General features: G+C 38.6%; 401 protein-coding genes, 8 tRNA genes, 1 other RNA gene and 8 pseudogenes (2 of these 418 running past the window's edge). 238 read left to right on the top strand and 180 right to left on the bottom strand.

Annotated elements, in window-relative coordinates; translation table 11 throughout:
• Nucleotides 1-215 carry the end of a TonB-dependent receptor gene (locus TOL5_RS03570; protein WP_121775011.1) on the top strand. The gene continues 1999 nt to the left of window position 1, outside the view, so 215 of the gene's 2214 nt are visible here — the last part of the coding sequence; the start codon falls outside the window, past its left edge; its stop codon occupies nucleotides 213-215.
• 138 nt (nucleotides 216-353) lie between these two features.
• Here the strand turns inward: TOL5_RS03570 and pta are convergent, their stop codons facing one another.
• The 3 genes from pta to TOL5_RS03585 all read right to left on the bottom strand — a co-directional run bounded on the left by pta (nucleotide 354) and on the right by TOL5_RS03585 (nucleotide 5811).
• Nucleotides 354-2495, bottom strand: a complete 2142-nt coding sequence (gene pta / locus TOL5_RS03575; RefSeq protein ID WP_139419629.1) for a phosphate acetyltransferase — start codon at nucleotides 2493-2495, stop codon at nucleotides 354-356.
• Between the two features lie 274 nt (nucleotides 2496-2769).
• Nucleotides 2770-3987 carry an acetate/propionate family kinase gene (locus TOL5_RS03580; protein WP_004830154.1) on the bottom strand — a complete coding sequence of 406 codons (1218 nt, stop codon included), beginning with the start codon at nucleotides 3985-3987 and terminating at the stop codon, nucleotides 2770-2772.
• Between the two features lie 558 nt (nucleotides 3988-4545).
• Nucleotides 4546-5811 carry a glutamate-5-semialdehyde dehydrogenase gene (locus TOL5_RS03585; protein ID WP_121775013.1) on the bottom strand — a complete coding sequence of 422 codons (1266 nt, stop codon included), beginning with the start codon at nucleotides 5809-5811 and terminating at the stop codon, nucleotides 4546-4548.
• Between the two features lie 304 nt (nucleotides 5812-6115).
• On the opposite strand from TOL5_RS03585, the gene TOL5_RS03590 reads away from it, so the two are divergent.
• Entirely contained in the window at nucleotides 6116-7459 is a 1344-nt protein-coding gene (locus TOL5_RS03590; protein WP_004830150.1) for an alpha/beta fold hydrolase, read from the top strand.
• Nucleotides 7460-7518: 59 nt separating this feature from the next.
• Here TOL5_RS03590 and TOL5_RS03595 read toward each other — a convergent pair whose 3' ends face one another.
• Complete coding sequence (locus TOL5_RS03595; RefSeq protein WP_121775014.1) at nucleotides 7519-8361, bottom strand: class I SAM-dependent methyltransferase; 843 nt, start codon at nucleotides 8359-8361, stop codon at nucleotides 7519-7521.
• Between the two features lie 255 nt (nucleotides 8362-8616).
• Nucleotides 8617-9636: a beta-N-acetylhexosaminidase gene (nagZ, locus tag TOL5_RS03600; RefSeq protein ID WP_005033716.1), complete on the bottom strand. Its 1020-nt coding sequence runs from the start codon at nucleotides 9634-9636 to the stop codon at nucleotides 8617-8619.
• 196 nt (nucleotides 9637-9832) lie between these two features.
• On the opposite strand from nagZ, the gene TOL5_RS03605 reads away from it, so the two are divergent.
• A complete protein-coding gene (locus TOL5_RS03605; RefSeq protein ID WP_151780635.1) occupies nucleotides 9833-12016 on the top strand; it encodes a carboxy terminal-processing peptidase in 2184 nt (727 codons plus the stop codon).
• Between the two features lie 858 nt (nucleotides 12017-12874).
• On the opposite strand, the gene dapE is transcribed toward TOL5_RS03605, so the two are convergent.
• The 3 genes from dapE to TOL5_RS03620 all read right to left on the bottom strand — a co-directional run bounded on the left by dapE (nucleotide 12875) and on the right by TOL5_RS03620 (nucleotide 15271).
• Complete coding sequence (dapE, locus tag TOL5_RS03610) at nucleotides 12875-14008, bottom strand: succinyl-diaminopimelate desuccinylase (protein ID WP_004830145.1); 1134 nt, start codon at nucleotides 14006-14008, stop codon at nucleotides 12875-12877.
• A 161-nt stretch (nucleotides 14009-14169) separates the two neighbouring features.
• Complete coding sequence (locus tag TOL5_RS03615) at nucleotides 14170-14310, bottom strand: entericidin A/B family lipoprotein (RefSeq protein ID WP_004830144.1); 141 nt, start codon at nucleotides 14308-14310, stop codon at nucleotides 14170-14172.
• Nucleotides 14311-14425: 115 nt separating this feature from the next.
• On the bottom strand, nucleotides 14426-15271 hold the full coding sequence (locus tag TOL5_RS03620; protein ID WP_121775016.1) for a DUF1853 family protein: 846 nt from the start codon (nucleotides 15269-15271) through the stop codon (nucleotides 14426-14428).
• Nucleotides 15272-15486: 215 nt separating this feature from the next.
• Between TOL5_RS03620 and TOL5_RS03625 the strand changes: the two genes are divergently transcribed.
• From TOL5_RS03625 to TOL5_RS03670, 10 genes are all read left to right on the top strand, one after another.
• Nucleotides 15487-15879, top strand: a complete 393-nt coding sequence (locus tag TOL5_RS03625; RefSeq protein WP_004830140.1) for a YbaN family protein — start codon at nucleotides 15487-15489, stop codon at nucleotides 15877-15879.
• Between the two features lie 283 nt (nucleotides 15880-16162).
• A tRNA-Val gene (locus tag TOL5_RS03630) sits at nucleotides 16163-16238 on the top strand.
• A 21-nt stretch (nucleotides 16239-16259) separates the two neighbouring features.
• Nucleotides 16260-16336 (top strand) — tRNA-Asp (locus TOL5_RS03635).
• Between the two features lie 42 nt (nucleotides 16337-16378).
• A tRNA-Asp gene (locus TOL5_RS03640) sits at nucleotides 16379-16455 on the top strand.
• A gap of 75 nt (nucleotides 16456-16530) precedes the next feature.
• A tRNA-Val gene (locus TOL5_RS03645) sits at nucleotides 16531-16606 on the top strand.
• An 8-nt stretch (nucleotides 16607-16614) separates the two neighbouring features.
• Nucleotides 16615-16691, top strand: a tRNA-Asp gene (locus TOL5_RS03650).
• A gap of 100 nt (nucleotides 16692-16791) precedes the next feature.
• Nucleotides 16792-16867: transfer RNA gene (locus TOL5_RS03655), tRNA-Val, on the top strand.
• Between the two features lie 8 nt (nucleotides 16868-16875).
• Nucleotides 16876-16952: transfer RNA gene (locus TOL5_RS03660), tRNA-Asp, on the top strand.
• Nucleotides 16953-17052: 100 nt separating this feature from the next.
• Nucleotides 17053-17128, top strand: a tRNA-Val gene (locus tag TOL5_RS03665).
• A gap of 77 nt (nucleotides 17129-17205) precedes the next feature.
• Complete coding sequence (locus TOL5_RS03670; protein ID WP_009585222.1) at nucleotides 17206-17673, top strand: DUF2750 domain-containing protein; 468 nt, start codon at nucleotides 17206-17208, stop codon at nucleotides 17671-17673.
• A 29-nt stretch (nucleotides 17674-17702) separates the two neighbouring features.
• On the opposite strand, the gene TOL5_RS03675 is transcribed toward TOL5_RS03670, so the two are convergent.
• The 4 genes from TOL5_RS03675 to yccS form a co-directional block, all read right to left on the bottom strand.
• A complete protein-coding gene (locus TOL5_RS03675; protein ID WP_121775017.1) occupies nucleotides 17703-18488 on the bottom strand; it encodes a YdcF family protein in 786 nt (261 codons plus the stop codon).
• 132 nt (nucleotides 18489-18620) lie between these two features.
• Nucleotides 18621-21263 carry a PepSY domain-containing protein gene (locus tag TOL5_RS03680; protein WP_121775018.1) on the bottom strand — a complete coding sequence of 881 codons (2643 nt, stop codon included), beginning with the start codon at nucleotides 21261-21263 and terminating at the stop codon, nucleotides 18621-18623.
• Nucleotides 21264-21429: 166 nt separating this feature from the next.
• The gene (locus TOL5_RS03685) at nucleotides 21430-21990 is read right to left on the bottom strand and encodes a YcxB family protein (RefSeq protein ID WP_004830134.1); all 561 of its coding nucleotides are present in this window, start codon (nucleotides 21988-21990) and stop codon (nucleotides 21430-21432) included.
• Between the two features lie 99 nt (nucleotides 21991-22089).
• On the bottom strand, nucleotides 22090-24264 hold the full coding sequence (gene yccS, locus TOL5_RS03690; protein WP_080633136.1) for a YccS family putative transporter: 2175 nt from the start codon (nucleotides 24262-24264) through the stop codon (nucleotides 22090-22092).
• Nucleotides 24265-24410: 146 nt separating this feature from the next.
• Between yccS and TOL5_RS03695 the strand changes: the two genes are divergently transcribed.
• Together TOL5_RS03695 and TOL5_RS03700 are read left to right on the top strand one after the other, a co-directional pair.
• Nucleotides 24411-25625: a multidrug effflux MFS transporter gene (locus TOL5_RS03695; RefSeq protein WP_121775019.1), complete on the top strand. Its 1215-nt coding sequence runs from the start codon at nucleotides 24411-24413 to the stop codon at nucleotides 25623-25625.
• A gap of 329 nt (nucleotides 25626-25954) precedes the next feature.
• Nucleotides 25955-26410 (top strand): ABZJ_00895 family protein, encoded by a 456-nt coding sequence (locus TOL5_RS03700; protein ID WP_121775020.1) that lies wholly within the window; start codon nucleotides 25955-25957, stop codon nucleotides 26408-26410.
• 24 nt (nucleotides 26411-26434) lie between these two features.
• Here the strand turns inward: TOL5_RS03700 and TOL5_RS03705 are convergent, their stop codons facing one another.
• Nucleotides 26435-26857 (bottom strand): hypothetical protein, encoded by a 423-nt coding sequence (locus TOL5_RS03705; protein WP_004830127.1) that lies wholly within the window; start codon nucleotides 26855-26857, stop codon nucleotides 26435-26437.
• 553 nt (nucleotides 26858-27410) lie between these two features.
• On the opposite strand from TOL5_RS03705, the gene TOL5_RS03710 reads away from it, so the two are divergent.
• The 3 genes from TOL5_RS03710 to TOL5_RS03720 all read left to right on the top strand — a co-directional run bounded on the left by TOL5_RS03710 (nucleotide 27411) and on the right by TOL5_RS03720 (nucleotide 29582).
• Nucleotides 27411-29033 (top strand): mechanosensitive ion channel, encoded by a 1623-nt coding sequence (locus TOL5_RS03710; protein ID WP_121775021.1) that lies wholly within the window; start codon nucleotides 27411-27413, stop codon nucleotides 29031-29033.
• An 81-nt stretch (nucleotides 29034-29114) separates the two neighbouring features.
• A complete protein-coding gene (locus tag TOL5_RS03715; protein WP_009585208.1) occupies nucleotides 29115-29279 on the top strand; it encodes a hypothetical protein in 165 nt (54 codons plus the stop codon).
• Nucleotides 29280-29429: 150 nt separating this feature from the next.
• Entirely contained in the window at nucleotides 29430-29582 is a 153-nt protein-coding gene (locus TOL5_RS03720; RefSeq protein ID WP_004830121.1) for a hypothetical protein, read from the top strand.
• Between the two features lie 25 nt (nucleotides 29583-29607).
• Here TOL5_RS03720 and TOL5_RS03725 read toward each other — a convergent pair whose 3' ends face one another.
• The 5 genes from TOL5_RS03725 to TOL5_RS03745 all read right to left on the bottom strand — a co-directional run bounded on the left by TOL5_RS03725 (nucleotide 29608) and on the right by TOL5_RS03745 (nucleotide 35281).
• A complete protein-coding gene (locus tag TOL5_RS03725; protein ID WP_121775022.1) occupies nucleotides 29608-30807 on the bottom strand; it encodes an NAD(P)/FAD-dependent oxidoreductase in 1200 nt (399 codons plus the stop codon).
• Between the two features lie 74 nt (nucleotides 30808-30881).
• Complete coding sequence (locus TOL5_RS03730; protein WP_121775023.1) at nucleotides 30882-31751, bottom strand: 1-aminocyclopropane-1-carboxylate deaminase/D-cysteine desulfhydrase; 870 nt, start codon at nucleotides 31749-31751, stop codon at nucleotides 30882-30884.
• Between the two features lie 115 nt (nucleotides 31752-31866).
• The gene (locus tag TOL5_RS03735) at nucleotides 31867-32994 is read right to left on the bottom strand and encodes an HlyD family secretion protein (protein WP_009585241.1); all 1128 of its coding nucleotides are present in this window, start codon (nucleotides 32992-32994) and stop codon (nucleotides 31867-31869) included.
• 74 nt (nucleotides 32995-33068) lie between these two features.
• On the bottom strand, nucleotides 33069-34721 hold the full coding sequence (locus tag TOL5_RS03740) for an MFS transporter (RefSeq protein ID WP_042086343.1): 1653 nt from the start codon (nucleotides 34719-34721) through the stop codon (nucleotides 33069-33071).
• A gap of 11 nt (nucleotides 34722-34732) precedes the next feature.
• On the bottom strand, nucleotides 34733-35281 hold the full coding sequence (locus tag TOL5_RS03745) for a TetR/AcrR family transcriptional regulator (protein WP_009585243.1): 549 nt from the start codon (nucleotides 35279-35281) through the stop codon (nucleotides 34733-34735).
• A 235-nt stretch (nucleotides 35282-35516) separates the two neighbouring features.
• Here TOL5_RS03745 and TOL5_RS03750 point away from each other — a divergent pair, with 235 nt between their 5' ends.
• The 5 genes from TOL5_RS03750 (at nucleotide 35517) to TOL5_RS03770 (ending at nucleotide 38630) form a co-directional block, all read left to right on the top strand.
• Nucleotides 35517-36158, top strand: coding sequence for a D-Ala-D-Ala carboxypeptidase family metallohydrolase (locus tag TOL5_RS03750; protein ID WP_121775024.1), 642 nt, complete (start codon nucleotides 35517-35519; stop codon nucleotides 36156-36158).
• 70 nt (nucleotides 36159-36228) lie between these two features.
• Nucleotides 36229-36867, top strand: a complete 639-nt coding sequence (locus tag TOL5_RS03755; RefSeq protein WP_121775025.1) for a hypothetical protein — start codon at nucleotides 36229-36231, stop codon at nucleotides 36865-36867.
• Nucleotides 36868-36966: 99 nt separating this feature from the next.
• The gene (locus TOL5_RS03760; RefSeq protein ID WP_121775026.1) at nucleotides 36967-37728 is read left to right on the top strand and encodes a class I SAM-dependent methyltransferase; all 762 of its coding nucleotides are present in this window, start codon (nucleotides 36967-36969) and stop codon (nucleotides 37726-37728) included.
• Between the two features lie 58 nt (nucleotides 37729-37786).
• Nucleotides 37787-38347 (top strand): hypothetical protein, encoded by a 561-nt coding sequence (locus tag TOL5_RS03765; RefSeq protein ID WP_121775027.1) that lies wholly within the window; start codon nucleotides 37787-37789, stop codon nucleotides 38345-38347.
• A 103-nt stretch (nucleotides 38348-38450) separates the two neighbouring features.
• Nucleotides 38451-38630, top strand: a complete 180-nt coding sequence (locus tag TOL5_RS03770; RefSeq protein ID WP_005033683.1) for an NF038215 family lipoprotein — start codon at nucleotides 38451-38453, stop codon at nucleotides 38628-38630.
• Nucleotides 38631-38694: 64 nt separating this feature from the next.
• Here the strand turns inward: TOL5_RS03770 and TOL5_RS03775 are convergent, their stop codons facing one another.
• The gene (locus TOL5_RS03775) at nucleotides 38695-40314 is read right to left on the bottom strand and encodes an oleate hydratase (RefSeq protein ID WP_121775028.1); all 1620 of its coding nucleotides are present in this window, start codon (nucleotides 40312-40314) and stop codon (nucleotides 38695-38697) included.
• Between the two features lie 399 nt (nucleotides 40315-40713).
• Between TOL5_RS03775 and TOL5_RS03780 the strand changes: the two genes are divergently transcribed.
• From TOL5_RS03780 to TOL5_RS03795, 4 genes are all read left to right on the top strand, one after another.
• On the top strand, nucleotides 40714-41337 hold the full coding sequence (locus TOL5_RS03780; protein WP_035300835.1) for a LysE family translocator: 624 nt from the start codon (nucleotides 40714-40716) through the stop codon (nucleotides 41335-41337).
• 141 nt (nucleotides 41338-41478) lie between these two features.
• Nucleotides 41479-42150, top strand: coding sequence for a CsgG/HfaB family protein (locus tag TOL5_RS03785; protein ID WP_004830104.1), 672 nt, complete (start codon nucleotides 41479-41481; stop codon nucleotides 42148-42150).
• Between the two features lie 14 nt (nucleotides 42151-42164).
• Nucleotides 42165-42542 carry a DUF4810 domain-containing protein gene (locus TOL5_RS03790; protein WP_121775029.1) on the top strand — a complete coding sequence of 126 codons (378 nt, stop codon included), beginning with the start codon at nucleotides 42165-42167 and terminating at the stop codon, nucleotides 42540-42542.
• The gene (locus TOL5_RS03795; protein ID WP_004830101.1) at nucleotides 42539-43213 is read left to right on the top strand and encodes a DUF799 domain-containing protein; all 675 of its coding nucleotides are present in this window, start codon (nucleotides 42539-42541) and stop codon (nucleotides 43211-43213) included. Before TOL5_RS03790 ends, TOL5_RS03795 begins: the two co-directional genes overlap by 4 nt.
• A 351-nt stretch (nucleotides 43214-43564) precedes the next feature.
• On the opposite strand, the gene TOL5_RS03800 is transcribed toward TOL5_RS03795, so the two are convergent.
• The 4 genes from TOL5_RS03800 to TOL5_RS03815 form a co-directional block, all read right to left on the bottom strand.
• The gene (locus TOL5_RS03800; RefSeq protein ID WP_004830099.1) at nucleotides 43565-44308 is read right to left on the bottom strand and encodes an amino acid ABC transporter ATP-binding protein; all 744 of its coding nucleotides are present in this window, start codon (nucleotides 44306-44308) and stop codon (nucleotides 43565-43567) included.
• Between the two features lie 13 nt (nucleotides 44309-44321).
• Complete coding sequence (locus tag TOL5_RS03805; protein ID WP_004830097.1) at nucleotides 44322-44999, bottom strand: amino acid ABC transporter permease; 678 nt, start codon at nucleotides 44997-44999, stop codon at nucleotides 44322-44324.
• Nucleotides 45000-45001: 2 nt separating this feature from the next.
• Entirely contained in the window at nucleotides 45002-45844 is an 843-nt protein-coding gene (locus tag TOL5_RS03810) for an amino acid ABC transporter permease (RefSeq protein WP_004830094.1), read from the bottom strand.
• Nucleotides 45845-45935: 91 nt separating this feature from the next.
• Nucleotides 45936-46847: an amino acid ABC transporter substrate-binding protein gene (locus TOL5_RS03815; RefSeq protein ID WP_004830092.1), complete on the bottom strand. Its 912-nt coding sequence runs from the start codon at nucleotides 46845-46847 to the stop codon at nucleotides 45936-45938.
• 525 nt (nucleotides 46848-47372) lie between these two features.
• Here TOL5_RS03815 and TOL5_RS03820 point away from each other — a divergent pair.
• The 8 genes from TOL5_RS03820 (at nucleotide 47373) to hisC (ending at nucleotide 55240) form a co-directional block, all read left to right on the top strand.
• Nucleotides 47373-48821 (top strand): RNA polymerase factor sigma-54, encoded by a 1449-nt coding sequence (locus TOL5_RS03820; protein WP_009585239.1) that lies wholly within the window; start codon nucleotides 47373-47375, stop codon nucleotides 48819-48821.
• A 180-nt stretch (nucleotides 48822-49001) separates the two neighbouring features.
• On the top strand, nucleotides 49002-49343 hold the full coding sequence (gene hpf, locus TOL5_RS03825; protein WP_004830088.1) for a ribosome hibernation-promoting factor, HPF/YfiA family: 342 nt from the start codon (nucleotides 49002-49004) through the stop codon (nucleotides 49341-49343).
• Between the two features lie 148 nt (nucleotides 49344-49491).
• Nucleotides 49492-49743, top strand: a complete 252-nt coding sequence (gene ibaG, locus TOL5_RS03830) for a BolA family iron metabolism protein IbaG (RefSeq protein WP_004830087.1) — start codon at nucleotides 49492-49494, stop codon at nucleotides 49741-49743.
• 6 nt (nucleotides 49744-49749) lie between these two features.
• Complete coding sequence (gene murA / locus TOL5_RS03835) at nucleotides 49750-51015, top strand: UDP-N-acetylglucosamine 1-carboxyvinyltransferase (protein WP_004830086.1); 1266 nt, start codon at nucleotides 49750-49752, stop codon at nucleotides 51013-51015.
• Nucleotides 51015-51710: an ATP phosphoribosyltransferase gene (gene hisG / locus TOL5_RS03840; RefSeq protein WP_004830084.1), complete on the top strand. Its 696-nt coding sequence runs from the start codon at nucleotides 51015-51017 to the stop codon at nucleotides 51708-51710. The genes murA and hisG overlap by 1 nt, the downstream gene beginning before the upstream one ends.
• Nucleotides 51711-51857: 147 nt before the next feature.
• Nucleotides 51858-52520, top strand: a complete 663-nt coding sequence (locus TOL5_RS03845) for a DUF4272 domain-containing protein (protein WP_009585199.1) — start codon at nucleotides 51858-51860, stop codon at nucleotides 52518-52520.
• 128 nt (nucleotides 52521-52648) lie between these two features.
• Entirely contained in the window at nucleotides 52649-53950 is a 1302-nt protein-coding gene (gene hisD, locus TOL5_RS03850; protein ID WP_080768153.1) for a histidinol dehydrogenase, read from the top strand.
• A gap of 192 nt (nucleotides 53951-54142) precedes the next feature.
• Entirely contained in the window at nucleotides 54143-55240 is a 1098-nt protein-coding gene (hisC, locus tag TOL5_RS03855) for a histidinol-phosphate transaminase (protein WP_009585228.1), read from the top strand.
• Nucleotides 55241-55367: 127 nt separating this feature from the next.
• On the opposite strand, the gene TOL5_RS03860 is transcribed toward hisC, so the two are convergent.
• Nucleotides 55368-56708 (bottom strand): anthranilate synthase component I family protein, encoded by a 1341-nt coding sequence (locus TOL5_RS03860; RefSeq protein WP_121774136.1) that lies wholly within the window; start codon nucleotides 56706-56708, stop codon nucleotides 55368-55370.
• A 341-nt stretch (nucleotides 56709-57049) separates the two neighbouring features.
• Here TOL5_RS03860 and TOL5_RS03865 point away from each other — a divergent pair, with 341 nt between their 5' ends.
• Nucleotides 57050-57958 carry a DUF6160 family protein gene (locus tag TOL5_RS03865; RefSeq protein WP_042086075.1) on the top strand — a complete coding sequence of 303 codons (909 nt, stop codon included), beginning with the start codon at nucleotides 57050-57052 and terminating at the stop codon, nucleotides 57956-57958.
• Here the strand turns inward: TOL5_RS03865 and TOL5_RS22685 are convergent.
• Nucleotides 57914-58042: pseudogene (locus TOL5_RS22685) on the bottom strand (hypothetical protein); the annotation flags it as partial. The gene TOL5_RS03865 and the pseudogene TOL5_RS22685 overlap by 45 nt on opposite strands.
• Nucleotides 58043-58165: 123 nt before the next feature.
• Between TOL5_RS22685 and TOL5_RS03875 the strand changes: the two are divergent.
• Genes TOL5_RS03875 through TOL5_RS03895 form a run of 5 tightly spaced genes read left to right on the top strand, consistent with a single transcriptional unit; the run spans nucleotide 58166 to nucleotide 65154 of the window.
• Nucleotides 58166-58999, top strand: a complete 834-nt coding sequence (locus TOL5_RS03875) for a C39 family peptidase (protein WP_005033675.1) — start codon at nucleotides 58166-58168, stop codon at nucleotides 58997-58999.
• A gap of 53 nt (nucleotides 59000-59052) precedes the next feature.
• Nucleotides 59053-60243 carry a hypothetical protein gene (locus tag TOL5_RS03880; protein WP_005033673.1) on the top strand — a complete coding sequence of 397 codons (1191 nt, stop codon included), beginning with the start codon at nucleotides 59053-59055 and terminating at the stop codon, nucleotides 60241-60243.
• Between the two features lie 12 nt (nucleotides 60244-60255).
• Nucleotides 60256-61920 carry an OmpP1/FadL family transporter gene (locus TOL5_RS03885; RefSeq protein ID WP_121774134.1) on the top strand — a complete coding sequence of 555 codons (1665 nt, stop codon included), beginning with the start codon at nucleotides 60256-60258 and terminating at the stop codon, nucleotides 61918-61920.
• Nucleotides 61920-63200, top strand: a complete 1281-nt coding sequence (gene filE, locus TOL5_RS03890) for a putative pilus assembly protein FilE (protein WP_121774133.1) — start codon at nucleotides 61920-61922, stop codon at nucleotides 63198-63200. Before TOL5_RS03885 ends, filE begins: the two co-directional genes overlap by 1 nt.
• A 10-nt stretch (nucleotides 63201-63210) precedes the next feature.
• Nucleotides 63211-65154 carry a hypothetical protein gene (locus TOL5_RS03895; RefSeq protein ID WP_121774132.1) on the top strand — a complete coding sequence of 648 codons (1944 nt, stop codon included), beginning with the start codon at nucleotides 63211-63213 and terminating at the stop codon, nucleotides 65152-65154.
• Between the two features lie 88 nt (nucleotides 65155-65242).
• Here the strand turns inward: TOL5_RS03895 and TOL5_RS03900 are convergent, their stop codons facing one another.
• A complete protein-coding gene (locus TOL5_RS03900) occupies nucleotides 65243-65791 on the bottom strand; it encodes an NUDIX hydrolase (RefSeq protein WP_009585212.1) in 549 nt (182 codons plus the stop codon).
• A 124-nt stretch (nucleotides 65792-65915) separates the two neighbouring features.
• Between TOL5_RS03900 and TOL5_RS03905 the strand changes: the two genes are divergently transcribed.
• The 13 genes from TOL5_RS03905 (at nucleotide 65916) to TOL5_RS03965 (ending at nucleotide 79553) form a co-directional block, all read left to right on the top strand.
• Nucleotides 65916-66530 carry a CoA pyrophosphatase gene (locus TOL5_RS03905; RefSeq protein ID WP_004830068.1) on the top strand — a complete coding sequence of 205 codons (615 nt, stop codon included), beginning with the start codon at nucleotides 65916-65918 and terminating at the stop codon, nucleotides 66528-66530.
• Nucleotides 66531-66583: 53 nt separating this feature from the next.
• A complete protein-coding gene (locus TOL5_RS03910; RefSeq protein ID WP_004830067.1) occupies nucleotides 66584-67117 on the top strand; it encodes a gamma carbonic anhydrase family protein in 534 nt (177 codons plus the stop codon).
• A gap of 401 nt (nucleotides 67118-67518) precedes the next feature.
• Nucleotides 67519-68184 (top strand): tRNA (adenosine(37)-N6)-threonylcarbamoyltransferase complex dimerization subunit type 1 TsaB, encoded by a 666-nt coding sequence (gene tsaB, locus TOL5_RS03915; RefSeq protein ID WP_121774131.1) that lies wholly within the window; start codon nucleotides 67519-67521, stop codon nucleotides 68182-68184.
• A 46-nt stretch (nucleotides 68185-68230) separates the two neighbouring features.
• Nucleotides 68231-69055, top strand: coding sequence for an undecaprenyl-diphosphate phosphatase (locus tag TOL5_RS03920; protein ID WP_009585249.1), 825 nt, complete (start codon nucleotides 68231-68233; stop codon nucleotides 69053-69055).
• Nucleotides 69049-69867: a class I SAM-dependent methyltransferase gene (locus TOL5_RS03925; protein ID WP_121774130.1), complete on the top strand. Its 819-nt coding sequence runs from the start codon at nucleotides 69049-69051 to the stop codon at nucleotides 69865-69867. Before TOL5_RS03920 ends, TOL5_RS03925 begins: the two co-directional genes overlap by 7 nt.
• 121 nt (nucleotides 69868-69988) lie before the next feature.
• Nucleotides 69989-71404, top strand: coding sequence for a C13 family peptidase (locus tag TOL5_RS03930; protein WP_005033652.1), 1416 nt, complete (start codon nucleotides 69989-69991; stop codon nucleotides 71402-71404).
• Between the two features lie 79 nt (nucleotides 71405-71483).
• Complete coding sequence (gene fghA, locus TOL5_RS03935; protein ID WP_121774129.1) at nucleotides 71484-72320, top strand: S-formylglutathione hydrolase; 837 nt, start codon at nucleotides 71484-71486, stop codon at nucleotides 72318-72320.
• A gap of 170 nt (nucleotides 72321-72490) precedes the next feature.
• On the top strand, nucleotides 72491-73597 hold the full coding sequence (locus tag TOL5_RS03940; RefSeq protein WP_121774128.1) for a YjgN family protein: 1107 nt from the start codon (nucleotides 72491-72493) through the stop codon (nucleotides 73595-73597).
• Between the two features lie 20 nt (nucleotides 73598-73617).
• Nucleotides 73618-74751 (top strand): M48 family metallopeptidase, encoded by a 1134-nt coding sequence (locus tag TOL5_RS03945; RefSeq protein WP_046760923.1) that lies wholly within the window; start codon nucleotides 73618-73620, stop codon nucleotides 74749-74751.
• A 268-nt stretch (nucleotides 74752-75019) separates the two neighbouring features.
• Nucleotides 75020-75706, top strand: coding sequence for a ribulose-phosphate 3-epimerase (gene rpe / locus TOL5_RS03950; RefSeq protein ID WP_005033643.1), 687 nt, complete (start codon nucleotides 75020-75022; stop codon nucleotides 75704-75706).
• 409 nt (nucleotides 75707-76115) lie between these two features.
• A complete protein-coding gene (locus TOL5_RS03955) occupies nucleotides 76116-76541 on the top strand; it encodes a hypothetical protein (RefSeq protein ID WP_227510903.1) in 426 nt (141 codons plus the stop codon).
• 56 nt (nucleotides 76542-76597) lie between these two features.
• On the top strand, nucleotides 76598-78634 hold the full coding sequence (locus tag TOL5_RS03960; protein WP_121774127.1) for a multicopper oxidase domain-containing protein: 2037 nt from the start codon (nucleotides 76598-76600) through the stop codon (nucleotides 78632-78634).
• Nucleotides 78621-79553 carry a copper resistance protein B gene (locus tag TOL5_RS03965; protein WP_121774126.1) on the top strand — a complete coding sequence of 311 codons (933 nt, stop codon included), beginning with the start codon at nucleotides 78621-78623 and terminating at the stop codon, nucleotides 79551-79553. The genes TOL5_RS03960 and TOL5_RS03965 overlap by 14 nt, the downstream gene beginning before the upstream one ends.
• A gap of 50 nt (nucleotides 79554-79603) precedes the next feature.
• Here the strand turns inward: TOL5_RS03965 and TOL5_RS03970 are convergent, their stop codons facing one another.
• Nucleotides 79604-80095 (bottom strand): DUF6985 domain-containing protein, encoded by a 492-nt coding sequence (locus TOL5_RS03970; protein ID WP_121774125.1) that lies wholly within the window; start codon nucleotides 80093-80095, stop codon nucleotides 79604-79606.
• A 217-nt stretch (nucleotides 80096-80312) separates the two neighbouring features.
• Between TOL5_RS03970 and sugE (TOL5_RS03975) the strand changes: the two genes are divergently transcribed.
• The 3 genes from sugE (TOL5_RS03975) to TOL5_RS03985 all read left to right on the top strand — a co-directional run bounded on the left by sugE (TOL5_RS03975) (nucleotide 80313) and on the right by TOL5_RS03985 (nucleotide 81560).
• Nucleotides 80313-80630: a quaternary ammonium compound efflux SMR transporter SugE gene (gene sugE, locus TOL5_RS03975; RefSeq protein ID WP_004830041.1), complete on the top strand. Its 318-nt coding sequence runs from the start codon at nucleotides 80313-80315 to the stop codon at nucleotides 80628-80630.
• Nucleotides 80631-80720: 90 nt separating this feature from the next.
• Complete coding sequence (sugE, locus tag TOL5_RS03980; RefSeq protein ID WP_009585232.1) at nucleotides 80721-81038, top strand: quaternary ammonium compound efflux SMR transporter SugE; 318 nt, start codon at nucleotides 80721-80723, stop codon at nucleotides 81036-81038.
• A gap of 42 nt (nucleotides 81039-81080) precedes the next feature.
• Entirely contained in the window at nucleotides 81081-81560 is a 480-nt protein-coding gene (locus TOL5_RS03985; RefSeq protein ID WP_009585224.1) for a methylated-DNA--[protein]-cysteine S-methyltransferase, read from the top strand.
• A gap of 139 nt (nucleotides 81561-81699) precedes the next feature.
• Here the strand turns inward: TOL5_RS03985 and TOL5_RS03990 are convergent, their stop codons facing one another.
• The 4 genes from TOL5_RS03990 to TOL5_RS04005 all read right to left on the bottom strand — a co-directional run bounded on the left by TOL5_RS03990 (nucleotide 81700) and on the right by TOL5_RS04005 (nucleotide 84778).
• Nucleotides 81700-82314 (bottom strand): LysE family translocator, encoded by a 615-nt coding sequence (locus tag TOL5_RS03990; RefSeq protein WP_035300845.1) that lies wholly within the window; start codon nucleotides 82312-82314, stop codon nucleotides 81700-81702.
• Between the two features lie 86 nt (nucleotides 82315-82400).
• Nucleotides 82401-83207 (bottom strand): helix-turn-helix transcriptional regulator, encoded by an 807-nt coding sequence (locus tag TOL5_RS03995; protein ID WP_005033624.1) that lies wholly within the window; start codon nucleotides 83205-83207, stop codon nucleotides 82401-82403.
• Between the two features lie 162 nt (nucleotides 83208-83369).
• Complete coding sequence (locus tag TOL5_RS04000; protein ID WP_121774124.1) at nucleotides 83370-83915, bottom strand: FG-GAP repeat protein; 546 nt, start codon at nucleotides 83913-83915, stop codon at nucleotides 83370-83372.
• A 95-nt stretch (nucleotides 83916-84010) separates the two neighbouring features.
• Nucleotides 84011-84778: a hydroxymethylpyrimidine/phosphomethylpyrimidine kinase gene (locus tag TOL5_RS04005; RefSeq protein ID WP_005033620.1), complete on the bottom strand. Its 768-nt coding sequence runs from the start codon at nucleotides 84776-84778 to the stop codon at nucleotides 84011-84013.
• Between the two features lie 105 nt (nucleotides 84779-84883).
• Here TOL5_RS04005 and TOL5_RS04010 point away from each other — a divergent pair, with 105 nt between their 5' ends.
• On the top strand, nucleotides 84884-85528 hold the full coding sequence (locus TOL5_RS04010; protein WP_004830031.1) for an HAD-IA family hydrolase: 645 nt from the start codon (nucleotides 84884-84886) through the stop codon (nucleotides 85526-85528).
• Nucleotides 85529-85588: 60 nt separating this feature from the next.
• Here TOL5_RS04010 and TOL5_RS04015 read toward each other — a convergent pair whose 3' ends face one another.
• Nucleotides 85589-86053: an Lrp/AsnC ligand binding domain-containing protein gene (locus tag TOL5_RS04015; protein WP_004830027.1), complete on the bottom strand. Its 465-nt coding sequence runs from the start codon at nucleotides 86051-86053 to the stop codon at nucleotides 85589-85591.
• A gap of 138 nt (nucleotides 86054-86191) precedes the next feature.
• Here TOL5_RS04015 and TOL5_RS04020 point away from each other — a divergent pair, with 138 nt between their 5' ends.
• The 10 genes and pseudogenes from TOL5_RS04020 to TOL5_RS04065 all read left to right on the top strand — a co-directional run bounded on the left by TOL5_RS04020 (nucleotide 86192) and on the right by TOL5_RS04065 (nucleotide 96456).
• Complete coding sequence (locus TOL5_RS04020; RefSeq protein ID WP_009585200.1) at nucleotides 86192-87451, top strand: D-amino acid dehydrogenase; 1260 nt, start codon at nucleotides 86192-86194, stop codon at nucleotides 87449-87451.
• An 89-nt stretch (nucleotides 87452-87540) separates the two neighbouring features.
• A complete protein-coding gene (gene alr / locus TOL5_RS04025; RefSeq protein WP_046760914.1) occupies nucleotides 87541-88656 on the top strand; it encodes an alanine racemase in 1116 nt (371 codons plus the stop codon).
• 10 nt (nucleotides 88657-88666) lie between these two features.
• Nucleotides 88667-89038, top strand: coding sequence for a RidA family protein (locus tag TOL5_RS04030; protein WP_004830021.1), 372 nt, complete (start codon nucleotides 88667-88669; stop codon nucleotides 89036-89038).
• Between the two features lie 181 nt (nucleotides 89039-89219).
• The gene (locus tag TOL5_RS04035; protein WP_005033615.1) at nucleotides 89220-90653 is read left to right on the top strand and encodes an amino acid permease; all 1434 of its coding nucleotides are present in this window, start codon (nucleotides 89220-89222) and stop codon (nucleotides 90651-90653) included.
• Nucleotides 90654-90894: 241 nt separating this feature from the next.
• Nucleotides 90895-92004, top strand: coding sequence for an acyltransferase family protein (locus TOL5_RS04040; protein WP_121775771.1), 1110 nt, complete (start codon nucleotides 90895-90897; stop codon nucleotides 92002-92004).
• A gap of 379 nt (nucleotides 92005-92383) precedes the next feature.
• On the top strand, nucleotides 92384-92917 hold the full coding sequence (locus TOL5_RS04045; RefSeq protein WP_121774601.1) for a PAAR domain-containing protein: 534 nt from the start codon (nucleotides 92384-92386) through the stop codon (nucleotides 92915-92917).
• Nucleotides 92910-93644 (top strand): VRR-NUC domain-containing protein, encoded by a 735-nt coding sequence (locus tag TOL5_RS04050; RefSeq protein ID WP_121774602.1) that lies wholly within the window; start codon nucleotides 92910-92912, stop codon nucleotides 93642-93644. The genes TOL5_RS04045 and TOL5_RS04050 overlap by 8 nt, the downstream gene beginning before the upstream one ends.
• A 10-nt stretch (nucleotides 93645-93654) precedes the next feature.
• Entirely contained in the window at nucleotides 93655-94752 is a 1098-nt protein-coding gene (locus TOL5_RS04055; RefSeq protein ID WP_121774603.1) for a type VI immunity family protein, read from the top strand.
• A 77-nt stretch (nucleotides 94753-94829) separates the two neighbouring features.
• Nucleotides 94830-95869: pseudogene (locus TOL5_RS04060) on the top strand (type VI immunity family protein).
• Between the two features lie 2 nt (nucleotides 95870-95871).
• Entirely contained in the window at nucleotides 95872-96456 is a 585-nt protein-coding gene (locus TOL5_RS04065; RefSeq protein ID WP_121774604.1) for a hypothetical protein, read from the top strand.
• Between the two features lie 273 nt (nucleotides 96457-96729).
• Here the strand turns inward: TOL5_RS04065 and TOL5_RS04070 are convergent, their stop codons facing one another.
• The 7 genes from TOL5_RS04070 to TOL5_RS04100 form a co-directional block, all read right to left on the bottom strand.
• Nucleotides 96730-97182 (bottom strand): CopD family protein, encoded by a 453-nt coding sequence (locus TOL5_RS04070; RefSeq protein ID WP_004830008.1) that lies wholly within the window; start codon nucleotides 97180-97182, stop codon nucleotides 96730-96732.
• An 82-nt stretch (nucleotides 97183-97264) separates the two neighbouring features.
• Nucleotides 97265-98497: a beta-ketoacyl synthase N-terminal-like domain-containing protein gene (locus TOL5_RS04075; protein WP_009586190.1), complete on the bottom strand. Its 1233-nt coding sequence runs from the start codon at nucleotides 98495-98497 to the stop codon at nucleotides 97265-97267.
• 284 nt (nucleotides 98498-98781) lie between these two features.
• The gene (locus TOL5_RS04080) at nucleotides 98782-102621 is read right to left on the bottom strand and encodes a DUF4132 domain-containing protein (RefSeq protein ID WP_121774605.1); all 3840 of its coding nucleotides are present in this window, start codon (nucleotides 102619-102621) and stop codon (nucleotides 98782-98784) included.
• Between the two features lie 114 nt (nucleotides 102622-102735).
• Nucleotides 102736-104868, bottom strand: a complete 2133-nt coding sequence (locus TOL5_RS04085) for a hypothetical protein (protein WP_121774606.1) — start codon at nucleotides 104866-104868, stop codon at nucleotides 102736-102738.
• Nucleotides 104865-106049 (bottom strand): VWA domain-containing protein, encoded by a 1185-nt coding sequence (locus tag TOL5_RS04090; protein ID WP_121774607.1) that lies wholly within the window; start codon nucleotides 106047-106049, stop codon nucleotides 104865-104867. Before TOL5_RS04090 ends, TOL5_RS04085 begins: the two co-directional genes overlap by 4 nt.
• Nucleotides 106046-108616, bottom strand: a complete 2571-nt coding sequence (locus tag TOL5_RS04095) for a DUF5682 family protein (RefSeq protein ID WP_199935089.1) — start codon at nucleotides 108614-108616, stop codon at nucleotides 106046-106048. The genes TOL5_RS04090 and TOL5_RS04095 overlap by 4 nt, the downstream gene beginning before the upstream one ends.
• The gene (locus TOL5_RS04100) at nucleotides 108616-109707 is read right to left on the bottom strand and encodes an ATP-binding protein (RefSeq protein WP_121774610.1); all 1092 of its coding nucleotides are present in this window, start codon (nucleotides 109705-109707) and stop codon (nucleotides 108616-108618) included. The genes TOL5_RS04095 and TOL5_RS04100 overlap by 1 nt, the downstream gene beginning before the upstream one ends.
• 349 nt (nucleotides 109708-110056) lie before the next feature.
• Between TOL5_RS04100 and TOL5_RS04105 the strand changes: the two genes are divergently transcribed.
• The 7 genes from TOL5_RS04105 (at nucleotide 110057) to rimI (ending at nucleotide 117970) form a co-directional block, all read left to right on the top strand.
• On the top strand, nucleotides 110057-111523 hold the full coding sequence (locus tag TOL5_RS04105; protein WP_121774609.1) for an EcsC family protein: 1467 nt from the start codon (nucleotides 110057-110059) through the stop codon (nucleotides 111521-111523).
• Nucleotides 111524-111670: 147 nt separating this feature from the next.
• Nucleotides 111671-112045: a 30S ribosomal protein S12 gene (gene rpsL / locus TOL5_RS04110; RefSeq protein ID WP_002050319.1), complete on the top strand. Its 375-nt coding sequence runs from the start codon at nucleotides 111671-111673 to the stop codon at nucleotides 112043-112045.
• Nucleotides 112046-112223: 178 nt separating this feature from the next.
• Complete coding sequence (gene rpsG, locus TOL5_RS04115; protein ID WP_004655203.1) at nucleotides 112224-112694, top strand: 30S ribosomal protein S7; 471 nt, start codon at nucleotides 112224-112226, stop codon at nucleotides 112692-112694.
• 187 nt (nucleotides 112695-112881) lie between these two features.
• Nucleotides 112882-115017, top strand: coding sequence for an elongation factor G (gene fusA, locus TOL5_RS04120; protein ID WP_009586196.1), 2136 nt, complete (start codon nucleotides 112882-112884; stop codon nucleotides 115015-115017).
• A 93-nt stretch (nucleotides 115018-115110) separates the two neighbouring features.
• Entirely contained in the window at nucleotides 115111-116301 is a 1191-nt protein-coding gene (gene tuf / locus TOL5_RS04125) for an elongation factor Tu (RefSeq protein ID WP_004718491.1), read from the top strand.
• Between the two features lie 220 nt (nucleotides 116302-116521).
• A complete protein-coding gene (locus TOL5_RS04130; RefSeq protein ID WP_005033594.1) occupies nucleotides 116522-117403 on the top strand; it encodes a metal-dependent hydrolase in 882 nt (293 codons plus the stop codon).
• A 108-nt stretch (nucleotides 117404-117511) separates the two neighbouring features.
• On the top strand, nucleotides 117512-117970 hold the full coding sequence (gene rimI / locus TOL5_RS04135; protein WP_005033592.1) for a ribosomal protein S18-alanine N-acetyltransferase: 459 nt from the start codon (nucleotides 117512-117514) through the stop codon (nucleotides 117968-117970).
• Between the two features lie 41 nt (nucleotides 117971-118011).
• On the opposite strand, the gene TOL5_RS04140 is transcribed toward rimI, so the two are convergent.
• From TOL5_RS04140 to trxB, 4 genes are all read right to left on the bottom strand, one after another.
• Nucleotides 118012-118827: an arginyltransferase gene (locus TOL5_RS04140; RefSeq protein WP_004829984.1), complete on the bottom strand. Its 816-nt coding sequence runs from the start codon at nucleotides 118825-118827 to the stop codon at nucleotides 118012-118014.
• Between the two features lie 22 nt (nucleotides 118828-118849).
• Nucleotides 118850-119581: a leucyl/phenylalanyl-tRNA--protein transferase gene (gene aat / locus TOL5_RS04145; RefSeq protein WP_005033587.1), complete on the bottom strand. Its 732-nt coding sequence runs from the start codon at nucleotides 119579-119581 to the stop codon at nucleotides 118850-118852.
• A gap of 69 nt (nucleotides 119582-119650) precedes the next feature.
• Nucleotides 119651-121201, bottom strand: coding sequence for a class I SAM-dependent methyltransferase (locus tag TOL5_RS04150; protein ID WP_121775638.1), 1551 nt, complete (start codon nucleotides 121199-121201; stop codon nucleotides 119651-119653).
• Nucleotides 121202-121310: 109 nt separating this feature from the next.
• Nucleotides 121311-122264 (bottom strand): thioredoxin-disulfide reductase, encoded by a 954-nt coding sequence (gene trxB, locus TOL5_RS04155; RefSeq protein ID WP_121775639.1) that lies wholly within the window; start codon nucleotides 122262-122264, stop codon nucleotides 121311-121313.
• 311 nt (nucleotides 122265-122575) lie between these two features.
• Here trxB and TOL5_RS04160 point away from each other — a divergent pair, with 311 nt between their 5' ends.
• Complete coding sequence (locus TOL5_RS04160; RefSeq protein ID WP_121775640.1) at nucleotides 122576-125698, top strand: DNA translocase FtsK; 3123 nt, start codon at nucleotides 122576-122578, stop codon at nucleotides 125696-125698.
• Nucleotides 125699-125853: 155 nt separating this feature from the next.
• A complete protein-coding gene (rhtC, locus tag TOL5_RS04165; protein WP_121775641.1) occupies nucleotides 125854-126474 on the top strand; it encodes a threonine export protein RhtC in 621 nt (206 codons plus the stop codon).
• Between the two features lie 84 nt (nucleotides 126475-126558).
• Here rhtC and TOL5_RS04170 read toward each other — a convergent pair whose 3' ends face one another.
• Complete coding sequence (locus TOL5_RS04170; RefSeq protein WP_005033576.1) at nucleotides 126559-127050, bottom strand: copper resistance protein NlpE; 492 nt, start codon at nucleotides 127048-127050, stop codon at nucleotides 126559-126561.
• Nucleotides 127051-127092: 42 nt separating this feature from the next.
• On the opposite strand from TOL5_RS04170, the gene TOL5_RS22365 reads away from it, so the two are divergent.
• Both TOL5_RS22365 and TOL5_RS04180 read left to right on the top strand, forming a co-directional pair.
• Nucleotides 127093-127413 (top strand): hypothetical protein, encoded by a 321-nt coding sequence (locus tag TOL5_RS22365; protein ID WP_227544163.1) that lies wholly within the window; start codon nucleotides 127093-127095, stop codon nucleotides 127411-127413.
• A gap of 337 nt (nucleotides 127414-127750) precedes the next feature.
• Entirely contained in the window at nucleotides 127751-128389 is a 639-nt protein-coding gene (locus TOL5_RS04180; RefSeq protein WP_121775645.1) for a 1-acyl-sn-glycerol-3-phosphate acyltransferase, read from the top strand.
• A gap of 97 nt (nucleotides 128390-128486) precedes the next feature.
• Here TOL5_RS04180 and TOL5_RS04185 read toward each other — a convergent pair whose 3' ends face one another.
• Nucleotides 128487-128813, bottom strand: coding sequence for a hypothetical protein (locus TOL5_RS04185; RefSeq protein WP_121775646.1), 327 nt, complete (start codon nucleotides 128811-128813; stop codon nucleotides 128487-128489).
• 468 nt (nucleotides 128814-129281) lie between these two features.
• Here TOL5_RS04185 and TOL5_RS04190 point away from each other — a divergent pair, with 468 nt between their 5' ends.
• From TOL5_RS04190 to TOL5_RS22375, 5 genes are all read left to right on the top strand, one after another.
• Nucleotides 129282-130856 (top strand): amidohydrolase, encoded by a 1575-nt coding sequence (locus TOL5_RS04190; protein ID WP_121775642.1) that lies wholly within the window; start codon nucleotides 129282-129284, stop codon nucleotides 130854-130856.
• 47 nt (nucleotides 130857-130903) lie between these two features.
• Nucleotides 130904-131908 carry a CobW family GTP-binding protein gene (locus tag TOL5_RS04195; RefSeq protein WP_121775643.1) on the top strand — a complete coding sequence of 335 codons (1005 nt, stop codon included), beginning with the start codon at nucleotides 130904-130906 and terminating at the stop codon, nucleotides 131906-131908.
• 139 nt (nucleotides 131909-132047) lie between these two features.
• On the top strand, nucleotides 132048-133439 hold the full coding sequence (locus TOL5_RS04200) for a purine-cytosine permease family protein (protein WP_121775644.1): 1392 nt from the start codon (nucleotides 132048-132050) through the stop codon (nucleotides 133437-133439).
• 25 nt (nucleotides 133440-133464) lie between these two features.
• Nucleotides 133465-134244: a hypothetical protein gene (locus TOL5_RS22370; RefSeq protein ID WP_227544165.1), complete on the top strand. Its 780-nt coding sequence runs from the start codon at nucleotides 133465-133467 to the stop codon at nucleotides 134242-134244.
• A gap of 38 nt (nucleotides 134245-134282) precedes the next feature.
• Nucleotides 134283-134789 (top strand): hypothetical protein, encoded by a 507-nt coding sequence (locus TOL5_RS22375; RefSeq protein WP_262478414.1) that lies wholly within the window; start codon nucleotides 134283-134285, stop codon nucleotides 134787-134789.
• A 315-nt stretch (nucleotides 134790-135104) separates the two neighbouring features.
• Here the strand turns inward: TOL5_RS22375 and TOL5_RS04210 are convergent, their stop codons facing one another.
• The 3 genes from TOL5_RS04210 to TOL5_RS04220 are packed head-to-tail and all read right to left on the bottom strand — an operon-like array spanning nucleotide 135105 to nucleotide 140049.
• Complete coding sequence (locus TOL5_RS04210; RefSeq protein ID WP_227544151.1) at nucleotides 135105-136367, bottom strand: HlyD family type I secretion periplasmic adaptor subunit; 1263 nt, start codon at nucleotides 136365-136367, stop codon at nucleotides 135105-135107.
• Entirely contained in the window at nucleotides 136364-138499 is a 2136-nt protein-coding gene (locus TOL5_RS04215; RefSeq protein ID WP_005033558.1) for a type I secretion system permease/ATPase, read from the bottom strand. The genes TOL5_RS04210 and TOL5_RS04215 overlap by 4 nt, the downstream gene beginning before the upstream one ends.
• On the bottom strand, nucleotides 138496-140049 hold the full coding sequence (locus TOL5_RS04220) for a TolC family protein (RefSeq protein WP_151798564.1): 1554 nt from the start codon (nucleotides 140047-140049) through the stop codon (nucleotides 138496-138498). Before TOL5_RS04220 ends, TOL5_RS04215 begins: the two co-directional genes overlap by 4 nt.
• A 905-nt stretch (nucleotides 140050-140954) precedes the next feature.
• Here TOL5_RS04220 and TOL5_RS04225 point away from each other — a divergent pair.
• Complete coding sequence (locus TOL5_RS04225; protein ID WP_005033551.1) at nucleotides 140955-141419, top strand: hypothetical protein; 465 nt, start codon at nucleotides 140955-140957, stop codon at nucleotides 141417-141419.
• A gap of 144 nt (nucleotides 141420-141563) precedes the next feature.
• Nucleotides 141564-148151, top strand: a complete 6588-nt coding sequence (locus tag TOL5_RS22380) for a BapA/Bap/LapF family prefix-like domain-containing protein (protein WP_228740309.1) — start codon at nucleotides 141564-141566, stop codon at nucleotides 148149-148151.
• 400 nt (nucleotides 148152-148551) lie between these two features.
• Here the strand turns inward: TOL5_RS22380 and polA are convergent, their stop codons facing one another.
• Nucleotides 148552-151314 carry a DNA polymerase I gene (gene polA / locus TOL5_RS04240; protein ID WP_121775808.1) on the bottom strand — a complete coding sequence of 921 codons (2763 nt, stop codon included), beginning with the start codon at nucleotides 151312-151314 and terminating at the stop codon, nucleotides 148552-148554.
• Nucleotides 151315-151476: 162 nt separating this feature from the next.
• On the opposite strand from polA, the gene TOL5_RS04245 reads away from it, so the two are divergent.
• Together TOL5_RS04245 and TOL5_RS04250 are read left to right on the top strand one after the other, a co-directional pair.
• Nucleotides 151477-154191, top strand: coding sequence for a DUF2339 domain-containing protein (locus tag TOL5_RS04245; RefSeq protein ID WP_162987741.1), 2715 nt, complete (start codon nucleotides 151477-151479; stop codon nucleotides 154189-154191).
• A gap of 845 nt (nucleotides 154192-155036) precedes the next feature.
• Entirely contained in the window at nucleotides 155037-155357 is a 321-nt protein-coding gene (locus TOL5_RS04250) for a DUF2834 domain-containing protein (protein ID WP_058971843.1), read from the top strand.
• 434 nt (nucleotides 155358-155791) lie between these two features.
• On the opposite strand, the gene TOL5_RS04255 is transcribed toward TOL5_RS04250, so the two are convergent.
• Together TOL5_RS04255 and TOL5_RS04260 are read right to left on the bottom strand one after the other, a co-directional pair.
• Entirely contained in the window at nucleotides 155792-156967 is a 1176-nt protein-coding gene (locus TOL5_RS04255; protein WP_004829940.1) for a thiolase family protein, read from the bottom strand.
• Between the two features lie 116 nt (nucleotides 156968-157083).
• Entirely contained in the window at nucleotides 157084-157506 is a 423-nt protein-coding gene (locus TOL5_RS04260) for a GspH/FimT family protein (protein WP_009585928.1), read from the bottom strand.
• Between the two features lie 484 nt (nucleotides 157507-157990).
• On the opposite strand from TOL5_RS04260, the gene omp38 reads away from it, so the two are divergent.
• The 3 genes from omp38 (at nucleotide 157991) to TOL5_RS04275 (ending at nucleotide 160201) form a co-directional block, all read left to right on the top strand.
• Nucleotides 157991-159022, top strand: coding sequence for an outer membrane protein Omp38 (gene omp38 / locus TOL5_RS04265; protein ID WP_221260661.1), 1032 nt, complete (start codon nucleotides 157991-157993; stop codon nucleotides 159020-159022).
• Between the two features lie 116 nt (nucleotides 159023-159138).
• The gene (locus TOL5_RS04270) at nucleotides 159139-159594 is read left to right on the top strand and encodes an OmpA family protein (RefSeq protein WP_009585935.1); all 456 of its coding nucleotides are present in this window, start codon (nucleotides 159139-159141) and stop codon (nucleotides 159592-159594) included.
• Nucleotides 159595-159670: 76 nt separating this feature from the next.
• The gene (locus tag TOL5_RS04275) at nucleotides 159671-160201 is read left to right on the top strand and encodes a peptidase C39 (protein ID WP_121775520.1); all 531 of its coding nucleotides are present in this window, start codon (nucleotides 159671-159673) and stop codon (nucleotides 160199-160201) included.
• Nucleotides 160202-160269: 68 nt separating this feature from the next.
• On the opposite strand, the gene TOL5_RS04280 is transcribed toward TOL5_RS04275, so the two are convergent.
• From TOL5_RS04280 to TOL5_RS04295, 4 genes are all read right to left on the bottom strand, one after another.
• Nucleotides 160270-161475 carry an RtcB family protein gene (locus tag TOL5_RS04280; protein ID WP_121775521.1) on the bottom strand — a complete coding sequence of 402 codons (1206 nt, stop codon included), beginning with the start codon at nucleotides 161473-161475 and terminating at the stop codon, nucleotides 160270-160272.
• 397 nt (nucleotides 161476-161872) lie between these two features.
• Complete coding sequence (locus TOL5_RS04285) at nucleotides 161873-163336, bottom strand: amino acid permease (protein WP_004829930.1); 1464 nt, start codon at nucleotides 163334-163336, stop codon at nucleotides 161873-161875.
• Between the two features lie 2 nt (nucleotides 163337-163338).
• Nucleotides 163339-164370: a class I SAM-dependent methyltransferase gene (locus TOL5_RS04290; protein WP_004829927.1), complete on the bottom strand. Its 1032-nt coding sequence runs from the start codon at nucleotides 164368-164370 to the stop codon at nucleotides 163339-163341.
• Nucleotides 164371-164440: 70 nt separating this feature from the next.
• Nucleotides 164441-165814, bottom strand: a complete 1374-nt coding sequence (locus TOL5_RS04295) for a uracil-xanthine permease family protein (RefSeq protein ID WP_004829925.1) — start codon at nucleotides 165812-165814, stop codon at nucleotides 164441-164443.
• Nucleotides 165815-165988: 174 nt separating this feature from the next.
• Between TOL5_RS04295 and typA the strand changes: the two genes are divergently transcribed.
• The 4 genes from typA (at nucleotide 165989) to TOL5_RS04315 (ending at nucleotide 170036) form a co-directional block, all read left to right on the top strand.
• A complete protein-coding gene (gene typA, locus TOL5_RS04300) occupies nucleotides 165989-167824 on the top strand; it encodes a translational GTPase TypA (protein ID WP_004829923.1) in 1836 nt (611 codons plus the stop codon).
• Between the two features lie 193 nt (nucleotides 167825-168017).
• On the top strand, nucleotides 168018-168449 hold the full coding sequence (mscL, locus tag TOL5_RS04305) for a large conductance mechanosensitive channel protein MscL (protein WP_004829921.1): 432 nt from the start codon (nucleotides 168018-168020) through the stop codon (nucleotides 168447-168449).
• Nucleotides 168450-168582: 133 nt separating this feature from the next.
• Nucleotides 168583-169224: a hypothetical protein gene (locus TOL5_RS04310; RefSeq protein WP_009585871.1), complete on the top strand. Its 642-nt coding sequence runs from the start codon at nucleotides 168583-168585 to the stop codon at nucleotides 169222-169224.
• A gap of 14 nt (nucleotides 169225-169238) precedes the next feature.
• A complete protein-coding gene (locus tag TOL5_RS04315; protein WP_227544136.1) occupies nucleotides 169239-170036 on the top strand; it encodes a hypothetical protein in 798 nt (265 codons plus the stop codon).
• Nucleotides 170037-170149: 113 nt separating this feature from the next.
• On the opposite strand, the gene TOL5_RS04320 is transcribed toward TOL5_RS04315, so the two are convergent.
• Both TOL5_RS04320 and mutM read right to left on the bottom strand, forming a co-directional pair.
• On the bottom strand, nucleotides 170150-170434 hold the full coding sequence (locus tag TOL5_RS04320) for a peptidylprolyl isomerase (protein ID WP_046759572.1): 285 nt from the start codon (nucleotides 170432-170434) through the stop codon (nucleotides 170150-170152).
• The gene (gene mutM, locus TOL5_RS04325; protein WP_046759573.1) at nucleotides 170431-171282 is read right to left on the bottom strand and encodes a bifunctional DNA-formamidopyrimidine glycosylase/DNA-(apurinic or apyrimidinic site) lyase; all 852 of its coding nucleotides are present in this window, start codon (nucleotides 171280-171282) and stop codon (nucleotides 170431-170433) included. The genes TOL5_RS04320 and mutM overlap by 4 nt, the downstream gene beginning before the upstream one ends.
• A 389-nt stretch (nucleotides 171283-171671) precedes the next feature.
• Here mutM and TOL5_RS04330 point away from each other — a divergent pair, with 389 nt between their 5' ends.
• The 4 genes from TOL5_RS04330 to TOL5_RS04345 all read left to right on the top strand — a co-directional run bounded on the left by TOL5_RS04330 (nucleotide 171672) and on the right by TOL5_RS04345 (nucleotide 177299).
• The gene (locus TOL5_RS04330) at nucleotides 171672-172970 is read left to right on the top strand and encodes a carbohydrate porin (RefSeq protein ID WP_121775522.1); all 1299 of its coding nucleotides are present in this window, start codon (nucleotides 171672-171674) and stop codon (nucleotides 172968-172970) included.
• A 33-nt stretch (nucleotides 172971-173003) separates the two neighbouring features.
• Complete coding sequence (locus TOL5_RS04335) at nucleotides 173004-175127, top strand: TonB-dependent receptor (protein ID WP_121775523.1); 2124 nt, start codon at nucleotides 173004-173006, stop codon at nucleotides 175125-175127.
• A gap of 19 nt (nucleotides 175128-175146) precedes the next feature.
• The gene (locus TOL5_RS04340; RefSeq protein WP_121775524.1) at nucleotides 175147-176265 is read left to right on the top strand and encodes an NADH:flavin oxidoreductase/NADH oxidase; all 1119 of its coding nucleotides are present in this window, start codon (nucleotides 175147-175149) and stop codon (nucleotides 176263-176265) included.
• Between the two features lie 110 nt (nucleotides 176266-176375).
• Nucleotides 176376-177299: an AEC family transporter gene (locus tag TOL5_RS04345; RefSeq protein WP_121775525.1), complete on the top strand. Its 924-nt coding sequence runs from the start codon at nucleotides 176376-176378 to the stop codon at nucleotides 177297-177299.
• 35 nt (nucleotides 177300-177334) lie between these two features.
• Here TOL5_RS04345 and TOL5_RS04350 read toward each other — a convergent pair whose 3' ends face one another.
• The 5 genes from TOL5_RS04350 to TOL5_RS04370 form a co-directional block, all read right to left on the bottom strand.
• The gene (locus TOL5_RS04350; RefSeq protein WP_004829908.1) at nucleotides 177335-178147 is read right to left on the bottom strand and encodes a tetratricopeptide repeat protein; all 813 of its coding nucleotides are present in this window, start codon (nucleotides 178145-178147) and stop codon (nucleotides 177335-177337) included.
• Nucleotides 178148-178372: 225 nt separating this feature from the next.
• Nucleotides 178373-179080, bottom strand: coding sequence for a DsbC family protein (locus TOL5_RS04355; RefSeq protein ID WP_042085796.1), 708 nt, complete (start codon nucleotides 179078-179080; stop codon nucleotides 178373-178375).
• A 104-nt stretch (nucleotides 179081-179184) separates the two neighbouring features.
• A complete protein-coding gene (locus TOL5_RS04360) occupies nucleotides 179185-180849 on the bottom strand; it encodes a DKNYY domain-containing protein (protein ID WP_227544139.1) in 1665 nt (554 codons plus the stop codon).
• Between the two features lie 196 nt (nucleotides 180850-181045).
• Nucleotides 181046-181366, bottom strand: coding sequence for a low molecular weight protein tyrosine phosphatase family protein (locus TOL5_RS04365; RefSeq protein WP_005033495.1), 321 nt, complete (start codon nucleotides 181364-181366; stop codon nucleotides 181046-181048).
• Entirely contained in the window at nucleotides 181363-181620 is a 258-nt protein-coding gene (locus tag TOL5_RS04370) for a hypothetical protein (protein ID WP_004829904.1), read from the bottom strand. The genes TOL5_RS04365 and TOL5_RS04370 overlap by 4 nt, the downstream gene beginning before the upstream one ends.
• Before the next feature lie 176 nt (nucleotides 181621-181796).
• On the opposite strand from TOL5_RS04370, the gene TOL5_RS04375 reads away from it, so the two are divergent.
• Nucleotides 181797-182042: a hypothetical protein gene (locus TOL5_RS04375; protein WP_004829903.1), complete on the top strand. Its 246-nt coding sequence runs from the start codon at nucleotides 181797-181799 to the stop codon at nucleotides 182040-182042.
• A gap of 28 nt (nucleotides 182043-182070) precedes the next feature.
• On the opposite strand, the gene TOL5_RS04380 is transcribed toward TOL5_RS04375, so the two are convergent.
• Complete coding sequence (locus tag TOL5_RS04380) at nucleotides 182071-183354, bottom strand: TPM domain-containing protein (RefSeq protein WP_121775527.1); 1284 nt, start codon at nucleotides 183352-183354, stop codon at nucleotides 182071-182073.
• Nucleotides 183355-183542: 188 nt separating this feature from the next.
• Here TOL5_RS04380 and TOL5_RS04385 point away from each other — a divergent pair, with 188 nt between their 5' ends.
• On the top strand, nucleotides 183543-184718 hold the full coding sequence (locus TOL5_RS04385) for a PQQ-dependent sugar dehydrogenase (RefSeq protein ID WP_121775528.1): 1176 nt from the start codon (nucleotides 183543-183545) through the stop codon (nucleotides 184716-184718).
• Nucleotides 184719-184751: 33 nt separating this feature from the next.
• Here the strand turns inward: TOL5_RS04385 and TOL5_RS04390 are convergent, their stop codons facing one another.
• From TOL5_RS04390 to TOL5_RS04405, 4 genes are all read right to left on the bottom strand, one after another.
• Nucleotides 184752-185993, bottom strand: a complete 1242-nt coding sequence (locus TOL5_RS04390) for a TPM domain-containing protein (protein WP_121775529.1) — start codon at nucleotides 185991-185993, stop codon at nucleotides 184752-184754.
• Between the two features lie 137 nt (nucleotides 185994-186130).
• The gene (locus tag TOL5_RS04395) at nucleotides 186131-186625 is read right to left on the bottom strand and encodes a hypothetical protein (RefSeq protein ID WP_121775530.1); all 495 of its coding nucleotides are present in this window, start codon (nucleotides 186623-186625) and stop codon (nucleotides 186131-186133) included.
• A gap of 2 nt (nucleotides 186626-186627) precedes the next feature.
• Nucleotides 186628-186972 (bottom strand): hypothetical protein, encoded by a 345-nt coding sequence (locus TOL5_RS04400; protein ID WP_010590895.1) that lies wholly within the window; start codon nucleotides 186970-186972, stop codon nucleotides 186628-186630.
• Nucleotides 186973-187247: 275 nt separating this feature from the next.
• Nucleotides 187248-187970 (bottom strand): YgfZ/GcvT domain-containing protein, encoded by a 723-nt coding sequence (locus tag TOL5_RS04405; protein ID WP_121775532.1) that lies wholly within the window; start codon nucleotides 187968-187970, stop codon nucleotides 187248-187250.
• Between the two features lie 238 nt (nucleotides 187971-188208).
• Between TOL5_RS04405 and acnD the strand changes: the two genes are divergently transcribed.
• From acnD to TOL5_RS04450, 9 genes and pseudogenes are all read left to right on the top strand, one after another.
• On the top strand, nucleotides 188209-190815 hold the full coding sequence (gene acnD, locus TOL5_RS04410) for a Fe/S-dependent 2-methylisocitrate dehydratase AcnD (protein WP_009585899.1): 2607 nt from the start codon (nucleotides 188209-188211) through the stop codon (nucleotides 190813-190815).
• A gap of 176 nt (nucleotides 190816-190991) precedes the next feature.
• Nucleotides 190992-191138, top strand: coding sequence for a hypothetical protein (locus tag TOL5_RS04415; protein ID WP_162987727.1), 147 nt, complete (start codon nucleotides 190992-190994; stop codon nucleotides 191136-191138).
• Between the two features lie 170 nt (nucleotides 191139-191308).
• Nucleotides 191309-191452 (top strand): zinc ribbon-containing protein, encoded by a 144-nt coding sequence (locus TOL5_RS04420; protein ID WP_004829882.1) that lies wholly within the window; start codon nucleotides 191309-191311, stop codon nucleotides 191450-191452.
• A gap of 121 nt (nucleotides 191453-191573) precedes the next feature.
• On the top strand, nucleotides 191574-192152 hold the full coding sequence (locus TOL5_RS04425) for a DUF4126 domain-containing protein (RefSeq protein ID WP_121775537.1): 579 nt from the start codon (nucleotides 191574-191576) through the stop codon (nucleotides 192150-192152).
• Between the two features lie 190 nt (nucleotides 192153-192342).
• Nucleotides 192343-192555: a hypothetical protein gene (locus TOL5_RS04430; RefSeq protein ID WP_005033469.1), complete on the top strand. Its 213-nt coding sequence runs from the start codon at nucleotides 192343-192345 to the stop codon at nucleotides 192553-192555.
• Nucleotides 192556-192925: 370 nt separating this feature from the next.
• Nucleotides 192926-193375: a hypothetical protein gene (locus TOL5_RS04435; protein WP_004829873.1), complete on the top strand. Its 450-nt coding sequence runs from the start codon at nucleotides 192926-192928 to the stop codon at nucleotides 193373-193375.
• Between the two features lie 245 nt (nucleotides 193376-193620).
• Nucleotides 193621-194073: a hypothetical protein gene (locus TOL5_RS04440; protein WP_228740310.1), complete on the top strand. Its 453-nt coding sequence runs from the start codon at nucleotides 193621-193623 to the stop codon at nucleotides 194071-194073.
• Between the two features lie 613 nt (nucleotides 194074-194686).
• The gene (locus TOL5_RS04445; RefSeq protein ID WP_009585966.1) at nucleotides 194687-195388 is read left to right on the top strand and encodes a DUF1003 domain-containing protein; all 702 of its coding nucleotides are present in this window, start codon (nucleotides 194687-194689) and stop codon (nucleotides 195386-195388) included.
• A 612-nt stretch (nucleotides 195389-196000) separates the two neighbouring features.
• Nucleotides 196001-196850, top strand: a pseudogene (locus TOL5_RS04450) (GGDEF domain-containing protein).
• A 44-nt stretch (nucleotides 196851-196894) separates the two neighbouring features.
• Here TOL5_RS04450 and TOL5_RS04455 read toward each other — a convergent pair.
• The 6 genes from TOL5_RS04455 to TOL5_RS04480 form a co-directional block, all read right to left on the bottom strand.
• A complete protein-coding gene (locus tag TOL5_RS04455) occupies nucleotides 196895-197308 on the bottom strand; it encodes a roadblock/LC7 domain-containing protein (protein WP_121775533.1) in 414 nt (137 codons plus the stop codon).
• Nucleotides 197309-197325: 17 nt separating this feature from the next.
• Nucleotides 197326-197859, bottom strand: coding sequence for a GTP-binding protein (locus tag TOL5_RS04460; protein ID WP_004829865.1), 534 nt, complete (start codon nucleotides 197857-197859; stop codon nucleotides 197326-197328).
• Between the two features lie 14 nt (nucleotides 197860-197873).
• Nucleotides 197874-198842 (bottom strand): hypothetical protein, encoded by a 969-nt coding sequence (locus TOL5_RS04465; RefSeq protein WP_005033459.1) that lies wholly within the window; start codon nucleotides 198840-198842, stop codon nucleotides 197874-197876.
• Between the two features lie 456 nt (nucleotides 198843-199298).
• On the bottom strand, nucleotides 199299-199958 hold the full coding sequence (locus TOL5_RS04470; protein WP_121775534.1) for a hypothetical protein: 660 nt from the start codon (nucleotides 199956-199958) through the stop codon (nucleotides 199299-199301).
• Between the two features lie 15 nt (nucleotides 199959-199973).
• Nucleotides 199974-200414 (bottom strand): ClpXP protease specificity-enhancing factor, encoded by a 441-nt coding sequence (locus tag TOL5_RS04475; RefSeq protein ID WP_004829860.1) that lies wholly within the window; start codon nucleotides 200412-200414, stop codon nucleotides 199974-199976.
• 26 nt (nucleotides 200415-200440) lie between these two features.
• Nucleotides 200441-201094, bottom strand: coding sequence for a glutathione S-transferase N-terminal domain-containing protein (locus TOL5_RS04480; protein ID WP_004829857.1), 654 nt, complete (start codon nucleotides 201092-201094; stop codon nucleotides 200441-200443).
• 169 nt (nucleotides 201095-201263) lie between these two features.
• On the opposite strand from TOL5_RS04480, the pseudogene TOL5_RS04485 reads away from it, so the two are divergent.
• Nucleotides 201264-201581 (top strand): annotated as a pseudogene (locus TOL5_RS04485) (hypothetical protein); the annotation flags it as partial.
• Between the two features lie 211 nt (nucleotides 201582-201792).
• Here the strand turns inward: TOL5_RS04485 and rpsI are convergent.
• The gene (rpsI, locus tag TOL5_RS04490) at nucleotides 201793-202179 is read right to left on the bottom strand and encodes a 30S ribosomal protein S9 (RefSeq protein ID WP_004829853.1); all 387 of its coding nucleotides are present in this window, start codon (nucleotides 202177-202179) and stop codon (nucleotides 201793-201795) included.
• A gap of 12 nt (nucleotides 202180-202191) precedes the next feature.
• Complete coding sequence (rplM, locus tag TOL5_RS04495; RefSeq protein ID WP_004829852.1) at nucleotides 202192-202620, bottom strand: 50S ribosomal protein L13; 429 nt, start codon at nucleotides 202618-202620, stop codon at nucleotides 202192-202194.
• A 247-nt stretch (nucleotides 202621-202867) separates the two neighbouring features.
• Here rplM and TOL5_RS04500 point away from each other — a divergent pair, with 247 nt between their 5' ends.
• From TOL5_RS04500 to TOL5_RS22665, 6 genes and pseudogenes are all read left to right on the top strand, one after another.
• Nucleotides 202868-203278 carry a hypothetical protein gene (locus tag TOL5_RS04500; protein ID WP_046759592.1) on the top strand — a complete coding sequence of 137 codons (411 nt, stop codon included), beginning with the start codon at nucleotides 202868-202870 and terminating at the stop codon, nucleotides 203276-203278.
• Between the two features lie 575 nt (nucleotides 203279-203853).
• Nucleotides 203854-204825 (top strand): 4-hydroxythreonine-4-phosphate dehydrogenase PdxA, encoded by a 972-nt coding sequence (gene pdxA / locus TOL5_RS04505; protein WP_121775535.1) that lies wholly within the window; start codon nucleotides 203854-203856, stop codon nucleotides 204823-204825.
• 38 nt (nucleotides 204826-204863) lie between these two features.
• On the top strand, nucleotides 204864-205676 hold the full coding sequence (rsmA, locus tag TOL5_RS04510; protein ID WP_004829846.1) for a 16S rRNA (adenine(1518)-N(6)/adenine(1519)-N(6))-dimethyltransferase RsmA: 813 nt from the start codon (nucleotides 204864-204866) through the stop codon (nucleotides 205674-205676).
• A 2-nt stretch (nucleotides 205677-205678) separates the two neighbouring features.
• Nucleotides 205679-206527, top strand: coding sequence for a symmetrical bis(5'-nucleosyl)-tetraphosphatase (locus TOL5_RS04515; protein WP_005033446.1), 849 nt, complete (start codon nucleotides 205679-205681; stop codon nucleotides 206525-206527).
• A gap of 862 nt (nucleotides 206528-207389) precedes the next feature.
• Nucleotides 207390-208073 carry a DUF3800 domain-containing protein gene (locus tag TOL5_RS04520; protein WP_005033444.1) on the top strand — a complete coding sequence of 228 codons (684 nt, stop codon included), beginning with the start codon at nucleotides 207390-207392 and terminating at the stop codon, nucleotides 208071-208073.
• A 106-nt stretch (nucleotides 208074-208179) separates the two neighbouring features.
• Nucleotides 208180-208794 (top strand): annotated as a pseudogene (locus tag TOL5_RS22665) (transposase domain-containing protein); the annotation flags it as partial.
• Here TOL5_RS22665 and TOL5_RS04530 read toward each other — a convergent pair.
• From TOL5_RS04530 to hflX, 6 genes and pseudogenes are all read right to left on the bottom strand, one after another.
• Nucleotides 208784-209170, bottom strand: a pseudogene (locus TOL5_RS04530) (ATP-grasp fold amidoligase family protein); the annotation flags it as partial. The pseudogenes TOL5_RS22665 and TOL5_RS04530 sit on opposite strands and share 11 nt — an antisense overlap.
• A gap of 349 nt (nucleotides 209171-209519) precedes the next feature.
• Complete coding sequence (locus tag TOL5_RS04535) at nucleotides 209520-209966, bottom strand: DUF2147 domain-containing protein (RefSeq protein ID WP_121774137.1); 447 nt, start codon at nucleotides 209964-209966, stop codon at nucleotides 209520-209522.
• A gap of 53 nt (nucleotides 209967-210019) precedes the next feature.
• A complete protein-coding gene (locus tag TOL5_RS04540) occupies nucleotides 210020-210463 on the bottom strand; it encodes a DUF2147 domain-containing protein (RefSeq protein WP_046759517.1) in 444 nt (147 codons plus the stop codon).
• A gap of 92 nt (nucleotides 210464-210555) precedes the next feature.
• The gene (locus tag TOL5_RS04545) at nucleotides 210556-211224 is read right to left on the bottom strand and encodes an LrgB family protein (RefSeq protein WP_004829838.1); all 669 of its coding nucleotides are present in this window, start codon (nucleotides 211222-211224) and stop codon (nucleotides 210556-210558) included.
• Nucleotides 211225-211233: 9 nt separating this feature from the next.
• A complete protein-coding gene (locus TOL5_RS04550) occupies nucleotides 211234-211605 on the bottom strand; it encodes a hypothetical protein (RefSeq protein ID WP_004829835.1) in 372 nt (123 codons plus the stop codon).
• 43 nt (nucleotides 211606-211648) lie between these two features.
• A complete protein-coding gene (gene hflX, locus TOL5_RS04555; RefSeq protein ID WP_121774138.1) occupies nucleotides 211649-212980 on the bottom strand; it encodes a ribosome rescue GTPase HflX in 1332 nt (443 codons plus the stop codon).
• Between the two features lie 330 nt (nucleotides 212981-213310).
• Here hflX and TOL5_RS04560 point away from each other — a divergent pair, with 330 nt between their 5' ends.
• Nucleotides 213311-214126 carry a lysophospholipid acyltransferase family protein gene (locus TOL5_RS04560; protein ID WP_121774139.1) on the top strand — a complete coding sequence of 272 codons (816 nt, stop codon included), beginning with the start codon at nucleotides 213311-213313 and terminating at the stop codon, nucleotides 214124-214126.
• 243 nt (nucleotides 214127-214369) lie between these two features.
• Here TOL5_RS04560 and TOL5_RS04565 read toward each other — a convergent pair whose 3' ends face one another.
• Nucleotides 214370-215998, bottom strand: a complete 1629-nt coding sequence (locus TOL5_RS04565) for a phospholipase D family protein (protein ID WP_042088441.1) — start codon at nucleotides 215996-215998, stop codon at nucleotides 214370-214372.
• A gap of 96 nt (nucleotides 215999-216094) precedes the next feature.
• Here TOL5_RS04565 and TOL5_RS04570 point away from each other — a divergent pair, with 96 nt between their 5' ends.
• Nucleotides 216095-217105 (top strand): metallophosphoesterase, encoded by a 1011-nt coding sequence (locus tag TOL5_RS04570; RefSeq protein ID WP_042088439.1) that lies wholly within the window; start codon nucleotides 216095-216097, stop codon nucleotides 217103-217105.
• A gap of 72 nt (nucleotides 217106-217177) precedes the next feature.
• On the opposite strand, the gene TOL5_RS04575 is transcribed toward TOL5_RS04570, so the two are convergent.
• Nucleotides 217178-217711: a hypothetical protein gene (locus TOL5_RS04575; protein ID WP_121774140.1), complete on the bottom strand. Its 534-nt coding sequence runs from the start codon at nucleotides 217709-217711 to the stop codon at nucleotides 217178-217180.
• A gap of 92 nt (nucleotides 217712-217803) precedes the next feature.
• Nucleotides 217804-218550: a hypothetical protein gene (locus TOL5_RS04580; RefSeq protein WP_121774141.1), complete on the bottom strand. Its 747-nt coding sequence runs from the start codon at nucleotides 218548-218550 to the stop codon at nucleotides 217804-217806.
• A gap of 216 nt (nucleotides 218551-218766) precedes the next feature.
• Here TOL5_RS04580 and TOL5_RS04585 point away from each other — a divergent pair, with 216 nt between their 5' ends.
• The 5 genes from TOL5_RS04585 (at nucleotide 218767) to TOL5_RS04605 (ending at nucleotide 221074) form a co-directional block, all read left to right on the top strand.
• Entirely contained in the window at nucleotides 218767-219147 is a 381-nt protein-coding gene (locus TOL5_RS04585; protein ID WP_121774142.1) for a ribonuclease E inhibitor RraB, read from the top strand.
• Between the two features lie 139 nt (nucleotides 219148-219286).
• Nucleotides 219287-219733: an SRPBCC family protein gene (locus tag TOL5_RS04590; RefSeq protein WP_009585895.1), complete on the top strand. Its 447-nt coding sequence runs from the start codon at nucleotides 219287-219289 to the stop codon at nucleotides 219731-219733.
• Nucleotides 219734-219760: 27 nt separating this feature from the next.
• Complete coding sequence (locus TOL5_RS04595; protein ID WP_121774143.1) at nucleotides 219761-220120, top strand: DUF488 domain-containing protein; 360 nt, start codon at nucleotides 219761-219763, stop codon at nucleotides 220118-220120.
• A gap of 94 nt (nucleotides 220121-220214) precedes the next feature.
• Nucleotides 220215-220559, top strand: coding sequence for a zinc ribbon domain-containing protein YjdM (locus TOL5_RS04600; protein WP_005033408.1), 345 nt, complete (start codon nucleotides 220215-220217; stop codon nucleotides 220557-220559).
• 56 nt (nucleotides 220560-220615) lie between these two features.
• Nucleotides 220616-221074, top strand: a complete 459-nt coding sequence (locus TOL5_RS04605) for a nucleoside deaminase (RefSeq protein WP_121774144.1) — start codon at nucleotides 220616-220618, stop codon at nucleotides 221072-221074.
• A 92-nt stretch (nucleotides 221075-221166) separates the two neighbouring features.
• Here TOL5_RS04605 and TOL5_RS04610 read toward each other — a convergent pair whose 3' ends face one another.
• The 5 genes from TOL5_RS04610 to TOL5_RS04630 all read right to left on the bottom strand — a co-directional run bounded on the left by TOL5_RS04610 (nucleotide 221167) and on the right by TOL5_RS04630 (nucleotide 226460).
• Entirely contained in the window at nucleotides 221167-221580 is a 414-nt protein-coding gene (locus TOL5_RS04610) for an ExbD/TolR family protein (protein WP_042088144.1), read from the bottom strand.
• Nucleotides 221581-221600: 20 nt separating this feature from the next.
• Nucleotides 221601-222026: an ExbD/TolR family protein gene (locus tag TOL5_RS04615; RefSeq protein ID WP_042088146.1), complete on the bottom strand. Its 426-nt coding sequence runs from the start codon at nucleotides 222024-222026 to the stop codon at nucleotides 221601-221603.
• Between the two features lie 27 nt (nucleotides 222027-222053).
• Nucleotides 222054-222914: a MotA/TolQ/ExbB proton channel family protein gene (locus TOL5_RS04620; protein ID WP_009585889.1), complete on the bottom strand. Its 861-nt coding sequence runs from the start codon at nucleotides 222912-222914 to the stop codon at nucleotides 222054-222056.
• Between the two features lie 21 nt (nucleotides 222915-222935).
• Nucleotides 222936-223640 carry a TonB family protein gene (locus tag TOL5_RS04625; protein WP_121774145.1) on the bottom strand — a complete coding sequence of 235 codons (705 nt, stop codon included), beginning with the start codon at nucleotides 223638-223640 and terminating at the stop codon, nucleotides 222936-222938.
• 144 nt (nucleotides 223641-223784) lie between these two features.
• Nucleotides 223785-226460, bottom strand: a complete 2676-nt coding sequence (locus tag TOL5_RS04630; RefSeq protein WP_221260662.1) for a TonB-dependent receptor — start codon at nucleotides 226458-226460, stop codon at nucleotides 223785-223787.
• Between the two features lie 756 nt (nucleotides 226461-227216).
• On the opposite strand from TOL5_RS04630, the gene TOL5_RS04635 reads away from it, so the two are divergent.
• The 6 genes from TOL5_RS04635 to TOL5_RS04660 all read left to right on the top strand — a co-directional run bounded on the left by TOL5_RS04635 (nucleotide 227217) and on the right by TOL5_RS04660 (nucleotide 236751).
• Complete coding sequence (locus TOL5_RS04635) at nucleotides 227217-229007, top strand: ABC transporter substrate-binding protein (RefSeq protein ID WP_162987671.1); 1791 nt, start codon at nucleotides 227217-227219, stop codon at nucleotides 229005-229007.
• A gap of 21 nt (nucleotides 229008-229028) precedes the next feature.
• On the top strand, nucleotides 229029-230834 hold the full coding sequence (locus TOL5_RS04640; RefSeq protein WP_151781429.1) for an ABC transporter substrate-binding protein: 1806 nt from the start codon (nucleotides 229029-229031) through the stop codon (nucleotides 230832-230834).
• A gap of 67 nt (nucleotides 230835-230901) precedes the next feature.
• On the top strand, nucleotides 230902-232911 hold the full coding sequence (locus tag TOL5_RS04645) for a M3 family metallopeptidase (RefSeq protein ID WP_121774149.1): 2010 nt from the start codon (nucleotides 230902-230904) through the stop codon (nucleotides 232909-232911).
• 14 nt (nucleotides 232912-232925) lie between these two features.
• The gene (locus TOL5_RS04650; RefSeq protein WP_005033381.1) at nucleotides 232926-233864 is read left to right on the top strand and encodes an ABC transporter permease; all 939 of its coding nucleotides are present in this window, start codon (nucleotides 232926-232928) and stop codon (nucleotides 233862-233864) included.
• Nucleotides 233865-233872: 8 nt separating this feature from the next.
• A complete protein-coding gene (locus TOL5_RS04655; RefSeq protein ID WP_005033379.1) occupies nucleotides 233873-235009 on the top strand; it encodes an ABC transporter permease in 1137 nt (378 codons plus the stop codon).
• An 11-nt stretch (nucleotides 235010-235020) separates the two neighbouring features.
• Nucleotides 235021-236751: an ABC transporter ATP-binding protein gene (locus TOL5_RS04660; protein ID WP_121774151.1), complete on the top strand. Its 1731-nt coding sequence runs from the start codon at nucleotides 235021-235023 to the stop codon at nucleotides 236749-236751.
• 365 nt (nucleotides 236752-237116) lie between these two features.
• Here TOL5_RS04660 and rluB read toward each other — a convergent pair.
• The 7 genes and pseudogenes from rluB to betI form a co-directional block, all read right to left on the bottom strand.
• Nucleotides 237117-238025, bottom strand: a pseudogene (gene rluB / locus TOL5_RS04665) (23S rRNA pseudouridine(2605) synthase RluB); the annotation flags it as partial.
• Between the two features lie 41 nt (nucleotides 238026-238066).
• Nucleotides 238067-238657, bottom strand: a complete 591-nt coding sequence (scpB, locus tag TOL5_RS04670; RefSeq protein WP_004829778.1) for an SMC-Scp complex subunit ScpB — start codon at nucleotides 238655-238657, stop codon at nucleotides 238067-238069.
• The gene (locus TOL5_RS04675; protein ID WP_004829773.1) at nucleotides 238654-239445 is read right to left on the bottom strand and encodes a segregation and condensation protein A; all 792 of its coding nucleotides are present in this window, start codon (nucleotides 239443-239445) and stop codon (nucleotides 238654-238656) included. Before TOL5_RS04675 ends, scpB begins: the two co-directional genes overlap by 4 nt.
• A 513-nt stretch (nucleotides 239446-239958) precedes the next feature.
• The gene (locus TOL5_RS04680; RefSeq protein ID WP_121774153.1) at nucleotides 239959-240753 is read right to left on the bottom strand and encodes a TorF family putative porin; all 795 of its coding nucleotides are present in this window, start codon (nucleotides 240751-240753) and stop codon (nucleotides 239959-239961) included.
• Between the two features lie 61 nt (nucleotides 240754-240814).
• Entirely contained in the window at nucleotides 240815-242512 is a 1698-nt protein-coding gene (betA, locus tag TOL5_RS04685; RefSeq protein ID WP_042088166.1) for a choline dehydrogenase, read from the bottom strand.
• A gap of 90 nt (nucleotides 242513-242602) precedes the next feature.
• Nucleotides 242603-244075: a betaine-aldehyde dehydrogenase gene (betB, locus tag TOL5_RS04690; protein ID WP_009585876.1), complete on the bottom strand. Its 1473-nt coding sequence runs from the start codon at nucleotides 244073-244075 to the stop codon at nucleotides 242603-242605.
• Nucleotides 244068-244691 carry a transcriptional regulator BetI gene (gene betI, locus TOL5_RS04695; RefSeq protein WP_121774154.1) on the bottom strand — a complete coding sequence of 208 codons (624 nt, stop codon included), beginning with the start codon at nucleotides 244689-244691 and terminating at the stop codon, nucleotides 244068-244070. Before betI ends, betB begins: the two co-directional genes overlap by 8 nt.
• Nucleotides 244692-244948: 257 nt before the next feature.
• Here betI and TOL5_RS04700 point away from each other — a divergent pair, with 257 nt between their 5' ends.
• Nucleotides 244949-246547 carry a BCCT family transporter gene (locus TOL5_RS04700; protein ID WP_009585981.1) on the top strand — a complete coding sequence of 533 codons (1599 nt, stop codon included), beginning with the start codon at nucleotides 244949-244951 and terminating at the stop codon, nucleotides 246545-246547.
• A 267-nt stretch (nucleotides 246548-246814) separates the two neighbouring features.
• Here the strand turns inward: TOL5_RS04700 and TOL5_RS04705 are convergent, their stop codons facing one another.
• From TOL5_RS04705 to TOL5_RS04715, 3 genes are all read right to left on the bottom strand, one after another.
• Nucleotides 246815-247546 (bottom strand): sulfite exporter TauE/SafE family protein, encoded by a 732-nt coding sequence (locus tag TOL5_RS04705; protein WP_121774155.1) that lies wholly within the window; start codon nucleotides 247544-247546, stop codon nucleotides 246815-246817.
• A gap of 219 nt (nucleotides 247547-247765) precedes the next feature.
• Nucleotides 247766-249472 (bottom strand): flotillin family protein, encoded by a 1707-nt coding sequence (locus TOL5_RS04710; RefSeq protein ID WP_004829766.1) that lies wholly within the window; start codon nucleotides 249470-249472, stop codon nucleotides 247766-247768.
• A gap of 30 nt (nucleotides 249473-249502) precedes the next feature.
• Nucleotides 249503-250147 (bottom strand): YqiJ family protein, encoded by a 645-nt coding sequence (locus tag TOL5_RS04715; protein ID WP_046760583.1) that lies wholly within the window; start codon nucleotides 250145-250147, stop codon nucleotides 249503-249505.
• A gap of 1023 nt (nucleotides 250148-251170) precedes the next feature.
• On the opposite strand from TOL5_RS04715, the gene pnuC reads away from it, so the two are divergent.
• The 3 genes from pnuC (at nucleotide 251171) to TOL5_RS04730 (ending at nucleotide 254033) form a co-directional block, all read left to right on the top strand.
• On the top strand, nucleotides 251171-251755 hold the full coding sequence (pnuC, locus tag TOL5_RS04720) for a nicotinamide riboside transporter PnuC (RefSeq protein WP_121774157.1): 585 nt from the start codon (nucleotides 251171-251173) through the stop codon (nucleotides 251753-251755).
• An 18-nt stretch (nucleotides 251756-251773) separates the two neighbouring features.
• Nucleotides 251774-252055 (top strand): hypothetical protein, encoded by a 282-nt coding sequence (locus tag TOL5_RS04725; RefSeq protein ID WP_121774156.1) that lies wholly within the window; start codon nucleotides 251774-251776, stop codon nucleotides 252053-252055.
• An 835-nt stretch (nucleotides 252056-252890) separates the two neighbouring features.
• Nucleotides 252891-254033, top strand: a complete 1143-nt coding sequence (locus TOL5_RS04730) for a GGDEF domain-containing protein (protein WP_052455966.1) — start codon at nucleotides 252891-252893, stop codon at nucleotides 254031-254033.
• Between the two features lie 307 nt (nucleotides 254034-254340).
• Here TOL5_RS04730 and TOL5_RS04735 read toward each other — a convergent pair whose 3' ends face one another.
• Both TOL5_RS04735 and TOL5_RS22395 read right to left on the bottom strand, forming a co-directional pair.
• The gene (locus TOL5_RS04735) at nucleotides 254341-255615 is read right to left on the bottom strand and encodes an MFS transporter (protein WP_199934837.1); all 1275 of its coding nucleotides are present in this window, start codon (nucleotides 255613-255615) and stop codon (nucleotides 254341-254343) included.
• A gap of 152 nt (nucleotides 255616-255767) precedes the next feature.
• Nucleotides 255768-255971 carry a hypothetical protein gene (locus tag TOL5_RS22395; RefSeq protein WP_005033343.1) on the bottom strand — a complete coding sequence of 68 codons (204 nt, stop codon included), beginning with the start codon at nucleotides 255969-255971 and terminating at the stop codon, nucleotides 255768-255770.
• Nucleotides 255972-256175: 204 nt separating this feature from the next.
• Here TOL5_RS22395 and def point away from each other — a divergent pair, with 204 nt between their 5' ends.
• Nucleotides 256176-256655, top strand: coding sequence for a peptide deformylase (gene def, locus TOL5_RS04740; RefSeq protein ID WP_121775609.1), 480 nt, complete (start codon nucleotides 256176-256178; stop codon nucleotides 256653-256655).
• A 62-nt stretch (nucleotides 256656-256717) separates the two neighbouring features.
• Here def and glpK read toward each other — a convergent pair whose 3' ends face one another.
• Nucleotides 256718-258199, bottom strand: coding sequence for a glycerol kinase GlpK (gene glpK / locus TOL5_RS04745; protein ID WP_121775610.1), 1482 nt, complete (start codon nucleotides 258197-258199; stop codon nucleotides 256718-256720).
• 130 nt (nucleotides 258200-258329) lie between these two features.
• Between glpK and ssrA the strand changes: the two genes are divergently transcribed.
• The 6 genes and pseudogenes from ssrA to TOL5_RS04770 all read left to right on the top strand — a co-directional run bounded on the left by ssrA (nucleotide 258330) and on the right by TOL5_RS04770 (nucleotide 265683).
• Nucleotides 258330-258688, top strand: a transfer-messenger RNA (tmRNA) gene (gene ssrA / locus TOL5_RS04750).
• A gap of 425 nt (nucleotides 258689-259113) precedes the next feature.
• Nucleotides 259114-259371, top strand: a pseudogene (locus TOL5_RS22690) (BCCT family transporter); the annotation flags it as partial.
• Nucleotides 259372-259577: 206 nt separating this feature from the next.
• Nucleotides 259578-261638 carry a choline transporter gene (locus tag TOL5_RS04755; RefSeq protein WP_042088184.1) on the top strand — a complete coding sequence of 687 codons (2061 nt, stop codon included), beginning with the start codon at nucleotides 259578-259580 and terminating at the stop codon, nucleotides 261636-261638.
• A gap of 302 nt (nucleotides 261639-261940) precedes the next feature.
• Nucleotides 261941-262924, top strand: coding sequence for an amidohydrolase family protein (locus TOL5_RS04760; protein WP_121775611.1), 984 nt, complete (start codon nucleotides 261941-261943; stop codon nucleotides 262922-262924).
• Between the two features lie 63 nt (nucleotides 262925-262987).
• Nucleotides 262988-264334: an MFS transporter gene (locus TOL5_RS04765; protein ID WP_121775612.1), complete on the top strand. Its 1347-nt coding sequence runs from the start codon at nucleotides 262988-262990 to the stop codon at nucleotides 264332-264334.
• Between the two features lie 125 nt (nucleotides 264335-264459).
• On the top strand, nucleotides 264460-265683 hold the full coding sequence (locus tag TOL5_RS04770) for an OprD family outer membrane porin (protein ID WP_227544154.1): 1224 nt from the start codon (nucleotides 264460-264462) through the stop codon (nucleotides 265681-265683).
• 70 nt (nucleotides 265684-265753) lie between these two features.
• Here the strand turns inward: TOL5_RS04770 and TOL5_RS04775 are convergent, their stop codons facing one another.
• The 4 genes from TOL5_RS04775 to paaZ all read right to left on the bottom strand — a co-directional run bounded on the left by TOL5_RS04775 (nucleotide 265754) and on the right by paaZ (nucleotide 273011).
• Entirely contained in the window at nucleotides 265754-266641 is an 888-nt protein-coding gene (locus tag TOL5_RS04775) for a LysR family transcriptional regulator (RefSeq protein WP_221260663.1), read from the bottom strand.
• Nucleotides 266642-267524: 883 nt separating this feature from the next.
• A complete protein-coding gene (locus TOL5_RS04780; protein WP_004829691.1) occupies nucleotides 267525-268766 on the bottom strand; it encodes an OprD family outer membrane porin in 1242 nt (413 codons plus the stop codon).
• Nucleotides 268767-268786: 20 nt separating this feature from the next.
• Nucleotides 268787-270163, bottom strand: a complete 1377-nt coding sequence (locus TOL5_RS04785) for an MFS transporter (RefSeq protein WP_004829689.1) — start codon at nucleotides 270161-270163, stop codon at nucleotides 268787-268789.
• 778 nt (nucleotides 270164-270941) lie between these two features.
• Nucleotides 270942-273011, bottom strand: coding sequence for a phenylacetic acid degradation bifunctional protein PaaZ (gene paaZ / locus TOL5_RS04790; RefSeq protein ID WP_227544156.1), 2070 nt, complete (start codon nucleotides 273009-273011; stop codon nucleotides 270942-270944).
• Nucleotides 273012-273314: 303 nt separating this feature from the next.
• On the opposite strand from paaZ, the gene paaA reads away from it, so the two are divergent.
• The 13 genes from paaA (at nucleotide 273315) to TOL5_RS04855 (ending at nucleotide 285244) form a co-directional block, all read left to right on the top strand.
• A complete protein-coding gene (gene paaA, locus TOL5_RS04795) occupies nucleotides 273315-274256 on the top strand; it encodes a 1,2-phenylacetyl-CoA epoxidase subunit PaaA (protein WP_004829686.1) in 942 nt (313 codons plus the stop codon).
• Between the two features lie 36 nt (nucleotides 274257-274292).
• Entirely contained in the window at nucleotides 274293-274583 is a 291-nt protein-coding gene (gene paaB / locus TOL5_RS04800) for a 1,2-phenylacetyl-CoA epoxidase subunit PaaB (protein WP_004817294.1), read from the top strand.
• Nucleotides 274584-274594: 11 nt separating this feature from the next.
• Nucleotides 274595-275350, top strand: coding sequence for a 1,2-phenylacetyl-CoA epoxidase subunit PaaC (gene paaC, locus TOL5_RS04805; RefSeq protein WP_121773903.1), 756 nt, complete (start codon nucleotides 274595-274597; stop codon nucleotides 275348-275350).
• A gap of 28 nt (nucleotides 275351-275378) precedes the next feature.
• Nucleotides 275379-275879, top strand: coding sequence for a 1,2-phenylacetyl-CoA epoxidase subunit PaaD (gene paaD, locus TOL5_RS04810; RefSeq protein WP_121773904.1), 501 nt, complete (start codon nucleotides 275379-275381; stop codon nucleotides 275877-275879).
• Between the two features lie 52 nt (nucleotides 275880-275931).
• Entirely contained in the window at nucleotides 275932-276990 is a 1059-nt protein-coding gene (paaE, locus tag TOL5_RS04815; RefSeq protein ID WP_121773905.1) for a 1,2-phenylacetyl-CoA epoxidase subunit PaaE, read from the top strand.
• A 25-nt stretch (nucleotides 276991-277015) separates the two neighbouring features.
• Nucleotides 277016-277786 carry an enoyl-CoA hydratase-related protein gene (locus TOL5_RS04820; protein WP_121773906.1) on the top strand — a complete coding sequence of 257 codons (771 nt, stop codon included), beginning with the start codon at nucleotides 277016-277018 and terminating at the stop codon, nucleotides 277784-277786.
• Nucleotides 277786-278577: a 2-(1,2-epoxy-1,2-dihydrophenyl)acetyl-CoA isomerase PaaG gene (gene paaG / locus TOL5_RS04825; RefSeq protein ID WP_058967543.1), complete on the top strand. Its 792-nt coding sequence runs from the start codon at nucleotides 277786-277788 to the stop codon at nucleotides 278575-278577. Before TOL5_RS04820 ends, paaG begins: the two co-directional genes overlap by 1 nt.
• A gap of 2 nt (nucleotides 278578-278579) precedes the next feature.
• The gene (locus TOL5_RS04830; protein WP_121773907.1) at nucleotides 278580-280133 is read left to right on the top strand and encodes a 3-hydroxyacyl-CoA dehydrogenase; all 1554 of its coding nucleotides are present in this window, start codon (nucleotides 278580-278582) and stop codon (nucleotides 280131-280133) included.
• Between the two features lie 10 nt (nucleotides 280134-280143).
• Complete coding sequence (pcaF, locus tag TOL5_RS04835; protein ID WP_121773908.1) at nucleotides 280144-281358, top strand: 3-oxoadipyl-CoA thiolase; 1215 nt, start codon at nucleotides 280144-280146, stop codon at nucleotides 281356-281358.
• Nucleotides 281359-281427: 69 nt separating this feature from the next.
• Nucleotides 281428-282756 carry a phenylacetate--CoA ligase PaaK gene (paaK, locus tag TOL5_RS04840; RefSeq protein WP_042088211.1) on the top strand — a complete coding sequence of 443 codons (1329 nt, stop codon included), beginning with the start codon at nucleotides 281428-281430 and terminating at the stop codon, nucleotides 282754-282756.
• A 49-nt stretch (nucleotides 282757-282805) separates the two neighbouring features.
• Nucleotides 282806-283747: a PaaX family transcriptional regulator C-terminal domain-containing protein gene (locus TOL5_RS04845; protein ID WP_221260664.1), complete on the top strand. Its 942-nt coding sequence runs from the start codon at nucleotides 282806-282808 to the stop codon at nucleotides 283745-283747.
• A 60-nt stretch (nucleotides 283748-283807) separates the two neighbouring features.
• Entirely contained in the window at nucleotides 283808-284395 is a 588-nt protein-coding gene (locus tag TOL5_RS04850) for a gamma carbonic anhydrase family protein (RefSeq protein WP_058967547.1), read from the top strand.
• Nucleotides 284396-284782: 387 nt separating this feature from the next.
• Nucleotides 284783-285244 (top strand): hypothetical protein, encoded by a 462-nt coding sequence (locus TOL5_RS04855; RefSeq protein ID WP_171248712.1) that lies wholly within the window; start codon nucleotides 284783-284785, stop codon nucleotides 285242-285244.
• A 134-nt stretch (nucleotides 285245-285378) separates the two neighbouring features.
• Here TOL5_RS04855 and TOL5_RS04860 read toward each other — a convergent pair whose 3' ends face one another.
• From TOL5_RS04860 to TOL5_RS04880, 5 genes are all read right to left on the bottom strand, one after another.
• Complete coding sequence (locus TOL5_RS04860; RefSeq protein ID WP_005033338.1) at nucleotides 285379-286980, bottom strand: bifunctional aspartate transaminase/aspartate 4-decarboxylase; 1602 nt, start codon at nucleotides 286978-286980, stop codon at nucleotides 285379-285381.
• A gap of 54 nt (nucleotides 286981-287034) precedes the next feature.
• Entirely contained in the window at nucleotides 287035-288720 is a 1686-nt protein-coding gene (gene aspT / locus TOL5_RS04865) for an aspartate-alanine antiporter (RefSeq protein WP_121773910.1), read from the bottom strand.
• 854 nt (nucleotides 288721-289574) lie between these two features.
• On the bottom strand, nucleotides 289575-290636 hold the full coding sequence (locus TOL5_RS04870; protein ID WP_121775779.1) for an alpha/beta hydrolase: 1062 nt from the start codon (nucleotides 290634-290636) through the stop codon (nucleotides 289575-289577).
• 165 nt (nucleotides 290637-290801) lie between these two features.
• Nucleotides 290802-293012 (bottom strand): TonB-dependent siderophore receptor, encoded by a 2211-nt coding sequence (locus TOL5_RS04875; protein WP_121775780.1) that lies wholly within the window; start codon nucleotides 293010-293012, stop codon nucleotides 290802-290804.
• Between the two features lie 291 nt (nucleotides 293013-293303).
• Complete coding sequence (locus TOL5_RS04880) at nucleotides 293304-294113, bottom strand: IclR family transcriptional regulator domain-containing protein (RefSeq protein WP_121775781.1); 810 nt, start codon at nucleotides 294111-294113, stop codon at nucleotides 293304-293306.
• 133 nt (nucleotides 294114-294246) lie between these two features.
• On the opposite strand from TOL5_RS04880, the gene pobA reads away from it, so the two are divergent.
• The 3 genes from pobA (at nucleotide 294247) to TOL5_RS04895 (ending at nucleotide 297282) form a co-directional block, all read left to right on the top strand.
• Nucleotides 294247-295461, top strand: coding sequence for a 4-hydroxybenzoate 3-monooxygenase (gene pobA / locus TOL5_RS04885; protein ID WP_121775782.1), 1215 nt, complete (start codon nucleotides 294247-294249; stop codon nucleotides 295459-295461).
• A 456-nt stretch (nucleotides 295462-295917) separates the two neighbouring features.
• Nucleotides 295918-296352, top strand: a complete 435-nt coding sequence (locus tag TOL5_RS04890; protein ID WP_058967553.1) for a hypothetical protein — start codon at nucleotides 295918-295920, stop codon at nucleotides 296350-296352.
• Nucleotides 296353-296601: 249 nt separating this feature from the next.
• A complete protein-coding gene (locus TOL5_RS04895) occupies nucleotides 296602-297282 on the top strand; it encodes a GntR family transcriptional regulator (protein ID WP_121774213.1) in 681 nt (226 codons plus the stop codon).
• Between the two features lie 67 nt (nucleotides 297283-297349).
• Here the strand turns inward: TOL5_RS04895 and TOL5_RS04900 are convergent, their stop codons facing one another.
• Nucleotides 297350-298294, bottom strand: a complete 945-nt coding sequence (locus tag TOL5_RS04900; protein ID WP_121774212.1) for a PDR/VanB family oxidoreductase — start codon at nucleotides 298292-298294, stop codon at nucleotides 297350-297352.
• Nucleotides 298295-298306: 12 nt separating this feature from the next.
• The gene (locus TOL5_RS04905; RefSeq protein ID WP_121774211.1) at nucleotides 298307-299383 is read right to left on the bottom strand and encodes an aromatic ring-hydroxylating oxygenase subunit alpha; all 1077 of its coding nucleotides are present in this window, start codon (nucleotides 299381-299383) and stop codon (nucleotides 298307-298309) included.
• Nucleotides 299384-300028: 645 nt separating this feature from the next.
• Here TOL5_RS04905 and TOL5_RS04910 point away from each other — a divergent pair.
• Nucleotides 300029-301375 (top strand): MFS transporter, encoded by a 1347-nt coding sequence (locus TOL5_RS04910; protein WP_009586739.1) that lies wholly within the window; start codon nucleotides 300029-300031, stop codon nucleotides 301373-301375.
• A gap of 31 nt (nucleotides 301376-301406) precedes the next feature.
• Complete coding sequence (locus tag TOL5_RS04915; RefSeq protein WP_009586817.1) at nucleotides 301407-302690, top strand: OprD family outer membrane porin; 1284 nt, start codon at nucleotides 301407-301409, stop codon at nucleotides 302688-302690.
• A 43-nt stretch (nucleotides 302691-302733) separates the two neighbouring features.
• Here TOL5_RS04915 and TOL5_RS04920 read toward each other — a convergent pair whose 3' ends face one another.
• A complete protein-coding gene (locus TOL5_RS04920) occupies nucleotides 302734-303081 on the bottom strand; it encodes a winged helix-turn-helix transcriptional regulator (RefSeq protein WP_121774210.1) in 348 nt (115 codons plus the stop codon).
• Between the two features lie 134 nt (nucleotides 303082-303215).
• On the opposite strand from TOL5_RS04920, the gene TOL5_RS04925 reads away from it, so the two are divergent.
• From TOL5_RS04925 to TOL5_RS04940, 4 genes are all read left to right on the top strand, one after another.
• A complete protein-coding gene (locus TOL5_RS04925; protein WP_121774209.1) occupies nucleotides 303216-303893 on the top strand; it encodes a DsbA family protein in 678 nt (225 codons plus the stop codon).
• A gap of 4 nt (nucleotides 303894-303897) precedes the next feature.
• Nucleotides 303898-304758: a Vmh family MBL fold metallo-hydrolase gene (locus TOL5_RS04930; protein ID WP_046760571.1), complete on the top strand. Its 861-nt coding sequence runs from the start codon at nucleotides 303898-303900 to the stop codon at nucleotides 304756-304758.
• Between the two features lie 391 nt (nucleotides 304759-305149).
• Nucleotides 305150-306019, top strand: coding sequence for a glyoxalase III HchA (hchA, locus tag TOL5_RS04935; RefSeq protein WP_121774208.1), 870 nt, complete (start codon nucleotides 305150-305152; stop codon nucleotides 306017-306019).
• Nucleotides 306020-306277: 258 nt separating this feature from the next.
• Nucleotides 306278-307030, top strand: coding sequence for a PA1136 family autoinducer-binding transcriptional regulator (locus TOL5_RS04940; protein WP_009586687.1), 753 nt, complete (start codon nucleotides 306278-306280; stop codon nucleotides 307028-307030).
• A 344-nt stretch (nucleotides 307031-307374) separates the two neighbouring features.
• On the opposite strand, the gene TOL5_RS04945 is transcribed toward TOL5_RS04940, so the two are convergent.
• The 3 genes from TOL5_RS04945 to TOL5_RS04955 are packed head-to-tail and all read right to left on the bottom strand — an operon-like array spanning nucleotide 307375 to nucleotide 311993.
• Nucleotides 307375-310455 (bottom strand): MexW/MexI family multidrug efflux RND transporter permease subunit, encoded by a 3081-nt coding sequence (locus TOL5_RS04945; RefSeq protein ID WP_221260665.1) that lies wholly within the window; start codon nucleotides 310453-310455, stop codon nucleotides 307375-307377.
• A gap of 12 nt (nucleotides 310456-310467) precedes the next feature.
• Entirely contained in the window at nucleotides 310468-311568 is a 1101-nt protein-coding gene (locus TOL5_RS04950; protein ID WP_121774206.1) for an efflux RND transporter periplasmic adaptor subunit, read from the bottom strand.
• Nucleotides 311565-311993: a DoxX family protein gene (locus tag TOL5_RS04955; protein ID WP_121774205.1), complete on the bottom strand. Its 429-nt coding sequence runs from the start codon at nucleotides 311991-311993 to the stop codon at nucleotides 311565-311567. Before TOL5_RS04955 ends, TOL5_RS04950 begins: the two co-directional genes overlap by 4 nt.
• 321 nt (nucleotides 311994-312314) lie before the next feature.
• Here TOL5_RS04955 and soxR point away from each other — a divergent pair, with 321 nt between their 5' ends.
• Nucleotides 312315-312782 carry a redox-sensitive transcriptional activator SoxR gene (gene soxR, locus TOL5_RS04960; RefSeq protein ID WP_005033313.1) on the top strand — a complete coding sequence of 156 codons (468 nt, stop codon included), beginning with the start codon at nucleotides 312315-312317 and terminating at the stop codon, nucleotides 312780-312782.
• 190 nt (nucleotides 312783-312972) lie between these two features.
• Complete coding sequence (locus TOL5_RS04965; protein WP_121774204.1) at nucleotides 312973-313818, top strand: siderophore-interacting protein; 846 nt, start codon at nucleotides 312973-312975, stop codon at nucleotides 313816-313818.
• Between the two features lie 142 nt (nucleotides 313819-313960).
• Here the strand turns inward: TOL5_RS04965 and TOL5_RS04970 are convergent, their stop codons facing one another.
• Entirely contained in the window at nucleotides 313961-314569 is a 609-nt protein-coding gene (locus TOL5_RS04970) for a TetR/AcrR family transcriptional regulator (RefSeq protein ID WP_121774203.1), read from the bottom strand.
• 206 nt (nucleotides 314570-314775) lie between these two features.
• Between TOL5_RS04970 and TOL5_RS04975 the strand changes: the two genes are divergently transcribed.
• From TOL5_RS04975 to TOL5_RS05005, 7 genes are all read left to right on the top strand, one after another.
• A complete protein-coding gene (locus tag TOL5_RS04975; protein WP_121774202.1) occupies nucleotides 314776-316581 on the top strand; it encodes an ABC transporter ATP-binding protein in 1806 nt (601 codons plus the stop codon).
• Entirely contained in the window at nucleotides 316575-318353 is a 1779-nt protein-coding gene (locus tag TOL5_RS04980; RefSeq protein ID WP_121774201.1) for an ABC transporter ATP-binding protein, read from the top strand. The genes TOL5_RS04975 and TOL5_RS04980 overlap by 7 nt, the downstream gene beginning before the upstream one ends.
• On the top strand, nucleotides 318344-319285 hold the full coding sequence (locus TOL5_RS04985) for an ABC transporter permease (protein ID WP_121774200.1): 942 nt from the start codon (nucleotides 318344-318346) through the stop codon (nucleotides 319283-319285). The genes TOL5_RS04980 and TOL5_RS04985 overlap by 10 nt, the downstream gene beginning before the upstream one ends.
• On the top strand, nucleotides 319285-320232 hold the full coding sequence (locus tag TOL5_RS04990; RefSeq protein WP_174760720.1) for an iron chelate uptake ABC transporter family permease subunit: 948 nt from the start codon (nucleotides 319285-319287) through the stop codon (nucleotides 320230-320232). Before TOL5_RS04985 ends, TOL5_RS04990 begins: the two co-directional genes overlap by 1 nt.
• A complete protein-coding gene (locus TOL5_RS04995; protein WP_121774198.1) occupies nucleotides 320229-320999 on the top strand; it encodes an ABC transporter ATP-binding protein in 771 nt (256 codons plus the stop codon). The genes TOL5_RS04990 and TOL5_RS04995 overlap by 4 nt, the downstream gene beginning before the upstream one ends.
• Before the next feature lie 4 nt (nucleotides 321000-321003).
• Nucleotides 321004-321990: a siderophore ABC transporter substrate-binding protein gene (locus TOL5_RS05000; RefSeq protein WP_121774197.1), complete on the top strand. Its 987-nt coding sequence runs from the start codon at nucleotides 321004-321006 to the stop codon at nucleotides 321988-321990.
• Nucleotides 321991-322130: 140 nt separating this feature from the next.
• A complete protein-coding gene (locus tag TOL5_RS05005; RefSeq protein WP_121774196.1) occupies nucleotides 322131-324359 on the top strand; it encodes a TonB-dependent receptor in 2229 nt (742 codons plus the stop codon).
• Between the two features lie 129 nt (nucleotides 324360-324488).
• On the opposite strand, the gene TOL5_RS05010 is transcribed toward TOL5_RS05005, so the two are convergent.
• A complete protein-coding gene (locus tag TOL5_RS05010; protein ID WP_005033291.1) occupies nucleotides 324489-324776 on the bottom strand; it encodes a DUF1330 domain-containing protein in 288 nt (95 codons plus the stop codon).
• 47 nt (nucleotides 324777-324823) lie between these two features.
• Nucleotides 324824-325486 carry a GntR family transcriptional regulator gene (locus tag TOL5_RS05015; protein WP_004829633.1) on the bottom strand — a complete coding sequence of 221 codons (663 nt, stop codon included), beginning with the start codon at nucleotides 325484-325486 and terminating at the stop codon, nucleotides 324824-324826.
• 148 nt (nucleotides 325487-325634) lie between these two features.
• On the opposite strand from TOL5_RS05015, the gene TOL5_RS05020 reads away from it, so the two are divergent.
• From TOL5_RS05020 to TOL5_RS05065, 10 genes are all read left to right on the top strand, one after another.
• Nucleotides 325635-326237 carry an amino acid synthesis family protein gene (locus TOL5_RS05020; protein WP_121774195.1) on the top strand — a complete coding sequence of 201 codons (603 nt, stop codon included), beginning with the start codon at nucleotides 325635-325637 and terminating at the stop codon, nucleotides 326235-326237.
• Nucleotides 326206-326997 (top strand): alpha/beta fold hydrolase, encoded by a 792-nt coding sequence (locus TOL5_RS05025; protein ID WP_121774194.1) that lies wholly within the window; start codon nucleotides 326206-326208, stop codon nucleotides 326995-326997. The genes TOL5_RS05020 and TOL5_RS05025 overlap by 32 nt, the downstream gene beginning before the upstream one ends.
• 24 nt (nucleotides 326998-327021) lie before the next feature.
• Nucleotides 327022-327954 (top strand): flavin-dependent trigonelline monooxygenase reductase component, encoded by a 933-nt coding sequence (gene tgnA / locus TOL5_RS05030; protein ID WP_221260666.1) that lies wholly within the window; start codon nucleotides 327022-327024, stop codon nucleotides 327952-327954.
• Between the two features lie 2 nt (nucleotides 327955-327956).
• Nucleotides 327957-328994 (top strand): flavin-dependent trigonelline monooxygenase oxygenase component, encoded by a 1038-nt coding sequence (gene tgnB / locus TOL5_RS05035; RefSeq protein ID WP_009586728.1) that lies wholly within the window; start codon nucleotides 327957-327959, stop codon nucleotides 328992-328994.
• Between the two features lie 11 nt (nucleotides 328995-329005).
• Nucleotides 329006-330475 carry a (Z)-2-((N-methylformamido)methylene)-5-hydroxybutyrolactone dehydrogenase gene (gene tgnC, locus TOL5_RS05040; RefSeq protein ID WP_121774193.1) on the top strand — a complete coding sequence of 490 codons (1470 nt, stop codon included), beginning with the start codon at nucleotides 329006-329008 and terminating at the stop codon, nucleotides 330473-330475.
• Nucleotides 330472-330612 (top strand): hypothetical protein, encoded by a 141-nt coding sequence (locus TOL5_RS05045; protein WP_221260667.1) that lies wholly within the window; start codon nucleotides 330472-330474, stop codon nucleotides 330610-330612. Before tgnC ends, TOL5_RS05045 begins: the two co-directional genes overlap by 4 nt.
• Nucleotides 330613-330897: 285 nt before the next feature.
• Nucleotides 330898-332292, top strand: a complete 1395-nt coding sequence (locus TOL5_RS05050; protein WP_121774192.1) for a purine-cytosine permease family protein — start codon at nucleotides 330898-330900, stop codon at nucleotides 332290-332292.
• A 32-nt stretch (nucleotides 332293-332324) separates the two neighbouring features.
• Nucleotides 332325-333497: a hypothetical protein gene (locus tag TOL5_RS05055; protein ID WP_121774191.1), complete on the top strand. Its 1173-nt coding sequence runs from the start codon at nucleotides 332325-332327 to the stop codon at nucleotides 333495-333497.
• Nucleotides 333498-333639: 142 nt separating this feature from the next.
• Nucleotides 333640-335097: an NAD-dependent succinate-semialdehyde dehydrogenase gene (locus TOL5_RS05060; RefSeq protein ID WP_199934841.1), complete on the top strand. Its 1458-nt coding sequence runs from the start codon at nucleotides 333640-333642 to the stop codon at nucleotides 335095-335097.
• Nucleotides 335094-335480 carry a carboxymuconolactone decarboxylase family protein gene (locus TOL5_RS05065; RefSeq protein WP_004829624.1) on the top strand — a complete coding sequence of 129 codons (387 nt, stop codon included), beginning with the start codon at nucleotides 335094-335096 and terminating at the stop codon, nucleotides 335478-335480. Before TOL5_RS05060 ends, TOL5_RS05065 begins: the two co-directional genes overlap by 4 nt.
• 124 nt (nucleotides 335481-335604) lie before the next feature.
• Here TOL5_RS05065 and TOL5_RS05070 read toward each other — a convergent pair whose 3' ends face one another.
• Nucleotides 335605-337107: a PLP-dependent aminotransferase family protein gene (locus TOL5_RS05070; RefSeq protein ID WP_199934842.1), complete on the bottom strand. Its 1503-nt coding sequence runs from the start codon at nucleotides 337105-337107 to the stop codon at nucleotides 335605-335607.
• A gap of 161 nt (nucleotides 337108-337268) precedes the next feature.
• Here TOL5_RS05070 and TOL5_RS05075 point away from each other — a divergent pair, with 161 nt between their 5' ends.
• The 10 genes from TOL5_RS05075 to TOL5_RS05120 all read left to right on the top strand — a co-directional run bounded on the left by TOL5_RS05075 (nucleotide 337269) and on the right by TOL5_RS05120 (nucleotide 347110).
• The gene (locus TOL5_RS05075; RefSeq protein ID WP_042088271.1) at nucleotides 337269-337907 is read left to right on the top strand and encodes an FMN-binding negative transcriptional regulator; all 639 of its coding nucleotides are present in this window, start codon (nucleotides 337269-337271) and stop codon (nucleotides 337905-337907) included.
• 34 nt (nucleotides 337908-337941) lie between these two features.
• Nucleotides 337942-338550, top strand: a complete 609-nt coding sequence (locus TOL5_RS05080) for a GNAT family N-acetyltransferase (RefSeq protein ID WP_042088273.1) — start codon at nucleotides 337942-337944, stop codon at nucleotides 338548-338550.
• Between the two features lie 536 nt (nucleotides 338551-339086).
• The gene (locus tag TOL5_RS05085; protein WP_121774188.1) at nucleotides 339087-340685 is read left to right on the top strand and encodes a sensor domain-containing diguanylate cyclase; all 1599 of its coding nucleotides are present in this window, start codon (nucleotides 339087-339089) and stop codon (nucleotides 340683-340685) included.
• Nucleotides 340686-340804: 119 nt separating this feature from the next.
• Nucleotides 340805-341785, top strand: a complete 981-nt coding sequence (locus tag TOL5_RS05090) for an aliphatic sulfonate ABC transporter substrate-binding protein (protein ID WP_121774187.1) — start codon at nucleotides 340805-340807, stop codon at nucleotides 341783-341785.
• A 186-nt stretch (nucleotides 341786-341971) separates the two neighbouring features.
• A complete protein-coding gene (locus TOL5_RS05095; RefSeq protein WP_121774186.1) occupies nucleotides 341972-342709 on the top strand; it encodes a YggS family pyridoxal phosphate-dependent enzyme in 738 nt (245 codons plus the stop codon).
• Nucleotides 342710-342715: 6 nt separating this feature from the next.
• The gene (locus tag TOL5_RS05100; protein ID WP_009586787.1) at nucleotides 342716-342976 is read left to right on the top strand and encodes a hypothetical protein; all 261 of its coding nucleotides are present in this window, start codon (nucleotides 342716-342718) and stop codon (nucleotides 342974-342976) included.
• Entirely contained in the window at nucleotides 342973-344154 is a 1182-nt protein-coding gene (locus tag TOL5_RS05105; protein ID WP_121774185.1) for an aspartate aminotransferase family protein, read from the top strand. Before TOL5_RS05100 ends, TOL5_RS05105 begins: the two co-directional genes overlap by 4 nt.
• 5 nt (nucleotides 344155-344159) lie before the next feature.
• Entirely contained in the window at nucleotides 344160-344858 is a 699-nt protein-coding gene (locus TOL5_RS05110; protein WP_121774216.1) for a glutamine amidotransferase, read from the top strand.
• 20 nt (nucleotides 344859-344878) lie between these two features.
• On the top strand, nucleotides 344879-346186 hold the full coding sequence (locus tag TOL5_RS05115; RefSeq protein WP_042088282.1) for an aminotransferase class I/II-fold pyridoxal phosphate-dependent enzyme: 1308 nt from the start codon (nucleotides 344879-344881) through the stop codon (nucleotides 346184-346186).
• A gap of 327 nt (nucleotides 346187-346513) precedes the next feature.
• Nucleotides 346514-347110: a hypothetical protein gene (locus TOL5_RS05120; RefSeq protein WP_121774184.1), complete on the top strand. Its 597-nt coding sequence runs from the start codon at nucleotides 346514-346516 to the stop codon at nucleotides 347108-347110.
• Nucleotides 347111-347417: 307 nt separating this feature from the next.
• On the opposite strand, the gene TOL5_RS05125 is transcribed toward TOL5_RS05120, so the two are convergent.
• Nucleotides 347418-348059, bottom strand: a complete 642-nt coding sequence (locus TOL5_RS05125; protein WP_121774183.1) for an alanyl-tRNA editing protein — start codon at nucleotides 348057-348059, stop codon at nucleotides 347418-347420.
• Nucleotides 348060-348148: 89 nt separating this feature from the next.
• Between TOL5_RS05125 and TOL5_RS05130 the strand changes: the two genes are divergently transcribed.
• Complete coding sequence (locus TOL5_RS05130; RefSeq protein ID WP_121774182.1) at nucleotides 348149-349093, top strand: LysR family transcriptional regulator; 945 nt, start codon at nucleotides 348149-348151, stop codon at nucleotides 349091-349093.
• Between the two features lie 109 nt (nucleotides 349094-349202).
• Here TOL5_RS05130 and TOL5_RS05135 read toward each other — a convergent pair whose 3' ends face one another.
• The 4 genes from TOL5_RS05135 to TOL5_RS05150 form a co-directional block, all read right to left on the bottom strand.
• On the bottom strand, nucleotides 349203-350354 hold the full coding sequence (locus TOL5_RS05135; RefSeq protein ID WP_121774181.1) for a DUF1624 domain-containing protein: 1152 nt from the start codon (nucleotides 350352-350354) through the stop codon (nucleotides 349203-349205).
• Nucleotides 350355-350669: 315 nt separating this feature from the next.
• Nucleotides 350670-352079, bottom strand: a complete 1410-nt coding sequence (gene adeC / locus TOL5_RS05140) for an AdeC/AdeK/OprM family multidrug efflux complex outer membrane factor (RefSeq protein WP_121774215.1) — start codon at nucleotides 352077-352079, stop codon at nucleotides 350670-350672.
• Between the two features lie 82 nt (nucleotides 352080-352161).
• On the bottom strand, nucleotides 352162-355284 hold the full coding sequence (locus TOL5_RS05145) for an efflux RND transporter permease subunit (RefSeq protein ID WP_121774180.1): 3123 nt from the start codon (nucleotides 355282-355284) through the stop codon (nucleotides 352162-352164).
• Complete coding sequence (locus TOL5_RS05150; RefSeq protein ID WP_121774214.1) at nucleotides 355284-356471, bottom strand: efflux RND transporter periplasmic adaptor subunit; 1188 nt, start codon at nucleotides 356469-356471, stop codon at nucleotides 355284-355286. The genes TOL5_RS05145 and TOL5_RS05150 overlap by 1 nt, the downstream gene beginning before the upstream one ends.
• A 146-nt stretch (nucleotides 356472-356617) precedes the next feature.
• On the opposite strand from TOL5_RS05150, the gene adeR reads away from it, so the two are divergent.
• Nucleotides 356618-357364 (top strand): efflux system response regulator transcription factor AdeR, encoded by a 747-nt coding sequence (gene adeR / locus TOL5_RS05155; RefSeq protein ID WP_121774179.1) that lies wholly within the window; start codon nucleotides 356618-356620, stop codon nucleotides 357362-357364.
• Nucleotides 357365-357379: 15 nt separating this feature from the next.
• Here the strand turns inward: adeR and TOL5_RS05160 are convergent, their stop codons facing one another.
• Nucleotides 357380-357643, bottom strand: coding sequence for a transporter suffix domain-containing protein (locus tag TOL5_RS05160; RefSeq protein ID WP_121774178.1), 264 nt, complete (start codon nucleotides 357641-357643; stop codon nucleotides 357380-357382).
• Nucleotides 357644-357789: 146 nt separating this feature from the next.
• On the opposite strand from TOL5_RS05160, the gene adeS reads away from it, so the two are divergent.
• Nucleotides 357790-358860, top strand: a complete 1071-nt coding sequence (gene adeS / locus TOL5_RS05165) for a two-component sensor histidine kinase AdeS (RefSeq protein ID WP_162987675.1) — start codon at nucleotides 357790-357792, stop codon at nucleotides 358858-358860.
• 516 nt (nucleotides 358861-359376) lie between these two features.
• Here the strand turns inward: adeS and TOL5_RS05170 are convergent.
• Together TOL5_RS05170 and TOL5_RS05175 are read right to left on the bottom strand one after the other, a co-directional pair.
• A complete protein-coding gene (locus TOL5_RS05170; protein WP_121775474.1) occupies nucleotides 359377-359832 on the bottom strand; it encodes a GNAT family N-acetyltransferase in 456 nt (151 codons plus the stop codon).
• Nucleotides 359833-360066: 234 nt separating this feature from the next.
• The gene (locus TOL5_RS05175) at nucleotides 360067-361257 is read right to left on the bottom strand and encodes a benzoate/H(+) symporter BenE family transporter (RefSeq protein ID WP_198114435.1); all 1191 of its coding nucleotides are present in this window, start codon (nucleotides 361255-361257) and stop codon (nucleotides 360067-360069) included.
• Nucleotides 361258-361419: 162 nt separating this feature from the next.
• Between TOL5_RS05175 and TOL5_RS05180 the strand changes: the two genes are divergently transcribed.
• Nucleotides 361420-362898: a PLP-dependent aminotransferase family protein gene (locus TOL5_RS05180; RefSeq protein WP_139420378.1), complete on the top strand. Its 1479-nt coding sequence runs from the start codon at nucleotides 361420-361422 to the stop codon at nucleotides 362896-362898.
• A gap of 16 nt (nucleotides 362899-362914) precedes the next feature.
• On the opposite strand, the gene TOL5_RS05185 is transcribed toward TOL5_RS05180, so the two are convergent.
• Both TOL5_RS05185 and lipA read right to left on the bottom strand, forming a co-directional pair.
• Nucleotides 362915-364012 carry a helix-turn-helix domain-containing protein gene (locus tag TOL5_RS05185; RefSeq protein ID WP_004829600.1) on the bottom strand — a complete coding sequence of 366 codons (1098 nt, stop codon included), beginning with the start codon at nucleotides 364010-364012 and terminating at the stop codon, nucleotides 362915-362917.
• A 249-nt stretch (nucleotides 364013-364261) separates the two neighbouring features.
• Entirely contained in the window at nucleotides 364262-365254 is a 993-nt protein-coding gene (gene lipA / locus TOL5_RS05190) for a lipoyl synthase (protein ID WP_058971584.1), read from the bottom strand.
• A 360-nt stretch (nucleotides 365255-365614) separates the two neighbouring features.
• Between lipA and TOL5_RS05195 the strand changes: the two genes are divergently transcribed.
• From TOL5_RS05195 to TOL5_RS05230, 8 genes are all read left to right on the top strand, one after another.
• Nucleotides 365615-366577 (top strand): thiamine pyrophosphate-dependent dehydrogenase E1 component subunit alpha, encoded by a 963-nt coding sequence (locus TOL5_RS05195; RefSeq protein WP_004829598.1) that lies wholly within the window; start codon nucleotides 365615-365617, stop codon nucleotides 366575-366577.
• Between the two features lie 15 nt (nucleotides 366578-366592).
• The gene (locus TOL5_RS05200; RefSeq protein WP_004829597.1) at nucleotides 366593-367612 is read left to right on the top strand and encodes an alpha-ketoacid dehydrogenase subunit beta; all 1020 of its coding nucleotides are present in this window, start codon (nucleotides 366593-366595) and stop codon (nucleotides 367610-367612) included.
• 1 nt (nucleotide 367613) lies between these two features.
• Nucleotides 367614-369179: a 2-oxo acid dehydrogenase subunit E2 gene (locus TOL5_RS05205; RefSeq protein ID WP_221260668.1), complete on the top strand. Its 1566-nt coding sequence runs from the start codon at nucleotides 367614-367616 to the stop codon at nucleotides 369177-369179.
• A gap of 10 nt (nucleotides 369180-369189) precedes the next feature.
• Complete coding sequence (lpdA, locus tag TOL5_RS05210; protein ID WP_121774674.1) at nucleotides 369190-370590, top strand: dihydrolipoyl dehydrogenase; 1401 nt, start codon at nucleotides 369190-369192, stop codon at nucleotides 370588-370590.
• Between the two features lie 11 nt (nucleotides 370591-370601).
• Nucleotides 370602-371387, top strand: coding sequence for an acetoin reductase (locus TOL5_RS05215; protein WP_121774673.1), 786 nt, complete (start codon nucleotides 370602-370604; stop codon nucleotides 371385-371387).
• 122 nt (nucleotides 371388-371509) lie between these two features.
• Complete coding sequence (locus tag TOL5_RS05220) at nucleotides 371510-372568, top strand: 2,3-butanediol dehydrogenase (protein WP_198114433.1); 1059 nt, start codon at nucleotides 371510-371512, stop codon at nucleotides 372566-372568.
• A gap of 542 nt (nucleotides 372569-373110) precedes the next feature.
• Entirely contained in the window at nucleotides 373111-373596 is a 486-nt protein-coding gene (locus TOL5_RS05225) for a DUF4189 domain-containing protein (protein WP_010590958.1), read from the top strand.
• Nucleotides 373597-373980: 384 nt separating this feature from the next.
• Nucleotides 373981-375165 (top strand): hypothetical protein, encoded by a 1185-nt coding sequence (locus tag TOL5_RS05230; RefSeq protein WP_121774671.1) that lies wholly within the window; start codon nucleotides 373981-373983, stop codon nucleotides 375163-375165.
• A 121-nt stretch (nucleotides 375166-375286) separates the two neighbouring features.
• On the opposite strand, the gene TOL5_RS05235 is transcribed toward TOL5_RS05230, so the two are convergent.
• Nucleotides 375287-376120 (bottom strand): DMT family transporter, encoded by an 834-nt coding sequence (locus TOL5_RS05235; protein ID WP_121774670.1) that lies wholly within the window; start codon nucleotides 376118-376120, stop codon nucleotides 375287-375289.
• Nucleotides 376121-376198: 78 nt separating this feature from the next.
• A complete protein-coding gene (locus TOL5_RS05240; RefSeq protein ID WP_042086387.1) occupies nucleotides 376199-377179 on the bottom strand; it encodes a LysR family transcriptional regulator in 981 nt (326 codons plus the stop codon).
• A gap of 100 nt (nucleotides 377180-377279) precedes the next feature.
• Between TOL5_RS05240 and TOL5_RS05245 the strand changes: the two genes are divergently transcribed.
• The 6 genes from TOL5_RS05245 (at nucleotide 377280) to cntB (ending at nucleotide 384794) form a co-directional block, all read left to right on the top strand.
• A complete protein-coding gene (locus TOL5_RS05245; protein WP_058971596.1) occupies nucleotides 377280-378392 on the top strand; it encodes a tartrate dehydrogenase in 1113 nt (370 codons plus the stop codon).
• 37 nt (nucleotides 378393-378429) lie between these two features.
• A complete protein-coding gene (locus TOL5_RS05250; protein WP_162987686.1) occupies nucleotides 378430-380085 on the top strand; it encodes a BCCT family transporter in 1656 nt (551 codons plus the stop codon).
• On the top strand, nucleotides 380082-381035 hold the full coding sequence (locus tag TOL5_RS05255) for an alpha/beta hydrolase (protein ID WP_046760532.1): 954 nt from the start codon (nucleotides 380082-380084) through the stop codon (nucleotides 381033-381035). The genes TOL5_RS05250 and TOL5_RS05255 overlap by 4 nt, the downstream gene beginning before the upstream one ends.
• A 66-nt stretch (nucleotides 381036-381101) precedes the next feature.
• A complete protein-coding gene (gene cntA, locus TOL5_RS05260; protein WP_005033186.1) occupies nucleotides 381102-382217 on the top strand; it encodes a carnitine monooxygenase subunit alpha in 1116 nt (371 codons plus the stop codon).
• Between the two features lie 63 nt (nucleotides 382218-382280).
• Nucleotides 382281-383732, top strand: coding sequence for an NAD-dependent succinate-semialdehyde dehydrogenase (locus TOL5_RS05265; RefSeq protein WP_121774668.1), 1452 nt, complete (start codon nucleotides 382281-382283; stop codon nucleotides 383730-383732).
• Between the two features lie 105 nt (nucleotides 383733-383837).
• Nucleotides 383838-384794: a carnitine monooxygenase, reductase subunit CntB gene (cntB, locus tag TOL5_RS05270; protein WP_005033180.1), complete on the top strand. Its 957-nt coding sequence runs from the start codon at nucleotides 383838-383840 to the stop codon at nucleotides 384792-384794.
• Nucleotides 384795-384877: 83 nt separating this feature from the next.
• On the opposite strand, the gene TOL5_RS05275 is transcribed toward cntB, so the two are convergent.
• The 16 genes from TOL5_RS05275 to fimA all read right to left on the bottom strand — a co-directional run bounded on the left by TOL5_RS05275 (nucleotide 384878) and on the right by fimA (nucleotide 402553).
• Nucleotides 384878-385084 carry a hypothetical protein gene (locus TOL5_RS05275; RefSeq protein WP_009586753.1) on the bottom strand — a complete coding sequence of 69 codons (207 nt, stop codon included), beginning with the start codon at nucleotides 385082-385084 and terminating at the stop codon, nucleotides 384878-384880.
• A gap of 718 nt (nucleotides 385085-385802) precedes the next feature.
• A complete protein-coding gene (locus TOL5_RS05280; protein ID WP_009586707.1) occupies nucleotides 385803-386861 on the bottom strand; it encodes a helix-turn-helix domain-containing protein in 1059 nt (352 codons plus the stop codon).
• A gap of 270 nt (nucleotides 386862-387131) precedes the next feature.
• Nucleotides 387132-387668, bottom strand: a complete 537-nt coding sequence (locus tag TOL5_RS05285) for a fimbrial protein (protein WP_221260669.1) — start codon at nucleotides 387666-387668, stop codon at nucleotides 387132-387134.
• A gap of 6 nt (nucleotides 387669-387674) precedes the next feature.
• Nucleotides 387675-388685 carry a fimbrial adhesin FimH gene (locus tag TOL5_RS05290; protein ID WP_009586693.1) on the bottom strand — a complete coding sequence of 337 codons (1011 nt, stop codon included), beginning with the start codon at nucleotides 388683-388685 and terminating at the stop codon, nucleotides 387675-387677.
• A gap of 11 nt (nucleotides 388686-388696) precedes the next feature.
• Nucleotides 388697-391312 carry an outer membrane usher protein FimD gene (gene fimD, locus TOL5_RS05295; protein ID WP_121774667.1) on the bottom strand — a complete coding sequence of 872 codons (2616 nt, stop codon included), beginning with the start codon at nucleotides 391310-391312 and terminating at the stop codon, nucleotides 388697-388699.
• A 5-nt stretch (nucleotides 391313-391317) separates the two neighbouring features.
• Entirely contained in the window at nucleotides 391318-392022 is a 705-nt protein-coding gene (locus TOL5_RS05300; RefSeq protein ID WP_009586743.1) for a fimbria/pilus periplasmic chaperone, read from the bottom strand.
• A gap of 19 nt (nucleotides 392023-392041) precedes the next feature.
• Nucleotides 392042-392518: a hypothetical protein gene (locus TOL5_RS05305; protein ID WP_227543989.1), complete on the bottom strand. Its 477-nt coding sequence runs from the start codon at nucleotides 392516-392518 to the stop codon at nucleotides 392042-392044.
• Nucleotides 392519-392705: 187 nt separating this feature from the next.
• A protein-coding gene (locus TOL5_RS05310) for an IS3 family transposase (protein ID WP_085944219.1) occupies nucleotides 392706-393850 on the bottom strand; the annotation gives its coding sequence in 2 pieces (ribosomal slippage) (nucleotides 392706-393586 and nucleotides 393586-393850; 1146 coding nt in all).
• Nucleotides 393851-394068: 218 nt separating this feature from the next.
• Nucleotides 394069-395091, bottom strand: a complete 1023-nt coding sequence (locus TOL5_RS05315) for a helix-turn-helix domain-containing protein (RefSeq protein WP_121773800.1) — start codon at nucleotides 395089-395091, stop codon at nucleotides 394069-394071.
• 277 nt (nucleotides 395092-395368) lie between these two features.
• Nucleotides 395369-395911, bottom strand: a complete 543-nt coding sequence (locus TOL5_RS05320) for a fimbrial protein (RefSeq protein ID WP_042088389.1) — start codon at nucleotides 395909-395911, stop codon at nucleotides 395369-395371.
• Nucleotides 395912-395920: 9 nt separating this feature from the next.
• Nucleotides 395921-397096, bottom strand: a complete 1176-nt coding sequence (locus tag TOL5_RS05325; protein WP_316249480.1) for a fimbrial protein — start codon at nucleotides 397094-397096, stop codon at nucleotides 395921-395923.
• A 9-nt stretch (nucleotides 397097-397105) separates the two neighbouring features.
• A complete protein-coding gene (locus tag TOL5_RS05330) occupies nucleotides 397106-398116 on the bottom strand; it encodes a fimbrial protein (protein WP_221260670.1) in 1011 nt (336 codons plus the stop codon).
• A gap of 13 nt (nucleotides 398117-398129) precedes the next feature.
• Complete coding sequence (fimD, locus tag TOL5_RS05335; protein ID WP_035301509.1) at nucleotides 398130-400736, bottom strand: outer membrane usher protein FimD; 2607 nt, start codon at nucleotides 400734-400736, stop codon at nucleotides 398130-398132.
• Nucleotides 400737-400740: 4 nt separating this feature from the next.
• The gene (locus tag TOL5_RS05340) at nucleotides 400741-401442 is read right to left on the bottom strand and encodes a fimbria/pilus periplasmic chaperone (protein ID WP_042088393.1); all 702 of its coding nucleotides are present in this window, start codon (nucleotides 401440-401442) and stop codon (nucleotides 400741-400743) included.
• A 19-nt stretch (nucleotides 401443-401461) separates the two neighbouring features.
• Nucleotides 401462-401941, bottom strand: coding sequence for a hypothetical protein (locus TOL5_RS05345; protein ID WP_005033145.1), 480 nt, complete (start codon nucleotides 401939-401941; stop codon nucleotides 401462-401464).
• Between the two features lie 54 nt (nucleotides 401942-401995).
• The gene (fimA, locus tag TOL5_RS05350; protein ID WP_058971861.1) at nucleotides 401996-402553 is read right to left on the bottom strand and encodes a type 1 fimbrial major subunit FimA; all 558 of its coding nucleotides are present in this window, start codon (nucleotides 402551-402553) and stop codon (nucleotides 401996-401998) included.
• A gap of 756 nt (nucleotides 402554-403309) precedes the next feature.
• Here fimA and TOL5_RS05355 point away from each other — a divergent pair.
• The 3 genes from TOL5_RS05355 to zigA are packed head-to-tail and all read left to right on the top strand — an operon-like array spanning nucleotide 403310 to nucleotide 405689.
• Nucleotides 403310-404047 (top strand): D-Ala-D-Ala carboxypeptidase family metallohydrolase, encoded by a 738-nt coding sequence (locus tag TOL5_RS05355; protein ID WP_121773801.1) that lies wholly within the window; start codon nucleotides 403310-403312, stop codon nucleotides 404045-404047.
• A 2-nt stretch (nucleotides 404048-404049) separates the two neighbouring features.
• Entirely contained in the window at nucleotides 404050-404454 is a 405-nt protein-coding gene (locus TOL5_RS05360; protein ID WP_009586718.1) for a hypothetical protein, read from the top strand.
• An 8-nt stretch (nucleotides 404455-404462) separates the two neighbouring features.
• Nucleotides 404463-405689, top strand: a complete 1227-nt coding sequence (gene zigA, locus TOL5_RS05365) for a zinc metallochaperone GTPase ZigA (protein ID WP_121773810.1) — start codon at nucleotides 404463-404465, stop codon at nucleotides 405687-405689.
• A 108-nt stretch (nucleotides 405690-405797) separates the two neighbouring features.
• On the opposite strand, the gene TOL5_RS05370 is transcribed toward zigA, so the two are convergent.
• A complete protein-coding gene (locus tag TOL5_RS05370; protein ID WP_121773802.1) occupies nucleotides 405798-408035 on the bottom strand; it encodes a TonB-dependent siderophore receptor in 2238 nt (745 codons plus the stop codon).
• 318 nt (nucleotides 408036-408353) lie between these two features.
• Between TOL5_RS05370 and TOL5_RS05375 the strand changes: the two genes are divergently transcribed.
• Together TOL5_RS05375 and TOL5_RS05380 are read left to right on the top strand one after the other, a co-directional pair.
• Nucleotides 408354-409595 (top strand): NADH:flavin oxidoreductase/NADH oxidase family protein, encoded by a 1242-nt coding sequence (locus TOL5_RS05375; RefSeq protein ID WP_046760518.1) that lies wholly within the window; start codon nucleotides 408354-408356, stop codon nucleotides 409593-409595.
• 1 nt (nucleotide 409596) lies between these two features.
• Nucleotides 409597-410664: a saccharopine dehydrogenase family protein gene (locus tag TOL5_RS05380; RefSeq protein WP_121773803.1), complete on the top strand. Its 1068-nt coding sequence runs from the start codon at nucleotides 409597-409599 to the stop codon at nucleotides 410662-410664.
• 605 nt (nucleotides 410665-411269) lie between these two features.
• Here the strand turns inward: TOL5_RS05380 and TOL5_RS05385 are convergent.
• From TOL5_RS05385 to TOL5_RS05430, 10 genes are all read right to left on the bottom strand, one after another.
• On the bottom strand, nucleotides 411270-412076 hold the full coding sequence (locus TOL5_RS05385) for a type 1 glutamine amidotransferase domain-containing protein (RefSeq protein WP_121773804.1): 807 nt from the start codon (nucleotides 412074-412076) through the stop codon (nucleotides 411270-411272).
• Between the two features lie 89 nt (nucleotides 412077-412165).
• Entirely contained in the window at nucleotides 412166-412579 is a 414-nt protein-coding gene (locus TOL5_RS05390; protein WP_009586765.1) for a MerR family transcriptional regulator, read from the bottom strand.
• A gap of 199 nt (nucleotides 412580-412778) precedes the next feature.
• Nucleotides 412779-413660 carry a SphA family protein gene (locus TOL5_RS05395; protein ID WP_121773805.1) on the bottom strand — a complete coding sequence of 294 codons (882 nt, stop codon included), beginning with the start codon at nucleotides 413658-413660 and terminating at the stop codon, nucleotides 412779-412781.
• A 96-nt stretch (nucleotides 413661-413756) separates the two neighbouring features.
• A complete protein-coding gene (gene catA, locus TOL5_RS05400; RefSeq protein WP_121773806.1) occupies nucleotides 413757-414677 on the bottom strand; it encodes a catechol 1,2-dioxygenase in 921 nt (306 codons plus the stop codon).
• 103 nt (nucleotides 414678-414780) lie between these two features.
• A complete protein-coding gene (locus TOL5_RS05405) occupies nucleotides 414781-415842 on the bottom strand; it encodes an NADH:ubiquinone reductase (Na(+)-transporting) subunit F (protein WP_042088412.1) in 1062 nt (353 codons plus the stop codon).
• Nucleotides 415843-415853: 11 nt separating this feature from the next.
• On the bottom strand, nucleotides 415854-416216 hold the full coding sequence (locus TOL5_RS05410; RefSeq protein ID WP_004829544.1) for a phenol hydroxylase subunit P4: 363 nt from the start codon (nucleotides 416214-416216) through the stop codon (nucleotides 415854-415856).
• Between the two features lie 95 nt (nucleotides 416217-416311).
• Nucleotides 416312-417838: an aromatic/alkene/methane monooxygenase hydroxylase/oxygenase subunit alpha gene (locus tag TOL5_RS05415; RefSeq protein WP_004829543.1), complete on the bottom strand. Its 1527-nt coding sequence runs from the start codon at nucleotides 417836-417838 to the stop codon at nucleotides 416312-416314.
• A gap of 69 nt (nucleotides 417839-417907) precedes the next feature.
• Nucleotides 417908-418177, bottom strand: a complete 270-nt coding sequence (locus tag TOL5_RS05420) for an MmoB/DmpM family protein (RefSeq protein WP_005033116.1) — start codon at nucleotides 418175-418177, stop codon at nucleotides 417908-417910.
• 12 nt (nucleotides 418178-418189) lie between these two features.
• A complete protein-coding gene (locus TOL5_RS05425) occupies nucleotides 418190-419191 on the bottom strand; it encodes an aromatic/alkene monooxygenase hydroxylase subunit beta (protein WP_121773808.1) in 1002 nt (333 codons plus the stop codon).
• Between the two features lie 18 nt (nucleotides 419192-419209).
• Nucleotides 419210-419500, bottom strand: a complete 291-nt coding sequence (locus tag TOL5_RS05430) for a phenol hydroxylase subunit (RefSeq protein ID WP_009586699.1) — start codon at nucleotides 419498-419500, stop codon at nucleotides 419210-419212.
• 415 nt (nucleotides 419501-419915) lie between these two features.
• On the opposite strand from TOL5_RS05430, the gene mobR reads away from it, so the two are divergent.
• The gene (gene mobR / locus TOL5_RS05435) at nucleotides 419916-421598 is read left to right on the top strand and encodes a phenol degradation transcriptional regulator MobR (RefSeq protein ID WP_199935071.1); all 1683 of its coding nucleotides are present in this window, start codon (nucleotides 419916-419918) and stop codon (nucleotides 421596-421598) included.
• A 265-nt stretch (nucleotides 421599-421863) separates the two neighbouring features.
• Here mobR and pcaD read toward each other — a convergent pair whose 3' ends face one another.
• From pcaD to TOL5_RS05470, 7 genes are all read right to left on the bottom strand, one after another.
• Complete coding sequence (gene pcaD / locus TOL5_RS05440; RefSeq protein WP_121775486.1) at nucleotides 421864-422643, bottom strand: 3-oxoadipate enol-lactonase; 780 nt, start codon at nucleotides 422641-422643, stop codon at nucleotides 421864-421866.
• Nucleotides 422644-422728: 85 nt separating this feature from the next.
• The gene (gene pcaF / locus TOL5_RS05445; protein WP_151776334.1) at nucleotides 422729-423934 is read right to left on the bottom strand and encodes a 3-oxoadipyl-CoA thiolase; all 1206 of its coding nucleotides are present in this window, start codon (nucleotides 423932-423934) and stop codon (nucleotides 422729-422731) included.
• Nucleotides 423935-424069: 135 nt separating this feature from the next.
• Nucleotides 424070-424726 carry a 3-oxoacid CoA-transferase subunit B gene (locus tag TOL5_RS05450; RefSeq protein ID WP_121773811.1) on the bottom strand — a complete coding sequence of 219 codons (657 nt, stop codon included), beginning with the start codon at nucleotides 424724-424726 and terminating at the stop codon, nucleotides 424070-424072.
• Entirely contained in the window at nucleotides 424723-425406 is a 684-nt protein-coding gene (locus tag TOL5_RS05455; RefSeq protein ID WP_121773812.1) for a 3-oxoacid CoA-transferase subunit A, read from the bottom strand. The genes TOL5_RS05450 and TOL5_RS05455 overlap by 4 nt, the downstream gene beginning before the upstream one ends.
• A gap of 133 nt (nucleotides 425407-425539) precedes the next feature.
• Nucleotides 425540-426460, bottom strand: coding sequence for a catechol 1,2-dioxygenase (catA, locus tag TOL5_RS05460; RefSeq protein ID WP_005033098.1), 921 nt, complete (start codon nucleotides 426458-426460; stop codon nucleotides 425540-425542).
• A gap of 150 nt (nucleotides 426461-426610) precedes the next feature.
• Nucleotides 426611-426901 (bottom strand): muconolactone Delta-isomerase, encoded by a 291-nt coding sequence (catC, locus tag TOL5_RS05465; RefSeq protein WP_005033095.1) that lies wholly within the window; start codon nucleotides 426899-426901, stop codon nucleotides 426611-426613.
• Between the two features lie 14 nt (nucleotides 426902-426915).
• A complete protein-coding gene (locus TOL5_RS05470) occupies nucleotides 426916-428025 on the bottom strand; it encodes a muconate/chloromuconate family cycloisomerase (protein ID WP_100885735.1) in 1110 nt (369 codons plus the stop codon).
• Nucleotides 428026-428146: 121 nt separating this feature from the next.
• Between TOL5_RS05470 and catM the strand changes: the two genes are divergently transcribed.
• On the top strand, nucleotides 428147-429061 hold the full coding sequence (gene catM / locus TOL5_RS05475; protein ID WP_009586366.1) for a cis,cis-muconate-binding transcription regulator CatM: 915 nt from the start codon (nucleotides 428147-428149) through the stop codon (nucleotides 429059-429061).
• A 140-nt stretch (nucleotides 429062-429201) separates the two neighbouring features.
• Here the strand turns inward: catM and TOL5_RS05480 are convergent, their stop codons facing one another.
• Both TOL5_RS05480 and TOL5_RS05485 read right to left on the bottom strand, forming a co-directional pair.
• Nucleotides 429202-429390 carry a hypothetical protein gene (locus tag TOL5_RS05480; RefSeq protein WP_004829530.1) on the bottom strand — a complete coding sequence of 63 codons (189 nt, stop codon included), beginning with the start codon at nucleotides 429388-429390 and terminating at the stop codon, nucleotides 429202-429204.
• Between the two features lie 179 nt (nucleotides 429391-429569).
• Nucleotides 429570-430148, bottom strand: a complete 579-nt coding sequence (locus tag TOL5_RS05485; RefSeq protein ID WP_100885734.1) for a DJ-1/PfpI family protein — start codon at nucleotides 430146-430148, stop codon at nucleotides 429570-429572.
• Between the two features lie 253 nt (nucleotides 430149-430401).
• On the opposite strand from TOL5_RS05485, the gene TOL5_RS05490 reads away from it, so the two are divergent.
• Nucleotides 430402-430875, top strand: a complete 474-nt coding sequence (locus TOL5_RS05490) for a hypothetical protein (RefSeq protein WP_121773813.1) — start codon at nucleotides 430402-430404, stop codon at nucleotides 430873-430875.
• A gap of 139 nt (nucleotides 430876-431014) precedes the next feature.
• On the opposite strand, the gene TOL5_RS05495 is transcribed toward TOL5_RS05490, so the two are convergent.
• Nucleotides 431015-431533, bottom strand: a complete 519-nt coding sequence (locus tag TOL5_RS05495; RefSeq protein ID WP_004829527.1) for a chromate transporter — start codon at nucleotides 431531-431533, stop codon at nucleotides 431015-431017.
• A 6-nt stretch (nucleotides 431534-431539) separates the two neighbouring features.
• Nucleotides 431540-432121 (bottom strand): chromate transporter, encoded by a 582-nt coding sequence (locus TOL5_RS05500; protein WP_121773814.1) that lies wholly within the window; start codon nucleotides 432119-432121, stop codon nucleotides 431540-431542.
• A 177-nt stretch (nucleotides 432122-432298) separates the two neighbouring features.
• Here TOL5_RS05500 and TOL5_RS05505 point away from each other — a divergent pair, with 177 nt between their 5' ends.
• The 8 genes from TOL5_RS05505 (at nucleotide 432299) to TOL5_RS05540 (ending at nucleotide 440502) form a co-directional block, all read left to right on the top strand.
• A complete protein-coding gene (locus tag TOL5_RS05505; RefSeq protein WP_046759735.1) occupies nucleotides 432299-433183 on the top strand; it encodes a LysR family transcriptional regulator in 885 nt (294 codons plus the stop codon).
• A 215-nt stretch (nucleotides 433184-433398) separates the two neighbouring features.
• On the top strand, nucleotides 433399-435471 hold the full coding sequence (locus TOL5_RS05510; RefSeq protein WP_005033073.1) for a M13 family metallopeptidase: 2073 nt from the start codon (nucleotides 433399-433401) through the stop codon (nucleotides 435469-435471).
• A 262-nt stretch (nucleotides 435472-435733) separates the two neighbouring features.
• Nucleotides 435734-436750, top strand: coding sequence for a hypothetical protein (locus tag TOL5_RS05515; protein ID WP_221260671.1), 1017 nt, complete (start codon nucleotides 435734-435736; stop codon nucleotides 436748-436750).
• 682 nt (nucleotides 436751-437432) lie between these two features.
• A complete protein-coding gene (locus TOL5_RS05520) occupies nucleotides 437433-437954 on the top strand; it encodes a hypothetical protein (protein WP_121773867.1) in 522 nt (173 codons plus the stop codon).
• Between the two features lie 249 nt (nucleotides 437955-438203).
• Nucleotides 438204-438698, top strand: a complete 495-nt coding sequence (locus TOL5_RS05525) for a DinB family protein (protein ID WP_121773816.1) — start codon at nucleotides 438204-438206, stop codon at nucleotides 438696-438698.
• A 144-nt stretch (nucleotides 438699-438842) separates the two neighbouring features.
• Nucleotides 438843-439589, top strand: a complete 747-nt coding sequence (locus tag TOL5_RS05530; protein WP_227543946.1) for a hypothetical protein — start codon at nucleotides 438843-438845, stop codon at nucleotides 439587-439589.
• A 258-nt stretch (nucleotides 439590-439847) separates the two neighbouring features.
• Complete coding sequence (locus tag TOL5_RS05535) at nucleotides 439848-440099, top strand: DUF6364 family protein (RefSeq protein ID WP_121773818.1); 252 nt, start codon at nucleotides 439848-439850, stop codon at nucleotides 440097-440099.
• A gap of 166 nt (nucleotides 440100-440265) precedes the next feature.
• Nucleotides 440266-440502, top strand: a complete 237-nt coding sequence (locus TOL5_RS05540; protein ID WP_227543947.1) for a PIN domain-containing protein — start codon at nucleotides 440266-440268, stop codon at nucleotides 440500-440502.
• Between the two features lie 134 nt (nucleotides 440503-440636).
• Here the strand turns inward: TOL5_RS05540 and gatB are convergent, their stop codons facing one another.
• Genes gatB through gatC form a run of 3 tightly spaced genes read right to left on the bottom strand, consistent with a single transcriptional unit; the run spans nucleotide 440637 to nucleotide 443957 of the window.
• Nucleotides 440637-442112 (bottom strand): Asp-tRNA(Asn)/Glu-tRNA(Gln) amidotransferase subunit GatB, encoded by a 1476-nt coding sequence (gatB, locus tag TOL5_RS05545; RefSeq protein WP_121773819.1) that lies wholly within the window; start codon nucleotides 442110-442112, stop codon nucleotides 440637-440639.
• Nucleotides 442112-443590 (bottom strand): Asp-tRNA(Asn)/Glu-tRNA(Gln) amidotransferase subunit GatA, encoded by a 1479-nt coding sequence (gatA, locus tag TOL5_RS05550; protein ID WP_221260672.1) that lies wholly within the window; start codon nucleotides 443588-443590, stop codon nucleotides 442112-442114. The genes gatB and gatA overlap by 1 nt, the downstream gene beginning before the upstream one ends.
• 52 nt (nucleotides 443591-443642) lie before the next feature.
• Nucleotides 443643-443957 carry an Asp-tRNA(Asn)/Glu-tRNA(Gln) amidotransferase subunit GatC gene (gene gatC, locus TOL5_RS05555; protein ID WP_004829513.1) on the bottom strand — a complete coding sequence of 105 codons (315 nt, stop codon included), beginning with the start codon at nucleotides 443955-443957 and terminating at the stop codon, nucleotides 443643-443645.
• A 134-nt stretch (nucleotides 443958-444091) separates the two neighbouring features.
• On the opposite strand from gatC, the gene TOL5_RS05560 reads away from it, so the two are divergent.
• The 6 genes from TOL5_RS05560 (at nucleotide 444092) to TOL5_RS05585 (ending at nucleotide 448869) form a co-directional block, all read left to right on the top strand.
• The gene (locus TOL5_RS05560) at nucleotides 444092-445132 is read left to right on the top strand and encodes a rod shape-determining protein (protein WP_005033052.1); all 1041 of its coding nucleotides are present in this window, start codon (nucleotides 444092-444094) and stop codon (nucleotides 445130-445132) included.
• A gap of 31 nt (nucleotides 445133-445163) precedes the next feature.
• Nucleotides 445164-446021, top strand: coding sequence for a rod shape-determining protein MreC (mreC, locus tag TOL5_RS05565; RefSeq protein WP_121773820.1), 858 nt, complete (start codon nucleotides 445164-445166; stop codon nucleotides 446019-446021).
• Entirely contained in the window at nucleotides 446008-446505 is a 498-nt protein-coding gene (gene mreD, locus TOL5_RS05570) for a rod shape-determining protein MreD (RefSeq protein WP_004829511.1), read from the top strand. The genes mreC and mreD overlap by 14 nt, the downstream gene beginning before the upstream one ends.
• A complete protein-coding gene (locus TOL5_RS05575; RefSeq protein ID WP_121773821.1) occupies nucleotides 446493-447059 on the top strand; it encodes a Maf family nucleotide pyrophosphatase in 567 nt (188 codons plus the stop codon). The genes mreD and TOL5_RS05575 overlap by 13 nt, the downstream gene beginning before the upstream one ends.
• Nucleotides 447060-447110: 51 nt before the next feature.
• Nucleotides 447111-448565: a ribonuclease G gene (gene rng / locus TOL5_RS05580; protein WP_004829509.1), complete on the top strand. Its 1455-nt coding sequence runs from the start codon at nucleotides 447111-447113 to the stop codon at nucleotides 448563-448565.
• A gap of 130 nt (nucleotides 448566-448695) precedes the next feature.
• Nucleotides 448696-448869: a PA1571 family protein gene (locus tag TOL5_RS05585; RefSeq protein WP_162987648.1), complete on the top strand. Its 174-nt coding sequence runs from the start codon at nucleotides 448696-448698 to the stop codon at nucleotides 448867-448869.
• Between the two features lie 98 nt (nucleotides 448870-448967).
• Here the strand turns inward: TOL5_RS05585 and TOL5_RS05590 are convergent, their stop codons facing one another.
• The 3 genes from TOL5_RS05590 to TOL5_RS05600 form a co-directional block, all read right to left on the bottom strand.
• Complete coding sequence (locus TOL5_RS05590; protein ID WP_042090020.1) at nucleotides 448968-450428, bottom strand: WS/DGAT/MGAT family O-acyltransferase; 1461 nt, start codon at nucleotides 450426-450428, stop codon at nucleotides 448968-448970.
• Between the two features lie 173 nt (nucleotides 450429-450601).
• The gene (locus tag TOL5_RS05595; protein ID WP_042090022.1) at nucleotides 450602-451336 is read right to left on the bottom strand and encodes a phosphoadenylyl-sulfate reductase; all 735 of its coding nucleotides are present in this window, start codon (nucleotides 451334-451336) and stop codon (nucleotides 450602-450604) included.
• A 370-nt stretch (nucleotides 451337-451706) separates the two neighbouring features.
• Entirely contained in the window at nucleotides 451707-452426 is a 720-nt protein-coding gene (locus TOL5_RS05600) for a tetratricopeptide repeat protein (RefSeq protein ID WP_035301355.1), read from the bottom strand.
• A gap of 252 nt (nucleotides 452427-452678) precedes the next feature.
• Here TOL5_RS05600 and thrH point away from each other — a divergent pair, with 252 nt between their 5' ends.
• The 3 genes from thrH (at nucleotide 452679) to TOL5_RS05615 (ending at nucleotide 454493) form a co-directional block, all read left to right on the top strand.
• Nucleotides 452679-453296 (top strand): bifunctional phosphoserine phosphatase/homoserine phosphotransferase ThrH, encoded by a 618-nt coding sequence (gene thrH, locus TOL5_RS05605; protein WP_004829504.1) that lies wholly within the window; start codon nucleotides 452679-452681, stop codon nucleotides 453294-453296.
• Nucleotides 453297-453454: 158 nt separating this feature from the next.
• Complete coding sequence (locus TOL5_RS05610; protein ID WP_005033046.1) at nucleotides 453455-453775, top strand: hypothetical protein; 321 nt, start codon at nucleotides 453455-453457, stop codon at nucleotides 453773-453775.
• Nucleotides 453776-454160: 385 nt separating this feature from the next.
• Nucleotides 454161-454493 carry a hypothetical protein gene (locus TOL5_RS05615; RefSeq protein WP_005033044.1) on the top strand — a complete coding sequence of 111 codons (333 nt, stop codon included), beginning with the start codon at nucleotides 454161-454163 and terminating at the stop codon, nucleotides 454491-454493.
• 173 nt (nucleotides 454494-454666) lie between these two features.
• Here the strand turns inward: TOL5_RS05615 and TOL5_RS05620 are convergent, their stop codons facing one another.
• Complete coding sequence (locus TOL5_RS05620; RefSeq protein WP_081409715.1) at nucleotides 454667-455878, bottom strand: MFS transporter; 1212 nt, start codon at nucleotides 455876-455878, stop codon at nucleotides 454667-454669.
• Nucleotides 455879-456086: 208 nt separating this feature from the next.
• Nucleotides 456087-456698, bottom strand: coding sequence for an arylesterase (locus TOL5_RS05625; protein WP_121773822.1), 612 nt, complete (start codon nucleotides 456696-456698; stop codon nucleotides 456087-456089).
• 50 nt (nucleotides 456699-456748) lie between these two features.
• Here TOL5_RS05625 and TOL5_RS05630 point away from each other — a divergent pair, with 50 nt between their 5' ends.
• On the top strand, nucleotides 456749-457498 hold the full coding sequence (locus TOL5_RS05630) for an ABC transporter ATP-binding protein (protein ID WP_121773823.1): 750 nt from the start codon (nucleotides 456749-456751) through the stop codon (nucleotides 457496-457498).
• Nucleotides 457499-460087 (top strand): ABC transporter permease, encoded by a 2589-nt coding sequence (locus tag TOL5_RS05635; protein WP_121773824.1) that lies wholly within the window; start codon nucleotides 457499-457501, stop codon nucleotides 460085-460087.
• 297 nt (nucleotides 460088-460384) lie between these two features.
• Here TOL5_RS05635 and TOL5_RS05640 read toward each other — a convergent pair whose 3' ends face one another.
• Complete coding sequence (locus TOL5_RS05640) at nucleotides 460385-461194, bottom strand: rhomboid family intramembrane serine protease (protein WP_004829497.1); 810 nt, start codon at nucleotides 461192-461194, stop codon at nucleotides 460385-460387.
• 73 nt (nucleotides 461195-461267) lie between these two features.
• Between TOL5_RS05640 and mtgA the strand changes: the two genes are divergently transcribed.
• A protein-coding gene (gene mtgA, locus TOL5_RS05645; protein WP_046759719.1) for a monofunctional biosynthetic peptidoglycan transglycosylase crosses the window boundary here: on the top strand, nucleotides 461268-461373 show its 5' portion. 569 nt of this gene lie beyond the right edge of the window; the window shows 106 of its 675 coding nt (coding positions 1-106); it begins with the start codon at nucleotides 461268-461270; the stop codon falls past the right edge of the window.

The following is a 461373-nucleotide window of genomic DNA, read 5'->3' on the forward strand; positions in this document are numbered from 1 at the left end:
TGGGTGCGACTTATGTAGGCTCTTATTATACTACGGATAAAAATTTAATAAAAATGCCAGACTGGACTCGTGTCGATGCAGCAGTAGGCTATAAAGATGATAAATGGGGTGCAACATTTGCTGTGAATAATCTCACTGATAAAGAATATTGGCGTTCAGATTCTATGCCAGGGACACCAAGAAACTATCTGTTCCGTGTGAATTATTATTTCTAAGTCCTGTGAAATAACTTGCTATGTGCCTTATATTGATTTGAATTATGGTATTGGGCACAGAGCTGGTTGAGTTATAGAAACAACAAAATAAAAACCCACGCAAATAATTTGAGTGGGTTTTTTATCTGTATAAAAAGCTTATTGCGTTGCTTGTTGTTCTGATTGAATCGCCGTCAATGCTATGGTAAATACAATATCATCAACCAATGCACCACGGGACAAGTCATTCACAGGTTTGTTCAAACCTTGCAACATAGGACCAACACTCACCACATTGGCTGAGCGCTGAACTGCTTTATAGGTGGTATTTCCTGTATTGAGATCAGGGAAAATAAAGACATTGGCACGACCTGCGACCTGAGAGTCTGGTGCTTTAGAACGCCCCACACTTTCCACAGACGCAGCATCATATTGTAATGGTCCATCAATCAACAAATCTGGGCGACGTTGTTTGGCAATTTCGGTTGCTTTAGCCACTTTCTCCACTTCTGCACCGGCGCCTGAAGTCCCAGTCGAATAGGAAATCATCGCAATACGTGGGTCAATACCAAAAGCTTTTGCTGAATCTGCTGACTGAATCGCAATCTCTGCCAGTTGTTCAGCATCTGGATCTGGATTAATCGCACAATCTCCGTACACATACACTTCATCAGGCAAGAGCATAAAGAAGATTGAGGATACTAAAGAGTATTCAGGGGCTGTTTTAATCAGTTGGAAAGCGGGGCGAACAGTATTGGCTGTAGTATGTACTGCACCTGATACCAAGCCATCCACTTGATCTAATGCCAACATCATCGTCCCTAACACTACAGTGTCTTGAAGTTGTTCACGTGCCTGCAATTCATTGAGTTTACCTTTACGCAGTTCAACCATTTGCGCGACATAGTTTTCACGAATAAGGTCAGGGTCAATAATTTCTAAATCAGCGGGTAATTCGATGTTGCGGGCTTTGGCCACATCAAAAACAGCTTCAGGTTTTGCTAACAATACACATTGTGCAATTCCACGAGATTGGCAAATAGCCGCTGCCTGAATGGTACGTGGTTCATCACCCTCTGGAAGTACAATGCGTTTTTTTGCTGCAATTGATTTTTGCACCAATTCATGACGGAATGCAGAAGGAGAGAGGCGAGGTTTATAATCACCATTGAGGATTTGAAGTAACCAGTCTTGATCGATATGACTAGAAACGAAACGAGTAACTTGATCTGCTCGCTCTGTATCATCTACAGGAATTTCATTCCCTAGATTTGCCAATTGTTGCGCAGTTTCAAATGTACTGAGTGGTGTGTGTAAAATCGGTAAGCCATTTTTAATTGCAGATTGGCAGAACTCTAAAACCAATGGATTAGGTTCATGATGTTCAGTAAGAACTAAACCTGCAAGTGGAATACCATTGCTGGTGGCTAAGCTACTTGCCAACAGAACATCAATACGATCGGATGCACTGATAATTAATTCGCCAGCAACAAACTTTTGTAATTCATGCTCAATATTTGAAGCAATCAAACTGCTGTGCAAAACACGGCGTGTGTTGGCTTTACCTTGATTAATCCATGTCGCCTGAATCTGTTTTGCGAGATCAGAGATGCGGGGTACACTCAAGGTATCACTGAAAGGCACCAATCCAATGATTGGGAAAGCTGCTGAGCCAATGTGAGCATACGTTTTTTGAATTTCAGTTTTGAATTTTTCGGTATCAGAGATTAAACGTAGACTTGGGTCAATGGTCACTGGAATTTGAGCAGATTCCTCTGGTAAGCCACGTGTACGCATAAACAATACACCTGCATTACGCGTAGATGAAGCACCTCCAAAGTTACGTAATTGTGCTTCGACTTTTTCAGCAGTGTATTCAGGTCGATTGATGTCGGCATTGCTGACAAAGATAACTTTTGCATCTAGTGCTTGCGCCAAAGAAGCATTCAGATCACTGGCAAAAGCATCACGCGCTGTCGGGACCAAACCTTCGACAATAATAATGTCATGTGATTTAGCCACTTGACGCTGTAAACTCACTGCTTCTTCTAAAAGCTCATCAGTTTCGCCATCATTTAACTGTTGAGTAATTTTTGCATAAGTAATCGGTTCAACAGTGTCTAATTTTGAAATATGGCGATACAGAGCTGTTGTGCGATCTGGTTCTGCTTGTAATTCTTGTGAAAATGGCTTGACGAAGCCTGCTTTAACACCTTGGCATTCCAAAGCATAAACTAAGCCTAGGCATGCAGAAGTTAATCCGACACCTTCCCCAGTTGGAACCAACAGAATTGTTTTCATAGACTATTCTTTAATAAATTAAAAGATTGAAATTTGTATATACAGAGAAGATCACAAAGCAGAATACACTATTTGACGCAAAATCTTTATTCATCGATACATTTGAGTCAAATACTTAGAGTTTCTGTAATTAGCGACATGATTATATGACTTTTATTCAAAGATTACAGGAACTCTAAAATGTATAATTTTTTGCTTTGTTGTAGATCATGCTTTTAATAATTTCATGATCTTACAACGGATCATCTTGGCGCAGATTATTGTTAACGACAGTTTAAGCTGTCGCAACATCTGATTCAGGCTTTTTTGCAGCCTGTTGTACCTCATGCTCAACCACATGTACCGTTTCTTTGGCAATACGACCTTCTTCATCTGTTGGAACAACCCAAATTTGCGGACCTGTTCCAGCATCGATACGACCTTCAGTGCCGCGTTTTAAACCATCATTTTGTTCTTTGCTTAGGTTAAAACCGAAGTGTGGTAGGTATGACACGGTTTTTTCACGAATATATGCTGAATTCTCGCCAATACCACCTGTGAAGAATAAACCATCGATACGCGGTAAGCCACAGCTTAATGCCGCGAGTGATTTTGCTAAACGATAACAGAATACTTCGATGGCTAAAGTGGCATCTTCGTTGCCTTGTTCTGAAGCTTCAATCAAAGTACGCATATCGTTAGAAAGATCAGATAAGCCGAGCAAACCTGATTGGCTATTCAGCATTTTATCAATTTTATAAATATCCCAGCCTAGATTAGACGCGAGGAAGCTATGAATACTTGGATCTACATCACCACTACGTGTCCCCATCACCACACCTTCAAGTGGCGTAAGTCCCATTGAAGTATCTACACTTTGACCATTCCAAATTGCGCATGTCGAGCTACCATTACCCAAATGTGCAGTTAACCAACCACCATGTTTATAGCTACCAGCAAGTTCAGAACCACGTTCAGAAACATAAGCATGGCTAGTACCGTGAAAACCATAACGACGAACATTGTGTTGGGTATAAAGAAATTTTGGCAATGCATAACGATAAGCATGTGCAGGCATGGTTTGATGGAATGCAGTATCAAATACAGCCACCTGCGGTAGTTCTGGGAATAGACGCATTGTGGCATCAATACCGACTAGGTGAGCAGGGTTATGCAGTGGAGCTAAAGGTGTTGCTTCACGAATTTTTTCTACAATTTCAGGTGTAAGCAATTCTGCTTTGGTCAATGTACCACCGTGAACAACACGATGACCAATTGCCTTCGGTTGATATTGTGATAAACGACTCAAGATGGTTTCAAGAGCTTTTTCATGGTCTGCATGTGGAATGGAGAGTTCAAGTGGCTGATTGCCCGCAGTGATCCCTTTAATACGTGCATCAGCAGAGCCAAGGTTTTCTGCTAAACCAAAGATCCGATCTTCACGACGTTCAGAAACAAGCGCATATTTGATTGATGAAGATCCGCAGTTAATTACTAATACTGATGTAGACACGTTTTAATACCCGAAATTGTAATTTGAAAAAGTCATCCTGATTGATCTGATTACGCTTTATTTATAGGGCCAATTAGATCAGTAGTGATGTTGTACCATGTGTAGTTTTTTTGTCCTAGATAGACTTTAGGTGATTAGACTTTCGGACTATCGACCTGATATTGATTAATATTTAATATTTATCAGTTGATTATTAAAAACTATCATTCATCTTTATTTTAATCTATCTGCATTGTGCAGTTTCTTGTAAACAAACTTATATCCTTGTCTAGCAATTAATCTGTCTGAGCATAAAGCGGATCTGTTGGTTTTGTCGTCATTATTGATGATCTGCATTCTTGTGAAACTAAGCTTTGCTTTTAAAAATTCATATATAAAGATAAAAGGTTTATTTGGGGAATGAATGATTGAAATCATATCAATTGTACGAATACTCAGACGATTTGGCTATAGAGATGTTACTGTGCAAAAAGTCGCCCCTTATCTTTAGACAAAACTTATAAAAAAACTCAGCGCTGTAGGACACAACGCTGAGTGTTTAAAGTTTCAAAAATTCGATTAATGACGAATTTGACCGTCACCCAATACAATCCATTTTTGTGAAGTTAAGCCTTCAAGTCCAACTGGACCACGAGCATGGATTTTATCGGTTGAAATACCGATTTCAGCGCCTAAACCATATTCAAAACCATCTGCAAAACGGGTAGAGGCATTGACCATTACTGAACTTGAGTCTACACGAGTTAAGAATTGGCGTGCCAAACTAAAGTTTTCAGTGATGATCGCATCGGTATGATGGGAACCATATTTATTGATATGTTGAATGGCTTCTTCAATCCCGGTCACAATTTTTACTGCCAAAATTGGACCAAGATATTCTTCATACCAATCTTCTTCACTTGCCGGTTTTACGATATTGCCTAAGATCTTTTGAACTTTGATACAACCACGTAATTCAACCTGTTTTTCCGCATAGAGCTCGGCAATACGAGGTAAAAATTCTTCCGCGATTTTTTCATCGACCAATAAAGTTTCCATGGCATTGCATACACCATAACGATGTGTTTTCGCATTTAATGCGATTGGCAGTGCTTTATGAAGGTCTGCCTGAGCTTCAACAAACACGTGACAATTACCATCCAAGTGTTTAATCACAGGGATTGTTGCTTCATTGCTAATACGTTCAATCAGACCTTTGCCACCACGTGGTACGATGACATCGACATATTCAGACATCGTGATCAACTGACCAACTGCTGCACGATCAGATGTATTGATGACCTGTACACACGTTTCAGGTAATCCTGCTGCTTTTAAGCCGTGTTGAATGGCTTGAGCAATTGCCTGATTTGAATTCAGTGCTTCAGAACCGCCGCGTAGAATGATGGCATTGCCTGATTTAAGTGCTAATGACGCTGCTTCAAGGGTTACATTTGGACGTGATTCATAGATCATACCAACGACACCTAAAGGCACGCGCATTTTACCGATTTGAATTCCTGTTGGACGAAAAGCCAAATCAGTAATTTCACCAATTGGATCTACAAGACCTATTACATCTTTTAAGCCTTGTAACATGCCTTTGAAGCGTGTGGGGTTAAGTTCTAAACGATCAAGTAAAGCGCTATCTAAATTGTTGTCACGACCTTTGGTCATGTCAATTTGGTTAGCAGCTAAGATTTGCGGTTCACTATTTTCCAAAGCAGTATAAATAGCAGATAAGGCATTATTTTTTACAAGTGTAGTCGCACCTGCCAAAGCACCAGCGGCTTGACGGGCTTGAATTCCTACAGTTTGCATATACTGTTCAATTGAATCTTGCATAGCAGTTTATTTGATCGTTTAAAAATTTCCCTTTGATAGTAGCAGTCTAAGCAAAGGCAAGGAAGTATTTCATTGAAATAAACTTATTTACCCCGCGCATAGCCACTAAATATCTTGCAATGTTTTTGCCATTTAAACTGGACAGACGGTCAATTTAGCGATTGCGTATAAATCACACATCTGTAAGAATGAAACAATAAGGACATTGATGTGATACAGAACATATACGTATCACAAATTTGAAAGAATAATGCGGGTCGAAATCTTGCATATTAAAAGAATAAAGCAAGGATGGAGGAAGGATATGAATTCCATTATCCAAATGGACACAGAATCACACCAATCTTTATCAAGCTTTGGTTTTTTCGACATATACCATAAAAATAGTTTCAAACAGGAACCCAGGACAACTTGGATTGATGGTTGGAAAGTTGAGTATATGGCGATTGCTGATGCACGAACTATTCACAATACCCCGATTGTGATTGTAGGAGGGGCATTTCAAAATTTTAACTCCTATAAATATTGTGTTGAGCAATTCTTTGAAAGTGGTCCAGTCATTCTCATTGATCTACCCTCTATGGGAGCGAATCAGCAAATTACCAATATCGATTCTGGTCTATCTGCGGGTACTTTGGAACTGCCTGATCTTTCACGTATGTTGGGTCAGTGGCTAGATATCGTGAATATTCAAAAAGTTGCTGTTGTTGGTATTTCCCTAGGATCGGTGATCGCCTCCTTTTTTGTTGACCAACGTCCAGAACTTGTTGAAAAGATGATCTTAATGGGCGTCATGCAGGAAACTCGTAAGAGCTGGCGCATGTTATTGGAAGAGTCTTTAATGTTGATGAAAGAGCAACGGATGGATGAATTTGGTCAAGCCGTTATTCTTTATTTGGTCAATCATGCCAAACTCGATAAAACTCGAATGTCGCCTACCGCGAAAAGATTGTTCTTTAAGCAAATGGCTGAGTTTTCAAATACAGAACAAGAACGTTATGAAATCAACTGCAATCGTTTATTACGTTTGAGCCACGTTCCTGTTCCACGTGTAAATACACTGGTGGCATGCGGTCAGTATGACAGTTTTACACTGCCCCATGAAAATGCTCATTTTGCTTTGCAATGCCCAGATATGCAATTTGCCATGATTGCCAATGCGGATCATGTGCCACAATTACAACGCCGTAAAGAAACCATGAATTTATTTACGACCTATTTGCAAGGGAAATCTATTCAGGGATTGGATGGAATTATCAATTTAACACGCGAGCAAATGCACAATATTGAACGTCGTGGTGAGGCTCGGATTCATGTGCTTGATCCACAGCGTCAATTAACGCATCGTCATTCTAATAAAGTGATTCCCGTTCACATTGTTGATTTAAATTATTTTGGACTTTTAATGGATCTTGATCATCTGCCTGATTTGAGTTTTGTGAATGAACATACTCGAGATTTGGCATTGAATCTGAGTGATGATGAGGGCGAATTTGCAATTGAGTGTCTAATTTTTGAAACTTGTGAAGATGGTGTTCGTGCACTATTTAAACATGGTAGTTTTGAAAATGCAGATCGTTTGTTACGCTTTATCACTCGCCAAACTCAAGCCCAAACCTATAGGGTTGAAGATACCGCTTTAGCTTAATGAGGCAATAAAAAACCAGTTCAAATGTGAACTGGTTTTTTTATTTTATTTCTCACTTTTTATAATTGTGCATCTACTACCCACACTAAATCGCCATGATGTTCTTCAGGATTTTGTTGATGATCTGGATTGAAATAAAGGCGAGGTTGAATCACTTCAACCTTTTTAAAACCTGCTTCAGAGATAAAATGTCTGACTTGTTCTGGAGAGATAAAATGAAAAGTAAAGGCACTTCTAGACATCAATTTCAGTAGTTTGCTGCTGTTCCAGATAACGGCAGCCAATTTGTTTTTGACAGGTTTAGGATATACGTCGGTGAGATAGTGTAAAGCTTTAAAGCCTTGCCCATAATTTGCTATGGATTGGATCAATTGTTTTAAAAGGTCTTTGTTAAAGTAATTGATTAAGCCTTCACTGATCACAACGAGGGGTTTCTGAGGATCAAAAACTTTGAAGGCATTTTGAAAGTCTTGGGTAAATAAGTCGACTGATAAAACCGCTGGGCTGGCGGGATCTATCTGTTTTAATGCTGCTTGTTTGGTTGTTGCCATCTCAGGCAAATCTAATTCACGATAATCGATTTGAGCGTATTGTTGTCTAAACCACCATCCACGTGGAGATAATCCAGCAGCAATTTCAAGTACTTGTAAATCAGGGAATTGTTCAATCAATTGATGTAAACGATTATCCAAGATGGTGTGGCGTTGTTTTAACGTGGTGCGCATACTGCCACCAACAAATCTTTCGCCCCAACTTTCGATGGGATGCGCAATCATAGCCAGTCTTTTGCCTTTCGCTGTTGCAAGCAAAGGATGGGAAATCCCCATTTGATACCAAATATAGCCTGTATAATGTGCGGTAAATGAAATATGACGATGTTTTGAAAGTTGTTGGTCTGACATAGTTTTCCTTAACTATTATTTTTTTAATTGGGACATCAAATATGGCAACACAAATCATAAATTCAACGGTTGCCTGATACGTTCTTCCTGATTTCCATATAGGACTTTACAGTGCCTTTTAAGCCACACGAATGATGAAAAATATTTGCACACTATTCATCGTGTTATCTTAGCGAGCATAACGCAAGACTAATAAACTTAAAATGTCCTCCCTACAATCTGCTATGCATTGTAGGAGGAACTTTATCTATCTTTTTAAAGAGAATTTCTGAATTCTTCAATGACTTTTTTGACAGTTTTCCATTCATCACCTAAATCAAATGATTCACCGATGATGATATTGGGAATTTTGCCGCGCATACGTGCTAAACGTGTTTGGTTTGGTAATGGTAAGTTCTCAATACCTGCCAAAGCAATACATGCGGATTCACGATTATTACAAACGAGTCCCATATCACAGCCCGCTTCGAGTGCTGCACGAATACGAGCATCTGCACCTCCAGCAACACAAGCAGCCTGCATACTCAAATCATCTGAAAAGAGAACACCATCAAATTTTAAAGTTTGACGTAATACTTTTTGAATCCAATAAGCGGAGAATCCAGCTGGGTTTGGGTCAACTTTTTCATAAATCACATGAGCAGGCATGAGGGCATCCAATTGCCCCTGAAGTTGGATGAAACTCTGCATGTCATTGTCATAAATGTCTTGGTAATCTCGTTGATCAATTGCCGCAGCCACATGTGAATCTGCTTTGACCGAACCATGCCCAGGAAAGTGTTTCCCCGTGGTTGCCATACCAGCACGTTGCATCCCTTTCATAAAAGCACTTGCCAATGGAACAATATCTTGCACATTTTCAGCAAAAGCACGGTCACCAATCACATCACTGATGTCATTGATATCCAAGACTGGAGCGAAACTAAAGTCAATCCCAACAGCAAGCACTTCAATTGCCATCAACCAGCCACATTGCTCAGCCAATGCTATGGCTTTTTCAGGTTGGCTTAAGTAAAGTTGACCAAAATGCCCCATGGCTGGAAGCAAAGTAAAACCATTTTTTAAGCGTTGTACACGACCACCTTCTTGGTCAACTGCAATTAAAATGTCTGGGCGAATTTTACGCATATGGTCAGTCAAGGCACGGACCTGAGCAGGAGATTCTATATTTCTTGAAAATAAAATCATGCCACCGACTTGCGGAGCGCGTAATAGTTCAATATCTTCTTGAGTAAGTTCTGTGCCTGCAATATCAAGCATCAATGCGCCGATCATAGGAATCCACGGTTGTATTTATATAAACTTGGAAACAATACCCGATTTCTGCAATGATTTGCTACATTTACTCAGTACAGATTATGCTAAAACTACACAACACACACAGATAAAATCGTTTAAGATGTTGAAACTGTTGAGTTCAGATTGAAAAACGATAGAGAAATTGGAAAACCCAAGGAAATATTAAGAATTTATGAAAATTCAAACTCTCGCTTGCGCTATAGCACTTGCAACAGGTGGTTTGTTCTTCACACATACCATCAATCAAGCAATGGCGGAAACCAATGCTACAAACGTTGCTCAATCGCTTCATCCTTCACAAGAACAAGCACTTGTGACTCGTCAATTGGCAACATTAATTGATCGTCAGCATTATTTAAACATGCGTTTAGATGCCAATACATCCAATCGTATTTTAGATATGTATATTGATAGTCTTGATCCTGAACATACGTTATTTTTAGCTTCAGAAATTGAACAATATAAAAAGCAATATGGCGCAACGTTAGGTGCAAAACTAAAAGCGGGTGATTTGTCTGGACCTTTTGCCATTCATGCACATTATCGTGCACGTTTAAAAGAGTTTTATGAATTTGAATTGGCTGAACTGAAAAAAACACAAAACTTAAATCAGCCGAATGAATTTATCGATACAGACCGTGAAAAAGCTGCATTTTTTGGTAGTAAAGCTGAATTACAGAATTATTGGCGCAAAATGCTGGTTTCGCAGTTGATTAATCTCACTATTGCAAAACAAGAAGATCAAGCTAAACAAAAAGCATTGAAAGACGATCCAACGCTTGCCAACGGGCAAGATTTAGCTGCATCTGAAGATCTAACGCCTGTTCAGACCTTAACTAAACGTTATACACGTCAATTGGAACGAATCGGTCGGACTAAGAGCGATGATGTGCTTGAACGTATCCTCAATGCAATGACATTAACCTATGATCCACATAGTAATTATTTCCCGCCTGTTGATGCGATGGAGTTGAATCGCCAAACGACCTTACAACTTGAGGGGATTGGTGTGTCCATTCGCCCTGAACGTGGCAATGAAGACTATACGAAGATTGAAACCATCGTAGATGGCGGACCTGCAAGCAAAACAGGACAAGTGAAGTCGGGTGATCGGATTATTGGTGTTGCCCAAGATGGCGACAAAATGGTTGATGTGATTGGCTGGCCAAGTTCTGAAATTGTTGGTTTGATTCGTGGTAAACGTGGAACCAAAGTTTCTGTGAAATTACTTGGCGCTGGTGCTTCGATGAGCCAAGCTCGCGTTGTGACCATTACTCGTGATGTTATCCAAGAAGAAGATGCCGGTGTACGTTCACGTACAGTTGAAATCAACCGTGATGGGCAAAAACATAAATTTGGTGTGTTAGAAATTCCATCATTCTACTTGAACTATCGTGCTCGTCGTGCAGGTACAGAATATCGTTCTGTATCTGAAGATACCAACAAAGCATTAAAAGCACTGGCTGCTCAAAATGTAGAAGGGATTATCATCGACTTGCGTAATAACCCAGGTGGTTCTTTAGAAGAAGTTGCCAAAATGATTGGGCAAGTGATTAAAGAAGGACCTGTCGTCCAAATTCGTGATGGTAATGGCAATGTCAGCGTGTTTGAAGACACAGATGGTGGTGCACAAACCTATGCGGGTCCTTTGGCTGTATTGGTGAATTTAGCTTCTGCATCCGCAAGTGAAATTTATTCTGCCGCACTTCAGGATTATGACCGCGCCGTGATTCTGGGAAGTACCACCACAGGCAAGGGAACTGCACAAGTTCAGTTGGATAGTTTGGCTTATGGTCAAGCAACATTGACGCAACGTAAGTTCTACCGTGTTACGGGGGGAAGTACACAAAATAAAGGTGTGATTCCTGACATCAAACTGGTTGACATCTATGATGAAGAGTTCGGCGAGCGTAAAGCGAAGAATGCTTTGAAATGGGATACCATTCCAACAGCACCATTTAAGCGTGAAGATTCAATTCAACCTTATGTGGCGCAACTCGATCAAAAATCTAAGGTGCGTGTAAGTCAGGACCCTCAATTTCAATATCTAGAAACACGTAAAGCAATTGCTCAAGAAACCAAAGATCAAAAACGTATTTCTTTGGATATTGATAAACGTAAAGCAGAGTTGGTTGCGCTTGAAATGAAAACTTTAGCTGCTGAAAACAAACGTCGTGCTGCGACAGGCTTGAAACCTTATTCGAATTGGGAAAGCTATCAAGCCAGTTTAGATGCATTGGCAGAGTCCAGAGCTAAAATGAAAGCAAATCAACGTCCAGCGTTGCCTGAAGAAGAGACTTTTGTGAATGAGGCTGCTAATGTGTTGCTTGATATGTCACATTTGAAAAGTAAATAATGAATGACCTTAAAATAGGTTGACAGTGATGTTATATAAACGCCCGATGAGCTTGATAGGGCGTTTATATTTTTAGAAGAATATAATTTTTTATATAGTCTAAATTGATGTTTTTATAATATTTTTAAATATCTGGTATTTTGATAGATGGGCTAAATTTCATTTTTCAAGATATAGCAAAACCACCTGATTATTCATATAAAGATTTTGATTTCTATCCTTGCAAATCTATTTAACCTTTAGGCGTAAAATATGACATTGAAAGCTTTATATCATCTAGCAACGTATTCTTAACGTTCATTTTATTGATCAAGAGAAATGATATTTTGTTGTATGCATTTTTCAACTGATTGACTAAAGCATTCGTTTTACTGTCCAAGCATTTTATCTATATTATTTTGTAATAGTCTACCTGCCAAATAACATCAATTGTGATATTTCTGGTATAGCACCAGATATTGCTTAAACAGGATTCTAGATTTCGATCAACATGATCAATGAAAGGGCAGGATTTTGATATTTGGAGAAGCACTTTATTCAACATATGAGATCATGGTTTTTTTGACGATGTGCCTATTAGCCAGTTCTCGGTTTAGATTGTTTGTTACTTTATAGGTTGAGGGGCAGTTATATCAACCATCCAGAGTCATTCTGTTTTGATTAACATCATGACTCTCTGCTTTAGGATCGCTTGTTTTAGGATGGGGGTTTTTTGATGTTACCAGTCATGATGGTCTATGGGTCAATCAAATAATCAAACTTTGCGCATCATGTTCAATGAATGATTCTATGATCTACACATACCCTCTTGTTACAAGCTGAAATGGTTTAAAATCTTGATCAAACAGTTTGAATGCGTTACGCAAGCAACTCAACCAAAATTTGTTCATAAATTTCAGCCAATGGCTCTAGTTCATCAATATTCACGTGTTCATTAACTTGGTGGATGGTTGCATTAAGTACGCCCAATTCAAGTACTTGTGCGCCAGTTGGAGCGATAAAACGTCCATCAGAAGTACCGCCGCTAGTGGAAAGCTCGGTGTCGGTACCTGTTACGTTTTTAATGGCAGTTCTTGCGGCATTCACCAATTCACCTACAGGTGTCAAAAATGGTAAACCTGAAAGTGTCCATTCAATATCATAGCTCACTTGATGGCGATCAAGTATCTCTAGCACACGAGCTTTGAGTTGATCTGCCGTGACTTCAGTGGAGTAGCGGAAATTAAAGGTTACTGTCATTGTACCTGGAACAACATTGGTTGCGCCTGTACCTGCTTGAATATTAGATACTTGGAACGAGGTTGCTGGGAAGTATTCATTGCCGTTGTCCCAAACAGTATCGCAAAGTTCTGCTAAGGCTTTGGATGCGGTATGAATCGGATTAATTGCCAAATGGGGATAGGCAACATGACCTTGTTTACCTTTTACTGTCAAGACGGCATTCAATGAACCACGACGTCCATTTTTAACGATGTCACCAAGGGTAGAAGTGCTTGAAGGTTCACCAACCAGACACCATGTCATTTTTTCATTACGGGCTTCTAAGGTTTCGACCACTTTGACAGTACCATTGATTGAAGGACCTTCTTCATCAGAGGTAATCAAAAAAGCAATAGAACCCTTATGGTCAGGGTGGTTTTTAACAAAACGTTCAGAGGCAACCACCATTGCTGCCAAGGCTGTTTTCATGTCGGCACTACCGCGACCATAGAGTTTACCATCGCGGATTTCTGGTAAAAATGGATCTGATTGCCAAGCATCTAAATGACCTGTTGGAACAACATCGGTATGACCTGCAAAGCAGAAAACTGGCGAGCTAGTTCCACGTCTTGCCCAAAGATTGTCTACATCTTCAAAACGCATATTTTCAATATTAAAACCAATTGCAGACAAACGATCTGCCATGATGTTTTGGCAATTGTGATCTACAGGTGTCACAGAGGGTTGACGAAGAAGCTGTAAACTGAGTTCTAAGGTATCCGAACGATTCATGGACATTGATCAAGTAAGAAAATTGAACAATATAATAGAGGAAGATAAAACTGAATGAAAACCCAAAAGCAGAGAAAGTCTAAAAGCTTTTAAATAAGCATGAAAAAGCCTTATCTGTGGCAGATAAGGCTTTCCAAAAATCAAATTTTGATGGTTGTGAATTACATCTTATTTTCAACTTTTTCTGCAGAATTCGTAACCGCATCCCCCGCTTTAGACACATCCTTACCAACACCTTTAAAAGTGTTACAGCCAGACAAAACAAAAGCGAATAACATTGAAACTGCTAAAATTTTTTTCATTACTATCTCCGTGTTTCACGCGTTAATTACATTTATACTATACGAAATTATTTGAAATATATCGTTATGCTTTTATGAGTGGATTCGTAAAGCACTGTATGAAAAACGTGAATAATTAAGTTTTTGTGTCAAGAGAAGACAATAAAGGTGCTTGGCGATACATATAAAATTGCTGGGTATGATGGTCATGGTACAAGCCATTGCACCACCATTGAGCAGTTGTTGAACTTTGTTTTAAATCTGGACAAATCCATTCATGTCGCTGTAAGCGATATAAACCTTGTTCAATGTGCTGTCCCCATTGTCCCAATCTACGTTGTTGATTAATCCATGAAGAGAGTGGGGCGGTGTGTCTAAAATAAGGGATATACAATTGTCCTTTGAGTACAGCCCATTTTTTTTCGATGTTTCGATCTAAAACTTGGCTAAATTGAAATTGTTTTTCAGAGAAATGATTTAATTTACGAAATAAAGTATCACTACGATTTAAGCCATACCAACGTGCTAAATGTAAATCTGCTTCACCTAAATAGTATTTTAAAGCAACTTCCCAATGCTCAATTTGCTGGGTTAGACGATTTAACACCAAAAAATCAATTTCTCCTTTTGTATGTTTTCCCTCAATGATTTGAATACTATGTTGAATCAGTTGGTAATGTGGATTGGCTTCATCTTGTAACCAAAACCAGAACAAATATTCAAAACGTAAACCTAAACGCGTACTTTTGAGTTGTTGAACAAACTCAATTAATGTTGTTGGATTTTGGTCCAATTCATCTAAACGTGTTTGATAGGCGAGAAATTGTTGTTGCCAAAACTCAGTATTATGTAATTCAAAATGATGGTGAATCTGCAATTCATCAGGGAGTGCTTGAATAATATTTGGACTGGCAATGCAAAAAGCCAATTGGCGGACAATCGGATGCTGATATTTCAACCAGGGTTCAAAATAATCTGTCATTGCATCACATCTCAGGTTGAAACTTAGGACTAATATAAAGAGAGCATAATGTGGTGATTCAAGCAAAGAAGCTTATCGAGATGCAAGTTTAATTTGTTGAGTATCGGAAATAATGAACAACATGATTCTAAAATAAAATGAGCAGTGTCGTTTGAAAATATACAGCGTATATCATTTGAACGTTATACTGGGTTGTGCGTAGATTGAGTGAAGCTATGAAAATTTTGTTTTGGCGAACATTGGTGGTGTTATTTATTGTGCTTGGATTTATTGGCGCATTATTACCTGGAATGCCAACCACAGTTTTTCTGATTTTAGCTGCATGGGCAGCCTCAAAAGGTTGGCCTCAAGTTGATGCATGGTTAATGAATCATCCTAAATATGGTGCAACACTTCGAGCATGGCGAGAGAATGGTACTGTGCCACGTAAAGCGAAATGGATTGCCAGTATCATGATGTTGATCAGTGGCATTATTATGCTCTTTACCAATGCACCTTTGGCCGTCAAAATTTTCACTGATCTCACGATGTTTATTGTCGCAGTCTGGTTGTGGTTACGTCCTGAACCTCGTTCTGTTTTAACGGGGAAGCAGCAGGACCAGCAGTGATTGGGTAGATTTTAAATATGCCCAAACCTCTAAAAGAGTTTTAAAGTCGTCATACAATAAAGCTGTAATACTGGAAATATCACTTAACCTACGAATCAAAGACAATAATAGCTGTTGAATGGATATTTGATAAATAGATAAATAATAAACAAAAAAGAATAAATTAAATTAAAATGATCTATTTTTTAATCACTCACGCCTAAAATACTTAAAACATAGAGAAAAGCGTTTGACACACAGTAAAGATTCTCTATAATGCACCTCACAAACGATGAAGTCGTTAGGGCGCTTAGCTCAGTTGGTAGAGCGTCTGCCTTACAAGCAGAATGTCGGCGGTTCGATCCCGTCAGCGCCCACCAAGCTTTAACGTTGAATTTAGTGCAGCGGTAGTTCAGTTGGTTAGAATATCGGCCTGTCACGCCGAGGGTCGCGGGTTCGAGTCCCGTCCGCTGCGCCATTAAATTCAAGAATCGTTTGTATCGCAATAATATGTTGAAGTGCAGCGGTAGTTCAGTTGGTTAGAATATCGGCCTGTCACGCCGAGGGTCGCGGGTTCGAGTCCCGTCCGCTGCGCCACTTTACAGAAAAATTGTGAACAGGTGTAATAACCTAATTAGAGTGTAGATAGATTTTTATTTATTGACTCGTTTAGGGCGCTTAGCTCAGTTGGTAGAGCGTCTGCCTTACAAGCAGAATGTCGGCGGTTCGATCCCGTCAGCGCCCACCATATAAAACGCAGCGGTAGTTCAGTTGGTTAGAATATCGGCCTGTCACGCCGAGGGTCGCGGGTTCGAGTCCCGTCCGCTGCGCCATTTATCTTGATTCCTGAGGTGAAGATATCCAAATGTAAAATGATTGTTCTTTTTACATCTCATTTAGTTTAAGCAGTGCAACATTGTTGATCCTCACTCAGGGCGCTTAGCTCAGTTGGTAGAGCGTCTGCCTTACAAGCAGAATGTCGGCGGTTCGATCCCGTCAGCGCCCACCATATACAGTGCAGCGGTAGTTCAGTTGGTTAGAATATCGGCCTGTCACGCCGAGGGTCGCGGGTTCGAGTCCCGTCCGCTGCGCCATTTATCTTGATATCCTGAGATTAAGATATCCAAATGTAAAATGATTGTTCTTTTTACATCTCATTTAGTTTAAGCAGTGCAACATTGTTTATTCTCCTCAGGGCGCTTAGCTCAGTTGGTAGAGCGTCTGCCTTACAAGCAGAATGTCGGCGGTTCGATCCCGTCAGCGCCCACCAAGTTTTCTTTCTTCTATTTATTTATTTTAAAATTTTGTGTAGAATATCTATATAATTATTTTAAAAATAAGTATCTTATGCGAAATCCATATCAACGCAAGGCTGCGTCTTCGGTACAGAAAAATACTGCTCAAGCGACAGATCAATATAAGGCATTTATCGAAAAAATAGTGTCTGATGCTAAAGTTTTTGCACTTTATGATGAAGGTTGGGCTTTATGTGCAACTCCTACAGGACAACAAGCTGTAGCAGTATGGCACAGTAAGAGTCTGGCGCAATTATTGGTCAAAGACAACTGGAGCCGTTTCGATGTTCAGGAAGTCAATTTTATTTCTTTTATCGAGCAAATGATTCCTTTTATTCAACAAAATGATACTTTGCTGTCAATCAATTTAACCCCTGAAGGGCAGAATATTTTGGTGTCAGGACGTAAGTTCTTGTTGGACATAAAAAGTTATTTATATCAGCTTTACATAGCTCAACCTGAGCTTTTTCGAGATCAAACCCGAATCCCTTTACCACGCAAGATTCGGATACATCCTTGATAGATGGAGTGAATGGCGTTGTATTTAATTTAATACTCTCCAAGTACCCAACCGCTGATATATGCAAAATATTCTCTTAACCATGCGTTATATCGAGTACTCAAGGGTGTTTCGGCCCCAATCGTGATGAAGTTGCGATAACCTTGTTTTTTTGCGATCGCTGCTGCACGTAGCGTATGGAAATCACTGGTGACAATTGCAATTTTTGAATTTAAAGATAAATCATGCTGCTGCAAAATAGCTTGGCTGTTCTTGAGGTTTAAATCTGTACTGGTACTTTTATTTTCTTGAAGAATTCTATGGGGTTGAATCTTATAATTTTCCTCTAAGTAGTTGGACATAATTTCAGCCTCAGTTTTAATCTCACCAAAATCTTTCCCACCACTTACAATAATCGATATTTGTGGTTGTTGTTGTGCAATATTTCCTGCGCGATCTAAGCGCTTGGCGAGTGTAGGTGACGCTTTACCTTGTGTTATTCCACTACCTAAAACAATGATTGCATCTAAACCATTCTCAGCATGATTTTGTTGCGTTTTAAAATGGATATAGCCAAAAAAGCCAATGAGACTGATCAACCAAATTCCAAACACAGACCAGCCTAAACGCCAGAGTTTTTTAAGTTTGCTGTGATGTGCCAGATATTGTTGGATTACCTTTCCCCATATGACGGTGCAGATAAAGCCCAAACCAATCAATAAGGGTAAGAGAGTGCCTAAATGAATTTTTTTATACAACAGCAAAATAAAGCCATCAAGAAATAATAATAAGCCGATAATGAATAGGCTTAAACGCAATAATTTATTTTTGTTCATGGTCTGTGATAAATAATGTCATCCAGCGCACATTGTAAACGATCTATAGCAATTGAGGTTAGTGAAAAACAAACCGAGCAATTATGCTCGGTTTGATGGGCTTATTTAGAACTGTTTAATGCTATAAGTAGCTTAGTAAACATCACGTCGATAACGTCCATCTAGGCGTAATTGTTCAACTGTATCTTGCCCTAGAATATCAATCAAAGCTTGATCAACATCGCTTGCCATACCTTCAATGCTTCCGCAAACATAGATCACGGCATCATTGGCAATCCATTTCCGAACTTCATCAGCATGATCACGCAGTTTATGGTGAACATAGACTTTTTCTGCTTGATCACGGGAAAAAGCCAAGTCGATTCGTTGTAGCATTGCTGTATTTTGCCAAGCTTGAATAGTCTCTTTGAAGAAGAAATCATGTGCTTGCTGACGTTCACCAAAAATTAACCAGTTTTCCGTATAATCCAAGCGAACACGGGCATGGATTAAACTCATTAAACCTGCAATCCCTGTTCCATTTCCAATACAGATAATCGGGCGATTATCCGTGATTAGATGGAATGAATCATTATTGCGAATTCTTAACGCAACTTTGTCACGCAATTTTAAGTGTGAGGTCAACCAGCCTGAACCTAAACCAAGTTCACCTTGAGCATCACGTTGTTGACGAACCACTAAACGTAATACCTGCTGACTTGGAATACTGGCAATGGAGTATTCACGAGTAGGCAGGGTAGGCAACTGCTCAAGTAAATGCTCCATATTGGCAAAAGGCTCAACTTCGACAGTTAAGTCTCGATCCCAAAGGATATTTTTAATCGATTGTTGCTCATGTGAATCGACAGCTGTATCTGGATTAATTTGGTATTTATCTAAAAATTGTTGAATACGTTCAAGGCTATTTCCAGTTTGTATTTCTGCAATATCACCGGCTTGCCAGACTGTTTCATGACAGGCATGAAGTTCAATGTTGAAAGCTGGTGCGCCCAAGCTCTCTGGATTGAGTAATTCTCGTTTGCTCAAATGCCATTGATCAAACACTTTATCAATCGACATGGTTTGCAGGTCAAGTTTGGTGGCTTGAATTAAAGCTTTATTCCATTGTTGAATATCGCTATTGCTGCCATTATTCACTTCGATGGTCGTAAATAATTGCTGTGCGCCAGATTGTTTTAACCAGTGATCTATACGATGACCAAAACTACAGTAAGTTTCAGGATAGTCTTGCGAGCCTAAGGCTAAAACGGCATATTTGAGATGAGACAGATCTAATGATTTACTCATTAACTTCTTCTCAAAATGTGATGCTAAATCAGGTGCTTCACCAGTACCATAAGTGCTGGCAATCCATAAAACTTGTTTTGCTTGTTTTAAATCTTCTTCAGAAAGCTGTTGAGCAGATTTTACTGTAGTGGGTTGATGTGCTTCTTGTAGACTGATAGAAGTACGCCATGCCAATTGTTCAGATACACCTGTCTGTGAAGCATAAACAATCAACCACGGAGTTGCATCCGGATCAATTTGAATTGCTGAGCCAGATTGTTTTGCCGCAAGGGTTAATTTCTTTTGTTTACGACGTTTTAAGTACAACATCCATCCCGTGATAAAGAACAACGGCATTGCCAATGCGGCAAGCATAATGATGAATTGGAACACTGGACCAAAAAAGCTGCCGCGATGAACAGGTAACATACTGCTCATGATTTTTTCATTCAGCGGTTTAACTTCATATAAATCAACTTTTTCAATTTGAGCTTTTTGATAATCATAAATCGCTTTGTTTCGTGCGCGCTCGTGTTGAGGAATTGCATCAACAAATGTCAGTTCGACCTTACCATCAGCTTTTTTAGGAATCGAAATTGTTAGGGTCGAATAATCACGTTTGATTTGTGAATTAAAACCATTCCATGTTTGTATTAGGACTTGTTGAATCTGTTCAGGTTTTAGCCCTTCATTTGCTTCTCGATGACCACCACGCGGATGTTGATCACGTCCTTGCGCTGAAAGATTTGACGGTGTATGTGTTGGTTGCGGGTCTGCGGTATTGCTTTGGCGCCCTTTGCCTTCACCCATGCGAGGTGCTTGCATTTCGGGTTGAGGTCTTTCAACGCCCATCACCTTGAACATCCCGTCACGCCACCAGTCATATGACCAATACAACCCTGTACATGCTAGAAGTAAATAGAAAATAACAACCCAAGTTCCAACCACTGCATGCAAATCCCAAAGGAAATTACGACCTTTGAGTTTAGGTTTTATTGCAAACCATTGTTTGAAAGAATGTTTTTTTGGCCAGCGAAGATATAAGCCACTGAGTACAAAGAAGATCAGCATCAATGTACTTGCACCCGTAATCTGTTTGCCGACTTCGCCTACAGTGAGGTTACGGTGAAGTTGCTGGATAAATTGGAAAAAATCTTTGCCTTTAACTTCAGGCAAGATTTCTGCTGTATAGGGGTTAACCATCATGGTATACCCTCTACGTGCACCTTCTTTAACAATATTAATATTTGACGCTTCTTCAGGTGCTTTGGCGACAGTGATACTGTTAATCTTCATTTCAGGATTTTGAACTTGAAAATGTTGATAAATTTCAGCAGGAGTTAACTTTGCATGATTTTCAACTTTTACAGTAAAACTGTCTGGATTTAACCATCTTTGAATCGGTTGTTCATAAGAATAGATTGCACCAGTAACCCCCATAATCGAAAGGATCAAGCCCGCTGTAATGCCTAAAAACCAGTGTATTTGGAAAAAAGTCTTTTTAAACATGGTGATGGAAAGGGAAGAATTGTTTGATTACAGATTATAGCTGAATATCTAGGAGAGATAATGAATTTTGCAGATAATATTTATTCTCATTATCATTTTTATTAAAATAGTCATCATAAATGTAAAAAAACCTCCAATGATGGAGGTTTTGTGAAGTCTTTACTGTTTACAGTGTTTTTGCTTCACCGACTGATTCTTTAAGATGTTTGCGTAAAGTCTCGAATGGAAAATTTTTGCTGTCCATACGCTTAGGTAAAATATACGCACCTTGCTGACCTTTTACTTTAAAATTCACAAGTAAAAATTCTGGTGTGTTATACCATTCATAAACATCTTTCCAGCCAATCGTACCGACACCTTCTTGTACGCCCATTTGCTGACGCATTACGATACCGCTTGGCTGTACACCGAGTTTGACACCTTTGATTTCTTGAACTGGAAACTCATTCATCTTACGTTTTACATACCATTCAAGCCCAAATTTGCGCACTAAGAGATAAATCGCCACACAGGCAAGAATGACCCAAAAAATAATGGTCGAGTAGTTTTTAATTAACGCAATACCCAAGATTGAAAGGACAACAGCGACACCCATGATTGCCCAAGCTTTAGTCCCAATTTTATTGGTACTGCGCCAAATCGCAAGTTGAGCACTACGTTGTTCGGCTTCCGATACTTCGTATGGAACTGGTTGTAAGGTATAAGCGTAAATATTCTTGGCAGTCATAGTGTCAGTAATGTATGTAAATCTAGTCAGAGTTTAGCACTAAATCCCAAGATTTAGTGCGCCTATTGTACCAAATATCTAGGCAAATTTTACGCTCTTTTATAAAGAAGCTAATTCTGTAGATTGATCGTCACGGGCATGGCTTAAATTTTGTTTGAGGCTACTCAATTGTTTGAGGATACTAAACATTAATGAAAGTTGTTGAAGAATAATCAATGACTTAGAGTCATCTGCTTCTGACTGCCCCAAACGGGTACGAATCGCTTGCAGCATATTATGTGCTGTTAAATCAGGCATTTCATCCCGTAACAAGGCACCACGGATATCATCCAAAGCTTGATCCAGTAGATTTAAAACTTGCTGATCCTGGATTTTTTCACGATGTGCACCCAATGCAGCGATATAACTAAGGAAGGTATGATTTAAGCATAAAAACTCAAAAGCCAATGTTTTTTGACTTTGGTCAAAATCTGGTTCCGTTGCTAAAGTTGAAATCAATGATGCAACTTCAGCATCTGTATTGTGGGCTGCTCGACGAACAATTCGATAGTTTAAACTGTTGTTACGTCCCTGATGATATTGAGTAACAACATCAGCCAAATAATTACATTGCGCTTCCAGAGAACGTTGAATGGTTCTTGGCAAACGACGGAATCTCCAATCTGGAAAAATAAAGCTCACGCCAAACCATGCCAAGGCACACCCAATCACCGTATCAATCATACGGGGTAGAGCTGCTTCAAAGCCCAGCCCATCTAAGTTAAAGTTGATCAGTGCCATGATGGTAATGAACGCTGTAGCTTGTGCGTATTGTTTACTGCGGAGGTCGAAAAATAACACGCCACTTATCACAAGCAACAACAGTTGCCCTTCGATGGAAGGTACAAAGAATAAGATGGCATACCCTAAAATAATGCCACCGAGTGTCCCCACGATACGTAATCTTAGGCGGCGTTTGGTGGCATTAAAATTTGGTTGGCTGACAAAAAGTGCTGTTAATAAGATCCAATAACCATATTGAATATTGGTCAATTGCACAAAAACGTAACCGATAAATAAAACCACAGAAACCCGAATCGCATGTCTAAACAAGACCGATTCAGGGGTTAAATTTTGTTTAATGCGGATAACAATATCATCCCAACCTTTTAAATCATCATCTTTCAGTTGTTGTTCAACATTTTTATTTTGATCATATTTAATATGACGTTCAGTCTCTAAGTTCTGTAATTGGGCATCAATGGATTTTAGGTTTTGATAAAGTGCAAATAATGAGTTGATCCAAATGAGGTCATAGTGTTCTTCTTTTCTGAGCTTATTTAAAGACTGTTTTAAATTTTTAAAGGCATATTCAAAGCGGGCATTATGTTGGTATGTGGTCCGATGTAAAATGCTATCACTTAAATCCTTACATGCTTTGCCTTGTAGTGCCAAAATACGTTGAAAGCGAAATAAAACATCACTATGTTCAAACATTTTTGCCAGTTTTTGATAATCAATGTGTGCTGAATCCGCACGCTCATGTATATCTTGCGCTACAAAGTAATATTGCAAGCTACGCCGTGTATCGCGTTGCCCACGGTCGCCTTTGAGACGGGTGAGTAGCGCTGTGCGCATGTCATTAAAAATGCTAATCAGCTGACCATTCTCCATAGACAGGCTAATCATGCTGTCTTGGTAACTGGTCGCTGTCATATCGACATCAAATAAGTTGGATTTGGAAAAAAGAAAATTACCCAATGATGAAAAACATTGGGACAGCTTGTCTTGGACCTGACGTACTGGGAAGAGCAAAAAACTGATGGTGGAAATAAGACCGTACCAAATCGCCCCAATCACTAACAGACTAGGTTGGATATACCAATGCTCAAAAAGATGAACGCCAAGCATAGAATAAACTGAAACGACCAAGCAGCCATAGGAAATAGTGGCATAGCGTCGTCCCAAAGAACCCAGTAAAATCCAACCGATACAAGAAACAATTAAACCTAAAGCAAAAAGTACAGGATAAGGGAACAACAAACTCACTGAGGCAGCGGTGATAAAAAATCCGATATAGGTATAAATCAAATTCATGATCCGTACTGAAAAGCGATCATCAATATCACTCAGACCGGCTGCAACTACACCCAAGGTCAATGGAATGGTCATCAACTGCTGACCCAATAAATAAGGGACAAAAGCAGTGCCTGTAAAGGCGATGACCATCCTCAAGTTATACATGAAACTTGTGTTATAGGTGGCTTTTCGTAGTTTTAACAGCCATGTGTTCAATGGAAATCCTTATTCAATCGATACGGTGTTATTGCTGGGGTGCTTGTTTTATTGCTGAGGTGATTTTTCACTTATCTTTGTGACACATCTTACAATGGACAGTGTAAACTTGTTCGCAATATTTAGTATGAAATTATAAACGATCTATGTCTGAAAAAAACGCTGGTCAACAGTATTCAACAGGTTGGATTATGCTTTTGGCACTATTTACCTCGTTAGGTCCTTTATCTATCGATATGTATTTGCCAGCACTCCCACAAATGGCGCAAGATTTTAATGTCACCACCCAACAAGTTGCCAATACTTTACCTGCATATTTCTTGGGCTTGGCTGTAGGGCAGTTGATCTATGGTCCGATCAGCGACCGCATAGGTCGTAAAAAGCCACTTTACTTTGGTATGACCTTATTCGCTTTTGCCAGCTTATTATGCGTTTTAGCTCCTGATCATTGGTCATTGATTGCTGCGCGAATTTTACAGGCTTTGGGCGGTTGTGTAGGTGTGGTCATGGCACGCGCAGCCATTCGAGATCGTTTAGATGTTCAAGGTTCTGCTCAAGCTTTTGCGAGCATGATGATTGTGATGGGAATAGCGCCTATTCTTGCGCCATCTATAGGTGCTGGAATTCTGTATTTCTTTCACTGGCAAACAGTATTTGTTGCTTTATTTTTAATTGGCTTGATCTGCTTAGCCTGTGTTCATTTCTTATTTAAAGAAACTTTAGCGCCATCACGTAGACTTCAACTTAATTTTAGTCAGGTTTTTATTTTATATGCTGCTATTTTTAAAGATCGAAGTTTTCGCTTTCCAATGATGGCAGGTTGTTTTACAGGGGCTGCGCTATTTTGTTATATCAGCTCCGCAGCAGCGGTATTGATGGATGGCTATCATTTAACACAACAACAGTTCGCAATTGCTTTTGGTTTTAATGCTTTTGGTATTATTTTACTGTCCTCAATCAATAAACGTTTAGCCAATCGTTTTTCAGTGATCCGCCGTTTAACCATGGGGGGATTGATTCAGGTTGCAGGTGCATTAATTATCGTGGGAGCGGGTTTAATGTCTCACGCGCCGTTAGTGGTTGTTATGTTGGGTTTATTTTTGACTGTTTCAGGGATCGGCTTTACAGGACCTAATGCAATGGCACTCGCCATGTCAGAACAAGGTTCAAGAGCAGGTACAGCCAGTGCAATTATGGGCAGTATGCAGTTTGCTTGTGGTTTATTGGGTGGTGTGGTGTTGAACTTTTTAGTCTGGAATCACTTATTCAATATGGGGATATTGATGTTGGCTTTTACTGTCGCAGGATTCTTGGCAATTTTAAAAGTATCGCAACAACTTAAGCTCAAACAACTTTCATAAATTCCACGCCATTTTTTACACAAGACATAGAAAAGATCAAATGTAAAAAAACAAAAGCCGACGATTCGAGTGATGAGTAAATCGTCGGCCAAAATACTTCGTTTATAAAGATTCAGGCTGCTATTCTAAATCTTGAAGAAGCATAAGTTTTTAGTCTCTCTGGGGGAGTTAAGGTCTCCAAATTTAACTGCGGATGCCGTGCAATAAACTTGGTTGCTGCAGACCTTATACTTATATAACGACAACAGTTTCTGATTGGTTGACAAGAAAATGAAAAAAAATTTAAAAAATTTTATAATGTCGGTCTCATTGCAATTTAAGTTGACACTATGGTCTCTTTAAATAAATATTTTTTATGGTTTTTTCTACTTTGTTTAGTGTTAACAATGATTGCTGGCATATTGGCGGCAATTTTACCCAATGAGATTGCAGGTGTGTTCACTGCGCTACCTTATTTACTTGCCATGATTATTGTATTGTATCGTTTTCTTAAACAACAACATCGAGCGCCAACCGATCAAGAACGTAGAAGTTTAACCTTAGGTTTTACGCTCATTTTCTGGAGTTATAATATATTGGGCGTTTTCGCGGGCGTCTGGTTTTTTTCTCGCAACGACCCTGAAATTTGGCAATCATTCATTGCCTATATGCAAAATATCCGATTTTTGAGCACGATACTTATTATGCTTCTTTTGCTTGCCGTTCCGCTCTTTTTAATTACTTATTGGTTTTATGGAACGCAAGCAAAACGAATGACGGCAAAAATGTTTGAGAATGAAAATTAGGTTTGCTGGTGCGCTAGCTAAAGATCAATGCACAAACATATCCATAAATTCACGTAACTCCTGAATCGCGACTTCAATATCAGTGGTCAGCCAAGTGGGTTCAAAAATACCAGCATAATGTTCTAAACGATCTTGAGGCACGACCAGGCGTATTGGACAGTCTTCTTCGAGTAAGCGCCAAGGAATAATAGGAACTTCATTGTCAAGAAAGGAGTTGATATTACGAATATCAATGATCATGGCATTGATACATTCAGGGAAGGGCATTACTGAAAATTCATCAGTACGTCTACGGAAATATTCCAGATCTCCCCACTTTAAAATATAGCTAGGCTTACTAAACTCAATGATTCCGATTAAATGATCATCTCTAGATGTATGTAAGAAGCATTGATGAGTGACATCGGTGTCTAAATCGAGTGCGACACTTTGTCGTTGATATGCCATATATACAATAGTCAACAAAAATGGGGGGTACATATTATAGCCCATTTATCTGTCTCTTACCGCTTTAGATTAAAATTTACTTTTACTTAAAATATTTTACACAAAGTTGATGAATAGACTGATAGTATAAAAATACATCAAGTTGATGGAGGTGGATGTCATGAGACACGATTTCAATAAACCATCTTACGTAACCAGTAATGAAGAGATTACACATAAGAATCGCCTACCAATTTATATGCTTATTCTTGTGGGATTATTTCTCGTATCATTGCTTATTTATATGGCGGCCGATTGGCTCTAATTTAAAACTTATCAATAACTTAAACTATACATTAAGCAGAAACCCTAGTCAGCAAGCTAGGGTTTTTTGATTCTGCTTAGCATTTATGCTTTGTTTTGTTGTATTTATGCAGTAAAAATTGATCGTTATATAAGCAAATTATAAAGTAAAAGAGTAGTTCATCACGCTTTCTGTTGAAAATAAGAATGATGCTTGAAGTCATTTGAGCACACTCAAATTGTTATAAATCTATGACTTGAGGGAATAAAAATGAATGAAATTTTACACACTCAGGGGAATTTTGATGCCATGTATTATTGGAATCAATTTCACCCAATTTTAGCCGCTGTAGCTATCCTGATTGTCGGATGGATTATTGCATTGATTGTCGCAGCAGGTTTTAGAAAAATCCTAGAGAAACTGGGAACAAATTCGAAATTATCTTCTGCCACAGGGCATCGTTCAAACATCGAAAGTATCCTTTCCAGAATTATTTTCTGGGTGGTCATGGTCATTGCTGTCATTGGCGCGCTCAATGTACTGAATTTGAACAGTGTGAGTAGCCCATTCAGTTTGATGATTCAACAATTCTTATTGTTTATCCCGCAACTATTGGCTGCTGTAGCAATAGGATTCATTGGTTGGATTGTAGCAAACCTCGTCAAGGTTGGGCTAAAAAAAGCTTTGGATCGTACTCAACTTGATGAAAAGCTAAGTGCAGATGTGGGTGTTAGCCCAATTAGTCATAACATTGCTGATATTGTTTACTGGTTGATTTTGTTGTTGTTCCTGCCGATTGTTCTGTCGATCTTAGGCTTACAAGGATTATTGGTTCCTGTTCAATCTATGTTGAATGAAGCCATCTCTTATTTACCTAATATTTTCATTGCAGGTGTAATTGTTTTTGTCGGTTATATTTTGGCAAAAATTGTGCGTGGTATCGTAGAGGGCTTAATCAGTAGCTTAAATTTACAAAGCCAAGCTGAAAAAGTGGGGCTATTTAAAAACTCAGATCAGGGTTTATCTAAGTTTTTAGGTTCATTTGTTTTTGCTGTGGTCATGATTACTGCTTTAATCGTGGCATTTGAAGCTTTAGGTATACAGGCAATTTCACAACCTGCAACAATGATGCTCGGTGAAATTATGTATGCGATTCCACATATTATTGCAGCGGTATTAATTTTAATCGTTGCCTATGTGGTGTCTCGTTTTGTGGGGCGTTTGGTTGCTGAAGTTGTTGCAGGAACTGGTGTAGATTCAATTCCTGCTAAATTAGATGTGCAACGCTTTTTAGGTGAAACTAAAGTTTCTTGCATCATTGGATATTTGATCGTGTTCTTTACTATGTTGTTTGCAGTTTCAGAAGCTGCGAATCGACTCGGTTTTGAGCAGGTCAGTGGTCTGATCTCGATGTTCATTCACTTTGGTGCGAATATTCTCTTGGGTGCAGTGATATTGGTTATTGGTTTCTGGTTGGCCAATATCGTGGCAAATATTGTACAACGTGGAGAATATAACAGCTCGAGATGGTTAGGAAATCTTGTTCGTGTATTGATCATGGGCTTAGTGATTGCAATGGGCTTAAAAGCCATGGGTATCGCAGACTCTATTGTCAATCTTGCATTTGGCTTAACCTTAGGTTCTGTGGCTGTAGCATTTGCTTTGGCATTCGGCTTAGGTGGTCGTCAACCTGCTGAACGTGTTTTAACAGATTTGATTGACAAAGCAAAACAACAAGCAAATCAACCGAATCCTCTAAATCAAAAAAATACAGATTCCGTTGTCCCTCCGGCAACAGATTCTAGTCAAGTCACAGCGGATACACCTACGATCGAAAATGAATATAAATCTTTAACCGATTCATTTAAAGAGGATAAAGATGACCCGAATTAACATGTAAATCCTTACAAAGATCGATCAGGATTAAAGCTTGATCGATTTTTTATTCTAAGGTCAAAAATAAGGGAGATTGAGATGTCCAAGAAAAAGCCAAATAATTTTATTGCTCCAATTGTGATCGCAGGTATTACGGTTGGTTTTTTAGCAAGTGCATATAAATTTGTTTTTGCAAAACCGAAGAAGCAACAAGCGGATTATGTTGAAAAACAAGATGAATCTCAAAATAAATCCCAACCGTGATTGATTAGGCATGTGTGAAGTTGTTTATATGATGTTTTTCTTGAAAAGAGATAGACATCGGCTGATTTATTGTCTAAATTTAAGTCATTCATATGCAAGAAGTAAAACACCAATCGAGCTGAATAAAAGTCATTTTTAAAGGAAATAGAAATGAAAATAATCCACTTTGTACAAAAAATTCATCAGTCTTTATTTGCTAAAAAAGACCGACAAAATAGTATGGATTTGGCGATTCAACGTGTGACCCAAAAACAGCAAATCCAAAATCAACTTATTTTGTTTAAAACCGACTATTTAGAATAATTGGATAAATTTGAGTGAGGATGGATTAAACATATTCAGATGCGGCATGTGCTGAAGCCCATGCCCATTGAAAATTAAACCCACCGAGATGCCCAGTGACATCCAGGACTTCACCAATAAAAAACAAACCTTTTTGCTTTTTACTTTCCATGGTTTTGGAAGAAACCTCAGTAGTATCTACCCCACCTAAAGTCACCTCAGCTGTTCGATAACCTTCTGTACCCGAAGGTTTGACCTCGAATTGATGTAATTGCTTGGCGATGTGCTCAAGCTTTTCATCACTGAGTTGTCCGATGGCTGTTTCTGCCCATGTTGACCAAACCAGATTTTGTAATTCAATCACCACACTTTTAGGTAAATGTTCAGCCAGTAATGTTCTTAGCAAAACTTTAGGCTGAGTTTGTTTTTTTGCCTTGAAGAAATCAAACAACCCGAGACTTGGTAAAAAATCGATATTAAATGTTTGTCCTGCATTCCAGTAGTTAGACAGTTGTAATGAACTTGGACCACTTAAACCACGATGGGTAAACAATAAGGCTTCAGTAAAACTATTGAGGTCGTTGGAAAGTGTTGCTTCAACCGCGTTACCACTCAGACGTGTGGTCACTTCTTTAAATTGATCTGAAAATGTAAAGGGGACTAAGCCAGCGCGTGTTGGAAAGATGTGATGACCAAACTGTTTAGCAATTTCATAGCCAATCCCTGAGCCTCCTAAAGTGGGTATAGATAAACCACCTGAAGCAACCACAACAGACTCAGCTTGAAAATAGCCTATATTGGTTGCAACCTGAAAATGACCTTCCGCACTACACGTTACCGCTTTGACTTCACAACTGGTTTTGATGTCAACCAAATGAGTTTTTTCACATTCCTTGAGTAGCATAGCTAAAATTTCTTTGGCGCCATTCAGGGTAAATAGTTGTCCGTGTTTACGTTCTTCATAGTCGATGCCATATTCGCAAACCAGACCAATAAAATCCCAATTGGTATAACGACTAAGGGCAGAAATAACAAAATGCGGATTATGTGAAATAAAATTGTCAGGTTCGACATAAAGGTTGGTGAAATTACACTTTCCACCACCAGACATGAGGATTTTTTTACCGACTTTATTGGCTTTCTCTACGACCAAGACTTTACGTCCACGTGCAGCAGCTTTAGCTGCAAGCATTAAACCTGAAGCACCTGCACCAAGGACTACCACATCGTATTGGTTCGAAGACATAACACACTCATGAAAATGACAAGCAGGGGATTATAGACAAATTTAGGCAATTTTTCAGAACAATTGTTAGTGTATTATATTGTGAGACGCCCTTGTAAACCGCCAGTATGAATCAACAGAATTCTGCTGTTTTCGACAAAATAGCCTTTAGAGATTAGATCAAATATCCCATAGAACATTTTCCCTGTATAAATATGTTCCAATGGTAATTGATACTCTTGCTCAAAATTATGAATGAATCTGAGTAATTCTGGTGTTGTTTTGGCATAACCACCACAACAATATGCATCGGTAAGTGACCAATTGGTTCGCTGGGTCCACTGTTGGATCTCTTGTTTAAGAAAATCTCCTTTTAAAGCTGAGAAGCCGAGAATATGCTGTTCAGGCGCGCTGCACTCAATAATGCCTGCAATTGTTCCGCCTGTACCGACAGCACAGCAAATCACATCATATTGAGTGTCGTCTTGAGGCTTTAAAATCTCCTGACAACCTTGTATTGCCAAAGCATTTGTACCGCCTTCAGGAATAATATAGGTATCGGGATACTCAACTTGGAGTTGCTGATTAAATTCAGGATCTTGCTTTAACTTGTAATTTTCACGTGAAACAAATTTAAAATCCATGCCCATTTGTTGAGCAAGCATGAGGGTGGGATTATATGTTTTACTGGCTAATTCCTCACCACGAATGATTCCAATACTTTTAAAGCCAAATAATTGTGCTGCATAAGCTGTGGCGGCAATATGATTGGAGTATGCACCACCAAAAGTCAGAATTTTTTTAAAGCCAAGGCGTTGAGCTTCAACGAAATTATATTTAAGTTTAAAAAACTTATTGCCAGAAATATTTGGATGAATTTGATCAAGACGTCTAACCGTGAGTTGCACAGAACAAGCTAAGTTTAAGTGCTGGTCAGAAATTGTTTGGGCAATAGGATCAAACATCGTCATTTTAAGTACAGGAAAGTGTATTTACAGGCTAGTTTACCCAAATCTGCCCAGAGGAATAAAGAATTGAGTAAACATACTTGGTAAAACACTATTTAGTTATCTCTATTGACTATGATTGTGTATCAACAGAAGTCACTACAGACATTCCAGGTCGTAAAAACTCTAGACCTTTTTGATTTGGATCAATCGCAATCCTGACTGAAATACGCTGTACAACTTTGGTGAAGTTTCCAGTGGTATTGTCGGGTTTCAATACGCTAAATTCAGCACCGGCAGCAGGCGAAATTTGTTCAACGTGACCAGTAAATTTTTGATGCTTCATTGCATCCACCGTAAAGCTTGCCTTCTGTCCAATACGCATATCCGCGATTTGAGTTTCTTTAAAGTTGGCAATCACCCATGTCTGTTGTGGAATCAGATACATTAACTGTGTTCCTGCTGAAACATATTGTCCGACACGAGGTGTAACTTCACCTAACTGCCCATCCATTGGCGCTGAAATTACACTATAGTCTTTAGTCGTTACGGCTTGGTCAAATTGTGCTTTGGCATTGGTCACTTGTGCTTTGAGCCCTGATTCAGCAACTTGTGCTGTTTTTAAGGCTTCTTGAGCGACTAAAACGTTTGCCTCAGCCTGCTTTAATAATGCCAAATTGTTTTTTACATCTGCTGCGGCTTTGTCCTGTTCGGTTTTAGAGGTCGCACCACTGTTGCCTAATTGTTGATAACGACGAAGTTGTGCTGTAGATAACTCATAGCTTGCTTTGGCTTGTTCCACTTTGGCTTGTGCCGCCACAATATCAGCTTTGCGCTGTTCAATCGCTTGGCTTTGATTGGCTAAAGTTGTATTGGCTTGGTCAACACCTGCTTCAGCCTGAGTAACTTTTTGATCATAAGTGGTGGTATCAATATGCATCAATGCCTGACCTTTTTTAACGTGATCGAAGTCAGTGACCAAGACATCTTTGATATAACCATTAATTTGCGAAGATAGAACAGTCGTTTTACCCTTGATATAGCTGTTATCAGTTGACTCTATTGCACTGTCAAATGGACCAATTTTCCAAGCACGCATAATTACCGCGATCCCGACCAATAACACCAAAAACATAATCAATAAGGTTCTTTTGGCGGTAGGAATTAATTTACTGGATGGCGGTGGCGTTACAGCTGCTGCGGATGCCTGCTGTGCAGGTGCTGGCGTTGCTGGTTCAGTTGGTTTTTGATCTTGTGACATAAGAGTTCTCAAATATTTTTAATGCATAGAATGACGTCATGGGGTATTGAATTGATAAAACTCATGAGCGTTGTCTAACTGCTATTGAGGGCTTGTTGCTGTTTTTTGAGTTGGTAACGTGTCCAAGTAATATTAAAACTACTCCAAATCAACAGTAAAATGGCAAATATTCCATTTAATGCAATCACATCATTATACGCGCGTACCTGAGCTTCACGTGTCACAATCTGGTTAAGGTTACGATAAGCTTGATTCTGTTCTAACGCTTGATCAATTGTATATTTATTGGCAGATTGCTGATACAAAGCAAGACGCTGTACAACTAAAGGGTCTGTTGGCGATAAATCACTGACGATTTCTGCACGATAATTTTGTGTACGCAATTGTTGATAGGTTGAAAAGAACGAATTTCCAATTAAGCCACCAAAACTTTGTGTTGCTGAGAATAGCACCACAAAAGTAACCATATGCGTTGGACCTTTTTGTAAGACACTGATAAATCCTGTCAATAATAAAGGACCAATAAACATACCACTGGCAAAACCCACGATAAACTGACTTCGATAGAAGTTTTCTGGTCGCACATCACTGGTCAGGTGATAATCCAAAGCACAAGCGATCAGGACCAAAATCACAGCACCGACCAGATGCCATGAAATTCGTTCACGTTTAAAGGTCAATGCACTAAAAATAGTCCCCGAAGCAATTCCTAAAAAAATCACGCTATAAAGTGTAACGAACTGATCTGGACCCATGCCCATGGTCTTTAAGAAATTTACAGCAGCATAGCTTTGCTCTGACATCAGTAAACGAATTGCCAATGCACCAAAAACAAATTTTAATGTGCTCGCTGAACCCAGCCAACGGGTAATAATCAATGGATTAACCCGGTAATGTTCATAGGTCAGCCCAATAATAATTAGGCTAAATCCTGCAATGAGAGCATAACCCAACCATTTAACTTCAAACCACCAAAGAATAGGACCTTGGCTAAGTACGATACAGAGTAGGGCAAATCCTGGGGCTAATAGGGCAAAGGTCAAAAAATCTTGCTTTTCAAATACTTCAATTCTTAAACTACGCGGCAGTTTTAAAGAGACCACCATCGCCAAACAACAGATCGCCAAACCCAGCTCAAAGGTATATAACACCACCCAGTCATTGACATCGACCAGTGATGGAGAAATGATCCAAGCCAGTGGAATGCCCAACTGTTGGAAGCCCAGTGCAAGATAGATTCCACGTCCGAAATTTTCCCGTCGAAAGGCTTGCATAATGTAGTACATACCCAGTGAGCTGAGAGGGGCTGCAACCAGACCACTGATGACACGAACAAACAGTGCCATTTCAAACGTATGAACAAAAATATGTAAAACCAAAACACAGATAAACAAGACCAATCCGATTTCGGAAAAAAGCCGTAGACCATATTGTTGTCTTGCTTTAAACAAAATCATGTTGGAACTGATATTCGCCATGACATAGGCCGCAGGAATCCATGCAGCTTCTGACGGAGTGAGCGAATATTCACCTTGAATCAGGGGGAGGTTTGCGGTAATAAATCCATTACTTAAACTTCCTGAAATTGCCACAAATAAGCCAATAAAAAAATAAATCAGTTTTTTATAAGTTGGATGTGCAATAACAGCAGGCGAACCGGGTAAGGTTGGACGTTCTTCAGGCGTCCAATCGGGTGCAGGTTCAAGTATACGTGGTGATTTATCCATAGCAGTCCCAATTACGCCTTGATACCATCAATCAGCAAATCAACAGCTCTTGTGGCAAGTTGCACTTGTTCCTCATCAGTGAGACCTTGAAATGAAGCACGCAAAATTCCTGTAATCAGTGCATAGTCTTTTGGGGTGAGATCAGGACGGCAAATTTGATGTGCAATTGCTTGGTCAATCAACGGTTGTAAAATTGCATCTCGCCGTTGGTAGATATCCACCATCACTGGATCATTACGATCTATCACACGCCAATATTCCATTAAGGCGGTCAGATAAGGTAAATTCTCAACATGATTACGAATCAAACGAATCAGACCATCTGGATATTCGGAAAAACTTTTTGCCCGTTCATCTAATCGAGTCAGAGCTTGTTCCATTAACGCAACCACCAGTTCTCGACGATCTTGAAAGTTACGATAGAAAGTGGCTCTGCCTACTCCAGCCTGATCAATCACTAACTGTAGAGGCGCACGTATCCCTTGTTTGCGGAAAATTGTGAGAGCAGCATCGAGTAAATCCTCACGATTTTGTGCTGCCTGTTGTTGGCGTTTACGCATAGCGATAGAGAGAGTTAATTTTATAGTGATATTTAACGGACATTTTTGTCCGTTGTAAATCATTATCTGTGTGATTTTTTGTAAAGTCAGCGCTTATTGTGGATGGGATTGGTTAGAATATCTTTGTGATTCAAATCATAACTAGTCAAAATCCAAGTTTTTATTTATTTATTTTTTAAAATAAAACAATACGTGTGCTGTCATTGTGAAAAATTCTAAATTAATATTCATCATTATGGGCTGTATCAGTTGGGTGACTTTGAATGGCTGTACACCATCTGAAAAAAATGCTGAACATTCATCGTCTTCAAAAAAAACATCAGAACAACAAATTGAACAACAATTCAAAGTTTGGAAGGCTCAACAAGACCCTCATTTATTGGCAGATTATTATCAATTTATATCGCAGTATCTAAAACATCCGCCAAGCTTAATGGAACTTACCACGACTCGAAACTATATGCCTGAACAATGCTATCCCAAACGTTTTGCTGTTCCTCCCAAAGCTTATTGGAAAAACGTGGTGAGTAGTTTACAACTGGTGGAAAAGTTAAATCGTAATGGATATTTTAAAACCTATACCATCACAGCGATCTATCGTGCACCTGAATTAAATAAGTGTGTTGGCGGTGCAGGGAAGAGCAAGCATTTAAGTAATTATGCGGTAGATTTTCACGTATTGTCTCCTAAAGAAACGGTTGAAAAAGATCGCGAATTATTGATTAAAAAAATGTGTCATTTTTGGAAAGTAGAAGGCAAAAATTATAAAATGGGGCTAGGGGTGTATGGGAATAACCGCTACCATATTGATACCCAAGGCTATCGAACTTGGGGGAAAGACTATAAATCGAAAAGTTCAGTATGTTTAAAAAATTAGAATAGTATTTTAAAATCAAGCATCATGAATGTGTTTATATTTAAAAATGCTTGGACTTTAGGAAAGTGATATGTCAAGAATAATAAAGAATTGTTTATTTGTAATCAGTGTCTTAACCAGTGGTTTGATTTTTGCACAGAGTAATGCCGCTGTCGAAGTAGATACTGAACAAGATCAGATTTTGGGACATGCAGGAAAGGTGAAAATTAAAGCAGAATCATGTGCTAAGGACAATTATATCTGTGATTATGTACTGTATGACGCCAAAGGCAAGCGTGAGGTATTACTAGAACAATGGAGTAAAACCGCACATGTTTATCAGTTTAATCCCAACTTAATGGGTTTTCTGATGGGAGCAACGGGTGGTGATCATAACCTTATGGTGGTGAATGATAAAAACCAGCAAAAAGATTATGGTAGTTTTCTTGCTATGAATGCCTCACAGAGCTGTTTTGTCACTTATGAATCAAATTTAAAAAATATGCCAAATTCCTTGGTTTTTTATAGTGTTCCTGATTTTCGAGTCCGTTTAGTGCTCAACAATAAAGTGCCTCAATTCAAACAATTCAGTTATCCAACCACTGCAAATTTTAATGATAATGGCGATTTTTCTTTTAATTATAATATTAAAATTGAAGGTGAAATGGGCATGCAAGATGTCATTATTCAAAACCCATGTCAGTCCGATTATCGGGTCATTATGAGTTAGGGTTAATAAAATAAAGTTATTAATTTTATTAAAAAGCATCATTTTTATTTTTGAATCAAGTTGACTATTGTAGATTTATTCAACCAAAAGGAATCTATTATGGTCACTCAACATCAAGTCAATCAAAAACAATATCAAACTAAATCAGAAGCTTATTTAAATAGTGCTGTACATGCTCAGGGGGACGAGTTTGCAAAAATGCAAAACTTAATCCAACAGCATGACTTTAAGCGGGTCTTGGATTTAGGTTGTGGGGGTGGGCATGTGAGCTATCAAGTTGCACCCATTGTAGAGCAAGTAATTGCTTATGATATTACCCCCGAAATGGTCAATCTTGTGACCACGCAATCTCAACAAAAGGGATTTGATCATGTGGTTGGACAGGTTGGTGCAGCAGAACAATTGGATTTTCCTGCAGAGCATTTCGATTGTGTGATTAGTCGTTATTCTGCACATCATTGGCAAAATATCACGCAGGCACTCCATGAAATTTACCGAGTATTGCGTGTGAATGGCAAAGTGATCATGTTTGATATTATTGGTAACTCCAATCCTGTCTTAGATACCTTTATTCAATCCATTGAAATGATTCGAGATCCAAGCCATGTCCGAAACTATAATTTATCTGAATGGATGGCTTTTGTGGAACAGGCAGGCTTTAAAGTCGAAATCATTGAGAAACAAAGTTTAGCGTTAAATTTTCGTAGTTGGGTAGAGCGGATGCAAACACCTAAAGATGGCATCAGCACGATTCGTTATTTGCAATCTACAATATCAGATCAGGTACGCAAATATTACCAAATTCAGAAGGATGGCACATTCACCAGTGAAGCGGTATATTTGGTATTGAGTAAAATTTGATTTATACACCATGTCAAAAATAACAATGAAAAGATGCTTAATCATAATATTGAGCCTGATGTTTTACACAGTAAATAGTCATGCTGAAACATTTAAACGTAGTGTGGCAAACATTGGGCAGTTTTCTGTTATTCAAGAATCATGTGATGAGGATGCCAATAAGCATTGTGATTTTGTGCTGTATGAAGGTGATGATTACAGACTACCTTTGGTTGTGGATTGGGAACGAGGTTTAAATTTTGAACATCAGACCAACGATTTTTTGCATTTAAGTTATGGGTATACCTTCAATCTTCATCATAGTTTGTTTATCTCCAAAGATGGTGTAGTTCAAGCCTTGGATGATGTTGTTGCGGTAGATGAAAAGTCGGGGTGTATTGCTCGATTTGAGTTCAAAGATGCACCTACAATTATTTTTCAGAAAATGTTTCGCTCGACAGCACTCAATAAAATACAATTAAAACCTAATGAATATCCCCAAGCCGAATCTGTATGGGTGGATGCTTCGCAGTACTTTAGTGATATGAAATTTGATGAACAAGGACGTTTTAATTATCGTTATGCCAATAAAAATGCTGAAGAAATCACTGCTTACTTGAAACACCCTTGTAAAGAATAAAGTTTTAGACCAATAGAAAACATTTGAAATAAAAAAAAGCTGTATTTTTAATCAAAACTGTTATGCTCAAAGGATAAATAAAACAAAAAGTAGAGGAGATGCTATGAAAAAGCTATCCATGGGTTTGAGTGCAATATTGGTGGTGTTGTTAGTTGGATGTGAAAAAAAACCTCCTACACCGACCAAGACTGAAGTTCGCTCCATTCATATTGCAGGAATGCCAGTATATGAAAAAGATTACCGCTTAACTGCTCGCGATACACCAACCGAAATACAACCATAGAAGCGTATTTTGAAAATATTCAACCCACAGATCAAAGTTGATCTATGGGTTGAATTAAATTGACTTAATGAAAGACTGTTTCTAATGCTTTTAATCCGACTTTAGGATCAAGTAAACCATTATAAATATCGGGAATTTCACGTTCTACGCCAAAAAATGCATAAATTGCGAGCATTGCACCACGAATTGAATATTCAACAGTAAAAACAACATCATCTTCAATTTCAACGAATTGTCCCAAAAAGGCAAAGTTTTTAGAACCTTGAGGAATCACTTGAGGGCGATCACCAGACTTGCGACAAGCAAATAATGCTGATGCATAAGGCATCATTGCTGTTGTCACTGTGGTATTCGCTAATACATGTTCGAGAATATCATCAAAACCAAGTTGTTGAATCAGCTCAGTAAGGATCTCATTGCCTGTGGCTTGGGACATCGGCTTTTTGATGTAATCCCCATTTTGATCAATTTGGAAACCATAGCCCCAAAGTGTAAATGTGCCTTGAGGTAAATCAGCAAAATGTGGTTGGGCTGGGACAACAATCGATAAATGCCAACCAGACTCAAACCAAGTCATCAATGCACCTGTGCCAGGTTGATTACCGGTATATTCAATAATCCGATTTAACAGCACATCATCATGCATGGTGAGGGTGAAAGATTCCCATTTATGTTCATCGATGTTGCCATAAAAAGTCATTGGACGACCAAAGTCAGGCGCTTTTTTTGCCAAGGTTTCCCACAATGTCCAGCCATGATCAAGACGATCACGAATAAGTGCTGGCACATCATCATTGCCACCATAACGGGAATCAGCTGTAATCGAACCTAAAGTAAATATAGCCAGATCATTTTCTTTTAAATCGATTTGCTCAGCACCTTCAGGGAGGTTGATATATAAGCGTGTCGCTCGTCGTTCTGAGGTTTTCTCATCGGTTTGGAAATCAGCATCAGTTACATAATGTCCAAAACGAACATCGACGCCTTGCTCTACCAGCCAGCGTTGTAATGGTAAAATCATTGAGTCATATTGGTTATATTTGGTTCTTTTTACGCCTGCGAGCGTATGAATACGGGGCAGTTCTTGAATAAAGCGTAGAAAATAGCGACGCAGTTCTGCTGCACTGTGCCATTTCTGGAAAGCGAATGTTGTACGCCACATACGCCAGAAATTTGTTTCAAAGAAGGTTTCATCAAAGAATTCATCTATACGACGACTGCCAATTTTTTCTTCTTTTGATGCCAATAAACGTAACATTTGTGCACGATGTAAGGTATTTAAACCCAGTTTAGATGCATCAGAAATAACATGTTGTGCATTGATCAAGCGAGCTTGGGCATGAGTTTTAATCTGCTCATTGAACTCACGACACTCTTCACGAACAGAAATATCAGGATTTTCTAAAGACGGAATACTGGAAAACAAATCCCATAGACATAAATAAGTTTCATCAGTAAGCATACGTCCACCGCGAGTGACCCATGCTTGAGATGTATTGGGTGTGTGTGCACCATCCATAGATCCACCAGATACATCCAGTTCTTCTAGGATATGAATATTTTGAGCAGGAACCTTGGCATCACGGATCGCAAATGCAGCTGCTGCCATACCTGCGATACCACCGCCAACAATCCAAAGATGTGCTTGTTTAGCATCTAAATGATTAGGTTTATAGTTGTTCATTTTTACCCCTGAATATGAAATTTTGATGATGTATAAATTAAAACCATAGTTTTATTATGGGTTTTTATAGCTTAAAAAAGAGTGAAAAGGAAAGTTATTTTTTGTGATCAAAATCTTCAGTTTTATGGATTTTCAGAATATTTCAACGCGATCTATTAATTTTTTGATATGATACAAGTTATTGAAAAATAATTTTTTATTGAGCTTTTGCTCTAAAATGAATCAAAGCTATTGTATTTGAGAATAATTCACAACTGTATAGAACAAAGTGGCTGAATTCGATATGGTTTTAAACTATAGAAAAACTTCATAGTGAAATAATCAATTTTTTTGTATCTTCAAAAAACGCTTGTGGCTTAAAATAAGCTTCTTTAAATACTCTTTGTGACGAGGTAACTCTTGGAATCGTTATTGATTTTAGGCTCTATTGCGCTAGCGTTAATGTTGGGTGCAATCAGTCCTGGTCCTACATTTGTGTATGTCGCTAAAAATTCAATTGCGATTTCTCGTAAACACGGATTATTTACAGCATTGGGTACAGGAACTGGTGCAGCATTATTTGGCTTTCTTGCAGTGATGGGCTTACAAGCCATATTACTGGCAGTGCCATCTGCCTATTTAGTTTTAAAACTCTGTGGTGGGCTGTATTTACTTTGGCTGGCTTATAAAATTATAAAACATGCCAAAGATCCAATAGAACAAGCATCTGGCTCTTCGTTTAGTATGAGCTATCAACAAGCTTATCGCTTGGGTTTGATCACACAGTTGAGTAATCCTAAAATTGCCATTATTTTGGCGAGTATTTTTACCGCACTTTTACCTAAAGAAATTCCAACCTATTATTATTTTGTTTTACCCATTTTGTGTTTCTTTATCGATGTTGGGTGGTACTCCTTGGTTGCTGTTGCATTGTCAGCAGAAAGACCACGCCGTGTATATTTAAAATTTAAGAAAGTATTTGACCGAGCTGCTGGCGGTGTGATGACTGTACTGGGGCTAAAGTTGATTTTTGGATTGAAATAATCAAGTGATTATTCTATAAAAAACAGCGCCTGTTATTGAAGTTCTTTTATTTTGTTAATTAAATTAAATAGTTAATTTAGTATTTGCTTGTTATAATTGGCTTGAAAATTATAATGGCTTTGACCATAGAGAGATGTAACCTTGAAAAAAATATTATTTATTGCTGCCCTAAATGGGTTAGTTCTGAGTGCTTGTTCAACCACTGAAACTTCAAAAACGATTCAAGCACCGCAAGTGACTGCTGCGACGACAACGATGAAATATACTGGCGTTAAAACACCAATCTCGATTGGTAAGTTTGATAATCGCTCAAGCTATATGCGCGGCATTTTTTCTGACAATGTTGATCGCTTAGGTGGTCAAGCAAAAACAATTTTAGAAACGCATTTACAGCAAACAGGATACTTCTCTGTACTGAATCGAGATAATCTTTCTGAATTACAACAAGAAGCTGGATTTGGTAAGGCTGCTCAGTCGATTAAAGGTGCTCGTTTTGTTTTGACTGGAGATGTTTCTGAGTTTGGTCGTAAAGAAGTGGGTGATCATCAATTATTTGGTTTACTTGGTCGTGGCAAGACACAAATTGCGTATGCAAAAGTCAATATCAATGTGGTGGATGTAAAAACTGCAGAAGTTGTACATTCTGTGCAGGGTGCAGGTGAATATGCGCTGAGTGAACGAGAAGTTTTAGGTTTTGGTTCAACCGCATCATATGATTCAACACTTAATGGTAAGGTTTTAGATTTGGCCGTTCGTGAAGCTGTCAATAATCTTGTGAATGATATCCAAACCAACAAGTGGTCAACACAATAGGTTTGAATCAACCCATGAAAATTGTTTTATTCTTGATCAGTTGCTTGGCGACCTTAAGTTTAGTCGGCTGCGCTTCTGCACCAAAGTCTCTATATCGTTGGGGAGGATTTCCTCAACAAACTTACCTGATGTTGAGCGTTCCTGAAAAGACTTCACCTCAGCAGCAAATTTTGCTGCTTGAGAAAGATATTGAAAAAGCAAAAGCCAAAAACGAAGCAGTACCGCCTGGTTTATATGCACATTTGGGTTTATTAAACTTAAATATCAATAATGCTCCACGTGCAATTGAGTATTTTGAATTGGAGCGTCAAGTTTACCCTGAGTCCACAGTATTGATGGATCGTTTACTTAAGAAAATGACCACTCGATCTGTTGAGGTTAAGACGCCATGAAGAAAATGAAACAATTGCTGATTTTGAGCTGTTTCGCGATGCTTTTTACTGGCTGCGCAGTGGCACCCAAAAACAACCGAGATTTGGCTGCATATCATGCGCATCAACCTAAGTCGATTTTGGTACTACCACCCATTAATAACTCGCCTGATACGCGTGCAACTTATGGATATTGGTCAACGGTGGCACTTCCAGTTGCTGAGGCGGGTTATTATGTGTTCCCCATTTCTGTGGTTGATACCATGTTTAAAGAGAATGGGGTCACCAATGGATTTGATGCGCAAGCAATTGCTCCTCAAAAGTTAAAAGAGATTTTTGGGGCTGATGCTGCACTTTATATCAAAGTCAACGAATATGGTTCTAAGTATCAGGTGATTCAATCTGTTTCGACAGTTGCTGTAGAAGCAAAGTTGGTGGACCTCGCATCTGGAACTTTACTTTGGCAAGGTGAGGAGCGACTTCAGCAATCCAATGATAATAGCAATGCAGGTTTACTAGGGGCTTTAGTGGGCGCTGTGGTGGATCAGATTTCTAATCACTTATCTGATAAAGCTTATGCCTTATCTGGTGTTGTGAGTTCGCAGTTGTATTCCCCTAATTTAAGCCAACAAAAAGGCTTGTTATACGGACCAAGATCGCCCAACTTTACTCAAAATACAGTAAAACCTTAGGGTTCTGTGGACATTTCATAAATGGGTTGCGTTGTAGGTTAAAATTGAGCAGGTATGAGGAGTATACTCCGCAAGGAAATGAAGAGAATAGCGAGACTATTTTTAAGTTTCATAACGTAGCCTGAGATAATTTTAGCCACAACCCTTCGGGACTAGCGTGTTTTTTGTCGCTTCGTCGTTACGAACTACTTATTTAGAATGACTAAATTTCGTATTTCGTGCCTAGAATCGCCTAAAAAACACACCTAGTCGCAAACATAGACGAATTGTCCACAGACCCTAATAATTTATTGTTCTTGTTAAAAAACAAAACCCCAATTTTAATTGGGGTTTTGTTTTAAAGCCGAAATATCAATGTACCATTGAAATCTTGTCTAAGAAGAACTTGGTTCTTTCATGACGCTCATCTGGTTTATTAAAGAAGTCATCGGTTGCACAGTCTTCTAAAATTTTACCTTGATCCATGAAAATCACTCGGCTTGACACTTTACGCGCAAAGCCCATCTCATGAGTTACGCACATCATGGTCATCCCTTCTTTTGCCAGCTGACTCATAACTTCAAGAACTTCGCCAACCATTTCTGGATCAAGTGCAGAAGTCGGTTCGTCAAATAACATACATACTGGATCCATACACAAACCTCGGGCAATCGCAACACGTTGTTGCTGACCACCTGACAGTTGTCCAGGAAACTTGTTCTTATGTGCTGCTAAACCGACACGATCTAAATATTGTAAGGCTTTTTTCTCAGCTTCAGATTTAGAACGTTTCAATACTTTGATTTGCCCAATGACTAAATTGTCTAAAACGGTCATATGCGGAAACAATTCAAAGTGTTGGAATACCATACCAACACGAGAGCGAAACTGTGCCAGATCAGTTTTTGAATCTTTGAGCGCTGTTCCATCAACAATAATATTGCCTTCTTGGAAAGGTTCTAATGCATTGACTGTCTTAATCAGTGTGGATTTTCCAGAACCAGATGGTCCACAAACGACCACAACTTCACCTTTTTCAATGGATGTGGTGCAATCTGTGAGAACCTGAAAATCTCCATACCATTTTGAGATATGTTGTATTTCTATCATTGGCATATTGATTCTCCAATTATCGAATTATTGCTATTTTTTGATGTAAACGCTTCACAAGTCTTGAAAGCGCAAAGGAGATACAGAAGTAAACAACTGCTACAATCAGGTAGAAGGTTGCTTTGGTTTCAGCACCATACGTATTTGCTAAAGTATTTGCATTGCCTAGGAAGTCTGGCGCACTGATCACATACACCAAAGAGACGTCTTGGAAAAGTACGATAGATTGAGTCAATATAACAGGTAACATATTTCTAAATGCTTGTGGCAGTACGACATTGGACATGGTTTGTCCATAAGTGAATCCTAAGGCATAACCTGCATTGACTTGACCTTTTGAGACAGACTGAATACCTGAACGAACAATTTCTGAAAAGAATGCAGCTTCAAAAATTGCAAAGGTGACGACACTGGAAAAGAGTGGTCCATAATAGGTATCAGATTGAAACTCAAAAAATTTAGGCAATAAAAAATAGAAAATGAAAATGACCTGAATCAGTGGAACACCACGGAAAAAGTCAACATATGCTTTAGCAAAATTACTGGCGACTTTATTGTCGGATAAACGCATCATGGCTAAAGGCGTGCCAATCAGAATCCCGCCAATAATAGATAAAATCGTCACAGTAACGGTAAACTTAAACCCTGCAATCAGTGTTTGAATCACATCGTGATTTTGTAAAATACTAAAATCCATGACTATTTACCTCCTGAACCAAGACCAGGAACAGCCATTCTTTTTTCAATCCACGCCATAATAAGCTTAATGGTGTAGGTAATGACCAAATAGACTGGTGTTGAAAGAATAAGAATCACAATATCTTGTGATGTTTCTTCTCGCATCGTTTTGGTATAAGCAAAGAAATTTAAAACACTGAGTGCATACAGCACGGCAGAGTTTTTGAAGATGTTCATTGCTTCGGAAGTGAGTGTTGGCCATACAATTCGATATGCAACAGGAAGAATGACATAACGATAGCTTTGGCTTTGGGTAAGACCAATTGCAAAAGCTGCATTTTTTTGACCTCTGGAAACAGTATTGATCCCTGAGCGGACTTGTTCTGCGATACGTGCTGCTGTGTACAATCCTAATGCAAAAACCCCAACTGCGGCTGGATTGTCATTGAGAATATTTTGCCACCATCCACCGTGTACCATTTCACCACTGCCTGTGCTGAGGCTGAGTGGGAGTAGTTCAGGAAAAACGAATGCCCAGAAAAAGAGTTGGACAATCAGAGGTATATTTCGAAACAGTTCGACATAACATGTGCCAATAAAGGCAAGTGGCTTGTTGGGAATCGTACGCAAGATTCCGATTAACGAACCCAGCAGGAAAGCGATAAAAAATGCAAGTACCGCAGTCCAAACCATGGTCCAGACACCTGAACCTAAGAGTTGTAACCATGTTGGTGCATCAGCAACAGGAGAGTAACTTTCACCACCTATAGCTTTACAGACGGATTCAGCCCATGCAGCCTTATCCAAACTATATTCATTTGAGGGGAGACAATATGCTGTCCAGTTAAGTGAGCCTACTGACATGTGTGCTCCTTTGTATTTTTAATTTTGTAAAAAACTTATAGACCAGACCTTGATTTAAGCCTGATCTATAAACTGTGATTTGAGCACGGAATTAATTAATGCCAGCGTCTGTAGGATTGGCTTTAAGTTTTAAGTAGGATGAACTCATTGGCATATTTAAGTTCACATTCTTTGGTGCAATTGGAGATTGGAACCACTTTTTATATAAAGCGGCCATTTGACCATTTTTCCACATTGTAGTGACCGTCTTATCCGCAATGGCTTTATATGCTGCATCACCTTTAGGAAGCATAATGCCGTAAGGCTCAGAAGAAAGCACTGGACCTACAATTTTAAAGTCTTTCGGATTTGAAGATTTCGCAATGAGACCGGCAAGAATATTGTCATCCATAACAAATGCTGCTGCACGTCCTGATGCCACCATTGCGAATGAATCAGAATGATCTTTACCGTAAACGTTGTTTACGTTGACCTTTTCACCTTTTTCACCCATTTTGATGTATTTATCAGATGTAGTTCCTTGTGTTGTCACTACAGCTTTACCATTTAAATCTGCTATTGATTTAATTGGTGCATTTGCTTTGACTGCCATGCGTACTTCTGTCGCATAGTAGTTGGTAGAGAAGCTTACTTGTTGTTGGCGTTGAATAGAGTTGGTGGTTGTTCCACACTCCATATCAATATTGCCTGCCAGCATTTCTGGAATACGTGTAGATGAAGTAACAGCCTTATATTCTACTTTAAGGTTAGGCATTTTAAGGGTTTTTTTAAGTTCGTTGGCAAAGTTATTGCAGATATCAACCGCATAACCCATTGGTTTACCACCAACAACATAGGAAATTGGATCTGAAGACTCACGATAACCAATGATGACTTTTCCTGATTGCTTGATTTTTGCCAAAGTATCAGCAGCTTGAACTTGTGAAAAAGCGCCACCAGCCATAAGTACGCCAAGCGCAGTGGTGAATACTTTTTTTGATAGTGCTTTTGTAGATTGTGTCATTTTGAGTTCTCCATTACATGATTATTTTGGCATTACAATAGTGCTTGTCCTTAAATTAAGCAGTTATCGTGCCAATGCTTTTCCTTGAAAGAATGATCCATCATATTTCTTTATATCATTATTTTTATACTCACTATTCCAATAAGTAAAGGATAAAAATAATAAATTTAGCAAAACTAGAAATGTGATTGGTATCACAAAGCGAAACCTATTTTATTTAAATATTTTGAAATAAATAGCCCTAAGCTCATTTATTTTTGCTTATAGTTTTTTAAACTATATTTAGATATTTGATGGCTATTTCACCAGTACTAATATGTGACTATTCGATAAGTCATTCATAAAAATAATACATTTTTAAAATTTAACTTTAACTTATAAATAATAAATATTTTTATGTGATTTATTCATTTTTTTTGCTAGTCGTCCCATGGTTACTGTGGTATAAAAAATCAATAGGCATGAATTTTGCTTTATTTACTAAAGCAAAACAAAGTGAAATAAAGCACTGTGGGAAGTATAGATATGAAGTTATCGGTTGGATTAAAAGTTGCAAACTCGTTGTCGCTTACGCCACAACTGCAACAAGCCATTCGATTACTACAATTATCGAGCTTAGAACTTGAACAGGAAATTCAAATTCAACTGGACAGTAATCCTTTGCTTGAAAAAGTTGAAGAAGAAACACATGAAAGTTTGGAAAGTGCACAACAAGAACAACAAGAGTATGAACTTTCAGATGCTTTAAATGCCAATCATTTGCCTGACGAGTTACCTGTTGATACCGATTGGGATGATGTATATACCCATCAATCTACTGCAATTGAGCGTCCAGAGTTTGAAGACCGTGAAGACAATCGCCATTCCAATGCATCATTAAAAGAGCATATGCTGGGACAAGTGAATTTGTTGCATTTTTCCCCAGTCGATAGGTTAATTGCGTATTGCATTGTAGATGCCTTGGATGAAAAAGGTTTTTTGGAGGCGGATATCGATGAAATCGTCAGTTCTGTTCAACATTTGCTACAACAAATGGACTATGACATTGAAGTAGAAGAAGACGAGGTTTTGGTTGTCTTAAAGCATATTCAACGGCTTGAACCGATAGGTATTGGAGCACGAAATCTTGCAGAATGTCTTTTTGTGCAAATCGAAGCTCTCCCTATAACGACTTTGTTTAGGAAAGAAGCCTTGATGTTATTAAAACATTATGAGCTTTTGGTCAGTAATGATCTCAATAAATTGATTAAGCAAACTGGATTAAATGCTGAATCATTGAAATCAGCAATTGAATTGCTCAAAACCATGAAGCCATATCCTGGGGCAGAGTTTGAGCAAAAAGAATCAGATTACCAAATTCCTGATGTAGTGGTTTCCAAAAAGAATAATCACTGGCATGTTCAGCTGAATCCAGATGTTTTGCCTAAGTTGAGAATCAACTCTTTTTATTCAGGCATGATCAAACGTGCAGATCAAAGTGATGAGAATCAGTATTTACGTAATCAAATGCTGGAAGCTAAAAACTTTATCAAAAGTGTCGATGAGCGCCATAAAACGTTATTAAAAGTCGCCAGTTGTATCGTACAGCATCAACGTGAATTTTTAGAAATTGGTGCAGAAGGTATGAAGCCTTTGGTGTTGAGAGATGTTGCTGAAGAAGTTGAATTACACGAATCAACAGTGTCGCGAGTCACCACGAATAAGTTTTTACTCACACCATTGGGTTTGTTTGAGTTGAAATATTTCTTTTCAAGCCATGTGGGAACGACTTCGGGTGGTGAAGCATCATCAACAGCAATTCGTGCCAAAATTAAAAAATTGGTGGCGGATGAAAATCCTCGTAAACCATTGTCTGATAATACGATTGCTAATTTGTTAAAAGAGGATGGGATCGATGTTGCACGACGTACGGTCGCAAAATATCGCGAATCGTTACATATTCCATCGTCATCAGACAGAAAAGTCTTGATCTAGTTTTTAAAGTGTGGCTATTCTAATGATTCATTATGACGAAATAATGAATCGCTTGTTTGTCTTTTGGAGTAACTTAAATGATTGCATGATATTAAGCACAGTTTTTTCCTTGGTGAATTCTGTCATGAAATCGTTTTGGTTATGACTTTCATATTCCTATAAAAGGAGAGGGATAAAGCTATGCAAATTACAATTCGTGGACATCATTTAACCATTACACCTGCAATAGAAGAAAATATTCGAGATAGATTCGCGCAGATGACAAAGCATATTGATCAAGTGAACAGTATGCAGGTGAAATTAAGTAAAGATCATCAATTAGATAAAAGATCAAAAAAAGGCAGTGCAAATCATATCGCAGAAGCGATTGTTCGTTTGCCCGGGATCGAGCTTTTTGCGCAAGCAACTGCGGATGATATGTATAATGCCATTACTAAGCTGACCGATAAATTAAAAAGACAATTAGATAAGCATCGTAAAATGCAGCTGGATTATCAGCCGATGAATATTTTAGCGACTTAAACTTCAATATTTTTAAACATTTTAGAAAGAGGTTGAAAATACCTCTTTTTTTTATCTATATTTTTTGTACCAGCTAATGAATTATTTTAGTGAGTTATAGTAAAATAGCCAGTTTTTACACTGTTAGTCCTAATAAGAGGTCGATGCAATGAATAGTGAACAGCTCACTGAAATCTTAAAAGCAGCTTTTCCTGATGCTGAAGTTGCTGTCAGTGGACAAGCAGGTAAATTTGATCTCCGTATTGTCGATGATCAGTTTGAAGGGAAACGTCCTGTTCCTCGTCAACAAGCTGTTTATGCACCACTTAACAGTTATATTGCTAGTGGTGAAGTACATGCGGTCACTATTCGTGCGATGACTAAAGAAGAATGGCGCAAAGCCAGTATGTTTGGAGCTTAAGCGTCAATGGATAAATTTGTCATTCAAGGCGGTGTAAAACTCGAAGGTGAAGTACGTATTTCGGGTGCAAAAAATGCGGCATTACCTTTGTTGGCTGCAATGATTCTTGCAGACACACCAATTACTTTAAGAAATGTCCCAAATTTAAAAGATGTCCGTACCTTGGTTAAATTGATTGGTGGTCTTGGCGTCACCATGAGTTACGAGGGAGAAACCGTGATTGCGGACACCTCTACTCTGGATAATCAATTTGCACCTTATGAATTGGTAAAAACCATGCGTGCATCAATTTTGGTGCTTGGACCATTATTAGCGCGCTATGGTAGTGCAAAAGTCTCACTTCCGGGTGGTTGTGCGATTGGCTCACGCCCTGTAGACCAGCATTTAAAAGCGTTGGAAGCTTTAGGTGCGCAAATTGAGGTCGAAGCGGGTTATGTACATGCCAAAGTCGATGGACGTTTGAAAGGTGGTGAAGTCATCTTTGATATGGTGACGGTCGGTGGAACTGAAAATATTTTAACCGCAGCTGTTTTGGCTGATGGGGTCACGACGATTCGTAATGCTGCACGCGAACCTGAAATTACAGATTTAGCGCAAATGCTGATTAAAATGGGCGCAAAAATCGAAGGTTTGGATACAGACACCTTGGTGGTTACAGGTGTTGAAAGCCTACACGGTTGTGAGTATTCAGTGGTTGCTGATCGTATTGAAACTGGTTCATATTTGGCTGCTGCGGCAATCACTGGCGGTAAAGTAAAAACCACCCATACTGATCCAAATTTGCTTGAATCTGTTTTAGATAAATTTGAAGAAATGGGTGCGGAAGTCACCCGTGGTGAAGACTGGATTGAGCTTGATATGATGGGCAAACGTCCAAAAGCAGTCAGTTTCCGTACTTTACCTCATCCAGAGTTTCCAACAGACATGCAAGCACAGATCATGGCTGTAAATGCAATTGGTCGTGGCTTCGCAACAATTTCTGAAACGATTTTTGAAAATCGTTTTATGCATGTTCCTGAATTGGCTCGTATGGGTGCAAATATTCAGGTTGAAGGTAATGATGCTATTGTGACAGGTGTAGAAAAACTATCTGCTGCACCTGTAATGGCAACTGACCTGCGTGCTTCATTTTCTTTAGTTTTGGCTGCTTTGGCAGCTGAAGGCGAAACCATTGTTGATCGTATTTATCATATTGACCGTGGTTATGAGAATATCGAAGCAAAATTACAAGGTCTAGGTGCCCAAATTAAGCGAGTGAGCGAGACAAGTTAATGAGCGATATGAGAAACGATGATCCAAATTTTGACGTTATGGGCAATTTTGATCATGGTTTGACTTTGGCATTGAGTAAAGGACGTATTCTCAAAGAGACGCTTCCTTTACTTGAAACTGCGGGAATTAACTTACTGGAAGACCCAGATAAATCGCGTAAGTTAATCTTCCCAACCACACATAAACAAGTTCGTATTTTAATTTTACGCGCTTCTGATGTGCCAACTTATGTTGAAAATGGCGCGGCAGATATTGGTGTCGCAGGTAAAGATGTGCTAATGGAACATGGCGCTCAAAATGTCTATGAACCATTAGATTTAAAAATTGCCAATTGTAAGTTAATGACTGCAGGTAAAGTGGGCATGGTACGTCCTAAAGGACGTTTAAAGATTGCCACAAAATATGTCAATTTAACTCGTCAATACTATGCAAGCCTAGGTGAGCAAGTCGATGTGATTAAACTTTATGGCTCAATGGAGTTGGCGCCTTTGGTAGGTTTAGGGGATTACATTGTAGACGTGGTTGATACAGGAAATACTTTGCGTGCCAATGGTTTAGAACCTTTGGAAGAAATTTGCAAAGTGTCTTCACGTTTGATTGTGAATAAAGCAAGCTTTAAGCGTAAGCAAACTTTATTAAATCCTATACTTGCACAGCTTGAAAAAGCAGTGGAAGAGCGTGAACAGCAAAAGTAATATCCTCAAGTCAATGTATAATCAAAATCACCACTCAAACTAGAGTGGTGTTTTTTTATAATCAAAATCAAATTTTTAACAAATTATGGCATAACCTAAATACGGTTTATGATAAAACATCATAGTCATTCATATATAAAAGCTCAGATGAAAACGCCTCAACAACGTAAAAATCAATCTATACAGATCCTTAAGCAAAATTCAATTCCCTATATTGATCACTTACCTGTGATCGAATCTGTGGAAGAAGCGCAAATGCGTACAGCTGAAGAGATTGCAAAACGAGCGATTGCTTGTTTATGGGTCATTCAGGTGGCTTGTGATCTAAACAATGATCAATACGATGATGAAACGCAGGAATTTGTATTTGATATTTTAAAAAAAATGCAAGTTTTAGCGGAATTGACCAAAAAAGAGCAGGCGATTTTAAAGCGTGATGTATCTGAACAAGACGTTGTTAATATGGTTTGGAAATACGAAGCTTATTGGGTCTTGTTATGGGCTTTAGGTCTCGTGGATGAGCTCACTTATCCTGATCATATTATTGATTGTGATTTTGCGATTCAAGCGGTGACCTCCTGTGAAACATTTGATGCTTTTATGAGCAAAGTGAAATTACGTGAGATTGAGGAAATTTTAGATCAGGCAGATTTAATTTATCGTTATGATTGGGCTTGTGTGGATGCGCGTTTAAAACAGCAGCAAGCACCTGCAAATCTAAACTCATCGGTTGTTGTTGAAAGACACGGTGCATTGAATTGGTTAATTCAGGCAGATAGTGACTGGGATTATCCAGATGTGAGTACTTAAATCAGATTTTGTATGATCAACAGTATTCCTCATCAGACTTTCCTATCAAACTAAGTTAAATTGACTATGTGATCTTTGCCCACAAGATGTTCAAAACAAGGTAAACTAAATCTTTCTTAAACAACCTTGTGGGTAAATTGATGCGACGTTTATCGACTCAAGAGCAGAACTTTAAACAAGTCTTTGCTGACTTGTTAGCTTTTGAAACAGTGAGTGATCCTGAGCTTTTAAAAACAGTAGACCAAATTATTGCAGATGTGCGTCAGCATGGCGATGCACATGTATTAAAACTCACTCAACAGTTCGATCGACATCCAGCGCATCAATTTTCAGATCTAGAACTGTCACAAACCCAATTGAAAGCTGCATTTGAGGGGTTAACGGTTGAAATTCGTGACGCCTTAGAAATGGCAGCACAACGTATTCGTTCATTTCATCAAGCACAAAAACAAGAAGGTTGGACTTATATTGATGGTTTGGGCAATACCTTGGGGCAAAAAGTAACACCTTTAGATCGTGTTGGGATTTATGTTCCAGGTGGTTTGGCATCTTATCCATCTTCTGTGCTGATGAATGCCATACCTGCACATGTTGCTGGCGTACAAGAAATTATCATGGTTGTACCTGCGCCGAATGGTGAATTAAACCCTTTGGTCTTGGCTGCTGCATATCTGGCTGGAGTACATCGTGTATTTACCATTGGAGGTGCTCAAGCAGTTGCGGCATTGGCTTATGGTACAGAAACAATTCCACAGGTAGATAAAATCACTGGACCCGGCAATCGTTTTGTTGCCGCTGCAAAACGTGCGGTTTTTGGTCAAGTGGGAATTGATATGATCGCTGGACCTTCTGAAATTTTAGTGTATGCAGAAGGTGAAAATAATCCAGAGTGGTTGGCGATGGATGTATTGTCACAAGCAGAGCATGATGCTGTTGCACAGGCAATTTTTATCACACCGGATGAGCAGCTTTTAAATGATGTGGAGCTGGCAATTGAAGCACATTTGGCTGCTTTGCCAAAAGCAGAGATTGCGCGAACATCGATTGCGAATCGTGGAGCTTTAGTTTTGGTTAAAAACCGTCAAGAAGCGATTGATTTAATTAATCAAGTTGCGCCAGAACATTTAGAGTTGTGTTTGGATGAGGCACAATTGATGTCAGAAAGCATTCGCCATGCAGGTGCGATCTTTATGGGACGTTATACACCTGAAGCGATTGGTGATTATTGTGCAGGTCCTAACCATGTATTGCCAACATCAGGCACAGCACGTTTTTCATCACCTTTGGGTGTTTATGATTTCCAGAAACGTTCAAGTTTAATCATGTGTTCTGAGCAGGGGGTTAAACCACTGGCTAAAACAGCAGATCTTCTTGCTCAGCAAGAGGATTTGGATGCACATGCACGATCTGCACGATACCGTTACCAGTAATTAAATTGAATACCTCATTGATTATGTAATGCAAATTCCTCTCAAAGCAAAAGAGAGGAAGCTATTTAAAGTAGAATGCAGAGTCTCTGGCATTTATTTTGATAGCTTTGAATTACCTTCTCTCAATGCGCTTTTAGTGAGTTGCACTTAAAGTGGTGTAAGAGGCAGATGAGGCAAATAAGAGATAAGAAAATGTCAAAGATTCGTCCTGAACAAATGCGTTTTTGGAGTCCTGAGGTACGTGAGTTAGATCCGTATGTCCCGGGAGAACAGCCTAAAATTCAAAATTTATTAAAACTGAATACCAATGAAAACCCTTATCCGCCATCGCCGAAAGTGGTTGAAGCGGTTGAAGCTGTTTTGGAAAATTCCGCGGATGCATTACGACTTTATCCAGATCCCGATGCAACTGCATTGAAACAAGCAATTGCTCAACAACAGCATGTCAATATTGCCAATGTTTTTGTCGGCAACGGTTCAGATGAAGTTCTAGCCCATATTTTTAAGGCTTTTTTCGTACAAGATCAGCCTATTTTATATCCAGATATTACCTATAGTTTTTATCCTGTTTATAGTCAGTTTTTTGGGCTTTCTGCTCAAACAAAAATCATTCCTCTAAATGAGCAGTTTGAAATCGTGGTGGATGATTATAAACAGCCTAATGGTGGAATTATTATTACCAATCCAAATGCGCCCACCAGTATTGCATTGGGTTTAGATGCTATTGAAGAAGTTTTACAATCCAATCCAGATGTTGTGGTGGTGATTGATGAGGCTTATGTTGACTTTGGAGCAGAATCTGCGGTACAGCTGGTTGAAAAATATGAGAATTTAGTGGTCTGTCAAACGACTTCAAAATCTCGTTCTTTAGCGGGACTACGCGTTGGATTTGCGATAGCACAGCCACATCTCATTGCAGCATTAGAAGCTGTTAAAAATAGTTTTAACTCCTATCCGATTGATCGTTTTGCCATTGCTGCTGCCGTTGCGTCTTTTGAAGATCAAGAATACTTTGAAGCGCAATGTCAAAAAGTGATTCTCAGTCGCGACAAACTGGTTGCAGACTTAGAAGCGATAGGCTTTAAAGTGCTGCCATCTAAAGCGAATTTTATATTTGCATCTTTACCGTCTAAAGATGCTGGTGAACTTGCACAGGCGTTGCGTGAAAGGGGGATTATTGTCCGTTATTTTAATAAGCCTCGTATTAACCAGTTCTTAAGGATTACGATAGGTACAGATGAGCAAAATCAACGGCTTGTTGATACTTTAAAGCAGGATATCTTGTCTTAACTGTAATTATTGCATGTGGTCGACATGGATGTCGCCTTGCTATTGTGATGCAGATAAAATGGCTGATAGGGAAACAAAAGCCATTTTATTTATATTGCGTGAATTATGCTTATTAATTTCGTTCCGTTTATTGGTCTTCTGGCTGATACCAAGTATTGAGCAGATCAAGCATTGCGGAAACTTTATCAAAACATTCCTGATATTCAGCATCGCAGTCAGACGCAATGGTGATTCCCCCACCTGCCCATACAGAAACGTCATTTTGATGTTTTTGAATGGAGCGAATCAGAATATTCCAAGATCCTGTACCATCAAAATTAAAATATCCCAAAGAACCACAATAAGCACCCCGCGGAGCACACTCTAACTCTTCAATAATTTGCATTGCTCGAATTTTTGGTGCGCCTGTGATTGAGCCACCTGGTAAAGCCGTCAAAAGTACATCTAATGGATTGACTTCAGGTTTTAATATTGCTGTGACTTCACTCACCATGTGGTGGACTTGGTTAAAAGACTCAATATTGAAAAGTTTAGGTGTTTTTACTGAACCTGTTTCGGCATATACACTTAAATCATTACGTAACAAATCAACGATCATGACATTTTCTGCCTGATCTTTTTGAGAATGAATTAACTGATCTTTGGATTGTTGATCTAAATCAGGATCATCATAACGTGGCATCGTGCCTTTGATGGGCTTAGTGATAATTTTACGATCCGCTTTAAAATCAATAAATAATTCAGGTGAACAACTCAGTAACTCAAAATCATCAAGTTTTAAATAACCTGAATAAGGTGCATCAGTCAGTTTCCAAAAACGTTCAGCTGTATCTAAAAGTAAGCCTTGCGCCTTTGCGCTGAACTCTTGTGTCAAATTGATTTGATAGCAATCGCCAGCCTTAATGTATTCTTGAACTTGGGTAAAAGCTCGTGCATAGTCTTGTTTTGTCCACATCGCTTGACAAAGCGTGTTGAGTTTAAATGTGCTTGGTGCTTGATTTGTATGTAGTAGATTCTGTACGAATGTGAAAAATTCTTCTGCACAAGATTCTAAGCTGCAGAAAACTAATTGTTGATTTTCAATATGAATAAAAGTTTGATATTCACCCATATAAAAATTAGGCTGGGCTTTTGTTGCTGAATCAATATGTTGGGCACTGGCATAATTGTAGTCGATAAATCCAATATAACCTCCTTGAAAATTTTCAACGGTATCCGAAGAGGAGAGTGGATTAAAAGAAAAAAAATGATCGAACTTATTTGTATTTTGATCTTTTTGATAATTGCTAAAGTCGGTTCGTGTATAAGTCTCATATTGTTGTGAGGTTGAAATACAATACTTTTCAGGTAAGAAGGCGATGACATCTTGCCCTGAATTTTTTAAATAGACACAACCAAAAAGCGAGTGAAGTCGATGTAATACTGTAGCAATGCTGTTTGATGGAAAATGTAATAACTTCCGAAACATAGGGAGATTGAACTCAAAAAGAAAAATTGATTGATTCGGCTATATTCTACCTGAAAACCAAGGTGAAAAAACTGTTTACCGTTTATCGGTTTTATCAACTTTGTGATAAACAGCGGTTGAACAAAAAAATAACATAATGTAGTGAAACTGCTTACCGTTTATCGGTTTCATCTCCTTTTTGATAAACAGCAGTTGAACAAAAAGTAACATACAGTTAATTTAAAAGGGCAAAACGGACTACTCAAGGATTGGTGTTCTAAGTTGTAAAACAACTAAAAACAACAGGGAACTACGGAGAGTGGTTAAAAATGAAAAAAAATGCTCTTGGGAGAGTACGGATTATGAAATTATTTACTAAACTCGCTTTAGTTTCTGCTGTTGCTGTTAGCTCAAATGCAATGGCTCTGCAAGCAATGGATGATGCTGCACTGAGTGCAACCACAGGTCAAGATGGTATCAATGTTGGTATTGATGCTTCTAAAATCGAAATTGCTAAACTACATGTTTTTGATGGTGATGGTTTGGCTGTAAACGCAACAACTGGTGGTTCAGGTAAAGCGGGTGCGATCACTTTAAATAATGTGGTTGTGACCAAGACAGGTACTGGTAATCTAGCTGATTTAGTAATTGATACTGATGGTAGTGCAACAGCTGGAGCAACGGGCAAGCCATTTTTAAACGTAGCGGCAGCAATTAATGCGCTTAAAATTGATTTAGGTAAAATTGAAGTTAATAACGTGACAGGTACGGCGGGAGCTTATAAGCCTGATGCTGGTTCTGCTGAAATTTTAAGTGGTTTAACGGTAAATGTAGGCGCAACAACTGCAAACATTCAATTGGGTAATACACCACAAGGTGCAATGATTAAATTGAATGGTTCAATGATTGGTGGTTTATCAATCAGTAACTTAGCATTTAAAGATGCTTCTGCTGGTGGTGGCGGTTATATCGTTTTAGGTGGCGTAAAAGTAACTGATACAGGTTCAGCAAATTTGGCTTTAGATGCTGATATTGCAGTAACACCACAAGGTTTAGCTGTAACAGCAATGAAAAGTGCAACAGGTACAGATATTTATTTAACTAAAGTCGTGTTGGGTGGTGGTACAGGTTTTGTACCAGGTACTCCAGGAACTGCTGGTACAGGTACAGGTACAGGCTCAATCGGTGATGTTTCGATTACAGGTATGAAATTCTATAACGGTGGTTCAGCTACGCCAAATGGTGTAAAACTGACTATTTCTGGTCACTAAGTTAGAATTGATTGGTTGTAAAAAGACGCATGCAGAGCATGCGTTTTTTTTTACAAAAAAACGTCCTAAAAACGACAAAAGTTCAAAAAAAGACTGTTTTTTTTTTCAAAAAACGGTATCTTCTAGTTTCAGGGATGTAGAGTGTTCACTCTAAAAATAAAATCAGCACTTTAGGCAAAATACTGCCGATACTTGATAGTTAAAATTATGTTAGAAATTACTTTAGGTTCGGCATTAATGTACTATTTTGCCAACCATGCGCTAGATGTAAAACCCAAGCCAAAGGATGCTGTTTATTATACTGAGCTTGCGGATTCTCGAGACCCATCATTCTCACGAAATCATCGTGAGATGGTACAGATTAAACCTGCTTTAGAAAATCAATTCCGTGGGATCGTCCGTCAGGCATATGACTATAGTTGTGGCTCTGCGGCGCTCACGACATTGCTTAATGGATATGTCGGAACAAATTTAACTGAACAGCAAACCATGGAAGGTTTATTACGTTTTGGAGAATACAACCGTATTATCGAACGTCGAAGTTTTTCTCTGTTGGATATGAAACGTTTTGTGGCTGCGATTGGTTATGAGAGCGGCGGCTTTAAAGGGGAATTCACAGACTTAATTAATCAAAATCAACCTGTGATTGTGCCTATTTCTTATGCAGGCTTTAAACATTTTGTCGTATTTAAAGCGTATAAAGATGGTCGGGTCTATGTAGCTGACCCTGCATTAGGAAATATTAGTTTTGACCAAGAGCGCTTTAAGCAAGTTTGGGAAAATAATACTTTATTTATGATTAATGCGCCTAAGGACCAACAACGTAATATGTTGGCTTTACAAGAGGCGGATATGCGTCATGTTGATGATGCAACAATTAATCGTTATGCATTGGTAGAGGCTCAATATTCAACAGATTACGTCAATAGATTGGCAGATAAAGCATCAACCATGCGTAAAGTAATTGACCTAGATACCAAGTCAGCAACCTATAATCAGCCAATTACAACTTACCTACGACTCTATTATAAACGTAAGTAAAAGATGGACTAAAAATTACATAACTGAATTGGATTTTTTGGGATAGGAATAATATGAATAATCAATGGATGAAAAGAACTTTACTTGCAGTGAGTATTCAGTTTGCAATTGGAAGTTTATATGCGGCTGAAACAAATACTGAGGTTGATGCAAGTGCTGAAGCAGCAGTAGATCAAGCTGTTCCAGCTAAAGAAGATGTACAGATTAATAAAGATGAAACAAAATCTTTAGCACCAAAGTCAGGCTCTCAAGCGGCTGAAGCATTACAAAAGAAAGAAGGGGATGCTTCTCAGGAAACCAACTTACAAGAAGTTTTTACATCCAATGAGCGGCAATATTCCTTAATTAAAAAAGGAGAAATATCAACTTTCTATGATTTGGATTATTCATATTATCGCGATTCACAACTGAATTTGGGGATTAATGAAGGTACTGCTTACCAACTTCGTGTAGACGAGGATGCAAGTCATACCATTACCAATACCTTTACGGCGCAATATGGCGTTCGAGATAATTTAACCTTTACCGCCTCTCTCCCTTTTATCGCAAAATCAGATAGTTTAAAAGATGCAACTGCCGCAGGTTTAGGGGATATTAACTTTGGAGCACGTTGGGAACCGTTCCCACTTAAAGCTGGTCGTTTACCGCTGATTTTATTTGGTAGTGTATCGACAAAAACAGGGGATAGCCCATACGAAATTAACCCGAATACAGATCTCTCCACAGGTAAGGGGTATTATTCTGTCGGTTTCGGTGCAAGTACCCGAAAATATATTGACCCTGTTGTATTATTTGCCTCTGTTTCGGCTAACTATGGATTTAAAGAAACTGGTTTAAACCAAGTGCGTGGTGGTGGAAATGCCAATGGTCAGGGTGGTCAGCAGCTCGGTCAACGGGTTTTAGAAGAATTTGATCCAGGAGTGACAGGCGGATTCTCTTTCGGTTTTGCGTATTCATTTAACTATGATGTATCTATGACCATGTCATATCAACAATCATTTAATATGAATACCTCCTTTACCTATCAGGCAAATCCAGCAACCCCTGAAAAGGGACGTGAAAAATATGATGCTGCGAATCAATCAAGTGGTATGTTCTCGATTGCTTTAGGTGTGCGAGTCAATCCTGAAACCATTGTGAATGGTACATTGGGCATTGGTTTAACTGAGGATTCACCGGATATTTCACTTGGATTGTCCTTCCCATTAGATATTATTGGCTTTGGTAAGAAAAAAGCTCGCTAAGGAGTGTAAGGTATGAAAAACATACGTTTGCGCCCATTAGTAACAGCAATTTTATTAACAGGGTGTTCAACTCAAGTATTTGCACATTTAGGGCTTAACCTATCTGTAGATATACGTTCATTGACGATGGGGAATGCTGTTACTGCAGACCCTCCAGGAATTAGTGCAATTCATTTTAACCCGGCTGGATTGACGAAACTTAAAGGTCTACAGACCGACGTACAAGGTATCATTGCAAACTTTGATGTTCAACGAGAGTTTTCTGCACCGCCAGGTTATAACGTATTTGGTTATTCTGATGATCCTTTAATCTGTAATGATGCACCTGATAATCCTTCCAGCTTATGTACAGACTATAAAGACTCTGTACGTGGTGACGTTGAATATGCAAGTTTATACATTCCTATTTTAAAGAAAGTTGTAGATTTGGGACCCGGATGGCCAGTATTGGCGCCTACTGGTGGAGTTTCATATAATCCGCCAGGTTCAAAATTAACCTATGCAACCGCAGCTTACGCACCGATGGTGGCAGGATTTGGTTCAGAAGATAAAAATCCCGGCAACTTTATGGGACAACAGGTTGCCATTGAACGTATTACATATTTATCACCTTCTGTTGCATATCAAGTCAATGATCAACTCTCTTTGGGAGCTTCGATTGGGATGTCATATAATGCCATGGCACTAAAGACAGACTTACGCTTCCCCAATGAAATGATTGGCGTATTACGAATGGTGGATGAGTCTGTTTGTGGACCATTCCGAAATAACTCCAATATGATCACGGATCTTTTGCTATTTGGTATTTGTAATGCCAATGAGGGGATGAATCCTTTTGGTCAGTTCGGGAAAATGCAGGTTTCTTTAGAACAAAGTCTGAGTCCAAGCTATAACTTGGGTTTAATGTGGGAGCCAACTGAAAACTTTGGTTTTGGTATGGTCTATCAAAGCTCGGCAAAAATGCGTATGAAAGGTAAATATTTTATTGATAATGCCAACGCGCCAAGAGAACTGATTAAAGGCTTAAACTCATCTGCGACGGGGCAGATCCTTGCTGCGATTCTTGGGTTTCCAGGTTATATACCACCAACAGAATCTGGTTTGATCGCAATGGATTTGGAATATCCAGCACATTTCCAAGCAGGGATAAAATATAAGGTTTTACCTGATTTACAAGTGAATTTCGATGTTGGGTGGACAGACTTTAAAGCGTGGGAAAAATTCCAATTTGAGTTTGATCGCCAAATTTCAGCATTAAAAATTGCTAAACTTTTATCCAATCAAGTCACAGATACTTCATTGGCTTTCCCGCTTGGCTTTAAATCACCATGGAGCTGGGGAATTGGTGTTGAGTATTCAGCCAATGACCGTTTAAAACTTCGAGCAGGTTATGAACCTCGTGCCAGTGCGATTCCGGCTGATAAACGAAATACTATGGTACCGATCAATAATGCTCAATTATTCGGTTTAGGTTTAGGTTACCGTTTTGATGAAGATACGGATATTGATTTATCTGTGGGCTTCTTACGTAGCCGAGATAATATTCCTGCAAATACCAGTAGTTTAGCGAATAAAACAGGGGTAGATAATTTACTGCTCAACCCATATGCTGGATTGAATGTAAAAACAAATACCAAAGTCACAATTCTAGGGATTAACTACAGAACGAGATGGTAATGCATTTAAAAGCTGAGAAAAAAATAGTTTTGACTTCTTTGTGGCTGGTAATTGGTATGAGCTTAGCCACATCAGCTTGCTATGCATCCAGTTTCTATACCATTATCGGACCTGATGGGCATCCGATGATTATCCAAAAACCTGAATCATCAACAAAACCTGAAACCAAACAAAAAAATAATGAGAAGAATGAAAGCAAAACTGTAAAACCTATTATTGAGGCTATTCAACCTCAATCCAGCACAACACAAAATAAAAATGTGACTCAACCTGAGCGTTTTCCTACAAGTGCGCCAGAGCCAAAAAAACCTGTGATACCTTTAACTAAGCATTCATCAGAAATCCAAACAAAGTCGCAAGAAACTGTTAAGGGTTCACCGCAACCACAAAAAACTGTTTCGTCATCAGTACAGCCAGATGAACAAGAAAAAACAGCTGTAGTTGTTCCAGAAACCAAAACTGCTGAAATAGCTAAATCACAACATGATGCTAAACAAGTCGAAAAACAACAAAAGAGTTTAACGACTCAGAACTCACAAATTTCCAAAGCTGCGCTTAAAACGCAGAGTATCCAAGAAACTGAAGACAAAAATTTCACCATCATTGATGGTGAAAAGTATGTGAATAATGAATATCTGGAAGATCGTGAATTTAATCTCGAGGGGAAAAAGCGATTTTATATGACCCCAGAAATTGGTGCAGTACATGGGCGTTATGAAACAATTGAACGACAAAAGGGACTGAGTACAAGTCTCTTAAACCGTATTCGAGGCAATCCAGATGCTGACGAAAAAAAACCAGTCGTGCTATCTTCAACTTATTTCCGATTACCTAAAGACGAAGTGGTTCATAATTTAGAACAAGCTTGTTTCACAGGTAAAAAAATACTTAAAGCAAAAGGTTTATCACTTAAAAATCAAGAGATTGGTTTATGGCCTGTTGCGCCGATTAAAGCGCATTTTGCTTATGAAGTGGTGAAATTAGATGCTCAGGTACAAAATATACTTTTGACCTCCTACGCATCCTCTTCTAAGACACAAACCTACTATTGGCCTTTAGTTGTATTTTTAGATGAACAAGGCTGTGTCATTGAAGGTGTCAGTGGCTTTAAAAATGAAGAATCACATGACAACAATTTACAATATGCCGCAATGGAAGGTGTGTTGAGAAAACCAGAAAAAGCGACTTATCTATTTTTAACACCATTATCCTCAGCTATAGATGTTGAAAATAAACAGTTAACAAATCATGGACAAATTAAGCTGAGTGTTATTCAGTAAGGACGAGATTATGAAAAAAAGAGTATTAGCCCCTTTCGTTTTAACGAGTTTAGGTTTAGCACTTACTGGTTGTGGTGGTGAAAGTTCAACAGTCAATGAAGATCCCTACAAAGGTATTGTCACTTATACCAATGGCTGTGATGCATCTTATGAAAAATGTTTAGGTTTTTATGTTGATTATCCAGTGACTGGATTAAATTTTGATTGTAGTACAGATACTCGAAATCATTTCAACACCAAATTAGAAGGTGGTTTGGCTTCTGGCGGTTGTTTAATTGGTGATAAGGCAAAATTTTATATTCAGGGTTCTCAATCAGAACGTAAAATTGTTTTTGGGGATGTAGATTTAAACAAAATTCGTCCATTAAAGGTGAGGGGACAACCTGCTGCGATTGGTTTGATTGATATCGCAAGTGCCATGACAGGCAAAACACCTGCCAGTATGGATATGAGCGATGATACTTTTAAAGTCATGGTTGGCTTAGTTCGTGTTTTCCAAGCGATCGGCGTAGAGCAAAATAACAACCAAGTTGGAGACATTCAGCCAATCGAATTATCTGATAATTTAAAAAATAATCTGAAAGATTTACCTGCGGATATTGGTGTTGCTGATTTTCTTGATGGCAGCTATATAGAAAAATTAAAACCATGGCTTAATCTTGAAACGGTCGATAACGATTCGGCACAATTAACAGCACAGCGTTTGATTCAACAGTCTCTGGTTAATATTTACTCTACAAACTTCTTGATTTTTAGTGGGGCAAATGTTGATATTCAAGGATTTACAGGGAAGAGTGACTTAAATACGAAGAACGAATCAATTGCCAATATGTACCTCGTGACTGATCGTCAAGGCTATACCACAGGTTATGCGATGCAATGGGTAGGTGTTCCGCAAAAAGTTGAAGGTAGTACCATTGCTGATTCATTGTTAAAGTTCCTTTTACTCAATCAAGTGGTTCCACAAAAGTTAGATGTCGATCCCCAGCAAGGTTGGATCAGTCCATTCACCCGAAAAATCACCAATCCATTGATATTTAAAAAAGATCAAACCACCACGGATCAACTGAGCATTTATCAAGGTACATTGCTGAACAATACCAATGTAGCTGGTACGGAATATATGTATAAACGTGCCACTGGTGCGACCACTGCTCCGACAGATACGACGGTCTATGGTAAGTGGCGTCAGACACTCAATGCGGATCAGCTTTCAGGTGGTATTGATATTTATAAAACCAATCCTGCGAACTATCTAGATCGAAGAGTTTTCATGACGAAAAATACAGTAAAAACTGGAGAAAAATATTACTTCCCACTGTATGCCAATATTACATTTACGTTTACGAATCCTGAAGTTAATCCAAATACTCAAACCCTAGGTATTGTGATTGATGAAAATGGGGATATCCGTACTAACCTTGGTCGAAATGGTACTTTAAATTCAAATACCTGTGCGGATGTCGATCCAAGCACTTACATTGATAAAGAAACAGGTGTTCAACAATATCGACTGGGTACAACAGGAACTGCTTATATTAATGGGGATATTGAAAAATCAATTACACTGCGTATGATTTTAGCCAATCCTATTTTTGGAAGTCTTGATGGTGCTTTAGTGGGATTAAATGAAAAATTGGTCGTTACCCCTACGAGTGGGACTACCAACGATGACTTAAATAAAGCTTCAGTCTCTTCTGGCGGTATTCGTTTAAACCTTCAACGATTGATTAATGAACAAAATACCTCTAGTGGGGTGAATATAACCAGTTGGGATGGAGACAAAACAATTCCGGCAACTTGGGTCAATTTACAAGCGGTTTATCAGGCAATCTATAACAATACAGATACTAATAAAGATAAGCTTACTATAGAACAAAAAGAGTTAGCGAAGCGTCAGCAAGGGACGCTATCGGTAAGTTTGCCACAGTGTTATACAGTGAAAACCAAATAATCTCATTGCGCTAAAAAAATCCCCCAATTGAGATTGGGGGATTTTTTTAGCTCTCTATATAATTGACTATCAATAAAATAATTTTTAATCAACCTGTTTGGTCGAGACGTGTTCCTAATGTTTCTAAGTGCATTGGAAAGATATTATTTTTTCGATCTTCAAAATAATGACGTAATGTACGTTCAACGCTTGGGAATGCTAAATCATTCCAAGGGATTTCATGTTCTTCAAATAATCGGCTTTCGAGTGTTTCTTCTCCAGCACCAAAAAAACCATCTTTAATTTGTGTTTTAAACAACACATAAATCTGTCCAATGCGTGGAATATTATACATACAGTACAATTGTTCGATTTCTACTTCTGCTTCTGATTCTTCACGTGTTTCACGTGCTGCACCTTGCTCCATGGTTTCAAACAGTTCCATATACCCAGCAGGTAATGTCCAAAGCCCATAGCGAGGTTCTATTGCACGGCGACAAAGTAAAACTTTATCTTCCCAAAGGGCAAGTGCACCGCAAATAACTTTAGGGTTGACATAATGAATAGTGCCACAGTGTGTACAAACTTTACGGATTTTTTGATCACCTAAAGGAATTTTTTCGATTGTCGAATGACCACAAACACTGCAAAAACTCATAAGCTTCATTGAAAATGTGAGATAACTCAGCATAACTGAAAAATTCTACTTTCGCATCATTTATAGCCTTATCCATAAAATTTCATATATGATAGAAAGAGAACAAAAATATTGAGTGAGATACATGCAGGATCATGAGTTAACACAAATATTGCAAAACAGATTACGTTTTGGCAGAAGAACATTTCCTGCCAATGCTGCGGTTCTGATTGCAATTACTCAGGAAGCTGATCCTAAAATTTTGTTGACCAGACGTTCTGCATATCTATCAAACCATGCTGGTGAAGTTTCATTTCCGGGCGGTAAGCGTGATCCGAATGATACCAGTAATATTGTTGTGGCTTTACGTGAAGCTTGGGAAGAAACTGCGTTAAATCCTTTTGATGTCAAGCTGATTGGTGATTTACCCATGGAGCGAGCAAAAAGCGGAATTACGGTGAAACCTGTGGTGGGGTTAATTCCACCTGATATTCAATTGATTCCACAACCGACTGAAATCGATCGTATTTTTTATGCACCGATTAAAAAAATGATGGAATCACAACCCATTCCTTATGAAGTGCGATTGGCACATCAATCTGTATATTTTCCTAGCCTGCGAATCGAAAATGAAATTATTTGGGGTTTAACGGCTAGAATTCTAATTTCATTATTTAAATATGGATTGGATTATCAGAAAAACTGGCCATTTTTATTGAATTCTCCATCATTTAAATCTCAAATCTTTAATCGAAAATAAGTTTTATATTTAAAAGTATTGTTACAGGGAAAAATTGAAAGGAATATCACACGATGATGTATAAATTTAAAGGACTGGCACCTAAAGCGTTACATGAGCCTTTTGATGGTTGGGTTGCTGATAATGCAACTGTAATTGGTCAAGTAGAGTTGGGACAACAAGTCAGTGTTTGGTTTGGTGCCGTTATTCGTGCGGATAATGCGAAAATTCATGTAGGGAATTTCAGTAATGTTCAAGAGAACGCAGTGTTACACACTGATGCAGGTATTGAATTACACGTTGGCGATTATGTGACTATTGGACATCAAGCAATGCTGCATGGTTGTACCATCGGTGAGAATAGTTTGATTGGTATCAATGCAGTGGTTTTAAATCATGCTGTGATTGGTAAAAACTGTATTATCGGTGCCAATAGCTTGATTCCTGAAGGTAAAGTCATTCCAGATAATTCGTTGGTGGTGGGTTCTCCAGGGAAAGTCATTCGAACTTTAGATGAAAATGCAGCTAATTTATTAAAAATGAGTGCAATGCATTATGCCTCACACTATAAAGATTTTATCAATTTAGAAGAGTTTAAGTTTGATTAGTATGGTTGTTTCAAAGTGAATAGCGTCATTTAAAAATGAATGATGTCTTTGAATAAGCCTTTATTTTTTTCGGGCGAGGGGTACATGCAGTACTCTCGCTTCAATACTCATCCCATTAAGAAAAATTACATAACATAAATAAATTGCTTTCATCGCCTTATATTTTAAGAAAATTTAATCAGTTTGCTTAAGTCGTATCCATGCGTTAAAGATATTCAACGGAACACTGCCATCGAGAGCGTTAACATCTTTTTTGCTCAGGAAAAAAGTCTATTGCCTTGATTTTTTGTAGATGAATTTGATCTGATGGATTTTATCTGACAGGCTTTAGCGCTTAGTTCTCGCGCTAATGAAATGAGTGGAGTATCATAGGCAGCATTTTTAATACGGTAAGGTTGTGCATGAAATTGCTGGCATTGGAAACTGCCAATGAGCAGTGTTCCGTTTCGATTGTTGATGAAACTCAAACACTCTATTTTCAACTTGATACGCGAGCAAAGGCACAGACTCAAACGATTTTGCCAATGATTGAGCAAGGCTTTCAGCAAAACCAAATCAGTAATCAAGCGCTGACTGCGATTGCGTTTAGCCGTGGACCTGGTTCTTTTAGCGGTGTACGTATCAATGCCGCAGTGACCCAAGCATTGGCATGGGCACATGATATTCCTGTCATTCCTGTGTCTACATTACAAGCATTGGCTCAGGCAGCATATCAACATGCTCAATTGCTAGAAGTTACAGCCGTTTTAGATGCACGTATGAATGAAGTTTATATGGCGAGTTTTAAGCTCGATCAAAATAACATTATGCAACTTGTAGATGAAGAAAAATTATTAGACTATCAGCAGGCTGTAGCGTATCAAAAATATACTTTAATTGGTTCTGGTGCAACATTGGTCGATGCTGAAGCGACTAAATTTCAGCAGCTTACTGCAAATGCCAACGATATTGCGACGATTGCAAGACAACATGCATTGAAACAGCAATGGCTCAGTGCTGAACAGGCATTACCTGTATATTTGCGTGATAATGCATGGAAAAAAATACCAGAACAAGGCAAGCCATAATCGTTTCTCGCTTTAATTTTTAGGATTTAATTTTTTAGGATTTAACATGGATCTTTTACTGCTACTCAAAGCAGCCATTATGGGTATCGTTGAAGGTATTACCGAATTCTTACCTATTTCAAGTACAGGTCATTTAATTCTTGCATCTGAATTAATGAATTTCTGGACCAAAGAAAAGAGCGACTTATTTGTTGTTGCGATTCAAATGGGGGCAATTGCTGCCGTCATTTATGAATATTGGGGCAAGCTTTGGGGAGCTGCTATCGGTCTGTTTTCTGGCGAGCCTAAAGGTCGACATTTAGGCGTGAGCATTATTGCTGCTTCAATTCCGATCATGATTGTGGGTTTGACTTGCGGTGATATCGTAAAAGAACTTTTGTTTAATGATATTTCAGTAGCGATTGGCTTAATTGTTGGTGGTTTAATTATTTGGTGGGTAGAGAAAAATCCACCTAAAGTTAATGCAGTTGAAGTCGACAATATTACGATTAAAGAAGCAATCTATATTGGTTTGATTCAAGTTTTAGCGCTTATTCCAGGTACTTCACGTTCAGGCGCAACAATTATTGGCGGTATGATGTTGGGTGTATCGCGTAAGGCGGCAACTGAATTTTCTTTTTTCTTAGGTATTCCTGTCATTGTCGGTGCAGGGTTATTAGATCTTTTTAAAAACTATCATATTTATGAAACTACTCAAGATTGGACCGTATTTTTTGTAGGTTTGATTGTTTCGTTTGTTTCTGCATTAATTCTGATTCGTGTTTTGGTGGCTTATGTTTCCAAACGTGATTTTATGGTCTTTGCTTGGTATCGCATTGCATCAGGTTTAATCATTTTATTATTTGCTTTAACAGGTTGGAAATTATGGTAAGCGAGATTCGCTTATTTACAGAATCCACTTTTTTAGAGAAAGCACAGTCTTATCAAACTGTGCTTTCTCTACGTGGAGTCGTGGTTAATATAGAGGTGATTGAAAAACTCAACGCGCGTTTTTTAAGATTAAACCCTGAACTCGCACTATGTGTTAATGAGCAAGGTTTGAGTCTATGTGCCAATGGCATGAGAATGCAGCCTGATTGGAAAGCTGAAATACCACGTCTAAAACGTGCCAGTTTAAAATCAGAAATGATTGCTCGTGCTTGTCATCTTTCAGAAAAACCAAAATTGGTCGATGCCACAGCAGGTTTAGGTCATGACAGCTTGTTGATGGCTTATCTGGGTGCCAATATTCGCTTGGTAGAGCGTCATCCAATTTTGTTTACTTTGCTTGAAGATGCAAAAGCACAGGCTGAAAATGATCCATTTCTAGGAAAAGTCGTTGCGCGAATTGATTTAATTTTTTCGGATTCCACCGTCTATTTAGAGCAATTGATTCAAGACAAACAAACAGTCGATGTGGTTTATTTAGATCCCATGTTTCCGCAACGTGATCAACATCAGCAGGCAGTCAAAAAGCAGGCGCAAGTCAAAAAGCAAATGCAGTTATTGCACATGCTGCTTCCAGAAGATGGTGAAATGGATTTAGGAGATCATCTTTTAGTCTTAGCTCAACACATTGCCAAACGGGTTGTGGTAAAACGTCCTCGATTGGCTGTATTTTTAAATGATCAACTAACCCATCATCAGTGGCAAGGGGATGCTTGTCGTTTTGATGCTTATTTTAACAGCAATCTTATTGAGTAGTTTGGTAACTGTTTCAATAATAGTCGAATTATTGATATATAGTTAAATCAAACATTGATAATTTTTTAGCCAAGCCTAAACTAGATAGGCTGATTGAAGCGACTGCCTTAACAGAATCTATATGATAGACCTTAAACCCTCAATTAACTTTTGGCATGATTTGAAAAGTAACCAACGTGCAGGGATCTGGTTATTCTTGGGTTCGCGAAAGTCTTTACAAATTGTTCGTCCGTCAATTTTACAGCTTATTTTTTGGGGGCTGTTGGGTGCTTGTGCCAATACTTTATTTAGTTGGTTGGTCGCAGGTGATGGTGGGGTATTTAATCGTCAAGGCTTAGTCAGTTATGCTTTATGGCCATTTATTGCTTTGATTGTTGGGATATTCCTCTCTCAACGGACCAATAATCCACGTTTAATGTTGGTGCCTGCATTATTATGGTTGGTGCTTGATACGCATATCATGTTGTTTCAGTGTCTTTTACAGTATCTGGGCAATCATGATCTGTTACCGTATTTCACTTATGATGTGATTCCGCTGTTGTTCTTTGCTTTATTTATTTGGCAGAGCCTTGCAGTGGTTTGGGTGTTTTCGAGAGAGTTAAAATGGCCGTGGTGGGAACGTGCGCTGATCATGTTTGCTACGGTTGCGACGCTGTTTACTTGGCAAGTATCTATTAAAGAGCAGCCGATTTGGAAAGTAGAAGAGGTTCCACCGAGTATCAGTGAAAATGCGTTCTATGCCCAAAGTCGTTTACTCAATAAAGCATTAGAACAAATTCAGTTTGGTGAGTTTGCCAAAACACACTGGTACTTTTTAGGTGTGGCAGGGGCAAGTTATCAGGATGTATTTAAATTTGAGATTGATCGAATTAAAGAGCAGTTCGATACGCGTTTTGGAACATTCGGGCGCTCTATCGAGTTGGTGAATAATCCTGCAAGTATTAACGAGACCCCAATCGCTTCAAAAACCAGTATAGATCTCGCCTTACGCCGTATCGGGCAGCAAATGAATCGTGAAAGTGATGTGTTGTTTTTGTATATGACATCACACGGTTTACCGAATCGTTTTGAATTGGAAAATGAACCGATTGATTTAAGCGATGTTGATCCAAAATGGCTCAGAGAAAGTTTAGATAAATCGGGTATTCGTTGGAAAGTAATCGTTATATCAGCCTGCTATTCAGGTAGTTTTGTTTCAGCACTGCAATCACCAGATACCTTAATTATTACTGCTTCTGCAGCTGATCGTGCATCATTTGGTTGTTCAAATGAAGCAGATTATACTTATTTCGGTCGAGCGTTCTTTGATCAAGCAATGCGTGAACAAGGCTCATTAAAAGCGGCATTTAAAGAAGCATCTGAAACAGTTGCGAAATGGGAAAATGCACAAGGATTTGATCCATCTGAGCCGCAGTGGGTGATTGGAAAAAATATGGAATTGATGTTGCCTCAATTGGAGCAGCATTTATTTCCACAACAAGGTGTGATTGCTTCCGCACAAAGTCAGAATGAAAAGTTAGATCCAGCTAAACCTTGATGGTTATTGTCATTTAGGCATCAGGTGAGTGATATAAACCTTAAACAATTTGTAAATCCAAATTTAGAGAGAGAAGGCAATGGAACTTTTAAGTAACACGATTTGTTTCGATGGTGAACAACGAATTTATCAGATTCAGTCGAATTATTTAAAAGGTGCAAGCAAAGTTGCTGTTTATATGCCACCTCAAGCTTTAAAAGGGCAAAAGTGTGCAGCATTGTTTTATCTGGCTGGTCTGACCTGTACTGAGGAAACATTCATTATTAAGGCGCATGCCCAGCGCTTGGCGTCACAACTCGGTTTAATATTGATTGCGCCAGATAGTTCGCCACGAGGTCAAGACGTTGCTCAAGGCGATTCATGGGATTTGGGACAAGGTGCTGGATTCTATATCAATGCAACTCAGGCACCGTGGTCTGAACATTTTCAAATGGAAAGTTATATCGTCGATGAACTGTATTCTTGGGCGCTTGAAACATTCCCAATCCAATCAAATGCGATCGGTATTTTTGGACACAGTATGGGAGGACATGGCGCTTTAACATTGGCATGGAAATATCCACATTATTTTAAATCTGTGTCTGCCTTTGCGCCAATTTGCGCACCAAGTGAATGTCCTTGGGGTGAAAAAGCTTTTTCCCATTATTTAGGGGATGACCAATTAGTATGGCGCCAACATGATGCCACGCAGTTGTTGCTTAATAAGGGTTCACTGTTTGATGAGGTTTTGATAGACCAAGGCTTAAAAGATCAATTTTATAGTCAATTGAATCCTGAGAAATTCCAGCAAGCGTGTAATGCTGTTGGGCAAAAGATCAGCCTGAGATTTCACGAAGGCTATGATCATGGATATTATTTTATCCAAAGTTTTATGGATGATCATTTGCAATTCCATGCTTTACAATTGCAAAAGTAGAATGCGATTTATCCCAAAATATTAAAAAAAGCAAATTGATGCTGAGTAAAAGTAAATATTTGTTTGCTTTTACTCTATTTCTTTCAGTTTAGAAAAAATATACACTGGCACTGATATTTTTTATTATGAAAACTTGAGTTCACCATCATAATTTGAATAAAGAGAATAATATGCAAGATCAAATTCCACCTCCATTTCCTGATCATTTGAATGTGGATCAACAGCTCACACCACCCAGTATTCCGCAATATACAGACCAACAATACCCTAAAGTTCACCGCTTTAAGTTTCATGGTGATGCAATGGAGTATTTTGGAATATGGATTGTCAATATCCTATTGACCATTGTGACTTTAAGTTTGTATGCACCTTGGGCAAAGGTTCGTCGTTTACGTTATTTTTATGGAAACACGGAGTTTTTTCAGCGACGTTTTGACTTTACGGGTATACCAACCAAAATTTTAATAGGGCGTTTGATCGCATTGGGGATCTACGCAGCATTTTCCATTTCATCCCACTATTCAATGATAGCAACTGTGGTTGGGTTGGTTGTGTTATATGCTGCAGTCCCTTGGTTGATTCGTGCAACTATGCGTTTTACTGCGCGAAACAGTAAATTCGGGAACAGCCGATTTTATTTTGCTGGAACCACTAAAGAGTCTTATAAAGTCTTTTTCTTGAGCATATTGGTGTATATTTTTACTTTGGGTATCTTTTCGCCTGTAGCGATATGGCTATATAAAAAATATTATCTCAATCATTTATATGCAGGGCAGTTAAACTTTAAATTAAATGCAGATTGGTCTGCTTATATGGCAGCAGTTTATGCGCCGATTTTTATGTCGATTGGTGTAATTATTGCATTTTCTGTGGTTTATTTCGGCATCATTGGCACTGTTGCAGGCTTCTCACCAAGCTTTTTTATTACTGGGATATTTATCATGTATGCAGTGGTTGGATTATTTATTTATCCATTAATCGCTGCACGTCTTTTTATTACCACATGGAACAATACCACGGTCGGCAACAGCCAGTTTAAAACAGATTGCAATCAGTGGCGTTACGCATGGATTATTGCCTCAAACTGGATTGTCAAAATTTTAAGCATAGGATTGATGTCTGCTTGGGCTGCGATTCGTATTCACAAATATCAGGTTGAGTCGATGAGCTTAATTTTGCATGATGATCCAGATCAAATGATGAATTTGGCACAGCAAGAACAAAGCGCTTTAGCCGAAGAAATCAGTGACATTTTTGACATTGATATTTCTTTATAATGATATGAGTTGAATAATCTATGTCACAACCTGTAGATATTATTTTCTATGATGGTGTGGTGTCTAAACCGCACCATGCACAGATTTCAGCTCAATCTGAGTCTGAAGTTCTGATTCGCTATGGTGATCGTTTAGAGCAGCATCGTCGCTATCAATATTCAGATATGGCATTGATTGGTGCGCTTGGGCAATTACATCCTGTGATTGAATTAAAAGACGATGCGCGTATCGAGTTTCATGGAGCATTACCTGAATGGTTTAATTATGGAACTAAAAAAGTTCAGCATTCAATCTGGAAACTTGAACGTTCACCAAGCCTGATCATTTTTAGCGTGATTTTTGTGGTTGCTTTTGTGTTTGCCTTAGTCAAATGGGGCGTTCCAGCTGCTTCACATTATGTGGCTTTTCAATTGCCTGAAAATAGTTTGAAAAAATTAGGGGATGAAGCCGAAACCTATGTTTTAAATAATTGGACAGCGCCCAGCCAATTGGCTCAAGGTCAAAAGGATTTAATTTCCAAACAATATTTAAATACAGTGGCTGAAGGCAAACCTGCCAAATTGGTTTTTCGTGAAGGAGGGCGCTTGGGTGCCAATGCGGTGGCATTGCCCAACAATACCATCATTATCACGGATGAATTGATCGAAATGGCACATAGTGATCAAGAAATTTTAGGCGTCTTGGCGCACGAGCAAGGTCACTTAATTCAGCGCCATAGCCTACAACAAGGCTTAACCAGTTTAGGGCTTAGCGTCTTGTATATTGCCATGACGGGAGATAGTTCGGACTTATTTACTTCATTACCTGCTGCAATGATTGGTGCAAATTATTCACGTAAATTTGAATCTGAAGCTGATCTATATGCTTTACAGTTGATGGATCGAAAGGGCATTGAAGTCTCACATTTTGCCAATTTCTTACAACGTTTAAGTGATGAAACAGAAGATTCAGAAAAAGCTGACAATGCGAGTCAAACTGCCAATGCTGATAAAAAGGCATCCGCTAGTTCGCCTTCATCGCAAAAAGAGTCGGATAAAAATCAGTCTTTAGCAATTCTGGATGCATTATCTTCGCATCCTGCAACTCAAGAACGCATTCAAATGGTTCGCGATTTTGAGAAAAAACAGCAAGAGAAGCATCAGCAGTCCAAATGATCTTCTATCTTTAGATAACGACTGATTTGATCAAGGGCTTGTTAAAGCCCTTGATTTTTTTGGTTATCCAAAACGCTTAAAAGAAAATATTTTAAGTTTGCAGTATCATTTATTGTAGTTGGAAACAATTTACACAGGATTCATCGATGGTCTGCATTAGAATTATTTTATAAATACTGATGAAGATTAAAGCTGTCTACTTTTAAATCAACCTTGTAAGGTAAGTTTGTTATAATAGGAAAAATTTTTATATCTGCTAGGTTGTTTCATGTCCAAGCCATTTCTAATTGCCCCATCAATTTTGTCTGCTGATTTTGCCCGTTTAGGTGAAGAAGTTGAAAATGTATTGGCTGCAGGCGCAGATGTTGTTCATTTTGATGTGATGGATAACCATTATGTTCCAAACTTAACTTTTGGTGCTGGGGTGTGTAAGGCATTAAAGAAATATGGCATCAAAGCACCGATTGACGTGCATCTCATGGTTTCTCCTGTAGATCGTATGATTGGTGATTTTCTTGAGGCAGGTGCGGATATTATTACCTTCCACCCTGAGGCAACACACCATATTGATCGCTCTTTGCAACTGATTAAAGATGGTGGCGCAAAAGCGGGTCTAGTATTTAATCCAGCAACACCATTACATTATTTAGATTATGTGTTGGATAAAGTAGATCAAGTTTTATTGATGAGTGTTAACCCTGGTTTTGGCGGTCAAAAATTTATTCCAAAGACTTTAGAAAAACTCCGTGAGGCACGTAAAATTATCGATGCTTCAGGTCGTGACATTCGTTTAGAAATTGATGGGGGCGTTGGACCTGCCAATATTCGTGAAATTGCGGAAGCGGGTGCAGATATGTTTGTGGCAGGTTCAGCGATTTTTGGAAAACCCGACTATCAAGCGGTAATCAATGAAATGCGAGCTGAATTAGCCAAAGTAGGTCAAGTTTCAGTTTAAAAGTTTTCCACAAAAAATGAAAACACCCTGTGGATAACATTGTGATTAACTATATGGATAACTATGTTGATAAGCATATGGATAAGCTGGGTATAGATTAAACAATTAGTTGTCAATTGTTTAGTCGTTCATCAAGAATCGTTTAAAAAGAGTTCATATGCGCTCTTTTTTTATGAAATGTGTTGTTTATTGACCTGCTCAATGATTCAGCATTGTATAAAAAATAATGTGCTGAAGATTTATCCAATCAGTACTTATGCATTGAAATGTGTGATATTTGCCAAAATCAAGATTATTGGCTATGCTTTAGACTCATCATTGGCTTAACAAGGTTCAAGTTTTGTTTATACAACTCCGCAAACAGCTGTGGTTTGTTTGTCTTATGGTTTTTGCCATAGGGTGGAGTGGTGTGTCTATTGCATCTGCAAAAGTCATGCAGATGAGTATGCAGCATCAACAAATGATGTCATCATCTCATCACATCGATGGGCATCAAACAAAAAAGGAATATGGGTCTGTACAACAGCTTAAAAATCTTTGTACAGATATAAATAAGAATAAAAATGGACAAAATCAGCATACAAATAATGATCAAGCGATAACGGATCAAAATGATTGTCATCAGCAAGTGAGTCAATCTGAGCCAACACAAGCGTTTAAGTGCCAAGATTGTAGCTTGTTATCCTGTCAATCTACCGTGATTTGGTTGAACAGTGATATCCCCAAATTGACTATACCTGATCATTTTCAAAATAGTGCTTCTTATCAAGCAACTTACAGAGCACAGCATCTTGCTGGTTTTTGGCAAGAAATCTTACGTCCACCCAAAGCTTAGCCTGATTTTAGAAACTTTTTATTCGTAAAGTTTATTTTTAAAATTTAGGTTAAGTTATGTCTATTTATTTAGTTCAAAAACGTTTGGCGAAAAGCCTGCTTGTCTCATTGTGTTTGTTTTCCTCAACATGGGGAATGGCGGCAGTGAGAGAGTATCGATTAACGATTGATGAAGGAATGGTCAATGTTATTGGCAAGCCCTTAAAACGTATTACTGTGAATGGTCAGTTTCCAGCACCACTTTTAGAGTTTGAAGAAGGTGATGATGCTGTTATTCGTGTCACCAATAAATTAAAAAATCAGGATTCCTCCGTTCATTGGCATGGTCTGTTACTTCCTGGAATTATGGATGGAGTTCCAGGTTTTAATGGTTTTAATGGAATTAAACCCAACGAAGAATATGTATATAAGTTCAAGGTTCGTCAAAGTGGAACCTACTGGTATCACGCGCATTCAAAAGGACAGGAACAAGACGGTTTATATGGTTCTTTAGTTATTTATCCCAAAGATAGAAAACCTTTGGCAGCGCATGAACGAACAGAACGTGATTACGTGGTCATGCTATCGGACTTTCATAAGCAGACCAGTGATCAAATTCAAAACAATTTAAAAGTCTCAGCGGAATACTACCAAAATCGACGAGAAACGGTTTTTGATGTTTGGAAACAAATACAGCGTGATGGTTTAAAGACCACGTGGTCTGATCGGAAAATGTGGAATCAGATGCGTATGTTAAAAACAGATATGTCTGATGTGACGGGTTATACCTTTTTGGTCAATGGCAAAACCCCTGAACAGAATTGGACGGGTATGTTTAAACCCAATGAAAAAGTACGTTTACGCTTTGTGAATGCATCAGCAATGTCATTTTTTGATGTCAGAATTCCTCATTTAAAAATGACGGTTGTCAGTGCTGACGGGCAACCAGTGAAACCTGTTGCTGTTGATGAGTTCCGCATAGGAACGGCTGAAACTTATGATGTAATCGTTGAACCTAAAGGCAATCATTATCAAATTGAGGCTGAGTCGATTGACCGTTCAGGATTTGCGATTGGAACACTGCATAATGAATTGATGCCTAAAGCCTCAGGTATTCATATGCCTAATGCTCGTCCACGTTCACTGTTGACCATGGAAGATATGGGAATGGACCACTCCAGTATGGGAGGAGGAAGTATGCAAGGCATGGACCATTCAAAAATGAGCACCGACAGTATGCAAGGCATGGACCATTCAAAAATGAGTGCCAACAGTATGCAAGGCATGGACCATTCAAAAATGAGTGCTGACGGTATGCAGGGCATGGACCATTCGAAGATGAGTGATGACAGTATGCAGGGCATGGATCATTCAAAGATGAGTGCCGATAGTATGCAGAGCATGGATCATTCAAAGATGAGTGCCGACAGTATGCAGGGCATGGACCATTCGAAGATGAGTGCTGACAGTATGCAGGGCATGGACCATTCGAAGATGAGTGCTGACAGTATGCAAGGCATGGATCATTCTCAGCATGACCAAGCCTCAAAGTCTAAGAATGACCAAGTGGTTTATGGTTGGGCAAATGCTTCAACACCTCAAGGAGATAAAGCGCTTCAATACAGTGATTTAAAGTCACTCACACCACAACCAGATACGCGTGAGGCGACCAGCGAACTGGTGGTGCGTTTAGGTGGAACCATGGAGCGTTATGTCTGGACGATTAACGGTAAAAAATTTAGCGAGGCTGAACCGCTTAAAGTGAAATACGGTGAGCGCATTCGTATTAAATTTATTAATGACAGCATGATGGCGCATCCAATGCATTTGCATGGCATGTTTATGCAGTTGGAAAATGGTCAACCTCCAGTAGATATGCCAAATAAACACACTGTTGTTGTACCGCCTGGTAAAACAGTGACGGCATTGCTTACTGCTGATGAATTAGGTGAATGGGCAATCCATTGTCATCTGTTGTATCACATGACGTCAGGCATGATGAATAAGTTGATTGTTGCAAATGTCAGTGATGGCAAAGTGTCAACACAACCTATTCAAGCAACAAAAGCAAATCAAAAAACTGAAATGAAAGGAGGCGAACATGCGAATCATTAATCTTTTTTCAAAATCAGTTTTAAATATTTCATTGTTGTCAGTCAGTGGTTTAGCAATCGCCCATGAAGGTCATCAGCTGCAAGGTGTAACGAATGCAATCACTGAATCCACCACGACGATGAGCAATTCATCCATGGATCATTCCAAAATGAACTCAATGGAAAACCCAAACCAAACAGTTGATCATTCTCAACATCAAATGGATGCTGAGCAGAGTAATGACTCAGCAAATACGGGTTTATCCCATGATACACATGACCATCGAAAGGAGCATGGTGGACAAGTATATCAACGGGTAACGATCGACAATGCCTGGATGTTGGATGAGGATGGTAAAGGTACTCTGGATTCTTCATTCGAACTCAGAGTTGGAACAGATGAAAATAAACTGTTTATTAAAGGAAGCTCCAGTAAAGCCGAATCAAGCAAAGCTGAATATGATCTGAGTGCCTTATATAGCCGTAATATTGCAGCATTCTGGGATGTTCAAGCGGGTGTGCGTTATAGTGATAATCCTGAACGAGAAACTGATCAAGAACGTGTAGATGCTGCACTCGGTTTGCATGGTTTGGCGCAGTATTTCTTTGAAACAGATGCTTATCTTTATTTTGGTCAAGACAGCAGAGTGGCGTTTAGTTTAGAAACCTCACGTGATTTACTGTTAACTCAAAAACTGATTTTGCAGCCATATTTAGATATCAATGTGGTCTTTAGTGATGACTCTCGATATGCAAAAAAGTCAGGTCTAAACAGTATGACGACGGGTTTAGAAACACGTTATGAAATCACCAAAAAAGTCATGCCTTATGTCAGTGTTGCCTATACTTACTCTAAGGGTAATAAAGAAACTCAATGGCAAACAGCAACTGATTCAGAAAACGGTTGGTTATATGGTGCAGGGTTGCGTTTAAGATTCTAATTTTTGATTTTCAAAAATAAATAAAAGGTCACTTCTGAGGAGGTGACCTTTTATGTTTCAGCGATACCTGCCACGATTTCAAGCTGATCATTGACAAACTTAAACTCCATTCCGTGCTCAGTATCCAAATCATAATGAATGGATAGCCTTAATATGTCTGGAGAACTTAGTCGTAAATTTAACATGGTTTGAATATAAGGATTATGTGACTCAACATCGTGAATATTTAAAGCTGCTTCTCCTGACTTTTCAGGATTTTCATAGTGGTGTGCATAAAGTTTTTGGTAACGTTCGAAAGCATGTTGCTGTATTGTTTTGAGGTGTTGTTCAAAATTTTGTAGAAATTTTTGATATGTTTTGGCGAATGCATTAAGTTGTTCTTGATCAGGTTCTTGTTCTATTTCATTACCTTCTTCATCGAACTCTTCTCCCAAAAAAATTTCTCGATCTGCATGTTGATTAAAAAATGCATGTGAAAAAAAAGTTTCTGAACTAAATCCTGCCCAACTTGGATGAATTTCACCCCAATAATCATGTTTCATGGCGTATCTACTCCGCTTTTATAATGACTGTGAATGATCATAAAGTAAGCCTGATGAAAAAGTACCATTCAAATGTAAATAAGGTCAAATTTTGTAAATTTTAATAAATTTAGTCAGATGAGTTGATATAATTAGGATTCTTTAGGAGGAACGACCTCCCTCAATCTGAGAAAAATCGTCAGGACGACCTGATTCTAATTTAAATTTGGAGCTGGTCATGGCTTGGATTGTTCTCGTCTTTGCAGGTATCTTTGAAATCGTTTGGGCATATACCATGAAAATGTCTGAAGGATTTACTAAGCTCACACCGAGCATTATCACTTTATTTTTTATGATTTTAAGTTTTGGTCTATTGGCATATGCGATGCGTACCTTGCCATTAGGAACGGCTTATACGATCTGGACAGGAATTGGTGCAATTGGTTCATTCTTAGTGGGGATTTTTATCCTTGGTGAACCTGCAACAGCGATGCGTATGCTGGCAGCTGTACTGATTATTTCCGGTCTAGTGCTGATGAAGCTTTCATCCAGTTAATTGGAATATCGAAGTGCCATCCTGATTTGGGATGGCACTTTTTTGTGTGATCATATTGAGAAATAACATATAGAAAATGGTGAATATCGAATGGCATGGGTTTTATTGGTGGTTGCAGGGTTATTTGAGGTGGTTTGGGCATATTTTATGAAGGTCTCAGATGGCTTTAGTAAACTGATTCCTAGTGTTTTAACCCTTATTTTTATGATCGCAAGTTTTGCCTTATTATCTTATGCAATGAAAAGCTTACCATTAGGTACTGCCTATACGGTTTGGACAGGAATTGGCGCTGTGGGTTCATTTGCTGTCGGTATCTTCTTTTTAGGTGAACCAGCATCTGCCATGCGGATGTTGGCTGCTGTACTGATTATTTCTGGGTTAGTGTTGATGAAATTATCTTCAAGCTAAGTTAATCTGTGAAAACAGATATCGAGAAGAGTGAGTCATTTGATGCAGCTTTCATTTATGGAAATGAATTCACCTGTAGGGAAATTGAAACTAGTGGCCCACGATCAAGCGTTGGTTGCAGTACTTTGGGAAAATGAAAATCCTAAACGTGTCCGTTTAGCACAATTGATTGAAAATAAAAATCATCCCGTTTTGTTGGAAACACAGCAACAATTGAATGAATATTTTCAAGGACATCGAACCCAATTTGACTTAGCCCTAGATTTTGCTGGAACAGAGTTTCAACAAAAGGTTTGGCAAGCTTTACTTACGATTCCATTTGGTGAAACGCGAAGTTATAAGCAAATTGCTGAACAGATTGGTAACGTAAAAGCCGTTCGGGCAGTCGGCGCTGCGAATGGTAAAAATCCAATTTCTATTATCGCACCATGTCATCGTGTGGTGGGTGCAAATGGTAAATTGGTTGGTTTTGCCGGAGGTTTGGAAAATAAGGATGTGTTATTAAAGTTGGAGAAAATTTAGCTCAAATTTGAATTAATTTTTTGACTTAATCTCCGTCAAAACGAAATTAAATTTGAGCAATGCTATAAATAGCTTTTCAATTCTTCACTTTGATCAAATCGTATATATGATTTAGACACTTAGAAAGAGAGTAAAACTTTCATGATTTTGAACTAAATAAGAGTTTCATACTTAAACCAACAAAACTCATAGAAAATATGCGCCTAAGCCATTTTAGTACACTCGGTTTTCCTAACACATATCGGCGCATCATTGCAGCGAAACACCCATAGAAAATAAAAACAACTAATGTAAGCAGCATAAATATTAGACTTAAGCCGAGCATGTCCAATATAGGTTGAGCGGTATGGCTAGAAATAAACTGAGGTAAAAAAGCTAAAAAAAACAAGGGAAGTTTTGGATTGAATAAATTAATAAATATTGCGTGTTTGATAATTTTAAGAGAGGAGTGCTTAGTCTCATTTTGTTCAAATTGAAAGGAGCCTTTCTCTTGGAGTGCTGACCAAGCCATATATAGTAAATAAGTCACACCTAGAAACTTTAAAATCATAAATACTGAGCTACTCATGGTAAACACGAACGCCAGTCCGAGGATTGCTATGAATATATGGGGAATAATCCCTAATGTACATGCAATTGCAGCAATCAAACTGGCTTTTGTACCACGTGATATCCCTGTGGCTATGGTATAAATGGCACCTGTACCCGGTGAAATAACAACAATAAGTGATGTAATTAAAAATTCGAAACTCATGTACATGAGCCTGCTCCAAATATAAATGAAGCTTGATTATCTTAAAGATATAAAATTAAAGTCTTGAATAAAATTGCAGGATACTTTTAACACAAATAATATTTTTGATAGCGACTTGGCGTCATTGCAAATTGACGTGCAAAGGCTCTTGTCATATGACTCTGATCGGCAAAGCCTGCAAATAAAGCAGCTTCAACTAAAGTTTTTCCTTGTAATAGGTAGTTTCTCGCTTGGCAAACACGTCGTTGCATTAAGTAAGCATGTGGAGTAATGCCAAATTCATGCGAAAAACTTCTGAGTAGTTGAAATCGACTGATATCGCATAAATCAGCGAGCTCACTCAGAGTAACTGTATATCCAGACATCTCGTCAAGATATTCTTTAGCACGCTTTACAGAAAAGTGTTGCGTGGGTCGATGTTTTTTCGAGAGTATGTGATGACGACTTGTATGCATTAAACTAAACAAAAGCATTTCTTCTAATGCAACACTTTCAATGTCAGGTTGAGACATATGTTTAAAAAGTTGAGATAAATGCTGACTCAATAACTGATCATGTATGAGTGGATGCAATATGGCATCTGCACAGCGTCCTTCAGCAAGCAATTCTTGTTGCAATAGTTCTGGTTGAAAATAAATCATTTGCCAACAACGTGGTCCATCAATAGGAATACCATCATGAATTTCACCGGGATTTACGATAATGACATCACCAGATGCTGCTTCCACTTGACCAATTAAACTCCAAGAACGTTGTGCTCCCCGTGTAATAATACCTATACCAAAGTAATCATGTGAATGCCGAGGAAAAGAGTGCTCCGTCAACAACGATATTGCTTCTGTGCCAGCAATAGGAAGGCTTAATGGGGTGATTTGATGAATACGTTTGGACAATCGTTATCTTCTCATTTTGTTATAATGATTAATTTCATTGAAAAAGCATGATCACCATTTCAAGTTATTAATTTACGCTTTTATATGGGGTGGGTAAAGTTTTTGGTCCTTGCTATTTATTGTGCTGATTTTTTAAGACGCGCTGATCATAAAATTGTTGAATCATTCATCCTCTGCCTTAGATTTTAACCATTTCCATTGCCCATGTTTAAATTCAAAGGTATCAACCCACCATCTTGCGCCACCTCGACATGAACTGGTCATTTGTTTTTTCTGAGGAATCAATTTGAGATCTGCCAATATAGAACATTGGGCATGGCTAAAATCAATCTTACTTTGATCTAATACTTGATATTCTTTGCTTTTGGGTTGGTAAAGAAAAATATCAAACACAGCATAAACCCCCATACCCATATCTGGAGCAGACACTGCAATATCGGTATATCCATCAAAATTATAATCATTAAAATAGATCTGGTAGGAGCGTTGATAAGGCAATTCTTGCAGTGGGAATGTTTGCCGTTTTGATGCAGTTTTAATGGTGAGCTGCCCTAACTCTTCATCGCCATTTTTAAATAAAAATTGAGTTTTTTGTCCATTTACAGTGTAGTTTAAATTCCCTGTAACAGTTTGTTGTTGGGGGAAGGCAAAAGTGAGTGGACTGAGGGAAAAAACACAAGCCAAGATGATTGAGCTTTTTTTAATCATTGTTGTTCTCTGTTATGTTTGATCAATTGTCCAAAACCTTACCTATAAATGAATGGATAAAATTTTGGACATTAGTTTGTTTAGGATCATTAGGTTTAAAAACGTTTTGGAATTTTTTGCCCACCTTCGATGGGTGTTTCTGCATTTTTCAATACACCAAATAACCATGTTTCGGCGTGTTGTACCGCAATTTTAAGTTGATCACCCAGTGCCAAGCGCCCAGCAATAAAGCTCGCAAGTGAACAACCTGAGCCATGATATTCACCTGCTAAACGCGGACATTTCGATTCAGTGATCATTTCACCATTTACATATAAAGCATTGCGAATATAGTCAGGTGTATCTTCATGTCCACCTTTAACTAAAACGGCTTGAGCACCCATTTCAAAGAGTTTCTGGGTTGCCTGTTCTATATTATCTTCACCTGTTAAGGCACGTAACTCAACTGTGTTTGGGGTAATGACAGTTGCTAACGGAATCAGTTCAACAAAGGCTTTAACTAAGGTCTCTTGATTACCTAGAGAACCACCACTATTCGCCACTAAAACTGGATCAAGCACATAGAGATAGTCTGGATGTTCTCTTAAAAAATCAGCCAAAGCGGCAATGTTATCTGTAGTTCCCAGCATCCCAGACTTCACCGCTTTAATCGGTAAGTCGCCAACAACAGCATTGGCTTGAGCAAGTAAGAGTTGTTTTGAGGTCGCTTCAAAACCAAAGACTTGTTGAGAGTTTTGAATGGTTAATGCTGTACAAGCAATTGCCGCATGCGCACCACTTTGACCAATTGCTTCAATATCAGCTTGTAAGCCAGCTCCACCTGAAGGGTCTAGACCTGAAAAACAAAGTACAGTAGGGCGCACGATGATGTCCTTAATTCTCAAATTTGCGTTAGTATAGGCAACTTTGAGAGAACACTCGATAGTAATTTGATAATTGTTTGAAACGCAGATTTAAAGGATTGGACCATGATAAAGAATATTTTAATTGATTTGGATGGAACACTCACTGACCCAAAGGTAGGGATTACCACATCTGCACGATACGGTCTTGCAAAAGTAGGACATCCTATTCCTGAGTCTGAAAATATTGATTGGATCATTGGTCCACCGCTAAAAGCATCTTTAGCAAAATTGTTGAATATTGATGTAAATGATGTATTGGCTGAGCAAGCTTTATTGGGTTATCGAGAGCGTTTTGCTGTTACTGGGCTATTTGAAAATCATGTATTTGAGGATGTTGCGCAGACCTTAGCTGCACTGAAAAATAAAGGTTATCGACTGTTTTTAGCAACAGCAAAACCTGAAGTCTATGCGCGTCAAATTCTAGATCATTTCGATTTATTGAGTTATTTTGACTATCCTTATGGAAGTGAACTCAATGGTGAACGAACCAACAAAGCCGAATTGATTGCCTATATTTTAGATAAAGAACAGCTCAATCCAGAACAATGTCTTATGGTCGGAGACCGAGAGCATGATATTTTCGGTGCTCGCAAAAATGGCATTGAAACAATTGCAGTTGAATATGGTTATGGAAGTCAGCAGGAGTTAGATCTTGCTCAGCCAAAGGCTCGTATCAAAAGCTTTGCTGAACTGCTCAATTTTGTTTGATACGATCCATGTTGATGAGCTAAATTAAGTGAATTGTTGTAAGTTGTTAAAATAATTTATTTATTTGACATCAAGGTACAGTGATTCTTTAATTTCTTCCATCACAATATAACTATGTGAAGATGCGGAAGAGGGAAGTTTTTTAAGTAAGTCACCCAGTAAACGACGGTAAGCACTCATTTCTTTTAATCGGGCTTTGACCAGATAATCAAAGTCCCCAGAAATGAGGTGGCATTCTTGTACTTCTGGTATTTCCATTAAATCTTTCGCGACTTGTTCAAAAACGTCACCAGATTTTGCAGAGAGACTAATTTCAAGAAAAACCAATAAGTTACGATCGAGGTGTTTTGGATTGAGGCGCGCATGATAACCCATAATGATGCCATCACGTTCCAAACGCTTAACTCGCTCAGAACAAGGTGTTGTTGATAAACTAACTCGCGAAGCCAATTCACTGATGGCAATGCGACCTTCATTCTGAAGAATTTCTAAAATCATTCGATCTATACGGTCTAATTTACGCATCAATAATTTCCTTTTTTTGGTGAATTTTCACGACAAAAAATTAAAACACCTAAATTTTAACATTAAAAATAGTGAAATAAACTATTGAACCAAAAATATACTAGTTAAATAAACTAGTAAATGCGTAAAGGATAAGAAATGCGTGTAATCGTATTAGGTAGTGGTGTGATTGGTGTAGCAAGTGCATATTACCTCGCGCAGCAAGGAGCACAAGTTACAGTTTTAGATCGTCAAGCAGGTCCTGCTGAAGAAACCAGCTTTGGTAACGCAGGTCAAATCTCCCCAGGATATTCAACGCCGTGGGCTGCACCCGGTATCCCATTCAAAGCTGTGAAGTGGATGTTTCAACACCATGCACCGCTGGCAATCAATATCGATGGAAGCATGTGGCAATTACAATGGATGGCGCAAATGCTTAAAAACTGTAATTCAGAAAGTTATGCCATCAATAAAGAACGTATGACACGTGTTGCTGAATATAGCCGTGACTGTTTAAGAGAGCTTCGTAAAGATACAGGTATTCAATACGAAAACCGTTCAAAAGGTACCCTGCAAGTCTTCCGTAATGAAGCACAATTAGAGATGGTTCAACGTGATATTGCTGTACTGAAAGAGTGTGGCGTTCCTCATGAGCTATTGCTTAAAGATGATCTTGCTAAGGTTGAGCCAGCACTCGAACATGCGAAAGATAAATTGGTGGGTGGTTTACATCTTCCAAATGATGAAACAGGCGATTGTTATTTATTTACCAATGCCTTAGCCAACTTAGCCAAAGATTTGGGCGTAGATTTTAAATTTAACCAAAATGTTGAAAAACTTGTGGTTGAAGGTGATGAAATCAAGGGTGTCGTGGTTAATGGTCAAGTATTGACAGCTGATCGTTATGTATTGGCATTTGGTAGCTATTCACGGGATTTCTTAAAACCTCTTGAGTTAAATTTACCAGTCTATCCTGTAAAAGGTTATTCATTAACCATTCCGATTGTTGATCCAACATTTGCACCACAGTCTACAGTTTTAGATGAGACTTATAAAATTGCAATCACGCGTTTTGATCAACGTATCCGTGTGGGTGGAATGGCTGAGCTGAGTGGTTTTAACCATGGTTTAAATGCTGACCGTCGTGGCACTTTAGAAATGGTTACTCAAGACTTATTCCCAGGTGGTGATTTGGCACAAGCATCGTTCTGGACAGGTCTTCGTCCAATGACACCAGACAGTACACCGATTATTGGTGCGACACGTTTTAAAAACTTATTCTTAAATACAGGTCATGGCACATTAGGTTGGACGATGGCATGTGGTTCAGGAAAATTGATCAGTGATCTTGTATTGAATCATCAAACAGATATTAGTACAGAAGGTCTATCTATTCAGCGTTATCCTCACGCAGCTTAAAAACTGCATTCATTTTTATTATTCACATTGTATTAAGGCGTTTAGAGATAAACGCTTTAATTGCAGATTCGTATTCAGGGACGAATAACATGCCTAGACCAATTACTGCTGTCATTCATCATGATGCATTACAGCATAATTTAAATGTTGCTCGTCAATTTATGCCTCAAAGTAAGGTTTTTGCAGTGGTCAAAGCCAATGCATATGGGCATGGAATTGAGCGTGTTTATGAAGCGTTTAAATCCGCAGATGGTTTTGCTTTATTGGATATTGAGGAAGCAAAAAGATTAAGAAAATTAGGTTGGACAGGTCCAATCTTGCTTTTAGAAGGTATCTTCTCCGCAGAAGATCTAATGGATTGTGAAAAATACCAATTGAGCTTTAGTTTGCATCACACAGCACAAATTACTTGGTTAGAGCAGTTCCAAACACAACATGCTCGATCACAGACCCAATTCGACGTATTTTTAAAAATGAATACGGGCATGAATCGTCTGGGTTTTAAACCAGAGGTTTATCGTACAATGTGGCAACGATTGAAACAGTGTGCTGCGGTCAAGTCCATCACCCATATGATGCATTTTTCAGATGCAGATGGAGAGCGTTTGGGAAAATCTGGGATTGAATATCAACAACGTGTTTTTGATGAGACGATTCACGATTTAGCGGGTGACCGCTCGGTCTCAAATAGCGCTGCCATCCTGAGACATTCACAAGATTTACATTCAGATTATATTCGTAGCGGCATTATGCTTTACGGTAGCTCACCTGATTATCCTACCCATTCAATCCAAGACTGGAATCTTAAACCAAGCATGAGTTTGCGCAGTGAAATCATTGCAGTTCAAGATTTACAGGCAAATGAAACAGTGGGTTATGGTTCAAAGTTCACAGCACCCCATGCGATGAAAATCGGTATTGTTGCATGTGGTTATGCTGATGGTTATCAGCGTATTTCTATGGATGCGCCAGTGTTGGTCAATTCTGTACTGACTAAAACCATTGGTCGAGTCAGTATGGATATGCTCGCAGTTGATTTAACTCATATTACGGATGCTGACATTGGCAGTGAAGTGGTGTTGTGGGGACAATCTTCTGACGGTGCTGTACTGCCGATCGATGATGTTGCTGTAAGTTCAGGCACAGTTGGTTATGAACTCATGTGTGGTGTCACTGCACGCGTTAATTTCAAAATTTCGAAATAAGGAAATAAAGATGTCAAATAATCTTCAACATGCTGATATTCAGAAACTGAATAGCAATGAAGTGATGAGTGCAGTCACAATTTTTAATAAAGTGGTTTATTTATCTGGTCAAGTACCTAAAAATACGCAACTTGATGTTGTGGGTCAAACCAAAGATATCTTGGCAACCATCGATCAACTATTGCTTGAAGCAGATACTGATAAATCACGTTTATTGTCTGCAAATGTTTACATAAAAAATTTATCAGACTTTCCAGCATTCAATGCTGTTTGGGTGGATTGGTTAAAAGGTTGTGTTGCCCCTTCTCGTGCCACAATTCAAGCAGATATGGTGAATCCAGATTGGTTGATTGAAATTGCAGTCACTGCAGCACAGAAATAAGCTTTTTAATGTCTACGCATTGATCACTGCATGACTTAAATCGTACTTATTTAGAAACAAAGCCAAAGCACATGTAAACCATGTGCTTTCGCTCAAGTTGGGTAAAACAAAATAGAACGGGAATGTTCTGTTGCCACAAGCAAGTTTTACCTCCAGAAAAATTGTCAAAAAGGATATTTTTATGACAACTTCAAGCCATACAGATGACGCACCATCGTCGCCACATGAGCTGCAACGGAAACTATCAAATCGTCATTTGCAATTAATTGCCATAGGCGGTGCGATTGGTACAGGTTTATTTATGGGATCAGGGAAAACAATTTCTCTAGCAGGTCCCTCGATTTTAATCATTTATATGATTATTGGTGCCATGTTTTTCTTCTTAATGCGTGCATTAGGGGAAATTCTACTTTCCAATCTGCATTACAAATCATTTATCGACATGGCACATGACTTGATTGGTCCTGGTGCAGGTTACTACATCGGCTGGTCTTATTGGCTGGGTTGGATTTTGGTCGGCATTGCTGATTTAGCTGCAATTATTAATTATTTGAATTTTTGGTTACCCGATGGCGTTGCTTTTACGCCCATGGGGCAAGCCCTGATTAGTGCAGGCTGCGTGCTTTTGGTCCTCGGGATTAACCTACTTACCGTAAAATTGTTCGGTGAAATTGAATTTTGGTTTGCATTGATTAAGATTTTAGCCATTCTTGGCTTGATTCTGATTGGTGGGTATATGGTATTTAGCCACTTTCAAGCGCCAAGTGGCTCCGTTGCCAGCTTTAGCAATGTGTGGTCATATGGGGGAATGTTTCCGAAAGGCGGAACTGGCTTTTTAGCAGGCTTCCAAATTGCCTTATTTGCTTTTGTCGGTGTTGAGCTGATTGGGACGATGGCAGCAGAAACCAAAGATCCAGAAAAGAACTTGCCTAAAGCGGTCAATGCAATTCCTACACGGATTATTTTATTCTATGTATTGGCATTGTTTATTGTTATGTCTGTAACACCTTGGACAGAAATTCCAGCTGACCAAAGTCCTTTTGTATCGTTATTTATGCATGCAGGTATTGGTGGTGCTGCCATTATTATGAATCTGGTGGTGTTATCTTCTGTGATGTCATCAATGAACAGTGGTGTGTTTTCAACCAGTCGTATGCTCTTTGGTTTAGCCAAAGAAGGTCAAGCGCCTGAAAAGCTGGCTGAGCTATCAAAGCGTGCTGTTCCTGCAAAAGGGTTGTTGTTCTCTTGTGGTTTCATTATGGCTGGTGCAGCCTTACAGTATTTTGTACCGAATACTGTTGAAGCATTTACGCTGGCAAGTTCTCTGTGCGTGATTTTGTTCATCAGCATCTGGAGTATCATCATGGTATGTTATATACGCTATCGTAAATTACGCCCAGAACTGCATGCAAAATCAAACTTTAAAATGCCAGGTGGCGTATGGATGTCATATATTGTATTGGTCTTCCTTGCGTTTACATTGGTGATTCTCAGCTTGGAGCCTGATACTTTAAAGGCACTCATCATCAGTCCGTTGTGGGCGATTATTTTGGCGGTCACTTATCAGTTCATGTATAAACCGCGTATGAGAAAACGTAGTCATCAACAAGACTAATGTTGAATATCGTCAACTTTTAACTGATCAGGAGATGGTTTTAGGTCATCTCCTGTATATTTTTTCTAATTAAATTGATTTCGTTATAAATTTTATAGTTTAAGATGTCTTGATTGGCATTATTTTTAGATTCGCAATCCATAGGCTACATCAATTTATTAACAAATTGTTCAAAATAAAATACTGAAATAAAAATAAAAAACACGTTTAATAGCACCACTTTAGGTAAACAAAAATATCTATGCGCAATAACAAGATTGATTTATTACGAGGCATTTCAATTTTATTGGTGCTGATTCATCATTTTAATATTCCTTATAAATTGCACGACACATTTTTAGGTGTACAAATTTTTGGAGAAAGTCTTAATAATTTGATTGCGCGTAATGGCAACTATGGGGTGACGATGTTTTTCGTCATTTCAGGCTTTCTGATTACTCAGCACACTTTACAAAGAAGTGGATCGTTAGGGCATATCAGAGTAAAAGACTTTTATGTTCGCCGTATTGCACGAATTATACCTTGTTTAGTCCTGCTTGTTGCTTTGGTCACGATATTTGGTGCGATGGGACTTAAACCATTTATGAATCAAGCACCCAATGACATTGAAGTCTCTTATGGGCTCACTGTATTTTCTGCTTTTACCTTTTGGATGAATATATTGATCATTGAGAATGGTTGGGTGAATTATGCACTTGGTGTCTTATGGTCATTGTCGGTTGAAGAGGTGTTTTATTTAGCCTTTCCAATACTCTGTTTGGCTTTAGGGCGAGGGAAAGGTTTTATTGCATTGTTGTTGGTGGTTATTTGTTATGCACCTTACTTTCGTTCTTTACATTTTGCTGAAGAAAGTGGGGCATATTTATATCACTATTTTTCGAGTTTCGATGGCATTGCAATGGGGTGTTTGACCGCATTAATTGCTCAACAGGTGGGGACAAAGCTTGATATTCCAAAAATCATAGTGCCTGTGGTTTGTATTTTGATGATTATGTTGTACTTTTATGCCCCAATTAAAGATGTCAGTACATGGGGAGTGTCTATTTTTGCGCTATTGTCTGCGATTTTAATTTTCTGTTTTGCTCAACATCCGCAAGCTGAATCATTCTCTATGCTCTCCAAAGCTATGGAGTGGGTAGGGCAGCGTAGTTATGAGATGTATTTATTTCATCTGATTATTCTTGGTATGTTTAAAGTCTTTTATCTTCCCAAAGAAACTCTACCCGCCGAAAAATTGATGCTATTGCCTATTTATTTTATGGGAGTATTTATATTGAGTTGGGCAATCGAAAAGTATTATTCAACACCGTTGAATCGACAAATACGTCAATTTTTACTTAATAATAGATAGGCGAATTAATTTCATTAAATATTTATAAAGTATATAGCATGATATCAATAATCTGCTATATGCTTTTGGGGCGCTGAATCTATAATTTTAAAAATGTAGTGATTAAGTCTATTGTAAAACATAATCACATATATTTTCATGAAATTAATTAATTGAATTTTAATATAATAATATTTTTTTTGTTTTGTCTTATTCCTATTTTTTAATCCAATCTAGAATGAGCTTTTTACTTTTTTATTCCCATTTGAAATGAATAACTGGCTAGGTTTCTAGCTTGAAAATTTGTTACTTGCATATAATTAAGGTATATTTGAGCGGTTTATTTATTTTTATATAAACATTTTTATTAAATTTTACTAAATAAAATAAGAGAATAATTATGACTCAAGCTGTTATTGTCCAAGGTTGTAAAACCGATCATGGTGGTGTCGTGATTCAAAGCAATGCCTCTACCTTAGTCAATGGAATCGGTATGGCTGCCAAAGGCTATATGGTTGCTTGTCCTAAATGTAAAGGCGTTTTTCCAATTGCTGAAGGTGCACCTAATTTTATTCTTCCTGATAATAGTCAGGTTGCTTTAGCAGGAATGAAAACCGCATGTGGTGCGAAATTATTGCCAAGTTCATTTCAAGTGGTTGTTGAAGCCAGTTCACCTTTTGGTTCTCAACTGATGGGTAATCCAAACGATGAGGGTGAAGAAACAATACCGCCACCACAAGACCATTCAGGTCGTTTTCAGCTTGTTGACCAAAATACTGGTGAAGCGATCGCAAACCGTAGAGTCCGTGTGACTCTGGGAGATGGTACCAGTACAATTTATGCAAGTGATGCGCAAGGTTATACCGATTGGATTTATACCCCGTCTGAGGAAGAAATTCATCTCAATTTAGTGGATGAGTTAGACAATGGCTGATCAAGGAAAACCACAAGGAATATTAACAACTAAACCAGCTCAACTTCAAACAATTAAAGTTGTTGGAGTTGGTAATGACAAATTAGACCCAGAAGATAAAAAAGTATTATGTAGTGCGATTTGTCACTGTCATTATCAGCCACATAAAGGTAAGAACCAACAAAATCTATATCAATCTTGTGTTTCTGCAAGATTAAAAAAGCTAGATGTAGTTCTTAGTTATCGAAGCCCTTGGAAGCCAGAATTAACTTATGATATGACTGAAACACCTCCCAAACCAGTAACTGATAAAAACATAGCAACCAAAGCGCATGATTATGTTTGGGGATGGATTAAGAAAAATTGGCTTAAAGATAAAGGGTATGAGTATGAAAAGGGGGAGGGAATGACTCGCCGTCCTGATGTGGTTATTGTTAAAGATCCAACAAAACCTGCAATCCAAGACAATATTAAAAATGTTGTTGAAATCAAATTTGGTGATGAGTTTGGAGATGACCAACGAGATAGTTATGAGACAATAGCTGGAGATCCTAAAAAAGTTAAAGTTTTAGATCCCGATGAATGTGAGTGTGGCAATGATGATGAAGATGGAAAAAAATCCACAGTTACAGAGTTTGTAACATGGGCATCAGGAATAGCTTTAGCTTTATATAATTTAAGAAAAGGGAAGTTACCCAAACTGCCTAAATTCCCATCACCAAAACCATCACCGAGTCCAGTTTGGTAAGGATATTTATATGCATTTTAAAAGTGAAGATGATTATAAAGCTTGGGCAGAGCAGCAAGAATTTGGGGCAATAGCAGGGGCTTTATTCACACAAAAAGGTCCAGAGGATTATGTGGGAGCAATACCTGCGATTCGAGCTGTTATATACTTCAAAGAAGGCTATAGCAATGAAATGCGTGAAGCCATTGCTCAATGTTTTGATGATTATCAAAATCACGCTAAAGATCACTTGAAATGGCTATGGCAAGATGAGCCTCCAAAAGAGGAAGAAAATACTCTTGAATACAAAAAGACTAAGCCTATTCGCAAGATTTTGAATAGCTATGGTCGAATGAAAGCTTTTGGGCTTTTATATACTAGTGGTAAGGAAAAATTCGCTACAGGAGCTTGGGAATTCTATGTGAGTGGTAAAAGTGAATGGCAATCGAAGAAAAGAGAAAGCCAAAGTACTTTAACATTTTCAATGCCTATTGAATGGGTAGAAGAAAATCCAAAACTTTTTATTGATTTATTTATAAAATCTGCGCAACGCTTAAAAGCCAAACATGGCTACGCTGGGTATGCTTGTATCATTAGTAAAATCCGAAATGATAAAAATGAACCTACAGAAGCCTTCTTATCTCGTAAACTTTGGGCAATGGATGTAGGTAATGCTATGTTATCAGCAAAATATCTTGTTGATGGTATTAAAACTGTGAGTTGGCTTACAGTAATTAATTACGAATGGTTTAATAGAATTAAAAATGAAGAAGCATTAAATAGTGAACTACCGATGAATTGGTTTATTGGTTATGACTATGGTTCGGGTGTGGTTATTCAAGCTGGTGCATTACCAAATGATGGTTCAGTCGAAAGTGATCCTTTACCAGCACCATATATTTTACTTAATAGAATCTTAAAGCCTCTAAGAGTTGAGAAGATTCAAGCCATTCACCGTGGCAACTACAGTACAGAAGAAAATCCATTAATTACAGGTTATCGAGCAGAAGCATGGATGAAGCGCTTTGATATTGAAGACGATCAAAAGCTCGAATATTTTACAAAGTTACAAGACGAACCTAAGTTAAATAGTCAGTATGCTTTTTTAGATAAACGTATAGATTGGTAATAGGGCGTATTAATCATATGCACTTTAAAAAAGAACAAGACTACAAAGCATAGGTTGCGACACAAGAAAAAGGCGCCATTGGCGGTGGTTTACTCACTCCTCAAGGTGGGGAAGACTATGTTGGTGCAATTCCTGCGATTCGTGCGGTTCTGTACTTTAAAGAGGGTTATAGCGATGAAATGCGTGAAGCGATTGCTCAATGCTTTGATGATTATCAAGAATATGCCAAAGCGCATTTAACTTGGCTTTGGCAGAGCCACCTAACGGGGCTGGTGGTGCTAGTTTAGCTTTTGAAAAAGTTAAACCTATACGAAATATCTTAAAACTTTATAGTCCTATGAAAGCTTTTAATTTTTTATATACCAGTGGTAAAGAGAAATTTGCAACAGGGGCGTGGGAGTTTTTTGTGAATGGGCGTAGTCAATGGCAAGCTCAAAAAAAGAATTATCAAAGTACATTAACTTTCTCTATGCCAATTGACTGGGTTGGTGAAAATAGTAAAGCTTTTATTGAGCTGTTTATTAAGTGTGCGCAACGCTTAAAAGCCAAACATGGCTACGCTGGGTATGCTTGTATTCTTAGCAAAATCCGAAATGATAAAAATGAACCGACTGAAGCGTTTATGGCTCGTAAAGCTTGGGCAATGGATGTAGGTGATCCGATGTTGTTAGCAAGAGATTTAATTGAAGGTATCAAAACAGTAAGTTGGCTTACAGCAATTAATTACGAATGGTTTAATTCGATCAAGGAAGAAGAAGCATTAAACAGTGAACTACCGATGAATTGGTTTATTGGTTATGACTATGGTACAGGTGTTGTGATACAAGCGGGGACTTTACCTTTAATGGGCTCTGTTGAAAGTGATCCCTTACCCGCGCCTTACGTCTTGTTAAATAGGGTGTTAAAGCCTTTACGTGTTGAAAAAATAGGTGATTTACATCGTGGTAATTATTCAACAGATGAAATTCCACTGATTAAAGGCTATTTAGCCAATCACTGGTTAGCTCGTTTTGATATTGAAGATGATCAAAAGCTTGAATATTTTGCAAAGTTACAAGACGAGCCTAAGTTAAATAGTCAGTATGCTTTTTTAGATAAACGTATAGATTGGAATTAAAAATGAAAGTTATTTTAGATTTTATAAAAACTATTATTCCTCGAAAATATAATGTTAAAGATGCTTATGAACAAGAAAATATTCCCTTAACACAAGAGCATATACTTGTTATTCAAAATTTACATGTTGCATGGTTAAATATTGAAAATGGTACTTTAGCGGTATATTTACCTCGTTTTGATGAAATATCTAAGATTTTAAAGAAATCTAAAAATTCTAATGAGCTAAAAAAAATCATGAGTGAAGCTTTATGTGCTTTTCCCACATGGTTTGCAGCTTCATCGTGTTTAGCTAATCGCTATGTTTATAAGGAAAATGAAGTATTTGATTTAACAGAACACCACATAGAACTGCTTAAACTACTTATATGGTGCGATATGAAGATCAATGATGGTCTTGTTGATTTTTTCTTTAAGGGGTATCCCTTACCTTTACCATACACTGATGGTAAGAGACCTTTTGGACAAAGGGTTAATTATAAAGATGATATTATTGAGCTTTTAGATGAAAAAGTTGATGCTGAGTCTTTATTTAGAGAGCTAGATAAAGCACTTTATGTTTATTTAAGGAATGCTGTTTGGAATTAATCGAAAGAGGAAATAGACAAAGCGTTTTCATTTTTCTATACCAGTTGATTAGGTTGGTAAAAAAAGTAAATTTATGGATTTATTGATTAATCGTGTGCAACGTTCAAAAGCTAAGCATGGTTAGATAAACGTATAGATTGGAATTTAAAAAGCCCCTTTATATTTGAAGAGGCTATTCTTTTATACAATAAAATTATCTTTCATAGATTTACTTCATGGAATATAAAAACATGCCAATCAGTTAAGTGAATGTGAGGCAAATATATTTTTTAGTTAAAACGTAGGTTTAACCACCACCAAAATAATCACAGCAAATAAAATCAATGTCGGCATCTCATTAAAAAAACGCCAAAACTTGTGTGATTTATAATGGGCATTGCCAATCAGTTTTTTACGGTAATAACCACAAACAAAGTGATAAATCACCAACAGACCAACCAAGCCAACTTTGAGATAAAACCATAATGCTTCATGGTAGTGGCGTGTGGCATCACCCCAATCCACTAAAAAATGCGCTGTAATTAGTGTTGCAATCATTGATGGCCACATGATGCCACGATACAACTTACGTTCCATAATTTCGAAACGTTGATGACTGACCGTATCCTCACTCATTGCATGGTAAACGTATAAGCGGGGAAGGTAGAACAATGCAGCAAACCAGCACACGACTGCTATGATATGTAAAGCTTTAACCCAAAGGAAAGCTTCAGAAGGAGCATCCATCAATTTACCCTTTTAAGGGCAGTGTGCGAAAACTTGATCATTCACAGTATAGATAAACCATGAATGATCAGAATTGCTTAAATTAGCCTTCCCATTTTTTGAAAATGAGACAAGCATTTACACCGCCAAAACCGAAACTGTTACTCATCACAGTATTCAATTTTGCGTCACGTTTTTCAAGTACGATGTCATAACCTTTTGCACCTTCATCAAGTTCAGTCACATTGATGTTTGGTGCGATAAAGTCGTTTTGCATCATCAATACAGAGTAAATTGCTTCTTGAACACCAGCAGCACCTAAGCTATGACCTGTCATAGATTTGGTTGAGCTGAGTGGAGGTACATTGCCTTCACCGAACGCACGTCCCATAGCCAGTAATTCTGTTACATCACCAGCAGGAGTGGAAGTACCATGAGTATTGACATAGTCAATCTTGTCTACACCATGTTGTTTAGCTTCTTCAAGTGCCATAAGGATACAACGTGTTGCACCTTCACCTGATGGTGCAACCATATCCGCGCCGTCAGAGTTCGCTGCATAAGCAACAACTTCAGCAAGGATATTTGCACCACGAGCTTGGGCATGTTCAAGTGATTCAAGTACAACGAAACCACCACCGCCAGCGATAACAAAACCATCACGGTCAGCTGAGTATGGACGAGAAGCTGTTTCAGGCGTTTCATTGTATTTAGAACAAAGTGCGCCCATTGCATCAAACAATAAACTTTGTGACCAGTGATCTTCTTCACCACCACCAGCAAGCATTAAATCTTGTTTACCCAATTGGATCAGGTTGTAAGCATAACCAATGGCATCAGCAGAAGTTGCACAAGCGCTGGTAATGGAATGTGCAACACCTTGTAGTTTGAATGCAACACCGACATTGGCGGTGATTGTGTTTGACATATTGCGCGGTACAAAGAAAGGTCCGATTTTACGTGCACCTTTTTCTTCTAAAAGCTTAACCATTTCTGCGACAGAAGCAGTTGAGTTACCACCCGAGCCTCCTGCAATACCATAACGAGGATTACCACCGATTTGTTCGGGAGTTAAACCTGCATGTTCAACAGCTGCAAGCGCTGAATTATACGCATACATGGCACAAACACCCATAAAGCGTTTCAGCTTACGGTCAATACCATCAAAATCTTGTTCAGCTGCAGCACTGACATGACTTTTAAAATTAAGTTCTTCGTAGGTTGAATTATGACGTGTTCCTGAAATACCATTTTCCAAAGAATGCTTAACAGCTTCCAATGTATTACCGATACATGAGTTAATACCCATACCAGTGATCACAACACGACGGTTCATGCAAAGTCCTTTATTTTAGAATACAGAATGAATGGTCACATTTAAACGCGTTTAGTTTTTCAGTTCAATGGCGAAAGATACTGATTCTTAGGCGTCATTTACACGATTAACTTCAAGGATTAAATGTTGGTTAATTGATTGAAAATACAAGATTTTATAGTGTGGTTTAGCGTTTTAATGAATCATGAGAATTTACATCAATTAGGCAAAACCATCCATAACAACAAGTCATTATAGATGGTTTTGATTGGTGGTTTCTTAAATCAACTTTAAAGAAATATGGCTTACCACGGAGTTTTCTTTTCCCACTCTGGATCAAAACCAGATGTTGCTGCAGCGACTTTTAAATAATCCGCGTAGCTTTCTGCCAGTAAAATAGGTGGGATCTCTTTGATTGGGAGTTCATTATTGTTCCAAGAGCGGCTGGCTTTTTTACTAAATGCCAATTCATATAGCACTGCTGGAATGTTCTCTTCAGGAACATAACTGCCACTGAATGTAATTTCGACATCGATTCCCAGTTGTTTATAAGGCTTGGTATATCGGTCAAATGAGCCACCATCTTCAATGCTGGCACGCTGATATCCCAACTTGGTCACTACACCACGCAAGGTAAATGTATCGGTTAGCCAACCTTTATGATCACTGATCTCTGTGACATTATCATCTTCAAATTGAGGTAAATGATGAGTCATTTGTTCAAATAAAAACTTCACTTTATAGTCTTTGAAGTGTGCAATCCAAGCTTGGGCTTCTTCTTTACCAACTAAAACCGCATGTGAAATTTGAATCTTACTGTCAGGACTGAGTTCAATTTCATCATCATCCAAATTCAACAGTGCACCGTCATCACTCGGTCTAAAACTGACTTTATCACCGTTGCTTTTAATTTCAAGCCAAGTTAGACGTTGAATCAAGCGACGCATAATTGGATGTTCAAAGATGTATTCTTGCCATTCAGCAACATTCCACTGACGTTCACTGCACATCGCCTCATACAAACGACCTGTTTGCATATCAACCACTTGTTTAAATTCTTTTTTACTGGTGCTGAACAGTGATTTAGCCTCTTTGATTAGGCTTTCATCATCATTTTGCCGTGCAGCAGGCAAGGCTTTTACTTCTTTTCCTTCTTCATTTTTTAAAATGAATTTGTCTTTATCATCCACAATGGCAGTAAAGTTACGTGAGCCATATTGTAGTTGTAATACACCATTTTCGTCTAAGCCGGCAGTTGGAATGGTGCGATCAGCAAGTTCATCGCTGGTCCATTGATTGCGTTCTGCGATCTCGGCGACTAAAGCATTCGCAAGGGATTGTACTGAAGCAGTACGATAACGGCGAGAAAGTGCAAGCAATAGCTGGATAATCAAAGGATCATTGCTGATGGACAATGCACTGATCATCGCTTCAATTTGCGAGCGACGCGGATAGTGCTGTTTCATATAGTTTTGGAGTTGTTTGACCGCAAAACTTCCTTGTGCATTAGCGGTGAGTGAAAGCATACCTTTACTCTTGATTGCAGAACCCAGATAGAGCCCTAAACGTTCACGCTTAATTTCTTCAATCACCTCTTCTAAAGTGATGGTCGCGTATTTGGCATAATACTCAGGATATTTCTCACCGTAGCGTTTATAGGCATCGCGATAAGAGCTTAAGCGACTAGGCGCTTCTTTGGTTGCATATTGTGTTGCTTCATCAAGTGGTGTCTGCAAAGTATCTTGATGAATAAAACTGTGTAATAAATGGTTTGCCAGTTGAACTTGGTCTTTTTCATCAACTAAGCCCATGTACCGCTGTAATAATTCATTGGCTTTTGGTTCTTTCAGTTTTTCAGCCAAAATCACCCACCATTTGATGATCTTAGGATCGACAGCTTTGCCATTTTTCCATTTCACTTTTGGCAGTGTTTCAAAATCAAACCAAGTAAAACTTGCCGATAGTTTTCCTTTGAGTCCGTCTTCTGCTTCTTTGAGTAATACTTCTGGTTTGAGATAGGCGCTAATATCTTGCCCTAATTTTTCTAGAGCGGTTAATAATGCGGCGCGTACAATTTCTTTTTTCTCTTTCTTTAATAGTGCATTAAGTGGTTTGACTGCATCTTGATTTTGTAATCGTGCGAGCCATTCAATTGCTGTGATTCGAATCTCTTGTTTACCTGAGTCTAGCGCTTCAATCGCACGAAGATGAATATCAGGAAGGTGCTGTAAGGTCTCTTGAGCTTCATAACGCAGTCGTTTGTTCTCACCTAAGGCAAATTCCAATAAGCGTGGAATAAATTGAGTTGGCAATGAAGGGAAGCATTTCAACACAAAAATTGCATCAGATGGGGTAAAGCTTTGATATTCATTTTTTTCGAGTGATGGGGAAAGCCCTAAAGCTTCTGTTAAGTATTGTTGATTCTCAGCAAAGAATGGCCAAATTTTATCTGCGTCATAAATATAATCCTGCAAACTTTCATAATAGGATGATGATGATAAAATACCTTTAGCAACTTTACGTTGTGGACTGAAAAATTTAGCTGCCTCTAAAGCTTGGACAATGTGACGCAACTCATATTGAGCATATTCCTCTGGACGTAGCATTTCAAATAAGTTTGGCCAATAGATCCAGTCTCGATTTCGTGTAGAAACAATTCGAGCAGCGTGGATTATCGAAAACTCAGGATATTTTTTATATTTGTTTTTATAGGTAATAATATTTTCAACATTGTGAAAATTTTTAAATGGTGCATCACCATTTAATTGATCCACAAGTGCCAATAAACTCTCTCGACTGATCTTCTTCAATTGTTTTAAATGGTCTTGTGCCCAGTTGCGCTTGTAGTTGGCAGTTTTATTTTCTTCAATCTCATCAAGCGCATTTTGTTCAGCTTTTGCTAAAATTTGCTGATAATTTTCTAAAATAACCTCTGAAAAACTCTGTGGAATTTTTTGTTCGATAAAGGGCTTAAATTCAGGGGTTTCAATATTTTCTTGAAGTTGTGCACTGTCAACGGATCTTAAGCGTTGAATGGCCATTTGTAGGATTTGTTGTACGGACTTTTGCTTTTCTTGCTCAAAAGCTTGTTCTAAAACAGCAAGATTGTCTGCACCTAAACGCGCCAATAAATCTGCTGAAAAGCCACGTTCTTGGCTAGAACCTTCCAGTAAACTGTGCTGTAAATATTTTTGACTATCTTCAGCATTGAGATTGCTCAGCAAACTGGTTGCCTTGGTACGGATCGTTTTAGACTTACCTATCGCGAGTTTTACAATTAAGTCAGGTACCTGTTTGATTAGAGAAGGTTGTTTAACAATATAATCTAAAAAGTTTTCCTGTCCGATAACGCTTAGATTGGGAATAATGTTTTTTAATTGTTCTAGGCGTTCAATAATAAATTCTTTGGTGTCTTTTAAGAGCAATAATTTTTCTAATTTGTTGGCATGGTAACTGTCTATATTTTGACGCTCAAATAAATAAGCTAACAGCTCTTGCCCTAAACCTTGCTGTTCATTTTCAAGTAAATCGACCAGTTTTTGTTGTGTCCAATTTTGCTTTAATAATTTATTTGGATCAGTTTCACTAAAATGCTGGCTGTCAAATGCAGTGATAAATGCATCTACGGTAAGGTAGATAAACCAAGAAGGTACCTTTTCATAAATATTGGTGAAATTTTTTTGCTTGGTGGCGGCTTCGAGCACTTTGGCAAAACGGGTAATTTGATCAGCGTTTAATTCATCAAAAATCTCGCCATAATAACGACGGCGTAGTTTTAATGCTGCATCAGCAAGCTTGTTTTGTTTTTTATCTAGTGCTTGACTATTTTGAGGCCAATACCAGCTATAAGTGCCAGGCTTGCCCAATAAAAGTAACGCTTTTTCATCGGTGTACTGTTGTAGTTTGATGAGAATTTCTGGGTTTTCACCTTCCAAAATAAATAAAACTACATGCTGATCAAGTTGTTCTTCAATGACAGCCAAAGGGCTAAAAATATGATAAAGCTTTTCTACTTTACTTTTGAGGTTCTCATTATATTTGTCAATATCTTCAGCTGGGGATGAGTTTGCCTGTTGTGCTTGAATGCTTTTATCTTCAGGCTTCGAAAACATAGACTCTATTTTTGAAAAAAGTTGATTTAACATATACATTCCTTTTGAGCAACTGCGTGTTGCTTTTCTATAGTCTTTAATACTTCGCTAGGTTGTTCAGCAAAATTATAGAAAAATATCATCAATTTAAATACCGGAACTAATTTATCACGACGTAACTTGTCCTTCTAAAACGATTCTTTGATTTAAACGTTGTAGTTGTAATAAAACATGTCGCCATTTTAAAAGTTGCGTTGCAAGAGCGTCTTGAGTAGAACCCATTTGTAATGTGTTGCGAATAAAACTTAAACCTAAATCTGCAAATTGTTGGGCAAGCTCATTGAGTTTATCTTGATCATCACGATCAAATTGAGAACGACCTGTATTGGCATAAAACTCAAGCAATGTTTGTGTTTCTAAAACCAACACCTCTAAAGCAGACAGATGTTGTTGCTTTTGCCATTGTTTTTTCTGTTCCAGAAGCTTTTCAATTCGTCCTGTGATGAGTTCAGCCAAACTACTTTTCTTTTGTATTGGATGGTCATAGTCAAGACTAAAAATTTTTAATCCTTTGGAGGATTGCCAAATCACACTACATGGAATGAATTGCAACTGTTGTTGTGTTGTTTCAACACGCACCAAGGTTGCAAGGATTTTTTCATTTTGGATAAGATGGGTAAGATGCTTAATTCGAACACGATATTCTGCTTCGATTGGAATCACTAATTTCAACGCAATGTCTTGTTGGTCTGTCACGCGATATTCAAAATATTGTTCAAGCTCGTTAAGTTCAGGTGCATTGATACTGCGATGGCGCAACAGAACATAACGTGATTTGAGTTGTTCTAGACTTGAATGTGGGACAAACATCTCTTGTAAAGTTTGCCATTCAGATACGCCGATATTCATCTGGTCTAAGTCAGAAATGGTCAGCTCGTTGAATGAGCCTTTCTGTAAAAAACGGGTATCCGTGCTTGCACTGAGCTGAGTATCTGAACTTGATTTTGCATGGGTCAGTTCAAGTTGGTGTTGAAGTAAAAAGCTTAAAGAGCTTCCCCAAATACCTGTGTTAGCTGCACTATGCATATCAAAAGTGCGGTCTAAATGATTGGCTCTAGCTTGAGTGACTTCTTTGAGTTGTTGTTCAGACACATCCCAAAAACACACCGTTAAACCATGCGCACCGCTGTCGGTACTCCACCATTCACAACCCAGTGGAATCAAATGAGCAATCGTTTCATTTTGATAATCACGTTGTATCACACCGCGAAGCTTGGCTAAAGCTTCTGTTTGAAACTCTGGGTTTAAAGACTCAATTTCTGAAAGTGCAGTCAAATAAGCATATAGATGTGCCAATTGATTATAAATCTGTTGTTCATCAACCTGTATATCGTCCTCTAAAAATTGCCGCATAGTGCCATGTAGTGTACGTAATAAACTGCCTAGGCGAGGAAGGTTTTGGGCGCGTGCCTGCATATTTAAAATATGCAGTGACATAACGTTTTCTTTGGCAAGATGAGATAAACCGTGTTGAATAAAGTTCTGACAAATTGTTTTAAGTTCTTCGATGAACTCACGATCATCCAAAGCAAGTTGTTGGTTCGGATTGTTTTGTTGTTCGTTTAACTCAATCGACCATTGCCATTTTTCTGGTGCATATTGCAAAAAGAAGTAAGCAACACATGCTAAATGCGCTGCAATTTTTTGTTTGTGATTGATTTCTGACAAGATGCCTTCAAATCCAGTAGCAGGGTAGAGTAGAACAGGATGAGGACTTAAGTCTGTTTGAAAAGAAATCTTATTGTCTTGAATGTCAATTTGACACTGTTCTGGTTGTGCTAACCAATTTTGAATAAATTCATAAGCTAAACGAATATTGGCTTTACCTGCCTGCTTTTGAATTTTGCTTGGATCAAAGTCCAAGAGTTGTTCTTTTGCAGATGCTGTGGTGTGCTCAGGGGTAACGGATGTATTGGAGCTTTGTTGCTGAATGGCACTTTCAGTCGTATTTTCCAATACAAGCTGATTTGTTGAAAATTGAGCGACGTTTTCTTGAACCCATAAAATACTGCTTAAAATATGTTTGCAACACCCTTGAGCAGGGCAATTACATTGCGCCTGAGTGATTCCTTTTATCGGTAATAGAACCTCACATTCTTCAACTTTAAGAAGTAGTTGTTCATCACTGTGTTGAAGTAATTCAACGTCATTGAGCGCTTTTCGTGCACGTCTTAATAAGCCTGCATTACTGTGCATAATGAGGCTATCTTCATCGTATTGGGTATATATCTGCCAACTCATTGCATTACCTCTGCAAACCAAGTCGCTAAATGTTCAGGTGTCATTGCGGCGATTTGCATGCCACGTTCTTGGAGTTTTTGTGCCATATTACTGTCATAAACGGGATTGGCAGCCTGATCGAGTGCTGCAAGTCCAAGTAATTTACAACCTTGTTGGTTGAGTTGACTGGTGGTATTGAGCATCTGTTGAACAGATGCTCCTTCTTCAAAATCGCTGATCAAAACTAAAATACTGCGATGTGGTTGTTTAATTTTCTTTTGACAATATTGTAAAGCCTGCCCAATATTTGTTCCTCCTCCAAGTTGCATGGTGAGTAGAACTTCAACAGGGTCATGCGCCAAATGACTGAGATCAACAATTTGAGTATCAAACAGTACCAGACTGATGTTTACTGCAGGCAGTGCAGCTAAAATACTGGCACAAATCGCAGCATACATGATCGAGTTCATCATTGAACCACTTTGATCCACGCAGAGGACAATTTCCCAAGGCAAATGCTTTTGGACACGGGCATTAAAATAAGGCGTTTGAATAATCAGTTTTTGTAAGTCAGGCTGGTAGTTTTTCAGATTGGACTGAATGGTACGTTTCCAGTCAAAATTCTGTGCCTGTTTTAGCTGCGAACGTTTAAAACGATTACGACGTCCCTGAAAGGCTTGTAAAAATTGTGTACGAATTTTTTGTAGTAATTCCTCAACCACCTTTTGAATCAGCTCTCGAATAGCCGCTTTCATCTCATTGTTTAAACGACCACGCATACTCAGTAAGGCTTTGGCTACAGCTGGATTGGGTTCAAGTTGTCGAACATGTTCAGGATTTTTAAATAACTCGGTTAATTCATATCGTTCAATCGCTTGTTTTTGCATGCGTTCAAAAGTCGATTTTGGGAAAAGTTTGCGACTTTGATTCAGCCAATTAATTGCATTTAATTGGGATGCTTCTAAACCACCATGACGATTTTTACCTTGTTGGATTCCACGACGTTTATATTCATTTTGATAGAGATAATCGAGATTGCGTTCAAGCTTCAATTGCTCGCCAGAGAGCGTAGCAGCAGATAAATTTTGATCCGCGTAACGACCCAACATCAGACGCCAGCGACGTGCTTGATCCATTGCATCAAGCGCAACATGGCTGTCTGAGTTGTCATGTTGATTTTGTTTAGGAGGCAATTGGCTCATGAGTTTGCTCCCCAGTGTTCTAAATGGTCATATGCAAATATTTTATAAAGTTGCTGATTCAGTTGAACGCCTTGTAATACATCTTGCTCACTGATATGACTCAATACCTGATCCAGAATGGTGTCATTTCCAAGCCCTGTGATTTGGGCGATAAGTTTAGACACTTGTGTACTTTGTTTAGGCGTGAGTTGACTAAAGATATAGCGTAAATCAGGCAAAATCTGAATAAAAGTATCTTCAGTCCAATGGCTGACCAATTGATGTAATGCATCAATTGCTACTTTTGATTGTACAAAGATTTCTGGCGCAATAAAAAACATGCCATGTAAATACTGCACCGAATCTTCAGGAGAACTGCCTGCGGCAAACGCCAGTTGTAAGTATTGTTGAAGCTGCTGTTGCTCGATTTGATGATCTAAAAACTGTAAAGTATGCAGTGCACCTTTCAATGTATTGAGATGGAATTCATCCAGTTTTGTTAGATCAATCTGTTCATACATCAAACTCAATAAATCGAAGTCTTGCGTTTTAAATACATGATGTTCAAGCGGCATCTTCTGTTGTTGGATGTTTAAAATCAGTTCATGTAAGCTTTTTAGGTTTTTCAGGTTTTGTTCAACTTTTTCTTCATGGGTATCATAAAGTTGATCAAGTAAAAAACAGGCTTGATAGACCGCAAAGCTTAAACTTTTTAATAGCATTTGTTCTGGAAGCTTGAGTAGTTTGCGACCATGCCATAAATAGTAGAGTTGTTGTGCTGCGCCAATTACTGAAGCCAAGTTTTGATCGCTTTCAAGATATCCATCGAGTTGCTGATTCAACAGTTTTAAATGCTGTTTCAATCCCAAACGGCAGGCGAGAGCCAATAATTTAGCAGTTTCAAATGCAGATTGCCCCATACCCTGTTGTTCATTTTCTTGCTGCAACTTGCGCATTTTAATCAAAGCAATCTGTTCAAGCTGATTGCCCATTTCAGCCAGTTCAATTAAGCGTGCCTCAACACTAGGGGTCCATGCATAACGCCATTCCTCGAATAGAAGGTCCAAGCTTGCCCCTTGCACAAAATCAGGTCCTGAAATACGTTGTGCAAAATGACAGCCGACAAATTCCAATAAATGTAAGTATTGACTGATTTCTTGATGCAATGGTTTACGATAAATATCGAGTTTTCGATGACGTAAAATAGTGTCATTGAGATTAAAGCGGTAAGTCTTAATTTGTTGATAGGTATTTTGAAGTAAGGCTGGACTATGTTGATTCTGCGCAACTTTGCCAAGTCGTTGTCCACTTAAAAATTGAAAGATATGGGTAAATAAGTGTTGTTGCCCATCATCCATTTCACCTTTGATCAGTGCAGATTGCAATGCATCGAGTAGATCATAACGGCTAGGTTGATTGTGTCCACGCAGTACCGCTAATTGCCATGCGATTTCCGCAGTATTTTTAAGTGCAATAAATGGGGTGATATCAAGCGCATTTTGTTGATTTAAAAAATGGCACAATTCATTTAAATACTGAAAAAAATCTTGTTGTTGATCTGCTGGTGTTGGGGTGTTCTGAGTATTTAAGTTTTGCCAGTGGTGTTGATAGTAGGCTGGTGATGGCATGCCAGAAGCATAACCATTCAGGGCATCAAGACGATCAAAACTATAACGAATCAGCCATGCTTGTTCTTGCCACTTTTGAGTTGAGTTTTGAACAATAAAGCGTTCAGCCTGAGCGGTATCACTCAAATTTTCAATTAAGGCAATACTATGGAATCCGCCTGTCACTACTAAAACTTTGTGTTCGGGGTCCATCACCTTTTGGATACAATTCCACATCACGTCTTCACGGTGTAAAGAGGCTTCTCGTAAAAGTACCTCTCGTTCATAATCCAAACGCGCCAATGAGCACCACACAAACACATCATCAAAAAAACGTTGCGCCTGTTGTAGTTGACTGGCGTTTTGTAGTTCAAATAAATGATCCCATAGTTCGTCATGATTTCGACAATGCATGCTTTCAGCAAGTTTTTGAATATATTGGCTATGTGCAAAATATCGTTCAGACATCAAACTTTTTTGTTGCCAGTCAGCATCCTTTTGCTGACTTTTTAAAATGCTTTGCTGAGTCCAATCCAAGTCAATAAACTTAACTTCTGCATGCTGTTGTTTTGCCGCTTGAATCGCCACCCATTCTGGTGAATATTCACAAAAAGGGAAATAGGCAGAAAAAAACTCAGGTTGAGATTGATTGGCTTGATGTTGTTCATCCTGTTGTGCGTGAGACGGGGAACCGTTGTGATGAGATTGTGCTTGCGCGAAGATCGCAATCGGAGGTTCGGCGGCTTGTTCTTGTAAGCTTTGGATCAAGAACTCAAAACTGGTTGGCGCTTCAATCAATATATGTGTGGGTTTGATTTCATTGATGTACTGTTTTAAAGCAAAAGCACAGGCTGGACTATGATGGCGAATAGGTGCAAAGAATACATTTTGCTGTGCCAATTGTTGTTTAAGGTGAAATGCTTGTTTTAATCGAGCGGGCATTTCATCAATGACTGTGATTGGGTCCAGTAGTTGCATCATTAAAACTCTCGACTGGCTTCATAAAAACTTTTCCAATCGGCATCTTTACGTGCCCGTTCTTTTACTACTGTGTCCAGATAATAACGCAAGCGTTTGGCATCATCTGGATTATCTTTAAAGACAACCCCAATCAACTGTTGTGCAATATGCTCTGCTTTTAAAATACCGTCACTCAGATAGATGGCTTGAAGTCCTGCGGCATGGGCGATATTTACAGCTTCGGCTGTAGACATGACCGCATCTGGTGTTTTCAAGCTTGCACCTTGTAGACTTTGCCCTGTTCTTAATTCATTGAAAATAGTGACTAATAGCTCAATGATTTGTGGGCGTATTTGAATTTCTTGATAAAGTTCTGCAAGCTGCTGTTTCAGCTGCAATCCAACCAACTCAATTTCAAACTTTCGGTCACGAATCGCTTTGACGGTTTCAAAATTAAAGCGGCGTTTTAATGCAGCTGACATCTCATGTACACCACGATCACGTAAGTTGGCTGTGGCAATAATATTAAAACCCTGTGTCGCAGCTAAGTTAAAATCTTGTCCCATTTCTGGAATCATCATTTGTTTTTCTGAAAGTAATGACACCAAAACATCTTGAATTTCTGGTGGGCAACGGGTGATTTCTTCAAACCGTGCAATTTGACCATTTTTCATGGCGTGAAATAAGGGGGATGGAATCAGCGATTTTTCAGTAGGACCTTCTGACAATAGCAGGGCATAGTTCCATGAGTATTTAATGTGGTCTTCGGTTGTACCCGCAGTTCCTTGTATAGTGAGATGAGAGTTTCCAGAGATGGCTGCACTGAACAGTTCTGAAAGCATAGATTTAGCCGTCCCCGGTTCACCTACCAGCATCAGCCCTTGATTTCCCATCAATGTGACTAAGGCACGATCAACAAGTGCATCATCGCCATAAAACTTTTTTTGAATACCAAGTTTGTGATCACCTAAAATAAATGAACGAACCGCATACGCTGAAAGTTGCCAACCTGCAGGTTTTCTGTGTTGATCCTGTTCTTTTAAACACTCAAGTTCTGCTTGATATTTTTGTTCTGAACTGTATTTAATTTGACTCTGTAAATTCTGTTTCATAATCATTGAGTAAATATATTTGAAGGAATAAAACTATCATAGCTGGCAAAAGCCAAGATCACCACCCGTTCAATTGTTGTTCGCGACAAATTGTGACATCTATTTGTTAATATTATTGTTTATAAGAAAATATATTGATTTTATCGCCATCGAGTAGCGTTCGGATTGTTTATAATTGTATCGTATACTGATCTGTACTGAAATTTTATGAAATAGTAATTGTATTGGTGAATGATTCGGTACATTAATGTACAGGGGGTGTTGCTGATTCCATCATAGATGATTTGTCAGCAGACTCAGGCTATATGTCTTAGTATTAGTAATATAAACATAGTTACAGAGGATGCAGATGGTAAATTCCAATAAAAAACATTCAAGCGGACTTATTTCAAATGCTTTTGGTGTAGCAAAAAAACTCAGTGAAACGGGTTTAAATGTGCTTCAGCATGTCGCGCCAGGAACAGTCAGTAAGCTTACACAAAGCCCTCAAGCAGACTCAGTTGTTCAAGGTACAGCCCAAGAAAAAAATGCTTTTGAGCGAAAAAAATATGAAAATCCTCAGCAAATGATGCGTGAGCATTTACCCAATGTAACTGGTAAACTGTTGGGAAAACATTCAAAAAAAATTAATCATGTTGCTTCATTTATTTCCCCAGACTTAAATGAAAAACTGTCAGATTTCCTTTTCGATAAACTCAATGATTTTGTCTCTGAGTTGACCTCTGTTGAGTCCGTATTAAAAGAGGTTGGTGCAAAAAATCTAGCAGAACTTAGTCAAGATACTGAACGTTCACGACGGATCAGTACTGCATTAGCGAATCAAAATAAGATTATTGCCGCAATTCAGGGTACATTGACAGGTGCGGTTGGAGGCGTTGGTGCGATTATTGATGTACCAACTTCCTTGGCTCTGGCGCTACGAAGTGTTTACCATACTGGGCGAGCATATGGTTTTGAGTTACAGGCTAAAGACCATACCGTTGTAGAATATATTTTTAAACAGATTGACCTTGGGACTGTCGCTGAAAAGCAGGCATTAATTGCGGCAATTCGAACATTTGCGGGTGTTTTGCAAACCCATAATGTCAATCAACTCCAGCAATTATTAGGTTCAGCAAATGATGCTGAGCTGTTAAAAAAATGGATTGCCAATGAAGATGGTTCATTTAAATTATCATGGATGAATAATCTTCCACAGTTCAATCTGTTGACGCGTTTAACACCTTTAGCCACGATGGGAATCAGCGCTGTATATAGTTGGAAATTGGTGGATGATGCCACAGCGCAAGCTCAAATCGTTTTTTCAGGAGCACGTCAATATTTGCTTCAGCACCCTGATCAAACAATCGATACTTTAGAGGCTTATGAGCAGTTTACTCAGTTGCTGTCTCATGCCAATCCATTACTTTTAGCGGATTCATCGCAAAAGAGTAATCCAGAGAAAACAGATGTACAAATTGAGAACAAAACCATTACTCAAGTTGAAGTGAAAGAAAAACCCAATGAGGAAGATGTTGTTTCAAATCCTGTAGAAAAAGTTGAACAGGGTATTCAGAAATTAGCTGATACGCATATTGGAAAAAACACGTCTGAACAGTTGGATGAAAAATCGATCACGGCAAAACCTCGCCGCAATGTACAGAAAAAGCCAGCTACAGCTACTTCAACTTCTGCGGTAAAGGCAACGACAGCCGCAAAAACTGTAACAAAAAAACGTACACCAGCCAAACCGAAAGTTAATGCTGAAAATACAGTAAAAGGCACTGAAAAAAACGCAGAAGCTACTGATAAAAAATCAGAAAATAAGCCGGAATAAGTTTGCTTGGTTTTATCTGCAAAGTTCGAAATGGTCAATATTTGACAGTACGTTGAATATTGACCATTTTTACATCTTGGCTTACAATTGCATGCCCTCAAAAAGTGGTAATTTTTTGAGGCTTTTTATTAACGGGAGAATTGCCATATGGCAACAACAAATCAGTTGATCCGTAAGGGTCGTACAACTTTGGTTGAAAAATCAAAAGTTCCTGCGTTGAAGGCTTGCCCACAACGTCGTGGTGTTTGTACACGTGTTTATACAACTACACCTAAAAAACCTAACTCAGCAATGCGTAAAGTTTGCCGTGTTCGCTTAACTTCAGGTTTTGAAGTTTCTAGCTATATCGGTGGTGAAGGTCATAACCTACAAGAGCACAGTGTTGTTCTTATCCGTGGTGGTCGTGTTAAAGACTTACCAGGTGTACGTTACCATACCGTTCGTGGTTCTTTGGACTGTGCTGGTGTTAAAGATCGTAACCAGTCTCGTTCAAAATACGGTACTAAACGTCCTAAGAAATAATCTTTCGAGATTCGCTTCTTAAGCCGATAGAACCACAATCCTTTATCGTCTCGCTTGTCTGATTTCTGCATTAATTTTGTGAAATTCAAGCGACGTGTAGTAAGGCCAGCGAATAGCACATGACACTTTGTGCTCATGCTGGATAAACCTGAAGTGTCATATTTATAGGTAGATTAAAATGCCAAGACGTCGCGTAGTTGCTGCTCGTGAAATCCTTCCGGATCCTAAGTTCAGTAGCCAAACAATCGCTAAATTCATGAACCACGTAATGCAAGATGGTAAAAAGTCTATTGCTGAAAGTATCGTTTACGGTGCTTTAGACCGCGTTCAAGAAAAAAACAAAGTTGACCCAGTTGAATTTTTTGAGACTACTCTTGAAAAAGTTCGTCCTATGGTCGAAGTAAAAGCACGCCGTGTTGGTGGTGCTACTTATCAAGTACCTATGGAAGTACGCCCATCCCGTCGTACTGCCTTGGCTATGCGTTGGTTAGTAGATGCTGCTGCTAAGCGTTCTGAAAAAACTATGGCGTTACGTCTTGCTGGTGAGTTGCTTGATGCAGCTGAAGGTAAAGGCGCAGCGATCAAAAAACGTGAAGATGTGCACCGTATGGCTGAAGCTAACAAAGCCTTCTCTCACTACCGCTTCTAAGCGGCTAAAACAGTCCCTTATCAGGAGAATACTCATGCGTATTGCAGCTCGATTTAACATCGCCCTCTACCAAAGTGGGGGATTTGCGGGTATTTAAGTTGCCCATTACGTATTGAGTATCCGTACGCATCAATGCTTCATTGATGCGTCCTGTTTTAAACAACAAAATTTAGGAATGCAAGAAATCATGGCTCGTCAAACCCCAATTTCTCGTTATCGTAACATTGGTATTTCTGCGCACATTGATGCTGGTAAAACCACGACTACAGAACGTATTTTGTTCTACACAGGTGTATCTCACAAAATTGGTGAAGTACATGATGGTGCAGCAACAATGGACTGGATGGAACAAGAGCAAGAACGTGGTATTACAATCACTTCAGCTGCTACGACTACATTCTGGTCAGGTATGAGTAAACAGTTCCCTGAACACCGTATCAACGTAATTGATACACCGGGACACGTAGACTTCACAATCGAAGTTGAACGTTCTATGCGTGTTCTTGACGGTGCTTGTATGGTTTACTGTGCTGTAGGTGGTGTACAACCTCAGTCTGAAACTGTATGGCGTCAAGCGAACAAGTACCAAGTACCTCGTTTAGCATTCGTGAACAAGATGGACCGTACAGGTGCAAACTTCTTCCGTGTTGTTGAACAAATGAAAACACGTCTTGGTGCACATCCTGTACCTATCGTTGTTCCAATCGGTGCTGAAGAAAACTTCCAAGGTGTTATCGACCTGATCGAAATGAAAGCGATCATTTGGGACGAAGCTTCTCAAGGTATGAAGTTCGAATACGGCGATATTCCAGCTGATCTTCAAGCGACTGCTGAAGAATGGCGTACAAACATGGTTGAAGCTGCTGCTGAAGCTTCTGAAGAGTTAATGGACAAATACCTTGAAAATGGTGATCTTGATAAAGAAGACATCGTTTCTGGTTTACGTGTTCAAACATTAGCTTGTCAAATTCAACCAATGCTTTGTGGTACAGCGTTCAAAAACAAAGGTGTTCAACGTATGTTGGATGCTGTAATTGAATTCTTGCCATCACCTACAGAAGTGAAAGCGATTGAAGGTGTACTTGACGATAAAGCTGAAACTAAAGCTGTTCGTGAAGCATCTGACGAAGCTCCATTCTCTGCGTTGGCGTTCAAAATCATGAACGACAAGTTCGTAGGTAACTTGACATTCGTACGTGTTTACTCTGGTGTTCTTAAACAAGGTGATTCTGTTTATAACCCAGTGAAATCTAAACGTGAACGTATTGGTCGTATCGTGCAAATGCACGCAAACGATCGTCAAGACGTTGAAGAAATCCGTGCGGGTGATATCGCTGCGTGTGTAGGTCTTAAAGACGTAACTACAGGTGATACACTTTGTGATGAGAAAAATGTCATCACACTTGAGCGTATGGAATTCCCTGAGCCAGTAATTGCACTTGCAGTTGAGCCAAAAACTAAAGCTGACCAAGAAAAAATGTCGATTGCTTTAGGTCGTTTGGCGAAAGAAGATCCATCGTTCCGTGTTCGCACTGACGAAGAATCTGGTCAAACAATTATTGCGGGTATGGGTGAGCTTCACCTTGACATCATCGTTGACCGTATGAAACGTGAATTCGGTGTTGAAGCGAACATTGGTAAACCAATGGTTGCTTACCGTGAGACAATCAAAAAGTCTGTTGAACAAGAAGGTAAATTCGTTCGTCAAACTGGTGGTAAAGGTAAGTTCGGTCACGTATACGTACGTTTAGAACCGCTTGATCCTGAAGCTGGTAAAGAATACGAATTTGCTGAAGAAGTTGTTGGTGGTGTTGTACCTAAAGAATTCTTCGGTGCAGTTGACAAAGGTATTCAAGAACGTATGAAGAATGGTGTCTTGGCTGGTTACCCTGTTGTGGGTATCAAAGCGACATTATTTGACGGTTCTTACCACGATGTCGACTCTGACGAATTATCGTTCAAAATGGCAGGTTCTTACGCATTCCGTGATGGTTTCATGAAAGCAGATCCGATCTTGCTTGAACCGATCATGAAAGTTGAAGTAGAAACTCCAGAAGACTACATGGGCGATATCATGGGTGACTTAAACCGTCGTCGTGGTATGGTTCAGGGTATGGATGACTTACCTGGCGGTACTAAAGCAATTCGTGCTGAAGTTCCACTTGCTGAGATGTTTGGTTACGCGACTCAAATGCGTTCTATGTCTCAAGGTCGTGCGACATACTCTATGGAATTTGCTAAATATGCTGAAACTCCACGTAACGTGGCTGAAGGCATCATTTCTAAATTCCAGTCTGGCGGTAAAAAAGGTGACGACGAGTAATCTTTCGATTACTATAAGCCCAAACTAATTCATAGTTAAAAACCAAGTGCTCATGCAGTGACCCTGCATGAGTAGTTAAAAAAGGAAGCTCTCATGGCTAAGGCTAAGTTTGAACGTAATAAGCCACACGTAAACGTGGGTACAATTGGTCACGTTGACCATGGTAAAACAACTTTAACTGCTGCAATTGCAACTATCTGTGCAAAAACTTACGGCGGTGAAGCTAAAGACTACGCAGCAATCGACTCTGCACCAGAAGAAAAAGCACGTGGTATTACAATTAATACTTCACACGTAGAATACGATTCTCCAATCCGTCACTACGCTCACGTAGACTGCCCAGGACACGCCGATTATGTTAAAAACATGATCACTGGTGCTGCTCAGATGGACGGTGCGATCCTTGTATGTGCTGCGACTGATGGTCCAATGCCACAAACTCGTGAACACATCCTTCTTTCTCGCCAAGTAGGTGTACCTTATATTCTTGTATTCCTTAACAAGTGTGACCTTGTTGATGATGAAGAATTACTTGAATTAGTAGAAATGGAAGTTCGTGAACTTCTTTCTACTTATGACTTCCCAGGTGATGACACTCCAATCATCCGTGGTTCAGCACTTGCTGCACTTAATGGTGATGCTGGTCAGTATGGCGAATCTGCAGTTCTTGCACTTGTTGAAGCGCTTGACTCTTATATCCCAGAACCAGAGCGTGCAATCGACAAAGCATTCTTGATGCCAATCGAAGACGTATTCTCAATCTCTGGTCGTGGTACAGTGGTAACAGGTCGTGTAGAATCTGGTATCGTTAAAGTAGGCGAAGAAGTTGAAATCGTTGGTATTAAAGATACAGTTAAAACAACTGTAACTGGCGTAGAAATGTTCCGTAAACTTCTAGACGAAGGTCGTGCTGGCGAGAACTGTGGTGTACTTTTACGTGGTACTAAGCGTGAAGACGTACAACGTGGTCAAGTACTTGCTAAACCAGGTACAATCAAGCCGCACACTAAATTCGACGCAGAAGTATATGTACTTTCTAAAGAAGAAGGTGGTCGTCATACTCCGTTCCTTAACGGTTACCGTCCACAGTTCTACTTCCGTACAACTGACGTAACTGGTGCAATCCAATTACAAGACGGCGTTGAAATGGTAATGCCAGGCGACAACGTTGAAATGTCAGTAGAATTGATCCACCCAATCGCAATGGACCCAGGTCTACGTTTTGCGATCCGTGAAGGTGGTCGTACAGTTGGTGCTGGTGTAGTTGCTAAAGTAACTGCATAATCGCTGATTGTGTATAAAAAAGCGCTCCTATGGGGCGCTTTTTTTATGGCTAAAACCAAACCTATAAATTGTCAGACAATTACAGTCTAAAGCTGTCCTTAACTGATATTTGTGTGACCTAATCTGCAATTATCCAAAAATTATAAAAAAGTAAGATAAAGAAAGAGAAAAACAAACATAAAGAATTTAAGTGATATCTCACTTAATAGGAGTAACTGCAATGAATGCAAAAGTGAATATTTCAAACCGTGCTGGTGCAACCTTCCCTGTACGTCGTATGGATTTTAATTTTGACGATGTACCTGAATACTGGGCAAATGACTCTGCAGGTATTACACATTTCATGACGGCATTATCTGCTTTGTTCCCAGATGGTGAAAAGTTATTTATTGATTCTGTACGCGCAGTGCGTTATCACCCAGCAATTAAAGACAATCAAGCATTGCAAAAAGAAATCAGTGCTTTTATTGGTCAAGAAGCCATGCACACCAAAGAGCATGAAAACTTTAATGCATCCGCAAAACGATTTGGACACGATGTTGAGAAGTATGAACGTGAAACAGGTGCGCTTATTCAAGGTGCACGAAAATGGTTTGCAAGAGTTGTTAAACCATTTGGCATGACTCAAGAAATGGTTGATTTGACTGCGACAACAGCATTAGAACACTTTACTGCCACGATAGCCTCTCAACTATTGATAAATGAACATATTCAAAAGCTCATGACCGATCCAACCATGTCATATATGTGGTATTGGCATGCGGTAGAGGAAAATGAGCATAAAGCGGTGGCTTTTGATGTGTATGAAGCGGTCTTTGGTAAAGGCATTAAAGCTTATGGATTACGTACAACAGCCTTGGTGGTTTCAATGGTACTGATCTTTATGGCGCAATCCTCATTTGTTGTACGTCTATTAAAAGAGGATGGAAAGCTTAATCTAAAAGAGCTCGGCATCATTTATAAATATGCTTATAGCCCCTCAAAAGGCATTATTACAGGCATGACCAAAGAGATGTTGGCTTACTTTAAACCTGGATTTCATCCAAATGATTTAGATACAGTTAGTTTGCTTGAAACATGGAAAGCAAAATTAGGGCTTTAATGTTTGATTGAGCGCATTATCTAAGAGCAACATTTGTTGCTCTTTTTTATTCGACTAATTGTATAAATTACATATAATTCATTTTTTATATTGAGTTAATGAACGAAGATGATTCGTTTAATGCAAGCTTCAGATTTACATGTTGTGGCTGAAATTGAAAATCAAGTACAAAGCCATCCTTGGAAAATAAGTCAATTCGAGGAGTCCATCACAAGCTATGTGAGCACGGTAATTGAACAGAACCATCAAGTTGTTGGTTTTTGTATTTTGCAACCTGTGCTAGATGAGGCAAATCTATTACTCATGGCTATTCATCCAAGTCAGCAGGGGAGAGGGTTAGGTTATCAACTGTTAGAGGAATCGATAACCTTGTTAAAAAATAATCCTGTACAAATCTTTCTTGAAGTTCGTGAGTCAAATCAAGCAGCAATCGCATTGTACGAAAAATCTGGCTTTCATCAGATTGATTTGCGCAAAAACTACTATCCCAATAAAGATGGTAGCCGTGAGCATGCCATCATTATGGTCAAAACATGTAGTGATGATTTTTCGAAGTTATTTAAATAAAATGATTTAACAAAAATAGTTTAAATAACAGCTCAAGCCGATTATTTAATAATTGGCTCGTTCCACTCAGAAGGGAGTGTGGTCATTAACATATCGCCTAACTCTTGAATTTCTTTGGCGTCCAAATGTCGATTGATACGACGCCATTGTCCGTCTAGTAACAATTCAAATGGGGCATATTGGGATTTGTAATTCATTTTGTTGGCATGTGGAACCCAATAGCCTAAATAGACATAATCCAAGCTCAACGATTTAACATATTCGATTTGCTTTAGTATCGCAAAAACGCCAAGTGAGCGTTTGCTTTCACTTGGATCAAAGAAGGTATAGACCGCAGAGACACCATCATCCAATTGATCACAGGTAGACACACTGATTAAACGATCATCTTTCCACAGTTCAAGAAAGAAACTATTGGTACAGCTGTGGATCAAGAATTTTTCAAATTGATCATAGCTCGGAGGGAACATATCACCATCAGCATGCCGTTCAATAATATAACGTTCATAAAGCTGATAATGTATTTGGCTCGCCTCTTGGGTGGAAATAATTTTTACTGTGAGATCTTGATTGCGTTTCCATGCTTTTTTTTGCGCACTGTTCATTTGAAATTCAGCAACGGGGACGCGGCAAGATAAACATTGACGACACAGATGGCATTCAGGGCGATAAACAAAGTCACCACTGCGTCTAAAACCCACGCGTGATAATTCAGAAAGCGTGACCACATCAATGCGATGTACCGGATCGAGAAAAACCATACGTGCAGATTTATTTTCTAAATAGCTGCAATCATGTGGTGGAGTAATATAGTACTGTAAGTCGTTCAATAGGGACTTAGGATGATAAGAATTCATAAATCAGCCCCTCCTTTTATTGTCATTCCATTAAGCGCGAAAAATTCGCTATTGTTTTACTTGAAAATACACGCTCTTGATAACTTTTCCAATCTATAGGGGGCTGTTTTATTACATCTTGTAACGATTTAAGATATTCATGGCGAGAAAGTGTGCAAGCACCTAAGCTGATTAAGTGATCATTGACTAGCTGACAGTCAATCCATGGCAAATCATTTTCGCGACCTAAGAGCATCAGTGTATAAAACGCCATTTTGGAGACATCCGTTTGTGTGCTGAACATGGACTCACCAAAACAACCGTGCCCAATACTGACCCCATAAAGCCCACCAACAATTTTATCTTGGTCCCAAACTTCAACACTATAGGCATAACCCGCCTGAAAAAGCTGACAGTAACCTTGAATAATTTCTTCAGAAATCCAGGTTTCATCGGCATATTGACGGGGCAGTGAACACGAACGAATGACCTGTTCAAAAGCATGATTAATGGTGATTTGATAATCAAACTTTTTCATGTTGCGCAGCAGTGATTTGCTGGGCTTATAGTCTTGAGGACGAATAATACATCTTGGTTCAGGGCTCCACCAGCAAATCGGCTCACCTTCAGAAAACCACGGAAACAAACCATGCGTATAGGCTTCGTAGAGTGTTGATGGATCTAAATCTGCGCCAATACAAATTAAACCTTGTTCGTCTGGATCAGCTTCTATTGGATCTGGGAAAATAAATTGTGAAGGTGCTAATGAGTTCACGGAATATCATCAATAAAAAAAGATCAGCTTTATCTTAGCTGATCTTCAGTAGGGATGTCTAAATAGAAGCTATGCAAAAAGTTTCAATTGTTGAGCAATTTTGAGTTTATCGCTGTCTAAAAAGAACTGTGCTTTTTCTTCAATAATTTTCAGACTGGTTTCAGTGTCAGAAACAGGCTGCCCTTGTTTATCCAAGACCAACCATCTTAATTGTGTGAGGACATCCCAAACATATTGAGCAAACTCTGATGCAGAATTTAAACCATCAACAAAATGGGCACGATAGAAAAGTTGATTAAACTGATCACTTGGGATACCAATCCCCGTTAGTGGGCATGCTAAAACCTGATAATTGGTATGATAACTGGCTTGTTCGAGGAAGTAGTGATTTAACTTTTGTGCTTGTTGTGTTGTTTCGTCAGATAATTGGTGCTGACATGGCTGAGCTAAACCTAAGTGACACAAGATCACCAGCGCATTTAACAGTTTGGCATAGGTAATATCAGGCATGACTTGTTCGAGTTGAGCAAGGGTTTGTGGCTGATAGTCAGAATTTTTAAAGTGTGCGCCTAAAGGTTGGTAAACTTCTTGGAGCAAATCAAATTCACCTAAGTAGCCAGCAATAGTGGTAGGTAGCTTTTCAGGTGCAATCAATAGCACAAAAGCAGTATTTCTCAGACGATGCTGAATTTCGAGTGGGGTGAGGGTATTTTTGCCACGAATAAAAAGATCTTTTCTAAATTGAGTGTTGGCAAAGTAATCTCTACATTGTTCTTTAAAGATCGGATGCTCAATGGTATTTAAAAACTGCTGGTGTTGATCACTAAAATTAATATTATCTAAATGGGTATTTAAATCAGTTGAACCTGCATAGGTCAGTTTAATTTCTTCTAGGATTCGTACCACTTGTTGAAATGAAAAACATTGCCAATCTTGATTGAGATATTCATGGACCAAATAATTGGGATTTTGTTTTTTGAGGTCTTGAACTTTATTGAGAGCATTTGGATTTCGTTGTGCAAATAACGGGTTTTGAGTGAGTAAGGCTTCACTGAATTCAAGTGAGTCATTTACTTTTTGCAGTGGGTTGGTGCTGGTGCTGTTAAATTTAAAATGACTATGAAATAGCTCTCGAATCGGCATATTGGCTGCCCAACCCGTTAAGCAATTATAACTGATATAGACAATCCCGTTTGGACTTAAAAATTTTCGGATGAACTGTAAAATAATATGTTGGTTTTCGTGACTGATCCAACTCCAAATACCATGCAGGCTGATGGAGTCAAACATCGGTAGATCTTTATTCAGTAATTCTTCAAAACTGGCATCATAAAAATGGTGCGGAACTTGCGTTTGTTCAGCCAAAACATTGGCATGTGCTGCATGTGCAGGGTTGAAGTCAGTACCAAAAAATAAGCCGAAACTAGAAGTGGCATGGATATTCAGACTGACCCCTTGTCCAAAACCGAGTTCACAATGTTTATGATCATCTTTTGCAGGTGGGCAATCTACACCATTGAGTAGTAAACAAAATTTCTGATAATTGGGGCTAAGATCTTTGTAGTAGCCATAGGTGTAATTTACTTCAGTCTGGTAGCCATCGGTCCACGTTGTTGTCATCTTTTTTCCTATAATTGATATTTATTTAAAATCATTGATCTTGTTTATTTATAAATCAAAAATAAAGAAACCGCCATGTAGGCGGTTTATTTTTACAAAAATAATGGAATTATTCTAAGCCATCTAAATAACGGTCTGCGTCAAGTGCAGCCATACAGCCTGAACCTGCCGAAGTAATTGCTTGGCGATACACATCATCAGCCACATCACCTGCAGCAAATACACCTGCAACAGATGTTGCTGTTGCATTACCTGCTGTACCACTGCGGACTTGGATATAGCCATTACGCAATTCAAGTTGACCTTCAAACATCGCAGTATTTGGTTTATGACCAATCGCAACAAACAGACCTGAAACATCAACGTCTTGTGATGAGTCATCTTGGGTTGATTTAAGACGTACAGAAGTTACGCCTGAGTTGCTGTCACCGAGAACTTCTTCAACCTGATGGTTCCAGATGATCGAAATTTTTCCTTCTTTAACTTTCTCATTGAGATGATCTTGAAGAATTTTTTCTGAGCGTAATTTGTCACGACGGTGTACAAGCGTTACATGTGATGCGATGTTGGAAAGATATAATGCTTCTTCGACCGCAGTATTACCGCCACCCACAACCATGACTTTTTGGTTTTTGTAAAAGAAACCATCACAAGTTGCACATGCACTGACACCTTGACCCATATAGGCTTGTTCTGACTCTAAACCTAAGTATTGTGCTGTTGCACCAGTCGCAATAATTAAAGCATCACAGGCGTATTCATCCATGTCGCCTTTGAGAACGAATGGACGCACTTTCAAATCAACTTCATTGATGTGATCGTAGAGTATTTCAGTACCAAAACGTTCAGCATGCGCTTGCATACGCTCCATCAATGCAGGACCTGTTAAACCTTCAGCATCGCCCGGCCAGTTTTCAACATCAGTCGTCGTGGTTAATTGACCACCCAACTGCATACCGGCAATCAATGTTGGCTTTAAGTTGGCGCGTGCTGCATATACTGCAGCACTATAACCCGCAGGACCAGAACCGAGAATAATCAACCGAGAGTGACGAGCGCTCATAAGTCATCCTTTTTATAAAAAATATAGCAATTGCTCGAATTATACGTGAAACTTGGTCAAAGTTGTGTGGCTTCAATGTCGATAATATTGATCATCTAAATCGAATTGAGCTATATAGAAAGACGAAATAAGTTTGTTGAGCATTTTCATGCAAATAAAACTTTAAATTTCTAACAATGCTTTACAACACAAGTAAATAATAGTGCATCTTTTTTTTAAGAACAGGTGCATAATATAAAAATTTCTTCTCTCAAGAAAAGCTTAAAAGCTTCAGAAAAGAGTAATTTGAATAATTGGTTACAGGATCGTATATGACTGCGGTGTCAAATGTTTATGCACAGCGCTTTTTAACAACAATATTCTTGATTTCATTTGGGATCTATCTGTTCCTTGCAACAGTGACTTATACCCCATTTGATCCAGGTTGGATGCATATTTCCAGTGATACACAACAGGTTTCAAATGCCAGTGGTGTTGCAGGTGCTTGGATTGCTGATTTATTGTTTGGTTTCTTAGGTTGGGCAAGTCTACTTATCCCTGTATTTATGTTTATTGAAGCCATACAAGTATGGTGGCCACGAAGCTTTGTGAGTCGTCCATTTCGTTATGCTGCTCAATTTTTCATTTTGCTGGCGACATCGAGTTTATTGTATTTGTTATGGAATGTGCCTGCAGATACATTGGCAAATGCCTCGGGTGGGATTATTGGCTATGAATTAGGTGAAAGTCTATCTCAACTGATGACCATCTATGGTGCTGTAATTTTTATCCTGATTTTACTCATTGTGTTATTTACTTTGGCTTTTGGAATCCAATGGAATAAAACATGGGCAATGTTGAAAGCCACACCTGCATATTTACAAGATTTATTTTATAAAAATGTGCCTGAAAGTGAGTCAGCCTATGATTTAACTTCACCACAAAAGAATAAAGTGCATTCGCATAAAGCTGAGCCGATTACAGCACAGGCAGAATTTACTGAAGCTGATCAAGAGCAACAGCCTAAAGAACATTTAATTGTTAAAAATACTAAACATAATCAAACGGCTGAGCGTTTGTTTGATGACATGATTGAACAAGAACATAAAGCTCATCAAGAGACTCACTTTGATCGAGATGATATCGATGATGAAACCTTGGAACGTACTTTAGAAAAGGCGCATCGTTTAGAACAAGACAGTCAACGTACGGTTTCATCTGGTGAAGTATGGAAAGCACTGAATCAAGATCAAGATCACAATCGTGATATAGATGCATTATTAAGAGCTTCAGAAGATCAAACTGAAAATAAATATTCTGATCATTTACCGCATGCACATACATCAGTGAGCCATGTGGAGACAAAACAAAAATCATCACTTGACTGGGATGATGATCAAGTTTTTGATGAATTATTATCGGTTGTTCCGAATGGGCAAACCGCAACAGATATTCATACACCATTCAATGCCAATACAGCACATACGCAAGTTGAATCTACAGATACAATTCAGCCCACCACGAGTTTTGCCAATGTTGCTGGAACGACTGCACCGACTGTTGTGACCACATCAGGTTTAGCCCATGAACTGGATGAACTTGCTTCACTTGCTGATGATCCATTTGCTGAAGCACATGATATAACGCATTCAGAACAGTCTTCCATTGAGCCTAGAACAACGGCTGAGGCAAGAACCACCAGTAGTTATGCCCAATCTTCGCCGTTTACCCGTGCCAATATTCAAACTCATTTAGCAGCATCAACTTTGGTAAGCGAAGAAGAGAAATCTCTGATTTCTTCCGATAAAGATGCGTTTAGGGAGGCGTGGCAAGAAACAGCGGGTAAACCTCAAGATGAATTGCAGACTGAGTTTGCAGAACTTGAAGATGACTTCGACTTAGATGCACCGCTGACAGATGCTTTCGGTCGACCAATGTCACGAGCAATGCAGGTTGCCCAAAAGCGTCGTGATTTACCTACTTTGCCAGGCTTTGAGTTACTGGATAAAGTTGATCCAAATAAAAAGGTTAACTTTACAGCTGAACAACTTTCACGCTTATCTGAATTACTAGAAATTAAACTACAAGAGTTCAATGTCAAAGCAAAAGTCATTGAAGCACAACCTGGACCTGTAGTAACACGTTTTGAGTTGGATCTTGCACCAGGCGTTAAAGCTTCCAAAGTCACCAATATTTCACGAGATTTAGCACGTTCAATGTCTATGGCTTCGGTGCGTGTTGTTGAAGTTATTCCAGGTAAACCGTATATCGGCATTGAAGTGCCCAATAGTAGCCGTGAAATGGTGCGTTTGATTGAGTTGCTTGAAACTCCTGCTTTTAGAGATCCAAACGGTTTGCTTTCAATGGCAATGGGTAAAGATATTTCAGGTAATCCAGTGATTACTGATTTAGGTAAAGCCCCCCATATGCTGGTTGCAGGGACAACGGGTTCGGGTAAGTCGGTTGCAGTTAACTCGATGATTTTATCGATGTTATTGAAATATACGCCAGACCAATTACGTTTGATTTTAATTGACCCTAAGCAATTAGAATTGGCAAATTATAATGATATTCCTCATTTATTAACGCCAGTTGTGACTGACATGAAAGATGCTGTAAGTGCTTTGAACTGGTGTGTAAATGAGATGGAACGTCGTTATAAACTGATGTCATTCTTGAAGATTCGTAAACTGGCGGACTATAACCGTAAAGTTGAAGAAGCTATTGCCAATGGTGAGGACTTGATTGACCCGACGTGGAAAGCCAGTGATTCTGCTACGCAGGAACGTGCACCACGTTTGCAACCTCTCCCATCTATTGTGATTGTGGCGGATGAATTTGCAGACATGATCATGCAGGTGGGCAAAAAGGCAGAAGAGATGATCACACGTCTGGCGCAAAAGTCACGTGCGGCTGGTATTCATTTACTGCTAGCGACACAACGTCCGTCTGTAGACGTAATTACAGGCTTAATTAAAGCCAACATTCCAACCCGTGTAGCATTACGCGTAAACAGTAAAATTGATTCACGCACAATTCTTGATGGTGGTGGTGCAGAAGATTTGCTCGGTCACGGTGACATGCTCTTCCTCGGGCCGGGTAAAATTGATCCCGAACGTGTGCATGGTGCATTTATTTCCGATGATGAAGTAAACCGCATTTGTGATGCGTGGCGTGAACGTGGTGAGCCAAATTATATCGATGAAATTCTTACCCCATTTGATGAGGAACCGACCTCACGTGGTTTTGAGGACGGGGATGGTGATCCAAACCGTGATGCACTGTATGACCAATGTGTTTCCTTTGTATTGGAAACCCGCAAGGTATCAGTATCATCGTTACAACGTAAGTTTAGCTTGGGTTATAACCGTGCTGCACGTATTGTCGATCAAATGCAAGAGCAGGGGATTGTCAGCGAACAAGGACCTAACGGTAAACGTGATATTCTGGTCTAACTCGATCAAGTTGCAATGGGTTTCGACCGATTGCAACTTCACTATTATATAAAAAATTTCAATTATACTTCGCATAAAAAGCTGAAATACATGTGTGGTAAAACATGAATTTTCACACTAATATAAAACAGCCATCTTTAAATGGAATTTAGCAAATGTTGATTGCATTAAGCACTTTAATCTTTATTCATTTTTGTGCACTCATCACCCCAGGTCCAGATTTTTTCCTCGTTTCTCAAACAGCAATAAGTCGTTCAAGAAAGCAATCTATCTTTGTCGTGCTTGGAATCACTGCAGGCGTAATGTTCTGGGCATTCTTCGCACTGATGGGGTTGAATATTATTTTTGAAAAAATGGCTTGGCTTCGACATGTCATTTTGGTGGTGGGTGGAATTTATTTGTGTTGGCTTGGCTATCAAATGTTGAAATCTGCATTGAGTAAAAAAGTGGTGACAACTCAACATCACTTTGAGCTGCCGCAAAGCAACTTCCGCTTTTTTCTCAAAGGTTTTTTAACCAATTTATCTAATCCTAAAGCAGTGATTTATTTTGGTAGTGTTTTTTCTATCTTTTTGGCAAATCCAAATTTAGATGGATTACATTCATTATTATTTGTCATTGTGTCAATTGAGACTTTAATTTGGTTCAGCTTTGTGGCTTTTGTCTTTTCATTGCCAAGCTTTAAAGCAGCTTATCAAAGTGCCGCAAAATGGATTGATGGTGTGTCTGGTGGAATCTTTACATTGTTTGGGATTTATTTTATAGGCAATCACTGATCTTGTCTTGCATAGATAAAAAAACCTGCTTCAGCAGGTTTTTTTATTCAGTGGTCACATAATACATCTTCAGCGATTGATTGGTTATTCAGCTGTTTTGCTTAACTGATATAGCTCGGCATTTGGACCTTCAATTTTTTCGCCTGTATCAAAACGACGTGCTTCCAGTATATTTTCACCCACGAAGTATTTACGTCCATCGGCATTTTTATCTAGACCGATAATCGATCCTGACTCATCAAAGCTAAAACTGCCTTGAGTTTTAAATGGTTTGCCTTCACCTTTAACCCCTTCATACTCTTCAATCAATTCGTAAGTATGATCTGATTTGAGAATCAGTTTGGTTTTAATTCCTGAGCAATCAGCACATGGTAGTAAGCCAGTATATTCGCCCGCCCAGTCCAAACTATTTTGTGCATTGTGTTCAGAGTCAATAGTCGGTGTTGCTGCTTCATGAGATGCAGCAGCTTGAGTTTGTGCAGTTGTTTGAATATCTTCAGATGCTTGATGAGTCGGTTTAGAACAAGCACTTAAAGTTAACCCTAATAGTGAAATAACCAAGAGTGTTTTTTTCATCGTATCACCTAAATAGATAAGTTTTTATATCATGTTTTGTTTATGTCATTTGAACCAATAACGCAAGGCATGGTTGAAATGTCAACAGATCCTAAGAATATAAGCTATCTCACTGATAAGAAATGTGAATTATGTAAGGAAATGCAGTGCAATGTAGTCTGCCTACTCAAGTTGAGCTACTATGTTGGTTCTGTTGTGGTGGTGTTATTTAAAGTTATGACTCATTTGGCTGAATATGTTGCTTGTATTTATGATCTACAAAGCAAGCATGAAACGTGCAATACGCAACTCAAAATACAACATGTGGTTGAACAGTCTGAACAAACGCGTTTGAATGATATAACTTTTTACTCAGACCACTAAAATCTATACCTTTATTGATGGAACTCAACTAAAACACACTATAGAACAGGACTGTCAGCTTTTTGAAGTGGAAGCATGTTTGGAAAGTTGGATCGAGTATCAAGTCATTCACCAATCAAATAAAAATATTCATCCGCAAAAAATTCATTTTGATAATCATTGTCGTGAATTACATTGGATTCAGTATTTTAATTGAGTTAAAAATTGATATATGCAAATTCTTTGCAAAATTGATTTAATTTGGATGATTTACTAACAAGTTTAGCTTTTAATTATTTTTATACATTTATATATTAATCGCTTGTTTTATAGGCGATTTGCATTTTTATCTAGGATGATGATTGTTACAATCCTGCGCAAATTTTATCTGTTGGGGCGTAGGGTGTTCGAAAAATTAGCTGAGCGAAGTTTGGGATGGATGGGGTGGCAAATCGATAACCATTGGGATTTAAACATTGATCAATGTGTTATGATCGCTGCTCCACATACCAGCAATTGGGATGCACTCTATGCACGTTTAGCACTCAAAGCATTGGGTGTTCATGTTCGTATTACCATCAAAGATAGCTATATGAAATTGCCTTTTGGACCTTTTGTCCGCGCAATGGGCGGAATTGGTATTGATCGCCGTCCTAAGAAAGATGGTGAAGCTCGTCCAAGTATGGTTCAGTTGATGAGCGATTTATTTAAAAGCCATTCTAAATTGGTGATGCTAGTCACGCCAGAGGGAACACGTTCTAAACAGGAACAGTGGAAAACTGGCTTCTATCATGTGGCGATGAATGCAGGTGTGCCAATTGCATTGGCATATATGGATTATGCAAACAAAAAAACGGGTATTGGTAAAATTGTATATCCGACAGGAGACTATCAGCAGGATATGGCTGAAATTATGGCATTTTATGCGCAGATTAATCCCAAACATCCAGATTTATTTAGTGTGGATACGAGATTTATGCAAGAAGCTGAGTTTTAATCGACAACTTAGCTAAAATAATAAATACAATCTGTTGGACGTGATTTCATGGGAATAAGCGTTTTGCTTATTCCCTATTTTTGTTTGTGCCAAATAATTAGTGCTTTTCCGTTTGCACACCACCAAGTGATTCACATGCAGTCTTATAAATATCATATTGCTGTTGAACCACTTCATCTAAAGGAATTTTAAATAATTCCTCTCCTGACTTATAACGTTCAATGTATTCTGTGGCTTTTTCTTTACTCACAGCAAGTGAATGTTCGTGATAAAGATTAATTGCACTATGATTGAGTTCAGCGGTTTCTATATTGTTACATTGAAATTGGTTGAGAATTTTTTCAGCCGTTTTTATTTCACGAGATGTACCCAGTGCACATCCAGCCAAGAGAACAATGACACTGAATAATAAAAAGGCTTTCATTGTAGACATATAACAAAAAGAGATGCGAAATTTTAAGATGAATCCCTAATTAAAAATAGATTGAAATTGAACAATCGTCGGAATTGGATGGGTAATTGGTGAATAAAACGACAGCCAGCTTGGCGCGATAGTTTAAGTAATTATTCAATGCATCATTGTCAACAATACCACTTTGAAATGGATGAAGAGAAACAGGCATCTATCGGTTAATTTTTGCATTTTATCTCACACCCGATTAAGTACAGATTTTGACTCAGTAAAACATGATTGATGAGTTACTTTGAAAATTCAGAACATCTACATCAATTTTTAAGAATTACTTATATGGTTGCTGTGGAGTATAAAAAATAAGCAATTCACATAAAAGATTAGCTGTGAAAAACGGAAAAGCTTTTTGATGAATATGTATTTATGACTTTTTCAGAAATTTGAGCTGAATATTCATTGAGCATAAGCAGGGATAAAACAATGAGTAATATTGTTTACTACAATACAAAAATTTATACCGTGAATGAATCACAACCTTGGGCGGAAGCCATGTGGGTCAAGGCGGGTAAAATTTTAGCAATAGGTGATCAAGATGAACTCTTGGCTTTGGCTGAGGGTGCAGAGCACTATGATTTAGCAGGAAAAATGGTTATGCCGGGTATACATGATGCGCATACTCATCTTTTAAAAGCAGCATTGCGTCGCTTGGAATATTCTTGCGAATTAAATGATCCCCAAACATTAGATGAACTGGCACAACAGCTCAAAGCATACTGGGCAAAATATGCTTCAGAAAGGACATGGATTTTTGCAGGTCTTTACAACCCATTAATTTTTACGGCAGAGATATTGACACGTGAGTGGCTAGATCAAGTCATTCCTGATGTGCCTATCGTTATTCATGATTTCTCATTTCATAACGTTATGGCAAATAGTCTCGCCTTAGAGCTTGCTGGCATTACCCGTGATACACCCAGCACAATACGAGCAAAAATCGAAAAAGATCCTTTAACTGGTGAACCCACAGGAATCTTACGTGAAGGGGCTTGGGTTAAATTATATATGGCTGCGCCTACCGAGAGTGCAGAACAGAATAAGCAAGCGCTTAAGATGGCGGCAAGTATTTGTAACCAATATGGCATAACTTCAGCGCAGGAAGCCTCAGCAACACGTCCGTTCTTGATTGCGGCGCAAACTTTGGATGAAGCGCAGGAACTTACACTGGATTTGTTTTGTCATCTGCCTTGGCGAGCGGAAGTGGTGTCCTTAAGTGATCGTGAGGAAGATGAACAGGTCATTGCACAGCGCGAACAATATGCTTCAAAACGTGTCATGGTCAACGGTATTAAAGTCATGCTGGATGGTACGTCTATGGCGCCTACTTTTAGTCATGTACCTTTAGACCCAGTCACAGATCAGCCAATAACCTATAACTTACTTCTTGATTCAAATGAACTTACTGAAAAAATCCGTGAATGGACCAAGGCAGATTTGGTTGTTAAGGCACATTGTACGGGGTATGGCTCGGTGCGTATTGCGCTGAATAATTATGAAAATGCAAATCATATCGAGCGAAAGGCAGGACATTTTCATGATATTGCACATGCTCATTATGTGTCTTTAAAAGATCGTCCCCGTTTTGGAGAACTCGGCATTATTGCTGAGATGTCTCCAGCAATTTGGCATATCCCTGAATATCAGCAAGCGCTAGGTAAAGCCTACGACTTTCGAAGTTTGTATGAAGCTGGTGCAATCATGACGGTGGGAACGGATTGGCTCTTACCCCCAACCCCTAATTTATTCCCAGCTTTAGCTGGCATTTTGCAACACGGTGATGAAAGTGTGCCATTGGAGGTGGCGCTACAAATGATGACTTTGAATGGTGCAATTGCCATAGGTCATCGCCATCGCACTGGAAGCTTAGAAATGGGTAAAGATGCAACTTTTATTGTTTTAGATCGCAATATTTTTGAGTCAACAGTAGAAGAAATTGCAGCGACTCAAGTCATCACCACTGTATTGCAAGGTCAGCATGTATTTCAGCGGACCAGCTAATACCGTTTAAAAATATTGTTTGTTTGTTTGGGTTAGGGAGAACAGAGATGAACGCAGTAAAACGTATCCCTGTGACATTACTGACAGGGTTTCTAGGGAGTGGTAAAACAACTTTACTCCGAAACTTGTTGGCTGATGAACGAATGAAGCGTACCGCTGTCATCATTAACGAAATCGGAGAAATTGGTTTAGATCATCTGCTGGTTGGTCAGATTGATCAAGATATGGTTTTACTTAAAAGTGGTTGCGTGTGCTGTAGTGTTAAAACTGAGTTTTCAGAGACGCTCAAATTACTTTATCAACGTGCACAGGCAGAAATAATACCGATATTTGATCGGGTCATTGTTGAAACAACGGGGATGGCTGATCCTGTACCTTTACTGAAACTATTGTTGGCAGATGAAAGTATAGCAATGCTATTTAGTGTGCAAACAGTCATTGCGACTGTTGATACATTATTACCCATAAATCTAGCTCAGCAACGCATGGAAAGAATCCGTCAAATCGCTGTTGCAGACAAAATCATTTTAACGAAAACCGATTTATCTCATGCCTTTCATAATTTCGTTGAAGGGATAGCGGCTTTAAATGATGCTGCTGAAATCATTGATTCTTCAGATGTAGAAGCTGTTGCTTCATTAATTTTTGATCGCGAACAGTATCCAATTGTACGTGATTTACCGCAGGTCCAATGGTTTAAACAAAATAGTCATCTGAGAAACAAGTTGGGTCAATCACTGCACCTAGGTATGAGTAGTTTATGTTTATATGCTGATCAACCATTAGCTTGGCGGAGTATAACCCAGTTTCTTCAGAAACTCGCTCGCCTGTATGGAGAGAATTTACTCCGAATCAAAGGTTTGATTCATATCAGGGAGTCTTTGAGACCTGTTGTAATACATGGTGTACAGCATTATTTATTTCCAGAGTCTTACCTCGATACATGGTCAGATGATGACCCAAAAACAAGAATTGTGATTATTTTTGAAGGTGCAATTCAGCAGAATATACAAGCCTTGTTTGATGACATTGTGCTTGAACCGATGCACTGATAGCACAATTTTTTTCACCCACTCACTTCAATATTTTTCAAATGCGTACTTGAGACGCAGGGGAGTTTACATCTCTAAAAAAAGCAATTTAAACAAGAAATCTAAATTTTAAATCTTCCTTTATATAAGGAGCTACATCATGCAAGAACAACCTGTTCATTCAATTGAACAACATACCATTCAGCAAATTCCACTCAATGAACGGCATGGTCGACCTTTGGACCTCTTTACCTTATGGTTTGGTGGGAATTTGATGTTATTGACCTTTGTGACAGGATCACTTTCTGTCATTATTTTTCAGCAATCTTTTATATCCGCGATTCTCAGTACGATTTTGGGAACGTTGATTGGTGCTATTTTTGCAGCCTTACATGCAGCTCAAGGTCCTCAACTTGGTGTACCGCAAATGATTCAAACCAAGGGACAGTTTGGATCTCTTGGCGCATTGCCGATTTTAGGAATTGTGGTGATCATGTATGTTGGTTTTCTTGCCTCCAATATAACTTTGGCAGGACAGGCGATCAACTTGCTTATTCCCTCATTCAGTCAATCTTTCGGGATTTTACTGGCAGGTATTGTCGCTGTGACAGGTGCCATCGTTGGCTATAGGCTGATTCACCTCTTTACCAAAATTATCTTTGTCATTTGTGGGATCGGGTTTGTTTTGGCATATATATGGGTATTCATTATTTATGGATTACCGCTAGACTTTTTTGAAAGAAACTCTTTTTCTGCAACTGGTTTTCTTGCCTCACTTTCGATAGCAGCTTTATGGCAAATAGCCTATGCACCTTATGTCTCTGATGCAAGTCGTTATCTGCCTAAAGAAACAGGAGCTCGGTCCGCATTTTGGGCAACTTATTGGGGATGCTCTTTGGGGACGATTATCCCCATGTCCTTGGGGATCACAATCGGATTGTTGACATCCAATGGTGATGTTATTTCTGGATTGATCAACTATGTACCAGAACTAGGCAGTGGAATTATTTTTATCCTTGTCATCGCAATCGCAGCCATAAATTCAATGAATTTATATTGTGGTGTATTGACCTTAATCTCTTTTATTCAAACCCTTATTCCATCATTTATCCCGTCAGCAAAGGGTAGAGTTCAGATTTCTTTTGTGTTTATTGGCATCGCATTGTGGATTGGGATTAAAGCATCCAGTAATTTCTTGCCGATGTTTACCAATTTTATCTTCTTACTGATTTACGTCCTTATCCCTTGGACAGCAGTAAATTTGGTGGATTATTACTGGGTTCGGCATGGTGAATATGATGTGAAATCATTTTTTCTACAAGATGGAGGGAAATATGGAAAATTTAACATTTTGGCTGTCTCGGCATACATCTTTGGGGTTGTTGTTCAAATCCCATTTATTGCCACAGAGTTGTATACAGGTTCTATTGCCCATGTATTGAATGGTGCTGATATTTCATGGGTTGTGGGGTTAATTCTAACTTCTATTTTTTATCTTGTTGCCATCAAACTCTGCGGAGTTCAAGAGTATCCATCCAAAAGCAAAAACTAAAAATAATTTCAAGGAGATATTGATTATGGAAAAATCATCTTATTTTCATTCTATGTTGTGTGTTGTTGTACTTTCCTTTGTGCCTTTAGCAGCTGTTGCTGATTATGAAATAAAATCAGGAAATCTTACTGGAGAATTGGGATTAACCATAACTGCTGCCAATCTGTATGCAGATCATATTAATTTTGGTAGTGGGCGAATCGATTTACGTGATCAGACAATGACAGGTCAACAAGCAACTTGGCAAGAAGCTTATTTAAAACCTAATTTAAACCTGAACTATAAGCTAGATTCAGATATAAATTTAATACTTGGCACATCAATCGTTGCTTCACAAACTTTTGGAGATGGTGATGCCGGTGGCTACACACGACGTTCAGATGGTCGAACCAGTGTTGAGGAGCTTTATGCGGGTATTGGATATGGTGACTGGAAGTTGACGGCTGGACGGCAAAATTATTCGATTGCGACAGGTTTTATCATCATGGATGGTAATTTGGATCAATATCAAGATGGAACCTATTATATTGCTCCACGTTCTGCATTTCGCAATTCCACAGTACTTGCATGGGAACAGCAAAATTTAAAAGCACAGCTGTTTACGCTAGGTACAGATTATGATTTGGGCAGTTTTAAAATGAATGGTGCGAATCTAGATTATGATTGGAACGAAAATCTTACTTTGGGTTTAACTGCATTTAAAGTTAAAGCTCCTTCTTCCGATGCTGCCCCTAAAGATGGAATGCAAGTTTATAATTTAAGGGCATTAAATGCTAAATCAGCACTGATTCCAGCCTTAACCTGAACGGTGAATATGCAATTCAACGCGGTCGTGGGGATGGTGTGAGTTATCAGGCAAATGCCTGGTATACCCAAGCTGACTATGTTTTTGACGGTTTGCCATTTCAACCTACATTAGGTTATCGATATTCTTTTTTTTCTGGAGATGATAATTTTCAAGACAAGCAACGCCGTAGTTGGAATGCGTTAAGTAAAGGTTATATTGGGTGGGGAACTTGGTTATTGGGTGATGTTGCGGGAAATTATGCTTTGTACAATAGCAATGAAAAAGTTCAGCAATTTTCGATTAAATCCCAATTGAATGATCAACTTACATTCGGAACAATTTATTATCAGTTGGCATTGGATAAAGCTAATTATTTTGGAACACCTGTTCGTAATCGTCGTTTTGCGGATGAGTACAGTATTTATTTAGAGTGGGTACCTACAACTAAACTGTACACCTCTTTATCCTATAGTTGGCTTAACCCTAAAAGTGCCGCCAAAGAGGCGTTTGGAGATCATAAAAACTTTTCCGCATTTGGAATTTATTTAAAATATCGTCTCTGACGTTCAAAAAATAAAGCTGTTATGGTCTGACTAAATTGTCGTATTTTCGCTCATGTTGTTTGAGCAAATAAGTCATCTTAATCATCAATGATTCGTTATAAATGTGTCCAATGGTTAGCTCGTTCGTTGCTCCTATTCACACCGTTAAAATCATATTTGTCGTCTATGTTTTCGTCACTAGGATGAGTTTCAAGATAGCATTATTTTAACATTGCAAGACTTATAGATAAGAATAAACACCAATAAAAAACCAATCCGTAGATTGGTTTTTTATTTCCATTGATGTATTTCAACCCATGCTTGATGATCTAAAAATTAACGCTCTCTTAATGCTTCTTTGGCTTTATTGAATGGTTTCAACAAGTATTCAATAATGGTTTTCTGACCTGTGCGAATATCAACAGTAGCCACCATACCCGGCGTAATCGAAAAAGATTTACCCGCTTTATTCACCAGTTTATCTTTATTGGTTCGAATATAGACGCGATAGTAAAACTGATCTTGTTTCACCTCATCACGGATAGTATCCGGTGAAATCACCGTCACTTTACCTTCCAAACCACCATAAATAGAGTAGTCATAGGCCGTGATTTTCACTAAAGCCGGCTGCCCCGGATGAATAAACGCAATATCTCGTGGGGAAATACGTGCTTCAATCAATAACTGCTCATCAATCGGAACAATGGTCATTAACTTGCCATTTTGCGGTACCACCCCACCAATCGTGGTCACGGCAATTTCTTTGACCACACCACGGACAGGCGCTTTAAAGGTGGAACGTTTGACTGAGTCATTTCGACCTGCCACGATTTGCTGTAACGATTGAATATCTGCATTGGCTTTCGCCAACTCTTCACGTGACTTTACATAGTAGTCATTACGCTTGTCATTGATCTGATTTTCAAAGTTATTGATATCTCGTTTTAGACGTAACACTTCAACTTCGGATGCCGCACCTTTCGCCACCAAAGGTTGAGTCATTTGCAATTCATTTTGCACCAAAGCCAAGGCATGTTTTAACCCCGTGATGGACTCATCCAAATTGGCACGACGAGAGGTATACAGTGCCGTTTCCTCTCGAACCAAGGCTGATACTGCCAATACATCTTTAGGGAAGCGTAGCGGTGTACCATTTACTTCCGCCTCTAAACGTGCAGCAGTGGCTTGGGTTGCCAGTAATTTAGTCTGGCTTTCTCCGACTTGTGACTCAAAACGGGTGGGGTCAATCTGAGCAAGGGTTTGTCCTTTTTGTACAATATCACCTTCTTTGACATCCAAACTGGTGAGCACCCCACCATCTAAGGATTGAATGATTTGCTCTTTGGACGAAGGAATTACTTTGCCTGTGCCCGTTGAAACTTCTTCCAATTTAAAAACGCATGCCCAAATCAAGAATGCCAATAAGCCCACTGCCACGATCCAAATAATAAAACTGGATTTAGGCAAGGGCGGTTCTGAAAACTTGAGTGCTGAGGGATTGCTGGGACGCTTGAGCAGATCGCTCGTCTCACGATCATCGGAGTCAGCAGCTGTCGTGCTTTGCAGTTCAATCTTTTGCGGATTTTGTTCTTGGCTCATGCTGAAGCACCTCCCGCATTCGGTTGATGTTGAGGATTTAAAATGGCATCTCGTGGTCCATCTTTAATAATTTTACCTTCATGTACCACAATAATCCGATCCACCAGTTGTAATACTGCAGGGCGATGGGTGGCCACCACCAAAGTGCGATGACCCAGCCATTGTTTAAGATGTTGAATCAATACTTTTTCAGACACATCATCAATCGAGGCGGTAGGTTCATCCAACAACACAATATTCGGGTTTCTCAACAGCAACCGGGTCAGCAATAGCGCTTGTTTTTGTCCACCTGAAAAGCCCACACCTCCCTCAAGAATGGTATGGTCCAAGCCTTCTTTTTTCTGCTCTACGATTTCCAATGCATTGGTGATTTGCAAGGCACGCACAATTTCTTCATCGGTTGCCAAGGGCGCACCCAAGGTTAAGTTTTCTCGGATGGTCCCAAAGAATAAATGGGCATTTTGATTGAGCAGTGCCATATCTCGGCGAATATCATCAGGATCAAGCAAGGATTGATCGACACCATCCAGACTAATTTTACCTTGGACAGGCAGTTGCATCCCGGCAAGTAATTGTAAAAGGCTCGATTTTCCTGCACCATTGCGTCCCAGAATCGCCACCTTTTCTCCGACCGCAATTTTGAGTTGCGGTATCACCAAGGTCGGACGTGGATCGTCTTCGGTATATTTAAACACCACCCCTTTAAAATCATAATCCCCTAACAGCACTTTACGCTGAATCAATTGAGCACGCTCAGGGCGGTCAACCGGTTTTTGCATTAACTCATCTAAACCATTCTTTGCCACTTTGGCTTGTTGCCAACGCCCAAGCACACCCGTCACTTGAGAAATAGGTGCCAACATCCGTGAAGAGAGAATCGAACACGCCACCAAGGCACCTGTAGTCATGTCACCTTTCATCACTGCAAAACAACCGACCAAGACTACGATTGCATAGGTCAAGCCTTGAATCTTCTGTGTCCATGCATTTAACCAACCGACAATTTTTCGTTGACGCATGCTGACATCTGCTGAGACTTCATTCATGTGATTCCATTGATTTTGGAATCGGGCTTCAGCACGCAGTAGTTTGATATCTTCAATGCCTTGCACCGCTTCAACCAAAATCGCATTACGAATTGCCGATTCACGCATACCTTCAGTTGCCAATTGTGCCAATTTCTTTTGTACCAAAAAGCCCGGAACAATCATCAGCGGCACCACCAGCAACATCACCCAGAAAATGTTGCCTCCAATCATCCAAAAAATCACCAAGAACAGGAAGAAAAAAGGAAGGTCGGCAATTGCACTGATGGTGGTTGAGGTGACCAATTCACGGACCCCTTCTAGTTCGCGAATCTGCGAAATAAAAGAGCCTGTTGAACGTGCTCGGTCTTTATTGCGAATGCGCAGTGCATGACCAAATACCCGATCTGAAATCTTTAAGTCGGCACGTTTACCGATAATATCGGATAAATAGACCCGTGCAATTCGCAGAACAAATTCAAAGATTGCAGCGATCAGTACGCCACCTGCAAGCACCCACAAGGTCGGAATGGATTGAGACGGCACCACACGGTCGTAAACTTGCATGGAGAAGATAATGGTCGCCAATGCCAAAATATTGGCAATCATTGAAGCTACCATGATGTCGGTATAGCGTTTCCAGTCTTTTAAAACAATGTCCCAGAACCAGCTTTTTTCATAAGGCTTAATGTATTCATCAACACGCGCATCCGGTACAGAGGTTTCAGGTCTAAATATATAGACGCGCTTGGCATGGGCTTGTAGTTGCTGCACACTGAAGCTTTGTGACAGCCCTTGATCACCACTGAGTTGTAGGCTGACATTTCCAGCAGCATCTACTTTCTCAATCACCGCCACCTGACCATCATTCAGCTCAACTACCACCGGCAAGCGCCATGGATTGAGAACATCCGTGCTAAAGTCAGCTTGACGTATATTTAAGCCAACTTGACGGGTAATCAGTGCCAGCATGTCATCAAGATTGTGATATTTATTCCAATCCAGTTGCAGACGAATTTGTTCTTCTGAGGGTTGAATACGATAATGTTGTGCAACCGCGATAATGGCTTGTAACCAGGGTTGATAATTTAATCTATTATTATTCATGGCTGAACTTCAAACCCCTGAATTTGAATATTATTTAAATGATAAGCATGTCTACTCTTTCCGGTTACATTGATAAATAATGCAATCGTGTCATAGATATCAAATCGTGCTGCTTCTCTTTCAATCCTTGAACTTTGGTACGATTGTTCTGAACTGAGTAAATCTAAAATCGAACGTTTGCCGAGTTTGTATTGTTCTTCATACAGCTCTCGGGTTTTGGCAGTTGAACGTTCTCGGTCCATCAATACCCAAATTTGTTTATCGGTGTTTTCAATACTTTCACGGGCAATCTGGGCTTGATCCATAATATTGAGATAGGTGGCATTCAGCTTGGCACGGGCGGCTTGTTCAGCATAATTTGCTGCTTTAACCTGTGAACCCACTGCACCGCCTTGATAGAAATTACTCGACATCTGTACCCCAATCGAACTGTCGGTATCATTCTCAATCCCTGTATTGGGATTTTGCCCATTCAATGCTTTGGTCACCGCACCCACCAAAGAAATGGTCGGATAGACACTGAGTTGAGTTTGTTTCTTTTGGCTTTGTGCCACATCAATTTCAGCCTTTGCGGCAATCATACTGGGGATGGTATTGACTTCGGGGTCGTCATATAGCCCTGATTGCTTGACGAATTCATCAGGAATATTGAACTCAATTTGACTGACATCAAAACCCAATAAGGTACGTAACTTTTGTTCTTGCTGTTTAAGAAAATTCTGCTGGGTAATCAGGTAGGAACGAGAATATTCAACATAACTTTGCGCTTGCACAGGGTCTGCATGACTGCTGATGCCTGCTTCGGCTCTTAAACGTGCAATCTCATGTAAGCGACTGACCCCATTAAATTGATCTTGGGCGATTTTTATAATATTACGATATCTCAATAAACCTAAAATATCTCGAGCCGTCTGGGTAGAGATTTCATCAATACTGATCAAGACATTGGCTTGTTCAACCGCCAATTTATTTTGTTGTGTGGTGACACTGCTTTTGACTTTACCAAAATCATAGAGCAATTGATTGGCTTCAACAGAATATAGCTGTCGCCCTTTATCATTTGAGGTGAAGTCACCAGTATTCATGCCAGCTTTTAATTGTGGATAGTATTGTGCCTTGGCGACATCAATATTGGCATTTTGGGAAGCCAGAGTAGAAATGGTTTGGGCAATATTGGGATTGCGTTTGACTGCAATTTGCACGGCTTCTTCAAGGCTTAAGGTCCGTGTGGGTACTGCATATTGCTGGGCAGTTGGTGGATTTTCCAGATAGAGATTATTTAAAGACGCCTTTTGCCCCAGATAGGGTTTGACCACGGGCAAAGGGCTCGCTGTGCTTTGCTCGGGTTGGTATTCAAAGTCAGCGAGTTGTTTAAGTTGCACGGTACGAAAGGAGGAGTCATCTTTGGGTTTGATTAAACTCGATACACTTTCCTTGATGCCTTTTAAATAGTGGGTGTCTTGTGCATGGCTATTGTTCTGAATCAGAACACATAGACTGATTGCACCCAATCTTTTTAAAAAAATTATGGGTTTGTGAGTGATTAACATTCCTGAATGGCACCTAATCATGCTTGTAATTATCGGCATTGGTTTATTTCAAGTTTCTCGTAAATATTATTTTATTTTACACAGTAATGATTTGATTTTAGCAGAATGATTTAAATTTAATATAAATTTAGCTATTGTTTTGATTGTTAATTAAACAATGAATGATAGTGTATTGGTTATTAATAAATGATTATAGATTGTGGCTTTGCAAAGAATATAATATTTAATTTAATGTTTATGGAATTATAATCTATACATTTGTATTTTAGAGATTATGCGAGAGATAAGAGATTATATGCTGAGCATTTTCTGGATAAAAAATATAAAAATAAAATAAAATTGTAAATGTATTCTTTATAAAAAATACTTTTTTTAACCCGTTGATATGATAATTGTTTTTTTATAAAGAAAACCTAAAAAATCATAAAAAATTTATCATCAAATAAAAAAAAGATAATGATTTGTATCATTTTTATGCTAGGATTGTGTGAGTTAAATCTCATAAAGTTAAATTTAAAGGACTTAATTTATGCGAATACATGAATGAAAAATACCTGTATTGAATAATATTTAATCTATTTAGGCTGAAGTTATCTCCCAATTTTAGTGTAAAAAATATACATAAATTTTGCTGATTTATTTTTATAAAATATTTCGGTAAGGGTATTGTTTTGCATTTTTTTGTTGAAGTTTATTTAGTCTATTTTTGATTTTAAATTAATGGGTTTTCTATTTTTGTAATTATTTTAATCCTTATGCTTTATTGATTTGTGCTGGATGGAATATAGATTTAATTGAATATCATATAAAGATAATACGAGATATAAATGATCTGTTTTTTCATCTAAACCTGCTTATTTTAATGTTGTGATTTTATCGATTATTTTTAATGTCGGAGTACGGTGATGTCAAAAGTTATTTTGATGGTAGTGACTGCTGCAATAGGTATGACAGCCTGTGTAAGCAATCAGTATCAAAAACCATCAAATTTAAGGTTTCAAGAGAAAAGTTTGACGAACAATCAAATTGTTCTTGTGAAAAGAGATGAAAAGCTTTGTTCTGGGGATACCGCAACACATCAGAAGTGTGCGATTGATTTCTATATTGATCGTATACAAGCAGGGAACTTTTATATAAATAATACGGCAAAGTATCACTTAAAGTCTGAAGTTTATAATTTTAAAGTGAAAAATTGCAATACTGAATCATGCTTTAGCTGTGATGTTGATGTAGATGTGCAAAAGTTGAATAGTCATAATTTTTTACTTTCAGTAGATGGAGAGGGAAAACCGTTTATTTTAAATGACGGTCAGACGCTTCAATGTTCTAACAAAAGTGAACCCACTCAAACTGTCGTACCTCAAATGTAATCATACTTAATTATCGATTTATTTTTTACTCATAAATATCTCCCAACCCCATCAAAAATTTCATTTTTGTAGGGTTTCTGCGTGCATATTTTTAAGTAATTGATTTTTTAAAAGATAAATGTACATAATCTCCTTAGGTAAAAAATGGCTAATTTTGTTGTAATTGAAAAAGATTCTTTAAGTAAATCAACGGTAGATACCAACCATATCACTTTGTCAGAAGCATCAATTATTCATACTAAAATGAATAGAGATGATGTGGCTGAATATATTCGAGATGGTGATCATTTATTATTAAAGCTTAAAAACGGTGAAGTGATTGTTATTGAAAACTTCTTTGTAGTTCACCAAGAAGTAACTTCAGATTTAGTCTTTGAAGATGAAGATGGTTGTATCTTATATTGGTTTGATGGAGTTTCAGGCTTTAAAGAAATCACAGGGCTGGAAGCATTATTACCTGAAGCAAGTAGTCATTTGACTGGAATGCTTCCTTGGCTGATTGGGACAGGTGTAGTCGGTGGTGTCATCGCAGCAACACATGATAATGATAAAAATAAAGAAAATATTCCCAATGGGAAAAATAGTGTTGAAGTAAAAACGGATGGCTCAATCATTGGTAAAACAGAAAATATTCCTGAAGGAACGAAAGTTGTTATTACCATTACAGGACAAGACAAGAACGGAAATACATTAAGCAAAGACATCGAAGTTACTGTTCAGCCAGATGGAAGCTATACAGCTGAAGTTCCAGAAGAATTTGTGGATGGTGATTTGACTGTAAGTTCAGAAGTTGTTGATCGTAATGGCAATACTGTTCAAGCGGAAGATCAGTTAGGTAAAAATGCGACTGATGATCCAAATACTCCAGAGGACGAAAGTGCTGGGCTTGATCGTGTAGACAGTAACATAGACATTCACATTGATAATACAGGTAAAATCACTGGAACCACCACAGATGTTGCACCGAATAGCGATGTGGTGATTACCATCACCGGTAAAGATGCAGCAGGCAAAGATGTCGTGATTCACAAGACAGTGAAGACCGATGCTGATGGCAACTACCAAACAGAACTTACGGTCGCTGATGGCATCGTAGATGGATCGGCAGTGAATGTTGAAGCCACGACTACAGATCGCAACGGTCAAGGTGTTGGACCAGCAAGCGATCATCTTGCAGGTCAAGGTGATAACGACAACGATCCAAGTACGCCTGACGATACTGGCTTAGACTTGGTCACAGCTGAGATTACGGTTGAGATCAATACAGCGGGTAAAATCACTGGAACCACCACAGATGTTGCACCGAATAGCGATGTGGTGATTACCATCACCGGTAAAGATGCAGCAGGCAAAGATGTCGTGATTCACAAGACAGTGAAGACCGATGCTGATGGCAACTACCAAACAGAACTTACGGTCGCTGATGGCATCGTAGATGGATCGGCAGTGAATGTTGAAGCCACTACTACAGATCGCAACGGTCAAGGTGTTGGACCAGCAAGCGATCATCTTGCAGGTCAAGGCGATAACGACAACGATCCAAATACGCCTGACGATACTGGCTTAGACTTGGTCACAGCTGAGATTACGGTTGAGATCAATACAGCGGGTAAAATCACTGGAACCACCAAGGATGTTGCACCGAATAGCGATGTGGTGATTACCATCACAGGTAAAGATGCAGCAGGCAAAGATGTCGTGATTCACAAGACGGTGAAGACCGATGCGGATGGCAACTACCAAACAGAACTTACGGTCGCTGATGGCATCGTAGATGGTTCAAGTGTCACTGTTGAAGCGACTACTACAGATCGTAACGGTCAAGGTGTTGGACCAGCAAGCGACCATCTTGCAGGTCAAGGCGATAACGACAACGATCCAAATACGCCTGACGATACTGGCTTAGACTTGGTCACAGCTGAGATTACGGTTGAGATCAATACAGCGGGTAAAATCACTGGAACCACCAAGGATGTTGCACCGAATAGCGATGTGGTGATTACCATCACCGGTAAAGATGCAGCAGGCAAAGATGTCGTGATTCACAAGACAGTGAAGACCGATGCTGATGGCAACTACCAAACAGAACTTACGGTCGCTGATGGCATCGTAGATGGTTCAAGTGTCACTGTTGAAGCGACTACTACAGATCGCAACGGTCAAGGTGTTGGACCCGCAAGCGATCATCTAGCAGGTCAAGGCGATAACGACAACGATCCAAGTACGCCTGACGATACTGGCTTAGACTTGGTCACAGCTGAGATTACGGTTGAGATCAATACAGCGGGTAAAATCACTGGAACCACCACGGATGTTGCACCGAATAGCGATGTGGTGATTACCATCACCGGTAAAGATGCAGCAGGCAAAGATGTCGTGATTCACAAGACAGTGAAGACCGATGCTGATGGCAACTACCAAACAGAACTTACGGTCGCTGATGGCATCGTAGATGGTTCAAGTGTTACTGTTGAAGCGATTACTACAGATCGCAACGGTCAAGGTGTTGGACCAGCAAGCGATCATCTTGCAGGTCAAGGTGATAACGACAACGATCCAAGTACGCCTGACGATACTGGCTTAGACTTGGTCACGGCTGAGATTACGGTTGAGATCAATACAGCGGGTAAAATCACTGGAACCACCAAGGATGTTGCACCGAATAGCGATGTGGTGATTACCATCACCGGTAAAGATGCAGCAGGCAAAGATGTCGTGATTCACAAGACAGTGAAGACCGATGCTGATGGCAACTACCAAACAGAACTTACGGTCGCTGATGGCATCGTAGATGGATCGGCAGTGAATGTTGAAGCCACTACTACAGATCGCAACGGTCAAGGTGTTGGACCAGCAAGCGATCATCTTGCAGGTCAAGGTGATAACGACAACGATCCAAGTACGCCTGACGATACTGGCTTAGACTTGGTCACAGCTGAGATTACGGTTGAGATCAATACAGCGGGTAAAATCACTGGAACCACCACGGATGTTGCACCGAATAGCGATGTGGTGATTACCATCACCGGTAAAGATGCAGCAGGCAAAGATGTCGTGATTCACAAGACAGTGAAGACCGATGCTGATGGCAACTACCAAACAGAACTTACGGTCGCTGATGGCATCGTAGATGGTTCAAGTGTTACTGTTGAAGCGACTACTACAGATCGCAACGGTCAAGGTGTTGGACCAGCAAGCGATCATCTTGCAGGTCAAGGTGATAACGACAACGATCCAAGTACGCCTGACGATACTGGCTTAGACTTGGTCACAGCTGAGATTACGGTTGAGATCAATACAGCGGGTAAAATCACTGGAACCACCAAGGATGTTGCACCGAATAGCGATGTGGTGATTACCATCACCGGTAAAGATGCAGCAGGCAAAGATGTCGTGATTCACAAGACAGTGAAGACCGATGCTGATGGCAACTACCAAACAGAACTTACGGTCGCTGATGGCATCGTAGATGGTTCAAGTGTCACTGTTGAAGCGACTACTACAGATCGCAACGGTCAAGGTGTTGGACCAGCAAGCGATCATCTAGCAGGTCAAGGTGATAACGACAACGATCCAAGTACGCCTGACGATACTGGCTTAGACTTGGTCACAGCTGAGATTACGGTTGAGATCAATACAGCGGGTAAAATCACTGGAACCACCACAGATGTTGCACCGAATAGCGATGTGGTGATTACCATCACCGGTAAAGATGCAGCAGGCAAAGATGTCGTGATTCACAAGACAGTGAAGACCGATGCGGATGGCAACTACCAAACAGAACTTACGGTCGCTGATGGCATCGTAGATGGATCGGCAGTGAATGTTGAAGCCACTACTACAGATCGCAACGGTCAAGGTGTTGGACCAGCAAGCGATCATCTTGCAGGTCAAGGTGATAACGACAACGATCCAAGTACGCCTGACGATACTGGCTTAGACTTGGTCACGGCTGAGATTACGGTTGAGATCAATACAGCGGGTAAAATCACTGGAACCACCAAGGATGTTGCACCGAATAGCGATGTGGTGATTACCATCACCGGTAAAGATGCAGCAGGCAAAGATGTCGTGATTCACAAGACAGTGAAGACCGATGCGGATGGCAACTACCAAACAGAACTTACGGTCGCTGATGGCATCGTAGATGGTTCAAGTGTCACTGTTGAAGCGACTACTACAGATCGCAACGGTCAAGGTGTTGGACCAGCAAGCGATCATCTAGCAGGTCAAGGTGATAACGACAACGATCCAAGTACGCCTGACGATACTGGCTTAGACTTGGTTACAGCTGAGATCACGGTTGAGATCAATACAGCGGGTAAAATCACTGGAACCACCACAGATGTTGCACCGAATAGCGATGTGGTGATTACCATCACCGGTAAAGATGCAGCAGGCAAAGATGTCGTGATTCACAAGACAGTGAAGACCGATGCTGATGGCAACTACCAAACAGAACTTACGGTCGCTGATGGCATCGTAGATGGTTCAAGTGTCACTGTTGAAGCGACTACTACAGATCGCAACGGTCAAGGTGTTGGACCAGCAAGCGATCATCTTGCAGGTCAAGGTGATAACGACAACGATCCAAATACGCCTGACGATACTGGCTTAGACTTGGTCACAGCTGAGATTACGGTTGAGATCAATACAGCAGGTAAAATCACTGGAACCACCACAGATGTTGCACCAAATAGCGATGTGGTGATTACCATCACCGGTAAAGATGCAGCAGGTAAAGATGTCGTGATTCACAAGACGGTGAAGACCGATGCGGATGGCAACTACCAGACAGAACTCACGGTCGCTGATGGTATCGTAGATGGATCGGCAGTGAATGTTGAAGCCACGACTACAGATCGCAACGGTCAAGGAGTTGGACCAGCCACCGATCATCTTGCAGGTCAAGGCGATAACGACAACGATCCAAGTACGCCTGACGATACTGGCTTAGACTTGGTCACAGCTGAGATTACGGTTGAGATCAATACAGCAGGTAAAATCACTGGAACCACCACAGATGTTGCACCAAATAGCGATGTGGTGATTACTATCAAGGGCTATGATGAAAATGGAGAACAAGTTGAAGTTGATAGAACGGTTCAAACAGATTCAAATGGTCATTATGTTTATGAGTTAACGCCAGCAGATGGTATTGCAACAGGTACACAAGGTTCTACAGTAGATGTTGTTGCAAAAACCAATGATCGTAATGGAAATACGATTCAAGATCATGACGTAGAAACAGTTGATCCTGTGATCAAAAATGATCAGTCAACAGGTGTGACAAATGGCGATAACTCCATTATTGGTACATCAGGTGATGATCTAATCGCAGGAGATACGGGTGGTTTAAAAACAAACTTTGTGGCAGGAAAGAACTATAACGTATCCATCGTTTTAGACTTGTCAGGAAGTATGCTATTTAATATGGCAGGAACGATTAGAAATGGCGCGAATGTTCCAGAAGGCGAAACCCGTCTTGAAATTGCCAAGAAAGGTTTAAAAGCCTTTATTCAACAGATGGTTGATCATGACGGTACGATTAATTTACAAATCGCATCTTTTTCAGCAAATAATAGTCTTGGAAACACCGTCAATAAAATCTATACCAATGTAAGCGTAGACAATATTGATCAAATCTTTGCGGATATTGGAACTGGAAAAAATGATGGACTTCAAGCAGGAGGCGGAACTTATCCTGAAATAGGTTTTAATAAAGCCGTAAATTGGTTCAATGATGTGTCTGATGCTAACTTTGAAAATCAAACATATTATATTACGGATGGTGAGCCAAATAGTTCGCAAAACACACTAGATAGCGCCTTCCGTCCATTGGCTGATCAAAGTAAAGTCTTTGCTGTTGGTGTGAGTAGTGCTGTAAGTGATGCAACTGTGTCACGCTACGACAATACAGATGCGAATGGAAACAAGCTACCTGGTGCTTGGAGTGGTTCAAATCATGGAGAAGCGAAAGCAATTGCTGATGCGGATAAACTCATTGCATATTTGATCGGCGGTTCAGAAAACTTTGTACCTGCTGATGTAGGCAGCGATACCATTAAAGGTGGTGCAGGTGATGATATCTTGTTTGGTGACGCGATGAATACCAACTGGATTACATGGTCAGGTAGAGATCCTTTGATGCATCCACAATATTCAGGTTATTCAACACTGATTGCGTATTTAAAAGCAGAAGTCACAAGTGGAGCAGAACCAACCCAACAGCAAATTTATGATTTTGTGAAAGAAAATTATAAGAAATTTGTTGAAGCTGATGCGAATGACCCAGTCACTAAGGGTGGGAATGATACGATCTATGGTGGTGCTGGTGATGACATTATTATTGCAGGTGCAGGTAATGATATTATTTATGGCGGTTCTGGCAATGATATTATTTCTACAGGTCGTGGTAATGACACCATCATGTATGATGTGCTTATCAATGCTGATGCTACTGGCGGCAATGGTACTGATGTTTGGGTGGATTACCAATCAAACGATAAAATTGAATTCAGTTCTGATTTCTTTGATGGCTTACTTTCAGATAAAAGTAATATTGGAGAATTTATCAAAATTGAAGATGATGGTCGCGGTAATGCAGTACTCAAAGTAGATCGTGATGGTAGTTTAAATACTCAGCATGAATGGGCGGATATATTAATTATTGAAGGTAAGAGTAAAATAGATTTAATGGATATGATTAATCAGCAAATTGTGATCGGCTAAGTATTCTTGGCTTTGATAGATTAAAATCTAATTTTTTATAAATAAAAATGCTCCATTTGTGGGGCATTTTTATTTGACAGAATATATTGGAAAATCAATCTAAAATATTAAATCTCATTCATCCATCAAAATCTCATCTTTATCAACCATTACGCGAAGAGTTGAAAAAATACAGATTTACTGTAAAGGCGGATCAACAAAGCTATATACTGAAGATCACGTTGATTCAGTCTAGGATAAGTTGATCAACAACAAAAGCCCAAATAATTGATTCTAAAAATAGTCCACGCAATTAAGATAGAAGTGTTTTGATTTGACTTCCATCTTAATCTTGTGATGCGAAGGATATGTTTTAATCTACGCTCCCTTATAAAGAGAATAGATTAAAAACTGGGCTTACTTAATGTGCCTCTCCCCAGTTCTTGCCTTGACCAACCTCAACCTCCAAAGGGACAGATAAAGTCACAACTTTTTGCATGACATCTTTAATCTGTTTAGCCACTTGATCGGCAACAGCTTCATCGACCTCAAACACCAATTCATCGTGAACCTGTAAAAGAAGTTTTGCTTGATCTTTAGGTAGGATTTTATCAACTTCAATCATTGCCATTTTAATGATTTCTGCTGCTGAGCCCTGCAATGGCGCATTAATTGCAGCACGTTCAGCACCTTTGCGCACCATCATATTCCGTGCATCAATATCTGGTGTATATAAACGACGACCTGTAATGGTTTCAACAAAACCTTGCTCCAAAGCGACCTGACGAGTACGTTGCATATACTCATAAATGCCTGGATAACGGTGGAAATATTGTTTGATGTAGTTTTGTGATTCTTCACGGGTAAAGCCCAATTGACGAATCAAGCCAAACTCAGACATCCCATACAATAAGCCAAAGTTCACGGCTTTCGCTTGACGACGTTGGTCAGAAGTCACATTTTCAAGAGCAACGCCCAATACTTCAGATGCTGTGCGGCGGTGTACATCTTGCCCATTTTTAAAGGCATCGACTAGAGCATCATCTTGCGAAAAATGTGCCATTAAACGTAATTCAATTTGAGAATAATCGGCAGCGAGTAACACACGACCTTTGGGTGCAATAAATGCTTTACGAATTTGTCGCCCAATTTCTTCACGTATTGGAATATTTTGTAAGTTCGGATCTGTTGAAGATAAACGACCAGTTGCAGTTAACGCTTGATGATAGCTCGTATGTACTCGGTGGGTATCATTATTCGCTTGTTTGACCAAAGCCTCAGTATAAGTACTTCGCAATTTGGTTAAACCACGATACTCAATGATCAGTTGGGTTATTGGATGATCAATTTTTTCCAAGACAGCTTCAGAGGTACTGTATTGTCCTGTTGCTGTTTTCTTGCCCCCTTTTAAACCCAGTTTTTCAAATAAGACTTCACCCACTTGCTTTGGTGAGCCGACATTAAAAGATTCACCAGCGATCTCAATAATTTGATTTTCAAGGTTTTGAATTGTATTGGCAAAATCAACACTGAGTTGATCCAAAAATTTTAAATCTAGCTCAATACCATTTTCTTCCATACTGGTCAGAACGCTGGCAACAGGCATTTCAATATTGTGTAAAATTCCGCTGAGCTCAGGGATTTCTTTGAGTTTTCGTTCTAATACTTCATAAAGGCGATAAGTGACATGCGCATCTTCTGCTGCGTAATGACCAGCAGTTTCAATATCAATTTGATTAAAGGTTTTTTGCTTCGTCCCTTTACCCGCAACCTGTTCAAAGGTTGTCGTTAAATGACTCAGATAAACACGAGCAACATCATCCATACCATGACGAGTTGCTACTGAGTTCAACACATAAGATGCCAACATGGTGTCAAAGAACCAACCTTGTAGATGAATCCCATGGTTTTCAAAAATATGCGCATCATATTTTAAATGATGCCCAATTTTTTCAATATTTGGATCTTCTAAAATAGGTTTAATTTGTTGAATGATTGTTTCGCGATTGAGTTGCTCTGGCGCATCTTCATAATCATGTGCTAAAGGGATGTAATAGGCATCATGCGCATCGAATGCAAGCGAGAAACCTACCATTTCAGCAACACGATAATCCAAACTTGTGGTTTCTGTATCAATTGCAAAGCGTTTTGCCGTACTTAAACGCTGGAATACTTTGTCCCAAACATCTTGACTTAATACAGTATGATATGTTGCTTCACCTAAACGGTCATCGACACTTGAACTTGTGGCTTGATCGGTGATTTCACTTTCAACAGCTTGTTCAGTTTTGATGGCACTTTGTGCAGTTTGTTTATAGGTTGAACTATTGGGATTGTTGGGATGATCTAAAGACTGTAATTGGTTACGGAACTCAAGCTCTGTATATAAGTTGCGCAATGCTTCAACATCAGGATCGCAAAGTTTTAAGTCTTCATAGCTGATGTTTAAATCAAGGTCAATGATGATGCTGGCAAGTTGATGATCAAGAGTAATCCCATCAACATTGTCTTTTAGACTTTGTCCAACTTTACCCTTGATATTGTCCACATTTTTTAAAATGCCATCGATTGAACCATATTCATTTAAAAGCTTGGCGGCAGTTTTTGCACCTACCCCAGGAACCCCACGAATACCATCTGATGCGTCTCCCATTAAAGTAAGATAATCAATAATCTGATCTGGACGTACTCCAAATTTTTCAATGACACCATCAACATCCATTGGTTTGTCTTTGAAACTGTCTTCCAATGTCACTTTATCTGTCACCAACTGCGCCATGTCTTTATCGCCAGTTGAGATCAAAACTTGATAACCTTCTTTTTCAGCACGTTTGGCTAAGGTACCGATAATGTCATCAGCTTCAGCACCTGGAAGGGTGTGAAGTGGAATCCCCAAGGCGCGAATTAGCGCATGTAAATAAGGAATTTGTTGGGATAATTCTTCAGGCATACTTGGGCGATCACCTTTATAAATCGGTGAAAGCTGATGACGAAAAGTCGGTTCAGGTGTGTCGAAAATAACAGCCATATGGGTTGGTTGTACACGACGCATAAGCTTTTGGATTGCCGAGATTGCTCCACGAATCGCATTGGTCTGTAATCCCGTTGATGTTGTTAGAGGTGGGAGTGCGTGAAAGGCACGAAATAAAAAGTATGACCCATCGACCAATACAAATGGTGGCATTGATATTTTCCTAATTCAAATTACCGCTTTATTGTACGTGATTTTTCTCTGTTGCGTAGTGGCAACCATCGTGCTTGTGTTACTGAATATCTGATGAATTAACAGAATCATGTTGGAATGCTGTTGTATGATCAACATATTGAAGATGAAGAAAGTAAAAATATGCTGAAAGGGCAGAGTGAAATTCGTATTATCTGGTTAATGATGCTCATCATAATTGCGGTGAGTGCATGGTTTTTAGATGCGCACGTATTGACTTATCTCTGTGGTTTAGCTTTTGTCATGAGTGTAATGCACTATGTCGATGCGATTCAAAATCCGATGTTAGATATCGCCCAAAGCATGCGTTTACCGTTACATAGTACCTCAAAAGTCCCGCTCTATATTTCTTCTATCATTGCTGTCGTCGGATTAACCCTACATTTGAGTTGGATGGTGGGGCTAGGTTTAACGGCATGGATTTTCTTTTTTCTTAGATGGTTGAGGCGTCTAGAACGTTATCTCACACAAGTTCAAATACAAATTCAGTCGCTTGAACATTCTGCGAATCGATCAACTGCTTCATTATCAATTCCTTCAACGCAATCTGAAGAAGTCCCACGAGATTCCGCAACGAGTTTGATTTCACAAATTCAAGATTGGATTTTTAAGGGGAATCCTGTACTGAAAGTTGCCATATTGGTGTTGGTCATTGGCATTATACTGTTACTGCGTTTTGCAACAGAACATTGGCAATTGAGTCTCGTGATTAAACTCACATTGGTTGCTTTATCGAGTATCGCAATTACTACACTTGGTTTGAGTCTGCAAAGTAAAAATCGTAGTTTTGCATTGGCACTGGAGGGATTGGGGCTTGCTGGATTATCTCTCACCTTATTTTTTGCATATTATACCCATGTAATTCCTAATATTTATCTGGCAAGTCTTTGCTTTGTTATGATTATGCTAATTACACTCAGCTTAAGCTTAAAGCAGCAAAGTGTTGAATTGGCACTTATGGCAATGTCAATTGCCTACATTGCACCCTTTACCTTACCCGTACGCGACGCCACTGTCGTTGAGCTTTTGACCTATTATTTGCTGATTAATATTGCAATTGCGATAATGAGCACTTTGAGACCGTGGAAATATCTGAATCAAATCGGTTTCTTGGTTACAGCAATCGTTGGGAGTGTTTATGCAATTGGTCATGGTGATTTACAAGACAAACAGACACTTACCCTTTTAATTTTCGCGCATACAGCTGTTTTTATTTGGTTAGGTTTCCGTTTTAGCCAACTAATTGCCAAACAAGATGTTGAACAATTTAAGCTTAAACCGAGTTTAGATATTGCCTTGATTTTTGGTGCTCCGATTGTCAGCTATCTTTTTCTATATTTGCTTTATTTTCATCAAAGCATGTTATTGGCGAGTTTTAGTTTAGCTTTTGCTGCGCTTTTCGCAGGTATTTATCAATTTTCAAAACGTAATCAGTCGATTCAATTGATTTCACAGAGTTATTTTAGTCTTGCCTTGATCTTTATGGCTTTGATTCCACCTATTTTATTACATGGACAATGGAGTGTAGTCGGATGGGTACTCGAAGGGTTATGTATATGGGGTTATGCATTATATCGACAATCAGCAATTAGCCGTTATTTGGCGATGGCATTGATGGTCGTCGCAGGGGCAACAAGCCTGTATTATTTATTTAAACTGCCAAGCTTCCCAACCACAATGTACTGGTATTTATGTATTAGTTATATTTTTGCAGTGTTATTGGGAAATAGTCGTGAGGCATTTCGACAGCAACTGAATGCGCTGTCTATCTTATTTCTGAGTTTATTGATGATTGCAGCAACGTCGATGTTGCTTATTCTACTGCTTGACTATTTTAATGGTGCTTATCGCTACATATACACATTGCTGATACTCAGCGCTACTTATCTGTTGATGAATGAATTGATGCTCAAGTTAAAAGCATTATCAACATGGTTGATCCCCAAGTGGATTGGTATTATTCCTATTTATGTTTTTGCACTGATTCTTTTATTGGATATAAGTCAAAATGGTGTATTGGTTTGGCAAACTGACATTGATCGATGGGGAATGACATTAGCAGGATTGATATTGACCACACTATGGTTAAGACCTTTTCATGCGCTACGCTTTGTGGAAGAGTGGGTAAGTTTAGGCGTTTTAATCAGTTTAAGCTTAGCTAGCTTAACTTTAATTCCTTCTACACCTTATATTAGTGTCGTGATATTACCTTTATTGTTTTGTGGGTGGTGCTTTATTCAGAAAAGTAAGGATTGGAAAATTTTTTGGCAAACACGAACCAGTTTGGCGCTGATGCTGATATGGATCATCTGTTCGCAATTATTTTCTCAACAGGCTTTTCAAGGCTATTTATTGCCAATCTTGAACCCATTTGATTTGGTGAGTATTGCAATGTTAATGGGCTTTTTATGGATGCTCAACTTGCAACAGAAGCTGGCTCTACAACAGGGTACAGACCAAGGTATTCTGGCTGTTTTGTCGGTTTTAAGTCTACTTTGGTTAAGTAGTTATATGGTTCTGCGTGCGCTACATGTGTATTTTGCTACACCTTATAATCAATTGGATTTATGGCAAGATGCGACGGCACAATTAAGTTTGACCTTACTTTGGGTGAGCCTGGCGTTGATTAGTATGAGTTTTGCCAGCCGTAAACAATTACGTCCTGTATGGATTTTAGGTGGCAGCATTCTGGTCATTGTGACCTTGAAGCTGGTTTTGCTTGATTTATCTCATATCGGCACACTGACCCGGGTCATATCGTTCTTGGGAGCAGGTTTTGTAATGTTACTCATCGCCTATATTGCCCCTATTCCTGAACCAAAGCGTTTAGAGTCTTAATTAAGTCTGTGGATGGATCATGGTGAGTTATTGAAACCTTAGTGTTCGTTGAGTTAAGTTCTGAGATGATTTTAGTTAGAATGTGGCTAAATTTTATTTATTCTGAATCTTCTAGTATGACTTAGAAATAAATATACCAAGTTCAAGCTTATCACGAGATACTTTATTTTAGCGTTTCAATCAAATCGCTAAGATGGTGCCCAGTAATAGAAGCCCCGTATATGTTTCGTCAATGTTTAGATTTATCTCAATATTAAATACTTTTTACTAAGACAAAAAAGCTGATTAGAGATTTTGATCAATGCGTGGTATATTTTTGATATTTATTTATATTTAACCTAAGTTCGATGTAATTAAATCTTCAACTCATTGAAAAATAATAAATCTCTATGTAGTCTTGCTGCGTTTTCATCCAATTTTAGGATGAGGAGCGGAGCTCCGCAAGCGCAACCATTAATAGCGTTTCATTTCTCTTGATCAATAAAATGAAAGCGATCAATAGATTGTTTGATGATCTAAAGCTTACACTGCCATGCTTTACTTCTAAAGTTTAAATTGTTTTGCGTAGACGATGCCTCACTTTTCAGAGATGAAAAGTGACAAAAATCTTTCGTTGAGCGAGGGGTACATCCTCATACCCCCGCTCAACATGGCGACATCCATGTCGCCTCACGATAGCAAGACCATCTATGATTGAAAAGTACTAAATAAATGAATCATCCAAATCACTTGTATGAATAATCAGGCGGTTTGGATGTATCATCTTTCATCAAGGATTTTTATCGAACTCAGGTTATATTTAAATCTTTTGAAAATAAGGTCAATTTAATTAGAAAGGAATAATCATGAAAAGAATATACGCGCTATTGACCCTCCTTGGAATCATCCTTCCATTCTCACAATTTATCCTGTGGTTAAATCAACATGGATTAAACTTAACCCTGTTTTTTCAGCAAATTATTGATAACCCAATCGCTGCATTTGCATGGCTAGATGTCATTGTCACTGTTGTGGTGATTGTCGTTATGGTGATACAGGATGGTCAACAACTGAAAATGAATAGATTATGGGTCCCTGTCATTGCTTCGCTGATGGGCGGAGCATCAGTCGGACTGCCTCTATTTTTATATATGAAACAATGTCATCTTGAGCGAAGAGCAGTATAAATCACAGCATTCTTGAAAATTTACATGGTATAAACAAGGCGCTTTTACAGTCTTATATTTTGAGAAAAGTTTTCACTGATTTGCGTAGGCGAAGCGTTACTTTACTCAATCAATTTTTTTAACGGTCTTCTTGCACTGTAAACAAAATAGAGTCTTATTTTTGCTCATATACCCCCGCTCAACATGAAGATATTCTTGTCGCCTCACGATCGCGATGTCAGGCAAGATTGGCTGATGAAAAAAAGTAAAGATATTCTATTGATATAAAGTGAATCATATTGATTGGTAGCATATAGGCTTGAGCCTTTTAACAGAGACGTGGGATGGATTTGGTTTTTTTATCGAATGACGATAAAATAAGATGAAATAAAAAGGCATCAACCATAATGGTGATGCCTTTTTATTTCAATGAGTTTTAATCTATAAGAAAAAGCTTAAAGAATTTCAATCGCCACAGCGGTTGCTTCACCACCACCAATACACAATGCTGCAATACCTTTTTTGCCACCTGTACGTTTTAATGCGTGGATCAACGTCAAGATAATGCGTGAGCCTGTTGAGCCTACAGGATGTCCTAATGCGCAGGCGCCACCATTGATGTTGACTTTTTCTGCATCTAATTTGAATTCATCGATTGGACACATAGTGACCATAGCAAAAGCTTCATTGATTTCCCATAAGTCGACATCTTGAGCATCCCAGCCTGTTTTATTTAAAACTTTTTGGATTGCACCTACAGGGGCAATGGTAAATTCAGATGGATGTTGAGAGTTTGAAGCATAAGCCACAATTTTTGCTAAAGGTTGCAGACCTTTTGCCTTTGCAACATCTGTAGAGGTTAAAACTAAAGCAGATGCACCATCCGAAATTGAGCTGGCATTTGCAGCCGTGATGGTTCCATCTTTAGCAAATGCTGGACGTAAGGTTGGAATTTTTTCAATATTGGCATTAAACGGTTGTTCATCTTGATCAATAACCACATCACCTTTACGACCTGAAACAGTCACAGGTACGATTTCGTCTTTAAACCAACCTTCAGTAATGGCTTTTTGAGCACGTTGTAAAGAACGAATGGCAAAGTCATCCATTTGTTGACGGCTATAACCTTTGCTATTCGCCATATCCTGTGCAAAAGATCCCATTAAGCGACCAGTTTCAGCATCTTCCAGTCCATCAAAGAACATATGGTCTTTGACTTCACCATGTCCCATACGATATCCACCACGGGCTTTCGGCAGTAGATATGGTGCGTTGGTCATCGACTCCATACCACCAGCAACAATGATCTCTGCAGAACCTGCTTTAATCGCATCAGCGGCTTGCATAACAGCTTTCATGCCTGAACCACATAGTTTATTGATTGTGACTGCACCTGTTGAATCAGGTAAGCCAGCTTTACGCATCGCTTGACGAGCAGGACCTTGTTTCAAACCAGCAGGGAGTACACAACCCATAATGACTTCTTCTACATCATTGGGTTGTAAACCAGCGCGCGCAATTGCTTCTTTAATGGTTACAGCACCTAATTCAGGCGCAGTGACATTGGCTAGGCTACCTTGAAAACCGCCCATTGCAGTACGTGCACCATTGACAATTACGATGTCAGTCATTGTTCTGATCTCCACATGATTCTTGTTAAATATATCCAAAACTTAAGCAGTATATAAAAAACAGCACAAGAATAAATGCTGAATATGCAATATATGTAGACGCTAGAGAACAGTTTTTAACATTTTTCAGTAGGCTCCTTATTTAAAGTCGCCATTCGTCCGATTTTATAGCGGGTATTGTTGTCAGTATCATGATGCCCACAATAGTAAAAACTGCCTGGTGAACCACGTGGTAGTCCGGTATCGCCTTGAAGGGTTAATACATCACGACTACTGGCACTCCCAATCCAAGTCAAGGTTCCATATTTAATATTTTTTTCAGTTTTAAGGAGTATGAGCTCGCCATCATCAATCTGCTTATTTTTATTACGATCTGTAAAAATAATTATGCCTTTATGCCATGTGTTTTTTTCACATTGGACCAAGCTTTCCGACGAACATATGACAACTGTTGTTCGTCGTGCCAATGCCTGACTTCTTGCATAAGAAACATGCTGTTGAATCATGGGATGAATCGATCGAAATTCTTGCTTTTGCATCCAATCATGATAAAAAGGCAAACTGATTAGGCAAATTATTGCAACGATAACAATTATGCTTATAAGCTCAAACAAAGAAAAACCTTGTTCTTTACAATAAAAATACATGTTTTAATCTTCTGTTAAGTATTGTTTTTTATTTGAAAAATAATGACTTGTCTATTAAATCTTATTGAAACGCTTTTGTAGTAAAATATTTATTACTATCACTTTCTTTTACTGCTAAAATACAGATAGTAAAAAGATAAGCGATTCACGAAAAAAAATTGAGTAGAAAGTTACCGAATTACAACGGAAATTGTAAGTAATTTTGTCAATAATTTACTTGATTAAAGTTATCAAGCACTTGGAAAAAGCCTCAAGTGTTTGTATGATTCAACGTGAGTAGCTTAAAAATAATACTGGGGTATTAAAATTTATCTCAGGGTAGCCAATAAATTTTAGGCTAGGCTTGAACAACAATTGTTATCTCTGGAGGATATCCATGAAATTGAGTCGTATCGCACTTGCTATGCTTGTTGCTGCTCCACTCGCTGCTGCTAATGCTGGTGTAACTGTTACACCATTAATGCTTGGTTACACTTTCCAAGACACTCAACACAACAACGGTGGTGACAAAGGTGAGCTAACAGCTGGTCCTGAGTTACAAGACGATTTATTCGTTGGTGCTGCACTTGGTGTTGAACTTACTCCATGGTTAGGTTTCGAAGCTGAATATAACCAAGTTAAAGGTGATCTTGACGGTACTGGCGTTCCTGGTTCTGAATACAAGCAAACTCAAATCAACGGTAACTTCTATGCTACTTCTGATTTGATCACTAAAAACTATGACAGCAAAATCAAGCCATACGTATTGTTAGGTGCTGGTCATTACAAGTACAAACTTGATGACATGTCATACCACAACAACGAAGAAGGTACTTTAGGTAACGCGGGTGTTGGTGCTTTCTGGCGCTTAAACGATGCTTTATCTCTTCGTACTGAAGCTCGTGGTACTTATAACTTTGACGAAAAATTCTGGAACTATACTGCTCTTGCAGGTCTTAACGTAGTTCTTGGTGGTCACTTGAAACCTGCTGCTCCTGTAGTAGAAGTTGCTCCAGTGGTTCCAGTTGCTCCAACTCCAGTAGAACCAGCTCCACAAGTTCTTACTGAAGATTTGAACATGGAACTTCGTGTGTTCTTTGATACAAACAAATCAAACATCAAAGATCAGTATAAACCAGAAGTTGCTAAAGTAGCTGATGCGTTGAATACATTCCCGAATGCGACTGCTCGTATTGAAGGTCACACAGATAACACTGGTCCACGTAAGTTAAACGAACGTTTATCTTTAGCTCGTGCTAACTCTGTTAAATCAGCGCTTGTAAGCGAGTACAACATTGATGCATCTCGTTTGTCTACTCAAGGTTTCGCTTGGGATCAACCGATTGCTGACAACAAAACTAAAGAAGGTCGTGCTATGAACCGTCGTGTATTCGCGACGATCACTGGTAGCCGTACTGTAACTAAATAATTAATTATTTAGTTAAAAAAAGGCGACTCAATTGAGTCGCTTTTTTATTGGAAATACATATAATTGGTCAATATCTAAATAAAACTGAAGCAAAAATCAATAATTATAGGTTAGTCATGAAATACGTGATTCTAGGATTGATGTTGTTGAGTTTAACTGCTTGCACGTCTACGCCCATAAATAGCAATACTGTTTCCATCCAAAAACAATATCCAAACGAAGTAAAGTCTTTGAAACATGGGCTTTCTATATATTTTCAGCCGAAATCGACTGAAATCGATCCGCAATATCGCCCAGCTTTATCAGTTGCTGCACAGTTATTGCAAACCAATAAAAATTTTGTGCTTAATATCGAAGGACATACAGACAGTTCAGGCTCATTGGCTGCAAATAATAAAGTCTCATTGACACGTGCAAATATCGTCAAAGATTATTTAGTGAGTGAATATAAGGTTAATCCTGATCAATTGATTACTCTTGGTTTGGGCCCAACAAAGCCTATCGCAGATAATAAAACTGCGGAAGGTAAAGCAAAAAATAGACGGGTCACTGTTATTTTAAAAATTAAGTAAATTCACAATAGAACTGAATTTTTTTCTATACACGTTATAATGATTTACTCAGATTTTTTAAGTGTTTGGATTGTGAATGAGTCTACAACTTCCTGATGAATTACTGGATTTAGAGGCCAATGGCGGTATTTTTGCGGTCTGGATGCTGATGCAAAATTATGCTATCCAAGTTGATATTCAAACGCTTGTTCAGCTTTGCAAGCATGATTCTGAAGATGGAACATTTACAATAGGCTTGGCAGTTGGGCTTAAAAAATTAGGTTTTGATGTTGTATTTCATACAGCAGATGATCCCAATATCCACTTCAAAGAAATTGAGCATTACACAGAGGCAAATCGTCTAGGTTTGACTATTGAACAACCCTTAACTTATCAAGATATTCAAACCAACATTGAACAGGGTTATGCCATTGTTGTCTATTATGACACTTTAGAGGGGATTGGTAATCACTCCTTGGTGTATTCAATTGATGATCAAGAAATATGTTTTTATGATAGCTTTGATCCAATGCAAAAAAATATTTTTGAACAACAATGCCAGGCTGAAGGTATTTGCCAACAGGTCATCGTCATTCGTGAATATTGTCCTAAGCTCCGATACAGTTAACTTTGCCTTCGATTTCCTCTTTGCAAATCGAAACTCACAAAGAGGAAGTGCTTAACTACAATTAAGACTTAGCCTTTAATACACAATACTTGTTTAAGGGTATGCACCACTTCAATCAAATCGCTTTGATTTGCCATAACTTGATGAATATCTTTATAGGCACTAGGGATTTCATCTACTACGCCTTTGTCTTTACGACACTCAACGCCAGCAGTTTGTGCGATTAGATCTTGCTGATTGAACATGTGTTTAGCTTTCGTTCGACTCATTTTCCGTCCTGCACCGTGTGAACATGAACAGAATGAATCTGGATTGCCTTTGCCTTTTACAATAAAGGATTGCGCGCCCATTGACCCCGGAATAATTCCGTATTCATCAAGCCCTGCACGAATTGCACCTTTGCGGGTAACAAAGACTTCTTCACCAAAGTGAAGTTCTTTTTGCACATAATTATGATGGCAATTAATCGCTTCTTTGGTCATCTGAAAGCTGGGTAATAATGGACGAATGGCTTCCAAAATTAAACGCATCATTTCACGTCGATTTTCAAAAGCATATTCTTGTGCCCATTCAACAGCTTCAACATAATCATCAAAGTTGCTTGAACCTTCTGCAAAATAGCTCAAGTCTTTATCAGGTACATGACCAAAACGGTTTTGCGCTTCTTTTTTGGCACGTTCAATAAAATACGTACCAATCACATTGCCTAAACCACGGCTACCCGAATGTAGCATGACCCAAACATCCTGATTTTCATCAAGGCAAAGTTCAATAAAGTGGTTTCCACCCCCTAAAGTTCCAAGTTGTTTCTGCCAAGTGACATCAAAACTACGTAACATACGTTTTAATGCTGGATGCTTGTCAGTAATTAACTTTAGTTTTTTATCTAAAGGAGAAAGTGTTGATGCTTTGGCTTTAATTTGCTTGTGTATTTCAAAGCCAACAGGAACTTTTCTTTCAATTGCGTTACGTAAACTACTCAAGTTGTCGGGAAGTTGAGCAGCTTTTAGACTTAATCTTAAAGCATTCATTCCACAACCAATATCCACACCCACAGCAGCAGGAATGATGGCATTTTTAGTCGGAATCACACTACCTACTGTAGCCCCTTTACCTAAATGTACATCAGGCATGACTGCAATATGCGAGTGAATAAATTGCAGCTGTGACATCTTTCGTAGCTGTGTCAGGCTTTCTTCATCTACATCCGTAGTATAAATTTTTACAGGAACGCCATATTCTGCTTTGGCGTTCAAAATCATTTGTATGCCCATTTTTTCATTCTCTAAGCAAATTATTTTTATTGTCCGAAAGTTTTAAATAAATATTACCCATCCATGACTCGGATTCAATAGGCAATAAAAAACCTAGCGAATGCTAGGTTTGAAACTGACATTCGGACACTTTGATTAAATCAGTGTCCGTGAGTAGACGACGACTTAATCTTAATTCAATGTTTTCTCAAGTTGTTGCATGTCGTACTCCTGTTTATTTTTTGATTCGAAAATCAAAGACCAAAATTCTGTTTGGATATTACCCAATGGGCGCTATTCTATAAATAAAAAAAACTTTGTCAATCCATCCCGCCAATTTTTTTAGATTAAACAGGGGCGTTCAAGCTAAAAAAAATAATAAAGCAGCTCGAAAGCTGCTTTATCTAAATATTCTAATTTATTCTTTTTCCACTGAAATTGGACTGACATCCATTTTGTCATAAGGTACAAATTTAGTTTTATGCTTCCATTTATAACCAAGCCAAATCACAAGGAACAGCGGAATACTGATATAAGTGGACAGCACGCTCATCCATTTTCCTGCAAGAATAGCCTCTGAATTTTGTCCAAGAATAATAATGGCACAGAGAATAAATGCAAACCAAGGACCAAATGGGAAGAATTTTGCTCGATACGCTAAATCTTCCAGTTTGTGACCTTGTGCCAAATAGCCTTTACGGAAGCGATAATGCGAGACTGCAATACCTAACCACACGATAAAACCACACATTCCTGACATATTTAACAGCCACGTAAATACCACACTTTCACCAATAAAGGTGGTCAAGAAACACAGTGCTGCAATTGCAGTCGTGGCATAGAGTGCATTCATTGGCACGCCACGCAGATCGAGTTTAGCGAAAATTCGTGGTGCTTTTCCTTCACGAGCCATATCAAATAACATACGTGTTGATGAATACATGCCCGAATTACCCGCAGACATAATGGCAGTTAAAATCACCGCATTCATTAAGCCTGCTGCAAAAGCTAATCCTGCTTTTTCGTACAATAAGGTAAATGGTGAAAGGGTAATATTACCGTCGCCTTCAGCAGCAAGAGCAAGATTTGGATCTGTATATGCCACCAAGGTACCGATGATAAAAATACATAAAATATAGAATAACAGAATTCGCCAGAAGATCTGTTTGATTGCAATCGGAATGGTTTTCTTTGGATCTTTAGATTCACCCGCAGCAACGCCTACCATTTCAGTTCCCTGAAATGAGAATCCTGCAATCATGGCAACACCGACCAAGGCTTGGAATCCACCCACGAAAGGTGCATCACCAATGGTCCAATTCTTTGTAATTGAATCTGTTGGATCTAACATGATTTTGCCAATCATGAATAAGCCAATCACAATAAAGAACAGGATGGCAATGACTTTGACCAAGGAGAATAAGAATTCACTTTCACCAAAGCCTTTGACGGTTAATGCATTGATAAAGAAGATAATGGCGAGAAAGATTGCACTCCACCAGAATCCAGGAATATCGGGAAACCAAAACTTCATAATGAACTGAACTGCAACCAGCTCAAAAGCAACAGTAATTGCCCAGTTATACCAATAGTTCCAACCCAGAGCGAATCCAAAGCCTTCTTCTACATATTTATTACCATAGGTAAAAAATGCACCTGAAGTTGGGTTGTGAGTTGCCAATTCACCCAAACTGGTCATTAAGAAATAAATCATAATACCAATCAGTACATAGGCAAGTAGTGCTCCACCTGGACCTGCTGTGGCAATGGTTTGACCAGAAGCAAGAAATAATCCTGTACCGATAGAACCGCCAATCGCGATCATGTTTAAATGTCGTGCTCCAAGCTTACGCTGGAGTTGTGGATGATCTGTTTCGCTCATCGTTATTCCTTACTGCTTTTTTGAGTATTGGCGAATAGCACTTTAAAGCCTTGTTGATCGGCTTTTGTAATGCATTGACCAAAGCTCTGCTCAATGAGTAATGGGTAATTTAGGAAGCGGTTTGCCACAATCCATAATTCACCGCCTGATTTTAAATGTCGTCTTGCAGTTTTACATAATGTTTCACTGGCATTGTAGTCGGTTTGAATACCTTGGTGAAACGGTGGATTGCTGACGATGGCATGTAAAAACAATGGCGCATCCTCAATTCCAGTCACTGCTTTTATTTCGAGTTGTTCTAAAGGTAAATGATTCTTTTCAAACGTCATTTGTGTTGAAGCTAAAGCAAAAGCATCAACATCTAAAGCAAAAATACGATTTTTAGGATTGAGTTTTGAGAGAAATGCGCTGATGACCCCCGCACCACATCCAAAGTCAGCAATTTTTCCTGAAGTGACTTGTTTCAAATAAGGCAATAGTACAGCAGTTCCAATATCTAATCGATTTTGACTAAATACACCAGGTAGGGCACAAATGCGAAGATCACCTGAAGGCGTGCTGACATTGTATTCTTGCGCCCATTGTGCGAGCGGTTTCGGAGTCACGGTTTTATCAGTCGTCAATTGCCACATTTGGCAATGACGTGCGCTGTCTAATTTTATGGCTTGACCATAAGGCAATAATTGTTTTGCAGCACGTTCAACACCGCCTTTCTTTTCTCCAACCAAAAAGATTGAAGCGCCGATTGCTAAACGAGCAACCAACTGATGCAGAACATAATTGAGTAATTCTTTGGATTTTGGGACAAAAACAATAGCTTGATCAAAATCAGCCTCTGCCATGTCTGTTCCAAAATGCACGTTGGCTTGTTGGTTTTGGAAATATTGGAACTCATTGTAATTCCAAGTCCAAACACTTGCCTCGATGTCATGAGCTAAATTTGAAAGTAGATCATCCGTTGGTGCATTGACCAATAAAACACGTCCAGAGAGATAGTCATGCTGTCGAATGACAACTTCACTTCTTGGCTCCATATTCACCATCCATCATTAAAATTGAACAATAATGCCCAGTCTAGGCTGGGCATTATAAAGAATTGATTCGTTATTTTTTAGTTTCAGGCAAAACTAAATTTAAAATTAAGGCAGCTAGTCCGCCTGTCGCAACACCAGAACTAAAGATATTGCGTGGTAATTCTGGTAAATGTTCTAAAATTTGAGGAACTTGGGCAACACCTAAGCCAAGTGCAAGTGAAATTGCAATAATCAGCAAGGCACGACGGTCAAGTTGAATTCCAGATAAAATGTTAATTCCCGATGCTGCTACAGCACCAAACATCACCATGACTGCACCACCAAGAACGGCTTGAGGCACAGCTTGGATGATTCCAGCAACAGCTGGAAATAATCCAAGAATGATGAGCATGATCGCAATCCAAATACCGACAAATCGACTCGCAACACCTGTCAATTGAATCACACCATTATTTTGGGCAAAAACAGAACTTGGAAAGGTATTGAACAGCCCTGCAAGAAATGAGTTTGCACCATTGACCAATACACCACCTTTGATTCGCTCCATCCAAACAGGACCATCAACAGGTTGGTTTGAGATTTTTGAGGTCGCAGTCACGTCACCAATTGCTTCTAGAGAGGTCACGAGGTAGATGAATGCCATTGGAATAAACAGACTCCAAGAGAAACTAATTCCAAAGTGCATAGGTGTTGGGATTTGAATTAATGGGGCATCTTTTAAGCCTGAAAAATTTAAATAGCCCATAAAGCCTGCAAGAATATATCCAATCACTAAGGCGATTAAAATTGCAGAACTCTTAATCCAAACCACTTTAAATCGATTGAGCAAGATGATAATCGCCAATACTGTACATGACATAATCAGATTATCTTTGCTTGCAAAAGTGTGGGTGTCCATTGCTTGATAGCCACCACCCATACTGATAAGACCTTCTTTAATTAAGGTCAATCCAATCAGCAATACCACGATTCCTGTCACCAATGGTGTAATGAGTTTTTTCACCCAAGGTAAAATGCGTGATACACCCATTTCGATAAATGAACCTGCGATCACCACACCAAAAATAGAAGCCATGACTGCTTCAACTGGAGTACCCGCTGCTACCATTGCAGAACCAATCCCAATCATTGGTCCAATAAAGTTAAAGCTTGTACCCTGTACGATCAATAAACCTGCACCAAAAGGTCCAATTTTTTTGCATTGTAAAAAAGTAGCTACCCCTGAAATCACCAAAGACATCGATAAAATCATGTTGGTGTCTTGAGGCGATACGCCTAGTGCTAAACAAATGAGTAAACCCGGGGTCACAATTGGAACGATAATCGCCAATAAGTGTTGTAAAGCAGCAAAAAATGCGATAAGTGGTTTTGGACGATCATTTAAACCATAAATAAGATCGATTTGACCCTGTTTTTGATCGGAAGAGGTATGAGAATCAGACATGGTACAGAAAGAGGAAGCTGCGAGATGGCGCTATTCTAATCGCTTTACACACTATTACAAAATAAAAAGCCAGCAGTTGTGAAAAAAACTTGTAACTGTCAATAAACTGTCACTACTAAAAGTTATCTTTTTTCTGTATAATTTGCCCTCAAATTTAAAGCGTATCGAATTTACATGTCTGATATTAAAACTCTCCGTAATATTGCCATCATCGCGCACGTCGACCATGGTAAAACGACTCTAGTAGATAAACTTTTACAACAATCAGGTGCACTCGGTGACCGCGCGGGTGAGATTGAGCGTGTTATGGATTCGAATGCGCTTGAGTCTGAACGTGGTATTACCATTCTTGCAAAAAACACTGCAATCAAATGGTTAGACAAACGTACAAACACTGAATACCGCATTAACATCGTTGACACCCCGGGACATGCTGACTTCGGTGGTGAAGTTGAACGTGTAATGTCTATGGTTGACTGTGTACTTCTTTTGGTTGATTCACAAGAAGGTCCAATGCCTCAAACTCGCTTTGTAACTCAAAAAGCGTTTGCGCGTGGTTTGAAGCCAATCGTGATCATCAACAAAGTAGACAAGCCAAGCGCTCGTCCAGACTGGGTGATCGATCAAGTATTCGATTTGTTTGATAACTTAGGCGGTAGCGACGAACAGTTAGATTTCCCAGTTGTTTATGCTTCTGGTCTTCGTGGTGTTGCTGGTCCATCTCCAGAAGAACTTGCTGAAGATATGACCCCGTTGTTCGAAACAATCGTAGATATTGTTGAACCACCTTCAGTTGATGTTGATGGTCCATTCCAAATGCAGATTTCTTCACTTGACTATAATAGTTTTGTGGGTGTAATTGGTGTGGGTCGTATTCAACGTGGTTCAGTAAAAACCAATACACCAGTGACTGTGATCGATAAAGATGGCAAGACACGTAATGGTCGTATCTTAAAAATTATGGGTTACCATGGTCTTGAGCGTGTAGATGTAGATTCAGCTCAAGCAGGTGATATCGTATGTATCACTGGTTTAGATGCATTAAACATTTCTGACACGATCTGTGATCCTAAAAATGTTGAAGCTTTACCTGCATTGTCTGTAGATGAACCTACAGTTTCGATGACTTTCCAAGTAAACAACTCACCGTTTGCGGGTAAAGAAGGTAAATTTGTAACTTCACGTAATATCCGTGAACGTTTGGATCGTGAATTGATTCATAACGTTGCTTTACGTGTAGAAGATACTGACAGCCCAGACCGTTTTAAAGTATCTGGTCGTGGTGAACTTCATCTTTCAGTATTGATTGAAACAATGCGTCGTGAAGGCTTCGAGATGGGTGTTTCTCGTCCGCAAGTGATCATGAAAGAAGTTGATGGCGAAATGCAAGAGCCATACGAGAACGTAACATTTGATGTTGAAGAACAGCATCAAGGTTCTGTTATGGAGCAAATGGGTAACCGTAAAGGTGAGTTGACCAATATGGAAGTTGACGGCAAAGGTCGTATCCGTATTGAAGCAACTGTTCCATCTCGTGGTTTGATTGGTTTCCGTTCTGAATTCTTAACCATTACTTCTGGTACTGGTATCATGACTTCAAGCTTCTCGCATTATGGTCCTGCGAAACAGGGTGCAGTTGCGAAACGTCAAAATGGTGTGTTGATCTCTATGGTTAACGGTACTTGCTTAGCGTTTGCATTGTTCACTTTACAAGACCGTGGTCGTCTGTTTGCTGAACCACAGTTAGAAGTGTATGAGGGTATGATCGTAGGTATGAACTCTCGTTCAGACGACATGACTGTGAACCCAACTAAAGCGAAACAGTTAACTAACATGCGTGCATCTGGTACAGATGAAGCATTAACGTTGACACCTGCTATTAAATTCACGCTTGAACAAGCATTAGAATTTATTGAAGATGACGAATTAGTTGAAGTTACACCTAAATCTGTTCGTATTCGTAAAAAATTCTTAACTGAAAATGAACGTAAACGTGCTTCTCGTGGCTAAGTGTTTTAACTAGGAATAATTTCATTTCTAGAAAAAAAACCGCAATTTTTTAATAAATTGCGGTTTTTTTATATAAATGTAAAAGGCTTTTGGTTTTTAACAAAAAACGAGTAAATTAAGCGGAAATGTACATGGAAACATAATGTATACTTCGTCACATAAAAAATACCTAAAATTGGCTTGGAGTTAAAATATGAGTATTCTTTCAGAATTCAGAGAGTTCGCCATTAAAGGCAACATGATGGATATGGCAATTGGTGTCATCATCGGTGGGGCATTTGGTAAAATTATTGACTCATTGGTCAAAGACGTGATCATGCCATTGATCTCTGTAATCACAGGGGGCGGTGTAGATTTCACACAAAAATTTATTGTATTGGGGGACAACCCGAATAATTTAACTTCATTAGATGCTTTACAAAAAGCAGGTGTGAATGTTTTAACCTATGGTAACTTCATCACGATCTTCTTAAACTTCCTGATTTTGGCTTGGGTTGTATTTCTGTTGGTTAAATTCCTTAATAAAATCCGTAAACCTGCTGAAGCTGCGCCTGCTGCAACACCTGAAGATATTGAATTACTCCGTGAAATTCGTGATGAATTGAAGAAACGTCCGCAAGCCTAATAAATTGGTTTGAAGTTGCAGGATTATATATTTTTAAATGGTTTTAGAAATATAAAATGATTGTAAAGAAACGAATTGAAACGGTACGATTAAGTACCGTTTTTTATGCGAGAACATAAAAAGGATGATGGCTATGGTAAAAAAAAGCATAGGGATAGTGATCACACTCATGGCTTTATCCGCTTGTTCTGAGCATCCAAAAGAACAACAGGCGGTAGAAAAGGCTCAGGCTGAACGTGCAGATCAAGCGCAAGCTGCAAGTGGTTTGACGTTTAGTGATATGCCGAATGAACAGACCACGTATGCCACCATTGAAACAGATTCAACAGATGAAAATGAAGCACTGTTACTTGCTTTGGAAACACGGTTGTTAAAGGCTAATTTTGAATTTATTGAAAAAGACAGTGGATCATCATGGTCGGAAAATGATTGTACGCTCAACAAAGTCATACAAGTAAAAGGCGAAGGAATTCGTTCATATAAAGCCGTCAGTAAAGAAAAATTAGGTGATGATCAACAGTATCGTCCAGATTTTGTCTTGTTGGTGTTTAGTTTTAAAGATGAAGCGACAGCTGAACAAAGTTTTAAAATGCTGGAATCAGCCGTTAATTCGGCAGGAGGTTACTGCAATGGTAAATCGCCTGAAAATATTGTCAGAAATGGCAATGAAATTTTTTACTTTACGACCAGAGCAGAGATGTTTAGGACGTATATTGATGATTATGCGAAGTTTGTCCATGAGTTTAAACCTGAACAAGGTGATTCAAATATATAAAAGAGTTTAAATTCATGAGAATAGCTCAGATTTTTATTTTTTTGGCGAGTTTTCTAATCTATGGATGCCAAGCCCATGTTAAAGTTGATGAAAATTTTATTAAGCAGTTCAGCCCAGAAATACGCCCTCAAGTAACCTTGATGTGTGAACAATATGATTCTAATGATCAGGTTCAAGGAGTTTATTTTAGTCACTACGCATTTGGTTTATATACCTTTATTGGAATTAAAAACAACAGATTTGAAATATTAAGCTTTGATGATGTCAAGTATTCTTCTATGGATCAAGTTTCAAATATTGAATCGCAAACAGGTCAATATATAAAACGAAATGACCAAATCATTTTAAAAACGGAAAAAATGACTAAGTCAGACCCCTTGGCAAACCAAAGTGCAGATTTTGAAAACTTTATTTATTTGCGAAACTCTCAAAGTGCATTTCTAATTAAAGATATTGAGGATGTAGCCAGTTCAATGTCATGGTCACAAACAATGGGAAGTGCGCGTTCGCAATTTAAGAAGATTCATTGTCATATTCAGGATTATCATCATTATAAAGGTGATGAAGAACCATCACCATCTTATCAAGCATTGCCTAAACGCTTTAAAGCACTTGTGTTTGATCAACCTTTGCATTTGACAGTAAAGTCTGCGGAAGACATTTCAAAGTCATTAGAGCGAAATGATGATTCCGAAACAGTTATAGAGCAAACAGTTCAAATTCTAAGTGGCAATACTCAGAAGTTATTTATAAACCAGCCAATCTGTATTATTCAAGGGCAAGGTAAAGGATTATATGGATATATCAATTAACCAAGTCAGCCCCTTACTACAGCATGGATGAGTTTTGAGCAAGGTAAAAGTACGGGAATTGCCAGACAAGGCGATATCATTTCAACTTCATACCAAGAATGTAAATCTTTAAACTAAAAATCCATACGAAATTTAATTTCAACCAAATGAAAACCAAATTGACTTTTTACAGGTCCATGTAGGATATGTTCAGCCGCAGTAAATACCAATTTATCAATCACAGGAACAAGCTGTCCTTTTTTCACTTCACCCAATTCACCACCACGTTTAGCTGAATTACACATTGAATGTTGTTTCGCAATTTTGGCAAAATCAGCGCCATCATGGATCTTCTTCTTGAGCTGCTCTGCAAGATCTTTGTCTTTGACGAGAATATGTCGAACGATTGCTGTTTTCATTTCATTTTTCCTCGTGTCTTTTTAGGCGTATCTTTGGTTCGCTTAAGTGGTTGGCATTGGGGGCAAAAAACACTGGCTCTTTGTCCAAGTTTTAGATTTTCCAAAGTCGTTTCACAGTTGATACACATTTCACCTGCGCGACCATATGCCAACAAAGTTTGTTGAAAATAGCCATTTTCACCCATCGCATTGCTATAATCTCGTAAAGTTGACCCACCCAAATCAATCGCTTGCTTTAGGATTCGTTTAATTTCAATCACCAAATTTTGAACTTGTAGCTTTGATAAGCTTGACGCAGGTTGGGCAGGGTGAATACCCAAATTAAATAAGCTTTCAGTTGCATAGATATTTCCTACACCAACGACGATATGATTATCCATGATTGCAACTTTTGTGCCGACATTTTTATTTTTTAATTTTTCAAACAAATATTCAGCATTAAATTCATCACTTAAGGGTTCAGGACCTAAAGTATCAATAAGTTTGCTTTGGCTTTGTTCATTCAGCCAAATAATGCAGCCAAATCGGCGTGGATCATGATAGCGCAATTGCATATCTTCAAATTGAATGATGAGGTGATCATGCTTTCTCATTTCATCTGACTCATCACAAATTCTAAAGCTGCCTGACATCCCTAAATGCCAGAGCATTGTATGACGTTCGAACTCAGCCAAAATATATTTGGAACGACGAGTTAAACCAATGAGTTTTTGACCTTGAAGTTGCTGAATATCTTCGGGAATTGGCCAACGTAAGCGAGATTCACGGACTTGGACATACATCACTTTCTGATCGATTAAGGGAACTAAGCTGGTTTTAGTTGTTTCAACTTCAGGTAATTCAGGCATGCATGTGTCGTATTGGGATAAGAGCTCATTATTGTATGCAAGAATGGGATGGCTTTAAAGTGTGATACTGTTAGTCCTACGACTTTAGGTTGAACCCATAAGATAAATCGCAGAATGACACGTTAGCGTGTTTGATAAGCTTTTGTTAATTAAAATAAAGTTTATTGATAAAATAAAGTTTTCCGATTGATAAAAAATATCTGATAGTTATATGTAAAAAAATGTGTAAATTTCTAGTAAATAATCTCTATAAATAATTTGGATTCTCCATAGTATTTTAGGCGTGATTGTGATTTTAAAATATGATTTTTATATTAATTTTATAAGGATCAAAAGTTTGAAATTAACAAAATTATCTGTATTCATTCTGCTCCAAATTAGGCTGCCCCATGAAAAAAATTGCTTATCCTTTATTGGCAATCTCTACTTTTACCATGATGTCTGTTGCATCGGCTGAAGATGCTTTTGACCGGCATGGATCAACCATGACAGGGGACTGGAATGGTACACGTACTGAGTGGGCTGAAAAAGGGATCAAATTCGATGGTACGATTGCCATGGATGGTTCATATCTCGCTGATGGTGGTTATGATGCACATCAAGCACCAACCTTTGCAACCCAGTTTGGTCTTGGAACTACTTTGGATATGACGAAATTAGCAGGTTGGAGTGATGTTACGATTCGTGCTTTAGTCACAGCACGTCAAGGGGAAAGCACATCATTAAGAGGGATTCAGGCACCTGATGCACCACAATGGGCAAACTCTCAAGCCAACTGGGGACGAGGTAATTCAGGAAGTCGTTTGAGTGAGCTCTATATTGAGAAGAATTTTAAAGAACAAGGGCTCAGTATTCGTGTGGGTCGAATGGGTTTGGGGACTGAATTTAATACGATGGCTTGTGATTTCCAAGGCAATGCATTCTGTGCTGCACAAATGGGGAAATGGCAAGGTAAGCTTTGGTATAACACACCCGTTTCACAATGGGGCGGACGTTTGAAGTATCAAATCAATCCTGAGTTATTCGCACAAGTGGGCGTTTTTGAATACAACCCAGACAATGCTTTGGAGCGTCAAGGCTGGAACTTGGATACCAAACATGCTGATGGTGTAAATATTCTTTCTGAAGTGGTGTGGTCACCAAAGCAAGGTTTCAATGCTTTACCAGGCAGTTATCGCTTTGGTACGCTTTACAATACTGCTGACGAGGCAAAAAATCAGTACGATGTGGCTTATAAAGCAGGAACTAAGGCTAAAGATCGTACGTATGGCGGCTGGATTGCCTTTGAACAGCAATTGATCTCAGTAGGTGAGGGCAAACGAGGTCTACATAGCTTTGGTAATTTTACTGTACATGATCGAACGACAACAGCCGTAAGTGATTCACAACAACTGGGTTTAAAGTACTATGGACTATTTAAAAGCCAACCCAACGATATTCTAGGCTTAGCCGTCAATAGAGTACATTTGAACGATCGTTATACGGATTATGTGAATAATAGTCGCTTAGGCACAAATTTAAGACAGCTGAATGAAGATGCAGAGTATAATGTTGAGTTAAATTACTCATATTACCCTGCCAAATGGTTCATGCTTCGTCCTTTAGTGCAGTATGTGGTGCATCCTGGTGCAACCAATCAGGTCGACAATGCATTGGTCATTGGCTTGGGGTCTAAAATTATTTTCTAAAATTATTTTCTGCAATCACCCGAGGAAACCTAGATGCAAAGAGTGAAACATTTAAAAATTAATACCACACTACTTTGTTTAACAGTCTGTATTTCCCAGAACATCTATGCTGAATCGAAATCTCAGGATTCCACTCAGCAACTCCCCACCATTAAAGTTGAAGCAACACGCTCAGACACGAGCATACTCAATACGCCTGCATCTGTTTATCGTATAGACCAACAACAAAATCAAAATAATATGGGAGTGAACCTCACTGAAACTCTCAAAGGCATTCCGGGCTTACAGCTCAATAACCGTGAAAATTATGCGCAAGATTTACAACTGTCCATGCGTGGCTTCGGTGCACGTTCAACCTTTGGTGTCCGTGGTATCCGTTTGTATGTGGATGGTATTCCTGCAACCATGCCCGATGGACAAGGTCAGACGTCAAATATTGATTTAAGCAGTTTGGATCATATTGAAGTACTGGGTGGACCTTTTTCATCACTCTATGGAAATTCATCAGGTGGGACGATTCTAACGACAACCAAAGAGGGAACAGGGCGCGATTCGATTGAGTTAGGATACTCTGGTGGAAGTAACAATAAAGGGCGTGCTGATATTGTTTTACAAGGTGGTGCCGATAAAGCCAATGAGCCAAGTTATGTGATTAGTTCTTCGTATTTTGATACTGATGGCTATCGTGATCATAGTGCAGCAAGAAAAACCTTGAGTAATGCTAAACTCACTTGGGATTTGGATGACGGCTCAAAAATTAATTGGATCACCAATTATGTAAATATTCATGCGGATGATCCACAAGGTCTCAGTCGGGATCAATGGAAGCAAAACCCTAAACAAGTGAATGATAGTAAGAATATCTATAATGTGCGCAAAGATATTAATCAGACACAAACAGGTGTTAATTGGACCAAGCCCATCAACGACCAAAATGAAATTTATTCAATGGCTTATTTAGGTCATCGAGAGGTCACACAATATCAATCTATTCCGAATACTGCTCAAAAGAATCCTCGCCATGCAGGTGGTGTTATTGATTTTTCCAGAGATTTTTATGGTGCAGATTTACGTTGGACTGGTAAAGAGCTTTTGCCGAACACGCGTATCAGTTTAGGGCTTGCCTATGATGCCATGAATGAAGATCGCCAAGGATATGAAAATTTTGATGCCAATGGTCAATATGGAGTAAAAGGTAAGCTACGCCGTGATGAACGAAATACTTTATGGAATTTAGACCCTTATCTTCAGGCGTCTTGGCAATTTTTACCGACTGTACGGCTAGACACAGGATTGCGTTATAGCAATGTCCATTATGAATCTAAAGATCATTACATCACAAGCTCTAATGGCAACGATAGTGGACAAACAGATTATAACAAATTACTTCCATCAGCTGCTTTGACATGGGAAATTACGCCTGAGATTAGCAGTTATATCAGCTATGCCAAAGGATTTGAAACACCAACTTTCACTGAAATGGCTTATCCAACCAGTGGAACTTCAGGGATAAACTTTGCACTGAAACCTTCGACCAGTGATAACTATGAACTGGGTTTAAAGGCACAAAATCAATTGGGTAATTTCACGGCTGCAGTTTTTCAAAGCAATACACGAGATGATATTGTTTCTGCCGGTTCTGTGGATGGTCGAGCGACCTATCAAAATGCAGACAAGACATTACGTCAAGGCGTTGAATTATCTTGGAATAAAAAATTATGGAAAGATGTCTCTGCACAAGCCAGTTATAGCTTCCTAGATGCAACATTTGATGCCGATATCCCAAATACAGATCCGAAAAAAGTCATCCTAAGTGGAAACTACATTCCCGGTATTGCTAAAAATCAAGCCTTTATTGGACTTGGTTGGCTTCCAGAAAGTGGTTTGAATGCTGGGGTCGATGTTCGTTATATGGATAAAATCTATGTTGACGATCTCAATACAGATACTGCACCAAGTTATACAGTCACCAGCCTAAATGTCGGTTATATCTGGAAAAACAAAGATTGGAAAGTCCGTAGTTTTGCTCGAGTCGATAATCTATTCGACAAAAACTATGTTGGCTCAGTTATTGTAAATGATGGTAATGGGCGATTCTTTGAACCTGCAGATGGTATTAACTGGAGTGCCGGTTTGAGTGTCACCAAACAATTTTAATTCGCTGGGAAAGTAATTTATGTCTGCTCAACCGAAGTTATTTGAATCCATTCAATTTGGCTCGCTCGCACTGAGCAATAAAATAATTATTGCACCAATGTGTCAATATTCTGCAACTGATCAAGGCGAAATCACGTATTGGCATGAACAGCAATGGGCAAATTATGCTTTGTCAGGTGCAAGCTTGTGTATTGTAGAAGCGACTGCGGTTCAAGCAGAAGGACGTATCAGCTATGCAGACCTTGGTTTGTGGAATGATACACAACGAGATCAAATAAAGGCTTTATTGAATAAAGTAAAAACGATAGCGCCAACGCCTTTTGGCGTACAACTTGCACATGCAGGTCGTAAAGCCTCAACGGATAAACCATGGTTGGGGAAAGGGCAAATTGCAGCAGATCATGCGCACGGTTGGCAGACAGTTTCTGCCAGTGATATTGCATTCAACATTGAAGATGTTGCACCACATGCATTAACGCTTGAAGAAATACAAGTTATCATTGATGATTTTGCACAGGCTGCAATCCGTGCTGTTGAGGCAGGTTTTTCATTGATTGAAATCCACGCAGCCCATGGCTATTTGCTACATCAATTTATGTCACCTTTGTCGAATTATCGTACAGATCAATATGGTGGCAGTTTTGAAAATCGTATTCGCTTAACTTTAGAGGTTTTTCAAGCCATTCGAAATGCAGTGCCTGCCAATTATCCTATAGGTGTACGCCTTTCAGCAACGGACTGGATGGATGCTGAAAATGGTTGGAACATTGAGTCGAGTATTGGTTTATCAAAAGCCTTGGCGCAGTTGGGAGCGGTCTATATCCATGTATCCTCAGGCGGCTTACATGCTCAACAAAACATCAAGATTGGTGCAAACTATCAAGTGCCATTTGCCAATGCAATTAAACAACAAGTGAATATTCCAGTAATTGCTGTCGGGTTGATTACCGAGGCTGAACAGGCTGAACAGATTCTTCAGCAGGGTGAGGCAGATGCAATTGCATTGGCAAGAGCAATCTTGTATGACCCACGTTGGCCATGGCATGCTGCAGCGAAACTGGGCGCTCACATTTCGATTGCACCTCAGTATTTACGTTGTCAGCCTCATGGAATAAAGGATTTGTTTTCAGCATACTGATGACATTACAGTTTTGTGTAATCTATTATTCTTTTAAAGTATTTATATTCATCAAAGATATATTTTAGGATATATCTTTATTTACAAGTTCTGGAAAAGGAACGGTTTAAATGATTTTTTCGGTAATTTTTCCAGTATTTTTCTTGTTATTTCTGGGTTTTATCTCTGTTAAAATCCAATTAATTAGCAAAGCACAAATCATAGCCTTGAGTGCTTTTGTGATCAAAATCGCTTTACCTGCTTTGCTCCTTCATGCCTTAGCTTCAAAAGATCTGCATGAAATTTGGTATCCTGCATACTTCTTTGTCTATGCCAGTGTCACTTTTGCCTTATTTATTCTGGCTTTCTTCATAGGGCAGAAAATTTTTAAAAATCATTTTACCCATGCCTCAGTGTTTTCATTGGGGGCTTCGATGTCCAATACAGGACTATTGGGTGCTGCAATTTTAACTTTGCTCATGGGCAGTGAGGCCATGATTTACATCTCTTTGGTGGTCATCATCGAAAGTGTTTTTCTCGTGCCATTAATGCTGACTTTGGCTGAAATTGGACGCCAACGACAAGCCAATTTAGTCGCTATCTTAAAAATAACTTTTATAACCTTACTAAAAAATCCGCTATTTCTATCGGTAATGATTGGCATGAGTTGCGCAGTTTTCAATATACAGATTCCACATCTGTTGGATTCAGTTTTTGCTATGCTTGGGCAAACAGCTTCGCCACTGGCACTCTTTATTATTGGCGGGGGAATGGTGGGGCTCACTATTCAATCCTTTAATCTGCAAACCATTTATCTTGTGGTCTCAAAAAATATTTGTATGCCGATATTGGTCTATTTGGGTTTTACCCATTTTACAGACTTAGATCAAAAAATGATTTATGCAGGTACATTAATTGCAGCTTTGCCGATGCCTTCGATCTTTGGAATTTTTGGACAGATTTATGGTTTGAATGAAAAAGCACTAACGCCGTTGATGATCAGTACATTTTTGAGTTTTATGGTTGTGAGTGTTTTGATCGGTGTATGGTGGTAAAGCACACATAAGCGTGTGCTTTACACTTTGGCAGATTATTTTTTCGGAGCAGCAGCTTTTGCTGGCGCTTTAGCTTTCTCAGCAATTAACTTATTGACCACTTCTAGGGATTCTTTCGCTTTAGGCACATTATTTTTTGCTAACTCAGCGAAAATCTTTTGCGCTTCAGGTAAGTTTTGATCAATGATATTGCCGTTGGTCAGCATATTTCCTACAGCCATTAATGCAGGAATATAGCCTTTCTTGGCTAAGTTTTGAATTTCATTGAGACCTTGATTCACCGTGGCTGCATTTTTCTTTTTTAAACCATCTGTAATGTCATAGAGGGCTTTGGCATGAATCGCAGGTGCAAAATCTTTTTTCACTAAAGGATCAAGTTTTTGTAAACCCAGCTTGTCTGATGCAGGCGTACCCTCTGCAAATAATAAAACAGCCAATTCTACAGTCGCGTCATCAAAACCTTGAGATGATGATTTCTCTAAATATTCACGAACTTTCTTTTCATCTTTGCTTAAACCTAACTGTCCTACAGCATAACTTTGAGCCAACACATAACTTGCAACAGGATAGCCTTTTGCTGAAGCATCCTGATAATATTTCAATGCTTTTTTATCATCTTTGGCAGTACCTTGCCCAGTTTGGGTTAAATAGCCTAAGTTATATAAGGCTTGTGCATTGCCTGTTTTAGCGAGGCGGTCTAATTCTTGATAGGCTGCTGGGTAATTTTTTGCTTGAATGAGTTCTTGTGCCTTCGCAAAAGCAGGATCAACATTCGTTTTAGGTGCATCAGCAGCAAATGCTGAAATACAAGATAAACTTAGAAGTGCTGCAATAAGTGTTTTTTTCATTTTGAAACGGTACCTGATTTTAATTTCAACATAATTCCATTTATGGTGTCAGAATGGATTGATGACATTTTTAATCATAATTTGAAAATTAATAATGTAAACATACCAATTGTATTTGTTGGTGCATTTATGTTTTGATTTTTTATAGATAAGCATAAATTAAGCATGTTTTAAAGTTATTCTTGCAGAAGAAATGAAAATCATTGCTTCTGCTTTTCGAAAAAATTATTTAACTGCTTTTAACAATAACTCAATTTCACCTGCATCACGTGCACCTGAAATACGTGTTCCATCTTGTAAGAAGAAAGTTGGCGTACCATCTACATTAAGCGTTTTAGCCAAAGCGATATTCTTTTCTACAGGAGTGGTGCAAGATTTGGTTGAACTTGGTTGTTTTTTATCAAGGGTATAATCTTGCCATGCTTGGTATGGGTTTTTAGCGCACCAAATTTGTTGCGAGACATTTTCAGCGTTAGGATGTAAACGTGTGATTGGGTATAAGAATAAATAAATCGTCACGTTATCGACATTTTTTAATTCTTTTTCAAGATGTTGGCAATAAGGACAATCTGGATCACTAAACACATAAATGGTACGTTCACCTTTGCCTTTGACATGCTTAATGGCTTGTTTTAAGGGTAATGATTTGACATCAATACTTTTTAAAACCTGTTCACGTTCAGCAGTTAGATTCTTTTGTTCTTTTAAATCAATTAAATTACCGACAAAGAAATATTTCGCTTCTTCATTGGTATAGACAATACGCCCCCCCATATAAACTTCATAAACATCTTTGATCGGCGAGTTCTGTACCGATTTCACTTCAATTTCAGGATATTTAGTTTTTAAGTTTTGTTCTAATGTTTTGATGTCCGCATGTACAGAAGTAAAGCTAAAAATACTTAAACTGAGAAGAGATAACCAAATTTTCATGATAAAACTCGAAATAATAATATCGATATTGTGCACTCAATGGTACTTAAAAATATATTGAGATCATGTAATTGAGATTAAAAAATCTCACTCAAACCTGTTGTTTATTTTTTCAAAATGCTGTGAATACCATGTTGTGCTAATTGCTGTTGTAATTGTTCAATATACTGATTTAATTCTGCTTGAGAATCTACATTTAAACTCAACTTTGAACTAAAGTTGAAGTTCATTGAGCGTTTGCCATTGCGTTGTACAATTCGGAAATGACCAATACAGCCTTTTGCATGTGTTGTTCTGTTTATACTAAATTCCACCTGTTGAATCTGCGCTATAGGATAAGCAGTCAGCATCAAATTGCTGACAATCAATTTATGATTTCGAATATAAAATGGAGCAAAATTTAAATTAAACCTTTTAAATAACCAAATCAAAGCACTGAAAATAACAACAAAGATGAGGGGAGCAATAAAACCCCAATATTTGTCCGAGCGGTTCTCTGTCTTCGCCTCAACCAAAGTTGTGTGTTTGGCTTCAACCATCTTCTGTTCATCAATCCATTGACGAATATCGTCTGTACGTGGTTGAGTTTTTAGTAAACTTTGAATGGTTTGCGGGTCACGAATATGATAAACCGTGGCTCGAATCAGTTGGCTGTCACCAAGCTGGTCAAAATAATAAAAAGCATTGCCATTTTTCCATACGCTACCGCTGTTGTAATTCACATTTCCCAGTTGTTGCCAAGTCGAAACCTGTGGCTCATCTAATTTTAAAATACGCGTTACTCTGGAGGAAGATGAACCTTTGCTACTTCGATATTCACGGGCTTGTAAGTAGAGAAGTTGCTGACCATTCGAAAAAATTGCAGGCGCAATTTCTTTAAAGGATTGCCCTAAAAATGGATTATCCCCAGCACGTACCATTTTTTCTTTATTTACATCAAAATAATAGATGCCCGTGTCGTTATAAAATAACGCATGATTGCTGTGGTCACCATATTTGCTGAGCAGATGATAAGGTGCAAATTGTGGATCAAAGGCAAATTGATTGACATAAACCATGCCATCAATCGGATTGAATAAATAGCTTTGATTGTTAGAGTTCTCTATATCAAGGGTATAAAGCTTTTGATTGTCCTTTAAGCTAAGTCGTGTGTTGTTGAAGTATACGTTTGTACCATCTGCCCTAAAAATATGATTTTCTTCGCCAGAGACTAAGCGTAATTGATGAGAGTGAGCATCTGGAAGTAATTTTCCACGATAATAGGTCAATATTCCGTTACTGGCTGTATCAATGTCTGCATTGACTAGATAAGGTTGATCACTCTGTTCCAGTTTAAAATAAGGATAAAGATAACTTTGTGGTTTTGATCCAATGCCAAAATTTTGTAGTATGATTTGAAAAACTTCTTGAATCACAGATAAATTTTCATTTCGCTCAGTCATCGGTGAACAATACCAAGTCTCTTTTCCATCTGTGAAATAACTGTTGCCAATAGTCTTCAGTTTTTGCGGTTGTACACCTTTTAAAAGGATGTTACCACAGTAGACATTTTTTTGATCTGCACCAAGTTGTCGATATTGGTAATGGTCATTCGGCAAATAAAATGTTTTCGCATCTGCTTCGGGAATGAGGTAATCGCCATTACTCGGTACTGAAGCATAAATTCGGTTGTTATATTTTTCAAATACTCCCATTTTCTCGCTGGTTGCACCAAAAGGTATGGTATTTGAATCCGGACCTGAACATCTAAATAAAAAGCTCAAGCTCAACAGAAGCCCCAAAGCTGTTAAGAGGAGAGTAATGGTTCGAAGGATAGAAAAAACATTGAATGAATTCTGCATTATTCGCTTTATTTTTTAATTGTGATCAGTCCTCATGACAAGATCATTCTAATTTATTTTTTACCTATTCAGTAGCGAATTTAGTAGAGAATTGTGCAGATTGCTTGTATCACTATATTTTCATTTAAGGCAAATAAGGCAACATGCTCTCTTTCAAAAGCTCGATTAATGCTTCATCCATGTAGGGATATTCATCCGGAATGTCCAAAACAATCACTTTTTTGTGTTGTAGTGGTTGAGGGAATTTTTCTTTGATGTTTTGTTTGTGCTTTTGCTCCATCACAAAAATCATATCTGCCCAAGCGATATCTTTGAGAGAGATCGTATGTTTGGCATGTTTGCTTGTTCCAGCAGAACGAGTGGCAATGCCATAGCCCACTGCAAAGATACGCTCAGCAGTGGGACTACGCCATTGATTACGACTACATATAAAAAGGCTGTTCAATCAGCGATCATCCAAAACTCATATTGTGCTTGTTTTCGTCTTTTTGCCGAGGAAACACGCGGGTATTCAATCCCAAGTTGTTTGGAGCGAGATCTTTTGAGTGATCTATTCCAAAGCATTTTCCAGTCTTTTTCAGGTTTCCACAGGGTAGAGCTATGTCTACAATCTCGACCACGATGTAAAAAATTGACTTTACGTCTCCATGCGCGGTTTCTGTTTATATCGTTTGCAAATAATTGTGATGTAATGTCCATAGGATAAAACTCATGAGTTGATCGGGTTCAGCAGCCGCGATAACACATGATGGAATTATTTTATAAGTATTTATTGATCCAGACAAGTTGTAAGTATGTGCTGATCAGCACTTTGAACAGACTTAAATGATCTGAAAAGGGTATAATTCTGATTCAATTAGATTGATGAGAAAACCATGTTTATTAAAGCGATTAAGCGTAATTATGACAAAATTAGTCAGGACGAAAGTATTGCTGACGAAGACAAGATTGATGCGCTACTGATCAAGTTAGGTGGTGAGTTTCTTGTGAGTCAAGATGATCGTGTCTATTGCTTTGAAAAAGACGGTTTAACTGCAAAATTTGATGCAAAACATGCCCGTGCTTTTCATTTTAAGGAATATGTCTGCAAGGACATGAATAAACTGTTTCATGGTTTTTGAATAAAATTTAGCCGCTCAGGCTTAACGGTTACCAAGAGCCTGATGCGCCTCCACCCCCTGAACTACCTCCAGAACTTCTACTGCTACCCGATGATGAACTGGAGCTAGAGGAAGATGAGCTATTGCTCGATGAACTTGAGGAAGAGCTTGAATAGGATGATGAACGTGAAAAGGTTGAAGGTGTTTCTTTAAACCATTCCTGATATTCAGCAGGATAATAATGTTGATAAGGCTTGGCTATCGAATAAATGAGTGTCCAAATCAAAAGCAAGATGAATGGACAGAAAATAAAAAACATCAATACGGGAATCCAACTGTTTGGCAGAAGAAATGCCAATATGATTGGAATGCCGATCAATAAAACAGCATATTTCTTTGGAATCTTTTCAGGTAAAGTCGATAATTTCATCAGTTTATAGATATTTTGATAATGATTAAATTTAGCGACTAGCCAAAGGACGAAAACGTACAAGCCAAAAAGCAAAAAGAAATTTAGTCCTGTAACAATCCAACAAAATAGATGGTGAATAGGCAAAAATACGATTAAAAATAAAGGAATTCCTTTGATTCTAATCTGCTGTTTTTTAAGCGTTTGATAAATTGGCGAAAAATAGATGACTAAAATACAACTCACCATAATATTCCAAATAAAAACAACAAAATAGTTGATGAAGTGCTTTGAGGGCTGGTCTAAGTGTATGACATGCGGATTTTCTTGCTGTGGCGTAGCATAATGATATGTGCTTTGTGCTGTCGTATCAGGAGTAGATTTTTGTTCAACATCGTGAAGTTTGGGAATGTCTATGGTTAAGTTGGGTGATTGACCAAGTTCATTCTGTGCGAGTGCGATACCTGTATAGTATTCATCATTTTTAAAATGGGGTGCGAGAGTATTTCGAATAATTCGACCAGATTGTATATCTGTTATATCCCCCTCTAAACCATAGCCAACCTCAATTCGCATTTTTCGATCATCTTTGGCGATCAGTAACAATACACCATTATCTTGTTGAGCATTACCAATTTTGATGGTGTTAAAAATATCATTTGCCACATGCTCGATTGAATCGCCGTCTAAAGTGGAAATCATTAATATCTTAAGGTCGATATTTTTTTGTTTAAAAATAACTTCATTGTTCTGTTTGAGCTTTTCAATCTCAGCTGTAGTTAATGTTTGAGTGGTATCTAAAATATGGTGTTTTTTTAATTCTTCTAGCATTTTTGGCGATAGCGCATGACAGGTAATACTGAGTAATAGACTCAGTGTTAAGAGCATGAACTGTTGATAAATTGCTTTATTGAATAAATACATCTTTAATATTTTTTAGTCTGTGAGGTTGATTTTAAATGGAGAGGAACATGAGTGAAACAATTTTTACAAATGAAAGAAGAGTCCATTTGAATCTTCTCAAAAGCATTTGATTATGTATTCATCATTTAAGTTGTATAATATCAACAAGAAGCTGTTTCTTCGTAAGATTAATCGAGACGTATAAAAAAATGATGAAAATATTCTCAATCTTATTGCTCTATTTAGTTTGTCCAATGGTCGTTTTTGCTCAACAGCCAAAGCTGGTGCCCCATCAAATCAATTTGAAAAATGGAAAGCGCTTTTCTTTAAATTTACCTGCAAATTTTGAAATTACTCCTGCTGCAGAAGGTTTAAAACGCGTTCGCTTTTTTACTAAAGCTCCTGATGGTAGAATGTTTGTCACCGATATGCATGATTTGTCTGATAATAAAAAAGGCATCATCTATATTTTGGATCAATGGAATGCTGAAACAGGTCGATTTGGCAAAATAATTCCTTATATGACTGGTTTGAAAAATCCAAATTCGATTCAGTTTTATACAGATGATACAGGGCAAGATTGGTTATATTTAGCTGAAACTGACCAACTCACTCGACGTAAATTTACCCAAGGTGAAACCAAACCAATGGGTGAAATAGAAGTCTTAGCAACATTTCCCGATTATGGCTTAAGCTACAAATATGGTGGTTGGCATCTAACACGGACAATTGCTGTAGGGGGCAATGGAAAAATTTATGTTTCAGTTGGCTCTAGTTGCAATGCATGTGTTGAAAAAGAAAAAGTTCGAGCAACAGTTTTAGAAATGAACCCAGATGGTTCTGAACAAAAGATTTTTGCCCAAGGTTTACGTAATGCAGTGGGTTTAAAATGGATAGGTAAAGTTTTATTTGCCACCAATCAGGGGGCAGACCATTTAGGTAAAAATAAGCCTGATGAAACTTTTTATGCCCTTAAACGTGATGCTGATTATGGTTGGCCTTCATGCTATTCGTCGAATGGTAAAATTTTTGCCGATGCAAAATTCAAACGTTCAAGTGGCTGTAAAAATGTATTAACACCTTACGCCTATTTCCCTGCGCATTCATCTGCACTTGGCTTTGATTATTTTGATCATCCTAATACGGATGACAGTATCAAAAATTCTTTTTTGGTTGCTTTACATGGTTCTACAGATGCCTCAATTGGTCATGGCTACAAAATTGCGATTATGCGTAAAGGACAAAAACTTGAGACTTTCATGGATGGTTTTTTAGTGGGAAAAAATGTCTATGGTCGACCTGCTGATATCTATCGAATTGATGAAAATTCATTTTATTTCTCCGATGACAAAGGCGGTGTAATTTATTATGTGAGGAGGAAATAATCTTCCTCCATCACATGTTAAGCACCTTGACACTTACCATGAACCTGATGCACCAGCACCACCTGAACTGCCGCCTGAATCTCGTTCATCATTGGATGATGAACTGCTGCTGGAGGATGAACTGCTACTTGAAGATGAATCTTGATGACTATTAAAGGATGAATGATGATTTGAGGAGTAATTATGGTCTGAATTGGAGTTTTTCCGTAGCGCCTGAACTCTTTCAAAAGCCTCCTCACGTGCCTGTTGTCGCTCTTTTTCTCTGAGATATTGATTGTAGTAAGTTGTTAAGTATTGATTTTCATTGCGATGTTTAAAGCGATACAAAAATTGTAGATAACGTAAAAAGATTGAAATTAAGCAGATAGCTAAACATTTCAACAGAAAAACTGCAGTTGCAGGGATGAAATCAACTAGATAGAAAATACCTAATCCAAAGATTGAAAAAATTTGAAGCGGCAGGCTATACAAAATGCATTTCAACATTTTATGGCTTTGATCTTTAGGTATGAAGACTGCAATTAAAAATGGTGCATATACTGGAATAAGCACACTTAAAAAGAAACCTAAATTAGCAAGATTTAAATAAGAAAAAATCAATAGATGAATAAATATCTCTACCACAAAAAAAGCGACAAAGACTGCTAATCCGCCTCCAGTCCCCAGTTTGACAACCAATTTGGTATAGACCCAATACATTGGAATACAAAGCAAAATAGAAAGAAACAGGTAACCATAAAAGCTGAGATTGAAAACAATTTCTGGGTGTTTTGTGGTGATCTCTCTCAATGAAATATTTTGATTGAAAAGCGTTTTCTGGGTTTGAGAAAGACCTTGATAATAATCATTATTTTTAAAATTTGGTGCAAGGGTATTTCGAATCATTCGCCCCATTTGCACATCTGTCAAATCACCTTCTAGACCATAGCCAACTTCAAAGCGCATTTTTCGGTCATCTTTAGACACGACAAGCAACACGCCATTATTAAGTTCTGAATTGCCTATTTTAATTTGATTAAAGACTTGTTCAGCATATTGTTCTATTGATGTATCTCCAATCGTAGGGATCATTAATATTTTCAAATCAATATTTTTCTGCTGATAAAGCTGTCTATTTTGATTTTTTAATGCTTCGATTTGATTGTTGTCTAGGGTAGAAGTCGTATCAACAACATGCTGTTGTTTGAGTTGCTGTAACAGTTCAGGCGATAGCGCATGACTACAGATACTTAAGATACTGACTAGAAGTAATACGATGATTCTTTGAGATGTCATGGTGTGAAGGTATCTATTCATTTTGTTGTATTAAAATTGAGATTAATCTCATTCAGTTTATTCAATGATCAATATATTTCGATAATTGAAGTAGGGGGGAAATTGTTTAAGCTAAATTTTTTTCTATGGATGCATATCTAACGTCTGAAAGGTGATAATGAAATATCTTGTGCCTTGGCTAAATTTAAAAAACGTAAGAAAATAAAAAATTCAATTAAATTAATACCAATACGCCAAAATTGTTCGTTAAAAATTCTTAGCGTTGTATTGTAGAAGACGAATACATCAAATCCAGCTCCATTTGCACCAAAGCCAGTTTCGAAATAAATAAACAAACCTGAGGTAATTTTGGGAATATAGGCAATCAAAGGTGTATAAAATGCTGGAATTAAACTTAAAGAAATCCAAAACAAGATTTTTAAACCTGTTTGTCTTTTGTCCCAATATTGAAGTGCACCAAACAACATAAAAACCAGTTGAATGTAAATTAAGACATATAAGATGAATACTAAAATATGAAAGGGATTGGTAAAGAGTTGATAGGTAATCAAGCCCAATCCAATGATGGCAGAAATACCATAATATAAAGCGATAAGTTTGTATTTAGGATCGTTAAATTCTAAATTATTCATTTTCATTTTTCCTTTAATGGAATTTGTGTGTTATTTAATATTTTTCTAAATCGATAAAACATAAAAATTTCAATAAAATTAAGACCAAACCCCCAAGGACTATCACCATTCAAGGTAATGGTCGTATTGTACCCTGCGTGTAGTTTTAAGGTAGAAAAAAATGATGTATCTGTCCATTCAACGAAAAATCCAAATATGATGGCAATATTGGGGATATATAAAAATAACGGTGTGCTTAATAAGAAAATTAAACTAAAACTGATCCATTTTAATATTTTAAGTCCTGTAATATTCAATTGCCAATATTGATAAGCAGCGTAGAGTGTAATGATCAGTTGAGTCAACATCAATCCATAAATCATTTTGGAGAATAAGTTGATGTTATTAAAATCAATGAGATAAATTAATATACATATCGCAAAAATTGAAAATCCACCATAATATAAGGCAATAAATTTATGTTTGGAGTCCTGGAAACTCTGATTCATAGTTATAAAAAAGATAAATTAATATAATGATTTTTATCATTTTATAATAAATTAAAAGATTTTTTAAGTGTGATTTTAATGAAATAGCATAAAGATAACGTTATCAACGCTATCTTTATATAAAAATTAAATCGTTACTGTGGTCTAGCAATATCACCACTCAAATGCTCAGGTAGAGCTAAAACAGTCACGCTCAACTCTTCTAGAGCATCAGGACGGGCAACAACCAGTGCAATATAGTCATTTTCAAAAGCTGCACTGTTCACGACTTGAACGCCCTTATTTAGTTGTTCAGCAGGAGCAGGGACTTCACCAGTACCCTGAATAAGATGTAACCAAGCCTTAGGTTTTGCTTTAAACCAAAGACGCGCAATTACTTCCTGACCAAGATAACAGCCTTTGTCATAATTGATACCTTCACGTTGATGTAGGCGTAATTCTTGAGGTTGAAACAAACCGTCAGTCACTTTATTAATATAGGCTTGACCATTTTGAATTGCTGAAATTTCCCACGCTGCAATATCAGTTTCAGTGGCAGAAAAGTCAGTTGTAGAACCATTGAGTATTGGAAAAACATGCCCAACCAACTCAAGTTTCATTTTAGAAAAAGCACCATATTTTTTGATGTGCTGAGCAAATTCTTCAGCTTGATCTTGCGTGGTCACAATTTCTAAATGTTCAGGATTAATCTTTTTTAACCACAAGCCAAAATGAATTCGACCTTTCAAATCACAGATAGCTGTATATTGACTAATATTTTCAGCTAAATTTTCAACATTTACAGTAACTTGACCTTGTAAGAACTTGACCGCATCAACACCGATTAAGGTAAAAGAGGAGAAAGCTAGATCGCTCATGAATTGCTCGCTTGTCTTAAATCTAATACTAAAGAATTAATCTTATTTTCCGCTATTTTTCAAAAAAAAGCAGTTTTAGTGCAAATATTTTAATGAAGTTGTTACTAAATATTTCTAAAACCCCTGTTTTTATATCTAAGCTTATGAAATATAAACGATTTGGGAAATGGGTTTTCGACAGTGTACTATGCCAAGCATTAGACACGCAGTACAAAACGATGCAAGAGGCACAAAGGCAATGAATAAAAATTATCGTAAACCCCTGCAAGGTACCCAGCTCGAATACTTCGATGTGCGTCAAGCCGTAGAAGACATCCAGCAAGGCGCATATGCAAAACTTCCATATACATCAAAAGTATTGGCTGAACAATTGGTACGCCGTTGTGATCCAGCCATTCTCGAACAGTCACTCAAAGAATTAATCCATCGTAAGCAAGATCACGATTTCCCATGGTATCCCGCACGTGTCGTGTGTCATGACATTCTTGGACAAACAGCATTGGTAGACCTTGCCGGTTTACGTGATGCGATTGCAGACCAAGGTGGTGATCCAGCAAAAGTGAATCCTGTCGTTCCAACCCAGTTGATTGTTGACCACTCTTTGGCAGTGGAATACGGTGGTTTTGACCCAGATGCTTTTGAGAAAAACCGTGCTGTAGAGGACCGTCGTAACGAAGACCGTTTTCACTTTATCGAGTGGACCAAAACTGCGTTTGAAAATGTCGATGTTATCCCAGCAGGTAACGGCATCATGCATCAAATCAACTTGGAGAAAATGTCTCCAGTGATTCAAAATCGTGAAGGTCTTGCTTTTCCTGATACCTGTGTCGGTACCGATTCACATACACCGCATACCGATGCACTCGGCGTAATTTCTGTAGGTGTTGGTGGTTTGGAAGCCGAAAATGTCATGCTTGGTCGCGCATCTTGGATGCGTTTACCTGACATTATTGGTGTAGAGCTGGTCGGGCAACGCAAAGCAGGCATTACAGCAACAGATATCGTTTTAGCGTTAACCGAGTTTTTGCGTAAAGAGCGTGTGGTTGGTGCCTATTTAGAATTTTTTGGTGAAGGTGCGGACAGCATGTCAGTTGGAGATCGTGCAACGATTTCGAACATGACGCCTGAGTATGGTGCAACTGCGGCAATGTTCTACATTGACCAGAACACCATTGATTATTTAACGCTGACAGGTCGTGAAGCGGATCAAATCAAATTGGTTGAAACCTATGCCAAAGAAATCGGTCTTTGGGCATCGGATATGAAACAAGCGGAATATCCACGTGTACTGCGTTTTGATCTTTCTACTGTAACACGTAATATTGCAGGTCCATCGAACCCACATGCCCGTGTATCAACAGCAGACCTCAAAGAAAAAGGGATTGCAGGTGTTGTTGAAAACCGTACTGATGGCTTAATGCCAGATGGTGCAATCATTATTGCTGCGATTACGTCTTGTACCAATACTTCTAATCCACGTAATACGGTTGCCGCAGGTTTATTGGCACGTAAAGCAAATGAATTGGGTTTAACACGTAAACCATGGGTGAAATCATCATTTGCACCAGGTTCTAAAGCAGCAGCTTTATACCTTGAAGAAGCAGGTGTAATGGATGATTTAGAGAAACTGGGCTTTGGGATCGTGGCGTATGCATGTACGACCTGTAATGGTATGTCAGGTGCTTTAGATCCAAAGATTCAGCAAGAAATTATCGATCGTGATTTATATGCGACTGCGGTACTTTCTGGTAACCGTAACTTTGATGGTCGTATTCACCCTTATGCTAAACAAGCATTCTTGGCTTCACCACCATTGGTTGTGGCTTATGCAATTGCAGGGACAATTCGTTTTGATATCGAAACCGATGCATTGGGGAATGATAAAGATGGCAATCCAATTTATTTAAAAGACATTTGGCCATCGGATGCTGAAATCGATGCTTTAGTGAAAGAGTCAGTAAAACCTGAGCAGTTCCGCAAAGTCTACATTCCAATGTTCGACTTAGGTGTGGCTGAAAAGTCTGAAAGTCCACTATATGATTGGCGTCCGCAAAGTACTTATATTCGTCGCCCACCATATTGGGAAGGTGCGCTTGCTGCACCACGAACACTATCGAATATGCGCCCACTGGCAATTTTACCTGACAACATTACCACGGATCATTTATCGCCATCGAATGCGATCATGATGGATTCTGCTGCGGGTGAGTACCTGCATAAAATGGGTGTACCTGAAGAAGATTTTAACTCTTATGCAACGCATCGTGGTGATCATTTGACTGCGCAACGTGCAACATTTGCCAATCCAAAATTGTTTAATGAAATGGTGGTTCGTTCTGACGGTACGATTAAACAGGGTTCTAAAGCACGTGTTGAACCTGAAGGCGAAGTGATGCGTATGTGGGAAGCGATTGAGACTTATATGAATCGTAAGCAACCACTGATCATCATTGCAGGTAAAGATTATGGTCAAGGCTCAAGCCGTGACTGGGCTGCAAAAGGTGTTCGTCTTGCTGGGGTTGAAGCGATTGTTGCTGAAGGTTTTGAGCGTATTCACCGTACCAATCTTGTGGGTATGGGTGTTTTACCACTTGAGTTTAAAGCAGGTACAGATCGTAAAACTTTAAAGCTTGATGGTACTGAGCTTTATAGTGTGATCGGTAATATTGCACCACGTACAGATTTAACTTTGGTGATTGAGCGTGCAACGGCTGACGGTAAGAGTGAAATCATTGAAGTTCCTGTAACTTGTCGTCTGGATACTGAAGAAGAAGTACATGTGTATGAGGCGGGTGGTGTTTTACAACGCTTTGCACAGGATTTCTTGGAAGGTCAAGTGGCTTGATTTAATTACATTTCTTAATCCTCAAAACCCTCCTTCGAAAAAGGAGGGAGTTTTCAGTATTTCAAAAGTGAGTATTACTTTGTATGTGATCAATGTGGGGATTAAAGAAAAAAGTAATTGATAGTGTTGTAAAAAGACCCTACTGTTAAGTGGGGTTTTTATTTTTAGGAAGGAAAATGATTTTATTCACAGAAAATGATCCTGAAAATCCATATAAATCAATGATGGTTGAACATTTTTTAAATGTATTGTCACAAATGCCAGATGATTTTTATGAGGAAGATAGAACTGATGAACCACCTCAAGAAAGAGAAACAATTTAATTAATTTGTGGATTCTAATTTATGGAAAGTCGTTAACAAGAAAAATCGTATTACTTTTTGAAATCATTTCTTGCAAAAATGACACCATCATTTTTTAAAATAGACAGTAGACATACATTAAAATTTGACTATACTTTATTCACCATTTCTAAAACCTATGGAGAACAAAAATGGTTACTGCTGGTCAAAAACCTGGAACAGGCTTCTATTTTTGTGTCCAATGTGGACATCGCGTTTACTTAGAAATTGGTACAGATCGTTTACCTCCGTGTACCAAATGCCTTGGCAATCAATTCAACAACAAGAATGCCTAAGCAGCACCAACAAAACAGCTACTCGCAGTTTTAAGAAAAAGCCCTATCATCCAATAGGGCTTTTTTGTTAATTTAATAAAAAGTTTAAAAATATAATGAAAATACAGGCAGAAATATCATGATCGAAACACTTCTTAGCTTATGTATAGGGATTGGTTTAAGCGCAGCCTGCGGTTTTCGTGTGTTTGTTCCACTCTTGGTGATGAGCATTGCATCATTGATGGGATGGTTTGAACCAATGAAAGGTTTTGAGTGGTTAGCGATACCCTCTGTGTGTATAGGCTTGGCTGTTGCAACTGTTTGTGAGATTGGTGCGTATTATATTCCTTGGGTAGACAATGCCTTAGATACCATTGCTACACCTGCGGCAATGGTGGCAGGAACACTGACCACCATGGCGGTGAGTAGTGGTGAAATGTCACAGTTTGCCAGTTGGGCGGCTGCAATTATTGTAGGTGGAGGAACAGCAACAGCAGTACAAATGGGAACAGTTGCAGTTCGGGGATTATCCACAGCAACCACAGGTGGTATCGCAAATCCTGTCGTGTCTACAGGCGAATGGATCGGAGCAATTGTTGTTTCAGTATTATCGCTCATTGTTCCCGTTTTGGTGGTGATTGTTGGAATTATCGCGGTGGTTATTGCCATCCGTTGGATTAAAAGAAAAAGACAAGAAAGTACAAATCATTCTACCGTTTAAAGATAAACATGATAATTAAAAGACTTATAAAAATTAAATACTTAGATTGATTGTGGAAAATCAATAAGAACAAAAAATAAAAAGATTGATTTTTATACAATAAAGGCATATTTTTATTATGGAATTAATAAAGGCATAATTTAATTATGGGTTTATTCGTTTATTTTACGAATAAATAGGGGGAAACTTTATGATGGACAAATTTATTATCAATCAAAATCCGCAAGCCAATGGGGTGTATGAAGTACATAATGCTACTCAAGGTTGTAATTATTTACCCCATATCACTCAGCAAAATCTCTTGGGATTTTTTGCGACCAGTGATTTGGCGCTAAAGCGGGCAAAGATGAATTGGCCAAGAGAAAAAATTAAAGTTTGTATACACTGTTGTTCAGAGGCTTAGAATTTGAAATAAATTCTGCATCCATGTTGGAGCATTACACAACTGCTGCATGGATGTTTTGATTTCGCTATAAAAATATGATGTAGACTCATCATTTAATACAATGATAGGAAAGGAGAAGACCTTTAAAATAGGTGTTTGCTTGAGATTTATTATCCTCAAATTAGAAGGGATATTTAAATGTTAGATATTCATTTTTAGTTCAAACAACATTTTATGGACTGCTTCAAATTTTAGATGAATTGTTGTGATCCATGTTGTATTGAAAATAATCAATTTAAAAAAAATAATGATAATAGCTGTTTTAAAACAATGATATAAATGCTATTAATTAATCATAATATCAACATCACATGGATAGGTGAGAACAATGAGAAAGTTCGATGTCGAAATCAGTTTGCCTGCGCAAGCAGTGGAATCTTTTGAAGCTGAAGATATAGAACAGATTCGGGCAAAATTTTATGCCATTAACTGGCGTCGTTTATTTTTGACTCAACTTCAAGCTGCTGATTCAGATATCTCATTTGCAGTACAAGATACAGAAACAGAATTATATTTGCATATACAGTTAAATACGCAATCGAGTAAAGCCGAGCCTGTCTTCCAAATTGACAGTAATATTCAATTGACTGTAGAAAGTAAGGAGTTTTTAGGATTTTTAACACGCAAAAAGAAATACGATGTGGTGTATAAGAATTTGAATCAAACACAGGTTTCAGAACAACTTAGTCTGTTTTTAAATGGGCAAATTGATGCAATGACAGAACAGTATAGACAATTGATGCACAAAAAAATGTTGCAAGAACATCGTTTAGCCTAATTTTAGATTTACGAAATCTACAAAAATCAGGAAGTCAAAGCTTCCTGATTTTTTTCAATTGCTCTAAATGCAAATACTTAAATAATTGACCAATGAGTAAAATAAACTTGGTGCATGTAAAAAATAAAAAAAGTGAATTTTTTCACAATTTACATTTAAAAATAAATAACTTAGTTTTAAAAATATGATCTGGTTCTCTATGTTTTTTGAAGAGTATTGTTACACTACAAAAAGATTTTAAGTGTATGCGTTTTAGAATAATGAGCAATTTTGAAATTCACATTCAGTATCCAAATCACACCAGTGAGCATGATATAGAACGGTTCAGCAATCTTGAGATTGCAGAAGTACTGACGAAATTTGAAAGCATCAGTTGGCGACGCCAACGCGTTTTACAATTGCAATTAGAGGGTCTCAGTACGATGTTCAAGGTGATTCATCCTACATCAAATGAATTTTTGACCATAACGCTGAATGCTTATGCTAAAACAGAAGATTTCGAGTTCAAGGTAGAAAGTAATATTACGTTGATTATTCCGCAGCGTGAGTTATTCGGATTAATGACACGTAAGAATAAAGCGCTATTTGCCATCAAGCAGAGTACACTTGAGCAGATTAAGACAAGTTTAACAGCGTTCTTAAATCAGGATAGAGCCACTTTAGAAGACATTTTCACTCAAGTTAAACAAGCTCATTAAGAAAATCAGTATTCAACTGAAAGCATGTTTACATATAACTAAAAAAGTAATGTTGCTGTGTTGGGGCGGAAATGCAAATTTAGAAATTAAATTTGCATTTTTTCTCTAATTCATGCAATAAAAAATCATTTAATTAACCGAGTTGGGAAATTTTTTTTATATTGATTGTTTTAAAGAAAAAATTTCCTGAAAAAGACAAAAATCAATCTATCTTAGGAAAATAATCCCGAAGCAATTTGATTAATATTGTTTTCAAGGATGTAAGGGATCGAAAAGAGCAGATTGCTACCAGTTGCGTATAACGTGCGTGTAGTACTTACCCACAAGGTCTCGATTCGGCTTAGGACGCTATAGATCAAAAGTTTATAGGCAATAGGGTTAAAACTTACAAAGTTTTAATAGTTGAAGTAAACCACAGTTGTTTTCCCGCTCATCCAAAAAATTCAATAAAAATATTTACCTAAAATATTTCATCAAATAAATCTATTGAACTTTGTTTCTTATATCAGAAAAAACATCTAACCAAGATACTCTTCATACACAAAGCCGCTCAAATATATTCTATGCTTGGTCTTAATCAGGGATTAAAAAGAACCACGATAAGAGTAGCGTTATGAACGAAAAACTTGAGAATCATATTTGCTTTGTGTGTAAAAAGAGTTTTTCCCATCGTGATGTGGTTCCAATGGGTACCATTCGCAAAGTGATTACAGAAGAAATTGCACGAGATTTCCCAGACTGGTCTGCACAAGATTATATTTGTAGAGCTGATTTAACCAAGTACCGTATGCAATATGTGCAATCTCTATTGCAATCTGAACAAGGCGAAGTATCGAGTTTAGCTTATGAAGTGCTCAACAGCATGCAACAGCACGAACTGATCACTAAGAATACTGAAAATCAACTCGATGAAAACTGGACTTTGGGAGAACGCTTAGCAGATAAGATTGCAACTTTTGGAGGAAGTTGGGCTTTTCTAATTTGTTTTAGCTTGTTCTTGGCAATCTGGATTATTGTGAATACTGTGGTAATGGTCAAACAGCCTGCAGACCCTTATCCTTTTATTTTACTTAATCTTATTTTATCTTGCTTGGCGGCTGTGCAAGCCCCTATTATTATGATGAGTCAAAATCGTCAAGAAGCTAAAGATCGTCTACGTTCGCAAAATGATTATCAAGTCAATTTAAAAGCTGAACTTGAAATTCGACATTTACATGAAAAAATAGATCATTTGTTGATGCACCAATGGGATAAATTGGCAAAAATTCAGGAAATTCAATTGGACTTGTTGTCAGAAATGAATAAGAAAAAATAGTTTAGCGTCATTGATGTATGTGAGAGCTGAACAGAAAGGATTTCTATTTTTTTCATACTGAGACTGAGAAAAAAATAGAATTAAATATAAAACCATTTAAAAATTCTTTAATCTCGTACTTTGACGGGAAATTTTTTTAAATTCAGCTGAAAAGACCTCATCTTAGGAAAATAATCCTGAACAGCTTTGGGTATTATGGTTTGCAAGGGTGATCAGGGATCGAAAAGAGTAGATTGCTACCAGTAACGTACAACGTGCGTGTAGTACTTACCCACAAGGTCTTGATTCGGCTTAGGACGCTATAAACCAAAAGTTTATAGGCAATAGAGTTAAAACTTATCTAGTTTTAATGCGTTGAAGTAAACCATCAGTTGTTTTCCCTAACACCCAAAGATTTCTATTTTATAACAGTATTTATCCTCCTATATATCACTTTACTTTTATTACTATTTTAACTACAGCTAAGTAAATAGTCTCTGTTTTTTGTTTAAAAAAATATGTTAAATATATTTAAAACATTGACTTATTGATGTTTTTTTGAGTTATTGCTTTGCTAGATTTTTTAATTAATCTATACGATAATGAAATAATAACACAAAGGATTGTGATCATATGATTAAGCAGTTGGAAACGTATTTATTTATGAGTTCCATTGTTGTTCGGCGTACTACTTTACTTTTGATCATTATAGTTTTAGGAATCATTGATCTCTCAACGGGCTATGAATATTCTTTTGCTGTTTTTTTATTTAATTCCAGTTTCGATTGCCGCATGGTATGACCATAAGTATGTTGTCATGATTGCCGTAATTTTATCTGGACTCACATGGTTATATGCCGATTATAGTGCAGGGCATGAGTACACCAATTCGATTATTCCTTTCTGGAATGCTTGTGTGCGACTGGGTTTCTTTAGTGTTGTAGCGATTTTATTACGTAGAATAAAAATCAATTTAAATGAAATGACGCTTATGGCGATGAAAGATCCCTTAACCTCATTGAATAATACACGGGCGTTTAATTTAGCCTATCAGGCATTAAAAAAGAGACATAGTAAAACAGAACAAACATTTGCTGTTGGTCTAATTGATTTAGATGGCTTTAAAACTGTAAATGATACCTACGGACACAGTAAAGGGGATGATGTCCTAGTAGAGTTTGCGCAGGTGTTAAAATCGACCACACGCCATTCTGATGTCGTTGCGCGTATGGGCGGTGATGAATTTATTGTGATCTTACAAGACATTGATCTAAACGCCATTGAAGATTACGAAAAACGTTTAAGAAAAAGCTTTTTGTTAAGTGGATTAAAACAGCAGTTCGGTATTGATTTTAGTATGGGGATTCGTACTTATGATGAATTACCTGAAAATATTGATGAGGCTACTCATCAGGCAGATCTACTGATGTATCAGTCTAAAGTAAATGGTAAATCGCAAACCACAATTAATGCGAAACCTTAACAGGGATTACCGAACAGTTTAACCAAGATGGGTGAGCCCTCTTTCTATGATTGATCTTGTTGGATAATGGCTTGGCTGGCTTCTTTTAAGTGATAAAGCAATTGTCCGAGTAGTACCTCTTTACTGCTTAATGTGACGATGAGCATAGGATGCTTGGTGCATGGTACAGCTGTTAATACGGCTTTGCCATTCTCAGCATCTAAAGTAATACTTTGACAGCCAATCAAATTAATTTCAGATAAAAATGCACTGACCATCGCTAAAATGGAACTACTCACCGCTGCTAGTTTACTGGAGTGAAATTGATAGCGTTTACTCACAGAAGCTAACTCAAAACCATCACTTGAACAAATCATAATGAATTCAATATGATTGACATGGTTGAGTGCCTCTTGGATTTGTTGTTTAGCAAATGCAACCAATGCTTCTGGTGCTGCCCGTTGCTCTGGTAAATTCATACGCACCTCTTGATTGATTATAAGTATTTAATTTCCAATGCTGTAATCAATGTTTCTAAGAGCAACAGTACATCTGCCTTCTTTCGTGCATCGATAAAGAAAACAGGAAAGTTGAGTTGCCGTTCTAACAACCATTGTCGATATTGGTGAGTTGGTTTAGCCAAATCATCATCGATATGGGTGATACCAATTACAATGTTGTCGCCGTATTGTTTAAAGGTATTGATGTAATAGTCCAACTCTTCCAAAGGTGTCTGTAAACTATGGTCAATCAATAGGATTGTGCCAATAGCCCCTTTACAAATCACTCCCCACATAAAGTCGAAACGCCCTTGACCTGGTGTTCCATAAAGCCCAACTTTATTACCATCATCAAGTGTGACTTCTCCATAGTCGATTCCTACTGTGGTATTGAGTTTTTTGTGGCTATGTTCATCCGTATTAAAGGCTTCTGTCGCCAATACAGGAACCTCTGAGAGCGATTTAATCGCTTCGGTTTTTCCTGCCCCCATCGAACCTGCAAAAACAATTTTGTATTTTTGAATAATCATCGCGTATCTATCCCTTAAAACTTAAATTTACTCTTTAATTTGTTAAAAAAGCTTTTTAAGATTCCTTTATTTTCAGTGTGTTGTTCTTCGCTCTGTGTTTTGTCGAACTGGCTGTCTTTTGCGGAAATGACCTCCGCATTATGAATGGCTAGATTGGCTGCTACAAAATGCTGAACAGTTGCAACAGGAATATTGAGTTTATCTGCAACATGTTGAATTTGTGCACCATAGATAAAGCAAGCGGTGAGTTGTAATAACAGTTTCTTATCGAGTTGATTGGGTTGAACCCAAAACTTCAAACGATAATATTTGTCAGCCGCAGGTACAGTAATGAGTTGTGGATTTTTCCAAATCAAATTAAATAACCAGTCTTCTAAGTTGAACTGGCGTTTACGTGAAACCTTAATAAAGTCGGAGGTGAGTGCTGCTGCATAATGTATTGAAAGGTCTGTCTGATACTCATCACGTGTCGCCTCAAGCCAAGCCAAATGTGCATGGTGGTCTATAATGGCAATAGTTCCTAAATGATCACTGAGAATGACTTTGCGGCTGTCCTGTGTATAGAGATCAGCAAAGAAATCAATTTCTTTAATTTCAAGTTGAGTTTCAGTGTCGTCTATAGACAGATCTAAACTGGTTACAGGTGAATCTGCTTGCTGAAGTAATTTGACATTGACCCAATCTTTAAGCGTACATTCATCATAAATTGGGATGCAAAGTAAGTTATCTTGAGCACTCTCTGTGTGTTCACTGTGTTTTGATATTTTTAAATAAGGAATATTTTTATTTTGAATAATATTTTGAATATTATCATTTTCAAAAAACTGCTCATTGATCAAAATACAGTTGATATTTTGATCTGAAACACTTGTCCAATTTATACCAATATGGGTTGGTAAAATTTTTCGCAGCCTGATTTTAAGATCATCTGAGGTGGTTAAACCTAAGCCTGAAATTGCGATATTGATACATTGATTGTTCATAATATCACTTATCTGAGATTAAAAGATTAAAGTGTGTAATACATTTTAACAGTCATCATGTGTTTAAATTAACGCTAGATTTATTCTTTTTCCAGTTAAAACATTTTTTAATGTTTAAATGTATAGCATTTAGTCGTTTTATTTATTTCGGTTTTATCCTCCTTTGTAAATTGTTAATTTTATTTAAAGTTTAGAGAATTTCATCGCTTTAACTTAACACTAGTTATTATTGAAAATCTATCTTAAACATGAAGAATTTTTTAAATGATTTTTATTAATAGAAGATTAACTTAAAAGTTTTTAGGATTTCGATTATTATTGTGCATATTTAATCATTTATAATTTTATTATTGTGATATTTATCACTTGTAATAATTAAATAAACTTAAATATTTTTTGCATGAAAAAAAGCGATCATTTAGATCGCTTTTAATAAATTTAGATTATCAGTAACATTTAAGCAAAAACTTTGCTGACAGCTTCAAAAAGAATATAGAGCACAACAAGTGCGACTACAGGTTCAGCAACTTTTGCCCAAGTTGGTTGAACTGTTTCAACAACAGTAATTTCTGGGTGGTCTGCATGCGTATCTGTAGTTTGAACATTGACCATTTGATTAAACTCCTTCATGGTTTCATCTAATGATATCTCTTCTTGCACTGTAGGTTGAGAGCCAATCAGTTCGGTTAGTTCATTTGTTGACCAAACCCAATCTTTTGCTTGACCAGATAAATGTTCAATTTGCCCAATCACCAGTTCTCTTAAACCTCTTTTTCCCAAACTTCCTGCAGTGTCTAACTGTTTTAATTCAGCAAATTGTAGTTCAAGGATTTCAGTTGTTGCTGATTCAAGCATTGTTTGCTCTAAATCAGATTTGTTCTGTGGTGATGTTGTGAGATGTCGTGCAATTTCTTGACTATATAGATGATCTTGCGAAAGAATCTCCTGATAAAGTGCATCATCATCCTTACGCCACAGGCTAATAATCTTGCCTAAAGTGAGCGCATTGATTTCTTCAATATGTGCAGTTCGTTCAACAGCTTGTAGTTGTGATAATAGCTGAGGCTTTTGAATCTTTATCTGCTCAGCAAAGTATTGTACGAGATCAAAAGCCATTCAGTTCTCCTTGTTCTATTCTAAAATGCGTAAGCTCGATTTTTTCTTTGGCGCATCAGTCGTGATTTCTGTTTCATCGCTTTTGTTTGATTTTAAAGCATCTTCTTCGATTTGCACATTGGCATATTCGTCAGGATCAAAGAATAAACCTTGTCCATTTTCACGCGCATACAGTCCTAATACCGCATTCATGGGGATATAAAGATCTTTCGATGCGCCACTAAAACGCGCAGAGAAAGTAATTGCATCGTTACTCATATTTAACATATGAACTGAATGTGGTGCCAGATTAAGAACAATTTGCCCATCTTGTACAAATTGTTGCGGAACATCGGTATAAGGTTGCGTCGCATCAACAAGTAGATAAGGGGTTAAATTGTTATCGCAAATCCATTCATATATTGCACGTGCAAGGTATGGTCGAGTCGGGGTTAAGTTCAATTCTGGTTCAGACATTAGAAAATACTCTATTGTTTTGCGATCTAGGGTTTTGCCAAAAGTTCACTATATCGGCTTTTTTCTTGAAAGGTCATTGACTTCAAAAAAGCGGGTCGGCTAAAAATCCGTTGGCAATATAGTAAAATTGGACGGCATTGCTGTTTAGGCAGCTCAATTCCCATATGTTTTAACCGTACGAAAATTGGGGCTAACATACAATCTAAAATTGTAAAGTTATCAGACATAAAATACGGATAGTGCTGAAAAAGTGGTGTTAAAGATACTAAAGTATCTTTCAGTTGTTGCTGAGCTTTTTTCTTTTCTGCTGCGTTGAGCGTATCTGGGTGGCGGAGCATGGTGTCTGCAAGCTTAAACCAATCTTGCTCAAAACGCCAAATATACTGTCTTTGTTCTGCGCGTGGGGCAGGTGCATCGGCATACAGTTTATTTTGCCGATAACGGTCATCTAGGTATTCAGAAATGATATGGGTTTTAAACAATTTCAAATCGTTTTCAATCAACATTGGCAGTTGATTGTATGGATTAAGGCTTGCTAAGTCTTCATCATCTTCTTCAACGATTATTAAAGTGTGTTTAATCTGCTTTTCTGCAAGCAGAAATCTGATCCAATGTGAACGAAAGTCATCCTCGTGGCTATACAACGTAATCCCTTGTTGAGGCGCATTTTCGACTGACATATTCCAAAAACTAGAAAAAATGAATAGACTAGGATACTAAAAATAGGCAATAAAATCACCTTAACTTTAATAAGCTTACGGTATGCGCTGAATTTAAATCAATATAAGGTCTGGGTCATTCATGAATTTAATAAATAATAGCAGTAAGTTGCTTCTTGCTGTTTTTCTTATGATGAATCTTTCTAATACATATGCAAAGAAACAAATTGTAGATGCTCAAGTGCAGGAAGCGGCTGCTGAAGCTATGGAGGCTGCCGGAGCTGAAGCTACTGTGGCTAGTGACGCAGAAGCCGCATGTCGTGCTGATGATGCTTGTGATGTTGCATCTGCTGTTTCAGAGGATGAAAGGTACGGTGGAATCGAACAGGAATATGTTGTTAAGGGGTGTAAGGTCACGATTTACAATGATGGACCTGTAAAAATGGTCAATGTAAAGACCAATAAGCCATGTGATGCACCGATTCCGAAAGATCATAAGTTTTCTAAGGAAACTCGAACTTATCAGGAAAATGGCTGTACGATCACAGAATCAAAATATGCCGACGGGATTGCTGATGCTGTCATGGACTGTTCTAAACGAGATACAACAAAATAACTTTGAAACTTTGAAACTTTGAAACTTTGAAACTTTGAATAGTTTTAACCCATAAAAAAACCTCGGCAAATGCCGAGGTTTTTTGTCCGATTCGGTAAACGAATTAACGTTTAGAGAATTGAGGACGTTTACGTGCTTTACGTAAACCAAGTTTCTTACGTTCAACTTCACGAGCATCACGAGTAACGAAACCAGCTTGACGAAGAGCAGGTTTTAAAGTTTCGTCAGAAGCGATCAACGCACGAGTAATACCGTGACGGATAGCGCCAGCTTGACCACCGATACCACCACCAGCAACAGTGATGTAAAGGTCATACTTTTCAGTTACGTCTAAAAGCTCAAGCGGTTGACGAACAACCATACGAGCAGTTTCACGACCGAAGTACTGTTCAAGAGTACGATTATTGATTACGAGTTTACCAGTACCAGCTGATAGGAAAACACGTGCAGTTGCGGTCTTACGGCGACCTGTACCATAGTTAGTAGCCATGTGCTGTATCCCTTAGATGTCCAAAACTTGTGGCTGTTGAGCAGTATGAGGATGCTCAGTACCAGCGTACACTTTCATTTTCTTGATCATTGCATAACCAAGAGGACCTTTTGGCAACATGCCTTTTACAGCACGTTCGAAGATTTCTTCTGGTTTGTGAGCAACTAATTTTTCGAAATTAGTTTCACGAATACCACCAGGGAAACCAGTGTGGCGATAGTATTTCTTATCAAGTGATTTGTTACCAGTCACTTGAACTTGCTCTGCATTGATCACAACGATGTAGTCACCAGTGTCAACGTGAGGCGTATAAGAAGTTTTGTGTTTACCGCGTAAACGACGAGCGATTTCAGTCGCAAGGCGACCTAAAGTTTTGCCAGAAGCATCAACAACGTACCAGTCGTGTTGAACTTCAGCAGGCTTAGCGCTGAGAGTTTTCATTAAACCACTACCTATTATAGTTGGTTTGGACTATGGAATCTGTCCAAACAAAAAGGAGAGCAAATTCTAGCTGAAATGAGATAGATTCACAATCGAAATATTGAATTTCAAGCGCATTATTATATTGAGTGTTGTTAAAAAAAGCAAAGCTTCTTTTTACCTTAAATACTGAGGTATATTTTGTGATTGGAATTGTAAAGAACTTGATCAATAATTAGCACTTAAATCAAGAAAAACACAAGGCAAAATGAAAATAATAAGTTCAATAATATTGCTATTACTCTTATGGGGAGCCGGGAATTTTACGCGAAGTTCTGCTCAGACCGTTTGGCAAGATAAAGCGCATGTATTGGCTAAACCTCCAGAAAAACAGCATGAGGAATTAGATACGATTCTCGATGTGAAGTGGATGACTGCTGATTTTACTCAGGAAATTGATGATGCCTTTCCTTGTGAGCCTGTTGGTATATTGGTTCAAACACAAAATATTGAGATCGGTCAAGAAATAGATGTGGTAATTGAGTTGAAAAATCGTCGAGATCATCAAGCTGTAGAATATACTGTGTACGGAAAAGTTGAACCCGATCATCACGTTAGAATTATTTTTGATCAACACATTGACCTGAATAGCTGTGAGAATGCAGAATTTGAGCAATAATCAAACCGACTTTTGGATTTTGAAATACCTGTGTGTATCAATGGCAGGATTGATCAATATTTTTTAATTAAAATTTAATTAAGTATCAAAATAAGTGGAAAAGTTAAGTGATGTTTAAGTGGGTTAAGTCAGTTTTAATAGATTGGAATAAATCGTTTTTTATTCGGATAATTGAATCAATAGCATTTATTTTTGCACTCAAATGTTAACTTTTATCCGTTTTTTCAGCATTTGTATGGGATTTATACACAAGCGTTAAAGACTGTTAGTATTGTGGTTTATGTGTGTTTTATCGCATTTTTTCTTTACAATTGATATAGATGTATCATGATTTTTAATTTAGGTTTATGCTTGGGTTGAATTTTTTTAAAAGTTATTTTTATTTTTAAATTCAAATATTCAGCATGCACTTGTGAATAACAATTGTCATGGATTTTGTGGGTCGTCTTGCAATAGTTTTTAGTTTAAGTTTATACATTTTTAGTCAAATTGATGCAAAAATTAACTTGAATAGGAAATGATGATTTAGAACCGATGTATACTATCAATGCAACGTCTGTTTAAAAGAGTTCTCGATGCTTCCTTTATATATAACCAGCGGTGAGCCTGCTGGCATTGGACCGGATATTAGTTTGGATTTGGCAGATCGTGTTGATGATCGTCCAGTAGTGGTATTGGCTGATATCAATATGCTGAGAGATCGTGCCAAAATTTTAAATAAAACGATTCAGTTGATCGAGTATCAAGGGCAAAAGCAGGGTTTGACACAAGGTCAGCTTTACGTCGAGCATGTTCCTTTAAATGAGGATGTTGTTTTAGGGGAACTTAATCCACAAAACTCAGCCTATGTGATCGAACAATTACGCCGAACGGCTTATTACGCAATGCAAGGCTCAAGTGTTGGTGTGGCAACAGGACCTGTACAAAAGTCAATTATTAATGATGCTGGAATATATTTCAGTGGGCATACTGAATATTATCAAGAGTATGCAGGTGTAGATCGTGTGGTGATGATGCTTGCTACCAAAACTCTGAGAGTAGCATTGGTCACCACGCATCTTCCACTGCGCGATGTTGCAGACGCCATCACTAAAGAACGCCTACATCAAATTATCGATATTCTGATTCATGATTTAAAAACAAAATTCAAAATTAGTCAGCCGCGCATTCTGGTCTGTGGACTAAATCCTCATGCAGGAGAAGGTGGGTATTTAGGGCATGAAGAAATCGATACGATTAATCCAGTACTCGAAAGCTATCGTGCACAAGGTATACAGCTCAGTTTAAGTATGCCCGCAGATACTTTGTTTACGCCAGATAATTTAAAAAATGCGGATGCAGTTTTAGCGATGTATCACGATCAAGGTTTACCTGTGTTAAAATCACAGGGGTTTGGTGAAGCCATCAATATTACTTTAGGTTTACCTTTTATTCGTACATCTGTCGATCATGGTACTGCATTACATCTTGCGGGTACTGGGCTTGCAAAGAGTTCAAGTTTACATGTCGCAGTTGATTTGGCACTTGACCTTGCCCGATCAAATTAATTGGTAAACAAACTTATATACCGCGTTGGAAATTTTTTATGTATCAAATTAATGCCTTAAACCCAAAAGATGAAGGGCATCATACGCGAAAGCGTTTTGGTCAAAACTTTTTACATGACCAACGTGTAATTGCAAAAATTGTGCGTTCTGTTGCACCACGCACAGGTGACAATATTGTTGAAATTGGTCCAGGTCTTGCGGCACTAACTTCACCTTTGATTGGTGAATGTGATGCTTTAACTGTGGTTGAGTTAGACCGTGATTTGGCAGCAGGTTTACCTGGTCGTGTCCCACATCCTGAGCGTTTAACAATCATTGAAACAGATGCATTGAAATATGACTTTTCTGAGCTGTTTCAACAAGATCGCCCATTACGTGTGGTTGGAAATTTGCCATATAATATTTCGACCCCTTTGCTTTTCCATCTTTTAGAGTTTGGCGATAAAGTCAAAGATATGCACTTCATGTTGCAAAAAGAAGTCGTAGATCGTATTACAGCGGAACCAAATACCAAAGAATATGGTCGTTTGTCTGTGATGATCCAATATTATTGCAAACCTACCTTTTTATTTGAAGTACCGCCTGGCTCTTTTAATCCACCACCAAAAGTAACATCTGCAGTCTTTCGTTTAGAGCCTTATGCAACTAAGCCAATAATCGCCAAAAATGAAAAAGCATTGGCACGTTTGGTTTCGCATGTATTTACCCAACGTCGAAAAACTTTACGTAACAGTTTAAAAGGGATGTTGGTTGAAGATGGTTTTGAGCGGGCAGGTGTTGATCCAATGGCGCGCCCAGAAACATTGAGTCTGGCTCAGTTTGTCGCATTGTCAGATCAAATGGTGGCTTAAAAATGTCACGAGAAAATGTCAGATTTAATTATGTGATTGGTGATGTACAAGGTTGTTTTGAAGCACTGAAAGCATTATTGAAAGCAATACAGTTTGATGCTGATCAAGATTACATTTGGTTTGCAGGTGATTTGGTTGCGCGTGGTGAAAACTCAGTAGGTGCATTACGCTTTATTAAAAAACTATGCGAGCGAGGCTGCGCTGCAACAGTGTTGGGGAACCATGATTTAAATTTACTGGCAGTTGCTCGTGGGATCAAAAAACTTAAAGACAAAGATCATATTGATGATGTCATTCACGCTTTGGAAAGTGATGAGTTGATTGACTGGTTACGTAAGCAGCCTTTGTGTCTTTTTCCAAACCCTCAGACTATTTTGACTCATGCTGGTATTCCCAATATTTGGGATGCAGAACAAACTGCTGTTTTGGCAAAAGAAGTCGAAACTGTATTGGCGGATGATGATTTTGACGTACTCGATTCATTTCTAAAAGAGATGTATGGTGCTGAACCTGCATTGTGGGAAGATAATTTACAGGGCAATGCACGACGACGCTGTATTACCAATTATCTTACCCGTATGCGTTTAACCGATGCTCAAGGTCGTTTAGAGTTTAGTTTTAAAGATGCGCTGGATGAACCGATGCCTGAAGGATTTCAGCCTTGGTTTGAGTTTGAATCAAAGACTGCTCAAACGCATCAGATTATTTTTGGACATTGGGCAGCTTTGCAAGGTAAAAGCATCAGTTCACAAATTCAAAATGTGGATGGTGGTTGTGTATGGGGGCATCAATTGATTGCATATCGACTAGAAGATAAAGAAATTTTTAAAGTTGATAATCCAGTGATGTGATCTGAATAAAGCCACATACAGTGGCTTTATTTTTAAGTATGGTTTATCTGATTTTAAGATAATATGTAAATAACAACAACTTAGATTTTAATTTAAAAATCCATTTGATTTAAAATACAATGAATTTAGAAATTAAGTGCGACAAGGTTGAAATTAGAATGGGAACATATTAAAAAAGAAAAAAAGTATAACCGCTACTGTTGGCATTAAGCCTCATCCGTCACAGTACCAAACCTTTACAACTCTGAGAGATGCAAAAGCATGGGCGCAAGAATTAGAATTAAAACTAAGTCCTAATAAATTTACAAATGTATTTGAGTTCACAGGTGAACAAGGTAAACGTGACAGTATCATCGTGGTTGCTCAAATTTTTCCAGAGCTCACCGCTCGTTTGGTGGATCTGTGATAAGCGTTATCCCTCTCGGGAGGTTTTTTTGAGAGCAACTTAGTACCAAAAATAACTAATTTAGAATTTTTTTAGTGATACAATAGACATTTACTTATGCCGTTTTGGATAGTTATTAAGTTGTAACTATTGAATACTGTTTTAGAGTAAAGTTAATTGAATTTTATATATAAAACAATATTTTATGTGGGTAGTTGAGATTTTTTAGTAATATAATAGCTATTAACAAAAGAATTCTTACTGATACCATAGATGTTGACCTATGCCATGTTTAATGGGTATTATAAGCATGTAGTCGCAGCGCGGTATAAATAATCCACGCCTAGACCGAGGTACGATAAATCCTGCGATAATCGTAAACTTACTGTAAGTAAGTTGCCTCTAGGTGCCGCACCTGAATTCTAGAGCCTCTAAAATTATTTAGAGGCTTTTTTAATACTTGATAATAAATTATTTATGCGAACATTTATATATTTGGATGAGAGTGGTGATTTAGGCTGGAATATGCATGATCCTTATCAAAAAGGTGGGTCAAGCAGAATGCTAACCTTAGCTGCTATTTGTATGCCTGAAGAAAAATCTAAATATATTCAACGTATCGTACGAGCATTATACAAAAAGAGAAATAGACCGCTTAGTAATGAATTGAAGTCTGTTGATTTAAATACAGCAGATAAAGAACTTTTTCTAAGACTGGTGGCAAAGCTGCTCTCAGAACACAAAGATATCCAATTGAGATCAATTACGGTTCATAAAGAGTATGTAAATTCAAAAATGAAGAAAGACCCAAACGTTTTGTATAACTACATGATTAAGTGTTTGTTATTAAAACCAATATGTGAATCAAAATTCGTAGATTTCATGCCTGATAGACGTAGTGAAAAAGTCAATACAAAATGGAATATGGGTGAGTATTTAAACCAAATGATTTTAGAGCAATCTATTGAACATTATGTGGAAAATCAATCTTGTAATGTGTCACCTATGGATAGTTCAAAATGCTTGGAGTTGCAGTTCATAGACTTTTATGCTGGATTGGTTTGGTCAGCATATGAGTTTAGGGACTCTAAAGCCAGAATGTTTATGGCTGGTGCGAGAGTAACAAACCACAAGTTATTCTTTCCACTTGAAATAAAGTAGGCATACAAGAAACCAAACCCACTCACCAGAGTGGAATGCTGATCAGTTAAGACAAAAAAGTTAAAATGCGGTAAAAATGAGTGTATATAAATATGCTCATTTTTTTATGACTTTATCTCAAAATCTAGAACTTATCTCTCAACAATCCCCTTTAACATTGGCTCATTTTAGTGAGATGATCGATTTAAATTGGATTGAACAGAGCCTGCAACAGACAGGGAAAGCATCTATTCGAAAAAGAAAACCCCCTGCTGAACATGTGGTTTGGCTGGTGATTGGACTTGCCTTATTTCGTGATCAACCCATTTGGTATGTCGTACAACAATTACAACTTGTGTTTGGAACAACTCACTATTGTGCTCCTAGCGCATCTGTACAAGCCAGACAACGTCTAGGTTTAGAACCCCTGAGTGTTTAATTTTCAACCTTAAGTCAGGCTTGGTTTAAGGATGCACAACAACAGTATCCAGATTTTCATGGGCTTCAGATATGTGCTGTTGATGGCGTGGTCTGGTCAATGCCTCTTACAGATGAAAACTTTAAATACTTCTGTTCATCCAAAGGTAAAACAGCTATCGCGCCCTATCCACAAGTGAGAGCAACATGTTTGGTTAACACCAATACTCACGAAATTATTGACGCCAAACTTGGCAGTATGGATCAGGGAGAACTCTCGTTAGCTCATCAGTTATTGGTTCCATCTGGTTGCGCTCGGCTTTTTTAAAATCGAATTGATTTTTATCTTTACAAACCAAGGCACTACCACTGTCATGATTGCATTTTAAGACAAATTTTTCAGGCAACTGATCAAAGTTAATTTCATTAAAACAATGATATACACCAAGCAGTGGTACCACATGTGAAATGCAAATCTTATCTTCAATCAATTGTCTAACCGCAAGTTTGTCAGCCAGTGCGGTATGAAGAGAATTTCGCTCAAAAATCATCCTCGAAGTTACTTTTTCATTGAAACTTTGTGGATGATACAAGTTCGGAAGATATCCTAATTTTTGTACGAATCTTTTGCTTAGGTAGGTTTTATCTGAAACAAAATAAGTTCTGATGATTTTTGCGAGATAGGTGAGATGGTTATACATATCGATGCAACCATGTTGGACATGGTGCATATATAAATAGCCAAAGCTTAATATTCCTTTAAAAAATTTGCGTAGAGTTGAATTTTATAAAATAGGTTTTATCGGGAAATTAAACATGTAAATGATGGATAAAAGAGATCAGCTTTAGCTATTTGATGATGGCAAATATGTATGATGCCGTGTTTTATGTTTAAAGATTAAGTGATTTTAACGAGATGTTGTCTCAATTTGCGTTATACACAAAGCAGGACTTTAGTCCTGCTGAGCTGAAATAGGTGACTGTTTGGGGTTTAAATCCAATGAGTAGCTCATTATTTATCAGCACATCGAATTGGGTTTGAAAGGATAATTATTCCATTCTAATCCATGTTTGACTGCGACCAATCATTGATATTCCAATATAGCCACGTAGTGTAAGTCGGTTACCACTAGCATTTAGGCGTGCTTTACCATGATAAATTTTGCCTCCACGAGGATCGAGAACTTCACCGCCGATATAATTGTTGGGGTCTTTAGGATCAACTTTCATTTTTTGCAAAATGGTCAATCCTATAATTGGCTTATTGGTAAATGGAGCAGGGCAGTTATGACATTGGGTTAAGGGCACTTCACCAGGAGCAGGAAAATCTTTAATGATTTTTCCAGCATAAGTATCGTCTTTTTGTTTTTCAATTTGAATATAAGCACGGACATAACCTGTTCTGTCATCCACCGTGCGCCAAGTTCCAGTAATATCAGCGGCATGTGTCCAGCTGACGATACTAAACAGCATACAACAGAAAAATCCTTTTTTCATCAGCATACCTACTTTGTTGTTTGAATAAAAGAAGTAGAGATTCGCGAATTAAATTATTCACGAATCCAAGTTTGACTACGACCAAGTGCCGAAACGCCGACATAGCCTCTTAATAATAAACGATTGCCATTTGGGCTGAGTTTGGCTTTCATTGAATAGATTTTACCTGTCAATGGGTCAATAATTTTTCCACCAACATAATCTTCATCACTGCTTTGCTTTAGGTTTTTCAGTACATCCATACCTAAAATAGGCTTATTGGTATAAGGTTCAGGACAATCTACGCAGGTTTCTTTTGGTGTATAGCCTGGACGTGGCGTCACCTTAATGATTTTACCCGTATAGGTTCCATTAGACTCTTTTCGTATTTCAAGAATGGCTTTTGATGAACCCGTTTTATCATCAATATTTTTCCAGATACCCGTGATATCTTTTGCCATACTACTACAGCTTAAAATGGAAAATAATGTCCCTAAAATAAACTTATTAAACCTCATTTCTTGATTCCTTATCAAAATGGGGAAGTATAGTTCATATTAAGCTGAATAATTACCCTGTGCAATCACGTGAAAAGTTAAATAAATCACACTTATTTAAGAAACAGTATAAAGGTTGGCAACCAGATTGCGGTAAAGACCGCATTTACAGCCATACCAAATGCTGCATAACGCCCAGCAACTGCGCCACGTTGCCATGCTTGCGCAGTTCCAATTGCATGTGCAGCTAGCCCCAAAGCTAAGCCTGACGCGCGTTCGTCATTTATATTACGTAAAATAATCGATGAAAATGCAGCACCAATTACACCTGATAAAATGACGATCAAAATTACTAAAGTGACTGGCGAGTGCAATAAAGTTGCAATATTGATCGCAATCGGCGTCGTTACTGCACGTGTTGCAAAAGCCATAATCGTCGGTTCAGACATGTGTAATAAATAAGCCAAGCTCATGGGTAAAGCGACAGCACTGATACTGGCAAAGACTAAAATACCTACGATAGATTTTAACGGTAAATCATCATAACGCATTGCAGCCAGAGGAATCGCTAAAGCAACAGTGACATAACCCAAGAGGTGACTAAATAGTCCATTCATATCGGTATTGTATTTTTCATAAGGAATTTTAAATAACATTAAAATCCCAATGACAAAAAACATGCCTATCACCAGTAATGGTACTTGAGGAAAACGCTTATTGATGGGTTTTGCAGCAAGATAAGCAATTAAAGTGATTAAAAAACCAGTCAGTACACTTAACATATGTTTCTCCTATAACCACTTTTTTGCCATTTTTGCATAAATCCATAATGGAATCAGCGTACTAACAAACATAATCACTAAAAATAATGGAATTTCTTTGCCCATGCTGACTAGCATGATCAATGAGCCTGCACAGATAGGCAGAAATGCAAAGCCACTTTCTTTCATTAATTTATTGTTGGTATCGACCAGTCGCGCTGGAATTTTTTTGAATTTACGCCAAACAACCAAAACAACCAATAAGCTTAATAAGCCTGTTAAATTTCCCAGTTCTGGGTGATTAAATTGCGACATGATAAATACTGAAGCTTCACGAAAAAAGATGATGAGTCCTAACGTGAAGATCCAAGCTTGCCAATCGATACCTTTTAACTGATCCATGTGTGTTTATTTATAAAATTTGACCTTTCACGTTTTAACCGATTTAGCGCTTTATTTCAAACTCTTCTAATGGTCTTTTAAACTGTTGGGCTTTCTCTCCAAGAATTTCATCAATCGGTAAATGTGCCTGTTTAATGAGCTGCTCAAGTTTATGTGGGGCAATGGCAATGCTCAAAAGGAGCTGACCGTCATCATCATAATGTTCGGATTCAATCACATTCAATTCATAAAGCTGATTTTTGAGTTTCCCATAAGCAGGTTTTAAGCGCAGTTCAAATTTTTGAATTTGTCCCATTAAACATTCATGCACTGCTCTACGAAGCAGGTCTAAGCCTTGTTTGGTATGGGCTGAAACATAAACACGCTCGGGTTGATGAGGTTTGGCATAGATGATTTTTGCTTCATCATGACTTTGGTCAATTTTGTTATACACCCTAAGCGTTGGAATATCAGCACCAATTTCTTTTAATACGGTTTCAACCGCATCGATTTGCTCCATCATGTCTGGACTACTGGCATCGATCACATGTAGCAACAAAGTTGCCTCTAAGGTTTCTTCTAGCGTAGCTTTAAAAGATTCGACTAAAGAATGAGCGAGATTGCGCACAAAACCAACAGTATCTGCAAGAACCAATGTGCCAATACCATCCCAATCCAAACGACGCAATGTTGGATCTAATGTTGCAAAGAGCTGATCTGCTGCATAAACATCACTGTTTGCCAAAATATTAAACAGTGTTGATTTTCCTGCATTGGTATAACCCACTAAGGAAACGGTTGGAATATTGGCTTTTTGACGCGCTGCACGCCCCTGAACTCGTGTTTTACGAACTTTTTCTAGACGATCTTTGAGTTGCTCCATACGAATACGCAATAAACGGCGATCTGTCTCAAGTAATGTTTCACCAGGTCCACGTAAACCGATTCCTCCTTTTTGGCTATCTAAATTGCTTCGACTACGCACTAAACGAGAAGACAAATGATTAAGCTGAGCCAACTCAACTTGTAATTTACCTTCATGTGTACGTGCACGTTGTGCAAAAATATCCAAAATTAAACCAGTACGATCGATGACACGGCATTTTAAAATGCGTTCTAAATTTCTTTCCTGAGCAGGGGATAGGGCTTGGTCAAAAATCATCAATTCAATTTCATCATTCTCGACTTGCTCAGCAATTTCTTCTGCTTTTCCTGTACCAATAAAGAATTTTGGATCAGGTTTAATCCGTTGTACGGTTAAATGGTCTAGAATCTCTGCCCCAGCAGACTTTGCCAACAAGCGAAATTCTTCTGGATCTAAATCTTCTAAGATTTGAACATTTACTGTGACTAGAATGGTTTTTTCACCACCTTGACTTTGATCAACATATTCCACAGATAATACAACTCAGCCATTGCTTCGATAAAAATTCATTCTAAAGGATATTGCAGTGTAAATCCTGAATGAGTGTTGGTGTAATGAAATAAAATTGCAAACAATAAGCGAGATGTCCGTTTTAACCGATAAAGAACGGGCTTAACAGATGCTATAAAAAGATCATATTCTTGAAAAAATTTGATCTATTTAAAATGATAGAGCACCGATTATAATCATCAGTAGTGAGGTAAATTTTACTAAAGCGATTTAAGGTCAATGCAAGTTGAATATGATTTGTATACAATAGCCGTGGTTTAATATGAAATATATTCTGTTTAGTGAATGTCTATGACTCAACAACAAGCAATCAAAAAGTCAAAATCATCGAATTTAAGTGCTTTATCTAAAGTTTTTTTATATGGTAAAAAATTAGTATCAAGTACATCTGCTGTTGCAGAAGGCTTTTATCTCGTTTATCGCCATCAATTATATAAAGATCCGAATAATCCAAAAAATACCCGTTACGTTCAATATTTTTGTCGCCGTTTGAGTGAAGTGTTCAATGTGGATGTGCGTGTCCATGGTGATATTCCACGTGAACCTGCATTGTGGGTGAGTAATCATATTTCTTGGTTAGATATAGCTGTTCTTGGCTCAGGCGCACGTGTATTTTTCTTGGCGAAGGCTGAAATCGAGAGTTGGCCAGTCTTTGGAAATCTTGCGAAAGGTGGTGGTACATTATTTATTAAACGTGGTTCTGGGGACTCTGTTCGTATTCGTGAACAAATTGCAGATTTTTTACGTAAAGATATTCCTGTATTGTTTTTCCCAGAAGCAACAACGACAGATGGATCAAAAGTTAAAAAAGTTCATGGGCGTATTTTAGGCGCAGCCATTGAGGCTAAAAAGCCTGTTCAAGTCTGTGTAATTTGCTATGTCAATCAAGATGGAAAATTAGATAGCGTGGTTCCATTTATTGGTGAAACAGGATTTGTTGAGCATGTACAAGCCGTTTTAGAAATGCCTAAAGTAGTGGCACATTTAAAAACCTTTCCCGCTATTTCTACAGAAGGACATACTGTTGAAACGCTGACTCAACAAGTCCAAGAAATGATGCAAAAAGGTTTGGAAGACTTACAGAAAGAAGTTCTTACAATAGACTAGTTTTCAACAGGTTATTGTATTTTTCTTCATTAAATCAATGTGCGTAGGCGAAGCTTCACTTTGCTCAACCCATGTTTTATTTCGGTGTATTCTTGCGCTGCAAACCCAGCAGCGCTTTGTTTTTACTCATATACACCACTCAACATGGCGACATTCATGTCGTCTCATGATAGAAAGATCATCTATATGATTCAAAAGTACGAAATAAATGAATCAACAAAAAGGTTTAACAATTTTCTAGACTTACATAAAGCCTTCGATCGGCAACCATGAAATCACTTTAATGCCAGCTTTTTGCCACCATTTCATTTTGGGTTCTTTTCTAAGCGTAACAATGCCTTGAGGCGTTTCTTTCAGCCAGTTGATTTTGTTTTGTGAGTCCAAAACTAATTTATAGGCATATTTTTTTAAATGCTCATCCATGGTTTTATGTACCGCATTGGCCAATGGCGGGCTATTGATAATCACTCCAATTTCTGTGTTTAAGTTGGCGGAACGTGGATCAAAATTAAAAGAGCCAATAAATACTTGTTTATTGTCGATCGCCATCAATTTGGCATGCAAACTTGAACGGCTTAATCCTTTTAAACTGACTTTGGCTTTTTTTGAGATTTCTTCTGAATTGGCATATAAATTTTCCTCAGAGACAGCTGGAAGGAATTCATATAGCTCTACACCATTTTTAAGCAAATCATCACGGTATTTAGCATAAAACGCGTGGACTAGCGCGACATCATTGGCTTTAAATGAATTGGTCAAAACACGAACTTTGACACCTTCTTGTGCCAGTTCAATCAGCTTTGCTTCTCCCTTTTTCTGCGGCACAAAATAGGCAGAAATGAGATCTACACTTTGCGTGGGGATATCTAAACGTTTAACCATCTGAAAGTTGAGATGTTGTTCTTTTTTTGCTTTCGCCTGAATTTTATCTGGTGCGTCTTTTACGACTTCCGCTTTAACCCAATCGAGTTGGATATTGTGATGCAACCATTCATCAAAGGCATGTGTGCGATTACTTAAATTTAAATAATTTTGCACCGTTATTTCTTGGTAGTGGTGAGTGAGTTGTTGTTTTAAGTTGTCATAACGCAGGGTATAAGTATTGTGATTGACAATATTTCTGACAGGATAAGCATAGCTGTGATTCCAATATTCATCAAATGAATGGGTAATATCATCTACTGCTTGTCCAACCAACATGACATCAACATCTGAAAATTGGTAGTTGTCACTGACATTATAATATTGATTACTCATATTACGTCCGCCAATCAAAGAAATCTGATTGTCAGCAGTAAAGGTTTTATTATGCATTCGTCGATTGATACGTTTTAAATCCAGTACCATGTCAATCGGGCGCAAGCTTCTAAAACGATATGGGTTGAATAATTTAACTTCAATGTTTGGATGCTGATCCAATGCGAGATAGACACCTTCCATCTGCTTGGCATTGTTATCATCAATTAATAAACGAACTTTAACACCACGATCCGCCGCTTCAATAATTTTATATAAAGCCAATGAACCAATTTTGTCATTGTCCCAAATGTAATATTGTAGATCTAATGTTTTTTGTGCTTTTTCGATCAGATTAATACGCGCTGCAATGGCTTCAAGAGGATCATACAGAACGTGATAACCTGTTAATTCTGGATTTTGACTTTTTAAGGGGTTAATAATTTTTGCCAAAGAAGTGTCTTTGGTGTCTATGTCATAGGCATATTCTGGCTTGATATTTTGCTGTTTTGGTAAAGTAGAGCATGCCGAAAGACTTAGAAATAAGCACGAGCTGAGAACAAGCAGCCAGTTTTTAGTCTGCTGATTGTCATCTTTTTGCTGTAATTGAGTATTACGATTGATCGTTCGTTGCATAATATTTTCTAAGATTTCTCAGAGCTAGAGTATAATTGCCTTCATCGAAAAGATAAATAATGAGATGACAAGTACATGGTACTTGAGAGATTGAATATGCTTCCAACCTTAACGATGACCTCAATTTTTTATCTCTGCTTTATTGTGCTTGCCATATGGGGCATTAGCCAAGCATGGTTAAGTCAATCTAGAACTGAAACGATCCATCCTTTTAAATCCTTTGTCCATCTTTTGGCATTTTACCTGTCTTATTTATTAATTCCGTTGTTGTTTTTTAGCATTTATGCAGGTTGGATTGGAATATTTTCCTTACACGAAAGTATTTTTATTTTCATATTGAGCGCTTTATTGATATATGCACGGTTTATTGAACCGCATACGGTACATGTCAAACATTTATCTTATGCTCTAGGACAATCACAACGTTTTGTACGACCTGTCAAAGTTGCATTGTTGGCAGATTTACATATCGGGCTTTTTTCAGGGCATGAACGTCAACTTAAAAGTATCGTGAAAAAAGTCAACTTAGCACAACCTGATTTTGTTGTGGTTGCAGGGGATTGGACTTATGAGCCTGAAAATAAACTGGTCGAAGAACTCGCCATTTTAAAAGAGATTCAAGCGCCTGTTTATTCTGTCAATGGTAACCATGATGAACAATATCCTGGACCACCTATTCAAACGTTGCTGGCAAAAGCATTACAAGCCAACAATGTAATGGACATTGAAGGAAAAATTGTTGAGTTCGATGACTTTCGTTTAATCGGGATTGGAGACTTATGGGCTGGTAAAGCCGATATGCGATATATGCCAGAATTACCTCAAGATAAACCGTGGCTAATTTTATCGCATAATCCCGACACAGTGGATATGGTTCCTCAATTACCGATACGTCCACTCATGTTGTCTGGTCATACACATGGTGGACAAGTTGAACTGCCGTGGTTAACCAGTTATGTGATGAAAAAGGTGTCGATCTTAGGGCATAAACGTGGCTTATATCAGCATGAGAATGCAGATGTTTTTGTCAGCGTGGGCACTGGCATGGTGGGCGTACCATTTCGCTTTAGAGTACCACCAACCATTGATATTATTGAATTATATTAATTTCAAATGTTTTTAAGTCTTAAAATAATAGAAGGCAACAACGCCGATCAGCAATATAAATCCTATCAGTAGTCAGATTGAACTGGATTTATTTTGATGGTTTAAGTCTTCAACACCTGCTGGGGTGGATGAATGAGGTGAAGCGCTGGTATCTTGAGATGAAAAAGTTTCTTGCGAGTCTTTATTTTGTGATTGCTCTTGCCTAAAACTTTCAGCAAATTTAGACAAAGCATCAGGTTGAGTTAAATCAATATTGAATTGTTTTTTGATTTCTTGCCAATCTGGATGTTGGTTATCAATTTCGACGACTTTTCCTTCCTTATTGGTCATTTTCACTTTACTGGAAGAAAAATTAAACTCAAAAGATTTATGTTCTACCGCTTTCATTTCTTTATTAAATTCAGCAGAATCAGCAAACACAATTTGCGGATTTGCCTGAAAACTTTTCATCGCTTCATCAGATTGGCTGAGTGCATGTACTAAATTCTTTGATGCAATTGGGCTTAAATGAAGTTGTTCAATTAAAAGTTGTTCTGCTTGATCATATTGACTCAGTTTCATTAGTGTAGAGAATTCTTGTAATTGTTGTGGGTTAAGTTGATACATAGTGCCCTCAAAATACTGATTAATCTTGATGTAAAAGATGGGTAAATAAAATTTTAGAACTTCGTTTAAACATGATTAGATGTATGTTTTTCTTAGCGGGTGCTTAACAAGTAGAGTATGAATGCAATAATGATCACGATAACAATGATAAACAAAGGTGAACGTTTTTTCTTCGATTGATCTTCAATTCCTACCAATGGGCTTGTTGAGGCGCTTGGACGAGTGTGCACGTGAAGCGTGGCATCTGTTGTGGTTTGCTGAGTTCTTGTTTTCATAGTGGTAAGATAATCCCTTGCTGAATCATAGCTTGCTCCACCACCAAATTGATCCATAATATCATCCCAGTCAGGATGATGTTCATCAATGTGTTCTTTACGACCATCCTGATATAAAATAAAAATTTCACCTGTGCTGTAGTTGGTTTGAATAGATTTGTACTGAGGATGAGAATGCTGATAAAAATCCTGGTCAGATTCAAAGTCGAGAATATTAGAATCAGGACTCTCAGCTAATTCCTCCACAAAATCTTTAGCATCTTTTAGACCCAGATGACTTTGGTCCATGACCAATTTTATTGCTTCAATCTTACGACCTTGTTGGATGAGCGATAGAATTTCATGATGTTGTATCGTTTGAGGCGTATTTAAATCATCTGTGTTGTGATGAGCGTATTCACTGTAAAAAAAATGCGCCTGATTTTCAAATTGATCAACAAAGTCTTTGGACTCTTTTAAACCTAAATTTGAGTGATCTTTAACATATTTAACTGCTTCAACTTTACGGTTTTGTTGAAGAAGTAAACGAATTTCCTGCAATTGATGATTATTAAAATGTGTCATTGTTCACCTTTGAGTATTGGTTTTAGCACGACTTAGTAACCGCCAGTAAGCCTTAGGAATTTTTATTTATCATAGAATTAATTCATTTTTTATTACAAAACAAAGCCAAATAAAAGTAGTAATTTGTGTGCGAATAGGCAATATTTTAAAACTGTCATAAAGTTTTGTTATTTTTAAAGTCATCCTATTTTTATAACCCTATAAGAGGACTCAGCCATGACTCGTGATTTTGAAAAATTTCCAGAAGATGATAATGGTAATCTACTTTGGCAAATGCACGAAGATGGTGATGATTTAGACGAAATACATGAGCTTGAATTCTCAATGTATTTCAAGACACAGGAACTTGCTGAAAAATGTGCGATTTCTCTGTTACTAGAAGAACAAAAAATATCACTGTATTTAGATGAAGAAGTACATCCCAATGAATGGGTGATTACCATCTATGTCAATCTTTTTCCAGAATATGAGGATATTGTGGACTTAGAACAATGGTTTACTAAGATTGCCGAGCAGTTTGATGGTGAATATGATGGTTGGGGATGTACAACTTATGTCTTTGACATGGAAGAGGGTGATGAGCAACAATTAAATTGAGATCAATTATTTATAGAGCATATCCAAAGAGATATGCTTTTCTTTTTTAAGTTTCAAACTACTAAAGCCATACAAATACCAATAATTTACAGCGCTAAACTAGATATTTAACAAGAATAAATAATCAAGGATGTAAAAGATGAGTAATACTGTAAAATTGCATCGTGTTTTCAGTGCGCCAGCAGAGCGTGTTTACAAGGCTTTTTTAGATCCAGATGCGCTTGTCAAATGGATGCCGCCACATGGTTTTACTGCCAAAGTGCATCATATGGATGCAACTGAAGGTGGATCATATCGAATGTCGTTTACTAATTTTTCTACAGGTTCAATACATTCCTTTGGTGGAACGTATGCGGAACTTATTCCGAATCAACGCATACGTTATTTTGATCGCTTTGATAATCCTGAATTGGCAGGAGAAATTGAAGTCATCATTGACATTAAAAGTGTGTTAGTAGGAACGGAAGTGAATATTACTCAATCAGGTATTCCTGAAGTCATTCCTGTTGAAGCATGTTATTTAGGCTGGCAAGAATCGCTGCAGCTTCTCGGTCTTTTAGTCAATCCAACTATTCCTGATCAATAAAAAATAGACCAGTAGAGTTTAATAAAAGTGACAATTTATACAAAGCGTATCTATGAGGAAGTGTCTGAAAAAGATGGAAAACGTATTCTTGTGGATCGTTTATGGCCGCGCGGAATAAAAAAAGAAAATGCACATATTGATGTGTGGCTTAAGGAAATAACACCTTCAAATGATTTAAGAAAATGGTATCACCAAGATATTGAGCATCGTTGGGACGAATTTAGACTGAAATATAAGGCTGAATTAGAGCAACAACAGGCATATTTAGAACAACTGCGACAATGGGGTCAACAGGGTCCAATAACTTTATTAACTGCTGTCAAGAATGAAGATCATAATCATCTGACAGTACTGCTTGAGGTGCTGAATCATCAAGTCTCGTCATGATGTTTATTATTCCTTATATTTGTTAGGGGTTTTAAGTTGATGAAAAATGGATAGATGTTATGATGCTTCTTTTTTAATGTTATAGGAGTGAATCATGTCATTGCCTAACTGCCCAAAATGTAGTTCTGAATATACCTATGAAGACGGTGATTTGTTGATTTGCCCTGAATGTAGTTATGAATGGAAAGAAGGTGAGTTATCACAAGCTGAAGAGCAAGTTGTCATCAAAGATGCTGTAGGTAATATTTTGGCAGATGGTGATGCTGTTACTGTCATTAAAGATTTAAAAATCAAAGGTTCATCTTCAGTGGTAAAAGTGGGTACTAAAGTTAAAAGTATTCGTTTGCTTACAGATAGTAGTGATGGTCATGATATCGATTGTAAAATTGAGGGTATTGGTCAAATGAAGTTGAAATCTGAGTTTGTTAAAAAAGTTTAAACCTTTTGCTCACTGATGTTGCCTGAAATTTAAGCTATTTAAGAGAAGATGAAAGCATGCAGGATATTGAGTTTTTACAATACGCCGTGAATCTTGCTAGAGAAAATGTTGAGCAAGGTGGTCGTCCTTTCGGTGCGGTGATTGTTTATCAAGGCGAGCTGGTAAGTACAGGCGTTAATCAGATTTTAGCTCACAATGATCCGACTTCACATGCAGAACTGAACGCAGTACGCCAAGCTTGCCAGAAATTACAGCGTTTATCTTTAAAAGATTGTGTGGTCTATGCAAGTGGTCAGCCTTGCCCAATGTGTTTGGCTGCAATGCGGATGGTTGGCGTGGAGAAAATTGTCTATGCTTATTCCAATTCTGATGCAGAACCTTATGGTTTATCGACTGAACAGGTGGCTGTGCAACTTAGGCAGCTTCCACAAGAGCAAGATGGCTTACAATTTGTTCAATTAAAATTGGATCTGCCTTTTCATTTATATCAAATTTGGCAGCAAAGCAGTAAGTAAGATGTGCTTTAATAGGTTTTTTTCTTAAAATTCAAGTAGCTTTAGAATCACGCATAGATTGATCTATGCGTGATTCAGTTTGAGTTTACGATTTAATGATTTGCTGCAATGGCAATTTTTTTCACATTTAAGCGTTGTGCTGCTGCCATAACCATTGCGACATCTTTATATTCAGTGAATTGGTCAGGTTGTACTTTGATCTGATCTTGATCAGATTTTTGTGCAACACTTGCCAATAAAACTTCCAACGCTTGTTTGTTTTCCACCGCTTGATTATTCCAAAAAATTTTACCTTGTGGATCAATTCTCAAATTGATTGGCTCTAGTGGTTGATCTTGATTGGGTGGAGGATTGCCATTAGGTAAATTAATATTAATCGCATTATTGGGGATCGGGATAGTAATGATGAACATGATGAGCAAGACCAGCATGACATCGATAAGCGGTGTCATATTGACATCCAACATGACATCATCATCTTTATTTGAACCAACATTCATTGCCATAAAATATTCCTCTTATTTGATCATGGTGCAGCAACAGGAGTGGTCACAAAGGCAATTTTGCCAATACCTGCCTGTTTTGTAGCACTAATGACCTCATCAATTGCCTCAAATTTGGTGACTTGATCGCCTCGAATATGTACCTCTGGTTGAGGGCGTTTCTGAGCTTCCACTTGTAGACGGCTGATCAATGTATTTTTATCTGCTATATATTTTTCGTTCCAAAAAATATCACCTGCTTTATTGACTGCAATTTGAATATTGATAGGTTTGGTCACATAAGGTGTATTTTTTTCCTCAGGTAATTTAACTGGCACTGTATGTATGGCAACCGGCACAGTAATTAAAAAGATAATCAGCAACACCAACATAATATCAACCAATGGTGTGGTATTGATGGCTGAAATTACATCATCTTCGTCGCCTTCTGAATTTACGCTCATTCCCATGCTAGATACCTCGTATTATTGCTTATACTATTTAAGGTCGTTGGTATTTTTGATTTCACCACTCAATAACACAGTGTGCAGATCAGAACCAAAAGTACGAACATTGTCCAAAACTGCTTTGTTACGTCGAGTGAGCCAGTTATAGCCGAGTACGGCAGGTACTGCGACAGCAAGACCGATTGCAGTCATGATTAAGGCTTCGCCCACAGGACCAGCAACTTTATCAATTGATGCCTGTCCTGAAATTCCGATTGCGGTCAAGGCATGGTAAATTCCCCAAACCGTCCCAAATAACCCCACAAAAGGAGCAGTTGAACCTACTGTCGCCAAGAATGCCAAGCCACCACTTAAATGACTTTGGATTTTATCTATGGCACGTTGAATCGAAATCGTGACCCATGTATTAAAATCAATTCGTTCAAGTAAATTGCCTCCATGTTTTTTTGTTGAATGAATCCCTTTTTCTGCAATAAAACGGTATGCGCTTGTTTCATTTAGTGTTTCTGCTGCATGGTCTATCGAAGCTGCATCCCAAAATTTAGCTTCAACTTCTTTGCCCTGACGTTTAATCTTGGCTTGTTGGATAAATTTGGTCACCATGATGTACCATGTACCAATCGACATCAGCACCAAGATAAATAAGGTCGATTTAGCAACGATATCGCCTTCACGCCATAACGCTTCTAAGCCATAAGGATTGTGAACAGCTTGACTTGTAGCAGGTTGAGGTGGTGGGGTATGGGCACTATTATTAGCATTTTCAGTAGTTTGAACTGCTGTTGCTGTAACTGTTTCTTCTGCAAATACGCTAGAAATAGGCAGTACACTCGTACCTGCTAAAACACTTGTTAATGCAAAAAGTCGGACAGTTTTCATCATTTTATTCATTCAGGATCTCCAATTTTTTAATTAATTCATTACAAATTCATAGGGAATGTCATACCAAGAATCTTGAGGTTCACCATTCTTCAGGGCAGGTTTGAAAGTACATAAACTGAAAGCTTTTGAAGCTGCTCTATCTAAAGCTTTACTACCACTCGATTTTTTAACTTTGGCTTCTTTAACTTTGCCATCAGCACCAACAAAGACTGAAATAAGAATTTCACCTTGTTCTTCACTCTGTAAAGACTCCCTTGGATAATCAGGCTTTTTACAGCCCGCTTCACCACGAGAAACACCCCGTGTTTCACCAGCAGGTTTGGATTTTGGCGTAGGATCAGATTTCTGCTCTGACTCTGTTTTTTGGGTTGGTGTAGACTCTGGGCTTTCAGATGTTTTCTGTGTTGGCTTTTCAGTTGGTTTTTCCTGAGGTTTCGGATCTGGATTGGTTTTTTGCACCTGTTTTTCACGAGGCTTTGGATCGGGTGTTTTTAATACTTTCTCCACTAACTTTGGAAGCTCAGGTGGTTTTTCAATAGGTTTTGGTTTTTCTGGTTCAGGCTTTTTGTCCTGAATGATGAGTAATTCAACTGGCTCATCAGTCGGCTTTTCCACATGCTTAGACAATCCTGTAATCAGTCCATAAAGGATGATCAGATGCAGAAGAATTACAGCTCCAATACCAATCAGGCGTTTGGCAGAATTATTTTCTAATTCTGAAAAATTCTTGCCCATTGCGACTCCTGAAATGAGAGACAAACAATAAATAGCGCAAAAGAGGCTATATAAAAATTGTGTTCAATTTTTTGTTTGACGATGTGAACGATTTACTTTCACAAACAACAGAAGAAATTGGGCTGCCGTTTGTGAAATACTCAGTTAAAACTTATAGGTCGCTCTTAGGTAATATGCACGACCTGTTGGATCGGCATAACTTGAGTCATAGCCATATTGGAAGTTATCTGTAACGTTCGAGGCAGGTGGATCTTGATCAAAAATATTTTTGATTCCTGCAGTGAGTTCAAGATTCTTAAATCCACTATAAGTACCTGCGATGTTGTAGAGGGTGTAATCGCTTACACGATGTTGGTCGTATTTTGCTTCACCCGTTGTATTTGAGTCTTTATAGCCACGGCTAAATTGTTGTTCAAAGATCATTTTCCAGTTGTCGTAGCTCCAATTTACATTGGCAACATGTTTCCAGCGTGTATACACTTGTTGATTGTAATAGCTCCCTACACGACCGATCCATTCACCGCCTTTTTCTTCTTGTTTGTCATATTTGATGACATAGGTTCCGTCAATACCAAAGCCAAATCGTCCAGTTTTGGTCACAGGTGTAAGATAATTCAAACTTAAATCAACCCCTTGAGTTTTGATCCCTCCCATATTGATCAAAGTGGTACTGACATATTTGATACGACCATCTGCGTCACGGACAAAAAGACTTGAATATTTATCTGGATCTGCGAAAACAATTGAATCTGTAATGGCATCGATTAGATTATCAACTTTGATGTTGTAATAATCTGCTGTGAATACAAGGTTTTTGATCGGTTCAAATACCACACCAGCTGTATATGATGTTGATTCTTCAGCTTTTAAATCTGGGTTTCCTCCTTGCATACGCTTAAATTGGACATTACATTCTGTTTGATATTGTGGTGAACTTGCAGCTCCACCTGGGCAAAGTACAGGATCATTGTATCTTGAGCCTGTGTAGGTCTGGCTTTGAGGTGCATTGATGTCGTATAAACTTGGTGCACGGAAGCCTGTGCTATAGGATGTGCGGAACATTAATTGTTTTAAAGGTTCCCAGCGCAGCGCCACTTTAGGATTGAAAGTATCCCCAAAGTCACTGTAATCATCATAGCGAGCGGCAAGTTGCGCCTCTAAATTGGCTAAAATCGGAATATGTAATTCAGTGAATACGGCTGAAATATCACGATCACCTTTACTCACAGGTTTGTCTGGATCTATTCCACTTCCAGGCACTTGTCTAACAATTTCAGCATTAATTTTTTGATCCCAATTTTGTTTGGTAAAACTTCCACCTAAAGCAAAGCCAACATCACCAGCAGGTAAGCTGTAGATGGGGCGAGATACAGTGACATCAACCGAAGTTGAATCTAAACTGGCTTTATTGGTATCTCCGTTGACTTCAAAGGATTTCCAAATATTTGCATCTGCTGAGGGACCAAATGGATTGAGCGAACCATCATTTAATGCAGCTTGAACTTTACTTTGGTTAAGATAACCAGCATTAAAGCTGTCTGTTGCCTCGCTTTTTGCATAAGTTAAACCTGCATTGATATCCCATCCATAAGCTTCACCTTCAATTCCAGCAAATGCTCGGTGAGAGTCATTGGTTGTTTTGCCAGAGCGATTGCCACCTTGTGAACGCAGATAAAGTTGTAAATCTGCATCATTCAAGCCACTCACTTCTGGGGTGATTCCTTTGCCTGGATAATATTGACTTGTACTTGGGAGTGTTACAGAACGACTGTATACATCAGGGGCAATCGAAGTCGTCACTTCATTGCGAGAAAAAATATACTCCCCAATTAAATTAAATTGATCTGAAAGTTTAAATGTACCTCGACCAAGTGCTGAAATTGTTTCAACTTCTGGGGTAATGCCAATCAGTGCTTGCGTGTTCAAATAGCATAAGCCCCCATCTGCAATAACATTGGGCGTGTTATTACAATTTGTATTGCCATATGGGTTTGCAAGAATATTGGATTTTGGCTCAAAAAAGTTTGCAGGAAAGGCATTTGCTGAACTGGCATCTAGTCCCAGTTCAGGGATTACGCCCCCGCGACGACTGATTTTACGGTCTTTCGCCATGATATTATTGGTTCTACGATAATCAACTACGCCGTAAACGTTAAAGCCTTGTTCGTCTAAATTACCATATCCCCCAAAAATAGAAATGTCTTGTTTATCTCCACCACTGGCTTCAGGTTGAGTAGCACCAACACTAATATTGAGTCCTTCAAAGGATTTTTTTGTAATGAAATTAATTACACCTCCTATTGCATCTGCGCCATACACGGCGGAAGCACCATCACGGAGAATCTCTATACGCTCCACCATTGCCATTGGAATAATATTAAGATTGGTGGTGGATGTGCTGAAAGGGCTATAAGCCAAACGACGACCATTGAGTAATACCAATGTTTTATCTGTTCCTAAACCACGAAGGTTAGCAGAAGAACCCTCTGTATTACTTGCTCCGACGTTTTGTGAAGTTGAAAATCCTGCTTGGTTTGAGCTGACTTTGGTCAACGCTTCTTCAACTGTGGTGACCCCTTGTTTCGCTAAATCATCTCCTTTAATAATTGTGATGGGGGACGCACTTTGGGCAGCAACCCCTTTGATCGAAGAGCCTGTGACCGTCACTTTTGCCACTTTGGTTGTTTGAGGGCTTTCTTCATTTTCCGCTGCTTTTGCTACAGAGAGGTACATCAAACTTAAACTAAGTATGCTTAATTTAAGAATATTTTTCCCCATTATTGGCGATTCCAAAGAACGAAACTCTTTGTTCATTTTCATATTTTCAGACATCCGTTTTTTTTTGTACTTAGCGATATTGCTGCAATGCTTTCTAGCAATACAAGTGCCAACTATCTAATTATATGTTGTAAAAATATACAAAAAATTGCTAATAAATTACGTTACTAGTGTCTAATTATCTTATTCTTCCGTGGCTTGATTGAAAAAATCTAATTTTTAAAAAATATAAAAAAATATTAAGGAAAGATGAAAAGATTGTAATTAAAGGTGTTGTTTTATGGTGATTATGTTTAATCAATGTTTTTTAAATCAAATGTTTAATATAAGTTATGAGTAGTATATAAATTTATTATGATTTAAATTTTTATATTATTTTATAATAATCATATATTTATTAATTATTTTAAAGTGTTTGATAAAATAAGTGAGCAATTTTGGAACACTGGTGTCCTTAAATTGTGCAATATAAGTCATTTTGATAAAGGTTATACGAATTTAATATTTATGTCAGTTATCGTACAAATTATTATATGTCGAACTTTGATAAATCTTTAATAATTGTCAATTTATTACGGTAAAAATAAACAAAATTTACAACGTTAATTATGGATGGCATGAAATTCGCTTTCGATTTAGGGCTGTTATCTTGTGCAGTTTTTCACTATTGTTAATTTGATATTTGGTTTCGTACCAAAGCGGTAATGTACAGGATGATCGTACCGTTAGCATACTGTTTCATATGATTTGATTCAGAGCTGAGGCGCTTTTCAAGGTTTGCTACTCTTATAAAAATACATAGGTATGAATTTGGAATCTAAGCTTTTACGTATTGCGTTGTGTGCTTATGCAATCGGTTGTGGGGAACTCGCCATTGCGAAAACTCCTGCGCAACCCAATAAAATTTTGAATTTGGCCTTTGAAGCGCCAGATGATGGTTTTGATATGGTTAAAACCTATAATTACTACAGCGGCAATATCGCAGAAGCGATATTTGAGCCTTTGTTAAAATATGATTATTTGGCTCGACCAGTGGTACTCGTGCCCAATACAGCACAGTCCTTACCAAAAATAGAACAAGAGGGTAAGGTTTATACCTTTAAAATTCAGCCTGGAATTTATTTCACCGAAGATCCTGCATTTAAGGGAAAACGACGTGAATTGACTGCTCAGGATTATATTTACTCAATACAGCGTATCAGTGATCCGAAAAATCACTCTCCAACTTACTCTTTTATCGATGGTAAGATTCAAGGTTTAGCATCTGTGGTTGCTCAGGCAAAAAAGACTGGAAAGTTTGATTATGATGTACCGATTGCAGGGCTTAAAGCTTTAGATAAATATACATTGCAATTCACTCTTACCCGTCCTGACTATAATTTCCCATATATTTTAGCTTATGTCACTTTTAGCGGAACAGCACGAGAAGTTGTTGAGTTTTATGGAGATCGTATAGCGCAACATCCCGTAGGTACTGGACCCTATCAACTCAGTAAATATGTGCCACGTAGTAAAATTGAATTAGTGGCAAATCCTGACTATCGTGGTTTTATCTGGAATTATAAATCTACAGGAACAGCTTGGGATAATCAGTTGGTCAAGGAAATGACAGGCAAAAAAATGCCCCAAGTCGGTAAGGTTGTGGTCAGTATTATTGAGGAGGAGCAATCCAGATGGTTAGCGTTTAAATCTGGGCAATTGGACTTTGATAAATTAACCTCTAATGCTGTTCCACAGGCACTCAATGGTACACAATTAAAACCTGAATTAAAGAAACAAGGTATTCAGCACTTTCCCAATAAAGATCCAGAAATTACCTACACCATGTTCAACATGAAAGATCCAATTGTGGGTGGCTATAGTTTAGATAAAATCGCCTTGCGTCGAGCGATTACCTTGGCATATAACCAAGAAGAAGCAATTAAGCAGCTTTATAAGGGACAAGCTGTCCGAGCTGAAATGCTCGTGCCAGATGGTGTACAAGGGCATAATGCTCAATATCGCAGTAGCGTGGCTTATAACCCTCTATTGGCGAACAAACTACTGGATCGATTTGGCTATAAAAAAGCCAAGGATGGATACCGAACTTTACCCAATGGGCAGCCATTGACATTGAAATACAATACGGAAAATAGTTCCAGTTCAGTCATTCATTCTGAGTTATGGAAGAAAAATTTGGACGCGATTGGGGTGCGTGTTGAATTTAAAGTTAGTAACTTTGCTGATAATTTAAAAGAAGCCATGCAATGTAAGCATATGATTTGGGGTGGTGCGTGGATTGCTGATTTCCCTGAAGGCGAAAATTTTGCTCAGTTGCTTTATGGTCCTAATTCAGGAAAAGGCAATTTAAGTTGTTATCAATCTAAAGCTTACGATTCACTTTATCAGCAAGCCTTAACCTTACCACCACAACAACGACAGCCTTTTTATGAAAAAATCAGTCGTCAGATTGAAGCTGATAATCCTTGGATTATACATACCACCCGAATTCGTAATTGGTTATTGCAACCACAAGTTCAAGGCTATAAAGCGCACCCAATGATGAATACCGTTTGGCAATATCTTGATGTACAGTCAATCAAAAAATAACTGATAAAGTTGAAGGAAATGATGAAGGATAATTTAAATAGGAAACTTAAACAGATTGGGTTAAGTGTATTGTTGGGCAGTATGATGCTTACAGGCACGATGAATGTTTTTGCCAAAAATCCAGCAGATCCAAATAAGGTTTTACGTTATGTTTTTCCCGTTGCGGAAACGGGATTTGATCCAGCTGGAACACAAGATTTGTATTCTGCACATGTGCATAATTCAATCTTTGAAGGCTTATATACCTATGATTATCTAGCATCACCTGCCAAATTAGTCCCGCGTACTGCTGTAGCATTGCCTGAAGTGAGTGCGGATGGGTTGACCTATACCTTTAAAATTAAAAAAGGTATCTATTTTGCAAAAGATCCAGTGTTTAAAGGTAAGGCGCGAGAGTTAACTGCACAAGATTATGTTTATTCTTATAAACGTTTATTAGATCCAGGTTTACATTCACCCAATAGTTGGTTGTTGGATGACAAGATCGTGGGTATAGATAAACTCCTTGATCAAGCCAAAAAAACCGGGAAGTTTAATTATGATCAACCTGTTGCAGGGCTTCAGGCAACAGATCGTTATACTTTGGTGATTAAGTTAAAACAGCCTGATCAAAACTTTCCAATGCTCTTGGCACATCAGCCAGCAGGTGCGGTGGCTCGGGAAGTAATTGAACATTATCGCGATAAATCCGGTTTTGCTATGGCTCATCCTGTAGGTACAGGTCCTTATATTTTGACCAAGTGGATTCCTGGCTCACGTATTATTTTAAAAGCAAATCCTGACTATCGTGGCTATGTTTGGGATTTCAAAGCTTCAACACCCGAAGATCAGAAAATTGTCGATGCAATGAAAGGCAAAAAGATGCCGCAAATCGGTGTGGTTGATATTCAAGTGATGGAAGAAGCGCAATCACGCTGGTTATCGTTTAGCAAAGATGAAACAGACTTATTCGTCCTTGATGGTGATTTAACTGTTCAAGCGATTCAGGATGGTCAGCTCAAGCCTGAACTGGCGAAAAAAGGCATTCAACTTTCTCGAATTGTTGATCCTTCGATTGATTATTATTACTGGAATATGCAGAACCCTGTTGTTGGTGGTTTAAGTAAAGAAAAAATTGCTTTACGTCGTGCCATGGCAATGGCGTATTCCCCAGATAACCAAATTAAAATTTTAATGAAAGGGGATGCACAAAGATTACAGTTCCCTGTCCCTTACGGGGTGGTGGGGCATGATCCAAATTACAAAACCAGTATCCCTTATTCAGTCAAAGCAGCCAATTTACTTCTTGATCGTTATCACTATAAAGTGGGGGCAGATGGTTGGCGAACTTTGCCCGATGGTAAGCCGTTGGTGATCGAATTAGCAGTTTATGGGGGGAGTGCGCGTAGTCAGCAGAGTGCCGAATTTTGGAAAAAAACGTTAGACAATATTAAAGTCAAAATGACCACCAAATCCTTACCTTTTGCAGAAGGTCTAAAAGCTGAAAAGCAATGTAAAACCATGTTTAAAGGTTCTGCTTGGGTTGCTGACTATCCTGATGCTGACAACTTTATGCAATTGTTCTACAGCAAAAATATTCATGCGACCAACAATGCCTGTATGAAAATTCCTGAATATGATCGCCTCTATGAACAAACCCAAAAGTTAAAGCCGGGTCCTGAACGCGATGCACTCTATCGCAAAATGGCAAGAATATTAGAAGTTTATATGCCTGTACAAATGGCATCAACACGTTATCGAAATGCTTTGGCGCAACCGCGTGTGATTGGATTTAAAAAGCATCCTATTCTTCCATCAGAATGGATGTATTTTGATATGAAAAAGTAATTTATTGCAGTGGTTGAAAAAATAAACAGATTAAATTTTGAAAAATAAATTGAAGATTGGAGTAAAGATGAAAATGAAGCGATTTAAGCTCAGTGCGTTATGTATGTTATCAATAGGTTTAGGACAGTGGGCATATGCACAATCGGAACGGAGTACTTTACCGAAGTTTCAAGCGAAAGACATTCCAGCTCAATGTGATGCAAAAATTGCTGATGTAAAAGGTAAACTTGCTGAATTTGCCAAAATCAAATTAAAAAATAATGCGCCTGCTGGTAATGTGTTGGCAAAGTGGGATCAAATTTTTGCTGAGTTTGAAGATTTTTATGGACCGATCAATTTGATGAGCAATGTCGATCCAGATGCAGCATTACGTAAAGCTGCTGAGGATTGCGAGGTTAAAATTAGCCAATTCCAGACTGAAGTTTATCAAGATGCCAAGTTATATCAGCAGATTAAAAAAACCAAAGCCAATAATGAGATTGACAGTAAATATCGCCAAGATATTTTAGATGGTTTTGAAGATACTGGTGTTCAGCTCTCCGCAGAAAAACAAGCCCGTTTAAAGGTCATTTTGGATGAGTTGACCAAGATCCAACAAGAATATGCGCGTAATATTCGTGATAATCCAGAAAAATTAGAATTTACACCTGCCGAGCTAAAAGGCTTACCTGAAAGTTATATCGCCAATTTAAAGAAAAATGAAAAGGGTAACTATTTATTGGGATTTGACTATCCCGAATATCGTCCATTTATGGAGTTGGCAGACAGCGATGATGCGCGTAAACGTTATCAAATTGCTTATACACGTCGCGGAACTGAAAAGAATTTAGTCCTGCTTAAACAAGCCATTGATCTGCGTTATGAGTTGGCACAACTCTTTGGTAAAGCCAGCTATGCCGATTGGGCATTGAAAAACCGCATGGCGCAGAATCCTGAAACAGTCAATAAGTTCCTCAAAGACGTGCACAATACCGTTGCACCATTAGAACAAAAAGAAGTACAGACTCTCCGTGAATTCAAAGCCAAAACGTTGAACATTCCTGTGGAAAAAGCTGAAATTAATCGCTGGAGTGAAGCATATTGGAGTGAAAAATTACGCCAAGATAAGTACCAAATTGACCAAGAAAAAATGCGTGAGTATTTTCCAACCCAAGCGTCGCAAGACTGGTTATTTGCCATTTCATCTCACTTATATGGAATCGAGTTTAAGCCTGCTAAAGTCGATGTTTGGCAAGATGAAGTTGAATATTACGATGTAATCGATAAGCAGACAGGTCAACTTTTAGGTGGTCTGTATATGGATAAGTTTCCACGTGAAGGTAAATATGGTCACGCTGCGGTTTGGGGAGTAAGAGGCGGAAGTACACTGACCCAGCGTAAGCCCATTTCTGCTTTGGTCACCAACTTTAATCGTAAAGGCTTAAACAGTGATGAACTGGAAACATTTGTACATGAGTTTGGTCACGCTTTACATGGAATTCTTTCAAATACGCGTTATGCCTCGCAATCAGGGACTTCTGTAGAGCGTGACTTTGTGGAAGCACCTTCCCAAATGTATGAGGAATGGGCACGTCGTAAAGAAACGCTTTCTACCTTGGCGGATTATTGTAAGCCTGCATGTCCACGCATTGATGATGAACTGATTGCAAAACTCAAAGCGGTTAAAAACTATGGACGTGGTTTGTTCTATTCTCGTCAGACCTTGTATGCGCAATATGATATGGCACTACATACTGCCAATGCATTAAAAACCCAACCCATGGATGTTTGGAAAAATCTAGAAGCTCAAACAGCTTTAGGTTATGTGCCTACGACGGAATTCCCTGGTCAGTTTGGTCATATTATGGGAGGTTATCAAGTCGGTTATTACGGGTATATGTGGTCTGAAGTGTTGGCCTTAGACATGCTTTCAGCATTTGGCGATAACTTAAATAATCCAGAAGTTGGTGCACGTTATCGGAAGACAATCTTGTCGCAAGGTGGGCAGAAGAAAGCTGAACAATTGGTGGTCGATTTCTTAGGCAGAGCACCAGATAACAAGGCATTCTTTCAAGAAATTACGGGACAACGTAACTAAAGGGAATAAGAACTATGTTGGCATATATCATACGTCGTATATGGCAAATGATTCCTACCATGTTGGGAGTTGTGTTGCTGATTTTCTTTTTATTTAATTGGGTCGGGGGCGATCCTGCATATATCCTTGCAGGCAAAATGGCTAATCCAGAACAAATTGCAAATATTCGCCAGCAATTGGGCGTTGACCAACCCTATTACATTCAACTTTGGATTTTTATTAAACAAATTATCACTTTTGATTATGGTTTTAGTTGGAGTACAGGGGAGTCTGTTTCAAATATTATTTTGACCCGTCTAGGACCATCACTCACCATCATTATTCCATTGACGATCTTACAAACTGTGATTTCAATCATTTTGGCGTTGGCTGTTGCATCGGTCCGTGGTTCTTTAACAGATCGCATGGTGATGCTGTTGTGTACCATTGGGATGTCGATCAGTATATTGGTCTATATCATTGTATTTCAATACAGTCTTGCTTATCAGCTTGGTTGGTTCCCTGTGCAAGGATGGAGTGACAGTCTGACGGGGAATTTATTTGAGTATGCCTTATTGCCAATTTTAATCATGTTAGTGGTCAGTATTGCGCCTACATTACGGCTTTATCGCAGCTTTATTTTGGATGAAGTCAATCAGGATTATGTCAGAACTGCTCGTGCAAAAGGCGTAGGGGAAGGACGTATCTTGGGGATTCATGTGCTTCGTAATGCTTCAATTCCGATTATCACTGATGTGATGGCAAGTCTGCCTGGTTTATTAATCGGTGCATTCTTAATTGAGCGTTTTTTTGGGATTCCAGGGATCGGGCGTGAAATCATCATTGCAGTTGAGCGTAGTGATTTTCCTGTGATTAAAGCCATTACTGTGTATGTCGCAGCCGCAACCATGATTTTTAATCTCATCGCTGATTTGATTTATAAAGTGGTTGATCCACGCGTACAGTTGAAGTAGGTGGGATGATGCTTGGAATTTTATCTAAAAAAGTAGAAACACAACAGCAAGCTTCTCCGGGGCTATGGCGCTTGGCTATGCGACGATTAAAAGCTGATCGTGTTGCGATGGTGTCGTTAGGAGTATTGTTCTGTTATTTCATCATCTTGATTTTATCCATGACAGGTGTCATCGCTTCTAACTGGAACAAAGAGGTTGCCGAAAGTTATGCACCTCCTACCTTTATGGGAGCTGATCAAACACTACAAAATGCTGCTCAAAAGACAGCAAATACAGCAGCTTTACCTGAAAATCCTGTTGATCCTTTAAAAGATGTTATCAAAGAATTAAATGCTCAAATTGCCACTGAGCAGGCTTCAGGTGGTGCAGTGGATTATTATGGTGTTCAAGATCCACTGGCAGAAGATATGAAGGTCATTGATCAGCAGTTGGGTGGACATTTGCTCGATCAGCAAAGCGAGTTGAAAAAAACTTTGCCTTTTGGTGCTGATAAATGGGGACAGGATGTTTTATTAAAGACCATTAAAGGCGCTGAAACCTCGATTGTTGTAGGGTTGGTTTCTGCATTGCTTGCTGTGGTGATCGGTACTTTTCTTGGGGCGATTGCAGGCTATTTTGGTGGATGGGTCGATGACGTTCTAAACTGGTTTTATAGCATATTTACCTCTATTCCCTATTTATTACTGGTTTTGGCGATAGCAGCTGTATTACAACAAAAAGGAATTTTGTCTATCGTTTTGATTTTAGGTTTAACTGGCTGGACAGGTGTGTTTCGTTTAATTCGTGCTGAATATATGAAGCATACCTCACGTGAATATGTGCTTGCGGCTAAAGCTATTGGGGTGAGCCACCTGAGACGAATGTTTGTGCATATCTTTCCCAATGTCAGTCATATTGCACTGGTTCAAATGTCAATTTTAGTGGTTGGATTTATTAAATCAGAAGTGATTTTAAGTTTCCTTGGCTTTGGTGTTCCTGTAGGGGTTGTGTCATGGGGCAGTATGCTAAATGAGGCACAAAGCGAGCTCATACTGGGTAAATGGTGGCAATTGGTTGCTGCATCAGTCGCAATGGCAGTACTCGTCACGGCATTTTCAATGTTTACAGATGCATTACGTGATGCACTAGACCCTAAATTAAAATAAGGAGCACATCAATGTCAGAACAATATGTGACACCTCCTGTATTGCTCAGTGTTCAAGATCTGAGTGTGAGTTTTAAGGGGGAAAATAAGCAATTCATTGAAACTGTAAAAGGTATTTCTTTTCAGATTCCAGCCAATACCACCGTGGCATTGGTGGGTGAGTCTGGCAGTGGTAAGTCAGTGACCTCTTTGGCAACAATGGGACTATTACCCAAAGATCAGTCTCGTATCGCTGAAAAAAGTAAAATTATGTTTGAAGGTCAAGATTTACTGGGTTTGACAACCAAACAAATGCGTAAGATTTGTGGTAAAGACATTGCCATGATTTTTCAGGAACCGATGTCATCGCTTAATCCTGTCTTTACCGTAGGTGATCAAATTGCTGAAATTCTACGTATTCACTTAAACATGGGACGAAAACAAGCGCGTCAACGTGCACTTGAATTACTCACTGAAGTGGGTATTCCTACACCAGAAACGAAAATTGATGCTTATCCCAATCAACTTTCTGGTGGTCAGCAACAACGTGTCATGATTGCAATGGCAATTGCCTGTGAACCGAAATTACTGATCGCTGATGAACCCACCACAGCATTAGATGTTACGATTCAAAAACAAATCTTAGATTTGTTAGAGGCTTTGCGTAAACGCCGCCAAATGTCGATGCTATTTATTACTCATGATTTGGCTTTGGTGAATGAAATTGCCGATCAAGTCATTGTGATGCGTCATGGTGAAATTCGTGAGCAAGGTTTAGCCAACGAGGTGCTAGAACACCCCAAAGATCCATATACCAAAGCTTTATTGTTATGCCGACCAACATTATCACAACGTCCTTATCGTTTACCTGTCATCAATGACTTTCTTAAACAACAAGAAGGGCATTGGGTCGAAGGCGAATATTTGGCAAAAACAAAAATGCCGGAAAGAACACGTGGTTTAGTTGGTGGTGAAGAAATCATTTTAGAAGTCAAAGATTTAAAAAAATCATTTTTTAGCCGTAAAGGGTTCTTTGGAAAAGAGGAATATCAAGCGGTAAAAGGTGCATCTTTTCAATTGGCAAAAGGAAAGACATTAGGCTTGGTCGGTGAGTCAGGTTCTGGTAAAACCACGATTGGCTTATTGTTGATGCGTCTACAACAGGCTACAGGCGGGCAGGCATTATTTCAAGGTAAAGATATTTTGGCAATGTCAGAAAAAGAATTCACTCAATATCAACGTAAAATTCAGATTATTTTCCAAAACCCATATGCTTCACTAAATCCACGTTTTACGGTTGGACAGATCTTGATGGAACCGATGCAGATTCATCGCATTGGTGCAAACGATGTGGAGCGCAAACAGTTTGCTTTAGCCTTATTGGAGAAAGTCAGCTTATCTGTACAGGCTTTTGATCGTTATCCACATGAGTTTTCGGGTGGTCAGCGTCAACGGATTGCAATTGCTCGTTGTTTAACTTTAAAGCCTGAAATTTTAATTTGTGATGAGTCAGTATCTGCATTGGATGTATCTGTTCAAGCTCAGGTGTTAAATTTACTTCAGGATTTACAAGATGAGTTTGGATTAAGCTATATTTTTATTTCACATGATCTATCTGTAGTGAAATATATTTCTGATCAAATCATGGTGATGAATCATGGTGATATTGTCGAAATTGCCAATTCTGATGAACTGTATCAGTCACCTAAACATGAGTATACCAAACGCTTGTTGAGTGCCATTCCAAAAGCTGTCGTTGAGTAACTGTTGTGATCCGATGCAAATTAAAAAGCCACTCAATCGAGTGGCTTTTTAGCGTTTAGTCTATGTATGACTTAAAACTTTTTAAAACCTTTATTCACTACAAAAGGTTTTTTCTTTTCAGGTTGTTCACTACGTTCTTGACGGTCTGAATAATCACGACGATCATTGCTGTAACGTTCATCTGAGCGGTTACGGTTTTGTGGTGAACCATAGCGGTTTTCAGAGCGGTTGCTGTTAAAGCTGTTGCCACGATTATCTGCACGATCATTATTGTAGCTGTTGCCACCAGAACGCGCTTTATTAAAACGGTTTTCAGAACGTTCATTACGTTGATCAGCACGATTTTCACTGCGGTTTTGACCATATTGATTTGAACCCGTTTTATAGTCGCGTTGTTCATTATGGTTAGTTTGTTGCTCACCTTCATTGTCACGACGTTGCTGACGAAGGAAACCGCCGCGACGAGCAGCCATTGGTTTGTCTTGCATACGTTCTGTACGGCGTTTTGCCATACCAAATAGACCCGTACCTTGACGTGGTTTTAGTTCAACCGCTTTGGTTAAATTATCAATATCAGTTTTATCCAGTTCCATCCAACGACCTGTACGAAGTTCACGAGGCAAAATCACAGTACCGTAACGTGTACGGAGTAAGCGACTTACTTTTAAACCTTGTGATTCAAAAATACGGCGAACCTCACGGTTACGACCTTCTTTTACAACGACTTGGTACCAGCGATTGATCCCTTCACCACCAATTTCAGAGAAAGATTCAAATTTAGCTGGACCATCATCTAAAACAACGCCATTTGTCATGTTGTTTTTAAGTTGAGGCGTGACTTCTCCCATGACACGAACAGCATATTCACGTTCGATTTCATTTGAGGGATGCATTAAACGATTGGCAAGTTCACCATCGTTTGTGAAAAGCAATAAACCGGTAGAGTTAATGTCTAAACGACCTACCATGACCCAACGGTCGTTGGCAATTGGCGGTAAATGATCAAACACGGTCGGGCGAGATTCTGGATCATTACGTGAGCAGATTTCACCTTCTGGTTTGTAGTAAATCAACACACGACGACGGATTTCGTCTTCAATTTGGAATTGAACCTTACGACCATCGATGCGAAGCTCATCACCTGGTTCGATACGTTCACCCACTTGAGCAACCTGCCCGTTGACACTTACACGACCAGCGGCAATGACCTCTTCCATATAACGGCGAGAGCCCAGACCAACTCGTGCGAGTACCTTTTGCAATTTTTCACTCATGACAGCATAACCTTAGAAATAATCATCAACAGTGCACCTATTTAAGACTTTGGCGCTTGCGCATCCAAAGCCATAAAAGCTTCCTTGGCGTCCTGTAGGGGAGGCAATTGATCCAAAGACACTAGACCAAAGGCATTTAAAAATTGTGGCGTCGTTACCAACAACGCGGGTCTTCCTGGGAGCTCACGGTAACCAGATTCTTTAATCCAGTTCCAATCAAATAAAGTCCTGAGTATTTGACTATTATTTGTCACTCCTCGTATTTGCTCAATATCAGCGCGGGTTACAGGCTGATGATAAGCAATCACTGCAACAGTTTCTAACAGTGATGGCGATAATCTGGTTGGTCGATCAGGCCAAACTTGTGCAATCATATTGCGATATTTAGCACGAACTTGAAAACGATAACCTTGAGCGGTTTCAATCAGCTCAATAGAACGACCATGTTGTAAAACAGACAGTTGTTGTAAATACTGTTGCAACTGCTGTTTAGAGTACTGATTTTGAAATGCTTCTTTTAAACGTGCTAGAGAGACAGGGGCGTCACTGGCAAAGATAATCGCTTCAAGTTGCATCAAAACTTCATGATGTAATTCATCAACATTAAATACATTATTTTGATCTATGGTCATGCGTTTGCACCTTGAATGGAAAGAGGAGCTTCGACACCAGATGAAATAATTTGAACTTTTTGCTGACGCGTCAGCTCTAAGATTGCCATGAAAGTCACCACCATGCCCATACGACCTTGGTTTGGCTTAAGCAATTCTTGAAAACTGAGTACTCCACCAGATTGGGTCATATATTCAATATAAGCAATACGTTCTTCAAGCAGGACAGGCTCTTGTTCAATTTTATGGGTAATTGGTTCAGGGCGGTTAAAAATGCAGTACAAGGCATCTTTTAACATGTTGACATCATAGCCCTCATATACTTTTGGAATTTCACCAATTGCCACATGACTGGCAAAAGTATCTCGGTCTAAAACAGGCATTTGCCCTAAACGTTCAGCTGCTTGTTTGATTCGTAAATAAGTTTCTAAACGATCAATAAGTTCTTGTTTTGGATCTTTTTCGATATTAATTGTTTTCGGTTTTGGCAACAACAAGCGCGATTTTAAATCAGCTAACAGTGCCGCCATGACCATGTAGTCCGCAGTGAGTTCAATGTTAAGCGATTTCATATTGTCCATATAAGACAGATATTGCGTTGCAATTGGAGCAATATCCAATTGTAAAAGATCAAAACCGTTTTTCTGAATCAGATAAATTAAAAAGTCGAGTGGTCCTTCGAAATGTTCAAGCAGAATTTCGAATGCAGCAGGAGGAATGTATAAATCCTCTGGAATTTCTTCTTGCCATTCATCCAATACACGGATGTTGGAAATGGATTCCATAGGATGATGAGTTGCTTGAGTCATTACAATTATTAGCCACGCGAATTTTCAAAGGCATGTTTATTCGTGCTACCACGCATAAAACAGTTGCTTTGGCGCAAGGTGGTGACGAATTACGAAAAGATAGTAGGTGCATTTTAAAGTAAAAGTTCGCAGGAATACATTGCTAAATCATAAAAACGATAAAAAACCTGAAAATAAATAGGGAATATCACGTCACAAAATATGTCAGACTGTCGATAAAATCATCGGAAATTTAAAAAATTATCGTGAGATCATCGACTTACAAAGACCAAATATATAGAGTATAAATGGAGAATTTTTTTATTAAGTTGTTGTAATTAAAATAATTTTTATTGGTTTTTGTTAGTGTGGAGCTAGCCATTTTATGTATGTGCTGGAGGGGAAGTCGTATAGATCAATAAAAAAAGCATGAGGATGAGTCATGCTAAAGAGGGAACTGAATTCAAAAATATTTAGGTTTTTAGTCCCTTTTATAGGATAGCCATACTAAGCTCTGGGAATTGAGCCTGAAAACTAAAAACTTTTGGTGAGTGCAAAAGTCACGGTTGAGTCAATTGGATTAGAAACTTTAGCATTTGGGTTACCGTTACTATAGTTCTGATAGAAACCATCTTTATCCCAGGCTTTGCTATAACTCAAACTGCTTGAAATCTGATAAGGCAATTGTTTACTGATGGTCAAACTTACATCCTGAAAGTTAGCCTCAGAAAAATTTCGAATACGTTGGTGACCATAGTGTGCATTTACAGACCAACCTTGAGTAATGGGTTGATACCAATTCAAGTCTAGATATCCAGAGCCACGAGAGTGTTGATTGTTGCCAATCGCTAAGGTGTCAGAGTTATTGCCAAAGTAGTCTTGTGTATAGGTGATGGCATATTTCAAGCTGAATGGACCATAACTGATTTCAGGAATGATCTCACCATAATTAAATCGGGTATGTGCCGTTTCTGCTGTAGTTTTTGCACCAGGGTAATAGTAATACGCGACTTTTGTACCTAGCGTAAGCTCACCGAAACTACGGCGATATCCGCTATATACATCCCATTCGACAGTCGCATCTCGGATAAAATCATCACTGACTGTAGATGCCCATGTTCCTGCAAAAAAACCATTGCTATGATTGTAATCTAAGCCACCTTGTACAGCAGGTTTCCCCCAAGTTTGTTGGAAACCACGTGAAATATATTGGCTTGCTATGGTTAGATTCGCGCTATACGGTGATGTCGTGACTGTACTCGATTCGTCTGCATAGATGCCTTGAACGTATATGCTGCAAGGAATGAGAAATAATAGTTGCTTTTTCATCTTATTCGTCCTTGAGTAATGCGCCAGCTCAGTGGTCACTCAGCTGGCGCAATACAGACCTCTATGAATGGATTGCACGCAAAGGTGCTTGGCGTACAGGCGTTGTTCCTGCCTTGTAATAGCCCGCTTCAGATCGTGGTAACTTTTGACCACGGATTTGATCTGCAATTTTTTCTGCGATCATAATGGTGGTTGCATTTAAGTTTCCAGTAATGATCAATGGCATGATCGAGGCATCTACGACACGTAAACCTTCTAAGCCATGTACTCGACCTTGACCATCCACCACGGCCATTTCATCTTCACCCATTTTGCAACTACAAGAAGGGTGGTAAGCCGTTTCTGCATGGTTTCGTACAAAATCATCTAGCTCAGCATCGGTTTGTACTTTCTTACCGGGACTGATTTCATCGCCTCGATAGGCATCCAAAGCAGGCTGTTGCATGATTTCACGAGTAATGCGAATTGCATCTCTAAATTCACGCCAGTCTTGTTCAGTGGACATATAGTTGAACAAAATACTTGGATGTTGAAACGGATCTTTTGAATTGAGCTTGATTCGACCACGAGACGGTGAGCGCATGGAACCGACATGCGCTTGAAAGCCATGTTCTTTAACAGCATTACTACCATTGTAGTTAATCGCCACAGGCAAGAAGTGATATTGGATATTGGGCCAATCAAACTCATCTGAGCTACGGATAAAGCCGCCTGCTTCAAACTGGTTACTTGCGCCAATGCCTGTGCCATTAAAGAGCCATTCAGCACCAATCGCAGGCTGATTAAACCATTTTAGTGCTGGATACAGAGAAACAGGCTGCTTACACTTATACTGTAAGTACATTTCCAAATGGTCTTGTAGATTTTCACCCACACCTGGCAAATCATGAACCACAGCAATATCCATTGATTTGAGGAAAGTGCTTTGACCTACGCCTGAGCGTTGCAAAATTTGTGGTGAAGCAATCGCACCTGCACACAGTAAAACTTCCCGTTTTGCTTGCGCTTGTTTTAAATTGGCTTGATCAGCACCCAGAATATACTCTACACCGACAGCTTGTTTGTGATTAAAAAGAATTTTATTGGTGGTTGCATGGGTGACAATGGTTAAGTTTGGTCGACCTTTCGCCATATCCAAATAACCACGCGCTGTACTTGAACGACGACCTTTCGGCGTTACAGTACGATCCATTGGACCAAAGCCTTCTTGTTGATAGCCGTTCAAATCGTCAGTGCGTGGGTAACCTGCTTGTACGCCTGCTTCAACCATGGCATGGAACAGTACATTGTTGCCGTTTTTTGGCGTAGCCACAGAAACTGGACCGTTGTCACCATGATAGTCATTACCACCGATATCTCGTGTTTCGGCTTTTTTGTAATAAGGCAAACAATCCGCATAAGTCCAGTCTTCCAGACCTTTGTGGGTTGACCACTGATCTAGGTCCATAGCATTACCACGGATGTAGCACATTCCGTTAATCAACGAAGAGCCACCTAGACCTTTACCACGACCGCATTCCATACGGCGATTGTTCATATGGGGTTCTGGGTCGGTTAAATACGCCCAATTGTAACGACGACCTTGTAATGGATATGCCAAGGCAGCAGGCATTTGGGTACGGAAATCTAAACGATAGTCAGGACCGCCTGCTTCTAATAATAAAACAGTGACATCTTTGTCTTCAGTCAAACGAGTAGCCAATACATTTCCGGCAGATCCTGCGCCAATGATAATGTAGTCATAGGATTGAGTATTCATAATTATCCTTTTTGTATTTCTTAAAGGTGCCAATGCAATCAAGTGATGACATGGCACATAGGATGGATTGAGAGGGAAGGGGTGAGTGCATTAAAAAATGCTTTGGTACTCACCTAATTCAACTTGAATCGATTTAATGCGTGTGTAATGTGCGAGTGTAGTCAAGCCATTTTCACGACCCACACCAGATTGCTTATAACCGCCAACTGGCATTTCTGCAGGAGATTCACCCCAAGTATTGATCCAGCAAATTCCTGCTTCGATTTGGTGAATAATACGGTGTGCTCGGGTGATGTCTTGAGTCACAACACCCGCTGCAAGACCAAAAGTCGTGTCGTTAGCACGGCGAATGACTTCTTCCTCGGTGTCATAACTGAGAATGCTCATCACAGGTCCGAAAATTTCTTCTTCAACAATGCGCATATCATCTTGACAGTGACTAAAAACAGTCGGTAATACATAAGCCCCTTTGGCTAAATCACCTTCAGTCGCACGCCCACCACCGATAAGCAGTTTTGCACCTTGTTGTTTGCCTGACTCAATGAAAGACAATACCTTTTCCATATGTGGAAAGCTGGTGAGCGGACCAAAGTTGGTGTTTTCTGACATTGGATCGCCAATCCGAATTCGCTTAACACGTTCAACAATCGCTTTTTCAAAGTCAGCGAGTAAAGATTTAGGCACAAAGACGCGTGTACCATTGGTACATACCTGTCCTGAGCTAAAAAAGTTCGCCATGATGGCAATGTCGGCGGCACGGTCTAGATTGGCATCATCGCAAATGATCAATGGTGATTTACCACCGAGTTCCATTGTGACTTCTTTAAGGGTTGAACCTGCTGCACTGGCCATGACTTTCTTGCCTGTTTCTACACCACCTGTAAAAGAAATTTTTTCAATCACAGGGTGTTCAGTCAGCCATTGTCCAATTTCACGACCTGCACCTTGTACAACGTTAAATACGCCATCTGGCAGACCTGCTTCCGTATAGATTTCTGCAAGTTTAAATGCTGTAAGCGGGGTAGTTTCACTTGGTTTGAAAATCATGGCATTTCCCGCTGCAAGGGCAGGAGCAGATTTCCAAAGTGCAATTTGAATTGGATAGTTCCAAGCACCAATGCCTGCAACCACACCCAATGGTTCACGACGGGTATAAAAAAAGCTGGAATCACGAAGGGGAACTTGTTCACCTTGAATCGCAGTGGCAAGTCCTGCGTAATATTCTAAAACATCAGCCCCTGTGACAATATCAACAGTTGACGTTTCGCTATAGGCTTTACCTGTATCCAGTGTTTCTAAGTGCGCTAACTGGTCATTACGCTCACGAAGAATATCTACAGCACGGCGTAAAATACGTGAACGTTCCATCGCCGTCATGGCTGCCCAAATTTTCTGACCTTGTCGTGCGCTTTGAACAGCTGTTTCAATATCTTGTTGTGATGCTTGCTGAAGTGTTGCAATCACCTCACCATTGGCAGGGTTAATACTATTAAATGTTTTACCACTGGTCGCGGCAACATAGCGACCATGGATATACAATTGATGAACTTGTGAATCACTCATTCTGTCTCTCCTGCAAAGGTTTTTGCGCAAATTGCAATTGCGTTTTTACATAATCATAAGCAATGGATCGTGCCAGTTCACTGTCAAATTCATCATGACTGACTAAACTGCCACGTAACCATAATCCGTCAATCAAAGCTGCCAATCCACGCGCAGCAATACTTGCCTGTTCTTTGTCCAACAACTTGAGGAAATGAAACTTCAAGTTTGAATATAGACGTTGGTCGTTAATTTGTTGCAAGCGTCCCAATTCAGGGAGATGCATACTTGCAGACCAAAAGTCTAACCAGATACGCATCGCTTGTTTATTGACCTGGCTGATATCAAAGTTGGAATCAATAATTGCCTTAATCTGGCTTTCTGGATGCGTATCTGCTTCAGCTTTATTCTGGTCGGTTTTTCGACGCAAAACGTTGAGCATTTCTTGCATACAGGTATTGATTAATCCTTGTTTATCACCAAAATAGTGACTGACTATACCTGTTGATAATTCAGCTTTTTTTGCAATTTGTGCAATGGTTGTATTGGACAATCCCACTTCATAAATCACATGAAATGCGGCATTGATAATTTCTTCACGTCGCACATGCTCTGGTTTTACTCTACGCTTTGTCATGCTTTTCCATTCGCCCTAAACAGGGTTTTTATCTAACATTTCTCGATGTAGAGCATCATAACATTTTAATCATACTTTTTATTGATTGAACGTTCAATCAATAAAAAGTATAATCTGCAAAAATCAATAATTCTTTGATGGGCAATATAAGATCTAAATGGCTAAATCAAGTTCGTTGAAGGTTGGTGTGCTAAGTCGAAAAAAGTGCCTATCATCTTGTTTTTAAAGAAAATACACCGTTTGCAAGGAGCAAGAGCATGGTGTCAAAAAGTCATGAAGGATCCGAATCCGAACATGTTCGATTAAATTTATTTGTATTTGGTAGTTCAGCAGTCAGTATCGGTATTTTTGGGTTATTATTTGTGTTATTTCCTGAAAAAAGCCAATTTTGGCTGACCTATGTACAAGAGCAAGCCAACCAGCTATTTGGTTGGTACTATATGTTGGTGATCGTCGGCTGCATCGGTTTCGTTGCTTGGTTAGCTTTTTCAAGGTTTGGTCAAATTCCTTTAGGTAAAGATGACGATAAGCCTGAGTTTGGCTATCTGGCTTGGGTTTCCATGTTGTTCTCTGCAGGTATTGGGATCGCCTTACTCTATTATGGTGTTGCTGAACCAGTTGATCATTTCCTACGACCGCCAGAAGGTGAGGGTGGAACCATTCAAGCAGCACGTGATGCCATGATGTATAGCTTTTTACATTGGGGCATTCATGGTTGGGTGCTCTATGCCTTATTGGGTGTGACTCTGGGCTATTTTGCCTTCCGCCTAGACTTACCTTTAGCACTACGCTCAGCACTGTATCCAATTTTTGGTCAAAAGATCTATGGTTTGATTGGTGACTGTGTTGACGGCTTTGGTATTTTAGCTACAGTCATTTCTTTGGTCACCAATTTAGGGATTGGTGCATTGGTTCTGGTCTCAGGAATTAGTTATTTACTCCCAGAAATTCCCAATAATAATATTACCTTGATTAGTGTGGTCTTGGTGATGATGGTTGTTGCAACGATTACCACGGTAGTTGGTATTGAAAAAGGTTTAGCTTGGCTTTCAAGGATTAATTTACGTTTACTCTATGCTTTATTGCTTTTTGTATTTTTAACAGGACCCACCAATCATTTGTTGAATGGTCTGGTACAAAATATTGGTGATTATCTTAATCATTTTGTCGTTAAAAGTTTTGATGTGTATTTATACAATCAAAAAGCCAGTGCGTGGTTAGGTTCGTGGACAGTGTTTTACTGGGCATGGTGGATTGCTTGGGCGCCATTTGTAGGAATGTTTATTGCCCGAATTTCAAAAGGTCGTACAATTCGCGAAGTGGTATTGGGTGTATGTCTGATTCCTCTTGGTTTTACACTGGCTTGGCTTTCTATCTTTGGAAATACTGCGATTGATTTGATTTTGAATCAAAAGCAAAAAATCCTAGGGGATATGGTGTTAACTGATCCTGCTTTGTCTTTGTTTAAATTATTAGAATATTTACCTTTCAATCCTTATGTGGCTGGTATTGTCGTGGTGATCTGTTTTGTCCTATTTTTGACTCCAGTAGGTTCAGGGACATTGATGATTGCGAATTTATCTACCAAAGGTGGAAGTAGTGAAAGCGACTCACCGATCTGGTTACGAATTTTCTGGTCAGTGGTGATTACATTGGTCAGTGTTGGTCTGTTGTTGGCAGGGAGCTTCCATTCCATGCAAAGCGCCGTAGTACTCTGTGGATTGCCATTCTCTGTAATTATTTTGTTGTATATGTTTGGTATGAGAAAGGCGTTGTTACAGGATCATTTTAAACCTCAACCACCAATTTCACAGCAAGCACCCCAGCAAGAGCATTCAAGTCAAGACCCATCTTGATTGTGTAAATCCAGATACACCCATTCTGAAATATGTAATCTACTTATATTCAGAATGGGAAAATTGATATCTAGATAAATAATTTACTTGATGAATTTGACAGTATCTTTTATCTGTGAACAGTATGACACCTTAGTCTTGGTGGTCGTGTTCAATTCAATATCTATCATTCATTGATAAGACTGACACAAATCGAAATTTTTCTCAAAATACAAGGTTGTAAAAGTGCCTTATTGATATGATGCAAGTTTTCAAAAATGGCATCATTTAGATCAATGTTGTGAACAACAAGAAACACCCAGAAGCGAAAAGCAAGCTAAGGACGATACGTTTAAACTGAATTTCAGAAATTTTGTAAAACATTTGTGCACCCATCATTGCTGGAATACTCACTGCAATAATAATCAGTGCAAAATAAGGTAAATGTAAGCGTTGAATCGTCCCTTGGTAGAGATAGATCAATAGGGTAAATAACTGAATGGCAAAATTAAAGTGTCTCAGAATATAGCGCTGTTGGGCTTTAGGTAGGTTTTTAAGCATCACCCATGCAGAAGGTGCTGCACCACAAAAACCACCTAATCCACCTAAAACTCCACCTACAAAGCCGATGCAAATGTCAGCGATTTTTCCTAATGCTTGAATGCGTGGGAATTCAGGTGCAAAAAGCATGATTGGACACCAAAGCATGAGAAACAGCCCGAGTATAATTTTAAAACTATTGCCATCAATCAAGTGTAAAAGGTAAGTTCCTAATGGAACACCGATGAGTCCTGCAATCAGATAGGGCAATACCAAAGAAAAAGAAAAGTCATGTTTTTGCTCTCGCCCCAGTGCGATGAGATGACTCCATAGAGAAGCAAAGACCACCAACGGTGCTGCCAGTTGAGGTGGTAATACCCAAACCCAAAAAGACATCGCAATTAAAGCAAAGGCAAAACCTGTTAAACCTTGCACAAAGCCTGCAATCATGGCACCGAGAATGAAAATAAACCAAGTCATTTTTTAGTGTGTTATATCGAGCTGGAAAAGGGGCATGGTATTCCGACCAAAAGGATGGGATCAAGCACTCGATTCTAAAAGAAATGAATGAATGGCTTCATCATTTATTTAGATTAAAATTGAGATTCAAATCGTCATTCTTGCATTGAATTTCAGCCAATAAAAAAGCCCCTAACTTTAGAGGCTCAATATTCATTTTATGTCTAAATAATAAGTGAATTAATCATTATTAGGTTTTAATGATTGGGTTAAACCATTGATATCACCACCTTTGATGCCTAACTCATTCATTAAACTATCAATTAACGGTGCTTGAGAGCGATAACGAAGTGCGCTGTTGACGACTTGATCAGAAAGCGCAACTTGAGTTTGTTCACCTGATTCTGAGCTTCCAGTCGAGCCAGCAACACCGCCTAAACCATTGACTTGGAGAATCTTAATATCATCAATATTTTCCATCGGTTTAACACTTTCACGAATGATTTCAGGTAGGTATTTCAATAACGCTAAACGAATTTGCATTTCAACTTGTTCAGTTGAAAGGACATTATTGGCTTCGTTCACTGCACGCGTACCCTCAGCATCCACTTGATATTGTTTCTCTTGAGCGGCTGCAAGTAGCATTTTTGCATCAGCCTCACCTTTGGCTTTTAATCGAACCTTTTCTGCTTCCGCTTGTGCTGCAATACGTACAGCTTCTGCATCATCTACTGCCGCTTGTTTTGATGCTTCTGCTGCAACAGTAATGGCAATCGCATCTGTTTCAGCAACTTGTTTCGCAGCAACCAACTCAACTGCTTTTAAACGCTCAGCTCGCTGAGTTTCTCGAACTGTGGTCACTTCTTCTTCCGCTTTTACCGCTTGTGCACGCGCTTGATCTGCTAAGGCTTTTGCTTCAGATTCTGCGCGTGATTTTTCAGCAATCGCGATGGCACGGTCTTGTTCAGCCAGTTCAATGGTTTTCTTCTGTTCTACTTGGGCTTTTTGAATCAACTGTGCTTTTTGAATATTTTCATTTTCAACATCTCGTGCTGAAGCAATCCGTTTGATTTCAACTTCACGTTCAGCGGCAATACGCGCCTCTTCGGCTTCTCGTTTTTTTGCCGCTTCTTGGGTCGCGATTTCAGCAGACTGTTCAGCTTTACGAATGGCAATTTCACGTTCTTGTTGCATTTTTGCATATTCTTCTTCGCGAAGGATTTGCAAACGCGCTTGTTCAGCTTCTAAGTTTTTGGCTTTGATTGCCAGATCATTGTCCTGTTCGATGTCATTTCGTTTTTTACGACGGTCTTCAATGGTTTCGGTTAATTTGGTTAAACCTTCAGCATCGAAAGCATTTTGTGGATTAAAATATTCAAAACTGGTTTGGTCCAAACCTGTCAAAGAAACAGTTTCAAGTTCTAAACCATTTTTAAATAAATCTTCTGAAACCACTTGTTGAACTTTTTGGACAAAATCAACCCGCTTTTCATGTAACTCTTCCATTGCCATTTCAGCTGCAACTGCACGAAGTGAGTCCACAAATTTACCTTCAACCAAGTCTTTTAGTTCTTGCGGTGACATGGTTTTTTTACCCAGCGTTTGGGCTGCCGTAGCAATTGATTCTGCGGTAGGTTTTACACGAACATAGAATTCCGCCATCACATCTACCCGCATGCGATCTCGAGTAATCAATGCTTGATCTGTCGCACGTTTAACTTCAAGTCGTAGTGTATTCATATTGACAGGAATCACTTCATGTAAAACAGGAAGTACAATTGCACCGCCATTCAAAATGACCTTTTCACCACCAAAACCAGTACGAACAAAGGAAACTTCTTTACTCGAACGTTTATATAAACGGGCAATGATCACGCCAATAATGATCAGTGCTGCGAGCACAATGCCCGCTAAAACCAGTATTTGATATAAATTTGAATTCAACATTTTATTATGCCTTCGTTTGTTATTAAAAAATTAATCAAGAATTGCTTGAAAACCTACTTTTGTTCGCTGGGTGAGAATTACCGATTGACCCTGTGAAAAGACTTGGTCTAATTCAGGTTCAACCAAAATATAATGTGTTTGTCCAAATTGATCGATGACTTTGGCTTGAGCAGGGTAGTTCTGCTTTGCTTCGCCTAAAACAATCTGAGCTGTACGACCAATCAACTCGTCACTATGAATGGCAGTGGTTTCATCTTGGGGTAAAATTTTAGAGATCAGGGCTGCACAGAGACGGACTATGGGCATACATAAAAAAAGACTGGCTGGTGCAATTACCCAAATTGAAAAATAATGTTCTGTAAAGTGATAGAAAATTGTTTGAACAATAAAGCCAAATAGGGCATAAACAGTCAAAAAAATAATCAACCAAACTAAGACAGGAACTCGTCCCAAATAGAGCCAATCTAAAAGTTTTACAAAAAAACCATGTTCTGTATGCAGATCAATATCTGGATGATGGGCTTCTAGAAGCTGATCAGGAACAAATTGGTCTAAAAAACCTTGGCTACTCGAACCAATAATGAGAAGCAAACACTCCACCAGTCCCAACAACAACATGAGGCAAAGACTTACGCTAAAAACTAAGTTAGATGAGTGTGTAAATAATTCCCACATATTGTTTTGCTCAAAATTATTGTTAAAAAATTTTTATAGATCGTATTTTAAATTTGAACTAATCCTACAATTATCATCAATTAATTCAATTAATAAATAAATAAAGTCTATCGGTTTTGTCGAAATATTGCAACTAAATATTTTTTGATTTTAATTAAAATCAATATCTTATCATTTTTAATAGTGGAAAAGTTGTTTGAAAATGATTGCTTGCATTTTGTTCAATGATTCCTTATAACTGTTGAAGTTAACAGACGGAACTGTAGACAAAAAAATACGCAATGATTGGGGTGATCATTGCGTAGAACAACGAATCTGCTTTCACAGTTCGGTTAAGGAGAAATGTTATGAATTTTGGGGAAGATTCATAACTTAAGTAGATAGTAGACGGTTCTGTCTGTTAATTCATTGGTATTCACGTAAACAAGTGTTAAATCTCGTAAATAAGGTTAAAATGTGAACAGTATCAATGAAAGAAACTTAATTTTAATCTATGTTTTTTATAGAGATTTTTAAGTTATATTGCATAAACAAACAATCTAAGCATATACAGTATTTTTTAACGAATGATAAATACACGGTTTGAAAAAATTAGATTTTGGCTATTTTTTAGCATCTTAAAAAGCATTTATCAGTGCTAGTTTGAGCGATGTTATGAATGTTTTGATGAAATGAACTGCGTTGGCTCGCTTTATTTATTGGTGATTGCTTAGTTTTAATTAAAATCACGTCAAATTGTCGTATTGAAGTGATAAAAATAATTAAATTTCTAAAAAATTATTTTTGACGATAAGCTTCGATTTACATGACAAACAATCCATGTTCCAAATTTACTTTAATCTTCGACTCAAATGTATGAGCGAGTCCAATTTAATGTATAAATAAAACGGCTATATATGATCATCATAAAACATGATGGCTGAGTGTATGCGCCGTTTTGAATTGAATTTGGTATGTCATTTTTCTTGCATTTGTAGTGTTTTTTTTCATAATAAGCTTTCTTATATTTGTGCGCTTTTTATCATGTCAGCATTAGAAATTTTTGCCGTTATTATTAGTGTGATTGGTGTTGGTTTGACAATAAAGCGTAATATGTGGTGTTGGTTATTTAATTTTTTTGCATTTGTCTTATACGCTTATCTATTTTTTACCTTTAAATTATATGGTGAAACCATTTTACAGCTATTTTTTATGCTGGTGAATTTTTATGGTTTTTATCACTGGTTTAAAGGTAAACAGCAAGATCATGAAATTCGAATTGAGCCCATTGCGATAAGTACTGTGTTTATTCAAATGTTGATTGCTGCTTTAGGTGGGCTTTTATTCGGTTTGTCATTGCATTATTTTACTGATGCAGCTTTGCCGATGCTAGACTCACAGCTTGCAGCATTTAGTTTATTGGCGACCTATTGGACCAGTCGCAAACACATTGCGACTTGGGTACTGTGGGTATTTGTTGATATTGTCTATGTGGCGATGTTTCTTTACAAAGATTTATTTTTGACTGCAGGTTTATATGCAGCATTTGTGGCTATGGCGGCATTTGGATGGTGGCAATGGGAACAAGTGAAAAAGAAACAATTGAGTCAGTTGTATAATGAAATCTAGTGGATATAAAGGTCGAGCATGCTGATTGACTTTGTTCAAATACACAAACAGAAATTTGAAGATCTGGCACAAAATATTGTAGATAGACCTGAAAAGTATCTTGATTTTGATTCAGTATCCGATTTTTATAAAGCTCAATGGCTCAATGATTTTCCTCAAGGAACGACATGGACTGTATCTGGTCTTGATGATGGTGCAGAAGACTTTTGTATTCATATTGAATATAAAAATCATTTTTTATCGATCGATGTGCAAGGTGTGCAAAAATTAACCAAGGTTCGTTATACAATTAGAGAATAATCGCTCAATGATTCAGATGCTTCATTTCGTTCATACAATTGTCATGTTTGCTGTCTATATTGATCATGTTGGGTAATTTTTAATCATATTTCAATAAAAAAATTTTGAGCGCTGAACTTTTCTCAAAGAGAAATCAACCTTCAAAAGTAAAAAATAATTGAATCACCAAATCTTTTAACCATCTGTATAAAAGCATAAATTTTATTGGATGTGATTGATATTAAAACACATATTTGTTTAATCAGACAGTTTGATGATATGTTCTCGATACATCCTAATTTTTGATTTTGATACTCGTGTTATAATTCAAAAAAACACAAGACACAAAAATTAAAAAATTAAATTTTATAACTTAAATAAATACAGTAATTTTGAATATTTTTTTTTATTTATTTTAAAATAAAATACAGCTATAAGTATATGTATGTAAATATTTTTTAAAAAATAAACTTGTCGTTGTTTTGAATTTTATTTACTGTAATTATATATTATTATTGAACTCAAAGTTCTTTTTGTTTTGGTTTGTTTAAATAAATACAATGAGTTAAATTTATCTAATGGTTTAAATGAATGCTATCCAATGTGTGAAATCAAAACAAACCAACTTATTTCATTCAATTTAGTCTTGCTATTAAAATAAATAGAATTAAGAAATGGTACTATTTAAAAAAATGACTTACTTTGATTTTTCTAAGTGTTATATTTTAATCATCGATATGAAAAATAAAAATAGAGAGTAATTCACTATTTTTGACGGGTGAATGGTAATATGAAGCAAAAAAATAGAGGGGTAATACATTCCTCCGCTGAAGTTTTTATACACGACAACATGATCATGAATTGGAGTAATTATAAAAAGTGCAGCTTGGTCCTATTACTTGGTGGTATAGATGTTTTGTTATGGATCATATGGTGGTATTTCAGTGAAGCAAAAGTAGATATACAACCTTGGATTAATCAAGCCTTTTATCCAACGTATATTCGGATGTTGTCTCTTGCCACAATTGGTTTTTTTGTGCTCATTTTTCTGATTCGATCTTTAAAAAAAATTTCTATTTTTGAAAAAATTATTCCTTATATAACGATTGTATATTTTGGCACTATTTTTATTTATGGTGCTTATTGTATAGGTATCTTTAGTCCAGCTTCGACTGCTGGTTTTGTCAGCTTGATTACGGTTGGTTTGGTGTTGTTTGAACGGCGGGTTGTTTATTTAACAGTTATTCCAATTAGTTGTTTTATGTTGATTTGTATTGTATTGAGTCTTACCGGTCAGATTAGATATGCCCCGATTTTCAGTGAAGAACTGCTGGTAATGCCGTTGTATCGCAATGCATTTTGGGTATATTGCATGTTGTATTTTTATATTCCAATTTTCTTTGCAAGTTTAGTTTTGTTTGAGGTTCTTCTTACACAGTGGCGTAAACGCGAAAAAATGATTGAGCAAGTGAGTATTATTGATCCTTTAACTGGCATTTTTAATCGCCGTAAAATCAGTGAAAATATTGATATGCTCAAACAACAACAAAGCTCTTTTGCGATTGTGTTGTTAGACCTTGATTATTTTAAAGATATTAATGATAAATATGGTCACGATATAGGCGATATCGTTTTACAACAAGTTGCTGGGATATTGACTGAAAATATCCATGAAGAGGATATTGTTGGACGCTTTGGTGGTGAGGAATTTATCATTTTGACCAGAGGTGGTCAGCTCGCCAAAGCCATTGATATCGCTGAGCGATGCCGTAAAGCAATTGAGAAAGAAGTGATTTTACTGGATACTCAACGCAAAATTAGCATTACTGCAAGTTTTGGCGTTGCAGCCTCAATCAATCCTTTTGGAATTACCAAAGAAGAAATTATTCGTCAGGCAGATCAAGCGTTATATTTGGCAAAAAAGAATGGGCGCAATCAAGTTCGTCATTTCTTGGAAATTAAAATTACCCATTCAATGGAATCTAAACAAGTGATTTAGGGGCTGTGGACATTTCATAAATGGCTTGCGTTGTAGGTTAAAATTGAGCAGGTAAGGCATGAAATGAAGAGAATAGCGAGACTATTTTTAAGTTTCATAACGTAGCCTGAGATAATTTTAGCCACAACCCTGAGCAAGAACAAAGCACTGCTTTGTTTGCAGCGCAAGGCGCAGCGGGGACTAGTGTGTTTTTTGTCGCTTCGTCGTTCCGAACTACTCATTTAGAATGACTAAATTTCGTATTTCGCGCCTAGAATCGCCTAAAAAACACACCTAGTCGCAAACATAGACGAATTGTCCACAGACCCTAATGTATTTCAAATTTTTTTCGGTAAATTAAGCTGGTCAGTAGGGTGAAGCAACACAACACGACAATATAGTACATTGCACCAATATCACTATATAAACTGAGCCATTGTACTAATGGGAGCGTTAATCCACCTGCGATGGCATAAGCAACGTTATAAGAAAAAGAAATTCCTGAAAAACGAATTTGTGCAGGAAACATTTTTACCATGCTATAAGAAACTATACCTACCGTACCTGAAAATAAACCCAATAGCATATAGAGGCTAAAAATGGTGGATGGAGTTACATGCCCCAAACTGTTGTAAAAAATAGCTGAAATAACAGCGACACACAGTGAACCCCAGAACATAATACGACCTGCACCAAAGCGATCAGCCAATGTTCCTGCAATCACACAACCCAACATCTGCATTAAGATTGCAGCACTTTGCATTTGAAATGCATCTGTACGTTGAAAAGCAAAAGTCCCCGTGAGTAAATTAGGCATCGCTAAAATAATGACCACGACACAACCCGTTAAAAACCAAGTAAACAGCATTCCTATCAAAACCGCTGACTTATGGGAGCTTAAGACTTGTTTGATTGGTAGCGCTTTAGAGAGTTCTTTACGTGCTTGCATGGCTTTAAACACAGGTGTTTCTTTGAGATAGCTTCTTAGATATAAAGCAATTAATCCAAATATTCCGCCCAAAATAAAGGGAATACGCCAAGCCCAAGCGTGAATTTCTGTTTCATTAAATTTGAGTGAAATCAATAATGATGTTAGTGATCCCAATAAAATTCCTAACGATAAGCCTGCTGTGAGTAGACCATTGGCAAAGCCAATTTTCTTTTCAGGGACATGTTCTGAAACAAAAGTCCATGCTGCTGGAATTTCACCACCGATGGCAATCCCTTGTACCACACGCATAAGCAGTAATAATAGCGGAGCGGCAAGACCTATATCAGTATAGGTTGGCATGAGACCAATCATTAAGGTTGGCAGTGCCATTAATAAAATAGATAGACTAAAGAGACGCTTACGCCCTACCAAATCCCCAAAATGTGCCATGACAATTCCGCCCAAAGGACGGAAGAAATACCCAGCCGCAAAAATTCCATAGGTGTTCAACATCGCCCAAAAAGGACTCAGTGTGCTGGGGAAAAATAGTTCAGCAATGATTTTTGCGTAGAATACATAAATCACAAAATCATAAAATTCGAGTGCACCACCCAAAGAGGAGAGACCAAGCGTGCGTTTATCTTCCTGATTAAGATTTGTTTTTTCATCCATGTTGTAATATCTAAAAATAGTCGAAAATAAAATTTTAATAAACAATTTTTTCCTTGAATAATCAATCTTTATTTTGATCGTGTCAAAAAATTATTATGGGTGTCTGATGATTTATGTCTTCGCTTATGAAAGCTTTAGGAAAAAAGATGCCACTATATGCGAATAAACCATGGGATGAGGCTAAGAATCATTCCAATAGCGCTGATCAACAGATTATTTTCAATGAAATAGGGAAAAATCATTAAAGCGATACCACAGATGAAGGGCACGATCATTTTTTGTTTTTTTCCATAAATAAAATAACCTAATCCAATCGAACTAAAAATCAAACCGAGAAATAAGGTGGTACTATTCATTGGTACAATCTCATGAGTGAGTGACTGTTATTTACAAGATCATGATTAAAATTGAATTAAAGAAACAGTTTTAAATTTGATATTTGAACAATAAGAGTTGAGCACAAAAAGTGAATTGCTTGTATGGAATTATTCAATTGCGATTGAATCGCTAAATGTTAAAATCAAGGCATTGAACGATATGCTGATAAATCAGATAAGACCATGAGTATCATTTTACCCATCGCCCAACGTGGTGAAGATATTTTAAAATTAATTGCAGCCCCTGTTGCTGACACTGAGTTTTCAAGTACTTGGTTGGAAGAACTTGCCAAAGCACTAAAGACAACGATGTTGGAGCGAAATGGAGTCGGGATTGCAGCACCGCAAGTTTATATTTCTAAGCGTGTGATTATCGTCGCTTCACGATCTAATCCTCGTTATCCTGATGCGCCTGAAATGGATGCCATCACCATGGTCAATCCTGAAATCATTGAGCAATCAGTACAAGCTGTATTGGGAGAAGAAGGTTGTTTGAGCGTACCTGATGAACGTGGGCAAGTGGCTCGGGCTGAACAGATTACAGTGCAGTTTTTTAGTTTAAACGGTCAGAAAGTGATTCAGACCTTTCATGGTTTTCCTGCTCGAATTGTTCAGCATGAAATTGACCATTTAAATGGTGTGCTTTTCCTCGAGCGAATTTAATTTAGCAACTGGGCAAAAGCTATCTTGAGTAAACATATCGCCCAGTTTCCAAAGAATACACTTTAACTAGACTTTGCTCTTTGTAAAGCATCATTCCATAAGCTTAAATGATACTCACGTTGATCATTGCTCATATTCGGCTCAAAAGCTCGATCTAACTGCCAAGATTCTGAAATTTCATTTAGATTAGTAAATACATTGGTTTTAAGACCTGCCATAGCTGCCGCTCCCCATGCGGTAGACTCCAAAAGCTTTGGACGTAATACAGGGACATTTAAAATGTCAGCTTGAAATTGCATCAGCATATCATTTTGGCTTGCTCCACCATCTACACGGAGTTCTTTTAAAGGCTGAGAAATATCCGACTGCATTGCTGTAAGGACGTCGGAAACTTGAAATGCGATAGATTCCAAAGCTGCTCTGGCAATATGTGACTTATTGGTTCCGCGTGACATGCCGCAGAGTAATGCACGCGCATCACTGTCCCAATGCGGTGCCCCCAAACCTGTAAATGCAGGTACAAGCACAACACCATCAGTCGTGTTGACTTGGCATGCCAACTTTTCGACTTCAGCACTGTTTTTGATAATGCCTAAACCATCTCGCAACCATTGCACGATTGCTCCAGCCATAAACACACTGCCTTCAAGGGCATAGTTCGACTGGTTTTGACAGTTCCATGCTAAGGTCGTGAGCAGTTTATTTTGACTATACTGAATTTCGTTTCCTGTGTTGAATAGCATAAAGCAGCCCGTGCCATAGGTATTTTTTGCTGTACCTACTTCAAAACAAGATTGACCAAATAGCGCAGATTGTTGATCACCTAATACACCGCAAATTGGAATTTCAGCACCCAATAACCCTGTCGCAGTATTGGCAATATAACAGTCTGATTGAATAATTTGAGGAAGCACACTTGGGGGAATATTAAATATTTCTAAGAGTTCTTGGTCCCATTGCTGAGTTTTTAAATCCATCAACATGGTACGAGACGCATTACTGGCTTCGATCACATGTTCTGAGCCTTGGGTTAAATTCCAGATCAGCCAACTGTCAATTGTTCCAAAAGCAACATGGTTTTGCTCAGCCAGTTGTCTTAATCCTTCAACATTGTCCAATAGCCAAACCAATTTTCCTGCACTGAAATAAGGATCAATTCTTAATCCTGTTTTTTTGTGAATTTTTTCAGATAAATTTTGCTGGCTCAATTGATTACACCAGTCAGTCGCACGTCGATCTTGCCAAACAATAGCAGGGGCAAGTGGCTTTCCATTTCTTTTGTCCCATACAACGGTTGTTTCGCGTTGATTGGTTAAGCCGAGGGCTTTGATGTCTTTGGCAAGTAATCTGGCAGAGGCAATCGCTTGTTGAACCACGGCAATTTGTGTGGTCCATATTTCCATCGCATCTTGTTCTACCCATCCCGAATGCGGCGTTTTGATTTGGATTTCACGTTGTGCTGAAGCATATACTTTTCCATGCTCATCAAAGATGATTGCACGGCTAGAGGTCGTTCCTTGATCAAGTGAGAGTAAATAGCTCATCTTTTTTATATTTGTCCCTTGAAAAATACTGATAGTAGCGCAATTATAGGACTAGGCGCATCATTTAGAATAAATGTCGTGAATTATCTGCTTAATTTACAACATTTATGTTATGATGAGTTTGTTATCTGGGGATGTTATTGGCTTCGACGCTGATGATGAAGCTCATAGATGCATGCCGAGAGCGCATTTTCTCTCGTAAATAAAATTTGCATATTTTAGTCGCAAACGACGAATCTTACGCTCTAGCTGCCTAAGGGCAGTTTGTCCGCTTCACTGAATACTTGTGGTCAGTGAACCCGACCGAAGCGCACGCACACAAGTCCGTATAAAGTCAAGCCTCGGGGCTTTGTACTAAATTTAGAGGATCGCGTTTTGTACCCTGTTCGTCGGGTCACTTAGCGTTAAAATAATTGACGATATATAAGCATGTAGTATTCTCGAGTGTAGTGTTGGCGGACGCGGGTTCAACTCCCGCCATCTCCACCAAATTTGCAAATCATGATCTATCACAAACTTAAATGATGAATCATAAAACTTAATAAAGCCTTGAAATTTAACACTTTCAGGGCTTTTTAATGCCTAAATTACTATCACTAACATCATTTGAGAATAACGTACTATCAAGATATGATGTTACACAGGAGTGACACACGTGTAACAGGTGCTAAATGCTTTTAGATTCACAAGTAAAAATCTAAAAGCAAAAGAACAATAATATTCTCTTGATGATGAGGGCTTATCTATTGATTTCTACAGTAAGCTTCTTTATCAATTCTATTAGTCTTATTATCATAATCACCTCTACACAAGTACTAAAGATCAAAAAGGTTTCAATGACTCTGTTTCATTCATTCCGTTTATCTTGAATTAAGCTTCTCCAATCTATCTTTGAACCCGTATGTTAATAGGGTGTTGTGATTTGTTTCATATTGTTTTTGACTTTGTAGGTTCTGTTATACTCAGGTTGCAAATCTTTCCTCGAAAGGGGAAGTAATAAAAGTGTCTCAGCAATTTGATTACTCATTTTTTGGTCTGTAGTGATTAGTATCGTCTTTATCTGACAGTTGTTAATAGCAAGCTTCGGCTTACAAAGGGCAGTGATGCGCTTTGGTTTATTATTCTCCATCATCATTTTGCTGTTTATGTTTGGCTTAGCCAATACACTCAAATAGGATAAATTTAATCCTTTAGCAATGCGAGTGATCACGAAATTAACTCAGTTATCACATCATTACATCACTGAAAAATCAGAAACATTTAAATTGAGTAAATAACTTTTGTTTTTCATTTTCTATTCAGATATTTATTTTCATTGATTAAGCGATGGAAAGATGTAGATGAATATTTTCTTCTTCTCTAACTTCCTGAGGATTGTATGGCAACAGATAATCCAAGAGCAGTTGATGATGCTGCATTAGCAAATAAAGACCATTTAAATCGTGTGGTCTTTTATATTTCAGCGCTACTTATTTTAACATTTGCACTTGTTACGATTTTATTTAACGACTTTGCCAATCATTTATTGAATGTCGTGTTGGCTTGGGTTAGTGATAAATTCAGCTGGTACTATTTATTAGCTGCAACATTGTACTTAGTCTTTGTGATTTTTATCGCTTTCTCACGTTATGGCGATATCAAACTTGGTCCAAAGCATTCGAAACCTGAGTTTAGTCTATTAAGTTGGTCTGCGATGCTGTTCGCTGCTGGAATTGGGACCGACTTAATGTTCTTCTCGGTTGCAGAACCGTTATCGCATTATATGAATCCACCCGTAGGTGAAGGACAGACTTATGAAGCTGCACGTCAGGGCATGGTTTGGACATTATTCCACTATGGCTTAACAGGGTGGGGAATGTACGCCTTGGTGGGGATGGCATTGGGATATTTTAGTTACCGCTATAATTTGCCATTAACGATTCGTTCTGCACTATATCCAATCTTTGGTAAAAAAATTGATGGTCCTATTGGGCATACGGTTGATATTGCTGCTGTGATCGGAACGATCTTTGGTATTGCTACCACCTGTGGTATTGCAGTAGTTCAGATTAATTATGGTCTACATGTGCTGTTGGATATACCAGAGAATCTCTGGATTCAGATTGCGTTGATTTTAGTTGCTGTGATTGTGACTATTATTTCAGTCACCGCTGGTGTAAATAAAGGCATCAAGGTTTTGTCTGAAATTAATATCTATGCCGCAATTGGCTTGATGCTGTTCGTATTGTTCCTTGGGAATACCGAATTTCTGCTCAATGCACTGGTACAAAACTTTGGTGATTATATTAGTCGCTTCCCGAGTTTAGCTTTAGAAAGTTTTGCCTTTGATCGACCAAAAGACTGGATGAATAGCTGGACCTTGTTCTTCTGGGCATGGTGGGTAGCTTGGTCTCCATTTGTCGGATTATTTCTGGCGAGGATTTCTCGCGGTCGTACAATCCGTGAATTCGTTTGTGGAACTTTGATCATTCCTCTGTTGTTCACTATCACATGGTTGTCTATTTTCGGTAATAGTGCCTTACATAGTGTGATCTTTGATGGTAATAGCACACTGGCACAAACCGTATTAACCAATCCTGCACATGGCTTTTATGACTTACTTGCTCAGTATCCAGGCTTTGCCTTTATTGCCAGTATTGCCACCATTACAGGTTTACTTTTCTACGTGACTTCAGCAGATTCAGGCGCTTTGGTACTCGGGAACTTCACGACCAAATTTTCTAGTGTTGATCATGATGCCCCACGTTGGTTGCGTATCTTCTGGGCTACTGCAATTGGCTTACTGACGGTAGCCATGCTTATGGCGAACGGAATCACCGCCTTGCAAAGTGCAACAGTCATTATGGGATTACCCTTCAGTTTTGTCATGTTGTTAGTGATGGCAGGTTTGTATAAATCCTTGCGCTTGGAAGATTATCGTAAAGCGAGTCGTAGTCCAAATGCAGCACCTGTAGTAGGGAATGTTGATATTCTAAACTGGAAGCAACGTTTGTCTCGTGTCATGTTTCATCCTGGTAGTCGTGAAACACTGAGTATGCTCGATAGCGTGTGTAAACCTGCGGTTCAGACGGTTGCAGATGAGTTGGTTAAACGTGGCATGAGTATCGAAGTAACGCAAGGAGAGGTCGAAGATAGTGATACCTTGTATCATCTTGATTTAACCATCTACATCGAAGAAGAGTTTAATTTTATTTATCAGATCTGGCCTGTGCGTTATATCACACCGACCTTTAGTGAGCGTGGTAAACGCGGTATGCAATATTACTATCGTTTAGAAACTTTCTTGTACGAAGGTTCGCAGGACAATGACTTGGTCGGATACACCAAAGAGCAGGTGATTAATGATATTTTAGATAAGTACGAACGTCATATGACCTTTTTACATATCAATCGAATTAGCCCCGGAAATCGTCCTTTGTATCCTGACTCACAAGACTAATGTTTTGATATAAAACTCCCTCGATTAAGTATGTTCTACTTAAGGGGGGAGTTCATTATGGGATATTTTTTATAGCTTCAGCCATTAATTTTGTGATTAAAGGGAAATTTTACCTTGAAATGATAATTCTCAATAGGATTAATATTTAGAGGGGCTGTGCTAGATCTAGATAATTTTTAAATTCTGGTCAAAAATATTCATACTTTCATAAAATGAAAGTTAAGTTTCCATAATCAATGTTCTAATGTTCTTTTGATCCACCTAATCTACTTCTATACCTTTAATAAGTTGTGGAGTCGTAAATGGAAGGGAAGATTGCTTTAGAAGAACATTTTGCAATTCAAGAGACACTTGGTGATTCAGAACGATTCTTTGTACCAGATGTTTGGAAAACGAAGCGGAGTCAATTACTAGATATAACCGGAGAACGTTTACGCCGTATGGATGAAACGGGTATTGAATACTCAATCATTTCTTTAAATGCACCTGCGATTCAAGCGATACCAGATCCGAAAAGAGCTGTTGAAGTTGCAGAAATAGCAAATGACACTTTAGCTGAATTAATCGCTAAACATCCCGATCGCTTTGGGGCTTTTGCTGCATTACCATTACAAGATCCAGAAGCAGCGACAAAAGAACTCAATCGCTGCATAACAGAACTTGATTTTGCGGGCGCTCTAGTAAATGGTTTCTCAAATTTAAATAACGATGAAACAGCAAAATATTATGATGCTGAAGAATATTTAGAATTTTGGAGTGAGGTTGCTAAACTCGATGTACCATTCTATTTACATCCGCGTAATCCACTTTTAAGTCAGCAATTGGGCATCAAAGATCATCCTTGGTTAATGGGTCCTGCATGGTCATTCTCAGTTGAAACAGGTGTACATGCACTACGTTTAATTGGTTCGGGTTTATTTGATAAGTATCCAAATATTAATATTATTTTAGGACATCTAGGCGAGTTAATTCAAAATAATATTTGGCGTACATCGCATTGGGCTTCAGCGAATGGTCGTAATCCACTCGGTGTAAAAGCAGAAAAACCATTTATTGATTATTTCCGTAAGAATTTTTATTTAACAACAAGTGGTAACTTCCGCACAATTACCATGAAAAATGCAATTGATGAAATTGGATCGGATCGCGTTTTATTCTCAAGTGATTATCCATTTGAAGATATGGAAGAAGCGACACATTGGTTTGATCATGCCGAAATTGGGGAGAATGATCGAGAAAAAATAGGCCGTCATAATGCACACAAATTATTCAAGTTAAGCATTTAAAGTAGTTCAAGCCAATAACAACGATTGTTATTGGCATTTTTAATGCAGTAAAAGGATTTTATGATGAAAATAATACTAGATATACAGCAAGCAGTTGATACTAGAAAATTATCTCTGCAGCAATGGATAATTTTTATACTTTGTTTTTTGGTGATTTTAGCGGATGGGATTGATACGGGAGTAGTCGGGTTTATAGCGCCTGCATTGTTAGACGATTGGGGGATCACTAAAAATGATCTACGCCCAGTGATGAGTGTTGCCTTAATAGGCATGGCGATTGGAGCAATATTTGCAGGAATATTAGCAGATAAGATTGGAAGAAAATGGGTCATTATCGGTTCGGCATTTATTTTTGGTGTTTTAACCATACTGACAGGTACTTCAAATAACACGACTGAAATGGTGATATATCGATTCCTAACAGGATTAGGACTTGGTGCTGCAATGCCGAATGCTGCAACACTCGTATCTGAATATATGCCAGCGCGTCGCCGTGCATGGATGGTGAATTTATTATTTTGTGCATTACCTCTTGGCATTACGATTGGTGGTGTTTTATCAGCAGGTCTTTTATCGAATCATGGTTGGAAAATGGTTCTATATATAGGCGGGACTATTCCTATAGTGGTTGCCTTTATATCGATTTTTATTTTAAAAGAATCGCTACATTTTTTGATAAAAAAACAAGGACAAGTCGAAGCATTAGAAATTGTAAAAAATATACAGGGTAAATTTATCGATGCAAAATTAGTTCCTGTTAAAAGTTTAGATGCTGATTTAAATGAAAATACTACCAATCCCGTTGGTCTTGTCGTCGGCAAGTTTTTTGTACCCTCTGCAATGATGTGGCTCTGCTGTTTTATGAGCTTATTGGTATTTTATGTGCTTACAAGCTGGATGCCAACGCTTCTTAAAGAATCAGGATTTACACCAGAACAGTTTAGTTTAGTCACAGCAGTTTTCCCATTTGGAGGTGTTGCTGGAACGATCCTAATTGGTTGGTTTATGAGTAAATTTGAAGTAAATAAAACGATCACCATTACATATTTTATATCAGCCGTGTTATTCGTTGTAACAGGATTTCTTACCCAAAATATTTATTTACTTGCCTTGTTTATTTTCTTAGCTGGCGCAGGGTTGGTTGGCGCACAATCCTCTTTGCCATCTTTAGCTGCGATATTTTATCCTGCAGAATGTCGTGGTGTCGGTGTTTCATGGATGCACGGATTAGGTCGTTTTGGTGCTATTTTCGGGGCATTTTTCGGTGCTTATATTTTCACATTCAATCTGGGCATGAATGGTATTTTCTTCGTACTCGCACTCCCTATTTTAATTTCAGCCTTGGCGCTTTATTTCAAAGGGCGTTATTCAAACTCTAAAGTAACAATTCCTCAAACATCAAAAGCTTAATAAAAAACAATAACGACTACCTCAATTATTTTGAGGTAGTTCGGGTTTTTACACCTTAAAGATTTAAGTAAAAATAGGTATATATCATGAAAAATATATTTTTTCTTGGACTAGTAGGATTTACTATGATACTTCCTACGATTACAAATGCTGAATTTATCAAAGATCGTAAAATATCGTTAACGACAAAAAACTATTATTTTGATAGAGATTACATAAATAATATTCCATATCCTACAGCAAGAGATTGGGCTCAAGGTTTTATCCTAAATGCTAAATCTGGATATACTAGTGGAAATATAGGATTTGGTTTAGATGTTCTTGCTTTAGCAGGTTTTAATCTTATGGGAAATAACAAGGGTTATGCTGCTTCAGGTTTATTGCCTGTAGATAGAAACAATGAGCGTCCTGATCAAACAGGAGAGTTGCGTTGGACGCTGAAAACCAAAGTAAGTGATTCGACAGTTCATATCGGGACACTTTCGCCGATGTTTCCTGTAATTTTTTCAAGTCCTGCACGGTTATTCCAACAGAATTACCGCGGTGCACACTTGCAGTTTAATGAAATAAAAGATCTTAAGCTTCATGGGTTATACGTCGATCGAGTCAATCATAGGGACTCAACGAACTATGAAAAAATTCGTATAGGCAATATTAATGGGCGATTTAAAGCAGCTGCTGAGTCTTCAGGCTTACATATGTTTGGTGCTGAATATCAATTCAGTGAAGGCATTAAAGCCGATCTATATCATGCAAATTTGCATGATGTATATTATCAAAATTTTATTGGTGTCAAGACCAAGCATGATGTTGGGATCGGGAATGTTCGTGGTGATTTTAGAGTATTTCTCAGTGAAGATGCAGGAAAGGAACTGGCAGGGAAAATAGATAATCAGCATTTAAGTGGGATTCTAGGTCTAAATATTTATAATCACACATTGAGTTTTGGCTATATGCAATCTTTGGGCGACACTGCAATGCCAACGTTGAGTAATGCTGAGCCAGCAGTCTTTATGGATAGTATAAGTGCTGATTTTACCAATCAAAATGAAAAAGTTATCAGTCTTAGGTATGACTATGATTTTAAAGATACTACTCTAAATGGCTTAAAATTTATGGCGAGATATAGTCAAGGTACTGATATTGAGATTCCTAGATTAAAGAGAGATATATTTAAAGAGGACTCTTACGATTTGGACCTAAATTATCGTATACCGAGTGGCGTGTTTAAGGGTATTGGTTTTCGTACTCGCTATACTCGTTATCGTAATGATTTACCTAACGAGAGAATTGTATTCAGACCTGCCAATGAGACGAGAGTCAATATTGATTACACTTGGAATTTTTAAAAACTTATTTAAGTAGCTTAAAATAAATAGAATGTTAGAGGTGATTGAACTTATAACATTCTAAGAGGGTTTAATAATTAATATTATTTTTAGTAAATTCAATGAAGTCCTTAACAACATCTCTCTTTTTGTATTTTGAATATACGATATAAAGTGAAAGTTCAGATGAGTGGTTATTTTTAAAAAACTCTATTAGTATACCCTCCTCTAATTCGTGTTTTACCTCGTGATATAGTCTATATCCTATACCGAATCCTTGAATCATCCATTGATGTGTTACTTCTGCATTATTACTTTTTAAATAAGGCTGTACATGAATTTCAAATATTTCATCATTTATGGTGTATTTCCAATCTTGGTATATATGACGGTTTCTTATTAGACAAATGCAGCGATGATTGAGTAAGTCCAAAGGATGTACAGGATAACCATATTTATCAAAATATTTGGGTGAAGCACAAAAAATGCGTCTCGTATCAAGTAAAACCTCTGAACCGTAGATTAAGTTATTAGGTTGCTCTAATTGGAAAAGAATATCTAGTTCATTTTCTACAAGATCCATTTTTGAATCAGAAAGAATGAGTTCGATTTCTAAATTTGGATGTTGTAAACTGAATTGAGCTATTAAGCTTCCTAATTTACTACGTCCAAGATAATTTAAGCTACCAATTCGTAATTTACCAGTAAAATAATTAACATTTTGAGAAACCTCTTCATGAACTTTTTTCATTAAAGATGATAGGTAAATACTACGATCTAATAATAATTTACCAGCTTCTGTTAAATCAAATTGTCTAGCAGATCTATTAATGAGTCTCTTGCCATAAAAATATTCAAGTTTTGCTAATTTTCTACTTATTGTTGGTAATGGAATATCCATTTCAATTGAAGCACGAGTCATTGATTTTGATGAGGCTAATGTTATAAAAAAGTTTAGATCATTGATTTCATCTTGCATAATTTTCTTTCCGTAGAATAAGATAATTTAATATTTCCAAAAAAAATTTTCTAAAAAACTTCTGTTTTAATCAAAATGGAATTAATGATTAGATCTCTTGCGTTGGTTGAAATTTGAGTAGTTGCGACCTTTTATTTATAAGGTGCTGTATAAAGCCCAAATGATTAAAAAATACTTCACAACAGGTCTATTTTAAATTAAATTTATAAGAAATATAAGAGATGATAAAATTTAAATAATTGCATTAGTTTTAATTTTATTGCTGATTGAAAATAATAATTTGGCTTACAACGTTAGCTATAATGGTGGTGATTATAATGATTAAAAGAATCTCATATTTTGGCGGCATAATACTTCCTTGTATTTTTGGTTAATAATGATGTACTTTATTTATTAAATAGGATAACATTATTTGTAATAATTATCATGTGATCATGAGTAATAGAGTCAATTTTTGAAAAAACCATACAGTAAATATAGTTTCTAGATCAATAAAATCAATGCGATGAATCTATTGTTTGATGATATGGAGCTTGCGTTTTTTGCTCATATGCCCCTGCTTAACATGGCTACACCCGTGTCGCGTCTGGATAGAAAGACCATCAATTGAATCAAAAATACAAAGGGCTTAGGAAGTTAAGCATATTAAAAATTCATATAAAAAGCACAAACTAGATTGAAGACGAATCATTTGTATGAAGAATTAGATGGTTTGACTATATGAATTATATTGCTTTATCTGATCTTACGGATAGGTTTGTGTATTAAAGCCAGTGAATCATAAAAACTTAAAAAGCCTTAAAATTTAAAAAATTTCAAGGCTTTTTAATTAGATAATTAAATTCATTAAACATTTACCTGAGGTTTTTGAAAATGAAGTATATTAGAACTTATATTGATAATTAATAAAGAAACGATTTTCTGTAAAATCACTTCCATAATCTTGCTGGTAACGGGTAAATAAGTGCTGTAAAGAGAGTCCTTTTAGTGCAGGTTGCTGAAAATTATAGGTGGTCAGAACATCAAGTTCGGACTCTTTATTTTTATCACCATTACTCATTTTAATATCTCGCCCAACCGCATATTTTGCAATGCTGTTTAAACCGAGGATGTAATCTTTAAAGTCATAACCATAAACAAAATGCCATGATTTTTCATTTTCTTTAAAAAAGCCGGTGACATTCCAGTTAATAAAATAAAGCTCAGGTAAAAAACCATCAGGCAAAGGGTAGGCGTTCCCAATAATTCTTTGATAACCAACACCTAAAGTGTGATTGTTCAGTTTCAATGTTTCCAATAAACCTACATTTTGGCTATCGATATCTAAAGCACTGCTATTATCTTGTGAATTGAAATATCGCAATTTTGAATGCAAGGCGATATTGTCAGCAATTGGGTATCGATGCTCCGCGCCTAAATAGTGTTTATCATATAAATTTTCTAAATGCCCATAGTAATAATTGATATTAAAATCTTTATTCACATCATAAGATAAATTCAGGTAATCCAATCCATCTGAATAATGTTTTATACCTTTTTGCGTATAAGAAAATTTATAAAAATCCTCCTCATTTCGAGGAGAGTTTTTCGACACGTGACCAAGTTCGACTTTAAGTTTTTCCTGAATTGGAAATTTTAAGTTCACACCTTGATAAGTCGTTAAAAGCTGACGGCTTGTGTCGATTGCGGTCATGGGTAAATTGAGCCATAACTCACCCACTCTCAATTCTGCCTGATCATATTTAAGTTTAAGTGTACCCCCATATTTTAAATAGTCTGCCGCTTGTTCTTGTTTGACTGGGTCAAAAGGCAATACGGTATCATTGACATGTTTGTCATTGCTTAGACGTACTGCATATTGCATTGAACCATCAACGCCAATTTGCAAAGGATGTTCTAAAATTTCAATAGGGGTGTCATAAAATTGTGAATGATAAAATAATGATACGCCTTGTGACCAACTCCCCGAATCTTTGACATTTTCTTGGTCAAAATTGCGATCAATATAGGCATTTTTTAAAGTTAATTTCCATTCATCTTTGGCTAGCGCTAGTTGTGTAAAAGCACAAGTATTGATGAATATGAGCGTAGTAAAAATCTTTGTAAATGGTGTATTGAATAACATAAGGCATCCTTGACTTAAGTTTATTTCCAGATGAAAGGTGATTTTTTCTGGGTTTCTTCAGCGTCAGGTTCTAAAGCAATACCTGTACGGTCTTTAAAAATACAAATCGCTAAAAAAGCAATCACAGACATTACGGTTAAATATGCACTGACTAAATAAATGCCGTTTACTTTGCCGATTAATGCTGCTGCAATTAAGGGCGCGAACGCACCGCCAATGATCGAGCCAATTGCATAAGTGATGGATATACCTGAAAAGCGAATAGAAGCAGGGAAGAGTTCAGAATAAAAGACCGCTTGTACACCATAGGTGATTCCAATACCCATTGATAATAGGGCTAAGCCTGACATGATGTAGCTATAGTTGCCTGTACTGATCAGTGGGAAAAGCATCAGAGCGGTAATGATTTGAATCAATGAACCGAAAATATAAACTGGTTTACGTCCAAATTTATCTGAAAGAACTGCAGATAACCAAGTAAAGAAGGTCCAAATAACTGCAGAAATACTGATCAAGGTCAAAATGATTGGACGCTCTAAATTCAGACCATTTGGATTGGTGGTAAAGCTTTGAATAAAGCCACCAGCAGTCATGTAGCCCAGCGCAGTTGTACCAGCTATCAATAATGCTGAGCTAAAAATGACTTTTTTATACTGTGCAAAAAGTTCACGGATCGGCTTTTGTGTAGTGCCTTTCTGTTTTAATTCCTCAAAAATAGGGCTTTCTTCAACCGAACGACGAATCCAGTAGCCTAAAGCAAAGAGGAAGATACTGCATATAAATGGAATTCTCCAACCCCATGCTAAAAACTCTTCTCCTGGTGAAACATAGCCGGTCATGATTACTAACACCAGTGATGCTAGTAATAAACCAAGTGGAACACCGAGTTGTGGAAATGAGCTAAATAATCCACGTTTGTGGGTAGGTGCATGTTCAACGGCCATCAATACAGCGCCACCCCATTCACCGCCTGCGGAAATTCCTTGTAAAATACGCAGTAAAATTAAAATGATAGGCGCAATGATACCCACACTGTCGTAAGTGGGTAATAAGCCAATCAGAGTTGTGGTTCCACCCATCATGATTAACGTAGCGGCTAGAACGGTTTTACGTCCAAACTTATCGCCAAAATAACCTGCGATAAATGCGCCAAAAGGTCGAAAAATAAAACTGATCCCTACAGATGCAAAAACCAACAGGGTGGCGAAGGCTGGACCTGCGGGTTTAAAAAATAGTTGATTAAAAACTAAGCCTGCTACAGCGGCATAAATAAAATAGTCATACCACTCTATGGTGGTCCCAACAATGGTTGCTATCGCAATTTTGCGAGTACGTGATGCCGATGATGTGGGAAGTGCAAGCGTCGAGCCGTGCAATTCTGCTTGAGAGTTTTCCATAGCTTTTCCTTTTTGTATTTCACTTATGCTCCAATCTATTCTTGGTTTTTTGATTGAAACAAAATCCTTGTTGTATTGACTCATCATGAATCAATCGGATAATTATGCTTGAATATTTTTTAAATGGATACACTATTTTTAAAATAAAATAAAAATAGTATCTTTTGTTTTAAGGGTGGTAATATTTTAAATTTTCAATAATAATATTAAAATATTTTAAATCAATTAATTATTTGTTTTACCTGTTTTTTGTTTTTGATTTTTACTTATTATTTGATACTAAAATTAATTAAATTATATTTTTTAGTGTCTTTTATTTTGATGTTTTTTATTAAGTCTTTTGCAACAAGAAAACCCAAATAAACTGATTTGGGTAAATATGATTTTGCAGACGAAGTTGAGTCAGGTTTTGTATAAACCCTTATAAGTTATATCTTCACTCAGTCATCCAATCGGTTCAGCTGTAATGTGTGCTGTCGTGTTATCAATCAACGTTGTATCCGTGTGAGCAATCACCTCATCTCAAGTTATTTTGGTCGCGTGTTTAATTCCATGAATTTCATCTTTATTTAAGCAAATGCATCATCACGACCAACAATGTGATTTATTAATGCCGAGATCGCTAACTGAAATTGCATCTGTTCAGTATTTATTCTGAGATAATTTATTCTAGGATATGTTTGAAAAACTCTCCTAAATTACTACAAAATGACTGAGGCTAACTTTGTAAATTTAGGAGAGCTGGTTCAATAAAAATTATTTTTAAACAAACGCTTAATTAGTCGCGATTGACTAAGGTTAAAATATCGTAAGTGGCAACTAGTTCATGTCGTTGGTTTTTTACTTTAATGTCCCAAACAACAACGCCGTGGGCTTTTTGGCTTGGGTCTTGTAAAGGCTTCGGGGTTTTTTGTTTACAGGTTAATTCGACTTGAATGGTATCTCCGATTTTAACAGGCTCTACAAAACGTAAATTGTCCATCCCATAGTTTGCAATCACTGGACCTGGTGCTGCATCTACAAATAACCCCGCAGCTGCGGATACGATAAAATAGCCATGCGCAACACGATCACCAAATATTGAGTCAGCTGCAGCAATTTTGTCCATATGTGCATAGAAGTGATCGCCACTTAAGCCAGCAAAATTGACAATATCAGCTTCTGTCACAGTACGGCGAGCAGTCAATAGTCGTTCACCGATACGTAATTCATCAAATGATTTTTTAAAGGGATGAACTCGATCTTCAAAAACCTCTGAACCAATGGTCCAACTGTGACCAATTTGTGTCATGGCTTTGGGTGAACCTTGGATTGCTGTGCGTTGCATATAATGTTTTACCGCACGTAAACCACCTAATTCCTCACCACCACCAGCACGACCTGGACCGCCATGAACTAAGTAAGGAAGAGGCGAACCATGACCTGTACTTTCTTTGGCATTTTCACTATCTAGGATATGTACACGACCATGCCAAGGTGCAATTTTGGCGATGATCTGCTCTACATTCTCATCTGCATTGCGCACCACAGAAGCAACTAAACTACCTTCTCCTCGTGCAACTAAATTAGCGAGCTCTTGAAGGTTTGCATAAGGCATTAAAGTAACAACTGGACCAAAAGCTTCTATTTGATGAATGGTCGTGGCTTGGCTTGGATTTTTACAGACTAAAACAGTCGGGGGATAAAATGCACCTTGTTCAGGATTTTCAGCTTGAATAGTGAAATCTTGACGGAGGTGGCTACCAAATACAATTTCAGCCTCTTGATTGAGTTGTTCTACTTTTTCTGCCACATCATGTTTTTGTTTTACACTGGCTAATGCTCCCATAGTGACATTTTCACGTTCAGGGTTGCCCACGACCACATTGTTTAATTTTGCGATTAACCGTTTTTGTACTGTTTCAAGTAGCTCTACGGGAACAAAGGCACGACGGATTGCGGTACATTTTTGCCCGGCTTTTGTGGTCATTTCTCGAAAAACTTCTCGTACAAATAGATCGGTTGTTTCTGTAGATGCGTGTTGGGTCAAAATAGCACTATTGACAGAATCTGCTTCCATGGTAAATGGAATTGAATAATGATTTAAATGCGGTATTGCGCGTAATTTTTGTCCAGTGGATGCGGAACCTGTAAACGTTACTGTATCTTGAGGGTTTAAATGTTCGAATAAATCATAAGTTTGACCACAGATAAGCTGCAATGCGCCTTTTGCTAAGATGCCACTAGCCAAAATGTCTTTGACAACAGCGTGGGTCAATTCTGCACCTTCCGTGGCCGGTTTAACGATACATGGCACACCTGCCAATAATGTAGGGGCAATTTTTTCTAACATTCCCCAAATTGGAAAATTAAAAGCATCAATATGCACAGCGACACCAGCCTTTGGGCTAAGAATATGCTTTGCACCAAAGGTACCGTTTTTTGACAGCGGAATCCAAGCATCTTCAACCAAGGCGGTTTCATCGCTGAGTTCACGACGAACTAAACTTGAATAGGCGAATAAAGTTCCGATCCCACCCTCGATATCAATCCAAGCATCTTTACGGGTACAACCTGTTGCTTTGGCAAGTTCATAATAGCTTTCTTTGCGTTCCATTAAATATTGAGCGACTTGTTTTAATGCATTGGCACGTTGATGGAAAGTCAGTGATGCAAGTGCAGCACCTTTTTGTTTTGCATAATCAACAATGGCTTGCGTGTCGATTCCTTGACTACTCACTTGATAAATGGCTTCACCAGTTATCGCATGATAGACAGTACGGAAGTCTTGTTGAGCGATATATTCTTGTCCATAAACCAAAGAGCTTAATGTTTTAATCGCAGGCTGCGTGGTTGATTTTGTGGTCATTTCATCGGGTTCCGTATGGGGTATTGCCGTATCTAAATCAAGCATTACTCAAACTCCTTTTGTGATATGTTTTAGATGGTTTTCTATTTTTAATGACTCATAATTTGTCTTTTAAATTTTAAAATGTCAAATTTTTTAGTTAAATATTGTGATATTAAAAATAAAATAAAAATAATTTTAATTAAAACAATTATTTGTTTTGGTGAATTTTAAAATAATTATGATACATAAAAATATGTATTGATTTTTTATTTGTATCGTTTTAATTTAAATAGCATAACACTTGGGATAAGTGAGGACACAATGAATAATCATCAAAAAGATTTCGATCAATCTCTCGAAAAGGATATTTCGATTGAGCCTAAAGATTGGATGCCAGATGCATATCGTAAAACTTTAATTCGTCAGATTGGACAACATGCACACTCAGAAGTTGTGGGAATGTTACCTGAGGGCAATTGGATCACGCGTGCACCAAGCTTAAAACGTAAAGCTGTTTTACTTGCTAAAGTTCAAGATGAAGCAGGGCATGCATTGTATTTATATAGTGCGGCTGAAACCTTGGGTGCCGATCGTGATGACATGATGGATAAACTCATTGCTGGGCAGATGAAGTATTCATCAATTTTTAATTATCCAACCTTAACTTGGGCCGATGTTGCTGCCATTGGTTGGTTGGTTGATGGTGCGGCAATTGTCAATCAAGTTGCGTTATGTCGTACCTCTTATGGTCCTTATGCACGTGCCATGGTGCGTGTATGTAAAGAAGAAAGTTTCCATCAACGCCAAGGCTTTGAAGCCATGATGCAGTTGGCAAATGGGACACCTGAGCAAAAACAATTGGCGCAAGATGCAGTGAATCGTTTTTGGTGGCCTGCACAAATGATGTTTGGTCCGAGTGATGACAATTCTCCAAACAGCGCGCAAAGCATGCAATGGAAAATTAAACTCTTTAGTAATGACGCACTCCGTCAAAAATTTGTGGATAACACGGTACCGCAAATTTTACAGCTGGGTTTGACTGTGCCAGATCCTGACTTACGTTTTAATGAAGCAACAGGACATTACCAGTCTGGTGAAATTAATTGGGACGAATTTTTTGACATTCTTGCAGGTAAAGGCCCATGTAATCACGAACGTATCGAAGCACGCCGTAAAGCGTGGGAAGGTGGCAAATGGGTACGTGATACCGCTGTGGTCTATGCACAAAAAAAGCAACAACAAGCTGCTGCCAAAGTTGCTTAGTTCAGCGTTTTAGTCAAATTTAATAAGGATTTTATGATGGACAATAAAAATAACTGGTCGCTATTTGAAGTTTTTGTACGAAGTAAACAGGGTTTAAGTCATCGTCATGTGGGTAGTTTACGTGCGCCAGATGCAGAAATTGCACTCCAGAATGCCCGTGATGTTTATACCCGTCGTAATGAAGGGATTAGTATTTGGGTGGTGAAATCTGAATGGATTACTTCATCTCAACCTAATGAAAAAAATGAATTTTTTGATCCAGCATTAGACAAGGTATATCGTCATCCGACGTTTTACCATATTCCAGATGGCATTGAGCATATGTAAGGGGGACGAAGATGAGTCATTCAGTATTTTCACAGTTCCTATTGCATTTGGGTGATAGCCAACTGATTTTATCGCATCGTTTGGCTGAATGGTGTGGTCATGCGCCTGAGCTAGAGCTGGATATTGCATTAGCCAATATTGGTTTGGATTTGCTAGGTCAAGCCAGAACCTTGTTAAGTCTTGCGGGTGAAGAGGAAGGCTTAGGTCGTGACGAAGATCAATTGGCATTTTTCCGTAACGAACGTGAATATCGCAATTTATTGTTATGTGAACAACCCAATGGTGACTTTGCACAAACCATAGTACGCCAGTGGTTAATGGATCATTATCATCATTTGTTATTTGCTGCGCTGAGCCATAGCCAACACAAAGCGTTAGCTGCATTTGCGCTGAAATCATTACGTGAAGTGAAATATCACTTACGTTTTTCTACCGCTTGGATGGAACGTTTAAGTTTAGGGACCAGCGAAGCACATGCAAAAACCCAATTAGGTTTAAACGAATTGTGGCGTTTTAGCAAAGAATTATTTGTCTTAACCACCGAAGAACAAGGCTTGGTGACTGAAGGCTTAATTCCAGATATTGAACCTTTAAAAGCGCAATGGCTGGATGTCGTAACAGTTGAACTGCAACGTTTTGAGCTTAGTTTACCTGAAACAGGGGCGTATCGTAGTGGTGCAAAACAAGGCCTGCATACCGAACATTTAGGTTTCGTTTTGGCTGAATTGCAATATATGCAACGTACTTATCCCAATATGAGTTGGTAAGTTCAGCTTCTCACAAGGAGTGAAGCACATGAATTTAATTCGACAATTTAGCGATGATTGCTGGGATATTTTACAACAGATTTCTGATCCTGAAATTCCAGTGTTATCGGTTGTGGATTTAGGCATGATTCGTGGGGTGGAGTTGAATCAGGAGAATAATATTGTGGTTCGACTTACACCCACCTATAGCGGTTGCCCTGCAACAGACGTGCTGAAAGATGAAATCGTACAAGCGTTTACTGCAAAAGGTTTCACACCGATTCAAGTTGTGGTGGATTTATCTGAAGCTTGGACCACCGATTGGATGAGCCAAAAAGGCAAAGACAAGCTGAAACAATATGGTATCGCACCTCCAAAAGGCGAGGCACACAGTTGTGGTACACATGTCGCATTAACCGATGGAATTGAATGTCCGCATTGCCACAGCATACACAGCAAATTATTAAGCGAATTTAGTTCTACTGCATGTAAAGCCTTATATCAATGCCAAGACTGCTTAGAACCATTTGACTATTTCAAATGTATTTAAGTTGAACAATGTTCAACAGTTTGAAAAGTTAAAATGAAAGAGGGATTTTTACATGAGTCAATTTGTACCATTAACCATAAAATCAATTACGCCTCAAACTGAGCAGGCGATTTGTATTGCGTTTGATCTTACCCCAGAACAACAACAGCGCTTTCAGTATCAACCAGGGCAACATTTAACCATTCGCCATTTCACAGAAAGTGGTGAAATTCGTCGTTGTTATTCGATTTGTAGTGATGTTCAAGAAGATATGAGTATTGCGATTAAAAAAATTGATCAAGGTCAATTTTCAACTTGGGCAAATGACAATTTAAAAGCCGGTGATCAACTTGAAGTAATGCCACCGCAAGGGATTTTTTTTCAAAAAGTTGCCAAAACTGGAGGAAAAAACTACTTAGGATTTGCCGCAGGCAGTGGAATTACCCCAATTTTGTCCATTATAAAAACAGTGTTATTACAGCAACAAGCTGCCAGTTTTACTCTGATTTATGGCAATCGTACTTGGAAACAAACCATGTTTGCAGAGCAAATCATGGATTTAAAAGATCGTTTTAAAGAGCGTTTTCAATTGATCAATATCTTCTCTCGTGAAATGAATGACAGTGCTTTGTTTAATGGTCGGATTGATGCTGAAAAACTGCAATTGTTATTTAAAGCAAATTTGATTCATGCTGAGTTTGATCATTGTTTTGCCTGTGGTCCCAATGAAATGATGGAGGCCATCGAAACGGTTTTACCTGAATTTGGCATTGATCGCAGCAAAATTCATACTGAACGTTTTAATACTGGACCTGTGAAAAAAGCCACAGCGCAGCACATTGGCAATCGTAATGAAGAAAAAGTCAATATTGTGCTGGATGGGCGCGAGTTGATCATTGAAGTCGCCAAAGAAGATGACAGTATTCTAGATGCTGCATTACGTGCCGGTGCCGATTTACCTTATGCATGCAAAGGTGGCGTGTGCGCAACCTGTAAATGCAAAGTACTTGAAGGCAAGGTCGAGATGGCAATTAACTATAGTCTTGAACCTGAAGAACTTGCAAAAGGTTATGTACTCAGTTGTCAAGCATTGCCAACGACTCCAAATGTGCGTTTGAGTTTTGATGAATAAAACGGAATAACATTGGAGCAAAGAGATGGATTTCTTAAAAACCAGTTTAGTAAAAACAGGCGTGATGCTTATCGAGTTAAATCGTCCAGAAAAACATAATGCGTTAAATAATGCCACCTTAAAACAACTTGTGGAGGTGCTGCAAGATTTAGAGCGGGACCAACGTATTAAAACTGTTGTGATTACTGGTAATGAAACATGTTTTGCAGCGGGTGCTGATTTAAAAGAATTGGCAGCCCTTGATGTGGTGACAATCCAGCAAGATCAACGTCCGTTACTATGGAAACACATTGATGAGTTTTCAAAACCGATCATTATGGCGATCAATGGCTATGCCTTTGGTGCAGGCTTTGAGCTCGCCTTGCATGGCGATATCGTGCTGACTGGTGAAAATGCACAATTTGCCTTACCCGAAATTGGTTTGGGTATGTTGCCTGGTGCAGGTGGTACGCAGCGTTTAGCACGTTTGGTCGGACAGCAATTGGCCATGCGTTGGGCAATGACAGGGGAGCGTATTTCTGCAGCGCTTGCATTACAACATGGCATTAGTAGCCAAATTTGCCCAAGCGCACTGACGGTGCAATATGCAATTGAACTGGCTGAAAAAATTGCCAAACAAGCACCATTGGCAATCCGTGTCATTAAACAATCGTTGAAATCCATCCATGAAGTGACTTTAAGCCAAGGCTTGAAGCAAGAACGTCAGCATTTTGTCTGGCTTACGGCAACTCAAGACCGTAAGGAAGGCATTGATGCATTTTTTGAAAAAAGAAAACCAGAATTTAGAGGTGTGTGATGGATTACCAAACCATAATTGTTGAAGAAAAAAATGCAGTTGGTTATTTAACTTTTAATCGCCCAAAGCAACTGAATAGTTTTAATGAAAAGATGCATCATGAAGTATCACAAACTTTAAAGACATGGGCGAAAGATTCAAATATTCGAGCGGTGGTCATTTCAGCCGAAGGTCGTGGTTTTTGTGCCGGGCAGGATTTAGCTGATCGAGTGGTTGATCCCAATGCAGACGCACCTGATTTGGGGGTATCGATTGAAAAATATTACAACCCATTAATCAAACTGATTACAGAAATGCAGAAACCCGTGATTTGTGCAGTAAATGGTGTGGCGGCTGGAGCAGGTGCAAATATTGCCTTGGCCTGTGACATTGTTCTTGCCGCAAAATCTGCATCATTTATTCAAGCCTTTTGTCGCTTAGGTTTGGTGCCTGACTCGGGTGGCACTTGGTTTTTACCCCGTTTGGTTGGACGCGCGCAGGCAATGGGTTTGGCAATGCTGGGCGATAAAATTCCTGCTGAAAAGGCAGAGCAACTGGGCATGATTTGGCAAAGTGTTGCAGATGAACAACTCAAAGCTGAAGCGGAAAAATTGGCTGAGCATTTGGCAACACAACCCACCTATGGCTTGTCTTTAATTAAAAAAGCAATCCATGCTGCTGCTGACAATAGCCTAGATGATCAATTGATTTTAGAGCGTGACTTACAGCGTTTAGCAGGTCGTTCCAGCGATTATAAAGAAGGCGTACAAGCATTTATGCAAAAGCGTAGCCCTGAATTTAAAGGATGCTAATCATGCAACAATTCAATTTACAGCAAGCAAATGTCGCTGTTATTGGTGCAGGAACTATGGGTATCGGGATTGCCCAACTGGCTGCGATGAATGGTCATCAAACGCTGCTCTTTGACCTTGATCTCGATAAAGCCAATGCATCATTTGCACAGCTAACAGTACAACTGAATAAACGTATACAAGCTGGAAAAATAACACAGACCCTTGTGGACAGTACATTGGCAAATTTAACTGTAGTGGATGATATTCAGCAACTTGCGACAGCAGGATTAATTATTGAAGCTGTGGTGGAAAATAAAGAAGTAAAACAAAATATTTTTCAACAACTTGCTGCAATTTGCTCTGAACAGACTATTTTTGCTTCTAATACCTCCTCCATTTCAATAACTGCAATAGCATCTGTGATTCCACAACCTGAACGTGTGATTGGATTACACTTTTTTAACCCTGCACCAGTAATGAAACTAGTCGAAATTGTGCAAGGCTTAAAAACTGCCAAAGTGAATGCAGATACTTTGTTTAATCTGATGCAGACTTGGAGCAAAATACCCGTTTTAGCCAAATCTACGCCCGGTTTTATTGTGAACCGTGTGGCTCGTCCGTATTATGCTGAAGCTTTCCGTGCATTACAGGAAAATGTGACGACGCCTGAACAGTTAGATTTCATTTTACGTGAATGTGGTCGCTTTGCGATGGGACCATGTGAATTGACTGATTTAATTGGTCAAGATGTGAATTTTTCAGTGACACAGAGCGTTTATCAGGAATTTTTTTACGAGCCACGTTATCGTCCCTCTCTGATTCAAAAACAACTGGTAGATGCAGGTTGTTTGGGGCGTAAAAATAAACAAGGCTTCTATAATTATCATCAAGAACAACCAACACCAGTATATCGCTTACCTGAAATGACTCAGGATAGCTCACAAAACATGAATGTGAGTATCCACGGTGAATGGGTCAATCAAGCTGATTTTATTCAGCGCCTAAAAAATCAAACGACATTCAATATCAACAAAGTTGTGTCTCCAAAAAATTATATTCGAATTGATGATATTGATCTCCAACTCACGCAAGGCGAATCTGCCGATATTGTTTATACACATCAGAAAGTTGTACTGATGGATTGGCATGCGGATTGGAACAAAGCTAAAGCAATTGCAGCGACGGCATCTCCAGCATGTTGCCAAGCAGATCAAGATAAAATGACACAATTCTTTGCTGCAGTTGGTGTGCATGTAATTTGGACAAAAGATCATCCTGGGTTATATGTAATGCGAAGCATTGCAATGTTAGTCAATGAAGCTTGCGAGGCGGTTTTGCATGATGTCGCGACAGAACACGATATTGATGTTGCCATGAGGTTTGGAGTGAATTATCCGCAAGGTCCATTCGAGTGGATGACACAAATAGGTACACAACAGATTTTGATGATTTTAGAAAATTTACATCAAGTTTATGGTGAAGAACGCTATCGCCCAAGTCTGTATTTAAGAAAAAAAGTTGCTACTTTGGCTTTACCCGTGCAGCAAGCACAACAATTAAAACAAGCAGGATAAGGGGTAAAAAATGGAACAAGTATTTATTTGTGATGCTATTCGTACTCCAATTGGTCGTTATGCAGGAGCTTTAAGTAGTATTCGTACAGATGATTTGGCTGCTTTGCCAATTCAATATTTAAAACAACAGCATCCTACGTTGGCTTGGGATCAGTTAGATGAGCTTATCCTTGGTTGTGCCAACCAAGCCGGTGAGGATAATCGTAACGTTGCTCGAATGGCATCATTACTTGCGGGACTACCAGAATCAGTCCCTGCGATTACGGTAAACCGTTTATGTGCTTCGGGTTTAGATGCGATTGGTTTGGCTGCACGTGCTATTAAGTCAGGTGAAGCACAATTTGTATTGGCAGGTGGTGTTGAGTCAATGAGTCGTGCGCCATTTGTACAATCCAAGCCAGAAACAGCTTTTAGCCGAACGCCAAGTATTTATGATACAACGATTGGTTGGCGCTTTATCAATCCAAAATTTAAAGCAAATTTTGGGGTGGACAGCATGCCCGAAACAGCAGAAAACGTTGCTGAAAAGTATCAGATTAGCCGTGAAGATCAGGATTTATTTGCTTTCAATAGACAGAAAAAAGCGACAACTGCGCAACTTAATGGCGTGTTTGCAGAAGAAATATGTGCTGTGGAAATAATCGATCGTAAAAAAAATCTGACACGTATAACTGAAGACGAACATCCACGCGCAGATACCTCACTAGAAAGTTTGGCAAAATTAAAAGCACCATTCCGCAAACAAGATGGTTCTGTCACAGCAGGAAATGCTTCGGGTGTAAATGATGGTGCCGCTTGTGTGTTATTGACCAGTGAAGCTTTTGCAACGGCAAATCAGTTGAAACCACTTGCCAAAATCATTGCGATGGCGAGTGCAGGCGTTGAAGCAAAATATATGGGAATTGGTCCAGTACCAGCAGTACAAAAGCTGTTGAAGCAGACGGGTTTAAGTCTGGATCAAATGGATGTCATTGAGCTGAATGAAGCATTTGCAGCACAATCACTTGCAGTAATGCGTGAACTAGGTCTGGACGATGATGATGCACGTGTCAATCCCAATGGCGGAGCAATTGCCTTAGGTCATCCATTGGGTATGAGTGGTACACGTTTGGTGATCACGGCAATGAAAGAGTTAAAACGCCGTAATGGAAAATATGCACTATGTACGATGTGTGTGGGTGTTGGGCAAGGTGTTGCGCTTATTTTGGAAAATTTTGGCGTATAACAACCACTACAATACCAAACCAAGGATTTTAAGAAACAGCCAAAGGATGGCTGTTCAGGGAGTAACAATATGAATAACAATACATTGGAATATTTAGAAAAAGCATCGGTTGATGAGTTACGTAATGTTCAATTCGAACGTATAAAACAAACATTGCAACATGCTTATCAAAATAGTACCGTCTATCGTCAGAAATTTGATGAAGTTGGGGTACATCCTGATGATTTTAAAACTTTAGCAGATCTAGCTAAATTTCCATTTACCTCTAAAAAAGATTTACGTGAAAATTATCCATTTGGCATGTTCGCAGTTCCACAACAGCAAATAGTCAGAGTACATGCCTCGTCAGGTACAACGGGGCAACCCACTGTCGTGGGATATACTCAAAAAGATATTCAAGTTTGGTCTGATGTTGTGGCGCGTTCATTACGTGCTGCAGGTTTAAGTAATCAAGATATTATTCAAGTGTCTTATGGCTATGGACTATTCACTGGTGGTCTAGGTGCGCACTATGGCGTTGAGCGCTTAGGCGCAACGGTCATTCCTATGTCAGGTGGTCAAACTGAAAAGCAAGTACAATTGATACATGACTTTAAACCTACTGCAATTATGGTGACACCATCCTATTGCTTAAATATCATTGAAGCATTAGAAAAAAGATTTGGTACTGCCAAAGAGTGCTCCATTAAAACCGGAATATTTGGTGCGGAACCGTGGACCAATGAGATGCGTAAAGAAATTGAAGATCGTTTAAGAATTGATGCACTGGATATCTATGGCTTATCTGAAGTGATGGGACCCGGTGTCGCGATGGAGTGTCTGGAGACTAAAGATGGTTTGACCATTTGGGAAGATCATTTTTATCCTGAAATTATCAATCCAGAAACAGGCGAAGTGTTGGCTGATGGTGAATTGGGTGAATTAGTTTTTACCACGATTACCAAAGAAGGCATGCCTGTCATTCGTTACCGAACCCGAGATTTGACTCGTTTATTGCCAGGCACAGCAAGAACAATGCGCCGTATGGACAAAATTGTTGGACGTAGTGATGATATGATGATTATTCGTGGTGTAAATGTGTTTCCATCTCAAATTGAAGAACAAATTTTACAAATTCCTGAATTGGTTCCTAATTATGAGATTCAAATTTGTAAACAAGGTCATCTGGATGGATTGCACATCCGTACAGAAATGCGTCAAGATATACCTCAGGAAATACATGCACAACTGTGTACTCAGCTCAAAACTAAGATCAAAACGATGGTTGGAATTACGGTAAGCATTGAAATTTTGACAGAAGGAGCATTGCCACGTTCAGAAGGTAAGGCTCAGCGTGTATTTGATTTACGCAACAATAATCATATTACACATCCATCAAGTACGCTTAGTCTCGGTTAATTTGATTGTGGTTATTTGAGATTTTTAAATTAAGGTCCTATCGAACATTATGAATTTAAAATTAAAACTTGCTATAGATGATTTTATTACCAAAGAAATGTTAAGTGGAACTTCACTGATTATGACGGTTTTTGGTGACTGTGTGCATCATCACGGTGGGATTATCAGTCTTGCAAGTTTGATTCAGTTAATGAGTGTTTTTGGACTCAATGAGCGTTCGGTACGGACTGCTGTATTTAGACTAGTACAAAATGGCTGGTTAGTGTCTGAAAAAATTGGTCGTACAAGTTATTATCGTGTGACTGAAAGTAGTCTCAACGGTTTTACACTCGCAGATACTAAAATTTATAATTTTAATCATAAAGAATGGGATCAAAGTTGGGATCTGGTTCTACTTAGTTCATTAGATATTGATAATAAACAAATTTTAAAGAAAGAATTGGAGTGGCTGGGTTTTGCCAGTATCGCAAGTAATGTAATGGCTTATCCAAATTGCGATAAATTGAAATTGCAGAATTTATTGCTCAGTCAGAACATGACAGATCAAGTGGTAATTTTTAAAGCTGAAACTTTGCAACTGTGGCAAGAATCTTATCCAACGGTAAAACGAATGGTGGAAGTTAATTGGCCAATTCTTGAGTTACATTCACGTTATGAAAAACTTATCCAAGATTTTCGAGAGTTCTTAAATCTTGTGGAAAATTCAGATGATATGGATGCCGCACAAGCATTTCAAATCCGTATTTTGCTCATTCATCAATTCCGCCGAATTTTATTAAAAGATCCAAATTTACCATTTGAATTATTACCTTCAAACTGGTTATCGCTGAATGCGAGAAACTTAAGTAGTAACCTCTATCAACTGGTTGTTTTTGCAGGGGAAGAGTACTTTATGCAGTTTGCTCGCACATCAGAAGGTTTTATGCCACCTTTACATCCTATGTTTTATAAGCGATTTGGTGGTTTAAAAGTTGAGGAAATGGGTGTTTAAACCCACTAGTTCATTTAATTATTTAAATGAGTTGGGCTTTTAAAAATATGGATTATTCACATGCCTTGTTATGCCATTGATAATGTAATTCCAGTTGTACACCCTAATGCCTTTGTACATCCAACTGCTGTATTAATTGGTGATGTTATTCTTGAAGAGGGTGTTTATATTGGTCCTTTTGCTTCGTTACGTGCTGATTTTGGACAGATTCATGTCTGTAAAAATTCCAATGTACAAGATAACTGCGTGATTCATGGCTTTCCGAAAAGTATTACCTTAATCGAAGAGTATGGGCATATCGGTCATGCTGCTATTTTACATGGCTGTACGATTGGCAAAAATGTTTTAGTAGGCATGAATAGTGTTATTCTTGATGAAGCTGAAATCGGTGAAAATACCATTATTGGTGCCAATAGCACAGTTAAAGCTAAGGCTGTTATACCAGCAAATGTGCTCGCTCTTGGAAGTCCTGCAAAAGTCATTCGTGATTTACTAGAACAAGAAATTGAATGGAAACGCAACGGGACAAATGAATATATTCATCTCGCACAGCGTTGTATAAATACATTACGAGAGGTGGAACCTTTGATTTCTTTAGAGAATCGGTTGGATTTTACAAACTTTAAAGCTGAGCATAAGTTGTACTAATTAATGGCTTAATCTTCATTGACGGTGAGCAACACGATAATACGAATTAGATCAATGCGTACTGAATTTATAATCAGAAAATAGGTTCAACACATTGTTTTTGTCTCGTCCTAAAATAGTTTAACAATATTTCATTGAGAACCGTGTTAAACAATGAATTTGATTTTAGCTTTTCCACACATATCATTTTTTCACCAACCTCTTCAAATAAGCAAAAGCATGCTCCTATTAATGACTGTCCAAAATCTCGAGTGACTGTACAACAAATTAAACCAGCTAAGCCGTTGAGGAAAAGACTAATGCAATAGAACAGCGAAGTGGTTTTTTTATTTTTTGAGATTGGGTAAAATTAAAGCAAATTTAGCACTTTATAAAATGGAAATTAGCATGTTGAACAAAATTTTACTGATTGCCTTAGCGGTATTGCCAGTATTTGCGCAAGCACAAAGCTTCAAATACACAAACACCGAGTCTGGTTTTAAAAATTATCAGGGACAAGCTACTTTAACAGGAAAATTTTCACGTAATTTAGACCCTGAATATGTGGATTATATGGGGGATGATATTTGCTTTGAACCCAATAAAACCTCGGCTGCACTGATACCACGTCCAAAAGGTGATACACGAGATGTATGGTTTTGCTTTAGCAACTTTGATGCAGCAAAAAAGACTTTTAAGTTACCAGACAATATTAAAAAAGGTTATTGCCAATATGAAGGGCAGGCAACGATTCAAATTAAAGACTATCATTTATTTATAGAGGAAACTGAAGGTTTTGATTCAACTCAATTAGTTTCAGCGACCAATATTACTCCTGCAAAAGCAATAAAATGTAAAGTGCAGAATTAAGACTGTTTGAATACTGTGATGAGATTTGATCGCCACAGGTAAATAGAGCTTAACTTGGGTAGCCATTCGCAAACAAAAAAGATCGCATTAATGCGATCTTTTTCTTTTAAAACGAATACTTAAGCTATGCATGCTTATTTATTCTTTTTGCTGATTTTTTTATATTCTTCATATGCCTCCTCAGCAAATTTGCGTAATGAAGCTCCGATCGCAGCGTACTGGAACTCATTCAAATTGGCAAGCGAGGCACGTGCAGAAGGGTGTTGAACACCAAAACCTGAACCCGGAAGCAGCACTACACCTGTTTCATCAGCAACTCGGAAAAGTAATTCTGTTGGATTCTTATTTTTCATCACCCAATCAGCAAACGCATCACCATATAGTTTTCTTGAGGTATTTTCTAAATTGACCAATGTATAGTAATCAACAGCGTTTGGATCTTGTGGAACTTCAACGCCAAGCTGTCTATAAAGGGCAGCATCACGTTCTCTTACCACAGATTTCACTGCTTTTTTATAACTTTGACGAGAGTCCATCATATTGAATAATGCAAACAGGACCATTTGTACTTGTTGAGGTGTGGATAATCCAGCTGTATGGTTTAAAGCAACATTTCGACTATCGGCAACAAGGCGATCTATAAACTTAATACTCGATGGATCTGTGGTGAGGGATGAGTAGCGTTCTTCGAGTTCTTTTTTGTCTTTTTTAGAAAGTGCTGCAATTTTTTTATCTAAAATATTATGATTACTCAAGGCAATGACACCCAAACGCCAACCTGTCGCGCCAAAATATTTAGAGAAAGAATAAACCAGAATAGTATTGTCAGGACAAATCGCAAACAAAGATTTAAAATTATCAGCAAATGTTCCATAAACGTCATCAGTTAAGATAATCAGATCAGGGCGTTTTTTGACAATATCAGCCAAAATCGCTAAGCCTTCATCACTCATTTTAACCGAAGGTGGGTTACTTGGATTGACCAAGAAAAAGGCTTTGATTGATGGATCTTCTAATTTTCTTAACTCTGATTCAGGGTATTGCCAACCTAGATTTGGATCAGCCTCGATCAACACCTCTTCAAGTTGATAATCGTTAAGTTTGGGAATTTCAAGATAAGGGGTAAAGATAGGAGAACCTATGGCAATACGATCACCATGTGAAATAATCTTATTTTCTTTTAATGAGTTAAAGATATAAGCCATTGCAGCCGTCCCCCCTTCAACTGCAAATAAATCGAGTTCCTCTTTAGGCATACCTTGTACGCCCATTTCACGTAAAACGTATTCTTTGATAATTTTTTCACTGACTTTGAGCATTCGATCAGGAACTGGATAATTACAGCCGAGAATACCTTCGACCATTTCAAGTAAAAAAGCATCTGGATCGAGTCCTAATTGATCACGCACATAAGAAATCGCTTTCCCAAGAAAAACAACACCAGGTTTGTCGCGATTTTCTAAAACGAAATGGTCAAAGCGTGATTGCAATCCTTCTGCACGGGGAAATCCACCAAGCCCTTCTGGCATATAGGAAAAAGAAAATTCTGATTCAGTGGCTGAAAATAGACCCAATTGGAAAAAGGCACGACGTGGAATGGTTGCGAGAAAATTGGGATTGCCTCGTCCAGCATTGAGCATCATACGGTCAGTATGGCTTTGCGCCAAAGCAATCAATTCATCTTTAAGTTCAAATGGGCTGAGTTTTGCGTATTTTGAATAATCAACGTTCCCCATGGGAAGTCTCCTTCATTATATTGATATCGATGTGTTTGGGATTTATAAAGTTATTTATGCTAAACCAACAATCAGTGGACCGAGCAGGGTTAAAAATACATTTGCGAGCGCATAGGTAATTGCAAATGGAACAGTTGGAATCGAATTTCCAGCTTTGTCTAGTACGCCACCAAAAGCAGGATTGGCACTTCGTGAGCCTGTTAATGCTCCTGCCATTACGGCGACATTGTCATAACGAAGGACATAACGGGCAAAGAGCATGGAAAGAATAAGTGGGACTAGGGTAACCACAACCCCAATCATAAAGAGCGATAAGCCACTTTCTTTAATGGTTTGAATAGCCTGTAGCCCTGATTGCAGTCCAACAGCAGCAACAAAACCAGCAAGACCGAGATCTTTAAGTAGTTGTGAAGCGGCTAAGGGCATGTTGCCATGCACTTGATTTCGGCTACGAAGCCAACCGAAGAGTAGACCTGAAAGCAGAGCACCACCACCTGCGCCAAGCGTTAAAGGTACATCCCCAATTCGGATAACAAATAAACCAATGACCAAACCAACGACTAAGCCAGCGCCGTGAAAAATCCAATCTGTTTTTAAACTCTCAGGTAAGGCTTTTCCTGCTTCTTTGACTAAACGATCAAGATCACTTTTTGTTCCATAGACAGTCACGACATCACCTTGGTGAAGTACAGTATCATCACTCAACCTTTGAGCTTCACTGTTACGTTTAATCGCAAGGACATAAATGCCATGTTTTAAATAATCTGGCGTATTGGTCTTAATATCACCAAGTGTGCGGTTGGCATATTTTGAATTTCTCAAAATAACATCGGTCGTATCCATGATCATTTCCATGCCTTGTGAGGACTGTAATTCAGATCCGATAGACGCAGCGATGGAAACAATACTTGCTCGTCGACCCACTACGAGCACAACATCATCTTTTTGTAAGCTGATGTCAGGGCTAACATCAATAAACTGATCTTTACGTTTTAAGCGTTCAATGGTCACACTTGGGGCAATGGTTTCAAGTTCTGCAATAGTTTGTCCCGCGGCTTGTTTGACTTTGTAGATTCGTCCAACAATTTCAGGCATTGCCAGTTCTTGACCTGGTGCAAGTTCAAAAGCACCTTTTAACTGTTCTGCTTGTGCCTTCAACGCATCATCATGTATTTCTCGACCCATGAATTTTGGTAGAAGATTTACACAGACAATAATGGCACCCAATGAGCCAAAAATATAAGTTACAGCATATCCAATCGCAACATTGGCTTGGAGCTTTTGGATTTCTGCAAGTGGTAAATCTAAACGAGAAATTGCATCTCCTGCTGTACCGATGATTGCCGATTGAGTCATTCCACCTGCTGCAAGCCCAGCGGCTAAACCTTTATCCAGATTAAAGATTTTTGCCATTGCTAAAACAGTGATCAGACCACATACTGCCATAAAGATCGCCAACAGAATTTCTTTAATCGATTGTGGACCGAGTGATTTAAAAAACTGTGGACCACTTTCAAAGCCAACTGCATAAATAAATAGAGCAAAAAGAATGGCTTTTACGCCATTGTCTATGGGAACACCAATCAAGCTCAGAATTACTGCGACAAGCAATGATCCTGCAACCCCCCCAAATTGAAACTTACCGAATTGAAATTGACCGATCCAAAAACCTATTGCTAAAGATAAGAATAATAGGATTTCTGGACTATGTTTTAACTCGCCTTGTAGCCATTCAATCATTTTACGGCCCACCTTTATTATTTAATCTATATTTGATAATGAAATAAGATATTTAAATTTTTGCCTTCAATGAAAATACTATTTAGTTAAAGCGCTGTAAATTTTTAGGTTTATATTTAAATTATTTCATCATCATTTTTTGTTGAATTTAAATATACAGCGAATATAAAATTATTCTTAAGGGATTGTATTCTTATAATTGATTAAAGTTTTAATTGTCTAACAATTTATTATTTAGAGGCTATCTTTAATAAGTAAATTTAAATAATTAAATTAGATTAAAGAAATTATTATAATAATTTAATAGTTTTTTGTTGCTTTTAAAGCAGTTTTATTATCTTTTTATTTTTGTTAAGTATATGAAAATTTAAGTAATTTATTTATCTTTTGTTTTTTGTCTTAAAGCTGTTGCTAATGTGTATCCGTAGGTAAATAATAGCCAATATATGAATATTTCAATTTTTTTATTGAGTGGTAATGCGTGTGACTTATTTTAATCGTGGAATTATAAATTGTAGTCATTATATCAATAATTTGTGATTTTAATAAAGTAAAAATAATAATATGTGATTTTATTTTTATTTTTGTGGAATCGTAGATTTTAAAAAGTGAATGGTAAGTGGTTTGAATTTTGATAAGCATACTGATCTGAATAAAATGATGGATATATCGTTTTAATTAATAATCTTGGGGTGAGGTGAATTCACAATAGTCTGATTTATTTAATAAAAATTAATTAATTTTGAATTATAGAGATAAGCAACTTAAACAATGACAGAGTGGTAGTAGAGGTCTAAATACCACCCTATATTGAATAAAAATGACAGCCATATACTATGAGGAAAAACTAGCTTTTAGGATGTGCTTTTGGATTGCCATTGTGGGTAAATCGACAGAATATAGCGCTGAAACTGTTGTGTTACTTTAGGATTATTTGAGCGTTTTAAATAGTCAAAAACGGCATTTAAATAAACTTCACTCGGTTGTAATTCAAAGCCTAAATTTTGACTGAGTTGAGTGTAATGCTGTTTGACCAGATCTGGATTTTCAGGAATTGATTTAATATTGATCTGCATGCCTTCAAAAATATAACGCAAACCGTCAAGGTTACCTTTCAATGGTACAGTGCCGTGATCCTCGCCTTCATATTGGATATATTTATAGTTCAAATGTGCAAAGGGTTGTTGAGTTAAATATTGATTGAATTTTTGAATACCATTGTAATGGCTGTCCAAACTGGCGGTATTTTCACTGCTGCCGACTTGTGTTAAGAATAGTTTTTTGTGCTGAAAATCTTTGTGCTTTACTTCTTTAAAACGCTTGAGCATGATTTCATCATCCCACCAAATACTGGGATCATGCACAATATAAGCTTGAATATTTTTGTGACCGTTCAGCATATGATTCAGTGCAGTGATTCCTCCAAAAGAATGACCAATCAATACATTTAAGCCATTAGTACGATATTTTTTTTCTACGTCAGGCATAAGCTCAGTTTCTAAAAAATTAAAGAAAGCAAGATTTCCGCCAGTTTTACCTTTGATCAGCCGTCCTTCTTTAATTTGAGGCTTTTGCGGTGTAGGTGTTAAATCACGTGCTCGATCTGTATTGACTATGCCGATAACCACCATTTCAGGTATTGAGGGATAAGGAGACTTAGATAATTTTTCAATAATCCCTGTCACATAATGAAAGTTACTTTCACTGTCTAAAAGATATACAACAGGGTATTTTTGATTGGGATATTGATTATAGCTGGCTGGTAGATAGACCTGAATTGCTCTTTTTTCATTTAATACAGTAGACACAAAGTTGTGTGTTTCACCAATTTTGATGCTGCTATCCGCAAAACTGGGTATTGAGATTTGCATAGACAATACGCCCAAAGCCAAGTAGAGAAAAGTTTTCTTGATCATAGAAAGATCCATTCTATATTTGTGATGTCATCACACCAATTTAAAAAGTAAACACTTGCTCAATCAGCAGCAGGTATTATATGTAAATCAATACTTAGAGTATTGACCATGATGGGACTGGACCCATGCATGGTGCTTTAATGACGTTTTAAATCAAATTCATTTTTAAAATTTATATTGAATTGATGCGGTATAACGTCGTGGATCACCATAAGTATTTGCCCATGTATTTAGACGGTATTTTTCATCAGTTAAATTACTGACATTTAGTCCAAGATTAAGATCTTTGTTGATTGCATAACGAGCCATTACATCAACTAAGCCAAAGGATTTTTGACGAAAAGCTTCATAATTTAGACCTGTTTTACTTTTATCATAAAATTCATTTTGCCAATTTACACCTGCACCAACAGTTAATTTATTTTCCATCACGGGTAAGTTGTAGGTGGTGAATAATTTAAATTGTTGTGTAGGGCGATCGGTATTGATACGTTGACCATTTTTATCTTTCGTTTCAGCTTGGGTATAGCCTGCTTGAATATTCCATTCAGGTAAAATTTGCCCTGAAATTTCAAGTTCAAAACCTTGAGTTTTTGCACCTTTGACGCCGTGATAATAAGTTGATCCCGCTGTTGTCCATCCATTGATGACAGCTTGATCTGTATCACTGTATTTTCCAGCAGATTCAGCAACATTATCCATTTTTGCTTGAAAATAAGCGGCACTCATATTTAATCGGTCATCATAAAAACTTGCTTTAAACCCGCCTTCATAATTGTCACCTTGCTGTGGGGCTAACATATTGTATGCATAATCACGGTTGGTTTGCGGTAAGAAAATATTGGTATAACTTGCATAAGCAGTAAGATATGAGGAGATATCAAAAGTAATCCCTGCATAAGGTGTAAATTGATTGGATTCTTTGATTTTAGAATCTGAAACTGTATTTCTAACTGTATTTGTAGAATGGGTTTTTAAATCATAATTGGACAAACGCCCACCCACAATAATATGTAAGGAATCAATTGGATTAAGTCGAGTTGCAAGATAGTAGCCACTTTGCTGATAGTCTTTATTACTTACACCAGTCGCAATGAGAGCTTCTGGCGGGAGAGCAATTTGCCCATTCCATGTGTTTAAGTTAATCGTATCTTTACTACTATATCCTGCATAAGCATTGTTATTACTCTTTAGATTTTGATAACTTGCACCAAGCATCAATTCATGTTCACGTCCCAAAAGAGAGTAGTCGCCAGTGACTGAAAGATCTAAGCTATGTTCTTCTGGGCTGAAATCATTTTGTGATGCTGCAAGTGATGCAGTCATTTTGGTGTAGTCGACTTGGGCAACACCAATGACGCCATATAAAGCATCAATGTCTTGTTTGGTATAATTATAATTGGCTTGAATTTTCCAACGATTGTTGAATTCATGTTTTAACTCAGTAAATAAATTGAGTGTATCCACATTGCTATAAGCCCAACGTGCATTGGGGTTAAATTCACGATTGAACGGCATCAATGTGCCATCATCACCAAATACAGTAATCCCGTGTACACCTTGTCCATTGAGACGAGAGCGACTGAGTAGAGAACCAACACTGAACTGCGTTTTTTCGCTGAGATCTGCATCAACTACTGCATAAAGTGTGGCATCACGTTGATCTCCCCAATCACGCCATGAATTGCTTTGACCATAAGCAGCGACGACTCGTCCACGGACATCTCCTGACGATGTTAAGGCACTTTGCGCATCAAACGTTGAGCGAATCGCTTGATCTGATCCTACATTGAGTTGAATCTGACCTGTTGGTGTAGTACTGGTTGCATGTTTACGATTGAGATTAATACTGGCACTTGGATAACCTGCACCATTGGTGAGTCCAGCAGCACCTTTGAGTACGGTAATATTTTCATAAATAATGGGATTTAAATTGCTGAGAGATGAACCGTTTTTGCCACTGGTTGCAGGAGAGGTCATTACACCATCTACCTGATAGTTCAAGATTTGATTTCCCCGCGCATAATAGAAGGTGTATTCACCACCATTCCCAACTGCACCTTGTGCACCATAGCGTTGTACATAAATGCCAGGTGTTTGTGATAAAACTTCTTCAACGGTATTTAAATTTTGATCTTCGATATGTTGGCTGGTCATCACCGTTACGGATTGTGGAGTTTCCTTCAAGGTCAGATCAAGCTTCGTTGCTGCTCGAGATTTTCTTTCAGTATATCCCGTGTTTTTTTCTGTATCGGCTTTTACTTCGATTGTTGGCAATTGTGTTGAGAAGTCTTCTGCGATTGCGGTACAACTGATCAAGGTGAGAGAGCTGAAAAGAACATGACGTACAGATAAGCTTAGTGTTGAAAGTTTCATTGGAATAAATTTTTTATAAAGATGCTAGTGATAATTATTATCATTTAAAATAAGGGTAAAAATCAACAAAGATTTATGCTCTTTTTAAATTTTTAATTTATTTAATTGAGGTAAGTCATTGAGCCTCAATATTTTTCAAATAAGATCGAACAGTTAATAGTGCTTATTATTAATATATTCTTCCATTAAATAGAGAATTGCTTAATCGGGCGAAGCTTGGTGAATATGAAGCAATATCATCCAATTGAGCAGGGATGATGATACAGATTAGGCTAAAATATAAGCATGATTTTAAATCATACATCTTAATTCATAAGCTGTATTTCTCAGTAAAGGCAAAATTTGCTGAAGCAGTTGTTCATCAGTCATTCGATGAGTTTGTGCAATACAGTTTAACGCTGCAACGGCATCACCTTGACCATTTAAGACAGAAACGGCAATCGCAATAACACCGAATTCATGCTCTTCTTTTGATAAACAATAATCTTGTTTTTGTACTTGATTCAATATTTGATAAAACTGAGTTTCATCTTGGATGGTATAAGCAGTAAGTCTTTTTAAACCATATTTGTTCAGCCATTGTTTTTGCTCTTCTGGACGCAGTGCTGCCAGTAAAACCTTACCTGTTGAAGTTGCATGAGCAGGTAAGCGATTACCCAAATGCATGCCGTACGGACTTACACGTAGATTATCTTGTTGGGGTAAATAACTTCGTGCAATTGGCACAACTTCATGTTCATCTAAAACCACCAATGAAAAAGTCAAACCTGTTTGTGCACTCAATAAATTTAAAATTGGTTGTACAACTTTAGGGAGATGAGCAGAACTCAGATAAGAGCTCGATAAGCGTAATACTTTGTGTGTTAACCAGAAATAATGATCATCACTTTCTAAATAACCTAAATATTTTAAAGTTCTTAAATATCTTCGAGCTGCTGTGCGGCTTAATCCAGTACGTTCAGCAACTTGAGTCGAATTGAGTTTTTGACGATCAATACCAAAAGCTTCAAGTAAACTCAGTCCTTTGGCAAGTCCAGCGATGTAGTCGTCCTGCTTAATGGTTTCACCTGAAATTTCATTTTTGACTAAATCGTATCTCATCGTTCATTCATTCTCGATTGTATTTGACCGATATACGGTCATTGTTACCACTATACGGTGATTATCCAGTTTTCACCATATCAAAAGTACAGCAAAGAAATTAATTTAAGTGTCAGGATATGGAGAAAATATTATGGAAAATTTAACCACACAAGTTGCGATTATTGGTTCAGGACCAGCAGGGTTATTGCTTGGACAACTGTTGTTTAAAGCGGGCATCTCCCATGTGATTATTGAACAACGTAGTGCTGAATATGTAGCTGCACGCATTCGAGCAGGCATTCTTGAACAGGTCTCTGTAGATTTATTAGCCCAAGCGGGTGTGGACAAGAACTTAAAAAAGCTTGGACTGCCACATGATGGTATTGAAATTTTAACCAATGGCTTAAAGCATCGTGTCGATTTAGCTGAATTAACTCAGGGGAAGCAAGTTACGGTTTACGGACAAACGGAAGTCACAAAAGATTTAATGCATGCTCGTGAAGCGGCAGGTTTACCTACTTACTATGAAGCTGAGCATGTACAAATTCATGATTTTGAGCAAAACCCGTATGTTAGCTTTCAGCATAATGGTCAATCGTACCAGCTCAGATGTGATTTTATTGCAGGCTGTGATGGCTATCATGGGGTTTGTCGTGCAAGTGTGCCTCAAGATAGAATCAAAACTTTTGAAAAGATTTACCCATTCGGTTGGTTAGGTGTACTTGCAGATGTACCCCCTGTATCAAATGAGTTGATCTATGTGCAGTCAGAACGGGGCTTTGCTTTATGTAGTATGCGTTCTCAAACACGGAGTCGATATTATTTGCAAGTCCCTGTGACAGATCATGTTGATGAATGGTCGGATGAAAGATTTTGGAATGAATTAAAAAATCGTTTGGATGAAGAAAGCCGTGAAAAAATAGTAACAGGGGCTTCCCTTGAAAAAAGTATTGCACCTTTACGTAGTTTTGTGACAGAGCCAATGCGATTTGGAAAATTATTTTTGGCAGGTGATGCTGCACATATAGTACCTCCTACAGGTGCAAAAGGTTTAAATTTAGCAGCCTCTGATATTGCTTATTTATCACATGCTTTGATTGATTTTTATCACAATGACTCGGAGAAAGGCATTGAAGAGTATTCTGAAAAATGCTTGAAGCGAGTATGGAAGGCGGAACGTTTTTCATGGTGGATGACGCATTTACTGCATCGTTTTGAAACAGAAAGCGAGTTTGATCATAAAATTAAACAGGCTGAATTGAGTTATATTTTAGAATCAAATGCTGGATTAACTACATTGGCAGAAAACTATGTCGGTTTACCTTATGAAATTAAAAGTTTTAATGAAATGCAGGGTAGTCGTTGAGACTTGGTTAGTCATTAATTTTTAAAAATAGAAAGTTACCTATTTTGATCAAGGTTTTAAATCTTAATTAAATATAGGTGGCTTTTTTTGTTGCTAATCAAATTAAATGCAAAATAAAAAGCTTGATCTTGATGTTTATGATTAAGCTAAATTTAAAATGCTATGGCTATATTTAAAGTTTTATTTAAACGTATTTTAAGCAATTTTTTGATAAACAATGAAAAGATATAGTTAAGAAAAGGATACTAAGATTAGGAAAAAGTAGTGTGATTGTTCATAAATAATGCGATAAAAAATACCGGAATTTTTGAGAATTAAAAAAACAAAGGATTCTGGATGTTATAAATTATTTTATAAAAATATATACTTAAGAATGAAAAATACCAAGAATTGGGTATTTTTTTATCAATTGGAAAATAATAATTTATTTACTCCATAACTCAAAGAGTAATTAAAATGACTAATTTAAATATTTTAAGTATTGATCAAAATGAAGAGTACATTGTGGTTTCCCTTATAAATAATCAGGGTAAAAACTATGAGGTTGGTTATCCAAAATCTGCAGGATATAGTTTAGAGCTAGTGACAGATACATTGAATAAAAAGCAAATGGATAAAGTTGAAGGAAGCCGTTGTGAGTTGAAATGGGAAGTCAATGTAAAACCAAGTTATACATCGGATTGCGCAAAAGCATTAGGTATTTCAGAAGGAAATGTAATAGGCGGTATTAGTAAGATATATCAATGCCGTGTACAATTTCATAATACAAAAGGTTGGGGCTTTACATTTTATGATTTAAGTGGTGATGACTATAGTTGTTCAACCTTTTTAAATGGATGGCACTATATTGATTATAATTCGAGTGAGCCTACAATCATCGCTGTTGACTAATAGAATTATTCGCCCATCTTTTTGATAAAAAAGCACACGCGTTGCTTTTTTATCAAAGAACTGCATCAATTTAGAGTGTATCAATAGTTAAGATTGAGTTTAATATTAAGTAGGTTTTATGCCTGTAATGTAACTTGGTAAACCAAAGCTTTACTTTCAAACCAAATAGATTCAAATCAAAAATTTGTTTTCCTTTTATGGGTGAACTTGTTAGCATCAAAGGGTATTTTTGAAAGCGTGCAGCAGTGAATGTCTTCAGGTCAACAAGTCTTAATTAAACTTAGAAAAATGATTATTGATGGTGAGCTTGAGGGCGGTACCAGAGTTGCAGAGATTCCAACGGCTGAGTTATTAGGGGTATCTAGACAGCCAGTGCGTATGGCATTTCGTTTGCTTGAGCAAGAAGGTTTACTGATTAAAAATCCAACTCGGGGATATACGGTTCGAGAAATTTCAGAAAAACTGATCAATGATGCACTTGAAGTGCGTGGTATCCTTGAGGGACTGGCAGCTAAAACCATTGCAGAACAAGGTTTGACAGAAGAACAGAAAAAAACACTACAAAATTGCATTGTCGAAACTGAAAAACTTTTTGATGGAAAAACTGAGTTTGGTGATCATGAACTGGAACGTTACCATCACTTTAATGTGATTTTTCACGATACCATTATTCAAGGCGCGCAAAATGTTGCGTTGATCCAAGCCTTAGCCAAAAACAATCAATTGCCCATGGCCTCTGCCCAAGCCATTACCTATGACCAAGCTCAAGCACTTTCAGAATATCGTCGCTTACATTATGCCCATTTACAGCACTGTTCAATTTACGATGCTTTAATGCATAGACAGGCTGGGCGTGCTGAAACATTGATGCGGGAACATAGTAGTGTTGTGGTTTTTGGTGAGACCTTAAGAAACGTGTTGTCACAATAAAACCGAAATGAAATATCAACAGACCCTAAGCAGCTCCTTTTAATCGAATGAAAGGCGCTGTTTTTCATTACAACTCTATCACCAAATTTGTAGATTTTGCTCGGGAACAGCAGGGGGTGAACTGGTTATTTAATGCATGTTCTTCGTCAGTCATAAATACATCGCGGTGATCTGGAACTCCTGCAAGCACACGTGTGATACAGGTTCCACAGATACCTTGCTCACAAGAAATAGGGACATCAAAACCGTTTTCAATTAAGGCTTGGATGGCTGTTTGATGAGGCTGCACTTCGATTCGACGGTCACTGCCTTTGATTTCAATGGTAAACGCTGTATTGTTAGAATTCTCTGGCTTTAGTGCGACAAAGTGTTCTTGATGTAGCTGCTCTGTCTGCCAACCCATGTGTTGAGCTGACTCCATCACAAATGCCATAAAACCTGCTGGCCCACAAACATATAAATGTCTATCAGATGCGGTCTGCTCCAAGGCGGACGACATATCACATTGAGTTTCTGGTTGATCTTGAATATGAAAATAAATTTGACCTGCGAAGTGTTCGGTTAAATTTCCATAGAAGGCAATCATTTCATGACTACGTACAAAATAATGTAGTTCAAATGGGATCCGCTGGGATTTAAGTCGATATGCCATTGAAAGAATCGGGGTAATACCAATGCCGCCTGCAAATAAGATTGCCTTTTGGGTATGAGGATGAATTTCAAATAAGTTACGTGGTGCGCCAATACGTAACAGATCACCTTCACGGTACTCGGTATGCATGCAACGAGAACCACCTCTAGAATGTTCATCATGTAAAACACCAATCACATAACGATGCTTTTCACGACAACAATTTGAAAGCGAGTATTGGCGCGTTAAACCATTTTTGAGATGTACATCAATATGCGCACCTGCCTCAAAACTTGGAAGGACAGAACCATTGCTTGAAATCAATTCAAAGGCTCGAATTGATGGAGTAAGTTGATGAATTTTATTAATAACAACGTCCATGTTTATTCTCCTTTAAATCACCCGAATATTTGGAAATTTATGTTTTGTTGTTTCAGGCGTGAGAGTACTTTCTTGTGCCAGTAATCGGTCAATCACTTTACGTGACTGTACGCCACCAGCATCAATATTTAGCATCAGTAACTGGCGATGGGGATTTCGCAAAATATTTTGTTGCTGCTGTTCCAACATTTCTAAATCTTCGGTAAAGATTTTGCCTTGACCTTCGCGGATGAGATCAGTGAGGGTCGGGTTATCTTGTTGGAAATTACGTGCCATTCCCCAAAAATACCAATGCGAGGTTTCTGTTTCAGGGCTAATAAAATCAACCACAATCGATGACACTTTTTTATCTTTAGGGGCATGATATCCGCCATGTCCAGCATGAGCGACACCCACTTCAATGTGTACGTTACTTGGTGCAACGAAGTGGCAGCGTTGCCAACGATCTACGGCAACATCATCTGCTAAGTTATTACAACGAAGTGCCATTTGCCAAAATGGGGGAGCGATGACATTTTCGATATAACGCTCAGTAATGACATGATCACCATCGACCTTGGTGATAGGAAGGGCTTCATCAATTTCTTTTTGCCCGATACTGCTCGAATGAACATAGGTTTCATGGGTCAGATCCATAAGGTTGTCGACCATCAGACGATAATCACAATGTATATGGAATAAACCACCGCCATAGCTCCACTCAGGATGATCTGCCCATTCTAGTGTTGGAAGTTTGGACTCATCAGCCAAAGCTTGATCACCAGGCCAAACCCAAATAAATCCAAACTTTTCTATGGCTGCATAGGCTTTATTGCAGGGGAAACCGTTTACACGTTGAGCTGGCATAGAAATGGTTTTTCCCTCGCATCCCATGACTAAACCATGATAACCACAAATTAAATTGCCATCTTCTACATAGCCTAATGATAATGGGGCGCCACGATGTGGACAAAAATCTTCAACAGCAGCGACTTTATTTTCTTTGCCGCGATAGAAAACAATTTTTTCACCACAGATGGTGCGACCAAGCGGCTTGTCTTGAATATCTTCAGGATAGCAAGCAACATACCATGCATTTTTTATAAACATTTGTGATGACTCCTTATCACTTATTGGATCCAATTTATATCAACACAGGTAAACGGTCAATCGATAAAATGATCATTTTTGATCATTGAAGTCTTTGATTTAGGATTGGTTGTTTTATTTTTATCGGTATTTTACTGTTTTTATTTAAAAATATCTATACGATATTTATGTGTTTATTTGTGCTTTTATTTATATTTTGGATCCAATTTTTATTTTTGTTGAATGCTCATCGTATTGCGGAAACTGAAATATTTAAAAATGTCGCGGTGAGCTTTTTTAATATTCTCAATAAGGTCACTGACTTAAAAGAGGTTAAATGAACTTAATGGATCCATTTTTATGTAATCTTCAAATGTGAAAATTAGTTTCTAGTTCTTCTGATTTAAAAATTATTATTTAAATCATGTATTTTAATGTTTTAATATTTTTTTGGAAAATATTTTTTAATAATACTATTGATTTTTTGGATCCAATTAGTCAGGATGAAATAGAGCAGGACGCTCCAAAAAAAATTCTTGTTCAAAAACGAGTTTTAAAAATTAAATTATTCCTCTAGGTAATTATGGATACGGATATGCATAACCACCCAACAACGCAACTCGGTAATGTCGTGCGTATATCCTATCCAGATTGGGAGATACACAAATGGAAAGAGATGTACTTCGTGAGATAAGTCAAAATAAAATGAGCCGCTACCAATGGTTCGTGATTTTGATTTGTGTTTGCCTCAATATTATTGATGGTTTTGATGTCATGGTTATGGCATTTACCGCGCCTTCAGTTTCAGTTGATTGGTCGCTTTCTGGTGCTCAAATCGGTTTGTTATTAAGTGCTGGTCTATTTGGTATGGCTGCTGGTTCGATTTTTCTGGCACCACTTGCCGATAAAATTGGTCGCCGTTTACTGATCTTAATTTGTTTGGTGATCGCTGGGATTAGTATGCTGGTATGCGCTTTTGTCAATAGTCATAGCATGTTAGCCATCCTTCGTTTTGTCACAGGGATTGGGGTTGGCGGTATTCTTGCCAGTAGCAATGTTTTGGCCAGTGAATATGCCAATACGCGCTGGAGAAGTTTTGCGGTAAGTTTAATGTCTACAGGGTATGGGATTGGTGCCACACTTGGTGGGATATTGTCACTGGCACTGATTGAACATTTAGGCTGGCGCTCGATTTTCCTTGCAGGTGGGATCACAACCATTGCAATGCTGTTGGTGAGTATATGGTTATTGCCTGAGTCCTTAGATTATTTGTTGGCAAAAAGACCACAACAAGCGTTAGGGCGAATGAACTCAGTATTACAGCGTATGGGCTTAACTCATCTAGATGCCTTACCTGATTATGCAAAAAGTGATGCAAAGGGTGGCGGAGATTTTGCCAAATTATTTGGTGGGCAACAGGGCTTTCAAACATTGTGTCTATGGGGGGCTTTCTTTCTCGTAATGTTTGGCTTTTATTTTGTGATGAGTTGGACACCGAAAATTTTAATTTCAATGGGAATGTCGCCTGAACAAGGGGTTACCACAGGTATTTTAATTAGTATTGGTGGGATCTTTGGTGCAGCAATTATTGGTTTGCTGGCATCCCGTATCAAAATTTTCTATGCCTTAAGTCTATTTCTAGGACTAACTGCCGCATGTGTGTTTTTATTCGTGGCTGTCTCGGCCCAAGTGAGCGTGGCATTGATTGTTGGTCTATTACTTGGAACGCTGATTAATGGCTGTATTGCTGGTTTATATTCTATTTCACCTACAATTTACGATGCCGATATTCGTAGTCGTGGCGTAGGCTATGCTATTGGTTTTGGACGTATTGGTGCCATTTTATCACCAACAATTGCAGGCGTTTTTTTAGATAAAGGTTTAGCGCCAGCCACACTTTATGCATATTACGGAGTGGTATTTATTTTGGCAATTGTGCTTATTTTAATGTTGGGTAATGCATTTTATCGACATAAAAATGAAGCAGCCTATACGCTTAAAACAACAACTTAATCCTCTAAAAATTAAATAGTTGAGATAAAAAATGAAAAAAACATCCTTGTGGGTGTGGGTATACTTTTGCCCATTATTTAGTGCTCTGGCGCATGCCGATTTAGTGACAGACAGTAGTGCAGAGCTAACGCTTAGAAATTTTTACTTTGACCGAGACTATAAGCAAGATCCATATCCTTATACTGCTGCGCGTGATTGGGCGCAAGGTATTATCTTTAATGGTCAATCGGGCTATACCGATGGAACAGTTGGTTTTGGTGTTGATATATTGGCAATGGCTGGATTTAACTTAATTGGAGATCGAGCCAATGACTATGCACGGAGTAACTTATTACCTGTAAATGCAGATAATTCACGAGATGATTATTATGGGAAAATAGGGCTGACTGCCAAAGCAAAATTTAAGAGAAATGAGCTCTTTGTGGGGGATTTGGTTCCACGATTACCCACGATTTTTTCTTCACCTGCGCGTTTGTTCCCTCAAACTTATCGAGGTGCTCGGTTTGTTTCCAATGAAATTCCAAAGTTACAATTGGAAGGTTTTTATGTAGACCAAGTGCGACAACGTGATTCGATTCATTATAGTGATGTCGGTACGGACAATATCAATCGTCGTTTTGCTCAATCAGCAACAACAGATTACTTCTATAGTTTTGGTGGTGCCTATCAACTCAATGATGCGTATCGAATACGTGCTTATCAGGCTGAATTACATGATATTTACCAACAGCAATTCTTGGGTTTTAATGGTAAACAGCCTTTAAATGAACAGTTAACTTTTTTAAGCGATGTGCGATTTTTCAATAGTCAGGAGACAGGTAGACAAAAAATTGGTGATGTAGATAACCAGCATTTAAGTGGATTATTTGGCTTAAATTATCAGAACCATACTCTGTCTTTGGGTTATATGCAGGCCTTTGGCTCAACAGGGTTACCATTTTTATCGGGAACTGAAAGTCCTGTGGTGCTTGATTTTATGAGTTCAGATTATTCTAACAAGGACGAGAAAGTTTATTCACTGCGTTATGAATATGATTTTAAAAATACAAAATTAGCTGATATTTCTCTCAATGGACTGCGTTTTATGACCCGCTATGCCAAAGGGCAAGATATTGATTTACTTAGTTATGGCGATAAACGTTTTAAAGAAGAATCGATGGAGCTTGATTTAGCTTATAAAATCCCAGAAGGGAAGTTAAAAGGCTTAGGCATGCGAGCACGTTTTTCTCATTACCGAAATGATATGCCAACCAATATGGTCTTTCACTCAGCCAATGAAACTCGTTTAAACATAGATTATAGCTTTAAGTTTTAACGGAATCTGTATTACAAACGGTTCTTTGATTCAAAGAACCGTTTTATGTTTCATTAGTATTCTGCTCAATCCAATGTACCAAGTCATAAATCTTTTCAGCGACCTCAACACCTTTAGTTTCAGATAAAGAGTATTCAACATGCGGTGGAATGACAGGAAATTCTTTACGCACAACGAAACCATCATTTTCTAAATCACGTAAAGTTTGGGTCAGCATTTTTTCACTGATGCCATCAATTCTACGTCTCAATTCACTGAAACGATGCGTGCCTCTTCTTAAACAAAACATTACCAGTACGCCCCAGCGATTGGTTAAATGCATTAGTTGCATTCGAGACGGGCAATTTTTTGATAAAACATTTGCAGCTAAACAGGACGTGTCTGTTTTCATAGATTTTCCAAGATCAAGTCACTTACTTTTTTGTAAGTACTTACAAAAAGTAATTGTCTTCTTTACTATAACAAATATCAGCTGAAATGTGTTTTGCATATTTCGAAAGTCTATCTATTTCTAAGAGGAAGTTTATGGCGTCTCCGATTCTGCACTGGATTATTGATCCGATTTGTGGCTGGAGTTATGGTGCATTGCCTTTGATAAATGCAATTGAGGAAGGTTTTCCTAATCTTCAATGCTTACATCTTGGTGGTTTATATAGTGAAGATCATCAACCGCAAATGACGGCTGCCATGCGCGCACAAATTATTCATTATGATGAGCAAATCCATCAACTCACTGGCGTAAAATTTGGTGACGATTATAAAAATGGCTTGCTCAAAGACAGCAGCTTGAAGATGAACTCAATTCCTGCAACACATGCATTGTTAAGTATCAAGCAGGCGCTGGGTTATGATTCGATGATGGCGTTATTAAATTTAATACAACAAGCTTACTATCAGAAAGGCTTAAATGTCACACAATATAGTGTGCTTGCTCAGCTCGTTGCTGAACTTGGTATTCGCCCTGACCAGTGGTCAAAATACTTAGATGCTGTGGATCAAAATCAGCTAGATCAACACATAGATCAAACACGTCAACTGTTATCACGTGTACGAGGACAAGGTTTTCCTACAGTGGTTTTTGAAAACCAACATGCGGAGATTGGTCAGCTTCCTATTCATGGTTTTTATAATAAACCACAGGATTTGGTACGTTTTGTAGAGCAACAATTACTTAAAACTTCATTTAATTCTAAAGAGAGATAAGGCAATGAAATTATTTTTAAAATCTATTCTAGTCAGTTCAGTTGCTTTGAGCGCCTCAGCATTTGCGACAGAACTTACCTATAAAGTGTATAACCCTCAAACTCAGGGTATTTTTCCTGTGACTTCGACTCTAATCTCGGGGGAAAAGGATGCAATATTGGTTGATGCACAATTTAGCACGCATGATGCTAAAAACTTGGTCAAGTTGATTCAAGACAGTGGTAAAAATCTTCAATATATTGTGATTACCGCAGGTGATCCAGATTATTACTTTGGTTTAGAACCTTTGGTTCAAGCCTTTCCAAATGCTAAAGTGATCGCTACGCCAGAAGTGGTTAAGCATATTGAAGCCACAAAAGTTGGTAAATTCGCCTATTGGGGACCGATTTTAAAAGATGCTGCACCCACTCAAGTGATTGTTCCGAATGCAACTGAAGCAAAATCAATTGAATTAGAAGGTGAAAAAATTGAAATTAAATCACCTGGCAAATATGCATCTTATCTTTGGGTACCACATAACCGTACCATTCTTGGTGGGGTAGGGGTATCTTCTGGAATTCATTTGTGGACAGCAGATACACAAAGTGAAAAACAACGAGATGCTTGGAAGAAAACACTGAAACAAATGAAGCGTTTAAGCCCAAGCGCTGTTATTCCTGGACATTATATCGGTGATATTCCAAAGGCAACACAAGCCATTGATTTCACATATCAATATCTTGTGGATGTCGATAAAGTTTTAAAGGATCATAAAGATTCTGCATCAGTTATCGCTGCATTAAAGGAAAAATATCCAAATTTAGCTGAAGAAAGTTCTTTGGAGTTGAGTTCTAAAGTGCTCACAGGCGAAATGGAATGGAAATAATTTAATCCTTGTTTTGATCATGTAAAAATGATCTATGATTGATACGATATGCGCTTGAAACTTAATCTATTTATTTAGGTTAAGTTTCTGGTTTTTTGTAGCTACTTATTATGATCAAAAAGAATAAAAGAAAAAAAATGCTGCGAGTCTAAATTATTCAATTAAATATCAAATATAACAACAGAATTACATTTGTAATTGAATCATGTTTGTCATATTTCATCAGATGAATCAGATACCTATTTTCACTGAATGATATCTGATTTAAATGTAATGCATATTTGTGTTTTAAATTTGTATGTCTAGGGGTTTTCCCTCATTCAAAACATGTTTTACTCAAGAATATACTGTAGTCACTGAGCCAAACCACAAAAAAATTTTGGAGCATAACATGAGTGAATTAAGTAAACTGCCAACCCCAGATTTAGCTGAAGATAATGCTTTTTTCCCATCCCCATACTCTTTAAGTCAATATACATCTTCAAAAACTGATTATGATGGGACAACTTATCCGACACCGTATACAGGCAATAAAAAAATACTGATGATTGCAACGGATGAGCGTTATATCTTGATGCAAAATGGAAAGTTTTTTTCAACAGGTAATCATCCAGTAGAAATGCTCCTTCCTGTATTTCATTTGGATGCTGCAGGTTTTGAAGTGGAGGTGGCTACACTTTCGGGGAATCCTGTCAAACTTGAAATGTGGGCAATGCCCAATGAGGATAAAGCTGTTTTAGATACTTATCACAAGTATGCTGAAAAACTTAAAAATCCATTGCAGCTTGACGATATTCTTACTGAGGCGATCAGTGAAAATTCGCCTTATGCTGGTATATTTATCCCGGGTGGGCATGGTGTGTTAGCAAAAATTCCAGAAAGTAAAGCGGTAAAACAATTACTAGCGTGGGCGGTAAAACATGATAAGTATGTGATTACCTTATGTCATGGTCCGGCATCATTACTTGCTGCCGCTGTAGATGAAAAGCCTGAAAACTATATTTTTAAAGATTATGAGATTTGTGTTTTTCCAGATTCTTTAGATCAAGGTGCAAATATTGAAATTGGTTATATGCCGGGTGCTTTGCCATGGTTGGTGGGTGAAAACCTAGAAAAATTGGGGGTAAAAATTCTCAATAAAGGTATCACTGGGCAAGTACATAAAGACCGTAAACTCCTGACTGGAGATAGTCCTTTAGCTTCAAATAATCTGGGTAAATTAGCGGCTGAAACTTTACTGGCTGATCCTGAATTGGTTTAAACTTTGAGGAAAGTAGTCCCCGCTGCGCCTTGCGCTGCAAACAAAAAGCAGTGCTTTGTTCTTGCTCAGGGTTGTGGCTAAAATTATCTCAGGCTACGTTATGAAACTTGAAAATAGTCTCGCTATTCTCTTCATTTCCTTGCGGAGTATACTCCTCATGCCTGCTCAATTTTAACCTACAACGCAAGCCATTTATGAAATGTCCACAGCCCCTAATAAATACAAATTTAATGCTGATTTTTGACCAAGAGATTAAAATTGACAAATAAAGCGCTACGATTTGCACCACATCAATTGGCTGATCTATTGTTTCAGACAGTGTACCAATTGAATCAGGCGCATCACCTGCAACAGGTTTTTCAGATTCTGGTGAGTTTTGCAGCAACATTAAATTTTGATCGTATTATTGTTTGCAGTGTTTTCCCTCACAATCAAAGTGAATGGGTGGATGAAATTTTCTTTGTTTCAGGACCTTGGTCGAATGTTGAAAATATTGATGAGCGTGAAATCTATTTACGTCGTTGCCCCATCACTCGTCATATTTTTGAATATGATGAACCCTTTTTTTGGACAAAGACTTTAAATAAAAAAACCGGAAAAGAAAGCTATCGAGTTATTAAAAATACGTTGTATCAAGATGAGCTCAGCGGAATACAAGTCCCTATTTTTGGTCGAACTGGTTTAGAAGGTGCTTTTTCCTTTGCAGGAAACCTGTCTGATGTCAGTGATGATTTTAAATTAATGGTTCAAATGATATGTCAGCTTGCATTCCGAAAAATTTTATCCTATCGACCTGATACTTCGGTACAGCAGCGTAAATTGACCCAACGAGAAAAAGAAGTGCTGAAATGGGCTGCAATCGGACATAAACAGATTGAAATCGCGGAAATCTTAAAAATTTCAGAGCGAACAGTCGAAAATCATTTAAGAAATGTTCGTAAGCGTTTGGGGGTAAAGTCCACAGCACAAGCGATAGCTTCAGCAATGGTCAGCAAAGAAATTGAAATATAGAGACGTTGCTGAGGGGGATTGATTAAATCAAGCGTGGATCATTCAATGTGATAAAACTGCATTCTAATCGATACTATTACTGAAAAATTAGCGTTTGTCTTTTAGATTTCTCACTAGATCGTGATCGTGCTATGATGAGTTGGGAGGCGACAAAAGTCGCCATCCCAAGCCATTTGTAAAGCCACAACAGCGAATACTTATTTAACACCAGTTTTTTTGCATACCTGAATCATTCACTATTCAATTATTCACTAGTAAATCATGAATGATTTTAAGGTATCTATTTGACTGATTAAATCATACGAATTGAATCGTTTTTTAATTCATTCCTGAATCAAACTCCATTATTCCGCAGTTTCAAATTGTTTAAGTGCTTTAAAACGACCAGACTCAGCATCTTGGTTATGCCGACGTGCGAGCAGGCTGTATATGGTTGGCAAAACAAATAGGGTGAAGAATGTTCCAATCAGCATGCCACATACAATCACCAGCCCTAAGCCAAAACGGCTATGTGCGCCAGCACCAGTGGCGAACAGTAGAGGGATCAGACCAAACACCATTGCCGCAGTGGTCATGAGAATCGGACGTAAACGAATTTGAGCTGCTTTTAGAATGGCTTCTCGCCGATTTAAACCTTCGTGAACTTGCAGTTCATTGGCAAATTCAACCATCAAAATACCATGTTTACTGATCAAACCAATTAGTGTGACTAAACCAATTTGGGTATAGATATTGACAGTTGCAAGCCCAAACGCCAAAGGAATCAGCGCACCACAAATCGAAAGAGGTACAGTGATCAGAATAATAAAAGGATCCATCAGGCTTTCATATTGAGCCGCCAGCACCAGATAAATGACGATCAATGCCGCTAAAAATGCAAACATTAAACTGTTGCCTTCTTGCATATATTGACGTGCATCTGCTTGCCAGTCATAACTAAAACCTGTTGGCAATTCCACAGCGACCTGTTCAAGAAAAGTCAAAGCTTGACCTAAAGATACACCCTGAGCAGGAATCGCCTGAAAAGTTGCTGAGTTTTGCTGATTAAACTGAGTGAGTTTATTCGGTTCGACCTGTTCACTCAAATGTACCACAGTCGAAAGTGGGATCAGTGAGCCTTGATCTGTACGGACAAATTGTTGGGTTAATGCTTGTGATGTCAAGCGCTGCTGACCAATACTTTGTGGTATTACATCATAAGCACGTCCTTGCATACTGAAACGATTGACGTAATTTTCACCGACTAATATTGCCAGTGCTTCGCCAATATCTTGCATACGTATCCCTAAGCTATTGGCTTTGGATTGATCAACCTCTATCCGTGTCATGGGATTATTAAAATCTAGATCACTATCGACCACCACGAAAAGCCCACTGTCACGCGCTTTCTGTTTGATGTTCTCCATGGTTTGGTAAAGCGTAGAATAGTCTTGCGAAGTCCTTAATACCATCTGTACCGGTAAGCCTCCAGTAGAGCCGGGCAGCGATGGGTTTTGAAACACGAATATACTGGTACCTTCTACACTGCCGACCTGACTTTGTAGACCTTGTTGAATTTCATCCGCAGAGCGATGACGTTCTTTCCATGAGGAAAGCGTGGTTCCACCGAAACTGGAAGCGGGTCCATCAGTTCCATTAATAATCCATGTCGTACTGGTTTCAGGAAAACGCCAAAAAATTTTATCCAGTTCAAGATTAAAATGTTCAGCATACTTTAGGTTGGCATGTTGTGGTGCTTTAATGGCTGTCAGTACACTAGCTTGATCTTCAAGAGGCGCCAATTCTTTTTGTGGCAATTGATAGAGCAAGGGGAGACTGGCAAAAACACCGATGGCAAAAAGTACAGTGATCCAACGGTGATGCAATGAAAAATCCAATATTTTTCGATAGGTTTGCGTTAATTGTTCAAAAAACCATTCAGCTGCCTTTGCCATTTTTCCTTCTTGCTGTTTAGATTGAAGCAGAAATGAACTCATGACTGGGGATAAGGTGAGGGCGATGATGCCTGAAACTAAAACAGCGCCAGCCAGTGTAAATGCAAACTCTTTAAATAAAGAACCTGTGAGCCCTCCCATTAAACCAATAGGCGCATAGACTGCTGCAAGGGTCATGGTCATTGCAATTACTGGACCTGCAACTTCTCGAGCACCAATCATCGCAGCCGCTATTGGAGATAAGCCTTCTTCGATATGACGATGGACATTTTCCACCACCACAATTGCATCATCCACCACCAGCCCAATCGCAAGGACCATCGCCAAAAGAGTCAACAAGTTAATGCTAAAGCCACAAAGCAACATCAGTCCCAATGCACCAAACATGGATAAAGGTATAGTAATCACTGGAATCAATACACTACGCAAAGAGCCTAAACATAAATAGATCACTGCAATGACAATCAACAGTGCCTCGATAAAAGTATGTAAAACTTCATCAATCGATGCATCGATAAAGCGTGCTGTTTCGTAGGCCAAATTGACTTTGACACCCGGAGGCAAGGTCTTTTGAATTTCAGGTAATTTGTCTTTAATGCCTTGAACAATGACCAATGGATTTCCTGTTGGCGTGGCTTGTAATCCGATAAATATCGCAGGCTTTCCATCCATAGATGCACTGGTTTCTGTAGATGCTGCACCTAACTCAACTGTAGCTACATCTTGAAGTCGAATTAAATTCTGTCCGTTATTTTGAATCACCAGATTTTTAAAATCTTGGATACTGGTGAGGTTGGTGGAGACATTGACATTGGAAATCACCAGCTCACCTTTAACCTGTCCCGGCGCAGCTTGATAATTATTTTGGCGAATGGCGTTAGCAACATCAGCAGCCGTAACCCCTCGACTTGCTAGACGATCTGCATCCAACCAAATTCGCATGGCTAAACGTTGACTACCATAAGATTGTACTTTGGCAACACCCTCAATGGTGGAGAGCATTGGCTCGACAACTCTGGACAAATAATCACTTAACTCTGGCAATGACAATTGTTCTGTGGAAAATCCAATATAAGCAACATCCGTTGATTCACCTGAGGAACGTTCAATCACAGGATCAAAAGCCTGTTGTGGCAGTTTATAGCGAACCTGATTCACTTTAGCCATAACCTCGGTTAATGCCTGAGTCGAGTCTCGATTTAATTGCATTCTAAGCGTAATGACACTACGTCCTTGGACCGTAGAAGAACTCAAATAATCAATCCCTTCAACTGAAGAGACGGCTTGTGCAATCGGTTGAGTAACAAAACCTTGTAGTAGTTCAGCGGATGCACCGGGGTATTCGGTACTGATACTAATGGTTGAGCTTTCAAGTTGTGGGTATTGACGGATCGGCAGTTTATTTAAGGCAAATAAGCCTGCCAATAAAATTAAGGTACTTACCACCAGCGCAAGTACAGGGCGTTTGACAAAAAGATCGGTAAACTTCATGACATGACCCTCTTAAACTTCAGGTTTTACTGAAGATGTGAGGTGTTCGAGTGTATTCAGCGTAGGCTCAATTTGCATACCATCACTTAATTTTAACTGCCCAGAAACCACAACTTGATCACCTGCTTTTAACCCAGATTTGATTTCAATACGTCCTTGTTGGCGTTCACCCACCTCGACAGTAACGCGTTGTACAGTAATTTTTTGAGCATCATGTTTGGCAACAAAAACAGTATTGCCATAAGCGGTATAGGTGATTGCGGTTTCAGGGATAACCAAACTTGAGCGTTGAGCTTCTTGGATGCTTAATTTAGCGTACATTCCGGGTCTGAGTTGGCGATCTTGATTATTCACAATCGCTTGTCCTGAAATGGTTCGAGACTTACTTACGATGGGTTCGATGGCATTGACAATCGCGGTGTAGGTTTTTTCAGGATATGCATCAATTTGTAGCTGTACAGATTGTCCCAATTTGAGTTTTGATGCCAGTTGTTCATCCAACGTGAAATTTGCCAGCATTTGTTGTGAATCGACCAGATTGGCAATGCTTGTTCCAGCTTCTAAAAATTGACCTTGATGTACTTGTCGGATGCCCATCACACCTGAAAATGGTGCTCGAATAGATTTTTGTGTAATTGTGGCTTGAAGTTGTTGTATTTCAGCACGTGTCATATCTCGATCAGCCAAGGCACTATCCATTTCCGCACGTGAAATCGCATGGCTATCGATGAGCAGTTGGCTGCGTTTATAAGTCATTTCTGCCTGTTTCAGTTTGGCTTGTAAACGACCTAATTCGCTTTGTTCAACATTACTTTTGAGTTGTACCAATAACTGTCCTTGCTGTACATACTGTCCTGATTGGAAATAAATTTTCTCAATCATTCCTCTACTTTCAGAAGAGACTTGAACTTGTCGAATTGCTTCCAATTCACCAATACTGGAAAGTGTTTGTGGCACCGTTTGTTCAGTGACTGTACTTAGGGCAACTTTAACAAGTGGATATTGAGAGGAGGGTGATTCAGTTGCTTTACTAGAGCTGATATAAAAATAACTGCCGCAGCCGATTAACAGTACAATCATGCTCATTGTGAAAATCAGTGTTTTACTTTTCATGCAATGACTCCATGACTACGGAGTTGCTGGCGAAAATGGCTGGCAATGGTAATACTCCAAAGCCCACCGATCACAGCAATATGTTCAATCGCAAAGTAAAGCGCAAGTGTGGCTTGTAGCCCTGACATTGTCCAAAAAGTATGTACGATAAAGATGGTCAGGAGCAAAAAGATAGAAAGCAACAACGAACCTAGCCACATGTGTCGTTCAAATAAAATGCAGTAAGCACCAACCAGTAAAATCAGTGCGGAAGCATAATTGAAAAACCATACAGGTGTTAAACCTGCTGCTTGCATTTCCATATATCCAGCTTCAACATTTAACACTTTACCCAGCCCCGAACTAAAAAATAAAAAGGCGAGGCTACATTTGACAATGACCCACAGCCACTGGCTTTCTAAACTTAATTTAACCAAATAAGGCATAAGAATATTTCCAGAAGAAATTAGACTGAATGATTAAAATTCTTAAAAAAGAATAGCTTGTTGGTGTTGTTTACCACCGTGTCAAGCAGTCTAAAACCTCAAGTTATATTGAGGTCAACGGTTTTTTCAGTATAAAATTGAGCTGCTCTAGGTTGCTTAAGAATAGTTCGATCTCGATGTTTTGAGCTAAATTTGTAGACTAAAGCTGTGGTCTTAAACACCAAAAACTTCTTGAAAGCTTGAGGATGATTGTGAGTAGATCAATTGACAAATCAAGCGACTTAACCTATAAAACCTCAAGTAATGTTGAGGAATATTGCAATGGAAAAAGACATAAAAATTGATTTTGATCGAATGATGACGGTGGGTGAAGTTGCCAAACGCAGTGGTGTGGCTGTGTCAACCTTACATTTTTATGAATCTAAGGGTTTAATCAAAAGCATTCGAACCAATGGTAATCAACGTCGTTTTCCAGCAATTGTTTTACGTTATATCGGAATTATTAAAGTTGCACAGAAAGTGGGAATTTCTTTGGAGGAGATAAAAACGGCATTGAGTGTTTATCCAATTGGTAGCAAATTAAGTGCGGAGCAATGGTCTGAACTGTCGTCACGTTGGCGTAAAGATTTAGATGAACGAATTCAAAAACTGACACGCTTAAGAGATGAGATGGATTGGTGTATTGGTTGTGGTTGTTTGTCGTTAAAACAATGTCCTCTGCGAAATCCAGAAGATGTACTGGGGCAAGAGGGTTCTGGTCCACGTATTTTAGAGCGTGTTGAACCATAATATTCTATTTGAATTTAAAGAAAGATTTTTCACGTATTATTAAAGGGGGAAATTTGCCTTTTTTATGATTTTGTAAATGATAATCATTATTTATTATGGTATTGTTTTAGACATCGGTTAAAAAAGCTGGTACTTCAACACAGCTAATTTAGATAACGAATTGATAAAATAGAGCCAAAGGTAATAGATTATGAAAACTCAAAACGTTGAATTACTAGAAAAAGAAGATCATATGAGTGGGATGCAACATCACGAAATGACGATTACCTCACTTACTCAACCTTTTGATTCAATCATACGACTACGTGGGAAAATTGAAACGGATCAAATTGAATTGTGGAGTACTGCCAATTTAGCAGTACGGATTGATGTAGAGCAAAGTGTAAATTCGCGACCAATTTCACGTATTTATACCATACGCTCTTTTGACAAGCTCAGCCAAGAAATTGAAATTGATTTAGTGCGTCATTCATCTCCAAGTCCGGCAATGCGATGGCTAAATACAGTAAAAATAGGCGCAAAGGTGGCATTGACTGGACCTCGTGTACATACCAACCCAAATTTTGAAACAAGCAAAAAATGTTATATTTTTGCTGATGACACGGGTATTCCTGCTGTATATGCAATGTTGCATCAATGGCCAGAACATGTTCAAGCTGAGATATTTTTAGACACTCACGAAGCTGAACTTTTAAGTGAATTACCTGATATTAAGGGCGTCAATTATCATCTCATTAATCAAACTGTGCTTAAGCAGAATGCTCAAAATCAAGGTTTATTTGAACAGGTGCAACAACTTGAATGTAGTGATGAGATGACAATTTGGGCAGCCTGTGAACGTCAGCAAGCTCGCCAAATCCGAGAGTTCTGTCTAAAACAACTCAAAATGGCAAAAGAAGATGTACGTGTATTTGGTTATTGGAAAGCAGGTGTGAGCAGTAGCGTTATCGATGAAGCTCGATTGGAACATTATTCAAAGCTGGTTCAACAAGGGCAGGGTTTAACTGAGTTTGACGATCTTGATGTAAAGATATGATGTAAATGAAATCATGATAGGTTGATGTAGACATGCTATTGCTGCTACCTTCAATCCATCGTGATTTCTTCACAGTTTTGATGCTAAGAAAATTTAACAATTCGTGTGATATGAAATATATATGGAGAAATTATAGATAGCGTTATTTTATATTCAGCATGTGTAATGCACCGATAATTAATGCTTGCATACTTTGGATGAATTCTGCTTCCATTTCCGCTTCTTCCATTTCTCGATGATCAGCCTTAATCGGGTCTTTGCCTGCCACAGAGTAAATGGTGTCAGCGACAGCAATGCAATGAAAAGCAATCGTTGTATTTAACCATTGTGCTTGTTCTTGAGTAAGTTGATAGGTTTCAGCAACAGCCTGATGATGGTGCTGTATTTTAGTCACCATGGATGGTGTTGAGGCCATCCTACGAATTAAATAAGGGGTAAAACCTGGATTTGATTTGACCAATTCACGCAGTGAATGCATAAAAATAATGAGATATTCTTTTAATTCTATTTGATCAGGAGATTTTGGTAGGGGAATCTGCCATCTCAGAAAAATTTCTTCAGCAATTAGATATTTAAGCTCTTCCAGACTGGCAATATGTTTATATAAAGCCATATGGCTAATACCCAACGCAGCGGCAACACCTACAAAAGTAATATTCAATAAACCTATCTCTATACCAGCATTCATGATGCGCTCATGGGTGATTGTACGTGGTCGTCCGCGAGATGATGATTTGGCTAAAGGAGGCATAATTATTCCATACAATTGATTTTTTCATGTTGCCATGTGACGAGAAGTGGGTCAAATCCGTTTACTTTATTTAATTAGTTTACTACAATGCAACTAAATCTATTGATATTAATTCTCATTTGTATTTATGGATAGGTTTGCTGTCATTTTCTTAAAAACATCAGAAATTGGCGGAACGTGAATAATCAAAACAGGTTTTTTATGTTATGTGTGCAAGTGATGTAAATGAAATTCAGCCTAGACCTATTAACCCACTCAGCTTTGTTCTGAAACCCATACGGCTCCATTTATTTTTAGCTTCGTTGATTGCTACTCTGGGTTCAATGCTGACTTTAGTGCCACTCATCGGCATTGCCTATTTCGTCAAAGTTTTGTTTCTTGGTCACAGTGCCATAGAGATGTCTAACGTCGATTTATCTGATGCCTTATGGATATTGTTAGGCTGTTTGGGAAGTTTATTGTTGGGGATGTTATTGATCACCCTCAGTGAATTCATTGCACATTTAGCAGACCATAAAATCACTGGGATATTACAAAAAGATATTACTCAGCATCTTACTCAACTGCCTTTAGGATGGTTTACACAACGAAGTTCTGGGGAAGTAAAACAAGTTATTCAAGATGATATGGGGCAGCTTCATAGTTTGACTGCGCATTTTTATCCAGCTGTTGGACGAGCGCTAGGTATTATTATTATTGCTGTTATCTTTCTATTTTATATCGATTGGCGAATGGCAGTTCTGTCACTGCTCCCATTCGTAGGTTTTGTGTTTTTTTTGCGCAAAGCCATGCATGCAAGTGAGCAGAATATCCAAGATTTTGCTGTTCAAATGGGGCAGATTAATAGTGCTGCTGTTGAATTTACCCGTGCAATTCCGATCGTAAAAACTTTCGCCCAAAGTGGACAAGCTTCGGTGGGTTATCAGCAGGCTGTTCGTACTTTTGCACACGCATTTAAAGTGTTTACTCGCCCGTTGGTTAAATCTATGGCGCATGCACATGCCATGATTTCACCGATCACGATATTGGGTGTGGTCATGCTGAGTGGCGCAATTTTCATATATCTAGGGTGGTTAAATCCCATCGATTTATTGGCTTTTGTCTTGATTGCTCCGGCAATCTGTGCCCCCACTTTATTGCTACATACTTTATTGCATGATTTGCAAGCTAGCGATGCTGCAGCACAACGAATATTGGCATTGTTAGAAAAACCGATATTAAAGGTCTCTCCAACAACACAATCACTTGTACTCGAAGATCAGACAGTCTGTTTTCATCAGGTGAGCTATGCCTATGATCAAACGCATGAGGTGTTATCTCAACTAGATTTTTCGCTGCAACCTGGAACCTTTACAGCCATCGTGGGTCCATCAGGAGCAGGAAAATCAACCATAGCGCAATTGATCTTACGTTTTTTTGACCCAAGCCAAGGTCATATTACATTGGGCGGTGTTGATTTGCGCAATATTCAGCCAAATATGTTGTATCAGCAAATAGGGTTTGTGTTGCAAGACACACAACTGATTCATGCCAGTCTCTATGACAATATTGCTTTAGGACGATCTAATGCAACCCAGCAGGAGGTTGAACAAGCAGCAAAAGCAGCCAATATTCATGATCGTATTATGCGTTTACCCAAACAATACCAAACCATGATCGGTGATGAGATTCAACTTTCTGGTGGTGAACGCCAACGGATCAGTATAGCTAGAGCAATTCTACTCGATCCACCCATTCTTATTCTCGATGAAGCGACAGCAGCAGCGGATATCGAAAATGAAATGGCCATCCAAAATGCACTGTCCAATTTTGTTCAACATCGAACTCTTTTAGTGATCGCACATCGCTTGGAGACCATTATGCATGCAGACCGTATCTTGGTGCTCGATCAAGGGAAAATCATTGAGCAGGGTACGCACACGCAACTTTTAAAACATCAAGGCTTATATGCCCAATTGTGGTCACATCTGGACAAACATACCCAACAATCAACTGGAGAAACCCTATGCTGAAAACATTTTCTCAACTGTTGGGTGACGATGTCTCTATTTTTCATCGTTATCTTGGGGTTGCTCTGTTATATGGTCTAATTTGTGGTTTGAGCATTTTGCTACTGGGATTGATTTTGTCACAGTTAATCCTTGGCAATATTCAACAAATTGGACTTTGGTTGAGTCTATTGTTTGCTGGAATTGTGTTGTGTTGGTGCTTACGCCGTGTTGTTGAAGAAATGGGAATTAAGGTTGGAATTGCACTTTTAGAACATGCTCGTTTAAGTCTAGGTCAGCATGTTGCGAGCCTACCTGTCGGTTGGTTTAATCCTCAAAATACAGCAAAATTTAATCATCTGGTGACACAAGGCATGATGTCTGTTGCACAGCTTCCAGCACATGTTTTTACCCCTTTAATTTCTGGGGTGATTACACCATTGGTGATTATTGTCGGTTTACTGTTTATCTATGGCATTTTAGGATTAATTGCGTTGTTGGCAATTCCTTTAATTGTCGTCGTGTTCTGGTTCAGTTCAAGAATTGCCAAATATGCAGATGAAACTTATCAGCAACGTTTTGCTGAAACCAGTCAGCGTGTTGTGGAGTTTGCACAGGCACAATCTGTTTTTCGTGCTTTTAATGCTGAAGGAAATAGCCAGCGATTTCTTGATCAAGCAATTGATCAACAACGTCAAGCCAGTTTTAAACTGATTTTACTGTCATCGTTATCCTCAGTAATGAATACATGGGCAATTCAAGCTGTTTTTGTCCTGCTAATTTTGGCTATGTTTATGCTCGTGAATCAGCAAATGACAGGGCATTTTCTCAGTCAGGATATGCTAAGTATCGCCATATCGTTGTTATTTATCAGCCGCTTTATTGATGCATTATTAGAAGTCGCAAGTTATAGCGAAGTGTTGCGCAGTGCAGACAGTCAGTTACAGGAAATGCGAGATATTTTAAATATCCAAGTATTCACAGAAGGCAAAAAACCACAACAGCTTGTAGATGCTTCAATTGAGTTTAAAGATGTCGATTTTCAATATACACAAGATGGGCAAAAAATATTACAAGACCTGAGCTTATTTATTCCTTCAGGAACGATGACGGCATTGATCGGGGCATCGGGTTCAGGAAAAACCACGTTGGTCAAATTGATCGCCCGTTTTTTTGATGCCAATCAAGGTCAAGTTTTGATTGGTGGGGTTGATGTTAAACAACTGCCTGATCAACAGCTTAGCCAACAGATCAGTCAAATTTTTCAAGATAATTATTTATTTGCTGGCACGATTGCAGAAAACATTCGAATTGGTCAGCCCAATGCAACAGATGCAGATATTCTAAAAGTTGCTGAAAAAGTGGGGATTTCAGAAATGATTGCTCGTCTACCAGAAGGTCTTGAGACCAAGACAGGTGAGGGGGGCGCTCGACTTTCAGGTGGAGAGCGACAACGCATTGCGATTGCTAGGGCGCTGATTAAAGATGCACCAATTTTATTGGTGGACGAAGCAACTGCTGCCTTGGATGCAGAAAATCAAGCAATTATTGCTGAGGTGTTAAACGATTTACGTGGGAAAAAAACCATATTGGTGATTGCCCATCAGCTTTCAACCATTGCAACAGCCGATCATATTGTCGTATTAGATAATGGACAGATAATTGAACAAGGAACACCTTCACAACTGTGCTTAAGTGGTGGTTATTATGCCAAATATTTAAAACAGAGCCAGAACGTTAAGGGATGGAAAATTAGCAAAAAAATACAGGCTGAGGCAACTTCAAAATGCCTTTAACTTTATTTTTTGTTTTCTGTGTGCTTTGTATTAGTTCACTTTTGCTTGGTGCACAACAACTTGATTTTAATGGCTTGTTATCCATGTCGAGTGAAGCATGGTTGACTCTGACTGCAAGCCGTATTCCTCGTTTGATTGCCATTATTTTGACTGGTATTGGCTTATCTGTATGTGGTGTGATTTTACAACATATTGTCCGTAACCGTTTCGTCGAACCTGGAACCACGGGTGGTTTAGATGCAGCAAAACTTGGGATATTGGTGTCACTCACGCTTATTCCAGCAGCAAGTACATTGAGTAAAATGCTATTTGCAATGCTTTTCTGTCTGATTGCCAGTTTGCTTTACATTGTGATTATTCGCCAAATTCGCTTTAAGAACACCGTATTAGTCCCTGTGATTGGATTAATGTATGGCGGTATATTGACTGCCCTGGCGGAATTTTATGCCTATCAAAATAATATCATGCAGAGTATGCAAACTTGGCTGATGGGAGATTTTTCTCGTGTAGTCCAAGGGCACTATGAAATTATTTATTTTATTTTACCCATCATCCTACTGACCTATATTTTTGCACATCGTTTCACTGTACTGGGTATGGGTCAAGACATGGCATCAAGCTTGGGGCTAAATTATGCCACGATGACTGCAATCGGCTTATTGCTTGTAGCAGTTACAGTTTCAGCAACAGTGATTACAGTTGGAGCAATTCCATTTGTAGGGTTGGTGATCCCCAATCTGGTGGCTTTGAAGTATGGTGAGAATTTAGCAAAAACTTTACCCATCGTTGCTTTGGCTGGTGCTTCATTACTTCTACTCTGCGATATCGTTGGGCGTTCTATCCTTTATCCATTTGAAGTTCCTATCGGTCTCACCGCAGGTGGAGCAGGAGGAGTGATCTTCTTGCTCTTGATACTGCGAGGTCTGCGCTAATGAATATAAACAAGCTCGGCACAATGCTATGTGCAACCGTTGCTCTTGCAATTGTTTTTATATTCTTCGGTTCCCACCTTGATATGGATTATGTCATTCCTCAGCGCCTATTTAGACTTGCTGCGATTGTATTGGGCGGAATTTGTGTGGCATGTACCTCTATCATTTTTCAGACTCTTGTGGGCAATCGTGTCTTAACACCCGCCATCATGGGCTATGAAGCGGTTTATTTACTCTGGCAAGCCCTATTGTTATTTATTTTTGGTACTCAAGGGGTGTTATGGCTTGGCATAACTGCTCAGTTTTTTATGGGTATTTTTCTGATGTTGTTCTATTCATGGGCACTTCATCTATTTTTATTATCGCGCATACACAAAGATCTTTTTCAGCTTTTGCTATTTGGTTTGGTCTTTACCATGGTGCTTGGCACTGTCACTCAATTTATTCAATTAAAAATTAGTCCGGGTGAATTTTCAGTTTTTCAAGGATTAAGTTATGCATCATTTAACCGTGTTCAGTCAGAAACCCTGATCTTTGCTGTGATTATGATTGTCTTTGTTTTATGGCGAGTGCTGAATACTTTACCAATTTTGGACGTATTAAGTTTAGGGCGTGAACAAGCAATATCACTAGGCGTTGATCATCATCACTATGTCAAATTTTATTTGGCTTTGATTGCCGTTTTGGTGGCAGTTTCAACCAGTTTAATTGGTCCTACAGCATTTATGGGCGTGTTTATTGCCAATATCGCTTATGCCATTGCAAAAAGTTATCAGCATAAATTTACTCTAGCGATAGGGTGTCTGGTTGCAGTCGCAATTTTTCTAATCGCTCAAATCCTTGTTGAACATGTATTTAATTATAAAACGACAGTCAGTATTTTGATCAATTTGGTGTGCGGTATTTATTTTCTCATATTGGTGGTCCGTACTCGAGGTGTGACATGATCAGTGTTCGTAATATCTATAAATCCTATGGTATCAAAAATATACTCTCTGAAGTGACCATTGATTTTCCTGAAAAAAAGTTAACTTCCTTGATTGGTCCCAATGGTGCAGGCAAATCGACGCTATTGATGATGATGGCAAATTTGTCTAAGCCAGATCAGGGGGAGATTTTATTTAATACTCAAAATATTCGGGAGATTCACCTCGCGGAATATGCCAAGAATGTGGCAACTCTCAGACAGACACCAGGGATGAATTTGCGGATGACCGTGAAAGAGCTGATAGCTTTTGGGCGCTTTCCTTATAGTCATGGTTCATTGACTTCATATGATCATCACGTGATTGATGAAGCAATCCAATTTCTAGATTTAGATGCTTTGAGTGACTGTTATCTCGATGAACTCAGTGGTGGTCAGCGTCAAATGGCATTTTTGGCAATGACCATTGCTCAGCAAACTGAAGTGCTGTTATTGGATGAACCTCTCAATAATCTTGATATGAAACATGCTGTTCATATTATGCAGGCCTTACGTCGATTGTGTGATGAACAGGGGCGAACCGTGATTTTAGTGATTCACGATATCAACTTCGCTGCAAATTATTCAGATCATATTGTCGCCTTGAAAAACAATACCGTTTATTTGAATGGACCAACTCAAAGGGTGATTACTGCGGCACAGTTAAGTGATCTGTACGAGCTAAATTTTGACATTAGCTATAGTGAGCATGGCTATATGTGTAACTACTTCAACTCATCAGGAGCTTGAATCTATGAATTGGAACAACAAATCTCAACGTCTTGTGGTTGCCATTTTGGTCATGTTGAATTTCACGGCTTGCCAAGAATCTAACGATCAAATCAAACCCAAAGACCAAGCACAACAGCTTATTCAACTTGATGCGCCTATTGTGTTTAAACATGAACTGGGTAAAACACAACTGGATTATCGACCGCAACGTGTTGCTGTATTGGATATGAATGAGGCAGATTTTCTCGACCAATTGGATGTTCCTATAGCGGGAATGCCAAAGGACTATGTACCACACTTTTTAAGCAAGTATAAACAAGATAAAAATGTTCAAGATCTCGGTGCTATTGTTCAGCCGAATATGGAAAATATCTATGCATTAAAGCCTGATCTTATTTTGATGACGCCATTACAAGCAAATCAGTATCAAGCGTTATCTAAAATTGCACCGACTTTACACTATGACATCAACTTTAATAACAGTCAGCATCATCATATAGACATGATCAAAACCCATTTGATGAGTTTGGGAAAAATTTTTGATCGAACAGTTTTGGCTCAACAAAAAGTGGCTGAATTAGATAAAAAAATTAGACAAGTTCAACAGATAACTGCTACTCGTCCAGAAAAAGCATTGGTGGTTCTACATAACAATGGTGCATTTAGTAATTTTGGTATTCAGTCACGTTATGGCTTTATTTTTAATGACTTGGGTGTAAAACCTGCCAGTACGATGGTAGATACCAGTTTGCATGGACAACCTATTTCGAGTGAATTCATTCAACAGGCGAATCCCGATATTTTGTATATCGTAGACCGTACTGCGGTTATGGAACATCGCCCAACAATTGATGCACAAAATGTTAGCAATCCATTGTTGCGTCAGACCAAAGCATGGAAAACAGGCAAAGTTGTTTTTGTTGATGCAGATGCGTGGTACACCACGGCAGCAAGTCCGAGTTCTATGCAAATTTTAATGAATGATGTTCTCAAGGGGTATCGACTATGAATTAAGTCTTTCTACGATAAATTTATAGCCAGATAAACATCTAGCCAAAAACATACCGTTCAGATATTCAGATCGCATACTTTTATTGAAAAAAGTGTGCTCAGGAAAGCTGTGTCTAAAAAATCAATGGATATACAGATATGAAATTTTTCAATAGCGTTGTATCGACTGGTCAAACGCAATTATTCAGATGTTTACAGTCTAAATTTAAGCTTAAAAACTTGATTTCTGCACAAATGATGTTGGGTTGGGGGCTTACATTAAGCATCCCGATTTCTTTAGTCCATGCAGAAGACACCCAAAAGTTAAACTTGTCTCAATCCGCATCACCACAATTACCGACCATCAATGTACAAGCGTTACAAGATAAATCTACAACTTTTGCAGGACAGATTTCATCGCAAAATAACCTAGGTTTTCTGGGTGATAAAGACTTCATGGAAACGCCATTTAATAGTATTGGCTATACAGATCAATATATTGAAAACCAACAAGCTAAAGATATCACTGAGGTGATTGCAAAAACTGATCCTTCTGTTTTTACCAATGGGGCGAGTGGTGGGTGGAGTGAAAATTACTACATTCGTGGATTTTCATCGAGTACCAGTGATATGTCGATGAATGGAATGTTTGGAATTACACCTTTTTATCGCACCTCTCCAGAGATGTTTGAAAGAGTTGAAGTTTTGAAAGGACCTTCGGCGTTGTTAAATGGAATGCCACCAACAGGTTCGGTAGGAGGTGTGGTTAACTTGGTGACCAAACGGGCGGATGATGAAGCATTAAACCGTTTCACGGCAACGTATATGTCAGACTCCCAATGGGGGGGACATCTGGATTTGGGGAGACGCTTTGGAGAAAATAAAGCATTTGGTGTGCGTTTCAATAGTGTCTATCGTGATGGAAATGGAGCAATCAAAGATCAAGATAAGCAGACCCAACAATTTTCTTTAGGACTCGACTGGCGTGGAGAAAATGCCCGTTTCTCTGCAGATTTATATCGTGCAGAGGATCGTGTAGACGGTGTGAATCGAGGAATTAACCTTGCGCCCGGGGTGGATATTCCAAAACCGCCTAAGCCAGATACTTTACTCAATCCAGACTGGTCATTTGTTGAAACCAAAGATAAAGGAGCAATGATACGTGGTGAATATGATATCAATGATCAGTTGATGGCTTATGCAAGTTATGGACAGAGCAAAACTGATTATAAATATAATGGTGCAATGTCCGCCACAGTGCTTGATCAACAAGGAACTTTAGAAACTAAAATGGGTCAATTGGCATTTGATCTTGAAAAAAAATCGGCAGATATTGGCTTCAAAGGACATTTGAATACAGGTGTAGTTGCCCACCAATGGGTTGCCAATGCGACCTATTATGAACATGATCAAAATGATTATGGAGTCAGAAATGTTGCTGGTGCTGAATGGATCACAAATTTATATGATCCAGTATGGGGAAAACCAGTACCATTTAATACACCACATATCTCAAAAACTTCTTCGCGCCTCAGTAGTTATGGTATTGCCGATACTTTATCTTTTGCCCAAGACAAGGTGCAACTGACCGTGGGTGTACGACAACAGGAGGTGGTGAGCGAATCGTTTAATATTGTCACAGGCAATCGAATTTCTCGTTATGACAAAAGTGCGACTACACCAGGCGCAGCAATTTTATTTAAAGCCACGAATTATCTGTCACTCTATGCAAACTATATTGAAGGATTAAGCCAAGGAACAACCGCTCCATATACTGCTGTAAATGCTGGGGAGGTATTTGCACCCTTTAAAACCAAGCAAAAAGAGGTGGGATTAAAAGTTGATATCGGTCAATTCAGTAACACTTTAAGCGTGTTTGAAATTGAAAAACCAAGTAGCTATACCGACCCAGTGACCAATATTTTCACTGCGGATGGCGAACAGCGTAACCGAGGTGTTGAATGGAGCTTTTTAACGACACCTGTTGAGCATGTTCGTCTACTGGGGGGGATTGCTTATATTGATCCTGAATTAACCAAAACAGCAGGCGGAAAAAATCAGGGCAATACCGCAACAGGTGTTGCAAAACAACAAGCTAAGCTGGGCTTAGAGTGGGATACGTCGATCTTAGACGGCTTGACTTTGACAGCAAATGCAACTGCGGTTTCTAAGCAATATATCAATCAGGAAAATACATTATCTGCTTCAGGTCGAACATTATTTGACTTGGGTGCAAGGTATAAATCAGCGCTAGTACAGTTTCCAATGACCATACGTGCAAGTGTGAATAATGTCACCAATAAAGCTTATTGGGGAATGCCCCAGTTATCCAGTTTAGCACTGGGCGCTCCAAGGACATATATGTTGTCAGTTTCTTTGGACTTTTAATATGTCTTGTCTAAGTTTTTCCAAACAGTGAGAACCAGTCAGTGAGCAGATTGAAAAGAGTAGAACTACTCTTTTCAATCTATTGAACAATGTCATCGATCAAGCACTGCCTTAAAATATTCCAATCACTTAGTCTAAGCTTTCAACAATACTGATCATGACATCAGCACAATTTTCACGTGCCAATCTGGCTTTACGGTATTCTTCGGAATGATAACAAGCCTGAGCTGTGGCCAAATCTACAAATTCAATAATGACATGTCGTGCATATTCAGAACCTTCCATCACCAATGACTTCCCACCACGTGCAAGAAATTTTGCTCCGTATTTTTCAAAAGCCAATGGCGCTAAAGCCATATATTGTTGGTACTGTTCTAAATCATGTACGGTGACGTGGGCAATCCAATATGCAGACATCTTTTCATTCCTTTGTTGAGGTTTAAATCATTTCACGGTCTATGCTTTCAGGCATTCAAAATATTTTTTGCCACTGATGCCGCTTCTGCAATATGTTCTGCAACTGCTTGTTTGGCTTTTTCAGCATCCTGATGTAAATAGATTGCTTCACACATATTTTTAATGCGTTGATAACCAGAAATTTGTCGTTTGGTGGATTTCATGGTCATGACACGCAGACGGCTAATACGTCCATTTAAACGTTGCACAACTTCCCAAGCGATAAAATGTTTGGCTGTGGTAAAAATGGTTTCGTAAAGTTTGGCTGAGGTTGAAATAATCAGATCAATATCATCAGTAGCGAATGCTTGCTCGAGTTCATTGAGTAAACGTTTGAGTTGAGTTGTCGTTTCATCGGTGAGGTTCTTGGTGCAATCAGCAACGGCACTTTGTTCCAATAACAGACGAATTTCATAAATTTGTGATGCAAGTTCCCAATCCAACAAGGACACAATAGGTCCTTTGTTCGGCAGGATTTCAACCAAACCTTCTGCTTCCAAATAACGAATGACTTCTCGAACCACTGAACGGCTTACACCAAGTTCTTCGCACAAGGTTCTTTCAACTAATCTTTTTCCAGAGGGGAAGTATCCCGTAATAATGGCATTACGAAGTTTGTTCAAACACAACTCACGTAAAGTCACAGGTGGATTTTCAATTTTAAGATTCATGGTGATTGAACTTTCCCAATTTTAATCATGCACAATTTTGTTACATGTTTTTTTGTCAAAATTAGCATAGCAAACTCTTGCTTTTTTTTCACTATGTATTATGGTATACCATAATACGAATGACAAGTTGAATTCACAAGGAAGAGCAATGAATCTAATCCGTAAAACTATACTGCATGTTGAAACGACCTATGTCGATGGTGGTAAAGAAGCAGCAATACCTTTAAAAATGGTTGCAGCAGCAGCGGTCATCCAAAATCCATGGGCAGCACAGGGCTATGTTGAAAACTTGGCACCAGAAATTCGCCGTATTGCACCAATTTTAAGTGAACATTTAACTCGTCTGATTTTGGATGAGATCGGTTCAGGTGAAGCTGTACAAGCATTTGGTAAGAGTGCGGTTGTGGGTTTAAACGGTGAGCTTGAGCATGCTTCTGCACTGATTCACACCTTACATTTTGGTAATACTTACCGTAGTGCGGTCGGTGCAAAATCTTACTTAGCATTTAACAATACCCGTGGTCCTGCCAATGCACCGATCTTGATCCCGATGATGGATAAAAATGATGAAGGTCGTCGTTCTCATTATCTGACTTTACAATTTGCTATTCCTGATGCACCTGCAGCAGATGAATTGGTTGTGGTGATTGGTGCCGCAACAGGTGGTCGTCCACATCATCGTATTGGTGATCGTTATCAAGATTTGGAAGAGTTAGGTCATGATCTCAAAAATCCTGCAGCTGTCAAATAATCGAATTGCTCATTATTTTGAGCAGGGTGAAGGCGAGCCATTGGTACTTATTCACGGTGTGGGTATGCAAGCCGAAGCATGGTATCCACAAATAGAATTTTTCTCGAAACACTATCGTGTGATTTCGGTGGATATGCCAGGTCATGGACAGAGTACCCAATTGACCAATGATGCGCCTTTACAGGCATTTGTGGACTGGACCATTGAGTTTATATGCCAACTGAATGTGGGTGCTGTGAATTTAGCAGGGCACTCAATGGGTTCTTTGATTACCACAGGCGTGAGTGCAACACGTCCTGATTTAGTTAAACGAATGGCTGTTTTAAATGGTGTTTATAAACGCACAGAAAAAGCCAAAGATGCAGTACTTCAGCGTGCTGAAGCACTGAAAACAGGAAAGATCGACATTGATACACCATTGCAACGTTGGTTTGGTGACAGCGAAGTCGAACGCCAAGCAGCATTAAAGGTAAAAACATGGCTGCAAAATGTGAACATGGCTGGCTATGCTACAGCTTATTCAGCATTTGCCCAAGGAGATTCAACCTATGCAGATGATTGGTCAAAAATCACATGTCCTGCTTTGATTTTAACAGGAACAGGTGATCCCAACTCAACCGCTGAAATGGCAGTACAAATGGCTCAGCAAGCACAAAATGCAAAAGCAATTGTGATTGAAAATGAAAGACATATGGTGAATTTAACGGCACCAGACAAAGTGAATAATGCAATGCAAGCATGGTTGGAAACCAGCGTCTAAATTGCTTGATGAAGGGATATAGCAATGAGTGAAATGGATACGATAAATAAAATACGTGAACTACGTGATGCTTTTGGATCATTTATGACCGGCGTTACCGTAGTCACAACCTGTACAGATGATGGAACTGCGCTTGGTTTTACTGCAAACTCTTTTGCTTCGGTGTCTTTGGACCCAGCATTGCTACTGGTCAGCATTGCCAAGACATCGAGCAATTATCATCATTTTGCCAAGGCTCAGCATTTTGCGATTAACATTTTGGCTGAAGAGCAGAAAGATATTTCTAATACTTTTGCACGACCAAGTGATGATCGTTTTGCAAATCTGTCTTGGAAGACGAGTCAGTATCAAAATCCAATTATTGACCACGTGAGTGCATGGTTTGATTGCACCACTTATCAAATTGTAGATGCAGGTGACCATGCGATTTTGATTGGTCAAGTAGAAAACTTTGCTTCAGCAGGCTTTGCAGGTCTTGGTTATTATCGTGGTGCTTATTTCACACCCGCTAAATCATCGACCGATGTGATTTCAAGTATGAAAGTCATGATGATGGCGTTAATCGGTCATGAAAACCAGATTTTGCTTGAACAAACTGCTGATGGCAAATGGACTTTGCCGCATTTGCTCGTCAACAAAGATGGTGCTGAAAAAGCCCTCGAAAAAATCTTCAGTGTCTATCAACCTGAGGCATCGCCAAGCTTTATATATTCTGTATATGACGATATCACCACACAGCAACAGTATATTGCCTTCTTATGTAATACCCCAGTACTTCAAGCACATAAGGGGCAGTTTATAGACTTGAATGATCTTGAGCAGCTTACTTTTGTTGATAGTGCCTTGGAAAGTATGTTGATGCGTTATCGTAAAGAAAATTATCTCAAAACTTATGGGGTGTATTACGGTAATCAAACAACAGGTACATTTCGTCAAATTGTTAAAGAGGAAGTTTAACTATGCGTTTTTCATTATTTGTACACATGGAACGTGTTTCTGATCAACAAACACAAAAACAGCTTTATGATGAAATGGTTGAACTTTGTCAGATTGCAGATCGAGGCGGAATGCATGCGATTTGGACAGGTGAACATCATGCGATGAATTTTACCATTGCGCCTAATCCATTTATCAATTTGGCTGATTTGGCCAACAAAACTCAACATGTGCGCTTAGGTACAGGTACAGTCGTTGCGCCGTTTTGGCATCCAATCAAATTGGCTGGTGAAGCAGCAATGACAGATATTATCAGCAATGGTCGTTTGGATATTGGTATTGCCCGTGGAGCTTATTCTTTCGAATATGAGCGCATGGTACCGGGTATGGATGCATGGAGTGCAGGGCAACGTTTGCGTGAAATGATCCCTGCCATTAAAAACTTGTGGAAAGGCGATTACGAGCATCAAGGTGAGTTTTGGCAATTCCCGAAAACAACCTCTGCTCCTCAACCTTTACAAGAGCCACATCCACCGATTTGGGTTGCAGCACGTGATCCAAATAGTCATGAATTTGCAGTTCAACATGGCTGTAATGTGCAAGTGACACCATTACATTTGGGTGATGAAGAAGTTGAGAAATTGATGGGCAACTTTAATGCAGCATGTGAGAAATTTGCAGACATTCCACGTCCTGAAATTATGTTACTTCGTCATACCTATGTCGCTGACAGTGAGCAAGATGCTCAACTCGCCGCAGATGAAATCAATACATTCTATAATTATTTTGGTGCATGGTTTAAAAATGAGCGTGAAATTAGCCAAGGGCTGATCGCACCGATGACCAAGGAAGAAATGGCGCAACATCCTTTCTATAGTCCAGAAGCTATGCGTAAAAATAATGTGATTGGTCAAGCGCAAGAAGTGATTGATCGTTTAAAAGCTTATGAGGCAATGGGCTATAACGAATATTCATTCTGGATCGATACAGGAATGAGCTTTGAACGTAAAAAAGCCTCATTGGAACGTATGATCAACGAAGTGATGCCAGCTTTTGCATAGGAGAGAAGACCATGACTTCTCCATTTCAGTTATATATCAATGGCCAGTTTGAGGATGGTGCTGCACAATTTGACAGTATCAATCCTGCAACAGGACAAGTTTGGGCAAAAATGCCTGAAGCACGTACAGATGAAGTGAATCGTGCGGTTGCAGCTGCTTCACAAGCATTAAAAGATTCAGCTTGGGCTGATTTAACCGCATCTCAGCGGGGTAAGTTGCTATATAAACTTGCGGATTTGATTGAACGATCAGCACCAGAGTTGGCGCTGTATGAGACACAAGATACCGGTAAAATTATCCGTGAAACGTCGAGCCAGATTGCATATGTGGCCGAGTATTACCGATATTATGCTGGTGTTGCTGACAAACTTGAAGGTCGATATTTACCGATTGATAAGCCTGATATGCAAGCTTGGACTATTCGAGAGCCTGTAGGTGTTGTTGCAGCAATCGTACCTTGGAACAGTCAGTTATTTTTATCCGCAGTTAAAGTTGGTCCTGCTTTGGCAGCAGGCTGTAGCGTGGTTTTAAAAGCGTCGGAAGAAGGTCCAGCACCTTTGCTGGCTTTTGCTCGCTTAGTACATGAAGCTGGTTTCCCTGCGGGTGTGGTAAATGTGATTACAGGTTTTGCGGCTGAATGTGGTGCTGTTTTAACCCGTCATCCTGACGTTGCGCACGTGGCATTCACAGGCGGACCTGAAACAGCGCAGCATATTGTCAGAAATTCTGCTGAAAATCTTGCCAAAGTATCACTTGAGTTAGGGGGGAAATCTCCATTTATTGTGTTCGCAGATGCTGATTTACAAAGTGCTGTAAATGCTCAAGTCGCAGCGATCTTTGCCGCAACTGGACAAAGTTGTGTGGCAGGTTCTCGTTTATTGGTTGAAGAAAGTATCAAAGATGAATTTGTACAACGCTTGGTACAACGTGTGCAAAGCATCAAAATTGGTCTGCCTGAGGATATGGCAACTGAGTTTGGTCCATTGTGTACTTTACGCCAACGGCAAAAAATTGAACAGATTGTCGCAAGTTCAATTCAGCAGGGGGCAAAGCTATTGACAGGTGGGGAGAGTATTGACCGTGCAGGCTATTACTATCCACCCACTATTTTGGATTGTAGTGATGCGACTCAGGCCGATTGTGTAATGAATGAGTTGTTTGGTCCAGTGCTGTCCGTGGTCAGTTTTAAAACAGAGCTTGAGGCAATACACACGGCAAACAATACCGCTTATGGTCTTGCCGCAGGCGTGTTTACTTCAAATCTAAGTCGCGCACACCGCATGACAAAAGCGATTCAATCCGGAATTGTTTGGCTCAATACTTATCGTGCAGTGTCACCACTTGCACCTTTTGGTGGTCATGGTTTATCTGGACATGGTCGAGAAGGTGGTTTTGAGGCGGTATTTGACTACACCACCACCAAAACGGTTTGGTTACGTACCTCTGATCAACCGATTGATGATCCCTTTATCATGAGATGAAAGATAGTCATGAGATAAATAATAGTCATGAGATGAAAGATAGTCATGAGATAAATAATAGTCATGAGATAAATGATGGTCATGAAATAGACGATGGTCATGTGGTAAATGATCAAACTTTAATTCAAGGAATTTAACTTCAAGGATGAAAATATATGCAGAACACTAAAGTTCTATAAATTTTTACTGTAATTGAAAAGGATAAATATTGTTGAGCTTTGAAAAAAGTCTCACATGGGGTGTCTTTTATCTTTTTTAGGCTGAATTCACGCAAACGACAGCGTATTAGTCAGCCATATCGTCAATATCGTGGTCAGGTCATTTGAATAGGATGCTGACAAAGTAGGTTGTGAAATCTACATTTACGCTCACAAATAAATTCAGATTGAGGAAAATGAATTCCTCAAAGAGAGATTAAGGATATGAGTCAAAATGAAAAAAATGCTTTTGCGATAGAAAGCCATTCGATTGATTATGTAGATCCATCAGAACGCAATGGCAATGTTCGGGATCTTTTTACTTTATGGTTTTGTACCAATATTGCGCCTTTGGCTGTGATTACAGGTGCAATGTCGATGCTCACTTTTAAGCTAAGCTTAATCAGTGCTTTGGTGGCAATTTGTGCAGGACATTTCTTTGGTGCAGCGATTTTAGCACTAACCTCGGCACAAGGACCGCAAGTGGGTATTCCACAAATGATTCAAAGCCGTGCGCAGTTTGGGCGCTATGGGGCTTTGTTGGTGGTGTTATTTACGACCCTGATTTACCTTGGATTCTTTATTTCCAATATTATTTTATCGGGTAAAACTTTGCACACGGTTGTGCCTGCAATTCCTGTACCTACAGCAACCGTGATCGGAGCAATTGCCGCAACGACCATTGGGATCGTCGGTTATCACCTGATTCATAAGTTCAATAAGATTGGGACTTGGTTTATGGGTGGTTCGCTGTTGATTGGTCTAATCATTATGCTGCCGCATATCAATGCTGAGGTTTTGGCAAAAGGAACTTTCAACCTGAAAGGCTGGTTTGCCATGTTTGGTTTATGTGCGGTTTGGCAAATTAGTTTTTCTCCATATACCTCAGATTATTCAAGATATTTACCTAAAAGTATTGGCATTTATAAACCCTTTATTTACACCTATTTGGGTGCATCTCTCGGTACAATTTTTGCTATGGCTTTTGGAACTGTAGCGGTCAGTATTGGTTCCACAACTGATGCGATGGAAGCAGTTAAATCAGGCACAGGTATATTTGGCTACGTTCTGATGATTTTATTTCTTTGTAATATTATCGGTCACAATGCCATGAATCTATATGGTGCAGTGTTGTCATGCATTACTTCGATTCAAACCTTTGCAGGACAATGGATACCGAGTAAGAATATTCGAATTGTGCTGTCAGTTGTGGTACTGATTCTGGCAACTTTCACTGCATTATGGGCTTCGAGCAACTTTATTAGTTTCTTCCTGAATGTGATTTTTGCCTTGTTGTTTATCTTAGTACCTTGGGTGTCGATCAACCTTTTGGATTTCTATGTGGTCAACAAGAAATCTTATGATATTCAGTCTATTTTTGCCCAAGATGGTGGTATTTACGGCAAGTTTAATGCCAAAGCGCTGATCGCCTATTTTATCGGGATTATGATTCAGATTCCTTTCTTGACCAATGCCTTTTTTACAGGACCATTTGCCAATGTGATCCCTGATGTTGATGTTTCTTGGGTGATTGGATTGGTGGTGAGTTTTATCGTGTATTACCTGTTTAATTTCAGCAAGATTAAATACGCAGACTCGGCTTTGGATATCAAAGTTTAACATTAAAATGTGATGTGAAAGGAATCTTCACGATGAAAAATAATAATTTACAATGGGTTATCGCTTTAATTTTGGTTGCATATATTTCACCAAGTTATGCTGGAATCAGTTTTGGTGAATCCAATAGTGAAACAGGTCAGCTTACAGTATCTGGTTATGTACGGGGCAATTACCAAGTTAAAGATTATGGTGAGAATGCTGATGATCAGAAAATCCGTTTCGATGCAGCACAACTTAAATTGGATTATGAACGTGGAAATCTGTTTGGACACGCAGAATATCGTTGTTATCAATATGAGCGGTTTTGTGATTTTTCCAGCATGATTGATGCTTATGCAGGTTATCGTTTGAATAAAACAGATCAACTTGTGGTGGGTATGCAAGCCATTCCATTTGGACCCGGACGTTTCTGGGGTAATAGCTTGTATGGTAGTATCAATACTACTGCGGGTTTGGAAGATGTGCATAATGTTGGTGTGAACTATCATGCTGAATTATCGTCAGCGACCAAATTTGATTTTGGTTATTTTGCGATTGATGGTGGTCATTATTCAGGGACCTATACGCCAGATTCAGGTCGCTATACGGCAAATTACGTACGTTCCGATGATGTGACACAAACCAACTTACAAGAGAAAAACATGTGGGTGGGGCGGGTGAGTCAAGATATTCCTTTGGGTATCGATGGTTTAGATACGCAGCTTGGTGCGTCTTACTGGATCTCGCAAATAGACAATAAGAAAACCAACCAGACTGGACGACGTAATGCTTGGTCAGTATTTACCAAAGTAAATTATGGGCAGCTTGGGTTGACTTTGACTGGAGGCAAAAATGATGTCAACAATAAAGATTTAATTCAACCTGACACTTCGCTCATGGGGTCTTATGACACTGAATATGCCGTCGCCAACAAAGCCAGTTATTACACGGCTGATCTGGGGTATGCATTTAAAGATGTCGGAAAAATTGGCAATATTACCCCTTATCTCATGCATAGCCGATATAACAAAGATCAGGCTGAAGCAAAGGATTCCATTCGAAATATCTTAGGTGTCTCCATTGATCATAAAAAGCTTTCTTTGCTTGCTGAATATATCATGAGTAAAAATGATCCTTTTATCGGTGGTAATGCAGCATCATTGGCATTGGGGGATGATAATAAGTGGAATAAGTTATTGAATTTGACTTTATTCTATTATTTTTAACGTTGAATCATAACATTCGGGCAACCGAAAATTTTTTTCATTATTTTCTTGGTATGCCATAATACAAGACTAAGTATGTGCTGATACAAACCATAGCGTTATAAGCACATACGGATGTTTGCATCTAAACAGGATGATCCATATGCAACTCAAAGACATGTCTCTCTTTCACCAACAAGCCTTCATCGCTGGGCAATGGTGTGATGCTGACAACCTTCAAAGAACAGATATTTATAATCCTGCAACTCAAGCACTTATTGGGACAGTACCCAATATGGGGAAAACCGAAGCAGAACGAGCAATTCAAGCTGCTGCAAATGCTTGGTCAGCTTGGAAAAATAAAACAGCAAAAGATCGTTCAATCATTTTAAAACGTTGGTTTGAATTGATGGTTGAGCAGGCAGATGAACTTGCTTTTATTCTCACCAGTGAACAGGGCAAACCATTGGCAGAGGCGAGAGGAGAGATTTTGTATGCTGCCAGTTTTGTGGAGTGGTTTGCTGAAGAAGCAAAGCGTGTATATGGGGATATCGTGCCAAGCCCATATCCAGATGCACGTATTGTGGTACAAAAACAAGCGATCGGAGTCGTTGCAGCGATTACGCCGTGGAATTTCCCAGCAGCGGTGATTACACGAAAAGTAGCGCCTGCATTGGCGGCAGGATGCCCTTGTATTGTTAAACCTGCACCTGAGACACCGTTTACAGCTTTGGCATTGGTTGATTTAGCTGTTCAAGCTGGAATTCCTGCCGAAATTTTCAGTGTGATTACAGGGGATGCAGTCACGATTGGAGATGCTATTTTTGAAAGTGATGTGGTGCGAAAGTTTACATTTACAGGATCTACACCTGTGGGAAAAATGCTTTATCAACGTTCTGCACAAACCTTAAAAAAAGTCTCTTTGGAATTGGGTGGTAATGCACCATTCATTGTTTTTGATGATGCAGATTTGGATGACGCCATTGAAGGCGCATTGATTGCAAAATATCGAAATGCAGGGCAGACCTGTGTTTGTGTAAATCGCTTTTTGGTTCAAGCAGGCATCTACGATAAATTCATCAACGCATTAAGTGAAAAAGTCAGTGCTTTTAAAATTGGCAATGGTTTGGATGTTGGTAGTGAAATTGGTCCACTGATTAATCTGAATGCTGTGAAGAAAGTTGAAGCCCATGTACAAGATGCCTTATCCAAAGCTGCTCGTTTGGTGACAGGGGGGCAACGTCACAGCGCAGGAGAGTTATTTTATCAGCCAACCATTATTGCAGATGTGACCGCAGACATGGATGTGGCAACTCAGGAAACTTTTGGTCCGCTTGCCGCTGTATTTAAGTTTGAAACCGAGCAACAGGCGTTAGAGATGGCCAATGCAACAGAGTTTGGTTTAGCAGCCTACTGTTATACCAAAGACCTTGGACGTGCTTGGCGGATGAGTGAACAATTGGAATATGGCATGGTAGGTATCAATAAAGGATTGATTTCTAATGAGGTTGCACCATTTGGTGGAATCAAACAATCAGGTTTAGGGCGTGAAGGTTCAAAGTATGGCATTGAAGATTACCTTGAAATTAAATACACCTTATTTGGAGGATTAAACGGATGAGTAATGAAAAATTTGAAAAAGGTCTTGTGATTCGTAAACAAGTACTGGGTGAAGATTATGTCAATCAATCGATCAACAATGCGGATGACTTTAATTTACCCTTACAGGAGTTGGTCACTGAGTATTGTTGGGGTGCAGTGTGGGGACGTGAAGAACTGAGCAAACCTGAACGTAGTCTGATTAATCTTGCCATGATTTCTGCATTAAATCGTCCACATGAGCTAAAATTACATGTTAAAGGCGCATTACGAAATGGTGTACCAAAAGACAAAATTCGTGAGGTGCTGTTACAGGTTGCAATTTACTGTGGTGTACCTGCTGCGGTAGACAGTTTTCGTATAGCCAAAGAAGCTATTCAGGAATATCAAGAAGAACAGCACTAAACTGTAAAGAATTGACTCTGTGCAGTTGGGTTTAGATCTAAACTGGTCTGTATAGATCGATATGCGCAGATTCATATTGATCAACAGAAACTCGATTTTGCGATACATGTTTTTAACTGATTGACTAGATGGATGCTGATTTAACATCAGCATGTTGAATGAGATCAGCTAAAATTATGACCGCATTTTCCATTTGCTTAAGATTAAAATCACCTAAGCCAAGAATTAAACCTGAACGTTTTCGTTGTGCTGAAAAAGTTGGCGAAATAGCTTTCACTGCAATTTTCATGTCTACGGCTGCTTGGGCAATGGCAAGGTCATTGATATGTTCTGCGAGCCAAAGCACCATATGCATGCCTTGATCTCCTGACTCTAAATAACCGAGATGTTCGGGGATATGTCTTGCAATTATCGTCATCAAATGTTGACGATTTTCGGCATAAACTTGGCGAATTTTACGGATATGTCGCTCTAAATATCCCTGCTCAATAAACTTGGCGAGCACATGTTGATCTGCTGAAGCAGGGTGACGGTCGATCAACACTCTTAAACCACAGAAAGGTGCAACTAAGGCTTGCGGTAAAATCGCATAACCCAGTCGAAGTGAAGGAAAAAGCACTTTACTAAAAGTACCCAAATAGATGACACGTTCAGGTGCTAAACCTTGTAAGGCTGGAAAAGGTTGCCCGTGATAACGTAGTTCGCTGTCATAATCATCTTCAATAATCCATGCTTGTTGTTGTGATGCCCATGCCAATAAGGCATGACGACGAGATAAACTCATTGGCATACCCATCGGGTATTGATGAGAAGGGGTAACGAAAGCTGCTCGTGCATGAGGAGCAAGGTTGATGGCTGTATTGACTTGCAATCCTTCCTCATCAACAGGAACACGAACAATTTGGATGTTTTGTATAGCATTTTCTAAAATGGCTGATGTTCCACGATAAGCAGGATCTTCGAGCCATACCTGATCCTTTGGTTCAAATAAAATTTGACTGCAAATATATAAAGCTTGTTGTATGCCATTGGTAATCACAATCTGTTCAGGTTGGCAATGAACTGAACGAGAACGACGAACATACTCTGCAATTGCAACTCGCAATGACCATACGCCCTGAGGATCATCATAGCCTGAGGGTAAGCCTTCTCCTTGAGCACGATAGCGATTGCCAAATTTGCGCCAGACATCATTGGGTTGAGTACGTCCGGTAGGAACAGATATCGCAAAGGGTAAATGGGGCAAAGGTTTAAATTCTTTTAATATCTCGGCATAGGCTTGTGCGGCTGCTGTTAGATTTGATTTAAATGTATTGGTAACAATGTCTTTTTGATGTTGTTGATGTGGCGTGTTGATTAAAGACTGTGCAACAAAGGTTCCCTTACGTGGATGTGCCTCTAAAACACCTTCTGCCAGTAATTGATCATATGCCTCAATTATCGTTCCACGGGAAATACTTAAGCTGAGCGCCAATTCACGTGACGAGGGCAAAGGATCACCTGCCTTTAAATCTCCTTGTTGTACAGCTTCTCTGAGGATCTGTATCAGTTGTGCAGTCACTTTGCCTTGCTGTTTGTTGAGCTTCGATATTGAAGGAAGCTCAACCACTTTTGCCATTCTCGCCATAATTCTGGACTACTTAAATAAATACAAACTGGTACTTTTGAATAATCCAATTAAATCAGAAAATTTACAATAGGAAGTTCATGTTTAATGACTGTTTTAATGATTGAGAGTGAGAGTGAGAGTGAGAGTGAGAGTGAGAGTGAGAGTGAGAGGAGTCGACCATGTATATCCCAAAAGATTTTGAAATCACTGAAGTGAAAGAGATGCATCAACTGATGTGTGAATATCCGCTGGGAATACTGTTGAGTCATGGCACACAGGGTCTAGATGCTAACCATTTACCTTTTGAACTACAGTTAGAACAGTCAGAGTTGGGTACACTTCATGCCCATGTGTCAAGACAGAATCCTATCTGGCAGCAGCTTCATGATGGTGATGAAGTGTTGGTGGTATTCCGTGCTGGAGATGCTTATATTTCACCTCAATGGTATCCAAGTAAACATGAACACCATCGACAGGTGCCAACATGGAACTACAGGGTTGTACATGCGCATGGCAAAATCCGTATTCATGATGACGAGCGCTATGTACGAGGTGTAGTTGCACGTTTAACTCGGACACATGAAGCAACTCAACCTACCCCGTGGAAAATGTCTGATGCTCCCAAAGATTATTTAGAACCGATGCTTCAGGAAATTGTTGGTATTGAAATAGAAATCACGAGACTGCAAGGCAAAGCAAAACTCGGTCAGAACAAAGATCATCGAGATATTGTTGGCGTTGCCAATGCATTATCTCAAACGGAGGATGGTGTAATTGCTGATGCAATGTATCAGGTTGCAGCAGAGAAAAATAAATAAATACTCATCTCTATGTAGGTAGAAGGAGAATTGAATGACTTGGCTAACGCCTCAGGTTTTAGAAAATGATCATGTCATTTTAAAACCGCTTGAAATACAACACATGGAAGCGCTGATAGAAGCTGTATGTGACGGAGAACTATGGAACTTATGGTTTACACATATCCCAACGCCTGAGCAAATGGGAGCTGAGATTCAGCGACGATTGAACTTACAGACTCAAGGCAAGATGTTGCCTTATACCGTCATTGAAAAACAAACAGCTCAAGTTTTAGGCATGACCAGTTTTATGAATATCGAAGCGGTCCATCGCCGTGTCGAAATTGGTTCAACTTGGTATCGACAATCTGTGCAACGAACACATATTAATACAGCATGTAAGCAGTTACTGCTAAGTTATGCTTTTGATCACTTGGATTGTATTGCAGTTGAGTTTCGCACATCCTCATTTAACTTCAAAAGTCGAGCCGCAATTGAACGTTTAGGTGCAAAACTCGATGGCATATTGCGTAGCCATCAAATTGTGAAAGATGATATTTTGCGTGATACATATGTGTATAGTATTTTAAAAAGTGAATGGGCTGCGGTACGACAACATTTAAATTTTTTGCTTGGCAAGTCGAATAATTCCAAAAGTATCTAAGCAGCTTAAATCACTATCAAAATCAACTTGATTGCCAAGAATGCTCTATATTCATGGCAGTCACTTGTTGATTACTTTTGATTGATAAACATTCGTGTCGGTCAAAGCACTAGTTCATTAAATATTTTTTATTCGATAAGCATAGGAATGTTATGACTCTTGATCAGACATCAATTCAAGACAATTAGGCAAATTGCTGTCGTTGTAAAATCTATTAATTTAGTTGATATAAAGAATATGCGAAGTAGAGCTTAATATATGATTAAAGTCATGTTAATAAGAATAATATATTTTTACATTAAATCTAGAAGGTAAAAAATACATCCCCTGAGTATATTGTTCAATTAGAGAGTAAAATGAATTTCTTATTTATATTACAGAGGGTTATAATTATTTTTAAGTATTATTATATGAAGTGATGCTTATAATTTGTTGATAATATTATGCGAATCTTATTTTAAGGGGATTGGAAATAAGTTTAATAATAATAAAAATATTGTAGTAATAATGATTAAAAGAGCATAAAATTCAAGCAAATGCTGTTTGCAATTGACTCAATGAAACTAAAAAAATTCATATTTTGTTTAAAATTAAACCTAAGGAAACTTATTCTATTTTTGGCTGTTTTCAGTATTGTTATCCTCTTTATTGCATCTTTATTCGTAAACTACTCTATTCAAAAAAAAGAATTATTAGATACGTCTTTGTCTGTGAATATGGAGTATGCAACGAAGATTGCGCAAAAAACAGATTCTCAAATTCAGACGGTATTAAAACAACTTGATTACAGTGCCATGTTATTGGGGCAATCATTTGATGACGAAAAATTTAAACAATCAGAAGTAGACCGCCTCAAATTTCAGTCTAACTTTTTTGATAGTGTGATTATTTCTGATAAACATGGTCGAATCCTCAATTTTTCACCATCGAAAATTGCATTGAATAAAAATGTAATCAATAGAACATTGGGCTTTACTGAATCTTTAGATACCCAAAAGACCGTGATTACAAGTCCGTATTACTCAGTCAAAAAGAATTTGATTGTGTTTATTTCACAACCAATTTTTGATCGGCATAAGAACTATCTAGGTTTTGTAGGTGGTGCGATTTATTTAAAAGAAAGAAATATTATCAATGAGTTATTGACGATTAGTTTTAATTATAAAGACAGCTATATGTATGTGCTCGATAGCCAGCATAAAATCATTTTTCATCCTGATGTTCATCGAATAGGAACATATGCAACAGACAATACAGGTCTGGATTATATGGAGAAACATTCGATAGGAAAAATCAGATTGATCAATAGTAAGGGGGTTGATAATTTAGCGGGTTTTGCAAAAGTGAAACACACCGACTGGATTATTGTTTCGCAACAACCCACGCATAAACTATTAGAAAAAGTACCCAATCTTATCTATAAAATTATTGCATATATGCTTGTTTTTTATATTCTAATTTTTTTAATTATCTGGAAAATTTCCTATTATATTTCTGCGCCATTAAACCGCTTGGCAACGATGGCGAGCCATTTAAACAATCCAGAAACAGCCAATCAAATTAAAGATGTTGATGCGCTCTATTATGAAGTCAGGAATTTTAAACGATCCTTGTTGCAAAGTTCTTCAAATTTTAGCAAACGAATTTCTACACTCAACCATTATGTGAATACTGATCCTTTGACAGGGCTGTATAACCGTCGTGGGATGGAGCTGCATATTGAACGCTTGATGAAATCCAATATTTCTTTTGCCATTATTGCTGTAGATATTGATTACTTTAAAAAAATCAATGATCAATATGGGCATGAAAAGGGGGATATGGTGTTAAAGCGTACGGCACAGCATATCAAGGACTGTGTACGAAATATTGATATTTGTTGTCGAATTGGTGGCGAGGAATTTGTCATATTAAGTCCGATAGATAGCCAAAATTTAAGTATCAATATTGCTGAAAGAATTCGCCAACTGTTGGAAAAAAGTCCAATTGATGATATTCCCGCAGTGACTGTGTCAATTGGTATTGCACACTGGCCTGAAATATCTACAGATATTCATAAGGTATTTAAAGCTGCTGACGAATATTTATACTTAGCCAAAGCAGAAGGACGTAATTGTATTCGCTATAAAAAATAGAACATTGAAGCGTTAAAAACCTTTGTGAATATTATGTGATAAATATATAAAGATTATATATTTATCAATATTTTATTGTCTGTATACACTCGATGAAATATTAGATGATTTGAGTGAATATGAATAAGTTATTAGCGTATGGATTGATTACCATTTTTAGTACAGGGTTACTGCTTTCAGGTTGTTCAAAACAGACACAGGATGATAAAAAATCCATTGATAGCAATCAGATCAGTACACTCAATATAGGCTATCAAAAAGCAGCATTAAAATTGATCGTGGCGAAGCAGAATCAATTGTTTGAAAAACAATTCCCTCATGTAAAAATTGAGTGGAAAGAATTTCCCGCGGGTCCTCAGACTTTAGAGGCTTTATCTGTCAATTCAATTGATTTCGGTTATACCGGTGATGCACCGATTGTATTTGCATTATCCGCGGGGAAACAATTGAATTATTTAGGTTATGAGCAATCCTCACGACAGGCTCATGCGATTTTATTGCCGAATCAGAGTTCGATTAAAAGTCTTGCGGATTTGAAAGGAAAACGAATTGCATTAACCCGAGGCTCAAGTGCGCATAACTTTTTGGCTGAAACTTTAAAGCAAGCTCATCTATCATGGGCAGATATCCAACCTGTTTGGCTGACGCCTTCAGATGCACGTGCTGCTTTGGATAAAAAGGCAATTGATGCTTGGGCTGTTTGGGACCCCTATATTAGCGCTGCTGAAATTGATGGAAATGCAAAGATTTTATTCGAGTCTACAGATTTGCCAACGACCTATAGCTACTATTTGGCACAGCCTAATTTTGTCAAAAACCATCCAAAGGATGCAGAAAAAGTATTGGCTGTATTAAATCAAAGTGATCAGTGGATTAATGCTCATCCATCAGAAGCAGCTGAGATTTTGGCGAAGAGCACTGGTTTAGATGTCAAAGTGACGCAAAAAGTGATTGCTAAAAAACCAAAACCAAATCCTGTTGCGATTTTAAGTTCAGAGGCTATTCAATCTCAACAAAAGATTGCAGACCTTTTCTATAGTCAAAAGTTGATTCCTAATCAAATTGACGCTGCACAATTTGTTTGGAAACCTGCCCAATAACATGAGCATTGGGTATGTAAAAAATGGCAATAACTTTAATTCTTAGCGCGTGATTTAGTCACGGTGATGAATGGGTTTTATTGAGTAAGCGCAAGCTAATTTGTCGAGCAATACGATAAAAAGCTTGCGCAATTTTTTAAACCATATTATTGTCATAGGACAAAATTAATTTGTCATGGGTTTTTTATGGAGCAATTTGTTACGCCGAGCAATTTAATTGAGTTGCAGCAAAACTTTAGTGAGGTTCAGCAACAGATTACAGCGATATGCAAAAAAATAGGACGTAATCCCGCAGAGATTCGCTTATTGCCTGTGACCAAAACTTTAGCGATTGAAAAAATTGAACAGGCATATCAATTAGGCTTTTGTAGTTTTGGTGAAAATAAAGTGTTAGAGGCGAAAGCCAAATATGAAGCGCTACAACATTTACCGATTCATTGGATTTTAATTGGGCATTTACAAAGCAATAAAGTGAAGTATGTTGCCAAATTTATTGATGAGTTTCATGCCTTAGACAGTTTAAAACTTGCAGAAAAACTAAATCATCGCTTATTACTCGAACAACGCAAAATTCCTGTTTTTATTCAGGTAAATACCTCCAATGAACACAGTAAATTTGGTGTTGAACCTGAACAAGCCTTAGCTTTAATTGAGCAGTGTCAGCAGTTTACTCAGTTCAAAATAATTGGATTAATGACGCTGGCTATTCACAGTCAAGATGATGTTGAGGTGAGGCGATGTTTTCAGACTTTACGTGTACTAAGAGATCAAATTCAAAAAATTTATCCTGATGTCCAGCGTTTATCTATGGGGATGTCTGGAGATTTTGAAATTGCCATCGAAGAAGGTGCAACGGATATTCGCGTTGGGCAGGCTATTTTTGGTGCAAGAGCACTGCCTGATCATTATTACTGGGCGGAGTAAGCCAAGATGAGTCAACATTATCAATTAACCATCTATCAACAGGGCAAATTATTGGGACATTTTCAAAGCCGTTCTATGCACGCTTTAATGAAAATTAATACTTTGTTGAGTTATTTACAGCATACAACCGAATTAAGCTATGAGTTACATCAAGTGATTGAAGATTCGCGTTTTCTTATGCAAAAAGAGGGGACGATGCAGCTCTTGGGAAGTGAATATATCTATCAGCCCTGTTCGATGAATATTTTGTCGCAGGAGATGACATGAGTTATTTAATGCCCGTTTACCAACCTTTAGCCATTGAATTTCAACGTGGTCAAGGGTGCTATCTATGGGATCACCAAGATAAGCGTTATTTGGATGCTATTTCAGGTGTCGGTGTCACCTTACTTGGGCATGCTCATCCTGATATTCATACGGAAATCGTGGCACAATCCCAAACATTCTTACATCTTTCCAATTTATTTAAACATACTTGGAATGAACGTCTTGCTGAAAAACTGGCAAAGATTACGGGTTTAACCCAGACTTTTTTTTGTAATTCAGGCACAGAAGCCAATGAAACGGCAATTAAATTAGCTCGTTTATATGGTCATCAGCGAGGCATTCAATGTCCCAAAATAATTGTCATGCAACAGGCATTTCACGGACGTACATTAGGGGCGTTGTCTGCAACGGCAAAAGCTGATTATCGACAGGCTTTTGGTCCCTTACTAACAGGTTTTGAGTTTGTTGCATTTCATGATTTGGCTGCAATTGAAGCTTATCAAAATGATCCCGATGTTGTGGCAGTATTACTTGAGCCAATTCAGGGTGAAGCTGGGGTGAATATTGCTTCAGCATTTTATCTCAAGCAACTCAGAGCACTATGTGATCAACAGGATTGGTTGTTGATGTTGGATGAAATCCAATGTGGACTGGGGCGTACAGGAACATGGTTCTATTATCAACAAGCTGAAATTTGTCCTGATGTACTCACCATTGCCAAAGGCTTGGGCAATGGTTTGCCGATTGGTGCCTGTTTAACCCACCCTAAGTTGGGGCATCTATTACAGTCAGGCTTACATGGTTCTACCTTTGGTGGAAATCCTCTAGCCTGTCGTGTGGCGTATCGAGTGTTGCATCTACTGGAAACACAGTATTTATCCTCAATTCATGCAAAAGGTTATCACTTACTCGATTTACTACAGTCCAAATTAACAGGTTTAAACAATGTGCAATCGGTTCGTGGTGTGGGATTGATGATTGCAATTGAGCTGATTCATCCGATTGAAAACCTGACAAAAATTGCCAGTGAAGAATTTGATATCTTAGTGAATGTCACACAAGGAAAAATTATTCGCTTGTTGCCACCTTATATTATCAATAGCACACAAATTGAATATTTAGCTCAACAAATATATGGCTTGCTTAAAGTCATTCATCCCATTGAAAAAGTAGCGTGACCAAGATGAAAATGATCTATGCGATTCAAACTTTGGCATTTGAAGATTTAGGCAGTTTTGCACAGACGCTGAATGACTTAAATTATCAAATTCAGTATTTACAGTTAGGTGTCGATGCCGTGGATGAGGCTCTTGCTTCAAAACATCCTGTTATTTTGTTGGGTGGACCGATCGGCGTATATGAAACGACTAATTATCCTTATTTATCGGATTTAATTAATGCACTACGTACCCGTCTCGCTCATCACTATCCAACACTGGGTATTTGTTTAGGTGCTCAGTTAATAGCAACGGCTTTAGGTGCAAAGGTGTATCAGGGGCATATCAAAGAAATAGGTTGGAGTCGATTAACCATTACCAGTCAAGGCTTTGCCTCAGCTTTAAAGCATTTGGAAAATGTTCAGGTTTTACACTGGCATGGTGACACCTTTGATTTACCTGAATCCGCTAAACGCTTAGCAGGTTCAATTTACTATCCCAACCAAGCCTTTGCTGTGGGTCTCAATATTCTGGCATTGCAGTTCCATGTTGAAGTTGATCCAAAAACATTAGAGCGTTGGTTGATTGGACATGCGACTGAACTCAATCAGGCGAAGATTGATATTTTAAAGTTACGTCAAGAAAATGTACTATATGGGCAATCCTTACAGGACAAAGCCAAGCTGTTATTACGTGATTGGCTTAATCACCTCATTCCTGTATAAAACTCGATATAGATTTTTTTATGAAAATTAAAGGCAACAGCGCTCAGGATATTCAAGATAATATTCGTACACTGATCAATGAAGGGCAGTTAAATGAAGGCGACTTCTTGCCCAGTGTCCGTGAGTTAGCAGAACAACTTGGGCTGAACCGAAATACGGTGGCTGCTGCCTATAAAAGTTTAGTGTCGATGGGCATTGTGGTGTCTAAAGGACGTTTAGGCACACAAGTCAAATCAAAACAATCTTGTCGAATATCAGAAGGCTTTCAAGCATTAAATGAGGGCACAGTCGATTTGGCTCATGGTAATCCCCACCGAGAATGGTTACCAACTCTAAGTCAAATCAATTTTGGTCATCTGAACAGCAGTTTATATGGTGAAAACATCTATCATGCTGAATTATTAAATATTGCCCAACAACAGGTTTTTGCAGATCTTCCTCAACCATTTTCAATTGAATTTACCTACGGTGCAGTCGATGCGATTGAGCGAATACTCGCTGCCTACCTCGTTCCTTCCGATTTAGTGGCTGTCGAGCAACCAGGATTTATCACCAGTATCTCTGCAATTGAACATCAGCAATTTAAAATGCAACCTTTTACAGTCAGGAGCGATGGTTTTGTTCTTGATACAATTGAACAAGCCTTATATGCAGGTGCACAAGCATTGATTATTACGCCACGTGCGCAAAATCCAACAGGCTATAGTTTAGATCGCACTCAGGCTGAGAAAATTTCAAAACTATTGGAAAACTATCCACATGTATTGGTGATTGTTGATGACCATTTTTCAGTGCTTTCTCAAACCTGTTACCAACATATCATTCCCACCACAACAAAGCACTGGGCTGTAGTACGTTCAGTATCCAAATACTTATCGCCAGATTTTCGTTTTGCATTTGTTGGTTGTGATGCTGAAACTTCAGATAGATTGCGACGAAAATTGAATGCAGGTTCAACATGGGTCAGTCATATCATCCAAGAAATGGTGTTCCAGTTATTCAGTGCTGAAAAATTTCCGGTCAACTTAAATCAGGCAAAATCTTATTACCAACAACAAAATCAAAAAATTGTGCAGTATTTACAACAGTTTAATATCCCTTGTGCGATGCATTATGATGGTCTAAATATCTGGCTTGAATTGCCACATGCAGACAAAATCAGCAAGATTTTATCGCAACGAGGTTGGTTGGTACGTTCAGGACGAGATTTTAGCGTCAATCAAGAAATTGAAGGCATAAGAATCAGTACGGCTGATATGACAGAACAACAGATGAAAGACTTTTGCCAACAATTTGAACAGATTTATCAAGTTATTATTAATTTATAAATCAATTATTTATTTAAAAACAATGGGTTTAACTTATACTTATTTTAAGAGTTTTGCAGGTAATTTTGACGGTACTCAATTTAAATTTTAGGATTTAGGATATGGCGGGTACTTGTTTCGCGATTGAGCAGTTCTGCTTGAGATCATTTCAATATTAAAGCGAACGGAAGATTTTCAAGATATTGGATGATTTCTACTAAACTGTCTCATAAAATAGCAAATTGTTAAAAAAAATTAAAATAATAATTCATTTTTTAGACAATATATCTTGAAATTATAAAGGTAAACTTATAAAACAGTATAGTCGTATTAAAAAAGGCTGCTGTGATGACTTCTCGATATAAACCTAAACTTCACCCCATTAAAGTCATTAAAGATTGGCAAGGTGAGGATTGGGATGTCTATGAAGAGTATAAGACAGAGATCGGTCAAATCATTTACAAAGGTCGGGCGTATAGTACGACCCGTGGCAGTTATGCCTGCATCCTAACACCAGAACTGGCAGATTTTATACGGCAAAACTCCCGTCAAACTGTGATGAAGCAATTGAATTTTTCAGGCATCAAAGTTTCTCGACTTCGAAAAGAATTGAATATTCAACGGGAAAAAGTGGTATTAAATCATCAATGGGCAATCGAACATAAAGATGAGTTATTGGGGGATGGTTTTGAAGATTTGTATCAACAATATGGTTTAAACAAAGATCAAGTCAGTAGTTATGCTCGCTATTTAAGATGTTATGCAAAAGTCAAAAAACCTCATCCACAACGTATCGAAAATAAGCGTTGGCTTTTGGCAAATCAAGCAATCATTACCAGCTCAACAATGACCATGCAACAGATTGCCGAACAATTGCAAACCACCAAAGAAAAAATTGTGATCGCAAGAAAGCAGTTAAAAAGGCTTGCAGCACTTGAGCGTTAGTTTGTGATCATTCGTGCTCGATTACGACTGGGTAAAATATCTGGAAATAGGCAAATAGATGGTGATATCCATAGTTATTCACTCAAGTTGAATATGTATTTGAACAAAATCATGCAAAATATTTTGTAAAAATAGAACAGTTTCAATTCCCCCAAAGGATGATTAATCGTGCTGGCTAATTATTCCAATGTATATCTTGATGACTTTAGTTGCTTGGCATCGTGATTTATTTAAAGTTTTATCTTCTGATCTTTCATCTTAGTCAAATATAGCGTATCTCCAAAAAATGAAGAGATCTGCCTAAATATTATAGGCACATCTCTGTAACTTTATAGGCAACTGTGAGTTTGCCTTTTTTTATTTTATAGGCAGTAATTTCGATACTGCCAATTTCTGATAAAGATTGAACATGTGTCCCACCACAAGGAAATTTAGGCAGGTCGCCAAAACCAACCTCACGATAACCTTGGTCATTTTGTTGCATCATACGGGGTAAATCACGGCGAATGTATTGCTGACATATCTCTTGTAGATGGATTTGATTAATATCTTGTGAGCTTTCTGATTGGGTAAATTGCACTTTTGCATCTTCAGGCCAATGCTGTGCCTTTACAGGATGCCACCCAAAGCTTTGCATGATATGCCCGATCAAATGACCTGCGGAGTGGAGACGACTATAAAAATGTCTTTGTTTCTGGGCAACTTGGGCAAAAGCCAGACCCAGAGCAATTTCACCCTGACAATAATGAATAATATCACCATCCTGTTGTACAACATGCACGACATTCACATCGTTGATTGTACCTAAGTCACTCGGTTGTCCACCGCCTTGAGGATGAAACGGTGTTTGTTCTAGCCGAACTGCAAATAAACCATCTTGATTTAATTCGCAGAATAAAACCTGAACGTCTGCACTGGTCTGGTCAGATAAATATAAAGCCTGAGTCATATTAACTTCTACGCAAATTTCTAAGAAAGAATTATATGAAGCAATCCTATTGATGATAATCTAGTAAAAAATGAATTTACTTTTTCCTCATGGGCACAAATCAAAGCATTGCATTACTTCAGGAAATGGCTATTTTCGTCAAGGTTGTGGAGACAGGAAGTTTTTCAGAAACAGCACGACAACTGGGCAATACACCTTCTGCAATCAGTAAGGCCATTACTCGACTTGAACAGGCACTAGAAACCAGACTGTTGCAAAGAACTACACGAAAATTACGTTTGAGCGAAAGTGGTCAGCAAATTTATGGACATTGTCTTGAAATGCTCAATGCTGCTCAGGCAGTGATCGACAACACAGGAAAATTAAACAGTGAACCCAGTGGTACAGTAAGAATCAGCGTACCCAAAGCTGTGGGACACTATATGATTCATCCACATCTTGCTGAATTTTTAGAACGATACCCCAAAGTCGATATTCAACTGTTATTGGAAGATCGCTTTGTTGATTTTATTGATGATGAGATTGATTTGGCGATACGGATTACCAATGAGCCAGCATTGGGATTAAAGGGAAGAAAATTAATTCAGATTGATCATGTACTGGTCGCAACTCCAGAGTATCTCAAACGTTATGGCATTCCACGAAAGCCTCAGGATTTACTGGATCATCAATGTATCTATTTGGGTGAGCAAGCCAGCGACTCAAAGTGGAAGTTTCAAAAAGGCAATAAAACCACCAGTGTTATTGTTAAAGGACGATATTCTGCAAATCATACTGGTATACGCTTAGATGCAGCATTAAATCATATGGGGATTGCAAGTTTACCTTACTTCGTTGCCCGTCAGGCTTTGGCAAACCATACTTTGTTGCAAGTTCTGCCAGAATGGTATTTTAAAACCTATTACAGTGGTGCTGCGTGGTTACTCTATCCACCGACACGCTATTTAGCGCCTAAAATAGAAGTATTTATTCAATTTCTCGCCCAAAAATTAAAATCCGAGCCGACACTGAAACATGATGATTCCCATATTTAAAGGATGCTATGATTCTAAGATGTTGGTGGTATTTTAAGAAAAACTGATGCTAAAATCATTTAGCATCAGTGTGTTGAGTGTATATGTGCTGATTTAACCCAAACGCATTTTATAAATATTTTAAAATGGGGATGTGTTTGTTTTGATGTTTAAACTTGGAAAATTTGAGCATCAATGGATAGAGCAAAATAATTAATAGTATGGAGATTAACCATAAGGTAGAGACCTGATCTACACCATAGTATTGACCTTGTGTCGTACCGAAAATTTGCACTGCAACCAGATACAACGCTTTTAAAAGATATAAATGAACAATGTAGAAAAACATTGGAACTGAACCAAAAATAATTAACGGTTTAACCCATTTTTGTGTTTCAACTTTTTGTAAAAATACCAAAAGAATAAGCCCCATACCTGCATTCCAAAGAATAAACAGTAACGAAGGTGGGTACTTGGTGAGGTTCATAAAGCTCATCCATGTTTCTGAGAATGCTGGCATAACTTGCCATGCTTGATCACCATAGAGATTGATGATTCTCAGTATGAAAAATAGTGCAATGCTGGATAAACCAAAGCGGAGCAAGATCTGATTTCTTTTTGCCGTATCATTGGACGGGGCAAAAACCTGATGACCAATACAATATCCCAGTGTAATCACACCAATCCAAGGCAAAACAGGATAAGAGGTTCTTAAACGAACAATGTCTCCAATTTCGATCCATCCACGGTCATGTAAGATGAGCCAAAGTTGGTGTAAAACTGGGATATTTTCAAAGGAGATTTGATCAAGTAGGTTATGACCAAAAATAATCATCAAGCTGATACACCATAGCAGTTTTTGCGGTAATCCAATCAGTGCTGCCAAAGCAAGCATACTTATGCCAATTGCCCAAATCACCTGTAGATAAATGACATCGGGTGGAAATTTCCCAGTCCATGCAAAGTTGATTATTAGCAGTTCCAGAAAAACTAAAAAAAGCCCACGTTTGATTAAAAATTCACGGGTCATCTGAAGGCTATTATTTTTTGCTTGATAAAGATATGCCGATAAACCCGTCAAAATGACAAAGACAGGCGCACATAAATGAGCCAAAATTCTGCTGAAGAATAAGGGTTCTTCTGTTGATGAAATAATCATCGGATCTGGAACTTGATGATGCAGATAAAAGGTTTCTCTGACATGATCAACCATCATGATTAAGATAACTAAACCTCTTAATGCATCAATGGCTTGTAAGCGCTGGGAAGGGGACGTAGACATAAAGAAAAGATAAAATATAGTGTTATAATATACTGTAACATTAATTTTTCTGCTTTTAAAACCAAAAATGATCAGTAAAGTTGATGTTTTTAAAATTCAAAATATTACTGGTTCTAAGCGAAATAATTTTTTTATATAAATGATCAATACTATTCGCTTTTATGGATATTCATAGAGATGTGTTTAGTTTATTCACCAAGCTTTTGATTTTCTCAAGCCTTATTAATAAAACAAGGCTTGAGCCATACAGATTTTTTTATGGCGAAAGTATCGTTCTAGTACTTAATTTTCGTACTTTACTTGAGCCAACATTTATTATTTTTGTTCTAATCCTCCCCCCAAAGCTTTATATAATTCAATTTGATTGTTCAATTTGCTTTGCTCTAATGAGAGTAGACCTTGTTGAGCAGTATAAGCAGAACGTTGAGCATCCAAAACTGAAAGATAATTGTCGATTCCTGCTTTAAAGCGAGCCGAAGAAAGTCGATAAGTGGTTTGTGTTGCCGAGACAAGTCGACGTTGCGCATCTAAACGTTCGTCTATATGAGCATGTGCTGCTAAAGCATGGTTAACTTCACGGAATGCTGATTGAATGGCTTTTTCATAATCTGCAAGTGCAATCATTTGATCTGTTTCAGAAATTTTTATATTGGCTTTTCGAGTCCCCCAATCAAAAATGGGTAGATCCAGACTAGGTCCAATTGACCAAACAAAGCCACCTGATTTAAATAAATTTTGAAGATCTGTTGAAGCATAGCCAGCAGAACCCGTTAAGCTAATCGTGGGGAACAGTCTTGCTTTTGCCACCCCCACATTGGCACCTGCGGCAAGAAGTTGGTATTCGGCAGCTTTGATATCAGGTCGATTATTGAGTAAATCACTGCTCAAACCCGTAGCAAAAGTAGCTTGTGTACTGATACGTTCAACTGCTTGATTGGGGAGTAGACTTTGAGGAACGCTTTGTCCTGCCAATAAGTTCAGCAGATTTTGGGCTTGTGCGACTTGCGTTTTATAGGTGGCAACATCATTTCGAGCTGTTTCCACAGAAATCTGGGCTTGACGTAAAGGAACTTCACTCTCAATCCCTACATCAAATCGCTTTTTATTCAGATGGTAAGAATCCTGTTGGGCGATTAGTGTTTGCTTGGCTAAGCTCAAATTAGATTGTGCAAAAGCATAATCTAACCAAGCTTGAGTCACTTGGCTGACTAAGCTAATTTGGGTGGATTGTTGCGCACTTTGAGTGGCAAGATACTGATTTAAAGCCACATCTTTTAAGCTTTTTACACGTCCCCAAAAATCAACTTCATAGGCTGTGATGCCCAGTCCGACTTGGAATGATGAATAAGGATTATTGGGATTAACCGTTGGGTTCACTTGTCTAAGCGCACTGCCGTTGGCACCGATTGTCGGAAATTGATCATTTTTAGTGATTTGATATTGTTGCTGCGCTCGTTGAATATTGAGCGTTGCTGTACGCAAATCACGGTTATGCGCTAAGCTCATTTCAATGACTTGCAATAAACGGGCATCCGAAAAGAAATCTGAATAGCCTTGATGGGCAATTGAGATTTCTGAGCGATTTAGAGCAGAATTTTGAGTAAAATTTTCAGGAATATTAGATTGAATGACAGGCTTTGGTGCTTGTAAATTCATACAAGCGGTCAAAGCAATGGATAGTGTGGAGGCAATCAATCCACGCAATAGGAGTGTTGATTTAGGCATGATTTTTACCCATTTATAAAAGGTGAAAACATCAGCAAGATCAGAGGAAAACATCAGTTTTCTTCTGATCTATTGTGCTGTATTAAAGTTGCGGGTCTTGTTTTGATGGTGATTTTGCAGAGAATATTTTTTCTACTGCACCTAAGACAAAAATAAAAAATACCGGGACAAAGAAAATCGCTAAAATCGTCGCAGAAATCATGCCTCCAAATACACCTGTTCCTAATGCATGTTGAGTTTCAGAACTTGCACCTGATGCAATCACCAAAGGAATCACACCACAGGTAAACGCTAGTGAAGTCATAAGAATAGGGCGTAAACGAAGTTTAGCTGCTGCAACTGTGGCTTCAATTAAACTCATGCCTTCTTCTTTGAGCATCTTGGCAAATTCAACAATCAAAATGGCATTCTTTGCCGACAAACCAATAATGGTGATTAAGCCAATTTTAAAGAACACATCATTCATCATCCCTCTCGACATGATCGCAACAGTTGCTCCAAAAATGCCCAAAGGAACCACCAACATGACAGAAAGCGGGATTGCCCAACTTTCATAAAGTGCAGCCAATACAAGGAACACGACCAACATTGAAAGTACCAGTAAAAATGCCATTTGAGACTCGGTTTGTTTTTCCTGTAAAGAAATACCCGTCCATTCATAGCCTATACCTTTGGGCAATTTAGCAATCAATTGTTCCATTTCTCGCATTGCATCACCTGAGGAAGTGTCGAAGTTTGGAATACCTGCAATACTTAAAGATGGTCGTCCGTTATAGCGATTATATTGTTGCGGTGCTTTACTCCATTGAGGTGTGACCACTTCAGACAGGGAAACCAATTGTCCGCTTGCGCCTGCTACCTTGAGACTTAAAATATCTTTTAATTGCATCCGTGATTTGGCATCCACTTGAACAATGACTTGTTGCATCCGTCCTTGATTAGGAAAGTCATTGATATACATTGAACCCATTGAGGTTGAAATAATGTCAGAGACATCAGAAAACTTCACACCCAAAGCATTGAGCTTTTCACGATCAATTTTTAAAGAAATATTGTCCCCTTGCGGTAAACCTTCATTCCAGACCATATAGAACTTTTTATTTTTGGCTGCCATTGCCATCAGCTCATCTTGAGCTGCCAGTAATGCAGGCATACCTAAATTTGCACGGTCTTGTAAACGTAAACTAAAACCTGAAAACGTACCTAGTTCATCAATGGCAGGAGGTAACACCGCCATGGTTGCGCCTTCTTTGCTATTCGCCATGAAAGCGTTTACTGAATTGGTCATCTCTGTCGCTGTAGAAGTACGGTCTTTGAAATCCGTAAGCGTAGTAAATGCCATCGCAACGTTTTGACCAGCACCACTAAAGCCCCAACCTAAGATTGCTGTATTGCTTTTTACATTGGGATTGTCTTTTAGATGCTGTTCAAATTCATTGACAACATTGCGAGTACGTTCTGCTGTTGCATCTGAAGGAAGTTGGAAGGAGGTCAGAAACCAGCCTTGATCTTCTTCTGGCATAAATGCGGTAGGCCAATATTTCATGCCTGCAAAGGTGATTGCTGTGATCACCACAAAGATCAACATCATTGGAATGGTATGTTTAATGACTTTGAGTAGCAGTAATTCATATTTTTTGGTGACTTTATCAAAACTCCGATCAAACCATGCAAAAAAGCCTTTCTTTTGATGGTGCCCATCAATTGGTTTTAGTATCGTTGCACATAGGGCAGGTGTTAAGATCAATGCCAAGAGTGCAGAGAATAAAATCGACACAGACATGGTCAGTGTAAATTGCTGATAGATAATACCGACAGAGCCACTGGCAAAGGCCATTGGTAAAAATACCGCAGCTAGCACCAGTGTTATCCCAATGATTGGGCTGGTGATTTCTTTCATTGCTTTAGAGGTAGCCTCTTTGGGTGGCAAGCCTTCTGTCGCCATAATCCGTTCGACATTTTCAACCACCACAATTGCATCATCGACAATAATCCCGATAGCAAGCACCATCCCGAACATGGTCAAAACGTTGATGGAAAAGCCCAAAAGGAGCATCACTGCGAAAGTCCCGAGTAGGGCAATAGGTGCAACGATGGCTGGAATCAAGGTATAACGGACATTGTGTAAGAATAAATACATCACAATAAACACCAAAACCATGGCTTCAAGTAATGTATGAATCACTTTTTCAATCGAAATTTTAACAAAAGGCGCAGTGTCATACGGGATGCTATACTGCATACCTTCAGGTAAATTCAATTTTAATTCTTCAATTTTGGCTCTTACACCTTCAGCAGTTTTGACTGCATTCGCCCCTGGGCTAAGCTGAATTGCAGCTGCTGTAGCAGGTTGACCATCTTCTAAAATGGCAAAGTTGTAGGCTTGTGAACCCATTTCAACCTCTGCAACATCTGAAAGCTTAATCACGCTACCACTGGTTTTACTCTTTAAACTGATATTTTTAAATTGCTCTACATTTCCCAATTGACCTTGAGCTGACAAAGGAACGGTAATCAATTGTCCTTTTGTCGCTGGAAGATCTCCAAGGCGTCCAGGTGCAATTTCAATATTGTTTTCACGAATTGCCGTATTTACATCGCTGATCGATAAACCATAAGAAATTAATTTATTTGGATCAACCCAGATCCGCATGGCTTTTTCAGCACCAAAAGATTGAACTTTACCAACACCTTCAACACGCTTGAGTTCTTCAACCACATTACGTACCAGATAATCACTCAAATCAACTTCTGAGTATTGTCCATTGGGTGAGTTGATACCGACCAGCATTAAAAAGCCTGATGAAGAAGCTTCTACTTGTAAACCTTGTTGACGAACAACTTGTGGTAACCGTGCTTCCACCGCCTTGATTTTGTTCTGTACATCCACTTGAGCCATTTCAACGTCAGTACCCGGTTTGAACGTTGCAGAAATTTCAGCAGTACCCGAGGTATCGGTTGTTGAACTATAGTAAAGCAGGTTCTTGACCCCCGATAATTCTCGCTCAATCAAAGTGACGACACTATCATTGATGGTTTGGGCAGTAGCCCCTGGGTAGGTCGCACTGATATTGACTTGCGGCGGAGCAACACTTGGAAAGCGTGCAATCGGCAATTTAGGAATACTCAGTACCCCAAATAGAATAATGAAAATCGCTATCACCCATGCAAACACAGGGCGACGTATGAAAAATTGTGACATCATCATTGAGCTCCTTGTGTTGCAGCTGATTCAGCATGTACAGAGGTATTCGCTGTTGTATTGACAGGAACTTTCCATACGCTTAGCTCAAGTTTTTGGTTAGGTTGGATACGCTCAATACCCTCAACCACCACTTTATCCCCGGCTTTTAATCCTTTATTGGCAATGTAATATTGCTCATATTGTTGCCCCAGTTCGATTGGGCGAATATCAGCTGTACCTTTGGCATTGATCACATAGACTTGCGGTTCGCCGTTGATATTACGTTGAATGGCTTGAGCAGGAATCAGTAAAGCTTGTGGAACAGAAGCGCGATTAATATCTACACGAACATACATACCAGGAAGTAATTTTCTTTCAGGATTATTGACCTCGATACGAATAGTGACATCACCTGTTTCCGGATCTACATTGATGTCTTCAAACAACATTCTTGCTGTAACGTTATAGGGTTGACCATGACTGTTGGAAATTCGGAAAGTCTTTTGATCATTTGCAGACAGTTCACCATTTTGCAATGCAGTTTGTAAGCGTTCATATTCACTGATCGACTGTTTAATATCGACATAGACTTTATCAATCTGCTGTACTGTAGCCATTTTATTGCTATCACCTTGACCAACCAAGGCTCCTTCTGTGACAAAGGATTGTCCGATTCGACCTGAAATCGGTGCGCGAACAGTGGCATATTGTAAATTGAGATTTTGACGTGTGAGTAAGGCTTTCATTTGTGATACATCTGCAAGTGCCTGTCGATATTCTGCTTGAGCATTACTGACTTCTTGCTTACTGATGGCATTGCTCGGTAGCAATTGTTGATAGCGTTCTAACTGGACTTTTAAACGTGCCACTTCCGCTTCTGCTTTATTGAGCGATGCACGATTGCTGTTTACATCCGCTTGGAATGTTTCCGAATTAATTTTATAGAGCGCTTGTCCTGCCTTTACTTCACTGCCTTGAGTGAATAACACTTTTTCAATAATACCGCCGACTTGGGGGCGAATTTCAGCCGTACGGAATGCTTGTACACGTGCTGGGAGATTCTCACTGAAATTGACTGATTGAGGTTGAATGTTGAGTACACTGACTTTTGCAGGTGGTGTTTCTGGTTGAGCTGCCTCCTTGGAGCCACAGCCTTGCATCAGCAGCCCGATGGATAAAAATAATGGAAGTAATAGATGCTTTTGCATTCTGTCCAAGCCTTGGGAGTTTTTGATGTTCACATTATTTTTGATGTTTGTGTAACCTTGATCAGCAAAGTGTGGAAAAAGTGTGGAGAAAAGCAGATAAATCAGCGTATCATGCAGATTGACAGAAATTATTTGATGATTCATTCATGTTTGAAGCCTCATTTTCTTTTGATTGCCGCGATAAACAGATCCTTGTTGTTGAAGATGAATATGATATTGGCGATATTATTGAGCGTTATTTAAAACGTGAAGGAATGCGGGTAATTCGAGCGATGAATGGGCGGCATGCAATTGAAATCCATTCAGCTCAACCGATTGATTTAATTCTTTTAGATATTAAATTGCCGGAAATGAATGGTTGGGAAGTACTGAGTAAAATTCGTCAAAAGGCGCAAACCCCTGTCATTATGCTGACAGCATTAGATCAAGATATTGATAAGGTGATGGCACTACGGATTGGCGCTGATGATTTTGTGGTCAAACCATTTAATCCCAATGAAGTGGTTGCTCGGGTGCAAGCAGTGTTGAGACGGACGCAACAGAATGTTTCAGTTCAAAATAGCCACCTCGTTTATAAAAATATAGAGATCAATGCTGAGATTCATAGCGCCTATGTCTATCAAAAAGATCAACGCGTTTTACTCAATCTGACCTTAACTGAATATAAGATTCTCAGTTTGATGATTCACCATCCGCATAAAGTCTTTACTCGCAGTGAATTGATGAATCATTGTTTGCCTGACAGTGATGCATTGGAACGAACGGTAGATAGCCATGTCAGCAAGTTAAGGAAAAAACTCGAAGAACTTGGGTTGCAACAGATGTTGATCAATGTTCGTGGAGTAGGTTACCGACTAGATCAGCCCTCAGCATCATCCTACTTTGAATCTTGATCGGTTTAATTCAGGTCATTTGATTTTCTTGTGTCGATGTTTAAATGTTGAATATACACGTTTAAATTTGTGTTTCATGCTGTGCCAATATTCTTTACCGAATAAGGCAATGACGATCAATAATAAAATTTCACCACCAATCGCCATGACTGTCATCACCCACGCTTTATAAGGAATCTCCAAGAACGGAATGATAGGAAAGGCAATCCAATACGCCACGACAATCGCTAAAAGTATAAAACCGATTTTCTTGCGTAGATTTAACTTTTGTTTAATCATCTCACTTAACTCTATAACATTTGATCGTGTGATTGTTTGCAAGGTTTGCGGAGAAATGATCTTTAAAGTGTGGAAAAAGTGTGTAAGATCAGAAAAAATGAACCTATGATATGGATCAACACGTGGTGAATAAAGCTGGAAAGCTTATGAAGAATAAGTCAGGAATCAGTAAGCAGCTGTTCATTGCACTCAGTATTGTGAATTTGAGCGTAACATTATTCTCGGTTTTGCTGGGTTATATTATTTATAACTATGCCATTGATGTCGGTTGGATTACTTTAAGTTCATTGCAAGGGGAATGGACCGACTTTCATTTTGTCGATTGGATCTGGTTGTCTACGGTTGTTTTTTGCGGGTCAGTGATTTCATTGATTATCGGGATGCATCTTGCGCAAAGATTTATTAAGCCGATTAATTTTTTAGCAGAAGCCGCTGAGAAAATAAGCCAAGGTGACCTTTCAGCACGAGCAGATGACCGCCAGATACATTCTGCTGAAATTTCTGAATTGATGCATAACTTTAATCATATGGCACAAAAACTTGAGCTTTCAGTTAAAAATGCTCAGGTTTGGAATGCTGCAATTGCGCATGAACTTAGAACGCCAATGACGATTTTACAAGGTCGCTTACAAGGCATTATTGATGGTGTTTTTGAACCCAATGTGGTCTTATTTAAAAGCCTGTTAAATCAAGTTGAAGGTTTATCTCATTTAGTTGAAGACTTACGCACATTGAGTTTGGTCGAAAATCAGCAGTTAAGATTAAATTATGAATGGGTCAATACACAGGAAAGTATTGAACGTGTAATTAAACTGTTTGATGATCGTTTGGCTCAAGCCCAACTTATTCCTCAGCTGGATTTGACCACAACACCTGTATATTGCGATCGACGTCGTATTGAGCAAGTTTTAATGGCATTGATTGATAATGCAGTACGCTATGCACATGCAGGTCAATTGACTATTTCTTCAAAAGTGATTGATCATAACTGGATTTTACAGATTGGTGACCAAGGACCAGGCATTGCACAAAAGTATCAAGACCATTTGTTCGATCCATTTTTTAGATTAGAACAGTCGAGAAATAAAGAGTTTGGTGGAACTGGTTTAGGGCTGGCTGTGGTACACGCGATTGTGATTGCTCATCAGGGCACGATTAGATATCAAAATAAAGATTCGAATAGTGTTTTTACCATCCAAATTGAGCGCAATGAATAAGCAACGCTGAGCAAAAGTATTGCCAGAAATTGACTGATTTCTGGCAAGGAGGAATTAACCTGAGTTCGATAAAAATCCTTGATGAAAGATGATACAGTCAAACCGCCTGATTATTCATACAAGTGATTTGAATGATTCATTTATTTTGTACTTTTGAATCATAGATGGTCTTGCTATCGTGAGGCGACATGGATGTCGCCATGTTGAGCGGGGGTAAAGGATGTACCCCTCGCTCAACGAAAGATTTTTGTCACTTTTCATCTCTGAAAAGTGAGGCATCGCCTACGCAAAACAATTTAAACTTTAGAAGTAAAGCGTGGCAGTGCAAGCTTTAGATCATCAAACAATCTATTGATCGCCTTCATTTTATTGATCAGAGCAATGAAACTATATTGATGGTTGCGCTTACGGAGCTTCGCTCCTCATCCAAAATCGGATGAAAATCCAGCAAAAATCCACATAGATTTATTATCTTTCAATGAGTTGAAGATTTAATTGCATCGAATTCACGTTAAATTAATTTAAAGGCATACGGTACTCAATCACCCCTGGTTTCTCTGCTACCCAGTCATACAGTTTTTGTGCTGTATGATTACTTTGTTGAGTGTGCCAATACAGGCGTGCGCATCGGGATTTTTGAGCTTGTTGTTTAACATATTCAATCAAATGTTTACCGATCTGTTGACCTCTGGATTTTGGTGAAACATAGAGATCTTCAAGATAACAATAATCCTGCTCAGCCCATGTCGAGCGGTGAATGACATAGTGAACAAAGCCAAATACAGTGTCTTCATGTTTTGCCACAGCACAATAAACAGGTTCGGCATCAGAAAAAAAACGTTGCCATGTGGTTTGAGTGACTGCACTTGATAAACTGACTTGATAAAATTCTTGATAGGCTAACCAATACCCTAACCACTGTGTGTAGTCCACTTGGGTGACAGGTACAATTTGAATTGATAAATTTTCCACAGGTATTCTCCAGTCGGTATAAGTTTGAAAGCAGAGAAATTAGTGTAATTTTATTGTGGTATCTTCATAAGATACAGTTTTGATCTTTTTGAGAGTACCAGTTGCTTTGAGACGTAAAAAAGGGAGTCTTAGTCTCCCTTGTTTTGGTCAGGTATGTCATAGAATTCCATAATGTCTAAATCACATCTATGGCGAATAGTGGGTATGATAAAAGTGTAATCGTAAAACAATGGTTTATCTTTTAAATTTTCCATTTAAGATCACATAGGACATTAATCCAATGACTAGTCCCCAAAAAGCCCCTCCAATGCCCAACAGATGAATATTTGCAGCAGTGGCTAAAAAGGTGATCAGTGCAGACTCCCGTGTGTCCTGATCATGCATTGCATTTGCCAAACTTCCTGCAATCGTTCCCAGTAAAGCAAGTCCAGCCAACGTTGCAATAAAAACACTCGGGAAAGCACTAAAGAGGCTTGCAAGCGTTAGCCCAAATATTCCAACCAAAATATAAAATATACCTGCAGCAATACCTGCAATCCAGCGTTTAGATGGATCAGTATGAGATGCTTTCCCTGTACAAATCGCAGCAGTGATTGCGGCAAGATTAAATGCATGAGAACCAAAAGGAGCCATTAAAAAAGAGCCCAAACCAGTGATCGTAAATATCGGTTTTAAACTGGTTTGATAACCATCATTTCTAAGTACCAAGATGCCCGGCATATATTGACCTGTGAGTGTGATTAAAAATAAAGGCAGTGCCACACTCAAAAGTGCATTGACTGAAAATGCAGGTACGGTAAAGACAGGCGCAGCCAATTGCAGTTCAAATGCTGAGAAATCAATACGGGATTGTAAAATTAAAAATATCAAACCTAGCCCAAGTACACTGACAACAGCATAGCGAGCAGAAATTCGTTTAGTCAGCATGTAAACAAATAGCATACTGATCGCTAAGACGGGATCAATACTGATATTGGAAAATGCAGAAATGCCGAATTGTAATAAGATTCCAGCGAGCAGACCTGAACAAATGCTTGGAGGGATATAAGCAATCAGTTTTTCAAAATATCCCGTCATGCCTAAAATCACAAAAGCCAGTGCAGAAATCAGATAAGCTCCGACAGCTTCAGCATAAGGAATGCTGACTAATGCTGTAATCAAAAAGGCGGCTGCTGGTGTTGACCATGCCGTAATAATTGGTTCTCGACTGATCCAACTTAGTAGAATGCCTGAAATCCCAACACCAATGGAAATAGACCAAACCCATGAAGCAGTCAGTTCAGCACTTAATCCTGCTGCTTGAGCAGCTTGAAAGATTAGAATAAAAGTACCACCATAGTTGACAATCACCGAAATCAATCCTGCGACAACAGGATGAATCAGATCAGAAGAAAATACTCGAAATGGGCGCCGTTGAGCGTGCATAAGTCAACCCCAAAGATTTTTAATCATGTGTTTAGAGCCCAATCACTTGAGTAAAAGATGTCTTTTTTCTCAATGATTTGGAATGGTCCGATTGAGTGTAGTTTTGATTGTGGTATTTTTATAAGGTACACTTTTGATATTTTTGACAGTACCAGTTTTCTTATGCGTTCACCATCTTCAGCTGTTTTTCCACATTTGATTTTGCCAGAAGGACAGATCAAAGATGGCTTATATCGTGTTTTGCGTGATGCTATCTTGGATGGACGTTTGCGGGCAGGAAGCAAACTACCTTCAAGCCGTGCTTTGGCAGAGATGATGTCTATTTCTAGAAACTCAGTTCTGGCTGCGATAGAACGTTTACTGGATGAAGGTTATTTGCAGACCAAACCGAGTTCTGGAACCTATGTTGTTGAAATTATCCCTGATCATTTGATCAATTTACCCTTGGATACAAATTCGACTTCAGTCCAGCCTCCTCAGCAATTAAAGGTTAATCCGCACATCGCAAATTTGTTGCCCGCATGGCAAAAACAAAATGTTTCTGGACAGGGAGAGAAAATCTTTCATGTCGGTGTGGGCTGTACTGATTTATTTCCACACCGACTCTGGGGAAAGTTGCTGGGAAAAGCATGGCGTCAGTCTTACCGACAGTTGGGGCAGTTTCATGATTGTCGAGGCTATTTACCTTTACGCCAAGCCATTTGTGACTATGTCCGTTCGACTCGAGGACTCAACTGCCATGAACAGCAGATTATTGTGGTCAATGGCACACAGCAGGCGATTCATTTGGCTGCATATGCTTTATTGCAAGCGCAAGACCAAGTCTGTTTGGATGAGCCTGGTTATGATGCAGCATTGAATATTTTTCGCAGCTTTGGCATGACTGTGAATCCCATAGCGAGTGACGATGATGGAATGAAGATCAATGAAATCATTCAACATTATCCAGACAGTCAGCTTATTTATACGGCACCATCGCATCAGTTTCCACTTGGAGGAACTTTAGGTTTGAGTCGCCGATTGACGTTGCTGGAATGGGCAGTGAGTCAGCAAAAATGGATCTTTGAGGATGATTATAACAGCGAGTTCAGATATGGCACGCATCCTATTCAGGCTTTACAAGGTTTAGATCAACATCAACGAGTGATTTATTCTGGAACATTTTCAAAAATGATGTTTCCAGAGTTCCGTTTAGGATTCATGGTCGTTCCAGAAGCATTGATTGAGACATTTAGTCTCGCCAAGTACTACACCGATACACGAAGCGCTTATCTGGAACAAGTTGCTTTGGCATTGTTTATTCAAGAGGGGCATTATGCGAGGCATGTACGAAAAGTACGCAAAGCTTGTTATGAACGACAGCAGGTGCTTATTGCAGAAATCAAACAACGACTTGCGAATGTCTTGACTGTACAGCCGACAGATTCTGGGATTCATTTGGTGTGTTGGCTCAATCAAGGATGGACAGAACAAGATTTCCTAAAAATATGCGCAGAAGTTGATTTAGCTGTACAGCCTTTATCTCGTTACTGCCAAAGTCCTCCTCAAAAAGCAGCAGTTTTATTTGGCTATGCTGCGCATAGCCCTGAGGAAATCCGCTTTAATATTCAACGCTTAGCACAGCATATTGAATCATATTGATGTTATACAGGTCAGGTCAAAGCAGTTTTAAAAAACGATCACGGTGTTGGCTTTCCTGTGGCAATAACTCCAGTACTCGTTGTATGGCGTCAATTCGTTCTGGCATATGGCGAATAATTTTGAGTAATGGATCAATATCTTGCATTTGATAGATCAAATGACTTAAACGAGCATCGAAACAGTCTCGCCATGTGGTCAATAATGGACTTTCTGATTTTGCGAGGAAACTACCTTTGTACAATGAAAATGTGCTGGCTAGAAAACCAGCATTGAGTGACTGTTCTGCTCGGATAAAGTCAGTTTGAATTTCACAAATCAGTTTGTAGGGACGTGATAAAATACAATTCGGAAGCAAGGTTCTGAGTTGTGACATTTCTGCCTTTAAGGTTTTTTCACTGATGTCACGATCGCCATACAGTGCATAATGCAATTCATCTAAATTTATTCCATCTGGATGCAAAATGAGAATGCACAAAATTTCAATTTGTCTGTGAGTCAGTGTTAGAAGTTGTTGATTGAACTGTACTTTAGGTGTACCAAAAACTTTCAGATACAGCATATTTTTTTGTTCAAACTGGATTGCGCGTTGAACCAATTCGGCACATCGCTCGACAGCCAATACACCAAGCGAGGTATGTTTTTTATATTTGGTGGATAAATTAATAATGCCGTGAAATTGACCAGAAACAGGGTCAACGATTGGCGCTGCATAACAAACCCAATCTTGTACGCTATTCATTTGATTTTCATGAGAATACACACAGCTGGAAATATGATTATTCAGCGCTAGACCGATTGCATTGGTACCAACAGCTTGAGTTGACCAATGACCCCCTTCAACAAAATGGACTTGTTCTGCGGACGAAAGCATAGAACGGCTACTCCATGTCCATAATAATGTTCCATGATGGTCAGTGATCCCAATCGCCATTTCTGAGTCATCTGCAATTTTCAATAAATCTGCATAGTTATGTTGGATTGAACGGCGAAATAATGATTGTTCCTGCTCCATGGGCAGGCTTAAAAGTGGCGCAGCATTCATTGGCGCGATATTGAATAAATGTGTGGTTTGTAATGTTGATGTTTGATTACGCGATTGATTCAATAGCTTCATATCATATTCCTTTATGATGCGCGGTTATCGCCATTAATATGTTGTATTCATTGTATAGTTCGGTTTTGACATCACATTTAAGACGTATTAAATCCAGCAAAATGATGGCATTAAAATTCGGGTATTTTTGTCTTGATCTGCATCCACTTTAAAATGTCAGGGCTCAATTTAAAATGAGTTTTCTGCGCATAAATGTTAAATAAAGTTACCCATCCAAAGCTATTCAACTTTGATCAAAGATGCTGAGTTTTAGCCACTTTTTAAGATATTTTCACGTTTAAATGGTTGAGGAACAGGCTCGCCTTTATATTGACGATCGGCAAAGTAACTCGAACGTACCATAGGGGCACTCCAGATATTTTTAAATCCTAATAATTGTCCATGAGTCTGATAATGTTCAAACTCTTTCAACGACACAAAACGGTGAATGGGGGCATGGGACTTTGAGGGCTGTAAATACTGACCAATCGTCACATAATCAACCAAATGATCACTGAGATCATTGAGTAGAACAATGACTTCTGCTTCTACCTCGCCCAATCCCACCATCAAACCACATTTAGTCGCAATATCAGGACGCAAATGTTTAAACTTTTTAAGCAACTCAAGAGAATGTTGATAGTCAGAGCCTGGACGCATTGCCCGATATAAGCGTGGTACAGTTTCAATATTATGATTAAATACATCTGGTGGTGTTTCACTGAGAATTTCAAGTGCAAGATCTAGCCTGCCACGAAAGTCAGGAACTAAAATTTCAATCAATGTATCTGGGCTACTTTGGCGAATTTCTTTAATACAGTCGACAAAATGTTGCGCGCCACCATCTTTAAGATCATCTCGATCTACAGAGGTAATCACCACATATTTCAAATTTAAGTTTTTAACAGTTTCCGCCAAATGTTTGGGTTCATCAGGATCTAAAGTATTTGGGCGACCATGCGCAACATCACAAAAAGGACATCGGCGTGTACAGATGTCTCCCATAATCATAAATGTTGCTGTTCCACCTCCGAAGCATTGCGGTAGGTTGGGACAAGCGGCTTCTTCGCAGACAGTATGCAACTTTTGTTGGCGTAATAAGTCTTTAATGCGTTGTATTTCTTCTGGATGGCTGATTTTGGCACGAATCCATTCTGGTTTCTGTGGAATTTGTTCTGTAGTGATGATTTTGACTGGAATACGTGCCAGCTTATCAGCACCTCGTAACTTTTCACCTGTGGTGATTGAACGTTTTAAATCCATTTTAAATAGTCCATTAAATAAAATAATGAATATAAAATGACACTTTTATTCTATGTGTCAATTATATTTAAAATATTTTAACTGTGAATAAATTGAAGCAAAATATTAATATTATAAAATAAAGGTTGGTTAAAGGTTTGGTTTTTTAAGTTTTTGAAAATTATAAAAAATTACAAATATTTTTTGACTCATAAATAGTTGTTTTTAATATTTTTAGTGCTTTTTAAAAATGAATATTTTTTTAGTCTAATATTAATTTTTATTAAAATAATTTTATATAAATATACAGGTTTTAAATACCAATATTTATTTTAAATATCTGGTTTTTTATTCTAAATGTGAACATTAAGGATTAAGGATATGCAATTAACGGAAGAGCAATTGCTAGCAGCATACCGACGGATGCGAGATATTCGTGAGTTTGAGGATCGACTGCACGATGAAAACAATACAGGTGATATTCCTGGCTTTATTCATCTTTACAGTGGTGAAGAAGCTGTAGCCGTTGGAATATGTGAAAACTTGACGGACAAAGATTTTATTACCTCAACACATCGTGGGCATGGGCATTGTATTGCCAAAGGATGCGATATCCACGGGATGATGTTGGAAATTTTCGGTAAGGATGACGGACTTTGTCGAGGTAAGGGCGGTTCAATGCATATTGCCGATTTGGACAAAGGCATGCTTGGCGCCAATGGTATTGTGGGCGGTGGACCTCCTTTGGCAATTGGTGCAGCTTTGACTGCTAAAACTTTAAAAACGGGTGGAATCGGTTTGTCTTTTACAGGTGATGGAGGCTCTAACCAAGGTTTAACTTTTGAAGCCATGAATATGGCAGTGGTCTTAAAATTACCTGTTATTTTTGTTTTTGAAAACAATGGTTTTGGTGAAGGCACAGCACATGACTATGCCGTTGGTAGCAAGGATATTGCGGGTCGTGCAGCTGCTTTTGGCATGCCTGCTGAAAAAGTTGATGGGACAGATTTCTTTGCTGTTTATGAAGTCGCTCAAAAAGCCATTGAGCGTGCACGTCGTGGCGAAGGTCCGAGTGTGATCGAAACCATCACCAATCGTTTTTACGGGCACTTTGAAGGTGATCCTGGATTAATTCGTTCAAAAGAAGAACTTGATTATGTCAAAGAACATAAAGACCCACTGAAAATTTTTCGTGAAAAAGTCAAAGGAAAAATTGAGGACGCCAAACTGGATGCGATTGATGCAGAGTCAAAAGCCAATGTGGATGCAGCGGTAGCAAAAGCACGTGCAGCCAATTATCCAGAAGCTTCTCAACTTCTCACCGACGTTTACGTCTCTTACTAAAGGAATAGTAAAGCAATGCCAAATAAAAGTTATCGAAACGCGATTAAAGAAGCGATTGAATCAGAAATGCGTCGTGACCCCACAGTGATTGTGGTAGGTGAAGACGTACGTGGTGGTCATGGTGGCAAAAACACAGATGATAATAAGCTCGAAGGTTTTGGTGGTGTGTTGGGTGTTACCAAAGGTTTATGGACTGAGTTTGGTTCAGAACGTGTGATTGATACGCCAATCACTGAGTCAGCCATTATTGGAATGGCAGCAGGTGCCGCAGCAACAGGTTTACGCCCTGTAGCAGATCTGATGTTTATGGATTTCTATGGCGTTTGTCATGACATGTTATATAACCAAGCCGCTAAATTCCGTTATATGTTTGGTGGAAAAGCCAAAGCACCCTTAGTGGTAAGAGGCATGATCGGAGCAGGTTTTTCTGCGGCTGCTCAACATTCACAATCACCTTACAACGTGTTTGCCGCTGTGCCAGGTTTAAAAGTGGTTGTACCATCCAGTGCTTATGATGTGAAAGGCTTGCTGATTCAAGCCATTCGTGATGATGATCCAGTGGTTTTCTGTGAACATAAGTTGCTTTATGACATCAAGGGAGAAGTGCCAGACGAGTCATATAGCATTCCATTTGGTGTAGCCAACTACACACGTGAAGGGACAGATATTACCATTATTGCGTTGAGTTTAATGGTACATCGCGCCAATGAGGTTGCTGATAAATTAGCAAAAGAAGGCATTTCTGTTGAAGTCGTTGATCCACGTACCATTTCACCTTTGGATGAGGATGGGATTTTAGAGTCAGTCGCGTCTACAGGTCGTGTGGTTATTGTGGACGAGTCGGCTGCGCGCTGTGGTTTTGGGCATGATGTTGCCGCATTGATTGCGCAAAAAGGTTTTCATTATTTGAAAGCACCGATTGAGTTGGTGACACCACCACATTCTCCTGTACCTTTCTCACCCGTTTTGGAAAAAGAATGGTTACCAAGTGTAGAGCGTATCGAACAGGCTGTACGTAAAACGTTGGAGGCTTAGGATGAGCGAAATCAAAACTTTAGAAATCCCAAAATGGGGTTTGTCCATGGAAGAAGGGACAATTGCGCAATGGCTGATTCAAGAGGGGGCGCAATTTAGCAAAGGACAAGAAATTTGTGAAATTGAAACCACCAAAATCGTCAATGTGCTTGAAGCGCCCTTTGATAGTACTTTGCGTAAAATCATTGCCAAAGCAGGCGATACTTTGCTGGTGGGCGAATTAATTGCGATTTGTGCTGATTCACAAGTTTCAGATGCAGAAATTGATGCTTTTGCCCAATCTTTAACGGGCACATCGACAGTCAGTGAAAAGCAATCCCATACAAACGCACCAGAAAAAACATCAGAAGAGGTATCAGCCACTCAGGCTAAAACAACAGTCGCTACTGTGACTCAACCGAATAATTTGACTGAACAGAATAATGCTGTAAATACTCAGAAATCTATTGTTCAAGGTGGTTATTCAATTCCTGTCGTATTGCAAGGTTATCAACAGCGTGACGAGATTTTTGCGACACCGCATGCTTTGAAATTGGCTGAAAAGCATCAGGTCAATTTGGCAAAAATTACTGGTACAGGACGACAAGGGCGTATCAGTGTCCATGATATTCAACAAGCCGTTCAAGCTGCTGGAGGCTCATGGCCAGATATTCGTCAGCAAGCCAGTGCTAAAGCAGCGAAATCTAAAGCAGATGACAGTCTAGTGTTAGCAACACCTGTTGCACGCCGTTTAGCTAAACAATGGGGCATAAATCTGCATGATTGTCGCGCATCAGGCACCAGAGGTCGAGTCTGTAAAGAAGATGTAGAAGCCGTTTATCAGCGTGAAAACCCTGTACAGACACAACAATGCGATCAGGACAATACAACGCAATCAGCAAAATCTACCACAATTGCCATGAACGGTATGCGTAAAGCCATTGCATCACGACTACAGGAAGCAAAACGTAATGCACCACATTTCCGTTTAACTGTAGATCTCAATGTTGAAGCAATCCAAGCATTACGCCAGCAAATCAATAGCACTGTCCCCCAAGTGAAGTTGTCGATTAACGATATGCTGATTAAAGCTGCTGCCGCTGCTTTGATGAAAGTACCGCAAGTCAATGTACAATATGATGAAAAGAATCAACAGATTTTACAGTTTGCACAAGCCGATATTTCTGTTGCAGTGGCGATCGAGAATGGATTGATCACACCGATTATTAAAGCGGCCGATAGTAAGTCTTTGGCACAAATTTCAAATGCAATGCGTGATTTGGCGACACGTGCCAAAACTGGAAAATTAGCGCCTGATGAATTTCAGGGGGGGAGTTTCAGCATTTCTAATTTAGGCATGCTCGGCATTCAGCAATTCGATGCCATTATCAATCCACCTCAGGGTGCAATATTGGCGTTAGGTGCAGCAGAAAAACGTGCGGTCATTGAAAAAGACTCGATTGTGATTCGTCAAATGGTTACCGCAACCTTGTCTTGTGATCACCGTGTGATTGATGGTGCATTGGGGGCGCAATTCTTGGCAGCATTTAAGCAGTTTGTTGAAAATCCTGCATTGATTTTAGTGTAGGAGATTAAATATGTCAGAGACAAAATTTGATCTTATCGTGATTGGTGCAGGTCCAGGTGGTTATGTTGCTGCGATTCGTGCAGCACAGCTGGGCTTAAAAACCGCAATTGTTGAAAAACAACATTTGGGTGGGATTTGCCTCAATTGGGGGTGTATTCCCACGAAAGCACTGTTAAATGGAGCAGCATTGGCGCAACAGTTTAAACATTCGGAGCGATTTGGTTTTCGTTTGGGTGCAGTTGAATTTGATATTCAGCAATTGGTTCGACATAGCAGACAAGTTTCAGAGCAATTGGTGCAGGGTATTGGACAGTTGTTGAAGAAAAATCAAGTAACGGTTTTTAATGCAACTGCACGATTCACTGCCAAAGAACAGTTAGAGCTGACTGATACGCAGGGACAAAAACAGCAGATTTCAGCACCGCATATTATTGTCGCAACAGGTGCTAAAGCAGCCAACTTAGCGCATATCCCTGTAGATGGTGAGCAGGTGTGGAGTTATCGAGAAGCCTTAGTTCCTACACAATTACCTCAATCCTTATTGGTGATTGGTTCTGGGGCAATTGGAAGTGAGTTTGCAAGCTTATATCAAGACTTGGGCTGTCAAGTGACTTTGGTGGATATAGCCAAACAGATTTTACCCAGTGAAGACCTTGAGGTTGCTCAATATGTACAAAAGCAATTTGAACAGCAAGGAATGAGGGTTTTAACAGAAGCTGCAGTACAAAAAATCGAACGGGATCATGACTTGGTACATTGCCATATTGAAACTGCACAAGGGGTGCAAGTTGTGACTGTGGAAAAGGTGCTTTCAGCAATAGGTGTTCAACCGAATACACAGCATTTAGGTTTAGAAGCACTGGGAATGGAATTTGAACATGGTTTTATCAAAGTCGATCCATGGTGCAAAACCAATGTTGCTGGTGTTTATGCAATCGGTGATGTTGCTGGTGCACCGTGTTTGGCACATAAAGCCAGTCATGAAGCTATTTTATGTGTGGAAAAAATTGCAGGTCTTGAACATGTACATGCACTAGATCGTACTCAAATCCCTGGTTGTATCTTTACCCATCCGCAAGTGGCGAGTATCGGTTTGACTGAACAGAAAGCCAAAGCAGCAGGATTGAATATCCATGTTGGTAAGTTTCCATTGCAAGCCAATGGTAAGGCATTGGCGTTGGGTAAAACTGCAGGCTTTGTCAAAACCATTTTTAATCAAGAAACGGGTGAGTTGTTGGGCGCACACATGGTTGGGCACGAAGTCACTGAACATATTCAAGGCTTTGCTATTGCCAAATATTTAGAAGCTACAGATGAAAGTCTAGCGCAAGTAATTTTCCCACATCCTACTTTATCTGAGGCGATGCATGAGTCGGTCTTATCGGCAATGCAACGTGCAATCCATATCTAAGGAGTCACAATATGCCTAAAGGTTTAAACAACAAAGTTGCACTGATTACAGGTGCAGGACAAGGAATAGGACGAGGCATTGCCTTACGTTTGGCACAAGAAGGCGTACATATTGCGCTGGTGGATCTTCGTCAAGAAAAGTTAAATGCTGTGCAACAAGAAATTGAAGCATTGGGTGTAAAGGTCACCACATTTATTGCAGATATTGCTGATCCAATACAGATCAGTGAAGCTATTGCACATACAGAATCATCTTTAAATGGTTTTGATATCATGATCAATAATGCTGGCATTGCGCAGGTTAAAGCTTTAGCTGAAGTCACACCCAGCGAGTTTAACCAAATCATGAATATTAATGTGGGTGGTGTACTTTGGGGAATTCAAGCCGCAGCGAATAAATTTAAACAACGACAACAGCAGGGAAAAATTATCAATGCCTGCTCGATTGCAGGGCATGAAGGCTTTGCTTTGCTAGGCGTTTACTCTGCAACGAAGTTTGCTGTCAGAGCATTGACACAAGCTGCTGCTAAGGAGTATGCCAGTGCAGGTATTACGGTCAACAGCTATTGTCCGGGAGTCGTGGGAACAGATATGTGGGTCGAAATTGACCAACGCTTTGCTGAAATCACAGGTGCACCTGTAGGCGAAACTTATAAGAAATATGTTGATGGCATTGCTTTAGGTCGAGCTGAAACCCCAGATGATGTGGCTGCTTTGGTTGCCTTTTTGGCAAGTGAGGATGCAAATTATATTACTGGTCAATCTATTTTGACTGACGGTGGCATGGTCTATCGTTAGAGTCTGAGGACATTTCAACAATGTATTGGGTGATCGGTTAGAACGACATAAACAAGGCATGAGATGCAGATATTCGCGATGTCTTGGTTAAGTTTTCTATTATCTTTATAAGGAATAGTTCTATGAAAGCGGCACGTTTTTATGACAAAGGGGATATTCGTATTGAGGATATTCCAGAACCTCAAGTCCTTCCCGGAACTGTGGGAATCCAAGTCGCATGGTGCGGCATTTGTGGTACAGATTTACATGAGTTTATGGAAGGTCCGATCTTTATTCCACCTTGTGGGCATCCGCATCCAATTTCTGGCGAATCTGCACCTGTGACCATGGGGCATGAATTTTCAGGTGTGGTCTATGCGGTCGGTGAGGGAGTAGAGGATATTCAGGTGGGGCAGCATGCTGTGGTCGAACCTTATATCATTGCAGATGATGTACCCACGGGTCCGAATGATCATTATCACTTGTCAAAAAATATGAACTTTATTGGTTTAGGTGGACGGGGTGGTGGTTTATCAGAAAAGATCGCTGTACAACGACGCTGGGTTCATCCGATTTCTGACAAAATTCCATTGGATCAAGCTGCACTGATAGAACCTTTATCTGTAGGGCATCATGCTTTTGTGCGAAGTGGGGCAAAGGCTGGTGATATTGCTTTGGTCGGTGGTGCTGGTCCCATAGGATTATTACTTTCTGCAATTTTAAAAGCCAAAGGTTTAACAGTCATCATCACTGAACTGAGCGCTAAACGTAAAGAAAAAGCTTTAGAAGCAGGTGTTGCGGACTATGTGCTTGATCCATCACAAGTGGATGTGGTGGCAGAAGTGATGAAACTGACTCAAGATAAAGGCGTAGATGTTGCATTTGAATGTAGTAGCGTCAATAAAGTCATGGATACTTTGGTTGCAGCCATGAAGCCTACAGGTGTGGTGGTGATCGTGTCAATTTGGAGTCATCCTGCCACTATTAATGTGCATAGTGTGGTGATGAAAGAATTGGATATTCGTGGCACGATTGCTTATGTCAACGATCATCAAGAAACCATACGTTTGGTTGAGCAAGGTAAAATTAATCTAGAACCATTTATCACTCAACGCATTGCTTTAGATGATTTGGTATCGCAAGGATTTGAAACTTTGATTCATAACAATGAATCTGCGGTAAAAATTATTGTACATCCTTAAAGGGGTAAAAGCACTTGAATAGACAAGGGAGTCTTTGAACAATCAAACTGTAATGATCAGCTATCAATCCTATAGATATTAAAACGGTCTTCTCCCTTTGGGAGAAGATAAAGGATGATGGGCTTTTATTTGTTGAATGATGCTTTGAAACCAGTTTATAAAAGTGATGAATGGTGTAAAAAGCAAAATAACTTAAATGGTTGAGTGAGATTTGATTCATCAGATTGATATAAAATATGAGAGAAATTGTGCGTATATTTCCATAATTATGAATTTAAAATTAAATAAATTTTAAATAAAAAAGTTAAAATTTTTATGAAATTATTTTTTTAAATATGATTAAAAGACATTAATTATCAAAAATTAATATGAATTTTTAAATTATTTTAAGTCAATATTTCAAGTAAATAATCATGATATTTATTGAACAAAAAATAATCTTGGGTGAAAATGCTCATGCTTAAAATGAAAAAAGAGGGAAGCTTATGTGGATATTCTTGAATCAAAAAATAAAGTATTTACTGTCGATATGCAGCCTATTAATGTTCAGCAGTTTAAGCCATTTGGCGTGGGCTGAAGGTAATTGTCCTCAGGGTATGTATCCAGTGGGTGGGCAGGGTGTCATGGGATGCGCACCAATTCCTAATTACGGTGGTGGAGGGGGTGGCTATCAAGCGCCAACTTATTACACTTATGCGGTTGTCGGAGCAATTGCTTCAGGCAGTAATGGGGTAGTTGGACATTCTTTCGCTAAAGTATTCCGTGGAGATCTCCGTGCAAAAGCTGTAAAAGACTGTCAGGAAAAGGGTGGAACGCACTGTGAGGTTTGGTTTACTTACCAAGAAACCCAATGCGCTACCGTCGGTCAAGCGAAGGGCACAACCAAATTATATGGACAAGTCACGGGTAGAGATCATACATTTAGAAAGAAATTTGGACGTGAGAGTGTGTTATCACAATGCCAACGTGACGGTTTTAGAAAAGATCAATGTGAGGTCGTTTACGAGCGCTGTAGCGGCATCATGTAATACTAAAATGTATTTTTTAAATGGGCTGACAAAGCTATAAATATAAAAACTGATCAAAAATTTCAAAATCATTATTTTTAGAATCTTATGTGCATTGTCAGCTTATACAGTATTTTTCTATTAAAATTATAAAACCTTAAAATATGATCTGGGTTGATAAACAAGATGATCATCCTTGGTACACATCTTTCAATATTGTAATCTTGGTTTAAATACCGACATATAACTTGAATATTCATTTAAAAAAATAAGGTATTTTGCATGATTTAAATATCATTAGCATAAATTAAACACACTTTGTAAATGCTGACGACATAGTTTCAGCATTGTTTGTCTTGTTGAATTTGTTCATTTTCTTAGCAGGATAAACAAGGAAGTAGAATAATGAAGAAGGCACTCTTAATTTTGGGATCAATGGGTATGTTAGCGAATATGCCTGTTTTAGCAGCTGATTTAAGTATAGGCGATCCTAAAATAGAATCAGGGGAACTGAAACTCACAGGCGCAATTCGAACCCGCTATATGTACAAAGATTATGTTGTCGAGGCAAATGAGGGCTCTAAAAATCAGGATTGGCAACTTGCCGATATTAAAGCTGTTTTGACTTATGAAAACCCCAATTGGATCGCTTCGATGGATGTTCGCTGTTATCAATACAGTCGTTTATGTGATGCTTGGTTTTTAAAAGATGCATGGGCAGGCTATAAGTTTTCAGATCAGCAGCGTTTGTCTGTCGGGTTTCAATCTGTAGATTTTGGTTTTGGTCGATTATGGGGCAATAGTTATTATGAAACATTGCTGAACACAGTAGGTTTTGAAGACATTCAAAATCTAGGGCTAAAATATCAATTTAAAAATGATCAATACAATTTTAATTTAGGTTTCTATCCTACTGATGGTGGAAATTATACAGGCACATCCAAAGATGCAAGTCGATACAGTGGTAATTTTGTTCAAGCAGATGATTTAAGTCAGGGTACAGATATTGAAGAAAAAAATATGTGGATCACTCGTTTGTCTAGAAAGTTTGATTTGGACAAATCACAAAACTTTTCGACTGAAATCGGTGGTTCATATTGGTATTCAGAATTAGAAAACAATCGAACTCAACAAGATGGACATCGTCGTACATGGGCTGTATTTAACACCTTGAACTACCAAGCATGGCAATGGCTATTTTTGGCAGGTGAGCAAAATATTAACAATGCGGACAATTTGCTACCAAATAGTTCGACTATGGGAGCCTTCGATTATCCATACCAAGTGGCAAATAAAGGCAAGTTTATGTCTAATGAAATTAATTATACATTGGCACAGCCTTTTCATCAGTTGGAGAATATAAAACCTTATTTGGCTTATAGTCGCTACTTTAAAGATCAAACAGCTTACCAAGATTCAGATCGACTCACCGCTGGGGTGTATTTTAACTACAAAGCAATTGGCATTCAGGGCGAATATATTTGGAGTCGCAATGATCCGATGACTGGAGGCGGTGCAAACGGTCTTGCACAGGGAGAAAGTAATCAGTGGAATAAATTGTTTTATTTATCACTAGGCTATTATTTCTAAACAAAGCATGACCAATGGGCCAGCTTTATCCAAATAAGCTGGCTTTTTAATTGAACTGAGGTTTAAAGAGAGTGATGTTTAATTGATGCCTATCTGGGAATGAGCTGTTGGTGATCAAGCGTTAGCTAACTCTCAAAATTAGTGCACCGATTAAAATAATACAGGATGATAGAATTCGGGTGATCGTAGCACGTTCTTTTAAAATGAAAATCGCAATCAAAGTCGCAAATAAAATTGAAGTTTCACGCAATGCGGCAACGATGGCAACAGGTGCGAGTGTCATTGCCCACAAGGCGAGACCATAAGAGAAAAATGAACCGATTCCACCGATTAAACCAAGATGCCAATTTAAACGGAAATAATTCCCCATCTGTCGATACTGCATTTTTAAGGCAAAAATAAAAAAAATCAGTCCAGAAAGTACAAAACTCCATAAGATATAAGAAATAGCTGATCCAGAAAGGCGAATCCCATGTCCATCCACCAAGGTATAACTCGCAATCAAAATTGCATTTAGCAAGGCTAAACCAATCCCTTTTCGTCCCTTTTTAGGTGCGGCGAAGATCATGGATAAAATGCCGATGGAAATCGTGATGATACCAAGCCATGCATAGAGTTCGAGCTTTTCATCCAGCAACAATGTCCCTAAAACAGCAACGATAAGCGGTGCAGTACCTCGCATTAATGGGTAGGTCAGTCCCATGTCTGCGATATGATAGATTTTTGCGACCATACCAAAATAGACAATTTGTATCACTGTAGATGCTAAAATATAAGCCCAGCTTGCACTGTTGGGCATCGGGAAAAAGGGCAGCAATAGCATGGCTAAAACTGCTGCTGATGCTGTAACCAGTACGGTGGTTAAGAACTTATTTGAGCCCGCTTTGACAATCGCATTCCATGTTGCATGAAATACTGCTGCCAGTAAAATTAGACCAAATATCGTTGTGCTCATAGTTTAAGTGTCAGTAGATCATCAGTTTTATCAAGCTGATGATTGATGATATTTAAAAAAACAAAAATCTAAGCATACCTATAAAAATACCTTCTCAGCGCTTTGTTGAACAGATTCTACAGGTTGAATCAACTGTCCTCGTGATAGGTTTTGGATATGTTGCAAACGATTCAATAATTCATTTTGAATAAACAAAATACAGGTTTGTAATTTGGATGAACTTTTCAAACGTGATGGATAGACTGCCCATACATCTGCATCTTGCCAATATTCAGGAAGAATGTGTTGTAACTGTCCACTAATCAATTCATCGGCAACATCCCAAATTGAACGTAAAATAATCCCGTGACCTTCTACAGCAAGCTGGTGAATAATTTCACCATTGTTTGAAATAAAGCGCGGTGTAACATGTACAGACATATCTTCTGAGGCGTGACGTAATTTCCATAATACAGAGGATTGATCACGCTCACTAATGGTTAAACAGTCATGATGCCGTAAATCTTCTAAATTTTCAGGCGCACCATTTTTAAGGATATAACTGGGTGCGGCACAAAAAATCCGAAAATTAGGCACCAGTTTTTTTGCAATCATATTGGGTGCAATTTCGTTACCAATACGAATATCCAAATCAATACTGTGTTGAATCAGATCCTTAGTATTATCAATGGTATCAAACTGTATCTCCAGTTTTGGATACATGGTCATCAGTTTTGACAAGATGGGCGCCACATGTTTTCGACCAAAGCCAAAGCTGCTGACAATATCCAGATGTCCTGTTGGCGTACTTAATGGGTTATTGACCAGTTCACTAATCTCATCAAACTCGTCCAAAATATGCGCAACACGATCGAGTATAAGTTTGCCATCTTCCGTCAAACTGACATGGCGTGTACTTCGATGAAATAATTTACAATTTAAATTGGTCTCTAAAATGTTGATCCGCTTACTAATAAAAGCAGGCGAAACGCCAAGCTCATCCGCAGAATCGACAAAACTCTTACGTTTTGCGACTGTGCAAAAAACCTTTAAATCCGATAGGTTAGGTAGATTATTCACGATCCGTGTCCATTGGGGTGATAGTTTTCTTATTGATCATTTTTGCTGAAAACAGCATGTTTACATCTAAGGATATTAACCAAAGGTGTAAGGGAGCGTTATGGCAAAAAAGTATAAAGTTGCCACGATTGCAGGTGATGGGATTGGTTTAGAAGTTCTACCAGAAGGAATCAAGGTTGTAAAGGCAGCGGCTGATAAATATGGTATTGAACTCCAAATGGATACCTTTGATTGGGCAAGCTGCGATTATTACCTTGAACACGGCAAAATGATGCCGGATAACTGGTTTGAGATTTTACAGCAATATGATGCAATCTTCTTTGGTGCTGTGGGCTGGCCTGAAAAAGTACCCGATCATATTTCACTTTGGGGCTCATTGCTGCAGTTCCGCCGTCGTTTTGATCAATATGTGAATTTACGCCCAGTTCGATTAATGCCAGGGGTGAAATGCCCACTTGCAGGTAAACAGCCAGGTGATATTGATTTTTATGTGGTGCGTGAAAACAGTGAGGGCGAATATTCCGCAATAGGTGGCAAAGCTTTTGAAGGCACAGATCGAGAGTTCGTATTACAGGAAGCGGTATTTACTCGTCATGGGGTAGATCGCATTTTGAAATATGCATTTGAATTTGCCAGTCAACGTGATGCTCAAAAGATCACAGCTGCAACCAAGTCCAATGGAATTGCTGTCAGCATGCCATATTGGGACGAACGTGTGGATGAAATGGCAAAACAATATCCGCAAATCAAAGCAGATAAACAACATGTTGATATTTTAGCTGCCCGATTTGTACTACAGCCTGAACGTTTTGATGTAGTGGTTGCATCGAATTTGTTTGGAGATATTTTGTCTGATTTGGGACCTGCATGTACAGGAACGATTGGTTTAGCAGCATCTGCAAACCTCAATCCTGAACGTAAGTTTCCATCACTGTTTGAGCCTGTACATGGTTCTGCTCCAGATATTTTTGGTCAGCAAATTGCCAACCCGATCGCTGCAATCTGGTCAGGTGCCATGATGTTGGATTTCTTGGCAGATGGTGATGAGCAGGTGATTCAGGCAGGACAAGACATTATGCAGGCGATTGAACATATCTTGGTTCATGGACCTAAAACGCCGGATGTTGGCGGAACTGCAAAAACTTACCAAGTTGGAGATGCCATTGCATCATTTGTAACTCACGAGAAAATGGATTTATTCGCTATGGAATAACCACCATATGGAATGATCAAAATCCAAGATGGATTGAATAGATATGGATAATCAAAATACAAAACTCTATACAGATAAGACCTTAGCCATAACCAGTCTTGCCGTTGTGTTTATTTCGGTGGCTGGTTTAGCGATCTACTCATCTGAATCAATAGAATTGGCTTCTAAATGGATGCATTGGACGACTTCGGTGTTCACCACGCCCGTGCTTTTATTTGCCTTTTTATCAATTATTTTTACCTTTGGTTTGGCATTTAGTAAATACGGCAAAATCAAGTTGGGAGAGGGAAAACCTGAATACAGCACCATGTCGTGGATTTTTATGTTCATTTTATCGGGCATTGGTTCTTCGACATTGTATTGGGGCTTTTTGGACTGGGCATATTATTACCAAACCCCGGGCTTAAATTTAGCACCCGAATCTGCCGAAGCACTCAAATACAGTGTGGCATATTCATTCTTTCACTCTGGTTTAAGCGCATGGTCGATCTATGCACTTGCGTCTATTTCACTGTGCTATAGCTATCATGTGAGAAAGAATAAAGGCTTGAGCTTGGCTTCGATAATTGAGGCGGTTACAGGGTTTAAGTCAACAGGACCCGTTGGACGTTTGGTTGATTTAATGTTCTTGCTGTGTATGTTTGGTGCCTTAACCATTTCATTGGTACTGACCGCAGTGACCTTTACCAATATTTTGTCGCAGCTTACCGGTATTCCAAATACCTTTATGACCAAGGTCGTCATCATTTTTGCGGTATCGATTTTATTTGCCCTGAGTTCTTATGTTGGTATGGACAAAGGGATGCAGCGTCTCAGCCATATGGTTTGTCTGGGTGTGGTACTGTTTGCAATCTATGTTCTGTGCTTTGGACCAACCCAATTCATTATGAATAATTCATTGATGAGTTTTGGTCTTATGGCAACCAACTTTGTTGATATGAGTTTATTTACAGACCCGATGGGCGATGGAAAGTTCACCCGTGAATGGACGGTCTTCTATTGGTTGTGGTGGATTTCGTATGCACCGGGTGTGGCGCTCTTCGTTACTCGTGTTTCTAAAGGACGCACCATTAAAGAAGTGATTTTTGCCATGGTGATTGGTGGTAGCGTTGGTTTATGGTTCATCTTCGGTGTATTTGAAAACTACAGTGTATATAACTTTATTCATGGCATGGTGAATGTTCCCCAAGTCTTGAGTCAGCAAGGCGGTGAAGTTGCGATCAGTCAACTGTTGGGGCTTTTACCAGCAGGCAAGCTGATGATGTGGATTTTCCTCGGCATTATGGTGATTTTCCTTGCAGCGCATATGGATGCGGTTGGTTATGCCGTCTCAGCAACCTGTACACGTGGCTTAAGTGAAGGACAAGATCCATCACCAAATGCTCGATTATTCTGGTGCTTGATGCTGACCTTGGTACCGATTGCGATGATTTTTTCTAAAGCACCTTTAGACACTATGAAAACGGCAACGATTGTGACCGCCTTGCCTTTTATCGTGATTATTCTGATACAGACGTATGGCTTAGTGAAATGGTTGATTGAGGATTATTCAAAGATTCCATCACATCTGATTGAGCAAAGTAGCTTTAATGAATTGCAATCATTGGATCATGCAGAAGCCAATAAGCATATGCATATTGATGTTGCCATTGAACCGATTGCAGATAAGGCAAGTCAAAAGGAATTGTCATGACAGCACAATCGAACATGAACTATGAATTAAGTGAAGAAATGCAAAGCTTAGTGTATTGGAGCAGTATTTATTCACCTGCGGATCAGGATATTGATTCAATACGTGCTGCCTATGATGCAATGTGTTTACATTACACTTTGCCAAGAGATGACACAGTCAATATTGAAGATAGAGTCGTACCGCATATCACGCATCCAGTGAATGTTCGATTGTATTCACCATTAGGTGAAGCACCAGAAAAAGGGTGGTCATGCGTTGTTTATATTCATGGCGGTGGTTGGATGGTGGGAAATTTAGATTCACATGAATTTATCACCCGTTATCTGTGTCGTGATCTCAATGTTGTGGTACTGAGTATCGATTACCGATTAGCGCCTGAACATCACTTTCCAGCAGCTTATGAAGATTGTGAAACGGTTTACCTCTGGCTTAAACAACATGCGATTGAATGGAGTATTAATCCAGATCAAATCGTATTAGCAGGAGATAGTGCAGGTGGTAATTTAGCAGCATCACTGGCAGTTCAGTCACAACATACGGCAAATCAAGCATGTGGTCTTGTACTGATTTATCCAAGTCTAAGCACCCAGTTTGATAGCGAATCTTGCCAGCTACATGGACAAGCACCGTTACTGAGCGTAGCGGACATGCGTTATTACTTAAAAGCTTATGCACCCAATGAAAATGATTGGCAAGACTTACGTTTATCGCCGTTGTTCGCACAGGATTTTTCTGGTATGCCAGCGAGTTTTATTGCTGTAGCAGAGTATGACCCTTTAAGTGATGACGGACGTATTTTTGCTGACAGCTTAAAACAAGCCAATATCGAAACGGAATTTTATCTTGGAAAGGGATTGCTACATGGCAGTCTACGCTTAGTTCGTGATTGCCCAGTCGTACAGGATTTATATCAGCAGATGCTGAGTTCAATAAAGCAAATGCTCAATTGATTTGGGCATCAGCCAATTTTTAATGAAACGGTCGTTAGGACAAAAAGAGTTTAATGGAGTAAAACCATGAATGCAGTTGAAAAATTACCCGAAGATTTCTGCTCAAACCCAGATGTAGCATGGACCTTCCCAAAAGTGTTCTATACATCTTCTCAAGTTTTTGAACGTGAGAAAGAAGAAATTTTTGCAAAAAGCTGGATTTGTGTGGCACATGGCAGTGAAGTTGCACAAGCCAATGATTATATTACCCGTAAGGTGATTGGTGAAAACATCATTGTGATCCGTGGTAAAGATAATATTTTACGCGCTTTCTATAATGTATGCCCACATCGTGGTCATGAGTTGCTCAGTGGCAGTGGTAAAGCAAAAAACGTGATTACCTGTCCATACCATGCATGGACATTTAAGTTAGATGGTAGCTTGGCTTTGGCACGTAACTGTGACCATGTTGAGTCATTTGATAAACAAAACTCAAGTATGGTGCCGTTAAAGGTGGAAGAGTATGCAGGTTTTATTTTTATCAATATGGATGAAAATGCAACTTGTGTAGAAGATCAGTTACCTGAATTTGCCCAAAAGCTCAATGAAAGCTGTGCAGTCATCAAAGATTTAAAACTTGCAGCACGTTTTGTCACTGAAACACCAGCAAACTGGAAAGTGATCGTTGATAACTATATGGAATGTTATCACTGTGGTCCTGCACATCCTGGTTTTGCAGATTCAGTGCAAGTCGATAAATATTGGCACACCACACATCAAAACTGGACTTTACAATACGGTTATGCTCGTTCTTCAGAAAAATCATTCAAATTAGATCCATCTGTTCAAGACCCAACCTTCAGTGGTTTTTGGACTTGGCCATGCACCATGTTTAATGTTCCACCAGGCAGCAATTTTATGACAGTGATTTATGAATTTCCTGTTGATGCTGAAACGACCTTACAACATTATGACATTTACTTTACCAATGAAGAACTCACTCAAGATCAGAAAGATTTGATTGAATGGTATCGTAATGTATTCCGTCCTGAAGATTTAAATCTGGTTGAAAGTGTGCAACGTGGGTTGAAATCACGGGGATATCGTGGTCAAGGTCGTATTATGACTGATAGACAACGTTCAGGTATCAGCGAACATGGTATTGCATATTTCCAAAATCTGGTTGCGCAATACCATCAGTAATTCATCAATTTAGAGGTGCGGCAAATCTAGCCGTACCTTCTTTTCACTTTATAGGATCATGACATGACAAGTTTGCAAGGTCGTCAGTTATTTCAACAACGTGGATTGGTCAATGGTCAATGGATCGATGCTCAATCTCATGACACTGTACCTGTAACCAATCCAGCAACAGGTGAAGAAATAGGTGTGATTCCGAATATGGGAACAGCTGAAGCAACGGAAGCCATTGAAGTTGCTTATCAAGCATTGGCTTCATGGAAAGCGTTAACTGCACAGCAACGTGCAGATTTATTGCTTGCTTGGTATCAGTTGGTGTTGGCGAATGCAGATGAGCTGGCATATATCATGACGGTTGAACAGGGTAAACCTTTGGCTGAAGCATTGGGTGAAGTGAAATATGCGGCTTCATTTATCCAATGGTTTGCTGAAGAGGGAAAACGTGTTTATGGTGATGTAATTCCAACCACCAACAATCAACAACGTTTTATCATCAGTAAAGAGCCTGTCGGTGTAGTAGCTGCAATTACACCTTGGAACTTTCCAATTGCGATGATTACCCGTAAAGCAGCTCCTGCTTTAGCAGCAGGCTGTAGCATTGTGATTAAACCCGCCAATGAAACACCATACAGTGCTTTAGCCTTGGCGAAGTTAGCTGAAATGGCAGGTATTCCTGCTGGTGTAATCAATGTTGTAACCGGTAAATCACAAGAAATAGGGGCGGTATTTACCAGTCATGAAAAAGTTAAAAAATTAACATTTACAGGGTCTACGCCTGTCGGTCGTTTATTGATGCAGCAATGTTCAAGCACCATTAAAAAACTGGCATTGGAATTGGGTGGAAATGCACCGTTAATCATTTTTGATGATGCTGACCTCGATAAAGCTGTTCAAGGTGCGATTTTTGCTAAATTCCGTAATGCTGGACAAACGTGTGTTTGTGCCAATCGTATTTATGTGCATGACAAGATTTATCAGGCATTTACTGAAAAGTTTGTGCAAGAAGTGCAAAAATTCAAAATTGGCAATGGTCTTGAAGCAAACGTACAGATTGGTCCTTTAATCAATGAAAAAGCGGTCGTAAAAGCCCAGCAATTGATTGATGATGCCTGTGAAAAAGGGGCGCAAGTGGCTTGTGGCGGTAAACCGCATGCATTGGGGCAAACATTCTTTGAACCCACGGTTTTAACGGGTGTAAATCAGCAGATGGAAATCGTACAAGAGGAAATCTTTGGACCTGTTGCACCACTGATTCGCTTCAGTGAAGAAGCAGATGTCGTTGCACAAGCCAATGATACGATTTTTGGTTTAGCGGCTTATGTCTACAGTGAAAATATTTCGAGAATTTGGCGCGTAGCTGAACAACTCGAATATGGCATGGTGGGAATGAACTCCACCGCAATTTCCAATGAAGTCGTTCCGTTTGGTGGTGTTAAACAATCGGGTGTGGGGCGCGAAGGTTCAAAATATGGTTTAGAAGAATTCATGACCATTAAATATATGTGTTTAGGCTTATAGCAACAACACAGGTTGGTCGATCAGTGAAGATTAGCCAGCCTGAAATCTGCGCTTAAAATTAAGAAATGCTTGTATGAAGCAGCATGTGGTAAAGAGGATTTAGACATGGCAAGTCATTATGAAATGTTTCCATCAGTGGTTACTCGAGTAGAACAACTCACCCCATTGATCAAACGATTTACATTTAAACGTCAGGATGGACAAAATTTCCCTCAATTCAATGGCGGTAGCCATATCATTGTGAAAATGAATGATCAGCTTTCCAATGCTTATTCACTGATGAGTTGTGCTGAAGATCTCTCGACTTATCAGGTCTGTGTGCGTAAGGATGTCGAAGGCAAAGGCGGATCAGTGTATATGCATGATCAGTGTCTAGAAGGGTGTGAAATCGTCATTTCTGAGCCTAAAAATCTATTTCCTCTGGCTGAAAATGGTAGCAAGCATATTTTAATTGCTGGTGGGATTGGTATTACGCCGTTTGTACCTCAAATGGAGGAGTTGGCGGCGCGTGGCGCAGACTACGAGTTGCATTATGCTTTTCGTTCACCAGAACATGCAGCATTATTAGAAGAACTTAAACAAAAACATTCAGCACATATTTTTAGCTATGTCGACTCAGAAGGCAAAAGCCTTGACCTCGATCAACTTATCGCATCACAACCTAAAGCAACACATATATATGTATGTGGACCTAAGCCGATGATTGATGCTGTGATTGATCGCTGTAATTTTCATCGTTATCGTGATGAATATATTCATTGGGAACAATTTGCTTCAACTGTGCCTGAAGAGGGTGAAGCTTTTACGGTGGTACTGGCGAAATCTAATCAGGAAGTTGAAGTACAAGGCAATCAAACGATTCTACAAGCCATTGAAGCATTAAATATTGATGTGGAATGCCTCTGCCGTGAAGGGGTTTGTGGGACTTGTGAAACTACAATTATTGAGGGCGAAGCAGAACATTTTGATCAGTATTTGAGCGATGATGAAAAGTCTTCTCAACAGTCGATGATGATCTGCGTTTCTCGTGCCAAAGGTCGGAGATTAGTACTGGATTTATAAGTTGAATGATGATTTTACTTTTAATTTAATGTAGCTATTTATTTTAATAATAGTATAAAAATCTAAGCGCTGTAGCTTAGTCCTTATGGTACTTCTACAGCTCTTTTTAATGTTTCATATAAATATTCATAATCTTTACTTCTTGCATCTTGTAATGTTTCCTTAATTTGCTCATCACTCCAACCTAAATATTTAACATGCGTCAGAAAGCTTGCAATCAAGACTAGACTATGATCACCTTTTCGCAGATAGGTACGTTTCAGTTTTTGTTTGGTTACTTTTTTTAGCAAAACTTAATACCTCCTTTTTTATTAATTTTATTTAAAAAAAAAGGGGTAGACTTTCCATATCGTGCATAATTTCTTGTCATTTTTAGCAAAACCAGTTTTTTTATTGAAAGATTTTGCATTTATGAAATAGAGCTGAGTATCTATCAACAACTTATTTAATATCTTAAAAATATTGCTAAAAGAGAAATATGAGGTTGATTTTATGGAATATAGTCAATTGATTAAAGAACACACAAATTTTCAGAGATGAAAAGCTGATAAAAAACTTTTGCTGAGCGAGGGGCATATCCTATACTTACGCAACATGGCGACATGAATGTCGCCTCACAATAGAAAAATCAGCAATGATTCAAAAGTGAAAAATAAATGAATCATCAAGTCTGCTTAGAATTTGTATAAAAGTATAAAGTTCACCGAATAGAAATAATTGAAATCAAATCACTTGTATGAATCATCAGGTAGTTTGACAATAAGGACAAAGATAGATCCAAACAATAAGCATAATGCTTCCTAGTATTATTAAGAAAATATAATACTTGGCGGAAAATTATGTTTTTAAACAAACATAGTTAGTCTCATCGTCTTGTATGAAAAATTGCCTCATACACTTTTTGTATTGATGATGATTCAAGATATTTAGGCGTTGCGAAGTTGATATTTGATCTAGTGAAAGCGCTTTCAAGATTAAATTAAACTAGGTCTAAATCATATATTTTGATCATTCCATATAAGAACAGAGTTTAGGATTGATAGTGTTGATATTTTTGTCCATATGTCTTTTTCTCCATTCTGAAGGTGATATACCAGTCCATGCTTTAAAAGCACGATTAAAAGAGGTTTGGTCCTTGTAGCCAAGTAAAAATGCGATGTCGACAATCAGTAAACTGCAATTTCTCAAATATTTCTTTGCCAAACTTTGACGGATACTGTTTAAGATATTCCTAAAGGATAATCCATTCTTTTTTAAATCAATTTGCAATAATCTAGGTGAGGTGTTTAAAGACCTGGCAATGGTTTGAATTTTAACATCATTACTTTCTAAAGCCCGTAGAATACTTAGATTGACAAGTTCTCTTAATGAATCTTGTTTCGGCATTTTTTTGAGTAATGCATTGGCATGGTTGGTCAGAATTGTCAAAAGATTCGGGTCATGACTTTTAAACGGGATATGTAAGAGTGAACTGGGCAAAATAATTTTAGTTTGTTCAGTATTAAATTGGATCGGGCAATTAAAATATCGCATATATTTTTCCAAATCTTTTGGCTCGGGTATTGCTAGCTCTAAACCAAGAAAAATATTTTCTTCACCCCCCAAAAGCTGTTTGAACTGTTGGTAAATGATCGCCACATGCATTTCTTCAATGATCTTGCTTTCTTGGATATAGATGCCTGCTTGTAAGTAGGCGGGTTGGTCCCATGATATTGAGAAAGTATTTGGTTCAACACGAATTTTTTTGGGAAGATAATTGAACCAAAGTTTTTCGTATTTGGGTAAAATTTTGATGTAATCCGATAATGTATTGCAAGATTGTGCAATATAAGCAACCACACCGATATGATTAGGCTGAAATAGGGCAGCAATATCTAGCCCTAAACCATCATAAGGATACTGTTTATCAATGACTTTAATTTTTTTTAACCACTCACCAAAAGTAATGTGACCATTTAAGCTGCTTTGAGTTTTTTTGGGGAATATTAGATGATTTTTTTTGCAAAATTCATCTAATAAGACCGTCAAACTTGTTGTGACACTTTTGGTTTTTAAAAATGATTTCATCACTCCTCCAAGTATTTTACTTTGACACGACTGTTAATTTGATTTAGGATCAATAGAGGTATATTTCATCTTTCATTTTTTTTGCGAGCAAAACGGTTTCATATCAATAAAATGACACATCGTTTTCTGAACAAAATCAGTCCGTTTAGCGTGTTGTGCGTTAAGTTTTAAATTTAGAATAAATTCTAAGCTTTTGTTTTAACTTAATTTATTCAAAATTATCACTTATTTACTATAATATTAATTCCATTCATTAATCATGATGTTTTCTCATTGATACTCTATAGAAAATTGAGCATTTGCATTGGCTAGCCCTGCCTTTGCTTGCGCTTTGGTCACGATATAATTGGCATAAAATAGCGCAGAAACACGACCATTACTGTCCACCACGAAATCTTCACTTTTTTTGCCCAAAGCTAAGCGTTTCTTGTCTTGATCCCTAATTTCTATCGCAATATTCTCAGCTTTATTGACCAAATCATCGATGGCGAGAAGCTCTGCATTGTCGCTATCACGTACGCCCTCAAAAGTAATCGTCACTGTACCGTTAGCAGGGCAATTACTCATTTCAAAAGGAATCGGAGTTGCTTTGGATTGACTGCCAACGGATGGTAAATCTTTGGTAGCAATTGTTCCGAGACGAATATATTTATCTTGCTCAGAGCTTAAAACACCGCAAGTTACAGTGGTGACATTTCCATAGAATTCAATGTTTACACGTCCTAACTCAACATTAGAATCTTGAGCATTCGCATGTTGATAAATGCTGCAACAAAAAATCACGATCATCGTTGTTATCTGTTTCATTTTTCTTTACTCAAAATCAACTCGGAGATAGCCCCTCGATTTAAAGGGACCAACTTTAGGTGTGTTGCCCGTTATACTGATTGGCCAAGCTTTAATGGTCACATTGGCGGGTTGTTGCTGCAGATTGAAAGGAATGACACTGTTTATATTATTGGGAATCAAAATGTTATTGTTTTGATCTGACATCTGAAATCCAATATCTGGATTATCAGAAATAATCATATTTCCGTTTGCTCTTTCTGCTTCAATTCGCAGTGTCAGCATAGCTTGCGCATTGATATTGGTACATTGGATTCCCAATGTTCGCGTTTGTACATTGACATTGCTTGGTTTATTTCCAGGACCTGCATTACTAAATGCATATGCCGGAATATCGCCAAAAGGAATTTCTACAATATCATTTGTTCCAATTTTACAGCTTTGAGGCACATTGACAGAACCACTATAACTCACTGTGTAAACAGGGAAAATTAATGGGTCGCCTGAGCCTATAGAGACATACACGGTAAACATGGTCTTTTTGGGAATAGGGACAAAGTCAATAAAGGGTTTGATCACTTTAAGCCTAAAGGTAAAGTTTGAATCCCTGACGCCAAAAGGTCTGCCTGCACTGACATTGGCGTCATAGCCCATCTGTACATAATTAGCAGGCGGATAAAAATCACCTGCATAACTGTCGGTAATTTTCATTGCGCCCAGCAAATAGTCATTAATGGGCAAATATTGATAACGACCTATTGTTTCAACAACTGGCAAATCAGTAACATAGCTACGTTTGGTTCTATTACCGCTGATGCCTGAACTGTGGGGTTCACATACTGCATATACTTGTGCCGAGAAGTTTTTTCTGATTTCTACAATTTGTCCAACAGCATTATTGGAACTACTGAAACTATTGGAAAGATCATAGAAAACTTCATCCACAACGCCTTGCCCTTTACTATTCCAGCATGAAATTGCAAAACACTGGGTAGAACCAAGTAATAATATGGAAGAGATTAAAAGCTTAACTTTCATAGACACTCTCCTTATTTACATTCAAGGTCAAATTGAATGACGGGTTTGGTTAAGTCCATTTCTGAAATATCGTAATTAGCCAAACATTTTCCTCCATCAGTTTCATTCCAATTTGCTTCTAACGTGCCTTTGAGTGGCAGCCCAGTTAAATAGACTCGACCATCATCTGCGACCATACTTCGGGCTGAACTTTCTATTTCAGATACATTACTTGCGTAAGGCAAAAATTTACCGTTGTGGGTTAAGCTAATGAGGGCTCGGATCCCGATGCTGGTATTAAAGTTTGCTCGGACAATAGCACCTTGAATGGGTACTACATTTTCGACGTTATTACTGATTTCAAGATTATTGCTGAAGCTATTTGAGTTGAGTGCAACACGATTGGCACGGTATTCAGTGGCATAAGGAACAATCGCATAGCCACGCCAATCTGTTTTCACACCAATATAATTTTCAATGTTGACCCCTTTGGCGCCCGGCGCTTTGACCAAAATTGAGGTAGCACCCAAGGGTTGACCAAAAGTAATACCATCACGATGGGCAAGTACACCACCTGAAGCGTTATAGGTAAATTGATTTGAGTTTTGATCATAGCTATAACCAGCACCAATGCTGCCGTAACGACCCTCATAATTTAAACTGACTGAACCGATACTGCCTTGGTTACTGACATGACCTTGGTTGATGCTATAACTTAAATTTCGGTCTTTGAGTAACGTTCCACTTAAACCCGTCAAGTAAGATTCATGACCATTCGAGTTTTGAGTGGTTGAAAAAGTACTATAGGCATTATTCAGAGGGCTATTTTGGAAGTTTGCTTTAGGCCATAATTTGTCCAGAGGGAAGGAAATATTCATGGCATACATGGTGTCAGTTTGATTGATTTCTGAATATTTGTTGCGACTGATTGAAAATGAATAATTCAATCCTTTCCATGAGTTTGCATAGCCAGCTTGAGCCCATTCGTTTTTCTTGTCGGTATCCCAATAGGTTTGTTGATTTCCTGAGACAAATAACGATCCATATTTTCCGAGTGAATGAGAGATATTGACTTCTAGACGTCCTTTTTTTGCGTTATATAAGTTGTAGTAGTCAGTAATGATCGGTGTATTGGATTGATTGCCATCATGAGTTTCAGAAAGTTCATAACCACTCATATTGTTATAGCTAACGTCATTCAGGGTATAAAAGCCCTTGGTTGAATAGCGATAACCAAGAAGTTGAAAAGTTGTACCTGAACTTAAAAGCGATTTTGAATATAAAAAGCGCAATGATTGACCACTATGCGTAGACTGATCGGCTAACTCACTGTTGGCATGCGTGAGATCAAAAGATAATGCACCGTACTTTCCAAGGTTTGCCCCTAAGCCAACCAGCGCACTTTTATATTTTTGAGAAAACTGGGTTCCAGCATATACAGAGATCCCATTCTTCAGCCCGTGGATTGCCGTGGCTTGTACAACTGAAGGATTATCCTGAGAATCTCTACCACTGCGATATTCTCCAAAAACAATACTGTATTTGGTTCGACCCTCACGTTGCAGGACTGGGAGCGTAGAATAGGGCACGACAAAGCTTTGTACTGAACCATCATTTTCTTCAATAGTCACCAAAAGATCCCCACTCATGGAAGTGGGATTCAAATCTTGGATATGAAAGGGTCCGGGTGCTACATTAATTTGATGGATTACATAACCATTTTGTTTAATGACAACCTTAGCATTGGTTTTAGCCACACCGCGTATCGTGGGTGCATAGCCTTGTTGACTGTCTGGATACATCGCACTCGAGGTTGATAAATGCACACCTCGATAACCAAAGCTGTCAAAAATCTCACCATTGGTTGAACCATCTCCAATAATTAATTGGCTTTTTAATGGAATAATTGTTTTTTGTAGATAGGTGTTTAAATTATTCCACTGATTATATGTTTTATCTGCATAACGATTATAGTTCCAGCTACTAGAGTGCCTCAATTGCCATGACCCAAGATTTATACCGCTGTCTAATCGTAAAAATAAACTGTTTGTATCCGTTTTTGAGTTGTCATAACCAGAAAGACTATAATTCGTGAATAGGCTATTGATCCCTTCATCCCATTGATCTGGAGGAATATAACCACGTATTTGGTTAAGTAATGCCGCTTGAGGCAAGCTAATCATTAATTTTTGTTTATCAAACTGAAATTGGCTGTTTGCACCGTCAATGATCGTACTAAAATCAGCACACTGTTTATGTGTAGACAATTGTTCATATTGACCAATATTTACGCCAAAACCTTGTAAAGTTTTCGTGTCTAAACAAGGAAATAAACCTGTAGTGTCCTGAGTGTCTTGCTTTTCAATAAAGTTAATATCACGAGTAAACATATATTGATCATTGACATATACGTCGACCCGATAAAGACCTGGTAATTGATGTGTAGATTTTTCAAATCTGGTTAAATCAGAAATTTGAGTATTGGATAAGTTGTCTGCCAAGAAAGCAGGGTTAAATACTTGCTCAGCATGACTGACCCGTATAGTGAAGATTGAAATGAGTAAAGTCATTGCAATCCCAAAGGGTGAAAGCGGAATATTTTTCCTCATACATACAGTGTTGTATGGTATTGAAAATAAACTATTCATAACGATTACTTCAGCTCTAAATCAACTTTAGGTGTCAAGCCACCATAATCATTGACTGTTTGATAACTTAAGTTGCGTCCTGATGCATTTGAAATTTTTGTTTCGGTGAAGGGTGATGCCATAACATTTGGCTGTTTCACACCATCTAGATAAAGGTTGACAAAAGAGACATGGTAGGGAGACGGATTATTGACCATTATATTTTCAGCCGTCTTTGAAAACTTGAGTGTTTCCAAACTGGCTTCTGGTTTTGTTTTTAAATTTGTCGGGCGAACAAAAAGCTTAATTCGAGATAACACAGCAAGTTGTAAAATATTTTTATCTGCTAATGTGGACTTATCAATCGAGGGAATTGCTTTGACATTGATCCAAAACACAGACTCGCGATCTTGAGCGAATTCAGATGTCGCTACATTGATGATTCTCAGTGTATTTTCAGTCTTTGCTTCAGCAACAAACAAAGGTGGAGTAATTAAGAAATCCTTAGTTTTGTTATCACGATGATCTTCAACCCATGCATTAATTAAAAAGCGTTCTTTGTTATTGCTATTAATAATAGGAAGTGAAACTTGTTTTGCATCGATTGGGTAAATGACACGAGTAGAACCTAGAGATATTCCGCCTAAACCGTCAGTGTTGGCAAAACCTGTGGAAGACAAGCAGGCTAAGGTTATATTCAAAATACCCTTTTTTAATAAGTTGAAGTTCATATAAACCCTTAGAATTTATTTATGGATAAAAAACAGAAATTAAAACATGCTGTGAGGGTGTGAAAGGTTCTTCAATTGATTGATTAAGAAAAACATTTACACTCTTTTCCCTAATGTTTTTATCATTTTTAGGTAACGCCACAGATTGGATAAGTCGCTGCCCTAAGCTGATATATTCATCGCCCTGAATATTAATTTCTTTATCAAAATCATTTTTTGCTTGAGGCGTGGTAAAGAAAATCTCATGTGTATGCTTATTGGCTTCAGATAAACCGATCGCAAGATTATCGTAGATGCTCATAGGGCATAACGAAAAATGAATTTGAACAGGTAAGTACGGAGTTTCAGTTGTCACTCTGGCTTTTTCTACAGAAACAGCGCAACTTTCATGAACTAAAACTCCACGAAAATGAGCTCGCCCACCAAATACATAACTATCAGCATGAATATGAGAGCAGACCAATATTCCAGCGAACAACGTTATATATTTTTTCATGATGAATAAGCCCATTGTGTTTACTACGTCATAATTACTTTTGGAAAATAATTAATTTTTTGAGCAAAGAATTATTCATATTTCACAACAAATGTTGCATCAGCATTGGCTTGACCAGGTGTAGATAGAGGTGGTCCCACATGTTTGAACAACTAAAAGCTTATTTATAAGTGATACTCTGCTCTAGTTAAGCTACCTTATTTTGTTGTGGTAGCTGGTCATAGTAAAACTCATCTGGAGTCATTTTGTCCAGACTCGAATGAGGTCGTTTCAAATTATAAAATTCAAAATATGCGTTTAATTGCTTCTTCGCATCCAAAACATTGCTGTAGGCTTTGAGATACACCTCTTCATATTTAACGCTCCGCCATAATCGTTCAACCATCACATTATCAACCCATCGACCTTTACCATCCATGCTGATTTGGATGTCATTTGATTTCAATACATCAATAAATGCATCACTGGTAAACTGACTGCCTTGGTCTGTATTAAATATTTCAGGTCGACCATATTTTTCAATAGCTTCATTTAATGTTTCTATGCAAAATGTAACCTCCATACTAATCGATACTCTATGCGCAAGTACCTTGCGGCTATGCCAATCAATCACAGCACATAAATAAACAAAGCCTTTTGCCATAGGGATATACGTTATATCCGTAGACCACACTTGATTACTGCGCTGAATAGCCAATCCTTTGAGCAGATATGGATATTTGCGGTGAGCTTGATTAGCCTGGCTTAAATTTGGTTTGCAATATAACGCATTAATGCCCATTTTCTTCATTAAAGTACGTGTATGACGTCGTCCTATATGATGTCCTTGACGATTCAACAAATCACGCATCATACGGCTACCTGCAAAAGGGTATTGCATATGTAACTCATCCATACACCGCATCAGCTTCAGATCTGATGCACTCACAGGTTTTGGGCGATAGTAATAACAACCACGGGAGACTTTCAGCAGCTGAGCTTGCTTAGATACTGAAATCTGAAGTGAGTCATCGATTAACTTTTGTGGTTGAAGCGGCCCAGTTTCTTCAACACACCTTCTAAAAAATCAATTTCTAATGCCTGCTCACCGATTTTTGCATGTAGTTTTTTTAGATCGATGGGTGGTTCTGTTGGAGCTTTTGATTGATCGAAAGCTTGCGAGGAAGCTGAAATCAGTTGATTTTTCCAGTCGATAATTTGGTTTTGATGAACATCAAATTCAGCACTCAATTCAGCAAGTGTTTTTTCTGCTTTAATCGCAGCAAGTGCTACCTTAGCTTTAAAATCATTTGAATGATTTCTTCTTGGTCTACGTGCCATAAAATACTCCATATATTGATGTTTATAACATCATTTGGGGAGCAAAATATCACTTATAAGTGTTGTTCAAATTTCCTGATCCACCTCTCTTTGAAGGAGTCTTGGAGATTAAAGTGAAATCTAATTTTGAGTAAAATATGTGTTTAAGTTTGCTTCAATCGAAAAATGAGTATCAACCACGACAAGCATTTCGCAGTAACTAACATATTTTCCTTTTAAATTTCTATAGGCTACATACGTTTATCAAGATATTGCTTTCTCCACTCAGAAGGAGAAAATCCTGTCCATCCACGAAAAGCACGATTGAATGAGGTTTGATCTTTATATGCTAATAAAAATGCAATTTCAGTGATCGCTAACTTCTCGTTTTTTAAATGCTTTTTTGCCAAATTTTTGCGTGCATTGGCAAGGATTAATTTAAAAGATGAACCTCTGTCTCTTAAATCTCGTTGTAACATCCTTGGGCTAAGATTTAATGATCGCGCAACAAAATTAATCTGAACATTGTTATGCTCAAGTGCTTGGATCACACTTAAATTTACCAATTCAATCAATGAATCTTGTTTAGGCATCTGTTTCAGTAGAATATTGGCATGATCTGACAAAATTTCAAATAATGTCGGGTCATAGCATTTGAGTTTAGCCTTTAATAGCGTATTTGAAAAAACGATTTTGGTTTGTTCTGTATTAAAGTAAACAGGGCAGTTAAAAAGTTGGGTATATTTTTCAATATTCTCTGGCTCTGGAATTGCCAAATCAAGACGGTGAAAAGCATTTTCAGCAGAATCCATCAATTGTTGTAAGTGATGATAGATAATAGAGACTTGCATCTCTTCAACAATTGACGTTTCTTTAATATATAAACCCGCTTTTACATATGCTGGTTTTTCCCAAGAGATTGAAAAAAAATCTTCATCAAAATCAATTTTTTTAGGGATGTAATTAAACCATAAGCGTTCATACTTCGAAAGTATTTCGATATAGTCAGCGAAGGTGTCACATGACTGGGCAATATATGCCACAATGCCAATATGGTTAGCCTGAACCAAAGCACCAATCTCTAAGCCTAAGCCTTCTTTGGGATATTGTTCATTGATGTCTTTGATTTTATTGAGCCATTCTCCAAAAGGAATATGGTCATTAAATGTGCTGTTATAGCTTTTAGGTGAATCTAAGCCATGTTTTTTACAAAAATCATCTAATAAAAGTGTTAAACTATTACGAACGCTTTTAATTTTTAAAAAAGACTTCATAATTTCTCCAAGTTTCCAATTGACTTGATCGTAAATTGGGCTTAATATGCTGAAAAATTTGTAAGGGAACTTCACCCATCAAATTTAGGTAAACTGATTTGGTTGCCTAAAAAATTGACAAACCGTACTATTGATAAAATCAACCTGATTTACCAAAAATTGAAATATTGTTAAGACTTAAAACTGCATATTCTTTTGCTCTAAATCATATACATGCTCCTAAAATTGAAGGGTGGTAATTATATACCTGTTGGTAAAATTTAAGCATGATGTTTTCTCATTCATATTGAATAGAAAATTGCATTTTTGCATTGCCAATACCAGGCTCTGCTGTGTCCTTAGTCACAATATAATTGGCATAAAACATCAATGATGCATTTCCATTGGCATCGGCTGTGATTGGCTTACTTTTTGTCCCCAATACCACCCTATTCTTATCTTTGTCGCTAATTTCAATGGCAACATTTTTGGCTTTTTTCGGCACATTATCTATGGCAAGTAACTGAGTATCGACAGTATCATTGGTTCCTGTAAAGGTGATAGTGACAAGACCATTTGCGGGGCAGCTACTGACATCAAAAGGAATCTGAACGCGTGGGGAACGATCATCTTTATACATTCCTTTGCCCAGTCTGATGGTTCCGAGTTCTATTTTTTTATCTTGTGCAGTACTTAACACGCCACAGGTCTTTTCTGTAACAGTACCTGAAAGGTTAAGATTAATTGCATCTAATTTTATATTATTTGCATTTGCTGTTAAGGAGTAACTTAAATAAAAGACGCTCATTACAGATATGATATATTTACTTAGATTTTGCATCTTATTCTCCTAGGGAAAGTCAATCCGTATATATGCTCTGGAATTAAAAGGTCCAAGTGCTGGTTTATTTCCTGTAATACTGACTGGCCAAGCTTTGAAAGATATGGTCGCGTTTTGGTTTTGATTCAACAGAAATTCAGAAAAACTGGATAAATTGTTTGGAATCAAAGTTTTGCCATTGAGGTCTGAAATTTTAAAGCCGACATCATCATTGTTAGAGACCAACATGTCCCCTTGAGATTTTTCAGATTCAATACGGAAAGTCAGTGTTGCCGCAGCATTCATGTTGGAACACTGTACGGAGACACTTCTGGTTTGTGGATCGATAGAAGCGGGTTTATTGCCTGCGCCTGCTTGGTTAAATTCAGAGGCAAGAATGTCACCAAATTTAATATCTAAAACTGTTCCAGAATCAATGCTACAAGACTGTGGTGCAATAATTCGTCCAGTATAACTGATGGTATATACGGGGTAAGAGAGTGGATCAGTAGGGTTAGTGGTCACATAAACGGTAAACATGGTTTTTGATGGAATGGATACACTGCCTACAAAGGGTTTAACCACTTTCAGGCGAAAGCGTAAGTTTGAGTCATTTACAGGAAAAGACCCTCCCGTACTTACGTTAGGATGACTACCCATATTTATTCGAGCTGGAGGATGAAATGTACCAATAGCACTATCATTAATTTGCATTGCACCCAACAAATATTCATTGATTCGTATAAATTGATAAGCACCAATTTTTTCAACGATTGGCTCATTGGTTACATAAGCACGATTAGTAAAATTATACGATGTACTTGATGGATCGCATCGGGCTTCAAGTGTTTCGGAAAAATTCCTGATCAAATCTTTTATTTGTCCTGCGGCATTATTACTCGAAGTAAATGTATCCGATAAATTGTAATTAACTGAATCAACAAAATTCTTTCCTTTTGCATTCCAGCATTGTCGTGCAAAGGATTGAGTTGAACTAATGAACAGGAGTGAGAGTAATAAATATTTGAATTTCATCGTGTAGAGCTTGTGGCTTAAAAAATTGCGAATAATCTGAGAGCATATTTCAGCAGCATAAAGGGTTAGAGCATTTAACTTTGGACTGAATGCTGGCGTATATAAATACCCTTGATACGTTAAATATCGAGGTTTGATTGGACTGAACACGTATGTCGTGTGATTTTTCATATTTCAATCCTATGGGAAATCAATTCGGATAAATGCTCTGGAATTAAAAGGACCAAGTGCAGGTTTTTTCCCTGTTACACTGACTGGCCATGCTTTAAAAGATATGGTCGCATTTTGGTTTTGATTCAATTGAAACTCAGAAGTGCTTAATAAATTATTTTGAATCAATACTTTATTATTAAGATTTGAAATTTTAAAACCGATATCATTATTGTTTGAGACCAACATCTCGCCTTGAGACTTTTCTGATTCGATACGGAAGGTGAGTGTTGCTGCAGCATTCATGTTTGAACATTGAACTGAGACACTTCTAGTTTGTGGGTCGACAGAATTGGGTTTATTGCCTGCACCTGCTTGTGCAAATTCAGAGGCAAGAATATCGCCAAATTTAATTTCTAAAACCTTGCCTGAATCGATGGTACAAGACTGTGGTGCAATAATTCGTCCACTGTAGCTAATGGTATATACTGGATAGTAGAGTGGATCGTTATGTGATGTGGTGACATAAACAGTAAACATCGTTTTTGATGGAATTGATACATTGCCTACAAAGGGTTTAATTACTTTAAGGCGTAATGTTAAATTTGAGTCTCTTACCAGAAAGGGATTACCGTCATCAACATTGGGATCTCTGCCCATAGATTTGCGCGCAGGAGGATAAAATTCACCTATCGCACTATCATTTATTCGCATTGCTGCCAGCAAATATTCATTAATTTGCATATACTGGTAATCACCTTCTCTTTGAACAATTCCTTGCTCGGCTATATATGCACGAACAGTTATACTTTGCCCCCCAGGATACGAAGCAGATGTGCATTGGGCTTTGATGTCCGTGTTAGGATTTATAGTGATCTCATGTATTTGCCCTATAGCATTATTACCCTGAGAAAAGGTTCTCGATAAGTCATAATTAACTTTATCGACTATATTGTAACCTTTGGCATTCCAACATTGTCGTGCATAAGATTGGGTGGAACTGACCATAAGAAGCGAGAGTAGTAAGTATTTAAGTTTCATTTTGTTCAGCCCCTTATTGACATTCAAGTTCAAATTGAACAACAGGTTTAGTCAAATCCATTTGAGAAATGTCATAAGCTGTGCTGCATTTTTCACTGGAGTTTCCGCCCCAATAAGCTTCTAAGGTGCCTTTAAGTGGTAAGCCAGTTAAGTAGACACGACCGTCATCAGCAACCATACTACGGGTAGAACTTTCTGTTTCGATCACACTGCTGGCATAAGGTACAGGTTTGCCATCATGTGATAAGGTCACCAGTGCTCGAACACCGATACTGGTATCAAAGGTTGCTCGAACAATGGCGCCTTTAATTGGAACGACATGTTCAACGTTGTTACGAATTTCCAGATTATTACTAAAGCTGTCTGAGTTCAGTGCGACACGGTTAGAGCGATATTCATTGGCATAAGGCACAATCGCATAACCACGCCAGTCAGTTTTAACGCCAATTTGATTTTCAATATTGACGCCTTTTGCCCCAGATGCTTTGACTAAGATAGAGCTTGAACCTAAAGGTTGACCAAAGGTAATCCCGTCACGATGAGCAAGCACGCCACCTGATGCGCTATAGGTAAACTGATTGGAATCTTTTTCATAGCTATAACCCGCGCCTACATTACCGTAGCTGCCGTTATAGGTCACATTTAAAGAGCCAATGTCACCTTGTTGGCTGACTTTGCCTTGGTTAAAGCTATAACTTAAATTTCGATCTTTCAGCAAAGTACCACTGACACCTGCCATATAGGTTTCATCACCATTCGAGTTTTGTGTACTTGAAAACGATGCATAACTATTCTGGATTGGATTGTCAGTAAATTTTGCCTTTGCTAACACCTTGTCTAAAGGAAAAGAAAGGTTCATGGTATACATGGTGTCAGTAATGTCACGCGCAGAGTATTTATTGCGACTGACCGAAAATGAATAGTTTACGGTTTTCCAAGAGTTAGAGTAACCTGCTTGTAACCACTCATCTTTTTTATCGGTGTTCCAGTAAGTTTGTTGGTTTCCTGAAATAAATAGAGAACCGTAGTCTCCAAATGAGTGTGAAATATTGAGTTGGAAGCGACCTTTTTTGGCATTATTTAAATTATAGTAGTCTTCAATATTGGGAAGATCAGTTTGATCTTTACCTGTATTGTAGCCACTCATGTTTTTATTGGTGACATCATTTAAGGTGTAGAAACCTTTGGTCGAATAGCGATAGCCTAAAAGCTGAAAAGTGGTACCCGAGCTTAGTAGTGATTTTGAATATAAAAAACGTAATGATTGACCACTAGATGAACTTTTATCTGCTAACTCACTGTTGGCATGGGTAATATCAAACGAGAAAGCACCGTAGTGTCCAAGATTTGCACCTAAACCCAATAAAAAACTTTTATATTTTTGGGAAAGCTGAGTACCAGAATAAACCGTCATGCCACTGTTCAATCCATGGATCGCTGTTGCTTGTGCGATAAAAGGATTGTCTTGGTTTCTTAATCCACTTCGATACTCACCAAGCGCAATACTGTATTTGGTACGATCTTCACGTTGTAAAATAGGTAGTGTTGAGAACGGCACTTTAAAGGTTTGTAGAGAGCCATCATTTTCTTCAATGGTCACGACCAAGTCACCATTTAAAGACGCTGTATTGATGTCTTCAATTTTAAAAGGACCAGGCGCAACGTTGATTTGATGAACCACATAACCATTTTGCTTAATGACCACTTTGGCATTGGTTTTCGCAACACCACGGATCGAAGGCGCATAGCCTTGTTGGCTATCTGGATACATGGCATCAGATGTAGACAAATGAACACCTCTGTAGCCAAAGCCGTCAAAAATCTCACCTGAAGTTGTACTATCACCGATGATGAGTTGACTTTTGATTGGGGCTACGATGGTTTGCGCATAAGTGTTTAAGTCATTCCATTGGTTTGAAGATTTGCCTTGGTGAGAGTTGTAACTCCAACTTCCAGAGTGCCTAAATTGCCATGCGCCAATATTGAGCCCATTGTCCAAACGTAAAAATGCGCTATTGGAATCTGTTTTAGAGTTGTTATAACCTGAGATATTATAATTGAGAAATAAACCATTGATGCCTTCATCCCATTGATCTGGTGAGATATAACCTCTGACCTGATTCATGAGCGATATTTGTGGCAGACTAATATTGAGTTTTTGTTTGTCAAAGTGGAATTGGGTTGTTGCACCTTCAATAATCGAGGTGAAATCTACACATTGTTGAGTGGTATCTGCAAAGCCTTCATATTGGGCAATATTGACACCAAAACCCTTTAAGGTTTTGATGTCTAAACAAGGCAATAAGCCTGTAGAGTCCTGAGCGTCAGCACTCTCAATAAAATTAATATCACGTGTAAATGCATATTGATCATTGACATATACATCGACACGATACACACCAGGTAACTGATGGGTGGACTTATCAAATCTGCTTAAGTCGGAGATTTGTGTGTCAGGCAACCCATCTGACAGGAATTCAGGGTTAAACACTTGTTCAGCATGACTCTCTCTCACCATCACTGCGGATATAAGCATCGTTATCGCCATACCCATCGGGTATCGCTTAATAATTTTCCTTATACGTAACGTATTGGATGATGTTAAATGTAGAGTATTCATATGCTTACTTCAGTTCTAAATTCACTTTAGACGTTAAACCACCATAATCATTGACTGTTTGATAGCTCAAGCTACCGCCAGAGCTGTCTGCGATTTTTGTCTGCGTTAATGGAGGGGCCATCACATTGGGTAATTTTTTGTCATCTAAATAAAGATTGACAAAAGACACATGGTAGGGAGATGGGTTATTGACTGTAATACCGTCAGCAGTTTTAGAAAACTTGAGTGTATTCAATGAGTCTTCAGCTTTAGTGGTTAAACCTGTAGGTCGAATAAAAAGTTTGATGCGAGATAAAACCGCAAGCTGTAAAACATTCTTATCGGTCAATGTTGACTTATCAATCGAGGGAATCGCTTTGACATTGATCCAAAACACAGATTCACGATCTTGAGGGAGATTCGGTGCCACATTGATAATACGTAAGGTATTTTCAGCGTTCGCTTCAGCAACAAATAAGGGTGGCGTAATCAGAAAATCTTTAGATTTATTCTCTGAAGAATCTTCTACCCATGCATTGATCAAGAAGCGCTCTTTGCTATTGCTGTTAATGATCGGCAAAGAAACTTGTTTTGCATCGGTTGGATAAATCACACGGGTTGCACCCAGTGAAATACCACCAGAACCATTGGTGTTTGCAAAACTTGTCGCAGTCATACAGGCTAAGGTTATACCAAGAAGACCTTGTTTAAATAAGTTCAAGTTCATATAAACCTTTAGAATTTACTTATGGATAAAAAATAGAAATTAAAAAATGTGGTGCTTGAGTAGGTGAATCTTCAAAAGGCTTATTTAAGTAAACACGTACACTTTTTGGTGATTCATCGTCATAATGTTTAGGTAGATCAATATGTTGGATAAATCTTTCACCTAAACGTTTATGTTCAGCACTTTGAATATTAATTTCTTTATCAAACTCACTTTTTGTTTGTGCTGTGGTGGTAAACATCTCTTTTTTTAACTGATTGGGTTCAGATAAACTGATGATGAGATTGCTATAGTAGTCAACAGAACAGGTTGAAAAGTTAATTTGAATAGGGGATTGGGGAGCTCTAGTCGAAGTATCAACAATACTCTCAATCGAAATTGAGCAACTTTGATTGAGCAAAGCCCCCAGAAATTGAGCTTTTCCACCAAATACATAACTTTCAGCATAAATATGAGTGCTAACCAATATCCCAGCAATCAGGGCTATATATTTTTTCATGGGTAAAATAAGCTCATTTAGTCAATTGCTTAGAAATTATTCTCGAAAGAATAATTACTCATATTTCACAGTAAAGGTTGCGCTTGCATTTGCTTGACCTGGTGTAGTGGCAGCAGCTGTAGAAACATAACGCGCGCTGAACTTAAGTGAGTTGTCACCAGTGGTAAGTGTTTTTGCTGTTGAGTAAATTGCACCCGTTAAGCCAAGTACTTTTGCAGTATGATCCGCAATTTCAATACCGACATTTTTTGCAGCTGTACCGTTTGCATCAGCAGCAGACACTGCCAATAAATCAGCACCAGCTGTGCCGCCTACAGCGGTACCTTGGAATGCAACCGCCGCAGTTGCTTGAACTGCAGTGTCACAGTCGACAAGTTTGATTTCAAAAGGTACTGGAGTCGTTTTATCACCCGCATTTTTAAAGTTGGCTGTACGAACTTGACCGAGTGTTACGGTTTGATTCGCAGAGCTTGTGCTGACTGCGCATGCAGCATTGACAAGATCGCCTGTAAAGTTGACTGTTCCACCTTTTACTTCAACAGGAGCAGCTAAAGCAGATGCAGAAACACCGAATGTAGAGATTGCGATTAGACCTAATGTACTAAATTTCATAGTAAAACCTATTCGTTAAAAAAATTGATATTCAACACTTTCTTTTTTGTTTATCGACTTCATTTGTTATGGCATCAATAAACTCTGTTTATTCGTACTGTTTTTTAAAAATAGTGACAGATGTAATAAACACACGAACATATTGATATTTACCGCAAGGGAAAACTTTGTATTTTGAACGCGATTAGATTGTATTTAACGACGATTATTATTTTTGTGACTTTATTTTTATTAATTATTATTATTGTGAATTAAGTCTCTAATTTTGTTTATTTTTAATGTTTAAAATCATGATTTAAATTTAAAATTATTATTTAATATTATGTAGATAATGAAAATTATATGTGAAAAATATTATATTTAAAATGGTTTTGAAATATTAATTTATTACGGTATTGTAATTTTATAAAAAGGCATGCATTTGTTTAGTATTTTTTAATTTAAATTAAAATTTATTATTGTAGTTTTTTAAACAGAAACTGGTGGCTGAAAATTTATTTATTTGAGATTGTGGTTTTTGAATAATACATATTTACAAGGCTTAAATGAAAATACTTTTAATCCGTTAAAAAAATAATTTTAGCCGCATTCTTTGGATGACTTGATGCCTCATTTGTTTAAAAAAAATTAACGATCATATAAGTTGCGTGTGTATTGATGCTGTGGCTATATTTGCATTCATTAATTGTTATGTTATAACATAACAATTAATTATTGGTGATTGAACATTGTCTTTTGAGTTTGGATATCAGTGAAATGAAACGATGCTACTTTATTGGATTGATTGGATGCGTTTCGGCATGTAGTCAAACCGGATTAGACTCAAAACAACAGTTAATGACCACCAACCCACCATTATCTAAGCTCGTTAGGACAAATCATCAAGTAGATAAACAGCCTATCAAAAACGTGCCGGCTTCCTTTTTGGTGTGGGAGCAAGATGCAGTTAACCAACAAGCGATTGAACATTATAAAAAATTTTTAAAACAACAAGGCATACATACTTATGTGCCTAATTTTGAGTTTTTCCAAACTGCGAGAGATTGGCAAAGATGCAATGCAACTGAATTTGAAATTCCTCCTCAAGCGTTGTGGCGCAATATCGTGCCTACACTCAACATTCTGGACCAGCTGATTGATCAGCAGATTTTGAATGATTTCACAGTGACTTCAGTTTATCGAAATTTAAATCTCAACCGATGCGCCAATGGTGCAAGCGCTTCAAAACATATTTTTAATGCGGCTTTAGACTTTCGAATTGGTTCTGAAATGCCAGATGAAAAAGAATTGGTTGTTATTCAAGGCACAAAAATAAAACTTTGCAAGTTTTGGCATGACTATGGTCAACAACTCAATATGGGTTTAGGCGTCTATCCATCGGGGCAAATCCATATTGATAGTGCAGGTTATCGCACTTGGGGAGCAGATCATCGTTATCACTCATCTCCATGTATGAATACTTTTCTAAACAATCATAAAAAGCAGGATCAATAAAAATGAAACAAGCTCAGGCGCAGCAAATGCTTTTGCAAATTTTACAGGCAGAACATAAGGCAATGAGCGCATATCAACTTTTGGAAAAAGCCAAGCCTTATGGTTTTCAAGCCCCTATGCAGATTTATAGAGTACTTAAACAACTGTGTGAGCAGAAACTTATTATTAAACTGAATAGTTTAAATCTATATATCGCCACAGTTGCAAATTTGGAAACGCCTTATCAAATCTTAACGGTCTGTACCCATTGTCAACAGGTGCAAAGTATTGTCATTCCCCATTTTGACAGATGTGTCAAACAATCCTTAAACGCAAAAAAATTTAACGCCAAATGTGAATATTTAGAAGTCCTCGGTCAGTGTTTTGCGTGTGTATCGGCGCATGAAAACCATACAATTTTAAAGTGAGAATGCCAATGAATAACTTATTAGCCACTCCCCAAAAGCTTCCTGTCACTGTTTTATCAGGTTTCTTAGGTGCTGGAAAAACGACTTTACTGAATCATATCTTGAATAATCGTGAGGGTCGCAAGATTGCAGTGATCGTCAATGATATGTCTGAGGTCAATATTGATGCTGCTTTAGTTCGAGAGGGCGGTGCAGAACTTTCACGGACCGATGAAAAGTTGGTTGAAATGAGTAATGGTTGTATTTGTTGTACCTTAAGAGAAGACTTATTGGTTGAAGTCCGACGTTTGGCAGAGGAGCAGCGCTTTGATCAATTGGTGATTGAATCTACAGGTATTTCTGAACCTTTACCAGTTGCAGAAACCTTTACTTTTGAAGATGAAAATGGCATTTCACTGAATGAATTTGCCCGTCTTGATACGATGGTGACTGTGGTTGATGCCTATAATTTTTTAAAAGACTATAGCTCTCTGGATAGTTTACAAGCGAGAGGCGAGTCATTAGGGGAACATGATAGTCGTAATGTGGTTGATTTATTGATTGATCAAATTGAGTTTTGTGATGTGATTGTGCTGAATAAAATTGATTTGATTCAGCCACCCGAGCAGGACAAGCTGTTTAAAATTTTACAATCGTTGAACCCCCGAGCAAAAATTGAAGTTTCTGAATTTGGTCAAGTGAATTTGGATCGAATATTGAATACTCATTTATTTGATTTTTATGAAGCCGCACAAGCGCCGGGTTGGCTTAAAGAACTGCGCGGTGAACATACCCCCGAAACAGAAGAGTATGGTATTCAAAGTTTTGTTTATCGTGCTAGACGACCATTTCATCCGCAAAGGTTCTTTGATTTTATTCAAACTGAATGGCAAGGTGTCATTCGTTCCAAAGGTTACTTTTGGTTGGCATCAAATCCTGAATTAGCCGGATCTTGGTCACAAGCGGGTGCGTTGGCAAGACATGGGGTGGCTGGATATTGGTGGGCAGCCGTTTCTGATGAACATTGGCCAGAAGATCAACACAGTCTGGATGTCATTCAGGGAAATTGGGATGAACAAACAGGTGATGCTCGCCAAGAAATTGTTTTAATTGGACTGGATATGAATCAATCTGAATTAATTAATCAATTGGATGCATGTTTGTTGACGGATACAGAAATGGCATTGGGTGCAGAAAAATGGCAAACTTTTGATAATCCATTTAGTGGTTGGGCGGATTCTATCACAAGCCATTAATCCATGATGTATAGCTCAGTCAGTGTCTAGTTGTGATTGTGGTTTAAAAGGAGTGCTTTTAGTTAAGCACTCCTTTATTCTTTTGATCAATGAAAACCCTAGATTAAATTAAAACTTTGCTCTTAATGTAAGGGTAACATTACGCGGTTCACCCCAATAAACGCCGTTATAAAAACCGACATTTAAGTAGTATTTTTCATCAAATAAATTATTGATATTTAGACTTGCAGTCAGCTCATCACTCAATTTATAACTGGCAAAAGCATTTGCCAAGTAATAAGCCTTCTGAGTCACTACACCACCGTTGTAGGCATTTGCAGGTGCTCCTCCCCATCTTTGTGAGATTTCACTTTGCCAGTTGACGCCACCACCTATCGTCAGTTTTTCTGAACCTGACCAAAGACTTTCAGGCAGGGTATAACTGCTAAATAATTTCACTTGGTTTTGAGGAATATTGCTTAAAGCATTAGCATTTGCAGAACTGACACTATTGACATAAGTATAACCAAAACTTAGATTCCAGTTTTCCTGTAATTTACCAATGGCTTCTAATTCAAAACCATTGACTTTAAGCCCTTTGCCCGTTGACATATAGGCAGTATCCATCTCATCAACTTTAGCAATGGTGCCGTTTTTTACACCTTCGCGGTATTCAACATCTTCTACAGCAAGGTCTTTGACATCTGACCAAAATAAAGCCGCACTGGTCAATAACTTACCGTCCAATAAATCCGCTTTTAAACCAAGCTCACTGGTACTGCCCATTTCGGGATCTAAATAGTCACCAAAGCGATCTCGTCGTGTGGAGGGATTGAATACTTTGGTATAGCTGGTATAAGCAGTATAAGTATCATTGAGGTCATATAGAATCCCTGCATAGGGGATGAGCTGGTCAAAATTACGTGGCTTTGTAGGAGAAACAGCAGCGTTAGGATCCCATTTATCGACTTTGTAATCATAGGAACTATAACGTGCGCCTACAATTAACTTAAGCGGGTCAGTCAGATTTAAACGTAAAGTTGAATATACGCCGTAAAGTTCTGTGGTATTGGTACTACCTGCACCATTTTTTTCATATGTCGGTTTGGGAATATTTCCTGTCCACTCTCGATAATCTGGTATCGCAGCAGGATATGCTATTTTGCTGTTAACACTTAGCGAAGTATTTTCACTTTTGAATCCACTATAACCAATAATTAAATCATGTTGGCGGTTTAACAATTGGAACGGACCTGTCGCATAAAAATCAATATTGAGCTTTTTACTTTCAGCATAAGGGCTGACCATACTCCATAGACTTAAACCTTTACCTGTGCTTGGGTCTGGAAAACCACTCCCACCATAAGCCACGATCCAACTGTTATCCGAAGTGCTGTGGGCAATTGCTGCTTTTACCAACCAATCATTGGCAAAAGTATGTTCTATATCTGCAAAAACTGTTTTATCTGTATTGGCAATTGAGCTCCAGTCCGCAGCCAAACTAAAGTTTCGCGAAAAATTCGCTTTACTTCCATCAGCATTGAAATAGGGCACTGTTCCCCACGTTGAGCCTTTAGGGGCATTGTCTTGATATTGGAACCCAACAGAGGCAGTTGTGTTTGCCGTTAAATCTGCACTGATAATCCCCATCGCGGCTGTTGACTTTAGTTTATAACGATCCATATAGGATTCTTTGTCAGTATACGCTGCCATGAATCGGCTTCTAACACTGCCATCTTGAGTGAGTGGAATAGAAACATCGGCTTCAACACGGGTGTTGTCCCAAGAGCCATAGGTGGAGCTAACATTGCCCTTAAACTCTTTTTCAGGGCGTTTACGAACCATATTGATGGTTGCAGAAGGGCTTCCTGTTGAACCTGTTAGACCTGATGCACCTTTGACGACTTCAATACGATCAAAGAAGAAACTGTCAAAGCGAGGAGCATTGTCACCTACAGGTATACCATCAATTTGTCGGTTGCTGATCGCAAAGCCTCGGGAATAGTAGTTAGAACGTTCACTGTCATTCTTTGTTGCTGTTACACCGGGAGTGGCAGCAAGTACATCATCCAAAATAGTGAGACCACGTTGCTCAATTTGTTCACGTGTGACTACACTGACAGATTGTGGTGTTTCTTTTAAAGATAACTTGAGTTTCGAAGATGATCGTGATGAATTGGCTTTATAACTGCCACTTCCTTCAGTTTTTTCATCTTGGGTATCTGCTTTGACGGTAATGGTTGGGAGAACAGACAGATCAGTATTGGATGGTTGTTCTTGTGCAAAAGCAGGATGGGAAATTGCACCACATATCAAGAATGACTTGATTGCAATGTTTAATGCCGTTTGTCGAAATTGCTTGTCCATAATAGTGATAAATTATGCTAATAAGAATCGTTATTATTATCAATAAGATTACAAAAAGCTACGAAAATGTCATAATTTATAAATAATTATTTTGATATTTAAAGAAAAAATAAGATTTAAATTTATGTAATATATTATTTTATATGTAATTTTTTTAAAATTAAATACATGAAAATTTATTGTTCATTTCATTAAACTCATAATGATTAAATGTATCAGAAAGTAAATTGATTGGGAGCAAAATTGTTCCAAAAAAAAGATTGACATTAAAGTTAACTTTAAACTTAAAGTAGAACTATATCCAATGAGGCGATAAAAATGAAAGTCTTCGAAAAATTGATATTTCCAAATGGTTCTGAGATTGCCAATCGTATAGCGAAAGCTGCGATGGAAGAAAATATGGCAGATTTAAATCACGCACCTTCTGAAGCATTGATGCGTTTATATCAAGCTTGGGCTGATGGTGGTGCAGGACTGATTATTACCGGTAATGTCATGGTGGATCGTCGTGCAATGACTGGACCTGGTGGTGTGGTACTTGAAGATGATAAACACTTGGACATTTTTAAACGTTGGGCTCAGATAGCGCGTTCTCAAGGGGCACAAGTTTGGCTGCAAATCAACCATCCTGGTCGTCAAATGCAGTCCAATCTGGGTCAAGCAACTTGGGCACCATCTGCTGTTGGATTAGATTTAGGCAAAATGTCAGATCGTTTTAATTTACCAATTGAAATGACTCAAACGATGATTGATGAAGTGATTCAACGTTTCGCAAATACGGCTCGGTTAGGCGAAAAAGCAGGTTTTACGGGAGTCGAAATCCATGCAGCGCATGGCTATCTATTGAGCCAGTTTTTATCACCGCTCAGTAATAAACGCCAAGATCAATGGGGCGGTTCACTTGAAAATCGTGCACGTCTTTTACTTGAAATTGTCAAAGCAGTTCGAGCAGTGGTCTCAGATCAGTTTACGGTGGCAGTGAAACTTAATTCAGCAGACTTTCAGCGTGGAGGTTTTAGTGCTGAAGATGCTCAACTTGTAGTCGAAATGTTGAATGAATTGGCGGTCGACTTGGTTGAACTTTCAGGTGGCAGTTATGAAGCCCCCGCGATGCAAGGACAAGCGCGAGATGGTCGAACTTTGGCACGTGAAGCTTATTTTTTGGAGTTTGCGCAAGAGATTCGCAAGATTGCCAAAATGCCCGTGATGGTCACAGGTGGTATTCGCCGTAAACAAGTTGCTGAACAGGTCATAGAGAGTGGTGTCGATATGGTTGGAATTGCTACGGCTTTAGCCATTGATCCAAACTTACCGAATGCATGGAAGCAAGGACAAAATATAACACCAACTTTGAAAGCAATTTCATGGAAGAATAAAACGCTTGCATCACTTGCCAATATGGCAACAGTTAAATTTCAGCTACGTAAACTCAGTTTAGGTAAAACGCCCAATCCTCAAGTGTCCCCCTTATGGGCATTGATTTTACAACAAACTGCGATGGCACGTCGTACTCGTCAGTATAAGCATGCGATGGCAAATATCTTAAAAGCGAGGGGGTAAGATGGGACAAAATCATGATTTGAATTGGATGATTTATGGTGCAAATGGCTATACTGGTGAATTGATTGCCCGTGAAGCTGTTCGACAAGGACTGAGACCGATATTGGCAGGGCGTAATCAAAGCAAGGTGGAAGCGTTAGCACAAGAACTTGCATTGGAGTTCCAAGCTTTTGGATTAGATGATATTGACCTTATCAGTGCACAGTTAAGAGGACTGCATTTAGTGCTACATTGTGCTGGTCCCTTTTCTTTGACATCGAAACCCATGATGCAAGCCTGTATTCACGCAGGTGCGCACTATTTAGATATTACAGGTGAGATTGCCGTTTTTGAGTGGGCACAATCACTGAATACACAAGCACAAAAGGCAAATGTTGTACTATGTCCTGGAGTTGGGTTTGATGTTATTCCAACGGATTGTATTGCGGCTGCTTTAAAGGACGCTTTACCTGATGCGACACATCTGGCATTAGGCTTTGATTCAAAAACAGGACTTTCACCTGGAACTGCAAAAACCAGTACAGAAGGAATGGCAGAAGGCGGCAAAATCCGTAAAAATGGTCAAATTATCAATGTTCCTCTGGCTCATCATGTCCGTCAGATTGATTTTGGACATGGGCAAAAAAGCGCAATGAGTGTGCCGTGGGGAGATGTAGCGACTGCATTTTACACCACAGAAATTCCCAATATTGAAGTGTTTGTACCTGCAACATCCAAGCTGATTTGGGGTGCAAAAATGTTGAATCATCTTCGCCCAGTATTTAAGTTACAGTGGGTACAGAAGATAATGAAATCACTGATTGGTAAATCAGTGACTGGTCCTGATGCAGAACGACGTGCCAAGATACCGACTTATGTTTGGGGTGAGGTACGTAATGCACAGGGGCAGACCAAAACAGCAAGAATCCAAACTGAAAATGCTTATAGTTTAACGGTGAATGGTTCATTGGCTGTGGTGAGTTATCTACTTGATCAGCGTGTTAATGGTGGAACATATACGCCTGCCAAATTGATGGGTTATCAGCTTGTTACTCAGCTTCAAGGTTCAGGCGAATTGGTGATTTGCTAATGTTCAAAAGTTGAGAGAAGTGAGATATCGATTGAGTTGTACTTCTTATTCACTCTTAATTGACTCAAAATGTATGAATAAAGAAAAACCAGATCAAGTGATCTGGTTTGTTATGGCATCGAACAATTTTTTTAAGAAATTAATTTAACCTGAGTTCGATAAAAATCATTGATGAAAGATGATACAGCCAAACCTCCTGATTATTCATACAAGTGATTTGGATGATTCATTTATTTCGCCCTTTTGAATCTATAGATGGTCTTGCTATCGTGAAGCGACATGGATGTCGCCATGTTGAGCGGGGGTATATAGGATGTACCCCTCGCTCAACGAAAGATTTTTGTCACTTTTCATCTCTGAAAAGTGAGCCATCGCCTACGCAAAACAATTTAAACTTTAGAAATAAAGCGTGGCTGTGCAAGCCTTAGATCATCAAACAATCTATTGATCGCTTTCATTTTATTGATCAAGAGAAATGAAACGCTATTGATGGTTGCGCTTGCGGAGCACCGCTCCTCATCCTAAAATTGAATGAAAACTCAGTAAGACTCCGCAGAGATTTATTTTTTTCTTCTAGTTAAGGATGTGGTTACGTCGAACTCACATTACTTTAGACTTTTTAATCGTTTTATCACAGCCTCAGCAACTTCTTTACTGGATTGAGGATTTTGTCCCGTGATGATCCTATCATCAGAAATCACATAAGAGGTGAAAGGGAAAAAACCTCGTTTATATTGAGCACCGCGTTGTATTAAATTGTTTTGTAGAGAAAAGGGAACTTGAGATTTAATTCCAGACAGCACTTCCTCAATATTGGCAAAACCGGTCACAGTTCTTCCTGCAATCAGTGGTTGTCCATTTTGTTTTTTTAAAGGCAATAATCCACCGACACCATGACATACTGCTGAAACAATCCCACCTTGTTGATAAATTTTTTCACTGATCTTTTGTAGGGCTTGATTGTTGGGAAAATCCCACATCGTCCCATGCCCACCAGTATAGTAAACGGCTTGATAATGTGCTGGATCAATTGTATTAGGTGCCAGTGTGGTATTCAGCCGTTGTACAAAATTTGGGTCTGCTAGATGTGCTTTAGCTGATGCATCCATGTAGATAGATTTTAAACTCCGTTCATCCAGTGGAACAGTACCACCTTGAGGGCTGACAAAATCCATGTCGTATCCTGCTGCTTGAGCAACATCATAAAAATGAGTAAGCTCAGTCAGCCATAATCCTGTCGTATCAGAACGTGAGGGATATGTTGCATGATTGGTCATAACCACCAAAATTTTTCCGCTTGATTTTACGGGGTTTGTTTTTTGAGTAGATTCAGATGCTGTGCTTTGACCACTTGCGAATATCACCATAAAAATGCCCATCCACCGATAAAGAAGATTCCAACGTTTAAACATAACAGGTTCCTAATCGTCCACCTGTATTCAATGCTATGCTTAAAGTGAGGTTTAAGGTCAAGCACTTTTATGATTTATGGATAACTGGGCTACATTTGTTCCTTTGCATAATAAAGATTCAGCAAGCGTTGTGCATTTTCCGCACAAGTAATTTCATCAGGTTTGTTATTGATTGCGTGAATCATGGTGCGTAGATTCAGTTTGCTGAGGCTTAACTTTTGTTCTAATTCTTCAATATCTTTAATTTTACTTTCCAAAATACCGATCAATATGTCGTGATTCCATTGACCAACTTGAGAGGGTAAGAAAGACTTAATTTCATTCAATGAAAAACCGACTTGTTGTGCCTGTTGAATCAAAAAAAGCTGTTTAAGATCATCTTCACTGTACTCTCTATAACCATTTGATTTTCTTTTGGCTTTGGGGAGTAGTTTGATTTGTTCGTAGTAACGAATCGTCGGCGTACTTAGACCGCTTTGTTTAGATAATTGACTGATATTCATTTTACTAATTTGTTTTTAACACTCAAGTTTACTTTAGGCTTTTGTATAGTCAAAAGCAAGATGAAAAGATCAATCTGAATTTCATTGAGTGTAAGGGCAAGAACAGTGGAGCAGGGAAAGGATCTTGTATTTTCAGTAGTAGCGCCATGAAAATACAAGATTGGTGAATACCCTATGATCAAAACAGACCCGTTTAAAATTAGAATGCCCAAACAAATTTTAATAGTCCGGTATGACCTTCTGGGCGATTTTCAACTTGAGTCTCAGTTAAATATTTCGCTTCGACCGACCAGTTTTTATCTTGATATTGTACGGCAGGACCAACAGCCAAAACCTGACCACGCATACCAATATTGTCACCATGTTGACGATCTGACTTGGTTTGCTTAAACGCATAACCTTCAATAGCAACTTTAACATGATCTGAAAGCTTATAGCCTATACTGTAATCTCCTGCAAAATAATCTCCAGATCGATAATGTGTATCATCGTTTTCTGTATTAAAGCTATAAGAGATTTTCGTAGAAAGGTCTAAACCATTTTCAGGTGCATAGCTATAGGCAAAAATTGGTCGTACGGTATTGTAGTTTTTTCCTATATTGGCAACCAAAGGTTGAGTGATGCTTGCTTTGTCATATTTTCCAGTAGCAAGCACTGTTTCAATCGCGCCAATCCAGTGATGATTACCACGGTGCCAACCAAGCATTGAACCGAGCATTAGATCACCCAAGGCGGTGTTATGGTCTGACATACCTGCTGCTGAAAGGCGCAAATCGACCATCGGTTGAATCGCATAGAATCCAAGTTGACCTCCCCAATAGTTTTGCTCTGTCATCCAAACCAGTCGAGGAATAAAAGCATTGACGTCTAAATGAAAATTGGGAGGACCTTGATCAAAATGTCCTGCATGATAATTTTGATAATAAGTCAATAAGTAAACACCCGGTGGAGGTAAGGCACCTGCCATCATACCTTCTGCACCCAAGGCAAATGAGTCTGCCCCATTTTCCGTAGCATGAACGATGTGCGTGCTTAAACCGAGCATTAATGTAAGTGAAAGTTTTAAGATGAGTTGTTTCATAGAAAATCCTTTTCAATGATATTTTTATGACATCGAGCTGTACCTATAAGCTTCTGTATAGGTACATTGTGTTAGATAAAATCGTGATGTTTGAGGTTAAGCTGCTGCTCGACGGCGATTAACTTCTGTTGAGGGAATTTGTTGAGTGTCTTTGACCAATTCAAAATGAAAGTTAATGTGCTTAAAAGGCTGATCTAAATTATATTTTTTAATCTCCTCAACAGCTGTAACTTCACTTGCCGTGGCAATTAAGCCTTCACGTGTGGCAAAGGCAAAGTCATCCCACAGATATTGGTCACCCTCAATATTGAATTGGGTGGTGAGTTTGCGATAACCCGGTGCAGAGACAAAGTAGTGAACATGAGATGGGCGATTTCCATGACGTCCCAGCAAATTGAGTAGCGCTTGTGTCGTACCTTCGGGTGGACAGCCATAACCCACGGGCATAGTGGTTTGCGCGACATATTGACCATTGGTGTCTGTGAAAATACTACGGCGCAAATTAAACTCAGACTGAGATTTATCAAAGAAAGAATAGTTGCCTAGACTATTGGCATGCCAAATTTCTACTTTGGCATTGGGAATTTTATTTCCAGCCGTATCTGTGACAATACCTTCAATGATCAACGTATCAACATGATCCGATTCAGAACCATCATCCATACGGGCAAAGCCGACAGATTCAGGTGCACCTGCAACATATAATGGACCTTCGATCGTGCGTGGTGTTCCGCCTGTAATACCAGCTTTCGCATCGGCTTCATCAGCACGCAGATCTAAATAGTGTTCTAAGCCTAATCCTGCTGCCAACAGACCAAGCTCGTTGGCTTGACCAGCATCGGTAAAGTATTCTAAACCTTTCCAAAGTTCAGTTTGAGATATATCCAAGTCTTCAATAGCTTGGAACAAGTCTCCAAGTAGGCGAACCACAATTTGCTGAACACGTGGATTTACTTCACCTGTTGCAGTGTCTACATTCATTTGTTGAACTAATTTATCTATTTCTTGGCGGTTCATCATCATCTTCCTTTGATTGATATGACTGTCGGGAGTGATCTTGTTTTGTCGAGATCACTCAACTGTATCTTTGACTAAAATTGTATAAAGACATGCGTTAGGTCTAAATGTGTCTGAAAAGTGCTGAACGTGATTGTTCCTTTGCACCATCCGCAGCACTCAAGAAACGTTCAGTATGAATATCTTTTTCAAACAAACGGCTTTGCATCAGTGTAGAAATAGCTGCATCAATCATCGGAGGCGGTCCACATAAATAGGCTTTGTGTCCACCACATTTGTGCTCGAAATAATTGGCTACAGCTTCATGAACAAAGCCTGTAAAACCTGTCCAATCGTCTGCTGATTTGGGTGCATTAAGCGCAGGGATGTATCTGAAATTTGGATATTCTTTGACAAGCTGTTCAAATTTTTCTCGGTTATACAATTCAGCCAGATCACGTGCGCCTTGGAAAAGATATATGATGCGTTGATCACCTTGTTCAAGCAGATCCATGATCATGGATTGCGGACTGGACAGCCCCGAACCGCCTGCGATAAAGATGACATTTTGTTGGTCAGACTTACGCACAAAGAATTGCCCATATGGACCTGAAAGAGCGAGTTTATCTCCCAGCTTTAACTGTTCATGGATATACTGTGTTCCCTGACCGCCCTCGACTTTACGAATGTGTAATTCGATGATATTGGTTTCACTGGGTGAGTTTGCAATTGAAAATGCACGAGTCCCTTCGACATTGGGGATATGGAGATTGATATATTGTCCAGCTTGAAATGCCATCTCACGATCAATTTCAAAACGGATGCCCTTAATCGTCGGTGATAAGTCGGTTATTTCGACCACTTTTGCTTGGTAGTCTTGAACCAAGTAGCCTAAGAAATCCTCATCTTCATCCACATCTGCTTCGATGATCATGTCAGATTCAGGTTTACAACAGCAGGCCAAAACTTTATTTTCTTCTCGTTCAATATCCATCAATGCAAACGGTGAAGCCTCGCCAACATCGTAGAAGCCGTCTGTGACTTGGACTTTGCAAGTCCCGCATGTGCCATGCCCACATGCAAAGGGTAGCCAAACCCCTTGGCGTAATGCAGCATCCAAAATAGTTTGATCTTGCTCTACTTCAATCGTGGTACCGATGGGTTCGATGGTAACTTGATAGCTCATCTTCATTCTCCTTAAACGTGTGTGCCGTTGTAACCCTGTAATTCAGGCGTAACAAAGCGTAGGAGTGATTTGTGATCAAAACCCAAATCCGCTAAAGATTTAGAAAAGTCCACGTTTAACCGTTGCCGATTAAGGTAAAACTCAACTTTTGACCAATCAATATTTGCAAAGTCAGGGTGTTGTTCGAAACCTACTTGAATCTGTCCATCAAGCAACTCTTGAAAAGTTTGATGCGCTGAAACGACAAAAGTATGGGCAGAACAAAAAAGTGTATGATGATCCCAGCCAATAAATAGCAGCATATTGTCGCCGTATTTTTGCTGGAGATCTAAAGGTTCAAATTGATAATTTTCTACAATCGCTTTTACGGTCATGGGGTAATTCCTCAAATTTTTTGAATAAATCCTTGAGAGGATGTAGTCGTTAGCGACGACATCCGTTCCTTGGTGCTGTTGTTTTGAGTGGTGGATTAAGCCGCGTTACCTTTCCATTTTTTCCAGCGTTTTTGGTCTGGGGAACCTTCTATGTCAAGATTGTCTGCACCCACATTGAAATTGTAGTAGTCCCTTAAAATGCTTTCTAAGTCAGGACCACCGCAATTGCCTTGTAAAATCTGATGAACAGGCAACCAAGCTTGGATGTATTTTTCAGGCTCTCTTTCAAAAATGTCATGGCAGCCATCTGAACAGGTATGGTAGCGTTCGTCTTGGTAAATTGACTCACGATAACTGAACATGGTTTGGTCGCCATCCATCTCTGTAAATGTCATTGGAATTTGGCAGACTTGGCAAAGTTGTGGTAAGCCTGCGCTATAGAAGCGTTTACCTTCGGCTTCCATTTTGCGTGCCAGTTCCCAGCGTGGGCGATAGTATTGGTCAAAAGTGTCAGGGTATTTTGCAGATAACCAATCCATTTCTTCATCTGTTGGAATCCAAGTATGGAAGCCAGCCGCATGACCAAAGTTATAGAAAATCCACCATGCTTGGTGTGATACATGCTCTTTTTCTTTGGTGATGACCTCACTGTATTTCGGCATACGAATGCCATAGCGACTAAGGTCTTTGAATAATGCACCACCTGCTTCTTCAAAGTAGGTTTCCCAAGCTTCTTTCCATGACATGACTTTATTTGGCAACATATAGTCCATCATCATGCCGACGATGGAGAGCAAACGGGTGCCACGCCAGAACCATTTATCAATCCATTCTTGAACGATTGGTACATTATCTTCATGCTGTTCAAGTAAGAATTTGACAATTTCTAAACCGAGTGTCATGTGGCGTGCTTCATCTGATTGGGCACTAAAGCCAAAGGTGACAGTTGCCATATCACCGTTATAGGCTGCGCCTGACATAAATGGTACGAATAACAGATTGGTCAATACATATTCAAAGGCAAAACTGATCGCCAATAAAAACTCAAACGGTCCAGCTGAACGGGCATCTTCAAAGAATGATTTCGGAACGGATAAATACCAAACACGATCATGCATATGTGCCCAATCTTGGAAACCGTCAAAGAACTTGTTGTAATGACTCATCGCATGAATCTGGGTTTGTACATGACGTAATTCATCGATAGATTGCATCTGTGAAGCAATCCGAGCGCCGATTCCACCAAATTGGCGTCCAACATGTGCATAACCCTGATAAGCTTGATATTCCAACGGGGTCACTGCGGTTAAAAACAGTTTGATGGCATTGACATAACGTTCATTCGAAACATTCATTTGTCCATTGTTTTGCGCAAATGCATCAAAAATGGCATACAGTTTCTTTTCTTTTTCAGCTTGGTATTTCCAATAGGCATCCATAGTTAAACGGAACGGGTCTTCCCATTTAGACCAGTCAGTGATTTTTATGCCTTCGAATTCTTCATAAGGAAAGGCATCTTTTCGATCTGCATAGGAAAACTCCCAGTCCAGATCACGGGTCAATATTCGATAACGCTCTTTGGCATTGAGTTTTTTATTGCTGACTTTTGCTTGGCTATTCATTTTGATTATCCTTTCAATGGCTTGAAGCTGCCTGCTTCTGATGTTTTGCTTTGATGTAGGGCGACGGGTTTAATTCCACTTCAGGGTAAAACTGTCATCATCTTCCTCTACATTGCCACCCAGTGTGATCATGTTGAGTTGCAGTTCTTGAATGTCCCAATCCTGTCCGAGCTTTTCTGATACTGTTTCAGCTCGAATCACCAAAATGCTTGTACTTTCTACGCGTATCATGGCTGGGAGATATTGGATGTTTGCTTCAGGATTGTCCTGTTCAATGGCTTCAATGATGTAACGTGAGGTGTCATTGTCTTGTAAGGCTAAATAAACTTTAGAACTCATGATGGCAATTCCTTATGCTGCTGAATCAAGTAAAACCAAACCTACCTTTTTACTGCGTTCTGAAAGAGCATTCAGTGCAGTATCAATATTGCTGTCAGGTAGTGCGTTTTGTGCCCAACTTTGAAATGCCAGTTGAACGTTTGGAAGCATTTCGGTTATCCATGATTGAATTAAAGTTTTATTTTCTTCTGATTCTGAAATCGCAGTTTTTAAAACACTGTCAGACCACTTACGTAAATCAGTTAAGCAGTCTTTAACAAATTCGGTGAGGATGGCGATATCACGTCCACCATGTTCAACAAGCCATTGATCGAGTTGTCCAAAGACCAGTTCTTGTAAGAAGGTGTCGATCAGCAGATTTTGCAGGATGTAGAGTTTGAACCAATCTTGCTCTGTCAGGCTGTGTTCGCAAAGTTTGCGTAGAGGTTGCCACATCTCATCATTCATCCAAGCTTGTTTTGCCTGTGCTAAGGATTCACCTGTATGACCGTCGAGCATCAGACCGATACGGGAAATATATTGCGCCATCCCTAAACGATCCATTGCTGCAAAAATACAGGCTTGGGTGATCACGGTTCCATAGCCATAAGCACTCCCTGACATCATGTGTAAGTTAGCAGTCTGTTCGACATAGCGAAATGGCAATAAACAAATGATGATTTTTTGTTTGACTGCATCACTGAGGTTGTCAACCAATTGACGTTTTTCAAAAAATGAATAATTACTTTCAGCAGTATCTTGCATACGTGCGCGATGTTGCACATAAGCACCATAGTAGAACTGACGAGGATCCTTAAATGCATACCAGTCTTGCATTTTCAAAGCTGTATGGGTTTGATCATTTAACGTTTTTTCAGGCTTCCACAATGGACGATAGTGAAAGTTGGTGGATGCCTGTACATCAAAACTGACTTCCTGATAACGGGTGGCAGGTTTGCTACCAAAGCGACGTTCGATATAGGCATAGCTTTGGCGAATCGGCTCTAAATTGGATGTTTTAATTTCTAAAGTCATTTCATTCTCCTTTTCGACTTAAGCCTGATCTTCTTGATCAGCATATTGGCGCGTATGATTGAGAACAGTGGGTTCAATGCCGTAGCGCCATTTATCTTCCTGCGCGTCATTCCAAGCCTGTTGTTCTGCGGTCATTTCGATTACATGGTTAATTTCACAAAAGTGCTGAAATGCCTGTTGGGGTAAAACCAATTCAACAAATAGGGTTGGATCATGAATCGCAAAATCAAACTCAACGAATTTGGCATTACGATCACCAGTAATTCGAATGTATTTCACCAGTGGGTGAGTGGGTGTGGCATCTACCATAAGTGGAATCCTTTTGGTCAACATCAACAACAGCTTTGATGCAGAGCGTCATGCTCTTCGGATAATTCCCTGTAGATATTTCAAAAGTCGTGCCAACTTTATTTTTATATTTAAATACAATTGTTTAAGTTTTTTTTGCCGATTGAAAGAGGCGAGATTGATTGAGATATTCATCAAATGATGAACATTGGTTTAATCAGATTTCATCAAAACAATAAACACCTTATTGATTGATCCATTCGTTTATTTTTTTATTTATGAAATAAGATTTTTTAAGCGACTGATATAGATCAAAATTAAGATAATATACCTCTAAGGTATAAAAATATAAGAATAAGGTAGTAAAGCTTTTTAGTCGGAATTAGGTAATATCAAAGTTGCATTCACAAAAGACATATAGCCAAGGATGGATATCATGCCCCAAGCCAAAAATGTGAAGGTATATAAGCAGATACTTGAACAAAACAAAGATATTCAAGATCTATTGGATAAAATCGTTTTTGATACCCGACATGGTCAAATCTGGTTTGATGAAAATCGTATGTTGTTGATGCATACCAGTATCATGGGGTTTTTAAGAAAAGATTTGTTTCAGATGCTAGGGCTTGAAAGAACCAAACGTTTTTTTATTCGTTGTGGTTATCAGGCTGGCATGCGTGACGCAGAAGTGACCTCTAAACTTCGCCCCAATTTAAATGAAGCTGAAGCTTTTATGGCTGGACCGCAAATGCATGGTATTCGTGGCATGGTGCAGGTAGAAGTCAATGAGTTGCACCTCAGTCATGATTTAAAACAATTTTATGCGGATTTTAATTGGCTGAACTCATTTGAAGCTGAAGTTCATTTGAGCGAATTTGGTTCTTCCGATGAACCAGCTTGTTGGATGCTCTTGGGTTATGCTTGTGGTTACAGTAGTTTTGTGATGGGACAGACCATTATCTATCAGGAAACACATTGTGTCGCTCAAGGGGATGACCATTGTCGAATTATTGGCAAACCTTTAAGTGAATGGGAAAATGCTGATGAGCTGATTCGTTTTATGTCACCAGATCCTATTTCAGATGAAATCATTGCCTTACAGGCTGAACTCAATGCGTTGAAAAAGAATATTTATACAGACGCAGAAAGTGATTACACCATGTTCAATGCGGTGGGTGAATCAGTGGCTTACCGTCAAGTATGTGATTTACTGAAAAAAGCAGCAGGCAGTAAAGTGGCTGTTTTATTGCAAGGTGAAACAGGTGTAGGTAAGGAAGCTTTTGCTCGTGGTATCCATAATGCCAGTCAGCGTAAACGCCAACCTTTTGTTGCGGTCAATTGTGCTTGTATTCCTCCAGATTTAATTGAGTCAGAACTTTTTGGTGTTGAAAAAGGTGCATTTACAGGGGCGACTCAATCTCGAATGGGAAAATTTGAACGTGCTCACGGTGGAACGATTTTTCTTGATGAAGTCATTGAGCTTTCACCCCGTGCGCAAGCTGCCTTATTAAGAATGTTACAAGAGGGTGAGTTTGAACGGGTAGGAGATACTCGTACACGTCAAGTTGATGTCAGAATTGTTGCAGCAACCAATGAGGATTTGGAACAAGCTGTGAAAGATGGCAAGTTTCGAGCAGATTTATATTATCGCCTTAATATTTTTCCTGTTTTGATTCCACCTTTACGTGAGCGTAAAGAAGATATTCCTTTATTGATCAATCACTTTTTGGCACGGTTTGAAAATATGTACGACAAAACCTTAAAAGGCTTAAGTGATAAAGCTAAAAGTTTTGTGATGAAATATGATTGGCCGGGTAATATTCGTGAATTAGAAAATTTGTTAGAACGTGCAACATTATTGACGGATCATCAACAGGAAATAAAATTAGACAGTTTATTTCCACAGCATAAAGATGTGGAAAGTACATCTGATTCGACAGACATGAATATCAATATTGATGAATTATTGACTGAACATTTTTCTTTGGAACAATTTGAACAAGACATTATTCGCACTGCTATGGACAAAAGTCGCCAAAATGTTTCAGAAGCGGCTCGAATTTTGGGAATTAGTCGGGCGACCTTGGATTATCGATTAAAGAAAATTGATCAGCCATAAAGAGATCAGCATGCATCGAGATGACAACCAATTCAATTCATAGCTATATCGCCATATAAATTTATTTAATAAATCAAAAGTTTGAATCATATTCAAAACATCTTGGTGCAGTTTGTCTACTTTATAGTGAAGCTAAGATGTTGAGGGGGAAAGAATGAGACTTCGGAGGCAAATTAATATTCTAAAAACCAATGAATTGAACAGTAAAAACTCACCAGTGTGAGTTTTTACATAAGACTGCAGATTCAAAGAAGATTTAAAATCATCAAGAGACTAGAAAATTTGCCAACGCTTGATTAAATTGTTGCGGTTTTTCTACATTGGAAATATGAGATGCTTCAATCACAAAGAGTTCAGACTCAGGGATTTGCTCCTGCATAAATTGCCCATCTACAACAGTCGTCACTGGATCTTGTGCACCAGCAATCACCAAGACAGGTACCGTGATGCTATTGATTCGAGTGGTTAAATCCGCTTTAGCCAAAGCCTCACAACAACTTGCATAACCCTCTGTGCTGCTAGCTGCGAGGTCGTTACTCATGGATTTTACAATCGCTGTTTGACTTTGGATAAAGGGCTCGGTAAACCAACGAAGTGCTGCTGTTTCTGCAATCGGGAGTAAGCCTTGCTCACGCACCAATTCGGCACGTGCTAACCAAGCAGATTGCTGACCAATTTTTGCAGCAGTATTGCAGATCACAACATGGTTAAATCGTTGCGGATGATGAATCGCCAACCATTGACCTGTTAAGCCACCCATTGAAATTCCGCAAAAATCTGCTTTTTGAATATTGAGCTGATCCAATAAATGAATGACATCTTGACCCAACTGTTCGATAGAATAGGGTCCTTGAGGTGCTGTCGATTGCCCATGACCACGGGTGTCATAGGCTATGACAAAATGATCTTTTTGAAAATATTCAATTTGTGCCTGCCACATACTCAGTTGAGTACCCAACGAATTGGAAAATACAAGGGCAGGCTGAGTCGGCTTACCCCATGTTTGATAATGAATGACAGCATCATCTGACTGGAATGTTGGCATAGAAACTGATCCTTTTGCCTGTTTGATGATATTGAAAGACCAACAACTTTAATGGTTGGCTACAAAATCTTGTTTTAAATTAAAATTAAACGCGTTGAATAATCATGGCGATGCCTTGACCCACACCGATGCACATTGAACACAAGGCATATTGCCCTTGAATCTGTTCAAGTTGGTTGAGGGCGGTTGTCACCAAGCGGGCACCTGATGCACCCAACGGATGCCCCAAAGCAATCGCACCACCATTCGGATTGACCCGTGCATCATCATCTGCCAAGCCTAAATCACGAGTCACTGCCAAAGCTTGGGCAGCAAAGGCTTCATTCAGCTCAATCACATCCATCTGCGCCAAACTCAGATTTGCCTGTTGAAGTAATTTCTTGATCGCTGGTGCAGGTGCAAAACCCATGATTCGAGGTTCTATACCCACGGTTGTTGCTGCAATGATTTTGGCGCGTGGTTTTAATTGATATTGTGCAACGGCTTGATCTGATGCGATCAGTAAAGCGGCTGCACCATCATTAATTCCTGAAGCATTACCCGCAGTTACCGTACCTTCTGCTTTCACCACACCTTTTAATTTTTGTAAGGCTTGCAATGTGGTTGACGCTCGTGGATGCTCATCTTGATCCACCAGCAAAGCATCACCTTTACGCTGAGGAATGGTCACAGCAACAATTTCTTGTTTAAAAAAGCCCTGTGCCTGTGCTGCTGCTGTTCGTTGTTGACTGTTCAATGCAAACTGATCTTGATCAGCACGGTTGATGTTGAATTGCTCAGCCACATTTTCAGCGGTTTGTGGCATGGTTTCTACACCATACATGTCTTTTAGCTTTGGATTGATAAAGCGCCAACCCATGGTGGTGTCTTCAATCTTTTGGCTACGCCCAAAAGCACTGTCGGATTTACCCATCACATAGGGTGCTCGACTCATGCTTTCCACACCACCAGCAATGATCAGATCGGCTTCATTGGCTTTAATCGCCCGTGCTGCCATCGCAATCGCATCCAGTGACGAACCACATAAACGATTGACCGTAGTTGCAGGCACTTCAACAGGCAGCCCTGCCAATAATGCCGACATACGACCCACATTTCGGTTGTCTTCACCTGCCTGATTGGCACAGCCATAAATCACATCGTCGACTTTTTGCCAATCCACAGTCGGGTTGCGTTGCATCAAGGCTTGAATTGGCACTGCACCTAAATCATCCGCTCTTACAGCTGCAAGTCCACCAGCATAACGACCAAATGGAGTTCGAATGGCATCAATGATATAAGCATTTTTCATGTGTTTTTCCTTAAATAATCTCCCCCCTTGCGAAGCAGTGCTTCTCATCCTTTAAAAAGGAGAGAGACTTCAGCCCATTATTTATTTAGGTGAAGTCCCCCTTTAACAAAGGGGGATTTAGGGGGATTTCATCCATTAATTCTGCTGTGTTGCATCAAGCAATTGAGCACCCGTCATCGACTGCAATTCTTCAAAGCTGAGACCCGCTACTTTTTCAATCACTTTTAAACCGTCTGGAGTAACATCAATCACACATAGATCGGTATAGATACGGTCGACACATTTTTTGCCAGTCACAGGATAGGTCAGCTCAGCCACGATTTTGGGTTCGCCTTGTTTGGTGACATGGTCAGTGGTGATAAAGACTTTTTTGGCACCGACTGCCAAATCCATTGCACCACCCACCGCAGGAATCGCATCAGGTGCGCCTGTATGCCAGTTGGCAAGATCACCATTTTCAGCAATTTGAAAGGCACCCAATACTGCAATATCCAAGTGCCCACCACGCATCATGGCAAAAGAATCGCCGTGATGGAAAAAGCTTCCGCCTGTGAGCATGGTGACAAATTCTTTACCTGCATTAATCAGTTCAGGGTCTTCTTCGCCTTTGGCAGGGGGTGGACCAAAAGCCAGTAAACCATTTTCAGAATGTAGGAATACCTCTTTGTCTGAAGGTAAGTATTTCGAGATTTTGGTCGGTAAACCAATACCTAAATTCACATAAGCGCCATCGGGAATGTCTTGTGCAACACGTTCTGCAATTTGGTCACGGCTTAGTTTTTGATAGCTCATGCTGCTTCTCCCTGTCCCGCATTGACAGCAACCACATGCTGTACAAAAATCCCGGGTGTAATGATATGTTCAGGATCAAGTTGACCGAGTTCTGCGATTTCAGAAACCTGTGCAATGGTGACATCCGCCGCCATCGCCATAATCGGTCCAAAGTTTCGTGCAGATTTACGATATATTAGATTGCCCCAACGATCGCCTTGATGGGCTTTGATCAAAGCAAAATCAGCTTTGATTGGATACTCAAGCACATAGTCTTTTCCGTCGATATGGCGGGTTTCTTTTCCTTCGGCAAGCAATGTACCAAAACCTGTTGGTGTGAATACTGCCCCTAAACCCATCCCCGCTGCTTGAATACGACATGCCAAGTTTCCTTGAGGAACAAGTTCTAGTTCAATCTTGCCTGCATGATAGAGTTCATCAAATACCCATGAATCAGACTGGCGCGGGAATGAACAGATGATCTTACGTACAGCCCCTGATTTGAGGAGTTTTGCCAAACCATAATCGCCATTGCCTGCATTGTTGTTGACAATGACCAAGTCTTTGACGCCAAGCTCAATCAATCCATCAATTAGCTCTGCGGGTTGTCCTGCTGTTCCAAAGCCACCAATCATAATGGTTGAACCATCTTTGATTTTTGATAGGACTTCTACCATGGATAAAGAACTTTTATCAATCATAAGACTTAACCTTTGTCTATGTTTCCAAATTGCTATGCATAAATGAGTCAGAACATATTTATGCATAGCGATCTAAAACAGGTCATGAGATAAACGCTGTTATCTCACGACCTCACGCATAAAAAATTTCTAATTAAGCACTTGCACGGCGACGATCTACTTCAGTCGTTGGTGCATCTACTTTTTCTTTTACTAATTCAACATTGAAAGTAATGTGTTTGAATGGTTTGTTAACACCACGACGAGCAAGTTCAGCTTCATCAGTGACATCTTCAGCAGTAGCAACTAAACCTTCACGTGTAGCAAATGCAAAGTCATCCCATAGGTACTTGTCACCTTCAATATTAAACTGAGTGGTGAGTTTGCGATAACCTGGTGCAGAGACAAAATAGTGAACATGCGATGGGCGATTTCCATGACGTCCCAGCAAATTGAGTAGCGCTTGTGTTGTTCCTTCAGGTGGACAGCCATAACCCACTGGCATGGTGGTTTGAGCAACATACTGACCATTGGCATCAGTTAAAATACTACGACGTAAATTAAAATCAGATTGAGATTTATCAAAGAAAGAATAGTTGCCTAGACTATTGGCATGCCAAACTTCAACTTTGGCACCTTCAATAATGTTGCCATCTGCATCTGTGACTTTCCCCTCGATAAACAGGGTATCAACATGATCTGATTCAGAACCATCATCCATACGGGCAAAGCCCACGGATTCAGGTGCACCTGCAACATATAATGGACCCTCGATCGTGCGTGGTGTTCCGCCTGTAATACCAGCTTTCGCATCTGCTTCATCAGCACGTAAATCTAAATAGTGTTCTAAGCCTAATCCTGCTGCCAACAGACCTAGCTCGTTGGCTTGACCAGCATCGGTAAAGTATTCTAAACCTTTCCAAAGTTCAGTTTGAGATATATCCAAGTCTTCAATAGCTTGGAATAAATCTCCGAGTAGACGAACGACAATTTGCTGAACACGTGGATTCACTTCACCTGTTGCAGTGTCTACATTCATTTGTTGAACTAATTTATCTATTTCTTGGCGGTTCATACTGATTCTCCTGAAGTATGAAAGGTGTTACGTGGCTTGCTTTGCTTACTCATGGTTGATTGATGAAATATTTAAACCAACAGCTTTGCTTGCTCCATTGCTCACCACAGTCCTTGTTAATTACGGTGATAAAAAAATGATCAATACAGTTTAACTGTCATCTTCACGCACAGATGATGGATGACGATTTAAAGCCATCACTTCAATATTCATGTAAGGGTACAGTGGAAGACCTTGTAAAATGCTATGCAGTTCTTCGTTGCTCTCAACATCAAAAATACTGATGTTTGAATACTGTCCTGTAATGCGCCAAATATGACGCCACTTGCCTTGTCGTTGTAAATCTTGTGAATATGCCTTTTCAACAGCTTTAATTTCATTGGCTTTTTCAGCAGGCATATCCAGTGGGATATTTACATCCATTCTGACTTGGTAAAGCATGGGAACTCCTTGAATTATTTACGACGTAGCTTGTCAATTTTGTCTTCATCCAGTTCAATACCTAACCCAGAAGCTGTCGGAATTTTCAGCTCAAAATTTTCATATTGAAGTGGTTTTTTTAAAATTTGTTCTGTGAGCAGCAATGGACCAAACAGTTCAGTGCCATAAGCCAAGTTACTGAATGTTGAAAAAACATGGGCTGAGGCGATCGTACCTACAGGTCCTTCCAGCATGGTGCCGCCATAGAGATCGATTCCCGCTAGATTGGCTAACTTTCCAACTTCACATGCTTCAATTAAGCCACCTGACTGAGCGACTTTCACTGCAAAAACAGATGCTGCATTGCATTTCGCCAGTTCATAAGCACTTTGTGGTCCCATCAAGGACTCATCTGCCATAATCGCAATATCAAACTTTCGCGTTAAGCGTTGCATAGCATCAATATTTTGAATTGCACAAGGTTGTTCGATCAAATCAACCCCGCCATCTTGAAGCATTTTGATGCCTTTAATTGCGGTTAATTCAGACCATGCTCGGTTGACATCGACTCGAATTGAAATCTCACTGCCCAATGCTTGTTTAATGGCCAACACATGTTCAATATCTTGCTCTAAAGGTCGCGACCCAATTTTTAATTTGAAAATGTTATGACGTTTTGCGGTAATCATTTTCTTGGCTTCAGCAATATCTTTTTCGGTATCGCCAGAAGCCAATACCCACAATACTGAAATAGTGTCGCGTAAACGCCCACCTAATAATTCACTGACAGGAATTCCCAAACGTTGAGATTGAATATCCAATAAAGCAGTTTGAATGGCACATTTTGCAAAACGGTTACCATTGATATTACGCTGAATCACTTGCATGGTCTGTGCAATATTCAATCCAGACAAAGTCTTGAGCAAAGGTGCAAAATACGTGTCAATATTGGTTTGAACACTTTCCGGGCTTTCTTCACCATAACCTAAACCACCTATTGTAGTTGCTTCCCCCCAGCCAACAAAACCATCTTCAGTGGTGATTTTAATCAGCACCAAAGTTTGTGTTTGCATCGTCGCAACCGCCATCTTATGAGGGCGTATTGTCGGGATCTCGACTAAAAGTGTTTCTATGGACTTATACATACTGCGAATTTCTTAAGTATTAATCTATTTATATACCCTAAATTAATGTAATATCTTTAACTAGGCTGGATTTGGTATTTTTAGATACTTAAAAGGTATATTTTGGTGCGAGATAGATAAAATGGAATTAAGACATCTTCGTTACTTTGTGACTGTGGTTGAAGAGCAAAGTATTACCAAAGCGGCTGAAAAATTATGTATTGCGCAACCGCCCCTGAGCCGACAGATTCAAAATCTTGAACAAGAACTGGGCATCCTATTATTTGAACGTGGTTCGAGACCTGTAAGAACAACGGAAGCAGGGCAGTTTTTTTATCAACATGCAGTACAAATTTTAACCCATACTGCTCAAGCGGCATCTATGGCAAAACGGATTAGTGCAGTCAATAAAATTGTACGTATCGGTTATGTCAGTTCACTTTTATATGCGCTGTTACCCCAAATCATTTACTTGTTTCGTCAACGTCATCCTGATATTGAAGTGGAATTAATTGAATGTGGGACCAAAGACCAAATTGAAGCATTAAAGCAAGGTAAAATTGACTTAGGTTTTGGTCGTTTAAGAATTAGTGATCCTGCGATTAAACGCATTGTACTCCGTGAAGAAAAGCTGAAATTGGCTGTACATAAAAATGATCATCTCGCTGAATATATCGACCAAGGTGTTTATTTATCACAAATTACTCATGAAACGATTTTCTCTTATCCCGCAACTCAAAAACCCAATTTCTCTACCTTAATTCAGTCGATTTTTACTGAACTGGGATTGGTACCCAAAAATATGGTTGAAGTGCGTGAAATTCATATGGCTTTAGGCTTGGTCGCATCAGGCGAGGGGATTTGTTTGATTCCTGAAAGTGCCAGTGATATTGGAATGAAGAATTTAGTTTATGTGCCTATTTTAGATTTGGAAGCCTATAGTCCAATTTCGCTATCAGTTCGAAATATGGATCAAAGTAGTTATGTGCCGAACATACTTGCATGTGTGAGAGAGGTTTTTGAGCAAGAAAACATTAGCTTAAAAATGAATCTGTAAATGGTCTCAATCTATGCAACTACTGCATGGAAACGTTCTTATATTCTGGATTTGGAATACATGTGCTTAGAACGCTTCCATTTAACACTTCAAGTTTTGATGAAATAGTGCAATTCATTTTTAAACCATTGATCAATGCTTTAAATTTTTTTCCATTGCAGATTTTCTTCATCAAAATTGATTAGAAAAGATGTTCCCGATTCATCACCAACCAGATAAGAAGATGGATTGACCATGAGGACTTTTAATAAGGTTCCTGCTTCAATGGTGATCGGGCGTAAATTTTCTTTCGTTAATGTAACGGGTTGAAGTAATTCAATGATTTCCATTTTTTAAATTAACCTGTTGTTTGACTAAAAATTCATTCATTCATCATGACATAAATGAAGACCTGAGGCTGAAATTTAAATTAAAAAGGTTCAATTTAATGTATTTATATGTAATCTAAAGAATATTGATCAAGATTAAGCTAGATTTTGATGTGTATGCAAAATCTAGCTTTTCATGTTTACAACGTGATGTTAGCACCAAGAACTTTAACAAATTGGGCTAACCAAGCAGGATGTGCAGGCCATGCAGGCGCAGTCACCAAATGACCATCAGTCACGGCTTCAGTAACAGCTATATCTGCATATTGACCACCTGCCAGTTTAACTTCAGCGGCACAAGCAGGGTAGGCAGAACATAGACGACCTTTTAATACATCAGCAGCAGCCAGTAGTTGTGCGCCATGACAGACTGCGGCAATCGGTTTCTTTACAGTATCGAATTCACGCACAATTTCAACAACACGTGCATTCATTCGCAAATACTCAGGCGCACGACCACCAGGAATTACCAAACCGATATAATTTTGCACATCAACTTGGTCAAAATCATAGTTAATTGCAAAGTTATGACCACGTTTTTCACTATAGGTTTGTTCACCTTCAAAATCATGGATTGCCGTGGCTATACTGTCACCATTTTTCTTATCTGGGCAGACTGCATGGACGGTATAACCTAATCCTGTAAGGAATTGGAAAGGAACCATGGTTTCATAATCTTCAGCATAATCACCGACTAACATCAAAATTTGTTTAGACATTTTTTCACCTGCTGTTCAAAAAATAGTTATCCTTTCAGGTAAAATAACATGCTCAGATTGCAGTTTTAAGTTGAATTTATGCGGCTTTAGTCTTAATTTTATTCAGAACGTTGTAATCAATAGATATGTAAATTTCTTATTCTAAAGCAAGACTTTTCAGCTTGAGAAAATAACGCTTGAAGCTCAATCCACAACAGGAAGAAGTCGCCGACTTATTTTAAAAGTGATGAATACAGGATTAAAAAGGAAAAATATGAAAAAGTATCTTTTGGGTATTGGTTTAGTGCTTGCAGCAACAGTAAATCATGCTGCGGCGCAACAAACAGTGTATCGGGGAATGGGGGAGGCATCTTCACAATTTCCAAGCTTTAAGAAAATGTTCAAAGATGGACTGATCAATAAAAAGGCAGAAGTTTCTAGATATGATTACAATGATGTCTATCGACTCAAGAAACCCCTAAATTTTATGGGACAAAGCGTCGTTTTGGTTTCAGATGAGTATATGTCTCAATACGCTGGGTGTTGTGTAAGTGAGGGGTGGGGAGCACTTGTCGCAAAAAATACAGATTTAAAACAATTAACTCAATTTGCAAAAGCCAATCAATGTTCATTGACTGAAATGGATCGAAACAGTACAGACTACTATTATTACAAGCTGAAACAGCTGCCAAAAGCACAATATTATGAACTTTCTTGTCGTGAACGAGATCTAGAAAACCAGCAGTAATTTGCATTCAATACATTCGCCAAATCCCCTTTAAAGGGGATTTGGGTTTTATTGGCGATGTGTTTTATAAACGTTGCATTTTATAGAAGTCGAGATTTCCAAGTTCAATTGAAGACAGTTAAACCTAATAATAACGTGACTACAGAATCAGTACACCTGTTCCTGCACCAATCAACATTAACCAAACTGGATGAACATTTTTAAACACACTAAGTACTATAGTCAGGACAACGATTGCAATCAGTAAAATATTTTGTGCAGATGCCTGAGCAATAATCCATGCACTGACGAGCACTAAACCTACAGTAATGGGCTTTAATGCTTTTTCAAATCTCGCACGTAATGGATGGCTTTTAAAATTATTCCAAAATTTCAGTGCATAGACAGTGATAATTGAAGAAGGTCCGAATTTGGCAAAAGATGTAACAAGCAATCCCATCGGTCCTGCAACATGCCAGCCGACTAAAGGCACAATCATCATATTTGGACCAGGCGCAGCCTGTGCCATAGCAAACATAGAACTGAATTGTTCAGCGGTCATCCATTGATGAACCACCACAACTTGATGCTGCATTTCTGGCAAAATGGCATTACCACCGCCAAATGCCAGTAAAGACAATTGAGTAAAAACCAAAGTGAGTGCAATTAGGACATACATTTTGTTTTACTCCTGAGTGAATCTACGTTGTTTAAAGGCTAAAACAGCCATATTCACAGTGACTAAAATCAACAGCGTCAATGCCAAAGGTAGTTTGATCAGCAACATGAAAATAATGGTCAGCAAGATGGTGAAATAAGTCAGTTTACTTTTCATGATTGGTTTCAACATTTTAAAGCCTGTGGCAAACAGTAAACCTGCTGCTGCAGCCGCTAAACCTTGGATCATGTGGCGAACGAGGACAATATCTTGGAAATTGACATACATTTGATACAGTGAAATCACAATCAATGTGGGTGCCAACATCAATCCGAATACCGCACTGAATGCACCTTTAACACCAGCAAAATCATAACCAATCGCGACAGCCATATTGACAATATTGCCGCCGGGTAGAATTTGGCAGACCCCAAGCAAGTCTGTAAATTTTTCAGCGGTTAGCCATTTTTGATCTTCAACAATTAAACGATGAGCCAGTGGTAGTACACCGCCAAACCCCATTAAGCCAAGCTTCATAAAGCCTAAAAATAATGCTTTGCAATTCGGTGTTTCAATGGTTTGCTCCATTGGCATTGCTTCACTATTCATTTAGACCTCTTCAATTTGCTGTGCTGAGTGGATTGAATGTGATTATCTGCTTGTTGAGTTATAATTAAAAATGCTATTTTTGCTGTTATTCATACCTAAAAAGTATGGTTGTGTTGAATTGTTTTCTACAACATGACGCATTATTCGCTTGATACATTTTTATATGGAGGGAGCCACATGATTGATATTCATAAACTCAATGCTTTTGTTGCTGTGGTTGAGGAAAGTAATATTTCTCGTGCAGCCGTACGTTTGAATATGCAACAACCACCATTAACACGCATAATCAAAAGTCTGGAAGATGAATTAGATACCCAATTATTAAAGCGATTACCTCGTGGAGTTGAGGCAACTGAAGCAGGTAAAGCACTCTATCAAGAAGCAGTCACGATCCTTGCACATGCCCAAGCGATTCCTAAACGTGTGCAGAATATCTCGAAAGGATTGGAAGGGCAGATCAATATTGGCTTCACCAATTCAGTCGGTTTACATTCATTTTTGCCTGCATTATTACGAAATTTTCGTGAGAATTTTCCTGCTGTATCCATTCATTTAGAAGAAGATGCCAGTAGTTCATTGATTGATTCAATTATTAATGAAAAAAATGACATCGTATTTTTACGTAAACCCGCGCCGATAAACTTGGGGTTAAAAAGCTTACATGTCTTGGATGAGCCATTGATTGTCGCTTTGCCGAGTAATCATCCTTTAGCTTTACAGGGTGATGTGATTCATCTGTTGGATTTAGAACCCTATGACTTTGTACTATATCGTCGTTTGGCGGGTCAGGATTTATTTGACAATATTTTGGCATGTTGTTATCAGGCGGGTTTTAGTCCAAGAATTGTCCAAGAAGCACCTCGCTTAACCTCAAGTTTAAATTTGATCGCTGCAGGGATTGGCTTATCTATTGTTCCAGAAGCGATTCGCAATTTTTGGAATAAACAGATCGTTTATAAAGCATTACAAGCAGATACCACTTGTATTGCACCGATTTATGCGGTGTATCAACAAGATGCTGAAAATGTACGTTTAAAACATATTTTAAATTTACTGGATTAATGACATCATTTTTTGTATTTAAAGCAGGGTGTTTTTAGAACAGATATTCGTAAGTGCTATCTGACAATGACTCTATCGAGCATATGTATCGGTAAGCTAAGCGAAATTAAAAAATTAACGCAATCATTGCATTTTTGCTACACATAAAAGTTGAGCTTGGGATTAGTATTATCTTTTTAAATTCAAGCGTTAAAATTAAAATTGAGGATAGGCTTTTGAAACTCAAATTTGTAAAAAATGTTTTAGTATCAGCAATGATGTTGTCCTCTACAGTTTTATGGGCAGAAACAGTAGCGACAGCAGTTCAAATGACGCCTACCACTGTAAAAGATCAGAAAAAATCGGGGATTGACCATCAATATTTTGATCAAACTGTAAAAGGCAGTGATGATTTTTATCAACATGTGAATGGTGGCTGGATAAAAAATACGGAAATTCCAGCAGATAAATCTCGTTGGGGCACATTTGATATTTTGCATGAAGAATCATTAAAACAACTGCACGATATCGTCGATGAACTGTCAAAGCAACAGTTGGTTAATGGAAGTTCTGAACAAAAAGTTGCGACCCTATATGCTAATTTTATGGATGAAAAGCGTATAGAAACATTAGGTATTCAACCAATTCAAGCTGAAATCGAAAATGTTGATGCCCTTAAAAATAAAAAAGATATTGCCCAATTAGCAGCACATTTTTCAAGAATCGGTGTCACCAGCCCGTTTGATGTTGGTGTTGATCAAGACATGAAAAACTCTACACAAATGATTGCAATGATGGGACAAAGTGGTTTAGGTTTGCCTGATCGTGATTATTACTTAAAAAATGATGCAAAATTTAAAAAGGTACGTTCACAATATTTAAGCTATATCGAGAAAACGCTAAAATTGGCGGGTGATACTCAAGCTGCACAACATGCTCAAGCCATTTTAAAATTAGAAACGCAGATCGCGAAAATACAGTGGAGTAATGTCCAAAATCGTGATGTAACCAAACTCTACAATATTTATAAGGTTGAAGACTTAGCCAAACTTAGTCCAAAAATTGATTGGAAAACCTATTTAGAAAAACAAGAATTGGCAGATAAAATTAAAACCATACAAGTGATTCAACCGAGTTATTTTAAAGGTTTGAGCCCAATTGTTGACAATACCTCGTTGGATGCTTGGAAAGCTTATTTCAAGTTCCATTTGGTGAGTGATTTTTCACCTTTACTCAGTAAAGCTTTTGTAGATAACAGTTTTGATTTCTATAGCAATCAACTCCGAGAAATCAAAGAACAAAAACCGCGTTGGAAGCGTGGTGTGCAATTGGTCGAAGGTACTTTGGGTGAAAGTCTCGGACAGATCTATGTGAAAAAATATTTTTCTGCTGAGAAAAAGCAACGCATGGAATTACTGGTTCAAAACCTGATGAAAGCCTATTCACAAAGTATTGAACAATTGGATTGGATGAGTCCAGCAACCAAAGTCCAAGCACAGAAAAAGCTGGCAAGTTTTGCGGTGAAAATCGGGTATCCAAACAAATGGCGTGATTACTCAGCCTTGGACATAAAAAATGATGATTTGATTGGTAATGTGATTCGTTCACGTGAGTTTGAACATCAATATGCGTTGAATAAATTGGGCAAACCGGTTGATCGTGATGAATGGGGAATGACACCACAAACGATCAATGCGTATTACAATGCTTCTTTAAATGAAATTGTTTTCCCTGCAGCTATTTTGCAACCTCCATTTTTTGATATGAATGCTGATGATGCAGTCAACTACGGTGCGATTGGTGCAATTATTGGTCATGAAATCAGTCACGGTTTCGATGACCAAGGCAGTCAATTTGATGAGTTGGGTAATATGAAGAATTGGTGGACTGCCGAAGATCATCGAAAATTTAAAGAAAAAACCAATGCACTGGTGGCTCAATACAATGCCTATGAACCGATCAAAGGCTACCATGTTAATGGCGAGCTAACCTTGGGTGAAAACATAGCCGATAATTCTGGCTTGGCGATCGCCTATAAAGCCTATCAATTGTCCTTAAATGGTCAGCCAGCACCAGTGTTAGACAATTTAACCGGCGAACAGCGTTTCTATATCGGTTGGGCTCAAGCATGGCGTTCAAAAATCACTGATGCGATGCAAGTGGAATTCCTAAAAAGAGATCCACATTCGCCAGATAAAGTGCGTGGCAATGCAACTTTGCTGAATCAAGCACCATTTTATGATGCATTCCATCTTAAACAGGGAGATAAAATGTATTTGCCTGCAAATAAACGTGTCACTATTTGGTAATACCAAAAAAACCTGCCAAGTCTGTTGATGGTTTGGCAGGTTTTTCATTCTTGTCGCTACCCTTCGCTCAACAGTGCTTTTGAAAATGGCTGTTTAGGTTGAGCTTTTCTGACTTTAAATTAATTGATTATCTCTAATTCATTTTTTTGTGATTTTTTTATCATTTTATTCAGATAAATAGTGAATAAATTCAATAGAATAAGTTTGTTATTTTGGATTGATTACGCTATTTTGTTAAAAAAATACAATTGAGAAATGTTAGGTGAATTTAAAAGCATTCTTGTGGTTTGCTGGGGCTGGTTGTTTACTACAGGCTTGTACAAGCATTAATACTTCAACATCTGATACATTTAAACAATATGCGTCTCCGCAAGAAATGATTGATAAGAAAAATATCAATGATAATCAACGGTCATCTAAAGAATATGTTTATGATTGGGGACCTAAACAAGGTCATCAAACTGTGCAGTCATTGACACCGAAAACTTATTTAAACAGTTATTGTGTTGCTAAAGGTGGGCGTTTTAGCCAAGTTCAAACCAGTACAATGAATCTGGTCAAAGATGTATGGACAAAGAAATTAATGAATACCTATAGCAGTGTCAAACAAGGGATTGGTGCATATCACTGTGTCGAAACGAATGGTCAACAATGGTATGTTTCAATTGAACCGTTATCTGAACGAAAGCTAGAGCAGAGTGAAACCCGTGCTGTTATCTTGCAAACCAAAATTATATCTCTGGATGAATTAAAAAAACTGTATAACACTAAATCCAATGTCACAAATGCCCAGCAAGAAAAGAAAGCAAAAAATCATCCTGCTAAAAGTACTGAAATAAAAGCCAATAATTTAAAAAATACACCTGTAAATATTGCCGTGAAAACTGCTCCTATAAAACCGATCGAGGAAAAGAAAACAGTTACGCAGATTGTGGAGGAAGTGAAAGAAAAACCGCAAACTGAAAAAGTAGTGACCACACCACAAGCACAGCAAATGCAATTATATAGCGCTGCACGTAAAGATTTAGGACGTGGACAAAATCAGATTAATGCCTGTAATAATGCTGAACGCGCCTATAATTATGGGCGTTTACATGGAGCAAGTGGAATCAATGTCTATGCAGAATCAGGTGTTTTGGTGGCAAGATGTTTAACCAATGTACCGAGTTATAGTCAACGGTTCTCTAATCCGCAAGATCGAGCTAAACGGATTTTGCAGAATTTATCTACCAACCAAAATCATGCAGTTGCGAAACATATGTTAAAACAAATGAAGTGATAATGACTTGGTCGTGGTAGCTCACTGGCATTGATTCAAACCTCAATTAGTCTAAGATTCTTACAAGCAAATGAAATATTGCTTTGATGAGATTGAAGATTGAGCGAATGATCAGTTGAAAAATAACCTCAACAATAAATTCTTTTATAAAGCTTCCTAGTTTTTTTAAGATGCGAAAGACCCATTTGAACATTGCACTGATTTTTTTAAAGATATAATCAAATATCATTATAAAAGGTTTATGTTTATGCAATAGCCAGCACTGTTGGAGTTTGCTTATGCTGATTCTTGGAGGATGCTTACAAAAAATCAGCATGTACAGCCAAATCGAGAAAATAATACCTATACCTGAGAGTGTGATGTACAACATTGACATAAAGTTTTGTTTTTAATTTTCACATGATGTTTGTAGTGTATTCTAATCACATTCATGTCAATTTTTTTAGATAATGATCAATTTCTAAAAAAGACATTCAAAAGTATGTATCAAAAAGTATGTATAGAAAAATGCTCAGAAACAAGCGAACCAAAGAATCAACAGACTGGAAACAATACATTTTCAATTTATTTGAATTTTAGTGTTGTGCCTGAAAATGAGAACTTGATCAATTTACAGAGTCACAAAAGTGCTGATTCATCATTTATGTTAAAACTGGATCAGTCTTCAATTGGAAATTTTCCCATGTCACGCCCAGTTCTTTCCTTTATTTCAAATCAGTTCTCAAAACTTGGACGCACTGTGTTGATCGCTAGCGCATTGATGGGAACTGCACAATTTGCTGTTGCAGGACCCACAGTCGACCAACTTAGCGATTGTTTAGTCAAAGCGACAACTGCGACAGATAAGACCACTGTATTGCAATGGACTTTTGCCGCCTTATCAGCTCATCCTGACTTAAAAGCATTGAGCAATGTCAGTGATGCTCAAAGAACCCAACTTGATCAGAAATTCGCTCAGGTTTTACAACGTGTTATTGTTGAACAGTGTTCTGCACAAGCCAAAGCTGTTATTCAAACTGAAGGCTTACAAGCTGTAGGTGATAGTTTTCAAGAGTTAGGGCGTAGTACAGGAGAAGATATTGTTAAAAACCCTGAGGTGAAGAAACAGTTACAGGGTGTACTACGCTATGTCGACTTAAACAAACTGGTCATGACATTTTTAACTCCAGATATTTGGAATAAATTGGGTACGATTCGTCAATAAATCATCTTTCTAAGCATCTTTAGCAAAGTGCATTTTGTTCACTATATGAATTAAAAATTGTAATCCTACCCCCCTGAATCTTTCTTATTTATGATTAAGGAGGGTAGAGGGTATCCACAAAAAATTAAACTTAAACTGATTTTATGCCCATAAATTATAGTTGCTTGCACCTTATTGAAAGATTGGTTTTTTAAACTATTTACATGCTATCTTGATGATTGAATTGTAAGAATGCGCTAGGTCAATGGAATGGATTTTGTAAAACTGTTTCTTTATAAACAATGGTCAGATCAACGCTTATTCAAAGCCATTGCACAGATCGATCAAGAAAAATATTTAGATGATTATCAGTTTGCTCAACAACAATTCAATCATATGATCATTGTCGAAGAGTTATTTCGAGCCCGACTAGAACATAAAAAAGCGTTACATACACAGACCAATACTGAAGTTTTACCTACATTTGATGAGTTACGACAACGGATTGAACATTCTCATGCGTGGTGGATTGAATTTGTAGAAAATATTCAATCAGATCAACTTGCTGAAATTGTACATTTTCAATTTATCGATAAAAAAACAGGCTCTCTTTCAATAGAAGAAATTCTTTTTCATATCATCAATCATGGCACATACCATCGGGGGAATATTGCCCATGCCTTGCATCATGCTCAAGTGATTCATCCAGCGGATACATATACAGTTTTTATTCATCAACATGAACCTGAGCGTAGAGCTGGTTAGAGCATTTCATTTTCCAAATATTAAATTAAAATTTTTAACAATAGACCCAGACCTATGGACAAGAAAGCAGTCAAGATTTTACTTAAAACCATGAAGCACTCTCAGGATGAATGCTTAGAAAATTGGTTTTATTGGGACAGGTATATGAAATTTATTATGGATGATGAATTTGAATACGCAAAAAGTCATTCAGTCATGTTTGAACCAGAGAAAATAAGCCATAATGAGATTTGCACAAGAATCAAAAATGCAGTGGATCATATTGAAAAACAAGATGTTGTAAATGCATTTATCTATAGTCTCAGTACCCGACAATTAGAATATCGTTCCTTTTTATCGAGTTATTGTATTGGCAAAAGTTTGATTGAACATGATTTTCTAGAGAGCCCAGAGCCGAATTCAACAATCTGTGCCGTGTGCGGTCTACATCGATTTGAATTTGAAGATCCGATTGAATTTAATACGATGAATTATTTCAAATACAAACATGGAAGCTGTACAGTGAATTTGATTTCAGTTCTATTCGATTTAGAGCAGTTTCCTAGACTTCCTGTTGTTAAACCAAGTGAGGTAGATTTCAGTATTCTCAACCAACTCAAATCAATTATTGAGCATGCACAACCCAATGACAGAATAGCGCAATTGAAGAAGAGTATTGCTCAAGCTGTTAAATCAAATGATGAAGAGCGTTTGGGGCTTTTAGAAATTTTTGGTGTGATTGGAATTTTGCATGATGATGAACATTTTGGCTATGTAGACCAATATGTGACTTATCCTGAAAGGGTACATCGCCCTATTAGAAATGATGATGTGAATTACCCTACAAGATGGTGGCAAGGAAAGTTTGGCGTTGATCAAGAGAAATGGGATTATTGGTTTAAGAGTAAATAATCAGCAGTAGATGTAAGGCATGGCATTGAAAGCTTTATAAGATTAAACAATAGATTTATCGCATTGATTTTATTGATCTAGAAATTACATTTAATGAATGAGCTTTTCAACGCATTGACTACAAGAGATTTTTGCTTTCTGAAATAAAAAATAAGTCCTATGATCGTATCAATTGTTTTATAGATTGGTTAAGATTTAATTGTCAAAATTCAACCAATACGTATGATTAATTAAATGATACGCATGAGGTAAAATCTTATGCAAGCGAAATTGACCTTATCTATAAATAAAAAAGTGATTGAACGGGCGAAACTTTATGCTAAGGAACATGAGCAGAGTGTTTCGAGTTTGGTTGAAGCTTATTTAGATCGTATTTCAGCACACACAGAAACTTCCAGTAATATTCAAGCACCTATTACTGGAAGCTTAATCGGTATGTTTGCCGATCAAGACCAAGGGCAGGATGATAAGACACTGCTTTCTGAAGTTTGTATGGAAAAACATAAATGAGCGAGCGGATATTTATTGATTCTGATGTGATTTTGGATGTGGCTTTAGCGCGTCAGCCTTTTGTTCAGGCAAGTCAAATTGTTTTAACGCTGTGTGAGAAAGGGTAATTTACAGGGTGTGTTTCTTCGAACAGTATTGCCAATATCTACTATATTTTGCGTAAGTTGTGGGTGATGAAAAAGCTCGTCTTTTTATTCAACAACTTTTAAAATTTTTGGTGATCATCCCTGTTGATCATGTTGGGATTTCTCAAGCGCTGGTGTCTAAGTTTTCTGATTCTAAAGATGCAATTCAATATTTTTCTGCGTTGAGTTTTGGTTGCCGCAAAATCGTAACGAGAAATATTAAAGATTATAAATTTGCTGAAATAAGTGTTGTTTTACCGATTTTTTTTGTGGAGTGATGGTACTTTGCTACAGGAAAAATTGAGAAAACAATAAATTTGAATATATGCCAAATTTTAAAAACTCAACATATAAATCCTTTAAACAAAGAAAACCCGCTTTAAAGCGGGTTTTCTTTTTAAATTAAATCAGCTTAACCAATCAATTTCTTCATCAATTCATTGACTTGAGCAGGGTTGGCTTTACCACGAGAAGCTTTCATTACTTGACCGACTAGACCATTAAATGCTTTCTCCTTACCAGATTTATACTCTTCAACCATTTTTTCATTGGCAGCAAGTACTTCTTTGATAATAGCTTCAATGGCGCCTGTATCAGTTTCCTGTTTCAAGCCTTTTTCAGCAATAATGGCATCGGCAGTTTTGCCTTCTTCCCACATAAAGCCAAAGACTTGCTTGGCAATCTTACCGCTAATCGTGTTGTCGACAATACGTGCGATCATACCGCCTAACTGTTCAGCAGAAACAGGAGAGTCAGCTAACTCTAAGCCAGCTTTATTTAAAGCACCTGAGAACTCACCCATCACCCAGTTTGCAGCAACTTTACCTTGAGCGGCGCCACCAGAAGCTGTAACAACCGCTTCATAGAAGTCAGCTAATTCACGAGAAAGTGTTAATACATGAGCATCGTATTCAGTCACAGCGAAATCTGCGATAAAGCGTGCACGACGTGCTTTCGGTAACTCAGGAAGAGCCGCACGTGCCGCTTCGATCTGTTCATCCGCAATGATCACAGGCAACAAATCAGGGTCAGGGAAGTAACGATAGTCGTTAGCTTCTTCCTTAGAACGCATTGAACGTGTTTCCATTTTATTTGGATCGAACAAACGCGTTTCCTGATCAATTGAACCACCTTCTTCCAAGATGTCCATTTGACGTTGGATTTCAACATTGATGGCTTGTTCGATAAAACGGAATGAGTTGAGGTTTTTTAACTCACAACGTGTACCAAATGGTTGTCCTGGACGACGTAATGACACGTTACAGTCAGCACGGAATGAACCTTCAGCCATGTTACCGTCAGAAATTCCTAACCAACGCACCAAAGTGTGAATAGATTTGATATAAGCAACAGCTTCTTCAACTGAACGCATATCAGGTTCAGAGACAATTTCAAGTAAAGGTGTACCAGCACGGTTTAAGTCGATACCAGACATGCCTTCAAATTGATCGTGGATTGATTTACCTGCATCCTCTTCCAAATGTGCACGAGTTACGCCTATACGCTTGACTGTGCCATCTTCAAGCTGAATGTCGATATGACCTAGCCCAACGATAGGATTGTCCATCTGGCTGATTTGGTAGCCTTTTGGAGAGTCTGGGTAAAAGTAGTTCTTACGTGCAAATACCGATGCTTGATCGATATAGGCATCAATACCCAAACCAAAACGAATTGCAAGATCAACCACTGCTTGGTTGAGTACTGGCAATACACCCGGCATCGCCAAATCAACAAGGCTGGCTTGGGTATTTGGATCTTGACCAAATTCAGTCGAAGAACCTGAGAAAATTTTAGACTGAGTTGCAAGCTGAGTGTGAATCTCAATCCCGATAACAACTTCCCATCCGTCAATCAACTTTGAAGGTGCTAATTTTTGAGCTTCAGTCATTATGCATTCTCCTCAGCAATTGCCGCACGTTTGGTATGCCAGTCCGTGTTTTGTTGATATTGATGAACAATCGACAACAGTTGTGATTCTGACCAGTAGTTACCAATGAGCTGTAAGCCTACAGGTAAGCTGTCTTTGTCAAAACCAACAGGTGCATTGATGGCTGGTAAACCTGCCAAGTTTACAGCAAGCGTATAAATATCGCCTAAATACATTTCTGTTGGACTGAGGTTTGCGCCAATTTTGTAAGCTGTGGTTGGTGCAGAAGGTGCAGCAATTACATCAACATTTTCAAATGCAGTTAAGAAGTCTTGTTGAATGAGACGACGTACTTTTTGTGCTTTTACATAATAAGCATCGTAATAACCCGCTGAAAGGGCATAAGTCCCAATCAAAATACGACGTTGCACTTCAGCACCAAATGCCTCAGAGCGAGAGCGTTTATGTAAATCTAAAATATCTTTTGGATTTTCACAACGATAGCCATAACGAACACCATCATAACGTGACAAGTTTGAAGATGCTTCAGCAGGCGCAATCAGATAATAGGTCGGTACATAAGCTTCAGTCATGTTGAGATCAATCTCAACCAAAATGGCACCCATGTTTTCCAATGTTTTTAACGACTCTTCAACACGTGCTTTGACCTCAGCATCTAAACCTTGAACATTGAAGTATTGTTTTGGAATACCGATACGCAAGCCTTTCACTGCTGTTGCATTTAAGTTTGCAACATAGTCATCTACTTCTTTGTTGATTGATGTTGAATCTTTTGCATCATGACCTGCGATGGTGTTCATGAGAAAGGCACAGTCTTCAGCAGAACGTGCCATAGGTCCACCTTGATCTAATGATGATGCGAAAGCAATCATCCCGAAACGAGAGACACGACCATAAGTTGGTTTTAGACCTGTCAAACCACAGAATGATGCAGGTTGACGAATAGATCCCCCTGTATCTGTGCCCGTTGCAAAAGGTGCAAGATCAGCGGCAACAACTGCAGCAGAACCACTAGAAGAACCACCCGGAACATGTTCTAAATTCCATGGGTTTTTCGTCGCACCATAAAATGAACTTTCAGAGGTAGAGCCCATGGCAAACTCGTCCATGTTCACTTTACCCAACGTCACTAAACCAGCGGCTTTTGCTTTGGCTACAACCGTCGCATCATAAGGTGAAATAAAATTATCCAACATTTTTGAACCCGCAGAAGTTTTAATTCCTTGAGTACAGAAAATATCTTTATGTGCCAGCGGAACTCCAGCCAAAGTACCCGCCGTGCCATTTTTTAATAAATTGTCAGCAGCATCAGCCTGAGCCAAAGCATATTCCGGAGTAACCGTTACATACGAATTAACACGATCATCAAGTTTCGCAATACGGTCTAAATAATGTTGAGTCAACTCGCGAGATGAAAATTGTGCAGATTTTAAACCTTCTGCCATTTCACGAATCGATAAACGGTGTAAATCAGTCATGAGTACAATTCTTTACGATTAATTTTTAAAAATAAGTTTAACTGATCAAATATTATTCAATCACTCTCGGAACAAGGTACAAACCATCCTGAACTGCAGGAGCAATGGCTTGATATTCTTCACGATGGTTGCTTTCCGATACAACATCTGGACGAAGTGGTTGTGGATGATCGAATGGGCTCTTAAGTGGCTCAACACCATCGGTATTGATTGCTTTTAAGGTCTCCATCATCCCTAAGATTTTATTTAAACTTTGAGCATATTCAGCAGATTGCGTATCATTCAGCGACAATCGAGCAAGATTGGCGATTTGCGATACAGTTTGTGCATTTAATTCTGCAGAATGCTGAACATCTGAACTTGACATGATGTCTCACCTAATCAGTTTTAAAAAAATTCAAAATATCGTGCGTTATAATAAGCGATTGACTTGTTCAAATCATCACATTTAGTTAAAGTTGCCATCTTGCGTCCATATAAAGTTTAAACTGAGAACGACCCGTGATTCTAAAACGACTAATTGGCTTGTTTTCGCCAGATCTAGCCATTGATTTAGGTACTGCAAATACACTTATTTATGCACCAGGAAGGGGCATTATATTAAACGAACCGACAGTTGTGGCGATTCGTCACAGTGGTTCGCAGAAAATTGTTGCAGCTGTGGGTTTAGATGCTAAGCAAATGCTTGGTCGTACCCCAGCCAATATTTCTGCAATCCGTCCGATGAAGGATGGTGTTATTGCTGATTTCGAAGTCACTGAAACCATGTTAAATCAATTTATTGGTAAAGTGCATGAAAAACGCCTATTCCCACCTGCGCCTCGTGTTGTGGTTTGTGTACCGTGTAAATCAACTTTGGTAGAGCGCCGTGCGATTCGTGAAGCTGTATTCAATGCTGGTGCCCGTGATGTACGTTTGATTGAAGAGCCTATGGCTGCTGCGATCGGTGCGGGTATGCCTGTAGAGCAAGCATGCGGTTCTATGGTCGTTGATGTTGGTGGCGGTACAACTGAAATTGCCATCATTTCCCTACAAGGGTGTGTATACGCAGATTCTTTACGTATCGGCGGTGATGTGTTTGATGAACAAATTATTAATTATGTACGTAAAGCACATGGTTGTGTAATTGGTGAAACGACTGCTGAGACCATCAAAAAAGAAGTTGGAATGGCTGTCGCAGACGGCAAGACTTTAGAAATTGAAGTTCGTGGTCGTAACCTTGCTGAAGGTGTTCCACGCGCGATTACAGTGACTTCTGATGAAATCACGCAAGCGATTGCTGATCCATTACAAAGTATTGTATCTGCTGTGAAATCTGCACTTGAACAAACTCCACCAGAATTATCTTCAGATATTGCTGAACGTGGAATAGTTTTAACAGGTGGTGGAGCATTATTGCGTAATCTGGATAAATTACTTGCCCAAGAGACAGGTTTACCTGTTGTTGTTGCTGAAGATCCTTTAACTTGTGTGACTCGTGGCGGTGGAAAAGTCTTAGAATTCTTTGACAATCCAAACCATGATATGCTTTTTGTAGGCTAAACTATACTCGATTAAGTTTAAGGATGAGGCGGTGCAACCGAATCTCTTTTCAAGACAACCGCCATCTTTTCGCTCTTTTATCATTGCGGTCATCACTTGCTTGGTAGTGTTGTTCTTTAACTGGCGCATGCCTCAAGTGATTCAACCTGCAAGAGAGGTCTTGTATGCGGCATATAATCCAATTTATGCCTTAGCAAGTTATCCTGTATTGTCGAAAGAATGGCTGAATCAACAAACAAAATCTGAAGCTCAGTTGCGTCGCGAAAACACTGCGATGCAAGCTGAATTGCTTCAGGCTCAGGTTCGTCTGCAAAAACTCTCAGAACTTTCTGCTGAAAATACCCGTTTACGAGGATTACTCAATACACCGTTAATTATTGATGGACGTATGGAGATTGCGGAAGTGATTGGAACAGATGCTGATCCATTACGTCATATCATTATCATCAACCGTGGTTCAGCCAATCATCTTAAAGTCGGTCAAACTGTTTTAGATGATAAAGGGATCATGGGGCAGATCATCAACGTTTATCCTCATAGTAGTCGTGTAATGCTGCTTTCTGATAAAGAACATTCTTTATCTGTACGACTTGAAAGCTCAGGTATGCGAGCCATCGTGACAGGTACAGGTGATTTAGGGCATTTGAAAATGGAATATGTTCCAACGAGTGCCAACATCAAAGTGGGTGATAAGGTTTATAGTTCTGGTTTAGGTCAGCATTTTCCAGCGGGCTATTTGGTCGGTGCTGTGTCTAAAGTGATGCGACATAATACTGGAGAGTTTGCACAAATTGATGTTGTTCCAGCTGCACAGTTAGCCGGTGGGCATCACGTTGTAGTACTTTTCTCGGATTCATTAGCGATGGAGCAGCCAAATGTTGATCGCTAAAAAGTTACCATCAGAAAAACAACGTAAAGATCCGCTATGGATTATCATTGTTTCAATCGTAATTGCTTCGATTTTGGTGGTCTATCCGATGTCCTATGCAATAGCAGGATGGCGTCCACTTTATATGTTTTTAATCATGCTATTTTGGGTGCTGTGTCAGCCAACTTGGTGTGGTATCTGGTTTGCATTTACGCTGGGTCTATTTACTGATCTTTTGCTAGATGCACCTTTGGGCATGAATGCATTAAGTTATGTGCTGATTGCTTTTTTAACACGTTATTTTATTCGAGAGAGACGCGTGCTGACATTTAGTAACCTTTGGGTGATCACTATGTTGGCGATTCTTGCACATTTAACCTTTACCTTTATGGCGCAAGTGATGGCAGGAACACATTTTTCGATAACACGTCATTGGCAAACTTTGATTTCCAGTATTTTTTGCTGGCCAATTCTTTATTATTTATTAAAAAGATGGCGCATTTAATTCTTGCTTCAAGCTCGCCAAGGCGTCAAGAACTGTTGTTACAACTGGGCTTGGCGTTTGACGTGCATAGCCCGGATGTTGATGAATCTGTAAATGAAAATGAGCAGATTGATCACTATGTGTCGCGTTTGGCAAAAAGTAAAGTGCAAGCAGTTCTAAGCTTGTATCCTGAGGCGACCATCGTTGCTGCGGATACCAGTTTGGTTGTTGCTGATCAAATTATAGGTAAGCCAGCATCCAAACAGCATGCTTTCGAAATTTGGAGAGTATTGTCAGGGCGGAAACATGAGGTGCTGACAGGAGTTTGTGTTGCAAATGCCAATCAATTATTGAGTACCGTGGTTCGCACACAAGTTGAGTTTCAAGCGTTAAGTCTCAAAGATATGGAAGACTATTGGGCAACAGGTGAACCTCTAGGCAAAGCGGGTGGATATGCAATTCAAGGCATTGCTGCGAAATATGTGACACGGATAAATGGTAGTTATAGCAATGTGGTTGGGCTACCATTACATGAAACGATACAATTACTTGATCGTCTAGATCAATGCAGTTGAGGCACGAAATTAACTGCAAAAAAGAATTTTTATAATGTTTTGAGTTGAGTTATGTCTGACGAGTTACTGATTAACGTCACACCTATGGAGTGTCGTGTGGCGTTAATTCAAAATGGTACGGTCAATGAACTGTTTGTTGAGCGAACTGTTAAAAGAGGGTTGGTCGGTAATATTTACAAAGGAAAGGTTGTGCGTGTCCTACCTGGGATGCAAGCTGCTTTTGTGGATATTGGCTTGTCTCGTACTGCATTTTTACATATCAATGATATGATTTGGCCACGTCATCAGCCCACGCCGAATGTTTTTGAACTCTTACAACCCGGTCAGATTCTAACAGTACAAGTGATGAAAGATATGTTAGGCACGAAAGGTGCACGACTGAGTACGGATCTTTCTATTCCTTCACGTTATCTGGTTTTGATGCCTTATGGTAGTCATATTGGTGTATCACAACGGATTGAATCTGAAGAAGAACGTGACCGTTTGCGTTCAATGATTGAAAGGATTCAAGAAGAGCATAAGCTTCCTGGTTCAGTCATTGTCCGTACTGCAGCTGATGGAATTGATGAAGCATCTATCGCGCAGGATATGGCTTATTTAGCGAAGCTTTGGGAATTTATTCAGAAAAAGCAAAAAATTATTGCGGTTCCCTCACTGATTTTTGAAGAACTTCCATTACCTCAACGTGTGATTCGTGATTTGGCAAATGAAGATACTGCCACGATCTATGTTGACTCTCGTGAAATACATGCCAAGTTACAAGAGTTTGTCGCTGAGTTTGTTCCGAGTATGGGTAGTCGTTTACAACATTATCCAGGAGAGCGCCCACTTTTTGATTTGTACAATGTTGAAGAAGACATTCAAAAAGCATTACAAACTCGGGTTGCATTAAAGTCTGGTGGTTATTTGATGATTGACCAGACGGAGGCAATGACCACGATTGATGTCAACACAGGTTCTTATGTGGGTGGTCGTACGCTTGAAGATACAGTCTTCAAAACCAATATGGAAGCCACCCAAGTCATCGCTCGACAGTTACGTTTACGCAATTTAGGCGGCATTATCATTATTGATTTCATCGATATGCAGGAAGCTGTACATCGTGAAGAAGTCATGAACCAGTTTGAGAAGATGCTTGAGCGTGATCATGCCAAGACAAAAATTACCCAAGTGTCTGAACTTGGTTTGGTGGAAATGACACGTAAACGTACACGTGAATCACTGGAACATTTGTTATGTGAATCATGTCCAACCTGTCAGGGGCGTGGATTTGTGAAAACAGCAGAGACAGTGTGTTACGAAATTTTTCGAGAAATCCTTAGATATACACGAGCTTATGAATCTCAGAGTGGCTTTACTGTTATCGGTCATCCATCTGTGATTGATCGGCTGTTAACTGCAGAAGCCCCAGCTGTCGCGGATTTGGAGCATTTTATTAATCGTGTGATTAAATTCCAAGTTGAAAATTTATACACGCAAGAGCAATACGATATCATTTTAAGTTGAAATTGTAACAGGATGTCGTTAAACAGTTGTTACATCTGAAATTTTACTTTTTGAGCTGATTTCACAATACTAGATTACAAAGGTAGCCAAAGACTCTCTCCCTACCAGTCTTAGCAAGTGAGGTCATAAAATGAGCGTAAGTGAACAATTAATAAGTCGCAGTATCAAACATGTATTAGAAAACCAACCAAAGAATACATGTGTAATGTTGGATGACAATGGTCAAGAAGTGAAAATTACCAAAGACATGGTTGTAAACGTCTGTCACCAATTACTCAATAAGTGTCGTAACGTAAAAGATTAAGGGGCATTAATAAGCCCCTTAATTTTTTTAGAATTACATTTTCGTGAATTGAATCTAAGAACAAAAATAAATCTAAATAGAAGATTGAGTAGAAAAGCCTAAGCAGGCTTTTCTACTGTGTTGGACTCAACAATCAGATCTTGTGCATAGACTTGTGTATCTTCGTTTTTTTCAACTGCCTTTTCAGTAGCTTTTTGCGTGACATTTTTCTGTGTAATCAGCTGTTCAAATTTTTGGATCTCATTCTCTAAATGTGTCAGTAGGTTTTGCAACTTCGGTAAAGATTTACGGCAGCCAGTTAAACCCACTTCCAACTTATCTAGATAACTGGTCATAGTAATATTTAATGCCTGACCATCTAGCACAATTGATGCTGGGTAGAGGGCATCCAGTTTAGCACCATTCCAATATAGTGGTTCTCTTGGACCCGGTACGTTAGAAATAATCACATTAAACGCCTGACGCTTAGGCATAAGCCCTGATGCAATGTTGATTCCCGCAGCACCAAAAACAAAAGCACTATAGTTCAGAATTTGGTCTGAACTCATACGTTTAAAGCGATTCTTTGCATTTTGCACACTACGTCGAATGATGTCTAAACGTTCTAATGGATCTTCTTTATGCGTGCCTAAATTCGCTAAAATCATAGTGATACGATTACTCATATCTGAATCATCATCACGTAGAGAAGCAGGTACCATTGCAATGAGTGGTTTCTTAGGGAGTGCGTCTTGAGTAATTAAATAATCACGGATTGCGCCAGAGCAAACTGCGAGTACGATATCATTGATAGTTACACCCAGTGCTTTGGAAATATTTCTAAAACGATCAAGTTCAAAAGATTGGGCTGCAAAACGACGCGAAGAGCTTACTCGTTGATTAAATAAACTGCTCGGGGCTTGAAAGCTTGAAACATAATCAGGATTTTTCCCCATTTCTTTAAAGACTGTTTGAAATAATTCCTGAGTTACTTTTGGTGCTGCTTCGACTTGCCCCTTTAACGCGGCAAAAACTTTTTTGACTCGTCCAAGTTTGGTTTCTTTAAGACGTTTGGCACGTTTACCTTCAACACACCAAGGTGGAACAATGGTTTTGGAATGCTCATCTTTAGAGAAAGACTTTTCTAAAAGACGCATACCTGCTACACCGTCAATCATTGCATGGTGGATTTTAAAGTACATGGCAAAACGATTGCCTTCGATCCCTTCAATGATATGGCAGGTCCAAAGCGGTTTTGCACGATCAATCAGTGCGCTATGTTCTTGTGAAATATAAACCAATAATTCACGGATACGCCCGGGATGAGGTAAGGCGATATGACGGAAATGGTGGTCAATATCAAATTCTTCATCTTCGTCCCAAAATAAACCATTGAGACGATTGTTAAATGGAGGAACCGGAATAGACTTTGAGTTACGAATATCAGCGACAAGGTCTTGTATAAACGTCGATGGTGCATGTTCAGGGATTTGGAATAAGAACAATCCACCAACATGCATCGGTTGTTGTCTTTTTTCTAAATTTAAAAAAATGAAATCAATGGGGTGTAATGGGCGCATGGTCTTGGATTGCCTCACTGCAATTTCTACAACAACTCATTTATGAGTGTTAGATTGTTAGAATTATAGAACCGAGTAAATAGTATAAAACTTTTTCAGGGATAAAATCCAAGCATTTCGATGAATGTAAAGTTTACAAAAAGTCATTAAATTTAATGACTTTTTTTTTACCATTATTTTTTTAAGTTACCCGCATGTAAACCGCATTCTTTATGTGTTGCTTCTTCCCACCACCAACGACCTTCACGTTCATGCTGATTTGGAAGCACTGGGCGAGTACATGGCTCACAACCGATTGAAATAAAACCTTTTTCATGTAAAGGATTATAAGGAATTTCCATCATGCGGATATAGTTCCATACATCTGCACTGGACCAGTTCGCCAAAGGATTGTATTTGATCAGCTGTTTTCCTTCACCTGAAAAACCTGCATCAGCTTGAATGACAGGAATCTCTGTACGTGTTCCTGGGCTTTGATCTTTACGTTGACCTGTAATCCAACCATCTAAAGTTGCCAGTTTTTTACGTAAAGGTTGTACTTTTCGGATACCACAGCATTCTTTATGATCGTCTTGGTAAAAACTGAATAAGCCTTTTTCATTGACCAATTGCTGAACAGCTTCTGATTCAGGAAAGCAAATCTCAATTTTAATACCGTAGTGCTTACGCACAGTATCGATAAACTGATAAGTTTCAGGATGCAAGCGTCCAGTATCTAAACTAAATACACGAAATGGCTTGCCTAAATTATGTGCCATATCAATCAGAACAACATCTTCTGCGCCAGAAAATGAAATTGCGATTTCACCCTCTTGAGAAAGTGCAAGTTCTAAAATTTCAGAAGGGGATTTGTCTGCATACTCTGTTGCTAAAGCGTCAACAAGATCTATGGTGGGAATGGCGGTCATATCTGCTCCTGGCAGTTAGCTTGAAGCTATGTTGTTCATCAACATTCTTAAAAGATATTTTAATTTAAGCATTTTAGCAAAAAATAAAGCAATTCAACTTTGTGTGAATGTTATCTTTGAGATGTGCAGATATTTTAAAGTAAATGAAATATTGTGCTTAGCAGATTAATTAAAATACTTATGAATAAAAAAGATTTAATCGATGGATTCATCTGAAGTGTAAAGTACCAAAGATACTTAATCGGATATGGATAAAAGCAGCATAATGCTCTCACCAACACATGCTGTCATTGATCAATGATTCGCTATCTCATTCTACAGCAAGGTTTTTATTAATCAGTGCCTTGTTAAGCTGTTTCTCAGTCTTATTTTATAAGTATTTGAATATTCTTTTAGGAATCTGATCAGATAATCCAGATTTTTTCATTTTATTGGCATAAATCAAATAATTTGACCGAGCTTGGCTTTGATTTTTTAAAGCCAAATAAGCATCAGCTAAATTTAGATAAGCGACTGTCCGATTTGGATCGAGCTGTATAACCTTTTTCAAAATTTCTAAAGATACTTTAGGATGACCCAATTGATTTAAATAGAAAGCAGCATCATTGAGTTCAACCACATCATCAATGTTATAGGAGGAAAGTTGGCATTGTAGTGTTGTAATTTGTTGTTCTATATTGGATATTTTGTTTTTATTGAGATTTTTCAAACTATTTGAGGTGTTGTAATGAAAATATGTGACTAAACCTCTACCCCCAGCAATATCATCAACCCAAACAGGTGTGCTTTCTTTCTTATCCCACATTCCGCCGCAAGTGTTTGAAAGCATTTTAGGAATAGCGTCAACAATGACCTGATTTTTATCATTGATAATTAGACAGTAATTTTCATTGCCTTTTGCTATAGGTAGACTGAGAAAGGAGTAGTTTTGTGTGCGATATATATAATCCTTTGGAATATCTTTTAATGAGAGACTGACTTGAGCATGGTCGAGATCTAAAGCACTACAATTTGTATAGCTCAGAAAACTATCATTCGCATATACGTAAGTACATATGCTACTCAAGAGAAACGGTGCTATTTTTTTCATAGTGTTGTTTGCCTAAATTAATTTTTATATGACTCAATGATGCGGTGCTTTTATTCCCGTTTTTATAAGTGTAACAATAACAGTTAAAGCTGAGAGAGTCTCTACATGCAGTTGTTGTACTAGGGATGAATTGTGCTGGTACGACGATCTATGACTATTCAAAATGAATTGAGTTTAAAAAACTTTCAGCATTTTTTTTAAACTTTAGTGCTATGATAAGCCCAAAATTTTTAACCGACGTTGGGAGAACCCATGGAAATCGTATGTCTTGATCTTGAGGGTGTATTGGTTCCAGAAATCTGGATCAATTTTGCAAAGAAAACAGGGATCAAAGAATTAGAAGCAACAACACGTGATATTCCTGACTACGATGTGTTGATGACTCAGCGTTTAAACATCTTGAAGCAACATGGTTTAGGTTTAAATGACATTCAAGCTGTGATCGCAGATATGGGACCATTTCCAGGTGCAAAAGAATTTGTTGAGTGGATTCGTACACATTTCCAATTGATCATTCTTTCAGACACATTCTATGAGTTTGCTCATCCGTTGATGCAGCAACTAGGTTGGCCAACAATTTTCTGCCATAAATTAGAAACTGATGAAAATGGCATGATTACAGCATATAAATTGCGCCAGCCAGACCAAAAGCGTCAAGCTGTAAAAGCATTGCATGGTTTAAACTTCCGTGTGATTGCAGCAGGTGACTCTTATAATGATACAACGATGTTGGGTGAGGCGGATCATGGCTTCTTATTCGACGCACCTGAAAATGTGATTCGTGAGTTTCCTCAATTCCCACCAATTCACGGTTATGAAGCTTTAAAAGAAGCGATTCGTAATGCGTCAATTCGCGATATTCCTGCTTAATTTTACTTAAAATTAAAAGGCGCTTAATGCGCCTTTTAATTTGCACCAGAAACTGATGATTGTCGTCATTTACAAACTTATGGCGATTGAATTGCTCATTTTTAAATTTTTTAAAATGCTATGCTTTCGCGTTTTTGATAGTTCTTGTAGGTTAGGAAGTGGCAGTTCATGATTTTCTTTTTAGTTATACTGTTTTGCCAAAAACGTCAGTATTTAAAAAATCAGCAGATGATATCAGATCAAAAATTGCTGAGATAAAAGTTTCATCATGGGTAAAATATACGGGTGTAGAAGTATTTTCAGGAGAGCTTGATTTGACTGGGATTGACCAGAATAAAAGAATCCAAGCGATGGATATAATAAAAAATACAATAAATGAAATATTAATTAAAAATCAATGTGTGTCAAAAGTAATGGTCAATGTAATTTTAATGGTTGATCAATTGGGTAAACCAATGCATTTTACTATTTGGAATTGATCGTACAAGCTAGGAGGAAATACCTAATTAGTGGTTATTCAGAGAGCCTAAAGTCTGTATTGTCTGACTTGCTATGCGGAAATCAGCTGTAAATTTCATCCATAAAAAATAAAGAATTTGTTGGGTTTTTAACATGAATAATCACGAATTTGTTAAGTTCAAATGAGTTGGTTCTAAAAGTAATATTGTCGAATTTGGAGATATTAATTGCGTTTGGTAAAGAGCAATGAACATATAATAAGTTAGATGAAAGGGTTTTGTGTTTGATGTTCTAGTGGCGAATAATTCAGAGAATGAAGGAATTAGAAGCGATGACCGAATGTAACTTTTCTTTGATAAGATCTTTATTTTTAAATGGATGTAGCAAATTGATAAGGATGTTGTTATGAAAAAAATATTATTTTTGGTCTTAATTTCATGTTTAACACAAGTTAGTGCATTAACGCCGAAAAGTGGAAAAGCACCAAATTACTGTGAGCAGATTGTTTATGCGCATGGCATATTATTAAAAGCACAAATCGAATGTGGATACCGTAAAAATAACAATAAACTAATTTCTAGTTCTGCACAGTGTGTCAAAGATCAACTTGGTGAAGAATATGGTAAACAAGTGCTTAATTCTGGTATGAAAGAGTTTGATCGACATGTCAATAAAGACGGGAAAGAATCAAGTTGTAAATATGTTCTAGAAAAATTTCCAGATTATGTATGGAAATAAATGTTTATAAGGCATTGATTAATATTTAAATATAATTTTAACGTGTCAATGGTTTGACTACAGCAAAAACTAAACCAAGTGGTAACAGGTATGATGAGCAGTTTCATTTAAAGGATCAAATTATTGCTAAATCTTATTTGCGAAAAGCTTGTTTGAATAAATCGAATAGTGAACTAAATGATATTTTTTCGATGTTTAAATGCAAACATAAGAGCCAAAGAAGCTAATAAAATAATCATGAGAATATAAATATCAGCAGTAAAAGTAAGACCGACATGGCTGACAAAATATCCAGCAATAATGGCAGGTATACTAAATGCTAAATAACTTTCAACATAAAATGTTGCCATTAACCCAGCACGTTGTTCAGGTAAAGCCAAGGGCATCACAGTGCGGATTGCGCCCATAAATCCTGTACCAAATCCGACACCAGTGACAACCGAACCAATAAATAGTAAGAGTGTAAGAGAGAAGTGAATGCCAGATAGAATTATTGCTGCACCAAATAGAATACTTAGCGAACCAGTAGTTAAGATTTTAAGTGTTTTTGCGCTACGGAGGGCTAAAATTCCGATTGCACCCGAAATGGTCAAAGTAATAAACATCATACCATTGAGCCATGCTGATTGAACTTTAAATGCTTGGGCTAATAGGGAAGGCATTAAGGATAAGAAAAAGCCACTGACCATCCATAAAGAAATATTGATTGGACTAACAATCCAAAGTGCTTTACGTGCTTGTGGTGGAACAGTAAGACGCGGTTTAAGTGATGAAAATGCTCCGGAACGTTTTTCAGCAGTCTCAGGGCTAAAATATGCAATACACAAGGTACAAAAGAAAATAAAAATGAATATTTCAAAAATTAAAGTTAGTGCATGCGTTGATGTCGCCAATACAATACAGGTCATGAGCATGCCGATTGCCATACCCAACATAGGAGAAATACTGTTGATTAATGAACCATGAGTTTTACTTAAATCTAATAAAGCTGCACCAAAGGTTGATGCAGCCAAAGCTGTGGCGATTCCTTGTAAGGCTCGAGCAATAAATAACATTTCAATATTTGAGGCAAACAGAAAGAACCCCATAGAAATGATCTGTAAAAAGAGAGCGGTAAAAATAACTGGTTTACGCCCAATATAATCTGACAAAGAACCCATTACCAATAATGTTGCGAGTAAAGCAAAGGCATAAGTTGCAAAAATTAAGGTCAATAAAACGGGTGAAAACTGAAACTGTTGTTGGTAGAGACGATACAAGGGGGTAGGTGCGCTTGAAGCCGCCAAAAATGCCATCAAAGTAAAGGTATGTGTATAAAGTGCAGTTTGAGGGCTAAATTTAAATGAAGTCATTTGATGATTGAGATTATTAGAATTACTCATCATTTAAAACGCATATAAAAGAAAGGATAGATTCTGTTATACCTGATTTCAGTTGAAAGGCAAGAAGTGATTAAGGTTTTATTTGTGATAATTGACCATATGTTATATTTAGTATATTGAATATTATGGTTATTTTAATATTGTGAGGGTGTAATTCTGCAGCTTGTCATCAAAGGCTTCCATGCCTAAACCTAATTGGAATGTCTTGGTGTTAAAGTGCGCCTTGAATCAAAGGATAGGCATTATCGAGTAAGATTTTTTGTGCCACCGCATTAGGATGGATTAAGTCTTTTTGCATGAGGTTTTTATTGCCTGCAATGCCGTTCATAAAAAAGGGGTGCAGTTGTACTTTGTACTGTTGGCTTAAGGTTTGGTAATTTTTTTCGAAAGCTTGGCTATAAGCTGCGCCGTAGTTGGGAGGAATCTTCATACCCAACAACACGACCTTGGCTTGGCTTTTTTGACTTTGTTGAATCAATTGAGCAAGATTTTTTTGAATCATTTGTGGTGGTTGACCACGTAAGCCATCATTCCCACCCAACTCAATCACAACCACATCAGGTTTATGAGTTTGTAATAATTTAGGTAAACGTGCTAAAGCACCACTGGTGGTTTCTCCGCTGACACTGGCATTTACCACTTGATGTTGTTTGGGAAATTGCTGATTTAAGCGTTGCTGAAGTAATGCGACCCAACCCTGTTGTGGGTTTAAACCATAGCCCGCACTTAAGCTGTCACCTAAAATCATGATTGTTTTTGCAAAACTACTAACGGGCAACAGACAGATCATGCTAAAAAATAAACAATGAAAAGCGCTTTTCATTATTTTCAAATTTAACAACGTTTTGATTTGCATATTTAAGGTACTTTACAATGTCTAAGGTTCAGGATGCTTTAACTTCTCCCATCATGCCACAAGTGATAATTTCTGCACAGCAACTTACACAAAAGATAGAATTACCTCATCAAACGCTTACAATTTTTGAAAATTTAAATCTCGACATTTATGCAGGCGAACAGGTTGCAGTTACAGGGCGCTCTGGTTCAGGTAAGTCAACCTTATTGGGTATTCTGGCAACTTTAGATCAGGCGAGTGCGGGTCAACTCAATGTATGTGGCGAACATATTGAACATTTAAATGAAGAGCAACGGGCTTTGGTGCGACTTAAACACATTGGTTTTGTTTTCCAGTCTTTTCAATTGTTACCGCATTTGTCGGCTTTAGAAAATGTCATGTTACCTTTACGTTTACTTTCTGATTTTAATTATGCACACGCAGAGCAAAAAGCACTCGATTTATTGGAAAAAGTCGGTTTAGCACGCCAAAGTCAACAAACACCCAAAGTATTATCTGGCGGAGAGCAACAACGTGTTGCGATCGCACGTGCGCTTATTTCAGATCCACAGATTATTTTTGCTGATGAACCAACAGGTAATTTAGATGAGCATACTGCGTATGAGATTGAGCAGTTATTATTTAGTTTGAATCAAGCATTAGGTACAACCTTAGTTTTAGTCACACATAACCCACAATTGGCAGCGCAATGTCAGCGTCATTATGAGTTAAAAGATGGTCATTTGATTGAACATTTACGATCCCCACAGAGAAGTGAGGTTGTTTAAATGTTGAATCTTTTTAAACCTTTATTTCGGCAAAGTTTTGCTAGCTCAGGCATTTATTTACTGATCATTGCTTTGAGTTTAGCCATTAGTGCGACCACGGCTTTAAAGTTCAGTAACGATCAGGTTAAGCAAGCAGTTACTTTACAAGCCGCTAAAATGCAAGCTGCTGATTTAGTGCTGAGTGATACCAATCCAATTGACCCTCAATGGTTGAAAAAAGCTGAACAACTCAAGTTAAAACAGTCACATGTCACGATGTTCAGTTCTATGGCGTCGACTCGTGATCAATTTGTGATGGTCAATGTCAAAGCCATTGATCCATCATTTCCTTTACGTGGTGAGTTAAGGATTCGCCCACAACAGTCCTTACAAAATGGCGGAATTTGGCTGAGTAAACGAGCCCAAGAATTATTAAAGCTCAATATTGGTGATCAAGTTCAAATTGCAAATGGTCAATTTAAAGTCACGGGTATCATTGAACATGATTCTAACCAAGAGTTAGGTTTTTCTGCATTTTCACCGACAGTGATTATTGCTCAAGCTGATGTTGCAAAAACTGGGGCAATCCAAATCGGCAGTCGCATTGAGTATCGGCTGTTAATGGCGGGTGAAAAACAGTCGATTGAAGCTTATCAAGCCTTCTTTAAAACATTCAAAGCGCAAGAAAAAGAAAATTTTGCCCAGCAATTTACACAGGATCAGCGGAAAAATTCTACGACTCCAGAAATAGGGCAGCCAGCTTCTGAAACGCAACTCATTCATACCCCATCTGAACCATCTCCACAAGACTTGCAAACAGCGGATCAAGCTTTAGATGCCCAGAGCAACTTAAGACTACGTAATGCGGATGAAGGAAACTCACGTTTACTGAAACCGATTGAAAATCTTGATACGTTTTTACAATTGGCAAATATTCTAACGATTCTACTCTGTGGTTTAGCGATTGCTTTAACCAGCCAACGTTATGTGCAACAGAATCAAGATCATATTGCCTTGATGCGTTGCATGGGCGCAACCAGACGACAGATTTTTCAAGCTTACTTGAGTTTATTGACTGTGGTGATTTTGATTGCGATCGTGATTGGAAGTTTGTTGGGACTGGTTTTAGGTTATTCATTGCTACAACTCATGTTGCAAATGATTCCAAACCTAGAATTACAATTTTCAATATGGCAGATATTTTTAGGTCCATTACCGATCGCTATTTTCACCAGTGCAATTGTACTGATTGGATTTATTCTGCCGAGTTTATGGCAATTGCTCAATACACCTCCGATACGTGTTATTCGCCAGCAGGAAAAATCAGCAGGCTCTATATTATGGATGATGGCGACAGGTTTAATCAGTCTGATTATTTTTAGCTTAGTATTGACTGAGAATCTAACGCTGACAGCAGTGATCATGGGTGCAGTCATTGTCCTCACGGGGTTATTGTATGTTGTGGTTTGGTCAGTCTTAAAGACGCTGAAAGCGATGAAAAGTCGTTTCTCTGCTTATATTCGAACACCTTCCCAAACAGCTTTGCAAATCACAGCTTTGGCACTAGGTTTGAGTTTAATTACGGTATTGGCTGTATTACGTACTGATTTATTGGAGCGTTGGCAGCAACAGTTGCCTGAAGGTACTCCAAATCAATTTATTTATGGTTTACCTCCATTTGAACTTGAAGCATTTAAACAACAGTTGGCGCAACATCACTGGGAAAGTACACCACTATATCCCAATGTTAAAGGGCGCTTGCTGGCTAAAAATGGTCAGGCTTTTCCTGATTCGTTGGTAAAAAGTAATAATTCATTACGCCGTGAGTTAAATTTAACTCAAGCAGATCATTATCCACAGGACAATATCATTGTTGCTGGTCAGTCTAAATTGACAGAAGTTGGACAAGTTTCGGTTGAAGCAAAATTGGCTGAAGAGTTGGGGATTAAGATAGGGGATCGTTTAACCTTTAGTTTGCCAGAAGGAAACTTACAAGCTCAGGTGGTAAATTTACGTACTGTTCAATGGCAAAGTTTTAGCCCAAATTTCTTCTTTATTTTTACGCCTAAGACATTGGATGAAAATGCAGGAAGCTATTTAGGAAGCTTTTATGTGTCACCTGCGGACAAAGCTAAAATGATCAGTTTAATCCAACAATTCTCAAATACAGTGTTTATAGATGTGTCTTTAATTTTTGATGAAATTAAACAACTGGTTTCTGTCTTGGTGAAAATTATTACAGTATTGGCTGTCTTGGTCAGTTTGTCGGGTTTTCTTGTTTTGATTGCTTGTATTAATTTGTTGATGGATGAGCGCAAAAGAGAAGTCGCGCTATTACGTTCATTCGGTAGCTCAAAACGACAGTTAAAAAACATGATGAGCATGGAAATAGGTTTTATTGGATTGTTGGCAGGGATTGTGTCGTGTTTCTTTGCTGAAGTAATTAGCGCAATTGCCAGTTATCGTATGGAGATGCCTTTACAATTTCACTGGGAAATTTGGTTTATTCTGCCTATTTTGATGGCGGTCTTATGTGCAGTAATCGGAAGGTACCGTTTAAGCTATTTGTCAGATATTCCACCTTTACAGAGCTTAAGAGAACTGAATTAAAACAAGATGATTGAACAGCAATCATTGCGCTATTCTGACGATTCCAGTTTATGGATATTATGAAGTGATGGCAATAAAGAGGCTCACTTTTTGGTGAGCTTCTTTGAATTACAACTTTAGATGTAAAGTGTGACATTGAATGCGTTATATCGCCAAACAATGATCCATAGTAGTAATTTTATGAATCAAGAAAACTTATATTTTGCTGTATGCATTTTTCAACAGATTGACTATAAATACTCGACTGAAATACTTTAATTTTTAGGGATGATTTAAATTTTGCAGATACACTGCTGATCAAAATTGAAATTGCGCTCGCATTTGTGAAACTGCTTCTTGCCAAAGTGGTGTAATTGGACCCACCAAATGTTGGCAATATAGATATGTCGCATATGTAACAGCGATGCCTAAAATCACAATGATCATATTTACAGCAATCGGTGCTTTCATACGTTGCATGACATACCAAGCTAAAGCCATCACAGCTCCCATTAACATGCCTCCAATATGCGCAGCATTGTTGATTCCAGAAGCAAGGAAGCCGAATGCTAAGTTGATTGCAAGCACCGTTAAGAGTGATCTTTTATCCAGAACAAATCTCTGGTTTGGAGTAGGTGGGAACAAAGAAAGTAGGGTTAAAGCACCCCCTAAGCCCATTACTGCCCCAGATGCTCCAGCGGATACATGAGGAATCAGTTTTTGGTCAAAGTGCTGTAAAAATTCATAACTATTCCGAATATCCAAGTAGCCACTGAGTAGACTTCCCATCAATCCCGCTAATAAATACAGTCCCAGGAAATAAAATTTCCCAAAGGTTTTTTCAGCGACATCACCAAAAATATACAGTGCCCACATATTCATCAACAGATGCAAAATGCCAAAATGAAAAAACATACTGCTGAATAAACGATAAGGTTCCTCTAGAAAGGTTAAAGGTGCATAATCAGCACCCCAACGCAAAGCATCCAATGTGGTGGGGTCAGTAATATTAACGCCTGACAAAACTTGGATGGCGAATAAACCTACATTGATTGCAATTAACAATAAGGTGATTTTGCCAATCGTGTTGGGTGAGTTATATACGGATGAGTCTTGATAATTCGACATGCTATTTCTTAGCTTTTTATTGATAGATTCAGCTTAACATGAAATGTCAGCATTTTCGGAGTAAACAGCTGAGATGAAAGCTTTTATTGTTCGTGCTTTGTTAATCATAATCAGTATTTTGATTTTGATTCAGCTATGGATTTTCTCCAGTTTAGTGTATTGGCGTACCCATGATGTAG

The organism is Acinetobacter sp. Tol 5 (assembly GCF_019702905.1).
Lineage (GTDB): Bacteria > Pseudomonadota > Gammaproteobacteria > Pseudomonadales > Moraxellaceae > Acinetobacter > Acinetobacter bereziniae.

Excerpts from the sequence above, each read along its gene's own strand:
- pta (WP_139419629.1), bottom strand. The coding sequence starts at position 2,495 with ATGAAAACAATTCTGTTGGTTCCAACTGGGGAAGGTGTCGGATTAACT.
- TOL5_RS03585 (WP_121775013.1), bottom strand. The coding sequence starts at position 5,811 with ATGCAAGATTCAATTGAACAGTATATGCAAACTGTAGGAATTCAAGCC.
- TOL5_RS03590 (WP_004830150.1), top strand. The coding sequence starts at position 6,116 with ATGAATTCCATTATCCAAATGGACACAGAATCACACCAATCTTTATCA.
- TOL5_RS03595 (WP_121775014.1), bottom strand. The coding sequence starts at position 8,361 with ATGTCAGACCAACAACTTTCAAAACATCGTCATATTTCATTTACCGCA.
- nagZ (WP_005033716.1), bottom strand. The coding sequence starts at position 9,636 with ATGATCGGCGCATTGATGCTTGATATTGCAGGCACAGAACTTACTCAA.
- TOL5_RS03605 (WP_151780635.1), top strand. The coding sequence starts at position 9,833 with ATGAAAATTCAAACTCTCGCTTGCGCTATAGCACTTGCAACAGGTGGT.
- dapE (WP_004830145.1), bottom strand. The coding sequence starts at position 14,008 with ATGAATCGTTCGGATACCTTAGAACTCAGTTTACAGCTTCTTCGTCAA.
- TOL5_RS03615 (WP_004830144.1), bottom strand. The coding sequence starts at position 14,310 with ATGAAAAAAATTTTAGCAGTTTCAATGTTATTCGCTTTTGTTTTGTCT.
- TOL5_RS03620 (WP_121775016.1), bottom strand. The coding sequence starts at position 15,271 with ATGACAGATTATTTTGAACCCTGGTTGAAATATCAGCATCCGATTGTC.
- TOL5_RS03625 (WP_004830140.1), top strand. The coding sequence starts at position 15,487 with ATGAAAATTTTGTTTTGGCGAACATTGGTGGTGTTATTTATTGTGCTT.
- TOL5_RS03670 (WP_009585222.1), top strand. The coding sequence starts at position 17,206 with ATGCGAAATCCATATCAACGCAAGGCTGCGTCTTCGGTACAGAAAAAT.
- TOL5_RS03675 (WP_121775017.1), bottom strand. The coding sequence starts at position 18,488 with ATGAACAAAAATAAATTATTGCGTTTAAGCCTATTCATTATCGGCTTA.
- TOL5_RS03680 (WP_121775018.1), bottom strand. The coding sequence starts at position 21,263 with ATGTTTAAAAAGACTTTTTTCCAAATACACTGGTTTTTAGGCATTACA.
- TOL5_RS03685 (WP_004830134.1), bottom strand. The coding sequence starts at position 21,990 with ATGACTGCCAAGAATATTTACGCTTATACCTTACAACCAGTTCCATAC.
- TOL5_RS03695 (WP_121775019.1), top strand. The coding sequence starts at position 24,411 with ATGTCTGAAAAAAACGCTGGTCAACAGTATTCAACAGGTTGGATTATG.
- TOL5_RS03700 (WP_121775020.1), top strand. The coding sequence starts at position 25,955 with ATGGTCTCTTTAAATAAATATTTTTTATGGTTTTTTCTACTTTGTTTA.
- TOL5_RS03705 (WP_004830127.1), bottom strand. The coding sequence starts at position 26,857 with ATGGCATATCAACGACAAAGTGTCGCACTCGATTTAGACACCGATGTC.
- TOL5_RS03710 (WP_121775021.1), top strand. The coding sequence starts at position 27,411 with ATGAATGAAATTTTACACACTCAGGGGAATTTTGATGCCATGTATTAT.
- TOL5_RS03715 (WP_009585208.1), top strand. The coding sequence starts at position 29,115 with ATGTCCAAGAAAAAGCCAAATAATTTTATTGCTCCAATTGTGATCGCA.
- TOL5_RS03720 (WP_004830121.1), top strand. The coding sequence starts at position 29,430 with ATGAAAATAATCCACTTTGTACAAAAAATTCATCAGTCTTTATTTGCT.
- TOL5_RS03725 (WP_121775022.1), bottom strand. The coding sequence starts at position 30,807 with ATGTCTTCGAACCAATACGATGTGGTAGTCCTTGGTGCAGGTGCTTCA.
- TOL5_RS03730 (WP_121775023.1), bottom strand. The coding sequence starts at position 31,751 with ATGTTTGATCCTATTGCCCAAACAATTTCTGACCAGCACTTAAACTTA.
- TOL5_RS03735 (WP_009585241.1), bottom strand. The coding sequence starts at position 32,994 with ATGTCACAAGATCAAAAACCAACTGAACCAGCAACGCCAGCACCTGCA.
- TOL5_RS03740 (WP_042086343.1), bottom strand. The coding sequence starts at position 34,721 with ATGGATAAATCACCACGTATACTTGAACCTGCACCCGATTGGACGCCT.
- TOL5_RS03745 (WP_009585243.1), bottom strand. The coding sequence starts at position 35,281 with ATGCGTAAACGCCAACAACAGGCAGCACAAAATCGTGAGGATTTACTC.
- TOL5_RS03750 (WP_121775024.1), top strand. The coding sequence starts at position 35,517 with ATGGGCTGTATCAGTTGGGTGACTTTGAATGGCTGTACACCATCTGAA.
- TOL5_RS03755 (WP_121775025.1), top strand. The coding sequence starts at position 36,229 with ATGTCAAGAATAATAAAGAATTGTTTATTTGTAATCAGTGTCTTAACC.
- TOL5_RS03760 (WP_121775026.1), top strand. The coding sequence starts at position 36,967 with ATGGTCACTCAACATCAAGTCAATCAAAAACAATATCAAACTAAATCA.
- TOL5_RS03765 (WP_121775027.1), top strand. The coding sequence starts at position 37,787 with ATGTTTTACACAGTAAATAGTCATGCTGAAACATTTAAACGTAGTGTG.
- TOL5_RS03770 (WP_005033683.1), top strand. The coding sequence starts at position 38,451 with ATGAAAAAGCTATCCATGGGTTTGAGTGCAATATTGGTGGTGTTGTTA.
- TOL5_RS03775 (WP_121775028.1), bottom strand. The coding sequence starts at position 40,314 with ATGAACAACTATAAACCTAATCATTTAGATGCTAAACAAGCACATCTT.
- TOL5_RS03790 (WP_121775029.1), top strand. The coding sequence starts at position 42,165 with ATGAAAATTGTTTTATTCTTGATCAGTTGCTTGGCGACCTTAAGTTTA.
- TOL5_RS03795 (WP_004830101.1), top strand. The coding sequence starts at position 42,539 with ATGAAGAAAATGAAACAATTGCTGATTTTGAGCTGTTTCGCGATGCTT.
- TOL5_RS03800 (WP_004830099.1), bottom strand. The coding sequence starts at position 44,308 with ATGCCAATGATAGAAATACAACATATCTCAAAATGGTATGGAGATTTT.
- TOL5_RS03805 (WP_004830097.1), bottom strand. The coding sequence starts at position 44,999 with ATGGATTTTAGTATTTTACAAAATCACGATGTGATTCAAACACTGATT.
- TOL5_RS03810 (WP_004830094.1), bottom strand. The coding sequence starts at position 45,844 with ATGTCAGTAGGCTCACTTAACTGGACAGCATATTGTCTCCCCTCAAAT.
- TOL5_RS03815 (WP_004830092.1), bottom strand. The coding sequence starts at position 46,847 with ATGACACAATCTACAAAAGCACTATCAAAAAAAGTATTCACCACTGCG.
- TOL5_RS03820 (WP_009585239.1), top strand. The coding sequence starts at position 47,373 with ATGAAGTTATCGGTTGGATTAAAAGTTGCAAACTCGTTGTCGCTTACG.
- hpf (WP_004830088.1), top strand. The coding sequence starts at position 49,002 with ATGCAAATTACAATTCGTGGACATCATTTAACCATTACACCTGCAATA.
- ibaG (WP_004830087.1), top strand. The coding sequence starts at position 49,492 with ATGAATAGTGAACAGCTCACTGAAATCTTAAAAGCAGCTTTTCCTGAT.
- murA (WP_004830086.1), top strand. The coding sequence starts at position 49,750 with ATGGATAAATTTGTCATTCAAGGCGGTGTAAAACTCGAAGGTGAAGTA.
- hisG (WP_004830084.1), top strand. The coding sequence starts at position 51,015 with ATGAGCGATATGAGAAACGATGATCCAAATTTTGACGTTATGGGCAAT.
- TOL5_RS03845 (WP_009585199.1), top strand. The coding sequence starts at position 51,858 with ATGAAAACGCCTCAACAACGTAAAAATCAATCTATACAGATCCTTAAG.
- hisC (WP_009585228.1), top strand. The coding sequence starts at position 54,143 with ATGTCAAAGATTCGTCCTGAACAAATGCGTTTTTGGAGTCCTGAGGTA.
- TOL5_RS03860 (WP_121774136.1), bottom strand. The coding sequence starts at position 56,708 with ATGTTTCGGAAGTTATTACATTTTCCATCAAACAGCATTGCTACAGTA.
- TOL5_RS03865 (WP_042086075.1), top strand. The coding sequence starts at position 57,050 with ATGAAATTATTTACTAAACTCGCTTTAGTTTCTGCTGTTGCTGTTAGC.
- TOL5_RS03875 (WP_005033675.1), top strand. The coding sequence starts at position 58,166 with ATGTTAGAAATTACTTTAGGTTCGGCATTAATGTACTATTTTGCCAAC.
- TOL5_RS03880 (WP_005033673.1), top strand. The coding sequence starts at position 59,053 with ATGAATAATCAATGGATGAAAAGAACTTTACTTGCAGTGAGTATTCAG.
- TOL5_RS03885 (WP_121774134.1), top strand. The coding sequence starts at position 60,256 with ATGAAAAACATACGTTTGCGCCCATTAGTAACAGCAATTTTATTAACA.
- filE (WP_121774133.1), top strand. The coding sequence starts at position 61,920 with ATGCATTTAAAAGCTGAGAAAAAAATAGTTTTGACTTCTTTGTGGCTG.
- TOL5_RS03895 (WP_121774132.1), top strand. The coding sequence starts at position 63,211 with ATGAAAAAAAGAGTATTAGCCCCTTTCGTTTTAACGAGTTTAGGTTTA.
- TOL5_RS03900 (WP_009585212.1), bottom strand. The coding sequence starts at position 65,791 with ATGAGTTTTTGCAGTGTTTGTGGTCATTCGACAATCGAAAAAATTCCT.
- TOL5_RS03905 (WP_004830068.1), top strand. The coding sequence starts at position 65,916 with ATGCAGGATCATGAGTTAACACAAATATTGCAAAACAGATTACGTTTT.
- TOL5_RS03910 (WP_004830067.1), top strand. The coding sequence starts at position 66,584 with ATGATGTATAAATTTAAAGGACTGGCACCTAAAGCGTTACATGAGCCT.
- tsaB (WP_121774131.1), top strand. The coding sequence starts at position 67,519 with ATGAAATTGCTGGCATTGGAAACTGCCAATGAGCAGTGTTCCGTTTCG.
- TOL5_RS03920 (WP_009585249.1), top strand. The coding sequence starts at position 68,231 with ATGGATCTTTTACTGCTACTCAAAGCAGCCATTATGGGTATCGTTGAA.
- TOL5_RS03925 (WP_121774130.1), top strand. The coding sequence starts at position 69,049 with ATGGTAAGCGAGATTCGCTTATTTACAGAATCCACTTTTTTAGAGAAA.
- TOL5_RS03930 (WP_005033652.1), top strand. The coding sequence starts at position 69,989 with ATGATAGACCTTAAACCCTCAATTAACTTTTGGCATGATTTGAAAAGT.
- fghA (WP_121774129.1), top strand. The coding sequence starts at position 71,484 with ATGGAACTTTTAAGTAACACGATTTGTTTCGATGGTGAACAACGAATT.
- TOL5_RS03940 (WP_121774128.1), top strand. The coding sequence starts at position 72,491 with ATGCAAGATCAAATTCCACCTCCATTTCCTGATCATTTGAATGTGGAT.
- TOL5_RS03945 (WP_046760923.1), top strand. The coding sequence starts at position 73,618 with ATGTCACAACCTGTAGATATTATTTTCTATGATGGTGTGGTGTCTAAA.
- rpe (WP_005033643.1), top strand. The coding sequence starts at position 75,020 with ATGTCCAAGCCATTTCTAATTGCCCCATCAATTTTGTCTGCTGATTTT.
- TOL5_RS03960 (WP_121774127.1), top strand. The coding sequence starts at position 76,598 with ATGTCTATTTATTTAGTTCAAAAACGTTTGGCGAAAAGCCTGCTTGTC.
- TOL5_RS03965 (WP_121774126.1), top strand. The coding sequence starts at position 78,621 with ATGCGAATCATTAATCTTTTTTCAAAATCAGTTTTAAATATTTCATTG.
- TOL5_RS03970 (WP_121774125.1), bottom strand. The coding sequence starts at position 80,095 with ATGAAACATGATTATTGGGGTGAAATTCATCCAAGTTGGGCAGGATTT.
- sugE (WP_004830041.1), top strand. The coding sequence starts at position 80,313 with ATGGCTTGGATTGTTCTCGTCTTTGCAGGTATCTTTGAAATCGTTTGG.
- sugE (WP_009585232.1), top strand. The coding sequence starts at position 80,721 with ATGGCATGGGTTTTATTGGTGGTTGCAGGGTTATTTGAGGTGGTTTGG.
- TOL5_RS03985 (WP_009585224.1), top strand. The coding sequence starts at position 81,081 with ATGCAGCTTTCATTTATGGAAATGAATTCACCTGTAGGGAAATTGAAA.
- TOL5_RS03990 (WP_035300845.1), bottom strand. The coding sequence starts at position 82,314 with ATGAGTTTCGAATTTTTAATTACATCACTTATTGTTGTTATTTCACCG.
- TOL5_RS04000 (WP_121774124.1), bottom strand. The coding sequence starts at position 83,915 with ATGATTAAAAAAAGCTCAATCATCTTGGCTTGTGTTTTTTCCCTCAGT.
- TOL5_RS04010 (WP_004830031.1), top strand. The coding sequence starts at position 84,884 with ATGATAAAGAATATTTTAATTGATTTGGATGGAACACTCACTGACCCA.
- TOL5_RS04015 (WP_004830027.1), bottom strand. The coding sequence starts at position 86,053 with ATGCGTAAATTAGACCGTATAGATCGAATGATTTTAGAAATTCTTCAG.
- TOL5_RS04020 (WP_009585200.1), top strand. The coding sequence starts at position 86,192 with ATGCGTGTAATCGTATTAGGTAGTGGTGTGATTGGTGTAGCAAGTGCA.
- alr (WP_046760914.1), top strand. The coding sequence starts at position 87,541 with ATGCCTAGACCAATTACTGCTGTCATTCATCATGATGCATTACAGCAT.
- TOL5_RS04030 (WP_004830021.1), top strand. The coding sequence starts at position 88,667 with ATGTCAAATAATCTTCAACATGCTGATATTCAGAAACTGAATAGCAAT.
- TOL5_RS04035 (WP_005033615.1), top strand. The coding sequence starts at position 89,220 with ATGACAACTTCAAGCCATACAGATGACGCACCATCGTCGCCACATGAG.
- TOL5_RS04040 (WP_121775771.1), top strand. The coding sequence starts at position 90,895 with ATGCGCAATAACAAGATTGATTTATTACGAGGCATTTCAATTTTATTG.
- TOL5_RS04045 (WP_121774601.1), top strand. The coding sequence starts at position 92,384 with ATGACTCAAGCTGTTATTGTCCAAGGTTGTAAAACCGATCATGGTGGT.
- TOL5_RS04050 (WP_121774602.1), top strand. The coding sequence starts at position 92,910 with ATGGCTGATCAAGGAAAACCACAAGGAATATTAACAACTAAACCAGCT.
- TOL5_RS04055 (WP_121774603.1), top strand. The coding sequence starts at position 93,655 with ATGCATTTTAAAAGTGAAGATGATTATAAAGCTTGGGCAGAGCAGCAA.
- TOL5_RS04065 (WP_121774604.1), top strand. The coding sequence starts at position 95,872 with ATGAAAGTTATTTTAGATTTTATAAAAACTATTATTCCTCGAAAATAT.
- TOL5_RS04070 (WP_004830008.1), bottom strand. The coding sequence starts at position 97,182 with ATGGATGCTCCTTCTGAAGCTTTCCTTTGGGTTAAAGCTTTACATATC.
- TOL5_RS04075 (WP_009586190.1), bottom strand. The coding sequence starts at position 98,497 with ATGAACCGTCGTGTTGTGATCACTGGTATGGGTATTAACTCATGTATC.
- TOL5_RS04080 (WP_121774605.1), bottom strand. The coding sequence starts at position 102,621 with ATGTTAAATCAACTTTTTTCAAAAATAGAGTCTATGTTTTCGAAGCCT.
- TOL5_RS04085 (WP_121774606.1), bottom strand. The coding sequence starts at position 104,868 with ATGAGTTGGCAGATATATACCCAATACGATGAAGATAGCCTCATTATG.
- TOL5_RS04090 (WP_121774607.1), bottom strand. The coding sequence starts at position 106,049 with ATGAGCCAATTGCCTCCTAAACAAAATCAACATGACAACTCAGACAGC.
- TOL5_RS04095 (WP_199935089.1), bottom strand. The coding sequence starts at position 108,616 with ATGATGCAACTACTGGACCCAATCACAGTCATTGATGAAATGCCCGCT.
- TOL5_RS04100 (WP_121774610.1), bottom strand. The coding sequence starts at position 109,707 with ATGAAACAGAATTTACAGAGTCAAATTAAATACAGTTCAGAACAAAAA.
- TOL5_RS04105 (WP_121774609.1), top strand. The coding sequence starts at position 110,057 with ATGGTAAATTCCAATAAAAAACATTCAAGCGGACTTATTTCAAATGCT.
- rpsL (WP_002050319.1), top strand. The coding sequence starts at position 111,671 with ATGGCAACAACAAATCAGTTGATCCGTAAGGGTCGTACAACTTTGGTT.
- rpsG (WP_004655203.1), top strand. The coding sequence starts at position 112,224 with ATGCCAAGACGTCGCGTAGTTGCTGCTCGTGAAATCCTTCCGGATCCT.
- fusA (WP_009586196.1), top strand. The coding sequence starts at position 112,882 with ATGGCTCGTCAAACCCCAATTTCTCGTTATCGTAACATTGGTATTTCT.
- tuf (WP_004718491.1), top strand. The coding sequence starts at position 115,111 with ATGGCTAAGGCTAAGTTTGAACGTAATAAGCCACACGTAAACGTGGGT.
- TOL5_RS04130 (WP_005033594.1), top strand. The coding sequence starts at position 116,522 with ATGAATGCAAAAGTGAATATTTCAAACCGTGCTGGTGCAACCTTCCCT.
- rimI (WP_005033592.1), top strand. The coding sequence starts at position 117,512 with ATGATTCGTTTAATGCAAGCTTCAGATTTACATGTTGTGGCTGAAATT.
- TOL5_RS04140 (WP_004829984.1), bottom strand. The coding sequence starts at position 118,827 with ATGAATTCTTATCATCCTAAGTCCCTATTGAACGACTTACAGTACTAT.
- TOL5_RS04150 (WP_121775638.1), bottom strand. The coding sequence starts at position 121,201 with ATGACAACAACGTGGACCGATGGCTACCAGACTGAAGTAAATTACACC.
- trxB (WP_121775639.1), bottom strand. The coding sequence starts at position 122,264 with ATGAGCGCTCGTCACTCTCGGTTGATTATTCTCGGTTCTGGTCCTGCG.
- TOL5_RS04160 (WP_121775640.1), top strand. The coding sequence starts at position 122,576 with ATGACTGCGGTGTCAAATGTTTATGCACAGCGCTTTTTAACAACAATA.
- rhtC (WP_121775641.1), top strand. The coding sequence starts at position 125,854 with ATGTTGATTGCATTAAGCACTTTAATCTTTATTCATTTTTGTGCACTC.
- TOL5_RS04170 (WP_005033576.1), bottom strand. The coding sequence starts at position 127,050 with ATGAAAAAAACACTCTTGGTTATTTCACTATTAGGGTTAACTTTAAGT.
- TOL5_RS22365 (WP_227544163.1), top strand. The coding sequence starts at position 127,093 with ATGTCATTTGAACCAATAACGCAAGGCATGGTTGAAATGTCAACAGAT.
- TOL5_RS04180 (WP_121775645.1), top strand. The coding sequence starts at position 127,751 with ATGATTGTTACAATCCTGCGCAAATTTTATCTGTTGGGGCGTAGGGTG.
- TOL5_RS04185 (WP_121775646.1), bottom strand. The coding sequence starts at position 128,813 with ATGAAAGCCTTTTTATTATTCAGTGTCATTGTTCTCTTGGCTGGATGT.
- TOL5_RS04190 (WP_121775642.1), top strand. The coding sequence starts at position 129,282 with ATGAGTAATATTGTTTACTACAATACAAAAATTTATACCGTGAATGAA.
- TOL5_RS04195 (WP_121775643.1), top strand. The coding sequence starts at position 130,904 with ATGAACGCAGTAAAACGTATCCCTGTGACATTACTGACAGGGTTTCTA.
- TOL5_RS04200 (WP_121775644.1), top strand. The coding sequence starts at position 132,048 with ATGCAAGAACAACCTGTTCATTCAATTGAACAACATACCATTCAGCAA.
- TOL5_RS22370 (WP_227544165.1), top strand. The coding sequence starts at position 133,465 with ATGGAAAAATCATCTTATTTTCATTCTATGTTGTGTGTTGTTGTACTT.
- TOL5_RS04210 (WP_227544151.1), bottom strand. The coding sequence starts at position 136,367 with ATGAGCCAAGAACAAAATCCGCAAAAGATTGAACTGCAAAGCACGACA.
- TOL5_RS04215 (WP_005033558.1), bottom strand. The coding sequence starts at position 138,499 with ATGAATAATAATAGATTAAATTATCAACCCTGGTTACAAGCCATTATC.
- TOL5_RS04220 (WP_151798564.1), bottom strand. The coding sequence starts at position 140,049 with ATGTTAATCACTCACAAACCCATAATTTTTTTAAAAAGATTGGGTGCA.
- TOL5_RS04225 (WP_005033551.1), top strand. The coding sequence starts at position 140,955 with ATGTCAAAAGTTATTTTGATGGTAGTGACTGCTGCAATAGGTATGACA.
- TOL5_RS22380 (WP_228740309.1), top strand. The coding sequence starts at position 141,564 with ATGGCTAATTTTGTTGTAATTGAAAAAGATTCTTTAAGTAAATCAACG.
- polA (WP_121775808.1), bottom strand. The coding sequence starts at position 151,314 with ATGCCACCATTTGTATTGGTCGATGGGTCATACTTTTTATTTCGTGCC.
- TOL5_RS04245 (WP_162987741.1), top strand. The coding sequence starts at position 151,477 with ATGCTGAAAGGGCAGAGTGAAATTCGTATTATCTGGTTAATGATGCTC.
- TOL5_RS04250 (WP_058971843.1), top strand. The coding sequence starts at position 155,037 with ATGAAAAGAATATACGCGCTATTGACCCTCCTTGGAATCATCCTTCCA.
- TOL5_RS04255 (WP_004829940.1), bottom strand. The coding sequence starts at position 156,967 with ATGACTGACATCGTAATTGTCAATGGTGCACGTACTGCAATGGGCGGT.
- TOL5_RS04260 (WP_009585928.1), bottom strand. The coding sequence starts at position 157,506 with ATGCAAAAGCAAGAATTTCGATCGATTCATCCCATGATTCAACAGCAT.
- omp38 (WP_221260661.1), top strand. The coding sequence starts at position 157,991 with ATGAAATTGAGTCGTATCGCACTTGCTATGCTTGTTGCTGCTCCACTC.
- TOL5_RS04270 (WP_009585935.1), top strand. The coding sequence starts at position 159,139 with ATGAAATACGTGATTCTAGGATTGATGTTGTTGAGTTTAACTGCTTGC.
- TOL5_RS04275 (WP_121775520.1), top strand. The coding sequence starts at position 159,671 with ATGAGTCTACAACTTCCTGATGAATTACTGGATTTAGAGGCCAATGGC.
- TOL5_RS04280 (WP_121775521.1), bottom strand. The coding sequence starts at position 161,475 with ATGGGCATACAAATGATTTTGAACGCCAAAGCAGAATATGGCGTTCCT.
- TOL5_RS04285 (WP_004829930.1), bottom strand. The coding sequence starts at position 163,336 with ATGAGCGAAACAGATCATCCACAACTCCAGCGTAAGCTTGGAGCACGA.
- TOL5_RS04290 (WP_004829927.1), bottom strand. The coding sequence starts at position 164,370 with ATGGAGCCAAGAAGTGAAGTTGTCATTCGACAGCATGACTATCTCTCT.
- TOL5_RS04295 (WP_004829925.1), bottom strand. The coding sequence starts at position 165,814 with ATGTCTGATTCTCATACCTCTTCCGATCAAAAACAGGGTCAAATCGAT.
- typA (WP_004829923.1), top strand. The coding sequence starts at position 165,989 with ATGTCTGATATTAAAACTCTCCGTAATATTGCCATCATCGCGCACGTC.
- mscL (WP_004829921.1), top strand. The coding sequence starts at position 168,018 with ATGAGTATTCTTTCAGAATTCAGAGAGTTCGCCATTAAAGGCAACATG.
- TOL5_RS04310 (WP_009585871.1), top strand. The coding sequence starts at position 168,583 with ATGGTAAAAAAAAGCATAGGGATAGTGATCACACTCATGGCTTTATCC.
- TOL5_RS04315 (WP_227544136.1), top strand. The coding sequence starts at position 169,239 with ATGAGAATAGCTCAGATTTTTATTTTTTTGGCGAGTTTTCTAATCTAT.
- TOL5_RS04320 (WP_046759572.1), bottom strand. The coding sequence starts at position 170,434 with ATGAAAACAGCAATCGTTCGACATATTCTCGTCAAAGACAAAGATCTT.
- mutM (WP_046759573.1), bottom strand. The coding sequence starts at position 171,282 with ATGCCTGAATTACCTGAAGTTGAAACAACTAAAACCAGCTTAGTTCCC.
- TOL5_RS04330 (WP_121775522.1), top strand. The coding sequence starts at position 171,672 with ATGAAAAAAATTGCTTATCCTTTATTGGCAATCTCTACTTTTACCATG.
- TOL5_RS04335 (WP_121775523.1), top strand. The coding sequence starts at position 173,004 with ATGCAAAGAGTGAAACATTTAAAAATTAATACCACACTACTTTGTTTA.
- TOL5_RS04340 (WP_121775524.1), top strand. The coding sequence starts at position 175,147 with ATGTCTGCTCAACCGAAGTTATTTGAATCCATTCAATTTGGCTCGCTC.
- TOL5_RS04345 (WP_121775525.1), top strand. The coding sequence starts at position 176,376 with ATGATTTTTTCGGTAATTTTTCCAGTATTTTTCTTGTTATTTCTGGGT.
- TOL5_RS04350 (WP_004829908.1), bottom strand. The coding sequence starts at position 178,147 with ATGAAAAAAACACTTATTGCAGCACTTCTAAGTTTATCTTGTATTTCA.
- TOL5_RS04355 (WP_042085796.1), bottom strand. The coding sequence starts at position 179,080 with ATGAAAATTTGGTTATCTCTTCTCAGTTTAAGTATTTTTAGCTTTACT.
- TOL5_RS04370 (WP_004829904.1), bottom strand. The coding sequence starts at position 181,620 with ATGGACATTACATCACAATTATTTGCAAACGATATAAACAGAAACCGC.
- TOL5_RS04375 (WP_004829903.1), top strand. The coding sequence starts at position 181,797 with ATGTTTATTAAAGCGATTAAGCGTAATTATGACAAAATTAGTCAGGAC.
- TOL5_RS04380 (WP_121775527.1), bottom strand. The coding sequence starts at position 183,354 with ATGTATTTATTCAATAAAGCAATTTATCAACAGTTCATGCTCTTAACA.
- TOL5_RS04385 (WP_121775528.1), top strand. The coding sequence starts at position 183,543 with ATGATGAAAATATTCTCAATCTTATTGCTCTATTTAGTTTGTCCAATG.
- TOL5_RS04390 (WP_121775529.1), bottom strand. The coding sequence starts at position 185,993 with ATGACATCTCAAAGAATCATCGTATTACTTCTAGTCAGTATCTTAAGT.
- TOL5_RS04395 (WP_121775530.1), bottom strand. The coding sequence starts at position 186,625 with ATGAATAATTTAGAATTTAACGATCCTAAATACAAACTTATCGCTTTA.
- TOL5_RS04400 (WP_010590895.1), bottom strand. The coding sequence starts at position 186,972 with ATGTTGACTCAACTGATCATTACACTCTACGCTGCTTATCAATATTGG.
- TOL5_RS04405 (WP_121775532.1), bottom strand. The coding sequence starts at position 187,970 with ATGAGCGATCTAGCTTTCTCCTCTTTTACCTTAATCGGTGTTGATGCG.
- acnD (WP_009585899.1), top strand. The coding sequence starts at position 188,209 with ATGAATAAAAATTATCGTAAACCCCTGCAAGGTACCCAGCTCGAATAC.
- TOL5_RS04415 (WP_162987727.1), top strand. The coding sequence starts at position 190,992 with ATGATTTTATTCACAGAAAATGATCCTGAAAATCCATATAAATCAATG.
- TOL5_RS04420 (WP_004829882.1), top strand. The coding sequence starts at position 191,309 with ATGGTTACTGCTGGTCAAAAACCTGGAACAGGCTTCTATTTTTGTGTC.
- TOL5_RS04430 (WP_005033469.1), top strand. The coding sequence starts at position 192,343 with ATGATGGACAAATTTATTATCAATCAAAATCCGCAAGCCAATGGGGTG.
- TOL5_RS04435 (WP_004829873.1), top strand. The coding sequence starts at position 192,926 with ATGAGAAAGTTCGATGTCGAAATCAGTTTGCCTGCGCAAGCAGTGGAA.
- TOL5_RS04440 (WP_228740310.1), top strand. The coding sequence starts at position 193,621 with ATGCGTTTTAGAATAATGAGCAATTTTGAAATTCACATTCAGTATCCA.
- TOL5_RS04445 (WP_009585966.1), top strand. The coding sequence starts at position 194,687 with ATGAACGAAAAACTTGAGAATCATATTTGCTTTGTGTGTAAAAAGAGT.
- TOL5_RS04455 (WP_121775533.1), bottom strand. The coding sequence starts at position 197,308 with ATGAATTTACCAGAGCAACGGGCAGCACCAGAAGCATTGGTTGCATTT.
- TOL5_RS04460 (WP_004829865.1), bottom strand. The coding sequence starts at position 197,859 with ATGATTATTCAAAAATACAAAATTGTTTTTGCAGGTTCGATGGGGGCA.
- TOL5_RS04465 (WP_005033459.1), bottom strand. The coding sequence starts at position 198,842 with ATGAACAATCAATGTATCAATATCGCAATTTCAGGCTTAGGTTTAACC.
- TOL5_RS04470 (WP_121775534.1), bottom strand. The coding sequence starts at position 199,958 with ATGGCTTTTGATCTCGTACAATACTTTGCTGAGCAGATAAAGATTCAA.
- TOL5_RS04475 (WP_004829860.1), bottom strand. The coding sequence starts at position 200,414 with ATGTCTGAACCAGAATTGAACTTAACCCCGACTCGACCATACCTTGCA.
- TOL5_RS04480 (WP_004829857.1), bottom strand. The coding sequence starts at position 201,094 with ATGTCAGTCGAAAATGCGCCTCAACAAGGGATTACGTTGTATAGCCAC.
- rpsI (WP_004829853.1), bottom strand. The coding sequence starts at position 202,179 with ATGGCTACTAACTATGGTACAGGTCGCCGTAAGACCGCAACTGCACGT.
- rplM (WP_004829852.1), bottom strand. The coding sequence starts at position 202,620 with ATGAAAACTCTCAGCGCTAAGCCTGCTGAAGTTCAACACGACTGGTAC.
- TOL5_RS04500 (WP_046759592.1), top strand. The coding sequence starts at position 202,868 with ATGAAAATAATAAGTTCAATAATATTGCTATTACTCTTATGGGGAGCC.
- pdxA (WP_121775535.1), top strand. The coding sequence starts at position 203,854 with ATGCTTCCTTTATATATAACCAGCGGTGAGCCTGCTGGCATTGGACCG.
- rsmA (WP_004829846.1), top strand. The coding sequence starts at position 204,864 with ATGTATCAAATTAATGCCTTAAACCCAAAAGATGAAGGGCATCATACG.
- TOL5_RS04515 (WP_005033446.1), top strand. The coding sequence starts at position 205,679 with ATGTCACGAGAAAATGTCAGATTTAATTATGTGATTGGTGATGTACAA.
- TOL5_RS04520 (WP_005033444.1), top strand. The coding sequence starts at position 207,390 with ATGCGAACATTTATATATTTGGATGAGAGTGGTGATTTAGGCTGGAAT.
- TOL5_RS04535 (WP_121774137.1), bottom strand. The coding sequence starts at position 209,966 with ATGAAAAAAGGATTTTTCTGTTGTATGCTGTTTAGTATCGTCAGCTGG.
- TOL5_RS04540 (WP_046759517.1), bottom strand. The coding sequence starts at position 210,463 with ATGAGGTTTAATAAGTTTATTTTAGGGACATTATTTTCCATTTTAAGC.
- TOL5_RS04545 (WP_004829838.1), bottom strand. The coding sequence starts at position 211,224 with ATGTTAAGTGTACTGACTGGTTTTTTAATCACTTTAATTGCTTATCTT.
- TOL5_RS04550 (WP_004829835.1), bottom strand. The coding sequence starts at position 211,605 with ATGGATCAGTTAAAAGGTATCGATTGGCAAGCTTGGATCTTCACGTTA.
- TOL5_RS04560 (WP_121774139.1), top strand. The coding sequence starts at position 213,311 with ATGACTCAACAACAAGCAATCAAAAAGTCAAAATCATCGAATTTAAGT.
- TOL5_RS04565 (WP_042088441.1), bottom strand. The coding sequence starts at position 215,998 with ATGCAACGAACGATCAATCGTAATACTCAATTACAGCAAAAAGATGAC.
- TOL5_RS04570 (WP_042088439.1), top strand. The coding sequence starts at position 216,095 with ATGCTTCCAACCTTAACGATGACCTCAATTTTTTATCTCTGCTTTATT.
- TOL5_RS04575 (WP_121774140.1), bottom strand. The coding sequence starts at position 217,711 with ATGTATCAACTTAACCCACAACAATTACAAGAATTCTCTACACTAATG.
- TOL5_RS04580 (WP_121774141.1), bottom strand. The coding sequence starts at position 218,550 with ATGACACATTTTAATAATCATCAATTGCAGGAAATTCGTTTACTTCTT.
- TOL5_RS04585 (WP_121774142.1), top strand. The coding sequence starts at position 218,767 with ATGACTCGTGATTTTGAAAAATTTCCAGAAGATGATAATGGTAATCTA.
- TOL5_RS04590 (WP_009585895.1), top strand. The coding sequence starts at position 219,287 with ATGAGTAATACTGTAAAATTGCATCGTGTTTTCAGTGCGCCAGCAGAG.
- TOL5_RS04600 (WP_005033408.1), top strand. The coding sequence starts at position 220,215 with ATGTCATTGCCTAACTGCCCAAAATGTAGTTCTGAATATACCTATGAA.
- TOL5_RS04605 (WP_121774144.1), top strand. The coding sequence starts at position 220,616 with ATGCAGGATATTGAGTTTTTACAATACGCCGTGAATCTTGCTAGAGAA.
- TOL5_RS04610 (WP_042088144.1), bottom strand. The coding sequence starts at position 221,580 with ATGGCAATGAATGTTGGTTCAAATAAAGATGATGATGTCATGTTGGAT.
- TOL5_RS04615 (WP_042088146.1), bottom strand. The coding sequence starts at position 222,026 with ATGGGAATGAGCGTAAATTCAGAAGGCGACGAAGATGATGTAATTTCA.
- TOL5_RS04620 (WP_009585889.1), bottom strand. The coding sequence starts at position 222,914 with ATGAATAAAATGATGAAAACTGTCCGACTTTTTGCATTAACAAGTGTT.
- TOL5_RS04625 (WP_121774145.1), bottom strand. The coding sequence starts at position 223,640 with ATGGGCAAGAATTTTTCAGAATTAGAAAATAATTCTGCCAAACGCCTG.
- TOL5_RS04630 (WP_221260662.1), bottom strand. The coding sequence starts at position 226,460 with ATGAAAATGAACAAAGAGTTTCGTTCTTTGGAATCGCCAATAATGGGG.
- TOL5_RS04640 (WP_151781429.1), top strand. The coding sequence starts at position 229,029 with ATGAAGGATAATTTAAATAGGAAACTTAAACAGATTGGGTTAAGTGTA.
- TOL5_RS04645 (WP_121774149.1), top strand. The coding sequence starts at position 230,902 with ATGAAAATGAAGCGATTTAAGCTCAGTGCGTTATGTATGTTATCAATA.
- TOL5_RS04650 (WP_005033381.1), top strand. The coding sequence starts at position 232,926 with ATGTTGGCATATATCATACGTCGTATATGGCAAATGATTCCTACCATG.
- TOL5_RS04655 (WP_005033379.1), top strand. The coding sequence starts at position 233,873 with ATGCTTGGAATTTTATCTAAAAAAGTAGAAACACAACAGCAAGCTTCT.
- TOL5_RS04660 (WP_121774151.1), top strand. The coding sequence starts at position 235,021 with ATGTCAGAACAATATGTGACACCTCCTGTATTGCTCAGTGTTCAAGAT.
- scpB (WP_004829778.1), bottom strand. The coding sequence starts at position 238,657 with ATGACCATAGATCAAAATAATGTATTTAATGTTGATGAATTACATCAT.
- TOL5_RS04675 (WP_004829773.1), bottom strand. The coding sequence starts at position 239,445 with ATGACTCAAGCAACTCATCATCCTATGGAATCCATTTCCAACATCCGT.
- TOL5_RS04680 (WP_121774153.1), bottom strand. The coding sequence starts at position 240,753 with ATGAAAAAGCAACTATTATTTCTCATTCCTTGCAGCATATACGTTCAA.
- betA (WP_042088166.1), bottom strand. The coding sequence starts at position 242,512 with ATGAATACTCAATCCTATGACTACATTATCATTGGCGCAGGATCTGCC.
- betB (WP_009585876.1), bottom strand. The coding sequence starts at position 244,075 with ATGAGTGATTCACAAGTTCATCAATTGTATATCCATGGTCGCTATGTT.
- betI (WP_121774154.1), bottom strand. The coding sequence starts at position 244,691 with ATGACAAAGCGTAGAGTAAAACCAGAGCATGTGCGACGTGAAGAAATT.
- TOL5_RS04700 (WP_009585981.1), top strand. The coding sequence starts at position 244,949 with ATGGTGTCAAAAAGTCATGAAGGATCCGAATCCGAACATGTTCGATTA.
- TOL5_RS04705 (WP_121774155.1), bottom strand. The coding sequence starts at position 247,546 with ATGACTTGGTTTATTTTCATTCTCGGTGCCATGATTGCAGGCTTTGTG.
- TOL5_RS04710 (WP_004829766.1), bottom strand. The coding sequence starts at position 249,472 with ATGTTGAATTCAAATTTATATCAAATACTGGTTTTAGCGGGCATTGTG.
- TOL5_RS04715 (WP_046760583.1), bottom strand. The coding sequence starts at position 250,147 with ATGTGGGAATTATTTACACACTCATCTAACTTAGTTTTTAGCGTAAGT.
- pnuC (WP_121774157.1), top strand. The coding sequence starts at position 251,171 with ATGTCAGCATTAGAAATTTTTGCCGTTATTATTAGTGTGATTGGTGTT.
- TOL5_RS04725 (WP_121774156.1), top strand. The coding sequence starts at position 251,774 with ATGCTGATTGACTTTGTTCAAATACACAAACAGAAATTTGAAGATCTG.
- TOL5_RS04730 (WP_052455966.1), top strand. The coding sequence starts at position 252,891 with ATGAATTGGAGTAATTATAAAAAGTGCAGCTTGGTCCTATTACTTGGT.
- TOL5_RS04735 (WP_199934837.1), bottom strand. The coding sequence starts at position 255,615 with ATGGATGAAAAAACAAATCTTAATCAGGAAGATAAACGCACGCTTGGT.
- TOL5_RS22395 (WP_005033343.1), bottom strand. The coding sequence starts at position 255,971 with ATGAATAGTACCACCTTATTTCTCGGTTTGATTTTTAGTTCGATTGGA.
- def (WP_121775609.1), top strand. The coding sequence starts at position 256,176 with ATGAGTATCATTTTACCCATCGCCCAACGTGGTGAAGATATTTTAAAA.
- glpK (WP_121775610.1), bottom strand. The coding sequence starts at position 258,199 with ATGAGCTATTTACTCTCACTTGATCAAGGAACGACCTCTAGCCGTGCA.
- TOL5_RS04755 (WP_042088184.1), top strand. The coding sequence starts at position 259,578 with ATGGCAACAGATAATCCAAGAGCAGTTGATGATGCTGCATTAGCAAAT.
- TOL5_RS04760 (WP_121775611.1), top strand. The coding sequence starts at position 261,941 with ATGGAAGGGAAGATTGCTTTAGAAGAACATTTTGCAATTCAAGAGACA.
- TOL5_RS04765 (WP_121775612.1), top strand. The coding sequence starts at position 262,988 with ATGAAAATAATACTAGATATACAGCAAGCAGTTGATACTAGAAAATTA.
- TOL5_RS04770 (WP_227544154.1), top strand. The coding sequence starts at position 264,460 with ATGATACTTCCTACGATTACAAATGCTGAATTTATCAAAGATCGTAAA.
- TOL5_RS04775 (WP_221260663.1), bottom strand. The coding sequence starts at position 266,641 with ATGCAAGATGAAATCAATGATCTAAACTTTTTTATAACATTAGCCTCA.
- TOL5_RS04780 (WP_004829691.1), bottom strand. The coding sequence starts at position 268,766 with ATGTTATTCAATACACCATTTACAAAGATTTTTACTACGCTCATATTC.
- TOL5_RS04785 (WP_004829689.1), bottom strand. The coding sequence starts at position 270,163 with ATGGAAAACTCTCAAGCAGAATTGCACGGCTCGACGCTTGCACTTCCC.
- paaZ (WP_227544156.1), bottom strand. The coding sequence starts at position 273,011 with ATGACCACAAAATCAACCACGCAGCCTGCGATTAAAACATTAAGCTCT.
- paaA (WP_004829686.1), top strand. The coding sequence starts at position 273,315 with ATGAATAATCATCAAAAAGATTTCGATCAATCTCTCGAAAAGGATATT.
- paaB (WP_004817294.1), top strand. The coding sequence starts at position 274,293 with ATGGACAATAAAAATAACTGGTCGCTATTTGAAGTTTTTGTACGAAGT.
- paaC (WP_121773903.1), top strand. The coding sequence starts at position 274,595 with ATGAGTCATTCAGTATTTTCACAGTTCCTATTGCATTTGGGTGATAGC.
- paaD (WP_121773904.1), top strand. The coding sequence starts at position 275,379 with ATGAATTTAATTCGACAATTTAGCGATGATTGCTGGGATATTTTACAA.
- paaE (WP_121773905.1), top strand. The coding sequence starts at position 275,932 with ATGAGTCAATTTGTACCATTAACCATAAAATCAATTACGCCTCAAACT.
- TOL5_RS04820 (WP_121773906.1), top strand. The coding sequence starts at position 277,016 with ATGGATTTCTTAAAAACCAGTTTAGTAAAAACAGGCGTGATGCTTATC.
- paaG (WP_058967543.1), top strand. The coding sequence starts at position 277,786 with ATGGATTACCAAACCATAATTGTTGAAGAAAAAAATGCAGTTGGTTAT.
- TOL5_RS04830 (WP_121773907.1), top strand. The coding sequence starts at position 278,580 with ATGCAACAATTCAATTTACAGCAAGCAAATGTCGCTGTTATTGGTGCA.
- pcaF (WP_121773908.1), top strand. The coding sequence starts at position 280,144 with ATGGAACAAGTATTTATTTGTGATGCTATTCGTACTCCAATTGGTCGT.
- paaK (WP_042088211.1), top strand. The coding sequence starts at position 281,428 with ATGAATAACAATACATTGGAATATTTAGAAAAAGCATCGGTTGATGAG.
- TOL5_RS04845 (WP_221260664.1), top strand. The coding sequence starts at position 282,806 with ATGAATTTAAAATTAAAACTTGCTATAGATGATTTTATTACCAAAGAA.
- TOL5_RS04850 (WP_058967547.1), top strand. The coding sequence starts at position 283,808 with ATGCCTTGTTATGCCATTGATAATGTAATTCCAGTTGTACACCCTAAT.
- TOL5_RS04855 (WP_171248712.1), top strand. The coding sequence starts at position 284,783 with ATGTTGAACAAAATTTTACTGATTGCCTTAGCGGTATTGCCAGTATTT.
- TOL5_RS04860 (WP_005033338.1), bottom strand. The coding sequence starts at position 286,980 with ATGGGGAACGTTGATTATTCAAAATACGCAAAACTCAGCCCATTTGAA.
- aspT (WP_121773910.1), bottom strand. The coding sequence starts at position 288,720 with ATGATTGAATGGCTACAAGGCGAGTTAAAACATAGTCCAGAAATCCTA.
- TOL5_RS04870 (WP_121775779.1), bottom strand. The coding sequence starts at position 290,636 with ATGATCAAGAAAACTTTTCTCTACTTGGCTTTGGGCGTATTGTCTATG.
- TOL5_RS04875 (WP_121775780.1), bottom strand. The coding sequence starts at position 293,012 with ATGAAACTTTCAACACTAAGCTTATCTGTACGTCATGTTCTTTTCAGC.
- TOL5_RS04880 (WP_121775781.1), bottom strand. The coding sequence starts at position 294,113 with ATGAGATACGATTTAGTCAAAAATGAAATTTCAGGTGAAACCATTAAG.
- pobA (WP_121775782.1), top strand. The coding sequence starts at position 294,247 with ATGGAAAATTTAACCACACAAGTTGCGATTATTGGTTCAGGACCAGCA.
- TOL5_RS04890 (WP_058967553.1), top strand. The coding sequence starts at position 295,918 with ATGACTAATTTAAATATTTTAAGTATTGATCAAAATGAAGAGTACATT.
- TOL5_RS04895 (WP_121774213.1), top strand. The coding sequence starts at position 296,602 with ATGTCTTCAGGTCAACAAGTCTTAATTAAACTTAGAAAAATGATTATT.
- TOL5_RS04900 (WP_121774212.1), bottom strand. The coding sequence starts at position 298,294 with ATGGACGTTGTTATTAATAAAATTCATCAACTTACTCCATCAATTCGA.
- TOL5_RS04905 (WP_121774211.1), bottom strand. The coding sequence starts at position 299,383 with ATGTTTATAAAAAATGCATGGTATGTTGCTTGCTATCCTGAAGATATT.
- TOL5_RS04910 (WP_009586739.1), top strand. The coding sequence starts at position 300,029 with ATGGAAAGAGATGTACTTCGTGAGATAAGTCAAAATAAAATGAGCCGC.
- TOL5_RS04915 (WP_009586817.1), top strand. The coding sequence starts at position 301,407 with ATGAAAAAAACATCCTTGTGGGTGTGGGTATACTTTTGCCCATTATTT.
- TOL5_RS04920 (WP_121774210.1), bottom strand. The coding sequence starts at position 303,081 with ATGAAAACAGACACGTCCTGTTTAGCTGCAAATGTTTTATCAAAAAAT.
- TOL5_RS04925 (WP_121774209.1), top strand. The coding sequence starts at position 303,216 with ATGGCGTCTCCGATTCTGCACTGGATTATTGATCCGATTTGTGGCTGG.
- TOL5_RS04930 (WP_046760571.1), top strand. The coding sequence starts at position 303,898 with ATGAAATTATTTTTAAAATCTATTCTAGTCAGTTCAGTTGCTTTGAGC.
- hchA (WP_121774208.1), top strand. The coding sequence starts at position 305,150 with ATGAGTGAATTAAGTAAACTGCCAACCCCAGATTTAGCTGAAGATAAT.
- TOL5_RS04945 (WP_221260665.1), bottom strand. The coding sequence starts at position 310,455 with ATGAAGTTTACCGATCTTTTTGTCAAACGCCCTGTACTTGCGCTGGTG.
- TOL5_RS04950 (WP_121774206.1), bottom strand. The coding sequence starts at position 311,568 with ATGAAAAGTAAAACACTGATTTTCACAATGAGCATGATTGTACTGTTA.
- TOL5_RS04955 (WP_121774205.1), bottom strand. The coding sequence starts at position 311,993 with ATGCCTTATTTGGTTAAATTAAGTTTAGAAAGCCAGTGGCTGTGGGTC.
- soxR (WP_005033313.1), top strand. The coding sequence starts at position 312,315 with ATGGAAAAAGACATAAAAATTGATTTTGATCGAATGATGACGGTGGGT.
- TOL5_RS04965 (WP_121774204.1), top strand. The coding sequence starts at position 312,973 with ATGAAAACTCAAAACGTTGAATTACTAGAAAAAGAAGATCATATGAGT.
- TOL5_RS04970 (WP_121774203.1), bottom strand. The coding sequence starts at position 314,569 with ATGCCTCCTTTAGCCAAATCATCATCTCGCGGACGACCACGTACAATC.
- TOL5_RS04975 (WP_121774202.1), top strand. The coding sequence starts at position 314,776 with ATGTGTGCAAGTGATGTAAATGAAATTCAGCCTAGACCTATTAACCCA.
- TOL5_RS04980 (WP_121774201.1), top strand. The coding sequence starts at position 316,575 with ATGCTGAAAACATTTTCTCAACTGTTGGGTGACGATGTCTCTATTTTT.
- TOL5_RS04985 (WP_121774200.1), top strand. The coding sequence starts at position 318,344 with ATGCCTTTAACTTTATTTTTTGTTTTCTGTGTGCTTTGTATTAGTTCA.
- TOL5_RS04990 (WP_174760720.1), top strand. The coding sequence starts at position 319,285 with ATGAATATAAACAAGCTCGGCACAATGCTATGTGCAACCGTTGCTCTT.
- TOL5_RS04995 (WP_121774198.1), top strand. The coding sequence starts at position 320,229 with ATGATCAGTGTTCGTAATATCTATAAATCCTATGGTATCAAAAATATA.
- TOL5_RS05000 (WP_121774197.1), top strand. The coding sequence starts at position 321,004 with ATGAATTGGAACAACAAATCTCAACGTCTTGTGGTTGCCATTTTGGTC.
- TOL5_RS05005 (WP_121774196.1), top strand. The coding sequence starts at position 322,131 with ATGAAATTTTTCAATAGCGTTGTATCGACTGGTCAAACGCAATTATTC.
- TOL5_RS05010 (WP_005033291.1), bottom strand. The coding sequence starts at position 324,776 with ATGTCTGCATATTGGATTGCCCACGTCACCGTACATGATTTAGAACAG.
- TOL5_RS05015 (WP_004829633.1), bottom strand. The coding sequence starts at position 325,486 with ATGAATCTTAAAATTGAAAATCCACCTGTGACTTTACGTGAGTTGTGT.
- TOL5_RS05020 (WP_121774195.1), top strand. The coding sequence starts at position 325,635 with ATGAATCTAATCCGTAAAACTATACTGCATGTTGAAACGACCTATGTC.
- TOL5_RS05025 (WP_121774194.1), top strand. The coding sequence starts at position 326,206 with ATGATCTCAAAAATCCTGCAGCTGTCAAATAATCGAATTGCTCATTAT.
- tgnA (WP_221260666.1), top strand. The coding sequence starts at position 327,022 with ATGAGTGAAATGGATACGATAAATAAAATACGTGAACTACGTGATGCT.
- tgnB (WP_009586728.1), top strand. The coding sequence starts at position 327,957 with ATGCGTTTTTCATTATTTGTACACATGGAACGTGTTTCTGATCAACAA.
- tgnC (WP_121774193.1), top strand. The coding sequence starts at position 329,006 with ATGACTTCTCCATTTCAGTTATATATCAATGGCCAGTTTGAGGATGGT.
- TOL5_RS05045 (WP_221260667.1), top strand. The coding sequence starts at position 330,472 with ATGAAAGATAGTCATGAGATAAATAATAGTCATGAGATGAAAGATAGT.
- TOL5_RS05050 (WP_121774192.1), top strand. The coding sequence starts at position 330,898 with ATGAGTCAAAATGAAAAAAATGCTTTTGCGATAGAAAGCCATTCGATT.
- TOL5_RS05055 (WP_121774191.1), top strand. The coding sequence starts at position 332,325 with ATGAAAAATAATAATTTACAATGGGTTATCGCTTTAATTTTGGTTGCA.
- TOL5_RS05060 (WP_199934841.1), top strand. The coding sequence starts at position 333,640 with ATGCAACTCAAAGACATGTCTCTCTTTCACCAACAAGCCTTCATCGCT.
- TOL5_RS05065 (WP_004829624.1), top strand. The coding sequence starts at position 335,094 with ATGAGTAATGAAAAATTTGAAAAAGGTCTTGTGATTCGTAAACAAGTA.
- TOL5_RS05070 (WP_199934842.1), bottom strand. The coding sequence starts at position 337,107 with ATGGCGAGAATGGCAAAAGTGGTTGAGCTTCCTTCAATATCGAAGCTC.
- TOL5_RS05075 (WP_042088271.1), top strand. The coding sequence starts at position 337,269 with ATGTATATCCCAAAAGATTTTGAAATCACTGAAGTGAAAGAGATGCAT.
- TOL5_RS05080 (WP_042088273.1), top strand. The coding sequence starts at position 337,942 with ATGACTTGGCTAACGCCTCAGGTTTTAGAAAATGATCATGTCATTTTA.
- TOL5_RS05085 (WP_121774188.1), top strand. The coding sequence starts at position 339,087 with ATGCTGTTTGCAATTGACTCAATGAAACTAAAAAAATTCATATTTTGT.
- TOL5_RS05090 (WP_121774187.1), top strand. The coding sequence starts at position 340,805 with ATGAATAAGTTATTAGCGTATGGATTGATTACCATTTTTAGTACAGGG.
- TOL5_RS05095 (WP_121774186.1), top strand. The coding sequence starts at position 341,972 with ATGGAGCAATTTGTTACGCCGAGCAATTTAATTGAGTTGCAGCAAAAC.
- TOL5_RS05100 (WP_009586787.1), top strand. The coding sequence starts at position 342,716 with ATGAGTCAACATTATCAATTAACCATCTATCAACAGGGCAAATTATTG.
- TOL5_RS05105 (WP_121774185.1), top strand. The coding sequence starts at position 342,973 with ATGAGTTATTTAATGCCCGTTTACCAACCTTTAGCCATTGAATTTCAA.
- TOL5_RS05110 (WP_121774216.1), top strand. The coding sequence starts at position 344,160 with ATGAAAATGATCTATGCGATTCAAACTTTGGCATTTGAAGATTTAGGC.
- TOL5_RS05115 (WP_042088282.1), top strand. The coding sequence starts at position 344,879 with ATGAAAATTAAAGGCAACAGCGCTCAGGATATTCAAGATAATATTCGT.
- TOL5_RS05120 (WP_121774184.1), top strand. The coding sequence starts at position 346,514 with ATGACTTCTCGATATAAACCTAAACTTCACCCCATTAAAGTCATTAAA.
- TOL5_RS05125 (WP_121774183.1), bottom strand. The coding sequence starts at position 348,059 with ATGACTCAGGCTTTATATTTATCTGACCAGACCAGTGCAGACGTTCAG.
- TOL5_RS05130 (WP_121774182.1), top strand. The coding sequence starts at position 348,149 with ATGGGCACAAATCAAAGCATTGCATTACTTCAGGAAATGGCTATTTTC.
- TOL5_RS05135 (WP_121774181.1), bottom strand. The coding sequence starts at position 350,354 with ATGTCTACGTCCCCTTCCCAGCGCTTACAAGCCATTGATGCATTAAGA.
- adeC (WP_121774215.1), bottom strand. The coding sequence starts at position 352,079 with ATGCCTAAATCAACACTCCTATTGCGTGGATTGATTGCCTCCACACTA.
- TOL5_RS05145 (WP_121774180.1), bottom strand. The coding sequence starts at position 355,284 with ATGATGTCACAATTTTTCATACGTCGCCCTGTGTTTGCATGGGTGATA.
- TOL5_RS05150 (WP_121774214.1), bottom strand. The coding sequence starts at position 356,471 with ATGCAAAAGCATCTATTACTTCCATTATTTTTATCCATCGGGCTGCTG.
- adeR (WP_121774179.1), top strand. The coding sequence starts at position 356,618 with ATGTTTGAAGCCTCATTTTCTTTTGATTGCCGCGATAAACAGATCCTT.
- TOL5_RS05160 (WP_121774178.1), bottom strand. The coding sequence starts at position 357,643 with ATGATTAAACAAAAGTTAAATCTACGCAAGAAAATCGGTTTTATACTT.
- adeS (WP_162987675.1), top strand. The coding sequence starts at position 357,790 with ATGAAGAATAAGTCAGGAATCAGTAAGCAGCTGTTCATTGCACTCAGT.
- TOL5_RS05175 (WP_198114435.1), bottom strand. The coding sequence starts at position 361,257 with ATGCACGCTCAACGGCGCCCATTTCGAGTATTTTCTTCTGATCTGATT.
- TOL5_RS05180 (WP_139420378.1), top strand. The coding sequence starts at position 361,420 with ATGCGTTCACCATCTTCAGCTGTTTTTCCACATTTGATTTTGCCAGAA.
- TOL5_RS05185 (WP_004829600.1), bottom strand. The coding sequence starts at position 364,012 with ATGAAGCTATTGAATCAATCGCGTAATCAAACATCAACATTACAAACC.
- lipA (WP_058971584.1), bottom strand. The coding sequence starts at position 365,254 with ATGGATTTAAAACGTTCAATCACCACAGGTGAAAAGTTACGAGGTGCT.
- TOL5_RS05195 (WP_004829598.1), top strand. The coding sequence starts at position 365,615 with ATGCAATTAACGGAAGAGCAATTGCTAGCAGCATACCGACGGATGCGA.
- TOL5_RS05200 (WP_004829597.1), top strand. The coding sequence starts at position 366,593 with ATGCCAAATAAAAGTTATCGAAACGCGATTAAAGAAGCGATTGAATCA.
- TOL5_RS05205 (WP_221260668.1), top strand. The coding sequence starts at position 367,614 with ATGAGCGAAATCAAAACTTTAGAAATCCCAAAATGGGGTTTGTCCATG.
- lpdA (WP_121774674.1), top strand. The coding sequence starts at position 369,190 with ATGTCAGAGACAAAATTTGATCTTATCGTGATTGGTGCAGGTCCAGGT.
- TOL5_RS05215 (WP_121774673.1), top strand. The coding sequence starts at position 370,602 with ATGCCTAAAGGTTTAAACAACAAAGTTGCACTGATTACAGGTGCAGGA.
- TOL5_RS05220 (WP_198114433.1), top strand. The coding sequence starts at position 371,510 with ATGAAAGCGGCACGTTTTTATGACAAAGGGGATATTCGTATTGAGGAT.
- TOL5_RS05225 (WP_010590958.1), top strand. The coding sequence starts at position 373,111 with ATGTTCAGCAGTTTAAGCCATTTGGCGTGGGCTGAAGGTAATTGTCCT.
- TOL5_RS05230 (WP_121774671.1), top strand. The coding sequence starts at position 373,981 with ATGAAGAAGGCACTCTTAATTTTGGGATCAATGGGTATGTTAGCGAAT.
- TOL5_RS05235 (WP_121774670.1), bottom strand. The coding sequence starts at position 376,120 with ATGAGCACAACGATATTTGGTCTAATTTTACTGGCAGCAGTATTTCAT.
- TOL5_RS05245 (WP_058971596.1), top strand. The coding sequence starts at position 377,280 with ATGGCAAAAAAGTATAAAGTTGCCACGATTGCAGGTGATGGGATTGGT.
- TOL5_RS05255 (WP_046760532.1), top strand. The coding sequence starts at position 380,082 with ATGACAGCACAATCGAACATGAACTATGAATTAAGTGAAGAAATGCAA.
- cntA (WP_005033186.1), top strand. The coding sequence starts at position 381,102 with ATGAATGCAGTTGAAAAATTACCCGAAGATTTCTGCTCAAACCCAGAT.
- TOL5_RS05265 (WP_121774668.1), top strand. The coding sequence starts at position 382,281 with ATGACAAGTTTGCAAGGTCGTCAGTTATTTCAACAACGTGGATTGGTC.
- cntB (WP_005033180.1), top strand. The coding sequence starts at position 383,838 with ATGGCAAGTCATTATGAAATGTTTCCATCAGTGGTTACTCGAGTAGAA.
- TOL5_RS05280 (WP_009586707.1), bottom strand. The coding sequence starts at position 386,861 with ATGAAATCATTTTTAAAAACCAAAAGTGTCACAACAAGTTTGACGGTC.
- TOL5_RS05285 (WP_221260669.1), bottom strand. The coding sequence starts at position 387,668 with ATGAAACAGATAACAACGATGATCGTGATTTTTTGTTGCAGCATTTAT.
- TOL5_RS05290 (WP_009586693.1), bottom strand. The coding sequence starts at position 388,685 with ATGAAAGTTAAGCTTTTAATCTCTTCCATATTATTACTTGGTTCTACC.
- fimD (WP_121774667.1), bottom strand. The coding sequence starts at position 391,312 with ATGAATAGTTTATTTTCAATACCATACAACACTGTATGTATGAGGAAA.
- TOL5_RS05300 (WP_009586743.1), bottom strand. The coding sequence starts at position 392,022 with ATGAACTTCAACTTATTAAAAAAGGGTATTTTGAATATAACCTTAGCC.
- TOL5_RS05305 (WP_227543989.1), bottom strand. The coding sequence starts at position 392,518 with ATGAAAAAATATATAACGTTGTTCGCTGGAATATTGGTCTGCTCTCAT.
- TOL5_RS05315 (WP_121773800.1), bottom strand. The coding sequence starts at position 395,091 with ATGAAGTCTTTTTTAAAAATTAAAAGCGTTCGTAATAGTTTAACACTT.
- TOL5_RS05320 (WP_042088389.1), bottom strand. The coding sequence starts at position 395,911 with ATGCAAAATCTAAGTAAATATATCATATCTGTAATGAGCGTCTTTTAT.
- TOL5_RS05325 (WP_316249480.1), bottom strand. The coding sequence starts at position 397,096 with ATGAAAAATCACACGACATACGTGTTCAGTCCAATCAAACCTCGATAT.
- TOL5_RS05330 (WP_221260670.1), bottom strand. The coding sequence starts at position 398,116 with ATGAAACTTAAATACTTACTACTCTCGCTTCTTATGGTCAGTTCCACC.
- fimD (WP_035301509.1), bottom strand. The coding sequence starts at position 400,736 with ATGAATACTCTACATTTAACATCATCCAATACGTTACGTATAAGGAAA.
- TOL5_RS05340 (WP_042088393.1), bottom strand. The coding sequence starts at position 401,442 with ATGAACTTGAACTTATTTAAACAAGGTCTTCTTGGTATAACCTTAGCC.
- TOL5_RS05345 (WP_005033145.1), bottom strand. The coding sequence starts at position 401,941 with ATGAAAAAATATATAGCCCTGATTGCTGGGATATTGGTTAGCACTCAT.
- fimA (WP_058971861.1), bottom strand. The coding sequence starts at position 402,553 with ATGAAATTTAGTACATTAGGTCTAATCGCAATCTCTACATTCGGTGTT.
- TOL5_RS05355 (WP_121773801.1), top strand. The coding sequence starts at position 403,310 with ATGAAACGATGCTACTTTATTGGATTGATTGGATGCGTTTCGGCATGT.
- TOL5_RS05360 (WP_009586718.1), top strand. The coding sequence starts at position 404,050 with ATGAAACAAGCTCAGGCGCAGCAAATGCTTTTGCAAATTTTACAGGCA.
- zigA (WP_121773810.1), top strand. The coding sequence starts at position 404,463 with ATGAATAACTTATTAGCCACTCCCCAAAAGCTTCCTGTCACTGTTTTA.
- TOL5_RS05370 (WP_121773802.1), bottom strand. The coding sequence starts at position 408,035 with ATGGACAAGCAATTTCGACAAACGGCATTAAACATTGCAATCAAGTCA.
- TOL5_RS05375 (WP_046760518.1), top strand. The coding sequence starts at position 408,354 with ATGAAAGTCTTCGAAAAATTGATATTTCCAAATGGTTCTGAGATTGCC.
- TOL5_RS05380 (WP_121773803.1), top strand. The coding sequence starts at position 409,597 with ATGGGACAAAATCATGATTTGAATTGGATGATTTATGGTGCAAATGGC.
- TOL5_RS05385 (WP_121773804.1), bottom strand. The coding sequence starts at position 412,076 with ATGTTTAAACGTTGGAATCTTCTTTATCGGTGGATGGGCATTTTTATG.
- TOL5_RS05390 (WP_009586765.1), bottom strand. The coding sequence starts at position 412,579 with ATGAATATCAGTCAATTATCTAAACAAAGCGGTCTAAGTACGCCGACG.
- TOL5_RS05395 (WP_121773805.1), bottom strand. The coding sequence starts at position 413,660 with ATGAAACAACTCATCTTAAAACTTTCACTTACATTAATGCTCGGTTTA.
- catA (WP_121773806.1), bottom strand. The coding sequence starts at position 414,677 with ATGAACCGCCAAGAAATAGATAAATTAGTTCAACAAATGAATGTAGAC.
- TOL5_RS05405 (WP_042088412.1), bottom strand. The coding sequence starts at position 415,842 with ATGAGCTATCAAGTTACCATCGAACCCATCGGTACCACGATTGAAGTA.
- TOL5_RS05410 (WP_004829544.1), bottom strand. The coding sequence starts at position 416,216 with ATGACCGTAAAAGCGATTGTAGAAAATTATCAATTTGAACCTTTAGAT.
- TOL5_RS05415 (WP_004829543.1), bottom strand. The coding sequence starts at position 417,838 with ATGAATAGCCAAGCAAAAGTCAGCAATAAAAAACTCAATGCCAAAGAG.
- TOL5_RS05420 (WP_005033116.1), bottom strand. The coding sequence starts at position 418,177 with ATGAGTTCTAAAGTTTATTTAGCCTTACAAGACAATGACACCTCACGT.
- TOL5_RS05425 (WP_121773808.1), bottom strand. The coding sequence starts at position 419,191 with ATGACTTTAGAAATTAAAACATCCAATTTAGAGCCGATTCGCCAAAGC.
- TOL5_RS05430 (WP_009586699.1), bottom strand. The coding sequence starts at position 419,500 with ATGGTAGATGCCACACCCACTCACCCACTGGTGAAATACATTCGAATT.
- mobR (WP_199935071.1), top strand. The coding sequence starts at position 419,916 with ATGCCCCAAGCCAAAAATGTGAAGGTATATAAGCAGATACTTGAACAA.
- pcaD (WP_121775486.1), bottom strand. The coding sequence starts at position 422,643 with ATGCCAACATTCCAGTCAGATGATGCTGTCATTCATTATCAAACATGG.
- pcaF (WP_151776334.1), bottom strand. The coding sequence starts at position 423,934 with ATGAAAAATGCTTATATCATTGATGCCATTCGAACTCCATTTGGTCGT.
- TOL5_RS05450 (WP_121773811.1), bottom strand. The coding sequence starts at position 424,726 with ATGAGCTATCAAAAACTAAGCCGTGACCAAATTGCAGAACGTGTTGCA.
- TOL5_RS05455 (WP_121773812.1), bottom strand. The coding sequence starts at position 425,406 with ATGATTGATAAAAGTTCTTTATCCATGGTAGAAGTCCTATCAAAAATC.
- catA (WP_005033098.1), bottom strand. The coding sequence starts at position 426,460 with ATGAACCGCCAAGAAATAGATAAATTAGTTCAACAAATGAATGTAGAC.
- catC (WP_005033095.1), bottom strand. The coding sequence starts at position 426,901 with ATGCTTTACCAAGTCAGAATGGATGTAAATATCCCACTGGATATGCCT.
- TOL5_RS05470 (WP_100885735.1), bottom strand. The coding sequence starts at position 428,025 with ATGTATAAGTCCATAGAAACACTTTTAGTCGAGATCCCGACAATACGC.
- catM (WP_009586366.1), top strand. The coding sequence starts at position 428,147 with ATGGAATTAAGACATCTTCGTTACTTTGTGACTGTGGTTGAAGAGCAA.
- TOL5_RS05480 (WP_004829530.1), bottom strand. The coding sequence starts at position 429,390 with ATGGAAATCATTGAATTACTTCAACCCGTTACATTAACGAAAGAAAAT.
- TOL5_RS05485 (WP_100885734.1), bottom strand. The coding sequence starts at position 430,148 with ATGTCTAAACAAATTTTGATGTTAGTCGGTGATTATGCTGAAGATTAT.
- TOL5_RS05490 (WP_121773813.1), top strand. The coding sequence starts at position 430,402 with ATGAAAAAGTATCTTTTGGGTATTGGTTTAGTGCTTGCAGCAACAGTA.
- TOL5_RS05495 (WP_004829527.1), bottom strand. The coding sequence starts at position 431,533 with ATGTATGTCCTAATTGCACTCACTTTGGTTTTTACTCAATTGTCTTTA.
- TOL5_RS05500 (WP_121773814.1), bottom strand. The coding sequence starts at position 432,121 with ATGAATAGTGAAGCAATGCCAATGGAGCAAACCATTGAAACACCGAAT.
- TOL5_RS05505 (WP_046759735.1), top strand. The coding sequence starts at position 432,299 with ATGATTGATATTCATAAACTCAATGCTTTTGTTGCTGTGGTTGAGGAA.
- TOL5_RS05520 (WP_121773867.1), top strand. The coding sequence starts at position 437,433 with ATGTCACGCCCAGTTCTTTCCTTTATTTCAAATCAGTTCTCAAAACTT.
- TOL5_RS05525 (WP_121773816.1), top strand. The coding sequence starts at position 438,204 with ATGGATTTTGTAAAACTGTTTCTTTATAAACAATGGTCAGATCAACGC.
- TOL5_RS05530 (WP_227543946.1), top strand. The coding sequence starts at position 438,843 with ATGAAATTTATTATGGATGATGAATTTGAATACGCAAAAAGTCATTCA.
- TOL5_RS05535 (WP_121773818.1), top strand. The coding sequence starts at position 439,848 with ATGCAAGCGAAATTGACCTTATCTATAAATAAAAAAGTGATTGAACGG.
- gatB (WP_121773819.1), bottom strand. The coding sequence starts at position 442,112 with ATGACTGAAGCTCAAAAATTAGCACCTTCAAAGTTGATTGACGGATGG.
- gatA (WP_221260672.1), bottom strand. The coding sequence starts at position 443,590 with ATGACTGATTTACACCGTTTATCGATTCGTGAAATGGCAGAAGGTTTA.
- gatC (WP_004829513.1), bottom strand. The coding sequence starts at position 443,957 with ATGTCAAGTTCAGATGTTCAGCATTCTGCAGAATTAAATGCACAAACT.
- mreD (WP_004829511.1), top strand. The coding sequence starts at position 446,008 with ATGTTGATCGCTAAAAAGTTACCATCAGAAAAACAACGTAAAGATCCG.
- TOL5_RS05575 (WP_121773821.1), top strand. The coding sequence starts at position 446,493 with ATGGCGCATTTAATTCTTGCTTCAAGCTCGCCAAGGCGTCAAGAACTG.
- rng (WP_004829509.1), top strand. The coding sequence starts at position 447,111 with ATGTCTGACGAGTTACTGATTAACGTCACACCTATGGAGTGTCGTGTG.
- TOL5_RS05585 (WP_162987648.1), top strand. The coding sequence starts at position 448,696 with ATGAGCGTAAGTGAACAATTAATAAGTCGCAGTATCAAACATGTATTA.
- TOL5_RS05590 (WP_042090020.1), bottom strand. The coding sequence starts at position 450,428 with ATGCGCCCATTACACCCCATTGATTTCATTTTTTTAAATTTAGAAAAA.
- TOL5_RS05595 (WP_042090022.1), bottom strand. The coding sequence starts at position 451,336 with ATGACCGCCATTCCCACCATAGATCTTGTTGACGCTTTAGCAACAGAG.
- TOL5_RS05600 (WP_035301355.1), bottom strand. The coding sequence starts at position 452,426 with ATGAAAAAAATAGCACCGTTTCTCTTGAGTAGCATATGTACTTACGTA.
- thrH (WP_004829504.1), top strand. The coding sequence starts at position 452,679 with ATGGAAATCGTATGTCTTGATCTTGAGGGTGTATTGGTTCCAGAAATC.
- TOL5_RS05615 (WP_005033044.1), top strand. The coding sequence starts at position 454,161 with ATGAAAAAAATATTATTTTTGGTCTTAATTTCATGTTTAACACAAGTT.
- TOL5_RS05620 (WP_081409715.1), bottom strand. The coding sequence starts at position 455,878 with ATGATGAGTAATTCTAATAATCTCAATCATCAAATGACTTCATTTAAA.
- TOL5_RS05625 (WP_121773822.1), bottom strand. The coding sequence starts at position 456,698 with ATGAAAAGCGCTTTTCATTGTTTATTTTTTAGCATGATCTGTCTGTTG.
- TOL5_RS05630 (WP_121773823.1), top strand. The coding sequence starts at position 456,749 with ATGTCTAAGGTTCAGGATGCTTTAACTTCTCCCATCATGCCACAAGTG.
- TOL5_RS05635 (WP_121773824.1), top strand. The coding sequence starts at position 457,499 with ATGTTGAATCTTTTTAAACCTTTATTTCGGCAAAGTTTTGCTAGCTCA.
- TOL5_RS05640 (WP_004829497.1), bottom strand. The coding sequence starts at position 461,194 with ATGTCGAATTATCAAGACTCATCCGTATATAACTCACCCAACACGATT.